322 protein-coding genes, 18 tRNA genes and 5 pseudogenes are annotated in these 361,438 nt (G+C 61.6%); 202 read left to right on the top strand and 143 right to left on the bottom strand.

What is annotated here, in order from left to right; all coding sequences use genetic code 11:
* Window positions 1-148 (top strand): annotated as a pseudogene (locus tag DNK06_RS03540) (IS5/IS1182 family transposase); the annotation flags it as partial.
* Window positions 149-161: 13 nt separating this feature from the next.
* Here DNK06_RS03540 and DNK06_RS03535 read toward each other — a convergent pair.
* The 3 genes from DNK06_RS03535 to metR all read right to left on the bottom strand — a co-directional run bounded on the left by DNK06_RS03535 (window position 162) and on the right by metR (window position 1,934).
* Window positions 162-554, bottom strand: a complete 393-nt coding sequence (locus tag DNK06_RS03535) for a protease inhibitor I42 family protein (RefSeq protein WP_131178650.1) — start codon at window positions 552-554, stop codon at window positions 162-164.
* 81 nt (window positions 555-635) lie between these two features.
* Window positions 636-959, bottom strand: a complete 324-nt coding sequence (locus DNK06_RS03530; protein ID WP_131178649.1) for a DHCW motif cupin fold protein — start codon at window positions 957-959, stop codon at window positions 636-638.
* A 54-nt stretch (window positions 960-1,013) separates the two neighbouring features.
* Window positions 1,014-1,934, bottom strand: a complete 921-nt coding sequence (gene metR, locus DNK06_RS03525; RefSeq protein ID WP_131178648.1) for a transcriptional regulator MetR — start codon at window positions 1,932-1,934, stop codon at window positions 1,014-1,016.
* Window positions 1,935-2,145: 211 nt separating this feature from the next.
* Here metR and DNK06_RS03520 point away from each other — a divergent pair, with 211 nt between their 5' ends.
* The gene (locus DNK06_RS03520) at window positions 2,146-3,135 is read left to right on the top strand and encodes an alpha/beta fold hydrolase (protein ID WP_131178647.1); all 990 of its coding nucleotides are present in this window, start codon (window positions 2,146-2,148) and stop codon (window positions 3,133-3,135) included.
* Here DNK06_RS03520 and glpD read toward each other — a convergent pair.
* From glpD to DNK06_RS03500, 4 genes are all read right to left on the bottom strand, one after another.
* On the bottom strand, window positions 3,059-4,663 hold the full coding sequence (gene glpD / locus DNK06_RS03515; RefSeq protein ID WP_131178646.1) for a glycerol-3-phosphate dehydrogenase: 1,605 nt from the start codon (window positions 4,661-4,663) through the stop codon (window positions 3,059-3,061). The two genes, DNK06_RS03520 and glpD, sit on opposite strands and share 77 nt — an antisense overlap.
* A gap of 282 nt (window positions 4,664-4,945) precedes the next feature.
* On the bottom strand, window positions 4,946-5,701 hold the full coding sequence (locus tag DNK06_RS03510; protein WP_131178645.1) for a DeoR family transcriptional regulator: 756 nt from the start codon (window positions 5,699-5,701) through the stop codon (window positions 4,946-4,948).
* Window positions 5,702-5,796: 95 nt separating this feature from the next.
* Window positions 5,797-7,302, bottom strand: coding sequence for a glycerol kinase GlpK (gene glpK / locus DNK06_RS03505; protein WP_131178644.1), 1,506 nt, complete (start codon window positions 7,300-7,302; stop codon window positions 5,797-5,799).
* Window positions 7,303-7,374: 72 nt separating this feature from the next.
* Window positions 7,375-8,223, bottom strand: coding sequence for an MIP/aquaporin family protein (locus DNK06_RS03500; protein ID WP_131178643.1), 849 nt, complete (start codon window positions 8,221-8,223; stop codon window positions 7,375-7,377).
* A 364-nt stretch (window positions 8,224-8,587) separates the two neighbouring features.
* Between DNK06_RS03500 and ybaK the strand changes: the two genes are divergently transcribed.
* From ybaK to DNK06_RS03485, 3 genes are all read left to right on the top strand, one after another.
* Window positions 8,588-9,055, top strand: coding sequence for a Cys-tRNA(Pro) deacylase (ybaK, locus tag DNK06_RS03495; protein WP_131178642.1), 468 nt, complete (start codon window positions 8,588-8,590; stop codon window positions 9,053-9,055).
* Window positions 9,056-9,521: 466 nt separating this feature from the next.
* Window positions 9,522-10,298, top strand: a complete 777-nt coding sequence (locus DNK06_RS03490) for a substrate-binding periplasmic protein (RefSeq protein ID WP_131178641.1) — start codon at window positions 9,522-9,524, stop codon at window positions 10,296-10,298.
* 104 nt (window positions 10,299-10,402) lie between these two features.
* Window positions 10,403-11,188, top strand: coding sequence for a PhzF family phenazine biosynthesis protein (locus tag DNK06_RS03485; protein ID WP_131178640.1), 786 nt, complete (start codon window positions 10,403-10,405; stop codon window positions 11,186-11,188).
* Here the strand turns inward: DNK06_RS03485 and DNK06_RS03480 are convergent.
* Both DNK06_RS03480 and argF read right to left on the bottom strand, forming a co-directional pair.
* On the bottom strand, window positions 11,185-12,270 hold the full coding sequence (locus tag DNK06_RS03480; protein ID WP_131178639.1) for an ABC transporter ATP-binding protein: 1,086 nt from the start codon (window positions 12,268-12,270) through the stop codon (window positions 11,185-11,187). The two genes, DNK06_RS03485 and DNK06_RS03480, sit on opposite strands and share 4 nt — an antisense overlap.
* Window positions 12,267-13,187: an ornithine carbamoyltransferase gene (argF, locus tag DNK06_RS03475; RefSeq protein ID WP_131178638.1), complete on the bottom strand. Its 921-nt coding sequence runs from the start codon at window positions 13,185-13,187 to the stop codon at window positions 12,267-12,269. Before argF ends, DNK06_RS03480 begins: the two co-directional genes overlap by 4 nt.
* A gap of 291 nt (window positions 13,188-13,478) precedes the next feature.
* On the opposite strand from argF, the gene DNK06_RS03470 reads away from it, so the two are divergent.
* Both DNK06_RS03470 and grxD read left to right on the top strand, forming a co-directional pair.
* Entirely contained in the window at window positions 13,479-15,587 is a 2,109-nt protein-coding gene (locus DNK06_RS03470) for a molybdopterin oxidoreductase family protein (protein WP_131178637.1), read from the top strand.
* A gap of 112 nt (window positions 15,588-15,699) precedes the next feature.
* A complete protein-coding gene (gene grxD, locus DNK06_RS03465; protein ID WP_131178636.1) occupies window positions 15,700-16,026 on the top strand; it encodes a Grx4 family monothiol glutaredoxin in 327 nt (108 codons plus the stop codon).
* Between the two features lie 293 nt (window positions 16,027-16,319).
* Here the strand turns inward: grxD and tsaA are convergent, their stop codons facing one another.
* From tsaA to DNK06_RS03450, 3 genes are all read right to left on the bottom strand, one after another.
* Window positions 16,320-17,012, bottom strand: a complete 693-nt coding sequence (tsaA, locus tag DNK06_RS03460) for a tRNA (N6-threonylcarbamoyladenosine(37)-N6)-methyltransferase TrmO (RefSeq protein WP_131178635.1) — start codon at window positions 17,010-17,012, stop codon at window positions 16,320-16,322.
* Between the two features lie 6 nt (window positions 17,013-17,018).
* Window positions 17,019-17,480: a YehS family protein gene (locus DNK06_RS03455; protein WP_131178634.1), complete on the bottom strand. Its 462-nt coding sequence runs from the start codon at window positions 17,478-17,480 to the stop codon at window positions 17,019-17,021.
* 195 nt (window positions 17,481-17,675) lie between these two features.
* Window positions 17,676-18,386, bottom strand: coding sequence for an rRNA pseudouridine synthase (locus DNK06_RS03450; RefSeq protein WP_131178633.1), 711 nt, complete (start codon window positions 18,384-18,386; stop codon window positions 17,676-17,678).
* 63 nt (window positions 18,387-18,449) lie between these two features.
* Here DNK06_RS03450 and DNK06_RS03445 point away from each other — a divergent pair, with 63 nt between their 5' ends.
* Window positions 18,450-18,680 carry a hypothetical protein gene (locus DNK06_RS03445; protein ID WP_131178632.1) on the top strand — a complete coding sequence of 77 codons (231 nt, stop codon included), beginning with the start codon at window positions 18,450-18,452 and terminating at the stop codon, window positions 18,678-18,680.
* A 43-nt stretch (window positions 18,681-18,723) separates the two neighbouring features.
* On the opposite strand, the gene DNK06_RS03440 is transcribed toward DNK06_RS03445, so the two are convergent.
* The 5 genes from DNK06_RS03440 to DNK06_RS03420 form a co-directional block, all read right to left on the bottom strand.
* A complete protein-coding gene (locus DNK06_RS03440) occupies window positions 18,724-19,425 on the bottom strand; it encodes an ABC transporter ATP-binding protein (protein WP_131178631.1) in 702 nt (233 codons plus the stop codon).
* Window positions 19,425-20,192 (bottom strand): high-affinity branched-chain amino acid ABC transporter ATP-binding protein LivG, encoded by a 768-nt coding sequence (livG, locus tag DNK06_RS03435; protein ID WP_131178630.1) that lies wholly within the window; start codon window positions 20,190-20,192, stop codon window positions 19,425-19,427. The genes DNK06_RS03440 and livG overlap by 1 nt, the downstream gene beginning before the upstream one ends.
* The gene (locus DNK06_RS03430) at window positions 20,189-21,448 is read right to left on the bottom strand and encodes a high-affinity branched-chain amino acid ABC transporter permease LivM (RefSeq protein WP_131178629.1); all 1,260 of its coding nucleotides are present in this window, start codon (window positions 21,446-21,448) and stop codon (window positions 20,189-20,191) included. Before DNK06_RS03430 ends, livG begins: the two co-directional genes overlap by 4 nt.
* Complete coding sequence (livH, locus tag DNK06_RS03425; RefSeq protein WP_070883222.1) at window positions 21,445-22,368, bottom strand: high-affinity branched-chain amino acid ABC transporter permease LivH; 924 nt, start codon at window positions 22,366-22,368, stop codon at window positions 21,445-21,447. The genes DNK06_RS03430 and livH overlap by 4 nt, the downstream gene beginning before the upstream one ends.
* Before the next feature lie 119 nt (window positions 22,369-22,487).
* A complete protein-coding gene (locus DNK06_RS03420) occupies window positions 22,488-23,609 on the bottom strand; it encodes a branched-chain amino acid ABC transporter substrate-binding protein (RefSeq protein ID WP_131178628.1) in 1,122 nt (373 codons plus the stop codon).
* 293 nt (window positions 23,610-23,902) lie between these two features.
* Between DNK06_RS03420 and DNK06_RS03415 the strand changes: the two genes are divergently transcribed.
* From DNK06_RS03415 to DNK06_RS03405, 3 genes are all read left to right on the top strand, one after another.
* Window positions 23,903-24,208, top strand: coding sequence for a DUF2288 domain-containing protein (locus DNK06_RS03415; RefSeq protein WP_131178627.1), 306 nt, complete (start codon window positions 23,903-23,905; stop codon window positions 24,206-24,208).
* Window positions 24,209-24,413: 205 nt separating this feature from the next.
* Window positions 24,414-24,782, top strand: a complete 369-nt coding sequence (locus tag DNK06_RS03410) for a DUF5064 family protein (RefSeq protein WP_131178626.1) — start codon at window positions 24,414-24,416, stop codon at window positions 24,780-24,782.
* Window positions 24,783-25,002: 220 nt separating this feature from the next.
* Window positions 25,003-25,794 carry a hydroxypyruvate isomerase family protein gene (locus tag DNK06_RS03405; protein ID WP_131178625.1) on the top strand — a complete coding sequence of 264 codons (792 nt, stop codon included), beginning with the start codon at window positions 25,003-25,005 and terminating at the stop codon, window positions 25,792-25,794.
* Here DNK06_RS03405 and mdoH read toward each other — a convergent pair.
* From mdoH to lon, 4 genes are all read right to left on the bottom strand, one after another.
* Entirely contained in the window at window positions 25,787-28,360 is a 2,574-nt protein-coding gene (mdoH, locus tag DNK06_RS03400) for a glucans biosynthesis glucosyltransferase MdoH (RefSeq protein WP_131178624.1), read from the bottom strand. The two genes, DNK06_RS03405 and mdoH, sit on opposite strands and share 8 nt — an antisense overlap.
* Window positions 28,357-29,901, bottom strand: a complete 1,545-nt coding sequence (locus DNK06_RS03395; RefSeq protein WP_131178664.1) for a glucan biosynthesis protein G — start codon at window positions 29,899-29,901, stop codon at window positions 28,357-28,359. Before DNK06_RS03395 ends, mdoH begins: the two co-directional genes overlap by 4 nt.
* A 142-nt stretch (window positions 29,902-30,043) precedes the next feature.
* Entirely contained in the window at window positions 30,044-31,300 is a 1,257-nt protein-coding gene (locus tag DNK06_RS03390; protein ID WP_131178623.1) for an acyltransferase family protein, read from the bottom strand.
* Between the two features lie 291 nt (window positions 31,301-31,591).
* A complete protein-coding gene (lon, locus tag DNK06_RS03385; RefSeq protein WP_131178622.1) occupies window positions 31,592-33,979 on the bottom strand; it encodes an endopeptidase La in 2,388 nt (795 codons plus the stop codon).
* A gap of 215 nt (window positions 33,980-34,194) precedes the next feature.
* Between lon and DNK06_RS03380 the strand changes: the two genes are divergently transcribed.
* The 5 genes and pseudogenes from DNK06_RS03380 to DNK06_RS03365 all read left to right on the top strand — a co-directional run bounded on the left by DNK06_RS03380 (window position 34,195) and on the right by DNK06_RS03365 (window position 38,646).
* Window positions 34,195-34,947 carry an AraC family transcriptional regulator gene (locus DNK06_RS03380; protein ID WP_131178663.1) on the top strand — a complete coding sequence of 251 codons (753 nt, stop codon included), beginning with the start codon at window positions 34,195-34,197 and terminating at the stop codon, window positions 34,945-34,947.
* A pseudogene (locus tag DNK06_RS25490) lies at window positions 34,946-35,047 on the top strand (cupredoxin domain-containing protein); the annotation flags it as partial. The gene DNK06_RS03380 and the pseudogene DNK06_RS25490, both read left to right, overlap by 2 nt.
* A gap of 290 nt (window positions 35,048-35,337) precedes the next feature.
* Window positions 35,338-37,767: a membrane-bound PQQ-dependent dehydrogenase, glucose/quinate/shikimate family gene (locus DNK06_RS03375; protein ID WP_131178621.1), complete on the top strand. Its 2,430-nt coding sequence runs from the start codon at window positions 35,338-35,340 to the stop codon at window positions 37,765-37,767.
* Window positions 37,768-37,893: 126 nt separating this feature from the next.
* Window positions 37,894-38,349, top strand: a complete 456-nt coding sequence (locus DNK06_RS03370) for a GNAT family N-acetyltransferase (protein WP_131178620.1) — start codon at window positions 37,894-37,896, stop codon at window positions 38,347-38,349.
* Between the two features lie 207 nt (window positions 38,350-38,556).
* Window positions 38,557-38,646: transfer RNA gene (locus tag DNK06_RS03365), tRNA-Ser, on the top strand.
* A gap of 95 nt (window positions 38,647-38,741) precedes the next feature.
* On the opposite strand, the gene DNK06_RS03360 is transcribed toward DNK06_RS03365, so the two are convergent.
* From DNK06_RS03360 to DNK06_RS03340, 4 genes are all read right to left on the bottom strand, one after another.
* Entirely contained in the window at window positions 38,742-39,026 is a 285-nt protein-coding gene (locus tag DNK06_RS03360; protein ID WP_131178619.1) for a type II toxin-antitoxin system RelE/ParE family toxin, read from the bottom strand.
* Window positions 39,023-39,301: an antitoxin of toxin-antitoxin stability system gene (locus DNK06_RS03355; RefSeq protein WP_131178618.1), complete on the bottom strand. Its 279-nt coding sequence runs from the start codon at window positions 39,299-39,301 to the stop codon at window positions 39,023-39,025. Before DNK06_RS03355 ends, DNK06_RS03360 begins: the two co-directional genes overlap by 4 nt.
* A 196-nt stretch (window positions 39,302-39,497) precedes the next feature.
* Complete coding sequence (locus tag DNK06_RS25485; protein ID WP_423228042.1) at window positions 39,498-39,650, bottom strand: integrase core domain-containing protein; 153 nt, start codon at window positions 39,648-39,650, stop codon at window positions 39,498-39,500.
* 48 nt (window positions 39,651-39,698) lie between these two features.
* Window positions 39,699-40,487: an IclR family transcriptional regulator gene (locus DNK06_RS03340; protein ID WP_165493591.1), complete on the bottom strand. Its 789-nt coding sequence runs from the start codon at window positions 40,485-40,487 to the stop codon at window positions 39,699-39,701.
* Window positions 40,488-40,595: 108 nt separating this feature from the next.
* Between DNK06_RS03340 and DNK06_RS03335 the strand changes: the two genes are divergently transcribed.
* Genes DNK06_RS03335 through DNK06_RS03310 form a run of 6 tightly spaced genes read left to right on the top strand, consistent with a single transcriptional unit; the run spans window position 40,596 to window position 46,202 of the window.
* Window positions 40,596-41,576, top strand: a complete 981-nt coding sequence (locus tag DNK06_RS03335; RefSeq protein WP_165493592.1) for a C4-dicarboxylate TRAP transporter substrate-binding protein — start codon at window positions 40,596-40,598, stop codon at window positions 41,574-41,576.
* Between the two features lie 47 nt (window positions 41,577-41,623).
* The gene (locus DNK06_RS03330; RefSeq protein ID WP_131178615.1) at window positions 41,624-42,130 is read left to right on the top strand and encodes a TRAP transporter small permease; all 507 of its coding nucleotides are present in this window, start codon (window positions 41,624-41,626) and stop codon (window positions 42,128-42,130) included.
* On the top strand, window positions 42,127-43,410 hold the full coding sequence (locus DNK06_RS03325; RefSeq protein WP_131178614.1) for a TRAP transporter large permease: 1,284 nt from the start codon (window positions 42,127-42,129) through the stop codon (window positions 43,408-43,410). Before DNK06_RS03330 ends, DNK06_RS03325 begins: the two co-directional genes overlap by 4 nt.
* A gap of 16 nt (window positions 43,411-43,426) precedes the next feature.
* Window positions 43,427-44,608, top strand: a complete 1,182-nt coding sequence (locus tag DNK06_RS03320; protein ID WP_131178613.1) for a CaiB/BaiF CoA transferase family protein — start codon at window positions 43,427-43,429, stop codon at window positions 44,606-44,608.
* A 9-nt stretch (window positions 44,609-44,617) separates the two neighbouring features.
* On the top strand, window positions 44,618-45,061 hold the full coding sequence (locus DNK06_RS03315) for a MaoC/PaaZ C-terminal domain-containing protein (RefSeq protein ID WP_131178612.1): 444 nt from the start codon (window positions 44,618-44,620) through the stop codon (window positions 45,059-45,061).
* 1 nt (window position 45,062) lies between these two features.
* A complete protein-coding gene (locus DNK06_RS03310; RefSeq protein ID WP_165493593.1) occupies window positions 45,063-46,202 on the top strand; it encodes an ABC transporter substrate-binding protein in 1,140 nt (379 codons plus the stop codon).
* Window positions 46,203-46,510: 308 nt separating this feature from the next.
* On the opposite strand, the gene yghU is transcribed toward DNK06_RS03310, so the two are convergent.
* Window positions 46,511-47,356: a glutathione-dependent disulfide-bond oxidoreductase gene (gene yghU, locus DNK06_RS03305; protein ID WP_131178610.1), complete on the bottom strand. Its 846-nt coding sequence runs from the start codon at window positions 47,354-47,356 to the stop codon at window positions 46,511-46,513.
* Between the two features lie 418 nt (window positions 47,357-47,774).
* Between yghU and DNK06_RS03300 the strand changes: the two genes are divergently transcribed.
* Window positions 47,775-48,170: a RidA family protein gene (locus DNK06_RS03300; RefSeq protein WP_131178609.1), complete on the top strand. Its 396-nt coding sequence runs from the start codon at window positions 47,775-47,777 to the stop codon at window positions 48,168-48,170.
* A gap of 90 nt (window positions 48,171-48,260) precedes the next feature.
* Here DNK06_RS03300 and DNK06_RS03295 read toward each other — a convergent pair whose 3' ends face one another.
* Both DNK06_RS03295 and DNK06_RS03290 read right to left on the bottom strand, forming a co-directional pair.
* The gene (locus tag DNK06_RS03295) at window positions 48,261-48,752 is read right to left on the bottom strand and encodes a hypothetical protein (protein ID WP_131178608.1); all 492 of its coding nucleotides are present in this window, start codon (window positions 48,750-48,752) and stop codon (window positions 48,261-48,263) included.
* A 240-nt stretch (window positions 48,753-48,992) separates the two neighbouring features.
* Window positions 48,993-50,219 (bottom strand): MFS transporter, encoded by a 1,227-nt coding sequence (locus DNK06_RS03290; protein ID WP_131178607.1) that lies wholly within the window; start codon window positions 50,217-50,219, stop codon window positions 48,993-48,995.
* Between the two features lie 307 nt (window positions 50,220-50,526).
* Between DNK06_RS03290 and DNK06_RS03285 the strand changes: the two genes are divergently transcribed.
* Together DNK06_RS03285 and DNK06_RS03280 are read left to right on the top strand one after the other, a co-directional pair.
* Window positions 50,527-51,456, top strand: coding sequence for a LysR substrate-binding domain-containing protein (locus tag DNK06_RS03285; RefSeq protein ID WP_131178606.1), 930 nt, complete (start codon window positions 50,527-50,529; stop codon window positions 51,454-51,456).
* Window positions 51,457-51,669: 213 nt separating this feature from the next.
* Window positions 51,670-53,292 carry a methyl-accepting chemotaxis protein gene (locus DNK06_RS03280; protein WP_131178605.1) on the top strand — a complete coding sequence of 541 codons (1,623 nt, stop codon included), beginning with the start codon at window positions 51,670-51,672 and terminating at the stop codon, window positions 53,290-53,292.
* A gap of 352 nt (window positions 53,293-53,644) precedes the next feature.
* Here DNK06_RS03280 and DNK06_RS03275 read toward each other — a convergent pair whose 3' ends face one another.
* Window positions 53,645-54,547, bottom strand: coding sequence for a LysR family transcriptional regulator (locus tag DNK06_RS03275; RefSeq protein ID WP_131178604.1), 903 nt, complete (start codon window positions 54,545-54,547; stop codon window positions 53,645-53,647).
* A 175-nt stretch (window positions 54,548-54,722) separates the two neighbouring features.
* Between DNK06_RS03275 and DNK06_RS03270 the strand changes: the two genes are divergently transcribed.
* The 6 genes from DNK06_RS03270 (at window position 54,723) to DNK06_RS03245 (ending at window position 62,846) form a co-directional block, all read left to right on the top strand.
* Window positions 54,723-56,327: an ABC transporter substrate-binding protein gene (locus DNK06_RS03270; RefSeq protein WP_131178603.1), complete on the top strand. Its 1,605-nt coding sequence runs from the start codon at window positions 54,723-54,725 to the stop codon at window positions 56,325-56,327.
* A 65-nt stretch (window positions 56,328-56,392) separates the two neighbouring features.
* On the top strand, window positions 56,393-57,334 hold the full coding sequence (locus DNK06_RS03265; RefSeq protein ID WP_131178602.1) for an ABC transporter permease: 942 nt from the start codon (window positions 56,393-56,395) through the stop codon (window positions 57,332-57,334).
* Between the two features lie 32 nt (window positions 57,335-57,366).
* Window positions 57,367-58,224 (top strand): ABC transporter permease, encoded by an 858-nt coding sequence (locus tag DNK06_RS03260; RefSeq protein ID WP_207389953.1) that lies wholly within the window; start codon window positions 57,367-57,369, stop codon window positions 58,222-58,224.
* A gap of 3 nt (window positions 58,225-58,227) precedes the next feature.
* Complete coding sequence (locus DNK06_RS03255; RefSeq protein ID WP_131178600.1) at window positions 58,228-59,874, top strand: ABC transporter ATP-binding protein; 1,647 nt, start codon at window positions 58,228-58,230, stop codon at window positions 59,872-59,874.
* Window positions 59,875-59,969: 95 nt separating this feature from the next.
* Window positions 59,970-61,418: an amidase gene (locus DNK06_RS03250; protein WP_207389952.1), complete on the top strand. Its 1,449-nt coding sequence runs from the start codon at window positions 59,970-59,972 to the stop codon at window positions 61,416-61,418.
* A 63-nt stretch (window positions 61,419-61,481) separates the two neighbouring features.
* Window positions 61,482-62,846, top strand: coding sequence for a D-serine ammonia-lyase (locus DNK06_RS03245; protein WP_131178598.1), 1,365 nt, complete (start codon window positions 61,482-61,484; stop codon window positions 62,844-62,846).
* A gap of 85 nt (window positions 62,847-62,931) precedes the next feature.
* Here DNK06_RS03245 and DNK06_RS03240 read toward each other — a convergent pair whose 3' ends face one another.
* A complete protein-coding gene (locus tag DNK06_RS03240; protein ID WP_131178597.1) occupies window positions 62,932-63,558 on the bottom strand; it encodes a LysE family translocator in 627 nt (208 codons plus the stop codon).
* Between the two features lie 179 nt (window positions 63,559-63,737).
* Window positions 63,738-64,940, bottom strand: coding sequence for an NAD(P)/FAD-dependent oxidoreductase (locus DNK06_RS03235; protein WP_131178596.1), 1,203 nt, complete (start codon window positions 64,938-64,940; stop codon window positions 63,738-63,740).
* Window positions 64,941-65,096: 156 nt separating this feature from the next.
* Here DNK06_RS03235 and pdxR point away from each other — a divergent pair, with 156 nt between their 5' ends.
* Window positions 65,097-66,599 carry a MocR-like pyridoxine biosynthesis transcription factor PdxR gene (gene pdxR, locus DNK06_RS03230; protein WP_131178595.1) on the top strand — a complete coding sequence of 501 codons (1,503 nt, stop codon included), beginning with the start codon at window positions 65,097-65,099 and terminating at the stop codon, window positions 66,597-66,599.
* Window positions 66,600-66,608: 9 nt separating this feature from the next.
* Here pdxR and DNK06_RS03225 read toward each other — a convergent pair whose 3' ends face one another.
* From DNK06_RS03225 to DNK06_RS03205, 5 genes are all read right to left on the bottom strand, one after another.
* Window positions 66,609-68,651: a protein-disulfide reductase DsbD family protein gene (locus DNK06_RS03225; protein ID WP_242674631.1), complete on the bottom strand. Its 2,043-nt coding sequence runs from the start codon at window positions 68,649-68,651 to the stop codon at window positions 66,609-66,611.
* A 24-nt stretch (window positions 68,652-68,675) separates the two neighbouring features.
* Window positions 68,676-69,716 carry a TlpA family protein disulfide reductase gene (locus tag DNK06_RS03220; protein WP_242674632.1) on the bottom strand — a complete coding sequence of 347 codons (1,041 nt, stop codon included), beginning with the start codon at window positions 69,714-69,716 and terminating at the stop codon, window positions 68,676-68,678.
* 580 nt (window positions 69,717-70,296) lie between these two features.
* Window positions 70,297-70,641 (bottom strand): YdbL family probable chaperone protein, encoded by a 345-nt coding sequence (locus DNK06_RS03215; protein WP_131178592.1) that lies wholly within the window; start codon window positions 70,639-70,641, stop codon window positions 70,297-70,299.
* Between the two features lie 11 nt (window positions 70,642-70,652).
* The gene (locus DNK06_RS03210; protein WP_042553186.1) at window positions 70,653-70,844 is read right to left on the bottom strand and encodes a YnbE family lipoprotein; all 192 of its coding nucleotides are present in this window, start codon (window positions 70,842-70,844) and stop codon (window positions 70,653-70,655) included.
* A 14-nt stretch (window positions 70,845-70,858) separates the two neighbouring features.
* Window positions 70,859-73,459, bottom strand: a complete 2,601-nt coding sequence (locus DNK06_RS03205) for an intermembrane phospholipid transport YdbH family protein (protein WP_165493594.1) — start codon at window positions 73,457-73,459, stop codon at window positions 70,859-70,861.
* A 558-nt stretch (window positions 73,460-74,017) separates the two neighbouring features.
* On the opposite strand from DNK06_RS03205, the gene DNK06_RS03200 reads away from it, so the two are divergent.
* Together DNK06_RS03200 and DNK06_RS03195 are read left to right on the top strand one after the other, a co-directional pair.
* Window positions 74,018-74,392: a tetratricopeptide repeat protein gene (locus DNK06_RS03200; protein ID WP_242674633.1), complete on the top strand. Its 375-nt coding sequence runs from the start codon at window positions 74,018-74,020 to the stop codon at window positions 74,390-74,392.
* Window positions 74,393-74,449: 57 nt separating this feature from the next.
* A complete protein-coding gene (locus DNK06_RS03195) occupies window positions 74,450-75,937 on the top strand; it encodes a DNA recombination protein RmuC (protein ID WP_131178589.1) in 1,488 nt (495 codons plus the stop codon).
* Between the two features lie 119 nt (window positions 75,938-76,056).
* Here the strand turns inward: DNK06_RS03195 and DNK06_RS03190 are convergent, their stop codons facing one another.
* Together DNK06_RS03190 and DNK06_RS03185 are read right to left on the bottom strand one after the other, a co-directional pair.
* Window positions 76,057-76,398, bottom strand: coding sequence for an FKBP-type peptidyl-prolyl cis-trans isomerase (locus tag DNK06_RS03190; protein WP_131178588.1), 342 nt, complete (start codon window positions 76,396-76,398; stop codon window positions 76,057-76,059).
* 72 nt (window positions 76,399-76,470) lie between these two features.
* The gene (locus tag DNK06_RS03185) at window positions 76,471-79,947 is read right to left on the bottom strand and encodes a hybrid sensor histidine kinase/response regulator (protein ID WP_131178587.1); all 3,477 of its coding nucleotides are present in this window, start codon (window positions 79,945-79,947) and stop codon (window positions 76,471-76,473) included.
* Between the two features lie 244 nt (window positions 79,948-80,191).
* On the opposite strand from DNK06_RS03185, the gene DNK06_RS03180 reads away from it, so the two are divergent.
* The 6 genes from DNK06_RS03180 (at window position 80,192) to DNK06_RS03155 (ending at window position 85,594) form a co-directional block, all read left to right on the top strand.
* On the top strand, window positions 80,192-80,761 hold the full coding sequence (locus tag DNK06_RS03180; protein ID WP_131178586.1) for a GNAT family N-acetyltransferase: 570 nt from the start codon (window positions 80,192-80,194) through the stop codon (window positions 80,759-80,761).
* A 6-nt stretch (window positions 80,762-80,767) separates the two neighbouring features.
* Window positions 80,768-81,616, top strand: a complete 849-nt coding sequence (locus DNK06_RS03175; protein ID WP_131178585.1) for a helix-turn-helix transcriptional regulator — start codon at window positions 80,768-80,770, stop codon at window positions 81,614-81,616.
* A 111-nt stretch (window positions 81,617-81,727) separates the two neighbouring features.
* Window positions 81,728-82,408, top strand: coding sequence for an alanyl-tRNA editing protein (locus DNK06_RS03170; protein WP_131178584.1), 681 nt, complete (start codon window positions 81,728-81,730; stop codon window positions 82,406-82,408).
* A gap of 139 nt (window positions 82,409-82,547) precedes the next feature.
* Window positions 82,548-83,258: an AzlC family ABC transporter permease gene (locus DNK06_RS03165; RefSeq protein ID WP_131178583.1), complete on the top strand. Its 711-nt coding sequence runs from the start codon at window positions 82,548-82,550 to the stop codon at window positions 83,256-83,258.
* A complete protein-coding gene (locus DNK06_RS03160; RefSeq protein ID WP_131178582.1) occupies window positions 83,258-83,581 on the top strand; it encodes an AzlD domain-containing protein in 324 nt (107 codons plus the stop codon). Before DNK06_RS03165 ends, DNK06_RS03160 begins: the two co-directional genes overlap by 1 nt.
* Window positions 83,582-83,719: 138 nt before the next feature.
* The gene (locus DNK06_RS03155; protein ID WP_131178581.1) at window positions 83,720-85,594 is read left to right on the top strand and encodes an MFS transporter; all 1,875 of its coding nucleotides are present in this window, start codon (window positions 83,720-83,722) and stop codon (window positions 85,592-85,594) included.
* An 82-nt stretch (window positions 85,595-85,676) separates the two neighbouring features.
* Here the strand turns inward: DNK06_RS03155 and sugE are convergent, their stop codons facing one another.
* The 3 genes from sugE to rdgC form a co-directional block, all read right to left on the bottom strand.
* A complete protein-coding gene (gene sugE / locus DNK06_RS03150; RefSeq protein ID WP_131178580.1) occupies window positions 85,677-85,994 on the bottom strand; it encodes a quaternary ammonium compound efflux SMR transporter SugE in 318 nt (105 codons plus the stop codon).
* A 275-nt stretch (window positions 85,995-86,269) separates the two neighbouring features.
* On the bottom strand, window positions 86,270-87,211 hold the full coding sequence (locus DNK06_RS03145; RefSeq protein WP_131178579.1) for a bile acid:sodium symporter family protein: 942 nt from the start codon (window positions 87,209-87,211) through the stop codon (window positions 86,270-86,272).
* Between the two features lie 142 nt (window positions 87,212-87,353).
* Window positions 87,354-88,274: a recombination-associated protein RdgC gene (rdgC, locus tag DNK06_RS03140; RefSeq protein WP_131178578.1), complete on the bottom strand. Its 921-nt coding sequence runs from the start codon at window positions 88,272-88,274 to the stop codon at window positions 87,354-87,356.
* Window positions 88,275-88,585: 311 nt separating this feature from the next.
* Between rdgC and DNK06_RS03135 the strand changes: the two genes are divergently transcribed.
* A tRNA-Val gene (locus DNK06_RS03135) sits at window positions 88,586-88,661 on the top strand.
* A gap of 13 nt (window positions 88,662-88,674) precedes the next feature.
* Window positions 88,675-88,751, top strand: a tRNA-Asp gene (locus DNK06_RS03130).
* A 137-nt stretch (window positions 88,752-88,888) separates the two neighbouring features.
* On the opposite strand, the gene DNK06_RS03125 is transcribed toward DNK06_RS03130, so the two are convergent.
* From DNK06_RS03125 to DNK06_RS03110, 4 genes are read right to left on the bottom strand one after another with little or no spacing between them, the layout of a single operon-like run.
* Complete coding sequence (locus DNK06_RS03125; protein ID WP_131178577.1) at window positions 88,889-89,542, bottom strand: DUF3618 domain-containing protein; 654 nt, start codon at window positions 89,540-89,542, stop codon at window positions 88,889-88,891.
* The gene (locus DNK06_RS03120; RefSeq protein ID WP_131178576.1) at window positions 89,539-89,943 is read right to left on the bottom strand and encodes a phage holin family protein; all 405 of its coding nucleotides are present in this window, start codon (window positions 89,941-89,943) and stop codon (window positions 89,539-89,541) included. Before DNK06_RS03120 ends, DNK06_RS03125 begins: the two co-directional genes overlap by 4 nt.
* Window positions 89,940-90,353: a hypothetical protein gene (locus tag DNK06_RS03115; RefSeq protein WP_131178575.1), complete on the bottom strand. Its 414-nt coding sequence runs from the start codon at window positions 90,351-90,353 to the stop codon at window positions 89,940-89,942. Before DNK06_RS03115 ends, DNK06_RS03120 begins: the two co-directional genes overlap by 4 nt.
* Before the next feature lie 49 nt (window positions 90,354-90,402).
* Window positions 90,403-90,819 (bottom strand): YgaP-like transmembrane domain, encoded by a 417-nt coding sequence (locus DNK06_RS03110; protein ID WP_131178574.1) that lies wholly within the window; start codon window positions 90,817-90,819, stop codon window positions 90,403-90,405.
* Window positions 90,820-91,283: 464 nt separating this feature from the next.
* On the opposite strand from DNK06_RS03110, the gene DNK06_RS03105 reads away from it, so the two are divergent.
* Window positions 91,284-93,077 (top strand): thiamine pyrophosphate-requiring protein, encoded by a 1,794-nt coding sequence (locus DNK06_RS03105; protein WP_131178573.1) that lies wholly within the window; start codon window positions 91,284-91,286, stop codon window positions 93,075-93,077.
* 305 nt (window positions 93,078-93,382) lie between these two features.
* On the opposite strand, the gene DNK06_RS03100 is transcribed toward DNK06_RS03105, so the two are convergent.
* Window positions 93,383-93,880 (bottom strand): CinA family protein, encoded by a 498-nt coding sequence (locus DNK06_RS03100; RefSeq protein WP_131178572.1) that lies wholly within the window; start codon window positions 93,878-93,880, stop codon window positions 93,383-93,385.
* A gap of 179 nt (window positions 93,881-94,059) precedes the next feature.
* Between DNK06_RS03100 and DNK06_RS03095 the strand changes: the two genes are divergently transcribed.
* Both DNK06_RS03095 and DNK06_RS03090 read left to right on the top strand, forming a co-directional pair.
* Window positions 94,060-94,860, top strand: a complete 801-nt coding sequence (locus DNK06_RS03095; protein ID WP_131178571.1) for a glucose 1-dehydrogenase — start codon at window positions 94,060-94,062, stop codon at window positions 94,858-94,860.
* Entirely contained in the window at window positions 94,853-96,664 is a 1,812-nt protein-coding gene (locus DNK06_RS03090; protein ID WP_131178570.1) for a glycoside hydrolase family 15 protein, read from the top strand. The genes DNK06_RS03095 and DNK06_RS03090 overlap by 8 nt, the downstream gene beginning before the upstream one ends.
* A gap of 4 nt (window positions 96,665-96,668) precedes the next feature.
* On the opposite strand, the gene DNK06_RS03085 is transcribed toward DNK06_RS03090, so the two are convergent.
* Both DNK06_RS03085 and DNK06_RS03080 read right to left on the bottom strand, forming a co-directional pair.
* Window positions 96,669-97,013, bottom strand: a complete 345-nt coding sequence (locus tag DNK06_RS03085; RefSeq protein WP_131178569.1) for a hypothetical protein — start codon at window positions 97,011-97,013, stop codon at window positions 96,669-96,671.
* A gap of 264 nt (window positions 97,014-97,277) precedes the next feature.
* Window positions 97,278-98,132: a DMT family transporter gene (locus DNK06_RS03080; RefSeq protein WP_131178568.1), complete on the bottom strand. Its 855-nt coding sequence runs from the start codon at window positions 98,130-98,132 to the stop codon at window positions 97,278-97,280.
* Between the two features lie 101 nt (window positions 98,133-98,233).
* On the opposite strand from DNK06_RS03080, the gene DNK06_RS03075 reads away from it, so the two are divergent.
* The gene (locus DNK06_RS03075) at window positions 98,234-99,100 is read left to right on the top strand and encodes a LysR family transcriptional regulator (protein ID WP_131178567.1); all 867 of its coding nucleotides are present in this window, start codon (window positions 98,234-98,236) and stop codon (window positions 99,098-99,100) included.
* Between the two features lie 48 nt (window positions 99,101-99,148).
* Window positions 99,149-100,204, top strand: coding sequence for an NAD(P)H-dependent flavin oxidoreductase (locus DNK06_RS03070; RefSeq protein WP_131178566.1), 1,056 nt, complete (start codon window positions 99,149-99,151; stop codon window positions 100,202-100,204).
* 18 nt (window positions 100,205-100,222) lie between these two features.
* Here the strand turns inward: DNK06_RS03070 and DNK06_RS03065 are convergent, their stop codons facing one another.
* The 7 genes from DNK06_RS03065 to DNK06_RS03030 all read right to left on the bottom strand — a co-directional run bounded on the left by DNK06_RS03065 (window position 100,223) and on the right by DNK06_RS03030 (window position 106,611).
* Complete coding sequence (locus DNK06_RS03065; protein ID WP_131178565.1) at window positions 100,223-100,588, bottom strand: VOC family protein; 366 nt, start codon at window positions 100,586-100,588, stop codon at window positions 100,223-100,225.
* A gap of 311 nt (window positions 100,589-100,899) precedes the next feature.
* On the bottom strand, window positions 100,900-101,256 hold the full coding sequence (locus DNK06_RS03055) for a DUF5064 family protein (RefSeq protein WP_131178563.1): 357 nt from the start codon (window positions 101,254-101,256) through the stop codon (window positions 100,900-100,902).
* Window positions 101,257-101,292: 36 nt separating this feature from the next.
* Window positions 101,293-102,222 carry a carbamate kinase gene (arcC, locus tag DNK06_RS03050; protein ID WP_131178562.1) on the bottom strand — a complete coding sequence of 310 codons (930 nt, stop codon included), beginning with the start codon at window positions 102,220-102,222 and terminating at the stop codon, window positions 101,293-101,295.
* 201 nt (window positions 102,223-102,423) lie between these two features.
* Window positions 102,424-103,434 (bottom strand): ornithine carbamoyltransferase, encoded by a 1,011-nt coding sequence (locus DNK06_RS03045; protein ID WP_131178561.1) that lies wholly within the window; start codon window positions 103,432-103,434, stop codon window positions 102,424-102,426.
* Between the two features lie 45 nt (window positions 103,435-103,479).
* Window positions 103,480-104,730, bottom strand: coding sequence for an arginine deiminase (gene arcA / locus DNK06_RS03040; protein WP_131178560.1), 1,251 nt, complete (start codon window positions 104,728-104,730; stop codon window positions 103,480-103,482).
* Window positions 104,731-104,743: 13 nt separating this feature from the next.
* Window positions 104,744-106,171 (bottom strand): arginine-ornithine antiporter, encoded by a 1,428-nt coding sequence (gene arcD, locus DNK06_RS03035; RefSeq protein WP_131178559.1) that lies wholly within the window; start codon window positions 106,169-106,171, stop codon window positions 104,744-104,746.
* A gap of 170 nt (window positions 106,172-106,341) precedes the next feature.
* Complete coding sequence (locus tag DNK06_RS03030; protein WP_131178558.1) at window positions 106,342-106,611, bottom strand: hypothetical protein; 270 nt, start codon at window positions 106,609-106,611, stop codon at window positions 106,342-106,344.
* Between the two features lie 488 nt (window positions 106,612-107,099).
* On the opposite strand from DNK06_RS03030, the gene DNK06_RS03025 reads away from it, so the two are divergent.
* From DNK06_RS03025 to DNK06_RS02955, 15 genes are all read left to right on the top strand, one after another.
* Window positions 107,100-108,323, top strand: a complete 1,224-nt coding sequence (locus DNK06_RS03025) for an aspartate aminotransferase family protein (protein ID WP_131178557.1) — start codon at window positions 107,100-107,102, stop codon at window positions 108,321-108,323.
* Between the two features lie 130 nt (window positions 108,324-108,453).
* Entirely contained in the window at window positions 108,454-109,470 is a 1,017-nt protein-coding gene (gene aruF / locus DNK06_RS03020) for an arginine/ornithine succinyltransferase subunit alpha (RefSeq protein WP_131178556.1), read from the top strand.
* Window positions 109,471-109,522: 52 nt separating this feature from the next.
* Complete coding sequence (gene astA / locus DNK06_RS03015) at window positions 109,523-110,539, top strand: arginine N-succinyltransferase (RefSeq protein ID WP_131178555.1); 1,017 nt, start codon at window positions 109,523-109,525, stop codon at window positions 110,537-110,539.
* A gap of 140 nt (window positions 110,540-110,679) precedes the next feature.
* Window positions 110,680-112,143: a succinylglutamate-semialdehyde dehydrogenase gene (gene astD / locus DNK06_RS03010; RefSeq protein ID WP_131178554.1), complete on the top strand. Its 1,464-nt coding sequence runs from the start codon at window positions 110,680-110,682 to the stop codon at window positions 112,141-112,143.
* On the top strand, window positions 112,140-113,501 hold the full coding sequence (astB, locus tag DNK06_RS03005; RefSeq protein WP_131178553.1) for an N-succinylarginine dihydrolase: 1,362 nt from the start codon (window positions 112,140-112,142) through the stop codon (window positions 113,499-113,501). Before astD ends, astB begins: the two co-directional genes overlap by 4 nt.
* A gap of 42 nt (window positions 113,502-113,543) precedes the next feature.
* The gene (locus tag DNK06_RS03000; protein ID WP_042553126.1) at window positions 113,544-113,828 is read left to right on the top strand and encodes a hypothetical protein; all 285 of its coding nucleotides are present in this window, start codon (window positions 113,544-113,546) and stop codon (window positions 113,826-113,828) included.
* A 9-nt stretch (window positions 113,829-113,837) separates the two neighbouring features.
* Window positions 113,838-114,848: a succinylglutamate desuccinylase gene (gene astE / locus DNK06_RS02995; RefSeq protein ID WP_131178552.1), complete on the top strand. Its 1,011-nt coding sequence runs from the start codon at window positions 113,838-113,840 to the stop codon at window positions 114,846-114,848.
* A 56-nt stretch (window positions 114,849-114,904) separates the two neighbouring features.
* A complete protein-coding gene (gene ltaE, locus DNK06_RS02990; RefSeq protein ID WP_131178551.1) occupies window positions 114,905-115,906 on the top strand; it encodes a low-specificity L-threonine aldolase in 1,002 nt (333 codons plus the stop codon).
* Window positions 115,907-116,127: 221 nt separating this feature from the next.
* On the top strand, window positions 116,128-118,752 hold the full coding sequence (gene alaS, locus DNK06_RS02985) for an alanine--tRNA ligase (protein WP_131178550.1): 2,625 nt from the start codon (window positions 116,128-116,130) through the stop codon (window positions 118,750-118,752).
* A 112-nt stretch (window positions 118,753-118,864) separates the two neighbouring features.
* Window positions 118,865-120,103 (top strand): aspartate kinase, encoded by a 1,239-nt coding sequence (locus DNK06_RS02980; RefSeq protein WP_131178549.1) that lies wholly within the window; start codon window positions 118,865-118,867, stop codon window positions 120,101-120,103.
* Window positions 120,104-120,285: 182 nt separating this feature from the next.
* Window positions 120,286-120,471 (top strand): carbon storage regulator CsrA, encoded by a 186-nt coding sequence (gene csrA, locus DNK06_RS02975; RefSeq protein ID WP_013792214.1) that lies wholly within the window; start codon window positions 120,286-120,288, stop codon window positions 120,469-120,471.
* 61 nt (window positions 120,472-120,532) lie between these two features.
* Window positions 120,533-120,623, top strand: a tRNA-Ser gene (locus tag DNK06_RS02970).
* 72 nt (window positions 120,624-120,695) lie between these two features.
* Window positions 120,696-120,772: transfer RNA gene (locus tag DNK06_RS02965), tRNA-Arg, on the top strand.
* A 211-nt stretch (window positions 120,773-120,983) separates the two neighbouring features.
* Window positions 120,984-121,060: transfer RNA gene (locus DNK06_RS02960), tRNA-Arg, on the top strand.
* 211 nt (window positions 121,061-121,271) lie between these two features.
* A tRNA-Arg gene (locus DNK06_RS02955) sits at window positions 121,272-121,348 on the top strand.
* Window positions 121,349-121,390: 42 nt separating this feature from the next.
* Here DNK06_RS02955 and bamE read toward each other — a convergent pair.
* Entirely contained in the window at window positions 121,391-121,888 is a 498-nt protein-coding gene (bamE, locus tag DNK06_RS02950) for an outer membrane protein assembly factor BamE domain-containing protein (protein ID WP_242674634.1), read from the bottom strand.
* Between the two features lie 318 nt (window positions 121,889-122,206).
* Here bamE and mgtE point away from each other — a divergent pair, with 318 nt between their 5' ends.
* Window positions 122,207-123,655, top strand: coding sequence for a magnesium transporter (gene mgtE / locus DNK06_RS02945; RefSeq protein WP_131178548.1), 1,449 nt, complete (start codon window positions 122,207-122,209; stop codon window positions 123,653-123,655).
* Window positions 123,656-123,793: 138 nt separating this feature from the next.
* On the opposite strand, the gene DNK06_RS02940 is transcribed toward mgtE, so the two are convergent.
* Window positions 123,794-124,123 carry an Arc family DNA-binding protein gene (locus DNK06_RS02940; RefSeq protein WP_093502155.1) on the bottom strand — a complete coding sequence of 110 codons (330 nt, stop codon included), beginning with the start codon at window positions 124,121-124,123 and terminating at the stop codon, window positions 123,794-123,796.
* Window positions 124,124-124,597: 474 nt separating this feature from the next.
* On the opposite strand from DNK06_RS02940, the gene phnN reads away from it, so the two are divergent.
* Window positions 124,598-125,170 (top strand): phosphonate metabolism protein/1,5-bisphosphokinase (PRPP-forming) PhnN, encoded by a 573-nt coding sequence (phnN, locus tag DNK06_RS02935; protein WP_131178547.1) that lies wholly within the window; start codon window positions 124,598-124,600, stop codon window positions 125,168-125,170.
* Window positions 125,171-125,221: 51 nt separating this feature from the next.
* On the opposite strand, the gene DNK06_RS02930 is transcribed toward phnN, so the two are convergent.
* The 3 genes from DNK06_RS02930 to DNK06_RS02920 form a co-directional block, all read right to left on the bottom strand.
* Window positions 125,222-125,410, bottom strand: a complete 189-nt coding sequence (locus tag DNK06_RS02930) for a PA3371 family protein (RefSeq protein ID WP_242674635.1) — start codon at window positions 125,408-125,410, stop codon at window positions 125,222-125,224.
* A gap of 182 nt (window positions 125,411-125,592) precedes the next feature.
* Window positions 125,593-125,829, bottom strand: coding sequence for a hypothetical protein (locus tag DNK06_RS02925; protein ID WP_131178546.1), 237 nt, complete (start codon window positions 125,827-125,829; stop codon window positions 125,593-125,595).
* 179 nt (window positions 125,830-126,008) lie between these two features.
* Window positions 126,009-126,476, bottom strand: coding sequence for an Lrp/AsnC family transcriptional regulator (locus tag DNK06_RS02920; protein ID WP_131178545.1), 468 nt, complete (start codon window positions 126,474-126,476; stop codon window positions 126,009-126,011).
* A 202-nt stretch (window positions 126,477-126,678) separates the two neighbouring features.
* Between DNK06_RS02920 and DNK06_RS02915 the strand changes: the two genes are divergently transcribed.
* The 4 genes from DNK06_RS02915 (at window position 126,679) to DNK06_RS02900 (ending at window position 132,915) form a co-directional block, all read left to right on the top strand.
* Window positions 126,679-130,146 (top strand): indolepyruvate ferredoxin oxidoreductase family protein, encoded by a 3,468-nt coding sequence (locus DNK06_RS02915; RefSeq protein ID WP_131178544.1) that lies wholly within the window; start codon window positions 126,679-126,681, stop codon window positions 130,144-130,146.
* Between the two features lie 92 nt (window positions 130,147-130,238).
* A tRNA-Arg gene (locus DNK06_RS02910) sits at window positions 130,239-130,313 on the top strand.
* A gap of 410 nt (window positions 130,314-130,723) precedes the next feature.
* On the top strand, window positions 130,724-131,383 hold the full coding sequence (locus tag DNK06_RS02905) for a YceH family protein (protein ID WP_131178543.1): 660 nt from the start codon (window positions 130,724-130,726) through the stop codon (window positions 131,381-131,383).
* Between the two features lie 200 nt (window positions 131,384-131,583).
* Window positions 131,584-132,915: an MFS transporter gene (locus DNK06_RS02900; protein WP_131178542.1), complete on the top strand. Its 1,332-nt coding sequence runs from the start codon at window positions 131,584-131,586 to the stop codon at window positions 132,913-132,915.
* A gap of 18 nt (window positions 132,916-132,933) precedes the next feature.
* On the opposite strand, the gene DNK06_RS02895 is transcribed toward DNK06_RS02900, so the two are convergent.
* The 4 genes from DNK06_RS02895 to flgA all read right to left on the bottom strand — a co-directional run bounded on the left by DNK06_RS02895 (window position 132,934) and on the right by flgA (window position 135,586).
* A complete protein-coding gene (locus tag DNK06_RS02895) occupies window positions 132,934-133,686 on the bottom strand; it encodes a flagellar brake protein (protein WP_131178541.1) in 753 nt (250 codons plus the stop codon).
* Between the two features lie 78 nt (window positions 133,687-133,764).
* Entirely contained in the window at window positions 133,765-134,232 is a 468-nt protein-coding gene (locus DNK06_RS02890; RefSeq protein WP_131178540.1) for a flagella synthesis protein FlgN, read from the bottom strand.
* Window positions 134,233-134,339: 107 nt separating this feature from the next.
* Window positions 134,340-134,675: a flagellar biosynthesis anti-sigma factor FlgM gene (flgM, locus tag DNK06_RS02885; protein WP_131178539.1), complete on the bottom strand. Its 336-nt coding sequence runs from the start codon at window positions 134,673-134,675 to the stop codon at window positions 134,340-134,342.
* Between the two features lie 152 nt (window positions 134,676-134,827).
* Window positions 134,828-135,586, bottom strand: coding sequence for a flagellar basal body P-ring formation chaperone FlgA (gene flgA / locus DNK06_RS02880; protein WP_131178538.1), 759 nt, complete (start codon window positions 135,584-135,586; stop codon window positions 134,828-134,830).
* A 78-nt stretch (window positions 135,587-135,664) separates the two neighbouring features.
* On the opposite strand from flgA, the gene DNK06_RS02875 reads away from it, so the two are divergent.
* The 21 genes from DNK06_RS02875 (at window position 135,665) to DNK06_RS02775 (ending at window position 158,537) form a co-directional block, all read left to right on the top strand.
* The gene (locus DNK06_RS02875) at window positions 135,665-136,600 is read left to right on the top strand and encodes a chemotaxis protein CheV (RefSeq protein ID WP_131178537.1); all 936 of its coding nucleotides are present in this window, start codon (window positions 135,665-135,667) and stop codon (window positions 136,598-136,600) included.
* 106 nt (window positions 136,601-136,706) lie between these two features.
* Window positions 136,707-137,534: a protein-glutamate O-methyltransferase CheR gene (gene cheR / locus DNK06_RS02870; protein WP_131178536.1), complete on the top strand. Its 828-nt coding sequence runs from the start codon at window positions 136,707-136,709 to the stop codon at window positions 137,532-137,534.
* A 286-nt stretch (window positions 137,535-137,820) separates the two neighbouring features.
* Window positions 137,821-138,231 carry a flagellar basal body rod protein FlgB gene (gene flgB / locus DNK06_RS02865; RefSeq protein ID WP_131178535.1) on the top strand — a complete coding sequence of 137 codons (411 nt, stop codon included), beginning with the start codon at window positions 137,821-137,823 and terminating at the stop codon, window positions 138,229-138,231.
* 11 nt (window positions 138,232-138,242) lie between these two features.
* Entirely contained in the window at window positions 138,243-138,686 is a 444-nt protein-coding gene (gene flgC / locus DNK06_RS02860; protein WP_131178534.1) for a flagellar basal body rod protein FlgC, read from the top strand.
* A 16-nt stretch (window positions 138,687-138,702) separates the two neighbouring features.
* Window positions 138,703-139,404: a flagellar hook assembly protein FlgD gene (locus DNK06_RS02855; protein ID WP_131178533.1), complete on the top strand. Its 702-nt coding sequence runs from the start codon at window positions 138,703-138,705 to the stop codon at window positions 139,402-139,404.
* Window positions 139,405-139,427: 23 nt separating this feature from the next.
* On the top strand, window positions 139,428-140,747 hold the full coding sequence (flgE, locus tag DNK06_RS02850; protein WP_131178532.1) for a flagellar hook protein FlgE: 1,320 nt from the start codon (window positions 139,428-139,430) through the stop codon (window positions 140,745-140,747).
* Window positions 140,748-140,943: 196 nt separating this feature from the next.
* On the top strand, window positions 140,944-141,684 hold the full coding sequence (locus DNK06_RS02845; protein WP_131178531.1) for a flagellar basal body rod protein FlgF: 741 nt from the start codon (window positions 140,944-140,946) through the stop codon (window positions 141,682-141,684).
* A gap of 46 nt (window positions 141,685-141,730) precedes the next feature.
* Complete coding sequence (gene flgG / locus DNK06_RS02840) at window positions 141,731-142,516, top strand: flagellar basal-body rod protein FlgG (protein WP_131178530.1); 786 nt, start codon at window positions 141,731-141,733, stop codon at window positions 142,514-142,516.
* A 61-nt stretch (window positions 142,517-142,577) separates the two neighbouring features.
* The gene (gene flgH, locus DNK06_RS02835; protein ID WP_131178529.1) at window positions 142,578-143,273 is read left to right on the top strand and encodes a flagellar basal body L-ring protein FlgH; all 696 of its coding nucleotides are present in this window, start codon (window positions 142,578-142,580) and stop codon (window positions 143,271-143,273) included.
* 11 nt (window positions 143,274-143,284) lie between these two features.
* Window positions 143,285-144,382: a flagellar basal body P-ring protein FlgI gene (locus DNK06_RS02830; RefSeq protein ID WP_131178528.1), complete on the top strand. Its 1,098-nt coding sequence runs from the start codon at window positions 143,285-143,287 to the stop codon at window positions 144,380-144,382.
* A 12-nt stretch (window positions 144,383-144,394) separates the two neighbouring features.
* Window positions 144,395-145,621, top strand: a complete 1,227-nt coding sequence (gene flgJ / locus DNK06_RS02825) for a flagellar assembly peptidoglycan hydrolase FlgJ (protein WP_131178527.1) — start codon at window positions 144,395-144,397, stop codon at window positions 145,619-145,621.
* A gap of 10 nt (window positions 145,622-145,631) precedes the next feature.
* Window positions 145,632-147,650 carry a flagellar hook-associated protein FlgK gene (gene flgK / locus DNK06_RS02820; protein ID WP_131178526.1) on the top strand — a complete coding sequence of 673 codons (2,019 nt, stop codon included), beginning with the start codon at window positions 145,632-145,634 and terminating at the stop codon, window positions 147,648-147,650.
* A gap of 15 nt (window positions 147,651-147,665) precedes the next feature.
* Window positions 147,666-149,234 (top strand): flagellar hook-associated protein 3, encoded by a 1,569-nt coding sequence (locus DNK06_RS02815; RefSeq protein ID WP_131178525.1) that lies wholly within the window; start codon window positions 147,666-147,668, stop codon window positions 149,232-149,234.
* 481 nt (window positions 149,235-149,715) lie between these two features.
* Window positions 149,716-151,179, top strand: coding sequence for a flagellin (locus DNK06_RS02810; protein WP_131178660.1), 1,464 nt, complete (start codon window positions 149,716-149,718; stop codon window positions 151,177-151,179).
* A 74-nt stretch (window positions 151,180-151,253) separates the two neighbouring features.
* Complete coding sequence (locus DNK06_RS02805; RefSeq protein ID WP_131178524.1) at window positions 151,254-151,601, top strand: flagellar protein FlaG; 348 nt, start codon at window positions 151,254-151,256, stop codon at window positions 151,599-151,601.
* 64 nt (window positions 151,602-151,665) lie between these two features.
* Window positions 151,666-153,078, top strand: coding sequence for a flagellar filament capping protein FliD (gene fliD, locus DNK06_RS02800; RefSeq protein ID WP_131178523.1), 1,413 nt, complete (start codon window positions 151,666-151,668; stop codon window positions 153,076-153,078).
* A gap of 106 nt (window positions 153,079-153,184) precedes the next feature.
* The gene (gene fliS, locus DNK06_RS02795; protein WP_131178522.1) at window positions 153,185-153,571 is read left to right on the top strand and encodes a flagellar export chaperone FliS; all 387 of its coding nucleotides are present in this window, start codon (window positions 153,185-153,187) and stop codon (window positions 153,569-153,571) included.
* A gap of 30 nt (window positions 153,572-153,601) precedes the next feature.
* Entirely contained in the window at window positions 153,602-153,895 is a 294-nt protein-coding gene (locus DNK06_RS02790) for a flagellar protein FliT (RefSeq protein WP_131178521.1), read from the top strand.
* 233 nt (window positions 153,896-154,128) lie between these two features.
* The gene (locus DNK06_RS02785) at window positions 154,129-155,601 is read left to right on the top strand and encodes a sigma-54 dependent transcriptional regulator (RefSeq protein ID WP_131178520.1); all 1,473 of its coding nucleotides are present in this window, start codon (window positions 154,129-154,131) and stop codon (window positions 155,599-155,601) included.
* Between the two features lie 317 nt (window positions 155,602-155,918).
* Window positions 155,919-157,124, top strand: a complete 1,206-nt coding sequence (locus DNK06_RS02780; RefSeq protein WP_131178519.1) for a sensor histidine kinase — start codon at window positions 155,919-155,921, stop codon at window positions 157,122-157,124.
* Window positions 157,125-157,127: 3 nt separating this feature from the next.
* Window positions 157,128-158,537: a sigma-54-dependent transcriptional regulator gene (locus tag DNK06_RS02775; RefSeq protein WP_131178518.1), complete on the top strand. Its 1,410-nt coding sequence runs from the start codon at window positions 157,128-157,130 to the stop codon at window positions 158,535-158,537.
* A gap of 469 nt (window positions 158,538-159,006) precedes the next feature.
* Here the strand turns inward: DNK06_RS02775 and DNK06_RS02770 are convergent.
* Both DNK06_RS02770 and DNK06_RS02765 read right to left on the bottom strand, forming a co-directional pair.
* Window positions 159,007-159,082, bottom strand: a tRNA-Asn gene (locus tag DNK06_RS02770).
* Window positions 159,083-159,149: 67 nt separating this feature from the next.
* Entirely contained in the window at window positions 159,150-160,346 is a 1,197-nt protein-coding gene (locus DNK06_RS02765) for an amino acid aminotransferase (RefSeq protein WP_131178517.1), read from the bottom strand.
* A gap of 190 nt (window positions 160,347-160,536) precedes the next feature.
* On the opposite strand from DNK06_RS02765, the gene uvrB reads away from it, so the two are divergent.
* The 8 genes from uvrB to DNK06_RS02725 all read left to right on the top strand — a co-directional run bounded on the left by uvrB (window position 160,537) and on the right by DNK06_RS02725 (window position 166,052).
* Window positions 160,537-162,552, top strand: a complete 2,016-nt coding sequence (uvrB, locus tag DNK06_RS02760) for an excinuclease ABC subunit UvrB (protein ID WP_131178516.1) — start codon at window positions 160,537-160,539, stop codon at window positions 162,550-162,552.
* On the top strand, window positions 162,549-163,067 hold the full coding sequence (locus DNK06_RS02755; protein WP_131178515.1) for a nucleoside 2-deoxyribosyltransferase: 519 nt from the start codon (window positions 162,549-162,551) through the stop codon (window positions 163,065-163,067). The genes uvrB and DNK06_RS02755 overlap by 4 nt, the downstream gene beginning before the upstream one ends.
* 184 nt (window positions 163,068-163,251) lie before the next feature.
* Entirely contained in the window at window positions 163,252-164,733 is a 1,482-nt protein-coding gene (gltX, locus tag DNK06_RS02750; RefSeq protein WP_131178514.1) for a glutamate--tRNA ligase, read from the top strand.
* 146 nt (window positions 164,734-164,879) lie between these two features.
* Window positions 164,880-164,955 (top strand) — tRNA-Ala (locus DNK06_RS02745).
* 58 nt (window positions 164,956-165,013) lie between these two features.
* Window positions 165,014-165,089 (top strand) — tRNA-Glu (locus DNK06_RS02740).
* Window positions 165,090-165,140: 51 nt separating this feature from the next.
* Window positions 165,141-165,216 (top strand) — tRNA-Ala (locus tag DNK06_RS02735).
* A 48-nt stretch (window positions 165,217-165,264) separates the two neighbouring features.
* Window positions 165,265-165,340 (top strand) — tRNA-Glu (locus DNK06_RS02730).
* Between the two features lie 277 nt (window positions 165,341-165,617).
* Window positions 165,618-166,052 (top strand): acyl-CoA thioesterase, encoded by a 435-nt coding sequence (locus DNK06_RS02725; RefSeq protein ID WP_131178513.1) that lies wholly within the window; start codon window positions 165,618-165,620, stop codon window positions 166,050-166,052.
* Between the two features lie 4 nt (window positions 166,053-166,056).
* Here DNK06_RS02725 and DNK06_RS02720 read toward each other — a convergent pair whose 3' ends face one another.
* The gene (locus tag DNK06_RS02720) at window positions 166,057-166,446 is read right to left on the bottom strand and encodes a hypothetical protein (protein WP_131178512.1); all 390 of its coding nucleotides are present in this window, start codon (window positions 166,444-166,446) and stop codon (window positions 166,057-166,059) included.
* A 175-nt stretch (window positions 166,447-166,621) separates the two neighbouring features.
* Here DNK06_RS02720 and DNK06_RS02715 point away from each other — a divergent pair, with 175 nt between their 5' ends.
* Window positions 166,622-167,602: a tRNA dihydrouridine synthase gene (locus DNK06_RS02715; RefSeq protein WP_131178511.1), complete on the top strand. Its 981-nt coding sequence runs from the start codon at window positions 166,622-166,624 to the stop codon at window positions 167,600-167,602.
* 10 nt (window positions 167,603-167,612) lie between these two features.
* On the opposite strand, the gene DNK06_RS02710 is transcribed toward DNK06_RS02715, so the two are convergent.
* On the bottom strand, window positions 167,613-168,359 hold the full coding sequence (locus DNK06_RS02710; protein ID WP_131178510.1) for an SDR family oxidoreductase: 747 nt from the start codon (window positions 168,357-168,359) through the stop codon (window positions 167,613-167,615).
* Window positions 168,360-168,749: 390 nt separating this feature from the next.
* On the opposite strand from DNK06_RS02710, the gene DNK06_RS02700 reads away from it, so the two are divergent.
* Window positions 168,750-169,196, top strand: coding sequence for an Hsp20 family protein (locus DNK06_RS02700; RefSeq protein ID WP_131178508.1), 447 nt, complete (start codon window positions 168,750-168,752; stop codon window positions 169,194-169,196).
* A 53-nt stretch (window positions 169,197-169,249) separates the two neighbouring features.
* On the opposite strand, the gene DNK06_RS02695 is transcribed toward DNK06_RS02700, so the two are convergent.
* Both DNK06_RS02695 and DNK06_RS02690 read right to left on the bottom strand, forming a co-directional pair.
* Window positions 169,250-172,177 (bottom strand): GGDEF domain-containing phosphodiesterase, encoded by a 2,928-nt coding sequence (locus DNK06_RS02695; protein WP_131178507.1) that lies wholly within the window; start codon window positions 172,175-172,177, stop codon window positions 169,250-169,252.
* 88 nt (window positions 172,178-172,265) lie between these two features.
* Window positions 172,266-173,171 carry a LysR family transcriptional regulator gene (locus DNK06_RS02690; RefSeq protein WP_131178506.1) on the bottom strand — a complete coding sequence of 302 codons (906 nt, stop codon included), beginning with the start codon at window positions 173,169-173,171 and terminating at the stop codon, window positions 172,266-172,268.
* A 157-nt stretch (window positions 173,172-173,328) separates the two neighbouring features.
* Here DNK06_RS02690 and leuC point away from each other — a divergent pair, with 157 nt between their 5' ends.
* The 23 genes and pseudogenes from leuC (at window position 173,329) to DNK06_RS25480 (ending at window position 195,631) form a co-directional block, all read left to right on the top strand.
* Entirely contained in the window at window positions 173,329-174,756 is a 1,428-nt protein-coding gene (gene leuC / locus DNK06_RS02685) for a 3-isopropylmalate dehydratase large subunit (RefSeq protein ID WP_131178505.1), read from the top strand.
* A gap of 10 nt (window positions 174,757-174,766) precedes the next feature.
* Window positions 174,767-175,414, top strand: coding sequence for a 3-isopropylmalate dehydratase small subunit (leuD, locus tag DNK06_RS02680; protein WP_131178504.1), 648 nt, complete (start codon window positions 174,767-174,769; stop codon window positions 175,412-175,414).
* A gap of 22 nt (window positions 175,415-175,436) precedes the next feature.
* A complete protein-coding gene (locus DNK06_RS02675) occupies window positions 175,437-176,201 on the top strand; it encodes a class I SAM-dependent methyltransferase (protein WP_131178503.1) in 765 nt (254 codons plus the stop codon).
* A gap of 177 nt (window positions 176,202-176,378) precedes the next feature.
* Window positions 176,379-177,461 (top strand): 3-isopropylmalate dehydrogenase, encoded by a 1,083-nt coding sequence (gene leuB / locus DNK06_RS02670; RefSeq protein ID WP_131178502.1) that lies wholly within the window; start codon window positions 176,379-176,381, stop codon window positions 177,459-177,461.
* Between the two features lie 54 nt (window positions 177,462-177,515).
* Window positions 177,516-178,628, top strand: a complete 1,113-nt coding sequence (asd, locus tag DNK06_RS02665; protein ID WP_131178501.1) for an aspartate-semialdehyde dehydrogenase — start codon at window positions 177,516-177,518, stop codon at window positions 178,626-178,628.
* 119 nt (window positions 178,629-178,747) lie between these two features.
* Window positions 178,748-179,758 (top strand): aspartate-semialdehyde dehydrogenase, encoded by a 1,011-nt coding sequence (locus DNK06_RS02660; protein ID WP_131178500.1) that lies wholly within the window; start codon window positions 178,748-178,750, stop codon window positions 179,756-179,758.
* Between the two features lie 147 nt (window positions 179,759-179,905).
* On the top strand, window positions 179,906-182,764 hold the full coding sequence (locus tag DNK06_RS02655) for a motility hub landmark protein FimV (protein WP_131178499.1): 2,859 nt from the start codon (window positions 179,906-179,908) through the stop codon (window positions 182,762-182,764).
* A gap of 36 nt (window positions 182,765-182,800) precedes the next feature.
* The gene (gene truA / locus DNK06_RS02650) at window positions 182,801-183,634 is read left to right on the top strand and encodes a tRNA pseudouridine(38-40) synthase TruA (protein WP_131178659.1); all 834 of its coding nucleotides are present in this window, start codon (window positions 182,801-182,803) and stop codon (window positions 183,632-183,634) included.
* Window positions 183,635-183,722: 88 nt separating this feature from the next.
* The gene (locus tag DNK06_RS02645; protein ID WP_131178498.1) at window positions 183,723-184,355 is read left to right on the top strand and encodes a phosphoribosylanthranilate isomerase; all 633 of its coding nucleotides are present in this window, start codon (window positions 183,723-183,725) and stop codon (window positions 184,353-184,355) included.
* Between the two features lie 172 nt (window positions 184,356-184,527).
* Window positions 184,528-185,412 (top strand): acetyl-CoA carboxylase, carboxyltransferase subunit beta, encoded by an 885-nt coding sequence (gene accD / locus DNK06_RS02640; protein ID WP_131178497.1) that lies wholly within the window; start codon window positions 184,528-184,530, stop codon window positions 185,410-185,412.
* A complete protein-coding gene (gene folC / locus DNK06_RS02635) occupies window positions 185,409-186,716 on the top strand; it encodes a bifunctional tetrahydrofolate synthase/dihydrofolate synthase (RefSeq protein ID WP_131178496.1) in 1,308 nt (435 codons plus the stop codon). The genes accD and folC overlap by 4 nt, the downstream gene beginning before the upstream one ends.
* Entirely contained in the window at window positions 186,700-187,335 is a 636-nt protein-coding gene (locus tag DNK06_RS02630) for an SPOR domain-containing protein (RefSeq protein WP_131178495.1), read from the top strand. The genes folC and DNK06_RS02630 overlap by 17 nt, the downstream gene beginning before the upstream one ends.
* Before the next feature lie 73 nt (window positions 187,336-187,408).
* Window positions 187,409-187,975, top strand: coding sequence for a CvpA family protein (locus DNK06_RS02625; protein WP_131178494.1), 567 nt, complete (start codon window positions 187,409-187,411; stop codon window positions 187,973-187,975).
* Window positions 187,976-188,003: 28 nt separating this feature from the next.
* Window positions 188,004-189,506, top strand: coding sequence for an amidophosphoribosyltransferase (gene purF / locus DNK06_RS02620; RefSeq protein WP_131178493.1), 1,503 nt, complete (start codon window positions 188,004-188,006; stop codon window positions 189,504-189,506).
* 167 nt (window positions 189,507-189,673) lie between these two features.
* Window positions 189,674-190,885, top strand: coding sequence for an O-succinylhomoserine sulfhydrylase (locus tag DNK06_RS02615; protein ID WP_131178492.1), 1,212 nt, complete (start codon window positions 189,674-189,676; stop codon window positions 190,883-190,885).
* 83 nt (window positions 190,886-190,968) lie between these two features.
* A tRNA-Val gene (locus DNK06_RS02610) sits at window positions 190,969-191,044 on the top strand.
* A gap of 36 nt (window positions 191,045-191,080) precedes the next feature.
* A tRNA-Asp gene (locus DNK06_RS02605) sits at window positions 191,081-191,157 on the top strand.
* Between the two features lie 93 nt (window positions 191,158-191,250).
* A tRNA-Asp gene (locus DNK06_RS02600) sits at window positions 191,251-191,327 on the top strand.
* 315 nt (window positions 191,328-191,642) lie between these two features.
* Window positions 191,643-192,455, top strand: a complete 813-nt coding sequence (locus DNK06_RS02595; RefSeq protein ID WP_131178491.1) for an energy transducer TonB — start codon at window positions 191,643-191,645, stop codon at window positions 192,453-192,455.
* Window positions 192,456-192,542: 87 nt separating this feature from the next.
* The gene (locus tag DNK06_RS02590) at window positions 192,543-193,268 is read left to right on the top strand and encodes a MotA/TolQ/ExbB proton channel family protein (RefSeq protein WP_131178490.1); all 726 of its coding nucleotides are present in this window, start codon (window positions 192,543-192,545) and stop codon (window positions 193,266-193,268) included.
* A 1-nt stretch (window position 193,269) separates the two neighbouring features.
* Window positions 193,270-193,671 carry an ExbD/TolR family protein gene (locus DNK06_RS02585; protein ID WP_131178489.1) on the top strand — a complete coding sequence of 134 codons (402 nt, stop codon included), beginning with the start codon at window positions 193,270-193,272 and terminating at the stop codon, window positions 193,669-193,671.
* A gap of 95 nt (window positions 193,672-193,766) precedes the next feature.
* Window positions 193,767-194,705: a LysR family transcriptional regulator gene (locus tag DNK06_RS02580; RefSeq protein ID WP_131178488.1), complete on the top strand. Its 939-nt coding sequence runs from the start codon at window positions 193,767-193,769 to the stop codon at window positions 194,703-194,705.
* Window positions 194,698-195,631: pseudogene (locus DNK06_RS25480) on the top strand (prolyl oligopeptidase family serine peptidase). The gene DNK06_RS02580 and the pseudogene DNK06_RS25480 overlap by 8 nt, the downstream one beginning before the upstream one ends.
* A gap of 195 nt (window positions 195,632-195,826) precedes the next feature.
* On the opposite strand, the gene DNK06_RS02555 reads toward DNK06_RS25480, so the two are convergent.
* The 4 genes from DNK06_RS02555 to DNK06_RS02540 form a co-directional block, all read right to left on the bottom strand.
* On the bottom strand, window positions 195,827-196,483 hold the full coding sequence (locus DNK06_RS02555; RefSeq protein ID WP_131178485.1) for a DUF6250 domain-containing protein: 657 nt from the start codon (window positions 196,481-196,483) through the stop codon (window positions 195,827-195,829).
* Between the two features lie 49 nt (window positions 196,484-196,532).
* Complete coding sequence (locus DNK06_RS02550; RefSeq protein WP_131178484.1) at window positions 196,533-199,289, bottom strand: exo-rhamnogalacturonan lyase family protein; 2,757 nt, start codon at window positions 199,287-199,289, stop codon at window positions 196,533-196,535.
* 21 nt (window positions 199,290-199,310) lie between these two features.
* Window positions 199,311-201,542 carry a TonB-dependent receptor gene (locus tag DNK06_RS02545; protein WP_131178483.1) on the bottom strand — a complete coding sequence of 744 codons (2,232 nt, stop codon included), beginning with the start codon at window positions 201,540-201,542 and terminating at the stop codon, window positions 199,311-199,313.
* Between the two features lie 77 nt (window positions 201,543-201,619).
* Window positions 201,620-202,651 carry an ABC transporter substrate-binding protein gene (locus DNK06_RS02540; RefSeq protein WP_131178482.1) on the bottom strand — a complete coding sequence of 344 codons (1,032 nt, stop codon included), beginning with the start codon at window positions 202,649-202,651 and terminating at the stop codon, window positions 201,620-201,622.
* A gap of 293 nt (window positions 202,652-202,944) precedes the next feature.
* On the opposite strand from DNK06_RS02540, the gene DNK06_RS02535 reads away from it, so the two are divergent.
* Window positions 202,945-204,210: an MFS transporter gene (locus DNK06_RS02535; protein WP_131178481.1), complete on the top strand. Its 1,266-nt coding sequence runs from the start codon at window positions 202,945-202,947 to the stop codon at window positions 204,208-204,210.
* A 186-nt stretch (window positions 204,211-204,396) separates the two neighbouring features.
* Window positions 204,397-205,743 (top strand): glycerol-3-phosphate transporter, encoded by a 1,347-nt coding sequence (gene glpT / locus DNK06_RS02530; RefSeq protein WP_131178480.1) that lies wholly within the window; start codon window positions 204,397-204,399, stop codon window positions 205,741-205,743.
* A 149-nt stretch (window positions 205,744-205,892) separates the two neighbouring features.
* Here glpT and DNK06_RS02525 read toward each other — a convergent pair whose 3' ends face one another.
* From DNK06_RS02525 to DNK06_RS02510, 4 genes and pseudogenes are all read right to left on the bottom strand, one after another.
* A complete protein-coding gene (locus DNK06_RS02525) occupies window positions 205,893-206,711 on the bottom strand; it encodes an ABC transporter ATP-binding protein (protein WP_131178479.1) in 819 nt (272 codons plus the stop codon).
* Window positions 206,708-208,225 (bottom strand): annotated as a pseudogene (locus tag DNK06_RS02520) (ABC transporter permease); the annotation flags it as partial. The gene DNK06_RS02525 and the pseudogene DNK06_RS02520, both read right to left, overlap by 4 nt.
* Window positions 208,226-208,447: 222 nt before the next feature.
* The gene (locus tag DNK06_RS02515; RefSeq protein WP_131178477.1) at window positions 208,448-209,500 is read right to left on the bottom strand and encodes an ABC transporter substrate-binding protein; all 1,053 of its coding nucleotides are present in this window, start codon (window positions 209,498-209,500) and stop codon (window positions 208,448-208,450) included.
* 131 nt (window positions 209,501-209,631) lie between these two features.
* A complete protein-coding gene (locus tag DNK06_RS02510; protein ID WP_131178476.1) occupies window positions 209,632-210,585 on the bottom strand; it encodes a LysR family transcriptional regulator in 954 nt (317 codons plus the stop codon).
* Between the two features lie 191 nt (window positions 210,586-210,776).
* Here DNK06_RS02510 and DNK06_RS02505 point away from each other — a divergent pair, with 191 nt between their 5' ends.
* From DNK06_RS02505 to DNK06_RS02495, 3 genes are read left to right on the top strand one after another with little or no spacing between them, the layout of a single operon-like run.
* A complete protein-coding gene (locus DNK06_RS02505) occupies window positions 210,777-213,131 on the top strand; it encodes a TonB-dependent receptor (protein WP_131178475.1) in 2,355 nt (784 codons plus the stop codon).
* Window positions 213,132-213,141: 10 nt separating this feature from the next.
* A complete protein-coding gene (locus tag DNK06_RS02500) occupies window positions 213,142-214,470 on the top strand; it encodes an arylsulfotransferase family protein (protein ID WP_131178474.1) in 1,329 nt (442 codons plus the stop codon).
* Between the two features lie 50 nt (window positions 214,471-214,520).
* On the top strand, window positions 214,521-216,263 hold the full coding sequence (locus tag DNK06_RS02495) for an aryl-sulfate sulfotransferase (RefSeq protein ID WP_131178473.1): 1,743 nt from the start codon (window positions 214,521-214,523) through the stop codon (window positions 216,261-216,263).
* Window positions 216,264-216,466: 203 nt separating this feature from the next.
* Here the strand turns inward: DNK06_RS02495 and DNK06_RS02490 are convergent, their stop codons facing one another.
* Complete coding sequence (locus DNK06_RS02490; RefSeq protein ID WP_131178472.1) at window positions 216,467-217,837, bottom strand: aminotransferase-like domain-containing protein; 1,371 nt, start codon at window positions 217,835-217,837, stop codon at window positions 216,467-216,469.
* Between the two features lie 116 nt (window positions 217,838-217,953).
* Here DNK06_RS02490 and DNK06_RS02485 point away from each other — a divergent pair, with 116 nt between their 5' ends.
* From DNK06_RS02485 to DNK06_RS02455, 7 genes are all read left to right on the top strand, one after another.
* On the top strand, window positions 217,954-219,240 hold the full coding sequence (locus DNK06_RS02485) for a hydroxymethylglutaryl-CoA reductase, degradative (RefSeq protein WP_131178471.1): 1,287 nt from the start codon (window positions 217,954-217,956) through the stop codon (window positions 219,238-219,240).
* Entirely contained in the window at window positions 219,237-220,139 is a 903-nt protein-coding gene (locus DNK06_RS02480; RefSeq protein WP_131178470.1) for a hydroxymethylglutaryl-CoA lyase, read from the top strand. Before DNK06_RS02485 ends, DNK06_RS02480 begins: the two co-directional genes overlap by 4 nt.
* A gap of 173 nt (window positions 220,140-220,312) precedes the next feature.
* Window positions 220,313-221,551: a CaiB/BaiF CoA transferase family protein gene (locus DNK06_RS02475; RefSeq protein WP_131178469.1), complete on the top strand. Its 1,239-nt coding sequence runs from the start codon at window positions 220,313-220,315 to the stop codon at window positions 221,549-221,551.
* On the top strand, window positions 221,551-222,006 hold the full coding sequence (locus DNK06_RS02470; protein ID WP_131178468.1) for an FAS1-like dehydratase domain-containing protein: 456 nt from the start codon (window positions 221,551-221,553) through the stop codon (window positions 222,004-222,006). The genes DNK06_RS02475 and DNK06_RS02470 overlap by 1 nt, the downstream gene beginning before the upstream one ends.
* Window positions 222,007-222,008: 2 nt before the next feature.
* Entirely contained in the window at window positions 222,009-222,413 is a 405-nt protein-coding gene (locus DNK06_RS02465; RefSeq protein WP_131178467.1) for a hotdog family protein, read from the top strand.
* A 72-nt stretch (window positions 222,414-222,485) separates the two neighbouring features.
* Window positions 222,486-223,019 (top strand): hypothetical protein, encoded by a 534-nt coding sequence (locus DNK06_RS02460; protein WP_242674637.1) that lies wholly within the window; start codon window positions 222,486-222,488, stop codon window positions 223,017-223,019.
* On the top strand, window positions 223,016-224,401 hold the full coding sequence (locus DNK06_RS02455) for a tripartite tricarboxylate transporter permease (RefSeq protein WP_423228040.1): 1,386 nt from the start codon (window positions 223,016-223,018) through the stop codon (window positions 224,399-224,401). Before DNK06_RS02460 ends, DNK06_RS02455 begins: the two co-directional genes overlap by 4 nt.
* Window positions 224,402-224,474: 73 nt before the next feature.
* On the opposite strand, the gene DNK06_RS02450 is transcribed toward DNK06_RS02455, so the two are convergent.
* From DNK06_RS02450 to DNK06_RS02440, 3 genes are read right to left on the bottom strand one after another with little or no spacing between them, the layout of a single operon-like run.
* Window positions 224,475-225,899 carry an efflux transporter outer membrane subunit gene (locus DNK06_RS02450; RefSeq protein ID WP_242674638.1) on the bottom strand — a complete coding sequence of 475 codons (1,425 nt, stop codon included), beginning with the start codon at window positions 225,897-225,899 and terminating at the stop codon, window positions 224,475-224,477.
* Window positions 225,900-225,903: 4 nt separating this feature from the next.
* Window positions 225,904-229,038: an efflux RND transporter permease subunit gene (locus DNK06_RS02445; protein WP_131178466.1), complete on the bottom strand. Its 3,135-nt coding sequence runs from the start codon at window positions 229,036-229,038 to the stop codon at window positions 225,904-225,906.
* A 14-nt stretch (window positions 229,039-229,052) separates the two neighbouring features.
* Window positions 229,053-230,219 (bottom strand): efflux RND transporter periplasmic adaptor subunit, encoded by a 1,167-nt coding sequence (locus tag DNK06_RS02440; protein WP_131178465.1) that lies wholly within the window; start codon window positions 230,217-230,219, stop codon window positions 229,053-229,055.
* A gap of 186 nt (window positions 230,220-230,405) precedes the next feature.
* On the opposite strand from DNK06_RS02440, the gene DNK06_RS02435 reads away from it, so the two are divergent.
* From DNK06_RS02435 to DNK06_RS02425, 3 genes are all read left to right on the top strand, one after another.
* Entirely contained in the window at window positions 230,406-230,963 is a 558-nt protein-coding gene (locus tag DNK06_RS02435; RefSeq protein ID WP_131178464.1) for a TetR/AcrR family transcriptional regulator, read from the top strand.
* 135 nt (window positions 230,964-231,098) lie between these two features.
* Entirely contained in the window at window positions 231,099-231,422 is a 324-nt protein-coding gene (locus DNK06_RS02430) for a helix-turn-helix domain-containing protein (protein ID WP_131178463.1), read from the top strand.
* A complete protein-coding gene (locus DNK06_RS02425) occupies window positions 231,419-231,784 on the top strand; it encodes a hypothetical protein (RefSeq protein WP_131178462.1) in 366 nt (121 codons plus the stop codon). The genes DNK06_RS02430 and DNK06_RS02425 overlap by 4 nt, the downstream gene beginning before the upstream one ends.
* Here the strand turns inward: DNK06_RS02425 and DNK06_RS02420 are convergent.
* Window positions 231,766-233,550, bottom strand: a complete 1,785-nt coding sequence (locus DNK06_RS02420; RefSeq protein WP_131178461.1) for a bifunctional diguanylate cyclase/phosphodiesterase — start codon at window positions 233,548-233,550, stop codon at window positions 231,766-231,768. The two genes, DNK06_RS02425 and DNK06_RS02420, sit on opposite strands and share 19 nt — an antisense overlap.
* A 183-nt stretch (window positions 233,551-233,733) precedes the next feature.
* Window positions 233,734-235,821 (bottom strand): carboxy terminal-processing peptidase, encoded by a 2,088-nt coding sequence (locus DNK06_RS02415; RefSeq protein WP_165493597.1) that lies wholly within the window; start codon window positions 235,819-235,821, stop codon window positions 233,734-233,736.
* A 127-nt stretch (window positions 235,822-235,948) separates the two neighbouring features.
* Here DNK06_RS02415 and DNK06_RS02410 point away from each other — a divergent pair, with 127 nt between their 5' ends.
* A complete protein-coding gene (locus tag DNK06_RS02410) occupies window positions 235,949-236,914 on the top strand; it encodes an NAD(P)H-quinone oxidoreductase (protein WP_131178459.1) in 966 nt (321 codons plus the stop codon).
* A gap of 91 nt (window positions 236,915-237,005) precedes the next feature.
* Here the strand turns inward: DNK06_RS02410 and DNK06_RS02405 are convergent, their stop codons facing one another.
* Complete coding sequence (locus DNK06_RS02405) at window positions 237,006-237,710, bottom strand: SDR family oxidoreductase (RefSeq protein WP_131178458.1); 705 nt, start codon at window positions 237,708-237,710, stop codon at window positions 237,006-237,008.
* 111 nt (window positions 237,711-237,821) lie between these two features.
* On the opposite strand from DNK06_RS02405, the gene gcvA reads away from it, so the two are divergent.
* The 4 genes from gcvA (at window position 237,822) to DNK06_RS02385 (ending at window position 242,934) form a co-directional block, all read left to right on the top strand.
* A complete protein-coding gene (gene gcvA / locus DNK06_RS02400; protein WP_131178457.1) occupies window positions 237,822-238,718 on the top strand; it encodes a transcriptional regulator GcvA in 897 nt (298 codons plus the stop codon).
* 188 nt (window positions 238,719-238,906) lie between these two features.
* A complete protein-coding gene (locus DNK06_RS02395) occupies window positions 238,907-240,031 on the top strand; it encodes a beta-ketoacyl-ACP synthase III (protein WP_131178456.1) in 1,125 nt (374 codons plus the stop codon).
* 258 nt (window positions 240,032-240,289) lie between these two features.
* On the top strand, window positions 240,290-241,615 hold the full coding sequence (locus tag DNK06_RS02390) for an OprO/OprP family phosphate-selective porin (RefSeq protein ID WP_131178455.1): 1,326 nt from the start codon (window positions 240,290-240,292) through the stop codon (window positions 241,613-241,615).
* Between the two features lie 194 nt (window positions 241,616-241,809).
* Complete coding sequence (locus DNK06_RS02385; RefSeq protein WP_131178454.1) at window positions 241,810-242,934, top strand: GNAT family N-acetyltransferase; 1,125 nt, start codon at window positions 241,810-241,812, stop codon at window positions 242,932-242,934.
* Between the two features lie 57 nt (window positions 242,935-242,991).
* On the opposite strand, the gene DNK06_RS02380 is transcribed toward DNK06_RS02385, so the two are convergent.
* From DNK06_RS02380 to DNK06_RS02360, 5 genes are all read right to left on the bottom strand, one after another.
* On the bottom strand, window positions 242,992-243,255 hold the full coding sequence (locus DNK06_RS02380; RefSeq protein WP_131178453.1) for a DUF2790 domain-containing protein: 264 nt from the start codon (window positions 243,253-243,255) through the stop codon (window positions 242,992-242,994).
* A 196-nt stretch (window positions 243,256-243,451) separates the two neighbouring features.
* The gene (locus tag DNK06_RS02375; RefSeq protein ID WP_131178452.1) at window positions 243,452-245,287 is read right to left on the bottom strand and encodes an ABC transporter ATP-binding protein; all 1,836 of its coding nucleotides are present in this window, start codon (window positions 245,285-245,287) and stop codon (window positions 243,452-243,454) included.
* 158 nt (window positions 245,288-245,445) lie between these two features.
* Window positions 245,446-246,000, bottom strand: coding sequence for a peptidylprolyl isomerase (locus DNK06_RS02370; protein WP_131178451.1), 555 nt, complete (start codon window positions 245,998-246,000; stop codon window positions 245,446-245,448).
* 11 nt (window positions 246,001-246,011) lie between these two features.
* On the bottom strand, window positions 246,012-246,818 hold the full coding sequence (locus tag DNK06_RS02365; protein ID WP_131178450.1) for an alpha/beta fold hydrolase: 807 nt from the start codon (window positions 246,816-246,818) through the stop codon (window positions 246,012-246,014).
* A gap of 9 nt (window positions 246,819-246,827) precedes the next feature.
* A complete protein-coding gene (locus DNK06_RS02360; protein WP_131178449.1) occupies window positions 246,828-247,754 on the bottom strand; it encodes a LysR family transcriptional regulator in 927 nt (308 codons plus the stop codon).
* A gap of 76 nt (window positions 247,755-247,830) precedes the next feature.
* On the opposite strand from DNK06_RS02360, the gene DNK06_RS02355 reads away from it, so the two are divergent.
* The 4 genes from DNK06_RS02355 to DNK06_RS02340 all read left to right on the top strand — a co-directional run bounded on the left by DNK06_RS02355 (window position 247,831) and on the right by DNK06_RS02340 (window position 251,494).
* Window positions 247,831-248,145, top strand: a complete 315-nt coding sequence (locus DNK06_RS02355; RefSeq protein ID WP_131178448.1) for a 3-phosphoglycerate kinase — start codon at window positions 247,831-247,833, stop codon at window positions 248,143-248,145.
* Between the two features lie 146 nt (window positions 248,146-248,291).
* On the top strand, window positions 248,292-248,891 hold the full coding sequence (locus DNK06_RS02350) for an FMN-dependent NADH-azoreductase (protein ID WP_131178447.1): 600 nt from the start codon (window positions 248,292-248,294) through the stop codon (window positions 248,889-248,891).
* A 250-nt stretch (window positions 248,892-249,141) separates the two neighbouring features.
* On the top strand, window positions 249,142-250,044 hold the full coding sequence (rarD, locus tag DNK06_RS02345) for an EamA family transporter RarD (RefSeq protein WP_131178446.1): 903 nt from the start codon (window positions 249,142-249,144) through the stop codon (window positions 250,042-250,044).
* Between the two features lie 97 nt (window positions 250,045-250,141).
* Window positions 250,142-251,494, top strand: a complete 1,353-nt coding sequence (locus DNK06_RS02340) for a DEAD/DEAH box helicase (protein ID WP_131178445.1) — start codon at window positions 250,142-250,144, stop codon at window positions 251,492-251,494.
* A gap of 53 nt (window positions 251,495-251,547) precedes the next feature.
* On the opposite strand, the gene DNK06_RS02335 is transcribed toward DNK06_RS02340, so the two are convergent.
* Window positions 251,548-251,838: a hypothetical protein gene (locus DNK06_RS02335; protein WP_131178444.1), complete on the bottom strand. Its 291-nt coding sequence runs from the start codon at window positions 251,836-251,838 to the stop codon at window positions 251,548-251,550.
* Window positions 251,839-251,922: 84 nt separating this feature from the next.
* On the bottom strand, window positions 251,923-253,698 hold the full coding sequence (locus tag DNK06_RS02330; RefSeq protein WP_131178443.1) for a S8/S53 family peptidase: 1,776 nt from the start codon (window positions 253,696-253,698) through the stop codon (window positions 251,923-251,925).
* A gap of 182 nt (window positions 253,699-253,880) precedes the next feature.
* Here DNK06_RS02330 and DNK06_RS02325 point away from each other — a divergent pair, with 182 nt between their 5' ends.
* Window positions 253,881-254,288 (top strand): transcriptional regulator, encoded by a 408-nt coding sequence (locus DNK06_RS02325; protein ID WP_131178442.1) that lies wholly within the window; start codon window positions 253,881-253,883, stop codon window positions 254,286-254,288.
* A gap of 163 nt (window positions 254,289-254,451) precedes the next feature.
* Here the strand turns inward: DNK06_RS02325 and DNK06_RS02320 are convergent, their stop codons facing one another.
* Together DNK06_RS02320 and DNK06_RS02315 are read right to left on the bottom strand one after the other, a co-directional pair.
* On the bottom strand, window positions 254,452-256,668 hold the full coding sequence (locus DNK06_RS02320) for an LTA synthase family protein (protein ID WP_131178441.1): 2,217 nt from the start codon (window positions 256,666-256,668) through the stop codon (window positions 254,452-254,454).
* A gap of 273 nt (window positions 256,669-256,941) precedes the next feature.
* Window positions 256,942-257,133 (bottom strand): hypothetical protein, encoded by a 192-nt coding sequence (locus DNK06_RS02315; RefSeq protein WP_207389951.1) that lies wholly within the window; start codon window positions 257,131-257,133, stop codon window positions 256,942-256,944.
* Window positions 257,134-257,300: 167 nt separating this feature from the next.
* Between DNK06_RS02315 and DNK06_RS02310 the strand changes: the two genes are divergently transcribed.
* Both DNK06_RS02310 and DNK06_RS02305 read left to right on the top strand, forming a co-directional pair.
* Window positions 257,301-258,140 carry a CvfB family protein gene (locus tag DNK06_RS02310; RefSeq protein ID WP_131178440.1) on the top strand — a complete coding sequence of 280 codons (840 nt, stop codon included), beginning with the start codon at window positions 257,301-257,303 and terminating at the stop codon, window positions 258,138-258,140.
* 72 nt (window positions 258,141-258,212) lie between these two features.
* Window positions 258,213-258,288, top strand: a tRNA-Thr gene (locus DNK06_RS02305).
* A 265-nt stretch (window positions 258,289-258,553) separates the two neighbouring features.
* Here the strand turns inward: DNK06_RS02305 and DNK06_RS02300 are convergent.
* From DNK06_RS02300 to DNK06_RS02285, 3 genes are all read right to left on the bottom strand, one after another.
* Entirely contained in the window at window positions 258,554-259,432 is an 879-nt protein-coding gene (locus DNK06_RS02300) for an SDR family NAD(P)-dependent oxidoreductase (RefSeq protein ID WP_131178439.1), read from the bottom strand.
* A 125-nt stretch (window positions 259,433-259,557) separates the two neighbouring features.
* Entirely contained in the window at window positions 259,558-260,442 is an 885-nt protein-coding gene (locus tag DNK06_RS02295) for an SDR family oxidoreductase (RefSeq protein ID WP_207389950.1), read from the bottom strand.
* A 493-nt stretch (window positions 260,443-260,935) separates the two neighbouring features.
* Window positions 260,936-261,952, bottom strand: coding sequence for an aldo/keto reductase (locus DNK06_RS02285; RefSeq protein WP_131178437.1), 1,017 nt, complete (start codon window positions 261,950-261,952; stop codon window positions 260,936-260,938).
* A gap of 166 nt (window positions 261,953-262,118) precedes the next feature.
* Between DNK06_RS02285 and DNK06_RS02280 the strand changes: the two genes are divergently transcribed.
* Window positions 262,119-263,039 (top strand): LysR family transcriptional regulator, encoded by a 921-nt coding sequence (locus tag DNK06_RS02280; protein ID WP_131178436.1) that lies wholly within the window; start codon window positions 262,119-262,121, stop codon window positions 263,037-263,039.
* Between the two features lie 182 nt (window positions 263,040-263,221).
* Here the strand turns inward: DNK06_RS02280 and DNK06_RS02275 are convergent, their stop codons facing one another.
* From DNK06_RS02275 to DNK06_RS02265, 3 genes are all read right to left on the bottom strand, one after another.
* Entirely contained in the window at window positions 263,222-263,536 is a 315-nt protein-coding gene (locus DNK06_RS02275) for an AzlD family protein (protein ID WP_131178435.1), read from the bottom strand.
* Entirely contained in the window at window positions 263,533-264,243 is a 711-nt protein-coding gene (locus DNK06_RS02270) for an AzlC family ABC transporter permease (RefSeq protein WP_131178434.1), read from the bottom strand. The genes DNK06_RS02275 and DNK06_RS02270 overlap by 4 nt, the downstream gene beginning before the upstream one ends.
* A 123-nt stretch (window positions 264,244-264,366) precedes the next feature.
* Window positions 264,367-266,079 (bottom strand): amidase, encoded by a 1,713-nt coding sequence (locus DNK06_RS02265; RefSeq protein ID WP_131178433.1) that lies wholly within the window; start codon window positions 266,077-266,079, stop codon window positions 264,367-264,369.
* A gap of 219 nt (window positions 266,080-266,298) precedes the next feature.
* Between DNK06_RS02265 and DNK06_RS02260 the strand changes: the two genes are divergently transcribed.
* From DNK06_RS02260 to DNK06_RS02245, 4 genes are all read left to right on the top strand, one after another.
* Window positions 266,299-266,871, top strand: coding sequence for a flavin reductase family protein (locus DNK06_RS02260; protein WP_131178432.1), 573 nt, complete (start codon window positions 266,299-266,301; stop codon window positions 266,869-266,871).
* Between the two features lie 79 nt (window positions 266,872-266,950).
* On the top strand, window positions 266,951-267,292 hold the full coding sequence (locus DNK06_RS02255; protein WP_131178431.1) for a hypothetical protein: 342 nt from the start codon (window positions 266,951-266,953) through the stop codon (window positions 267,290-267,292).
* Window positions 267,293-267,419: 127 nt separating this feature from the next.
* On the top strand, window positions 267,420-267,731 hold the full coding sequence (locus DNK06_RS02250) for a DUF485 domain-containing protein (protein ID WP_131178430.1): 312 nt from the start codon (window positions 267,420-267,422) through the stop codon (window positions 267,729-267,731).
* Window positions 267,728-269,383 (top strand): cation acetate symporter, encoded by a 1,656-nt coding sequence (locus DNK06_RS02245; RefSeq protein ID WP_131178429.1) that lies wholly within the window; start codon window positions 267,728-267,730, stop codon window positions 269,381-269,383. Before DNK06_RS02250 ends, DNK06_RS02245 begins: the two co-directional genes overlap by 4 nt.
* Before the next feature lie 577 nt (window positions 269,384-269,960).
* On the opposite strand, the gene DNK06_RS02240 is transcribed toward DNK06_RS02245, so the two are convergent.
* The 8 genes from DNK06_RS02240 to DNK06_RS02205 all read right to left on the bottom strand — a co-directional run bounded on the left by DNK06_RS02240 (window position 269,961) and on the right by DNK06_RS02205 (window position 275,115).
* Window positions 269,961-270,359 carry a GNAT family N-acetyltransferase gene (locus tag DNK06_RS02240; RefSeq protein WP_131178428.1) on the bottom strand — a complete coding sequence of 133 codons (399 nt, stop codon included), beginning with the start codon at window positions 270,357-270,359 and terminating at the stop codon, window positions 269,961-269,963.
* Between the two features lie 73 nt (window positions 270,360-270,432).
* Window positions 270,433-270,765 (bottom strand): DUF2025 family protein, encoded by a 333-nt coding sequence (locus DNK06_RS02235; RefSeq protein WP_131178427.1) that lies wholly within the window; start codon window positions 270,763-270,765, stop codon window positions 270,433-270,435.
* 170 nt (window positions 270,766-270,935) lie between these two features.
* Window positions 270,936-271,190, bottom strand: a complete 255-nt coding sequence (locus tag DNK06_RS02230; protein ID WP_131178426.1) for a hypothetical protein — start codon at window positions 271,188-271,190, stop codon at window positions 270,936-270,938.
* A gap of 123 nt (window positions 271,191-271,313) precedes the next feature.
* The gene (locus DNK06_RS02225) at window positions 271,314-271,718 is read right to left on the bottom strand and encodes an NUDIX hydrolase (RefSeq protein ID WP_131178425.1); all 405 of its coding nucleotides are present in this window, start codon (window positions 271,716-271,718) and stop codon (window positions 271,314-271,316) included.
* Between the two features lie 3 nt (window positions 271,719-271,721).
* Window positions 271,722-272,315 carry a hypothetical protein gene (locus DNK06_RS02220; protein WP_131178424.1) on the bottom strand — a complete coding sequence of 198 codons (594 nt, stop codon included), beginning with the start codon at window positions 272,313-272,315 and terminating at the stop codon, window positions 271,722-271,724.
* 116 nt (window positions 272,316-272,431) lie between these two features.
* Complete coding sequence (locus tag DNK06_RS02215) at window positions 272,432-273,133, bottom strand: YebC/PmpR family DNA-binding transcriptional regulator (protein WP_131178423.1); 702 nt, start codon at window positions 273,131-273,133, stop codon at window positions 272,432-272,434.
* A gap of 124 nt (window positions 273,134-273,257) precedes the next feature.
* Complete coding sequence (locus tag DNK06_RS02210) at window positions 273,258-273,764, bottom strand: hypothetical protein (RefSeq protein ID WP_131178422.1); 507 nt, start codon at window positions 273,762-273,764, stop codon at window positions 273,258-273,260.
* Window positions 273,765-273,858: 94 nt separating this feature from the next.
* A complete protein-coding gene (locus DNK06_RS02205) occupies window positions 273,859-275,115 on the bottom strand; it encodes a serine hydrolase domain-containing protein (protein ID WP_131178421.1) in 1,257 nt (418 codons plus the stop codon).
* Window positions 275,116-275,269: 154 nt separating this feature from the next.
* Here DNK06_RS02205 and DNK06_RS02200 point away from each other — a divergent pair, with 154 nt between their 5' ends.
* Window positions 275,270-275,515, top strand: a complete 246-nt coding sequence (locus DNK06_RS02200) for a DUF2789 domain-containing protein (protein ID WP_131178420.1) — start codon at window positions 275,270-275,272, stop codon at window positions 275,513-275,515.
* A gap of 11 nt (window positions 275,516-275,526) precedes the next feature.
* Here the strand turns inward: DNK06_RS02200 and DNK06_RS02195 are convergent, their stop codons facing one another.
* A complete protein-coding gene (locus DNK06_RS02195) occupies window positions 275,527-275,715 on the bottom strand; it encodes a hypothetical protein (protein WP_131178419.1) in 189 nt (62 codons plus the stop codon).
* Between the two features lie 118 nt (window positions 275,716-275,833).
* On the opposite strand from DNK06_RS02195, the gene dgt reads away from it, so the two are divergent.
* Window positions 275,834-277,306: a dGTPase gene (dgt, locus tag DNK06_RS02190; RefSeq protein ID WP_131178418.1), complete on the top strand. Its 1,473-nt coding sequence runs from the start codon at window positions 275,834-275,836 to the stop codon at window positions 277,304-277,306.
* An 11-nt stretch (window positions 277,307-277,317) separates the two neighbouring features.
* Here the strand turns inward: dgt and DNK06_RS02185 are convergent, their stop codons facing one another.
* Entirely contained in the window at window positions 277,318-278,052 is a 735-nt protein-coding gene (locus DNK06_RS02185) for a sulfite exporter TauE/SafE family protein (protein WP_131178417.1), read from the bottom strand.
* Window positions 278,053-278,148: 96 nt separating this feature from the next.
* Here DNK06_RS02185 and DNK06_RS02180 point away from each other — a divergent pair, with 96 nt between their 5' ends.
* Window positions 278,149-278,979, top strand: coding sequence for an inositol monophosphatase family protein (locus tag DNK06_RS02180; protein ID WP_131178416.1), 831 nt, complete (start codon window positions 278,149-278,151; stop codon window positions 278,977-278,979).
* A gap of 7 nt (window positions 278,980-278,986) precedes the next feature.
* Here DNK06_RS02180 and DNK06_RS02175 read toward each other — a convergent pair whose 3' ends face one another.
* From DNK06_RS02175 to DNK06_RS02160, 4 genes are all read right to left on the bottom strand, one after another.
* Entirely contained in the window at window positions 278,987-279,403 is a 417-nt protein-coding gene (locus tag DNK06_RS02175) for a GFA family protein (protein ID WP_131178415.1), read from the bottom strand.
* A 51-nt stretch (window positions 279,404-279,454) separates the two neighbouring features.
* On the bottom strand, window positions 279,455-280,603 hold the full coding sequence (locus tag DNK06_RS02170; protein WP_131178414.1) for a zinc-binding metallopeptidase family protein: 1,149 nt from the start codon (window positions 280,601-280,603) through the stop codon (window positions 279,455-279,457).
* 147 nt (window positions 280,604-280,750) lie between these two features.
* Entirely contained in the window at window positions 280,751-281,032 is a 282-nt protein-coding gene (locus DNK06_RS02165) for a peptidylprolyl isomerase (RefSeq protein WP_070886824.1), read from the bottom strand.
* Between the two features lie 206 nt (window positions 281,033-281,238).
* Complete coding sequence (locus DNK06_RS02160; RefSeq protein WP_131178413.1) at window positions 281,239-282,162, bottom strand: LysR family transcriptional regulator; 924 nt, start codon at window positions 282,160-282,162, stop codon at window positions 281,239-281,241.
* 147 nt (window positions 282,163-282,309) lie between these two features.
* Between DNK06_RS02160 and DNK06_RS02155 the strand changes: the two genes are divergently transcribed.
* Together DNK06_RS02155 and DNK06_RS02150 are read left to right on the top strand one after the other, a co-directional pair.
* A complete protein-coding gene (locus tag DNK06_RS02155; protein ID WP_131178412.1) occupies window positions 282,310-282,570 on the top strand; it encodes a DUF2798 domain-containing protein in 261 nt (86 codons plus the stop codon).
* A gap of 122 nt (window positions 282,571-282,692) precedes the next feature.
* Window positions 282,693-283,739, top strand: a complete 1,047-nt coding sequence (locus tag DNK06_RS02150; RefSeq protein WP_131178411.1) for a DUF2167 domain-containing protein — start codon at window positions 282,693-282,695, stop codon at window positions 283,737-283,739.
* 152 nt (window positions 283,740-283,891) lie between these two features.
* Here DNK06_RS02150 and DNK06_RS02145 read toward each other — a convergent pair whose 3' ends face one another.
* From DNK06_RS02145 to stpA, 4 genes are all read right to left on the bottom strand, one after another.
* A complete protein-coding gene (locus DNK06_RS02145; RefSeq protein ID WP_131178410.1) occupies window positions 283,892-284,452 on the bottom strand; it encodes an MFS transporter permease in 561 nt (186 codons plus the stop codon).
* A 186-nt stretch (window positions 284,453-284,638) separates the two neighbouring features.
* Window positions 284,639-284,965: a hypothetical protein gene (locus DNK06_RS02140; protein ID WP_131178409.1), complete on the bottom strand. Its 327-nt coding sequence runs from the start codon at window positions 284,963-284,965 to the stop codon at window positions 284,639-284,641.
* A 484-nt stretch (window positions 284,966-285,449) separates the two neighbouring features.
* Window positions 285,450-286,349: a bestrophin family protein gene (locus tag DNK06_RS02135; protein ID WP_131178408.1), complete on the bottom strand. Its 900-nt coding sequence runs from the start codon at window positions 286,347-286,349 to the stop codon at window positions 285,450-285,452.
* An 83-nt stretch (window positions 286,350-286,432) separates the two neighbouring features.
* A complete protein-coding gene (gene stpA / locus DNK06_RS02130) occupies window positions 286,433-287,695 on the bottom strand; it encodes a glucosylglycerol 3-phosphatase (protein ID WP_131178407.1) in 1,263 nt (420 codons plus the stop codon).
* Window positions 287,696-287,803: 108 nt separating this feature from the next.
* Between stpA and DNK06_RS02125 the strand changes: the two genes are divergently transcribed.
* Window positions 287,804-288,682 carry a CAP domain-containing protein gene (locus DNK06_RS02125; protein WP_131178406.1) on the top strand — a complete coding sequence of 293 codons (879 nt, stop codon included), beginning with the start codon at window positions 287,804-287,806 and terminating at the stop codon, window positions 288,680-288,682.
* Between the two features lie 111 nt (window positions 288,683-288,793).
* Here the strand turns inward: DNK06_RS02125 and DNK06_RS02120 are convergent, their stop codons facing one another.
* The 7 genes and pseudogenes from DNK06_RS02120 to DNK06_RS02090 form a co-directional block, all read right to left on the bottom strand.
* Entirely contained in the window at window positions 288,794-290,677 is a 1,884-nt protein-coding gene (locus tag DNK06_RS02120; RefSeq protein ID WP_131178405.1) for a M48 family metallopeptidase, read from the bottom strand.
* 14 nt (window positions 290,678-290,691) lie between these two features.
* Entirely contained in the window at window positions 290,692-291,288 is a 597-nt protein-coding gene (locus tag DNK06_RS02115) for a LemA family protein (RefSeq protein WP_131178404.1), read from the bottom strand.
* A gap of 126 nt (window positions 291,289-291,414) precedes the next feature.
* Complete coding sequence (locus DNK06_RS02110; protein WP_131178653.1) at window positions 291,415-293,565, bottom strand: mechanosensitive ion channel family protein; 2,151 nt, start codon at window positions 293,563-293,565, stop codon at window positions 291,415-291,417.
* A gap of 46 nt (window positions 293,566-293,611) precedes the next feature.
* Complete coding sequence (gene lpcA / locus DNK06_RS02105) at window positions 293,612-294,199, bottom strand: D-sedoheptulose 7-phosphate isomerase (protein ID WP_131178403.1); 588 nt, start codon at window positions 294,197-294,199, stop codon at window positions 293,612-293,614.
* Between the two features lie 7 nt (window positions 294,200-294,206).
* Window positions 294,207-295,496, bottom strand: coding sequence for a M18 family aminopeptidase (locus DNK06_RS02100; RefSeq protein WP_131178402.1), 1,290 nt, complete (start codon window positions 295,494-295,496; stop codon window positions 294,207-294,209).
* A 297-nt stretch (window positions 295,497-295,793) separates the two neighbouring features.
* Window positions 295,794-296,507, bottom strand: coding sequence for a 4'-phosphopantetheinyl transferase family protein (locus DNK06_RS02095; protein ID WP_242674639.1), 714 nt, complete (start codon window positions 296,505-296,507; stop codon window positions 295,794-295,796).
* A 30-nt stretch (window positions 296,508-296,537) separates the two neighbouring features.
* A pseudogene (locus tag DNK06_RS02090) lies at window positions 296,538-296,645 on the bottom strand (NapC/NirT family cytochrome c); the annotation flags it as partial.
* Window positions 296,646-296,850: 205 nt separating this feature from the next.
* On the opposite strand from DNK06_RS02090, the gene DNK06_RS02085 reads away from it, so the two are divergent.
* The 5 genes from DNK06_RS02085 (at window position 296,851) to DNK06_RS02065 (ending at window position 302,183) form a co-directional block, all read left to right on the top strand.
* Window positions 296,851-297,459, top strand: coding sequence for an outer membrane protein (locus DNK06_RS02085; protein WP_131178400.1), 609 nt, complete (start codon window positions 296,851-296,853; stop codon window positions 297,457-297,459).
* A 171-nt stretch (window positions 297,460-297,630) separates the two neighbouring features.
* Entirely contained in the window at window positions 297,631-298,308 is a 678-nt protein-coding gene (locus DNK06_RS02080) for a response regulator (RefSeq protein ID WP_131178399.1), read from the top strand.
* Entirely contained in the window at window positions 298,305-299,675 is a 1,371-nt protein-coding gene (locus DNK06_RS02075) for an ATP-binding protein (RefSeq protein ID WP_131178398.1), read from the top strand. Before DNK06_RS02080 ends, DNK06_RS02075 begins: the two co-directional genes overlap by 4 nt.
* 291 nt (window positions 299,676-299,966) lie before the next feature.
* A complete protein-coding gene (locus tag DNK06_RS02070) occupies window positions 299,967-301,295 on the top strand; it encodes a dicarboxylate/amino acid:cation symporter (protein WP_131178397.1) in 1,329 nt (442 codons plus the stop codon).
* 300 nt (window positions 301,296-301,595) lie between these two features.
* On the top strand, window positions 301,596-302,183 hold the full coding sequence (locus DNK06_RS02065) for a helix-turn-helix domain-containing protein (protein ID WP_131178396.1): 588 nt from the start codon (window positions 301,596-301,598) through the stop codon (window positions 302,181-302,183).
* Here the strand turns inward: DNK06_RS02065 and DNK06_RS02060 are convergent, their stop codons facing one another.
* The 6 genes from DNK06_RS02060 to DNK06_RS02035 all read right to left on the bottom strand — a co-directional run bounded on the left by DNK06_RS02060 (window position 302,184) and on the right by DNK06_RS02035 (window position 309,883).
* Window positions 302,184-303,701, bottom strand: a complete 1,518-nt coding sequence (locus tag DNK06_RS02060; RefSeq protein WP_131178395.1) for a leucyl aminopeptidase — start codon at window positions 303,699-303,701, stop codon at window positions 302,184-302,186.
* On the bottom strand, window positions 303,698-304,672 hold the full coding sequence (locus DNK06_RS02055) for a dipeptidase (protein ID WP_131178394.1): 975 nt from the start codon (window positions 304,670-304,672) through the stop codon (window positions 303,698-303,700). Before DNK06_RS02055 ends, DNK06_RS02060 begins: the two co-directional genes overlap by 4 nt.
* Complete coding sequence (locus DNK06_RS02050; RefSeq protein WP_131178393.1) at window positions 304,669-305,985, bottom strand: serine hydrolase domain-containing protein; 1,317 nt, start codon at window positions 305,983-305,985, stop codon at window positions 304,669-304,671. Before DNK06_RS02050 ends, DNK06_RS02055 begins: the two co-directional genes overlap by 4 nt.
* 43 nt (window positions 305,986-306,028) lie before the next feature.
* Complete coding sequence (gene lhpI, locus DNK06_RS02045; RefSeq protein WP_131178392.1) at window positions 306,029-306,958, bottom strand: bifunctional Delta(1)-pyrroline-2-carboxylate/Delta(1)-piperideine-2-carboxylate reductase; 930 nt, start codon at window positions 306,956-306,958, stop codon at window positions 306,029-306,031.
* Window positions 306,959-307,332: 374 nt separating this feature from the next.
* Window positions 307,333-308,379, bottom strand: a complete 1,047-nt coding sequence (locus DNK06_RS02040; RefSeq protein WP_165493598.1) for a porin — start codon at window positions 308,377-308,379, stop codon at window positions 307,333-307,335.
* Between the two features lie 70 nt (window positions 308,380-308,449).
* Window positions 308,450-309,883 (bottom strand): MFS transporter, encoded by a 1,434-nt coding sequence (locus tag DNK06_RS02035; RefSeq protein WP_131178390.1) that lies wholly within the window; start codon window positions 309,881-309,883, stop codon window positions 308,450-308,452.
* Between DNK06_RS02035 and DNK06_RS02030 the strand changes: the two genes are divergently transcribed.
* Window positions 309,875-310,246, top strand: a complete 372-nt coding sequence (locus DNK06_RS02030; protein ID WP_131178389.1) for a hypothetical protein — start codon at window positions 309,875-309,877, stop codon at window positions 310,244-310,246. The genes DNK06_RS02035 and DNK06_RS02030 overlap by 9 nt on opposite strands.
* A gap of 188 nt (window positions 310,247-310,434) precedes the next feature.
* Here DNK06_RS02030 and DNK06_RS02025 read toward each other — a convergent pair.
* From DNK06_RS02025 to mobA, 3 genes are all read right to left on the bottom strand, one after another.
* Window positions 310,435-310,511 (bottom strand) — tRNA-Pro (locus DNK06_RS02025).
* A 107-nt stretch (window positions 310,512-310,618) separates the two neighbouring features.
* Window positions 310,619-310,840, bottom strand: a complete 222-nt coding sequence (locus tag DNK06_RS02020) for a YgdI/YgdR family lipoprotein (RefSeq protein WP_131178388.1) — start codon at window positions 310,838-310,840, stop codon at window positions 310,619-310,621.
* 109 nt (window positions 310,841-310,949) lie between these two features.
* Entirely contained in the window at window positions 310,950-311,522 is a 573-nt protein-coding gene (gene mobA / locus DNK06_RS02015; protein ID WP_131178387.1) for a molybdenum cofactor guanylyltransferase MobA, read from the bottom strand.
* A gap of 68 nt (window positions 311,523-311,590) precedes the next feature.
* Between mobA and moaB the strand changes: the two genes are divergently transcribed.
* The 5 genes from moaB (at window position 311,591) to DNK06_RS01990 (ending at window position 316,272) form a co-directional block, all read left to right on the top strand.
* Window positions 311,591-312,130: a molybdenum cofactor biosynthesis protein B gene (gene moaB, locus DNK06_RS02010; RefSeq protein ID WP_131178386.1), complete on the top strand. Its 540-nt coding sequence runs from the start codon at window positions 311,591-311,593 to the stop codon at window positions 312,128-312,130.
* Window positions 312,127-313,338 carry a molybdopterin molybdotransferase MoeA gene (locus DNK06_RS02005; protein ID WP_131178385.1) on the top strand — a complete coding sequence of 404 codons (1,212 nt, stop codon included), beginning with the start codon at window positions 312,127-312,129 and terminating at the stop codon, window positions 313,336-313,338. Before moaB ends, DNK06_RS02005 begins: the two co-directional genes overlap by 4 nt.
* A 106-nt stretch (window positions 313,339-313,444) precedes the next feature.
* The gene (yegS, locus tag DNK06_RS02000; protein WP_131178384.1) at window positions 313,445-314,341 is read left to right on the top strand and encodes a lipid kinase YegS; all 897 of its coding nucleotides are present in this window, start codon (window positions 313,445-313,447) and stop codon (window positions 314,339-314,341) included.
* Between the two features lie 139 nt (window positions 314,342-314,480).
* Window positions 314,481-315,410, top strand: coding sequence for a chemotaxis protein CheV (locus DNK06_RS01995; RefSeq protein WP_131178383.1), 930 nt, complete (start codon window positions 314,481-314,483; stop codon window positions 315,408-315,410).
* A 61-nt stretch (window positions 315,411-315,471) separates the two neighbouring features.
* Window positions 315,472-316,272, top strand: a complete 801-nt coding sequence (locus tag DNK06_RS01990) for an MOSC domain-containing protein (protein ID WP_131178382.1) — start codon at window positions 315,472-315,474, stop codon at window positions 316,270-316,272.
* A gap of 158 nt (window positions 316,273-316,430) precedes the next feature.
* Here DNK06_RS01990 and DNK06_RS01985 read toward each other — a convergent pair whose 3' ends face one another.
* Window positions 316,431-318,356, bottom strand: a complete 1,926-nt coding sequence (locus DNK06_RS01985; RefSeq protein WP_131178381.1) for a transglycosylase SLT domain-containing protein — start codon at window positions 318,354-318,356, stop codon at window positions 316,431-316,433.
* 379 nt (window positions 318,357-318,735) lie between these two features.
* On the opposite strand from DNK06_RS01985, the gene DNK06_RS01980 reads away from it, so the two are divergent.
* Window positions 318,736-320,661, top strand: a complete 1,926-nt coding sequence (locus DNK06_RS01980) for an ATP-binding cassette domain-containing protein (RefSeq protein ID WP_131178380.1) — start codon at window positions 318,736-318,738, stop codon at window positions 320,659-320,661.
* Window positions 320,662-320,760: 99 nt separating this feature from the next.
* Here DNK06_RS01980 and DNK06_RS01975 read toward each other — a convergent pair whose 3' ends face one another.
* Entirely contained in the window at window positions 320,761-321,204 is a 444-nt protein-coding gene (locus tag DNK06_RS01975) for a universal stress protein (RefSeq protein WP_131178379.1), read from the bottom strand.
* Window positions 321,205-321,291: 87 nt separating this feature from the next.
* Here DNK06_RS01975 and DNK06_RS01970 point away from each other — a divergent pair, with 87 nt between their 5' ends.
* Window positions 321,292-321,729, top strand: coding sequence for a hypothetical protein (locus DNK06_RS01970; protein WP_131178378.1), 438 nt, complete (start codon window positions 321,292-321,294; stop codon window positions 321,727-321,729).
* 35 nt (window positions 321,730-321,764) lie between these two features.
* Here DNK06_RS01970 and DNK06_RS01965 read toward each other — a convergent pair whose 3' ends face one another.
* On the bottom strand, window positions 321,765-322,583 hold the full coding sequence (locus tag DNK06_RS01965; protein WP_131178377.1) for a hypothetical protein: 819 nt from the start codon (window positions 322,581-322,583) through the stop codon (window positions 321,765-321,767).
* A gap of 699 nt (window positions 322,584-323,282) precedes the next feature.
* On the opposite strand from DNK06_RS01965, the gene fadB reads away from it, so the two are divergent.
* The 6 genes from fadB to DNK06_RS01930 all read left to right on the top strand — a co-directional run bounded on the left by fadB (window position 323,283) and on the right by DNK06_RS01930 (window position 330,817).
* The gene (gene fadB / locus DNK06_RS01955) at window positions 323,283-325,430 is read left to right on the top strand and encodes a fatty acid oxidation complex subunit alpha FadB (RefSeq protein WP_131178375.1); all 2,148 of its coding nucleotides are present in this window, start codon (window positions 323,283-323,285) and stop codon (window positions 325,428-325,430) included.
* Between the two features lie 30 nt (window positions 325,431-325,460).
* Entirely contained in the window at window positions 325,461-326,636 is a 1,176-nt protein-coding gene (fadA, locus tag DNK06_RS01950; RefSeq protein ID WP_131178374.1) for an acetyl-CoA C-acyltransferase FadA, read from the top strand.
* 146 nt (window positions 326,637-326,782) lie between these two features.
* Window positions 326,783-327,019 (top strand): DUF1653 domain-containing protein, encoded by a 237-nt coding sequence (locus DNK06_RS01945; RefSeq protein WP_131178373.1) that lies wholly within the window; start codon window positions 326,783-326,785, stop codon window positions 327,017-327,019.
* A gap of 266 nt (window positions 327,020-327,285) precedes the next feature.
* Window positions 327,286-329,892: a type I DNA topoisomerase gene (gene topA, locus DNK06_RS01940; RefSeq protein WP_131178372.1), complete on the top strand. Its 2,607-nt coding sequence runs from the start codon at window positions 327,286-327,288 to the stop codon at window positions 329,890-329,892.
* A gap of 54 nt (window positions 329,893-329,946) precedes the next feature.
* Window positions 329,947-330,468 carry a DUF6586 family protein gene (locus tag DNK06_RS01935; protein WP_131178371.1) on the top strand — a complete coding sequence of 174 codons (522 nt, stop codon included), beginning with the start codon at window positions 329,947-329,949 and terminating at the stop codon, window positions 330,466-330,468.
* A 112-nt stretch (window positions 330,469-330,580) separates the two neighbouring features.
* The gene (locus DNK06_RS01930; RefSeq protein ID WP_042555598.1) at window positions 330,581-330,817 is read left to right on the top strand and encodes a hypothetical protein; all 237 of its coding nucleotides are present in this window, start codon (window positions 330,581-330,583) and stop codon (window positions 330,815-330,817) included.
* Window positions 330,818-330,913: 96 nt separating this feature from the next.
* Here the strand turns inward: DNK06_RS01930 and sulA are convergent, their stop codons facing one another.
* Together sulA and lexA are read right to left on the bottom strand one after the other, a co-directional pair.
* A complete protein-coding gene (gene sulA / locus DNK06_RS01925; RefSeq protein WP_131178370.1) occupies window positions 330,914-331,363 on the bottom strand; it encodes an SOS-induced cell division inhibitor SulA in 450 nt (149 codons plus the stop codon).
* A 10-nt stretch (window positions 331,364-331,373) separates the two neighbouring features.
* Window positions 331,374-331,985, bottom strand: a complete 612-nt coding sequence (gene lexA, locus DNK06_RS01920; protein WP_131178369.1) for a transcriptional repressor LexA — start codon at window positions 331,983-331,985, stop codon at window positions 331,374-331,376.
* Window positions 331,986-332,262: 277 nt separating this feature from the next.
* Between lexA and DNK06_RS01915 the strand changes: the two genes are divergently transcribed.
* Together DNK06_RS01915 and nagZ are read left to right on the top strand one after the other, a co-directional pair.
* Window positions 332,263-332,967, top strand: coding sequence for a TetR/AcrR family transcriptional regulator (locus DNK06_RS01915; protein ID WP_131178368.1), 705 nt, complete (start codon window positions 332,263-332,265; stop codon window positions 332,965-332,967).
* A gap of 352 nt (window positions 332,968-333,319) precedes the next feature.
* On the top strand, window positions 333,320-334,303 hold the full coding sequence (gene nagZ, locus DNK06_RS01910) for a beta-N-acetylhexosaminidase (protein ID WP_423228041.1): 984 nt from the start codon (window positions 333,320-333,322) through the stop codon (window positions 334,301-334,303).
* A 336-nt stretch (window positions 334,304-334,639) separates the two neighbouring features.
* Here the strand turns inward: nagZ and mfd are convergent, their stop codons facing one another.
* Window positions 334,640-338,083, bottom strand: a complete 3,444-nt coding sequence (mfd, locus tag DNK06_RS01905) for a transcription-repair coupling factor (RefSeq protein WP_131178366.1) — start codon at window positions 338,081-338,083, stop codon at window positions 334,640-334,642.
* 152 nt (window positions 338,084-338,235) lie between these two features.
* Here mfd and DNK06_RS01900 point away from each other — a divergent pair, with 152 nt between their 5' ends.
* The 10 genes from DNK06_RS01900 (at window position 338,236) to sthA (ending at window position 348,756) form a co-directional block, all read left to right on the top strand.
* Window positions 338,236-339,684 (top strand): glyceraldehyde-3-phosphate dehydrogenase, encoded by a 1,449-nt coding sequence (locus DNK06_RS01900; protein ID WP_131178365.1) that lies wholly within the window; start codon window positions 338,236-338,238, stop codon window positions 339,682-339,684.
* A 445-nt stretch (window positions 339,685-340,129) separates the two neighbouring features.
* Complete coding sequence (locus tag DNK06_RS01895; RefSeq protein ID WP_131178364.1) at window positions 340,130-341,467, top strand: Na(+)-translocating NADH-quinone reductase subunit A; 1,338 nt, start codon at window positions 340,130-340,132, stop codon at window positions 341,465-341,467.
* Between the two features lie 3 nt (window positions 341,468-341,470).
* A complete protein-coding gene (locus DNK06_RS01890; protein WP_131178363.1) occupies window positions 341,471-342,682 on the top strand; it encodes an NADH:ubiquinone reductase (Na(+)-transporting) subunit B in 1,212 nt (403 codons plus the stop codon).
* Window positions 342,675-343,460, top strand: a complete 786-nt coding sequence (locus DNK06_RS01885) for a Na(+)-translocating NADH-quinone reductase subunit C (protein WP_131178652.1) — start codon at window positions 342,675-342,677, stop codon at window positions 343,458-343,460. Before DNK06_RS01890 ends, DNK06_RS01885 begins: the two co-directional genes overlap by 8 nt.
* Window positions 343,461-343,463: 3 nt before the next feature.
* Window positions 343,464-344,132, top strand: a complete 669-nt coding sequence (locus DNK06_RS01880; protein ID WP_131178362.1) for an NADH:ubiquinone reductase (Na(+)-transporting) subunit D — start codon at window positions 343,464-343,466, stop codon at window positions 344,130-344,132.
* Window positions 344,133-344,741, top strand: coding sequence for an NADH:ubiquinone reductase (Na(+)-transporting) subunit E (gene nqrE, locus DNK06_RS01875; protein ID WP_131178361.1), 609 nt, complete (start codon window positions 344,133-344,135; stop codon window positions 344,739-344,741). It abuts the gene before it with no gap.
* A gap of 10 nt (window positions 344,742-344,751) precedes the next feature.
* The gene (nqrF, locus tag DNK06_RS01870; protein WP_131178360.1) at window positions 344,752-345,975 is read left to right on the top strand and encodes an NADH:ubiquinone reductase (Na(+)-transporting) subunit F; all 1,224 of its coding nucleotides are present in this window, start codon (window positions 344,752-344,754) and stop codon (window positions 345,973-345,975) included.
* Complete coding sequence (locus DNK06_RS01865; RefSeq protein WP_131178359.1) at window positions 345,972-347,006, top strand: FAD:protein FMN transferase; 1,035 nt, start codon at window positions 345,972-345,974, stop codon at window positions 347,004-347,006. The genes nqrF and DNK06_RS01865 overlap by 4 nt, the downstream gene beginning before the upstream one ends.
* Window positions 347,003-347,236 (top strand): (Na+)-NQR maturation NqrM, encoded by a 234-nt coding sequence (gene nqrM / locus DNK06_RS01860; protein ID WP_131178358.1) that lies wholly within the window; start codon window positions 347,003-347,005, stop codon window positions 347,234-347,236. Before DNK06_RS01865 ends, nqrM begins: the two co-directional genes overlap by 4 nt.
* A 125-nt stretch (window positions 347,237-347,361) precedes the next feature.
* Window positions 347,362-348,756 (top strand): Si-specific NAD(P)(+) transhydrogenase, encoded by a 1,395-nt coding sequence (gene sthA / locus DNK06_RS01855; RefSeq protein ID WP_131178357.1) that lies wholly within the window; start codon window positions 347,362-347,364, stop codon window positions 348,754-348,756.
* A 365-nt stretch (window positions 348,757-349,121) separates the two neighbouring features.
* Here the strand turns inward: sthA and DNK06_RS01850 are convergent, their stop codons facing one another.
* Genes DNK06_RS01850 through DNK06_RS01840 form a run of 3 tightly spaced genes read right to left on the bottom strand, consistent with a single transcriptional unit; the run spans window position 349,122 to window position 350,716 of the window.
* Window positions 349,122-349,841, bottom strand: coding sequence for a glycerophosphodiester phosphodiesterase (locus DNK06_RS01850; RefSeq protein ID WP_131178356.1), 720 nt, complete (start codon window positions 349,839-349,841; stop codon window positions 349,122-349,124).
* 9 nt (window positions 349,842-349,850) lie between these two features.
* Window positions 349,851-350,147 (bottom strand): phosphodiesterase, encoded by a 297-nt coding sequence (locus tag DNK06_RS01845; protein WP_131178355.1) that lies wholly within the window; start codon window positions 350,145-350,147, stop codon window positions 349,851-349,853.
* Window positions 350,144-350,716 (bottom strand): PilZ domain-containing protein, encoded by a 573-nt coding sequence (locus DNK06_RS01840; protein WP_131178354.1) that lies wholly within the window; start codon window positions 350,714-350,716, stop codon window positions 350,144-350,146. The genes DNK06_RS01845 and DNK06_RS01840 overlap by 4 nt, the downstream gene beginning before the upstream one ends.
* 95 nt (window positions 350,717-350,811) lie before the next feature.
* On the opposite strand from DNK06_RS01840, the gene DNK06_RS01835 reads away from it, so the two are divergent.
* From DNK06_RS01835 to murB, 11 genes are all read left to right on the top strand, one after another.
* The gene (locus DNK06_RS01835; RefSeq protein WP_131178353.1) at window positions 350,812-352,062 is read left to right on the top strand and encodes a lipoprotein-releasing ABC transporter permease subunit; all 1,251 of its coding nucleotides are present in this window, start codon (window positions 350,812-350,814) and stop codon (window positions 352,060-352,062) included.
* Window positions 352,055-352,753, top strand: a complete 699-nt coding sequence (gene lolD, locus DNK06_RS01830) for a lipoprotein-releasing ABC transporter ATP-binding protein LolD (protein ID WP_131178352.1) — start codon at window positions 352,055-352,057, stop codon at window positions 352,751-352,753. The genes DNK06_RS01835 and lolD overlap by 8 nt, the downstream gene beginning before the upstream one ends.
* Window positions 352,753-353,997, top strand: a complete 1,245-nt coding sequence (locus DNK06_RS01825; protein ID WP_131178351.1) for a lipoprotein-releasing ABC transporter permease subunit — start codon at window positions 352,753-352,755, stop codon at window positions 353,995-353,997. The genes lolD and DNK06_RS01825 overlap by 1 nt, the downstream gene beginning before the upstream one ends.
* Before the next feature lie 211 nt (window positions 353,998-354,208).
* The gene (locus DNK06_RS01815) at window positions 354,209-356,455 is read left to right on the top strand and encodes a DNA internalization-related competence protein ComEC/Rec2 (RefSeq protein WP_207389949.1); all 2,247 of its coding nucleotides are present in this window, start codon (window positions 354,209-354,211) and stop codon (window positions 356,453-356,455) included.
* Between the two features lie 72 nt (window positions 356,456-356,527).
* The gene (locus tag DNK06_RS01810; RefSeq protein WP_131178350.1) at window positions 356,528-357,184 is read left to right on the top strand and encodes a MotA/TolQ/ExbB proton channel family protein; all 657 of its coding nucleotides are present in this window, start codon (window positions 356,528-356,530) and stop codon (window positions 357,182-357,184) included.
* Entirely contained in the window at window positions 357,181-357,609 is a 429-nt protein-coding gene (locus tag DNK06_RS01805) for an ExbD/TolR family protein (protein ID WP_131178349.1), read from the top strand. Before DNK06_RS01810 ends, DNK06_RS01805 begins: the two co-directional genes overlap by 4 nt.
* The gene (gene lpxK / locus DNK06_RS01800) at window positions 357,609-358,616 is read left to right on the top strand and encodes a tetraacyldisaccharide 4'-kinase (RefSeq protein ID WP_131178348.1); all 1,008 of its coding nucleotides are present in this window, start codon (window positions 357,609-357,611) and stop codon (window positions 358,614-358,616) included. The genes DNK06_RS01805 and lpxK overlap by 1 nt, the downstream gene beginning before the upstream one ends.
* Window positions 358,617-358,657: 41 nt before the next feature.
* Window positions 358,658-358,843 carry a Trm112 family protein gene (locus DNK06_RS01795; RefSeq protein WP_131178347.1) on the top strand — a complete coding sequence of 62 codons (186 nt, stop codon included), beginning with the start codon at window positions 358,658-358,660 and terminating at the stop codon, window positions 358,841-358,843.
* 1 nt (window position 358,844) lies between these two features.
* A complete protein-coding gene (gene kdsB, locus DNK06_RS01790) occupies window positions 358,845-359,609 on the top strand; it encodes a 3-deoxy-manno-octulosonate cytidylyltransferase (protein WP_131178346.1) in 765 nt (254 codons plus the stop codon).
* Window positions 359,609-360,073 carry a low molecular weight protein-tyrosine-phosphatase gene (locus tag DNK06_RS01785; protein WP_131178345.1) on the top strand — a complete coding sequence of 155 codons (465 nt, stop codon included), beginning with the start codon at window positions 359,609-359,611 and terminating at the stop codon, window positions 360,071-360,073. Before kdsB ends, DNK06_RS01785 begins: the two co-directional genes overlap by 1 nt.
* A complete protein-coding gene (gene murB / locus DNK06_RS01780; protein ID WP_131178344.1) occupies window positions 360,070-361,089 on the top strand; it encodes a UDP-N-acetylmuramate dehydrogenase in 1,020 nt (339 codons plus the stop codon). Before DNK06_RS01785 ends, murB begins: the two co-directional genes overlap by 4 nt.
* The last annotated feature ends 349 nt before the right edge of the window (window positions 361,090-361,438 follow it).

Below are 361,438 nucleotides of genomic sequence, written 5' to 3'. Positions count from 1 at the left end.
TTTGGAGGTTTACAAGTGGAGGCACTTGATCGAAAACTTCTTTTGCAAACTCAAGGAGTTCAAGCGTATTGCAATGCGCTGTGACAAGACCGATGCAAGCTTTTGCGCCATGGTCAATCTTGCCGCTACCATTATCAATTCACGATGAATCTCAACAGACCCTAGCGAACACGAATCCGGCAATCGAAGGTCTCGGCCGGTTCGGCGCTGGCATCCCAGGGCTGTGCATAAGTCAGCAGCAGGCGTGCTTCACCGCTTCCAGTCGCCTGGAAACGCCAGGTGGAATGACCAGCGCCACCGACCAGATCGGAGTTTTCAGCGGCACTGTAAACTTCAGGGCCGAGGCTCTTGAGTATGCTCGCGGCATCTTCGCGCACCGCCCAGCGATAACCGGTGGTGGGGTTGCTCGGCAGGCTGAGGATCACCTGCTGGCCGGCGTGCAGGTTGATCGGGCACTGGCTTTGCTCCTGCACGGTGACGCTTCTGGACTGGCTCGCGCAGGCGCTCAACAAGGCTATTGTCGCGAGGAGCGACAGGCTGTGGGAGAAGGTCATCAGTGGCTCCGGTGGCTGGAAACGCTCGTCAGCATAGCCGCTGATGGGCGGCCTGTAACCCGTGCTGCCGTACGACAAGGGTCAATCGACGATGAACAGCCGCGCGCCGCTATTCGTCGAACTGCGGTGCGCCTCGGCCTGATCGGCGACCTGATAGCTCATGCCCGCGGTCATCACGAAGCGGCGACCATCTTCCAGTTCGGTATGCAGCTCGCCTTCCAGGCACAGCAGGATATGGCCCTTGCTGCACCAGTGATCGGCCAGATAACCGGGCGAATAGTCGACCATGCGCACGCGTAGCGCGCCGAACTGGCGGGTTCGCCAGTGGGCTACGCCCGTTTCGCCGGGATGCTCGGTGGCGTCCACCTGGTCGGTAATGCCAAAAGGGATATCGCTGATGTTCATGGGGAGTTTCCGTCGGGAGAGTGTTCAGGGCGTCATCAGGCGCAGCCTGAGCCGTCACTGCCGGGCGACGCTGACCCCTTCGAGGTTGGCGAAGGAGGTGTCCTTGGCGGTGAGCAGGAAGTCGCGCATGAACGGTGCATCGAGCATGTCCGTGCGGATGCCGGCATATAACGTGGCGAACAGCCCCTTGTCGCCCAGGCGCTTGGCGGTCACGTAGCCGCGCGAGCTGTACTCGTGCAGCGCCCAGTTGGGTAGGCCGCAAACACCACGGCCGCTGGCCACCAGCTGCATCATCATCACCGTCAGCTCGGAGGTGCGTACCTGGGCCGGTTCTATATCGGCGGGTTCGAGAAAACGCGTGAAGATGTCCAATCGATCCCGTTCCACCGGGTAGGTGATCAGGGTTTCCCGGGTCAGATCCTCGGGACGGATGAATGGCCGGTTGGCCAGCGCGTGCTGATTGGCCACCGCCAGCATGGCTTCATAGGTGAACAGCGGTACGTAAGTGATGCCGGACAGTTCCACGGGATCGGAAGTCACCACCAGGTCGAGGTCGCCGCGGGCCAGGGCGGGTAGCGGTGCGAAGGAAAAACCGGAGGCCAGATCCAGCTCCACTTCCGGCCAGGCATCGCGAAACTGATCGATGGTCGGCATTAGCCATTGGAAGCAGCTGTGGCATTCGATGGCCATGTGCAGGCGGCCCGCAGTGCCGCCGGCGAGGCGCGACAGATCCCGCTCGGCGCTGCGCAGCAGGGGTAGCACGCTGTCGCACAACTGTAGCAGGCGCAGCCCGGCACTGGTGAAACGCACCGGTTTGGTCTTGCGTACGAACAGTTGCATGCCCAGGCGCTCCTCCAGTTCCTTGAACTGGTGCGACAGCGCCGACTGGGTCAGGTGCAGGCGCTCAGCGGCCTCGACCAGGCTATCGGTCTCACGCAAGGCGTGAAGCGTCTTCAAATGGCGTATTTCGAGCATATGCTGACCTGCGAGATATTCAACTGAGCGCTCTGGAAGATGAGCGCTTTTCATGGGCAGCAGTGTGTCCCAGTGTTCGTTCACTGTCGAGCCGGACTTGCACCGCCCACCTGGCAGGTTTCATCAAACTGTCACCATTGTGTGGCAGCGGGCTTCTGCCGATCACTGCGACACTGCTTGGCTATTCGGTTTATCGCTTATGGAATCAATGATGCGCGTCGTGATTTTTCTGGCTGCCTTGCTGTGCAGCCTGTCGTCCCTGGCGACTGAAACATGCAAGGTCGGCTCGGACGTCGAGCGCGTGTCTCTGCGCGAGGTAAGTCTGGCTTACCAGAGCATCGGGCGCGATAGCGACCCGGCGCTGTTGCTGGTCATGGGCCTGGGTGGACAATTGATCCACTGGCCGGATGACGTGGTGGAGCAGCTGTGCGAGCAGGGCTTTCGGGTGATTCGCTATGACAACCGGGATGTTGGCCTGAGCCGCTGGAATGCCGAGGCACCCACCGTCAACCTGGCCTACGAAGTGCTGCGCTACCGGCTGGGGCTATCAGTCGGAGCGCCTTATGAGCTGCGTGATATGGCCGGTGATGCGCTGGGTCTGATGGATGTCCTGGGCATTCGTCAATTCCATCTGCTCGGCGCCAGTATGGGCGGGATGATCGCCCAGCACGTCGCCGATATGGCGCCGCAGCGGGTGCGTAGTCTGACCTTGGTGATGACCAGCTCCGGTGCCCAGGGGCTGCCGGCGCCGAGCCCTGCGCTGTTGCGACTGTTGTCCCGCCGTGACGCACCCAGCCGCGAGGTGGCGCTTGAGCAGCAGGCCGATCTACTGGCCGCGCTGGGCAGCCCGACGGTGGTGGATGACCGTGCGATGTTGCTGCACCAGGCCGAGGTCGCTTACGACCGTGCCTTCAATCCGCTGGGGGTGGAGCGGCAACTGCTGGCGATTCTGGCCGAGACCAGCCGGGTGGATCTGCTCAACCGCCTGCAGGTGCCGACGCTGGTGGTACACGGCACGGCTGATCCACTGTTGCCGGTGATGCATGGTGTACATGTGGCCGCGCATGTTCGTGGTAGTGAGCTGCGGCTGATCCCTGGGCTCGCCCACCGCCTTCAGGAGCGTTTCAAGGCGCCGTTGCTGGCGGCCGTGCTGCCACATCTGCAGGCTCATCGCCTGGATGCGCAACTGGTGCAGATGTAGGGCTCGACGCTGCCGGGTGCGCTTGCGGAGTCAGGTAGCGCTGCAGTTTGCTGCGCTGCGCCGGGGACAGAAACAGGCCGAGCTTGCTGCGCCGCCAGAGGATGTCGTCTACCTCGGTCGCCCATTCGTGCTGGCGCAGGTAATCCACCTCGCGGGCGTACAGACCGTGGCCGAAGTCTTCGCCCAGTTGATCCGCGTTCTCCACGTCCGCGAGCAACTGCCAGGTACGGCTGCCATAACTGGCGGCCCAGCGGCGTGCCAGCGACGTATCCAGCCAGCCGTGACGTTCACAGAGCGCGTCGATGAGGCTTTGCCGATCCTGCATCTGTTCGCCACCAGGCAGAGGCGCCTCCGCCGTCCAGCGTGCGCCAAGGTTGGGGAAGAAGGGCGCCAACTGCGCCAATGCCGACTCCGCCAGCTTGCGATAGGTGGTCAGCTTGCCGCCAAACACCGATAGCAGCGGTGGTTCGTCACCCTGAGCCGACAACGACAGGGTGTAGTCGCGGGTGATCGCCGACGGCTCGTCCGATTCGTCGTCGCACAGTGGCCGCACGCCTGCGTAGCTGTGGAGGATATCGGTACGGCTGACCGATTCGCGGAAATGATCGTTGACCACCTGCAACAGGTAATCGATTTCCTCGTCGCTGATGCTGACCGTGGCCGGGTCGCCGTTGTATTCACGGTCGGTGGTGCCGATCAGGGTGAAGCGATCGAGGTACGGAATGGCGAAGACGATACGGCGATCTTCGTTTTGCAGAATGTAGGCTTGTTCACCGTCGAACAGCCGCGGCACGATGATATGGCTGCCCTGGATCAGACGAATGCCGTAGGGCGATTGCTGTTTCAGATCGTCGCGGATAAAGCGCGCCACCCAGGGGCCAGCGGCATTGACCAGCGCCTTGGCGCGAATCGAGAACAGGCTGCCGTCGTCTCGTTCCAGGTGTATGTGCCACAACCCCTTGCTGCGCCGTGCGCTGACGCAGCGCGTATGGGTGTGCACGTGGGCGCCGTGCTCGCGGGCGGCCATGGCGTTTAGCACTACCAGTCGTGCGTCATCTACCCAGCAATCCGAATATTCGAAGCCCTTGCTGATCTCCGCCTTGAGCGGGCTGCCCGCATCGAAGCGTAAACCGCGTGAGCGGGGCAGCGCTTTGCGTTTACCCAGGTTGTCATACAGAAACAGCCCGGCACGGATCAGCCAGGCAGGGCGCAGATGCGGGCGGTGGGGCAGGATGAAGCGCATCGGGCTGACGATGTGTGGCGCTTTGGCCAGCAATACCTCGCGTTCGGCGAGAGCCTCGCGCACCAGGCGGAACTCGTGATGCTCCAGGTAGCGCAAGCCGCCGTGGATCAACTTGCTGCTCGCCGATGAGGTATGTCGGGCGAGATCGTCCTTCTCGCAAAGGAACACGGACAGGCCACGACCGGCTGCATCACAGGCGATGCCGGTACCGTTGATACCACCGCCAACGACGGCAATGTCGTAAATCTCGGACAGCGGGCTGGTGGACAAGCTGGATGTGGGCATCGTCAGGCCTCGTGTTGCTTTTGCATTTGAATTCGAACATCTATGTTCATTTTCGAAAATACTAGCGCATGAAGAGTCACGTATCCAGTGAGATTCGATTGAAAAAACTCATCACCGTACGCTGGAATGAAAATACACGAACCCATGACTGTAGCCGTGGAAGGTTCGGGTTGCGTTCGAATGAACGGCGGAGGAGGCAGGGAGCCTCTCGAGGACGATGGCAATCAGCCGTTCCATCGTCCGGGCGCGGGTAGGGAAGGGAAGTGCGATAGCGAGTGAGGGTCAGACCACTTCGAGACGGACCTTGTGCTGATCGAGCAACTGGCTCAGTGCTGGTACCGGCTGCTGGTCGGTCACCAGGCAGTCGATCAGGCTGATGGGGCCGAGACGGATCATGGCGTTGCGCCCGAATTTGCTGGAGTCGGCGGCCAGGATCACCTTGCGGGCATTGGCGATGATCGCCTGGGAAACCCGCACTTCCTGATAGTCGAAGTCCAGCAGGCTGCCGTCGTCGTCGATGCCGCTGATGCCTACCAGGGCGAAATCGACCTTGAACTGGTTGATGAAGTCGACACTGGCCTGGCCTACCAGGCCGCCGTCACGACGAACGTTGCCGCCGGTGAGCAACACATCGAAATCATCCTTGGCACTGAGCATCGAGGCTACGTGCAGGTTATTGGTGATGATCTTCAGGTGACTGTGATTGAGCAGGGCGCGAGCGATGGATTCGGTGGTGGTACCGATATTGATGAACAGCGAGGCGTGATCGGGGATCTGTGCGGCGACAGCTTCGCCGATGCGTTGTTTTTCGGAACGCATCTGATCGGCGCGCATGGCGTAGGCGGTGTTTTCCACGCTTGAGTCATAGGCGGCGCCGCCGTGGTAGCGACGCAGCAGATTGGCGTCCGCCAGTTGGTTGATGTCTCGGCGGATGGTTTGCGGAGTAACGACGAACAGAGTGGCCAGCTCCTCGATGCTGACATAGCCGCGCTCACGGATCAGGTCGAGGATTCGCTGCTGACGGGGAGGCAGATTCATGGGGGATCCTTGGGGCTGCCATGCAGAATTTGCCCATGATGCCGCACGAATCCGCTCACTGCCAGTTACAGCCGGAGACCAATCCGGCCGAGGGCCTATTTGGCCTCGTCGTGGGGTTCCCAGTCGCGGGTACGGCTGACGGCTTTTTTCCAGCCCGCATACAGCTGTTCTTTTTCCGCTTCCGCCAGTTGTGGCTGGAACTCGCGCTCGATCACCGCCTTGCCGCGCAGCTCTTCCAGGCTGCCCCAGAAGCCGCACGCCAGGCCTGCCAGGTAGGCTGCACCCAGGGCGGTGGTTTCGCGCATTTGCGGACGCACCACCTGGGTGCCGAGGATGTCGGCCTGGAACTGCATGAGGAAGTTGTTGGCCACCGCACCGCCGTCTACCCGCAGGGATTTCAGGCGTTCACCGGAGTCCTGCTGCATGGCGTCGAGCACATCGCGGGTCTGATAGGCGATGGATTCGAGGGCGGCGCGGATGATGTGGTCGATGCTCACGCCACGGCTGAGGCCGAACAGGGCACCACGGGCATAGGGATCCCAATAGGGCGCGCCCAGGCCGGTGAAGGCCGGTACCAGGTACACGCCATTGCTGTTCTTGACCTTGCCCGCGAAGTATTCCGTGTCGTAGGCGTCGTTGACGACCTTCAGCTCATCACGCAGCCACTGGATGGTGGATCCGCCGTTGAAGATTGCGCCTTCCAGAGCGTAGGCCACTTCGCCGCGTGGGCCGCAGGCGATGGTGGTGAGCATGCCGTGCTGGGATTTCACCGCCTTGTCGCCGGTGTTCAACAGCAGGAAACAACCGGTGCCGTAGGTGTTCTTCGCTTGCCCTGGTTCGACGCACATCTGGCCGAACAGCGCTGCCTGCTGGTCGCCAGCGATACCGGCAATGGCGATGCCGCTCTTGGTGTGGCCGTAGATTTCCGAAGACGACTTCACTTGCGGGAGCATCTCCCGCGGAATGTCCAGCACCTCCAGCATTTTCGCATCCCACTCCAGTGTGTGGATGTTGAAGAGCATGGTGCGCGCGGCATTGGTGTAGTCGGTGATGTGTGTCTTGCCGCCGGTGAATTTCCAGATCAGCCAGCTATCGATGGTGCCGAACAGCAGCTCGCCGTTGCGGGCGCGTTCACGGCTGCCTTCGACGTGATCGAGAATCCATTTGAGTTTGGTGCCGGAGAAGTAGGGATCGGTGACCAGGCCGGTGGTTTCCTGAATGTATTCCTCCAGGCCATCACGCTTGAGCTGCTGGCAGATTTCGGTGCTCCGGCGGCATTGCCAGACGACGGCGTTGTAGATCGGCCGGCCGGTGTTCTTGTCCCAGACGACCGTGGTTTCACGCTGGTTGGTGATGCCGATCGCAGCCACCTGGTCGTGATGCAGGCCGGCCTGCGCCAGCGCTTCGACCATCACCGCGCTCTGGGTCGCGAAGATTTCCATCGGGTCGTGTTCGACCCAGCCGGTTTGCGGGTAATGCTGAGTGAACTCACGCTGGGCGATGCATACCACGTTGGCGTCGCGATCGAAAATGATCGCCCGGGAGCTGGTCGTGCCCTGATCGAGGGCAATGATGTAATTCTTGTTTTGAATGTCGGTCATGTCGATTGCCTTGGACGAATGAGCGGAGGGTGAATGGCGAGCGATCCGTTCGAGGATCGCGCGTCGTTGGATTCAGGAAACTTTGACGTCGCTAACGGCGGCCCGTTCTACCGCGGGGGCGTCTGTCGCGCTGGGCAGATGCCGGGCAATCATGCCACGGTAGACCGCTGCGCCCAGGCAGGCACCGAGGATCGGGGCGAAGATCGGCACCAGGAAGTATGGAATATCACGGCCGCCAGTGAGCGAGATCTCGCCCCAGCCAGTGAAGAACGTCATCAGCTTGGGGCCGAAGTCGCGAGCCGGATTCATCGCGAACCCGGTCAGCGGGCCCATCGAGCTACCGATCACAGCGATAAGCAGGCCGATCAACAGTGGTGCCATCGGGCCGCGAGGCAGGCCGTTGTTGTCATCGGTCAGGGACATGATCACCCCCATCAGGACTGCGGTGATCACCATTTCCACCATGAACGCCTGGCTGGTGGACAGTACCGGATTAGGAAAGGTGGAAAAGACCGAAGCCAGCTCAAGGCTGGCCTGGGAGCCGCGAACCATCTGGTGGGCTTGTTCGAATTCGAAAAACAGGCCGCTGTACAGTGTGTAGACCAACAGGGCAGCGCAGAAAGCGCCAGCGATCTGGGTGAGGATGTAGAACGGCAATTTACGTTTTTCAAAACCGGCGAAGAGCCACAGAGCGATGCTCACCGCAGGATTCAGGTGCGCGCCGGAAACACCGGCAGTCAGGTAGATCGCCATGCTGACGCCGATCCCCCAGATGATACTGATCTCCCAGAGACCAAAGCTTGCACCAGCGACCTTGAGAGCGGCAACGCATCCAGTGCCGAAGAAAATGAGCAGCGCCGTGCCCAGAAACTCGGCCATGCATTGGCCCGATAGTGATGGTTGTCGTGGAGCAGCTGTCATGGTGAACCTCGATTTTTGTTGTTGTATGGCGCTGTTGCAGAGCAGGGGCGAGACCTCCAGAGGGCGCCGTTTGCAAAATCGCCATGGCTGATGGGAGTGACGGTGATGCCACTACAAAATGTTCATTATCGAAAAAAATATATACAAATAATGAGTATTGTCAAAAAATGAACGTTGTGGGGCGGTCATTTTTTTCGATACCAATCGTATGCATGGTTCAATAAGTCAGTGGCGCGAGTGATAGGTTCCATCGTGGCGCACGATTCAAGATCCGCGTTTCAGGATTGAAACAGAGCTTTTTGCTGACGAGCGGCGCTAGAATCGTTGCGATCTGTTTTGCTCTTACCTTTCGCCTGGAGCTGCCATGACCCCTGCACTGGATCTGTTGAAAAAGGTTCGCGCCGAACATCGAATCCACAGTTACGAACATGATCCCAAGGCGGTGTCCTACGGCCTGGAGGCGGCGGAGAAGCTCGATCTCGATCCCGCACAGGTATTCAAGACGCTGCTGGCCAGCAGTGAAAAAGGGGAGTTGCTGGTGGCGGTGGTACCGGTCGTCGGAACGCTGGATTTGAAAGCGCTGGCCCAGGCGGCGGGTGTGAAGAAAGTCGATATGGCCGCAGTCGATGTGGCGCAGCGGGCAACCGGCTACCTGGTCGGCGGTATCAGCCCGCTGGGGCAGAAGAAGCGCCTGCGTACTTTCATCGACAGCAGCGCCCTCGATTTCCCTCGCATCCATGTCAGTGCCGGGCGTCGTGGGCTCGAGGTCGAACTGAGCGCTGAAATCCTCGCCCAACATACGCAGGCGCAGTTCGCTGTCATCGGTCGATAGTCTCGAGCCCCTGACCGGTTCAGGCGTCCTCTGCGGCTGCGCGATGATCATCGATGCTGTTGGCCATTGGGCCGCCTCCTCGTGGTGGCGGTAATTGCTACCGTTTCACCGCGAGCGGTGAGTCACCCGCGACCTGCTGAAAGCCTGACTCAGGGAATGTGATGTCGCACGCGAAACTGTGCAGTGAAACGATTGCGTGCTGCAGCCTTGAAGCGCACGCGTGGGCGGGGATTGCGCGTCCCTGTATGATCGGAATCAGCTTGTATGGAGTCGCTGATCTGGTCGGCATGCAGGTTGGTTTTTACGGTGACCTTGAAGCGATCGCCAGACACTGACACGGTCAGCCGCGCGTAATTTCGACCATGTGCGTAGTGCGCCATGAGTGACTGGCTGGCTGGATGCGCTACAACGGGTGCGCAGCGAAGATTGATCGCGCTCGGAAACAGAAGCAGGAGGCTTGCGGGCGATGAAAGGATTTCGGTGGGTGGCAGGCAGCCTGTTGACTGTTGCGATGCTGGGCAGTACCTGCCTCAGGGCCGAAACCCTGGTTATGGAGGCAGACGTCTGGTGTCCGGTCAATTGTGCTCAGGATGCCGAGCGGCCTGGCATCTTCGTCGAGTTGGCCAGGGAGATCTTTACCGAGGCGGGTATCGAGGTGGAGTACCGCGTCACCAACTGGGCGCGTGCGGTGCAGGATGTGCGTAACGGCCGAGTCAACGCGCTGGTCGGCGCTGGCATTCGTGATGCCCCTGATTTCATTTTCGGCGATGCAGCGCCCGGTATTTCCCGTAACTGTTTCTACGCTCGTGCCGACAGCGCCTGGCGTTATACCGGCCTGGCATCCCTTGGGCAGATTCGCCTGGGAGTGATCAATGGTTACAGCTATGGCGAGGAGATCGATGGCTACATCCATCGTCACCAGAAGAATCTGGATCGTCTACAGTTTGCCGCTGGTGAGCAGGCGCTGGCGCTGAACGTGCGCAAGGTCGAGCTGGGGCGCCTCGACGCGATGCTGGAAAACACCTGGGTGATGTCCATGTATCTCGATCAGCACGGCAATGCCGGTGATCTGATCGAGGTCGGTTGCCGAGTGCCGGATGTGCCGATCTATATCGCCTTTTCGCCCGTGCTTTCCTCCAGTGCCCGCTATCGCGATATCTTCGACGAAGGTGTGCGCCGCTATCGCCAGGATGGCCGCCTGAATGCCCTCTTGCAGCGCTACGGGATTCGCCCGGAACGTTGATATTTTCCTCACTGTTACGCCACATTGGGGGCTCGCTGTATCGCAACGGACGGTGCAGATGCAGACATGCTGACCCTTCTCGCTCGCCGACAGGAGTTATCCTCATGCCCCTCGAGTTCCATCAGGTCGATGCGTTCAGCGACCGGCCTTTCGCCGGTAACCCGGCTGCTGTCTATCGTCTCGAGTACTGGCTCGATAGCGCGTTGATGCAGCAGATCGCCGCCGAGCACAACCTGGCTGAAACCGCGTTCGTGGTGAAGGAGGGGGCGGCCTGGCGCATCCGCTGGTTCACGCCGACGGCCGAGGCGCCACTGTGCGGGCATGCGACGCTGGCCAGCGCCCATGTGCTGTTCGAGTGCTACGGCGAGCCCGGTGAGCGCATCGACTTCGTGTACGCAGGCGGCATGCTGGCAGTGAGCCGCGAAAAGGATCGCCTGGTTCTGGACTTCCCGTGCCAGCGGCCAACGCCCATCGCCGTGCCCGAGGGTTTGGCCGAGATCCTTGGGCAGACTCCAGTCGCCGTACTGGATGCCCCGCAATTGCTGGTGCTGCTCGAATCTGAAGCTGCGGTGCGCGCCTGTTGCCCCGACCTACGAGCGTTGGCCAGGTTACCCAGGGATGCAGTCATCGTCACTGCGCCGGGCCAGGCTGTCGATTTCGTGTCACGCAACTTCGCCCCGGCAGTCGGTATCGACGAGGATCCGGTGACCGGCTCCGCCCATTGCATCCTCACGCCTTATTGGACGCAGCAGTTGGGCAAGAGTGAGTTGAGCGCCTACCAGGGCGGCAAGCGCGGCGGGTTTCTCTGGTGCCGCCTGGACGGGGAGCGGGTGAAGATCGCCGGCCATGCCTACCTGGTAAGTAGCGGCCGACTGCACCTCGACATCTAGTCGTTTCGTTCCAGTATCGAGGGTGCCGCCACGCTGCCCGCTGCGGCGAACGCGACCAGGTGATCCGCAGCGATTCGAATTCCGACCTGTTCGCCGGGCTGGTGATCGGCATGGCTGGGGAACAATGCTTCCAGCTGGCAGCCGGTGGGCAATTGCAGGCGGTACAGGGTCGCGGCGCCCAGGAAGCTCTTGCCGACGATCAGCGCCTGTTGTGAACTCTGCGGGTCGTGGACGATATCGTCCGGGCGCAACAGCACGTCCACTGCACTACCGACAGGCCAGGCATAGGCGCGATTGCCGCGGATGCTGCCCAGTTCGGTGTGCACCTCGTCCGGCGCTTGCAACTGGCCACGAATGAAGTAACCCTGGCCGATGAAGCTGGCGACGAAGGGGGTCTGTGGTTCGTGGTAGAGGTTGAACGGCGTGTCCCATTGCTCCAGATGCCCGGCCTTGAAGACGCCGACCTGATCGCTGACGGCAAAGGCTTCTTCCTGATCGTGAGTGACCAGAATCGCGCTGGTGCCACGGCTCTTGAGAATGTCGCGCACTTCATGGCTGAGGCGCCGGCGCAACTCGCCATCGAGGTTGGAGAACGGCTCGTCGAGCAGCAGGAGTTGCGGGTTGGTGGCCAGTGCCCGAGCCAGTGCCACGCGCTGTTGCTGCCCGCCGGACAGTTCGTGCGGATGGCGTTTGCCCAGGTGATCGAGCTTCACCAGTTCCAGCAGCTCACGAGTGACCTGGTCGCAGTCGGCCTGCTTGCGGATGCCGAAGGACACGTTCTGCGCCACGCTCAGGTGCGGGAACAGGGCGTAGTCCTGGAAGACCATGCCGATACGGCGTTTTTCCGGCGCAAGGGTGAAACCCGGGCTGGAGATCACTTCGCCAGCCAGGCGGATTTCACCTTCCAGCACCGGCTCGAAACCGGCGATGGCACGCAGTGTGGTGGTCTTGCCACAGCCGGATGGGCCGAGCAGGCAACCGATGTCGCCCGGATTGAGGTGCAGGTTGAGGTTCTGCACGATGCGCTGCTCACCGTAGCCGCAACCCAGGTTACGCAGGCTCAACAGCATCGGCTGGCTCATGCGTGGTGATACGCCGGTTCGACGAGGAATTCGAGCAGCGCCTTCTGCGCATGCAAACGGTTTTCTGCCTGATCCCAGGCGGCTGAGCGAGGGTCATCGAGCAGATCCACGCTGATCTCTTCGCCACGGTGGGCAGGCAGGCAGTGCAGGAACAGCACATTGTCATCGGCCGCATCGAGCAGGGCGCGGTTCACCTGGTAGGGCGCGAACAGCTTGTGGCGCTCGGCGATTTCCTCTTCCTGGCCCATGGACGCCCAGACATCGGTGCTGACCAGATGAACGCCGGCAACCGCCTCACGCGGGTCGCGGAAGATCTTCACGCGCTCGCCCGCTTCGGCCAGCAGCGCGGCGTTCGGCTCGTAGCCTTGCGGGCAGGCGACATGCAGTTTGAAGTCGAACTGGATGGCGGCTTCTATATAGGAGTTGCACATGTTGTTGCCGTCGCCGATCCAGGCTGCGGTCTTGCCGACGATGCTACCGCGCTGCTCATGGAAGGTCTGCATGTCAGCCAGCAACTGGCACGGGTGCAGATCGTCCGACAGGCCATTGATCACCGGCACGCGGGAGTTGGCGGCGAATTCGGTCAGGGTGCTGTGGGCGAAGGTGCGGATCATGACCGCGTCGAGCATGCGCGACATGACGATGGCCGAGTCGCTGATCGGTTCGCCGCGGCCCAGCTGGGTATCCCGTGGCGACAGGAAGATGGCCTGGCCACCGAGCTGGATCATGCCGGCTTCGAAAGACAGGCGGGTACGGGTCGAGGCCTTCTCGAAGATCATGCCCAGCACACGATTTTTCAGCGGCTCGAACAGCACGCCGCTATTGCGCAGGCCTTTCAGCTCCATGCCGCGTCGGATCAGGCCCACCAGTTCATCCGGTGTGCAGTCCTTCAGCGAGAGAAAGTGTCTTGCGCTCATCGTTAACTACCTTTTGACAACTGGGCGCAGGCTCCTTTTTTCACGGAAAAACGGGAGAACCTGCGGCTGGGGGCCGCACAGTGCGACGAAACGGGGAAGCCGCCGATCTTATAAGTAAATGACGCCTACGCGCAAATCCGCCCGGACTGCCAGGTGTGACGCCCTGATCGGCCTGCCGGCGGCGCCTGATGCACCGCCCTGATGGGCCGGGGATTCACGGCGATGAGGCTGCTGGTGTGATGACCTTGAGACGCCCATGATGGCGACTCGAACAAGAAGACGAGGCTGGCCATGACCACGACCCTCCATCACCGTGCGTGCCATCTGTGCGAGGCCATCTGCGGCCTGACGCTGGAAATCGAGAGCGATACTGGCGGTCAGCCTCATGTGCGCTCCATCAAGGGTGACCGCGATGACCCTTTCAGTCGCGGCCATATCTGCCCCAAGGCCGTGGCATTGCAGGACATCCAGAACGACCCGGATCGCCTGCGCCAGCCGATGCGCCGTATTGGCGAGCGCTGGGAGGTGATCGGCTGGGATGAAGCCTTCAAGCTGGCGGCAGAGCGTCTGGCCGCGGTTCAGGCCGGGCATGGGCAGAATGCGGTAGCGGTCTATCAGGGCAACCCCAGCGTGCACAATTATGGACTGATGACCCACAGCAACTACTTTCTCGGCCTGCTCAAGACGCGCAATCGCTACTCTGCCACCTCGGTGGATCAGTTGCCCCACCATCTGACCAGCCACCTGATGTACGGCCATGGCTTGCTGATCCCCGTTCCCGATATCGATCACACCGACTTCATGCTGATCCTCGGTGGCAATCCGCTGGCGTCCAACGGCAGCATCATGACCGTGCCCGACGTGGAAAAGCGCCTCAAGGCGATCCAGGCGCGTGGCGGCCGTCTGGTGGTGATCGACCCGCGGCGCAGCGAGACCGCCGCGACTGCCGATCAGCATCTGTTCATTCGCCCAGGGCAGGACGCCGCGTTGCTGCTGGCAATGCTCAGCACCCTGTTCGAGGAAGGGCTGGGCCGAGCCAGCCATCTGCCAATCGCTGGCCTGGATGAGGTGCAGCGAACCGTGCTGCCGTTTACCGCCGAACTCATGGCCCCGCGCTGCGGCGTACCGGCGTCGGCGATACGCCAGTTGGCGCGCGATTTCGCCGCCGCGGATCGAGCGGTCTGCTATGGCCGCATGGGCGTATCCACTCAGGCATTCGGCACGCTGTGCCAGTGGCTGATACAGGTGATCAACCTAGTGACCGGCAATCTCGACCGAGTCGGCGGGGCACTGTGCACCGAGCCAGCGGTGGATCTGGTGGGGACGACGTCCGGGGGGCATTTCGATCGCTGGCAGAGCAGGGTTTCCGGGCTACCCGAGTACGGCGGTGAACTGCCGGTGAGTGCGCTGGCCGAGGAAATGCTCACCGCTGGGGACGGGCAGGTGCGCGCGCTGATTACCGTGGCGGGCAATCCGGTACTGTCGACGCCCAACGGGCGTCAGCTGGAGCAGGGGCTCGAAGGCCTGGATTTCATGCTCAGCGTGGATCTGTACATCAACGAAACCACCCGCCATGCCGACCTGATCCTGCCATCCACTGCGCCGCTGGAGCATGACCATTACGACACCACGTTCAACCTGTTCGCGGTGCGCAACGTCACCCGCTTCAACGAGGCGGTACTGCCCAAGCCGGAGGGAGCGCTGGACGACTGGGAGATTTTCATCGGTCTGGCCAAGGCCTTTGCAGCGCAGACCGGTGCGGTGCTGAAACCCACGCAGACGCCACAGCAGATGATCGACCTGGGGCTGCGTTTCGGTGCTTACGGCGATGGGACGCCGCTCAAGCTCTCGCTACAGAGCCTGCGGCAGCATCCCCATGGCCTGGATCTCGGGCCGCTCGACCCGAACCTGGCGGCGCGCCTGAAAACCGCCGATGGCCAGGTGCAGGCCGCACCAACGCTGTTGCTGGGCGATGTGCAGCGGTTCGCCGCGTACCCCGCCGTCGATCCCGGGCAACTGCTGCTGATCGGCCGCCGCCACGTGCGCAGCAACAACTCCTGGATGCACAACTATCACCGGCTGGTGAAGGGCAAGCCGCGCCATCAGCTGTTGATGAACCCGCAGGACATGCAGCAGCGTGGGCTCAGTGATGGTCAGCGCGTCAGCGTTCGTTCACGGATCGGCGTAGTGGAGGTCGAGGTGCTCGCCAGTGCCGAGATGATGCCGGGTGTGGTCAGCCTGCCACATGGCTGGGGACATGGGCGGCCGGGGGTGCAGATGAGTATCGCCAGTGCGACGCCCGGTGCCAGCGCCAACGACCTGACGGATGAGCGTCTGCTGGATCGTCTGTCGGGCAATGCGGTGCTCAATGGGGTTCCGGTGCAGGTGGTTGCTGCCTGACCACTACCTGGCATGCATATGCAGCATGGCCGAGCATTGCGCTCGGCTTTTGGTTACAATGCGCGCACCGTATCGACCCGTGAGTCGGATAGTCCAGTTCTGAGGTGCCCCCATGGAAATCATCGAAACGATCAAAGAGCAGATCGCCAGCAACACCGTTCTGCTGTACATGAAAGGCGCTCCGAATGCGCCACAGTGCGGCTTCTCCGCTCGCGCTGCACAGGCTCTGATGGGCTGTGGCGAAAAGTTCGCCTACGTCGACATCCTGCAGAATCCGGAAATTCGCACCAACCTGCCCAAATATGCCAACTGGCCGACCTTCCCGCAGTTGTGGGTGGGCGGTGAGCTGGTCGGCGGCAGCGACATCATCAGTGAGATGTACGAAAAGGGCGAACTGCAGACCCTGATCAAGGAAGCCGTGCAGAAAGCCGGCGCCTGATCGTCTGACGACTCCGAATCCGCAGCCAGCGATGGCTGCGGATTTTTTTCGTCTGCAGGAAAGGTGCTTTGGAACTTGTGGCTCTTCGGCACAACGTCAGGGCCGTGGCGGTAGTGGGCATTCGTAGGGTGGATCGGGGCGCGTAGCTGACGCTTCACCTACGCGGCCCGATCCGTCCACCACCACGCGATCGCAATGGTGGATGAAAAAAGCGTCATCCACCCTACGGCTGCTTTCGCCTTGGCTTGTGCATTATGCAGAAGCGGCTGATGCCAAAGCGCCAATCGATCAGCCTAGGGCGGCGTTACATCCAGCACTCGAATGCAGCCAGGCTGTGGATAGTGCCAATGTACGTCGACATCCCACAGACGTACGCCGTAGCGGCGCTCCGGCTGCGGTTGCTGGTAGGCCGGGCGTGGATCCTGGGCGAGGCACTGTTCGATCAGCTCGACCAGGGGCTCGTTCAGGCGCAGGCCGTGTTCGCGGGCCTGAGCCAGTGCGCTGTCCTGCCACTGCACCTCGATCCTGACGGGAGCCTGCGCAGCGATATGGTTATGGGCGTCGGGCACGCTGTCCGCGTAGGGCACGTAGGGTTTGATGTCGAGCACCGGGGTGCCGTCGAGCAGGTCGATACCCGACAGCCACAAGCGCCCGCTTTCGACGCGATCGAGGCGTACCACCGATTGGCCGATGCCATTGGGACGATGGGTCGCCCGGGTCGCGAATACGCCTATGGCGCGGTTGCCGCCCAGGCGTGGTGGACGAACCTTGAGTCTGGGCTTGTCTTCCAGGGCCTGGTGAAAAAGAAACAGCAGCCAGACATGGCTGACCTCTTCCAGACCCTGCAGCGCATCGCCCTGATCGAACGGCGCGCACAGCTCGAGCACGCCACGCGCGGCGGGCGCCAGTTGTGGCTGGCGCGGAATGGCGAACTTCTCCTTGAAGCAGGAGCGCACATAGCCGATGGGCGAAACCTGATAGCTCATGGGGTATCAGTCACGCAGGCGCTGGGTCAGGCCCTTGAGGAAGTTACGCAGGAACTGATCGCCGCAGGCCCGGTAGTTACTGGTGCCTTGCTTGCGAAACAGCGCGCTCATTTCCGGTTTCGACACGGGGAAGTCGACACTGCGCATGATGGCGTGCACATCGTCCTCCTTCAGCTCGAAGGCCACCCGCAGCTTCTTCAGCACCTGATTGTTGGTAACCGGCAGTTCCAAGGCCGGTGCCGGGCGACTGTCATCCTTGCCGCGCTTGAAGTACACCAGGCCGTCCAGGGCATGGGCCAGCAGCTCGTCGCTGCAATCCTGATAACCCGGCTCGTCATCCTTCTTCAGTACCGCCGTGATCTCTTCCGCGGTCACCGTTTTGCCGCCTAGCTGAACGATCTCGGCCAGTTGTGCATCGCTGACATCGAGCATATAGCGCAGGCTGCGCAGCACATCATTATTGAGCATGAAAATTCCTGGTTGAAGAGGCCCACGCCAGAGGGCGAGGCCGGAAGAATGGGCTGTTAGAACCTGTTCAAAGCCTTGCGAGCTAGAGTAATGCAAGGCAAAACAGGCGAGGAAGCGCAGTTTACTGTTGTAAATGAGCATTCCGAGCCTGTTTTAACGCCGCAGTGCCGACGCGCAGCTGGCTTTGGCAGGTTCTTAGAAACGTTCTTTGGCGCCCAGATACCGCCACTGCCCGGGCTGCACCTTGGACATCGGCACGCCGCCGATACGGATGCGCTTCATGCCCAGCACCTTGAGGCCAACGCTGTTGCACATGAACACCAACTGACCCGGTAATGGGTTCTTCAGGGCAAAGCGTAGGCGGGTTTCGTTCTGCCAACTGACTTTGCAGGGCGGCAACGCGGTGCCGTTGAAAACCAAGCCATGGTTGAGGCGTTTGAGATCGCGCTCGGACAACTCACCGCTGACTTCGACCACATATTCCTGCTCCAGCTTGCTCAGATCCTCTTTGAGCTTGCGTTCGATACGCCAATCCTGAGTCAGTACATGCAGGCCATCGGCGCCTGCTTGCAGGGGAATGCACGGGGTCAACCGGTCGAAATGGCCTTTGACTGTTCGTAGTTCGGAGCGATCCTCGGGCCAGCGCTTGTCCGGGGTCACTTCTTCGGCCGCCCGTTCCGGGAAACGCCCGCTGGGCACATTCAGCAGCAGGGTGACCGGTTCCTGAGGTTGCGCCACGGCATCCGGGAGCAGTACGACCGTTTCGTCCTGCACCTTGCGCTGGGGCTCATCGACGATTTCGCCGTCGACAGTGACCCAGCCGCCCTCGATATACAGTTCGGCCTCACGGCGTGAACAGCCGGTCAGTTCGATCAGGCGTTTGGAGAGGCGTAGGGGTTCGGTCATGGCAGGACATCGTCAGCGAAGTGATGCCCATTGTACCGCCGTGAGGCCCACGATGCGCGCGGCATGAAGAAAGCCGGGCAGGGCGCCCGGCCTGCAGGTGCTGCCGATCAGAAAATCAGCGAGAAGATGCCGATCACGACCAGCAGGCCGATGATGAAGATGATGCCGATGGTGCTGCCGAGGAACTTCAGCATGGGAGCGACTCCTGTTTTGTCCGTTCAGTATTGGGACTGGAGCGCAGTTGGCATCGTTCAGGCTAAATCTGCACCTGCGGCCATTGCGGCCGCAGGTTGATTGGGGTCGGCAGGATTTCGAAAACGGTCGTTTCGATAGCCTGTCAGCCGCCCAGGTAGGCGTCACGCACCTTGGGATCGTTGAGCAGGTCATGACCGCTGCCCTGCATGACGATCCGGCCGTTCTCCAGCACGTAGCCGCGGTCGGCCAGCTTGAGCGCCTGGTTGGCGTTCTGCTCGACCAGGAACACGGTCACACCGTCCTTGCGCAGCTGTTCGATGATGTCGAAGATCTGCTGGATGATGATCGGCGCCAGACCCAGAGACGGCTCGTCGAGTAGTAGCAGCTTGGGCTTGCTCATCAGCGCACGGCCGATGGCGAGCATCTGCTGTTCGCCGCCGGACATGGTGCCGGCACGCTGCACCAGGCGTTCCTTCAGGCGCGGGAACAGATGCAGCACCTTGTCCAGTTGCTCCTGATTGTCCGCCTTGCTGCCGAAGAAGCCGCCCATGGCGAGGTTTTCCTCGACGGTCAGGCGAGCGAACACGCGGCGGCCTTCCGGCACCACGGCGATGCTCTTGCGCATGATCAGCGGGGTTTCCATGCCGACCAGCTCTTCACCCTGATAACGGATGCTGCCGCTGGCCGCCTGCGGGTTGCCGCAAAGGGTCATCAGCAGGGTGGATTTGCCGGCGCCGTTGGCGCCGATCAGGGTGACGATCTCGCCCTGGCGCACTTCCACGCTGACGCCATGCAGCGCCTGGATCTTGCCGTAGAAGGTGGAAACGTTGTCGAAGTACAGCATTACGCTTCCCCCAGGTAGGCTTTGATCACGTCCGGATTGTCGCGGATCTGCTCCGGCGAGCCGTCGGCCAGGGGCGTGCCCTGGTTGATCACGAAGATGTGGTCGGAAATGCTCATGACCAGCTTCATGTCGTGCTCGATCAGCAGCACGGTGACGTTGTGCTCGTCACGCAGCATGCTGATCAGGGCTTTCAGGTCATCGGTTTCCCGCGGGTTTAGGCCGGCCGCCGGCTCGTCGAGCATGAGGATGCTCGGCCGGGTCATCATGCAGCGGGCGATCTCCAGTCGGCGTTGCTGACCGTAGGCCAGGGTGCCGGCGGTGCGGTTGGCGAATTCGGTCAGGTTGACCTGTTCCAGCCAATGCGCCGCGTAATCCATGGCCTCGCGTTCGCTGCGGCGAAACGCCGGAGTCTTGAACAGACCGGAGAGGAAGTTGGTGTTGATGTGGCGATGCTGGGCGACCAGCAGGTTCTCCACAGCGGTCATTTCCTTGAACAGGCGAACGTTCTGGAAAGTACGCACCACGCCCTTGCGAGCGATCTTGTGGCCCGGCAGGCCTTCGATCTGCTCACCGTTGAGGCGGATGCTGCCCGAGGTCGGCTTGTAGAAGCCGGTCAGGCAGTTGAACACCGTGGTCTTGCCGGCGCCGTTCGGGCCGATCATCGACACAACCTGTTTTTCATTGACCGTGAGGCTGACCCCGTTGACGGCCAGCAGGCCGCCAAAACGCATGGACAGGCCGCTCACTTCTAAAATCGGGCGGCTCATCGTTGTTTCAACTCCAGGTGGGGGCGCTGCATGGGCATCAGCCCCTGCGGACGCCAGATCATCATCACGATCATGGTCAGACCGAATATCAGCATGCGGTACTCGTTGAAGTCGCGCATTTCCTGCAGCAGGGTCATCACGATGGCAGCGAATATGATGCCCAGCTGCGAACCCATGCCACCCAGCACGACGATGGCGAGGATCATCGCCGACTCGATGAAGGTGAACGACTCCGGCGTCACCAGCCCCTGGCGGGCGGCGAAGAAGCTACCGGCGAAACCGGCGAAGCTGGCACCAATGGTGAAGGCCGAGAGCTTGACCGTGGTCGGGTTCAGGCCCAGGGCACGGCAGGCGATCTCGTCTTCGCGCAAGGCTTCCCAGGCGCGGCCGATCGGCATGCGCATCAGGCGGTTGATCACGAAGATGGCCAGCAGCACCAGCAACAGGGCGATCAGGTAAAGGAAGATCACCTTGTAGGTGGAGTTGTAGGCGATGCCGAGGAAGTCGTGCAGGGTCTGCCCGCCATCCGGGGCGCGGCGATCCAGCGACAGACCGAACAGTTCCGGCTTGGGAATCGAGCTGATGCCGTTCGGGCCACCGGTGATGCTGGTGAGGTTACGCAGCATGATGCGGATGATCTCGCCGAAGCCCAGGGTCACGATGGCCAGATAGTCACCGCGTAGCCTGAGTACCGGGAAACCCAGCAAACAGCCAAAGGTCGCGGCCATCAGGCCGGCGATCGGTAGCGCCGTCCAGAAGCCGAAGCCGGCGTACTCGGCGAGCAGCGCATAGGTGTAAGCACCTACCGCGTAGAAGCCGACGTAACCCAGGTCGAGCAGACCGGCGAGGCCGACCACGATGTTCAGGCCGATACCCAGCATCACGTAGATCAGGATCAGGGTGGCGATGTCCACCGCCGCGCGGGAGCCGAAGAACGGCCAGGCCAATGCCACGACGAACAGCGCCAGCATGAACCAGCGCTGTACGCTGGGCAGGGTCAGGGTGCCCTTCAGGCTCGATGGCATGCTTGGCAGCACACCCTTGAGTTTGTCACCGCCGAGCAGGCGATCACGTAGCACCAGGTGCCAGGCGAACAGCAGCGCCGCGGCGATGCCGATCGTCCACAGGGTCTTGGCGCTGGCGCCATGCACCTGCAGGCTGATGCCGACGACGCTGAGCTTGAGGCCGAGGATCGGGTAGGAGATCAGCAGCAGAAGGATGCTGCTGAACAGAGCGGTCTTGAGGTTCTTGCTCATACCTTTTCAACCTCCGGACGGCCGAGGATACCGGTCGGACGGAACAGCAACACCAGCACCAGCAGGCTGAAAGCGACGACGTCCTTGTACTGGTCACCGAAGATATCGGCACCGAATGCTTCGGCCACGCCCAGTACCAGGCCGCCCAGTACCGCGCCAGGGATGCTGCCGATACCACCGAGTACCGCGGCGGTGAATGCCTTGATGCCGGCGAGGAAGCCCAGGTGCGGGTTGATCACACCGTATTGCATGCCCAGCAGCACGGCAGCGACGGCGGCCAGCGCGGCACCGATGACGAAGGTCAGGGCGATGATGTTGTTGGTGTTGATGCCGAGCAGGTTGGCCATCTTCAGATCCTCGGCGCAGGCGCGGCAGGCGCGGCCCAGGCGAGAGCGGGAGATGAACAGGGTGAGGCCGATCATGGTCAGGAAGGTGACCACGAAGATCAGCACTTGCATGTAGGAAATCACCACGCCATTCATGGCGCTTTCGCCGAACACGAAATTGCCGGGCAGCGGATTGGTGATGGCCTTGTCCTTGGAGTCCTGGGAAAGCATCACGGCGTTCTGCAGGAAAATCGACATGCCGATCGCGGAAATCAGCGGGATCAGCCGGTTACCGCCGCGTAGCGGCCTGTAGGCGACCCGTTCGATGCTGTAACCGAAAGCACTGGTGACGATGATGCTCGCCGCGAAGGCGCAGATCATGATCAGCGGCAGGCTGTCGAGCCCCATCATGGCCAGTAGGGTGATGGCGATGAAGGCGACGTAGGAACCGATCATGTACACCTCGCCGTGGGCGAAGTTGATCATGCCGATGATGCCGTAGACCATCGTGTAGCCGATGGCGATCAGGGCATAGGTACTGCCGACGGTAAGACCGTTGAGCAGTTGTTGCAGGTAGTGGTAAAGATCAGGCATTGCCTAACTCCTGGGTCGTCGCGCACGGCAGCGCTTGTGGCGCAGCGCGAAACCGGAATTCTTTCAATAAACAAAGCCCACTGCGTGTGCAGTGGGCTTTGGGTTCAGGCGGGGGGGACTTACTTGGCTTCGGACTTGCTACCGTCCTGGTGCCATTCGTAAACCACGAAGTTGAAGTCCTTCAGGTCACCCTTCTCGTCGAAGCCGAGGGTGCCGGTCGGGGTGTCGAAGGTATTGGCGCGCAGTGCGGCCGCTACTTCGGCAGTATCGGTGCTACCGGCTTTTTCGATGCCTTCGGCGATGACCTGAACGGCAGCGTAGGCCGGGAACACGAACGGGCCGCTAGAGTCTTCGTTCTTGGCCTTGAACGCGTCAACCAGCGCCTTGTTCTTCGGATCCTGGTCGAAGGATTGCGGCAGGGTCACCAGCATGCCTTCGGAAGCCGGGCCGGCGATGGCCGAGATTTCCTTGTTGCCGACGCCTTCAGGGCCCATGAAGCGAACGTCCAGGCCTTTTTCCTTGGACTGACGCAGCAGCAGGCCCAGCTCTGGGTGGTAGCCGCCGTAGTAGACGAAGTCCACGCCTTGTTGCTTGAGCTTGGCGATCAGCGAGGAGAAGTCCTTGTCGCCGGCGTTGATACCTTCGAACAGGCCGACTTTCACGCCTTTGGATTCCAGGGTCTGCTTGACCGCGCTGGCAATGCCTTCGCCGTACTGCTGCTTGTCATGGATGACGGCGACGTTCTTCGGCTTGATGTTATCCGCGATGAAGTTGCCGGCGGTCGGGCCTTGCAGGCTGTCCAGGCCGATAGTGCGGAAGATCAGCTCGTAGCCACGGGCGGTGATTTCCGGGCTGGTAGCGGCCGCGGTGATCATCAAGATGCCTTCGTCTTCGTAGATGTCCGAAGCTGGCTGGGTGGAGCTGGAGCACAGGTGGCCAACGACGAACTTGACGCCATCGTTGACGATCTTGTTGGCAACGGCCACGGCTTGCTTGGGATCGCATGCGTCGTCATAGACCACGCCCTGGAGTTGAGCACCGTTCACACCACCGGCTTTGTTGATCTGTTCGATGGCCATCTTGGCACCGATGAACTGCATCTCGCCGTACTGGGCAACAGCACCGGTCACCGGGCCAGCCATGGCGATCTTGATGTTGTCGGCGGCGACCGAGTAGCTGGCAGCGCCAGCCAGGGCCATAGCGGCGAACAGCTTGGAAATCTGCTTAGTAGCGTTGTTCATAGTGCTCCACTCGTTGTGTTCATTGTTGTAGTTCTGGTAGCCAAGGCAACAGAACCGGAGTCGACTTTCCGGCCATACTCCCGGCAACTGTACCGATACAGTGTAGAGCGCTGATTTGCGCCTTGGAAAGTCGGCAGTCGAGGGCGAAGGGTAGGAATGTCGCGTAATTGCAAGGAATGTATAGAAAAACGGCGGATTCCTGACTGACGGATGGTTGACACGGTTTGTCTGCTCGCCACCCACCGTTATCATGGCGGCCGTCGAAAAAACGGCCCTTCACGATGGAACCTGCCATGAACGAACAACCAAGCACCCTCTATGCCAAATTGCTCGGCGAAACCGCCCCCATCCGCTGGCAGGAGCTGCAACCGTTTTTCGCCCGGGGCTCGCTGCTCTGGGTCGACAGTGACGAAGATCTGATCGCGGTCGCCGAGGCGGTTGCCGAGAACCATCGAGAAACGGTTGCCGCCTGGCTGGATTCGGGACGGGTCGCGGTATTGAGCGATGCTCACGCCGAGGATCTGCTGGCGCGTGATCCGTCGCTCTGGGCCGTGGTGGTCGCCCCCTGGGTTCTGGTGCAGGAGCGCGCCGAAAAGTAGCGCTGGTTTCGAACACCCGTTTTAGCCGCTCTGGAATGGGCATTTCCAGAGGTTGCAGATAATAGTCGTGGTTCTTTTTGGTGCGTAAATTGCGCTATTTTTGTGCATCGACTGTCTGGCATCATCGCTGAACCCTGGTGTCTATGCTCAGGAGCCTGGAACGTAATCGATGTTCCGGTAACCCCTTCAGCGCAGGAGCCTGCATATGTTCGAGCCCGGCCATTTATTTCGCGGCAACAGCGTGGCGACCGGGGATATCCCCATCTATGCCATCGACCTGCATTACGACGTGCGTCAGGATGCGGCCGAAGGGGCGATGTTGCACATGACCCTCAAGGGCGAAATCGCAGGTGCGGCGTTCGACGAGTCGTTCGAACTGCACCGTGATACCGCGTTCAATTTCGCCAGCGTGGTAAGCCGATTGGCCCACAAGCATGGTCTGCCGACCAGCGTGGTGCTGATCAGTCACGAGCATGAAGAGTTCGATCAGATGTTCGAGGATATCCGTCAGCGCCTGGGGGCCCACAGTGGCGATCCGGTCGACCTCGATCATCTGGAGAAGGATGGTCTGTAAGCACCTGTCACGGTCTGCAGCGTGTCAGCCCTGTGGCATTAAAAACAGCTCTGAAAGCACCAATAGGCTGCGCTGTAGGTTCCAACCTGCCGCAGCGCGGCCCATGGGCAAAGCTATGCGCCACGAGCAATGGCGCAGACACCGCCGTTGGGTGGTGAGTACGTTCAACCACTTCGAGCGTCCGGTTGCTCCATTGGTCGGCGCCAGTCTGAGGTCATGCATGAAGATATCCGCCAACCTGACGATGCTGTTCACCGAGCGGCCATTGCTCGAGCGTATCGTTGCCGCCGCTGCGGCGGGCTTTGACGGTGTGGAAATCCAGTTTCCCTACGAAGTGCCGGCGCTTCGCCTGAAAGACGAATTGGCGCGGGCGGGTATGCCGCTGGTGCTGATGAATTTCCCGGGTGGCGATTTCCTTACCGGCGGGCCTGGGCTGGCGGCGGTTCCCGCGCGCCAGCGTGAATTCGACCAGGCATTGCAGGATGCACTGACCTATGCCGCCATGGTGCGTCCGCAGTTGATCAACGTTCTGCCCGGGCGGCTGCCAGAGGGCGCTGGGCCGGAGCAGGCGCTGGCTGTCTTGAGGGACAACATCCACAAGGCGGCCGAGGCGTTTCAGACACTAGGGATCGGGGTGGTGAGTGAGGCGATCAATCCCATCGACATGCCGGGCTTTCTGGTCAACACACCGGAGCATCTACAGACGCTGCTGGCGCAGGTCGGGCATGATAATTTCCAGGTTCAGCTGGATATCTATCACATGGCGCGGCAGGGGATCGATCCAGTCGCGGCTGTTAAAACGTTGGCCGGGCGCATCGGTCATGTGCAATTCGCCGACTGTCCGGGGCGCGGTGCGCCGGGGAGTGGCGATATCGATTTCGCTGCCTTGTGGCAGGCGTTGAGTGACAGTGGTTATCGGGGCTGGCTAGGTGCCGAGTACCGTCCCGAAGGAGACGATACTCGTACCAGCCTGGGCTGGATGACCGCGTGGCGGGCGCCTGCGGTCAGTTGACCAGGGGTGAGGTGACGCCGACCTCAGGCAGCTTGAACGCCAGGTTGCCCTGATCCGCCTGCGGCGGGGGGCTCTGGTTGTAAGCATGGCGCCACAGCGGGTGCTGCTCGGCCTTTTGCCAAAGCTGCGCGTGCAGGCGGGCAAGCAGTACCGGATCACTGAGCAGTGCCAGCTTGCTCTTGCCGTCGAGCTTTTTCGGGCCCATTTCCAGGGCTTCGCGCAGGGCCCGCTGCCGCGCCTGCTCGATCAACGGTGCTTCACCGTGACGGGCCGTGGCCATGGCGCACGCCAGTGCGTTGGGGAAGGGGCGCAGCACGGCTTCGAGGAAACCATTCTCCATGGCGTGTTCGCGGTTATGCCGGGTATAGGCATAGGTGGACAGCAGTTCCTGAGGCGGGTTGGATTCCTCGGGGATCAGGAACAGGCTGCGCTTCTTGCTGCGCAGACCCAGGCTGAGTCGGCTGGAGAACACCGACACCGGAATCGACAGCATCAGCGATACCACGATCGGTGACAGCCACCACAGGAAGTTCGGATCGAGCCAGGCCACGCCTGCCGTCCAGACCACACCCAGCAATGTCTGCCAGCCATGGCGGCGCACAGCGTCGCCCCAGGTGGTGACGCCGTTGTCACGCTGCGGCGAATTCCAGGTGGCGGACCAACCCAGGAACGCGGCACTTACGAACAGGGTGTGGAACAGCATGCGTACCGGAGCCAGCAGCACGGAGAAGAGCATCTCCAGCAGCATGCTCAGGGTCGCCTTGAAGGCACCGCCATAGGCTTTGGCGTCCTTGATCCAGATGAGGATCACGGCGAGTAGCTTGGGCAGGAACAGCAGGGTCAGGGTGGTAGAAAACAGCGCGATGGCTTTTTCCGGGTTCCACCTCGGCCATACCGGGAACAGCTGACCGGGCACTAGGAAGTACTGCGGTTCCATCAACGTATGAATGGCCAGCAGGGCAGTGGACAGCAGCAGGAACATGAACCACAGCGGTGCCGACAGGTAGGACATCACTCCGGTCAGGAATACGGCGCGGTGTACCGGGTGCATGCCCTTGACCAGAAACAGGCGGAAGTTCATCAGGTTGCCGTGGCACCAGCGACGGTCGCGCTGCAACTCGTCGATCAGGTTGGGCGGCAGCTCTTCATAGCTGCCCGGCAGGTCGTAGGCGATCCATACACCCCAGCCGGCCCGACGCATCAGCGATGCTTCGACGAAATCGTGGGACATGATGGCGCCGGCGAACGAACCTTTGCCTGGCAGCGGAGCCAGGGCGCAGTGCTCGATGAACGGCTGCATGCGGATGATCGCGTTGTGGCCCCAGTAATGGGATTCGCCCAGCTGCCAGTAGTGCAGGCCGGCGGTGAACAGCGGGCCATAGGCGCGGGTGGCGAACTGCTGCAGGCGCGCATACAGGGTGTTCATGCCGGCGGCTTTTGGCGACGTCTGGATGATGCCGGCTTGTGGGTTGGCTTCCATCAGCCGCACCAGCTTGGTCAGGCATTCGCCGCTCATCACGCTGTCGGCGTCGAGCACCACCATGTAGCGGTAATCGCCACCCCAGCGACGGCAGAAGTCGTCGATGTTGCCGCTCTTGCGTTTCACCCGGCGACGACGGCGGCGGTAGAAGATATTGCCGAAACCCTTGGTCTCCTGGCATAGCTCCAGCCACGCGCGCTGTTCGGCCACAGCGATGTCGGCATCGCCGGTATCGCTGAGGACGAAGAAGTCGAACTGATCGAGCTCGCCGGAGGCGGCCACGGATTCGTAGGTGGCGCGCAGGCCTGCGAAGACCCGAGGCACGTCCTCGTTGCAGATCGGCATGATGATCGCGGTGCGAGCCTTGGCGTCGATCGGTTCGTCACCGGCGCTGCTGCCGGAAATACCGTAGCGGTCATAGCCGCGCAGCAACTCCCAGAAGCCCATCAGAGCCGTCCAGAAACCCGCTGACACCCAGCAGAACAGTAGCGAGAACAGCGCCAGAATGCTGCCTTGCACCACATAGGGCAGAACCTGCAGCAGGCTGTCCTGCCAGCCTTGCTCCATGACTTCCTGCAGGTTGATCAGTGTCCAGCCCTGGTAGGGCAGGATGCTGTTCATGTACCAGGTAGCGACTGCGGTTTGCCCCAGCATCAGCAGCAGCAATACATAGCGACGCAGCGAGCCGACCCGGCGCCAGCGTGCTGGCTCCAGTTTGCGTTTGGGTGGTCGTGGGGGATTGGCCTTGCCAAATAAAGCACGCAAACCGCGGGCCAGCAGGTTGGTTCGCCATGGCTCGGGAGTCATCTTGGTGCGTTTGAGAGGCGGAGCGGCCCGCAGGATGGGCCGTCCGGCTGCGTCCATCGACAGCAGGCCGGTGGCTTCCAGTGCTTCTCCGGCGCCCAGCTCGATACGCCGGGCAGCCGACTTGTGAACGGCCTCTTCGGCACTCGCCGCCTGCACGCCACCAAGGCGGCTGTGCAGTTCGGTGAAGTCGCGGCAGTCGGCCAATTCTTCACGTTCGCTGGCACTCAGAGGCAGGCTGTCCAGGTACTCGCTCAGGGCGGACGGCTCGTTGGTTTTCATTGGCCGTTAACCGTATTGGGCGGGAGTTGATAGCTCCAGGTTTCGCTGAGGGTCTTGTCCCCCTCGACCAGAGCCGCGCGCATTTCCACCGCTTGCTTGGGATCCTTGACCTGGAAGCGTAGCGTCAGGCGCCAGCCCTTGGTCGCCGGGTTGTACTGCAGGCTGTTGTCCAGCAGCTCGGCGTTGTCATTGACGCTGAAGTTGGACGTCACCGCTGCATCGGGCTTGAGCTTGGCCAGTGCCGGGCCTTCGAAGTCCACCAGCAGGGCGGTGCTGCCATCGAGCTTGCGGGTCAGGTTGGATTGTCTGACTTCGCCGGCACTGCGCATGGTCTGCTTGACCCAGGCAGTGTCCTTGCCGAGTTGGGCACGTTCGTCCTTGGTCCAGTGCATACGGTAATCGAACTCCATCGGTTCACCCGGCTTGGGCTGCTCGTCAGGTGTCCAGAAGGCGACGATGTTGTCGTTGGTCTCATCCGGGGTAGGGATTTCCACCAGCTCGACCTTGCCCTTGCCCCATTCGCCCCTGGGTTCGATCCAGGCACTTGGGCGTTGCTCGTAATGGTCTTCCAGATCTTCGAACTGAGCGAAGTTGCGACCACGCTGGAGCAGGCCGAAACCTTTCGGGTTCTCCACTTCGAAGGTGCTCACCGCGAGGTTCTGCGGGTTGTTCAGCGGGCGCCAGATGTGCTCGTCGCTACCGGTATGGATCGCCAGGCCGTTGGAATCGTGCAGGGCAGGGCGGTAGTTGGGTTTGCTCGAACGTTGGCTGGAGCCGTACAGGAACATGCTGGTGAGCGGGGCGATGCCCAGTTTGTTGACGTTGTCACGCAGGAACACTCGCGACTGTACGTCGACCACCGCGTCCTTGCCGGGACGCAGGATGAAACGATAGGCGCCGGTGGCGCGCGGCGAGTCGAGCAGTGCGAAGATCACCAAATGCTTGTCTTCGGGCTTGGGACGCTCGATCCAGAACTCGCGAAAATAGGGGAATTCCTCGCCGCTGGGCAGCGCGGTGTCGATGGCCAGGCCGCGAGCCGACAGGCCGTAGACCTGATCCTTGCCGATTACCCGGAAATAGCTGGCGCCGAGCAGGCTCATGATCTCGTCGGACTGATCCTTGGCGTTGATCGGGTACATCACGCGAAAGCCCGCGTAGCCCATATCCTTGGTGGCTTCCTGATCGAACTTCAGGTCGCCGAAATCGAAACGCGCAGGGTCGTACTTGATTTCCTTGACGCTGGTGGAGGTCACTTCGTTGATCTTCACCGGGCTGTCGAAGTGCATGCCCTGGTGATAGAAGCTCAGCTTGAATGGGGTCTTGCTGTCGGCCCATTCGTACTTGTCTTCGAGAGATTTGATCTTCTGGTAATCGGCGAATTGCAGGTTGCGCAGTTCGGCAGGCAGGTTGGCTGCTGGAGCGACATAAGGCTTGTCCAGCAATTCCTTGGCCTCCGAGGCCACATCATCGAGCGAGAAGGCCAGCACATGGGCACTGAACAGCGAAGTGGTGCAGGCCAGGCACAGTGCGGCTGGAAGCATGCTGTGGCGGACAGATGCCTTGACGGTTTTGAGGATCACGGATCCCTCCAGAAAACAGTAAGAAACAGCGGCACGGTCGGCCGAACATCTCATTCCGACCGTTATCGTTGCAGATGATTCCTGTGATTTTCCCCCGTTTCGCTCAGCCTGTGCTAGGCCTCACAGGCAGCCATTTGAGCAGCTGTTTGCGCGTTGGCACCACGGCGTTCTCCTGGGCCCAGACGCAGAGGATCACGGTGAGCAGCAGGAACAGCGGGTAGAAGGCGATCGACAAGGTCTGTTCGCCGGCCTGGATCGCGCACTGCGTCCAGTTGGCCAGGCACTCGCTGGAGATCACGCCGAGCATCTTCTCCGAACGCGAGAACAGCGTGAAGGCGGGTACATGCAGTACGAACAATGGTAGCGAGGCCGCTCCCAGGCGCCGTGACCAGCGTCGTACCGGTTCGCTCGTCGGCGAAGGGGCGAGCGCGCACAGGTAGATCAGCATCATTTGCGACGGCAGCAGCAGGCCGTTGTGCAGCAGGTAGTACCAGTATTGTTCGCCCTCGACCAACCAGGCGGCGCCAAGGAAGCAGGTCAGCACGGTAAGTATCATCAGCCCGATACCGGCGGCGCCCGGTGTGCGGCCGGCGTCCTGCATGTCGCGGAACAGGCCGTAGGCGAGGATGCCGGCAAGAAATTCAGGCAGGCGTATCAGTGGGTTGCGATGCAGCATGCCGGTGAAGGGCATGCCGTAATCGCCATTGAGGATCACCAGGGCCGGCGGAATCATGTAAATCAGTGTGAGTACGCCGAGCCACAGCACCTTGTGCTTGAGGCGAGCCAGGCGTGGAGCGACGAAAGGAAACGTCAGATAGAAGAAGAACAGCGTGGAAATCGACCATAGCGGCGGATTGAAGGTCAGGTAGAGCGGGTTCCAGGCCTGCAGCATGAACAACTGCAGCACGGTATTGAGCGCCAGTTCGCCGTTGCCCATGAAGTGTTCGAGGGTGGTGCGCGAGATCCCGGTCATGTCTTCGTTGGTGTCGTACACCACGAAACGGATGGTGGCTTTGGTCTCGTCCGGCGGGATGCCCAGGTTGCTGATGATGAAGATGACCGTGATGGTCAGCAGCAGCGAAAAGATGTGCAGCGGGTAGAGGTTGGCGAAACGCCGGCTCCAGAAACTCACCGCCGGCTCGCGCAGTTCGCCGCGCTTGCAGTAGACGTGAGCGAGCAGGAAACCGGACAGCACGAAGAAGGTGCTGGTGGCGAAGAAGCCGACGCCGCTGAGCTGCTTGATGATCGGCAGCTTCTGTTCCGCGTAGTTGTGCAGGGTATGGAAGACCACGATGTACAGGCCGAGTATGAAACGCAGCCATTCGAGCCCGATGAAATGTTCCTTGTCGGTTCGGGTCATCCCCGTTCTCCTTATATCGACATCTTCCGGGCACGGATCAGCCTGCGCAGACAGCTTCGCTGCGCAGCCTTGCGGCATGCCGGGTTTGCGTCTGACAGCGGCAATCGCATTTCGATCTATCTGATTTTCCGGGGGCAGTAGGCAAAGAGGGGCTGGTGGAGTCGCCAGACCCGGATTACGCCGCTACGCGGCTAATCCAGGCTACCGGCCAAACCATACCATCGGTACCATACCCATTCGTAGCCTGGATTAGCCGCAGGCGTAATCCGGGTTTCGAAGTGGTTGCAGTGGTCAGTCGAACAACACCTTGGCGACATCGCTGTAGCGTTTGGCGAAATGCACGGTAATGCCTTCCTTGAGGTAGTCCGGCAGTTCCTGGTAGGAGCCGCGGTTGGCTTCGGGCAGGATCAGTTCGTAAATCTTCTGCCGGCGTGCGGCGATGACTTTCTCGCGCACGCCGCCGATGGCCAGCACCTGGCCGGTGAGGGTCAGCTCGCCGGTCATGGCAACACCCTTTTTCGGCGCCTGGTTGCGAGCCAGGGAGAGCAGGGCACTGGCGATGGTGACACCCGCGCTGGGGCCGTCCTTGGGCGTGGCGCCTTCGGGCACGTGCATGTGGATGGCGGACTGATCGAAGAAGGTCGGATCGCCCTTGTAGGTTTTCAGGTTCGAGCTGATGTAGCTGTAGGCGATCTCCGCCGACTCCTTCATCACTTCGCCGAGCTGGCCGGTGAGTTTGAAGCCGCGGTTGAGGGTGTGAATTCGCGTCGCCTCGATCGGCAGCGTGGCACCGCCCATGCTGGTCCAGGCCAGGCCGGTGATCACACCGACCCCCGACAGCACCTGCTCGCTGCGGAACACCGGCATGCCCAGGTACTGCTCCAGATCCTTGGCGGCAATCTTGACCTTGCTCTGCGGATCCTCGAGCAGCTTCACTACGGCCTTGCGTACCAGCTTGCCGAGCTGTTTCTCCAGCTGCCGCACGCCAGCTTCACGGGCGTAGCCTTCGATCAATGCGCGCAGGGCGCTGTCGCTGATCGACAACTGCTTGCCTGACACGCCGGCCTTGTTGAGTTGCTTGGGCCACAGATGGCGTTTGGCGATGGCCAGTTTTTCTTCGGTGATATAGCCGGACAGGCGAATCACTTCCATGCGATCGAGCAGCGGGCCGGGGATCGAATCCAGGGTGTTGGCGGTGCACACGAACAGCACCTTGGACAGGTCCAGGCGCAGATCCAGGTAATGGTCGAGGAATTCGACGTTCTGCTCCGGGTCGAGGGTTTCCAGCAGTGCCGAGGCCGGGTCGCCCTGGAAGCTGCTGCCCATCTTGTCGATCTCGTCGAGCATGATCACCGGGTTCATCACCTCGACATCCTTGAGCGCCTGCACCAGTTTGCCCGGCAGCGCACCTATATAGGTGCGGCGGTGGCCCTTGATCTCGGCTTCGTCGCGCATGCCACCGACGGAGAAGCGATAGAAGGGGCGGCCCAGGGATTCGGCGATGGATTTGCCGATACTGGTCTTGCCGACGCCGGGTGGGCCGACCAGCAGGACGATGGAGCCGGCGATCTCGCCCTTGAATGCGCCGACGGCGAGGAATTCGGTGATGCGCTCCTTGATGTCGTCCATTCCGGCATGGTGGTCGTCGAGCACCTTGCGGGCATGCTTGAGGTCGAGCTTGTCCTTGCCGAACACGCCCCAGGGCACGCTGGTGGCCCAGTCCAGGTAATTGCGCGTTACCGCGTATTCGGGAGAGCCGGTTTCCAGCACGGAGAGCTTGTTCATCTCCTCGTCGATGCGCTTGCGCGCCTGGTCGGGCAAGGTCTTGCCTTCCAGGCGCTGGCTGAACTGTTCCGAGTCGGCGCTGCGGTCATCCTTGGTGATGCCCAGTTCCTGCTGGATGATCTTCAGCTGTTCCTTGAGGAAGAACTCGCGCTGGTGTTCGCCCACGGAGCGGTTCACTTCGGCGGACAACTCATGTTGCAGGCGTGCCACTTCCACTTCCTTGCGGAGCATGGGCAGCACTTTTTCCATGCGCTTGAGGATCGGCACGGTGTCGAGCACTTCCTGCAGCAGCGTGGATTGAGCCGTGGTCAGGGCTGCGGCGAAGTCGGTGAGTGGCGACGGATCGTTGGGGCTGAAGCGATTGAGGTAATTCTTCAGTTCTTCGTTGTACAGCGGGTTGAGTGGCAGCAACTCCTTGATCACGTTGATCAGCGCCATGCCGTAGGCCTTGACCTCATCACGCGAATCATTGGCATTGCGCGGGTAGTCGACCTCGGCCAGGTAGGGCGGGCGATGGTGCTTGAGCCAGCCGCGGATGCGCACGCGGGTCAGGCCCTGGGCGACGAACTGCAGTTTGCCGTCGTCTCCACTGATGTGATGCACACGCACCACGGTGCCGTGCTCCGGCAGGCTGGAGGTGTCGAAATGGCGCGGGTCGGTGACTGGCTGATCGACATAGAACAGGGCCAGGGTACGGTGCTCGGTCTTGCTGACCAGTTCCAGGGTTTCCGCCCAGTGCTCCTCATTGACGATCACTGGCAGCACCTGCGCCGGGAAGAACGGCCGATTGTGGATCGGAATCACATAGAGTTTGTCCGGCAGGCTCTGGCCGGGCAGCATCAGGCTGTGGCCGGTCTGCTCCGAAGCGATCTCGATATCTTGCGTCTCGTTCATGCGGCACCTGTCTTTTCACGTTGAGTGTTAGATGGGGCGCCGCTGGTTTTTTTCAATATTTATTCGCTTGCCTGCCCGTGATCTGCACGCTTGTGGGGCTTGCGCAATGCTTGCAGGGTGTTTCGCGCAATGGCCGACATTCCACCCGTCGTGGCCCATACAGTTTTTTCATGCAACGCGGTAGAGTGCGCGCTTCATCCATCGAGTTGCGAATCATGCTCAATGCCCGCCTCATGCGCCTGGACGATCAGGCCCACGAACACACCCACGACCACCATCAACTGGTGATGTCGGTGTCGGGGCGTGCCGAGTTCGAGGTGGTCGGGCGTGGTGGCGAAGTGTGCCGAATGCGCGCCTGCCTGGTGCCGGGGGATGCCGACCACCAGTTCGCGGGCATTGGCGACAACCGCATGCTGATCGTCGATCTCAACGAGCAGGACATGTCCGCCGAGGATTTGCAACTGCTCGGCCACCTGTTCGATACGCCGCGCTACCCGCAGCTGGATGCCGATTTCCAGCACCTGCTCTGCTATGCCGGTGCCGAGCTGGAACGTTATGGCAGTGACCCCTTGCTGGCCCGTTCGCTTGGCGGCGTGCTGTTGCGTGCCCTGCATCTGCGCCTGTTCGGCGAATCGGCAGGGCGCAGCCATGGATCGATGGATGTGCAGCGTCTGGATGGCTACATCGCCGACAATTTGGCGCGGCGTATCAGCGTGGCTGAACTGGCCCATGTCGCCTGTCTGAGTCCCAGCCACTTCCATGCTCAGTTCAAGGACAGCGTTGGCCTCACGCCGCATCAGTACCTGCTCAAGGCACGCCTCGACCGTGCCACGCGATTGCTGCGTGAAAGTAGCCTGCCGCTGATCCGTATCGCCGAGGAGTGCGGCTTCTCCAGCCAGAGCGCCTTGACTACCGCAATGCGCCGTTACCTCGGGCTCACGCCGAAGCGGCTGCGCGGTAGCGAATAAGGGCACGCCCAGCGCGACGCTGGTGTTCGGCAAGCCTGGACTGGCGCTGCTGGGGTGCAGTTTCCACGACTGGATGGCCGGTTACGTATACATCACCGATGCCTCGTGATTCGCTGTCAGTGATGCTGCTCAACGTGACGCGCAGCCCGCGCATCGTGCGCTTCTTCACCAGGGGCGGCATCGCTGGACTGCGCAAAAGCTGATCTTTCCCTCCATGCCCTCGTCACCTCTCTTCGTTATGCCGACCGCTCTATTTCAAGGCTTGGCCCTGCAAACTGGATGGCTTTTCAGTCTGAACTTTCATCTACACTGAAACATCCATTTACATCTGGCGTCCTCCCTTAGGAGGACGTCTGCCTTTGCACAGGTTTTTTCCAAGGAGTTTTTGTCATGACGGAGATTCACCAACGGCGCGCCGGGCGCGACCCACTGCTGTTGCTATTCGGGGGCCTGATCGGGCTGGTGGGGGTACTGCTGGCCGCTGGCGGCGGCTGGCTCGCCGTACTGGGTGGTTCCTGGTATTACCTGATTGCCGGTGTTGGTCTGCTGATAGCCGGCGTGTTGCTGGCGCGACGTAGGCGCTCCGGTGCCGGGTGGTTCGCCGCTGTGTTCGTCGGCACCCTGATATGGGCGGCCTGGGAGTCCGGGCTCAACTATTGGCGCTGGATTCCGCGTCTGGACGTGGTGCTGATCCTGGCGATCATCGTCGCCCTGTTGCTGCCACGTCTGGGCGGATTTTCCCGAGGCGCCTCCCGCGGGCTGGCGGGGGTACTGTTCCTTGGCCTTGCGGCGGCCGGTGTCCTGGCGTTCGTGCCCTATGGTTATGTCAACCTGGCCGAGGTGCCTGAGGCGCAGGGCCAGTCGCTGGAAACCGACGTGGGCTCGGCGCAGCATTCGGATGCCCCACAGGATGGTGACTGGGCGGCCTACGGCCGTAACGCAGCCGCGACCCGCTATTCGCCTCTGGATCAGATCAACGCCGACAACGTCGGCAAGCTCGAACGTGCCTGGCAATACCGCACCGGCGATCTGCTCGATCACCGCTGGGGCGCGGAAACCACGCCGCTGAAGATCGGCAACTCGGTGTACCTGTGCACCTCGCGCAACATCCTGATCGGCCTGGATGCGAGCAGCGGCAAGGAGCTGTGGCGTTTCGACCCGAAAGTGCCGGATGAAGCGATTCCCTACACCGCAGCCTGCCGTGGCGTGTCCTACTACGAAGTACCGCAGCAGAGCGACACTCAGGCCAGCGCTGACACGCAGCCGACAGCCTGCCAGGCTCGCGTCATCTCCGGCACCCTGGACGGGCGCATCATCGCCGTGGACGCCAAGACCGGCGAGCCTTGTGCGGACTTCGGCGACAACGGCCAGGTGGACATCAAGACCGGCATGGGCGTCACGCCCGAGGGTTATGTGTCGATCAACTCGCCACCCGTGATCGTGCGCAACGTCATCGTAACCGGCCACCAGGTGCTGGATGGCCAGCGCGTCGATCCGCCGTCCGGTGTGATCAAGGGCTTCGACGCCGTCACTGGCGAGCTGAAGTGGGCCTGGGATGCTGCGCGTCCCGATCAGAGCGCGCCACTGCCGGAGGGCGAAACCTACACCCGTGGTTCGCCGAACATGTGGACCATCGCCTCGGGCGACGACAAGCTGGGAATGGTTTACCTGCCGATGGCCAACGCCGCGGCGGACTACTGGAGCAGCTCGCGTACGCCGGAAGTCAACGAGTGGAGCGTGGCTCTGGTTGCGCTGAACGTGGAAACCGGCCTGCCTGCCTGGAAGTTCCAGACCACCCACAAGGATGTCTGGGATTACGACCTGGGTTCGCAGCCGAGCCTGGTGGATTTCCCCACCGACAAAGGCCTGGTACCGGCGGTGGTATTACCGAGCAAGCAGGGCGATATCTATGTGTTCGACCGCCGTACCGGTGAACCGCTGTTCGATATCGAAGAGCGTGCAGTGCCTCAGGGCGGCGCCGAGCCGGAGCAGCGTTCGCCGACTCAGCCGTTCTCGACTTACCACACCCTGCGCAAGCCGGATCTGACCGACCGTGACATGTGGGGCATGACGCCCTTCGACCAACTGGCCTGCCGCATCCAGTTCCAGCAAGCCAGCTACGAAGGAATCTACACACCGCCGACCCCCGATCGCCCGAGCATCGAATACCCGAGCTACAACGGCGGCTCCGACTGGGGCAGTGTGGCTATCGATACCCAGCGTGGAGTGATCATCGCCAACTACAACGACATGCCCAACCACGTGCAACTGGTACCCCGCGCAGATGCCGACCGCATGGGCTGGAAACCCCGTGAAGAGCTGGTCGCTGACCGCGGCGGCGCCGAGGGCGCGGGTGATCCGCAGGCTGGTACGCCTTACGCGATCAACGTCAATGCCGGCTGGCGCCTGAAATACACCGGGTTGCTGTGCAAGCAACCGCCTTACGGTGGCATCCGTGCCATCGACCTGAAGAGCGGTGAGACCCTCTGGGATCGTCCGCTGGGCACGGCGCGTGGCAATGGCCCCTGGAATATCCGCTCCGGATTGCCTATCGACATCGGTACGCCGAACAACGGCGGCTCGGTGGTCACCGCCGGTGGCCTGATCTTCATTGCCGCGGCTACCGATGACCTGATTCGTGCCATCGATATCAAGACCGGTAAAACCGTCTGGGAAGACGTGTTGCCAGCCGGTGGCCAGGCCAACCCGCTGGTCTATGAAGCCAATGGCCGTCAGTACCTGATGATCGTCGCGGCGGGGCACCATTTCATGGAAACCCCGACCGGTGACTACGTCATCACCTACGCACTGCCGCAATAACGGCTAGCGCAGTGCAAAGGGCCGTCGGGGCAACCCGCCGGCCCTTTTTCATGCCTGCGCCATGACGGCTCGCCCTGAAAACGCTAGAGTCTGCGGCCTGCACCATATTCACCTAGCGAGTCGATCATGTCCGTCATCTGGCACCTCAAACCCCATGCCGAGCTGAGCAAGGCCGAACTCTACGCTGCGCTGCAGCTGCGTACCCAGGTCTTCGTCGTCGAGCAGAACTGCCCGTACCTGGAAGTCGATGGCCTCGACTTGCAAGGCGATACCTGCCATTTGCTGGGCTGGCAGGGTGAGCAACTGGTGGCTTACCTGCGCCTGCTCGACCCGGCGCTCAATGATGGCGAGGTGGTGGTCGGTCGTGTAGTGACAGCGGCCAGCGCCCGCGGCACAGGGTTGGGGCACGGCATGCTGGAGCAGGCTCTGCAAGCCTGCGCCCAGCGCTGGCCAGGCGTTCCCGTGTATATGTCCGCCCAGGCCCATCTGCAGGGCTACTACGGCCGCTACGGTTTCATCGCGGTGACTGACGAGTACCTGGAAGACGACATTCCGCATATCGGCATGCGCCGCGAGGGCTGATCGCCACTGTAGGCCAATGGAAATCCCGAGCCGCGACCGGCAACTCATTGCACCTATTCACCGCCGGACATGCCCATCCGGCTGTAACCGCCGACCCTGTCGCGCTTTACCGTCATGCCAAATGAGGCAAGCGATTGAAAGCAACCGAAAAAAATCGCCCGATGGGCTTCGCCAAACCGATTTCTGCTGATATCATGCGCGCCGCCTGGGAAGATGCCGGAGTGGCCGAACGGGACGGATTCGAAATCCGTTGTATCAGCGATGGTACCTAGGGTTCAAATCCCTATCTTCCCGCCATATCTAAAGCCTAAATCCATGAAATTCATAGAGTTTCGTGGACTTTTGCTATCTGCGGCATGCAAAGTGTCAAAAGCAGGCCAAGGCCTGTGGGATCAGTCTTGGAGCAGGGGCCACATTCTGGCTACATGTACCAAGGCAAGAATCCATACCGCGTCATCTTCAGTTTGATAGACAAAGCGGTCATTTTCGTGGGGAGCAAGTTCTCGGGTGCCCGCGACCTTTCCCCATTTCCCCTTGCCGGGAAAGTCAGCCAGAGTGGATGCAGCAGTGCTGATTAGCTCATCCATATGCACGGCAGCGACGGGGTTATCGGCAGCGATATAGTCCCAAATGTCCAGACGATCCTGCTCAGCTTCAGGCGCCCAGATAACCTTCATTCGTGACCCAATGCCTTAGCACGACGTGCGGCGAAGGCAGCTTCAACGTCTTCATTGGCGCGGCCACGACCAGCTTCTACTGAGGCCCTAGTTACTACAGCTACCTTGCGCTGAACAAACTCATCATGCTCCTTGGCTTGCTGCTGGCGAATGAAGTCGCGCATCAGGTCACGCATTACCTGTGAGGCTGGCAGGTGAACGGCTTGTGCAGCAGCCATGAACCCTTCGCGCAATTCAGGCTCAAGTTTCAGATTGAAAACAGCTTCTTTGGCCATGCGGGTTTACCTTTGTTCGTGTGTACGACGTATATACGTTTTGGATGCGTGTTAAGCCAAGACGTCGATACCGAGAAGCCACCAGCACATGAGGCCTAGGGCGTGGTCAGCTCTATAAAACGCTGATAATCGCTTACCGGCCCGAGTTTGACAGCGCCCTGCAGGTGATCCGGCGCAAGGTGCGCATAGCGTATGGTCATAGCCAGCGATTACTGCCAACGTCACTGTGTGGTCGATGTTCGTTGTAATTCCTGTGCCAGGCTGCGATGCGGATTCTGGACTCGACCAGCGAACAGAACCCGTACTCGTTGTACCGTCTTAAGGCAGAGCCAGGTTCGGGTTCAAGCAGGCAATTGCGAGAAGCGGGCGCGTTTACTGGACAACGCCACCCAGCTTTCTATTCATACACCTGCGCCAAGCTCTGACCACCTATGGCGATCGATATGGCATCTGCGGTCGCTCTTACTTTTCCTACTACTTCGGCGATGTGAGCCTCATCCTCCACATGAGGCCCGAAGGTAGGTGCGGTCAATGCAGCGATTGCGTCACCAAAATGATTGAGGATAGGGCAGCTGATGTCGGTGATTCCTGGCGCCAGTTCGCTTGGGGAAATCAGATAGCCTTGGATACGAACGTTCTCCAGTTTTTTCTCGAGTGCGCGCTGGTCGGCCTGATTTGCATCGCCCAGCATCATGGAAAGCATCGCCTCTCGCTGATGATCCTTTTGAAAAGCAGCAAGCGTTCTGGCTGATGCATAGCGTGGAGACATTGGTAGAACGCCGCCTACCCGTACGCTCCACCCCATTTCCAACGTATCTGGTTGCGTTTGTGCGATCACCATCAGGCGATTCCCATGGCGAATAACCAGATGGCAGGTGCAGTTGATCTGAGTCGCCAGCGTTTCCATCTTTGTGGTGGCGATTTCAATCAGCCGCCGGGTGGGCGGATGAATGTGGGCAAGCTCGAACATTTTCAGGGTCAATGTGTACAGGCCTGAGCCCGAATCACGGGCTATGTAGCCGCGCCGTTCCAGTGCGCCTAGCACACGAAACACTTCGCTGACCGAGCGGCCTACGCGGTCGGCAACCTCCTTCTGCAAGAGCCCGCCTCGCTGTTCTGCCAGTGCTTCGAGTATGTCGAGGCCTTTTTCGAGCGCAGGCGCGCGGTGCTGGGGTTCGATTTCCATAATTATCCTTGACACCCTAGTAATATCATATACAAAATCATCTCGACAAATATGAAAATAAGACTGGCAGCGCAGGCCCATGCTCAAGCCAGATCCGGGAGAATAATAATGCACAAGCTATTTGTTGGGGCCATTGCGGCCACCCTTCTTGCACTGCTAAGTCCCATTTGCTGGGCAAAGCCATTCACGCTGCGTGTAGCCCACGCTCTAGCCCCTACCGAGCCTATCAATGTTGAGCTGGAAGCCTTTGCCAAGGCGGTCAGCGAGCGCAGTGATGGAAGGCTCAGGATCCTCGTTTTCCCGTCTGAACAGTTGGGAGCCAATCGTGGACTTCTCGAGCAGGTTCGCATGGGAGCCCCGATCATCCAGGTAGCAGACCCTGCATTCATGTCGGACTTCGTTCCTGACTTTGGCGTGCTCAATGGCCCTTATCTGCTCGATCGGCCGCAGGACTTTCAGCGCATTCTCGACAGTCCTTGGTATGCGAACCTAAAGAAGCGGGCAGCGGTGGCCGGGTTTCATCCACTGGCATTCAACTTCTTCTTCGGCAGCAGACATATGCTGGGCGATAAGCCGTTCCGGACTCCGGCTGATCTTGCCGGCGTCACCATGCGCATAGCCCCAAACCCGATCTGGGCTGCGACCTTCGGCTCATTACGGGCCCGAGGAGTGCCATTGCCATGGACAGAGGTCTACAGCGCTCTGTCCCAGAACGTGGTGGCCGCCGTTGAAACTCCTCTGGGGTCGATGGTTGGTGCGCGTTTACAAGAGCAACGTAAAACCTTGTCGCTGACCCGCCATTTCGATGCCTACCTGGGCCTGGTGATGAGTGAAAAGGTTTTCGAGGGAATGGAGCCTGACCTCAGGAACATTCTTACCGAGGAGGCCGAAAAGGCTGGCGATGCGATGACACGCAGAACGCTCGTAAACGACCAGAAAATATTGAAGGATCTGGAAGCGCAGGGGGTCACGGTCATACGTGACATCGACATACAAGCGTTTCGCCAGACGACCCAATCGGTCTACGAGACGATGCCGGGCTGGACGCCGGGTACCTATAGCGAAATACGCAAGATCCTCAGCGACTGAGCTGGCGTAGTTCGACTAACCCTATTTCCTGAATTTTGGTGATTCTTATGACCGATCAACAGAATGTTGAGTCCGGCGGCGAACAGCTGCGCTTCTCGGATCTGCTACTTGAAGAAATGCTTGCTGGTATCGCACTGGTAATTGTCGTCAGTGGTGTGGCGTGGGGCGTGATCACTCGCTACATAACTTCGGCACCTGCCGCGTGGAGTGGCGAACTGGCTACCATCGCCTTTGCCTGGCTGGTTTTTCTCGGTTCCGCGGCCGTATTTCGGCGCTCGGGCCACATCATGATCGACTCTCTCCTGCGGCTGCTTCCCGTGAAGCTGTCGCGCGCTGTTCAGGTGATCGCTGCCGTGGTGGTGCTCATTACCCTGATATCTCTAACGGCACTGGCGAGCAGTTTTACTCTGGAAACAATGGACGTACCAACGACAATTCTGCGGCTTCCGCAAGCGGTGGTTTATGCCTCGGCGGCACTCGGATTCTTTCTGATGGCCGTCCGACATGCCGCGGCAACATGGGAAAAACTCTCCACTGAGGAGGTGCGCCCATGATTATCTGGCCACTCTTGCTAGTACTCGTCCTGCTGGTACTCAGTGTTCCTGTTGCCATCGCACTGATAGCACCCAGCTTGCTGTACTTCTATCTTGACGGTGCGCTGCCTATGGGCATTTTTGCCCAGAAAATGGTGTCCAGCACCGAGTCGTTCCCGTTGCTTGCCTTGCCGTTCTTTATTCTTGCCGGCGCGATAATGAATGCGGCGGGTATCACACGTCGTCTTCTAGGCTTGGCTGATGCCTTCGTGGGCCACTTCATTGGTGGTCTGGCGCAAGTCAGTGTGATCATGGCGACCATGATGGGCGGGCTCACCGCATCGGCCAATGCCGATGCCGCGATGCTGTCCAAGATGCTCGGCCCGACCATGATCAAGAATGGCTATCCGCGGGGCTTCGCCGCAGCGGTGGTGGCCTGTTCCTCGATCATCGTCGCGATGATTCCGCCAAGTATCGGATTGATCGTGTACGCCTTCATGGCCAACGTATCGGTCGGGCGTCTGTTTATCGCCGGTATCGCGCCAGGTTTCCTGATCGCAGTCGGCCTGATGATTTCCATCTACTTCATCTCCCGCCGCAGAGGGTTCAAGCCCGTTCGTACGCGAATGGTCAGTGGCAAGGAGCTTTTGAAAGCCTTCGTCGATGCAATCTGGGCGTTGACGATACCCGTGTTTATCGTCGTGGGGCTGCGCTACGGCATTTTCACGCCAACCGAAGCGGGTGCCATTGCTGTTTTCTATGCGGTTTTCGTGGGCGTTGTCTGTTACCGCGAGCTTCGCATCGGGCAATTGCCCGACATCATCCGCGATTCGATTACCACCATCTCGATCGTGATGTTGATCATCTGTGCCGCCGCTGTGTTCGGTTATTACATGGTTTGGGAGCAGATTCCGACGCAGATCGCTTCTGCTCTGATCCAGTTAACCAGCAACCCACTGTTATTGCTGTTGTGTGTGAACCTGATGTTGCTGGTGATCGGCATGTTCCTTGAGGGAACTGCTGCGCTGATCCTGCTGACCCCGATACTGGCACCAGTGGCCGCTTCACTTGATATCGACCTTGTTCACTTCGGTGTGATCATGGTTCTCAACCTTACGCTCGGCGGTGTGACACCGCCTATTGGCACTCTTACCTTTACCGCCAGCAGTACCCTCCGAACCCCTGTCATCGAGACGTTCCGGGAGTCCATTCCACTTCTCGCGACGTTGCTCCTGATCCTGGCGCTGGTGACGCTTTTCCCCCAGATATCGCTAACCCTTCCTGCCCTAATCATGCCTTGAACCTCTGGAGGATCGCATGGATACATCAATTCGCCTTTCGAATGAGGAGCCTCACCTGCCGCTGGAAGGACTTCTCGTCCTTGATTTCAGCCAGTTCCTGGCGGGGCCTTCCGCCGCTTTGCGTCTCGCGGATCTCGGCGCCACGGTCATCAAGATCGAGCGCCCCGATGGTGGTGATTTGAGTCGTCGCTTGTACGTGTCGAACCTGAAAATAGATGGCGATAGCACGCTGTTTCATACCATCAACCGCAATAAGCAAAGCTTTGCTGCTGACCTGAAGAACCCGGACGATCTGGTTAAGGTTCGCAAGCTGATCGAGTCGGCTGACGTAATGATTCAAAACTTTCGACCTGGGATCATCGAGCGCCTTGGGTTGGGTTATGACGATGTAAAGGAATTTAATCCGCGTATCGTCTATGCATCGATTTCAGGTTATGGCAACGAGGGGCCATGGAAAGGCAAACCTGGACAGGATTTGCTCGTGCAATCGCTTTCCGGTCTTGCCTGGATGAGCGGAGATGCCGACAAGCCACCGGTGGCAACCGGTGTGGCCGTGGCCGACATGATGACCGGTGCCCATCTGGTTCAGGGCATTCTGGCCGCTCTCGTCCGTCGCGGCGTCAGTGGGAAGGGCTCGCGGGTTGATGTCAGCTTGATGGAGTCGATCCTGGATCTGCAGTTCGAGTTCTTCAGCACCTTTCTCAACGATAACGAGCGAGCGCCAGTGAGAAGCGGGGTATGCAGTGCAAGCGCTTATCTTGCTGCGCCCTATGGCATCTATCCGACTCGCGATGGGTTTCTGGCACTGGCGATGATGCCGATCCAGAAACTGGCCGAGATGCTCGAGAGTCCTGAACTAGGGATCTATGCGGCCGATCCGGACACCTGGTTCAGCCATCGCGACCTCATCAAATCCATCATTCGTGACTGCCTGTCCTCCCGTTCGACAGCGGATTGGCTAACGCTTCTGGAGCCAGCGGACATCTGGTGTGCAGAGGTTATGGACTGGCCAACACTGGTCGCGCACGACGGATTCAAGGCTTTGGACATGATTCAGAACGTATTCACCGCCAGCGGCGAGCGCGTCCGCACTACACGCTGCCCGATACGGTTCGACGGTCGCGTCCTGCGCTCGTCCAAAGGGGCCCCAAAAGTGGGCGAAGACAATGCCGCCATTCAGACAACCTTCAACCTTTGAGGTATCGATATGATCATCGAGCGTTATTTTGAGAACTATGACATTGGCGAAACGTTCCTCACTTCCGGTCGTACCATCACGGAAGCGGACATCGTTCTTCATGCTGGACAAACCGGGGATTTTTTCCCCCACCACATGGATGCGCAATGGTGCGCGACTCAGCCGTTCAAGCAACGTATCGCTCACGGCACGTTGATCTTTAGTGTCGGAATAGGCATGGCGGCCAGTGTGATCAATCCGCAAAGCATGTCGTATGGCTACGATCGCTTGCGCTTCGTCAATCCGGTGCATATCGGCGATACGATCCGTGTCCGTTCGACGATCGAGGAGAAGAAAGACCATAAGCGTGCCGAAGTCGGCCTGGTTATCGAGAAGGTCGAGGTACTCAAGCAGGATGATAGTCTCGCGCTCGTCTGCCATCACATCCATATTGTGAATCGCAGGAGCTGCTGACGTGACCGAGATCTCCGTACTCAATTGGCAGCACCGCCGTGCAACCGGGCCAATCGAGGCCGCGATTGAGCGGTTTCAGGATGCGAACCCAAGCATTTCAGTGAAGCACTCGACACGCCCGTTGAGCGACTTCGAACACCAGGGCATCGATACCATTGCCCGGCAGTATGACCTGATCATTTTCGATCATCCTTTTTGCGGGGTGATCAGTCAGAGCGCTTGCTTCGAGCCGTTGGAGCTCCTGATCCCGGATTTACTGGGCGAGGAACAGGGCAGTCGCTACATCGGTAACAGCCTTGCCAGCTACCGCTTCGCAGGGCATCTATGGGGAGCGCCCATCGATGGCGCTACTCAGCATGCCCTGTATCGAGCCGATCTGATGGCGAGATTTGGCGTCGTACCGAAGAGCCATGCCGATGTTCTCCAGCTTGGAACCGAAGTGCGCAAGGCTGGGCTGTATTTGGGAACAGCCATCGATACACCACACGCAATTCTCTCCATCTGGTCATACATGGCTAACCTCGGGCAACCGGTATTGGCTGACGAAAAGAGCATTCTTGATATTCCCGCTGAAAGCTTTGCGCAGGCCTATACCGCTGTTGCCGATGTGCTCGCACTGTCCGCGCCAGAGGCGGCACATTGGAACAGCATTGATCTCCACCAGGCGATGGGGGAGCGTGACGACATCGTATATGCCCCCGTTGTCTACGGTTATGCGGCCCATGGAGAGCATGATCACTCTCGGCCGCTCAGCTTCGCCAACTTTGCCGGTGTTCGTGCACCCTATGAAGCAGGCTCGGCCATAGGTGGTACGGCACTTGGCCTGTCACGTTATTCAAAGGCCAAGACAGAGGCGCTTCAGTTCATGCGATTCATCCTGGGGGACGAAGTACAGACCCGCATAGTTGGTGAGCATCATGGTCAAGCGGCAACGCGTGACGGATGGCTGCAGAGCGATCTCGACGCTCGTTTCAACCACTTTTTCAGTGCCGTACGAGGTTCGATGGAAACCGCCTGGGTTCGCCCACGGTTTGCTGGTTACATCGATTTCCAGCGCAGTGGCGGCGAGATTGTCGCAGAGGGACTAAGAGCGGGTACTGCTGCTGAAAAGGTTCGTGAAAAGCTACTTTCACTAATATAGCTTCGTGCCTTCACCGGGTTGGATGGTGTATCACTTTTTAGCCCGGTTTAAGTCATCTCATCGCCCAGCTTCTCTCAAGGCTGCATCAAGTATTTTCGTTTTCATATTCAGTGAGCTCGCACCATCCCAATATGTATTGCGACGTAACGGAGCCCCTATATTTCCGATATATCTAAATCATAAGCAGATGAAATTAATAGGGCTTATGTGGAGTCCTCTGTCCGATGCGTAAAGGCAACTCGATGCCTATCCGCGTTGTTCTTTGTTTAACCAGAGAAGCTCCTGGCCTTCGCCAGGAGCTTCTCGGCTCAGACCGTATCCAGATCGGAGGCCTGGTGCCGCTCCGGCACTTGCTCCGAATCATCGCCCCAAGTGCGATTGACCCGCCGGCCACGCTTGACCGCTTCGCGATTGACTATCTCATCGGCCCAGCGCAGTACGTGGGGGTATTCATGAACGGCGAGGAACTCCGCGGCCGAATACACGTTGCCCCTCACTAGTTCGCCATACCAGGGCCACACGGCGATATCAGCGATGGTGTAGGTGTCGCCTGCCAGGTAGCGATGCTCGGCGAGCCGCTGATTCAGCACATCCAGCTGACGCTTGGCTTCCATGGTGAACCGATTGATTGGGTATTCGAGCTTTTCCGGCGCATAGGCGTAGAAATGCCCGAAGCCGCCGCCCAGATAGGGCGCCGCTCCCATTTGCCAGAACAGCCAGTTGAGGGTTTCGGTACGGCCTGCCGGATCTGCAGGCAGGAACGCGCCGAATTTTTCCGCCAGATAAAGCAGGATCGATCCGGATTCGAACACGCGGATGGGCGTACCCGCACTCTGGTCGATCAGTGCCGGAATCTTCGAGTTCGGATTGACCCCGACGAAGCCGCTGGAGAATTGATCCCCCTCGGAAATCCGGATAAGCCAGGCATCGTATTCGGCATCGCCATGCCCCAGTGCGAGCAGTTCCTCCAGCAGGATGGTCACCTTCACGCCGTTGGGCGTGGCAAGCGAATAGAGCTGCAACGGATGCTTGCCGACCGGCAGTGCCTTCTCGTGGGTTGCGCCTGCGACAGGCCGGTTGATCTTGGAGAACTGGCCACCGGAAGTCTCAAGGTGTTGCCAAACCTTCGGCGGTACATAGGTAGATTGGGTCATCGATTCCTCGCTATCGGCTTCATGAGCAATGCATTCGAGAGCAAGGCTATCTGGATTTAGCCCGGGGTTCGAATGCGTATTGCGCATGCCTATCATCGATTCGGCTGATACTGCCAACTGCGATGCCTGGTTCATCCGTCTAGGCGAACGTTTGTTTCGGCCGAAAACGGACATATCCATTTGGCAGCTCCTTGGCGACCCTTATTGAAGGCTATACGGCAGTTCGTACGCGGGGCAGGGCGAGCACTACAAACCATTTCGAGTGCACGCGTGCAGGGTAGCGAGACGGCGCATAAGCACCTCCTGCACCATTTGATTGTTTGGGAATCGAGAACAGTGATAAGCAGACTCGCGAGTTTATCCGTCGCGGAGGTACCTCTACAGTCTCCTTTCCAAGTAAACAGATAAGGAGACGGCCATGGCCACGCGTGACGTTATTTTCCCTGCAGGGCGGCAGGCGATCTATGAGCGAGACCGTTACTCCCCTGCCATTCGTTCGAACGGCTTTCTCTTCGTGTCGGGTCAGGTGGGAAGCCGTGAAGACGGATCACCCGAGCCGAACCTGGAGAAGCAGGTCAGATTGGCGTTCGAAAACCTCAACGCAGTGCTGAAGGCCGCAGGCTGCACCTTCGATGACGTCGTCGATGCCAGCGTGTTTCTGGTCAATCCCGAAGCGATATTCGAGACCGCCTGGAGCGTCGTGCCTGAATTCTGGGGCAATGCTCCGCATCCGACGCTGACGTGCATTGGCGTAACCTGGCTGAATGGTTTCCAGTTCGAGATCAAGGTCATCGCCAAGCTGCCGGATGCCTGAACTGCAATGCGCCGCGCTCGCCTGTTCTGACCCTCACTAAGCTGCCGTAGCCATTTGCTGATGGTCACCGAGGCCAATAGGGGGACAGATCTAAGCGCGGGCACTGCAGCGGGCGTTCTTCTTCTGCAGGATCATCGACGCTTCGTTGTAGGCCTTCTGGAAGGCGTCACTGCTGATCCAATGCATTGCCGCGTCTTCGTCTTCATCGTGGAAGATCCCGCGATAGGTGATCAGCAGGCCCATCATGAAGTCGGTCGCCGGATCTTCCGCTTCCTCTGCGACCACCAGCTCCAACACCGGGTATTGCAGGAACACCAGGCACATCGCCAGCAGGCTGATGCCTTCACCCACTTTCATGGCCTGGAACAGATCGTCGAAATGTGCCGGGTCGAAACCGTTCTCCTCGATGTCTTTGAAATCGAAGGTGCTCAGGTCGATTTCGACATCATCGAAGGGTTCATTGATCAGCGGATTGGCCAACACCGGATGTACGACATTGGCCTTGGGCTTGCCCATACGGTTCTGCTTGGCCTTGGCTTTGGCCCGCAGGGCACGTTTTTGCTGCTTATCAGAGGAGGCCATGGAGGCGAGTTCCTTGTCCAGTGCAGCCATATTCATGGCTCGGGATATCTGGCGCACATTGTATTCAGTCTTGCCAGGTTCGTCGGCCAAACGGGACAGATTTATTTTTGCTGCTCTGAATTTCCGCATCCGGACAGAGGCGGGGTGTTCAGGATGATGAAAATAAATCCGTCCTCTTTTCCCTGATACCGTGAAATCGGCTGGGTTAACCTGATTTCAAGATAATCCACCACTCGACTTTTAACCCGGTTGCGGATCAAAGGTGCCGGGTTTTCGTAGCGAGTAGAGCGATACCGGAAAGAGTGCCATCGCGGCCGTGATAGCGACGGTTGCTGTCGCGGTGGTCACGCCCAGTTGATCGCCGGCATACCCATACAGGATTGGCGACAACGCACCTGAGCCGATCGTGCCTGTGTAGAAGATCGAAAAAGCCTTCTCCAGTTTTTTCGGATCGACAACGTCGGTCACGGATCCATACAGCACTGACGACGTGCCATTGAGCACCGCGCCGAGCAGTGGAAGCACCAGCAGGACGATGCCGAGCGGTGCCGAAAGCACGACCCCTATCAGCAGCGCCGTCGCCAGCTCGGTAACGATGACGGTCTTGATGGCTCCGATCGAGTCTGCCATCCAGCCACAGAAGAATTTCCCCAAGGCTCCACCGATGAACACCAGAGTCAGGCCCATGCCTATCTGGGCCAGAGAGCCGCCGTTTTCCTTGATGATGAACGGCAGGAAGATCAGCAAGCCCATGCGCACGGCGCTGTCCAATATCGCCGTGCACAATAAAGCATGAAAGGCCCCGGGGTTGTCCTGAACGGGCAGCGCGCCGGGCGCGAGGTTGGCGCTGTCCTGGCGCGCTGGGGTTTCAGCCGACGCCTGCCTGAGCAGTGAGCCGATGCACAGCGCGGCGAGTACCGCGATACCCGCATACAGTGTGACCGCGTAGCCATAGGCAGTATGGGTCAATAGCAGCGCGGCGGACGCCGGTAACAGCGACTTTCCGAGATCGCCGGAAAAGTTGTAGAGACTCAGTGGCCTTTTCGCATTTCGCCCGTAGGCCCTGGACACCAGTGCCGAGGCGACGGGGTGTTGGGCGCTGGCCCCGATGCCCGCCAGCACCAGGGCCATGCCGAGTGTCGTGGCGCCTCCTGCCCAGCCCGCCGCCAGCCAGCCGATACCCGTCACCAAGGTGGTGATCACCAGGAGGTACTCGGGTCTGATCCTCGTCGCGAGTGTCGAGGCGGGAATCTGCAAAGACGCCAGGGTAAGGGCGTAGGCGCTCCTGAGTATGCTCAACCATACATAGCTGAGCATGAACATTTCCTGCCAGATGGGGAGGAAGACATACACGAGGTCGCTCAGGCCGTCATGGGTGGCATGGGCCACGCACGCCGCGACAAGTGTTTTCTTCTTCGCCGCTTTGTCGTCACCTGGGGCATCGTTTGCAGTCGGAGTGGGGGTCATGTTATCTGCCGGTCGTAGCGTTGGTCAGTGTTGCGGAAAAGATTTCTCCAGCATGCCGCTGGTGCATGAAGCTGAGCTGCCGGGATGCATCGGCCCCAGGTTGGCGTGGACGTTCGCCGTGGCCGGCTGCGGGGTCGTTCCCTATCGGCTCAAGGCCTGAATGATGCCGAGTCGATGGGCGATTGCCCGGGCGCCGACCATGAAGTACAAGGAGCAAATGATGGACACGCCCATTCTGTCGCGGCGTTCGGTTGGGGTGGTAATGAAAGGAATTTATGCCCCATGAAGTTATTTCGGAGACCAGCACATGCAGTTGAGAAGACTTCCTTCGATGGTCTCGCTGAGGGGATTCGAAGCCTGTGTGAGGCATTTGAATTTCTCGCAGGCAGCTGCCGAGCTGCACATCACCCAAAGCGCAATCAGTCACCAGATAAAACAACTGGAAGACCTGTTGGGCGTCGAGCTTTTCGAAAGACAATCGGGAGCCATGAAGCTCACCCGCAACGGTGCCGAGCTGCTGCCCGTCGTGCGGGTGTTTTTCAAGGAGATGAGCCGCGTTGTCGATGGTTTTGAAAGAGGCGAGCGAAGGATCCCCGTGCTGGAAGTCTTCGTGCATGACTCGTTCGCCAATACCTGGTTGATACCCCGCCTGCCGAGGTTTCAGGCGTTATGTCCAGGTATCGGGATCAAACTCAACACCGAGGAGTTCGCCCGATTCGACAATGCCAACGCGCAGGTCGCCATAAGGCTCGAGACGCGCGCTGCCAGCTGGCCGGGGCTGTATTCGGAGTTCATCTTCGCCGAGCGGATCTTTCCGGTTTGCAGTGCCGCTCTGATCGAGGCGCTGGGCCTTCCTGCCGCGGCAGACGATATCCTCAGGTATCCGCTCATCCTGCGCTCGAGAAGCAAATTGAACGGGCAGATGGTGTCCTCACCGTCCTGGGAGTACTGGCTCGATCATCACGGCGTTGCTGGCGAGTCGCTGAATTGCGCGTTGAGCGTGCCACACACCAGCATGGCAGTACTGGCGGCGCTCCGAGGTCTGGGCGTGGCGATGGCGCGCACCTCCCATATCAGCGATGAGCTGAAGACCGGCGAATTGCAGAAGCTGTTCCCCGATGAGCTGGACACCGACAGCGGCTACTACTTCTTGTGCGCGCAAGGGAAGGAGAAGATTCCTGAAATCCAGGCTTTCATGAGCTGGGTGAAAGTGCAGGCGTGCTCCTCGGTCGAATAGTCCGATGAGCGCATACGGATCGGAGAGGCGGTGGCTCGATAGCCCTCGTTTCCTACCCGATCCCGAACGGCGCTCTTAGCAGGTGAACGAAGATGGTGTCGATGAAGCGCAAATTGAAGCGAATCTAGCTGACCGCCGGCAATCCGCCTGAAACATATTTGTAACACAGCCTTCATAAAATCATCGTACTTCTCCCTTCCGTTCGAGTTTTTCATGAGCCTTGGTCGTTCGCTGCGTGCCCAATTGGTGTTGCTGATTGGCGGTGCTCTGGTGTTGATGTTGCTGATTGCGCTGGCGGGTTTTGCGCTGCTGTCGCGGCAGTTGGATGGTTATCAGGCGTTGCTCGGCGGTCCTCTCGAAGAGGCGCGGCAGGTGGATGCGGCCAACCTGGCGTTCAAGATCCAGGTGCAGGAATGGAAGAACGTGTTGCTGCGCGGCTCCGACGAAACGCAGCGCAATCGTTACTGGCAGCAATTTCAGGAAGAGGAAGGGCGGGTGCAGACGCAGATTGGGCACTTGATCGAAACGGCGGGCAGTGCCGAGCTTCGCCAGCGCCTGAGCGAATTGCGCCGTGCACATGCCGAGATGGGCCAGGCCTATCGCCGTGGTTACGAGGCCTTTGTCGCGGCCGGGTTTTCCGCTCAGGCCGGCGATGCGGCGGTGAAGGGCATCGACCGGGCGACCACCGAGCAGTTGTCGGCACTGGTCAACGAACTGCACGAACGCAGCCAGGCGAGTGCCATGCAACTGAGCGAGATCGCCCAGCGCAGCGTGCTGTTCGGCAGCCTGGCGATGCTCGGGCTTGGCGTACTGCTGGCGCTGTTCAGCGCCTGGCTGGTCAATCGGCGCATCACCACGCCGCTGTTGCAGGCGACTGGGCAGCTCGATCTGCTCAGCCGCGGGCAGTTCGGTGAACGCCTGAGCGAAGGCCGCGAGGACGAAGTGGGCCGTCTGGCTCAGGCGGCCAATCGCCTGCGCGAGTTCATGCAGACGCTGTCGCAGCAACTGCGCCGTGGTACGGGCGAACTCGATGCCGCGACCAACGACCTGAGCAGCGTGGCCGGGCATATTGGCCACGGCATTCGCGAGCAGTTTTCCCGTACCGATCAGGTGGCCACGGCCATGCATGAGATGAGTGCGACGGCCGAGGAGGTCGCGCGGCATTCCGCCACGGCGGCGCGAGCGGCGGATGAAGCCGATCAGGCCGCGCAGGAAGGCGAGGCGACCATGGCCCGTACCATCGCCACCATCGAGCAGATGCACGGCGAGATCACTCGCACCTCGGAAGTGATCACGCGCCTGGAAAGCGACAGCGAGCGCATCGGCAGCGTGCTGGAAGTGATCCGTGGCATAGCCGACCAGACCAACCTGCTGGCTCTCAACGCCGCTATCGAAGCGGCGCGGGCTGGCGATGCGGGCAGGGGCTTCGCGGTGGTCGCTGACGAGGTGCGCAATCTGTCGTTCCGTACCGCCAGTTCGATCAGCGAAATCCATCAGTTGATCGCCAATGTGCAGAGCGCTTCGAAGGAGGCGACTGCGGCCATCAACGCCGGCGCTCAACAGAGTGCTGCGGGCCGTGCCCAGGTCGGTGTGGCCGGCGAGCGCTTGCACAGCATCACCCTGGCGGTGGAAGCGATCCGCGACATGAACCGCCAGATCGCCACTGCGGCCGAGGAGCAAACCTCGGTCGCCGAAGACATCGCCCGCAACCTGGTCGAGATCGTTTCCATCGCCCAGAGCAACGAGACCGACCTGCAGCGCAGCGAGTCGGCGAGCCGTGCCATGCAGGGGCTGTCCGGCGATCTGTCGACGTTGGCGGCGCGCTTGAAAGACTGATCGAGCGAGCCGCGCCGATTTTGAAAAATGACACGTCCATAGGGCTGGCAGCCGTTTGACCAATGCGTTCCACCGCCAGCGCGATGCCAAACACTGTGGTTGTAAACTGGCGGTTGTAAATACGGGGGATGGCCTTTGCGTGACCGTTCTGACGATCACCAGGCGCGATGAACTGCTGACTAGCCATTTTGTTTCATCAGCTCTGAGCGGGTGACTCCTGAAGTCTGAAGCCGGCCAGTACCCCGACGATGGCTGTCTCCGGCGATTGCTGACGAATAACCTAAGGCTGTGGCCGACATTTGAGCACGCCCCATGGCCGCTTCATGAGCGTCAACGAAGTCGACGCCAGGCATCATGCCAATTCCTGGCACAGCATTTCCAAAAATGCCGCTACGCCCTTGGGAAGGGTTCGCCCCGCCAGGGTTTGTATTTCTATCGTTCGCGAACTCATTTCCCTGTCTTTGATGGGCAGTACCGCCAGGCTGGCTCGGTCACTGTGATGACGCACGGATAGCTCTCCGAACAGCGTCACACCGCCTCCTGACAATGCGAAGTTGATGAGCGCATTTACGTAGTTGCTGACCATCACCGGTTCCAACAGCAAGCCTTGGCGACTGCAGCTGATGTCGAACAGGTTGCGAATGCTGGTGCTTTCGAGCGGAAGAGCTAATGGATAGCCGCTTAGTTGTGCGAGGGTGACCTGCTTGCGAGTCGCCAGTGGATGATCGCGACTCATGATGGCATTGACCGGGGACGAGATTCTTTTTTCGACCCGAATACCTCTGGCTGGCGGTGGGCTCAGGGTCAGGCCGATGTCGCTGACGCCTTCCTGAACTCTGCGCGTCACGTTGCTGTTGGAGCATGCGATCAGCTCAAAGTGGATGCCGCTGTAGCGTTCACGAAAGCGGCTGATCAGATAGGGCAGGTAATAGGTTGCGGGCCCTTCGATGCTGGCAATACGCACCTTGCCTTTCTGTATCCCTTCTAGCCCGGTGATCTCGTTTACCACGCGCAAGGCTTCGAGCCGAGCCTTGCGGGCATGGTCGGCCAGCAGCTCACCTGACGGGCTCAGGCGCATGCCCGAGTTCTGGCGTTCGAACAGCTGGGTTCCCAGCTCCGCCTCCAGATGCGAGATCTGTCGGCTGACCGCAGAAGGTGCGACGTGCAGTTGCACGGACGCTTTGTTGATCGAGCCATAGCGCACTACAGCCAGGAAATAGCGCAGCGCCGTATCGATCAGAACGCGTTCGGTCATGCCGGGTACTCCACCGTTGTGCTATTGCCGAAAAGGCAATACGACGTTCGAAAAATACATCTAACGGCATGCTTTTCGCGAGCGATAGTATCGAATTCGACTTAGGGGTCACGGCTTGCCAAGGTGAATATCTCGACTCCTCACAGACAACTGACACAGCGAAGGGTACGAGACGATGCAGAAGCTGAACTCCACTCGCCGCGGTTTGCGGGCCATGAGCCTGCTGGCGACAATCGCAATGGCAGGTACGCTGCCGGTAGCCAACGCCCATGCCGAGACCACTGTCCGAGCGGTGATGCATGCGGCGCTGCGCGCACTGGATCCGGTAGCCAGCAGCGCGACCATCACCCGCAACTACGGCTACATGGTGTACGACACCTTGATCGGTCTGGACGAGAACAACGAGCCAAAACCGCAAATGGCCGACTGGAACGTCTCCGAAGATGGCCTGACCTACAGTTTCCGCCTGCGTGACGGCTTGTTGTGGCACGACGGAACGCCGGTGGCATCCAAGGATGCGGTGGCCTCGCTCAAGCGCTGGGGAGTTTTCGATGCTGGCGGTCAGTTGCTGATGGAGCACGTCGCAAGCCTGGAGCCAGTGGACGACCAGCAGTTCGAGCTGAAGCTGTCTGCGCCTTTCGGCGACACCATCGACCTGATCTCCAAACCGTCAGCCGTGGCGGCTTTCATCATGCCGGAGAAGGTCGCGTCTGCCGAACCGGGCCAGCCGCTGGCGAACCACATCGGTTCCGGCCCCTTCGTGTTCGTCGACGAGCAATACCAGCCTGGGGTCAAGGCGGTATTCACCAAGTTCGCCGACTACAAGCCCCGTAGCGAGGCGCCTGCCGGTACTGCCGGCAGCAAAGAGGTGTACGTGGATCGCGTCGAGTGGATCCACATGCCCGACATGCAGACCACGATCAATGCCATCAACAGCGGCGATATCGATTATATCGAGCGCACTCCCTACGACCTGTTGCCGCTCGTGGAAGGCAGCCCGGAGATCAAGAACGAAGTACTCGACCCCCTGGGCATGCTGACCGTGGCGCGTATGAACTTCCTGCAGCCGCCATTCGACGACGTGCGTATCCGTCGCGCGGCGCTGCAAGCCATCGGCCAGAAAGACGTCATGGCCGCGCTGGTGGGCGACCCGCGTTATTATCAGACATGCGGGTCGGTGTACGGCTGCAACATTCCCCAGTCGACCGAGGCCGGCGCACAGTCGCTGACCGCCGACGGCAATCTGGACGAGGCACGCCGTTTGTTGAAGGAGGCCGGTTACCAGCAGACCCCGGTGGTCATCCTGCAACCTTCCGATGTTGCGACCCTGGCGCCGCAGCCAGTGGTGGTGGCCCAGGCGCTGCGCAAGGCGGGCTTCAACGTCGAGTTACGACAGATGGACTGGCAAACCCTGGTCAGCCAGCGTGCGAGCCAGAACCCACCGTCCGAAGGCGGCTGGAACATGATGTTCACCAACTTCACCGTGGACAGCATGTGGAGCCCGACCATCAATCCAACATTGATTGCGACCGGTACCGGGGGCAGCTGGTTTGGCTGGCCGACCGACCCGACACTTGAGCAGCTGCGCACTGACTTCTCCGTGGCTACCACGCCTGCAAAGCGCATGGAGCTGGCGACCGCGGTGCAGCAGCGAGCGATGGATGAGGTGATCGTTATACCGCTTGGGCAGTTCCAGAGCGTGACGACCTGGCGCGAGGAGCTGAGCGACATCGTGACCGGTCCGGTCACTGCATTCTGGGGCATGCGCAAAGCCAAGTGAGGCTGCGCCGCCCGCCCAGGTGGCGCGGCGCTTGAGCCAACACCACGTCTTTCTGGGAGCCTTCCATGCTGAGTTACTTCATCCGCCGATTACTGATGGCCATTCCGGTCATGTTGGTTGTCGCGCTTTCCGTTTTTTTGCTGTTGCGGCTCTCGCCCGGCGATCCGGCCACCATCATCGCTGGCGACATGGCCAACCCTGAGCAGGTCGCTAATATTCGCCGTGCACTGGGGCTCGATCAGCCGATTCATAGCCAGTTCCTGATCTGGATCGGCAACCTGCTGCAAGGTGACTTCGGCACGTCGCTGATCTCCCAAATACCGGTGTCCAGCATGATCACCCAGCGCCTGGAGCCAACCATCAGCCTGGCACTGGCTGCCATCCTGATCACCGTACTGGTTGCTGTGCCGCTAGGCGTGGTCGCGGCCTGGCGGCAGGGTAGCTGGATCGACAATGTGGTGATGTCCACCTCGGTTATCGGCTTTTCGGTTCCGGTATTCGTGATCGGCTACCTGTTGATCCAAGTGTTCGCCATCGAGTTGCGCTGGTTGCCGGTGCAGGGTTTTCGCAGCATGGATCAGGGCGTTGCCGAGTACCTGAGGCGCTTGGTGCTTCCCGCGCTGACGCTGTCCTCGGTGTACATCGCCCTGATCGCTCGCATGACCCGCGCCAGCATGCTCGAGGTGTTGCAGGAGGATTACATTCGCACCGCCCGCGCCAAGGGGCTCAGCCAGCGTGTGGTGCTCTTTCGCCATGCACTGCGCAATGCCGGTGTGCCCATCCTCACGGTGATCGGTGCGGGTTTCACGCTAATGGTGTCGGGCGTGGTGGTGACCGAGAGCGTGTTCAACATTCCCGGTCTTGGTCGGCTCATCGTCGATGCGGTACTGGCGCGTGATTACCCGGTGATCCAGACGTTGATCCTGCTCACCGCCGGCCTATACGTGGTGATCAATCTATTGATCGACCTCTCCTACGCAATCACCGACCCAAGGATCCGTTACTGATGCAAGCACGGACTCATCCTCATTCCCTGCCGGTGGCTCGTGGCTTCCAGCGGTTGCTCTCGGGGCTGTTGCGGGGGCGGCCGAAAGGCGCAACGCTGCTTGCAACGCTCTTCCTGATCATCGTGGTGCTGATGGCGGTTTTCGCGCCGCTGATTGCCCCCTTCGACCCCACCGAGCTGTCTCCTGGCGACCGCTTGAAGCCCATGAGCGCAGAGCACTGGCTGGGCACTGATGCCTATGGCCGGGATCTGTTCTCACGCGTCGTCTACGGCGCTCGGATTTCGCTGATGGTAGGTATTGGCGTCGCCTTCCTGACGTTGCTGATCGGTATGCCGCTGGGCCTGCTGGCTGGTTATTTCCGCAGCATCGACGCCATTCTGATGCGCTTCATGGATGGGTTGATGGCGATTCCCGGCATCCTCGCGGCAATTGCCATCGTGTCGCTGACCTCGGCCAACCTGTGGACGCTGATGATCGCCATCACGATTCCGGAGGTACCGCAGATCGTGCGGCTGATTCGCTCCCAGGTGCTTTCATCGCGCGAGGAGGCTTATGTCGAGGCCGCGGTGTTGATGGGCACACCCACGCTGACCATCATCTGGCGACACCTGATGCCCAACACGCTGGCTCCGCTGATCGTGCAGTGCACCTATATCTGCGCGGCGGCGATTCTGACCGAGGCGACACTGTCGTTCCTGGGTGTCGGGATCAGTTCAGAGACGCCGACGTGGGGCAACATCATATCGGAGGGGCGCGTCTACTTTCAGCTCAAGCCATCGCTGATCTTCTGGGCGGGCATATTGCTGTCGCTGTGCATTCTCTCGATCAATCTGCTGGGTGATGCGGCGCGTGACGCGCTGGATCCAAAAATGAAGCGCAGGGAGGGCTGAGCCATGAGCACTGACAATCCGGTATTGAAAGTGGACGCGCTGGTGGTGGAAACCGAGAGCCAGGCGCCCAAGCAGATCCTCAAGGGCATTTCGTTCGACATTCACGCCGGGGAAACCCTGTGCCTGGTCGGCGAGAGCGGCTCAGGCAAGTCGGTGTCTTCATTGACCACCATGGGGCTGTTGCCTGGCGGAGCGCTCAAGGCGGTCGCTGGCCGTATCCTGCTCGATGGCGAAGACCTGTTGCAGGCCAGCCCCAAGCGCATCAGCGAGCTGCGCGGCAGCCGTATGGCGATGATCTTTCAGGAGCCGATGACGGCCTTGAATCCGGTGCTTAGCGTTGGCCGGCAACTGGAGGAAGTGCTCGCTCGCCATACCCAGGATGCGGCATCACGGCGACGCGAACGGGTGCTCGAGGCGTTGGAGCAGGTTCACCTGCCTGATATCCAGCGCATCTACGCGAGCTATCCTCATCAGCTATCGGGTGGCCAGCGGCAGCGCATCATGATCGCCATGGCGCTGCTGCTGCAGCCGAGGTTGTTGATCGCGGACGAGCCCACCACGGCACTCGACGTCACCACTCAGCACCAGATTCTCAAACTGATTCGTGAGTTGCAGCACAAGCACGGTACGGCGGTGTTGTTCATTACCCATGATATGGGTGTGGTTGCCGATATCGCCGATCGGGTCTGCGTCATGCACCACGGTGTCATCGTCGAACAGGGCACCGTGCGTGAGGTATTGAGCGCTCCGCAGGAGGCCTACACGCGTGATCTGCTGGCCGCTGTACCCAGCCTTACCCCGCGTCCGTCACGGGCCGAGAAGGCGCAAGCGGTGGTGCTCGACGTGGCGGAATTGCAGAAGATCTACGCAGCACCGCGCCGCTTTTTTCCCTGGTGTAAAACGCGCAGTGCCGGTACGCGGGCTGTGGACAATGTCAGTTTTCAACTGCGCGAGGGGCGTACCCTCGGCATCGTCGGTGAATCCGGCTCCGGCAAGTCAACCGTGGCGCGTTGCGTCATGCGCCTGATTGATCCAACAGGCGGTGGTGTGCGGATTGCCGGGCAGCAGATATCCGAGCTTTCGTCCTCCGGCCTCAGGCCGCATAGGCAACGTATCCAGATGATCTTTCAGGATCCGTACCGCTCGCTCAATCCTCGTCGCACTGTGGGCCAGAGCCTTATCGAGGGGCCGATGAATTACGGCACCACCCGTGAAGTGGCGTTGGCTAATGCGGAGAACCTGCTGAGCCTGGTGGGGCTGCCCGCCGATTCGATCAAGCGCTTTCCACATCAGTTTTCCGGCGGGCAACGGCAGCGTATCGCCATCGCTCGTGCCCTGGCGATGGAGCCAAAGGTGATCGTCGCTGACGAAGCGGTATCGGCGCTGGATGTGTCGGTTCAGGCCCAGGTGCTGGCGCTGCTCGATGACATCCAGCAGCGTCTGGGCATCGCCGTACTGTTCATCACCCATGATCTGCGTGTGGCTGCGCAGATCTGCGACGACGTGTTGGTGATGCAACGTGGTCAGGTGGTCGAGTACGGCCCGGCTGAACAGGTGCTTGGCAATCCGCAAGCCGATTACACCCGGCAACTGATCCAGGTAGCACCCGGGCGCTCCTGGAATTTTGCCGCTTTCTCCCCGGCTCATTGATGACGCTGCGCATCGTCACCGACCCGTCCAAGAACCTGCTTTGAGAAATATACATGAACCCTTGTGATCTGAGCGCCGTAGAGGCGCGCCGCCTGATGGCATGTAAAAAACTGTCTGCGGTGGAGCTGGCAGAAAGCTGTATCGCCCGCGCCGAGGCGGTCAACCCAGCGGTCAATGCGTTGGTCGCCCAGAACTTCGATGTCATGCGCAGCGAAGCCCACGCGGCGCAACGCGCTATTGATCGCGGCGAGCGATTGGGGGCTCTGCATGGCCTGCCGGTGTGTGTGAAGGACATGGTCGACGTCACGGGTTTGCCGACCACCTTCGGCAGTGAGATCTACGCCGACAACATCGCCGCTTCCGATGACCCGATGGTCGCTCAGTTACGTGGCGAGGGCGCCGTGGTGATGGGTAAGGCCAACAACCCGGAGTGGAGCGCGGGTGGCAACACGCGTAATGCCGTGTATGGCGTGACGGCCAATCCCTTCGACCTGACCCGTTCGGCAGCCGGTTCTTCCGGAGGCTCGGCCGTGGCACTGGCCTGTGGGATGGCCCCGTTGGCCACTGGTTCGGATACTGGCGGCAGCCTGCGCAACCCGGCTGCCTTCAACGGCGTAGTGGGCTTTCGTAGTACACCGGGTCTGGTGCCGGGGCACAGCCGTCCGCAGGGTTTGCTACCCATGTCCATCAATGGGCCGATGGCACGTACCGTCGGTGACGTGGCATTGATGCTGTCGGCGATGATCCGCCCGGATCGTCGAGATCCCTGGGTTCCGGTAATAGACGGGCAGGGCGCGCACCAAGCGGAGCCGTATCGCCACCTGCCGCATTTCGACCTGTGTAATGCGCGGGTTGCCTTTACCGATGACTTCGGGTTCGCGATGACAGAGCGACTCATCATGGGTAGCTTTCACGACAAGCTGCAGCGATTTGGTCACGTGTTTGGCCAGCTCGAACAGGTTCACCCCGATTGCGCGGACGCGGACGACACCTTCGCCGTTATCCGCGCCCTGGGCTTTTCTGGCCATCACCGTGACCTCTTGCATCGCTACCCGGATAAGATGGGGCCAAACATCATCGACAATATCCGCGAAGGCGAGAGCTATTCGGCCCTTGACGTAGTGCGCGCATTCACCAACCAGACTCGTCTCTACAGAAGCTGGCAGCGCTTCTTTGAAGACCATGATTTCATCCTCTCACCGACCACCACCATCAGCCCGCGTGACTGGCATGAGCTGTACCCGACCGAGATAGACGGGAAGCCGACGCAAAGTTATTACCATTGGCTGTCGATGGCCTATGCCTCGACGCTTGCCGGGCACCCTTCAGTGACCTTGCCCGCCGGGCGTGATGGCAACGGTCTGCCGTTTGGTCTGCAGATCATCGGGCGCCGCGGCAGCGACCTGCAGACCCTGGCATTTGCCAGTGAGCTTGAGGCGCTGTTTGCCGGCGATAGCGAACTGAGTCGACCACAGGTCAATCTTGACTATCTGACGCGCTCCAGACCGCTGAGCGAGGTTGAAGGCTTTCTCGGCTTCGCCTGAGAGGTATCAACGACGGCCGGCTACAAGTGGTCGGCTTTCATCGATAAGGTTAGGGGTGCTGCTATGGACGATACTAAGACACAGGCTCAGCTGGCGACTTGGCTCGCAGCCGCTAAAATCTCTAAGGACGCGCTGATAGGCTGCTTGCAAACGGGCAGCGAGACGCTTTGGCTGAACCCCAAGCGCAAGCCGTTCGCCGATGTGCGTAATCAACTGCCACTGAGTTATGCCGATATTGAAGATGCTGTGGCTCGCCTGGAACGCTTCGCCGCCTTCTTCGCAGTGGCCTTTCCAGAAACGGCAGAGCAGGGCGGCATTATCGAATCCCCGTTGGTGCGGGCCGATCGAGCCGCTGTGCAGCTTTCTTCCTGGCTGAAGGCTGCCAAGCCGGAACACCTGCTTATCAAGTGTGACAGCGAGCTGCCTATATCGGGCTCGATCAAGGCACGTGGAGGCTTTTATGAAGTGCTGCTGCATGCCGAACAGCTGGCACTGGAGCAGGGCTTGCTGCAGGGGCAGGAGAGCTACGCTTGCTTTGCAACGCCGCCGTTTCGCGAGTTGTTCTCGCACCATTCAATCATGGTCGGCTCTACCGGCAACCTGGGGCTGAGCATCGGTATTATCAGCGCCAAGCTGGGCTTCGATGTGACGGTGCACATGTCAGCCGACGCCAGGCAATGGAAGAAAGCGCTGCTGCGAGACCTGGGCGTGACGGTGGTCGAGCACCAGTCCGATTATAGCGTCGCTGTAACCCAGGGCCGCGAGGAGGCTAGCAGCATGCCGCGCTGCCACTTCATCGACGATGAGGACTCGACGGCGCTGTTTCTGGGGTATGCAGTGGCGGCTCTGCGCTTGAAGACACAATTGCAAGACCTGCGGATCAAGGTCGATGCGCAGCACCCCCTCGTCGTCTACCTGCCATGTGGTGTCGGTGGTGGGCCTGGTGGTATTGCGTTCGGCTTGAAGCATGTGTTCGGCGACGCGGTGCAGTGCTTCTTTGCCGAGCCCACACACTCGCCCTGCATGCTGCTAGGTATGCACAGTGGTCTGCACAACGTGATCAGCGTGCAGGACATTGGGCTGGATAACCTGACATGCGCCGACGGCCTGGCCGTGGGACGCTCCTCTGCCTTCGTCGGGCGTATGATGGAGCCACTCCTTGACGGTATCTACACCGTCACGGATGAGCACTTGTACGCTATGGTTGCGCTTATTCGCGATAGCGAAGGCTTGGCCCTGGAGCCTTCCGCAGTTGCCGGTGCCCCCGGCTTTTCCCACCTGCACCGCGCACAATCCGAGCTGAGCCCAGCTCTCGCAGATACCCGTCTGCTACGCGATGCAACCCACGTCATCTGGGCCACCGGCGGCAGCATGGTGCCTGCCGAGGAGATGGATAACTATTACCGGAAAGGCCGGTCGCTTTTATGAGGCGGGTGATACATAGAGCCAATTGCGGCAGTCGATCTTGCTGGTTCCGTTGCTGACTGCCCTGCCTGCCTTGGAGCATCACCCATCAGCCCAGTAGCAACACGCTGAGCATTCCCAGCGCCAAGGCGATCAGGAACAACCCCGAGAGCCGCTCCAGAGCAGGCAGTGCGCGCTGGAAACGGCTCAGCAGGCGCCCGTTACCGATTGCCAGCGCCACCAGCAGATCCCAACCGAGCACCACGGCAAACATCCATAGCCCGTAGAACAGCTTCCAGCCGGCACTGCTGTGCGAGCTGCCGAGCATGCTCGCCAGGCTGACGTAGAACAGCGCGTTCTTGGGGTTGAGGATGCCGGACAGAAAACCCATGCCGGTGGCCTGTAGCCAGGTGAGTTGCCTGGCTGGCACGACCCCGCCCGAGGCCTGCAGCACGCTGCTGCCGGCGTGGCGGATGAACAATGCGCCGAGGTAGAGCAGATACAGGCAGCCGATCAGTTGCAGGGCGATGAAGGGCACGCTGCCCGGCTGCAGGATCGACACGCCGGTAAACGCCGCGACGATGAACAGGCCATTGGCCAACGCGATACCCAGGCAGGCGCCGCTGGCGACTCGCCAGCCAACGGACAGCGAGGTGCGGGCGATCAGAAAGAAATCCGGGCCGGGGGAAAGCAGCGCCAGGAAGTGGGCGGCGGCAATGATCAGGAACTGCTGCATGACGGGCATCGCTTCTCGAGAAAAGATGCCCGGCAGTCTGTCGATGCGCGGTGGTGGCTGTATTGAAGAAAATCGTCGGCCGTGCATCCTGTTCGGATGACGGCCGAGGTGGTTTATCTCACCAGCGGAAGTTCACCGATGTCACCCGTTGGCGCTCGTCGCCATGGGCGTGACAGGGCTCAGGCCACCACCGGGATCAACGGGTCGGCCGCGGCCAGTGCGGTTTCGCGGACGGCTGCCGGTGGGTAGATCCATTGCGTGTTGATCTGGGTCTTGAGCTGTTTGCCCTCGGCACCGGTCAGCACCACCTTGCGCTCCCAGCCTTCAGTGAACAGCGCGCCCCATTCGCCGAGATCCAGGCAGGTGACGTACTTGGGCTGGCTGTAGGCGATGGGGTCGATACCGAGCAGATCGGCCGCGGCGTTATTGCCTGCCGAGCGGCCCAGGGCGATGGCATGCTGGCAGGTCATCAGGGCGTGGTTGCCTTTGTCGTCGGTTGCCGCGAAAGCGGTATCACCGGCGGCATACAGGTTTTGCAGCCCTGTGATCCTCAGGTGTCGATCGACATGCAGGCGGCCCTGGGCATCACGCTTGGCGGGCAACTGTCCGGTCAGCGGCGAGGCCTGTACGCCGACCGTCCAGATGACCGTGAGGGCGTCGATGCGCTCGCCGCTCGCAAGGGTGATACCGCCTGCGTCCACCGCGCTGACCGAGCTGCCCAGGCGCCAGGTGACGCCCTGCTGGGCGCAGGCTTCGGCGACTATCGGGGCGACCTGCTCTCCCAGGCTGGCACCGATCTGCGCGCCGCGGTCGACCACGATGACGCGAATGTCGGCCTCGCTGCCGAGAATCGTCCGCAGGCGTGCCGGCAGCTCGGTCGCAGTTTCGATCCCGGTGAAACCACCGCCCGCGATCACCACTGTATTTCGTGCCGGGCTGTCTGGCAGGTCACGCAAACCGTGGAGGTGACGTTCCAGAGCCACGGCCTGCTCCAGGCTGTCGACATCGAAGGAGTGTTCGACGTCGCTCAAGGACGGGCGGATCACCTGGCTGCCGCTAGCCAGGATCAGACGGCTATAGCTCAGCTCGCTTTCGGTGTGCCGTTCATCTCGATAGGTCAGGGTTTGCCCGACGCTGTCGATCCCGGTGACCCAGCCCTGCACGAAGCGGATTCCGACCACGGCGAACAGCTCATCCAGCGTGGTGCTCATCCGCGCCACATCCGCCTCGTAGAAGCGAGGGCGTACGTGCAACTGTGCCTTGGGAGCAATCACGCAGACTTCGATATCGTCACGTGTCTGCAGGTCGAGCAGGCGCGCCGCGCTCAGGGCGCTCCACAGACCGGCGAAGCCGGTGCCGACGACCAGAATTCGTTGTTTCATCAGCGGTTCCTCGAAAACGATGACCCTGGCCACGAATTGCGGCGCAGGAGGGCGATACGCCATGGGGCGTGATCGGTGACGAGATGATTCTCTGCTTGAATTGGATCAGCGTATTGATCCATAAAGCAGCAAGTGAATTGATCCAAGTGAGGGTGTATGGCTGGCAAGAATCAGGGGCCGTTGGTGGTATCTCTCCCGCTCGGTGCACCGCAGCCGGGCGAGAGCCTGCAGCGCTGGCTGTATGCATCGCTGCGTGAGGCGATTCTCAGCAACCGCCTGCCATCGGGCAGCCTGCTGCCCAGTACGCGTTCGCTGGCCGAGCACTACGGCTTGGCCCGCGGCACGGTGCAGGCGGCTTACCAGCAACTGCAGTCCGAGGGCTATCTGGATACCGACAGCGGCTATGGCACGCGGGTCTGCGCCGTGCTGCCGGATGCCACCCTGAACGCCGGCTATGTAAGACGGCGCATCACCCCGCCGGCAGAGCAGCAGCGCGAGGCACCGGATACCCTATGGGTGAAGCGTCTGGCAGCTGAGAAACCGATCTTCATGACGGGTGGTGTACAGCCTGGCTTGCGGCCGTTCTTTCCCCATCGTGGCGACGTGCTGGCGTTCCCCATCGACCTGTGGCGCAAACTGCATGCCGGACACCTGCGCTCGTCCCGGCTACTCGACATGCTGGATGCCGACCCGGCGGGCCTGCCGGCACTGCGTAGCGCTATCGCCCAGTATCTGTCGATTGCCCGCGGCGTGCAGGTCGGCGCCGAACGCATCGTCATTCTCGGCAGCGTTCAGCAGGCGCTGGATCTGACCCTCCGGCTGGTGGTCGCGCCCGGCGAGAAGGTATGGATGGAAGATCCAGGCTACCCTGGCGCGCGGCAGTTGATGAAGGCCAGCGGCGTGGAGCTGGTCGATGTCCCGGTCGACCGCGAAGGCATGCAGGTCGAGCAGGCCGTGCGCCTGGCACCGAATGCACGCATGGCGTATGTCACCCCATCGCATCAGGCGCCACTCGGCGGTGAATTGTCACCGGCGCGGCGTCTGGCGTTGCTGCGTTGGGCCAGCGAGAACGGCAGCTACATCTTCGAAGACGATTACGACAGCGAATACCGCTTCGTCGCCAAACCCATCCCGGCGCTGCGCAGCATGGCCAATACCGAGGCTCAGGTGATTCTCGCCGGCACCTTCAGCAAGCTACTGTTTCCGTCGCTGCGCATCGCGTACGTGGTGCTGCCGCCGCAGTTGCTGGAAAGCTTCACCCGACTGGTTTCGCTGACCGCGCGGCACGCCAACAGCCTGGCCCAGGCGGTGTTGGCCGACTTTATCGCCGAGGGGCATTTCGACCGTCACCTGCGGCGTATGCGCAAGCTTTACGCCGCCCGTGCCGAGGCCTTCGCCCATGCGGCCGAGCGGCACTGGCAAGGGCTGCTCGAGGTGCCGCCGATACGCGCCGGGCTGGATGTGGTATGTCGTCTGCAAGCGTGCGATGAGCTCGATGCCCTGGCGTGTCTGGCCACGCAGGGCATCGATGTGATGCCCTTGCAGCGCTACTGCGTGAAGCCTCAGGCGCCCGGCCTGATAATGGGCTTCGCACCTTATGACGAAGACTCCATCGAGCGCGGCGCCAGGGATGTGGCGCGGATCCTGAAAGGCGGTTGAGCCGTTGCCTCAGGAGCCCGCCAGCTCGACCAGCAGCCCCGGGCTGAGCAACTGTGGCAAGATCTCCGGTTCGGCAACGCCGGGGCGATACCAGAGGTAGAGAGGGACACCGGAGCGGCCGTGTTCCTCCAGGAAGGCGGTGATATGCGGATCGCCTCGTGTCCAGTCTCCGATCATCACGATCGCACCCGCGTCGGCGAGGGCCTGGCGGGTTTCCTCGCGGTCGATGGCCGCTTTTTCATTGAGCTTGCAGGTCACGCACCAATCAGCGGTGAAGTACACGAACAGTGGGTCTGGCCCATTGCGCAAAGTCTCCAGGCGCTGTTCGTCGAAGGCTTCGGTTGCCACGCTGCTTTCGCCTCTCGATGTTTGCCGCTCTGGTGCTTCGGCCAGGCTGAGGCAGCCTGCCAGAGCGAGTGCCGCGGCCAGGCCGGCCGGCAGCCAGGGCGCCTTGCTGGCGCGGCGCTGGCGCAGGCCGGTCATCCAAAGACCGAGGGCCAGGAGCATGGCGGCGGCAATGCCGAGTACCAGGCTGTTGGCTGAAACCTGCTGCGCCAGCACCCAGAGCAACGCCAGTACCGTCAGGAACATAGGCACCGCCAATACCCTGCGTACCGTCTCCATCCAGGGGCCAGGTTTGGGCAGACACCGACGCAGGCGTGCGGAGAATCCGAGCAGCAGGAAGGGCAGGGTGATGCCCAGCCCCAGCCCGGCGAAAATCAGCAAGGCCGATAGCGTCGGCAGTATCAGCGCAGCGCCCAGCGCCGTGGCCATGAAAGGCCCACTGCAGGGCGTGGCGACGAAGGCTGCCAGTGCGCCTGTCCAGAAGGCGCCGCGGCGACCGCCACTGGATGCCAGTCGATCTCCCACGCTTACCGAGCCCAGTTCGAACAGGCCGGCGAGGTTGAAGGCGATGGCGGTGGTGAGCAGCAGGAGCAGGGCTATCACCCTGGGATCCTGCAACTGGAAGGCCCAGCCTATCTGAGTGCCGGCTGCACGTAGCAGCAGGATCAACGCTCCGAGCGCCAGGCACACCAGCATGACCCCGGCGGTGTAGGCCAGGGCTTCGCTACGGGCGTCTTCAGCCCGACCGTTGGCGCGGGTGATGCTGAGCACCTTGAGGCTCAGAATCGGGAAAACGCAGGGCATGATGTTGAGCAGCAGGCCGCCGAGAATTGCACCAGCCACCGCGAGCAGCGTGGTCGTCAGCGCCGTGCGGCTATTGGGAGCTGACGCCTGCGGCGGGATGGCGGCGGATCCGGACTGGATCTCCAGTCCGCTACCGTCGCCCAGGGCCAGGACGCCGCGGAAGGTGGCGGGTGCCTCGTCGCCTGCCTCGGTCTCGATGATCAGCAGGTCGCCGTTCCGGCTGAATTGTTGTGGCGCTGCGTTTTTCAGCGCTCCGGGGCTGGCCGAGAACAGATGCGCCTCGCCGATGTCCAGATCGGCAGGCACTGGCACCTGCAGACGAAAACGACCGTTCTCTATCTGCAAACTGGCGAGCGAACCCAGGGGGCGCGGCAGCGCTCTGCGCCAGTCGGCAAAGCGTGTGGTCAGCGCAGCATCCGGGCGACCATCACCAACCATGAGGTCTATGGACAAGGTGGCGCGTTCTGGTACGCAGGCATCGTAACGGCAGGCCAGGTATTGCATCTGCAGGCCGATCTTCAGCAGCGTGCCGGGTGCCATATCTGCAGGCACCTCAAGGGGAACCAGCACGGCATAGGGCTGTTCGTAGACATGATTCATCAGGCCATCGAGCAGCAGGGTCTCGGGTACCGGGTAGGCGGCTTCTCCCACCGTAATACCAGCAGGCAGCTGCCAGTCGAGGGTCGGTGCCAAGCCGACATCGCCGGGTTGTTTCCAGTAGCCGTGCCAGTCGCCCTGGGGCTCCATCAGCACGGCCAGGGTGGTGTGTTTTCCGGGGGCCGGGTTGGGGCTTTCGGCCATCAGCGAAGAGGCGATCAGCACCTCGTCGTAATCGGGCATCTGTTGTGCGGCCGCCTGCATGCAGGCGGCCAGGGTCAGCAGCAGGACGATAATCCTGATCATGGGCAGGTCTCTGTCGCGGGGCGGTCAGCGCGCGCTCAGTTCGTGCAACGCTTCTTTCAGTTGCGTGTCCTGCGGGCCGAGGATGCGCTTCACGCGGCCCTGGCGGTCGAGCAGTACCACGCTGGGGATGTCACGAATGGCGAAGGCCCGGAACAGCGCATCGCTCTCGTCGAGCGCCAGCGGCAGGTTCGGTTTGGATGTGTCGGCGTATTCCTGCAAATCCTCGCGTGAGACCCACAGGCCGGAGGAAACGCCCAGCCATTCGACGTCGCTGCTGGCAGTCAGCTCGTCGACCGTTTCGCGTACCCGCTTGCACGCCTGCGACGTTTGCGGACGGCTCTGTTCCAGATAAGACTCGCACCAGGGAGCGAAGAACACCAGAGCGCGTGGTTTGCCTGCCGGTTCGTCGAGGTTGATCAGGTGTTGATCCAGGGTGGTGGCCTGGAGGCCTTGCACCTTATCGCCGACCTTGAACGTGGTTATCGCTTCAGCGCTGCCAGTATCGGCGGTTTTTTCGGCCGCCTCGTTTTTCAACAGGTCTGCCAGCGCGGCATGCAGAGGAGCATCGTCGAGGTGGCCGATATAGGCGATGCGCCCGTCGCGGCCAATCAGCACATGCATCGGCGTGACCCGCAGATTGAGGGCGGCAGCCAGGCTGCCATCGTCGACCACCACCGGCATGCTGAGGCCCAGCTCCTTGCGGTAGGCGCGTATGGACTCGGCGTCATCGCTGAAACCGGTGTTGACCGCAATCACCTCAATCTGCTCGCCAAGGCTCTGCTCGATGGCTTCGAACCCGGGCATCTGCTGACGGCAGGGTACGCACCAGGTCGCCCAGAATTTAAGGTACACCGGCTTCTTGCCGTACAACTGAGCCAGATCGATGCGTTCGCCGTCGATGCTGGTCAGTACGGCGTTGGGGGCGGGTTTGCCGACCAGCTCGGCGCCGGCACTCCGGGCACGACGCTCACCTTCGTCGACCACTTGTTGATCGGCATATGAGCATTGAGCGACCGCCGTCAGCAGGAGCGCTGCCAGCAGGGTTGTGAGTGGGGATCGTTGCACCTGTATCTCCTTGTATTCCATGTGCCTGGTGGGATATCGAGCGCCTGAGTGCGGCTCGACCCGCTAAAAAGGGGCTTCATCCTTGTGCAAAGGAACGGTGCTGGAAAGATCCAAGAATGGCTTTTTTCACTGTGCCATTCGCTTCGGGCGGATCGTTTCGTCGCGAGAGAGGGGAGACGAACCTGGGCGTTGCACCCCGTACAGCATGACCCATGCAACTCGTAAACCGTAGGGCGTATTAGCCGTAGGCGTAATCCGCCGCAAGAAAGCGGCATCACCGCGCTCAAACGGCAGAGCGCTCCGCACGAAGGTGAGGCGTTCTGGCCTATCGCGGATACAGGCGGTTTGCGGTAAACGACGGATTACGCTTCGCTAATCCATCCTACTACTGGAACCGTAGGATGGATGGCAACCCATCGAAGGTTGCCACCCATCCACGAACTGCCACGCTTTTGTAGAAACCGCGCCCCCGCGGCGATTGTCGGTCACGCCGCAGATTCTGGCTGCGTCGGTCGGCGGGCCTTTCATACGTTCTCCAGAAACCACCCGCAACACTCGGCAGCGGGTGGTTTGGCGGTCATCACTTGCGACGCCATTGCCCTTGCTGCTGGATGTACTGGCCGCTCGGGGTCTTGTCGATGGCTTTCTGCCCGGCGATGGTTTCCACGTCGCTGAGCTGGATGCCGTTCTGCTGGGCGAGCTTCTGATACTCGGCGCGGCGGGCCGCGTTGATCAGCTTGGCGATCTCGTCGGCCTGGCCGCCGGATTTGACCACGCCGAGGTAGCCGCTGGGCATCTCGCCGAGCTGGCCGCTGGCCTTGGCATCACCCAGGGCGGACATCGCCTCGTTGAGGCTGAGGGCGTGGGCTGGCAGGCTCAGGCTGAGTAGCAGCAACAGACCGGCGAAGGGTTTGATCAGACTCATGTAGGTTTTCCTCAGAACAGTCCGCTGGATTCACTGAACATGCTGTCCAGCGCCTTATCCACCTTGATATAGATCTCGTGCTCGATCTTCACATTCAGATTGATGTTGATCGGCTCGTTGGGCATCGCCAGTTGTACCGTCGGGGTACAGGCTACGCTCAGTAGCCCCAGCAGCAGGGCGGTGATGCAACTACGCAAGCGCATGGCGCTTCTCCTCGTCAAGGCTCCTTGGGTGCGGTGTTGCGTTGCAACATTCGCTGTTGCACGCGCCGCGTGATGATCTCGTTGACCCGATCCGTCAGTTGCAGGCTGGCGAGCAGATTGGGGATGTCCTCCTCCAGGTTGATGTTGAAGTGAATCGGCCGGCCATTCTCGATGGCCGGGTTCTGACCTTCCAGGCGCATGACCAGGCGCAGTTTACCGTGCTGATCATAGTCGACAGAGCTGTTCAGGGTGGTGAAGTTGAAGTCTTCCAGGGACTGTGTAACCAGTTGCATCGCCGGGTTGCTGCGGCCCAGGGCCTTGATCTTCTCCGAACTGAACTGCAGGCGCCCGCCGGGTTTGCGTGCGGCGATATGGCCTTGCTCCACCTCGATACCGTTCTGGCCTCGGTGTACGGGCAGATCCCCATCCAGGGTGCCACTACCGGCCAGGCCTTCAGCCGGGTAGAGGGTGAAAAGCTGCTGGAGTTCCAGGCCGCGAATCTGGATTGGAAACAACTGATTGCTGGCGGCGAGATCCCATTGCCCTGGCGTGAGGATGACGCGCCCACCCATGAGATCGGTCTGTGCCAGGTTCAACTGCAACTGGCCCTTGTCCGCGCTGGCCAGCGTCGCGCTGTAGCGGCCGCGCACTTGTACGGGGCCGATGGGCAGGCCGGGGTTGGCCTGCTGCAGATGCAGTTCCTCTATGCTCAGGTCGAAGCGCTGGCGCGCCAGCTTGAACTGCAGGCGGGTGTCCAGGCCGCTCAGTTCGGAGCGGTCATAAATACCGCCGAGGCCCTTGCCGGTGAGGGTCAGGTCAACGTTTGGGGCGCTGCTGTCAGCGGCCAGCGCCAGGCTTGCAGTAGCGTTCAGGCGCCCGCTATTGAGGTCGAGCAATTCCGGCCATTGCACCAGGGTTTTTGCCAGTGGGTTGCCGGAGCGCATGAACAGTTCACCGAGGGTCGCCTTGAGCTGCAGGTTGTGCGCCGTATCGAGGCGGGCGTCGAGGTCGAGTTGCAGGTCGCTGTCGTTGCTCAGCTTGCCGCGCAAGGTGCCGGCCAGATCCGCTGCCGCTACCTGGCTCTGCAAGCGCCAGCCCTGCGGCTTGAGATTGGCCTGCTCCAGGCGCGTGGTGCTCAGGTTCAGCGGGCCCTTGAACTGCCAGTGCTGCAGAGCGCCGTCCTGCAATTGCAGGTTCAGGGCGCTGCCGCCGAGACTGACCTGCAGCTTTTGTGCGCTCAGGTCGGCGCTTTTCAGCGTTGCCGCTTGAACCTGCGAGCCCTGGCCAATGTTCAGCTCGACCCCATTGCCATCGGCATGGCCGGCCAGCTTGAGGTCGCTGGTCAGTTCGCCGGCTTGCCAGCCAGCCTGGTTCGCCTTGGCGGTGCGCGTGGTGAGGCGCGTGTCGGCGAACTGCAGGGCCCAGGGGGCTGAGCTTGCCAGCGCCAGGCGGCCCTGCAAGTCCAAGCGGGTAGCGCCACGCAGTGCCAGCGTCAGCTTCAGTGGCAGGCTGCGCTCGGCCAGTTCGGCGCGCAGGCCGCCGAGCACCGTATCGGCCTGCACCTGTACGCGCAGGGATTCGCCGCGTAATTCCGCTGGCAGAGCGTTCAGCCAGTCAGCGCTCGGTTCTGTCAGTTGCAGGTCAGCCTCGACGCGCCTGGCGATCCATTGCTGCCCGTCATTGTGCGCTGCCAGTGCCAACTGGCCCTGCAACTGTCCGAGGCCGGGAAATGGCCAGGGCTGCGGCAGGTTGCCTTGCACATCGAACTGGCCGCTGGCGGCCAGCAGGTTGTCCACATCGATTGCGCGGCGTGGCAGGTTCAACTGCCATGAGCCCTCCAGGCCAACCTCTCCTGGGGCCTGAGGCCACTGCGTGCCGTCTGGCACCGTCCAGGCGCTCAGCCAGTTCTGCAGGGCCGCCGCTTGAGTCAGTTGCGTCGCGTCGAGCTGACCACTCCAGGCCAGGCCATCGCCAACTTGCGCGAGGCTGCTTTTCACGGTCAGTTGCGGCTGCTGATCGACAGCCAGGGTCAGTTGCAGGTCGAGTGCCTCGCTCTGCGGCTGTAGAGCGAGCGAGCCACTCAAGACCTGTGCCTGGTGATCGACATTCAACTGCAGCGTGATGTGGTCATCCTCACCGCGCAGCAGGCTCAGGTCACCTGTGGCGGTGCATTGCCCGCGGGCGCAGGGCAGGGTGGCGTCGAGGTCGCGAACCTTCAGGCTGCGTGGCAGCAAGGCGAGCGGCGCAGCCAATTGCTGCAGGTCGAGATCGGCCGATGGAGTGGGCGGCGCTACGTCATTGTCTGTCGGTAGCCAGGTAATCGTCAGGCGGTCGATATCCAGGTGCTGCCAGAACGGCAGGCTCAAGCCGAAGTCGCGCCAGGCCAGTTGCAGATCCTGGCTGTGCATATCCAGGGTGCCAGCGCTGCTGCGCTGTCGCAGCTCCAGGTTCTTGACCAGCAGGCCAGCGCTGGAGAGCGAAACGCCATGCCAATCGAGTTTTTCGACGCCATTGCGCTGCAGCAGGTAGCGGCCACCGAGATAAAGGGCAGCGATGGACACCACGAGCAGCGTGAAAACAACAAACAGTCGCAGCCTGGTGCGGCGGCTGAGCATGGGCGTCATCCATCGGCGGGTGGATTGGCGACGGTAACCCGAAGCAGCACGACCTGCCAAACCTGGTTTCGCGGGTGGCTCGCTCAGAGTTTTATGTCAGCAAGGTGACATGGGCTTTATTGGTGCAGGGGCCAAACCCTCCGTCTATCAGGGCGTAGAGCCGATAACGCCTGGCTGGTGCCCTGCAAAAGGGCGTTGCAGCGGGTCTGCCGGCGGACTTGTGCACAATCGCGATGTAGCTTGTCAAGCAGCTTATTGGCGCTTGCACAAATCCTCCGATTATCGTAGGGGTGTTTTTAAGTACATGAAAAATATGGATTTTTTTGATGTGGCCAAAAAATAACCAGTTTGACTCAGGAGCCCACGCCATCGGCGTTGGGGAGCATTTCTCCCACGATACACACAAAGTTATCCACAGCTTCTGTGGATTGTCACAAGCAGGCCAGCAGGGAGTAGGGCGGGGTTTACCTGTGAATAAAAAAGAGTAGAGTGGCGCGCCTGTTCCGTAGCCCCGCTTTACTCCATATGCCCCGCGCTCTATCCCATCCCAAACTTCATATGCTTCCCGTGCGTGCCCAGGTACCTGTTCGCGTTGCCGCCTGGTTGTTGGACAGCCCGCGTCTGGGGCATGCACCCAGCGTAAAACGCATTGCCGGTCGCCTGCTCAAGCAACCTGCACGTCAGGGGGTGGTTCAGGCGCAGAGCCGTCTCGGCCAGATGCTCTGCCGCGACTGTGGCAATACCCGCGATCGTCGTATCGGCGTGGAGCTGCTGCGCCAGGCCGCACGAGCCGGTGACGGCGCCGCTCAGTTGGAGCTGGGCCGTCTCTATTGCCAGCCGCGCACCCTCGAGCCGCAGCTAGCCAGGCACTGGCTCGAGCTGGCGGCGTTGCAGGGCGTCGAGGAGGCCAGAGACTTGCTGCGTCGTCTGTAGCCTTCGTAGGCGCGTCCGCGCGGGTATACTGCCTGGCAGTCTCGCCTGGATGTTCGTATGCCCTTCGATCTCGCTTCGCTGCTGCCGGCCTTTCTGATCGGCGCTCTGCTCTCTGCCATTCCTTTATTGCTGCGAACCGTCGCCTTGTCGCGGCAGGCCGAGGAGATGCGTCTGCAATCCGGTCTGGCGCAGGAGCGGATGAATGCGGCGCAACTGGCCCAGGCGGGCTTGAGTGCGCAACTGGACAATTGCCGCGACGAACTGGCCGAGATCATCGAGATCAAGGCTGACCAGCAGGCCGAGCTGGCCGCGCTGCGCCGGGAAACCCATCTGCTGCAAAACGACCTGCAACTGGCCCGCGAGCAGATCAAGGGCGGGCAGGCGTTGCGTGATCAGCAGGAAGCCGAGCTGCGTCGTCTGGACACCGAGCGAGCCGGGCTGGCCGCCGAACTGCATGAGCAGCAGGAGCACCATCAGCAGCGCCTCGACGATCTGCAAGGCGCCCGCGATGCCTTGCGGGCGCAGTTCGCCGAGCTGGCAGGCAAGATCTTCGACGAGCGCGAGCAGCGTTTCTCGGAAACCAGTCAGCAGCGCCTCGGCCAGTTGCTCGATCCGCTCAAGGAGCGCATTCAATCCTTCGAGAAGCGCGTCGAGGAAAGCTATCAGCAGGAGGCGCGCGAGCGCTTTTCCCTGGGCAAGGAGTTGGAACGCCTGCAGGGGCTCAATCAGCGCCTGAGCGAGGAAGCGATGAATCTGACCCAGGCGCTCAAGGGCCAGAAAACCCAGGGCAACTGGGGCGAGCTGGTGCTCGAACGGGTGCTGGAGCACGCCGGCCTGCAAAAGGGCCGCGAGTACCACACCCAGGTCAGCCTCAAGAGTGCCGACGGTGAACGCTTCCAGCCGGATGTGCTGATCCAGTTGCCGGGCGAGAAGCAGGTGGTGGTCGACGCCAAGGTCAGCCTCACTGCCTATCAGCAGTGCGTGGCCGCCACCGATGATGCGACGCGGCAACTCGCCCTGAAGCAGCACGTGCTGTCCCTGCGCAGCCATCTCAAGGGGCTGTCACTCAAGGATTACCAGCATCTCGACGGGTTGCACAGCCTGGACTTCGTGCTGCTTTTCGTGCCCATCGAGGCCGCGTTCGCAGCCGCTTTGCAGGCCGATCCGGGCCTGTTCCAGGAGGCTTTCGACCAGCACATCGTGATCGTCAGCCCGACCACGTTGCTGGCTACGTTGCGGGTGATCGACAGCCTCTGGCGTCAGGAGCGGCAAAGCCAGAATGCCCGGGAGATCGCCGAGCGGGCGGGCGCGCTTTACGACAAGTTCGTGGCCTTCATCCAGGATCTGGACGAGGTGGGCATGCGCCTGCAGCAACTCGACAAGGCGTATGCCGGTGCCCGCAACAAGCTGGTCGACGGTCGCGGCAACCTGATCAGCCGCGCCGAAAACCTCAAGCTGCTCGGCGCCCGGGCCAGCAAGAGCCTGCCTCCCGAGCTGCTCGAACGAGCCGCTGGCCTGCCACTGGATGACCCTGAGGACGACTGAGTCTGCATCTGACTCTCTCACTGCCAGGGCGATTTCGTTTCCTGGATCCCTGAGGCATCAAGGGCCGCGAAGGGCTGAGCTTCGAGCGGGTCGAGCCACGCCCAAGACACAGAGGCGGCTCAGTCGTCCCGCGTCAGCACTTCCAGCAGTTCGATTTCAAACGTCAGGTTCGAGTTGGGTGTGATGTGCGCACCCATTTGCCGGTCGCCGTAGGCCAGGTGAGCAGGAACGAAAAGGCGACGCTTGCCGCCGACCTTCATGCCCATCAGACCCTGATCCCAGCCCTTGATGACCCGACCCGTACCGATCACGCACTGGAAGGGTTTGCCGCGCGAGTAGGACGAGTCGAACTCGCTGCCGTCCTCCAGCCAGCCGCGATATTGGGTGGTGATCAAGGCGCCTTTGACCGCTTCCTTGCCATCCCCCACCTGCAGGTCTTCTACACGCAGCTCATCACTCATATCGCTTGTCCGTTCATTTTCGAGGGCCTGCGTTTTCGCAAGAAACGGGGCGCCTGGCAAGACCCTCTTCGTTCACTGCAGCGGCAGGTGGCGGCTGATCAGCGCGCGCAAGGCGGCTGGCTTCACCGGTTTGGGCAGGAAATCCAGGCCCGCGGCATGCACCTGGGCGATCAGCTCGGGGCGGCCGTCGGCGCTGATCACCACACCGGGTACCGGTTCACCCAGGCGTGTGCGCAACCAGGCCATCAGTTCGGTGCCGGTGTCGCCCTCGTTGAGGTGATAGTCGACCAGCGCCAGGTGCGGGCGTACTTCGTCGTTGAGCAGTTGCTCGCACTCGGCGCGGTTGCGCGCAGACCAGACCTGGCAGCCCCAGCGCGACAGCAGGCTGTGCATGCCGGTGAGGATGCTTTCTTCGTTGTCGATGCACAACACCTGGGTGCCGGTCAGCAATTGGCCGTTGCCTTCGGGCCGTGGGCGCTGAACCGTGGGCACCTGGCTGCGGGCGATCGGCACGGTGACGCTGAACACACTGCCTTTGCCCGGCCAGGAACGCACCTCCAGGCTGTGATCGAGTACCCGGCACAGCCCGTCGGCGATGGCCAGACCCAGACCCAGACCTTTTTCGGCGCGGGTCTGGTGGCTGTCCAGGCGTTTGAATTCCTCGAAGATGGTCTTGCGCTTGTCCTCGGGAATACCCGGCCCGCGATCCCATACTTCCAGGCGCAGGTACCCGCCCTGGCGGCGTACGCCCAGCAGCACGCGGCCCTTGGCGTAGCGGAAGGCATTGGTGAGGAAATTCTGCAGCACACGGCGCAGCAGCTTGATGTCGCTGTCCACCCGCAGCTTGCTGCCACGCAGATGCAGGTCGACGCCATACTCTGCTGCCAGCACCTTGAATTCGGCACCCAGGGTATCGAACAGGCTGTTGAGGGCGAAGGCATTGCGATCCGGGGTGATGCGGCCATTCTCCAGGCGCGAGATGTCGAGCAGATCGCTGATCAGGTCTTCCGCGGAGCGCAGTGAGCTGTCCAGGTGGCGCACCAGCTCCTGGGCTTCGCGCGGCAGCGCGTCTTCCTGGTGGGAGAGGGCGGCGGAGAACAGGCGGGCGGCATTCAGCGGCTGCATCAGGTCGTGGCTGACTGCGGCGAGAAAGCGGGTTTTCGAGGCGTTGGCCGTTTCGGCGACGCCGGTGGCCACGGTCAGTGCCTGGTTCAGTTGCGACAGTTCATGGGTACGCTCGGCAACGCGTTGTTCGAGGCCCTCATTGGCCGCCTTGAGGGCGCGTTCGGCCTCGCGGAATTCGGTGATGTCGGTAAAGCTCATGACGAAGCCACCGCCCGGCATCGGGTTGCCGATCAGCTCGATGACCCGGCCGTTGGGGAACACCCGCTCGTAACTGTGGGCGGTGCCCTGGCGCATCCAGTACAGGCGTTTGGCCACGCTTTCCTCTACGTCGGTGTCACCGAGCATGCCGCGCTCGGCGTTGAAGCGGATGATCTCGGCAATCGGCCGACCGACGCAGATCAGCCCTTCCGGGTACTGGAAAATTTCCAGGTAGCGATGGTTCCAGGCCACCAGGCTCAGGGACTGGTCGACCACGCTGATGCCTTGGGTGATGTTCTCGATGGCGCCTTGCAGCAGGGCTCGGTTGAACTGCAGCACTTCGCTGGCTTCGCCGACGATGCGCACCACGTCCTCGACCTGCATGTCGCGGCCTTCGATGGCTGCCTTGACTACCGCCCGGGTCGAAGAAGCACCGAGCACGCCGGCCAGCAGGCGTTCGGTGTGGGCGATCCATTCGCTGTTGGCCGGCTGCGCCGAGTTGAAGGCCTTGCCCTGGCGCGCGGCGAAACGGCTGAAGCTGTGCTGCGCGCGTTCCTCACCGACGAAGCGCCCGGCCAGCAACAGCAGGTCGTTGATCTGCACCGCAAGCGCGGTACGGCCGCCCTGTTTGCTGCCGAAGTCGTGGTTGACGAAGCGCCCGGCCTGCCAGTGCTCGGAAACCCGGGTGCGTGAGAAGAACGACACCCAGGCGAACAGCGTCAGGTTGCCGGCCAGCGACAGCACCACGCCCCGGGTCAGGGCATCCACCTCGAAACCCAGTGGGGCGTATAGCAGCGTGCGCAGGCCGGGGAAAATATCCAGCGGCCAGCCGAGGCCGCGGGCCAGCACGGGCAGCACCAGGGTGTAGAACCACAGGGCGGCACCGGTGATCAGGCCGGCGAACACGCCGCGCCGGTTGGCTTGCTTCCACACCAGAGCGCCGAACATGGCAGGTGCCAGTTGGCCGATGGCGGCGAAGGAAATCTGCCCGATGGTCGCCAGGCTGGCATTGGTGCCGAGCAGGCGATAGCAGACATAGGCCAGCAGCAGGATCAGCACGATGCTGACCCGGCGCGCGGTGAGCATCCAGTGGCGGAACGCCTCGAAGGGGCGCTCGGTGCTCTTGCGGTGCAGCAGCCAGGGCAGCAGCATGTCGTTGGAAATCATGGTCGACAGCGCCACCGAGGCGACGATCACCATGCCGGTCGCCGCCGAGGCGCCGCCGATGAAGGCCAGCAGGGCCAGGGCCGGGTGAGCTTCGGCCAGCGGCAGGCTGATCACGAACGAGTCCGGGCTGACGCCTGCGGGCAGCAGCATCTGCCCGGCCAGGGCGATGGGGATGACGAACAGCGCGGCGAGCAGCAGGTACAGCGGGAACACCCAGCGCGCCAGGCGCAGATCCCGCGGCTCGGTGTTCTCCACCACGGTAACGTGAAACTGGCGAGGCAGGCAGACGATGGCGATCATCGCCATGCCGGTCTGCACCAGCATCGCCGGCCAGTTCACCGCCACGGCCCAGTACTCCTCCAACTCCGTGTTGCGTTGCGCCTGGGCGAACAGATCGCCGAAGCCGTTGTACAGGCCGTAGGTGACGAAGGCGCCCACGGCGAAGAAGGCCAGCAGCTTGACCAGCGACTCGAAGGCAATGGCCAGCACCATGCCACGGTGGTGCTCGGTGACGTCGAGGTTGCGGGTGCCGAACAGGATGGTGAACAGCGCCAGGATCACCGAGACGATCAGCGCGGTGTCCTGGGCACGGGTGCCGTCGGCATCGGTTTCCGAGCCGATCAGCAGGTTGACACCCAGGACGATGCCCTTGAGCTGCAGGGCGATGTAGGGCAGTACGCCGACCAGGCAGATCAGCGCGACGACGATGGCCAGCGACTGTGATTTGCCATAGCGGGCAGCGATGAAGTCGGCGATCGAGGTGATGTTTTCCTGCTTGCTGATCAGCACCATCTTCTCGATCACCCAGGGAGCGAACAGCAGAAGCAGCATCGGCCCGAGGTAGATCGGCAGGAACGACCACAACTGCTCGGCGGCCTGGCCGACGGCGCCGAAGAAGGTCCAACTGGTGCAGTACACCGCCAGCGACAGGCTGTAGACCCAGGCACGCACCCTGGGCGGCAGCGGTTTGCGCCGACGGTCACCGTAGAAGGCGATGGCAAACAGAACGGCCATATAGATCAGGGCGACCGCAGCGATAAGCCAGCTGGACAGCGACATGCGTACTCCGGGAAAACCAAGGGGCGAGCGCATCATCGCATGCGCGCCTTTACGTGCTTGTATCGAGACGTAGAAGATAGCGCAGTAGTGTCGCAGCAAAGCACCGCAGCGTCAGTCGCGACCAAGGTCGCACATGTACATGGGGAGTCGTTGCGGCACCCTGTTGCAACCTGTTTTAAGGCAGACAGGCCCTGCGTTCGATGCGAGACTGATGGGCCTTCGCCGCTGTTCGTGGAGAGAATCAATGTTCAAGCCGCAGTTGATCACGCTACAACGTGGCGCCCTGCGCATCGAGCCGCTGCTCGATGGAGATATTCCTGCTCTGGTGACCCTGGCCGAAGCCAACCGGCAGGAACTGGTCTACATGAGCGGCACCCAGCGCCTGGACTGGTATCGCCAGGCGCTGCACGAGCAGCGCGAGGATCGGGCGTTGCCGTTCGTGATTCGCCTGGGCGATCAGTTGGTCGGTACCACCCGCTTCGCCGACTTCGTGCCGACCCTGCCTACCGTGGAAATCGGCTGGACCTGGTTGGACGCCAGCCAGCACGGCACCGGTCTCAACAGCATGATCAAGTACCTGATGCTGCGCCATGCCTTCGAAAGCTGGCAGATGGTGCGCGTACAACTGAAAACCGCTGGCAGCAATCTGCGCTCCCAGCGTGCCATCGAAAAGCTCGGTGCCGTCCGCGAAGGGCTGCTGCGCAATCATCGCCGCCTGGCTGACGGGCGTCTCGACGATACCGTGATGTACAGCATCACCGATCAGGAGTGGCCGGTGGTCAAGGCAGGTCTGGAGGCGCGCTTCGGCGTCTGATCAAGCATGGATTCCGGTGAACGCACCCGCTTCTGGGAAAGTTCGGCGTTGGTCGGCGTGGAGCTGCTGCAGGCACGCTATATCAAGCAGCGCTTCACCCCTCACGTGCATGAGGGGTTCGTGTTTACCGTGATCGAGCACGGTGCGCAGCGTTTTCGTCACCGTGGGGCCGACCACCTGGCACCCGTCGGCAGCATGGTGCTGATCAATCCGGATGAAGTGCACACGGGCTCGGCAGCCCACGAGCAGGGCTGGCTCTACCGTGCTTTCTATCCAGCTCCTGCACAGGTCGATGGGGTTCTCGAAGAGCTGGGGCTGGCACATCGCGGCATGCCTTCTTTCGCCGCCAGCGTTCTGCAGGATGCGCAGCTACACCAGGCATTCGGCGAGTTGCATCGCTTGCTCGATAGCGACGCGAGTGTATTGCAACAGCAGACGGTATGGCGCGAAACGCTGTTGTTGCTGTTCCAGCGTCACGCCGGTGTCACCCAGGCGACTGTACCTGGTCTGGAGCCCCGTGCCGTGATGCAGGCCAAGGAGCTGCTTGCTTCACGCCTGGGCGAGCCGCCGTCACTGGAGGAACTGGCCGCTGCCGTGAATCTGTCTCCGTTCCATTTCGCTCGGGTATTCCGGCGCTCCACCGGCCTGCCGCCCCATGCCTGGCTGCAGCAACGGCGGCTCGAGCAGGCGCGAGCCCTGCTGCGAGATGGCTGCGCACCCCTGAATGTGGCCCTGCAACTGGGCTTCTCCGACCAGAGCCACCTTGGGCGGCAGTTCAAGCAGGCTTATGGGGTGGCGCCCGGTGAATATCGCAAGGGTTGTGCAAGCAACCCCAGAGTTCGCTTGACGTGGTGAGGGTTTTCTCGCACCTGCCAAACGTGCAGCAGCACAGCAAGATTGTTCAATAAAACCGGCGGAACGGCTTGTTAATCTGCGACCTGGGCACACCTTCTAGGAAGCAGGGGGATGATGGACAAAGTGTTTTGGCAGGATCCTTATCAAACGCAGCTGGTTACGCGTGTGGCCCAGGTCATCCGGGATGAGGTCAGCCTGGAAGCGACCATATTTTTTGCGTTTTCCGGTGGTCAGGAGAGCGATACGGGCACCTTGGCGGGCCTGCCGGTGCTGCAGGCGCGCAAGCATGGACTGGACATCTTCTATCTGTTGCCCAGTGGGCATGGGTTGAAGGTCGGGGATGAGGTGGCTTTGCTCATCGACTGGGTGCGACGCCAGCGCCTGATGCGGCTGCACTTTGCCGCAGAAATGGTGCTGCAACTGGTTTGCCAACTGCATCCCGGGATTCAGCGTATCGGCGCCCATATTGCTCAGGACAAAGCGCGTATCGACTTTGCTCTGGACGCCAACATCGGCGCGCTTTTTTCTCGGATTGAGGCACAGGCCGCGCAACTTGTGGCCGAGAACCGGCCGATCATCTGTGAGTTTACCGATGTTGCAGCGCAGAGACGCCTGTGGCGTGTAGACGGTTTTGCCCAGATGCCCTGTGGCGGAACCCATCCGCGCACGACAGGCGAGGTCGGTTCGATTCGTTTGAAACGCAAGAATATCGGTAAGGGCAAGGAGCGCGTGGAGGTATATCTCGTCGAGGACCGCAAGATTGTTCAAGACACCGTCGCATTGACCGCCTAACGTTGCGCGCTCTTGGCGTGATCGGCTGGGCTGCAATCCCGTAGCATCGCCCCGGCGCGAGGCGATTGTGGCCTTGCCGGATCAACTGCTTAATCTTCGCGATTCGCCCCGGGGTCGGGGCTCCTACAGGTTTGCTGGTATGTCCCGTCAACACGAATTCCTGCAGGGGCTGCGCGACATGCTGCCGATGCTGCTCGGTGCCATGCCGTTCGGCATCATCTATGGCAGCCTGGCTGGCGCCGCCGGGCTCAGTGCCTGGCAGGCCGTCGGCATGTCGGTGCTGGTGTTTGCCGGCTCCGCGCAGTTCATCGCCATCAGCCTGCTCGGCGGTGGCGCGACGTTGGCGGTGCTGTGGCTGACCACTCTGGTGGTCAACCTGCGCCACGCCCTGTACAGCGCCACCCTGCAGCCTTTCGTTCGCCACCTGTCCAAGCGCTGGCGCGTGCCGCTGGCATTCTGGCTGACCGACGAGACCTTTGCCGTGGTACAGCAGCGTTACGCCGAAACGGATGCGTCGCCGCACAAGCACTGGTATTTCCTCGGCGCCGGGCTGGCCATGTACGTCAACTGGGTGAGCTGCACCCTGATCGGCCTGGTGTTCGGTCAGGCGGTGCCGAACATCGCGGCCTGGGGGCTGGATTTCGCCATGATTGCCACCTTTATCGGTGTCGTCGTACCGATGCTGCGCAACCGCCCGCAGGTAGCGGCGGCGCTGGTGGCCGCGGTGGTCGCATTGGTGTGTCATGAGTTGCCGTACAAGTTAGGCCTGATGGCTGCTGCCTTTGCCGGCATTCTGGTCGGCGTGCTGCTGGAGCGTTATCAGCGCCCACTGCAGGAGGAGCCTTGCTGATGGAAAACTGGATGCTGATTTTCGGCATGCTGGCGATCACTTTCGCCACGCGCTACAGCCTGTTCGCCTTTCCCGATCTGCGCTTTCCCCAGGCAGTGCGCCAGGCCCTGCATTACGTGCCGACCGCCGTGCTCACGGCCATCGTGGTGCCCGGCATGTTGCTGCCGGACGGCGAGCACTGGGCTCTGCGCTGGGACAACGCCTATCTCCTGGCAGGGCTGGCGACCATTGCCATCGCGGTGGTAACCCGGCACCTGCTGGCGACCATTGGCGGCGGTCTGCTGATCTTCTTCCTGCTGCGCTGGGCGATGGGGCAGATTTGAGCAGCGCCAAGTCACAAGCCACGAGCGACAGCTAAGGGCCATCCGCAGGCTCTTGGCTTTTTCTTGCAGCTTGAGGCTTGCGGCTTGCAGCTCTCGTCGAGTCCAATGCTCAGCGAATCACCAATAGGGAAGGTATCGATGAGCCAGCATTCGCAATTCGCCCTGCTGAAGAGCAGGCGCTTCCTGCCGTTCTTCATCACGCAGCTGCTCGGTGCATTCAACGACAACATCTTCAAGCAGTCGTTGATCCTCGCGATTCTGTTCAAGCTCAGCCTCGACACGGATCGTGATCTGCTGGTCAACCTGGCCGCCATGCTGTTCATTCTGCCGTTCTTCCTGTTCTCCGCACTCGGTGGGCAGTTCGGTGAAAAGTTCGCCAAGGACTGGCTGATCCGCCGGCTCAAGTTCTTCGAGATTTTCATCATGCTGGTCGGCGCGGTCGGCGTGCTGCTCGGCAACCTGACGCTGATGCTCGCGGTGCTGTTCGCCATGGGGCTGCAGTCGGCGCTGTTCGGCCCGGTGAAGTACTCGATCCTTCCCCAGGCGCTGAAGCCCGAGGAGCTGGTCGGCGGCAACGCCCTGGTGGAAATGGGTACCTTTCTGGCGATCCTGGCCGGCACCATCGGTGCTGGGCTGATGCTCACCAGCGCGCATTACGGGGTGATCGTCGCCTCTTCGGTGGTGCTGGTGTCAGTGCTGGGCTACCTGTCCAGCCGTGGTATTCCGCGCGCGGATGCCGCGTTGCCTGACCTGACCCTGGATTGGAACATCCTGCGCCAGACCTGGCTGACCTTGCGCATGGGTCTCACGCAGCCCAAGGTCGTATCACGTTCGCTGGTCGGCAACTCCTGGTTCTGGTTTCTCGGCGCGGTGTACCTGACGCAGATTCCGGCCTATTCGAAGGAATGGCTGCACGGGGACGAGAGTGTGGTCACGCTGATCCTTACCGTATTTTCGGTAGGCATCGCGCTCGGTTCGATGCTCTGCGAGCGGATGAGCGGGCACAAGGTGGAGATCGGCCTGGTGCCGTTCGGCTCCATTGGCCTGTCGCTGTTCGGCATTCTGCTGTGGTGGGGCTCGGGCGGCGTGCCCGAGGCGGCGCAACCGCACAGCTGGCTGGCGCTGCTCGGTTATGGCCATGCCTGGTGGGTGCTGGGCTCTATTCTCGGCATTGGCGTGTTCGGCGGTTTCTACATCGTGCCGCTGTACGCCCTGATCCAGTCGCGAACCGCCGAGAACGAGCGGGCCCGGGTGATTGCCGCGAACAACATTCTCAACGCGCTGTTCATGGTGGTATCGGCACTGGTGTCGATCCTCTTTCTCAGCGTTGCCGGCTTGTCGATCCCGCAGCTGTTCCTGGTCGTTTCGCTGATGAACGTGGCGGTCAACAGCTACATCTTCAAGATCGTCCCCGAGTTCACCATGCGCTTCCTCATCTGGCTGCTCGGGCACTCGATGTACCGGGTGTCGCACAAGGGCCTGGACGCCATTCCGGACGAGGGGCCGGCGGTGCTGGTGTGCAACCACGTGTCGTTCGTCGATGCGCTGCTGATCGGTGGCGCGGTGCGTCGGCCGATACGCTTCGTCATGTACTACAAGATCTACAACCTGCCGCTGCTCAACTTCATTTTCCGTACCGCCGGCACCGTGCCAATCGCCGGACGCAGCGAGGATCTGCTGGTGTTCGACGCGGCGTTCAAGCGCATTGGCGAATACCTGCGTAACGGCGAGGTGGTGTGCATTTTTCCCGAAGGCAAGCTGACCGCCGACGGCGAGATCAGCGAATTCAAGGCAGGTGTCGAACGCATTCTGCAGGACAATCCGGTGCCAGTGATTCCCATGGCCTTGGGTGGCCTGTGGGGCAGTATCTTCAGTCGCGATCCGCAGAAACGGTTGTTCCGCCGCTTCTGGTCGCGCGTCGACCTGATCGCCGGGATGCCGATCGAGGCGGCTGCGGCCACGCGCCAGGTGTTGCAAGCCGAGGTCTCGGCATTGCGTGGAGACAAGCGCTGATTCGATTGTGGAGGTACCAGCTGCGATTCCTTCGTCGCAGTGCATAAACGAAAGAGCCCGCCAATTGGCGGGCTCTTTCGTTTCAGCCGTGGCTCAGCTTCAGCCCGATCAGGTCGCAGATGATCAGTGCCACGCTGGCCAGGCGCAGCAGTGCCATGGACTCGCCGAACAGGATGATGCCGGCGATCACCGTGCCCACCGCGCCGACGCCTGTCCAGATAGCGTAGGCGGTGCCCAGGGGCAGTTCCTTCATGGCCAGGCCGAGCAGCGTCAGGCTGACCACCATGGCGGCAACCGTAAGCAGGGTCGGAAGGGGGCGGCTGAAACCGTCGGTGTACTTCAGGCCGATGGCCCAGCCGACCTCGAACAGGCCGGCGAAGAACAGAATGATCCAGGACATGGAACGACTCCACTGTGTGGGGTCGTCCCCGGCGTGCGCCACTCACTATTGTGCATGAAGTGCCTGGCAGGGCAAATCGGCTGCAGGGGTTGCCATGACGCCAGAGCCGACCGAGATAAGGCGATAGCGGCCGTAGGGTGGATCGGGGCGCGTAGCTGGCGCTCTTTTCATCCACCATTGCGATTGCGGAGCGGTGGACGGGTCGGGCCGCGCAGGTGAACCCCATCAATTACCGATGGGTTGCACCCATCCTACGACCGTCCGCTATCGCCTGGTCAGCTTTCCTGCTTGTCGTCCTTCAGGCGTCGTAGAACGGTCGCCAGCAGCGCACCAGAGAGGTTGTGCCACACGCTGAACAGCGCGCTGGGCACAGCCGCCAGCGGTGAGAAGTGAGCACTGGCCAGGGCGGCGCCAAGCCCGGAGTTCTGCATGCCGACTTCGATGGACAGCGTTTTGCGCTGGGCCAGCGGCATACCGGTGAGCACTCCGGCCAGGTAGCCGAGGCCGAGCCCGAGGCTGTTGTGCAGGATCACCACGGCCATGATCAGCAGGCCGGATTCGGCGATCTTCGCCTGGCTGGCGGCAACCACTGCCGCGACGATCGCGACGATAGAAACCACCGAGATCAGTGGCAATACATCGATTGCCAGCTTCACGCGTTCGCCCAGCAGTCGTTGTGCGACCAGTCCAAGGACGATCGGCAGCAGCACCATCTGAAGAATCGAACTGAACATGGCCCAGAAGGAAACTGGCAGCCATTCGGAAGCCAGCAGCCAAATCAGCGCGGGAGTGACGATCGGTGCCATCAGGGTAGTCACTGCAGTGATACCAACGGACAGCGCTACGTCACCCTTGGCGAACCAGGTGATGACGTTGGAAGCGGTGCCGCCCGGGCAGCAGCCGACCAGAATCACGCCCACAGCGATTTCCGCCGGCAAGGCGAACAACTTGCAGAGTAGCCAGGCCAGACACGGCATGATGATGAATTGTGCGAGCACGCCGATCAGCACCCGCAGTGGATGCCGGGCCACTTCGCGGAAATCCGCGGCCTTGAGGGTCAGGCCCATGCCGAACATGATCAGGCCGAGCAGCGGCACTATCCACGACGTCAGCGGCAAGAAGGCGCTGGGCAGCAGAAAGGCCAGAACGGCGAACAGCAGTACCCACAGGGCGAAGGTGTTGCCGACGAAGCGGCTCAGGGCGATCAAGGCAGACATGGTTATGTTTCCGTAGCGACAGAAGGCTGGCTCCGCAGCGGGCAGGCAGAGCCGGTTATTGTTAGAGGAGCAGCGGCAAGCCAAAAGCCAGAGCCTCGTGCAGACCTGCTTTCACTTGCGGCTTGAGGCTTGCCGCTGCCTTTTATATTCCCTGCGGGGTGTCTTCGCCGCCCAGTGCTTCGAAAAGCGATGGCAGGAATTCCACCAGGGTCAGCATCATCAGGGTGAAGCTGGCATCCAGCTGGCCGAGGTTGTCGTCGCCGCCATCCTGTTCGGCCTGCTCTTGCAGCAGGTCTTCGAAGCGCAGGCGTTTGACCACCAGCTTGTCGTCGAGCACGAAGGATAGCTTGTCCTGCCAGGCCAGGGACAGTTGCACGACCTGCTTGCCGGAGGTCATGTGCAGCTGGATTTCGTCACCGGTCAGATCCTGGCGCTTGCAGCGCACCACGCCACCATCTTCGTGGGTGTCGCGCAGCTCGCATTCGTCCAGAACGTAGAAGCCTTCCGCGGACTTCTGCGTCTTCACCCAGTCGGTCATGGTCGCGCTCGGGGCGATCTTCACGGTCAGCGGGCGAACTGGCAGCGAGCCGATGGCTTCGCGCAGGGTGGACAGCAGGTCTTCGGCACGTTTCGGGCTGGAGGCGTCGACCAGGATCAAGCCCTGGGCCGGGGCGATGGCCGCGAAGGTGGCGGACTTGCGGATGAAGGCACGCGGCAGGAAGGCCTGGACGATCTCGTCCTTGATCTGGTCGCGCTCCTTCTTGTAGACCTTGCGCATCTGCTCGTTTTCGATCTCGTCGACCTTTTCCTTCACGGCGTCCTTGACCACGCTGCCGGGCAGGATGCGTTCTTCCTTGCGTGCGGCGAGCAGCAGGAAGCCCTGGCTTTCATGTACCAGTGGCGCGTCGGCACCTTTACCGAACGGTGCGATGAAACCGTAGGTGGCCAGTTCCTGGCTGGCGCAGGGCCGTGCAGGTTTGGCGGCCAGCGCTGCTTCGAGCGTTTCGGTATCGAAGGGAACGTCTTGGGTGAGGCGATAGACCAGCAGGTTGCGAAACCACATGAGCGGGGTGTCTCCAGTTAGCGGGCGCGCGCTTGGCGCGCAAAAAATCATGAGTCCGGGCGCAGGGCTTCTGCATAGGCACAGAGCGTGGGCCGTCTGGCGGCAGATGGTGAAACATGCCGCGCGACGATCAGACCAGCGCGAGGGCGCATTATTCCTTCCGGCGGCTGATTAGGCCAACCCTGTATCGAGGGGTGTGGAGGTTTCCGCTCTGAATTCCTAAGCCTTTGGAACTCCGATAAATTTTTTTCAGAAAGGGGGTTGCCAAGGTGCGGGTCGCTCTCTAGAATGCGCCCCACTTCGAGAGTGAAGGGTGATTAGCTCAGCTGGGAGAGCATCTGCCTTACAAGCAGAGGGTCGGCGGTTCGATCCCGTCATCACCCACCAACTCGTAGTATGCGCAGCGGTAGTTCAGTCGGTTAGAATACCGGCCTGTCACGCCGGGGGTCGCGGGTTCGAGTCCCGTCCGCTGCGCCATATATAGCTTCCAGGGCCCACTGAACACCCGGAAGCAACGCAAAAAAGCGCCCTAGGGCGCTTTTTTCGTTTCTGCGTGAAAAGCATTGGTCTTGCGACATGGCCGGTGCCTTCCAGTCGCAAGAATCCTCGATGATCTAAATTGCGCCGGGGCGGAAGGGCGGTTCGTCGTCCAGATCGTCCAGATCGTCGAAACCGTCGTCCAGATCCGGAACTTCATAGGTCTCGGTCTCGACTTCATCCTTGCGGGCCGTGCCCAGAATGCCGATCACCGCGCCCAGCGCCAGGCCCGCTGCGGCGAATGCCCAGGGGCGGCGATGCAGTGCCAGGTTCAGCTTGTCGGCTCCCTGTTTCACCTGGTTCTTGACCGTTTCCGCACTGTCGGCAAGATCATGCAGCTTCTGTCTGGCCGCGAAGGTGCCTTGGTGCAGCGACTGTTTCGCTTCGTGCAGCGCATCGGCCAGGGATTCATGATCTTCGGGATGCTCGAAATCGGTTGCCGGTTGCGCGCGTGCGCGCGTCTGTTCCACGGCCAACCAGGCCAGGCCGATGGCGGTCATGGCCACGGGAACCGGGTTGGATTTCAGGGTTTGCCCCAGGCGCTCGGCTATTTCCAGGCCGCCGCTTTCACGCCCGTAGGCCAGAGCCTGATCGATCAGGTATTGAGGGGTCAGGCGCGCTTCCACGTCATCGATCAGAGCGTCGATGCGGCTGCGTTGCTGGTCGATTTCCTGCTCGAGGATTTCCGGCGGTTTGCGCGATTCGGCTGCAATGCTGCTATTGGTACTCATGACATTTGCCTCTGCACGGCTTCCTTGTCCTTCTGCAAGGAGTCCAGGGTGCGTTCGGGGGTGAGTTGAGAAGGTGTGAATTTCTGCTGGCCGATCTTCAGTATGATCAGGCCGATCACGATGACCACTACGCCCACGATCAGGGCGGCCAGCCAGGGCGCTACCACGGTGCTCAGCCCGTACACGGCGGAAAGCAGCAGCATCAGCACACCGCACAGCAGCACGATAGCCCCGATGGCTACCGCGGCGATGCCGGTCTTGGTGGCCTGCAGGGAGGCGTTGAGCTCGACCTTGGCCAGTGCCAACTCTTTGGTGAAGAGCGTTTGCACTTCGCGAGTCAGCTGGCGCAGCAGGCCGAGCAGGGAAGGATCTACCGGGGGGTGCCGCGGATCTTCAGTCATTGCAGGGCTCCTTTTCGCGTGTGACTTTCGAGAGCGCGCTCACGCTTGCACAACACATGGCCGAGCGCGAAGCCAAGGGCGATACCGCCTGCCGCCAGCCAAAACGGATGGGTGTGGGCGAAGCGCTCTACCTTGTAAACCGCGTCGCCGCGGGCACTGTTCAAGGCATCGCGTAGCGCGGCAAGCTGGCGGGCAGCTTCGCGCAGGCGATCCGGCGACTGCGGGGCATCCGGATTTTCCAGATCGGCGATGGTCGAACGGGCCATCTGCGCCAAGGCCTCCAGTTCGTCGGTATGCGACTGATCGGCCTGGATGCGTGCGCGCAGTTGTTCCTGAGCGTCCTGTCGCCAGTGCCCGGAGATGATCTTGGTGGGGCGCTTGTGCGGCCGTTCTTTGCTGTCGTTGTCCATGTGGCTACACCTGTTCATGCTTGAAAGGGCTGTCCGTCAATTGCCGGACTCAGCGGCTTTGCTCGCGGCTGGCGAATTCATCCGCGATCGGCACATTGATATCCATGGGTGCCGGGGCTGCTGGAGCGGGGGGCACAGGAGGCGTCGCCGCGGTGCGGGTGCGATCCGCCAGTTCTTCGGCCATCAGCAGCAGTTCCTGGGCGCGCTGGATGCGAGCACGCAGGTAACGGATTTCTTCCAGTGGATCGTCCACTGCGCTTTTCACGCTGCAATGCCCGCTCAGGCCGCGCAACAGCAGCAGGCTGCCGGCGCTCAATTGACGATTACCCAACTGGCCTTGTTTGCTTGCACCCAGTGCGGCCAGCAGCAGGCCGCCGCCGATGGACAGCAAGCGCTCCCAGCCTCTTACGTTCTGACGTGCCGGGCCCTGTCGAGTGGGTTGCGATTGCGGTTCGAAGGCGACCATGGATTCACTCCTGCCTGATTGTTGATGGGAAGCCGGATACACGCCCTGTCATACGGGGTCTGGCTGCGGTTTTTCCGGTAAGACATCGTTGTCCGGTTCATGGGGGTGACCGAGAGGGGCCGGTTCGCCCGGCGTGTCCGGTGTGCCGGGTGCCTGGGTAGGATCCTCTGGTATTCGCTGGCTCATGACACTTCCCTCCGGTCTGTGCTCTACGTGGTTTGAGGGTAGCGCGCGCTGCATGTTCGATCTTTTTGCCAAGCGATATCCGCATGCCGTTCCTCTGGGCACGGCACAGGCGCAGCTGCTTTCGGCAGAAACCTTAAACCTCTGCGGATTGGCTCCGGTCAAGATTTGTGAATCCCCTGCAGTGACGCTGCTCGGGCAAGCGGTCGCGCACGCTGACGTCGCGTGGCAACTCCATCCATGTGGGCCTGCTTCGGGCCTGAACTTCGAGCGAGTTTTCCATGAGCATGACAGTCGCAGATTTCATCGTCGAACGCCTCTATCAATGGGGCGTTCGACGTATTTATGGCTACCCGGGCGATGGCATCAACGGGGTTTTCGGTGCCCTGGCCAAGGCCGATGGCAAGATTCGTTTCATCCAGGCTCGACACGAGGAGATGGCCGCCTTCATGGCATCTGCCGACGCCAAGTTCTCTGGCGATCTGGGTGTATGCATCGCCACTTCCGGCCCGGGCGCCACGCACCTGCTCACGGGCCTCTATGATGCGCGCATGGATCACATGCCGGTATTGGCCATCGTCGGCCAGCAAGCCCGCAATGCCCTGGGCGGGCATTACCAGCAGGAAGTGGATCTGCTGTCGATGTTCAAGGACGTGGCGGGTGCCTTCGTGCAGCAGGCCAGCTCGCCAGCTCAGGTTCGTCATCTGGTCGACCGCAGCATTCGCGCGGCACTGGGCGACCGCCGGGTGACCGCGATCATCCTGCCCAATGACCTGCAAACCCTGCCTTACGAAGAACCGGCTCACGAGCACGGAGCCCTGCATTCCGGCGTCGGCTACAGCCGACCGCGGGTGGTGCCCTACGAGGCTGACCTGGAGCGCGCCGCCGAGGTGCTGAACGCCGGCAAGAAGGTGGCGATTCTGGTTGGTGCCGGTGCGCTGGGGGCGAGCCAGGAGGTCGCGCAGATCGCCGATGTGCTGGGTGCGGGTGTCGCCAAGGCGCTGCTGGGCAAGGCCGTGCTGCCGGACGGTCTGCCCTGGGTGACCGGCTCCATCGGTTTGCTCGGCACCAAACCGAGCTATCAGATGATGAATGAGTGCGACACCTTGCTGATGATCGGCTCCGGCTTCCCCTATGCCGAGTTTCTGCCCAAGGAAGGCCAGGCGCGCGGTGTGCAGATCGATATCCAGGCGGACATGCTTGGTTTGCGTTATCCCATGGAAGTCAACCTGCAGGGCGACTCCGCGGACACTCTGCGGGCATTGTTGCCGCTGCTCGAGCGCAAGAAACTGCGCACCTGGCGCAAACGCATCGAGCGTTGGACGGCGCAATGGGAAACCACCTTGCGGCGCCGCGCCATGGCCTCGGCATCGCCGATCAACCCGCAGCGCGTGGCTTACGAGCTGTCGCCGCGCTTGCCGGATCGCGCCGTGGTCACCTGCGACTCCGGCTCCTGTGCCAACTGGTTCGCCCGCGATGTGAAGATTCGCGAAGACATGCTCTGTTCGCTGTCCGGTGGCCTGGCCTCCATGGGGGCGGCAGTGCCCTATGCCATCGCCGCCAAGTTCGCCCATCCGGATCGCCCGGTGGTGGCTCTGGTCGGCGATGGTGCGATGCAGATGAACAACATGGCCGAGCTGATCACCGTCGCCAAATACTGGCAGCAATGGCAGGACAAACGCTGGATCTGCGCGGTGTTCAATAACGAGGATCTCAACCAGGTGACCTGGGAGCAGCGGGCCATGGAGGGCGATCCGAAGTTCCCGGCGTCCCAGGACATTCCCAATGTCGCCTACCACCAATTCGCCGAGTCCATCGGCTTGAGGGGCATTTACGTCGATCGTGAAGAGGATGTCGCCCAGGCCTGGGAGCAGGCCTTGGCATCGGATCGACCGGTGCTGATCGAGTTCAAGACCGATCCCGATGTGCCGCCGTTACCGCCGCATATCACCCTGGCGCAGGCCAAGGCGTTCGCTTCGGCGCTGTGGCAGGGCGACCCGGATCAGGGTGGCATCATCCGCCAGGCGACCAAGCAGGTACTCGGCTCGATTCTGCCGGGTAAAGGTCGGCGTTAGGGTCTGTTGCCGTTTCAACGCGAGCCGCGTTGCCGCGAGAAATCTCGCCAGGCCGGGCGGCGATCCGCTAGGCGGAGGACGCCGGTAATGGACTAGCCGTCCGCGTTTTCCCTTGCCAAGTCCTCCAACAACGCATGGCGAGATTTCCCGCGCAACCTAGGCGGCCCCACCCGAAGGGCCGGGCCCGTTTTACCGCGATGCTGCGTTTCTCGCCGGCTCATTTAGCCAGCTAAACTTCGCGGCTCGTGCCTTGCCTCGCGGCAAAACGGGCTCCGGCGCGGCCGTGCGTGAAACGGCAACAGACCCTAGATTTCAGCCAATAGCTGCGCGTGCCAGTGCGGCAGGCGCAGCAGGGCGAATCTGGCTGCGTCATCGAGAACCTGCGAGCGATCGCCGGTGAAGCGCTCGGTGCTGGAGAACAGGCGAACGGCGCCAGCCTGGGTGCGGAACGCCCAGGCGAAGCACAGCGTGCCTGGCGGAATCTCACCTTGCGCGTCCGGCCCGGCCACGCCAGTGGTGGCGACCGCTACGTTGGCCGGGCTGCCGTTCAGCGCGCCGCTGGCCATTTCCCGAGTGACTTCTTCACTGGTGAGGTTGAAGTTGTCCAGGGTCTCCTGGCTGACCCCGAGCAGACGTTTTTTGGCCGCGGGCGAGTAGACCACCAGGCCGCTGTCCAGGCATTCGCCGCTGCCTGGGTGCTTGGCGAGCAGCGCCACGATCATGCCGGCCGTGCAGGATTCCGCCGTGGTCAGGTACAGCTTGTGCTGTTTCAGGTAGTCGAGCAGCGTTTCGATGTCATGCATGGTGGTTTCCTGTGGTTCACCCGTTCTGAATATGGATTTGTGTCTGGGCGGGTAGGTGCTGTCATTCGGATCGGCGGTGGTCGTGCTGAAACGTCAACAGACCCTTGTCTTTTCCCGGAACTCTGCCGCTTGCCGGTCAGTCAGGTGTTACAGGTCAACAGCCCCTAGAGGGGAAACCCGTGCTTATTTCTCTGCATGAACAGGTCGCATTGGTCACCGGTGCCAGTTCGGGGATCGGTGCGGCGTCGGCGAAGGCGCTGGCTCAAGCCGGGGCTGCAGTGGTGCTGAATTATCGATCCGGGCGCGAGGCGGCCGAACAGCTGGCAGAGGAGATTCGCCGCGGTGGCGGGCAGGCAGTTGCCGTTGCTGCCGATGTGGCCAGCGAGGAGGAGGTCGAGGCGCTGTTCGCCGAGACGGTCGCCGCTTTCGGGCGGCTGGACATCCTGCTGGCCAATTCGGGCGTGCAGCGAGATGCGCCGACGGTGGACATGAGCCTGGAACAATGGAACCAGGTGCTGCAGGTCAACCTCACTGGCCAGTTTCTCTGCGTGCGCGCCGCGCTGCGTCAGTTTCGCCAACAGGAAATTCGCGAGAACGTGTCGCGAGCAGTCGGCAAGATCATCCAGATGAGCTCGGTGCACCAGTTGATCCCCTGGGCCGGGCGCGCCAACTATGCTGCGTCCAAGGGCGGCCTCGATCTGTTGATGCGCAGCGTGGCTCAGGAGGTTGGCGAGCAGCGCATCCGCGTCAATGCCATCGCGCCGGGGGCGATCCGTACTGCGATCAACCGCGAGGCTACCGAAGGCGAGGCCGCCCGGTCGCTGCTCGAACTGATTCCCTATGGCCGCCTTGGTGATGTCGAAGACGTCGCCAATGCGGTGGTCTGGCTGGCCTCCGATGCCGCCGATTACGTCCACGGCACGACCCTGTTCATCGACGGCGGTATGAGCCTCTATCCGGAGTTTCGTGACAATGGCTGAGATTCAGGGGAAGCAGATGCCCATCGAAGCGCACGGCATCATCGGCGATATGCGCAGTGCGGCTCTGGTCGCCGACAGTGGCTGCGTGGACTTTTTCTGCTGGCCCGATTTCGACAGCCCATCGATCTTTACCGCCTTGCTCGACAGCCCCGCAGCCGGGGTTTTCCAGCTAGCGCCGGATCTGCCAGGGGCGCGCCGTCGACAACTCTACCTACCGGATACCAACGTGCTGCAGACACGCTGGCTGGACGAGAACGCGGTAGTGGAGAGCACCGATCTGATGCCGATCAATGCCGATGTGGATGACCATCCGCGTTTGATCCGTCGCATCCAGGTGGTCTCCGGCAGTGCGCGAATCCGCATGCGTTGCCGTGTTCGCCATGATTACAGTCGCGCCGACACCGTGGCGCAGATGGATGGCCGCGATGTGGTGTTTCATGCGCCTGGCCAGCCGAGCCTGCGCCTGTCCTCCAGCCAGCCGCTGACGGTCGATCAGCACTGCGGCGTCGCCGAATTCGAGCTGCAGGAAGGCGAGCACGCCGAATTCGTGCTCGGTGCCCTGGACGATCCGCTGGTAGCCGCAGGTACCTGCGAACACTGTCTGCAGCAAACCCTGACCTACTGGCGGCGCTGGATCAAACAGTCCAACTACCGGGGGCGCTGGCGCGAGATGGTGCATCGTTCGGCGCTGGCGCTCAAGCTGCTGACCTCGCGCAAACATGGCGGCATTCTCGCGGCCGCGACCTACGGCCTGCCGGAAGCGGCAGGTGGTGAACGCAACTGGGATTACCGTTACACCTGGATTCGCGACGCCTCGTTTACCGTCTACGCGTTCATGCGCCTGGGATTCACCGAGGAGGCCAATGCCTTCATGCGCTGGGTTCGCGAACGGGTCGACGATTGCTCGGAAACGCCTGCCCATCTGCGCATTCTCTACAGCCTTCGCGGCCAGCATGAATTGCCGGAAAAGTCTCTGGATCATCTCGCCGGCCACGGCGGCGCGCGGCCGGTACGGATTGGCAACGAGGCCCATGAGCAGATCCAATTGGATATCTTTGGCGAGTTGCTGGATGCGGTCTATCTCGCCAACAAATACGGCGAGGCGATTTCCCACGACGGCTGGCGGCATGTGGTGGGCATCGTCGATCGGGTCTGCGTCAGTTGGCAGCAGAAGGATGTCGGTATCTGGGAAATTCGTGGCGAGGAACAGCATTTCCTGCATTCGCGACTGATGTGCTGGGTCGCGCTGGATCGAGCCATTCGCCTGGCCCAGAAACGTTCGCTACCGGCACCCTTCGCCCGTTGGAACGAACAGCGCCAGGCGATCCATGACGACATCTGGAGTAATTTCTGGGATGAGGACTGCGGCCATTTCATCCAGCGCATCGGTTGTCAGGACGTCGACGGCTCGATGTTGCTGATGCCATTGATGCGTTTTGTCGCCGCCACCGATCCGCGCTGGCTGGCCACGCTCGAAGCTATCGAGCATCAACTGGTACGCGACGGTATGGTCTACCGCTACCACACCGATGATGGCCTGAAAGGCGAGGAGGGTTCCTTCGTCGCCTGTTCGTTCTGGTACGTGGAATGCCTGGCGCGTGCCGGACGAACCGAGCAGGCACTCCTGGAGTTCGAGCAGTTGTTACGCTATGCCAACCCGGTGGGGCTGTATGCCGAGGAGCTCGACCGGCGTGCCCATCACATGGGCAATACGCCCCAGGCATTGAGTCATCTGGCACTGATCAGTGCCGCCAGTTTTCTCGATCACAAACTCAGCGGCGAACGCACCACATGGCAGCCCTGATGAATCACCGCTGCTCGGGCGGGGCGGTCATACCCGCTCCTTGCTGGATGGGAGATTTGCGCACGGGCAGTACATCGATGATCTCGATGCCGAGTTGCTGGATCAGTTGCCTGACTGAGCCGGTGGCGTCGAGATCTTCCTGATGGCCTGCAGACAGTTCTGCGTTGAGAACGGTGAATTCCACCGCCTTCATATTGGGGATGAAGCGGGTAGTAAGGGTCTGGAATCGCTTTTCGCCATCACGCGAATAGATGATCAAACAGTCCATGGTCGCAATGCCCTGAAGTCCATTAGTGATGCAGTGCTGGCTATGTGGTTGTGCCCAGAGAGCAGGGCGGGCACCGCTCATGGCCGGCGTCTCGATGATTCTGCACTCAGGCTGGGTAGCATTTCGCTGCGCGTGGCAGGGAACGTTTTTCCGCGCGGAGGATACGACGCGGTACGGGTCTTGTGCCCGATGCCTGAGCATAGGCGATAAAGCCGCTTGGCGAAAGCTACCGCAGCAATTGCGACAACTGCGTGAATCCCGCCTCGGAAGCGATCAAAGGTATGGCTGCTGGCCTTGCTGTGACCGGGTTTGCTGCCTCTGCGTGTACCTGTGTGGATGTTGGGGTCAGCTTTTGCTCTTCAGCCCGGCCCAGACGACCGCTCCGAGAATGAGCAGGCCACCGAGCAGCATGTTGCTAGTCGGCACCGAGCCGAAGATCAGCCAGGCCCCGGCGATGGCGTAGATCGGTTCCATCGCGATCACCACCGCGGCGGTGTGGGTGCGCACATGACGCAGCGAGGCGATGAACAGGCTGTAGGCCAGCGCTGTGCAGAGCACGCCCAGCGCAGCCAGTTGCCACCAGTCGCGGGCGCTGACCGTGGGAAGCTCCGGCAGGCACCAGGGCAGCAGCACCAGGCTGATGGCCAGGCATTGCCACCAGCACGACGGCAGCCCATCGACCTTGCTGGCAAAGTGTTTGTTGGCGACGGCTATCGCCGCATAGCTGGCCCCGGACAGAACGCCCCAGAGCAGGCCTTGCGTGGCACCGTCACGCAAGTCGAAGGAGGGCGTAACCAGAATCAGCCCGACTGAGACCAGTAACAGAATCAAACTGTCAGTACGACCCAGGCGCTGGCCGAATACCAGTCGCTCGATCAGCGCAGTGAAGGCGGGAAACGAGGCGAAGCCCAGGGTGGCCACCGCCACGCCGCCGGTCTGTACCGCCAGGAAAAACAGAATCCAGTGCCCGCCCAGCGCCACGCCGGTGGTCAGCAGTTTGGCCTCGGTGCCACCGCTAACGCCGCGCCAGGGGCGCATATTCAGACACAGGCAGATCACACTCAAGGCCAGCAGGGCGAATGCCGCCCGGCCGAGCACGATCGTGCTCGCACTGACGTTCAGCGACTGGCCGAACAGGGCGGAGACGCCGACCAGCAGGGCGGCTGAATGCAACTGAAAATGGGCGGTGCGACGGCTCATGGGTGATCTGCCTGATGAGATGTGCACAGGGTGCCAAGTACAGGTGATCCCGTAAAACGGATTATAGTGCGGATTGTTATTCGAAAATCGAATGGTTAGTCATGGCCAGGCAGGATTTGCAGATCGATTGGTTACAGGCATTCGTCGCGGTAGTCGACAGTGGTTCCCTGACCGCGGCGGCCGTGGGGCTGGCGCGCTCGCAATCGGCGGTGAGCATGCAGATCAAGAAGCTCGAGGCCGCGGTGGATCGCCCGTTGCTGCTGCGCGGGCCGCGGCACCTGAGTCTGACGCCGGCAGGCGAGGAGCTGTTGGGATATGCCCGCAAGTTGCTCAGGGTGCACAGCGAAGCGCTGCTGGCGCTGGGCGGCGTGCGGCTGGAGGGCAAGGTTTCCCTGGGTATTCCGGATGACTACGCCCTGGGTTATCTGACGCCCCTGCTCAACGATTTTGCCAGCGGGCAGCCGGCGGTAGAGGTGAGCCTGGTGTGCGAGCCATCCACGCAACTGATCCCCAAGGTGGAAAGCGGCGAGCTGGATGTCGCCATCGTCACCCGTGACAAGCCGCTGCGTGGCGAGCTGCTGTTTCGCGAGGAACTGGTGTGGGTCGGCAATGCCCGCCAGGAAACCTGGCGGCAGACACCGTTGCCGATTGCCGTATACGAACTGGGCAGCCAGGCGCGCAGCCGCGTTCTCAAAAGTCTGGAGGCACTGGGCCGCGATTACCGGGTGGTCTACAACAGCCCCAGTGTCGCCGGGCAACTGGCGGTGGCCGAAAGCGGCGCAGCGCTCGGCGTACTGACTCGCTGTTGCGTGCCGGCCAGCTTGCAGATTCTGGGTGCGCCCCAGGGGCTGCCGGGCCTGCCGATGCTCGATGTGGTGGTGATCCGTACTCGTGCGCCTGCGCTACCGGCGCTGGTCGACGCCCTGCATGACCAGGTGCTGCAGACCCTGCGTCGGGATTTCGAGTGAAGTGGGCTATAGTCCGAACCCCTTAATGCGGACATCATCGAGGATCGTATGAACTGTACAGCCCTGGGTATCGACTATCCGATCATTCAAGCGCCGATGGCCGGTACGGCCACACCGGCCCTGGCTGCGGCAGTCAGCAATGCCGGCGGTCTGGGCTCGATCTCGATTGCCGCAGTGCAGGCCGAGGTCGGGCGGCAGATGATCGTCGAGACCCGCGCAGGCACGGACAAGCCCTTCAATATCAATGTGTTCTGCCATCGCCCCAGCGTTGCCGATCGTACAGCGGAGCAGGCGTGGCTGGATCACCTGCAGCCTTACTTCGCCGAGTTCGAGGTGCCGGCCCCACAGGTCATCGGCGATATCTACAGCAGCTTCCAGAATGACGACGGTCAGCTCGAGGTGCTGCTCGAGGAGCGCCCGCCGATCGTCAGCTTTCACCTGGGGCTGCCCTCCCAGGATCGTATCGATGCGTTGAAAAAAGCAGGCATCACCCTGCTGGCTTCGGCGACCACGCTGGAAGAGGGGCAGTTGCTGGAAGAGGCTGGCATCGACCTGATCGTCGCCCAGGGCATCGAGGCCGGCGGCCATCGCGGTGTATTCGAGCCTCAGCGTGGCGATCAGGGCATTGGCACCCTGGCGCTGGTGCGCGTGCTGGTGCGTCACCTGTCTCGGCCGGTGATCGCTGCCGGCGGCATCATGGACGGCGCTGGTATCGCTGCCGCCATGACCTTGGGCGCTTGTGCTGCGCAATTGGGTACGGCGTTCATTCTCTGCCCCGAATCCGCGGCCAACGAGGCCTATCGACGCATGTTGAGCAGTGAGCGGGCGCGGGTCACTCAGGTGACTACGGTGATCTCGGGGCGTCCGGCACGCGGCATTCTCAACCGCTTCATGGCCGAGGTCGGTGCGCCGGGGCATCCTGCCGTGCCGGGTTTCGGTATCGCCTACGATGCCGGCAAGCAACTTATCGCCGCGGCCGCGAAGGCCGACAACCACGAATTCGCCGCCCACTGGGCCGGGCAGGGCGCGGCGCTGGCGCGTTCGCTGCCGGCCGCCGAGCTGCTGGCGCTGCTGCATCGGGAATACCTGGCGGCAGTGGGCTGACGGGGTCTGGCAGGGTATTCAGTCCGCCGGACGGAAGGCCCGGCTGGAAATGCTGATGCCATTGCCGTCCGGATCCTTGGCGTTGGCGAAGGCGTAGCCCCGTGCCTGGTGCGTGGGGCCGAATTCCAGGCCCTGGGTCAGTGCCCGCGCCTTGAAGGCATCCAGCTGTTCGACGTCGAACATCAGCTTGACCCGCGCCTGGCTGGTGCGCAGGGACTTGGCGGCACGGTGCACGAGCAGCACCAGCCCGCCGCGTGGATGGCGCAGTTCGACCAGGCCATCTTCCTCCGCTGCGGCGACGAAGCCGAAATGGCGACTGTAGAAGGTGCAGGTTCTGCTCACGTCGTTGGCGTACAGCACGACGCGGTTGATCGGTGCGCTCATCTACGGCTCTCTCGGCATTTGCGCGGCAGCGCAGCTTGGGTTGAACCTAGGGTTTGTTGACGTTTCAGCACGACCGCGCCGGCGCCCGTTTTGCCGCGAGGCAAGGCACGAGCCGCGAAGTTTAGCGGGCTAAATGAGCCGGCGAGAAACGTAGCATCGCGGCAAAACGGGCCCGGCCCTATGGGTTGTGCGGGAAATCTCGCCATGCGTTGTTGGAGGACTTGGCAAGGGAACACCATTCCCTGCGTCCTCCGCCTAGCCTGGCGAGATTTCCTGCGGCAACGCGGCTTGCGCTGAAACGTCAACAGACCCTAGTACAGATGCTCCGGCTTGACCGGTTCGCCTGGCCGGGCATGCAGCTGCTGGCGGATGTCCTCGAACATCAGGTCGTACTGGCGATGCGCGTGCAGCGGATGCACGGCGGCAGTCGGCAGGCCATGGCGCACGGCGATGCGGGTGGCATTGCTGGCGAAGTTGAAGGCGGTGTCGCGGGGCAGTTCGAAACTGTCCGCGAAGGCCTTGCCGTTTATTTCCCCGGACATGTCGAAATGCACGACCGTCTCGTTGTCGGCGTTCTGACGCACTTCGTAGCACAGGCTGATCTCGAAGCCGATCTCGCCGGGGAGCAGGGGCGTGTAGTGGATATGCAACTGACCGGGTTTGAACATGCTGGCGGTTTCCTGTGAATGTTTCTGGCGCGTCAGTCAGCGATAACTTATGCCGGTCGCCGAGAGGCTGACCCGCGTTCCGGCCTGTCCCGTGACGATCTCTTCGATATCGGCCAGGGCACCGATCACCGCATCCTTGGCGGTATGGCGAGCGAACTCGCAGGCGGCCTGTACCTTCGGGCCCATGGAGCCGGCGGCGAAATCGAGCTGTTGCAGTGCATCGGGGTGGGCGCTGGCAATGGCCCGTTGCGTCGGTCGTTTCCAGTCGACGTAGGCCGCGGCGACATCGGTGGCGATCACCAGCAGGTCGGCCTGGAGTTGTTCGGCCAGCAGGGCCGAGCACAGATCCTTGTCGATCACCGCTTCGACGCCTTCGAGCTTGCCGTTTTCGGCGTAGCGCGTCGGAATACCGCCGCCGCCGGCACAGATCACCACGCTGCCCTTTTCCAGCAGCCACTGCACCGGGCGGATTTCGAAGATCCGCTTCGGCCGGGGGCTGGCCACCACGCGGCGGAAGCCGTCGCCGTCGGCGGCGATGCTCCAGCCCTTCTCGGCGGCCAGGCGCTCGGCCTCGGTCTTGTCATACATCGGGCCGATGGGCTTGCTCGGGTGCCGGAAGGCGGGGTCGTCGACGTCCACTTCCACCTGGGTGAGCAGGGTGGCCAGCGGGGTCTCGAACGGCAGCAGGTTGCCCAGCTCCTGTTCGATCAGGTAGCCGATCATGCCTTCGGTCTGGGCACCGAGCACGTCCAGCGGGTAGGGGCTGACCGGGGTGTAGGCGGCGGCCTGCAGCGACAGCAGGCCGACCTGCGGGCCATTGCCATGGGCCACCACCAGTTCGTTGCCGGGCGCGATGCGGGCGATCTGCCGGCAGGCGAGCTGGATATTGGCGCGCTGGTTTTCCGCGCTCATGGGTTCGCCGCGGCGCAGCAGGGCGTTGCCGCCCAGGGCGATGACGATACGCATGGGGATCTCCTGGTTGACTGAGAGGGTGTTTATAAATTACTGCGCTCGGCCATGCTGCGTTGAAATCAGCCTCAAAATGCTCATGTACAGCTCGTACACTCCGCTTTTTCGGCTGATTTCGCCTTGCCTGGCCATCGCTCGCTACTTTTCTAAACACCCTCTGAAGGGCCCTCGCGGCTGAAGCCGCAAGGGCAGGGATGGTTACAGGTCGGCCAGGGTCGAGACCAGGATCGCCTTGATACTGTGCATGCGGTTTTCCGCCTGTTCGAAGGCGATGTTGCAGGGCGACTCGAACACCTCTTCGGTCACCTCGATGCCGCCGGCCAGGTGCGGGTATTGCGCGGCGATCTGCTGGCCGACCTTGGTTTCGCAGTTATGGAACGCCGGCAGGCAGTGCATGAACTTCGCCCGCCGGTTGCCGGTGGCTTTCATCAGTTCGCTGTTGACCTGGTAGGGCAGCAGCTGGGCGATACGTTCGCCCCAGGCCTCTACCGGCTCGCCCATGGACACCCACACGTCGGTGTGCACGAAGTCCACGCCCCGCACCGCTTCCCTCGGCTCTTCGCTGAGGGTGATACGCGCGCCGCTCTGCTCGGCGAAGGCGTGGCAGGCGTCGAGATGCTCCTGGTGCGGCCAGAGGGCCTTGGGCGCGGCGATGCGCACGTCCATGCCGAGCTTGGCGCCGACCAGCAGCAGCGAGTTGCCCATGTTGTTGCGGGCATCGCCCAGGTAGGCGTAGCTGATGTCGTGCAGCGGCTTGTCGCTGTGCTCGAGCATGGTCAGCACGTCGGCGATCATCTGCGTGGGGTGGTACTCGTCGGTCAGGCCGTTGAACACCGGCACGCCGGCGTATTTCGCCAGTTCCTCGACTATCTCCTGCTTGAAGCCGCGGTACTCGATGGCGTGGTACATGCGCCCGAGCACCCGGGCGGTGTCCTTCATGCTTTCCTTGTGGCCGATCTGCGAGGAGTTGGGATCGATGTAGGTGACGTTGGCGCCCTGGTCATAGGCGGCCACCTCGAAGGCGCAGCGGGTGCGGGTCGAGGTCTTCTCGAAGATCAGCGCGATGTTCTTGCCCTTGAGGTGCTGCTGCTCGGTGCCGGTGTACCTGGCCCGCTTCAGGTCGCGCGACAGGTCGAGCAAAAAGCGCAGTTCGCGCGGGGTGTGGTGCATCAGGCTGAGCAGGTTGCGGTTGCGCATATTGAACGACATGGCGGTGTTCCTCGTGGCACGGCGGGGACTCGTCCCCGCACGGTCTCAGTAATCGATGGCGTCGCGGATGATCGGGCAGGTCATGCAGTGACCGCCGCCACGTCCGCGGCCCAGTTCGCTGGCGCTGATGGTGATGACTTCGACACCGGCCTTGCGCAACTGGGTGTTGGTGTAGGTGTTGCGGTCGTAGCCGATCACCACGCCGGGCTCCAGGGCCACCACGTTGTTGCCGTCGTCCCATTGCTCGCGTTCGGCGGCGAAGGCGTTGCCGCCGGTTTCCACCACGCGAAGGGCCTTGAGGCCGAGCGCCGCGGCGACGCTGTCGACGAAGCCGGTTTCCTCGCGGCGCACGTCGATGCCGCCGGGCTTGCTCTCGTCCGGGCGCAGGGAGAAGGGCACGATAGCGTTGGCCACCTCGGGGAAGATGGTCACCAGGTCGCGGTCGCAGAAGCTGAACACCGTGTCCAGGTGCATCGCCGAACGGGATTTCGGCAGGCCGGCGACGATCACCCGTTCCACCGCCTGCTGCCTGAACAGGTTCTGCGCCAGTTGGCCGATGGCCTGGCGCGACGAGCGTTCGCCCATGCCGATCAGCACCACGCCGTTGCCGATCGGCATGACATCGCCGCCTTCCAGGGTGGCGCTGCCGTGATCCACGTCCGGGTCGCCGTACCAGACCTTGAAGTCGGCCCCGGCGAACTGCGGATGGAACCTGTAGATGGCGCTGGCCAGCAGGGTCTCCTGGCGCCGCGCCGGCCAGTACATCGGATTGAGCGTCACCCCGCCGTAGATCCAGCAGGTGGTGTCGCGGGTGAACTGGGTATTGGGCAGCGGTGGCAGGATGAAGCTGGAATGGCCGAGGAAGTCGCGGAACATCTGGATCGTCTGACCGCCGAAGCTGTCCGGCAGATCATCGGCGGATACCCCGCCGATGAGGTACTCGGCGATATGCCTGGGCTCCAGGCTACGCAACCAGCTCTTGACCTCGTTGAGCAGGCCGATGCCGACCAGGTTCGCCGTCACCTTGCGCTCGAGAATCCACTCCAGGGCCTCGGGCATGGCGACCACGTCGGTCAGCAGGTTGTGCATCTCCAGCACCTCGACGTCGCGTTCGCGCATCTTGGTGACGAAGTCGAAGTGGTCGCGTTTGGCCTGGTTGACCCAGAGCACGTCGTCGAACAGCAGCTCGTCGCAGTTGTTCGGGGTCAGGCGCTGGTGCGCCAGGCCCGGCGAGCAGACCAGCACCTTGCGCAGCTTGCCGGCTTCGGAATGTACGCCGAGTGGGACAGTGGACATGGTGGTTTCTCCTTCAGAGACTCAGGAAACCGCTGTACAGGCCATAGCCGGCGAACAGCGCGGCGATGAGCACGGCGGCGAAGATCGGTTTTTCCAGGTTGGTAAACAGGGGTTGGCCGAGTTCACGCTTGGCTTTGGCGAAGAACAGTACGCCCGGGGCGTAGAGCAGAGCGGAGAGCAGCAGGTATTGGATGCCGCCGGCATACAGCAGCCATACCGCGTAGAACAGGGCGATGGCACCGATCGCCAGATCCTTGCGCCGCTCGCCAGCGGCGCCCGCATAGGTTTCGCCGCGCACGGCGAGCAGCACGGCGTAGGCCGCCGACCACAGGTAGGGCACCAGGATCATCGACGTGGCCAGGTAGATCAGCGACAGGTAGGTGCTTGCCGAGAACAGGGTGATGATCAGGAACAGTTGCACCAGGGCATTGGTCAGCCACAGCGCGTTGGCCGGTACGTGGTTGGCGTTCTCCTGGCGCAGGAAGGCCGGCATGGTGTGGTCACGGGCGGCGGCGAAGAGGATTTCCGCGCACAGCAGCACCCAGGACAGCAGTGCGCCGAGCAGGGACACCATCAGGCCGAGGCTGATCAGTACCGCGCCCCAGTGGCCGACCACATGCTCCAGCACCGCCGCCATGGACGGATTCTGCAGCCCGGCCAGTTCCGGCTGGGTCAGAATGCCCAGCGACAGCACATTGACCAGTACCAGCAGAAGCAGCACGGTGACGAAGCCGATCAGGGTGGCCTTGCCCACGTCGCTGCGTTTCTCCGCGCGGGCGGAGAAGATACTGGCGCCTTCGATGCCGATGAACACCCAGACGGTGACCATCATCATGTTGCGTACCTGATCCATGACGCTGCCCAGATCCGGATTGCCCATGCCCCAGATGTCGGCGGTGAAGATCTCCAGTTCGAAGGCGAACACAGCGATGAGGATGAACAGCAGCAGCGGCACGAGCTTGGCCACCGTGGTCACCAGGTTGATGAACGCGGCCTCGCGGATGCCGCGCAGTACCAGGAAATGCACGGCCCAGAGCAGTAGCGAGGCACCGACGATCGCCGCCAGGGTATTGCCTTCGCCGAAGATCGGGAAGAAGTAGCCGAGAGTGCTGAACAGCAGCACGAAGTAGCCGACGTTGCCCAGCCAGGCGCTGATCCAGTAGCCCCAGGCCGAGGAGAAACCCATGTAGTCGCCGAAACCGGCCTTGGCGTAGGCGTACACCCCGCCATCGAGTTCGGGCTTGCGGTTGGCCAGGGTCTGGAATACGAACGCGAGGGTCAGCATGCCCACCGCGGTGATCGCCCAGCCGATGAGAATCGCCCCGGCGCCGGCGCTGGCGGCCATGTTTTGCGGCAGGGAGAAGATCCCCCCGCCGACCATCGAGCCCACGACGAGGGCCACCAGCGCACCGAGTCTGAGTTTTCTGGTGGATTCGGACATAAGGATTCTGCTCCTGCCATGGAAGGGACGCTTCGATGGTAGGAGCGGTGTGCGCGCTCACCCATGACCTGAGTCAGTGAATGACTCGATTGGTCGATATGGGCGGCGAGCGGCAAAGCCGTACTGGGCGTGAGGTGCAGGCCGCGTCGAGCGATCTGGCGGCAGGATAATCAGGCCGTGTGCAATTGGACTTCTTCGACGGCGTCGGCGCGTTGTGGGGCTTCCACGCCGGTCAGTTCGCTGATCAGCGCCCACTGCTGATCCAGTTCCTGGCTCACGGTGCCGAGGCGGATGATCATCTTCGAAGCGGCGGAGCGAACGCCGCTGTCGTCGCTGCGCAGCAGATCGAAGGACAGCGCAGTCATGGCTGCGGTCATATGCGTAATGCTGCGTGAAGTGAGGGTGAGCAGTTCGGTCAGCTGTTGTTCTTTGGCGTTCATCTTGCGCTTCCTTGACTGTGATGAGTCTATGCGTTGCGTTGAGTAAAACTGCAACAAGACCGTCAGATCCTTGACTAAGCCGGCATTTGGATGTTGTTCACGAACGAGCGCCGTGATACCGGCAAAGTGATATTACCGTCACTCCAGGCGTTGGCAATATGTCGTAGGGGTGCGGGTGACAATAATTTTCATATGAGTGTTTCAAACCGCAACACTGCTGATCACCTTTCCTGGCGCTGTACGCACCGCGCCTCTTTGCAGTGGTTGTGCGGATAAATATCTGTCGCCTCGTGCGTCTGGATGGTGGCAACGTTTAAACTGCGCCTCACCGACGCTGCATGCGGCCTTTTTCCGCAAGCGCCGGGAGCCTGGGGGGATGGCGCTGTAAGAAGTTGTCGCATGCCGGCAATGCCGGCCCTTGGGCACCCCCTACAATCTTTCGCATCGCTGGCCTGTTCGGGCTGGCGTGTCTCGTCAGGAGAGTTCCGATGTCCGTTCAGCACGACCCGGTGCAACGCGCCGATTTCGACCAGGTGATGGTGCCCAGCTACGCGCCCGCGGCGTTCGTGCCGGTGCGCGGTGCCGGTTCGCGCGTCTGGGATCAGAGTGGGCGTGAACTGATCGACTTCTCCGGCGGCATTGCCGTCAACGTGCTGGGCCACGCTCATCCGGCGCTGGTGAAGGCGTTGACCGAGCAGGCCAATACCCTGTGGCACGTCTCCAACGTGTTCACCAATGAACCGGCCTTGCGTCTGGCCAGGAAGCTGGTCGATGCCACCTTTGCCGAGCGGGTATTCCTCTGCAACTCGGGCGCCGAAGCCAACGAGGCGGCATTCAAGCTGGCGCGCCGCGTGGCTCACGACCGCTTTGGCGCTGACAAGTACGAAATTATCGCCGCCACCAATAGCTTCCACGGGCGCACCCTGTTCACCGTCAGCGTGGGCGGCCAGCCGAAGTACTCCGATGGCTTCGGGCCGAAGATCCAGGGCATCACCCATGTGCCTTATAACGATCTCGAGGCGCTCAAGGCGGCGGTCAGTGACAAGACCTGCGCCGTGGTGCTGGAACCCATCCAGGGCGAGGGTGGCGTGCTGCCGGCCGACCTGGCCTACCTGCAAGGCGCCCGCGAGCTGTGTGATCAGCACAATGCCCTGCTGGTTTTCGACGAAGTGCAGAGCGGTCTGGGCCGCAGTGGCCACCTGTTCGCCTACCAGCACTACGGGGTGATCCCGGATGTGCTGTCCAGCGCCAAGAGCCTGGGCGGTGGCTTCCCGATCGCGGCCATGCTCACCACCGAAGCGTTGGCCAGCCATCTGGCAGTCGGCACCCATGGCACCACCTACGGCGGCAATCCGCTGGGTTGCGCGGTGGCCGAAGCGGTGCTCGACGTCATCAACACGCCCGAAGTGCTGAACGGCGTGAAAGCCAAGCATGAACGCTTCAAGGCGCGTCTGGAGCAGATTGGCGAGCAGTATGGCGTGTTCTCCGGCGTGCGTGGCATGGGCCTGCTGATCGGTGCGGTGTTGTCCGACGCCTGGAAGGGCAAGGCGCGCGCCTTCTTCGACGCCGCTGCCGACGAAAACCTGATGATTCTTCAGGCCGGCCCGGACGTGGTGCGGTTTGCGCCGAGCCTGGTGGTCGAAGACGCCGATATCGACGAAGGCCTGGCACGTTTCGAGCGCGCGGTGGCCAAGTTGGCTGCCGCCGCCTGATCTGCCTTGCTGGCGGCCCGAGTGCCGCCAGTGCTCATATTTGTTCGACCGGATGCTCCGGTCGGCTCCATGGATGATGTTTCTCGCTGCCGGGACTGCCGTGCCCGAGCTCTGCTGAAGGAGTGACACCATGCTGGTGATGCGCCCTGCGCGAATGACCGACCTCGCTGAAGTGCAGCGCCTGGCCGCTGACAGCCCGGTAGGGGTTACGTCGCTTCCGGACAACGCCGAGCGTCTGCGCGACAAGATCGCCGCCTCGGAGGCCTCGTTCGCGGCTGAAGTGAGCTTCAATGGCGAGGAGCGCTACTTCTTCGTACTCGAGGACAGCGAGTCCGCTCGTCTGGTCGGCTGCTCGGGCATCGTTGCCTCGGCCGGCTATTCCGAGCCGTTCTACAGCTTTCGTAACGAGACCTTCGTTCACAACTCCCGCGAGCTGAAGATCCACAACAAGATCCACGTGCTCTCGCTGTGCCATGACCTGACCGGCAACAGCCTGCTGACCAGCTTCTACATGGAGCGCTCGCTGGTGGACAGCGTCTGCTCCGAGCTCAACTCCCGTGCCCGTCTGCTCTTCGCCGCCTGCCACCCGGAGCGTTTCGCCGACGCCATGGTGGTAGAGATCGTCGGTGAGAGCGACGAGGCCGGCGAGTCACCCTTCTGGGACGCGGTGGGGCGGCATTTTTTCGGCATGAGCTATGCCGAGGCCGAGCGCCTGTGCGGCTTGCGTAGCCGCGCCTATCTCGCCGAGCTGATGCCCCATTATCCGATCTACGTGCCGCTGCTACCGGATTCGGCGCAGGAGTCCATGGGACTGGTACATCCGCGGGCGCAGGTTTCCTTCGACATTCTCATGCGCGATGGCTTCGAAACCGACCACTACATCGACATCTTCGATGGTGGCCCGACCCTGCACGCGCGTACCTCGGGCATTCGTTCCATCGCCCAGAGCGTACTGGCGCCGGTGGTACTCAGCGAAGCGGGCGAGAGTGGGCAACCGTATCTGGTCAGCAACGAGCAACTGCAGGGTTTTCGTGCGGTGATCGCCGAGCTGAACTGGGCGCCAGGCCAACCCGCAGTGCTCGATCCTCTTACCGCGCAAACCCTTGGCGTCAGCGACGGCGGCCAGGTAAGGCTGGTGGCGGTATGAGCTCGCCAGTGATGAATGCCACGCGTCTGGCTCGCAGTTTTCCGGAGGCATCATGATCGTTCGCTCCGTACGTGCCGGCGATCTGCCGGCGCTGATTGACCTGGCGCGCAGCACCGGCACCGGCCTGACCACCTTGCCGGCCAACGAGGCACGACTGGCCTACCGGGTCGGCCGTGCCGAGAAGACCTTTCGTGGCGAGGCCGAGCGTGGCGATTGCGACTACATGTTCGTGCTCGAGGATGACGACGGCCGCGTGCTGGGCATCTCCGCCATTGCCGGCGGGGTGGGCTTGCGCGAGTCCTGGTACAACTACCGGGTCGGCCTGACGGTCTGCGCGTCCCAGGAACTGAATATCCACCGTCAGGTACCGACGCTGTTTCTGGCCAATGACCTGACCGGCCATTCCGAGTTGTGTTCGCTGTTCCTGCATGCCGATCACCGCACTGGGCTGAACGGGCGTCTGTTGTCCAAGGCGCGTTTCCTGTTCATCGCCGAGTTCCGTGAGCAGTTCGGCGACAAGATCATCGCCGAGATGCGCGGTGTCTCCGACGAAGAAGGGCGATCGCCGTTCTGGGAATGCCTGGGACGGCACTTCTTCCGCATGGAGTTCTCCCAGGCCGACTACCTCACCGGCGTCGGCAACAAGGCCTTTATCGCCGAGCTGATGCCCAAGTTCCCGCTGTATACCTGCTTCCTTTCCGAGGCGGCGCGGGAGGTGATCGCTCGCGTACACCCGGACACCGAGCCGGCGCTGGCGATGCTCAAGTCAGAAGGTTTCAGTTACCAGGGGTACGTCGACATCTTCGACGCCGGCCCTGCTATCGAAGCGGAAACCGCCAAGATCCGTGCGATTCGCGACAGCCAGTTGCTGGTCTTGGCCATCGGCACACCCGGGGATGATGCACCGGTGTATCTGGTGCATAACCGCAAGCGCGAGGATTGCCGCATCACCGCGGCGCGGGCGCGCATGGCTGCTGGCACCCTGGTGGTCGATCCACTCACTGCCCGGCGCTTGCGCCTGAACGTGGGTGATCAGGTGCGTGCCGTGGCGTTGGCCGCACAAGCCTGAGCCACTGTTTTCGATGTGATCAGGGGGCGACGTGCCGTCTGCCCCGACCGGTGATGTCGCCATAGAGCGGCAGCCGTTATAGGTACAAGGTCGTCGCCTGGCGGTGGCCTGTCGAACCGTGAAGCCTGGAGTGATAGACCATGAGCACGCATTACATTGCAGGTCTCTGGCAGATAGGACGGGGCAATACCCTGGAATCCCTCGATCCGGTCAGCCAGCAGGTGCTCTGGGTGGGCCGCGAAGCTGATGCAGAGCAGGTCGAAGCCGCCGTGCAGGGGGCCCGCAATGCATTTCCTGCATGGGCCGCCGTGCCGTTGAACGAGCGAGTCACGCTGCTCGAGCGCTTCGCCTCGGTACTCAAGGCCAGGCAGGATGACCTTGCGCAAACCATTGGCGAAGAGACCGGCAAGCCTTTGTGGGAGGCCGCTAGCGAAGTCGCCAGCATGATCGCCAAAGTGGCCATCTCGATTCAGAGCCACGCCGAGCGCACGGGGCACAGGCAAGGCGTGCAAGGCGATGCCAACACGGTGTTGCGCCACAAGCCCCATGGCGTGGTCGCGGTGTTCGGCCCGTACAATTTTCCGGGCCATCTACCCAATGGGCATATCGTCCCGGCGCTGCTCGCGGGTAATACCGTGGTGTTCAAACCCAGTGAGCAAACGCCGAAAGTGGCCGAGCTGACGCTCAAGTGCTGGATCGAGGCCGGCTTGCCGGCAGGTGTGCTGAACCTGGTGCAAGGTGCGCGTGATACCGGTATCGCGCTGGCGGCGCACCCTGGCATCGACGGTCTGTTCTTCACCGGTTCCAGCCGCACGGGCAACCTCTTGCACGCCCAGTTCGGCGGCCACCCGGAGACCATCCTCGCCCTGGAAATGGGGGGTAATAACCCGCTGATCGTCGACCAGGTCGCCGATATCGATGCGGCCGTGTATTGCATTATTCAGTCCGCCTTCATCTCAGCCGGGCAGCGTTGCACCTGCGCGCGACGCCTGCTGGTGCCGGAAGGCGCCTGGGGCGATGCCTTGCTGGCGCGCCTGGTCAGCGTGGCGGCGAGTATCAAGGTCGGTGCCTTCAACGCCCAGCCGGCGCCGTTCATGGGCGCGGTGATTTCCCTGGACGCCGCCCAGCATCTGCTCAAGACCCAGACGCGGCTGGTCGACAAGGGCGCGCGGCCGCTACTGGACATGAGTCAACCGCTTGAAGGCGCGGCGTTGCTGACGCCAGGGATCATCGATGTGACGGCCGTGCAGCCGCACGCCGACGAGGAGGTCTTCGGGCCACTGCTGCAGGTGATTCGCTATGGCGATTTCGACTCGGCAATCGAGGAGGCCAACGCCACCCGTTTTGGTCTCGCTGCCGGCCTGCTGTCCGATTCCCGTGGGCGCTATGAACAGTTCTGGCTGCGCAGCCGCGCTGGCATCGTCAACTGGAACAAACCGCTGACTGGTGCCTCCAGTAGTGCACCTTTCGGCGGCGTCGGTGCCTCTGGCAATCACCGCCCCAGTGCCTATTACGCGGCGGATTACTGCGCGTATCCGGTTGCCTCGCTGGAAAGTGAACGGCTCGTTTTACCGGACAGCCTGGCGCCGGGAGTCAGTCTATGAGTTTCCCGGTCGCTGCGGCCTGTGAGCTGAATATCGACGGCCTGGTTGGCCCAACGCACAACTATGGTGGCCTGTCCTACGGCAACGTCGCCTCGCAGAGCAATAGCCAGGTAGCCTCCAACCCTCGTGAGGCTGCCCGCCAGGGGCTGGCGAAAATGAAGGCGCTGATGGATATGGGCTTTGCCCAGGCGGTGCTGGTGCCTCAGGAACGGCCCGACGTGCAGGCGCTACGGGGCTGCGGCTTCAATGGCAGCGATGCCCAGGTGATCGAGAAGGTTGCACGTGAGGCCATGCCACTGCTGGTCGCCAGCTGTTCGGCGTCGAGCATGTGGACGGCCAACGCTGCCACTGTCAGCCCCAGCGCTGACACGGCCGATGGTCGTGTGCATTTCACCGCGGCCAATCTCAACTGCAAGTTTCACCGTTCCATCGAGCACCCGACCACCAGTCGCGTGTTGGCGGCCATGTTCGCTGACGAGCGCTATTTCGCCCACCACGCGGCTTTGCCTGCGGTCAGCCAGTTCGGCGACGAAGGCGCGGCCAACCACACCCGTTTGTGCCGTGACTATGGCGAGCCGGGCGTGGAGTTCTTCGTTTTCGGCCGCAGCGCCTTCGATCTGCGCCTGCCCGCGCCGCAACGCTATCCCGCGCGGCAGACCCTGGAAGCGTCCCAATCCGTGGCTCGCCTGCACGGTCTCAGCGATAGTGCGGTGGTCTACGCCCAGCAGAACCCCGCCGTGGTCGATCAGGGCGTGTTCCACAATGATGTGATCGCAGTGGGCAACGGCCAGGTGCTGTTCCACCACGAAGATGCCTTTCTCGACAGTGCGCGGGTCATCGGTGAGCTCGGTGACAAGTTGGCGCGTCTCGGCGGCCGCCTGCAGCCGGTGTGCGTGCCGCGACACGCACTGGGTGTCGAAGACGCGGTGCGTTCCTATCTGTTCAACAGCCAGCTGTTGACCCGCGCCGACGGGCGTATGCTGCTGGTGGTGCCGGAAGAGTGCCGGAGCAATCAGCGAGTCTGGGCCTACCTGCAAACATTGCTGGGCACCGATGGGCCGATTGCCGAAGTACGTGCCTTCGACCTGAAGCAGAGCATGCAGAACGGTGGCGGCCCGGCGTGTTTACGCTTGCGGGTGGCATTGAAGACGGAGGAACTGGCGGCCATGAATCCGGGTGTGATGCTGACGCCCGCGCTGTATGAGCGGCTGCTGCAGTGGGTCGATCAGCATTATCGTGATCGCCTGAGCGAAAGCGATCTGGCCGATCCGCAACTGCTGAACGAATGCCGTACCGCGCTGGACGAGTTGACCCGGATCCTTGAACTGGGCGCTGTATATCCCTTTCAATTGAATTGAATCGGCTCCTACCATGAGCCGGTGTTGACCTTTGGAGTACCTATGAGCGACGCCCTGCAACTGATCCTCGAAGATAGCGACGGCACCCAACTGGAAACCTCGTGTACCCGTTTTGCCGTGCTCTGGCAGGGCAAGGAAGTGTGGATCCAGCAGGTCGGCAACGGCCAGTTGATGATCGGCGTCGATGTGGCCGAGGGTGACACTGAATACGCCAACCTGCTGTTGCGCCCGCTGGCCACCAACCTGGTCAGCCTGGAGCTGGAAATGGAGCCGGCCGATGACGGAGCCGACGATGACCATGTCCATGGCCCGGACTGCAATCACTGAGGTACGCCCATGCTCGCCCTCGGCAAACTGCTCGAACTGACCCTGGCCGGCTATGAGCCGGCCTCGAAGATTCAGCTGACAGCGGAGGGCACGCGCCTGCGCTGGCTGGCCGAAGGCGCACTCGAGGTGACCCCCGCCTGTGGCCGCGACAATGGCATGGATCTGCTGCTTTCGGCGGGTATCCATGGCAACGAGACCGCACCCATCGAGTTGCTCGACCGCCTGATGCGCAGTATCGCCCGCAATGAGCTGCAGCCGCGGGCGCGCCTGTTGCTGTTGTTCGGCAATCCCCTGGCGATGCGCCGTGGCGAGCGCTTCATCGAGCAGGACATCAACCGGCTGTTCAGCGGTCGCCATGAGCTCAGCAGCGGTGCCGAGGCGATGCGCGCCTGTGAACTGGAGCATCTGGCGTCCTCGTTCTTTGCCGACGCCGAGCGCACCCGCCTGCATTACGATTTGCACACCGCGATCCGCGCCTCGCGCATCGAGCAATTCGCCCTGTATCCCTGGGCCGAAGGGCGTCGCCAGTCCCGGCATGAATGCGCACGGCTGCAGGCGGCCGGTATCGACGCGGTGCTGCTGCAGAGCAAGGCATCGACCACATTCAGTGCCTATACCTACGCCCAGCTGGGGGCCGAGGCCTTTACCCTGGAGCTGGGCAAGGCCAGGCCGTTCGGGCACAACGAGATGGTCAATCTGGATCGCCTGGAACTGCGCCTGCAGGCCCTCATCGAAGGGTGCGAGCCGCCGGTCGAGGCGTCGGCAACCGAGCATCTGCAACTCTTCGCTTTTGCGCGTGAGGTGATCAAGCACAGTGACGCCTTTACCCTGCATCTTCCCACTGATGTGGAAAACTTCACCGAACTGGCGCCCGGCTACCTGCTGGCAGAGGACTTGGCCAGTAGCCGCTGGGTGGTGGAAGAGCAGGATGCCCGGATCATTTTCCCCAATCCCAAGGTACAGAATGGCCAGCGCGCTGGAATTCTGGTTGTGCCGGCCGACGCTTCGTTATTGGAGTGATCGCCCATAGAGGCGCCGCATTCGGCCTTTCGTTATCTGTTCGCACAGGAGTACCCATGTCCATCATCGATCTGCGTAGCGACACCGTCACTCAACCCACCGCTGGCATGCGAGAGGCGATGCTGGCCGCCGAGCTGGGCGATGACGTGTACGGCGAAGATCCGACCGTCAACCGCCTGGAGCAACGCCTGGCGCAGCAACTGGGTTTCGCCGCGGCGCTGTTCGTGCCGACCGGCACCATGAGTAACCTGCTGGGCCTGATGGCGCACTGCGAGCGCGGTGATGAATACATCGTCGGTCAGCAGGCGCATACCTATAAGTACGAAGGCGGTGGTGCTGCGGTGCTGGGGTCGATTCAGCCCCAGCCGCTGGACATGGAGCTCGATGGCTCCCTGGATCTGGCCCGTGTCGAAGCGGCGATCAAGCAGGACGACTTCCATTTCGCGCGCACGCGTCTGCTGGCCCTGGAAAACACCATGCAGGGCAAGGTGCTGCCTCTGGAATACCTGGCCGACGCCCGTGCCTTCACACGAAGTAAAGGTCTGGCACTGCATCTCGATGGCGCGCGACTGTTCAATGCGGTGGTCAAACTGGGTGTCGAGGCGGGGGAAATCACCCAGTATTTCGACTCGGTGTCGGTGTGTCTGTCCAAAGGCCTGGGAGCGCCGGTCGGTTCGGTGTTGTGTGGCAGCGAAGCGCTGATCGCCAAGGCCCGGCGCTTGCGCAAGATGGTCGGCGGCGGCATGCGCCAGGCCGGCGTGCTGGCGGCAGCCGGTCTGTATGCGCTGGATCATCAGGTGGAGCGTCTGGTCGAAGATCACGCCAATGCCGACTGCCTGGCCGCGGGCCTGCGCGAGCTGGGCTACTCGGTCGAGCCGGTGCAGACCAATATGGTCTATGTGCAGGTCGGTGAGCGTGCTGGCGAGCTGAAAGCCTTCTGCGCCGAGCGCGGTATTCGCCTGAGCGCTGCGCCGCGCTTACGGATGGTCACTCATCTGGATGTAGGGGCCGAGGCAGTGGGGCAGGTGATCGAGGCCTTCGCCGCCTTTCGCGGTTGAGCCTGCGCTGCGAAGCAGGCTCTTTACCTGCGGATGATGATCGTGGGGCGCATCGGGTGGCCCACTCCCGGTTTGCCGGTCAGCGGTGCACGTCAGTGATTTCCGGCCATCGAGCCGCCGGCAAATAATTCAGGCTATGCCCTAGCCGCCACGGACAAGCCCGATATAATGCGGGCTTTTGCCGGCTTCGCCGTGGCCGCCTGTTTTCCTGGAAAATGCCAATGAAAAGCGCAGAAATCCGTGAAGCTTTCCTGAGCTTCTTCGAAGAAAAGGGACACACCCGTGTCGCTTCCAGCTCCCTGATTCCGAACAACGACCCAACGTTGCTGTTCACCAATGCGGGCATGAACCAGTTCAAGGACTGCTTCCTGGGCCTGGAGAAGCGCGCTTATACCCGCGCCGCGACCAGCCAGAAGTGTGTGCGCGCCGGTGGCAAACACAATGACCTGGAAAACGTCGGGTACACCGCGCGTCACCACACCTTCTTCGAAATGCTCGGCAACTTCAGCTTTGGCGACTATTTCAAGCGCGATGCCATCCATTTCGCCTGGGAATTCCTCACCGGCGACAAGTGGCTGAACCTGCCCAAGGAAAAGCTCTGGGTCACGGTCTACGCCACCGATGACGAGGCTTACGACATCTGGAACAAGGAAGTCGGTGTGCCCGCTGAGCGGATGATCCGTATCGGCGACAACAAGGGCGCGCCTTATGCCTCCGACAACTTCTGGACCATGGGCGATACCGGCCCGTGCGGTCCGTGCACCGAGATCTTTTTCGACCACGGCGAGCACATCTGGGGCGGCCCACCCGGCTCCCCGGAAGAAGACGGCGACCGCTACATCGAAATCTGGAACAACGTGTTCATGCAGTTCAATCGCACGGCTGACGGTGTTCTGCATCCGTTGCCGGCACCTAGCGTGGACACCGGCATGGGCCTGGAGCGCATCAGCGCGGTACTGCAGCACGTCAACTCGAACTACGAGATCGACCTGTTCCAGAGCCTGCTCAGCGCCAGCGCCCAGGCCATCGGCTGCGCCAACAATGGCGACGCTTCGCTCAAGGTGGTGGCTGACCATATCCGCTCCTGCAGCTTCCTGATCGCCGACGGCATCACCCCGTCCAATGAAGGCCGTGGCTACGTGCTGCGCCGCATCGTGCGTCGTGCCTGCCGTCACGGCAACAAGCTGGGCGCCAAGGGCAGTTTCTTCCACAAGATCGTCGCGGCGCTGGCCAGCGAGATGGGGGAAGCCTTCCCTGAACTGAAACAGCAGCAGGCGCATATCGAGCGCGTGCTGAAAACCGAAGAAGAGCAGTTCGCCAAGACCCTGGAGCAGGGCCTGAAGATCCTCGAGCAGGATCTGGCCGAGCTGAGCGGCACGGTGATTCCGGGTGAAGTGATCTTCAAGCTGTACGACACCTACGGCTTCCCGGTCGACCTGACCGGCGACATCGCCCGTGAGCGTGAGCTGACCCTCGACGAGGCCGGCTTCGAGCGTGAGATGGAAGCCCAACGTGTACGTGCCCGCTCCGCCAGCTCGTTCGGCATGGACTACAACAGCCTGGTCAAGGTCGATAGCGACACCCGCTTCCTCGGTTACAACGCCACTGTCGCCAGCGGCGAGCTGCTGGTGCTGCTGCGTGACGGCCAGTCCGTCGACACCCTGAACGAGGGCGAAGAGGGCGTGGTGGTGCTCGACCAGACGCCTTTCTATGCCGAGGCTGGTGGTCAGGTCGGTGACTGCGGTTTCTTCGAAGGCCCAGGCGTGCGCTTCGATGTGCGTGACACCACCAAGGCCGGTGGCGCCTACCTGCACCACGGCGTGGTCAGCAAGGGCAGCCTGAGTGTCGGCGCCTCGATCAACGCCGAAGTGGATGCTTCGGTGCGCACGGCCACCTCGCTCAACCACTCGGCGACTCACCTGCTGCATGCTGCGCTGCGCCAGGTGCTCGGCGAGCACGTCCAGCAGAAAGGCTCGCTGGTGGATAGCCAGCGCCTGCGTTTCGACTTCAGCCACTTCGAGGCGATTGCACCTGCGCAGCTCAAGGAACTGGAAGAGATCGTCAACCGCGAAGTGCGCCGTAACACGCCGGTGCAGACCGAAGAGACCGACATCGAGACTGCCAAAGCCAAGGGCGCCATGGCGTTGTTCGGCGAGAAATATGGCGACCAGGTGCGCGTGCTGACCATGGGCGATGGTTTCTCGGTCGAGCTCTGCGGCGGTATCCATGCCAATCGTACCGGCGATATCGGTCTGTTCAAGATCGTCAGCGAAGGCGGTGTGGCTGCCGGTGTGCGTCGTATCGAAGCGGTCACTGGCGCAACGGCATTCGCCTACCTGAATGGCGCCGAAGAACAGTTGAAAGAAGTCGCGGCGTTGGTCAAGGGCAGCCGCGACAATCTGCTCGACAAGCTCGCAGCGGTGCTCGATCGCAGCCGTCAGCTGGAGAAAGAGCTGGAGCAGCTCAAGGCCAAGGCCGCTAGCGCGGCCGGCAGCGACCTGGCCGGTTCGGCCGTGGACATCAAGGGTGTCAAGACACTCAGTGCGCGTATCGACGGCCTGGATGGCAAAGGCCTGCTGACTCTGGTCGATCAGTTGAAGAACAAGCTCGGCAGTGCGGTGATCCTGCTCGGCGGCGTGCAGGACGACAAGGTCGTACTCGTGGCTGGCGTGACCCAGGATCTGACCGCCAAATTGAAGGCCGGCGACCTGATGAAACAGGCCGCAGCGGCAGTCGGCGGCAAAGGTGGCGGTCGGCCGGATATGGCCCAGGGTGGTGGGGTCGATGCGGCCGCGCTGGATGCCGCCCTGGCGCTGATCGGCCCATTCGTCGAGCAGGGCCTCTGAGGCTCGTATCGGAAGCGTGACCAAACCACTCGCCCATGCCCGGCGAGTGGTTTGGTAGTGTGCGGTGTTGTCTGTTTAATGGGCGCCCATCATGGGCTGAGGCAGCTTTGAAATGGCTTTGATCGTACAGAAATTCGGCGGTACTTCCGTCGGCACCGTCGAGCGTATCGCGCAGGTCGCCGAGAAGGTGAAGAAATTCCGCGAAAAGGGTGACGACATCGTCGTCGTGGTATCCGCCATGAGTGGCGAGACCAATCGCCTTATCGACCTGGCCAAGCAGATCAGCGACGGTCAACCGACAGCACGCGAGCTCGACGTGATGGTGTCCACCGGCGAGCAGGTGACCATCGCGCTGCTGTCCATGGCGTTGATCAAGCTTGGTGTGCCGGCGGTGTCCTATACCGGCAGCCAGGTACGCATCCTGACCGATAGCGCGCATACCAAGGCGCGTATCCTGAGCATCGACGACAGCAACATCCGCGCCGACCTCAAGGCTGGTCGTGTGGTGGTGGTGGCCGGTTTCCAGGGCGTCGATGAGCGGGGCAACATCACTACCCTCGGGCGTGGTGGTTCCGACACTACTGGCGTGGCGCTGGCTGCGGCCCTGAAGGCCGATGAGTGCCAGATCTACACCGATGTCGATGGTGTCTACACCACCGACCCGCGCGTCGTGCCCAAAGCTCAGCGTCTGGAGAAGATCACCTTCGAAGAGATGCTGGAAATGGCCAGCCTCGGCTCCAAAGTGTTGCAAATCCGCTCGGTGGAATTCGCCGGCAAGTACAACGTCCCGCTGCGCGTCCTGCACAGCTTCCAGGAGGGCCCGGGCACCCTCATTACCCTTGATGAAGAGGAATCCATGGAACAGCCGATCATTTCCGGCATCGCTTTCAATCGCGACGAAGCCAAGCTGACCATCCGTGGCGTACCTGATCTGCCGGGCGTTGCTTTCAAGATCCTTGGCCCGATCAGCTCCGCCAATATCGAAGTGGACATGATCGTGCAGAATGTCGCGCACGATAACACCACCGACTTCACCTTCACCGTGCACCGCAACGACTACCAGGGCGCTCAGCAGGTGCTGGAAGCCACTGCACGCGAGCTGGGCGCGCGTGAGGTAGTGGGTGACGTGAACATCGCCAAGGTGTCCATCGTCGGCGTCGGCATGCGCTCCCACGCTGGTGTGGCCAGCCGTATGTTCGAGGCACTGGCCAAGGAGAACATCAATATCCAGATGATCTCCACCTCGGAGATCAAGGTCTCGGTGGTCATCGAAGAGAAATATCTGGAATTGGCCGTGCGTGCCCTGCACACTGCGTTCGAACTCGATGCCCCGGCCCGTCAGGGCGACTGAGGCATTCTGCAAAAGGCGCGGTTGTTCCGCGCCTTTTGCTCTTTTGGTTGGTGTTGGTGGAACTTTCCGTCCGTCCGTGCTGGTCAATACTTGGGTGCCGACAGTTTCGTATTGATCCTGGTCGGTGCTTTTCAACTGCTTGCAGACTTGTTGTCCGAAATTGAATCCGTAAGGAGAAAGGAATGCTGATTCTGACTCGCCGGGTCGGAGAGACCCTGATGGTGGGTGACGAAGTCACTGTCACCGTGTTGGGCGTTAAAGGTAATCAGGTGCGGATTGGCGTCAATGCGCCTAAGGAAGTCGCCGTGCACCGTGAAGAGATTTACCAGCGCATCCAGAAAGAGAAAGGCGAAGAACCAAACCACTAATTTTTCTCGAAATTTTGGTTTGCAAACGGGGAGAACATGAGTATCATGCGCCCCGTGTTGCGGAGAGGTGGCCGAGTGGCCGAAGGCGCTCCCCTGCTAAGGGAGTACACCTCAAAAGGGTGTCGGGGGTTCGAATCCCCCCTTCTCCGCCATTATTTGGCAAGCCTGGTTTTAAATCGGGTTAGCGAAGAAACCAGCGGTGATCTGGTCTAAAAACACCAAACGGACTCATAGCTCAGCTGGATAGAGTACTCGGCTACGAACCGAGCGGTCGGAGGTTCGAATCCTCCTGAGTCCGCCATATTGAATGGCTTGCAGCAGTGCAAGCCATTTTGTTTCAACCAGCGGTGATCTGGTCTAAAAGCACCAAAGATCGCATGAAAGCGTAGCGAACGAAGGGCAGGCAAGGCGAAAGCAAGCGAAGAAGCGCAGTTTAGTTTTCTAAATGAGCATTCTGAGATTGATTTCAACGCAGCATGACCAAGCGCAGTAGCTTTCAGGTGATCTGTAACGGACTCATAGCTCAGCTGGATAGAGTACTCGGCTACGAACCGAGCGGTCGGAGGTTCGAATCCTCCTGAGTCCGCCATATTGAATGGCTTGCAGCAGTGCGAACCATTTTGCGTCAACCAGCGGTGATCTGGTCTAAAAACACCAAAGATCGCATGAAAGCGTAGCGAGCGAAGGGCAGGCAAGGCGAAAGCAAGCGAAGAAGCGCAGTTTAGGTTTCTAAATGAGCATTCTGAGATTGGTTTCAACGCAGCATGACCAAGCGCAGTAGCTTTCAGGTGATCTGTAACGGACTCATAGCTCAGCTGGATAGAGTACTCGGCTACGAACCGAGCGGTCGGAGGTTCGAATCCTCCTGAGTCCGCCATACAAAAAAGGGCCTGCAGCGATGCAGGCCCTTTTTCTTTGCTCAGCGTTTTCCCGTGACGCAGTCATTCTGATCGAAGCTGACCGTGCGCCGCTCGCTGTTGTACTTGCTGGCGTAGTGATAGGTCGTCTGGCCGTTGCGTCGGCTGATGCGCTCAGGCTTGCCGAGAGCGCTTTCCACGTCGCTGCGGGTCATACCGGCGCGTACCTGCTTCCTGATGATCGCTTCGCGCCTGGCGCTGCCGGTGACGGCATTACCGCAACCGTCCTGCAGCTCGCCGACAACCGTCAGTGAGCTGCTGGTAGAGCTTGCTGCTGCGCTTTTAGTGGCTGGTTGCGGTATCGCCAGCGGAACGGCTGTACCGCTACCGGGTCTGGGATTATGAGTGTCCTGAATGTGCTGTTGCTGGCTTTCAGTGCAGCCATGCCGAGTGAAGGTGATGTGGCCATTGCCGTCTTCGCAGCGAAAGACGCTCGAGGCGAGCAGTGGGGTAGGGCAGAGCATGATGGCGCAGACGGCTGCGCAGCGCATCCAGTGCATGGTGGCGTCCTCCTTGACGTGTTCTGGCAAGCTTAGCCGATGCTCTTCTCGCTGCCAGGTGTCTTCTGCCGAGCCGCAGGCGTCGGACTATTCGAACTCTTGCGGACGGGATCAGGAAAATGCTGCAAGCGCTTGTCTTGCCATGCCTTTGTCACGTACATGACTGATTAGCGTGTTATTATTCATCTGTCAGCCCCGCCGGGGCTTGTGGATCCTCACCATGGACTTACCCAGTAGTAACTCAGAATTCCAAGTGTGCAATCACGTATTGACTGATTGACCCTCGCGCGCGCGCCGCCGCTGGGGGCGGAGTGTGCCATGTCAGAAGTAGAAACCAAGAAGCCGCAAGAAAGCCTGCAGGATCGACTCGCTCAGGTCGTCGAGTTATTGCAGCGGCATCGACTGGTCGAAGACCTTACCCATCGCCAGGAAGGCCACCACCAGGATCGCGTCGAAGGTCTGGTGCACCGGCAGAACCTCGCCGAACTGCAGCGCAAGCTCGATGATCTGCACTCTGCCGACGTCGCCTATATTCTCGAAGCCCTGCCGCTGGACGATCGTCTGGCCATCTGGCAGCTGGTCAAGGCTGATCGTGACGGTGACATCCTTCTCGAAGTCTCGGACGCCGTGCGTGAGACGTTGCTCGCCGACATGGAGGATCATGAGATCCTCGCGGCGGCCAAGGAGATGGATGCCGACGAATTAGCCGATCTGGCATCCGAGCTGCCGCGTGATGTCGTCCATGAGCTGATGGAAACCCTCGACGCCCAGCAGCGCGAGCGGGTGCGTTCTGCGCTCTCCTATGAGGAGGATCAGGTCGGTGCGCTGATGGACTTCGAGATGGTCACCATCCGTGAGGACGTCAGTCTGGAGGTGGTGCTGCGCTATCTGCGCCGCCTCAAGGAGCTGCCAGGGCATACCGACAAGCTGTTCGTGGTCGACTACGACGGTGTGCTCAAGGGCGTTCTGTCGATCAAGCGTCTGCTGGTCAACGATCCGGAGAAGCAGGTTGCCGAGGTCATGGCCAATGATCCGGTCAGCTTCCATCCGGATGAAGATGCCTACGACGCTGCTCAGGCCTTCGAGCGTTATGACCTGATCTCCGCGCCGGTAGTCGACAAGAACGGCAAGCTCATCGGTCGTCTGACCATCGATGAGATGGTCGACCTGATCCGTGAGGAAAGTGAAAGCGAAGTCCTCAACATGGCAGGTCTGCGCGAAGAGGAAGATATCTTCGCCTCCGTCTGGAAGTCGTTACGTAACCGCTGGGCCTGGCTGGCCGTCAACCTGGTCACTGCCTTCATGGCATCGCGGGTTATCGGTCTGTTCGAGGGCTCCATCGAGAAGCTGGTGGCATTGGCGGCCTTGATGCCGATCGTTGCAGGTATCGGTGGCAACTCGGGTAACCAGACCATCACCATGATCGTCCGCGCGATGGCGCTCGATCAGGTCAGTACTGGCAATGGCAATACCTCGCGGCTGATTCGCAAGGAGCTGGGCGTTGCGCTGATCAACGGCCTGGTGTGGGGCGGGGTGATCGGTGTGGTGGCATACGGTCTATATGACAGCTGGTCGCTGGGCGTGGTGATGACCGCTGCGATGACGCTCAACCTGCTGCTGGCGGCCCTGATGGGCGTGCTGATTCCCATGACGCTGATGCGTTTCGGGCGCGACCCGGCCATGGGGGCCAGTGTGATGATCACGGCAGTCACCGATAGTGGTGGTTTTTTCATCTTCCTGGGGCTGGCTTCGCTGTTCCTCCTTTAGGGCGATTCGGCTTTTCGCAGGCAACAAAAAATGGCCGGGAGCCATTTTTGACGTCGCTTGCGACGGCCCGCAGGGTGGCTGCCAGGGAAGGCAAGCAACAAAAAAACCGGCCTGGAGCCGGTTTTTCGTTTTTGCAGATTAGTCGTCGTTGCCGGCGGCCATCTCTGCGTCGTGCGCGATCAGTGCGACGAGGGCGTTCTGCTGGCGGCGTGACAGCTGGCGGAAGCGCTGCAGCAGTTCTCGCTCGTGCAGGGACAGCTCAGGGCTGTCCAGGCGCACGCCAAGCTCGTCGTCCAGAACGCCTTCCTGAAGCATGCTCTGCTCCAGGCGCGCAATGATCTCGGAGTTCATGCTGCGGTGGTGTTGGCGTGCGACATCAGCGATGCGCTCGCGCATGCCGTCGGGCAACCGAACGACGAACTTGTCAGCCGTACGGCTGGAGTAGATAGCCTGTTTCATAGGGCGCATACATCAACCAATTAGTTCAGGGAAACGAAGCTGTAGTGGCATATAGCTACGGGAGTGTCAGCAATCTGACCATCTTTATCGCTAGCCGTTCAACTCGGTCGGCGTTTTCTTTGGTGGTCGTATTTCTTTGTATCGGATAATTGACGCCAATTACATGTCGTATTCTGGCCTGGGTGGAGGCTTTTTGCCAGCACCAGTTATCGAAATTAGCCTCGAATGGGCGGAAAGTCGCATTTGTCGGGCGCTTTAGCGCCAAAATCATCGCGGCTCGCATTCGGATTTTTCGCGGCCAGGGCACCTCGGTTGTCGTAGCCATCGCTGATCACCCGTCCTGGATGGGGTGTGGCGCTGCCGAAGCGCAGCACGGGTATCATTCGGCACGTGCCGCTGTCTCCAGGAAGCCAATGATATCGGCTCGCTTGATTTGCGCAGTGAACTGCGTCGCTATGGCGCTAGCCAAAGAGGTGTTTCTGAATGGCGGGTAGGCTGATCTATCTCATGGGCCCCTCGGGGTCGGGCAAGGACAGCCTGCTCGATGCTGCACGCGAGCGTCTTGAGGCTCAGGGATGCCGGGTCGCTAGACGTGTAATCACACGCTCCGCGGAAGCCATGGGTGAGGATGCTATTGCCGTTTCTTGCGAGGAGTTCGAAAAGCGTCTGCTGTCCGGTGCCTTCGCAATGAGCTGGCGGGCCAATGGCCTGGCCTATGGGATTCCCGGGGAAACGGACGCGTGGTTGGCGGCGGGTTGGCAGGTGCTGGTCAACGGATCTCGGGGATACTTGGGCGAGGCTCGGCAGCGCTACCCTGACCTGTTGCCCATCCTGCTGGAGGTCTCGCAAGATGTACTGCGCTCACGGCTGTTGTGTCGTGGTCGGGAGGCGCTCGACGAGATCGAAGCCAGATTGGCGCGCAACGCGAAATTTGTTGCTGACGGAGAAGGGGTGGCCGAGCACGGTGTAATCCGCCTCGACAACTCCGGGCCCCTCGAGGATACGGTCACAAGGTTGCTGCAACTGGTAAAAGCGCCAACAGGCTTCGCTGACTGAGGCGTTGGCTATTAACGCGTGGCAACAACTCGCCAGGGGCGGATTTGCGAGTTAGCGCAGAACCGGATCGAACTTGACCCGTTTGCCGATCAGCAGTGCAACCGTCAACGACATCCCGCTAACAGCCAGCCCGACCTTGGCGGCAACTATCAGCCATTCGGCTTGCTCAGGTGCGACCCATAACAGGCATCCGGAGATAGCTGCCATCAGCAGAAACAACAAAGCGGGTTTGGACATCATGCTTTCCTCGTGCTGCATGTTTGACGTCTGGAAAAAGGGGTCATGGAGTCATTCTGTTCATCTCTGGACGTTTGCGGCGGTGCTCGCTCCGAGAGCCCGTCGATTAGCCAAATGGCAACGCAGGTGATGGTGGCCAGCAGCAGTACGAACCCAGGAAAAAATACCCTCCACATGTCCATCATTCAGAACGTGAAGCGTTGCTGTGGACGGGGTTGCCACTCGCTGTTGGTCAGAGGTTTGGCGGCGAACTGGCCAGGCTCAGCCTGGGTGGCGTGTTGAAATTGCACAGGCGTGGCGCGCATCTGCTGCACCAGCTGCATGGCAGTGGCCTGCTGCTGGTTATTCTGAAAGGTGGCGAATGCGGCGCCTGCTAGCAGGGTCAGGGCGATGGCGGCGGCCAGAGCGATGAGGCTGTTCATGGTGGGGAATCTCGCATTCGGGTTCTATGCGAGTAAGAGAGCAGTTCTCATGCCAATATTTATTGATAAAAAAATACTTATAAAACAATTGGTTATGTTGGTTTTTGTCGAGGGTTTTCGTGCATGTTGCAAGGTGGCCCAACTGCCGCCTTGCAAAATGCATGATCGATGCGCGGGTTTCAGTCCAGGGGAAGCTCGGTAGTGCGCTTCACTTCGCTCATCGCAATGCCCGAATGTGCTTCCAGCACGTGGGGGCGTTGCAAAAGTTGATCGCGTAAAAAACGCTCGTAACTGGCGATGTCCCGCGCCACGACCTTGAGCAGGTAGTCCGAGCTGCCGGCCATTGTGAAGCATTCCAGCACCTCCGGATAACCGATGATGGCTTGCTCGAATTCGTCGAGATTGCTGCGGCCGTGGGCCGACAGTTTGATGCTGACGAACACGGTGATGTTGAAGCCGAGCCGCTTATGACTGAGCAGCGCCACCTTGCGTTCGATAAAGCCTTCTTCCTGCAGGCGGTTGATGCGTCGCCAGCAGGGGGATTGGGACAGCTCGACCTTCTTGGCGATTTCGGCAGCGCTCAGGTCGGCGTTACGTTGCAGCAGGCGCAAGATGCGACGGTCGATGGCGCTTAATGGCTCGTGCATGTTCTTTTCCGGTTAATTGTTTTTATTGGAACATTCATGCTCAGTATTGGCATTGGCGGCGCAAATTAGAAAGAAAAAATCGCCAGACTCCGGTCTATGCTTAAGACAGCCGTCCGCACAGTGATCCTGGTGGATGTGAACAGGTGGTACCTACCGTTGCCACTTGAAAAAGGTCGCCATAAGAACAAAAGGAGCGCCGCCCATGTCTCTGGCCGAAATCCGCCTGGACGACAAGTATCGTCTTGCCACGGGTCACCTATACCTCACCGGCACTCAGGCGCTCACCCGCCTGCCCATGTTGCAAAAGCAGCGCGACACCGCCGCCGGTCTCAACACCGCCTGCTTCATTTCCGGCTATCGCGGATCCCCCCTGGGTGGGCTGGACAAGAGTCTGTGGGAGGCCCGCGAGTTTCTGCAGCAGAACGCCATTCACTTTCAGCCCGGTGTCAACGAAGAGCTCGGTGCTACAGCGGTATGGGGCAGCCAGCAGACCAACCTGTTTCCCGGCGCCCGCTATGACGGCGTATTCGCCATGTGGTATGGCAAGGGCCCTGGCGTGGATCGCAGTGGCGATGTGTTCAAGCACGGTAACTCGGCGGGCGTATCGCCTCATGGCGGTGTGTTGTTGCTGGCAGGCGACGACCACGGCTGCAAGTCGTCCACCATCGCTCACCAGAGTGAGCATGCCTTTATCGCCGCGTCGATTCCGGTGCTCAATCCCGCCAACGTCCAGGAAATTCTCGATTACGGCATCATCGGCTGGGAGCTTTCACGTTACAGCGGTTGCTGGGTCGCGCTGAAAACCATCGCCGAGAACGTCGATTCCTCGGCGGTGGTCGATGTCGATCCGCAGCGCGTGACGATCAATCTGCCGGATGATTTCGAGCTACCGGACGACGGCGTGCATATCCGCTGGCCGGATCCGCCCCTGGCTCAGGAAAAACGCCTCAACGTCTACAAGATCTATGCGGCGCGAGCCTTTGCCCGCGCCAACGGGCTGAACAAGGTCATGCTCGATTCGCCCAACCCGCGACTGGGCATCATCACCACGGGCAAGTCCTACCTTGACGTGCGCCAGGCTCTGGAGGATCTCGGTCTGGATGACGCGCTCTGCGCGAAAGTCGGCCTGCGGGTGCTCAAGGTGGGCATGAGCTGGCCGCTGGAACCGGTTTCCGTGCACGGTTTCGCCGAAGGGCTGGATGAAATTCTGGTGGTCGAGGAAAAGCGCAGCATCATCGAAGACCAACTGACCGGGCAACTCTACAACTGGCCTGTGGGCAAGCGACCAAGGGTCGTTGGTGAGTTCGATGAGCAGGGGCAGTCACTGCTGCCCAATCTGGGCGAATTGACGCCGGCGATGATCGCTCGGGTCATCGCCCGGCGCTTGGCGCCCATCTACACCAGCGAAGTGATCGGCGCGCGCCTGGGTTTTCTGGATGCCAAGGAAAAGGCGCTGGCGGCGCGCAGCTACAGCACAGTGCGCACGCCGCACTTTTGTTCGGGTTGCCCGCACAACAGTTCCACCAAGGTGCCGGAAGGCAGTCGGGCGATGGGGGGGATCGGCTGCCACTACATGACCCAGTGGATGAATCGTAGTACCGAAACCTTCACGCAGATGGGTGGAGAAGGGGTGACCTGGATCGGCCAGGCGCCCTTTACCGATACACCTCACGTGTTCCAGAACCTGGGTGACGGCACCTATTTCCATTCCGGACATCTCGCTCTACGCGCAGCCGTCGCAGCGGGCGTCAACATCACCTACAAGATTCTCTACAACGACGCGGTGGCCATGACCGGTGGCCAGCCCGTAGATGGTGAACTACGGGTCGATCAATTGAGCCAGCAGGTATTCGCCGAGGGTGTAAAACGCATCGCGGTGGTCAGCGACGAGCCGGAAAAATACCCGAGCTGCTCGACCTTCGCGCCTATCACCAGCTTCCACCACCGTCGTGAGTTGGATGCCGTGCAGCGAGAGTTGCGCGAGTTCAAAGGCGTCTCGGTGATCATTTACGATCAGACCTGCGCCACCGAAAAGCGCCGTCGGCGCAAGCGCGGCAAACTGGTCGATCCGGCGCGGCGGGCATTCATCAACGCGGCGGTATGTGAGGGTTGTGGCGACTGCAGCGTGAAATCCAACTGCCTGTCGGTGCTGCCGCTGGAAACCGAGTTGGGGCGCAAGCGGGAGATCGACCAGAACGCCTGCAACAAGGATTTCAGTTGCCTGGATGGCTTCTGTCCGAGTTTTGTAACGGTACACGGCGGGCAGTTACGCCAGCCTCAGGCGATAGGTGCAGGTGCTTTGTTCGTGGCTCTGCCGGAGCCACGTCAGCCGTCCCTGGAAAGGCCCTGGAGTATCCTGCTACCTGGCGTCGGTGGCAGCGGCGTGACTACCGTGGGTGCGTTGCTGGGTATGGCGGCGCACCTGGAAGGCAAGGGGTGCACGGTGCTTGACCAGGCAGGGCTGGCGCAGAAGTTCGGCCCCGTGAATACCCATGTGCGCATCGCCGGTCATCAGGACGATATTTACGCCGTACGTATCGCTGCCGGCGAGGCCGACCTGCTGATTGGCTGCGATCTGGTGGTGGCGGCCGGTGAGGATGCCCTCGCCAAACTCAACGAGCAGGTATCCCATGCGGTCATCAACAGCCATGAGGCGGCCACCGCCGAATTCACTCGCAATCCCGACGCACAGGTACCGGGGCAGGCCATGCGCGAGGCGCTGACCGATGCGGTGGGGGCGGACAAGACGTGGTTCGTCGATGCCACTCATCTGGCGACTCGTCTGCTGGGCGACAGTATCGCTACCAACCTGTTCATGCTTGGCTATGCCTACCAGAAAGGTCTGGTACCCATAAGTGCCGAGGCCATCGACAAGGCCATCGAGCTTAACGGCGTCGCGATCGAGTTCAATCAGCAGGCATTTCTCTGGGGGCGACGTGCTGCTCATGACGCTGCTGCGGTCGAGCGACTGGTACGGCCAGCGAGCACACAGGCACCGCGCTGCGAAACGCTGGAGGCGATCATCGAGGATCGAGTGGCGCGCCTCACGGCTTATCAGAACGCGGCTTATGCCGAGCGATACCGCAAATTGGTGATGCGCGTGAGTGAGCGCGACAGCGATCCTCAGCGTCGGCTGAGCCAGGCCGTGGCGCGTTATTACTTCAAGCTGCTGGCCTACAAGGACGAGTACGAGGTGGCGCGTCTGTACAGCGATGCCGCATTCGCCGAGTCGTTACGGGCGCAGTTCCAGGGCGATTTCCGTTTGCAGTTTCATTTGGCTCCCTCCTGGCTCAGTCATACGGACAAAACGACCGGAGAGCCGCGCAAGCGCAGCTTCGGCCCCTGGATGCTCAAGGCCTTCAAGGTGCTGTCGACACTACGGTTCCTGCGTGGCACCTGGCTGGATCCATTCGCCCGAAGTGAGGAGCGCAAGCTTGAGCGCACGCTGATCGACGAATACGAGCGCAGCGTTGTGGCGATATTGGAGGGGCTGACCAACGTCAACTACGAAACTGCGCTGGCCATTGCAGAGCTGCCAGGGCAGATCCGCGGTTATGGTCACGTCAAGGAAAAAGCGGTAGAGCAGGCTCGGGCGCAGGAGCGGCAGTTGCAGATACGGATGAAGGCGGGTGAAATTGCGGTGGTAAGGGTGTTCGAGCCAGCAGCCTGATAAGGCACGTCTATGGCGTTGATGGCATGACAAATTCCGTTGTGATGGTTAACATGCCGGCCGGCTGCTGTAACGGGCGCCGGATCGAGCGGGTCTCCTTAGTTCAACGGATAGAATAAGCCCCTCCTAAGGGCTAGATGCTGGTTCGATTCCAGCAGGGGACGCCATGATCCAGTGCTGAAGATGGAGCTGCTTCCGTCTGTTTATCTGGCCCTGATATCGCCCGGCCAGTGAGTGCTTCAGCCATACCAGTTTGCGTTAGCCTGATAAAAATCAAAAAAAGACCCGGCGAAAAGCCGGGTCAATAACCGTGATTAGCCTGATGAGGAGATAAACTGGAGCTTCCGTCTGGATGCATTCAGATTATCAAGCCAGCTTCGCAGCTGACGAAGTAGATAATAATCATTCTCGACATTTAATCAATACAAATCCTTCTCATTTACAATTATCTTTTTCCTGATTTTTATTTGCGCAGGAAAATCAGGGATTTGCGCTCTGCGAAATTCTGCTCTGAGCGTGTCATCTTGCCTGTCCGCAGGCTACGCTAGTGGGCATTTCCCTCAGTCAGGTAAGCGATATGTCCGATCAGCCTAACGATGTATCCAGCGTAGAGCCGTTGACTGCTGTCGAAGCGCGCATTCTGGGGAGCCTGATCGAGAAACAGGCCACGACCCCGGAAGCCTATCCCCTGACGCTGAATGCGTTGGTATTGGCCTGCAACCAGAAGACCAGTCGCGATCCGCTGATGAGCCTCACCCAGGGTGCTGTCGGACAGGGCCTGCGAAGCCTGGAAGAGCGAGGCTTCGCGCGATTGGTCATGGGCAGTCGTGCCGATCGCTGGGAACAGCGGGCCGACAAGGCGCTGGAGTTGGTAGCGCCGCAATTGGCGCTGATTGGCTTGCTGTTGTTGCGCGGGCCACAGACGATCAGCGAGCTGCTCACACGCAGCAATCGCCTGCATGACTTCGACGATAGCGAACAGGTGCAACATCATCTGGAGCGTTTGATTGGGCGGGAGTTGGTGAGCCTGGTAGGGCGCCAGCCTGGACAGCGCGAAGATCGCTATGCTCATCTGCTGGGAGATCCGGCAGAGCTGCAGGCGCAGCTGCAAGAGCGGGCAGGGCAGGGAGAGCGCTCCTCCGCGGGATCCTCTTCGGATCGCCTGGATACGCTTGAGTTGCGGATCAGTGAGCTCGAGGCGCGTCTGGCTGTGCTGGAAGGCGGCCAGTCCGCTTGAGGTAGAGGCTGCGTTCGAAGGGCATTTGCGCAGGTTGTGAGTCTGGTTGCGGAATAATGAACTGTACAGGCTGCGTCTTATCAATATGACACAGCGACCACGAGCCCGAGCCGTGGTCGCTGTCTGCCATTGGCTTATTTGTTTGATTTAGGTTGAGCTGCCCGCCCGGGAAGCTGGTTACAAGGAGCCGTCGCAGTCCAATGCGCATGATCTGGAAGTCCTTCAGTTCGCTGTATATCGCCACCGTTCTAATGCTGCTGGGCTCCGGCCTGCTGAGTACCTATCTGGCACTACGTCTGGCCGAATCCGGCGAGGGCGTCTGGGCTGGTGCGTTGATGGCTGCCAACTACTTCGGGTTGGTGCTGGGGGGCAAGATTGGCCACCGGCTGATTGCTCGGGTCGGGCATATTCGCGCCTACGTGGCGTGTGCCGGTGTGGTCACTGCGGCGGTGCTGGGGCATGGGCTGCTCGACTGGCTGCCGGCCTGGCTGGTGCTGCGTGTGCTGGTGGGGCTGGGGATGATGTGCCAGTACATGGTCATCGAGAGCTGGCTCAACGAGCAGGCCGATACCAAGCAGCGCGGGTTGGTATTCGCCGGCTACATGGCGGCCTCATACCTCGGCCTGGTACTCGGCCAGTTGGTGCTCGTCGTACACCCGACCCTGGGCCTTGAGCTGCTGATGCTGGTGGCCCTGGCGTTCGCACTGTGTCTGGTGCCCGTGGCACTGACCCGACGTTTGCACCCCTCGCCATTGCACCCGGCTCCGCTGGAAATGCGTTTCTTCTTTCAGCGTGTGCCTCTGTCGCTCACCACCATCGGCGTCGCGGGCCTGATGATCGGCTCCTTCTATGGTTTGGCGCCGCTCTACGCCGCCGACATGGGATTGGCGACGGAGCAGGTCGGTATCTTCATGGGCTCCTGCATTCTCGCCGGTCTGGTCGTCCAGGCGCCCTTGGGCTGGCTCTCGGATCGTTTCGACAGGGTCAAGCTCATACGCGGCATGTCGGGTGTGATGGTGGTGGTGGCCGCGCCGCTGGCGGTACTTGCCGAAGCACCTCTGTTGTTGCTGGTATCGGTCGGCTTCGTCGTCAGCATGCTGCAGTTCAGCCTTTATCCGCTGGCGGTGGCGTTCGCCAATGACCACGTCGAGCCGGATCGGCGGGTGTCGCTGACGGCAATGCTGTTGGTGACATTTGGTGTCGGCGCCTGTCTCGGGCCGCTGCTGGTCGGTGTGCTGATGCGCTTTTTCGGCGCCAACATGCTGTATGCCTTCTTCTGCGTCTGCGGACTGTTTCTGGTCTGGCGAGTACGCTCGAATATCGTCACGCATCTCCATCAGGTCGACGATGCGCCGCTGCAGCACGTGGCCATGCCCGTGAACATGACGGCATCGCCACTGGTGGCGGCACTGGATCCGCGTGTCGATGAGCAGGTGGTTCAGGAACAGATGCAGGAGCCCGTGGTGGCCGATCCTGATGTGCAGGCTGACGCCGATTCTGAAGAGAAGCCTGCAGCACCGCCACAGGCCTGATCGGCTGGAGGGAGTGACTCAGAGAAAGGTGTCGCTCTCGAAGCGCCGTGCTTCGCGTTGCAGCTGGTAGACGAAACGCTCCACCAGCCGCTGTTGCAGCCCGCTAAGGTTTGCGAAATGCAGGCCGGCGAAAGTGAGATCGAGCTTTTCGTCATAGCGTGCGTATCGCAGTTCCACGGCGGCTTCCAGCCGGCCTATTGGAAGCGGGGCGTGGAAACCTTCATAGATTTGGCCCGACTGCAGTTTTTCGCTGGCTTTGCCGGGCAAGCGAATCTTGCAGCCCGAAGCGGAAATATCGAGCATCAGGCCTTCCAGTGGTGTGCGCAGCGTGGTGCTGTTGAGTTCCACCTTGACCTGATCTGACTGCTTGAGCGCTGCCCGGAACGCGTTACGGCGCTGATGATAGAGCACCTCGTCGGGAATGCCGCCGATGTAGCAACGCTCTCCCTGGTATTCGCCCGTTTGCATGCCGGCTGGGCAATCCCAGGCTATCCGTACACCATCATGCTGCGATTCGACCCGAAAGGCTTCGCCGTTCTGCATATAGCGTTCGCCTTCACTGGGGATCAGCTCGTCGAGAATCAACAGATTCTGGGCGCGATCTACTTCTATCACATAGCTCTGGAAGCGCTGGTTGCGCTCCTGGAACATGATGATCAGAGGGTCATGGTGATGTTGCAGAAGGCGTAGGTTGGCAACGATTTCCACGGGTGCCTTGAGCACTTTTGGGGGTTGCGGGCCATCATCGTCCTGAGCGAAGGGGGTGGACACGGTCCAGTGATCTCCGAGGCAAGCTGCTGCGTCAATGATAATGCCATTTTGGCATCATTGCGCATCTTGTCGTTATAGTCAGGCCTGGCTAAGCGGGCGCTTGCTGTCGACTTTAGCGGTACCGCCGCTGCTGTCATAGAGTGACGGCGTCTCGTTACCGCGCAAAATGCCGAGCATGCTTTCCGTGCTTTTCTGACTGGAGCGGATGATCCGGCCATTACGCAGGTTGGCGCTCTGACAGCTCTCCAGCAGACTGCTCAGTTGATCGCTGGCGGCCACCAGCGCATCGCCCTGATCCGAGCGCTCGGCGAGCGTGAGCAAGCCGGCGCGATCAGCGCTCAGTTCGAGACCGAGGAGTATCTGGGTGCGGTTCTTGCCATGCTGATCAAGGTTGGCCAGCAAGGGTTGCTTGTCGGCCAGTATCTGTTGCAGGCGTGGCAGATCATGTTCGCTCAGGGCCTGGAATTCGGCCTCGACCAACTCAAGCAATTGCTCGGCGTGGCCGATATCTTCATTGAACAGGTCAAGCAGGGTTGTAGCGTTCATTAGCGGGCTCTCTGGGGAGGAACCTGCTCAAGGTCTGCCGGCCAACAGGCTGGCAAAACGTCGAAACGGTTCCTGGGCGTCCAACATCCCCAGCGCAAGCCCGGAGACTAGCGCTGGGATTCGAAATTGAGCAGTTTGCTGGCGACGCGCTGGCTATCGACCTGGTAACTACCGTCGGCAATGGCCTGCTTGAGCTTGGCTACCCGATCGGTATCGACGACAGGTTGGTCGCGCAGTTGGTCGACGGTTTTCTGCAATTGCTGTGCTTCGCTGCTCAGCTGCACGGATTCGCCGCTCTTGCCGCTGATGGCCGCATTCTGGCCTGCGGTTTCGCTGGCAGCTGCCTTGTTGTCGATGGCTTCGTTCTTGCCGCCCTGGGTGCTACCCGCACGCGTTGTGCTGGCTGGCGTGGTGCTGTTGAGTCGGTTGAAATCGATGACCATGATGCAAAACCTCTGACAGAGTTTGGACGCTTGCCTAGTGTGTCGGCTATGCCCGGGAAAACTTTAGGCAAAAAAATCGCGTCGCTTGCACAGTCTAAAACACCCTTCTTCGCCAGTCAGCCAATCCATTGGATAATAAACATGAATCATGCCTACATGGAGACTTCAACTTGTCCAGGGCCGATGACCCGGGCGCGAACCACCCGTTGCGAGCGCTGGTTGCGTACGCTGATCTGCTTGCCCACGGCGCCGTCGGATAGCGCCTCGCCGGGCATGCGTACATTGATGCCGCCACTGCGTGCGCTGATCACCACCTGATCGCCGCGGCGGATCGCTTCCGCCTGGCGGATGTGCACGGGCGCCAAGACCTGATCCGGCTGCATGGCGCGCGTGGCTTTTCTGCCGATCGCCTGCTCCAGCGCGGTCAGGTAGCCCTGATTGAGCAGGCCGACATCTCGCTCCGCCAGCATTATATCGGCCTCGCTGAGCACGCCCTCGCGATTGACTGGTCGTACCAGGGTAACCACCTCACGATAAAGGCGCACTTGGCCGGGAACGAATACCGTCCATGGCGAAGTGCCGTCGCAACGCACGCGCATGGTCACTCGGCCTACGGGTTCGGCTGGCGTTTCAAGGGTCGTCGTCAATGGCTGATCACACAAAGGCAGTCGCAGGCGTGGATCCAGGCGATTGATCTGGGTCTCGTGGCGCGCCTGGATGTTGCTGCGCTGCAAATAGTCTTCAACGGCCTGCTCAAGAAAGCGCTGGGTCTCGCCGATAAGCTGATCGGGCAGAGTGACTGAGGCAGTTGTCAGCGTGCTATAGCCGAGCGCCAGCAAAGCAGGTAAAACTGCCAGGCAACGGAAGCTCTTGGCCATTGAGCGTCGAATAATTGTCGTTTGTGCATTCATGTCTGATTAGAAGCAAGGCGCGTGCCGCCTGCTACGCTAACCAAACCAGATGCGTTACTGGAATCATGGGAGCCGTACATGGCCGGAGTGATGGACTCGGTCAACCAGCGTACTCAGCTGGTTGGACAGAATCGCCTGGAGCTGTTGCTGTTTCGTCTCGATGGCCCACAGCTGTACGGGATCAACGTCTTCAAGGTGAAGGAGGTGTTGCAATGCCCGAAACTCACCGTAATGCCCAAATCGAACCCGGTGGTTCGTGGTGTGGCGAACATTCGTGGCGGTACCATTCCGATCCTGGATCTGTCCATGGCGACGGGCAGGCGGCCACTGGGTGATCTGCAGGGCAGCTTCGTTATCATCACCGAGTACAACACTAAGGTGCAGGGCTTCCTGGTGCGCTCCGTGGAGCGCATCGTCAACATGAACTGGGAAGAAATCCACCCACCACCCAAGGGCACCGGGCGCGACCACTATCTGACGGCGGTAACGCATCTGGATGACAAACTGGTCGAAATCATCGACGTGGAGAAGGTTCTCGCCGAAGTGGCGCCGACCTCCGAGGTGATTTCCGTCGGTGTGGTGGACGTTGAGACCCAGGCCAGGGCTGTCAGCCAGCATGTGCTGATCGTCGATGATTCGTCGGTGGCACGTAAGCAGGTGATGCGCTGCCTGCAGACGGTGGGTGTCGAGGTGACTGCGTTGAATGACGGGCGCGAGGCACTGAGTTTCCTGCAGGCGATGGCGGATGAGGGCAAGTCGCCGGAGCAGGAGTTGCTGATGCTCATCTCCGACATCGAGATGCCGGAAATGGATGGATACACGCTGACCGCAGCGATTCGCTCCGATCCGCGTATGCAGAAATTGCATATTCTCCTGCATACTTCGCTATCCGGTGTATTCAACCAGGCGATGGTGAAGAAAGTGGGGGCCAACGATTTTCTGGCGAAATTTCACCCGGATGATCTGGCTTCCCGTGTGGTCGAACGAATCAAGTTGAGCGATCACTCGGCATAACGAATGAGCCGCCCGGGGTTTTCGACCGGGCGTTGGCGGCAAGATCGGCAGGCGCGCATTGGCTCGCTTGCCGTATTCGACTTTATAGATGGGCGAGGCTTCGCGAGTGTCTTCAGGTAATTTGGATTTCGAGCAGTTCCGGATCTTTCTGGAAAAAGCCTGTGGCATCGTGCTGGGTAGCAATAAGCAGTACCTGGTTTCCAGTCGGCTGAACAAGCTGATGGAGACTAACGCCATCAAGACGCTGGGCGAGTTGGTGCAGCGCATGCAGAATCAGCCGCGCAGTGGCCTGCGCGAGCAGGTGGTCGATGCCATGACCACTAACGAAACCTTGTGGTTTCGCGATGCCTACCCCTTCGAGGTGCTCAAGAGTCGCGTATTGCCCGAGCTTATCAAGGCTTATCCAGGGCAGCGCCTGCGTATCTGGTCGGCAGCCTGTTCTTCGGGGCAGGAGCCTTATTCGTTGTCGATGAGCATCGATGAGTTCGAGCGCAGCAATATTGGTCAGCTCAAGGCCGGTGTGCAGATCGTGGCCACCGATCTGTCACCGACCATGCTCAATAACTGCAAGTCGGGTGAGTACGACAGCCTGGCGATGGGGCGTGGTCTTGCCCAGGAGCGTCTGCAGCGTTATTTCGATCCCAAGGGGCCTGGGCGCTGGGTGGTGAAGCCAGCGATCAAGAGCCGTGTCGAATTTCGTCCGCTGAACCTGCTGGACAGCTACGCCAGCCTCGGCAAGTTCGACATCGTGTTCTGCCGCAACGTGCTGATCTACTTCTCCGCCGAAGTGAAGAAGGACATCCTTACGCGCATTCATGCCATGCTCAAGCCTGGCGGCTATCTGTTCCTAGGCGCTTCCGAAGCGCTGAACGGGTTGCCTGAGCGTTATCAGATGGTGCAATGCAGTCCAGGCATCATTTACAAAGCCAAATGATTCAGTAGATCGAAAAAACGGGAAGCCTGGGCCTCCCGTTTTTCATTTCATCTCCCTCATCGCGCTTGACGGTGTTCTGTCACCCCAGCGTCAGAAAAGCGGCAAGCCTTCGTCCAATTGCCGCTCCCTCCTTGCCAAGCGGCGGAAAAGCTTTGCCGCTTGAGCCTGTTGTTCTCTTCGTTTTTAGCTTATCAGGCTGATTTATAAGATAAAAAATAAATTGGCACGTGCTTTGCTGAGAAGTTTGCACGAAAACAGGCTAGCCGCCACGGCAAAGGTTCCTGAGATGAGCATCAGCTTCGATAGCGCACTTGGCATTCACGAGAAGGCACTGGGCTTCCGCGCCCAGCGTGCGGAGGTGTTGGCCAACAACATGGCTAACGCCGATACCCCCAACTACAAGGCCCGGGATCTGGATTTCGCCTCCGTACTGGCCCAGCAGGCTGCCAAGAGCAGCGGCAGCGGTAATTCGGCGCTCAATCGTACCAATGCCCGGCACATTGCAGCAGAAGGCGTGCCAATGGGTGATGCGGCGCTGGCCTACCGAACGCCGACTGCGCCATCGATCGACCAGAACACCGTCGATGCTCAGGTCGAGCAGGCCAATTACGCCGAGAACGCGGTGGCCTTCCAGGCCAGCTTCACGCTTCTCAACAACAAATTCAAAGGGCTCGTCAGCGCCCTGCGTGGCGAATAAAGGAGCCCGATATGTCACTTACCAGCGTTTTCAACATCGCCGGATCCGCTATGAGTGCCCAGAGCACTCGTCTGAATACCATTTCCAGCAACATCGCCAACGCCGAAACGGTCTCCTCGAGCATCGACCAGACCTATCGGGCTCGCCATCCCGTGTTCGCCACCGTGTTTCAGCAGGCGCAGGGCGGCGAAAACGGTTCGTTGTTCGCTGATCAGGATCAGGCCGGCGCGGGTGTGCAGGTGCTGGGTATCGTCGAGGATCAGAGCAGTCTGATGCCACGCTACGAGCCGAATCACCCGGCCGCGGATGAAGCGGGCTACGTGTATTACCCCAACGTCAACGTGGTCGAGGAAATGGCGGACATGATCTCCGCCAGTCGTGCCTTCCAGACCAACGTGGAAATGATGAATACCGCCAAGCAGATGATGCAGCGTGTACTGACCTTGGGTCAGTGAGCCGGGAGTGGCATAAATGAGCACCATCAACACGTCTGAATCCATACTGTCCGGTCTTTCCGGCTCTAGCTCCAGTAGCAGTACGAGCAGCACCAGTAATTCCGAAAGTTCTCTCGGCGGAACGGAATTTCTGCAGTTGCTGGTTACTCAGCTCAACAACCAGAACCCGCTGGATCCCCAGAGCAACACCGAGTTCGTTGCCCAGCTTGCCCAGTTCAGTAGTGTCGAGAGTCTGCAGAGTCTCAACGCTTCGATGGATACGATTCTGAGTAGCTTTCAATCGTCTCGAGCGTTGCAGGCATCAGCACTGGTGGGCCGCTCGGTACTGGTGGAAACGGATCAGGCTTTGGTCAGCGTGGACGAGAGCGGTGGCGGCTTATATGGTTCGCTTGTATTGCCTTCCACTAGCTCGAGCGTCTCCGTCGCGGTCTACGATGATTCCGGCTCGAAGGTTCGCACCATCAGCCTGGGGCAGCAAAGCGCAGGTACTGTCGAGTTTTCCTGGGATGGCACCGATGACGAGGGCAATGCGCTCGAGTCAGGCACCTATACCTTCAAAGCCAGCGCCACCCTTGATGGTACCGAAACAGCGCTTACTACATACCTGCCCGCTATCGTCAGTAGTGTAACGCTGGGGCAGGATACTGAGGAAATGACCCTCAATCTCGCAGGACTGGGCAGCATCGCGTTGTCGAAAGTCAAGATGATCGGCCAATAACCGGCTCGCCGGAGGAGTGATAGATGTCTTTCAATATCGGCTTGAGCGGTTTGAATGCCGCAAGCAAAAATTTGAGCGTCACCGGCAACAACATTGCCAACGTGGGTTCTACGGGCTTCAAGGCGTCACGCGCCGAGTTCGCGGATGTATATGCAACCTCTATGCTCGGTTCTGGCAGCAATGCCACCGGCAATGGTGTGGTCACGGCGGCTGTCGCTCAGCAATTTACCCAGGGCAATATCACATCCACGGGTAACAGCCTGGATCTGGCCATCAGTGGTAATGGTTTTTTCGTGCTAAGCGATGGCGGTTCCCGCGCCTATACCCGTAATGGTACGTTCCATGCCGATAAGGACGGTTATGTCGTCGACAGCTCGAATAATAAGCTGCAGGGTTATGGTATCGATGCCAATGGTGCAATCATCAATGGCGTGGTAACGGATCTGGTCATCGATGCCTCTAATCAGTTGCCTAATGCCACATCGTCGATCACCCAGAAAGTTGCGCTGAACTCGACGGCGTCAACGCCCACCACTACGCCTTTCGATCCCTCCGCAACCTCTAGCTACAATTGGTCTACTTCGGTCGATATCTACGATTCGCAAGGCAACTCCCACACGATGTCGCAGTACTTCGTCAAAAGCGATACTGACAGCAATTCCTGGACCATGTATGTCACCATCGATGGTCGTAATCCAGAAGATCCGACCAGCACCGTTCCTTACAATGCCACGGTCAACTTCGACGCTTCAGGAAATCTTGTCGGCACTACGTCAAACTCGACAGGGCTGACCAGCGATATTAACGGCGTATTCTCGTTGAATAACTGGGTGCCCGCGACCATCACCGATAGCACCACCAATCCGGTGACTTGGGGCACGAACGGAGCCGCCGCGAGCGCGACCGGGGTCGAGTTGGACATACGAGGCTCGTCACAGACCAACACGGCCTTTGCCGTCAACACTCTGACACAGAACGGTTATACCACCGGTCAGCTCTCCGGACTCTCCATCGGTGCAGACGGCAGCATGTTCGCCACCTACACCAATGGCCAATCCAAGGTGATCGGCCAAGTCATTCTGGCCACGTTCGCCAACATGCAGGGGCTGACCCCGGTGGGCGGTACCAACTGGGTGGAGTCCTATGCTTCCGGTGAGCCGGTTATCGGCACGCCTGGTGCCGGCACCCTGGGTTCGTTGACGTCTGGAGCGTTGGAAGATTCCAATGTTGACCTGACTGCCGAGTTGGTCAACCTGATCGTTGCCCAACGCAATTATCAGGCGAATGCCAAGACTATCGAGACGGAAAGTACTCTCTCCCAGACGATTATCAACCTGCGTTGATAGGCGCGTCAGGGAGTTGTTGCCGCTAGCGGCAACAACTCGCCAAACGACAAATTACAGGCTCCTTCGGGAGCCTGTTCTGTTTTTATAAGCTCAATAAAATCATGTGCTTATCTATTTTTTAAGAAAATGGCACATGAATTGCTTTAACGCTCTTGTCAGAGTCGCGGGCGAGTTGCCCCACCTCGGAGGAAACATGGACAAGATGCTGTACGTCTCCATGACTGGTGCCCACAACAACACGTTGGCCCAGCGTGCCCACGCCAACAATCTGGCGAACATCTCCACCAGCGGTTTTCGCCGCGATTTCGAGCAAGCACGCTCGATGCCGATTTTTGGTGAAACCCAGCCTTCGCGCGTATTCGCCATGAGCGAGCGGCCAGGTACCGATTTCACACCAGGCTCCCTGCAGGAAACCGGACGTGATCTGGATGTCGCGATCGGCGGCAAGGGCTGGTTGGCAGTGCAGTCGCCCGATGGCACCGAGGCCTATGTGCGTACCGCGAGCCTGAATGTCGATGCCATGGGCATGCTGCGTACCGGCAACGGTATGCCGGTTATGGGCAATGCGGGGCCGATTGCCGTGCCGCCAGAGCAGAAGATCGAGATCGGTCAGGACGGCACCATCAGCATCCGCGCCCTGGGCGAAGCGCCCAACGTATTGGCCGAGGTCGATCGGTTGCGGCTGGTGAACCCTGATCTCAAGCAGATGCAGAAGGGCAGCGACGGCATGATCCGCTACACCGGCCAGCAGCCGCCGGAAGCCGACGCCACGGTGCAAATCACCTCGGGCTTTCTCGAATCCAGCAACGTCAATGCGGTCGAGGAGATGACCTCGATCCTGGCGCTGTCCCGGCAGTTCGAGCTGTCGGTCAAGATGATGCGTACCGCAGAAGACAACGACACCGCCATGGCGCGCGTCTTGCAGATGACCTGATAACCAACGCGCGGCGCCATGAATCCGGCGCCCGAGGAGAAACGCTATGCTTCCGGCACTTTGGGTCAGCAAGACCGGCCTGTCCGCCCAGGACATGAACCTGACGACCATTTCCAACAACCTGGCCAACGTATCCACCACGGGCTTCAAGCGTGATCGCGCCGAGTTCGAGGATCTGCTGTATCAGATTCGCCGGCAGCCCGGCGGTCAATCCAGCCAGGACAGTCAGTTGCCTTCCGGTTTGCAACTCGGCACCGGTGTGCGTGTTACCGGTACGCAGAAGATTTTTACTGCTGGCAGCCTGCAGACCACCGAGCAGCCACTGGACATGGCGATCAATGGTCGCGGTTTCTTTCAGGTGTTGATGCCCGACGGCACGGTGTCCTATAGCCGTGACGGCAGCTTCCACTTGAACTCGGATGGCCAGGTGGTCACCTCGCAAGGCTTCGCTCTGGAGCCTGCCATCGTGCTGCCGCCGGAGGTGCGCACCTTCACTGTGGGGGAGGACGGTACCGCGTCGGTGACCACCACCGGCAACCCGCAGCCGCAGATCGTCGGCAACATCCAGATCTCCGACTTCATCAACCCGGCAGGCCTGGAAGCGATCGGTAACAACCTGTTCCTGGAAACGGCTTCCAGTGGTGCGCCTCAGGTGGGCACTCCCGGCCTCAACGGCCTGGGAACCACCCTGCAGAACACCCTGGAGAACTCCAACGTCAGCGTCGTCGAGGAGATGGTCAACATGATCACCACCCAGCGCGCCTACGAGATGAATTCCAAGGTCATCTCCACCGCTGACCAGATGCTGTCGTTCATCACGCAGACCCTTTAAGACCCCGGGGTAGGGTACGAGCCCGCCCCTCGATACGCCTGAACGTTGTGAGGTAGTGGTAATGAACCGCTTGATGTGTGTGTGCTCGATTCTCGGTAGCGTAGTGCTGAGTGGCTGCGTGGCGCCTGCCGCCAAGCCCAATGATCCGTACTACGCGCCGGTGCTGCCGCGTACGCCGCTGCCGGCTGCGCAGAACAACGGTTCGATCTACCAGTCCGGTTTCGAGAATAACCTGTACGGTGATCGCAAGGCGTTTCGGGTAGGCGATGTCATCACCATCACTCTCAATGAACGCACCCAGGCCAGCAAGAACGCCAGCTCGCAGCTGCAGAAGGACAGCACGGCGAACATGGGGCTGACCTCGCTGTTTGGCGGTGGCGTGTCGGCGACCAATCCGCTGACCGGCAACCCCATGAGCCTCGGCGCTCAGTACAGTGGCTCGCGTGATACCCAGGGCTCCGGCCAGGCCGGGCAGAGCAACAGCCTGACCGGCTCGATCACCGTGACCGTCGCTGAAGTGTTGCCCAATGGCTTGCTGGTGGTACGCGGTGAGAAGTGGATGACCCTCAATACCGGTGACGAGCTGGTGCGAATTGCAGGTCTGGTTCGCTCTGACGACGTTGCTCGCGACAACTCTGTGGCCTCGACCCGTATCGCCGATGCACGCATCACCTATTCCGGTACTGGCGCATTCGCCGATGCCAGCCAGCCGGGATGGCTGGATCGCTTTTTCATCAGCCCGCTGTGGCCGTTCTGAGGCTCATGATCATGCGTAAATGGATCGTCACTATCGCCGCCTTGCTGCTGGCCTCGACCGCTCAAGCCGAGCGGCTCAAGGATCTGGCCAGTATCCAGGGTGTGCGTAGTAACCAGTTGATCGGTTACGGTTTGGTCGTGGGCCTCAACGGCAGCGGTGACCAGACCACCCAGACGCCCTTCACCGTGCAGACCTTCAACAACATGATGGCGCAGTTCGGTATCAAGGTGCCGGAAGGCGGCAACGTGCAACTCAAGAACGTCGCCGCGGTGTCGATCCATGCCGATCTGCCTCCTTTCGCCAAACCGGGGCAAACCATCGACATCACCATTTCTTCCATCGGTAACGCCAAGAGCCTGCGTGGTGGCAGCCTGCTGATGACGCCTCTCAAGGGCATCGACGGCAATGTCTATGCGATTGCCCAAGGCAACCTGGTGGTCGGTGGTTTCGATGCCAGTGGCGCCGATGGGTCGCGCATCACCGTCAACGTGCCGTCGGCCGGTCGCATCCCCGGTGGTGCCACGGTCGAGCGGCCGGTGCCGAGCGGCTTCGATCAGGGCAACACTCTGACGCTGAACCTCAATCGTCCGGATTTCACCACCGCCAAGAATATCGTCGACCACATCAACGAGCTGCTCGGCCCAGGCGTGGCCCAGGCACTCGATGGCGGTTCGATTCGCGTCAGCGCGCCGCTCGACCCTAGCCAGCGTGTCGACTATCTGTCGATTCTGGAAAACCTCGAGGTCGAAGTGGGCCAGGCGGTGGCCAAGGTCATCATCAACTCGCGTACCGGCACCATCGTGATTGGCCAGAACGTGCGTGTGCAGCCCGCCGCCGTGACCCACGGCAGCCTGACGGTGACCATCACCGAAGACCCGATCGTCAGCCAGCCAGGCGCGCTGTCCGGCGGGCAGACCGCCGTGGTACCACGTTCGCGCGTTGGCATCGACGAAGAAATGAAGCCGATGTTCAAGTTCGGCCCCGGTACCACCCTGGACGAGATCGTGCGTGCGGTGAACCAGGTGGGCGCTGCGCCTTCCGATTTGATGGCCATCCTGGAGGCGCTCAAACAAGCCGGCGCTCTGCAGGCCGACCTGATCGTGATTTAAAAGGAACGAGACATGGATACTCGACTCTCGGCCGCCGGCACCAGCACTCTCGATAGCGGGGCCTACACCGATCTCAACCGCCTCAACCAGTTCAAGGTCGGCGGCGACAGCGAGCAGAACATTCGCAAGGTCGCGCAGGAGTTCGAGTCGCTGTTCCTCAATGAAATGCTCAAGACCATGCGCTCGGCCAACGAAGTGTTCGGCGAAGGCAACTTCATGAACAGCAATGAGGCCAAGACCTATCAGGAGATGTACGACCAGCAGTTGTCCGTGACCATGGCCGGCAACAAGAACGGTATCGGGCTGGCGGACGTGATGGCGCGGCAGATGTCGAAGATGCGCAATGTCAGCGAGCGGCCCAATCCGTTCGCCCAGGTCGATGCGCCCGTGCCCGCCGCGCCGAGTAAGCCGCTGGCCCGAAACGGAGAAACCACAGCGATTGCTCCGGTCGAGAAGTCCCAGGGTTCGGCTGACAATGAGCGCAACGACATGGCCTTGCTCAACCAGCGACGCCTGTCGCTGCCGGGCAAACTGGCCCAGCGGATCCAGGCCGGTATCGTGCCGGGCGCCGAGGCGGTCACGGCCGCTACGGCTGCAGGCACGCCAGCGGGTGAAGCGGTCGGCAAGCCGCTGGTCAAGGGTGACTGGCTGCCCGCCAAAGCCTATGCAGCGCCGGCTGAGCGCAGCCTGAACATCAATGGCAGCGAAGAAGTTGCCAGTCGCACGACGTTCAAGTCGGCCAAGGAGTTCATGGAGACCATGCTGCCGATGGCCGAGAAAGCGGCGGCCAAGCTGGGCGTCGACCCTCGCTATCTGGTCGCCCAGGCCGCGCTGGAAACCGGCTGGGGCAAGTCGATCATCAAGCAGGGCGATGGCAGCAGCAGCCACAACCTGTTCGGCATCAAGACCCATAACAGCTGGAGCGGCGATTCCGCCCGGGTGATGACGACCGAATACCAGAACGGCAAACCGGTGAAGGAGGCAGCGTCCTTTCGCGCCTACGAATCCTTTGCCCACAGCTTCGAAGACTACGTGAGCTTCCTGCAGAACAACGGGCGTTACGAGAAGGCGCTGGGCTCGACCGCCAACCCCGAGCAGTTTGCCCGTGAATTACAGAAAGCCGGCTATGCCACCGACCCACAGTACGCCCGCAAGGTGACACAGATCGCTCGCAAGGTTGGCGCATACCAATCGGTGCAGATGCTCGCGTCGGTCGATACTGGCAACAAACGCATATAAGGACTGAGCCATGAGCAACCTGATGTCGATCGGTCTGTCCGGCGTGCGAGCCAGCCAGACATCGCTGAACGTGACGGGCAACAACATTACCAACGTCGATACGGCCGGCTATAGCCGGCAGGCGACGACGCAGGTCTCTGCTGCCTCGCAGCAGTCCGGTAATCTGTATATCGGCTCCGGTACCACCATCGAAGATGTCCGGCGCATCTACAGCAGTTATCTGACCACCCAGGTGCGTACCGCTACTGGCCTGGACAGCGCTGCGCAGACATTCAATACCCAGATTCAGCAGACCAACGCCTTGCTGGCCGATAGCACCACCGGTATCAGCAGTGTGCTGCAGAGTTTTTTCGCTGCGATGCAGACCGCCTCTTCGAATCCAACGGATACCGCATCCCGACAGTTGTTACTGACCCAGGCCAGTGGGCTGACCGAGAGATTCAACTCGGTTTACAACCAACTCGCTGACCAGAACGCCTACCTCAATCAGCAAATGTCGACCATGACTGGTCAGGTCAACAAGCTGGCCAGCAATGTGGCGAGCTACAACCTCGCCATCACCCAGGCCAGTGCCAGCGGCGCCAGTCCCAATGACCTGCTCGATGCCCGGGACGAAGCCGTGCGCCAGCTGTCCGAGCTGATTGGCGTGACCGTGCTTGAGCAGGACGGCAATTACAATCTGTTCATCGGTTCCGGGCAACCCTTGGTGGTTGGCGCCACGGCCTCGACCTTGTCCGCTTCGCCGAGTGCTTCGGATCCTTCGCGTTTCTCGGTCTACCTGTCTCAAGGCAGCTCCACCCAGGACATCAGTTCGGTCATTTCCACGGGCTCCATTGGTGGCCTTCTGACCTACCGCTCCCAGGTGCTCGACTCGACCATGAACGAGCTGGGCCGCGTGGCATTGGTGTTGGCCGATCAGGTCAATAGCCAGCTGGGGCAGGGCCTGGATCTGAATGGTGAGTTCGGAGCAGCGCTGTTTTCCAATATCAACAGCGCTACTGCCATCGCCCAGCGCAGCCTGGCCAATGCCGGTAATACCGTCGGGTCTGGAAATCTGAACGTGACCATTTCGGATACCGGGCAGCTGACCACCAGCAACTATGAAGTCACCATGGGCGACAATGGCGATTACAGCGTGCGCCGCCTTTCCGATGGGGTGGAACTGGGTTCGGGCAATCTGAGCGATGATCCGCCCAGCGAATTCGATGGCTTTTCCATTTCTCTGCCGGGTGGCAGTACCGTGGCATCGGGGGATCGCTTTACGCTTATCCCTACCCGCTCCGCGGCCAGCACTATCGGCACGTCAATGACCGACGCCAGTAAACTGGCTCTTGCCGCGCCGTTGTCGGCGAATCTGACCACGGGCAACCTGGGGACAGGCGCCATCACCCAGCCAACCCTGACCACCAGGCTGGATATCCATGATGCGACGGCCAATGCCGCGACCCAGGCGGCAATCCAGGAGGGAACTCCGCTCAAGGTCGTGTTCGGTACCAGCAGTAACGGCTCGCAAAGCTACTCGGTCTACGACTCCAGTGGTACCGCTGTCGCGAGCGGGAGCATCGTGCCGGGTAACAGCAATAGCCTGGAAATTTCCATCCCCGATGGTGCGGGCGGCGAAGCGTTTTCCTTCAGCATGGACGTGTCTGGTAGCCCGGCATCGGGAGACAGCTTCACCGTCTCCTTCAACAGCGACGGTGTTTCGGACAACCGCAACGCACAATCGCTACTCGATCTGCAGACCAAATCCACGGTGGGGCTGCAAAGCGGCAGCGGTGCCAGCATCAGTGGTGCCTATGGCTCGTTGATCGAGCAAGTGGGTGCCCGAACCAACCAGGCTGAGCTGGATGCCAAGGCTACCGGCAGCATTCTCAGCGGTGCCACTGCCAGCCGAGAATCTTTGTCCGGGGTGAACCTCGATGAAGAGGCCGTTAACCTGGTCAAGTTCCAACAGTATTACAGTGCTTCGGCTAAGGTTATCGCCGTTGCGTCCGAAATATTCGATACCTTGATCAACACATTCAGATAATTAGGGGAGATTTATATGCGTATTTCCACTTCGCAGATGTACTCCTCGAGCATCTCAGGCTATTCGAAGGGTTATTCGGACATCACCAAGACCTACGAGCAGATTTCCAGCGGCAAGCGCGTCAATACGCCTGCGGACGATCCGGTCGGCGCTGCCCGTCTGCTGCAACTGGAGCAGCAACAGGCCCAGCTCACCCAGTACAGCAACAATATGAGCACCGCGACCAACTCACTGAGCCAGCAGGAAAGCACGCTGCGGTCGATGACCAACGTCCTGCAGCGGGCTCGCGAGCTCTCCGTGCGTGCTGGTAGCGGCAGCCTGTCGGACGAGGATAGAACCGCCATCGCCCAGGAACTGGATCAGATCCAGGAACAACTGCTGACCATGATGAATGGCAAGGATGCCAACGGTCAGTACCTGTTCGCCGGGGCTCAGAGCGGTACCCAGCCATTCGTCAAGAATGCGGACGGCAGCTACAGCTACCAGGGCGACCAGAACTCCCTGTCGTTACAGGTCTCCAGTTCGATGAGCCTGATCGTCAACGACAATGGCTGGAGTTCGTTCGAGAACGTGCCCAGCGTCAGCCGCACCACCTCGACCCTTACCGAGTCACCTGACAGTGGGCAGGCTGCTTACGTGGGGCAGGGGCAGGTCAGCAGCGAAAAAGGCTACAAGGAGTTCGCCGCTGGTGCGCCATACGCGCTGGAACTGACCAGCGACAGCGAATACATCATCTACAGCGTAGGTGACGATGACAAGACGCCGCTGAGCACGGGTACCTACGACTCGTCGTCGCTCAGTACCGACACGATTTCCTTCCACGGCGTGGACTTCCAGCTCAACGTTTCACTGGATCCCGACAGCTCCGAAACGGCAGCTACTCAATTGGCTGGGCATGTCTTCGAGTTGAACGTCGCTCCTGACAGTTTTTCGGTTGCCGGCAACAACAGCTCCAGTGCACAGATTTCCGGCGGTACCGTTGCCGACATGTCCGCCACCGGGGCCTACAAGACCACCTTTCCGGCCAACGGTATCGTCATTCAGTTCAACGACGATACCAACTATGCCGTCTATGCCCAGCCGCGCAAGGACGGTGATGCGCCTCTGGCCAATGGGGCTCTGGATGGCAGCGGCACCATCAGTTATGCCGGTGCGTCCTTCACAGTGACCGGTACACCGGCGGCAGGCGACAGTTTCTCGATCAAGGGCAGCTCCTCCAATACCCAGGGCATCCTCGAAACCATTTCGACCCTGTCGTCAGCGCTGAAGAATGCCAGCGATGGCGATGTCGCCGCGCAATACGCGCTGAACGAGGCGGTAGCCGCCGGTATCGGCAATATCGACAATGCCATGAAGCAGGTCGATGCCCTGCGCACCAGCGTCGGCGCCCGGCTCAATACTATCGATACCCTGAGTACCGAGAACGAAAGCCTGTCGATCGCCAATGCCTCCACCCAGTCGAGCATTCGCGACACCGACATGGCTGCCGCAATCTCCACCCTGATGCTGCAGCAAACCAAGCTGGAAGCCGCTCAGGCGGCATTTGCGCGGATCGCACAGTTGAGTTTGTTCGATAAGCTGTAGACAGTTGGATCAGAGATAGTGGCTTGGCAGATACCCACTATCGACAACCATGCCACAACCCGTAGGGCGTATTAGCCGAAGGCGTAATCCGCCGCACATTCGGCAGGTCGTGCACCGTTGTTCCAGGCAAGCCACCACGGTGGAGTTGCGCGATAAACGACGGAAACACCTGCGAGCAGTTCCCTCCTGCATCTTCGTCATCCGTGAAATCACGGGCTTCTTCCCTCCGCTAAAGTTTTCGTCGTCGCTTCCGATAAGTAATTCAACGGCGCCGGATGTATCGGTGGTCGGAAAGTAGCGGTGCGTTTCCCGCGTGCGGGAATACGGAAAGCCAAGGCAGGAAAAATCAATATCCCTCCCTAAAGCTTTCCGAGCAGGTGCCGATACAAAGATCGAATGCGAACTTCATGGGTGCCTGGGCACTGCCCACCCAAGGTCGCACGCTCAGGCAAACATCAGAGTCCTTTGGAGGACAATCATCATGGCAATGACAGTCAACAGCAACATCGCCTCGCTCACCACCCAGAAGAACCTGAACAAGGCATCCGACTCGCTTTCCACCACCATGCAGCGTCTCTCCAGCGGCCTGAAAATCAACAGCGCCAAGGATGATGCCGCCGGCCTGCAGATTTCCAACCGCCTGACCAGCCAGATCAACGGCCTGGGCGTTGCGGTGAAAAACGCCAACGACGGTATCTCCATCGCCCAGACCGCCGAAGGCGCCATGCAGGAATCCACCAATATCCTGCAGCGTATGCGTGAATTGGCTCTGCAATCGGCGAACGGTTCCAACAGTGCTGAGGATCGGACTTCCTTGCAGTCCGAATATGCCGCGCTGACTTCCGAGTTGACCCGTATCGCCAGCACTACTACCTTCGGTGGTCGTAACCTGTTGGATGGCTCTTTCGGTACCACCAGCTTCCAGGTGGGCGCCAACGCCAATGAAACCATCAACGTAACGCTGGGTAATATCTCGGCCAGCAAAATCGGCTCCCAGCAGCTCCAAAGCGTAGCTGTGACGCCTGATGATACTGGCCTGGTTGGTGGTGACATCGTCGTAACCGGTAGTGGCGAATCCAAGACGGTCACTGTTGCCGAAGGCGCCTCCGCTAAGGAGGTTGCCAAGCAGCTTGATGGCCTTGTCAGCGGCTTGAGCGCGTCTGCTCGCACCACTGCCAGCATCGAAGTGGACACCACTGCCACTGGTACGACCGCAGCCAACTTCAGCATTACCGTAGGTAGTGGCGATGATGCAGTAAGTGTGGATATGGTCGGTGTCACCTCCGCTGACGATCTGGCCGAGCAACTGACCTCCAACGCTTCCAAGCTGGGTATCACCGTCAATTTCAACGAAAGCACCAAGGCGCTGAGCATTACTTCCGAATCCGGTGAGAACATCACCTTCGGTGAGCCGAGCACGGCTTCCGGGATTGACGCTGAGTACGGTGGTATTTCGGTGGATGTGCAAGATGGCAGTGGTGCGCTTAGCGGAACGGCTACGGATATCACGGAAGGTATGATTGTTACTGGCTCGGTAGAGCTGAACTCTGCCAAGGCATACTCGCTGGCTGGTGAGGGCGTTGACGGCTTATTTGCGGAGACTGGGACTGATGTCGCAAAATCTTCTCTGACCAGCATCAGCAACACGGATATCACCACGGATAGCGGTGCTCAAAGCGCCATCGCGGTAATCGATAAAGCCATCTCCAATATCGACAGTCAGCGTGCCAACCTCGGTGCCGTACAGAACCGTTTCGACAGTACGGTTTCCAACCTGCAGAGCATCTCCGAGAACTCCACTGCCGCACGCAGCCGGGTTCAGGACGCCGACTTCGCAGCGGAAACCGCCGAGTTGACCAAGCAGCAAACCCTGCAACAGGCTTCGACGGCGATCCTGGCTCAGGCCAACCAGCTGCCAAGCTCGGTTCTCAGCCTGCTGCAGTAATCTGCAGTCCAAGCGGGAGATCAGAGGGGAGGGCCGAAAGGCTTTCCCCTTTTCCCATTGAGAGGTGATCTTTTATGAGCATTACAACGGTAAGCACGGGGGCCGTTTCCGGCTCTGCCATTACTGGTGTGCAAGGAAAGGCTCAGGACAAAGGCACAGTTTCGCTGCAGGAAAATACCTCTGCCCAGGCAGTGGATCATTCGACGGAGCTGGGCGAAGCTGTCGCCAGGATTCAGGATTACGCGCAATCGGCTCGGCGCAATCTCGACTTCAAGGTGGATGATTCGAGCGGGCGTGTAGTCGTACAGGTGATCAACAGTGATTCGGGGGAGGTGATTCGGCAGATCCCTTCCGAGGAAGTGCTGGAACTGGCTTCCCGTCTCGAGGATGCGCGCAGTCTTCTGTTGCAGGAGAAGGCATGACTGGCTCGCTTCTTGCTGAAGTGAGCTTCAACGTCAAGATAAAGTCATTGGAGGAAGGTCGATCATGGCTATCTCGAGCATAGTGGGGCTGGGCTCCGGGTTGGATATCACAGCTATCGTCGAGGCCACTGTTGCCGCAGAGAAGGCGCCGAAGCAGGCGCAGATCGATCGGCAGACCTCCAAAGCAACCACCAGTCTCACGGCTATCGGTACGCTGAAGGCCGCACTGGAAAATTTCGAGGCGTCGATGACGGCGCTGAAATCCAGTTCGACCAGCTTCGCTGGCCTGGCCGCCAAGTCTTCGTTGGAGTCGGTGGCGACTGTCAAAACCGCGTCGGGCGCGGTTACCGGCAGCTACGCCCTCGAGGTCGAGAGCCTCGCCAAGGGCTCCAGAGTTGCGTCTGCAACCCTGGCGGGCGGTGCTTCGACCCAATTCGCCTCCGGCGGTACGCTGAAGATCGAAGTGGGTACCACGGCTTACAACCTGTCGGTCAGCGCGGGGGCATCGCTGACGGATATTCGTGACTCGATCAATTCCCAGCTCACTGCGACCTCGGGCATCAGTGCCAACATCGTCACTGACGCCAATGGTTCTCGTCTGGTGCTGTCGTCCGAGACCACGGGCGCCGGCACGGATATCTATGTGACGGGCAGCGGTGATCTTGCTCAGTTGAACGTCAATGTTGACGAGGATGGTGCGCACGCACTGACCAAGCAGAGCGGCAGTGCCGCCGGTTATATCACTGAGGCAGCTGACGCAGTATTCATCCTGGATGGGCTGGAAATGACCAGTAAGTCCAATACCGTCTCCGCGCTGAGTGGGTTGTCCATTACCTTGGCTGGTACAGGCAGCACCACGCTGTCGGTTACAGCGAATACCGATGGCATCAAGGAGTCCATCGAGAGTTTCGTGTCGGCCTACAACACGCTGATGACGGTCAGCAATGCTCTGACATCGGTTAGCACCACCACTGACGAAGATGGCAACGCGATCACCGAAGCCGGTGCGTTGCTGGGTGACGCGACCATGCGCTCACTGATGTCGTCACTGCGTAATGCGTTGGTTGAGCCGGCCAGTGGCGGCGGTAGTCTGAGTATTCTGGCCCAGCTTGGGGTGACGACCAACAAGGACGGGACTCTGGCGATTGACGATGCCAAGCTGTCCAGTGGTATTGAGCAAAACTACGACCAGATCAGTAGTTTTTTCACGGGTAGCGATGGGCTCTTCAGTCGGATGTCGGCGGTCAATACGACCTATATCGCCTCTGGCGGTATTCTGGCGACCCGAACGGATGCGCTGGAGGCCACGAAGAAAGACCTCGAGACGCAGCAGGCTGCCCTGGATACCCGAGTCGCCAAGCTGGAGACCAATCTGTATAGCAAGTACAACAATATGGATGTGCTGGTTGCCCAACTGACCGCCACCAGTAATAGCGTGCTGGCTACGCTCGAGGCCTTGAACAACAAGGATCGCTGAGGCTATCTGAACTGCAAAAGGCTGGAAAGAACGCTAAAGATTTCTACGCTTGCTCCGATACATAAGTCAGTAGTTATTGATTCTTCTGAATTTTGGAGCAGGTGGTATGAACGCATATTCGGCCATGAGGAAGTACCAGCAGGTCGGTATCCAGACGCAACTCGTCGAGGCCAGCCCGCATCGGTTGATTCAGATGCTGTTCGAGGGTGCTCTGGATCGGATTTCCCAGGCAACGGGTGCGATGCTGCGTGGGCAGGTTGCTGAAAAAGCTCAACTGATCGGCAAGTCCATCAATATCGTCAACGGCCTGCAGCAGGCCCTCGACAAGGAAAAGGGTGGTGAGTATGCCGACCGCCTTGATAGCCTGTACGCTTACATGACTGCGCAGCTTATGCAGGCCAACCTGAATAACGATGCGAGCAAGCTGAGCGAAGTCTCCGGTTTGCTGCGTCAGGTCAAGGAAGGCTGGGACGGCATTGCCCCGCAAAGCTGATAGCTGAACTGGATTGAGAGGTTTTGCGCCATGACATCGGCCGCCCGAAAGTTGGAAATTACTGCTGAAGCATTACGCTCGGCCCTGCTCAACGAAGACTGGGCGGCGGTAGGGGAGCTCGATCTGCGTTGTCGTTCCGAAGTCGATGAAGCCATGGCTGTGGTCGGTGGCGAGACTGAGCTGAAGCGCAATCTTGAGTCCTTGCTGCATGTGTACCGTGATCTCGTTTCAGCCTGTCAGGTTGAGAAAGCCAAGACTGGGGCGCAAATATTGCAAATGAAAAAAGGCCAGCAGGGCGCCAAGCTGTATCAGCTTTTTGGCTGATACCACCTTTCTTGCTATTGTCTCGTTTCCCTGAAATTCCTTCCCCCTGAGTCTCTCGATCGAGAGACTCACGCCGGTACGTACCGCCTCAATCTGTTAGCCTCTGCGCCATTAAGTTAAAAAATACGTCATAAAATTGACTAATCGTCGATAATTGACTTAACTAGTGGCTAAATGCTGGCGTTCTTGTGCGTTCAGCGTGGCTTTTTCCCTCCAGGGTTCGATCGACGACTATGTGGCGTGAAACCAAACTCCTACTGATTGACGACAACACCGAGAGACGTCGCGATTTAGCGGTGATCCTGAATTTCCTGGGCGAAGACCATATCGCCTGCGGCAGCGAGGACTGGCGCGATGCCGTGGCGCAGGTCGAGTCCAGTCGGGGCGTTCTGAGTGTTCTGCTCGGTGAAGTACAGCTCAGGGGCGGGACGCTGGATCTGCTCAAGCAGTTCGCGGTATGGGACGAGTTCCTTCCGGTGCTGCTGATTGACGATCATGCTGGCAACGATTGGCCGGAGGAATTTCGCCGCCGCGTGTTGGCAACACTCGAGATGCCGCCCAGCTACAACAAGCTGCTCGATTCCCTGCACCGTGCCCAGGTGTACCGCGAGATGTACGACCAGGCCCGCGAGCGTGGCCGGCAACGTGAGCCGAACCTGTTTCGCAGTCTGGTGGGCACCAGCCGGGCCATTCAACAGGTGCGGCAGATGATGCAGCAGGTCGCCGATACCGAGGCCAGTGTGTTGATCCTCGGTGAGTCGGGCACGGGCAAGGAAGTGGTCGCGCGCAACCTGCATTACCATTCCAAACGCCGTGAAGCGCCATTCGTGCCGGTCAACTGCGGTGCGATTCCCGCTGAATTGCTGGAAAGCGAACTGTTCGGCCATGAGAAGGGCGCTTTCACCGGTGCGATCACCACGCGCGCCGGGCGCTTCGAACTGGCCAATGGCGGCACGCTGTTTCTCGATGAAATCGGCGATATGCCGTTGCCGATGCAGGTCAAGCTGCTGCGTGTCCTGCAGGAGCGCACCTTCGAGCGGGTGGGCAGTAACAAGACCCAGAACGCCGATGTGCGAATCATCGCGGCCACGCACAAGAATCTCGAGAACATGATCGAGGGTGGCAGCTTCCGTGAGGATCTGTATTACCGCCTCAATGTGTTCCCCATCGAAATGGCACCGTTGCGCGAGCGTATCGAAGACATTCCGTTGCTGATGAACGAGTTGATTTCGCGGATGGAGCACGAGAAGCGCGGCTCCATTCGTTTCAACTCGGCCGCGATCATGTCGCTCTGTCGCCATGACTGGGCCGGTAACGTCCGTGAGCTGGCGAACCTGGTCGAGCGCATGGCGATCATGCATCCCTATGGGGTGATTGGCGTGGGCGAGCTGCCAAAGAAATTCCGCCACGTGGACGATGACGACGAGCAATTGGCTGCCAGCCTGCGCGAAGAACTCGATGAGCGGGCAGTGTTGACCTCCGCCTCGCCAGGCATGGGATCGTCAGCCATGCTGCCGGCCGAGGGTCTGGATCTGAAGGATTATCTCGGCAACCTGGAGCAGGGCCTGATCCAGCAGGCGCTCGATGATGCCGGCGGCATCGTGGCGCGCGCAGCCGAGCGGTTGCGCATCCGTCGAACCACCCTGGTCGAGAAGATGCGCAAGTACGGCATGAGCCGACGCGAAGATGAGGCTCAGGACGAGTGAGTTGTGGAGTGTCCGGGAGTCCTTCGATGGGTTAGGCGCGCGGGAACCGGTTTGTATCCTGAACCGGATCGGCGCCTGACCCATCCTGCGAAAGCTCCATATGTCACGATTTCGTAGGGCGTATTAGCCGAAGGCGTAATCCGCCGAATGCTTGAGGTCAATCACGACATTCGCGTTATTACAGTCACCAGATTGACGCGGTTCACTGGGAAATTACCTATCTTTATGAAAATAAAGGAATTTATTTTCAGGCATGAGTATTGCTATCTCCTTGGCAACTGACTGTCTTATGACGGCTCGCCACGCGAGAGAGCGCGATGAAACCCAGCCCGTACATAGTTGCCTCGATAGACCCCATACCGCCCGTACAGGCGGAGCGTGGGGATCTCGAGCAGTCGCTGGCGTTGTTCGAGCAGATGTCGAGCCGGCTCGGTAGCTCCTACGATCTTCTGGAAAACCGCGTCAATGAACTGACCGGCCAACTGGCCCAGGTCAGTGAGCAGCGCGTGCGGGAGTTGAACGAGAAGGAGCGTCTTGCCCACCGTCTGCAGAGTCTGCTGGATTTGCTGCCGGGTGGCGTGGTGGTGATCGACGGTCATGGCGTCGTGCACGAGGCCAATCCGGTTGCTCGCGATATGCTCGGCGAGCCGCTGCTCGGCAGGCTTTGGCGCGAAGTGATTGCGCAGCGCTTTGCGCCGCGCCAGGACGACGGCCACGAGATTTCACTGACGGATGGCCGTCGTCTGTCGATCTCCACGCGCTCGCTGCAGGGCGAACCAGGGCAACTGATACTGCTTACCGATCTGACGGAAACCCGTCGCCTGCAGGATCAGCTATCCCGTCATGAGCGATTGAGCGCCCTGGGGCGCATGGTCGCCTCCCTGGCGCATCAGGTGCGTACCCCGTTATCTGCCGCGCTCCTTTATGCCAGCCACCTGACCGAGCAGGTGTTGCCGGTAGAGCAGCAGCAGCGTTTCGCTGGTCGCTTGAAAGAGCGGCTGCATGAGCTGGAGCACCAGGTGCGCGACATGCTGGTGTTCGCCCGTGGGGAGCTGCCGCTGTCGGATCGAATTTCCCCCGGCCAGCTGTTCGATGCGCTCAGGCGTTCAGGCGAATCGCTGGTGCAGGACGTCGAGGTGCGCTGGCAGTGCGACGCATGGCGAGGTGAGCTGCTGTGTAATCGCGATACGCTGGTCGGCACGCTGCTGAATCTGGTCGAGAACGCCATTCAGGCGGCAGGCCAGGGTGTGCGTCTGAAGGTTCATGCCTACGTGCGTGGCGACACCTTGCGTGTGTGCATCAGTGACAACGGCCCAGGCATCGACGCGGTGACCCTGGCACGCCTGGGTGAACCCTTTTTCACGACCAAAACCACCGGAACCGGCCTCGGGCTGGCGGTGGTCAAGGCAGTTGCCCGCGCTCACCAGGGCGAGCTGCAACTGCGTTCGCGGCCGGGGCGTGGCACCTGTGCCTTGCTGATCCTGCCGCTGATCGCCGCAGCACAACCCTCGATTCAGGAGTGACCCATGGCTGCCAAAGTTCTATTGGTTGAAGACGACCGCGCGCTACGAGAGGCCCTGGCCGACACCCTGGAGCTGGGCGGCCATGACTATCGGGCAGTCGACTGTGCCGAGGCGGCGCTGGTTGCCATCGCCGAGGAGCCATTCGGTCTGGTGATCAGTGATGTGAATATGCCCGGTATGGACGGTCATCAGTTGCTTTCCGCGATTCGCGAGCGTCAGCCACAATTGCCGGTGCTGCTGATGACGGCCTTTGCAGCGGTGGAGCGGGCAGTCGAAGCGATGCGTCGCGGTGCAGTCGATTATCTGGTCAAGCCGTTCGAGCCCAAGGCACTGCTGTCGCTGGTTGCACGCCATGCCTTGGGGCGTGCCGGTGGGCTGGAGCAGGATGGGCCGGTGGCGCGCGAGCCGGCCAGTCTGCAGTTGCTGGAGCTGGCTGCGCGGGTGGCCCGAAGTGATTCCACTGTGCTGATCACCGGTGAGTCGGGCACCGGTAAAGAGGTATTGGCGCGTTACCTCCATCAGCAGTCGCCACGTGCGGCAGGGCCTTTTGTCGCTATCAACTGTGCGGCGATCCCGGACAACATGCTGGAGGCCACCCTGTTCGGGCACGAGAAAGGTGCGTTTACCGGTGCCGTCGCCAGTGCGCCAGGCAAGTTCGAACTGGCCGAGGGGGGCACCATCCTGCTCGACGAGATTTCCGAGATGCCGCTCGCCTTGCAGGCCAAATTGCTGCGTGTGCTGCAGGAGCGTGAGGTGGAGCGGGTCGGGGCGCGCAAACCGATCAATCTGGACATTCGCGTGCTGGCGACCAGCAACCGTGATTTGGCGGCTGAGGTAGCGGCAGGGCGCTTCCGTGAGGATCTGTTTTATCGGTTGTCGGTATTTCCCTTGGCCTGGCGACCGCTGCGTGAACGTCCGGCGGATATCCTGCCGCTGGCCGAGCGCCTGCTGGCCAAGTACGTGCGCAAGATGAACCTCGCGCCGTTGCGCCTTTCTGCTCAGGCGGTCGCCTGCCTGACGAACCACGCCTGGCCGGGCAACGTGCGCGAGCTGGATAACGCCATCCAGCGGGCTGTCATCCTGCAGCACAACGGCGTCATCGAGCCTCACGACCTGTGCCTGACCGCTCCGATTGGCTTTGCTCCAGTGTTTCAGGCAACGCAGCCGCAACTGGCTGTGGTGCCGAGCATGGCGGTGCCATCGGCGTCGGAGCCAGCCGTGGCGGATGGTGTGCTGGGCGAGGATCTGCGGCGAAGGGAGTATCAGGTGATAATCGATATCCTGCGCGCCGAGCGAGGCCGTCGCAAGGAAGCCGCAGAGCGTCTCGGTATCAGCCCTCGTACCCTGCGCTACAAGCTGGCACAGATGCGAGATGCCGGGATGGATGTCGAGGCTTATCTTTACGCGAGCTGAGTGCGCTCCTAGGCTAGATCGGGCGCGTAGCTTATCCACCAGAAGGTCACGCGCTTTTGAATCCTGAGGTAGCCTGGCGAAGACGATACCCGGGAAGCACTCAGGAGCGTGTCCTGATCCGGCATGACATCAACGGCGACTATCGCTTGGTGGGTTACGCGCCGCGCCGAGAACGTTGTGCCTGGCATGACGAGGCCAGGCGTCGCTAACCCACCCTACATTCTCTGCCGAGCACGCTTAAGCGAATAACCTGGGACGTAGTCCCTGGTGAGAGTCCGGCGGGCACAAAAAAGCCCCGGTATGAACCGAGGCTTTCGAATTTGGCTCCGCGACCTGGACTCGACAGCGCAGCTGAACGCGCTTCAGCGCGGCCCCGTAGGGGTGAGCGAAGCGAATAACCTGGGACGTAGTCCCTGGGAGAGTCCGCAGGCAATAAAAAACCCGGCCTATTGACCGGGTTTCTTGAATTTGGCTCCGCGACCTGGACTCGAACCAGGGACCCAATGATTAACAGTCATTTGCTCTACCGACTGAGCTATCGCGGAACAACGACGCGTATCCTACTGATTACGAAGGGGAAGTCAAGCATCTACCTGCTTCCCCTCGATTCACTCAAAGTACTGCGGCGATGGCCTTGGTGACTACCGGCAGATTGCGCGTGTTCAATGCAGCCACGCAGATGCGGCCGGTACCCACGGCGTAGATGCCGAACTCGGTTCTCAGGCGCTCGACCTGCTCGGTGGTCAGCCCCGAGTAGGAGAACATGCCGCGTTGTTGTGCGACGAAGCCGAAGTCGCGCTTGGCGTTCAGAGCAGCCAGTTGCTCGACCATGGCCAGGCGCATGGTGCGAATGCGGTCACGCATTTCGCCCAGTTCGGTTTCCCACATCACGCGCAGTTCAGGGTTGTTGAGTACGGCAGCCACTACGCTGGCGCCATGGGTTGGCGGGTTGGAGTAGTTGGTGCGGATCACGCGTTTGACCTGCGACAGCACGCGGCCGGTCTCTTCCTGGTCGCCGGTGACGATGGTCAGGGCGCCGACGCGCTCGCCATACAGCGAGAAGGATTTGGAGAACGAACTGGAGACGAAGAAGGTCAGGCCAGATTGGGCGAACAAACGCACCGCGGCGGCGTCTTCTTCAATACCGTCACCGAAACCCTGGTAGGCGATATCGAGGAATGGCACATGTTCGCGCTCGCGCACGATTTCAAGCACCGCCTGCCAGTCTTCAGGCGTCAGGTCGACGCCGGTAGGGTTGTGGCAGCAGGCATGCAGGACGACGATCGAGCGAGCCGGCAGGTTTTTCAGGTCTTCGAGCAGTCCGCCACGGTTGACGCCATTGCTGAAGGCATCGTAATAGCGGTAGTTGCGCACCGGGAAGCCGGCGGCTTCGAACAGGGCGCGGTGGTTTTCCCAGCTCGGGTCGCTGATGGCCACGGTAGCGTCAGGCAGCAGGCGCTTGAGAAAGTCCGCACCGGTTTTCAGAGCGCCGGTGCCGCCGATGGCCTGGGTGGTGATCACGCGGCCTTGCTGGATCAGCGGCGAGTCGTTGCCCAGCAGCAGCGTCTGCACCGCCTTGTCGTAGGCAGCGATGCCTTCGATCGGCAGATAACCACGCGGCGCGTGAGCGGCGGTCAGTGCGGTTTCCGCTTCGACCACGGCGCGCAGCAGGGGAATACGGCCTTCTTCGTTGGTGTAGACACCCACGCCAAGGTTGACCTTGTTGGGACGCGTATCGGCGTTGAATGCTTCGTTGAGGCCCAGGATAGGATCGCGCGGAGCCATTTCGACGGCGGAGAACAAACTCATGAGGGCGGCAGCTCTGTAGTGAGGGTGGGTTTAGAAACCGATTTACGTTCCTAGAGCAACCCCGGCAACTGAGACTAGGGGTTGCGCAAGCGGGCCGTTAGTATAGCGGCCCATATTCTGTGTCGCGACAGCGTACACCAGGTATGACGCCAGCTTTTTCGCGGCGTCACAGCCTTTTGTAGAGGTATTTATGTCCGAGTTCCAACTGGTCACCCGTTTCCAGCCTGCCGGCGATCAACCCGAGGCGATCCGGCAGATGGTCGAGGGCCTGGAGGCGGGCTTGTCGCACCAGACCCTGCTCGGCGTGACGGGCTCCGGCAAGACCTTCAGCATCGCCAACGTGATCGCCCAGGTGCAGCGACCGACCCTGGTGCTGGCGCCGAACAAGACCCTGGCGGCGCAGTTATACGGCGAGTTCAAATCATTCTTCCCGAACAACGCGGTGGAGTACTTCGTTTCCTACTACGACTACTACCAGCCCGAGGCCTATGTGCCGTCGTCGGATACCTTCATCGAGAAGGATGCCTCGATCAACGACCATATCGAGCAGATGCGTCTGTCGGCGACCAAGGCGCTGATCGAGCGCAAGGACGTCATCGTGGTCTGTACCGTGTCATCGATCTATGGCTTGGGCAGCCCCGAGGAGTACCTGAAAATGGTGCTGCACCTCGATCGTGGCGACAAGATGGATCAGCGTGCCCTGCTGCGTCGCCTGGCCGAGCTGCAGTACACGCGCAACGACATGGACTTCGCCCGGGCGACTTTCCGGGTGCGTGGCGATGTGATCGATATTTTTCCGGCCGAGTCGGAGCTGGAAGCGATTCGTGTCGAGCTGTTCGATGACGAGGTGGAAAATATCAGCGCCTTCGATCCGCTGACGGGCGAGGTGATCAGTCGTCTGCCACGTTTCACCTTCTACCCCAAGAGCCACTACGTGACGCCGCGCGACACGCTGCTCGAGGCGATGGAGAAGATCAAGATCGAGCTCAAGGAGCGCCTGGATTACCTGCGTGGTGCCAATAAGCTGGTCGAGGCCCAGCGCCTGGAGCAGCGCACTCGTTTCGATCTGGAGATGATCCTCGAGCTGGGTTACTGCAACGGCATCGAAAACTACTCGCGCTATCTATCCGGGCGGGATTCCGGGGCGCCGCCACCGACCTTGTATGACTATCTGCCGGGCGAGGCACTGCTGGTGATCGACGAGTCCCACGTCAGCGTGCCGCAGGTCGGCGCCATGTACAAAGGCGACCGTTCGCGCAAGGAAACCCTGGTCGAATACGGCTTCCGCCTGCCCTCTGCATTGGACAACCGGCCGATGCGCTTCGAGGAGTGGGAGGCCGCGAGCCCGCAGACCATTTTCGTTTCTGCGACCCCCGGCCCGTACGAGGCTGACCATGCGGGGCGGGTGATCGAGCAAGTGGTGCGGCCTACGGGGCTGGTCGATCCGCAGATCGAGGTGCGTCCGGCACGTACCCAGGTCGACGACCTGCTGTCCGAGATCAGCAAGCGCGTCGCCCTGGAGGAGCGTGTACTGGTCACCACCCTGACCAAGCGCATGGCCGAGGATCTGACCGATTACCTGGGCGATCACGGCGTCAAGGTGCGTTACCTGCACTCGGACATCGACACGGTGGAGCGGGTCGAGATCATTCGCGATCTGCGCATTGGCACCTTCGATGTGCTGGTGGGCATCAACCTGTTGCGTGAGGGCCTGGATATGCCCGAGGTGTCGTTGGTGGCGATTCTCGATGCGGACAAGGAGGGCTTCCTGCGCTCCGAGCGTTCGTTGATCCAGACCATCGGCCGCGCCGCCCGTAACCTCAATGGCCGCGCGATCCTCTATGCCGATCGCATGACCGGCTCCATGGAACGTGCCATCGGTGAGACCGAGCGGCGTCGGGACAAGCAGATCGCCTTCAACGAAGCCAATGGCATCGTGCCCAAGGGTGTGTTCAAGGACGTCAAGGACATCCTCGAAGGCGCTGTCGTGCCTGGCGCGCGCAGCAACAAGCGCAAGGGCATGGCCAAGGCGGCGGAGGAGAGCGCCCGATACGAGGCCGAGCTGCGTTCTCCCTCGGAAATCACCAAGCGTATTCGCCAGTTGGAAGAGAAAATGTACCAGTTGGCGCGCGACCTGGAGTTCGAGGCAGCCGCGCAAATGCGCGATGAGATCCAGAAACTGCGTGAGCGGCTGCTGGCCGTATGAAGCAGGCTGACAACGCCAGAATCTACCTGGCCGGGTTCGATGTATTTCGTGGCGACGCCGTCGAGCATGGCGAGTATCTCAAGCGCCTGTGCAGCGAGCAGGGCATGCAGGGGCTCTATCCCTTCGACAACGAGGTCGCTGCCGGGCTGTCGCCGGGCGAGCGTGCCGCGCTGATCTGTCGCCTGAACATGGCGATGATCCGTGAGGCGGACGCGGTGCTGGCCAATCTGAATCTATTCCGGGGGCACGAGCCGGATTCGGGTACCGCCTTCGAGATTGGCGCCGCCGTGGCGCTGGGCAAGCCGGTCTGGGTGTATTTCGAGGCCTGTGGCGCCATGCGCGACTGGCTGGCCGGGGATGCCGACGGACGCGATGCCCAGGGTTTTCTGATCGAGGACTTCGGCTTGCCGCGTAATCTGATGCTGGCCTGTTCCTGGGCTGGCTGCAGTGCCAGTGTCGAGGAGGCGGTGCCGGCGTTGCGCCGGCATCTGGAGCGTTTGTTGCCCGAGCAGTAAGACGGTGCAGGTCTGGCCATGCCGAACCCCGGATTACGCCTTCGGCTAATCCAGGCTACGGTCTATTGCCACTCGTTAGTCGCTGGAGCCGTCGGGCTTGGCCCTGCTACTATTCGCACTTTCCGCGAAAGCCTCTCCGGTTCGGCCTGATGGTGGTTTTCGCCCCATTGTCTCGGGACTTTCCATGACCACCGTTCGTACTCGCATCGCACCGTCGCCAACTGGCGATCCCCATGTCGGCACTGCCTACATCGCCCTGTTCAACCTGTGCTTCGCACGCCAGCACGGTGGTGAGTTCATCCTGCGTATCGAGGATACCGATCAGGTGCGTTCGACCCGCGAGTCGGAACAGCAGATCTACGACGCCCTGCGCTGGCTGGGCATCGAGTGGAACGAAGGCCCGGATGTTGGCGGCCCCCATGGTCCGTATCGGCAGAGCGAACGTGGCGAGATCTACCGCAAGTACGCCCTCGAGCTGGTAGAGAAAGGCCATGCCTTCTACTGCTTCTGCACGCCGGAAGAGCTCGACCAGATGCGTGCCGAGCAGACCGCTCGTGGCGAGACGCCGCGTTACGACGGTCGCGGCCTGCTGCTTTCCGAGGAAGAAGTGCAGCGCCGCCTGGCGGCGGGCGAGCCCCACGTGATCCGCATGAAGGTGCCCAGCGAGGGCATTTGCGTCGTGCCGGACATGCTGCGCGGCGATGTCGAGATCCCGTGGGATCGCATGGACATGCAAGTGCTGATGAAGACCGACGGCCTGCCGACCTACTTCCTCGCCAACGTGGTCGACGATCACCTGATGAAGATCACCCACGTGCTGCGCGGTGAAGAGTGGCTGCCATCGGCGCCCAAACTGATCCTGCTGTACGAGTATTTCGGCTGGGAAAAACCGCAGCTGTGCTATATGCCGTTGCTGCGCAATCCCGACAAGAGCAAGTTGTCCAAGCGCAAGAACCCGACCTCGATCACCTTCTACGAGCGTATGGGCTTCCTGCCCCAGGCGATGCTCAATTACCTGGGTCGCATGGGCTGGTCGATGCCGGACGAGCGCGAAAAATTCACCCTGGACGAGATGATCGCGCACTTCGACGTGCAGCGTGTCTCCCTGGGCGGGCCGATTTTCGATCTGGAGAAGCTGTCCTGGCTCAATGGCCAGTGGATGCGCGATCTGAGTGTCGAAGAGTTCGCCGCCGGTGCGCAGAAGTGGGCTTTCAACAGCGATTACCTGATGCGGATCGCCCCCCACGTGCAGGGCAGGGTGGAAACCTTCAGCCAGATCGCACCGTTGGCCGGTTTCTTCTTCGCTGGTGGTGTGCAGCCGGACAAGGCGCTGTTCGCCCACAAGAAGCTTTCCGACGATCAGGTACGCCAGCTCATGCAACTGATCCTGTGGAAGCTCGAAGCCCTGCGCCAGTGGGAGAAGGAGCGCATCACCGGTTGCATCCAGGCAGTGGTCGAGCACCTGGAATTGAAGCTGCGCGATGCCATGCCGCTGATGTTCGCCGCGGTCACCGGCCAGGCCAGCTCGGTATCGGTGCTCGATGCCATGGAAATTCTTGGCCCGGATCTCACCCGTTTCCGCCTGCGCCAGGCCATCGAGCTACTCGGTGGCGTGTCGAAGAAAGAGAACAAGGAATGGGAAAAAATCCTGGCCAGCATCGCCTGATACCTGGCCACCGGTCGTTTTCGCTGCTGAAACGCCGGGTTGGGGAGGTAAGTGTTTGTTATGTCAGCGAAAAAAAACGCACCGCCAGCCAAAATTTTGTTGACAGGGTGCGGGGCCGCACTTAACATGCGCCCCGTCCTCGAGATGGGGCTATAGCTCAGCTGGGAGAGCGCTTGCATGGCATGCAAGAGGTCGACGGTTCGATCCCGTCTAGCTCCACCAATCTCGATAGCCACAATCGGTTCTGCGGAACGGGTTGAGTTGTAAAGAAGGGCCTTGCGTCCCCTTCGTCTAGTGGCCTAGGACACCGCCCTTTCACGGCGGTAACAGGGGTTCGAGTCCCCTAGGGGACGCCATTATTTCCAGCCGCATTGCTTCGGCGATGTGTGTCGAGAGACGTTAAATCCGGGGCTATAGCTCAGCTGGGAGAGCGCTTGCATGGCATGCAAGAGGTCGACGGTTCGATCCCGTCTAGCTCCACCAATTCCACGACAGGCCAGCCTAGCGCTGGCCTTGTTCTTCGAAGGTTTCGTCCCCTTCGTCTAGTGGCCTAGGACACCGCCCTTTCACGGCGGTAACAGGGGTTCGAGTCCCCTAGGGGACGCCAGTTTTGCCCGCTCTGCGGGATTTTTAAGGGTCACTTCTCCGGAAGTGGCCCTTTTGTTTTTGTGCACTCGAAAAGCCGTGACTGCCAGACGCGTGGCGCCCGATGCGGCTTGCACTGAAACGTCAACAGCCCCTAATGTCTGGCCCTGAACATCGTTCTGGCCGATAGAGGATCGTTGCATGAAGCTGACAATGGATGCCGTGCTGCAGCAGGCGCGACCGGTTTTGCCGGCAGTCGACGAGGCCTGCGAACCGGCCGGTAATCGGGAGTGCTATTCATGAATTGGGATCGTCCCGATCCTTTCATCCTCGAGCTGATGGTCGGCGACGAGGATATCGACGGCCTTGGGCACGCCAATAATGCCGTCTACGTGGCCTGGCTGGAGCGTTGCGCCTGGCGTCACTCGCAGTCGCTCGGGCTGGATCTGGTCGAGTATCGTCGCCTCGATCGCGCCATGGCGGTGGTGCGTCATGAGATCGATTACCTGAGCAGCGCCTATGAGGGCCAGGAGCTGCTGATGGGGACGTGGATCGTCGAGTCCGATCAGCGCTTGAAGATGGATCGCTGCTTCCAGCTGGTTCGTCCGCAGGATGGCGTGACGTTATTGCGTGCGCGAACCACTTTCGTCTGCATCGAACTGTCCAGCGGACGCCCGAAGCGCATGCCGGCCGAGTTCGTGGATGGTTATGGCAAGGCGCTGTTACCGGCCTAGGACGCTACTGCTGCGGTGCCAGAAACAACTTCTGCTCTTCATAAATCGCCTGGTAACGCCGGGTTTCGCCGGGCAGCAGCAAAATCGACTGGCTGCTTACCAGATCGATCTCCGCGCAGAAACCTTCCCGTGAAGGCGTGAGCACGATGCTGCGTTCGCCGCTGGGCACATCCAGTGTCACGCTCTCGCCCGCCGGTATAGGCACCAGCAACTGCTCGTCCACGCGTAACTGCAAGTCGCAGGCATTGGGCGCATTGCGGTCGCGGCTGACGATAAGCTTGGCGCTGGCTGCCGGGTCGATGGGTACGCCTTCGGATATCGGCGTCCCGGCGAAGCTGGCTGGCGTGGACAGTAGCGATGCGAGCAGGCTGCCGGTTAGCAGGCGTCGAATCATGGTGGCTCCAGGCAATGGATCGATACTGCAATGGACTGCGAGTGGCTGGCGGATGTTCAGCTCGCCGGTGGCTGTGCTGCCCGGCTGGGCACCGCTACACTACGCGCCGCTTTGAAGTAGTCGTTGGCGTGCCTTGCGACTTTCCAGGATTCCGCCATTTTTCGAGAGAACAGCTATGCAGATCGCCCTGGCGCCCATGGAAGGATTGGTCGATGAAATCCTTCGCGATGTGCTGACCCGGGTCGGTGGTATCGACTGGTGCGTGACCGAGTTCATCCGGGTCACTGACCGCGTGCTACCGCGATCTACATATCGCAAGCTGGCCCCGGAGCTGTTCAACGGCGCAAGAACCGCCGCGGGCACACCGCTGCGCGTGCAGTTGCTCGGCTCCGACCCCCAGTGCCTCGGTGACAATGCGGCCTACGCCTGCACCCTGGGTGCGCCGGTGATCGACCTCAACTTCGGCTGCCCGGCCAAGACCGTCAACAAGTCGCGGGGCGGAGCGGTGTTGCTCAAGGAGCCGGAATTGCTGCACGCGATTCTGCGTGAGGTGCGCCGCTGCGTGCCGGCCGCCATTCCCGTCACGGCCAAGATGCGCCTGGGCTTCGATCACAAGGACTGGGCCATCGATTGTGCCCAGGCGCTGGCCGAGGGCGGCGCTTCGCAGATCGTCGTGCATGCGCGTACCAAGGTCGAGGGCTACAAGCCGCCAGCCCATTGGGAGTGGGTGGCGCGGGTGCAGGAGGCCGTGGCGGTTCCGGTGTACGCCAACGGCGATATCTGGTCGCTGGACGACTGGCGGCGCTGTCGTGAGGTGAGCGGCGTCGAGGACATCATGCTCGGTCGCGGCGTGGTGGCGCGGCCCGACCTGGCGCGGCAGATCGCCGCCGCGCGGGCAGGGCAGGACGCCGGAGTCATGACCTGGGAGGAGCTGCAGCCGCTGCTGGCGGATTTCTGGCTACAGGCACGGCGCAAGATTTCCCCGCGCTATGCACCGGGGCGCCTGAAGCAATGGTTGGCCATGCTCACGCGCAGCTATCCGCAGGCCGTGGAGTTGTTCGCTAAATTGCGCCGGGAAACCAGTTGCGAACATATCGACGCATTACTCGGCGTAGCCTTTGCGCCGCGCGAGCAGGACGACCGTCAGGCGGTTTAGCCAAGGCGACTCAACGGCCACCGCTGACGTCGAGCAGGGTGCCGCTGGTGTAGGAAGCCTGGTCGCTGGCCAGCCACAGGATCGCTTCGGCCACTTCCTCGGCGAGCCCGCCCCGAGCCAGAGGGATGCTCTTGGCAATACGGGCGACGCGCTCCGGTTCGCCACCGCTGGCATGGATCTCGGTGTCGATCACGCCGGGGCGCACGGCATTGACGCGGATGCCATCGGCGGCCAGTTCCTTGGCCAGCCCAACCGTCATGCTGTCCACGGCTCCCTTGGCGGCGGCGTAGTCGATATATTCCTCAGGCGCGCCCAGGCGGGCGGCGATCGACGACACGTTGACGATGGCGCCGCCGCGTCCGCCCTGGCGGGTGGACATGCGTTTCACCGCTTCGCGGCTGCACAGAAAGCTGCCGAACACATTGGTGGCGAAGACCCGCTGCCAGCGTTCCAGGGTCATCGCCTCCAGGCGCATCTGTTGCTCCAGGATGCCGGCATTGTTGACCAGCACGTCAAACCGGCCCAGGCGCTCATCGACGGTGGCGAACAGGCGCCTGACCTCCGTCTCGTTCGCCACATCGGCCTGCAACGCCAGGGCTCTACCGCCGGCGCGAGTGATCTCGCTGACCAGCTCTTCGGCCGCACCGGCCTGCTGGCGATAGTTGATCGCCACCGCATAGCCGCGTTGCGCGGCCAGGCGGGCGGTGGCGGCGCCGATACCACGGCTGGCGCCGGTGATCAGAATCACTTTGCTCATCGTGAAAACTCCCTTTTTTGCCGGCCCTTGAAATTTTTTCGGGCAGCCATATTTTTAGCACTGCGGGATGCCGAAGTCGGGTCTCGCACCTAGGGTCTGTTGACGTTTCAGCGCGAGCCGCGTTGCCGCGAGAAATCTCGCCAGGCTAGGCGGAGGACGCCGGTAATGGTCGTTCCCTTGCCAAGTCCTCCAACAACGCATGGCGAGATTTCCCGCGCAACCCGTAGGGCCGGGCCCGTTTTACCGCGATGCTGCGTTTCTCGCCGGCTCATTTGGCCAGCCAAACTTCGCAGCTCGTGCCTTGCCTCGCGGCAAAACGGGCTCCGGCGCGGCCGTGCGTGAAACGTCAACAGACCCTAATTCACTCGCTGAAAAATCAGGAGCTTTACCATGAGCAATGCATTTTCCATGACCCCGCTGTTTCGTCAGTCCATCGGTTTCGACCGTTTCAACGACCTGTTCGAGTCGGCGATGCGCAACGAGACGGGCAGCAGCTATCCCCCTTACAACGTCGAGAAGCATGCCGACGATCAATACCGCATCGTCATCGCAGCGGCCGGCTTCCAGGATGAAGACCTGGATCTGCAAGTCGAGCGCGGCGTGCTGACCGTGACCGGGGGCAAGCGCGCAGGCAATGGCGAGAATGTCACCTACCTGTATCAGGGGATCGCCCAGCGTTCCTTCAAGCTGTCGTTCCGCCTGGCCGACCATATCGAAGTCAAGGGTGCCAGCCTGGTCAATGGCCTGCTCAACATCGAGCTGGAGCGCCTGGTTCCAGAAGAGGCCAAAGCCAAGCGCATTCCCATCGGTGCTGCGCGCCCGGCGCTGGAGAGCTGATCTCCCGCTTCGGCAATCAGCCAGAAAGGCGCCCGCGTGGCGCCTTTTCTGTTTCAGTCGAGCCGCGGGCGCTGGCTGGTATGGGCCAGCAGGGCGCGGAACTCGGCCAGTGGCTGTGGCCGGCTGAACAGGTAACCCTGATAACAGTGGCAGCCCTGGCTTTGCAGGAAGTCCAGCTGGCTCTGCTGCTCCACGCCCTCGGCGATGACCTCCAGGCCCAGGCTCAAGCCAAGCGCTACGACAGCGCGGATGATTTCCGCATCGCTGGAATTGCTGGTGGCGTCGCGCACGAACGATTGATCGATCTTCAGTACGTCCACCGGCAGGCGCTTGAGGTAGGTGAGCGACGAGTAGCCGGTACCGAAATCGTCCATGGCGAAGCTCACGCCCAGCTGCCGCAGGCGATTCATCTTGGCGATGGTGTCGTCGATGTCCTGGATGACGATACCTTCGGTGATCTCCAGCTTGAGCATGCCCAATGGCAGTTTGTTCTTGAGCAGGCATTGCTCTACCCGCTCGACGAAATCGTTCTGGCGGAACTGCCGGGTGCTGATATTCACGCAGAGACTGAAGTGCTCATCGATGATGTGCTCTTCCAGCAACTGGGCGCAGACATGGCAGGCTTCGACCATCACCCAGGCACCGATCTCCAGGATCAGCCCGCTTTCCTCCAGCACGTGGATGAACAGCGCTGGTGACTGTTCGCCAAGGGTTGGATGGGCCCAGCGCAGTAGTGCTTCGGCGCCGATGATCTGGTCGTTGCGTGCGTCCACCTGGGGTTGGAAATAAAGCTCGAATTCGCCGCGGGACAGGGCCAGGCGCAGCTCGTTCTCCAGGCGCAAGCGTTCGCTGGCGGCGTGTTGCATGGTGCTGTGGAACAGCTGAACGGCATTACGGCCGGAATCCTTGGCGCGATACAGGGCGATGTCAGCGCGCTTGAGCAGGTCGGCCGGGGTCTGACCGTGATCCGGGATCAGCGCGATGCCAATGCTTGGTGTCACCTGCAGGCGGTGACCATCGAGCAGCATCGGCTCGGTCAGCAGTTTGCGCAGCTTGTCGGCAGCGCTGCGGGCATGGCTGATGACCTGGTTGAGCTTGCCCTCGATACCGGTCAGCAGCACCACGAACTCGTCACCGCCCAGGCGGGCCACGGTGTCCTCCTCGCGCACGCTGACTTCCAGGCGTGCGGTGACCAGCTTGAGTACCGCATCGCCGACCGGGTGGCCGAGCGAATCGTTGATGTGCTTGAAGTGATCGAGGTCGAGAAACAGCAGGGCACCGCGCAAGCCGTGGCGTTGCAGCAGGGCGATCTGCTGGGTCAGGCGATCCATCAGCAGGGCGCGGTTGGGCAGGTTGGTCAGTGGATCGTGATAGGCCAGGTGCTGGATCTGCGCCTGGGCAGCCTTGAGCTCGCCAATATCGCGGGCGGTGAGCAGCAGGCAGGGTTGCCCATCCAGTTCGATCTGCTCGACCGACACTTCGACCTCCAGATGGCGACCGTCGCGATCCCAGGCGCGCATTTCCATACGCTGGATGTGTCCGTCGTCACGCAGCGTATCGAGCATGCGCTGGCGCTGTTCCGTATCGGCCCAGATATCCAGCTCCGCGGAGGTTCGGCCAACTACCTCGTCAGCACTGTAGCCGGTGAGGCGGGTGAAGCCGTCGTTGACCTCGATATAACGGCCGCTGTCACGGGTGGTGATGGTGATGGCGTCCGGGCTGGAGTGAAAGGCCTTGGAGAATTTCTCCTGGCTGGCCTTGAGCGCTGCTTCAGCACGCTGCTGCTCGGTGATGTCGCGAAAGGTGGTCAGCACGCAGGGTTGCCCGCTGAGCTCCAGGCGTCGGCATGACACCACGCAGGTCATGCTATGGCCTTGGGGGTCGAGCAGGTCGATGCGTTCGTCGGTGAGATCCGTACCGTTGAAGATTTTCTGACGCAGGCCCGAGGCTTCTGGCAAGGCTTGCCAGGGCTTGAGCTTGAAAATATTGCGCCCGGTGATTTCCGCGGAGCGCCAGCCGAACGCCTGGCTAAAGGCCGGGTTGATCTCCAGAATGCGGCCGTGCGGCAGTGTGGTCACGCAGATTGGATCCGGGCTGGCCTGGAACACGGTGGCGAATTTGCGCTCGGAAGCCTGCAGGCGCTGTTCGCGCAGGGTGCGTTCGCTGATGTCGATGAGGATGCCGGTCATGCGTACGGGCTGGTTCTGGGCATCACGATAGAGTTTGGCGGTGCTCTCCAGATAATGCACCTGCTTGTCCGGGTACACCGTGCGATAGGTGACCTGATAGTCCTGGCCATTGTTCGACAGCAAATCCCGGTAAGCCTGACGCATGGTCTGGCGGTCATTCATGGGTACGTGGACGAAAAAATCCAGGAAGGGGCCGTGGAAGGGTTCGGCCGGTAGTCCGTGCAAAGTGGCCGCGCGTGACGAGGTGAACATGGTGTTGCTGGGAATGTGCCAGTCCCAGGTGCCCAGATCAGCCGACTCGAGCGCCATGCGCAGGCGCTCCTGGCTATCGGCCAAGGCCTGTTCCTGGGTGCGTTGGCGGCTGATGTCGCGGATTACCCCGAACATCCTGTGGTGGCCTGCGTCACCAGCCTGCAGGCTTCCGGTGATTTCCAGCCAGTGCAGGCTGCCATCCGGCCAGTGGATGCGGTGGCGGATCGGCTCTGGATTGGGCGAGCCGTCGAGCACGGCCTGGAACATGCGCAGGACTTCGCTGCGGTCTTCTTCAGGGATCAGTGCGATGTAATCGACAGGAGCGCTCAGCGGGCTGTTGGGGTCGAGGCCAAACAGCTTCTGCGCTCCGCGCGACCAGTTGACTTCGCCCGTGTCGATATTCCAGAACCAGGCACCCAGCCCGGCGCCATTGAGGGCGGCCAGCAGATGTTGGGAGTCGTGCCAGGTCTTCTCGAACTCGGCAGGGTCGAGCGCCGGGACGTAGGGCAATGGCGGGCGTTTGTCATTGGAGTTGCCCATAACCCTTCCTCTACAAAAAGGACGGCAGAACATGCAGTGAGGCTATCCGTCGCGCAGCATGATGCGCGACGGATAGCCTGCATAGGTATCACGTTAGCCGTTGCCCGGGCGCGAAAGCAAGATTGTCACGCTGGCTGTCGAGCAACTGCATGAAGGCTCTGGCCGCGTTGGATAGGGTGCGTTCCGTATGCACGATATAGCCCAGCTGGCGCGACAGCTGAATGCCCGGCAGGGGCAGACGGGCGACCTGTTCATCGAGCATGGTGCGCGGCAGCACGCTCCAGGCCAGACCGATGGACACCATCATCTTGATGGTTTCCAGGTAGTTGGTGCTCATGGCGATGTTGGGTGTCAGGTCTTCGGCCTCGAACAGGCGCTGCACGATGTGGTGGGTAAAGGTATTGCCGCCGGGAAACACTGCCGGGTGCAGGGCGACATCGGCCAGCGTCACGCCGCCGCTCTGTGCCAGCGGATGCTCCGGAGCCGTGACGAAATCCAGCGGGTCGTCCCATACCGCGACGGCGCGTACCGGCTCCCGGGTATCGGGCGCCAGGGTGATCACCGCCAGTTCGGCGCGGCCATGGAACACCTCGTCATAAGCCACTTCCGAATCGAGAAACTGGATGTCCAGGGCTACCTGCGGATAAGCGCGGGTAAAGGCGCGCAGCAGTGGCGGCAAGCGGTGCAGGCCGATGTGGTGGCTGGTCGCGAGGGTCAGACGACCGGTGATCTCGCCGTTGAGGTTGGTCAGCGCGCGGCGTGTGTCCTCCAGCACGTTGAGAATCTGGTAAGCGCGCGGCAGCAAGGCGCGGCCTGCCTCGGTCAGGCTCACTTCGCGACCCAGGCGGTCGAACAGGCGCACCCGCAACTGTTGCTCCAGGCTGGCGATGCGTTTGCTCACCGCCGGCTGGGTGAGGTGCAGGCGCATCGCCGCCTCGGAAAAACTGCCGAGTTCGGCGATGGCGATAAAGGCGTTGAGGGTGGCCAGATCCATTGGGAGTCCGTGGCTGAAATCGAGGGTTCTCGCATTCTGTCAGGGAATGCTTTGGATGAAAAATATGAATTTGAGTAATTTGACGCCTGGTCGTAGCATTACCCCATAAGCCAAAGGGCTATTGCCCGGGCATAGAAAGACCGATGAGGACAGGCTGATGGCAGGCAAGACGCTCTACGACAAGTTGTGGGAAATGCACGAAGTGAAGCGACGCGACGACGGTTCGTCGCTGATCTACATCGACCGCCACATTCTTCACGAAGTGACGTCGCCCCAGGCTTTCGAAGGCCTGCGTCTGGCCCAGCGCAAACCCTGGCGCATCGATGCCAACATCGCCACGCCCGATCACAACGTGCCGACCACCCGCGCCGAGCGCCTGGGTGGCCTGGACGCCATCGCCGATGAAGTCTCGCGCATCCAGGTCAAGACTCTGGACGAGAACTGCGACGACTTCGGCATCCTCGAATTCAAGATGAACGACGTGCGTCAGGGCATCGTTCACGTGGTCGGCCCGGAGCAGGGCGCCACCCTGCCGGGTATGACCGTGGTCTGCGGCGACTCGCACACCTCCACCCATGGCGCTTTCGGCGCACTGGCCCACGGCATCGGTACGTCCGAGGTCGAGCACGTGCTCGCCACCCAGTGCCTGGTCGCCAAGAAGATGAAGAACATGCAGGTGCGCGTGGAAGGCAAGCTGCCATTCGGCGTCACCGCCAAGGACATCGTGCTCGCGGTGATCGGCAAGATCGGCACCGCCGGCGGTAACGGCCATGCGCTGGAGTTCGCCGGCAGCGCGATCCGCGAGCTGTCCCTCGAAGGGCGCATGACCATCTGCAACATGTCCATCGAGGCTGGCGCTCGTGTCGGTCTTGTGGCCGTGGACGAAAAGACCCTGGCCTACGTCAAGGGCCGCCCGTATTCGCCTAAAGGCGAGCACTGGGAGCAGGCCGTTACCCTGTGGCGCGACCTGGTGTCCGATGCCGATGCGCATTTCGATACCGTGGTCGAACTGCGTGCCGAAGACATCAAGCCGCAAGTCAGCTGGGGGACTTCGCCAGAGATGGTGCTGGCCGTCGACCAGAACGTGCCGGATCCGGCCCGCGAAAGCGACCCGGTGAAGAAGGATTCGATCACCCGCGCCCTCAAGTACATGGGGCTCGCCGCCAACCAGCCGATCACCGATATCCAGCTGGATCGCGTGTTCATCGGCTCCTGCACCAACTCGCGTATCGAGGATCTGCGCGCCGCCGCTGAGGTGGCCAAGGGCCGCAAGGTCGCGGGTACCATCAAGCAGGCGCTGGTCGTGCCGGGCTCTGGTCTGGTCAAGGCCCAGGCGGAAAGCGAAGGCCTGGACAAGATCTTCATCGAGGCCGGTTTCGAATGGCGTGAGCCAGGCTGCTCCATGTGCCTGGCGATGAACCCGGACAAACTCGGCAACGGCGAGCATTGCGCATCGACCTCCAACCGCAACTTCGAAGGCCGCCAGGGCGCCGGTGGCCGTACCCATCTGGTCAGCCCGGCCATGGCCGCCGCTGCTGCGGTGACCGGTCGCTTCATCGACGTTCGCGAATTGATCCAGGCCTGAGGAGCACGACATGACACCTTTCACTCAACACACCGGCCTGGTCGCTCCCCTCGATCGTGCCAACGTCGATACCGACCAGATCATTCCCAAGCAGTTTCTCAAGTCGATCAAGCGCACCGGCTTCGGCCCGAACCTGTTCGACGAGTGGCGTTACCTGGATGTCGGTCAGCCGAATCAGGACAACTCCAACCGTCCGATCAACAAGGATTTCGTGCTGAACTTCCCGCGCTACCAGGGCGCCAGCGTGCTGTTGGCCCGCGAGAACTTCGGCTGCGGCTCGAGCCGTGAACACGCACCCTGGGCGCTGGACGAATACGGTTTTCGCACCGTGATCGCGCCGAGCTTCGCCGACATCTTCTTCAACAACAGCTTCAAGAACGGCCTGCTGCCGATCATCCTCGCGGAAAGCGAAGTGGATGCACTGTTCGAGCAGGCCGAGGCCCAGGAAGGCTATCAACTGACCGTCGATCTCGCGGCGCAAACCGTGACCCGTCCTGACGGTGTGCAGTACAGCTTCGAAGTCGATGCCTTCCGCAAGCATTGCCTGCTCAACGGCCTTGATGATATCGGCCTGACCTTGCAGGACGCTGACGCGATCCGCGCTTTCGAAGTCGGTTATCAGCAGCGTCAGCCCTGGTTGTTCGGCGCTATCAAGTAACAGCGTCGCTGGAGAGTCGCAGATGACGGATAAAGGTCACGCAGGGGTGGTACAGCGCCAGTTCGGTGAGCAGGCCAACGCTTATCTGACCAGTACGGTGCATGCCCAGGGCAGCGAATTCGCCCTGTTGCAGGCCGAAGTCAGCGGGCATGACCAGGCTCGTGTGCTCGATCTGGGCTGCGGTGCTGGGCATGTCAGCTTCCAGATTGCGCCGCAGGTGGGCGAGGTGGTGGCTTATGACCTCTCCGAGCAAATGCTCGAGGTGGTCGCCCGTGCTGCTGCAGAGCGTGGTCTGAACAATCTGCGCACCGTGCACGGCGCCGCTGAGCGACTGCCTTTCGCCGAGGGCGAGTTCGATTTCGTCTTCAGCCGTTACTCGGCGCATCACTGGAGCGATCTCGGCCTGGCCCTGCGTGAGGTGCGTCGAGTGCTCAAGCCCGGTGGCGTGGCCGCTTTCATCGATGTCGCGTCGCCGGGCCGGCCGTTGCTGGACACCTACCTGCAGAGCGTCGAGGTGCTGCGCGACACCAGCCATGTGCGTGACTATTCGCCGGCCGAATGGCTGCGTCAGGTCAGCGAGGCGGGCTTGCAGGTGCGCAGCCATACCCGGCAGCGTCTGCGTCTGGAGTTCGCTTCCTGGGTCGAACGGATGCGCACGCCGCAGGTGATGCGTGAGGCGATCCTGGCCTTGCAGGGGGCTGTCGGCGAGGAGGTGCGCGAGTACTTCGAGATCACCGCGGACGGCTCTTTCAGCACCGATGTGCTGGTGCTCTGGGCGGAAAGATAAGGTTACGTGTTGTCTGTCGATGGGCCGTGCGTACCATTGACCCATGCTGCCTGGGCGTCGAACATGGCGCCCTTTTCGGCAGGGCAGAGGTCGCAGGCCTGTTCAGGTTTCTAAATGTCGCAGGCATTTGACCCATAGATGGGGGCGTGCGACCTGGGTTTCGTGAAGGAAAAAACGATGAGCAAGCAGATTCTGATTCTCCCCGGTGACGGTATCGGCCCGGAAATCATGGCCGAAGCAGTCAAGGTGCTGCGCCTGGCCAACGACAAGTTCGCCCTGGACTTCGAGCTCTCGTTCGACGAGCTGGGCGGTGCTGCCGTGGACAAGTATGGCGTGCCCCTGGCCGACGAAACCCTGGAGCGCGCACGCGCTGCCGATGCCGTGCTGCTTGGCGCAGTGGGCGGGCCGAAGTGGGACAAGATCGACCCGGCCATCCGCCCGGAGCGTGGCCTGCTGAAGATCCGTTCGCAACTGGGCCTGTTCGCCAACCTGCGTCCGGCGATCCTCTATCCGCAACTGGCCGATGCCTCATCGCTGAAGCCGGAAGTGGTCGCGGGCCTGGATATCCTCATCGTGCGCGAGCTGACCGGTGGCATCTACTTCGGTCAGCCCCGCGAGAGCAAAGTACTCGATAATGGCGAGCGCATGGCCTACGACACGCTGCCGTACAGCGAAAGCGAGATCCGCCGTATCGCCAAGGTCGGTTTCGACATGGCCCGCGTTCGCGGCAACAAGCTGTGCTCGGTGGACAAGGCCAACGTGCTGGCCTCCAGCCAGCTGTGGCGCACGGTGGTCGAAGAAGTGGCCAAGGATTATCCTGACGTCGAACTGAGCCACATGTACGTCGACAACGCCGCCATGCAACTGGTGCGTGCGCCCAAGCAGTTCGATGTGGTGGTCACCGACAACATGTTCGGCGACATCCTGTCGGATGAAGCTTCCATGCTCACCGGTTCCATCGGCATGCTGCCGTCTGCTTCGCTGGATGCCAACAACAAGGGCATGTACGAGCCGTGCCACGGTTCGGCGCCGGATATCGCCGGGCAGGGCATCGCCAACCCGCTGGCGACCATTCTCTCGGTATCCATGATGCTGCGTTACAGCTTCAATCAGACCCAGGCCGCCGATGCCATCGAACTGGCCGTGAGCCGCGTGCTCGATCAGGGTCTGCGTACCGGCGATATCCACTCGGCGGGTACGACCAAGGTCGGCACGGCGGCGATGGGTGATGCGGTAGTCGAAGCGCTGCGTAGTCTGTAATCTTCCAGGCCGCTGGAACTTGTCCGGCGGTTTGTTCATATAGGTGTAGTGGTTATGAAACGTGTAGGTCTTATCGGTTGGCGTGGCATGGTGGGTTCCGTACTCATGCAGCGCATGCTGGAAGAACAGGATTTCGATCTGATCGAGCCGGTGTTCTTCACTACCTCCAATGTCGGCGGCCAGGGCCCGGCCATCGGCAAGGAAACCGAGACGCTCAAGGATGCTTACAGCATCGATGAGTTGAAAGGTCTGGACGTGATTCTCACCTGTCAGGGTGGCGACTACACCAACGAAGTCTTCCCCAAGCTGCGCGAAGCCGGCTGGCAGGGCTACTGGATCGATGCAGCGTCCTCGCTGCGCATGGCCGACGACGCGGTGATCGTGCTCGATCCGGTCAACCGCAAGGTCATCGACCAGCAGCTCGACCTGGGCGCGCGTAACTACATCGGTGGCAACTGCACCGTCAGCCTGATGCTGATGGCGCTGGGTGGTCTCTACGAAGCCGGTCTGGTCGAGTGGATGAGCGCCATGACCTATCAGGCGGCTTCCGGTGCCGGTGCGCAGAACATGCGCGAACTGATCAAGCAGATGGGCGCGGTCAACGCCAGTGTGGCGGATGAGCTGGCCGACCCGGCCAGCGCCATTCTCGATATCGACCGCAAGGTGGCCGAAGCCATGCGCGGCGATGCGTTCCCGGTCGACAACTTCGGCGTACCGCTGGCTGGCAGCCTGATTCCTTACATCGACAAGGAACTGCCTAACGGGCAGAGCCGCGAAGAGTGGAAGGCCCAGGCGGAAACCAACAAGATTCTCGGTCGCTTCAAGAACCCGATTCCGGTCGATGGTATCTGCGTACGCATCGGCGCCATGCGCTGCCACAGCCAGGCACTGACCATCAAGCTGAACAAGGATGTGCCGCTGTCCGATATCGAAGGGCTGATCAGCCAGCACAATCCCTGGGTCAAGCTGGTGCCGAACCATCGCGAAGCCAGCATTCGCGATCTCGGCCCGACAGCCGTCACGGGCACGCTGAGCGTGCCGGTCGGGCGTCTGCGCAAACTTAACATGGGCTCGCAATACCTGGGTGCCTTCACCGTGGGTGACCAACTGCTATGGGGGGCGGCCGAGCCACTGCGCCGCATGCTGCGGATCCTGCTGGAGCGCTAAGGCAGAAACACCCAAGGGGCGGGTTGTATAGTGATCGCTTGCGATTGCCATCGCCCGCCCCTCTGCTTTTCGGTAGAGTGCCGGGTCTGTTTCAGCTATCGAGCGTCAGGCTCCCCCTCATGACTTCTACCTTTGATATCGCCATCGTCGGCGCCACCGGCAGTGTTGGCGAAGCCCTCCTGCAAATTCTCGAAGATCGCGACTTTCCGGTCGGTGACCTGCATTTGCTCGCCAGCAGCGAATCGGCAGGCCGTACGCTTGCCTACAAAGGGCGCAATCTGCGTGTGCGTGCCGTCGAAGGTTTTGATTTCCGTGCCGTGAAACTGGCGTTCTTCGCCGCGGATCAGTCGGTGACGCTGGCCCATGCCGATGCCGTGCGCAAGGCCGGCTGCTCGCTGATCGATCTTTCTGGCGCACTGCCCGGCGAGCAGGCGCCGCGGGTGGTGCCTGAGGTCAACGCAGGCGCGCTCGAAGGGCTTGAGGCTCCGTTCGCGCTGACCAGCCCATCCTCGATCGCCGTGGCGGTAGCGCTGGTGCTGGCGGCGCTGCGGCAGCAGGTGCAGGTGCGCCGACTGGTGATCGACGCCGGGCTCGCGGTGTCCAGCCGTGGGCGGGAGGGGGTAACCGAGCTGGCCCGGCAAACCGCCGAGTTGCTCAACGGTCGGTCGTTCGAGCCGCGTCTGTTCGACCGGCAGATGGCCTTCAACGTGCTCGCCCAGATCGACGAGCCGGACGCGCAGGGGCATGGCCGCCTGGAGCGTCGGGTCAACGAAGACATCAAGGCCCTGTTCAATGATGCTTCGCTGAATGTCGCGGTCAGTTGTCACCAGGTGCCGGTATTCTTTGGCGATAGTTTGAACGTTACCGTGCAGGCTTCTTCGCCTGTCGAGCTGGAGCCGGTTCTCGCTGCACTGGATGCCGCAGCCGGTATCGAGCTGGTCGATGCGGGGGATTATCCGACCGTCATCGGTGATGCCGTCGGTCAGGATGAGGTGTACGTAGGCCGCGTGCGGCGTGGTTTGGACGACCCCAGCGAGCTCACTTTGTGGATTGTGTCTGATAATGTGAGAAAAGGTGCGGCTTTGAACGCCGTGCAACTGGGCGAGTTATTGATAAAACACCATCTGTAAAAGATACTTATCCGGAAATTTGAAGATTTATTCGAGCTTGGCAATTACTGAGCGAGCTGATTGTTGGCTGGGGGAACCTGCAGAGGGGCAGCCGGCAATCACCAACCCTCTCGTTGTGCGAGAGCAGTTAACACAAAGGAAAAGGCTATGCTTCGGGTTCGTAAACTGGTACTGGCTATCGCTGCGGCGTCGGCGCTGTCTTCCGGTATGGCGCATGCGCTGGGTGTCGGTGAGCTGACACTCCAGTCATCTCTGAACCAGCCTCTGGTAGCAGAAATTGAACTCCTGGATGTGCGTGATCTTTCCGCCGAGGAAATGCGCCCGGCGCTCGCCTCCCCGGAAGAGTTCAACAAGGCCGGAGTCGACCGCCAGTATTTTCTGACCGACCTCAAGTTCACGCCTGTCATCAAGCCGAACGGCAAGAGCGTGATTCGCGTGACCTCGACCAAGCCGGTTCGCGAGCCCTACCTGAATTTCCTCGTGGAAGTGCTGTGGCCCAATGGCCGCCTGCTGCGTGAATACACACTGCTGCTCGATCCACCTCTTTACTCCCCCCAGGCCGCAGCCGCACCGCAATTGCCGGTCGCCGCTCCTGCGCCACGGCCTGCTACTTCCGCGCCGAGCACGCCGCCGCGCGCCGCGGCGCCTGTGCCAACGCCGGCTGCTCCGCGTACTGCAGCGGCAGAGCAGGGCAGCGAATACCGCACCAACACCAACGACACCCTGTGGGAGATTGCCCAGCGCGTACGCGGTAACGGCAGCGTCCATCAGGCGATGCTCGCCATTCAGGATCTCAATCCGGATGCGTTCATCGATGGCAACATCAACCGCATGAAGAGCGGCCAGGTGCTGCGCCTGCCGGACGAGGGGCAGATCGCCAGTCGCAGTCAGGCCGAGGCATTGGCTCAGGTTGGCGAACAGAACAGTTCCTGGCGCCAGGCGCGCAGCGCTCCGGCAACTGCCGGTACTCGACAGATCGATGCCACGCGCCGCACCGGTGCCGGCGCAGCACCTGCCGAAGTGCAGGCCGAAGACAAGCTCAAACTGCTGGCCGCCGATGCGGGTACGGCCACTGCGGGCAGCGAAAACGGTTCCAACGACAGTGCGGCGTTGAGCAATCAACTGGCAGTCACCCAGGAAAGCCTGGATTCGACCCGTCGTGAAAACGACGAGCTGAAAGATCGCATGAACGACCTGCAAAGCCAGCTCGACAAGCTGCAGCGGCTCATTCAACTGAAAGACAACCAATTGGCCAAGATGCAGGCCGATGTGTCAGCCACCGACGGTCAGGCTGCCGCTGATGATGACGCAGCACCTGCCGCCACGGGCCAGGCGCCGACTGAGTCCACGACCAATCCAGGTGAGGCTGCCACGCCTGCTGCTCCTGCGGGCGAAACACCCGCGGTTCCAACTGAGCCTGCAACTGAGGCCCCGGTAGTCGGCGAGCCAGCTCCGCAGCCTGGTACCGATGGTGCTCCCGCAGCACAAACCGATGGCGCTGCTGCTCCGGCCGAAGAGCCAGCGGTAGCCAGTCAGCCGGCGCCAGCCGAACCTGCCGCTCCCATCGTCAACAAGGCCCCGGAGCCGGTAGCCGCCGCGCCCGAGCCAGTCGATGAAGACAGCGCCCTCGACAAGCTGCTGGCCAACCCGATGCTGCTGGGTTTGATCGGTGGCAGCCTGTTGTTGGCATTGCTGCTGGTGTTGCTGATCCTGTCGCGTCGCAATGCGCGCAAGGAAGCCGAGGAGGAAGAGAGTCTCGCGGTATACCAGGAAGACACCCATCGCTTCGACAGCGACCTGGAACTGCCTGCCGACAGTCTGAATGATCTGCCGGATGACCTGGCTGCTCCGCTGCAGCCAGTCGGCGAGGAGCGGGTCACTGCGCAGACCGGTGACGCCCTGGGCGAGGCCGATATCTACGTCGCTTACGGCCGCTTCAATCAGGCCGCCGAGCTGCTGCACAACGCCATCAACGACGAGCCGCAGCGCACCGACCTGCGTCTGAAGCTGATGGAAGTCTACGCCGAGCTGGGCGACCGCGAAGGCTTCGCCCGCCAGGAAAACGAACTGCGTGAAATCGGCGGTGCCAATGCCGAAGTCGAGCAGCTGAAAAGTCGTTACCCGGCCATGGTGGTGCTTGGCGGCGCCGCTACGCTGGCTGGCGCTGCCGCCGCCGATGATCTGGATTCCTTCAGTCTGGACGACCTGGAATTGGACGAACCCGCTCAACCGGCGGCATCGCAACCTGCCGACGACGCCTTCGATCTCGACCTGGATGCACTCGAGGCCGAATTCGCCGCTGACCCGCAGGCGACGGCTCAGGACACCAGCGGTTTCGACGAAATCGACACCCTGAGCCTGGATTCCGATCTGGATCTGCAGGCTCCCGAACAACCAGCCGCAAGCAAGGATGACGAAGTGGCTTTCGATCTGGATCTCGGCAATGAAGCCGATAACCGTCAGGAGCTCGGTGGTGAGCTGGCGGACTTCAGTCTTGATCTGGACTCGCCTGGCATTCCAGCAGCGGCTCAGGAAGATGAGTTCCTGCTGAGCCTCGATGAGGACGTCGACAAGGCGCCAGCCAACGATGGTCTGACTGATTTCTCCTCGGCTCTTGCGGACGAAAAGGCTCAGGATGATTTTGGCCTGCCAGCCGATTTCGACCTGTCGCTCAACGACGAAACGCCGGCTCCGGCCGCGGATGCCAGCTTCGCCGCTCAGCTCGATGACGTGACTGCCGAACTCGACCAGTTGGCCGAAAGCCTTGAGCAGCAAGGTCAGCTGGAGCCGCAAGGCCAGCAGGCGGATGCCCCGTCGCTCGACGACGATGAGGACTTCGACTTCCTCTCGGGTACCGACGAGACCGCTACCAAGCTGGATCTGGCGCGGGCCTACATTGATATGGGCGATACCGAGGGTGCCCGTGACATCCTCGATGAAGTGATCGCCGAAGGTAACGATGGTCAGCAGCAGGAAGCGCGAGAGCTGATCGGCAAACTGGTTTGATACATGTCTGATGTGCGTACCTCGACGGCAGCCGAAATGGCTGCCGTCGGCATTTACAAGATAGCCCTGGGTGTCGAGTATCGTGGCGCCCGTTACCGTGGTTTCCAGCGTCAGCGCGATGGTGTCCCATCGATCCAGGCGTCCCTCGAGAAAGCCCTTTCCAAGGTCGCCGGTGGCGCGCCCGTGACGCTGAGCTGTGCCGGGCGTACCGATGCCCTGGTGCATGCCAGTGGCCAGGTGGTGCACTTCGACACCACGGTCGAGCGCTCCATGCACGCCTGGGTCATGGGCGCCAACATGAATCTGCCCGGTGACATCAGCGTGACCTGGGCCAAGGCCATGCCGGGGCACTTCGATGCACGCTTCTGCGCCATGGCGCGCCGCTATCGCTATGTGATCTACAACGATCAGATCCGCCCGGCGCACATGGCCGAAGAGGTGACCTGGAACCACCGCCCGCTGGATATCGAACGCATGCGTGAAGCCGCGCGCGTATTCATCGGTACCCATGATTTCAGTGCCTTTCGTGCTCGACAGTGCCAGGCCAAGTCGCCGATCAAGACGGTGCACCATCTGGAATTGCTGCAGCACGGGCGTTTCATCGTGCTGGATATTCGCGCCAACGCCTTCCTGCACCATATGGTGCGTAACATCGCCGGTGTGCTGATGACCATCGGTGCTGGTGAACGGCCTGTGGAGTGGGCTGGCGAGGTGCTGGAAACCGGTGTACGACGCACTGGCGGCGTAACGGCCCATCCATACGGGCTGTATCTGGTGCAGGTGGATTATCCGGCCGAGTTCGAGTTGCCGACACGCTATCTGGGGCCGCATTTCCTATCCGGCCTGAGAGACGTGGCGATCCCGGAGTAAGCGGCGGAGCAGGGCGGGCACAGCAATTAATGGCCCGCCTTTGTTGGTCATTTGTTACCATCCGGCCTTTCGCGGAGGTATTCGTCTTTTGTCAGTCGTTCGCTGCAAGATCTGCGGGATTACCCGCCTCGAGGATGCGCTCGCCGCAGTGGCGGCCGGTGCCGACGCGATCGGTCTGGTGTTCTATGAGCGCAGCCCGCGGGCGGTGTCGATCGAGCAGGCGCGGGCCATCGTTACAGCGTTGCCGCCGTTCGTGACCACGGTCGGCCTGTTCGTCGACATGCCGCGAGCCGAGATGGACGAGGTACTGGCCGCGGTGCCGCTGGATCTGCTGCAGTTTCACGGTGATGAAAGCGCAGCCGATTGCGAAGCGGTGGGGCGGCCTTACATCAAGGCCCTGCGGGTTCGTGCGCAGGATGATGTGACGGCCCTGGTGGATGCTTATCCAGGCGCGCGCGCGGTACTGCTCGATACCTTCGTGGAAGGGGTGCCCGGTGGTACGGGGCAGGCCTTCGACTGGTCGCTGGTGCCGGTGCAACTGAGCAAGCCGGTTATCCTGGCGGGCGGCCTGACCCCGGAAAACGTCACGGCGGCAATCGCTCAGGTACGTCCTTATGCAGTGGATGTCAGCGGAGGCGTCGAGGCGGGCAAGGGCATCAAGGATGCCGCCAGGGTAAAAGACTTCGTGCGTGCTGTTCGAGCGGTAGGAGACTTGATGTGACGGCGCTGCTCAGCGGGCCGTCCATACTCCTATCGCCGCGACGAGTGCGCGCTTTTTTCGTGGTCGGGCAAGGTGGTGGGCGTAACGCCGGCCCCTGTGGCGACCGCTTTGTGAATTCGCTTGTCATGTGCAGCAAGCATGTTGAAGCCTACAGCGTTGGAGAATTGAGAGCATGAGCAACTGGCTGGTAGACAAACTGATCCCATCGATCATGCGTTCCGAGGTCAAGAAGAGTTCGGTGCCGGAAGGCCTGTGGCACAAGTGCCCGTCCTGCGAGGCCGTGCTGTACAAGCCCGAGCTGGAAAAGACCCTGGACGTTTGTCCCAAGTGCAGTCACCACATGCGTATCAATGCGCGGGCGCGCCTGGACATCTTCCTCGATGCCGAGGGTCGTGAAGAGATCGGCGCCGATCTCGAGCCCAGCGATCGCCTGAAATTCCGCGACAGCAAGAAGTACAAGGATCGCCTGGTTGCTGCGCAGAAGCAGACCGGCGAGAAGGACGCGCTGATCTCCATGAGCGGCACCCTGGAAGGCATGCCGATCGTGGCCTGCGCCTTCGAGTTCTCCTTCATGGGAGGCTCCATGGGTGCGATCGTCGGTGAGCGCTTCGTGCGTGCCGCCAATGTGGCGCTGGAGAACCGCTGCCCGTTCGTGTGCTTCGCCGCTTCCGGTGGTGCGCGCATGCAGGAAGCGCTGATCTCGCTGATGCAGATGGCCAAGACCTCGGCCGTTCTGGCGCGTCTGCGCGAAGAAGGCATTCCGTTCATTTCCGTGCTCACCGATCCGGTCTACGGCGGCGTTTCCGCCAGCCTGGCCATGCTGGGTGATGTAATCGTTGCCGAGCCGAAGGCGCTGATCGGCTTCGCCGGCCCGCGAGTGATCGAGCAGACCGTTCGCGAGAAACTGCCAGAAGGCTTCCAGCGCAGCGAGTTCCTCATCGAGCACGGCGCCATCGATATGATCATTCACCGTGCCGAGCTGCGTCCGCGCCTGGCTCGCCTGCTGGCTCAGTTCACCCACCAGCCATCTCCTGCAGCGCTGCCGGTCACTGCATGACCCAGCGCTCCCTGGCCGAGTGGCTGGCGTACCTGGAGCGTTTGCATCCGAGCGCCATCGACATGGGCCTGGAGCGCTCCCGGGAGGTCGCCGAGCGCCTTGGGCTTTCCCGGCCGGCGCCGCGAGTGATCACGGTGACCGGCACCAACGGCAAGGGCTCGACCTGCGCCTTTCTCGCCTCGTTGCTGCGCGCTCAGGGCCTCAAAGTCGGCGTGTACAGCTCGCCGCACCTGCTGCGCTACAACGAGCGAGTACAGATCGACGGCCTGGAGGCCAGCGATGAAGGTCTTTGTGAGGCCTTCACGGCGGTCGAAGCGGCGCGTGGCGAAACCTCGCTGACCTATTTCGAAATGGGCACTCTGGCCGCTTTCTGGCTGTTCGAGCGCGCCGCTCTGGATGTCGCGGTGCTGGAAGTCGGCCTGGGCGGGCGCCTGGATGCGGTAAACCTGATCGACGCCGACCTGGCACTGATCACCAGTATTGGCGTGGATCACGCCGACTGGCTGGGCGATACCCGCGAGTCCGTTGCGTTCGAGAAGGCTGGCATTCTGCGTGCTGGCAAACCCGCGTTATGCGGCGACTTCGATCCACCGCTGCCGCTGCTGGAGCGTGTCGCCGAGCTCGATGCGCCGTTCTTCCTGCGTTGCCGGGATTTCGATCTGAGCATCGCTGAAGATGGCTGGAACTGGTATGGGCTGACTGCCCGCGGTGAAGTGTTGCGCCTCGCGGGCTTGCCATTGCTCGATCTGCCCATGGAGAACGCCGCGCTGGCGCTGCAGGCCTATGCCTTGCTCGACCTGCCGTGGGATGCGGATCGTATCGCCAGTGCTTTGCAGGTGACGCGGGTCGCCGGGCGTCTGGATCGTCGTCACTTGAACTGGCAGGGCAAGTCCCTCACTCTGTTGCTCGATGTAGGGCACAATCCCCACGCAACTCAGTTCCTTGCCGGGCGTCTGCAGGCCCGTCCGTCCGCAGGCCGGTGTCTGGCGGTGTTTGGCCTGCTGGCCGACAAGGATCTGCCTGCCGTGGTGGCGCCGCTGTTGGGCGAAGTGGCGCATTGGGCGGTGACTTCATTGCCAACCGAGCGCTCACGTCCCGCGGCCGAGTTGCATGGTCATCTGGTCGCCTGCGCCGCGCAGGCCGAGATGTATAGCGATGTGGCGAGTGCTCTGCAGGCACAGTGCGAGCGCGCCACGGCAGGGGATGAAATTCTGCTCTTTGGATCTTTTTTCTGCGTGGCCGAAGCCCTGATGTGGCTGGAGCGTCACGCCCAGGAGGGTGTGCAGGATGGCAATGCTGGATAGCGGAACGAAGCAACGTATTGTCGGGGCTCTGGTGCTGGTAGCGCTGGCGGTGATTTTCCTGCCGATGCTGCTGTCCCGTCCTGACGAGTTGCGTCATGTGGTGGTCGATGCGCCAAGCATACCGGCCAAGCCGGTGGTGCCGGAAATCGAGATGCAACCGGTGATCGTTCCGGATCCCCAGGAGTTACCGCAGGAGCCGATACCCGGCGATAGCGCGGCTGCCGGAGATGCGCAGGCACCCGTCGAGCAGCCGATCGTCGAGTTGCCCGCCGACGAAACGCCTGTGGCGACTCCAGCTCCGCAACCAACGCCGAGCAAGCCCGCCGAAGTGACTCCACCGCCGCAGAAGGCTCCGGCCGAGCGTCTGGATGCCAACAGCCTGCCGGTCAGTTGGTCGGTGCAGTTGGCCAGTCTGTCCAGTCGCCCGGGGGCGGAAACCCTGCAGAAAACCTTGCGTGCTCAGGGCTACAACGCCTACATCCGTAGCGTCGATGGCATGAACCGGGTATTCGTCGGGCCGTTGATCGAGCGGGTCGAGGCCGACCGTTTGCGTGATCAGCTCAACCGTCAGCACAAGCTCAATGGCTTCGTGGTGCGCTTCCAGCCAGAAAGCAACTGACTCGGTATCTGCGCTTAACCGATGGGCAGGGCTCTGCTAAAATACAGCGCCTCTTCCATCGGTAGCCTGCATCGTGGCATTCACTTGGGTCGATTGGGCGATCATCGCCGTCATCGCCGTATCCAGTCTGATCAGCTTGAGCCGTGGCTTCGTCAAGGAAGCCCTGTCGCTTGTCACCTGGATTATCGCTGGCGTCGTAGCCTGGATGTTTGGCGGTGCGCTCTCGCAGCATCTCGGTGCCTACATCGAAACTCCTTCCGCCCGCGTCATCGCCGCCTGTGTCTTGTTGTTCGTATTGACCCTGCTGGTCGGGGCCTTGATCAATTATCTGATCGGTGAACTGGTTCGGGTGACCGGGCTTTCGGGCACGGATCGTTTTCTCGGTATGGTATTCGGTGCTGCTCGCGGTGCCTTGCTGGTGGTGGTCGCAGTCGGGCTATTGAGCCTGGCGCCTGTCGAGCAGGATGTCTGGTGGCAGCAGTCGACGTTGCTACCGCATTTTCTGATGGTTGCAGACTGGTCGAAGAACCTCATCCTGGGGATGTCCAGCGAGTGGTTGGCGAGCGGTATCCGCGAGCCGGTCGAACTGCCGTTCAAAGACGTGCTGCCGGGAACCATTCCCGCTGGCACTGGTAATTAGTCGTTCCACTGAGTAGGGGTTGCGTCACATGTGTGGCATTGTCGGTATCGTCGGTAAATCGAACGTCAATCAGGCGCTGTATGACGGGCTCACCGTCCTCCAGCACCGCGGCCAGGATGCTGCCGGTATCGTTACCAGCCATGAGGGACGGCTGTTCCTGCGCAAGGACAATGGCCTGGTGCGCGATGTGTTCCAGCAGCGGCACATGCAGCGCCTGATCGGCCACATGGGCATCGGCCACGTGCGCTACCCGACTGCCGGTAGCTCCAGCTCTGCCGAGGCGCAGCCGTTCTATGTCAACTCGCCCTACGGCATTACCCTGGCGCACAACGGCAACCTGACCAACGTCGAGCAACTGGCCAAGGAGATCTACGAATCGGATCTGCGCCACGTCAACACCAGCTCCGATTCTGAGGTGCTGCTCAACGTATTCGCCCACGAACTGGCTGTGCGCGGCAAGCTCAACCCCAGCGAGGAAGATGTGTTCGCTGCGGTCAAGGACGTGCACAAGCGTTGCCGTGGCGGTTACGCGGTGGTGGCGATGATCACCGGTTACGGCATCGTCGGCTTCCGCGACCCGAACGGCATTCGCCCGATCGTCTTCGGCCAGCGTCATACCGACGAAGGCGTCGAATACATGATCGCTTCCGAAAGCGTGGCGCTGGACGTCCTCGGCTTCACCCTGATCCGCGACCTGGCTCCCGGCGAGGCGGTGTACATCACCGAAGAAGGTCAACTGCATACCCGTCAGTGCGCGCCTAATCCGCACCATGCGCCGTGCATCTTCGAACACGTTTACCTGGCTCGTCCGGACTCGATCATGGACGGTGTATCGGTATACAAGGCGCGCCTGCGCATGGGCGAGAAGCTGGCCGACAAGATTCGTCGTGAGCGCCCGGAACACGATATCGACGTGGTCATCCCGATTCCCGATACCAGCCGTACTTCGGCGCTGGAATTGGCTAACCACCTCGGCGTGAAGTTTCGCGAAGGTTTCGTCAAGAACCGCTACATCGGTCGTACCTTCATCATGCCGGGGCAGGCGGCCCGCAAGAAGTCGGTACGCCAGAAGCTCAATGCCATCGAGCTGGAGTTCCGCGGCAAGAACGTGATGCTGGTGGACGACTCCATCGTACGCGGCACCACCTGCAAGCAGATCATCCAGATGGCCCGTGAAGCTGGCGCGAAGAACGTGTATTTCTGTTCGGCGGCACCTGCCGTGCGTTATCCGAACGTGTATGGCATCGATATGCCGAGCCCACACGAGCTGATCGCCCATGGCCGTACGACCGAGCAGGTAGCCGAGCTGATCGGTGCCGATTGGCTGATCTATCAGGATCTCGATGACCTGAAAGAGGCTGTCGGTGGTGGCAAGATCAAGATCGAACACTTCGATTGCGCGGTGTTCGATGGCCAGTACGTGACCGGCGACGTCGACGAGGCTTACCTCAATCGCATCGACCTGGCGCGTAACGATGGCTCCAAGACCGAGGGTCAGGTCAGCGAGATCATCGGCCTGTATAACAACTGATCGACAGGTACGTAGGGTGGATGACGCTTCACCCATCCACCGCTTTGCAATCGCAATGGTGGATGAAAAGAGTATCCCCGATCCACCCTACATGACTTGAAGCGCTTAGCAATTGATTGACGACCGGGCCCATGTGGCCCGGACTGGTTTCTGGACGAGGACGCGATATGACGCAGGAATGGGATGCCGGTCGGCTCAACAGCGATCTGGACGGTGTCGGCTTCGACACCCTGGCGGTGCGTGCCGGGCAACACCGCACGCCGGAGGGCGAGCACAGCGAGGCGCTGTTCACCACCTCCAGCTACGTGTTCCGCACCGCCGCCGACGCAGCTGCACGCTTCGCCGGTGAAGTGCCGGGCAACGTCTATTCGCGCTACACCAACCCCACGGTACGTGCCTTCGAGGAGCGTATCGCAGCGATGGAAGGCGCCGAGCAGGCGGTCGCGACCGCTTCGGGTATGTCGGCGATCCTGTCCATCGTCATGAGCCTGTGCAGCGCCGGTGACCATGTACTGGTGTCGCGCAGCGTATTCGGCTCGACCATCAGCCTGTTCGAAAAGTATTTGAAGCGTTTCGGTGTGCAGGTCGACTACGTGCCGCTGGCTGATCTGCAAGCCTGGGCGGGTGCATTCAAGCCCAACACCAAGCTGCTGTTCGTCGAGTCGCCTTCCAACCCGCTGGCCGAGCTGGTGGATATCGCTGCGCTGGCCGCAATCGCCCACGAGCGTGGTGCGCTGCTGGCAGTGGACAACTGCTTCTGCACGCCTGCGCTGCAACAGCCGCTGAAGCTCGGTGCGGATATCGTCATGCACTCGGCTACCAAGTTCATCGACGGTCAGGGCCGCGCCATGGGCGGTGTGGTGGCCGGTAGTGCCAAACTGATGACGGATGTGGTGGGCTTTCTGCGTACCGCAGGGCCGACCCTGAGCCCGTTCAACGCCTGGATCTTTCTCAAAGGCCTGGAGACGTTGCGTATCCGCATGCAGGCCCATTGTGCCAGCGCCCTGGCACTGGCTCAGTGGCTGGAGCAACAGGAGGGGATCGAGCACGTGTATTACGCTGGTCTCGCCAGCCATCCTCAGCATGAACTGGCTGCGCGTCAGCAGAGCGCCTTTGGTGCAGTCGTGAGTTTCGAAGTCAAGGGAGGCAAGGAGGGCGCCTGGCGTTTCATCGATGCCACACGAGTGATTTCCATCACCACCAACCTGGGCGACACCAAGACCACCATCGCCCATCCGGCGACGACGTCCCACGGTCGCCTGTCGCCGCAAGAGCGTGCCAATGCCGGTATTCGTGACAGCCTGATCCGGGTTGCGGTCGGCCTGGAAGACGTGGCCGATCTCAAGGCCGATCTGGCTCGTGGTCTGGCGGCGCTGTAAAAACCATTATTTTAGAAAAAATCGAAGCGGGGCCTTGACTTAGGTTTGGCCCCCGCGTAAATTTCGCGGCCTCGCAAGACGAAGGGTGATTAGCTCAGCCGGGAGAGCATCTGCCTTACAAGCAGAGGGTCGGCGGTTCGATCCCGTCATCACCCACCACTTCACTTGAGAGATTGGACGCAAGTCCACCGACGCGCAGCGGTAGTTCAGTCGGTTAGAATACCGGCCTGTCACGCCGGGGGTCGCGGGTTCGAGTCCCGTCCGCTGCGCCATATTTTCCATGCAAGACATTGTCTGGCATGTGATGCGAAAGCAAGTTTCGCATCTGCGATGCAAGAGTTGTACGGACGCAAGTCCACCGACACGCAGCGGTAGTTCAGTCGGTTAGAATACCGGCCTGTCACGCCGGGGGTCGCGGGTTCGAGTCCCGTCCGCTGCGCCATATCAACCTGCCTTGGGCAGGTTCCCTGAAAAGCGGCCATTGGCCGCTTTTCTTGTTTCTGCTCTCCTCAATTCCTGTTGGCTGACGCGCCCTGATCGCATGGCGCTGACTGGGCCACCTGTCGCCATCACATTTCCATCTCATTGACACCAGGAGCCGTTCTCCAGAATCGATATTCTCCAATCGAATAACCATCTGAAAAAAAGTGATTTTACGAAATAATCGGTAACCCTCATTCTTGGCCGCACCAGACAACTGGAATTCCGTTTTTGCTTAGACCGGCTCTAAGCCGGTACTTCCAGGAGTCTGTTGGTAATGGGTAATCTTCAATCCTCCGTGCGTTCCACCGCGGCCTGGCAGCAGGCTCGTGTGCCCGGAGAGGTCTTTGACCTCGGTGTACCTCTGCGTCAGGCGCTGGGTACGCTGCGTCACACCCCCCATGCCTCGCGTCCCGTCCTGGGGCGTCGTGAAGCGATTCTGCTTGGCACCTTTGCGCTGGTTCTGCATGCCGCGGTACTGGTCTGGCTGAGCCAGCGACCCGAGCCGGTGCTACCGGAAGTGCCAGTGGAAATCCCGCCGATGACCATCGAGTTCGCGGCCCCGACTCCGCCACCGGAGCCCGTGATCGAACCGCCACCGCCCGAGCCTGTCGTCGAGCCGCCACCACCGGTGGTCGACGAGTTGGCAGTCAAGCCGCCGCCCAAGCCGGAACCACCCAAGCCACAGCCGCCTAAACCCAAGCAGGAGCCCAAGCCCGTGCCGAAACCGGTCGAGCCCGCGCCTGCACCACCCAAGGTCGAAGCGCCACCGGCACCGCCTGCACCGCCCGCACCAAAACCGGTGACCGAGACGCCGCCGTCCGCCAATGCCGCTTACCTGCGCAACCCGGCGCCGGAGTATCCCTCGCTGGCCCAGCGCCGCGGTTGGGAAGGCACCGTACTGCTGCGCATCCGCGTGCTGGCCAATGGCAAACCCGGCGACATCCAGATCCAGACCAGCAGCGGTCGTGACGTACTCGACCAGGCCGCGGTTAAAGCCGTACAGCGTTGGAGCTTCGTGCCCGCCAAGCGTGGCGATGTCGCCCAGGAAGGCTGGGTCACCGTACCGCTGGACTTCCGCCTGAACTAAGCGCACCGCAACACCCTTTTTCCACGAGCCCGGGACAGCCCGGGTTCGAACCCCGTCATCGACATACCGTTTTCCGAGGAACGCATCATGAACCTGTTAGTGGACTCCCCCCTGCAATCGGTCGAACATGCCGTCATCTGGCTGCTGATCGGCTTTTCCGTCGTCACCTGGGGCCTGGCCCTGATCAAGGGCATCCAGTTCGCTCGCCAGCGCCATCAGGATCGCAAGTTCCAGAAGCTGTTCTGGTCAGCCACCAGTCTCGACTCGGCCGCCGAACTGGGCCAGAACCAGTCCGGCGCGGTAGCTCATGTGGCCCAGGCCGGCTTCGCCGCCATCCAGGTACCGGACGGCCAGCAGCCAGGTGACCTCAGTCAGGCGATCAACCACCAGGATCGCCTCGAACGCGCCCTGCGTCAGCAGATCCAGCGTGAGCGTCGTTCGCTTGAATCCGGTCTGGCGGTGGTCGCCTCTATCGGTTCCACCTCACCCTTCATCGGCCTGTTCGGCACCGTGTGGGGCATCATGGAAGCGCTCAAGGGCATCAGCGCGGCGGGCAACGCCAGCCTGGAAACCGTGGCTGGTCCGATTGGTGCCGCCCTGGTCGCTACTGGCGTGGGTATCGCCGTCGCGGTACCGGCGGTGCTGGTCTACAACTACTTCCTGCGTCGCCTCAAGCTGACCGCTGCGGATCTGGACGACTTTGCCCATGACTTCTACAGCCTGGCGCAGAAGAGTGCCTTCAAGGTTATTGTCCATCCGGGCGCCAAGCGCGGCGGTATCGCCAGCGGCCAACCTGTAAAAGAGGCGGTGTGAGATGGCTTTCTCGACCCAGGACAACGATGAAGTCCTCAGCGAAATCAACGTCACGCCGCTGGTAGACGTGATGCTGGTACTGCTGGTGGTGTTCATCGTCACCGCACCGCTGCTGACCAACTCGATTCCGATCAACCTGCCGAAGACCGAAGCCGTGGCCCCAGCAGATCAGAAAGACCCACTGGTGATCAGCATCGACGGTGACGGCAAGCTGTTCATCAACAAGGACGAGATTGAGCCGGAGTTGCTGGAAAGCAGCCTGATCCAGGCCAAGGCCGATGATGCCGAGCTGAAGGTGCAACTGCAGGCCGATGACCAGGTGGACTACGGTTCGGTGGCCAAGGCCATGGCCGCCATCGAGCGCGCCGGCATCACCAAGCTGGCGGTGATCACCGCACGCTGATTAACGGTACAACTGCCGCAACAGACCCTGGGGCCTGCAGCGATTGCTCAGGCCCTTGTCCATTTCCGACATCCCATTTCGTGGCTGTGCGCTCCATGCATATCGATCTTCGCCAACTTCGTCATTTCATCGCGCTGGTCGAACATCGCAACTTCACATCGGCCGCCGAGGCGATGAGCATTTCCCAGTCGGCGTTCAGCCGCAGTATCCAGGCGCTGGAGCAGGGTTTTGGTGCACGGCTGGTGGATCGCACCCGTAATCTGGAGCCGACCCGCAAGGGGCGTCTGGTGCTGGAGCATGCCAGGCGGTTGATTGGCGATGCCCAGGAGTTGCTAAACGAGGTACGCCAGTTCAACGAGCAGGACGCTGGCGAGGTGCGCTTCGCCTGTGGCCCGGCGCCCGCTGCCTGGCTCATGCCTCAGGCCATCGGCCTGTTCAACCGGCGTTTGCCCAAGGTTCGCCTGCGTTTTCAGGTGGATAACTGGCAGGCGTTGGGGCAGCGCCTGCTGGCCGAGGAGTTCGAGTTCTTCGTCGCCGATAGCCGTAACTTCGAGATCGATCCGGACTACCAGGTGCAGCCACTCAGTCAGCACCGCTGGGGTTTCTGTTGCCGCCAGGAACATCCACTGGCCGCGTTCGACGAGGTCACGGTTGAGCAGCTCCTAGGCTATCCGGTTGCCGGTACGGTGCGCCCGCCGAACCTGCGCAAGGCATTGGTCGAGCTCAGTGGCAAACCGGACTTCCAGACCAGTATCGAGTGCGAGAACGGCTACAGTCTGATCGCGGTGTTGCAGCATTCCGATGCCATCGGCACTACCAATGTCAGCGACAGCAACCCTCACCTCGGTGCGGGCGGTCTCAAGTTGCTCGCGGTGGCCGGGCTGGATATGCGGGGTGAGGAGTTCTACACCCATTACGGCATCATCAGCCGCGCCGGCTATCGCTTGTCCTACCCGGCGCAACTGCTGATCGAGAGCTTTCTCGACGCCGATCGCGAATTGCAGGTGCGCGAATCGGGGACGACGGATGCCTGACAGGCGTCTATTGCCACTGGTCTGGTTGCTGCTGTGGTGTGCACCAGCCGGCCTTGCCGATTCAGTCAGCGAAGCGAGGGTAGCGGCACGCTCTCAGCAAGGCGACCCCTATCCGCTTGCCGAGGTGTCGTTCGCTGGCGGTGTGCGGGGCTTGCCAGGGCTGGTGTACGAGCGCCGCGACGGATTCCGCCCATTGGCTCTCGACCTCTATCTGCCGCCCGGAGAAGCCCGCCCCAGCCCGCTACTGCTGTTCGTGCACGGCGGCGGCTGGTCGGGGGGCCATTCGCGTGCGCTGGGGGAGCTGGAGGATTTCCCGGCGCTGTTGGCGGAGCTGGCCGGGCGAGGTTACATAGTCGCTTTGATCGATTACCGCCTGAGCGGCGAGGCACACTTTCCCGCGCCGCTGGAGGCTATCCGCGCGGTCATGGTATGGCATCGACCCGACGCGAGTGGCGATCTGGGGCGCTTCGGCAGGGGCGCATCTGGCCGCCCTGGCGGCTTTCGACTCGCCCTTGCCGGTGCGTGCGCTGGTCGGCTGGTTCGGGGCCTATGACCTGTCGACCTTGCTGGCGGATGCAAGCTATCCGGACATCGCCGCGGCCGCCGGCAAGTTGCTGGGGTGCGCCCCGGCGGAGTGTTCCAGGGCGGTATCGCAGGCCGCCAGCCCGCTGGCGAGGCTGGGCAGGCGCGCTCCTGCGAGCCTGCTGATCCACGGTGACGATGATCGAGTGGTGCCCCCCGCGCAGTCGGTTGCCATGGCCGAGGCATTGCGCCGCCAAGGGGCCGAGGTCGGGCTGGTGCTGATCCCCGCCGTGGGGCACGGCCTGGTTGGATCGGAGCTGGCCGTCACCCGTGCAGCCAATCGCAGGGCCTTGGAGGCCAACGTGACATTCCTCGACAGGACGTTGCAGGGACGGGAGGAGTGATGGCGATTGCTTCCGTCTATCTGATCGTGGCCCTGGGAGCCGCGGTGGCTGGTTTCGCCCAGGGGCTTTCTGGGTTCGCTTTCGGCCTGGTAGCCATGTCGGCAGATAGTGCTGGGCCTGCTCACGGCTTCGGGAGTCGCTCTGCTCGCATCCTCCGTTCCGGCCCTGCTGATGGGGTGAGCGGTTCCCGACGAGCTACCCCAGTCGTGTCACGCGAAACGCCGAAATGGCCTGGCGCGACCAGACCTGGCGGAAACCGAAATGCCCCGGCGGCGGAAGCCCGTCGTGGCGGGCCTGGAAGAAGGTGTCGCCATCGACCAGATAGCGCGTGCCCCGGGCGTCCAGTTCAAGCGCGATGTGGTACGGGCGGTTGGCTTCGAGCAGGTGTGCCGGATCGAGGTATTCCCCCAGCACCAGGCGCTGGCCGCCGCCGTCGTAGCGGCGAAAGCGCGTGGTGCTGTTGTAGTTGCCACCCATGCCGACATAGTAGAGGGCCAGGCTGTCGTATTCGGCCAGGGCGCCGCTGCGGGTGAACAGGTCGGCGTTGCCCGGGTCGCGTGCCGCCCAGAACTGATTGAGGTCGGAAAGGCGGTCGTTGGCGCCGTCGCCCAGCAGCACCTGGCGCTGGAATTCGATGCGGTAGGCGCCGTCCAGCGGCTGTTTCAGCCACACGGTCACCCCGCGGGGACTGTCGATCAGCAGTTGGCCTCTTTCGGTCTGCACCCGGGTGGCCGGATCCTCGGCCTCGACGTGCCAGCGTTGCGTGGAGAAGTGGGAGAAGTCGTCTTCGAGCAGGATGTCCGGCAGCTTGTTGCCGCCGACGGGGTGCTCGGTGCACGAGGGAAAAGGCATGAGGTGTTCTCTGTTACGGCTGGGGCGCCGGTATGGCCGGCGTGTGGATTCAGTCGATGGTTGGCGGCGGGCCGGCCAGTGCCAATAGCGCCATGGCAGTCAGTCCCCACTGGGCGACGGCATTGGTCGACAGGTTGGCGGTCGCGGTGCTGCCCGAGCGCTGGTCGATCATTGAAACCGGCTCGGCTTCGCGTAGCGGATAGAGGTAGGCCGGCGTGGGAATCTGCCGATAGGTACGGTTGGGCCGCGGGATGCCGCCTTCACCCTTGCGGAACTCCTGCCAGGCGCGGCGTTGCAGGGCCGCATCGTGCAGGTGATTGCCGGCGAAGGCGCTGAGCCGGGCGTGGGCCTGGGTCAGGTTGGTCTTGGTCAGCGGCTGACCGAGCGCCTGGCGTTGTTCTTCAGCGCTGGCGTTGTACAGGCGGCAGTAGTCCAGCCAGGCGCGCTCGAACGTGGCTGAAGGCAACAATTGCAGCAGCTCGCCGCAGATCTCCGCCAGGCCGAATACTGCGCTCAGGTGCAGTACGTAGAGATGACCACTGTCGTTGCGATCGAAGCGCCCGCTGGCGATGTGCATGTCCGCCGAGCCACTGAAGAAACCCTGTGGCTGGCTGGCAATGCTTTCCATGCCATTGAGCAGGCGCTGGCGGATGCCGGCGTCGCCAGTGCGTTCCCACTCGGTCAGCCAGGCGGCGGCGATGGCGCCCCAGTCGATGCCGAAGAACAGGTTGACCTTGTCCGGATCCTGCGCCTTGCGCTGGCCGATCTTGCGCGCAGGCACTACGTCGCGCAGGGTGCGCAGGGCCTCGACCTGTTCGCGCAGCAGGTCGCCGGTGCGTTCGTCGGCAGTCAGGTAATACAGGAAGCGTCGGTTGGCAGCGGTGGACACGCGCAGCTGCTTGGCGCTGTCGCCCCAGTGCCGCACGTTGTGGCGCGAACCGAGTGGCGCGAAGGGGCCGAGGTGGTGCACGTCGACCTCACCGGTATGGCGAGTCATGGCTTCGGCCATGCGGAACACATCGGCCCGGCCGCTGCGCAAAAAGTAGTACCAGAGCCACAGATCGGTGCTCAGTTCCGAATTGTCCCAGGCGTAGCCACCGACATCGTAGCGCCACACATGGCGATCGCCATCGTAGGTGTGCATGACGTCGCCGTAGTCCCAGAAGCCATACCATTTGCGCTGCTCGACCTCGCCTTTGTAGAAGTCGAAGTACCAGGCCAGCTGTTTTTCCAGTTCGTCCTCGCCGGGGCGCTGTGGCTGGATCGGCGACCAGGCCGGGCCGAATACACCGGCGGCATGCAGGCGTTCCGGGCTGGCCTGCAACAGCGGTGGCTCCTGGATACGCGCGGCGATGGCCAGCAGGTGCTCGCTCGACGGCGTGGCGGCGAGCACTTCCAGTTGCAGTTCGCTGGTGCGCGCCACGCCCTTGGGAGAGCCGAAGCCGGGCTCGTAGTCCTCGTAGGTGATATCCAGCGCTTCGCGCTGCTTGGCGTGCGTGTCCTGGCCGAGGCCATCGTGGTAGAAGCGCAAGTCCATCGGCTCGGCCTGGGGCGCCCACAGCCAGAGGGTAACCTGGGCAAGATCGCGATGGGCATCTTCGATATCCAGCTGCGCTGGATAGCTCTGCCAGAAGTTGCGCAGACCGAATGCCACGCCGCCGTTGGGGGAGCCCAGGTAACCGACACCCGCAGCGCGCTCGCCATTGGCGACCTGCACCCAGCCCTGACCGCTGGCCGTGCGCTTGCTGATGCTGTACGCATCGGGGTGTGCCTGCAGCAGCCGATAGCTGCCGAATGCCGGCACGTAGCCAAGGTTTTCGGCTATCGGCGAAACCAGCGCAGGGGTGGCCTGGCCTGCCAGTTGTGCCGTCACCACCCCGGGGCCGGGATCACGACGCAAGCCGCTGAGCCCGCGCACCGATTCGCGCAGAAGGCCGCCATTGGCCGAAACGAAGCGCACGTGACGATCATGCAGAGGGGCGTCCAGCGGTACGCCGAAGCGCAGGCCGATGCCTTTGATGAAATCGCGCTGCTCATCACCGTCATAGACGATGGTATGCATCAGCCGCATGGCCGCAGAGCCCGCATAGAAGTACAGGCGCACGGTGAACGGCAGCAAGGCCGGCAGCCCTGGCGTTTCACTGCGGTGTTCGCCGCGCAGGGTAATGACCGCGCGTACCGGGCCAGGCTGCTCGACTTCCACCTCAGTGACATGGCTGCGATAGCGGCGTGTCACCACCTCGTCCCGATCGGGATCGCCCTGTACCTGCAACACCAGTTCGCCGGCCAGCAGTGCCGGCTGATCCTTGCGCAGGATGCGTTCGATCAGCAGCGAACCACTGCGCGGGATGACGCAGCGCAGGGCGCCGGTATCGACGGTGATGGATCCAGGCGATTCGCTGACCAGTGAAGATCCGCGCGCTTCGACCGCTGGTACGGGTTGCAGGCCATAGTGCTCACTGGGCGCCGGATGAGGCGCCAGGGCATGCGCCGACCATTTCAGCGAACCATCCGGCCACCAGGCCAGGGGCCAGCTCTGCAGCGGCAGGGCGCGGCCCACGGCATCGCGGATCTCGAAGCCGCTGTCACCGGGCACCTGGCCCTGAGCCCAGGGCGTACCCCAGGTGACACCAGCGAAGGCTGGTGGCAATTCACCGTCCAGCCAGTGCAGGGCGGCGCCTGCGGGTGCGCTATTGCCTCGGCCAGGTGAACGTGCCAGGGCGCCGGCCGCCAGCAGGGGGGTGGCCAGGGCGGCGAGGCCGCTGCCCTTGACGAAGGTTCGGCGGGAGAAGGTCAGTTTGTGCATGGCGACACCCGTTCTTAAGCTTTAAAAGTCGTAGCCGAGCGTCACACCCAGGGTGCGCGGTTCGCCGCGGTTGCCGTACACCTCGCCATAGCTGCCGGCACTGAGGGTGCGGTAGTAGGTCTTGTTGAGGGCGTTGTTCAGCCATACCGAGGCATTCCAGCGACCGTCGTCGTACTGGCCGCCGAGACCGGCGGAGAGGTTGAGCAGGCCGTAGCCGGGGATGCGGGTGTAGCGCGAGTTGTCGACGGTGCCATAGGCCCAGGAACGGTAGTTCCAGCGCGCCTGAACGTGAGCGTCGAGGCCGTCGCCCAGCCCCCAGTCATAGCGGCTTGTCAGGTTGTAGGTGACCTTGGGTGAGCGGAAGACCTGCTCGCCGGAGAGGTCGCAGGTGGCCGGTGCATTGCCGGCCAGGGTCACCTCGGCCGGGCAGCGGGCGTTGTCGAATTCCATGTAGCTGGCATCGAGCAGGGTGCCGTCGAGGTTCAGGCTCAGACCCTCGATGGGCGTCAGGCCGATGCTGGCCGCCACGCCGCGAGAACGGATGCTGCCGGCGTTGATCAGGTACGAGGTCTGGAATTCCTCGTCATAGGCGTTGGTCTGGAAGTCGTTTACCCGCGACCAGAACAGCGCCACATCCGCGCTCAGGCGCTGATCGAACCATTTGCTCTTGAGGCCCAGCTCGGCGCCGCGGGTGGACTCCGGCAGGATGAACAGGCTTTCGGTACCGGCACTGCCTGCTGCGCCGGAGGAGATGTTCAGGCCACCGGCTTTTTCGCCGTAGCCCAGGGTCAGGTAGCCCTGTACATCGGGCTGGAACCAGTAGCTGAAATTGAGCAGCCCGGACGGCAGGAATTTGCGCTGCACCAGCTCGCCGGAATCGAAGTCGTTGCGGTTGACCCGCACGAAGGAGCCTTGCTTGCGCTGATGGGTGCCGCGCACGCCCGCGGTAATGTCGAACCGGTCGGTGACGTGCCAGGTGCCCTGGGTGAACAGTGAGAAGATGCGCTCGTCGATTTCGCCCCAGCGCTGCACCAGTTTGCCGTTGAGGGCGTTGTTGCCATACCAGGTGGAGGCCTGGTCGTTATCGGCGTAATGGTCGTGGGCGTAGGTGTCGAGGTTTTCGCCGAAGTACAGGGCACCGAGGGCGTAGTCGAAATGCTCGCCGCGCGGTGAATCCAGGCGGATCTCCTGCGACCAGATACGGTCTCGCACATCGGCGCCGCTGTCCGAGTACAGCGGAATGTCGAGGGTGTCGGTGGTACTGGGCTTGTAACCGAAGTAGCGGAAGGCGGTGGTGGAGCGCAGGTTGTAGCCGCCATCCAGCGTCCAGTTGGCTTCGGCGGAAACGCCGCCCTGCTGCAGGCGGGTGTGATTCTCGTCGTCGGTGTTCACGCCACCGACTACCGGATGGGCGCCCGCAGCCTGGGCGCGCTCGAGGAACAGGTCACGGCCATTGGTTCGGTTGGTGGATTCCAGTACCGCTACCGGCGCGTTGCGTGCATCGTTCCAGTCGGCGATCAGGCGCAGGCTGAAGTCGTCGGCCGGCACCCAGAGCAACTGGCCGCGCACGCCATCCTTGAGGCTGCCGCCGAGCTGATGGCCGCTGTACTGGTTCTTGATGTAACCACCGCGCTCGCTATGGGAGACGTTGATACGCCCGGCCAGGGTTTCGCTCAGGGGGCCGGAGAACATCGCCTGGGTCTGGGTCAGGCCGCGCTGGCCGAAGGACTGGCGGATCGAGCCTTCTGGGGTGAACGTCGGTTTGCGCGTCTGGATGTCGATGGCGCCACCCGTGGTGCTGTAACCGTACAGTGTGCCTTGCGGCCCGGCCAGTACGGTCGCGCTCTCGATATCCAGCAGGTCGTTGGAGAGCATCCCCGGTCGGCTCAGGTAAACGTTGTCGAGGAACAAACCGATGCTGCTGGGCATGCCGATGTTGATCTCGGTACCGCCGCCGTCACCGATGCCGCGAATGGTCAGGCGCGTATCGAAGGGGTCGACCACCGCCACGTCCAGGCCGGGCGCCAGTTGCGGCAGGTCTTCCAGGGACTGGATACCCTGGCGTTCCAGTTCCTTGCCGTCGATCACGGTGGAGGAGCTGGGCGTGCGTTGTGGATCCTGTTGCAGGCGTTGGCCATCGACGCGCACGGTCTTCAGGCGGGCGTTGTCCTGGCTGATGTCGGCGCTCTGGGCCAGGGCCATGCCATGGGAAAGTGCCAGGGCCAGCGTGATAAGGGAGGGCAGGTGCTTCATGGTGTTTCCTTTCTGCGTGCAGGTGGCGCCCGCCGCCGGGCGTACCGGGCGGTGGGGCAGGCAGTGGGGTTGAAGGATCAGGGCAGGTCGTTGGTCTGTTCGAGAAAACGTTTGTCGAGCCAGGCGTCGAGATCGACGGGGCGGCGGATCAGCCTGGCCTCCTGGGCGATCTCGATGGATTCGCGCAGCCGGGCGACGAAGGCGTCGTCCAGCTCCGGTGACAGCAACTGGGCCAGTTCGGCGCCCTCCAGCTCGGCACGCAACAGGCTCTGCGGGTAGCCGCTCTGCGAGGCTTGCAGTTCGATGTAGGCGTCGCGGTTGGCTGGATCGCCGGCCCAGCGCACGGTTTCACGCTGTACTTTGAGCAGGCGCTGCACCCACTGCGGGTGCTGTGTGGCGAAACGCTCGGTGACCAGCACCAGGCCGCTCAACTGACCGGCGCCATGCCTGGTGTGTTTGCTCGACACCGGCAGTTCGGCAAGGCCGCGCTGCGCCAGTGCCAGGGTATTGTTGCCACCCCAGGTGGCATCGATATGGCCGGCTGCCAGGGCTGCGCTGGCAGCGGCGAAGTCCAGATTGACGACCTGCAGATCGCGTTCGCGCAGACCGCTGGAACGCAGGGCGCTGATGAACGACAACTGCGCCGCCGTACCACGGAACAGGCCGACGCGTTTGCCCTTGAGATCCGCCAGGGATTTGATTGATGAGCCGGGGCGCACCGCCAGGTAATGGTTCACGCCACGGGCAGCGGCGGCGATCACGCGGGTATCGAGATTGCCCGACTTACCGACGATGCTGGCCAGGTCGCCCAGGAAAGCCATGTCCACCTGGCCATTGGCAAAGGCTTCGTTGATTACCGGGCCGGCGCCTTTGACGAACACCCATTGCACCTCGATGCCGTCGCCAGCGAATTCCTGTTCCAGACGCTTCTGCGCATGCAGTACGTCGACCAGGCCGCCGCCGGCGGGTTTGCCGCCTGCACCGATGTCGGAAACGGCGATGCGGATTTGCCCGGCTGCCAACGCGCCTTGTGCCAGGCACAGCAGTGCGAACAGAGCGAAGCCTGCTTGCAGGCGGTGAAGAAAAGTGGCGAGCCGGGAAACGGCCATGATCGGTGCTCCGTGAAGAATAGGGTGGCGCCAGGACTGCGATGGGCACGGACGATCAGGCAAAACAGGAAATCGAACTAATACTAAAAAATGATTTATTAAGTCATTTATTGCATAAGCGTGGTCTGGCGTGGCCTGCCGCCACTATGTGGAGACAGCAAAAAAACTATGCTCGAAATGCATTGGTGCCAGGGCTGATGCCGACGTTGAATGCCCGCCGGTTTTTGTCTCGCGCGCGCCGGGCTGCAGAGGCTTGCGGCCCGGTATCGCGACCTTTCGTTATCGGACCTCCCATGCCCAACACGCCAGCCGCTGCCTCGCTGCAAGATCGTCCCGCCATGTCGCTGTTGCTGCTGATCAGCCTGACCCATCTACTCAACGACATGCTGCAGGCAGTGCTTCCGACTCTGTATCCGGCACTCAAGACCGAGTACGACCTCAGCTATGGGCAACTCGGTCTCTTGACCCTGGTATTTCATCTGGTTGGCGCACTTTGTCAGCCACTGATTGGCTATTGGGGCGATCGCCGCAGCCAGCCCTGGCTACTGCCTTCAGGCATGTTGTGCATGGCGGTCGGGCTGTGGCTGTTGGCGGAGGCCGAGTCTTTCAGCGGGTTGCTGTGGGTGGCGGCGCTGGTCGGGCTCGGTTCTTCGATCTTTCACCCTGAAGCGGCCCGCGCCTGTCGTCAGGTATCGGCCGGTCGTTTCGGCCTGGCGCAGTCGGTGTTTCAGCTCGGTGGCAATATCGGCTCGGCACTGGCACCGCTGCTGATCGCTCTCGTGCTGCTGCCCGCAGGTGCCCAGGGGATGACCTGGTTGCCGCTGCTGGCGCTAGTGGGGTTTATTCTGCTGGTGCGGGCCGGGCGTAGCGTGAAGCGACATCTCGGCGCGCGCTTGCGTATGAACAGCAGCTTGCCGCCAATGGCGAGCATCGGGCGGCGACACCTGCTGCTGGCGATGACCCTGCTCAGCGTGATGATCCTCTCCAAGTACGCCTACCTGGCGGCGATGGCCAACTACTACAGCTTCTACCTGATCGAGCGTTTCGAACTGAGCGTGGCCGAAGCGCAACTGCAACTGTTCGTTTTTCTCGCTGCCGTGGCGGTCGGCACCATGATGGGTGGGCCTCTGGGCGATCGCATCGGTCATCGCTGGGTGATTCTGCTGTCGTTGCTCGGCAGCTGTCCGTTCACTCTGCTGTTGCCGCACGTCGGGTTTTCCGCCTGTGTGCTGCTGTCGGTGGTGATCGGCGTGCTGATGGCGTCGGCCTTTCCCGCGATCATCGTGTATGCCCTGCAGTTGCTGCCGAATCGGGTCGGTCTGGTGGCGGGTTATTTCTTCGGGTTGACCTTCGGTGTGAGTGGTATTGCTGCCGCGGCGCTGGGGCTGCTGGCTGATCGCTGGGGGATAGAGGCGTTGTTCGTGGTGGTCGCGTGTTTGCCGCTGTGCGGACTGTTGGCGCTGTGGCTGCCGACTGGACAGCTTCACGCGCAATCACGGGAGGGAAACGGGGCATGTTGCGACGATACACATCAACCTTGTTGTTCGAGCATCGATTGATAGTTGCCGATTCCGCTCGACCCGGGTGACTTCGAATTGTCCTTCGGTCTGAATAAATCGCCTCGTTCGAATTCCAACAGTTTCTTGTCTTTACCGCTTCGGTAGTGAGTGCTATTTTCGTTAATGAAAATGTCATATAACTGTCATATTCGAGTGCGCAGCTAAAACAAGAACTGGAGTCCCTGGATGTTCGCCTTCTTCCGCCCAGCCCCTCATCGGGAAACCCTGCCTGATGAGCAGATAGACAACACCTACCGCCGCCTTCGTTGGCAGATCTTCGCCGGGATATTCATCGGCTATGCCGGTTACTACCTGCTGCGCAAGAACTTCTCGCTGGCCATGCCCTATCTGATCGAGGAGGAAGGCTATACCCGCGGGCAGCTTGGCCTGGCGATGTCTGCCATCGCCATCGCTTATGGGCTGTCGAAGTTCCTCATGGGACTGGTGTCCGACCGCTCCAATCCGCGTTACTTCCTGCCATTCGGCCTGCTGGTGTCGGCGGGCGTGATGTTCGTTTTCGGTTTCGCGCCTTGGGCCACGTCCAGCGTCACCATGATGTTCATCCTCCTGTTCATCAACGGTTGGGCCCAGGGCATGGGCTGGCCGCCCAGTGGTCGAACCATGGTGCACTGGTGGTCGCAGAAGGAACGCGGTGGCGTGGTTTCGGTTTGGAACGTCGCCCACAACGTTGGTGGTGGCCTGATCGGGCCGTTGTTCCTGGTGGGTATGGGCCTGTTCAACGACTGGCATGCGGCGTTCTATGTCCCTGCTGCAGTGGCCTTGCTGGTGGCCTTGTTCGCCTTCGCCACCATGCGTGATACCCCGCAATCGGTCGGCTTGCCGCCCATCGAGCAGTACAAGAACGACTATCCCGAGGGCTACGACGCCAGCCACGAGAAGGAATTCAGCACCCGCGACATCTTCGTTAAGTACGTGCTGCGCAACAAGATGCTCTGGTTCATCGCTCTGGCCAACGTGTTCGTCTACCTGCTGCGCTACGGCGTGCTGGACTGGGCGCCGACCTACCTGAAGGAGGTCAAGCACTTCACGGTCGACAAGACCTCATGGGCGTATTTCTTCTACGAGTGGGCGGGCATTCCCGGTACGCTGCTGTGCGGCTGGATGTCGGACAAGGTGTTCCGCGGCAACCGCGGCCTGACCGGCGTGGTGTTCATGGGGCTGGTGACGGTCGCGACCGTGGTGTACTGGCTCAACCCGCCAGGCAACCCGGTCGTCGACATGGCCGCGCTGTTCTCCATCGGCTTCCTGATCTACGGCCCGGTCATGCTGATCGGCCTGCATGCTCTGGAGCTGGCGCCGAAGAAAGCGGCGGGTACTGCCGCAGGCTTCACCGGTCTGTTCGGTTACCTGGGCGGTTCGGTCGCCGCGAGTGCGGCAATGGGCTACACCGTCGACCACTTCGGCTGGGACGGCGGCTTCGTGCTGCTGGTCGGCGCGTGTCTGCTGGCGATCGTGTTCCTGATCCCCACCTTGTGGCACAAGCAGATTCCTAGCGAAGAACGCGCTGCTTGATCCTGATCAACCACCTCGGCCGCCCGGATCCTTTGGAGTCAGGCAGCCGAGCTGGTTCGTTAAGTCGGTAGGTGGGGCCGACGGTGATTCGCTTCAGCCCACCCCTTGCCATCACGCTACCGCTTTTCCCCTTTCTCGATGCCGAGCGCTCACCAGGCAATGGAAGCCAGCGGCAGGTCTTCCACTCGCGGTGGCGGGGCGCGGTATTCGCCGTCGCCGGTAAGTTGGAACAGCAGGTCTTCGCGTAACTGCAGGAAGTCGTAGCTGTTGCGGTTGCGCGGATGCGGCAGGTCGATATCGACGATGCGCTTGATTCGCCCCGGTCGCGGCTCCATCACCACCACGCGGTCGGCAAGAAAGATGGCTTCCTCGACATCGTGGGTCACCAGCAGACTGGTGATGCCGGCGCGGGCACGGATGGTCAGCAGTTCTTCCTGCATCTGTTGGCGAGTCAGAGCATCCAGTGCACCGAAGGGCTCGTCGAGCAGCAGGATACGCGGGCTGCATACCAGGCCGCGGGCGATGGCCACGCGTTGTGCCATGCCGCCGGAGAGTTGGTGCGGATAAGCCCGCTGGAAGCCATCGAGGCCAACCAGATGAACGAACTCGTTGACCCGGCGCAAGCGCTCGGCCTGGGTCAGGTTTTCGTTGACCAGGCCCAGCTCGATGTTCTGCTCCACGCTCAACCAGGGGAACAGGCGGTGTTCCTGAAAGACGATGGCGCTTTCGCTGCCAATGCCGTCGACTGCCTTGCCGTCGATCTGGATGGTGCCGCGAAACGCCCGGTCGAGGCCGATCAGCAGGCGCAGCAGGGTGGACTTGCCGCACCCGCTGGAGCCGAGGATGGCGATGGATTCGCCTTCGGCGATCTGCAGGCTGAATTCGCGGATCGCTTCGAGCTCGCCGCTCTCCACGGGAAAGAACTTGCCGACTTTGTCGAAGCTGACGATGGGAGCTGGGGCGGTCATGCGTTTCTCCAGCGCGTGGCACGCGCTTCGATCAGTTGTCCGAGGTGGTTGAGCAGGGCGCCGGTAAGGCCGATCAGCAGCATGCCGGCCATCACCTGATCCATGCGGAACAGTTGCTGGGCGCCGATCATCAGGCTGCCGATGCCGCCGTTGGACGGCATGAAGTACTCGGCGCCGATGGTGCTCAGCCAGGCGAAGATCAGGGCCAGCTTCAGACCGGCGAAGATCGCCGGTGCGGCGCCGGGCAGGATCAGGCGCAGCAGGCGCTGGCGGTTGTTCAGGCGCAGGGCGCGGGCGGCTTCGTCCAGTTGTGGCGAGAGGTTGGCCACGCCGCGCTGGGTGGCGATCAGCAAGGGGAAGAAGGTGGCCAGACTGACGAACACCACCTTGGCCAGCTCGCCGAGGCCGAACCAGGCGGTGAGCAGCGGCACCCAGGCGAAAATCGCGATCTGCCGCAGGGCGCTGAGCGTCGGCCCGCAGAGCCGTTCGGCTGGTCGCCACAGCCCCAGGATCAGTCCGCTGAGCAGGCCAAGACTGCTGCCCAGCAACAGACCGCCGACAGCACGACCGAGGCTCTGCAGCATGGCCTGGATCAGGCTGCCATCGACGAGGCCTTGCCAGGTGGTGCGCAGCACATCCAGCGGGGCGACCAGAATGCTCGCGTCGACCCAGCGCGCCAGCACCGCGACCTGCCACAGTGCGGCCAGTCCCAGTGGCAACAGCCAGGCCTGCAGGCGCGCCCAGCCCTTCGCCCGGCCACGCAGGCGCAATTCGGCAGTGGGCGGATGTGGCCAATAGATCAGGCGTGCGTCGAGCCATTGCACGCCGCGGTCGAAGGCGATGCCGAACAGGCCGATGACCAGAATGCAGACGAACACGATATCCAGCATGAACAGCTGGCGCCCCCAGACCATCAGATAGCCGATGCCCTCGCTGGAGGCCAGCAGTTCCACCGCCAGCAGCGACGACCAGCCGGTAGCCAGGGCCAGACGCAGGCCAGCCATGAACGAGGGCAGGGCAGCGGGAATCACCAGGCGGGTGATGCGCAGGTGCCAGGGCAGGCGCAGAACCGCCGCCGCTTCACGTAGGCGCGGTTGCGCGTCACGCACGCCGACCAGGGTGTGTACGGTGATCGGCACGATCACCGCCTTGATCAACACCACCAGCTTGAGTGCTTCGCCGATGCCGAACAGCAGCATGAACAGCGGAATCCAGGCCAGGGTCGGCACCTGAGCCAATGCCGCGAAGGTCGGGTAGATCAGTCGTTCGGCACGGCCACTGATGCCCAGCAACGTACCCAGCAGCACACCGGCCGTCACACCACCGAGCAGGCCGTAGGCGAGGCGTTGCAAGCTGATGCCAAGATTGAACCAGAGTTCGTCTCTAGCCAGTTCCAGCAAGGTCTGCCAGACCAGCGCCGGTGTCGGCAGGATCTGTTCGCTCATCCAGCCGAAGCGGCTGGCCAGGTACCAGAGTGCAAACAGGCCCACCGGCAGCAACCAGGGCACCAGGCGGCTGGTCGAGAAGCCCGTGCGGGTATGGCCCTGAGCTTGAGAAATGGGCAGAGGCGGCGCACTCATGAGGGCGTTCCGTCAGCGTCAGGCTTATGACTGGATGTTATTTTTTGCATAAAAGATCGAATATAAATTCTTTCGGGAAATAAGAGCCTGCATTAAAAGTGCCTCGTAAGGGGACGGCCAATGCATTCGCCACATATCTTCCATGCCTGGGGCGCATCACTCGGCCGTGCCTGAGGCGTCATAGCGTTGCCAGCGGTTCTGCAGGCTCTGCCGTTCGATTGCCTGCTCGACGAAGCGCGGCTCGAACCATTCCTCGACCTGGAAGGTGCGGCGGATCAGCCCCAGTGCCTTGGCTTTGTCGATGCTGTCCTGATAGCTGTGACGCAGGAAGGTATCGAGCAGCGGCGAGGCACGAAACGCGAGGTCATCGCCCTGGTATTCCCGAGCGTAGAGCTCGGCGGGTACCGCGCTCTGTTGCGAGAGCAGGGCGATGTAGGCGTCCAGATTCTCTGTCTTGGAAATCCAGTCGGCATTGGCGACCAGCACGTCGACCAGCTTCTGGGTCGCCTCAGGGTAGCGTTCGATAAAGGCGTTGCTGGCGATTACCCCTGTCTGGGTGGTGGCGGTAACTGGCAACTGCTTGGTGCCGACGGGGAATTCGATGCCTTGCCTGCCCAGGGCGAGGATGCCCATGCCCGACCAGGCCGCGTCGATCTGCCGTCCAGCCAGGGCTGCTCGGGCCGCGCTCCAGTCCAGGCTGAGGATACGCAGATCGCGCTCCTTCAGACCGGCTGCGTCCAGCACTCGGGCGAAGGACAACTGATCGGCGGTGCCGCGGTACACCGAGACCCGCTTGCCCTTGAGATCTTCCAGCGTCTTGATGCCTGACTCGGGCGTTGCCGCCAGGTACATGTTGGCGCCTCGGCCGCCGAGGATCAGGCGGGTATCCAGACCCGAGGATCGGCCAATGATCGCCGCCAGATCGCCGAGTCCGGCGAAGTCCAGCTGGCGATTGGCGAAGGCTTCGTTGACCGCAGGGCCCGCGCCCTTGAAGAAGTGCCATTCGACCTTGGTGCCATCGGCGGCGAAGGCTTCTTCCAGCTGTTGGCGAATATGCGCCAGGCCCAGCACGCCGGAGGCGAAGGGCTTGTCGCCCGCACCCTGATCGGGCGCGCCAATGCGGATCACCGCCGGCTGCTCGGCTGCCTGGGTGATGAGGGTGGTCAGCGCCAGCAGGGCGCCGCAGAGCAGGGAGGTCAGTCGGATCATGAGCCGGTCTCGGTAAGGAATCGTGATGGCCATTTCACGAATCCCCCGTCCGGCTGACAAACGCAAAGCGGGAATACTTTGTATGCATGGCGTGCAATACCTAGGGTCTGTTGACGTTTCATCAACAGACCCTAGACCCCTACCTGTGCCAATGGCATGCCTGCCATCTGGTCGGCGAGCCCGGCATCGCTGCGCTCGATCTGCTCGACCATGGCCCGGGCCAGTGGCGATAACGCCCGGCCAACGCGGCTGACGATGCCATAGCGGGTATTGAGTTCCTCCAGGTGGCAGGGCAGGTCATGTACCTCGAGGATCTGCAGTTTTTCGCTCAGCAGGTAGTCCTCCAGGTTGACGGGATTGGCGATGCCGATGGCGTTCGAATAGCGCACCACGTTGAGCAGGGCATGGCTGTATTCGCATTCCACCGCTGGCGCGAAATCACGTCGGCCGCTGTATTCGGTGAGCACCTTGCGGATGTTCGGGGGGCGAAAGGTGGTGGCCAGCGGATAGCTGAACAGCTCGGCGCAACTGACGCTGGGTTGGCGGGTCAGCGGATGGCCGATGCGGCAGCAGAAGTGCCATTTCTGTGGGCGCAGGCGAGTGATGCGGTAATCCGGATCGGCCTCGAAGCGGCGGGTGTCGGCGACGAAGAATTCGATCTCCTCGGCCACCAGGCGCTTGTTCAATTCCTGCCAGTTATCGACCTGAAAATGCACCCGCGCCTTGGGGTAATCGCCGATGAAGCGCGCCACCGCCCGTGGGATCAGTTGTGCCGCGGGGGCCGGGCCGCTGCCGAACAGCAGGGCGCCGGTACCGGCATCGTTGAACCGGCTGATTTCGTTGTTCAGGTCGTGGGCGTCGCGTAACAGCCGCCTGGCGTGCTCCAGAACTACCAGGCCCTGCTTGGTGGGCGGCAATTCCTTGCTCGCCCGATCCACCAGCTGAAAGCCCGCAGCATGTTCCAGCGCCTGGATGCTGCGGCTGAAGGCGGACTGCGAAAGGCTCACCGCTTCGGCCGCAGCGACAAAGCTGCGGTGCTCGGCAAGGGCGACGAAGTGACGGAGCTGGCGGAGATCGATATGCATTTTCTACATGGAAAAATTCGGTCGAATGCAATTGCTGCAATGGCTCGTGGCTCTTTATAAAGGTAATCGCTTATTACGAAAACATCGAAGTAAGCATAAATAAATACCTATATCGAATATCAAGAGCCCGTTCTGCGCCCGATTCGCCTCCGCCATACGGCAGCGCTCGCCGCGATCTCAAGGAGCAACAGATGAACTCGAGCCATCCCGAGCGCGTTACCGTCCCATCGATTCCCCTGAAACCCCTGGTTGCCGCTCTGTTGCTCGGCTCTGCCGGCCTGGCGCTGCAGGCACGTGCCGACGACGCCGCCAGCAGCGGCGCCCAGGTCTCGGTCGAGAGTGGCACGGCCCTGGGCACGGTCACCGTCAATGCCCGACGCCGCGAGGAAAGCGCCCAGTCGGTACCGACGCCGATCAGCGTGCTCGGCGGCGAGACCCTGGAGAACCAGCGCATCTACCGGGTACAAGACATCCAGCAACTGGTGCCTAGTACCAGCGTCGCCTATGTGCATGCGCGGCAGTCGAGCATTTCCATCCGTGGCCTGGGCAACAACCCGGCTAGCGACGGCCTGGAGGGCAGCGTCGGGGTGTACCTGGACAACGTCTACCTCGGCCGCCCCGGCATGGCGGTGTTCGACCTGCTCGACGTGGAGCAGATTGATGTACTGCGTGGCCCCCAGGGTACGCTGTTCGGCAAGAACACCACCGCGGGGGTGCTCAACATCAGCACCCGCAAGCCGACCTTCACACCCGAGCGCAGCATCGAGACCTCGGTGGGCGAGGACGGCTACTTCCAGACCAAGGGCAGCATTTCCGGCCCGTTGAATGACACCCTGGCTGGACGTTTTTCCGCCTATCGCACTCGCGACGATGGCTACGTCGACAACGTGCACAATGGCGACACGCTAAACGGCGGGGCGCGTCAGGGCTTTCGCGGACAGTTGCTGTTCCAGCCTAGCGAGACCTTCAACCTGCGTTGGATCGGCGAGTACAACGAAGAGGATTCCAACAACGGTATCCTCTCGCTGTACAGCACCGGGCCGACCATCAACGGCGTCAACCGATACGAGCAGCGTGCGGCCGCCGCTGGCGCGACCCTGGTGTACGGCAAGGATCGCAAGGTCAACTTCGACTCCGATCAGCAGGTCACGGTGTTCCAGGGCGGCACCTCGGTGGAAGCCAACTGGACGCTGCCCAACGATTTCACCCTGACCTCCATCAGCGCCTATCGCTGGTGGGATTTCACCCCGCGAAACGATGACGGTCTCAACGTCTCGGCCTCGATCAATGCCGGTGTGCGGGTGCGCGACAAACAGTACTCCCAGGAGATCCGCCTGGCCTCGCCGAGCGGTGGTGCCTTCGACTACGTATTGGGTGCCTATTACTTCAAGCAGGATCTGGATAATCGCCAGCACAATATCTACGGCCCGCTGGCTGATGTGTGGAATGGCACTGCTACGGGCGCACTGGCCAATGTCAGCAGCTTCGGCAACGGCCATATCGATACCGACAGCTATGCGCTGTTCGCCCAGAGTACCTGGCACCTGACCGACAAGCTGGATTTCACCGCCGGTATCCGTGGTACCTACGAGGAGAAGCAAGCCTGGGTGACTCGCGATGCACCACTCGGCGGTGCAGTGGTCAGCGGCGCCGCTGCCGCGCAGCGCGAGGGCCGGCATGGTGCGTTCGATTCCGGCGATCTGAGCCAGCACAGCTTCAGTCCTTCCGGGCTGCTCAGCCTGAGCTACCAATTCAACCCGCAGATGCTCGGCTACGCGTCGCTGTCCCACGGCGAGAAATCCGGCGGGGTCAACCTCACCGTGGGTTCCGCACCGACCGCCGGGGTCGACTCGCTGCTGGTCGGCACCGAGCGCGCCAACAACGCCGAACTGGGCTTCAAGAGCACGCTGCTCGACAACCGCCTGCTGCTCAATGCCAACCTGTTCTGGACCGAGGTCAACGGCTACCAGGCCAATGCCTATGACCAGGTGACCCGCACCCAGTACCTGACCAACGCCGGCTCGGTACGCTCGCGCGGCGTCGAGGCCGAGGCCACCTGGCAACCGCTGCGCAGGCTCACCCTCAACGCCAACGGTTCGTTCAACGACGTGCGCTACAGCGATTACGAAGACGCGCCCTGTGCCCCGGAAGTGGCGTTCCAGGACGGTGCCCCGGCGTCCTGCGACCTCACCGGCCACCAGGTGGTGGGTGCCTCGAAATGGATCGCCAATCTCAACGGCAGCTATCGCTGGGATCTGGACAACGGCCTGCAGCCTTACGTCAATGCCAGCTATGCCTTCCGCTCCCGGGCGGTGGGCACCATCGACGATTCCGAGTACGGACAGATCCCCAGCTATGCCGTGGTCAACCTGTCCACCGGCCTGCGTGGCGATTTGGGCGATGGGCAGTGGGATGTCTCGCTGTGGCTGAAGAACGCCGGCGACAAGACCTACTTCACCAGCCTGTGGAACGGCGCCAACGGCGGTTACGCCGGCGTGCTCGGCACGCCGCGCACCCTGGGCATGACCGCCCGCTACGACTTCTGAGGAGAAACGGATGAAACCGCGACTGCATACCCTGGCGCTGGCCGCCTCCCTGTTGGCCGGCGTCGCCCAGGCCGCCCCGAGCGTCTACCCGACGGGTGTGACCCGCTATGACCCGGAAAAGGCCTGGAATGGCTACGTGCTGTTCGGCGCCGCCGACGACAAGACCTACCTGGTCGACGCCAACGGCAACGAAGTCCGCCGCTGGGATCATGTCGGCTTCCCTTCGCAACTGATCGATCCGGCGGTCAACGGCGGCAAGCGTGGGCATGTACTGGTGCGCTTGGAAAAACGCCAGGAACTCGATCCGCGCGGCTTCGGCAACGGCCTCAACACCCATGCCATCGGCGAACTGGACTGGGATGGCAAGCCGGTATGGAAATGGGGCGAGCAGGCGCCGACTGGTTCGGCGCTCCAGCACCATGACTGGCAGCGCCTGGCCAATGGCAATACCTTGCTGCTGGCCAACAAGCTGCACAGGATCGATGGCTTCAAGCTGGATGAAACCATCGATGACGCGATCTACGAGGTCGACCCGAGCGGCAGGATCGTCTGGCAGTGGCTGGCTTCCGAGCACCTGGAGGAATTCGGTTTCACCCCGGAGCAGCTCAAGTTGGTGCGCAACACCGACAAGGCCGACTACCTGCACTTCAACGACCTCAAGACCCTCGGTTCGAACAAATGGTACGAGCAGGGCGATGAGCGCTTCCATCCCGACAACCTGATCGTCGATTCGCGGGAAGCCAACTTCGTCGCCATCATCGACAAGCAGACCGGCAAGGTGGTGTGGAACCTGGGGCCGAACTATCCGAAGCTGGCCCCGGTCAATGCACCACTGCCGCGCCCGGTGGATCAACTGGCCGGCTTGCACGACGCCAACCTGATCCCCAGGGAGTATCCGGGCGAGGGCAATATCCTGATCTTCGACAACCAGGGCGGTTCTGGCTACCCGGCGCTGCCGGCCAGCGTCATCAGCGGCTCGCGCGTGGTCGAAATCGACCCGATCAGCAAACGGATCGTCTGGCAGTACAGCGCGACGGATTCGGCCCAGCCGCTGTGGCAGTTCAACAGCACTTTCATCAGCAGCGCCCGGCGCCTGCCCAACGGCAATACGCTGATCGATGAAGGCATGTTCGGGCGCATCTTTCAGGTGACGCCGGCTGGCGAGATCGTCTGGGAGTATGTGAGCCCTTACTTCGGCAAGTTCCCCTACGGCAATGCCACCAGCAACTGGGTCTACCGCGCCCAGCCCGTTCCCTACGACTGGGTTCCGGCCGGCACGCCACGCAGTGAAAAGGCGGTCGTAGCACCGGCACTGAGCGATTTCCGTATTCCCCAATAACACCCATGGCGGGCGGCGCTGGTGCGTCGTCCAAATGCTTCGGAGCCCCTATGAGCAATCACAACCCATCTCACGATAACCAGCTTGAGGACGGCCTGCCCGAGGGCGCCTGCCTGACTGCCGGTATCCCAGACAGTACGGTCAGCCGCCTTGGCGCCATCGTGCTCAATCCCTATGGCATCGCGCCGCTCACCGCGCTGATCCGCGATGGCGGGCAGACGCTCAGTGATGCCCGTGTGAGGGTACTGGGCCGTGGCGAACAGGGCATCGATATCGATTATCCGGTAAGCGACAAGGCGCTGTGGACCCACGGCGGCATTCCGCTATTTGGCTTGTACCCCGATCATCGCAACGAGGTGGAAGTCGCCTACACCCTCAAAGGCGAACGCGTCCGTGAGCGCTACACCGTCTACGCGCCGGCCGTGCGTCTGCCGAGCATCGCCGCTCAGCAAGGCGCATTGCCGCAGGTCGAACCGGTCAAGGTCGACGCTTCCCTGAAGAACCGTCTGTACCTGTTCAACCATCTGCTGACCGAGGTGCCCGGCAGCAACCGCCAGTTGAAATGGAATGCACAGGGCGGTGCCGCCGAATGGGATTCGGTGGGCATCAACTGGATTACCGACAGCAACGGCGATGTGCGCTGGTACCTGGATATCGAGCGCCTGCACGACTCGACCCGGGTCGATGGCCTGGGCGCCAGCATGGGCTTCCAGCAGACCGCCGATGGCAAGCTGATCTGGGGCCAGGGGCAGCGTTACTTCAAGCATGATCTGCTCGGCCGGCCGGTGTGGGAGCGCCGCTTGCCAGGCAAGTTCGCCGACTTCTCCCACGAGATCCGCCAGACCGCCAAGGGCACCTACCTGCTGCGGGTTGGCAGCAGCGACTACCGGCGCGACGATGGCAAGCAGGTGCGTTCGGTGCGCGACCAGATCATCGAGCTCGACGAGGCCGGCGAAGTGGTGGAGTTCTGGGATCTGGGGCGCATCCTCGATCCCTATCGCGCCGAGCTGTTGCACACGCTTGGCAAGGCGGCGGTGTTCCTACCCGAGGGTGCGAGTAGGGGCGATAGCCTGGTCGACAACGAAGCGCAGGAAGGCGAGAACCTGCCATTCGGCGATGTGCCGGGTGTCGGCATCGGGCGCAACTGGGCCCACGTCAACTCCATCGCCCATGACCCGTCGGACGACGGCATCATCGTTTCGGCGCGCCATCAGGGCGTGGTCAAGATTGGCCGCGACAAGCAGGTGAAGTGGATTCTCGCCGCGCCCCAGGGCTGGCGTACAGGGTTGCAGGACAAGGTGCTGACGCCGGTGGATGCCAGGGGCGAGCCGCTGGCGCTGGACGAACAGGGACGTTACGCCGATGGCTTCGACTGGTCGTGGACGCAGCACACCGCGTGGCTCAGCGGCAAAGGCACACTGACCGTGTTCGACAATGGCTGGGGCCGCGATTTCGCGCCGACACGCCTGGAAGGCAATTACAGCCGTGCGGTGGAGTACCGCATCGACGAGGCCAAAGGCACCGTCGAGCAGGTCTGGGAGTACGGCAAGGAGCGTGGCGACGACTGGTACAGCCCGATCACCTCGGTGGTGGAGTACCGCGCCGACAGCGATACGCAGCTGATCTACTCGGCCTCGGTGAGCTACCTCACTCGCGAGAAACTCACCCGCCCGGTGCTCAGCGAAGTGAAGTACGGCACTCAGGAAGTATTGGCCGAATACCGGGTCACCAGCCAGCAGCCAGGCAACGTCGGCTACCGCGCCCTGGTGATCGATCTGGCCAAGGCCTTCTGAGGCCGGCTGCAGGCGCTGGCGAGCAGGGACGATCGCCAGCTCCGTAGAGTGGATCGGGGCGCGTAGCTGACGCTTTACCTACGCGGCCCGAGCCGTCCACCACTTTATGATCGCAATGGTGGACAAAAAGAGCGTTGACTGCGCGTCCCGGTCCACCCTACGCATGAGGCCGGCTGCAGGCGCTGGCGAGCAGGGGACGCTCGTCAGCGCATCAGGCTGCGGCGAAATGCCGGGTCATCCAGATAGGCCACGTTGAGCCGCGTCCAGGGCACCGGCGTGTGCCGGTTGACGGCGAAGATCGAGCCGGGGGCGAGCATCACGCCCTGGGTCAGGCAATGGCGGGTCAGGGCGTTGGCGTCGTCGACGCCGGGAAATCTCGCCCACAGATAGAGGCTCTGCTCCGGTCGGCAGAACACCTCCGCGCCCAGTTCATCGAGTACCTCGAGCCCACGTTGCGTGGCGGCGCGCAGGCGATCCTGCAGGCGTGACAGGTGGCGCAGGAAATGCCCTTCGCCGAGGATCACGTCGATGGTGCGCTCGCTGTATTCGGCGCCACTGTTGTGCAGCAGCATCTTCAGGTCGGCCAGTTCCTCGATGCGCTGTTTGCTGCCGGCGATGAAGCCGACGCGCAAGGCGGCGGAAATCGATTTGGAGAAACTGCCCAGGTACAGCGTGCGTTCGCACTGATCCAGCGCCGTGAGTTTCGTCGCCGAGCTGGGTTTGAAGTCAGCCATGGCGTCGTTCTCCACCAGCAGCAGGTCGTGGGCTTCGGCAATCTGCAGTAGGCGGTGGGCCTTGGCCGGGGAGATGTCCGAGCCGGTGGGGTTGTGGCCCATCGACTGGAGGAAGAACAGCTTGGGTTTTTCCCTTTTCAGCACCCGTTCCAGTGCATCCAGATCCGGGCCGTCGGCCTCGCGCGGCACGCCGAGCATGCGCGCGCCCTGCAGCTGCAGCTTGCCGAACAGCGGGTAATAGCCCGGATCCTCGACCAGTACCGCGTCGCCGGGTATGACGTAGCGGCGGATGATCAGATCCATGCCGTGGTTGGCGCCCAGGGTGGTGACCAGTTGCCGTGGCGAGACGGCGATGCGGTAGTCCGCCAGCTTCTGCGCCAGGCGCTGGCGCAAGCCGGGATTGCCCAACCGCGTGCCGTAGCGGAACAGGGTGGTGACGCCGCCGCGCACCACCTGGCGATGGAATTTGTCCAGGCGCATGTCCATCAGCCATTCCACTGGCGGGAAACCCTCGCCCAGGTGCGAGTGGCCCGGGTCGCGGACGAACTGCTGGCGCATCATCCAGATGGTGTCCAGCGCTCTGGTATAGGGCTGCGACTCGTCGTCCTCGACGCTGGCGCTGACGTTCTTGCAGACGAAGAACCCCTTGCCGTGCCGGGCTTCCACCAGGCCCTGGGAGGCCAGGTGTTCGTAGGCGGTGATCACCGTGTTCTTCGAGTACCCGTGCAGGCGCATGTATTCGCGCAGGGAGGGCAGCTTGCTGCCGGTCTGCAGGGCGCCGTCGGCGATCTGCCGGGCAATGGCATCGGCGACTTTCTGCGCGAGCGTCTGTCGGGGCATGGTTGAGCTCCTTGGGTACAGGCACGAAGTGTCCGGGCAAACTGTACCTTCTTTAAGGGATACAGTGACGATAACGTGCGCTCAACCAATAACAAACGACTCCCCGAGGAGCGCCCATGCCCATCGATTCCCGCTTGCCCAATTTCCGTAATCTTTCTCCCGCTCAACGCCTCGAGCATGTGCAGCAGTTGCTTGGCCTGTCCGCCGAGGACACGGCACTGCTGCGTGATGCCGGGGCGCTGCCGCTGGAAATCGCCGACGGCATGATCGAGAACGTGATCGGCAAGTTCGAGCTGCCCTACGCGCTGGCCAGCAACTTCCGCATCAACGGCCGCGAGATGCTGATTCCGCTGGTGGTGGAAGAGCCTTCGGTGGTCGCCGCCGCCTCGTTCATGGCCAAGCTGACCCGCCCGGCTGGCGGTTTCCAAACCTCCAGCAGTGCGCCGCTGATGCGTGCCCAGGTACAGATCATCGCTGTCAGTGACCCTTACAACGCGCGCCTCAGCCTGCTGCGCAACAAGGACGAAATCATCGCCCTGGCCAACAGCAAGGATCAGTTGTTGAACAGTCTTGGCGGTGGTTGTCGCGATATCGAGGTGCACACCTTCATCGACAGTCCGCGTGGGCCGATGCTGGTCGCCCACCTGATCGTCGATGTGCGCGACGCCATGGGGGCGAACACGGTGAATACCATGGCCGAAGCCGTGGCGCCGCTGATGGAACAGCTCACGGGTGGCAAGGTGCGCCTGCGCATCCTCTCCAACCTCGCCGACCTGCGCCTGGCCCGCGCCCAGTTGCGCATCGCGCCGGAGCATCTGGATACCGCCGAGTACAAGGGCAGCGAGGTCATCGAAGGGGTGATCGACGCCTATACCTTCGCCGCCATCGATCCCTACCGCGCCGCGACCCACAACAAGGGCATCATGAACGGCATCGACCCCTTGGTGGTGGCCACCGGCAACGACTGGCGGGCGGTGGAGGCGGGTGCCCATGCCTATGCCTGCCGCAATGGTCATTACGGCTCCCTGACCACCTGGGAGAAAGACAGCCAGGGGCATCTGGTGGGCACCCTGGAAATGCCCATGCCGCTCGGCCTGGTCGGCGGCGCCACCAAGACCCATCCATTGGCGCAGCTGTCGCTGCGCATCCTCGGCGTGAAGAGTGCCCAGGAACTGGGCGAGATCGCTGTCGCCGTCGGTCTGGCGCAGAACCTCGGGGCCTTGCGTGCGCTGGCCACCGAAGGCATCCAGCGTGGCCACATGGCGCTGCATGCGCGCAATATCGCGCTGTCGGCCGGTGCCCGTGGCGATGAGCTGGACTGGCTGGTCAAGCGCATGATCGAAACCCGGGACGTACGCGCCGACCGCGCCGAAGCGTTGCTGCGCGAAAAGCGCGGGCAATGAGCATGGACGCGGTACGGCTGGTGGAGGTCGGCGCTCGCGACGGTCTGCAGAACGAAGCCCTGACCCTGCCGGTCGAGGTGCGTGTGGCGCTGATCGAGCGGCTGGTCGCGGCCGGGCTGCGTACCCTCGAAGCCGGGGCGTTCGTCTCGCCGCGCTGGGTGCCGCAGATGGCTGACTCCGGCGAGGTACTGCGGCGGCTCGGGCAACGCCAGGGGGTGACCTACACGGCGCTGGTACCCAACCTGAAAGGCCTGGATGCCGCGCTGCAAGTGGGCTGCCGGGAGGTCGCGGTGTTCGCCGCGGCCTCCGAGGCGTTCTCGCAGAAGAACATCAATTGCTCCATCGCCGAAAGCCTGCAGCGTTTTCAGCCGGTGCTGGGCAAGGCGCGGGAGCAGGGCGTGGCGGTGCGTGGCTATATCTCCTGCGTGCTCGGCTGCCCGTTCAGTGGTGAAGTGGCGGTGGCGGACGTGGTGCGGGTCGCTTGCGAACTGCATGCCATGGGCTGCTACGAGATCAGCCTCGGCGACACCATCGGCACGGGCACGCCAGGCAAGGCCAGGACGCTGATCGGCGCCTGCGCCAGCGAGCTGCCGATCACGGCATTGGCTGGGCATTTTCACGACACTTACGGCATGGCGGTGGCCAACGTTCAGGCGGCCTTGGAGGCCGGGGTGCGGGTGTTCGACAGTTCGGTTTCCGGCCTCGGTGGCTGCCCTTATTCGCCCGGCGCTACCGGTAATGTGGCGACCGAGGAACTGGTGTACCTGTTCGAGGGCCAGGGGCTGGAGACCGGCGTGGATCTGCCGGCGCTGCTCGAGGCCGGTACTTTCATCGATGCGGCGCTGGGCAAGCCTTCAGCCTCGAGGGTAGCCACCGCCATGCGCAGCAGGGTGCGTTAGCTGCAGGGCTGGCACGGACGACAACAATAACCCGGAACGGGTGCGGGCAAGCAGGCGACAGGCATTGCGTCTACTGCCCGGATCACTCCGTCAACTCACTGTCTGAACGTAGGTTGCTTTTCTACAGGGGCGCACCCGCGCACCGGCGGCGACGTACCGACACAGGAGAACCCATGAATTCACTCACCGATGCACTGGCGAGTTTCGCCAGAACTGCCGGCCCGCTCAAGGGCGTGACCATTCTCGACCTGACCCGGGTCGTCGCCGGGCCTTACTGCGCCATGTTGCTGGCCGACATGGGCGCCACGGTGATCAAGATCGAGAATCCGAAGGATCCCGACCTCACTCGCGAGTTTCCGCCACTGAGCCGCAGCAGCAGTGAACCGCTAAGCGGCTTCTTCGCCCAGTTCAACCGTAACAAGATGGCTGTCAGCCTCGACCTGAAGAAGGCCGAGGGCAAGGCCACCTTTCTCGACATGGTGCGCAAGGCCGATATCGTCATCGAGAATTTCCGCCCTGGCACCATGGCCAAGCTGGGGCTGGGCTACGACGTGCTCAAGGCGGTCAACCCGGCCATCGTGTTCACCGCCATCAGCGGCTTCGGCCAGCATGGCCCGAACTCCCTGCGGCCTGCGTTCGACAGCAGCGCCCAGGCCAGTGGCGGACTCTGGTCGATGAACGGCACGGTGCAGGAGCCGATGCGCGTGGGCACAGTGCTGGGCGACCTGTCCGCCGCGCTGTATGCCGCCATTGGCACCCTCGGTGCGCTGCGTGAAGCCGAGCGCAGCGGCCAGGGCCAACTGGTCGATGTGTCGCAGCAGGACTCGATAGTCTCGCTCACCGAAAACGCCCTGGTGACCTACACCGAAACCGGCAAGGTCACGGTGCCCGAGGGCAATGGCCATCCGTTCGTGCGTCCCTACGGGCGCTACGCCTGCAAGGATGGCTATGTGTTCTTCGGCGCCTACACCGACAAGTTCTGGCGCGAGGCCTGCCTGACCTTCGGCGACGAGGCGATGGCCAGCGACCCCGAGGTCGACAGCATGGCCAAACGCTTCGAGACCGAGGTTTACCTGCGCAAGGTAAAACCTGCCGTGGAACGCTGGCTGGGCGCGTATACCAAGGCCGAGCTGGAGGCCATGACCGGCGACCGTTTTCCGCTGTCGCCGATCAAGAGCATCGATGAAGTGGTGGCCGATCCGCATCTGCGCGAACGCGACATGGTGGTGCCGGTGGACTATCAGGGCGCGCGCTTCGAGGTGTTCGGCAACCCGATCAAACTCTCCGGCGGCACCCTGGAACGCGGCGCATCGGCTCCCGGTGTCGGCCAGCACAACGCTTCGATCTACCGCGAGTGGCTGGGCCTGGATGAAACCGAGTACGACGAGCTGATTCGCCTGGGGGTGATCTGATGGGCTTGCTCACCGAGGCCATCCGCAGCCATATCGGCGCGTCGCTGCCGGCGGTGCGTTTCGAGGTACAGCGCAGCGACATCCGCAAGTACGCGGTTGCCACCGGCCAGCAGCAAGCGCGTTACCTGAACGGTGACGAAGCACCGCTGCTGTTCCTGTTCAGCGCCCTGATGCCGGTGCTGCCCCTCGACCAGTTGCTGGCGGACGGCCACAAGCCGGGCGACGCACTGATTCCCGAGTTGCCGCTGAAACGCATCCTGGCCGGTGGCAGCGAGTTCGAGGTTCATCGCGCCATCCGCCCCGGCGATGTGCTGCTCTGTCGGCAGACCCTGGTGGACATCCAGGAAAAACAGGGCAGCGAAGGGCCGCTGATCTTTCTGCTCTTCGAAAATCGTTTTGAAAGCGAACAGGGCGAGCCGGTCGTGACCGAGCGCCTGACGCGAATCGCGAGGTGAACATGACTCAAGCAAGCACTGTCGAGGTGGGCCAGCGCCTGCCGCAGCGACATCATGCGCCGGGCACGGTGCAACTGTTCCTGTACAACGCGGCGATCTGGAATGCGCACCGCATCCACTACGACCTGCCCTATGCGCAGCAGGTCGAGGGGCACCCGGGTCTGCTGGTGGACGGGCCGCTGCAGGGCGACTGGCTGACGCAACTGGTGGAGGCCTGGATGGGCGAAGGCGGGCGAATCCTGCGCTTCAGCTACAGCAACCGGCGTGCGGCCTACGTCGGCGACGCGCTGACCGCCGAGGGCGAAATCACCGGCGTGGACGCGCAGCAGGTGACGCTGGAACTGCGCCTGGTCAACCAGCATGGCCAGGTCACCACCCAGGGACGAGCGGTCGTCGCGCTTCACTAGATCCAGACAACACCCTGAATCACCACGCTGTTTCCTCGATAACAACAAGAGCCCGAAAGGGCGGAGGACACCATGAGTCAAGAGCTTGCCAAAGCGGTCGCGACACCACCCCTGGCGGACGCGACCCGCAACACCGACAACCTCTACGAGGTGTGGGGCGACACCGTCGATGCCAGGCATCTGGTGCTGGCCATCATCGTCAGCGCCATCGTCAGTCTCGGCGCCTATGCAACGGCTCTATGGATACTCGGCAGCCTCGTCGAGTCGGCGCAGATGGCCAAGGCCTACGCCATGCTCTTCGGTATTCTCGGCTGCCTGGGTGGTGGTGCGATCAGTGCCATGTTGTTCAAGCCCAAGCGCGATGTGGTCGAGCACGTGGCGGATCCGGCCTTTCGTGAGCAGGTGGTCAATGACCTGCTCAAGGAATACGGCAGCCTTGGTCGGCTCGAAGACACCTCGCCCGAGGTGGTGGCCGAGTTGCATGAATTGGGACTCTACGAGCTGTTCCGCGAGGCGCAGACCAGGGAGGAGCGGGAACGTGGCGCGGCGACCGAGTCAGGTGCGGATGTGCGTGCGTCCCTGGCGCTGAGCGGAGGGCGTTCATGATGGACGGCCTGCTCTACGAGATTCTCATGGCCTTGAGCCTCGGCCTGTTCGGCGCGGTGCTGTTCTCTGCCATCGGCCTGGTCTCGGGGACTGACGAGACCACCACACTGGCACCGCTGACCATGCTGGTGGTGCTGCTCGGTGCGCCGCCGGCCGGCATCCTCACCTTTTTCCTGGCCGGGGCGGTGGCCAAGCATATGACCCACGCGGTGCCCACGGCTTTGCTGGGGATTCCCGGCGATACTTCGGCGACCGCGCTGATCGGCGATGCCAACCACCTGCGCCGGCTCGGTGTGCCCCATGTGGCCCTGCGCAAGATGATCTCCGGCGGCGCCGTGGCGGCGGTCATCGCGGTACCGCTGGCGGTGCTGTTCGCCGTGCTGCTGGCGCCGTTCGGCGACGTCATCAAACAGTTCGCGCCCTGGGTGTTTCTCTGCGCGGCCTTCACCATCGCCTACTTCTCGGCGGGTCGCTGGGCGTCGGTGCTGGCATTGCTGCCCTTCGTGCTGGTCATCGTCGCCCTGCAGAATCTCACCACTCTGTATGGCGTCAAACTGGCGGTCAGTTACTTCCTCGGCATTGCCGTTGCGCCACTGATCACTTCGCTGTTCTCGATGCTGGCTCCGGCCGAGCGCGAGCGGATGCGCCGCGATGAATTCCGCGTGTTTTCCCTGGCACCGGACATGAAAGGCTGGCGTGGCTACTTTCCCAATCCCTTCCGGGTGATCAACAAACGGCAGACGCGCATGACCGCCATGGCGGCGAGCGTGACCAGTGCCACCTTCGTGTTCAGCCCGGTGGCCATGACGGTGATCATGGGCGAGCTGATCGGCGCACGCATCAAACAGGCCTACGAGCGACTGACCACGGTGATCACCGCCCGTAACGGGGTGACCGAATCGACCTACATCGCCGAGGCGCTGATTCCACTGATCGCCTTCGGCCTGCCGCTGAGCCCGGTAGCCGCGGGGCCGGCCGCGCCGCTGTTCAACGCACCGCCACGCTTCAGCGTGGACAGCGCCACCGGCGAGGTCAACAACCTGCACAACCTGCTGAACAACTGGGAGTTCCTCGGCTACGGCATGCTGGCGGTGATCGTCGCCATCCTCATCGCCTATCCCTTCACCATGAACTTCGCCCACCAGGCGGCCTCGTTCGTGTCGCGCAAGATCAGTCACGAAGCGGTGATCGCCACCTTCATCGGCCTGGTGCTGGTGGTCGGCATCTGGGAGGGCGGTCTGCTCGGGTTGCTGGTGATCGTCACCATCGGTTTGCTAGGCGGCTTCCTGGGGCGTTTCCTGGGGTTCAACATCGGGGTGCAGTTCATGGGCTACTACACCGCGGTGCTCAGTGTTCCGGCGCTGATCGCCCTGATGGGCTGAGCAGCGGGTCGTGCGATCCAGGCCGCGACCCGAGCAGGAAAATGTGGCGAGACGAGGTGTCTCGCCGCGTCGGTCAGCGTTGCGACAGGCTCGGCCCATCATCCACCCAGCCACCGCCCAAAGCCCTGAACAGGTCGGCCAGAGCCAGTTGCCGCTCGGTGCTGATCTGGATCAGGGTGGTCTGGTCGGTGAAGCTGCTGCGCTGGGCATCGAGATAGCGCAGGTGGTCGTCCACGCCGCCTCTGTAGCGCGCTTCGGCCAATGTTTCTGCGGCCCGGCTGGAATCGGCCAGCGCCCGACGCGCCGTTTCCTCGCGCCGCAACGTATCGGTGGCGGCGAGGGCGTCGGCGACTTCGCGGAAGGCGGTCTGGATGGTGCCTTCGTAGTCGGCTACCGCGAAGTCACGGCGTACTTCGGCCAAGTCCAGATTGGCGCGGTTGCGCCCGCCGGCGAAGATCGGCAGCGACAGGGTCGGGGCGAAGCTCCAGGCGCGCGAGCCGCCGTCGAACAAGCCGGACAGCTCGGCGCTGGAACTGCCCACCGAGCCGGTCAGTGAGATACGCGGAAAGAAGGCCGCACGGGCTGCGCCGATATCGGCATGGCGTGCCCTCAACTGGTGTTCGCTGGCGAGAATGTCCGGACGCCGCTCGATCAGCGCCGAGCTGGTGCCAGGGGCGATGTCCTGCAGCACCATCAGGTTGTCGCGCGGCCTGGTTGGCAGCAACTGCGCTACATCTGGGGTGCCGAGCAACAGCACCAGGGCGTTGTCCGCCTGGCGCAGTTGGCGCTCGGTGCTTTCCCGCTCGGCCTTGGCCTGTTCGGCCAGGCCGACGGCTTCCTGGTAGTCCAGGGCCGTGGCGGTGCCGGCCTGGCGCCGCTGAGTGACCAGATCGAGAGAGGCCAGGCGGCTGTCCAGGGTCTGTTCGATCAGCGCCATGCGGCGCAGCGCGCCGTCGCGGGTCAGGTAGGCCTGGATCACTTCGGCGATCAGGCTGATCTGTGTGGCGCGGGTCGCTTCCTCGGTCGCCAGGTAGGTCTCCAGGGCCGATTCGGAGAGGTTGCGTACACGGCCGAACAGATCGACTTCGTACTCGGCGAGGCCAAGGCCGACCTGATAGGAACTGGCGACCTCGGAGCGGCCGGTCTGCGACAGATCTGCCGGCAGACGTTGGCGGTTGCCGCTGGCGTTGGCGTTGATCGATGGCAAACGATCAGCGCGCTGGATGCGGTACTGGGCGCGCGCCGCTTCGATATCCAGCAGTGCCTGACGCAGGCTGCGGTTATTGCTCAGTGCGGTGTCCACCGCACGACGCAGGTCGGCATCGACGATGAAGGTCTGCCAGTCCAGCGAGTCGGCGCGGGTGCCGGCCGTGCTCGCGGCCGTCCATTGCCCGGCGACCGGTGCTTCGGGGCGCTGATAGGTGGGTGCCAGGGAACAGCCGCCGAGCATGACGGCCAGGGTCAGCAGGGCGGGGCGCAGCATGATCTGGGAGGTCATGGCATTACTCCGCTTTATGCAGGGGGTGATTGTCGGTTTGCTTAGGCTTGGTACGCAGCAGCGAGAGCACCCAGACGAAGAAGATCGGCACGAAGATCACCCCGAGCAAGGTTGCGCTGAACATGCCGCCGATGACCCCGGTGCCGATGGCGCGCTGGCTGGCAGCGCCGGCGCCGGTCGCGATCACCAGCGGCACTACGCCGAGCATGAAGGCCATGGAGGTCATGATGATTGGCCGGAAGCGCAGACGCGCCGCTTCGATGGCGGCATCGCGCAGGGAGTAACCGTCTTCCCACAGATCCTTGGCGAACTCGACGATGAGGATGGCGTTCTTCGCCGCCAGGCCGATCACGGTGATCAGGCCGACCTTGAAGTACACGTCGTTGGGCAGGCCGACGGCAGTCACCGCGAGCACGGCACCGAGGGCGCCGACCGGGACGATCAGCATGACCGCCAGCGGAATCGCCCAACTCTCGTAGAGCGCCACCAGCAGCAGGAACACCACCAGAATGGCCAGGGCGAAGAGAATCAGTGCCTGGCCGCTGGCGACCTTCTCCTGATAGGACAGGCCCGTCCATTCATAACCGATGCCTTCCGGCAATTCGCCAGCGATACGCTCCAGTTCGGCCATGGCCTCGCCGGTACTGACGCCTGGGGCGGCATCACCGGAAATGCGGATCGACGGATAGCCGTTGTAGCGGGCGACCTGCACCGGGCCTTCTTCCCACTTGGTGGTCACGAAGGCGCTCAGCGGTACCAGGCTGCCGCTGTCGTTGGGCACATGCAGCTTGAGCACGCTCTCCGGCGTCATTCGTGCGCCTTGCTCGGCCTGTACCACTACGCGTTGCTGGCGGCCGGCGTTGGCGAAGTCGTTGATCACCGAAGAGCCGAACGCGGTAGACAGCGCACTGCTGATCGACTCGAAGCTGACGCCCTGGGCACGGGCCTGATCCCGGTCGATGACCAGGCGCAGTTGTGGCGCTTCGGCCAGGCCTTCCATCATGGCGTAGAGGAATTTCGGGTTGCCGTTGACCTTGCCGAGCACCTCGTCACGGGCGGCCAGCAGGGTTTCGCGCCCGAGGCTGGCGCGATCCTGCAGGCGCAGCGAGAAGCCGCCGGAGTTGCCCAGACCTTCGATCGGTGGTGGCGGCACGGCCATGATCGCACCGTCGTCCAGGTTGGCGAAGCGCTGGTTGACCGCTGCCGTTTCCGCCTGCACGGATTGCTCCGCGCTGCGCTCGGACCAGTCCTTGAGCAGCGGGAAGGCGATGGCCGCATTCTCGCCCATGCCGGAGAAGCTGAAGCCGAGTACCAGGAAGGCAGTGGCCGTGGCCTCGCGGGACATCAGGAACTGCTCCAGCTCCGCGCCGGTAGCCTGGGTACGCATGCGGGTCGCGCCTGGCGGCAGCTGGATGTCGACGATCATGTAGCCCTGGTCTTCCACCGGCACGAAGGATTCCGGCAGGCGCAGATAGAAGAAGCCCATCAGTATCACGATGCCCAGGTAGATGAACATGAAACGCCCGGCGCGTGGCACCAGCTTGCTGTTGAGCTTGGTGTAGCGCTGGGTCAGGCGGCCGAACAGGCGGTTGAAGGCACCGAAGAAACCACGTTTCTCATGGTGCCCCTCCGGCACGCGTTTGAGTAGGGTGGCGCACAGGGCGGGGGTGAAGGTCAGCGCCAGGAAGCCTGAGAACAGGATCGACACCGCCAGCGACAGCGAGAACTGCTGGTAGATCACACCCACCGAGCCGGCCATGAAAGCCAGCGGCAGGAACACTGCCGACAGCACCAGGGTAATACCGAGGATCGCCCCGGATACCTGCCCCATGGCCTTGATGGTCGCCGGTACGGGATCCAGACCTTCTTCGGCCATGATCCGCTCGACGTTCTCCACCACCACGATGGCGTCGTCCACCAGGATGCCGATGGCCAGCACCATGCCGAACATGGTCATCATGTTCACCGAGAAGCCGAGCAGGTACATGAAGGTCAGTGTGCCTAACAAGCACACCGGCACCACGATGCTGGGGATCAGGGTGTAACGCACGTTCTGCAGGAACAGGAACATCACCAGGAACACCAGCACCATGGCTTCGGCCAGGGTCATGATGACCTTGTCGATGGCCACGTCGACGAACCGCGAGGTGTCGTACGGCATGGAGAACTGCACGTTGTCCGGGAAGTTGGCCGATAGTTCGGTCAGGCGCTGCTTGACCGCTTGGGCGGTCTGGATGGCGTTGGCGCCTGGTGCCAGCTGCACGGCGGCGGCCACGGCCGGCTTGCCGTCCTGGCGTGAACCGAAATTGTAATCCTGGCTGCCGACTTCGATACGGGCGACATCGCCCAGGGTCAGCCTGGAACCGTCCTGGTTGGCACGCAGCACGATGGCGGCGAACTCTTCCGGGTTGTCCAGGGTGCCCTTGACCGCCAGGGTCGCGGTCAGCTCCTGCTCGGCCGTGCCTGGCGTGCTGCCGAAGGCGCCGGCCGGAACCTGCACGTTCTGGGCACGGATGGCAGCGTTGACGTCGTCGATCGACAGGCCATAGCCAACCAGCTTCTGTGGGTCGATCCACACGCGCATGGCGGCTTCCGAGGCGAAGAATTGCAGCCTGCCGACGCCCGGCACGCGGCGAATCTCGTTATTGATATTGCGCGCGGCATAGTCGGCCAGGGCAGTGGTGTCGTCGGTGGCACTGCCATCCTTGTAGCTAAGGGCGTAGATCAGCAGAAAGCCGGCGGTGGCCTGCTCGGTCTGGATGCCGAGGGTGAGCACGGCCTGGGGCATGCGTGCCTCGGCACGCTTCAGGCGGTTCTGCACGTCGACCTGAGCCAGTTCGGGATCGGTACCGGGCTGGAAGGTCACGGTGATTTCAGCGATGCCGTTGGCGTTGCTGGTGGACTCGAAGTACAGCAGGTTCTTCGCGCCGTTGAGCTCTTCCTCGATGACGCTGGTCACCGAGTCGGTCAATACCTGCGCCGAGGCACCCGGGTAGGTAGCGGTGACGGTGATCTGCGGCGGCGCTACGTTGGGGTATTGCGCCACCGGCAGGAACGGGATGGCCAGCAGCCCGCCCATCGAGATGAACAGGGCGACTACCCAGGCAAAATTGGGGTGCCGGATAAAAAACAAGGACATGTCGTTGCTCCGACTTACTGCGCCTGGGGAGTGGTGTCGTTCTGCGTTTCAGCGCCTGGCTGTCGCGGCACGACCGTGATGCCTGGTCGGATCGCCGCCAGGGAACTGGTGATGACCTGGTCGCCGGCTTTCAACCCTTCGACGATCTGCCAGCGCGCGCCTTGCATGGCGCCGGTGGTGACCGGGCGCGCTTCCACGGTGTTATCGGCGCCCAGCAGCATCACGCTGGCCTTACCGTCGGCAGAGCGTTGCACGGCGCGCTGCGGTACCAGAATGGCGTCCTGGTCGAGCCCTTGCGGTGTGCGAACGCGCACGTACATGCCCGGCAGCAGCACGCCTTGCGGGTTGTCGAAACGTCCACGCAGGGCGATCTGACCGGTGCTGCGATCCACCGATATATCAGTGAACAGCAGGGTGCCGCTGCTCTCGATATCGGTGCCGTCGACGCGCAGAGACAGCGTTTTGTCGCCGTCACCGGAAACCTTGCCGTCGGCAATCGCCGCGCGCAGGCGCAAGGCATCGGCGGCCGGCTGAGTGAAGTCGGCGTAGACCGGATCGAGTTGCTGGATACGGGCGAGCAGGGTGGTTTCACCCTGGCCGACCAGTGCGCCTTCGGTGACCTGGGCGCGGCCGATGCGTCCGGCGATGGGCGCGCGCACTTCGGCGTACCCCAGATCCAGGCGTGCGGTTTCCACGTTGGCCTGGGCCGAGCGCTTGTCCGCCTGGGCGCTTTGCAGCGCAGCGCGGGCAACGTCGAAATCCTGTTGGCTGACTGCGTCGATCTTCACCAGCGGTTCGTAGCGTTTGACGGTGGCCTGGGTCTGGAACAGTTGCGCTTCGGCGCGGGCCAGTTCGCCCTGAGCGCGGGACAGCGCGGCCTTGAAAGGTGCCGGATCGATCTGGAACAGCAGGTCGCCAGCCTTGACGTCGGCGCCCTCTTCAAAGGTGCGCTTGAGCACGATACCGGCGACTCGGGCTCGTACTTCGGCAACGCGCACGGGTTCGATACGGCCGGGCAGCTCGGCGACTACGGTAAAGGGCTCGGTCTTGATGCTGAGCACGTCGACTTCGCGAGGCGGTGCTTCACCCCAGCCTTGTTCACCCTTGTCACAGCCTACGAGGCTGATAGCAACCAAAAGTGTTATCGCCGAAAAAACCCAACGTTCGCGAATCTTGCTCATGCTTCACCTGGGGCGCAGCCCATTAGTTAGTCCTTGAAAGGCTCGGATGATTGTCCATGAATGCAAATGAGTCAATATTGACTCATTTGCGGATTTTGTGGACAAGGTAGATAGTCCCCTTGAGGAAAAAGGTTTTTCCTGCACAATGACGCGCCGTTGCCGACGCCTGAATGAAGACTGGAATTGATGGATAGACCCGCTGCTGAAGAAAAACTGCTCAAGGCCCTGGCTGTCGCCATCGTCGAGCACCCGCGCGGCACCTTCAAGGAAATAGCCCAAGCTGCCGGGGTGAGCAAGGCGACCCTGAATCGTTTTTGCGGAACCCGCGACAATCTGATCGAAATGCTCTTCGATTATGGCTCGGTGGTCATGAACCAGGTCATCGCCGATGCCGATCTGCAGGAGGCCCCGCCGCAGGAAGCCTTGCAGCGATTGGTCGATGGGCATCTGGCTCATCGCGAACTGCTGGTGTTCCTGATTTTCCAGTGGCGGCCGGACTCATTGGATGCCTGCGGCGAGCATGCGCGCTGGCTGCCTTACACCAACGCCCTGGATCGGTTTTTCCTGCGTGGGCAGCGTGAGAACGTTTTCCGTATCGACATCGGTGCGCCAGTGTTGACCGAGCTCTTCGCCTCGTTGCTGTTCGGACTGGTCGATGGCGAGCGTCGTGGACGGGTGGCGCGGGCAGGCATGGGCACCTCGTTGATGCAGTTCTTCATGCGGGGCGCCGCCGCCGGACAGTGAGCGAATCGGTGGCGAGTTCGTCCGGCGAGCGCGTCGGGCGAGATGGCTGATAAGATGGCGCAAACAACATGGCAGGCGGTTTTGCCCCAGGCCGGATTACGCACAGGGATGCTGCGCCTCGCGGAGAAACGAAGCATGAATGTACAAGTGATCGAACGTGACGGCGAACCTGAATACGCGGTACTGCCCTGGGCCGAATATCAGGCGCTGCTTCAGGCCGCAGGCAAGAGCGTCGCTGCCCCATCGATCCAGCCCGCCACCGACGCCCCAAAGCCGCTGACGCAACTGACCGCACTGCGTGAGGGCAAGGGCCTGAGCCGCGATGAGCTGGCCCGTGCCGTGGGTATCAGCCCGCATTACCTGGGCATGATCGAGAATGGCGAGCGACAACCCGATGCGGCTATCCTCCGCGCCCTGGCCTGGGTGCTCGGCATCTCCGGCTGGGAGGCGAGTGCATGAGCGTGCGCATCAGCCGTGGGCACTGGGAGGCGTTGCTGGCCGCTCTGGACGATGCCCGGCGGCAGCGCCACCTGCTGACCTACCGTGCATTGATCGAGCGTCTGTCGCTGCCTGCGCCGGCCATGCAGACCCTGACCGCTGCACTGGAACACCTGGCTGCACTGGATGCGCGCGGCGAGCGCCCGCTGCGCAGCGCTCTGGTGATCAGCCAGGGCGCCAGCCGCCTGCCGCGCACTGGGTTCTTCGAATGCGTTACCCGCCTGGGCCGTTTCGATGGCGCCTCCGACGGTGTTGCCGCAGCGTCCTGGCACGCCTCCGAAGTGGCCCGGGTATTCGAGTTCGATTATCCCGCCGAACCCTGAGTGAGCGCGCCTTGCAGCGTGTGCGTATCGATCACGTGCAGGCTGTAACCGGGCACCGCCTTGGCATGACGCTTGGCTTCCGAAGCCAGGCCGGCCAGTTCGCTGGCGTCCAGTAGCGCACAGTGCTGTGGGTGCAGATGGACGACGCCGAGTGACAGCGACAACAGCGGAAACTCCTCGCGGTGGCCCTGGCGGTTGTGGCTGACGAAACAGCCAGCATCCAGATGCTCATCGAGATAGAAGCGCCGGCACTGCCCCTGAAAGTCTTCCAGTAGCCGGTTGAGGCGGGCACGCCAGTCCTTCGATCCGAACACCAGCAAGAAATCGTCGCCACCGATATGGCCGACGAAGTCACGCGTCGGGTCGATCCGTTCGTTCAGGCAATGTGCCAGGCACAGCAGCACTTCATCACCCTTGGCGTACCCGTAGAGGTCGTTGAAGGGTTTGAAGCTGTCGATGTCGACGTAGCAGATCACCGCCTCACGGCTCTGCTGCAACAGCCGGGTCAGGCACTGCTGGATCGGTACGTTGCCGGGCAGCAGGGTCAGCGGGTTGGCGTAACGGGCCTGCTGGATCTTCAGTTCGGTGATCAGTTTGAGGACGTCGATCACCCGGCCCAGGCCCAGGTAGTGGCCGTCCACGGTAATGACGAAATCTTCTTCGATACGCTGGCGCGCGCGGCTGGTCAGCAGGCGGCTGACCTTCTGCAGCGACTGGCTGATTTCCACGGCGAGAAAGTCGTTGCTCATCAGACGGCTGATCGGCTTACGGGCGAACAGCTCGGTGGCGAAGGGTTTGAGCAGTACCTCCGACAGCGAGTGACGGTGGACGATACCGACCGGCCGTTGTGCCTCGTCCAGCACCGCCAGCGAGTTGAGGTTGGCCTGGGCGCGGAAGGCTTCGAGCACATCAGCGGTGGGCGTATTGATGGACACTGCCGGGTGTTCGTTGAGCAGGGCGGTGAGATCGCTGCCTTCTTCGCTGAGCGAGGTCGGCGGGCTGCCCAGTGCCGGTAGCAGTGCGCGTGCGTCGGTTGGCGGTTGTTCCTGAGGGCGACAGAGCAGGTAGCCCTGAAGCAGATCCACACCCATTTCGCAGAGCACGGCGAGCTCTTCCTCGAGTTCGATGCCTTCGGCGATCACCTGAGCGCGCGAGGCCTTGGCCATCTGCAGGATGGAGCCAACGAATTCACGCTTGACCGCATCCTGATGGATGCCATCGATGAAGTGGCGGTCGATCTTCACGTAATCGGGACGCAGCTCCGACCACAGGCGCAGGCTCGAATAACCGGCGCCGAGGTCGTCCAGGGCGATGGAAAATCCCATGTCACGGTAGTGGTGGAGAGCGGTGTCGAGCAGATTGAAATCGTCGGTGGGAGATTGCTCCGTCAGTTCGATCACCACCCGGCTTGGCGAAATACCGTAGGCCTGCAGCAACTGCAGGGTGCGGCCCGGCTGATGATGGGCGTCGAGCAGCGAATCCGGAGACACGTTGAGAAACAGCAGCCCGTTCAGCTTCAACTCGCTGAAACGGCGACAGGCGCTTTTGCGACAGGCCAGTTCCAGTTCGTTGAGCAGGCCGACCTGGCGCGCGGCGGCGAACAGTGTGATCGGGGAGTGCAGCGGGCTGTTGGACGGGCCGCGAGTGAGGGCCTCATAGCCAAGAATGCGCCGTTCGGAGAGCGACACGATGGGCTGAAACAGGCTATGCAGGTCGCCGTGCGCGAGGATCTGGCCCAGCGCGCTTGATTGCTCGGTGACGGTCATGGCAGGTCTCTATGGAAATCGGGGAGCGAACGGTGGGGACGCCGCCTGCGGATAAATACCGCTGAATGCCCGTGATTTCACTACAGATTGATGACCGTTTAATGAAGGGCGCCCGCCAGGAATGGTGGGGGCACAAAAAAGGGTGTCGTGAATACGACACCCTTTCTGGTGACCGCTTCCTGGTTACTGCTTAGCTAAGCGAGTATTGAGCTTGAGGTAGTCGATCAGGATGTGGCCAGTTTCCGACAGATAGGCGTCGTCTTCCGGTTTGGTCTTCTCGTCTGTGCTCTGTGCCAGGACGTCGTCCTCGTCTTCCTTCTTCAGTTCGGCCAGCGGCTCTTCGCCTTTGGCGGTACGGCGGGCGTTCTCGATCACCAGTTGGCGTTTCTCTATATCGGCGTGCTGGGCACGACGCTTGGCCTCGTTGAGGCTAACGGTCTTCTCGGCCATCAGCTCACGGGACAGAGCCAGACGCTCGCGGGCGAAGTTGAAGTCCGGGTTCTCGGCCGTACGGCTGTCGTAGCGGTTTTTCAACTCGGTGAGGAACGGCTTGATCGGATCCAGTTCGGGTTTGATCGCCGGACGGATGCTGTCCCATGGCATGGCCTCGGGCAGCGCGCTTTCGCCGATTTCCTTGTTGTCCATCACGTCGGGATAAGCGATGTCCGGCACCACGCCACGGTGCTGGGTGCTCTGCCCGGAAACGCGGTAGAACTTGGCCAGGGTCAGCTTCAGTTCGCCATGATTCAGCGGCTGGATGGTTTGCACGGTGCCTTTGCCGAAGGTCTGGCCACCGAGGATCAGCGCACGGTGGTAGTCCTGCATGGCGCCGGCGAAAATTTCCGAAGCCGAGGCGGACAGGCGGTTGACCAGAACGGCCAGCGGGCCCTTGTAGAAGGCGCCCGGGTTTTCGTCCTCGAGCACATCGACCCGGCCATCGCTGTTGCGCACCAGAACGGTCGGGCCCTTGTCGATGAACAGGCTGGTCAGTTCGGTGGCTTCCTGCAGCGAACCGCCGCCATTGTTGCGCAGGTCGATGACGATACCGTCGACTTTCTCGGTTTGCAGTTCGGTGATCAGCTTCCTGACGTCACGGGTGGTGCTCTTGTAATCCGGATCGCCGGCACGGAACGCCTTGAAGTCGAGGTAGAAGGCGGGGATCTCGATGACGCCCAGCTTGTAGTCGTGGCCGCCCTGGCTGAGCTTGAGCACGGACTTCTTCGCCGCCTGCTCCTCGAGCTTGACCGCCTCGCGGGTGATGCTCACCACCTTGCTGGTCAGGTCGTTCGGCGCATTGCTCGCCGGAATCACTTCCAGGCGGACGCGCGAGCCTTTGGGGCCGCGGATCAATTTGACCACTTCATCGAGGCGCCAGCCGATCACGTCGACGATCTCGTCGTCACCCTGGCCAACACCGACGATCTTGTCCGCCGGCGAGATCTGCTTGCTCTTCTCGGCAGGGCCGGCCGGTACCAGGCGTACCACCTTGACGTGTTCGTTATCGCTCTGCAGCACGGCGCCGATGCCCTCGAGGGACAGGCTCATGTTGATGTCGAAGTTTTCGGCGTTATCCGGCGACAGGTAGTTGGTGTGCGGATCGTAGGTCATGGCGAAGGCGTTGATGTACGCCTGGAACACGTCCTCGCCGCGAGTCTGCTGCAGGCGTGCCTGCTGAGCCTTGTAGCGTTTGGTGAGCAGTTCCTGGATGGTCGCAGGCTCCTTGCCAGCGAGCTTCAGTCGCAGCACTTCGTCTTTCAGACGTTTGCGCCACAGCTCGTCCAGCTCGGCGACATCCTTGGCCCAGGGAGCTTTTTCACGATCCACGAGCAAGTCTTCGTCGACCGTGAAGTCGATCTTGTCGACGCCTTTGGCCAGCAGCCCTTGCACGTAGTTCAGGCGCTCCTGCTGGCGCACGAGCTGACGCTTGTAGATATGGAAGCCGGGGCCGAGATCGCCCTTTTTCAGCAGGTCGTCGAATCTGTCTTTCCAGCGGTCGAATTCGGCGATATCCGCGGCAGTGAAATAGCTGCGTGCCGGGTCGAGCATCTTCAGGTAACCCTGGTAGATCTTCTCCGAGCGCGCATCGTCGAGCGGCGGCTTGCTGTAATGGTGACGCTGCAGCAGCTCGACGACGTTGAGGCTGGCGATGACCTGCTCGCGATCAGGCTGCAGGTATTCCCACGGATCGGCCTGGCTGGTTTTGGCTGCGAGGGGCAATGCGCCCAGCCCGAGAACGAGGGCCAGGGTGGCGCTGATAAGTGATCGCTTCATGCTGATTCGACGTGGGGACAGTTGATAACGCATATTAGGCCGTCTTTGAGGGCGCCAGGTTCAATCGGCGCATGCAAAAGCCCAGCGCTAAGCGCTGGGCTAGGTTCAAATGCACTATGGAGGCAGCGTGAAAGCATTGCAAGGCGTGGAAGGGCAGGTGGAATGGGTGCAACGTCCCACTCCTGCCTGTGATGTGGGTGAAGTGCGCATTCGCGTGGCGGCCGCGGGCCTGAACCGTGCCGACCTGTTGCAACGTGCCGGCCTGTACCCGCCGCCACCGGGCGCCAGCGATATTCTCGGCCTGGAATGTGCCGGTATCGTCAGCGAAGTAGGCGCTGGTTGCGACTGGCAGGTGGGTGACCGGGTCTGCGCGCTGCTGGCGGGTGGCGGCTTGGCCGAGGAAGTGGTGGTCGATGCCCGCCATGTACTACCCGTACCGGAAGGTGTGTCTCTGCACGAAGCCGCAGGGCTGCCGGAAGTCTACGCAACGGCCTGGCTCAATCTGTTCCAGCTGGCCGGCCTGAAACCCGGTGAGAAGGTGCTGCTGCACGCCGGTGCCAGTGGCGTCGGATCGGCGGCGATCCAGCTGTGCAAAGCTTTTGGCAGTGCATGCTGGGTCAGCGTTGGTTCGGCCGAACGCCTGGCCTATTGCGAGAGCCTGGGCGCTGCCGGCGGTGCGATTCGGGGTGGTGAGGGCCTCGAGGCTCTGCACGAGGTCGGCCCTTTCGAGGTGATTCTCGACCCGGTGGGTGCCAGTTACGCCGCGCTGAACCTGAAGCTGCTTGCGCTCGATGGCCGCTGGGTGAACATCGGCTTGATGGGCGGGCGCAAGGCTGAGCTGGATCTGGCGCTGCTGCTCGGTAAGCGTATCCAGTTGATCGGCTCCACCTTGCGCAGCCGTGACGACCTGTTCAAGGCCGATCTGCTGCGCGATCTGCGCCAGCACGTATGGCCGCTGTTCGGCGAAGGGCGGCTCAAGCCGCAACTGGCGCAGACCTTCCCCATTAGCGAGGCGCAGGCGGCATTCGCCACGCTGGAAGGCAATCAGGTCAACGGCAAGCTGGTGCTGGTGATCGACGACAGCCTTGGCTGAAGTCTCAGCCACGAATGCTCGCTGATCTGTGGGCATTCTTGGCCACTCGTCTGCACCCGCTGAACCGCAGTTCCACGGTTCGTCATGGCGATCAGACTGCGCGGGTGATGCCGCCATCGACGCGGATATTCTGTGCGGTGATATAGGCCGCGCCCTCCGAGGCCAGAAAGGCGATGGTCGCGGCCACTTCCTCGCTGCTGCCGTAACGCTGCAGCGGTACGCTGGCCCTGCGCTCTTCGGTGGCCGGCAGGCTGTCGATCCAGCCGGGTAGCACGTTGTTCATGCGAATGTTGTTGCGGGCATGGGTGTCCGCGAAAATCTTCGTGAAAGACGCCAGGCCGGCCCGGAACACCGCCGACGTGGGGAACAGCTCACTGGGCTCGAACGTCCAGGCGCTGGAGATATTGATGATCACGCCACTCTTTTGCTTCTGCATGGTTGGCGTGACCAGGCGTGTTGGGCGGATCACGTTGAGCAGGTAGGTATCCAGGCCGCGATGCCAGTCTTCGTCGCTGATTTCCAGGATCGGCGCACGCGGGCCATGCCCGGCGCTGTTGACCAGTACATCGATGCGGCCCCATCGCGACAGTGTGCCTTCGACCAGGATTTCGAGATCCTGGCTGGACTGGTTGCTGCCGGTCACGCCGAAACCGCCCAGCTCTTCGGCCAGCGCTTCGCCCTTGCCTGACGAAGAGAGGATGGCGATCTTGAATCCATCGGCTACCAAGCGACGTGCGGCTGCGGCGCCCATACCACTGCCGCCGGCGGTTATGATTGCTACTTTTTCTACAGGCATCGTATTGTCTCCAGTGCACTCAGGGCGTTAGCTACGATTGATAGCCTATCAGCCAGGTGGTGTAGGAGAGAGGCAGTTTTCGTATGTTGATTCAGTAGAAAAACTACAGTTATGTCTGAAGAATTCGGTCAATTACCGTCGCTCAATGCGCTGCGTGTGTTCGAGGTGGTGGCGCGGCATTTGAATTTCCGCCTGGCTGGTGACGAGCTGGGTGTGACCCAAGGGGCGGTGGCGCAGCAGATTCGTGGTCTGGAAGCCGACTTGGGACTCAAGCTGTTCGAGCGGCATCCGCGCACTCTGGCGCTGACGGAGAGCGGTAGAAGCTACAGCCTGAGTATCCGTCGCGCGTTCGAGGTAATCGCCGATGCTACGCAGGGCTTGAGACCCGCGCCGCTGCACCTGACCATCAGCGTGACGCCGACGTTTGCGTCGAAATGGCTGATCCCGCGGCTGCCTGGCTTTTCTGCGCAGCATCCGCAGATCGACCTGAGAATCCTGGCCAGCGAGCGACTTTCCAGCTTTCACAACGATGGCGTGGATCTTGCGGTGCGTTACGGCCGTCCGCCCTTTGGCCCAGGCCTGCAGACCGAGCTATTGCTCGAGCAGGCTGTCGTCGCGGTGGTGAGCCCCGGTCTGCTTGAGCGCCTTGGGTCGCCGTGCAGCCTGGAAGCCTTGGCGCGCTACCCCCTGTTGCATGACGCACACAATCTCTGGCCACGGTTTCTCGATCAGGTGTTCCCTCAGGCGCTGCAGGCTGCGGCGAAAAATGTGCGCTTCAACCAGACCTCGCTGGCTATCGAGGCGGCCATCGCCGGGCAGGGTATTGCCCTGGCCAGCCGCTTCTTCGTCGAGCGGGATATCCACGCGGGGCGACTGATCATTCCGTTCGAGCCGGTACTGCAGGACGAGCGAGGTTTCTATTTGGTCAGCCCGCGGCGAGCACGCCAGCACGCTCCGCTCGCGCTGGTTCGTGACTGGTTGCTGGAGCAGACGCATGGTGATCGGTAGCGGTGCGTAGTTACCAATTTTGGACGGGTAGTTTATCTGCACAATGGGCGCGAGCCGCGAGCCTGTGGCACACTTGAACACCAGTAAAAACGGGTTATGTGGCGATATGTATCGCTCGCCCGCGTACGGATGCCGTCGGCTATGCGCCGCGGTCTGCCTGGCAATAGCCACGAACAAGAGGAAACAGCGTGCATAACGTCGTCATCAGCGGTACGGGCCTGTACACCCCGGCCAACAGCATCTCCAACGACGAGTTGGTGGCGTCTTTCAATGCCTTCGTGCAGCAGTTCAATGCCGATAACGCCGGGGCCATCGAGCGTGGAGATGTCGAGGCGCTGAGCGAGTCGAACAGCGCCTTCATCGAGAAGGCGTCGGGCATCAAGAGCCGCTTCGTGATCGACAAACAGGGCATTCTCGACCCGCAGCGCATGGTGCCGTACATCCCTGAGCGCAGTAACGAGCAGTGGGGCATTCTCTGCGAAATGGCAGTGGCTGCGGCCGAACAGGCGTTGGCCCGTGCCGGCAAGACCGCTGCGGATATCGACGGTGTCATCGTCGCCTGCTCCAACCTGCAGCGCGCTTACCCGGCGGTGGCTATCGAAGTGCAGGCAGCGCTGGGTATTCAGGGCTTCGGCTATGACATGAACGTGGCGTGTTCGTCAGCCACGTTCGGCATCCAGGCCGCAGCGAACAGCATCCAGCTTGGTCAGGCGCGGGCTATCCTGATGGTCAACCCGGAGATCTGTACCGGCCACCTCAATTTCCGTGACCGCGACAGCCATTTCATCTTTGGCGATGCCGCCACTGCGGTGATCATCGAACGTGCCGATCTGGCGACCTCCGAACACCAGTTCGAGATTGTCGGCACCAAGTTGTTGACTCAATTCTCCAACAACATCCGCAACAACTTCGGTTTCCTCAACCGGGCGGCCGAAAATGGTAGTCAGGGCGCCAATGACAAACTGTTCGTGCAGGAAGGACGCAAGGTGTTCAAGGACGTCTGCCCGATGGTGGCCGAGCTGATCGCCAACCATCTTCGGGAAAACGACCTGAGCGTGACCGATGTGAAGCGCTTCTGGTTGCACCAGGCCAACCTCAACATGAACCAGCTGATCGCCCGCAAGCTGCTCGGCCGCGATGCCGAGGCTCACGAAGCGCCGGTGATCCTCGACACCTACGCCAACACCAGCTCGGCGGGCTCGGTGATCGCCTTGCACAAGAACCAGGACGACCTGCCAGCCGGTTCGCTCGGCGTGCTCAGTTCCTTTGGTGCCGGTTATTCGATTGGCAGCGTGATTCTGCGCAAGCGTTGATTGCCCGGGCCGCTATCACCGTAGCGGCCCATCCCTTCACCCACGGTGCGTTCGCGCCGTTCCGTTCTCACATTTCCGAATCGCACGAACCGCTCTGTCAAGCGGTTATGCGGATAGGAAGTAAAAAGTTCCGTTGTCATCAAATATTTATATAACGGCAACGGCGCTGAAATAACCGGCCGCGAAGATTCCCCCAGCACGAACGAGCCCAAGGCTCGGGTGTTTTTCAGCACTTAAGTTCAATTAGGGGAATTCTCGATGATCCGTAAGCACTTCGCCGGTTTCGCAGCCAGCGCCCTGGCTCTGGCCGTTTCCGCCCAGGCTTTCGCCGGTACCGTCACCACTGACGGCGCTGACATCGTAGTTAAAACCAAAGGTGGCCTGGAAGTCGCTACCACCGACAAAGCGTTCGGTTTCAAAGTCGGTGGCCGCCTGCAGGCTGACTACAGCTCGTTCGATGGCATCTATACCCGTAACGGCAACCGCGCCGATGCTGCCTACTTCCGTCGTGCCTTTCTGGAAATCTCCGGTGTTGCCTTCACCGATTGGGCCTACACCCTGAACTACGATTTCTCGCACAACTCCGGCAGCTCGGATGACGGTTATTTCGACGAGGCTTCCATCGCCTATAACGGCTTCAAGCCGGTTTCCATCAAAGTCGGTCGTTTCGACCCCGAGTTCGGTCTGGAAAAGGCCACCAGCTCCAAGTGGGTTACCGCTCAAGAACGAAATGCGTTCTATGACGTGATCGACTGGGCCAACGGCCACCAGAATGGTCTGGGTATCCAGGCTTCCAGCACCATCGGTGATTCCGTGTATCTGTCCGGCGGCCTGTTCGCCAAAGACAACAACGACACCGACGGTGACAGCAACAAGCAGGTCAACCTGCGCGGTGTATTCGCTCCGCTGCACGAAGCAGGCAACGTTGTGCACCTGGGCGCCAACTTCGCTCGTCGTGATGTTTCCGACTCGGTCATCGACACCCGCTTCCGCAGCCGCCTGGGCATGCGTGGCGTTGAAACCACGGGTGGTAACGATGCCGGTGGCAACGGCAACCGCGTAGTGTTCGCCGGCGCGAACGGTGCTGAAGCTGGCTCCTACGACGACGACACCGCACTGGGTCTGGAAGCGGCCTGGGCGATGGGCCCGCTGTCGATCCAGGGCGAGTACATGAAGCGCAAGCTGAAGGCTGATTCTTCCGCCTATCAGGACATCAAGGCTGACGGTTACTACGTACAGGCTGCCTACACCCTGACCGGCGAATCCCGCGGTTACAGACTGGGCCGGTTCGATTCGATCAAGCCTGAGAACAAACAGATTGGTGCATGGGAAGTGTTCTATCGCTACGACAGCATCACTGTTGAAGACGACAACCTGGTTACCGCCAGCCTGACGCGTGACGTTGGCGATCTGGAAGCCAAGGTGCACAACCTGGGTGTCAACTGGTACGTCAACGAAGCAGTGAAAATCAGTGGCGTCTACGTCAAGGCCAGCACCGACAACGTCTACAACGCCACCGCTACTGCGCGTACTGGCGATGACAGCGGTGACGGTTTCGTAGTTCGCGCCCAATACGCGTTCTAAGCAAGACGTTTCAACGTGGTGCTCCTTTGAACCCCGCCTTGTGCGGGGTTTTTTACGGCCTGCCATCCCTGGCGGCCACCCGGCGGGCCGTAGCAAGCGACGTTAAAAATGGCTCCCGGCCATTTTTTATGGGCAGTCGGATCTGCCTGGCGCTTGGCGATATAGTGTGCGCTGACTGCCCGCGGATATTGCCGATGCCTGTTTACAGCCTGCACGCTCTCAATGATCTCGACGCCGAAACCTGGGATGGCCTGCTGACGGGGCCACAACCATTTCTGCGCCACGCCTTTCTTTGCGCGCTGGAAGACAGCGGTAGCGTAGGCGGGCGTTCGGGTTGGCAAGCGGCGCATCAGGTGCTGCTCGGTGCTGACGGCAAACCGCTGGCGGCGCTGCCAGCCTACGTCAAATACCATTCCTCCGGCGAGTACGTGTTCGATCACGGCTGGGCCGACGCCTGCCGTCGAGCCGGTATCGCCTATTACCCCAAGCTGTTGGGCGCCATTCCGTTTTCTCCGGTTACTGGCCAGCGCCTGCTGGGTACGGCCGAGGTGACGGGGCAGATGCTCGATGCGATTACCGCATCTCTTGAAGAGCAGGGCCTGTCCGGGTTGCATGTGAACTTCACCGATGCAGCCGGCAATGATGTCTTGCAGGGGCGCGATGGCTGGCTGCAGCGCCTGGGCTGTCAGTTCCACTGGCACAACCGGGGCTATCGGGATTTTCAGGATTTTCTCGACACGCTCAGCTCACGCAAGCGCAAGCAGATGCGCAAGGAGCGCGAACAGGTAGCGGGGCAGGGGATCGAGTTCGACTGGCGCGAAGGGCATCAGTTGAGCGAAGCGGAGTGGGATTTCGTCTACCACTGCTATGCCAACACCTACCATGTGCGCGGTCAGGCTCCTTATCTGACCCGCGCCTTCTTCAGCCTGTTGGCCGAGCGCATGCCTGAAGCCATACGCGTGGTGCTGGCCTGCCGCAGTGCACAGCCGGTGGCCATGGCGTTCAGCCTGAGCGGCGGTGACAGTCTTTATGGGCGTTACTGGGGCTGCCTGGCCGAGTTCGACCGGCTGCATTTCGAGACCTGTTTCTACCAGGGTATGGAGCAGGCGATTGCGCGGGGGCTACAGCGTTTCGATGCGGGGGCGCAGGGCGAGCACAAGTTGGTTCGTGGCTTCGAGCCGGTGATCACCCATTCCTGGCACTACCTGGTGCATGAAGGGCTGCGTGACGCGGTGGCGGGGTTTCTGCAGGAGGAGCGGGAGGGTGTCTTGGCCTACGCGCAGCAAGCGCGAGAGATGTTGCCGTATCGGCAGGTTTGACCTGTTGCAGTGGCGCGCTGCGGTTGCCCGCAGCGCGCCAGCGCAGCACGCGACCGATTAGCCGTCGTAACGGCCGCCCCACTCGAGGAAACGCATCTTGTGGGTTTCGCCCTGGCTGTCGGTGTAGACCATGATCACCGGCACGACGCCGGTCTTGTCGGAGACGTCAGTGCGGTACAGCACTTTTTGCACATCGACTTTCATGCCGTAGTGATAGTCCTCGGTCGGCAGGCCGGCACCGGGTTTTGGCTGGATGTCGGCGGCGAACACGGCAGGAGCGAGACTGGAAAGCAGAGCGGTAACAGCGGTTGCGATTTTCATGGTGGAGTCCTCGATCATTCGATGACAGGCAGCCTGGCCGATCTGATCGGTGTCATTGCCTGGTAGGACTCATATGACCAGCAAAGCCGGCACCGCGGAAATTGATGCCTTTGTTAGTGGATATCACGAAAAATGATGATGTTAGTAAGCTAACTATTTAGTTGGCGAGCAGGCCGTGGGCGGAGCCCCATCGGCGTCAATCGACGCCGACGAAACCTCCCGTCTGGTGCTGCCACAGGCGAGCATAGAGGCCGCCGCGCTCGATCAGCTCGGCGTGGGTGCCGGTCTCGATCACCTGGCCTTTGTCGATCACCACCAGGCGATCCATGCGCGCGATGGTCGACAGTCGGTGGGCGATGGCGATCACCGTCTTGCCATCCATCAGGCTGTCGAGGCTTTCCTGAATCGCCGATTCGACCTCCGAATCCAGGGCCGAGGTGGCTTCGTCCATCACCAGTATCGGCGCGTCCTTGAGCAACACCCGGGCAATGGCGATGCGTTGGCGCTGGCCACCGGACAGCTTGACCCCGCGCTCGCCGACCTGTGCCTCGAAGCCGAGCCCGCCCTGGCTGTCGTCCAGCGTGGCGATAAAGCCATCCGCGCGGGCCTTGCGCGCCGCGGCCCAGAGCTGATCGTCACTGGCCTCGGGCTTGCCGTAGCGCAGGTTGTCGCGAATCGAGCGGTGCAGCAGGGAGGTGTCCTGAGTGACCACGCCAATGTTGGCGCGCAGACTTTCCTGGCTGACGTCGGCGATGTCCTGGCCGTCGATGAGGATACGTCCGCTTTCCAGGTCATAGAGGCGCAGCAACAGATTGACCAGGGTCGACTTGCCGGCGCCCGACGGGCCGACCAGGCCGATCTTCTCGCCGGGACGGATATCGATGGCCAGGCCGCTGATCACCCCGCCTTTCTTGCCATAGTGGAAATGCACATCGTCGAAGCGTACGCCGCCTTGCCGTACCTGTAGCGGTTTGGCGTCTTCGCGGTCGAGCACGTGACGCGGCTGGACAATGGTCTGCATGCCATCCTGCACGGTGCCGACGTTCTCGAAGATGCCGTTGACCACCCACATGATCCACTCGGCCATGTTGTTGATGCGGATCACCAGGCCCAATGCCAGGGCGATGGCACCGGTGCTGATCAGCGCCTCGCTCCACAACCACAGCGCCAGGGCGCCAGTGCCGACGATCAGCAGGCCGTTGAGACAGGTGATGAGGAAATCCAGGCTGGTGATGGTGCGCGACTGCAGGCGGAATTTGTCGAGCAGCTCCTGCATGGCCTCGCGGGCGTAGGTTTCTTCCTCCCTGGAGTGAGCGAACAGCTTGAGCGTGGCGGCGTTGCTGTAGCCGTCGACCACCCGGCCCATGACCTTGGAGCGCGCGGCAGAGGCGGCCGCCGAGCGGGCCTTGATACGCGGTACGAAATACCAGAGGGCTGCGCTGTAGCCGATGATCCATAGCGATAACGGCACGATCAGGCGTACGTCGGCAGCGGCGAACAGGTACAGCGCGCTACCGGCGTAGACCACCACGTGCCACAGTGCGTCGATCACTTGCATGGCCGAATCGCGCAGCGACGGGCCGGTCTGCATGACGCGCTGGGCGATGCGCCCGGCGAAATCGTTCTGGAAGAAATTCAGGCTCTGCTTGAGCACATAGCGGTGGTTCTGCCAGCGAACCAGATTGGTCAGCCCCGGATTGATCGCCTGGTGGGTGAGCAGGTTGTGCAGGCCGAACACGAAGGGCCGGATGATCAGTGCCACCAGCGCCATCCACAGCAGTTCGTTGCGGTGCTCGGCGAAGAATGTCCGCGCGTCGCTGGTCGCCTGGGCCATGTCGATCAACTGACCGAGAAAGCTGAACAGCGCCACTTCGATCAGTGCCGCAAAAAAGCCGATCACCAGCACGGCGATCATCAACGGCCAGACCTGTTTGAGGTAGTGGGCGTAGAACCGCAGCATGCCGTCGGGCGGCGCTACGTCTGGGCTTGGTTTGAAGACATCGATCAGATTTTCGAAACGGCGAAACAACATGGGGCGCAGTCTGCTCTGGCGGATGGGCGGGCGATTGGCGTCTTGCTACCAACAGGCGAGACCTGTCGGCTGGAATGCTGCCCGAGGGCATGAGCACGTGGGCTCAGAGGTGAACCCACGTGCTCTGGCACGCGGGTTACCCGGAGAGGGTAGCAGTATCAGAGACGCTTGGCGTCGAGAATCACCACCGGATCCAGCGGCACATTCTGCTGGCCGGCGCGGTTGCCCGTGCGCACCTGAGCGATACGGTCGACCACTTCCATGCCGCGGGTCACCTTGGCGAACACGGCATAGCCGAAGTCGCGCGAACCATGGTCGAGGAAGGCGTTGTCGGTGTGGTTGATGAAGAACTGGCTGGTCGCCGAGTCGCGAGCCTGGGTGCGGGCCATGGCCAGCGTGCCGCGGACGTTGTGCAGGCCGTTGTCGGCTTCGTTCTTGATCGACGCGTTGGTGTTCTTCTGGCGCATGTTCTCGTCGAAACCGCCACCTTGCACCATGAAGCCCGGGATCACCCGATGGAACTGGGTGCCTTTGTAGAAGCCGCTGTCCACGTAGGCGAGGAAGTTCTTGGTGCTGATCGGTGCCTTCTGCTCATCGAGCTGGACTTCGATTTCACCCAGGCTGGTGGTCAGCAGCACCACCGGGTTTTCGGCGGCCATGAGCTGGGCGGTGAACAGCAGCGAGCAGGCAGTGAGGGCGAGTTTCTTCAGCATCGTGTCTAGTCCTAAGGTGAGGTGGCAGCAGTGTTTTCGACTTCATGTAGAAAGGCAAGCAGGCTGCGGTTGAAGTGTTCGGGCTGATCCAGCGGCGTAGCGTGGCGCGAATCGGCGATGATCAACAGGCGGGCGTTGGGCAACTCATCGACGTAAGCCTGTTTCTGCGCCACCGGGGTGTAGTCCCGGTCGGCGCTGATGACCAGGGTTGGACAGGTGATGCGGCTCAGGCGTTCACGCACGCCCCAGCCGATGATGGCATCGAGGCTGGCCAGGTAGGCGCGCTTGTCGTTGCGCGGCCAGCGCTCTTCGACCTTGCGCCGCAGCTCGGCCTGTTCGGGTTTGGGAAACAGCAGCCGGGCCAGGGCCTTTGCGATAGTGTCCAGGCTCAGCAGCCGCGATAGCGTCCAGCGTTTGGCGATTTCCAGGTAGTCCGACGGTTTCTTCGCCTTCACTTCCGGGCCGCTGTTGACGATGGTCAGGCTGCGCAGCAGGTGCGGGCTGTCCACGCCAAGCTGGAAGCCGATCATGCCACCCATGGAAATGCCAACCAGGTGCACGGGCGCAAGCTTCAGGTGTTCGATCAATGCGGCGGCATCGCTGGCGAAATCGGCGATGCGGTAGCGCTGCCTCGGTTTGTCGGAACGCCCGTGACCGCGGACATCCAGCGCGATCACCCGGTACTGCGTCGCCAGTACGGGAATCTGCAGCTCCCAGTCCAGCGTGCTGGAACCCAGCCCGTGGATCAGCAGGACGGGCGTGCCCTGACCCTGCTCTTCATAGAAGAGCTTGCAACCGTGGTGATCGAAATAGGCCATGGGTAGAACTCAGGCGATCGGCGCCGGGGAGGCGAAGGCGGCGTTCAATGGCGCCGCATCGAAACGTTGAATCAGATCGGTGAGGATCTGCGTGGCCGGCCCCAGAGCTTTGTCCTTGCTGGCATAGAGAAAGAACACTGGGCTGCGGCTGCCTCCTTTATCCAGGGGCAGGGGCTTGAGCAGGCCGTCGCTCAGTTCACGCTCGATCATATGCCGCGGCAACCAGGCGAAGCCCAGGCCGTTGCCGACGAAGGTGGCGGCGGTGGCCAGGCTACCGACGGTCCAGCGCTGCTCGGCGCCGAGCCAGCCGACATCGCGGGGTTGATGGCGCCCGGAATCGCGAATCACCACCTGCATCTGGGTTTCCAGATCCTGGAAATTCAACTGCCGTTGCATGCGATGCAGGGCGTGATCGGGGTGGGCCACGGCGATGAACTCGACCGGGCTCATTTCCGAGCCGAGAAAGCCGGGAATGTTGTAGCCGCTGATCGCCAGGTCGGCGACGCCTTCCTTGAGCACTTCCTCGACGCCTGACAGTACTTCTTCGCGCAGGCGTACCCGGCAGCCACGGCTTTGCGGCATGAAGGCAGTGAGTGCGCGCACCAGACGGGCACTCGGGTAGGCGGCGTCGACCACCAGACGAACTTCGGCCTCCCAGCCCTGTTCCATGTGATGCGCCAGGTCTTCGAGCTGGCTGGCCTGCTTGACCAGTTGCCGGGAGCGGCGCAGCAGTACATCGCCGGCTTCGGTGAGCACTGCCTTGCGCCCGTCGATGCGCAGCAGCGGCACGCCCAGTTGTTCCTGCATGCGCGCCACGGTATAGCTGACCGACGATTGCGAGCGGTGCAGCACCTCGGCGGCCTGGGCGAAGCCGCCATGGTCGACCACCGCTTGCAGGGTGCGCCACTGATCGAGGGTTACGCGTGGGGCCTTCATCTCATCTCCTTCACCAGTCCCTGTGCACAGGCAGGGTACTGGCCCTAAACTGACAGCCCACCGTTGGAGGCTGGACATGAAAAAACTCTATTGTGCGCTGATCGCCTTGCTGCCACTGGCAGCGCAGGCCTATCCCATCGAGCTGGAGAAGCAGCTCAATGGTGCCGAAGTGTCGGCCAGCTCCCAGGAAATCGACCACAACATGGCGGCGGTGCTGGTGCAGAACTACGGCGAAACGGCTGCCTCCTGCAAAGCGGTATTTCGCAACGGCCCCGAAGCGCCGCGTACCCGCAGCGTGAACCTGGCGGCCGGGCAGAGCGGCAACCTGACGGTTAAATTCGCCCGCAGCATCATCCGCCTGCGTGTACAGCTCACCTGCGAGCCGCAGTAACCTGAAGCCCCGAGCAGCCTAGGGAGTGTTTCCAAACAAATCAACTTCGTCGATATTTAGCGGTGGATATTTACGCTTTATTATCGAACCTCGTGTATCTAGTCTCGCCTCCATCGTCTGACACCCGCCTATCGATGGAGCGACCCATGGCCCAGCTACTGGTGATTGAAAGCAGTGCGCGTCAGCATGGTTCGGTTTCACGACAACTGACCGAGCGCTTTCTGGCGCGCTGGTGCGAGGGGCGCCCGAGCGATCGTATCTGCCGTCGTGATCTGGGCGTCGAGCCGCTGCCCCATCTCGATGGCACCTTGCTCAACGCCTGGACGCAGCCTGCTGAAAGCCATGGCGCGGCCGAGTGTGCGGCGTTGCAGCGCGCCAATGGGCTGATCGACGAGCTACTGGCGGCCGATGTGCTGGTGCTGGCTGCGCCGATGTACAACTTCGCCATTCCCAGCACGCTCAAGGCCTGGTTCGACCATGTGCTGCGTGCCGGGGCGACCTTCCGTTACAGCGAAAACGGCCCTCAGGGCTTGCTGCATGGCAAGCGCGCTTTCGTGCTTACAGCCCGCGGTGGTATCTACGCGGGCGGCAGCCAGGATCATCAGGAGCCTTATCTGCGCCAGGTATTGGCTTTCATGGGCATCCACGACGTTACCTTCATTCATGCCGAGGGCCTCAACCTGGGAGCCGAATTCATGGCCAAGGGGCTGGAAGCCGCCGAGCTGCGCCTCACTCAGGTCATCTGACTCCAGTCTCCATTCGTACCCGGTGCTCCTGGGTGCGGCTTTCCAGGGAATCGCCTCGCCGATTCCCTTTTTTTGCCTGGGATTCAGGCGGACAGGAGCAGGTGATTGTTTGCCGTGCGCTGAACCGTTATGGTGCGCCGCCGTTCGCGCAACGGCGCTGACGTATCTGCCTGCGCCGTCTCGGCGTCGCCTTCTCAGGGCAACTGATAGGCTGAAAACGCGGCTGGCTTTCTTTCCTTCGAGGTGCGTGATGACGCTTTCCGGACGTGGTGTGGTGCTCTCTGTCAGCGCCTCGATCCTGTTCGCTCTGATCCCCGGCTACGTGCAGATGCTCACCCCGCTGGACGGTTGGCAGGTGTTCGCCCAGCGCGTGCTCTGGTCGGTTCCGGCGGTATTGCTGCTGGTCACCGTATTGCGTCAGTGGCCGGTGTTGCTCGCCGTGCTGCAGCGCCTGCGCAACGAGCCATTGCTGCTGGCCGCCTTGCCGCTTTCGGCCGCGCTGATTGGCGTGCAGTGGTTCCTGTTCGTGTGGGCACCGCTGACCGGGCACATGCTGGATGTTTCGCTGGGCTATTTCCTGTTGCCGCTGGCCATGGTGCTGGTCGGCAGGGTGTTCTATGGCGAGCGTCTGCGTCCCTTGCAGAAAATCGCAGTCGCCTGCGCCTTCGCCGGTGTGCTGCATGAGCTGTGGCGTTCCCAGGCATTTTCCTGGGTGACGCTGGTTACCGCATTGGGCTATCCGCCGTATTTCATGCTGCGCCGCTGGATGCGCCTGGATGCGCTGTCCGGCCTGATCCTGGAAATGCTGGTGCTGGCACCCCTGGCCATCTGGCTGATCCTGCAGTGGGCGCCGGATGACGCGTTCGGCGAGTTTCCGCGACTGTGGTGGCTGGTGCCGGGCATGGCGCTGCTGGGCACCATCGCCCTGGCAGCGATGATGGCGTCGTCACGGTTACTGCCGTTGGGCCTGTTCGGCATCCTCAGTTACGTGGAGCCGGTGCTGCTGTTCATGGTCAGCCTGGTCTTCCTGGGCGAGCGGTTCGATTCCAGCCAGTTCCTCACCTACCTGCCGATCTGGCTGGCGGTGGTGCTGGTGGGCTGGGATAGCGGGCGTTTGCTGATCAAGCAACGGCGCATGCGCCCACCCATCTGACAGCTTTCAAACACCCGGGTGGAGAAAGCATTCGGCCCCAGGGCGCGAACGCGGTAACCTATACGGCTGATTTAACATTTGCATCGAGGTTTGCCCCGTGTTTGCCCAATTTGCCTTGCATGAACGCCTGCTCAAAGCCGTGGCCGAGCTTAATTTCGTCGAGCCGACTCCGGTGCAGGTGGCAGCGATTCCGCCTGCGCTGCAGGGCAAGGATCTGCGCGTAACCGCCCAGACCGGCAGCGGCAAGACCGCCGCCTTCGTGCTGCCGATGCTTCATCGCCTGCTCGGTGACGGCAATTCCAAGGCGCGCCTGAGCGTGCGTGCGCTGATCCTGCTGCCGACCCGCGAGCTGGCCCAGCAGACCCTCAAGGAAGTCGAGCGCTTCGCCCAGTACACCTTCCTCAAGGCCGGTCTGGTGACGGGCGGCGAAGACTTCAAGGTGCAGGCCGCCGTGCTGCGCAAGATCGACATCCTGATCGGTACCCCAGGCCGCCTGATCGAGCATGCCAACGCTGGCAACCTGCTGTTCGAAGACGTGGAAATGCTGGTGCTGGACGAAGCCGACCGTATGCTCGACATGGGCTTCGCCGAAGACGTGCAGCGTCTGGCGGAACTCTGTGGCAACGCGCATCAGACCCTGTTGTTCTCCGCCACCAGCGGCGGTGCCGGCCTGCGTGAAGTGGTCGCCAAGGTCTTGCGCGACCCGCTGCACCTGCAGCTCAACCGGGTCAGCGAATTGGCCGAGGGCACGCGCCAGCAGATCATCACCGCCGACCACAACTACCACAAGGAACAGTTGGTCGAGTGGCTGCTGAGCAACGAGACCTACGACAAGGCAATCATCTTCACCAACACCCGCGCCCAGGCCGACCGCCTGTACGGCAAGCTGGTGGCCAAGGAATTCAAGACCTTCGTACTGCACGGCGAGAAGGATCAGAAGGATCGCAAGCTGGCCATCGACCGCCTGCGTCAGGGCGCGGTGAAAGTGCTGGTGGCCACCGACGTGGCCGCCCGCGGCCTGGATGTCGACGGTCTGGATCTGGTGATCAACTTCGACATGCCACGCTCCGGTGACGATTACGTGCACCGCGTCGGGCGAACCGGCCGTGCCGGTAGCGAAGGGTTGGCGATCTCGCTGATCACCCATAGCGACTGGAACCTGATGTCGAGCATCGAGCGCTACCTCAAGCAGCGCTTCGAACGTCGCAGCATCAAGGAACTCAAGGGCAGCTATCAGGGGCCGAAGAATCTCAAGGCGTCCGGCAAGGCAGCCGGCCCCAAGAAGAAAAAGGTCGACCCGAAGACCGGCAAGAAGATCGCCAAGAAGCCAGCGGCGAAAACCCCGGCCAAACGCAATACGGTGAACAAGCCGAAGAGCGACGCACCGACCCTGGTCAGCCAGGACGGCCTGGCGCCACTCAAGCGCAAGACGCCTTCCACCGACGCCTGATCCGCTCGGGGTACCGGCGGGCGCGTTTCATGCCGCGACTGTCGGTGCCAGCCTCACTCCACCTGCTCCTCGATCTCGCCGCCGATCTCTTCGAGTTCGCGCAGACGCTGGTCGTACGCATCGCAATCGGTGCCGAGCTTCTCGGCTTCGGTCTGCGGCTCTGCTTCCTTGAGTTCCTGACGCAGCAACGCGGCCCGCTCGGGATCGCGCTGGGTGATTTCCTCGACTTTGGCCGCCAGCTCCTGTGCTTTGGCGGCGGCTTCGTCGGCAGTGCAGGCCTGCGCCTGGCCAACGCCGTAGAGGGCCAGGGCCAGGCCGCAGAGTGGCGCGATATGCTTGATCATGCTCAATTCCTCACGCTTGGTACGGGCATGGCTGTGCGGTTGAGTGCCCGCTCAGCGTGAAGGTTCAGGCTTTTGCCCGACGTATCATCTCGCCCGATCCAGGCTTCTGACCGTCAGATCCAGTGCCTTCTGAATATCCAGCCGAGCCGAGCGGCCGATGTCCTTGTCGTTCATGTTGAAATCGCGCTCGGACGGCAGAATGGGCGCGGTCAGGTCATCGGCATCGGCGGGCTCGAAGTCGAACTCCTCACCGATGGTCATGGCACTGCGACGCAGCAGCATGCGCAATTGATCCGGATGCAGCTCGGGGTTGATCGACATCAGCGCCGCGACCACGCCGGCCACCAGTGGCGTGGCGTAGGAGGTGCCGCAATGCACGCTGCCCTGTCGGTTTTCATCGGCAGTGGAGGCGCGCACGCAGGCCGCTGCGGTGATGTCGACACGGGTGTCGACGTTCGAGGAACTGCGTGGGGTAACGTAAGCCGGGTCGCTCACTGCCACGTCTTGGTGGTCGCTGCGCTGGTGGCCGCCGACCACGAACAACTGTTCGGTGATGAAGGAGGAGGGTAGGCGGTAATCGTCGGCACCGGAGTAGGACGCACCGTTGCCGGCGGAGTTGACCACCACCACATCCGGGTGTTCGCGGCGCAACCACAGGAAGAACTCTTCCAGCAGCTCCTCGTAACCGCTCATCGCCACGCCGGAGCGCACCAGCGAGTCGATCTCGTCGCCATGGATGTTCCTGGCGCCGACGCGGTGAATACCCCAGCTCCAGTTCAATACTCGCACGCCGTCTTCTACCAGGTTGACCGAGGCGGCGATGTTGGCGGTGATGCCGGCATCCGAATTGCGGTCGACGATCACCTCGAAGCCCGGGCCTGCGCCGTCTAGGCCACGCAGGAAGCCGGTGTTGCCGCCTTCATCCCAGCGTGCGGCGAGAATACCGGCGACGGTGGTGCCATGGCCGTCCGGTTTGTCGGCGTCGCGGCTGTACAGCCGCGTGTGGGGTGTATTGTCCTTGCGTTCGGCAGCGCCAAGGTAGTCCTTGAAGTCAGGGGCGTCGAAGTCGACGTCGCGTTCGATCAGCCCGATGCGCACGGGTTTGGTTTCGATAGGCGAACGCTTCGACGGAATGCGCCGTTGGTAGTAATTCACCGCATCGAGAAAACGGTTCGCCGTCCATTCCTCTTCGTCGAGATGATCATCCGCGGATTCGCCTGCAGGTGCTTCCTGTTCCTCGGCAGAGGATTCCTCGATCACCACGGCATCGACGCTCAGCTCGCTGCCCAGGCGCAGCACCAGGGCATCACGCTGGATCAGATCCTTGGCGGGCAGGCGCAACTGGAAGGTATTGAGCGGTGGAATCGCGCCGACCACTTCGGCACCGTATTTCTTCGCCAGCGCCTTGGCCGTATCGAGGCCCTGAGCGTCTTCCTCGATGACCACGCTGACCAGATCGATGTAGGTGTTCAGGCCATCCATGTTCCTGGCCACTTCACCGGGCTTGGCAGCCAATACATGGCTTCCCGCCATGGACAGCCATACCGGGTTACTGACGGCGTCGCCCTGTTGCAACCATAGCGGGCCGCTGCGGTAGCGGTCGTTGTCGAGGCTGATACGCAGGCCATCGCGCCTGTCGACTGCATTGGCGGGCAGCGGTTTGCCATCGAGCAGCACTTGCAGATCGCCGCTCGCCATGCCGCGTGTGTCCAGGCAGAAGGTCTGGCGCTGGCGATCCAGCATGTCTTCGCAGCGGTACAGATGCTTGAGCCGCAGCGGTTCGGCCGCCAGCACCGACGGTGCGACGGCCGCCAGGAGCAGAGCGCTGAGAACGGGGCGCAGCGGTGGCCGGCGGAGCATGGGGGGAGTCCTTTGTGCGGGGGATTCGCCTCAGACTTGCGCCGTTTGCCCTTGGTTCAGGGCATGTTTTGGCAGATAGATAGGGCGAACCTTGCCAAGTGCAGCGGTTCACAACGTTATAGGCCCCTGTGGGCGCTGTACCCGATATCCCATCGGGTGCCAGAGTGATGGGAGATGATGACATGACGACTCAGACCCAAACCCATAACTGGGATCTTATCGAGCGTATGTTGCACGAGGTGCAGAACAGCGCAGGCCAGGCGTTCGTGCCGCGCCGCTGCGCCGAGGAACTGGCCGAGGCGCTACAACAGGCCGGGCAGGATGTGCGCAATATCGACGGGCTCAAGGCGCAGGCCGATCAATACGAAGCCACGCTGCTCGGTGGCGGCTTCATCGAGCCACGCCCGGAAGCTGAGGGTGGCAACGGTGAAAACTACATTCTTACCCCGCGCGGCTCTCAACTGCTGAGCATGATCGACAGTACCTTCCCCGGCGAAGAGCATCCTCGTGAGGTGCTCGATCGGCACGGTCTGGATGTGTTGACGGCAGATGTGTTCGACGGCTTGGCCCCGCGGGAGGCGCTGGTCTGAGCACGAGTATCCGTCGCGCTGGCGCGTGAACCACGGCGCAGATGCAGGGTGTGCCTGCGCCTGGAGAGCGTGATGTGTTCCCGCCACCGCCTACTACCCGTGCGTGGCGAACATGCCGAGATCGAATGGCGTTACGCGATCTACTGAGCGCAGTGAGTGTGACTCACTGCGCCAGTTCGGCATTTTTTTTCTCTGCCTGAGCCGCCAGCAGTTCGGCTTCCATCGGCCGGGTCTCGACACTGAAATCGGTGATTTCGATGGAGCCTTTACCTTCACCCACCAGGTGGAAGGAAAACGCCTTGCGCGTGTCGAGGTTGTCGAACGCGAAGCTGAGCTCCAGCGGTTGACCTTCCTTCAGGAGCGGAATCTCCGGGATGTTGATCAGCACATCGCGGTCGAATTCCTTGGTCTTCAGGCGCAGCGTAGCGCCTGACTCCGCCATCTTCAGCGCATTGATCTTCAGGGTCACCGTTGTCTGCGTGCCCTTCGGCAGTTCCAGGTACTGGGCGCCAATCAGGTTGTCGGCCCAGTCGTCGCCCGGGGTGGTACGCAGGCGGATGCGCTCGTTACTGGCGAACTGCAGCAACTGATTGCCCTGACCATCGCTCAGGGAACGATCCAGCAACTCGGCACGCTGGCTCACCAGGCGTGCCGGCTTGCCGCTGACGCGGCCCAGGTATTGCGCATGATCGGCAATGAACCCTGGGCTGGCATAGCGCCGACAGACCTGCTGGAAGTTGCATTCGGTGAGTGTGCCGTGGCCATCGTGCTCGCGCAGCAGGCCATTGGTGTAGGAAATGATCTCGCGGCCCTGGGGATAGTCACGCAGCATCGAGCGGCCGGCGATGTCCGCCGGCAGCGGCAGGGCGAAGTAGTCGAGGATCGAAGCGGTCAGGTCGACGTGCCCGTAGACGCCTTCTTTGATCGACGGCAACTGAGCCTGCTCCGGAGCCAGCATCAGGTTGAAGCCCCAGGCCGATGCCAGGCGCACGTTCTCGATGCCGTGGGATTCGTCGGACGTCACCACCACCAGGGTATCGTCGAGCACGCCACGCTGCTCCAGCGCATCGAGGAACTCACCGATGGCGTCGTCGAGGTAAGCGATGGCTGCCTGTTTGGCGTTGGGGTAGCGGTCGAGGTAGTCGGTGGGGGCGGAGTAGGGCTGATGGGTGCCGACGGTCAGCAGGGTCAGCATCCAGGGCGCCTTCTGCTCGCGCAGGCCATCGACGTAGGTCAGCGCGCCTTCGAAGTAGGCTCGATCATCCATGCCCCAGGCGAAATCGAGGTAGGGCGTATTGCGGAACCAGTCGCGGCCCAGGGTCTTTTCGAAACCCATGCGCGGCATGATCTGATCCTTGGCCATGAAGCGCAGCCCGGCACCCTGCAGGAAATGCGTACTGAAGCCCTGTTCACGCAACTGAGCAGGCAGGCACTGGGCGCTGCGCTCGGCATTGGCCAGCAGCTCGATGCCTTTCGGTGTCCCCGAGGCGAGCTTGTCGTAGTCGCCGCAGAGCATTGCATAGAGCCCGCGGATGGTCTGGTGGCCGTGCAGTACGTAATCGCTGGTCAGCATGCCGCGCTCGGCCCATTGGCTCAGGCGTGGCATCGGGTCGGCTTGATAGCTGCTGCCGATGGCTCGGCGACTGGCGGCGATATAGGCGCCGGGAATGCCTTCCAGGATGATGATCAATACATTGCGCGCGCGGCCGGGTTCGCTCAGCAGCGGAGTGCCATCCATATCCAGTCGGTTCAGCCCGGTCACGTCTGGCGGGCTGTTCGGCTGGCCCTTGGTGAGCCAGTCCTCGAGGTCGAGCTGAGCGGCGCTGATGCCTTCGGCCAGCCATTTGTGCGGCAGGTTGAATTGCAACCACTGATCCGCTTCGCTGGGGCTGCGGTACTGGTAGATGCCATGGGCGGCGAACAGGCCGAGCGGCAGCAGCAGCCAGGCTGGCGATGCTTTGCTGGCGCGGTGTTTGCGGCTGATGGCGAAGAGAATGAAAAATGCCAGGGAAACCGCGATAAGCCCGGCAGCCAGCCAGGGATGAGTGAGGCCGCCGCCCTGGGTCGAGTGGCTGATGAATTGCGCGTCGGTGAGGTAATGCAGATCCGTCGGCTCCGGCATGCGCCCCACGGCGCTGACCAATTCAACGGTACCGAGGTTGAGCGTCACCCAGCCCAGAATCAACGGAATACCCAGCAGCAGGCCACGGCGTTGTACCAACCACAGCAACAGGCTGCCGATGGCCAGATCCGAGAGATAACCGTAGGGATGCGACCAGCCCAGTGCGTAGCGGCTGATCAGGGGAAGCAGCATGAACATGACAGCCAGCGCCGCCAGAGCACTGACGGGCCGCTGCAGCCAGGGGCTGAAAGAACGCACTTGTATTCCTCAAGCAATTGCCAGTGATCGACATGCCCGCTCGAGCTCTGTCATATCGGATGTATTGCGTGGCAAGCAGGTACGGCGCTGAGCCGGAAAACCGACCGCGCTGAAAGCGGACTGACATCATTCTGAAACATGCGTGTGCTCATCGCTAGCGACAAGCGGCGAAGTCGAGAAATATATCGTTCAAATCATTGCCCGGGCGGGCGGGGGGAAGGTTGCCGACCTGGCGCCCGGCATGCAGGCGCTGCAGGTCGATACAGACCGGTATTACTTCTTGGCGATAGTAATATGGCGGCTGGCTGGACCGTTGGTCTGGCCACTGACGCCTTTGGCGATCTCCTGGATCTTGCCACCGGACTTGAGAAACGCCGCTATCTGGGCGTTGATCGATTCGCTGGTTTCGACAGCTGGGGCGGGTTTAGCTTTGCTCTGGGATGCTTTGACGCGCATGACGGCCATTTAACCTACTCGGAGAATCAAGATGGCCGCCTATCTTACCACCTTGAGGCGCATCGCTGTTCACTCAATGACCAGTGGGCAGAAATTGCTCTGAACCAGGCTTGCACTACCGAGAATCCCGCAGGCGACTCGGGTAAACTGCCGGCCTGAAAATGAGGGTAGGCACCATGGCTGTTATCGGACGTATGAATTCCTTGCAGGTCGTCAAGCACATCGACTTCGGTCTGTACCTGGATGGCGGGGCGGATGGCGAAATCCTGCTGCCCAAGCGCTACATCCCCAAGGAGACGCCGAGCGAGGTGGAAGACTGGCTCAACGTGTTCGTCTACCTGGACAGCGAAGACAAGTTGATCGCCACCACCGAGAAACCCAAGGTACAAGTCGGCGAGTTCGCCAGCCTGAAAGTGGTCGACATCAATCGCGTTGGCCTGTTTCTGGACTGGGGGCTGCCCAAGGATCTGCTGCTGCCGCACTCCGAAGAGAAACGCCCGCTGCAGATCGGCGATTACTGCGTGGTGCACGTGTTCGTCGACAAGCGCAGCCGCCGTATCACCGCGACCGCGCGGCTGGATCGCTACCTGGACAAAGTGCCGGCCACCTACAAGACCGGCGATGAAGTCGACCTGCTGGTGGTCGAGCCAACCGATATGGGCTTCAAGGCGATCATCAACGGCAAGCACTGGGGGCTGATCCACAAGAACGAAGTGATCGGCTTCATGCGTGGCGGCATCCGCCAGCCGGGTTTCATCAAGGACATGCGCGCCGATGGCAAGATCAGCCTCAGCCTGCAACCAATCGGTCAGCAAGCCGCAGACGGCCTCAGCGAGCAGATTCTCAGTCGCCTGCGCGAAAGCGGCGGCGTGCTGGAGCTGAGCGACAAGAGCTCGCCCGAACGCATCAGCGCGATGTTCCGGGTCAGCAAGGGCAACTTCAAGAAAGCGATTGGCGGCCTATACAAGCAGGGATTGATCCACATCCATGAAGACCGCATCGAACTGGTGGGATAACCGCGGTTACCGGGCGGCTGGCTAAAAAACGCTTGAGTGGTACGTGTTGCCTGCTAATAATGCGCGCGTCCCGCCGGTGTAGCTCAGTCGGTAGAGCAGCGCACTCGTAACGCGAAGGTCGCAGGTTCGATTCCTGTCTCCGGCACCATTAAAATCAAAGGCTTGCAGTGATTTGCCATGACAGCGTCGATCGGCATGGCTGCACGTTGACAGCAACGAAAGCCCCGCCAGTATCTCTGCGTGGGGCTTTTTTGTGCATGCTGTGAAATGTCTGTCGAGTTCTATGCGGAACCATGAGGCATACCTTTGCGGCATCCTTGAGCAAGCGCTGCAGTTCCGGATGATTCGAGGCGGCGGCGCTGGCGTTTTCAATATATCGGCAAGAACCGATATGAAGCAGCTATGGACGGCGATTAGGCAATCGTGGTTCCCGTGATGCCGGCCAGATAGTGCATCAGGCGATCTTGCACCTCCACTCGTTGGGCAGCGGGATGCATGGACTGAAGCTTTTGATGATGAAAGTTCCGGCCCGTCACCTGCGCGGCGTCATCATTGCTTACCGCCAGCCATGCCTGGGTGGATGCCCCTTTTGCCAGGTCACCCGGTGCAAAGATACCTCCGCCCCTGGTGGGCACCCAGCCGGGATCAACCGCGTTACTCAATACTTGCGGCCAGCGGCGAGCAACAGCCAGCGCTAGAAGCACGTTGTGCAACTTGCTGTCGCAATAGGCCTGCGTTTCATTCCAGCGACGCGTTTCCCATTGGAGATCCTCTAGGCTGGGGTCGCCTCGATTGTGCATGCTGGAAGTGAGATAGATAAGCCGGTTCGGCCGATGGATCAGCGCTGTCAGAAGATAAGGGGTAACGACGTTGATGGCGAAAAGCTGCGACAGTCCATCGCTTGTCTCGATTCGACGCTTTGACAAGCGATCTCCAAGGCCGACGTTGTGGATGACCGCATCGAAGCGGCCGAGCGTGTTCACCTGTTCCGCAACGGAGCGCATGCCCGCCAAGGTAGCGACATCACCGATGACCACCGCCTCACAAGCCGCAAGCGCGGATTTCGTCTGCTCGGCTCGTACCGCATTGCGCGCATGGAGGACAACGCGGTGCCCCTGTTCGGCCAGCGCCTGACCGGCAAGCAAGCCGAGGCCACTTGAAGAGCCCGTTATGAATACCCGTGCTTTCGGTGCGGCCCTGGTGATAGCAGGTGCCGCGATTGTAGCCACGCCAATGGCCGCAGCGATCAGGATATGGCGCCTGGAAAGGCCGATTTTGTCCACATGCCGCATGACGTCTCCATACACATTGGCCAACGTTCCAGCTACGGCCCGCTGCCGTCATCGAAGTGACTGAGCCAAGGACACCCTTGGCGCTGAGTGTGGCGCTTTCTTTGTCGCAGGGGAGGGGCTACCCGTCAGGCGTTGAACCCTGCATCCACCGTGACGACGGAACCAGTCATGAAGCTGGCGGCAGGGCTTGCAAGGAAGGTCACGGCAGCAGCTATATCGGCCGGCGAACCGTAACGGCCGAGTGCAGTCAGGCTGCGATTGACATCGGCCCAGTCACCATCAGCGGGGTTTTGGTCTGTGTCGATCGGCCCTGGTTGAACCAGATTCACTGTGATGCCCTGAGGGCCGAGCTCGCGAGCGAGCCCCCGTGTGAAGGCCAGGAGCGCCGACTTGGTCATCGAGTACACCGTCAGGCCCGGGAAGGGGACACGCTCGGCAACGCATGAACCAATGGTGATAATGCGACCGCCTTGCTTGAGATGCGCGATGGCCGCCTGCGCGGCCAGAACGGCCGCACGTGTATTCACGTTCAGAAGTGCATCGATATCGGCGAGGCTCATGCTCGCAAACGCGCCGTCACGGGAGATTCCGACGTTGTTGACGAGAATGTCGAGGCCACCCAGTTTTCCGGCCGCTTCTTCGACCGAGCTTTTTACCGCGTCCGGGTCGGCACTGTCGGCCCGGATGGCGAAGCCGCGTCGGCCTTTTGCTTCAATTGCCCGGACAACCTCGGTCGCCTGATTGGCTGAGTTCAAATAGGTGATGGCCACGTCCGCGCCTTTATCCGCGAGTGCCAATGCGATTCCGGCACCGATGCCGCGCGACGCCCCCGTCACCAGTACGCGCTTGCCAACTAACGTCTCCAGGTTTTCATCCCTCCCGCCACGCCCGGTATCGCGTGTCTCCCCGGCCGTGCTGGCGATGGCCGACGCAGCGACCGCAGCGGTGCTGGCGGCCGCGCCGATCAGGATGCGGCGCCTGGTGATCCCAAAACTATCCTCATGCTGCATAACGCTCTCCTTACACTGGTCGGTTTTTAGCTTGCTGCGATGTATGTTTTGGGCTGCCAATGGAACCGTTATCTGCTGGTTCATTTGCACCACGGTCACAATCCGGAGGCGACACGCCACCAATGGAGACGCTCGAGAAGTGCGCTCCTTCAATCCGCTGAAAAGAGTCCAGCTACTAGGGTCTGTTGATGTTTCAGCGCGAGCCGCGTTGCTGCGAGAAATCTCGCCAGGCTAGGCGGAGGACGCCGGTAATGGTTGTTCCCTTGCCAAGTCCTCCAACAACGCATGGCGAGATTTCCCGCGCAACCCGCAGGGCCGGGCCCGTTTTGTCGCGATGCTGCGTTTCTCGCCGGCTCATTTGGCCAGCCAAACTTCGCGGCTCGTGCCTTGCCTCGCGGCAAAACGGGCTCCGGCGCGGCCGTGCGTGAAACGTCAACAGACCCTAGGTTGATTCGCAAGAACCGCAGGTCTTGTCGATTCAGGTGATCTCAGGTCAGGAGTACCGTTCGCTCGAACGATCCAGAAGCCAGCCGGGGTACTCGACTGGCAGTTTGCTGACCGAGTCGAGCGTGGAGAGATCGGTGTCGTCCAGGTGAATGCTGGTCGCCTGCACGTTCTGCGAAAGTTGCTCGACGCTCTTCGCGCCAAGGATGACCGTCGTCACCACCGGCTGATGCAAAAGCCACGCGATGGCGATCTGACCCACAGTGGCGTCATGCCTGTGTGCAATGGCTCTCAGCGCCTCTATCAGCGGCTCGCCGCGGCGACGGTCGATTGGCGGAAAGTCCAGTTCCTCCAACCTGCCACCTACGACGTCGCTCACCGCGGAATATTTTCCTGTCAGGTAACCGCCTGCCAGAGGGCTCCAGACCATGAGACCAACCTGCTCGGAGCCCAGCATTGGGATGATCTCCCGCTCGATATCGCGGCCCACCAGTGTGTAGTAGGCCTGCAAGGAAATGATCGGCGCGAGATTCCGTGCTTTACCTATCCCCAGCGCCTTCATGACCTGCCAGGCGGCCCAGTTCGACAGGCCGACGTAGCGGACATCGCCGACGCGGACAAGCGTGTCGAGCGCCTCCAATGTTTCTTCGATCGGCGTTGCTGGATCGAATGCATGGATCTGGTAAAGGTCGATATGGTCGAGGCCTAGCCGACGCATGCTCACACGGCACTGGCTCAGGAGGTGGCGGCGGGAAGTGCCACGCATGTTCGGCCCCTCACCCACAGCAGAGGCCGCCTTGGTGGCAATGATGACATCGTCCCTCGGCACACCGAGGTTGCGCAGGGCCTGACCGAGCATGGTTTCGCTGCGACCATCGGCATAGACATTCGCCGTGTCGAAGGTATTGATGCCTGCATCTAGAGCTGCACCAACGAGTGCATCGGCTTCATCCTGTCCGAGCTTGCCGACTTGTCCCCATAGGCCGTCGGTGCCCCCGAATGTCATCGCACCAAAGCACAGTTCGGATACGAACAGTCCGCTATTGCCGAGCTTGCGCATGCGCATTGCCTGTTCTCCAAGAAACTCACGCTGACGGCGGATGGCCAAATATTGGGGGAAGCTTGGTGTTCGAGCTTCTGCCCTCTCTGACGAAAGAAGGTACGCCTTGGACTGAGCATCTAGAAGGCCGCAATTTCGACATGACTGATAAGCATGCGTTTACAATGCCCCCATGAATCCGTCCCTGCTTCCCTCACTCGCATGGTTCGCTCACATCGCTCGCCACGGCAGCTTCACGCGCGCGGCCGAGGAAATGGGCGTGTCTAGGGCTGCCCTGTCGCAAAACCTCAAGTCTCTTGAGCGTCAGCTGGGCGTACGGTTGCTTTACCGCACTACCCGCGATATGTCCCTGACCGAGGCAGGGCAGCAACTGCTCGACACCTTGCAGCCCACGCTGAGCCAGATCGAGCATGCGGTTCGCAACCTGGCCGAGACCGGTGGTGCGCCAGCCGGCCTGATTCGGGTCAATACATCGCGCCTGGCGGCGAAGGCGCTGTTGGAACCCCACCTGGCGGAGTTCTACGGACGTTATCCGCAAGTCAGGGTCGAATTGATCATGGACGACACCCTGTCGAACATCATCGCCGATGGCTGCGATGTCGGTATTCGCTTGGGGCACAGCCTTGCGGAGCACGTCGTTGCCGTCCCGATCAGTTCCGCGATATCCATGGTGGTCGTTGGCTCGCCAGCCTACTTCGAACGGCACGGAGTACCGGGGACCCCCGAAGACTTGATACAACACAACTGCATCAACTACCGAAACTCAGGCAGTGGTGCGCTCCGTAACTGGAATTTCAACGAACCTGGCAGTAAGGGGCGGTACTTCACCCAGTCCGTAGCCGGGAACTTCACAACCAACGACGACCAGAACATGACACGAGCAGCAGTCCAGGGAGTTGGGCTGATCCAGCACGTCGACATCGCCATTCAGCAGCATTTGGCTGATGGCAGCCTTGTTCAGGTTCTTCGCGACTGGGCCTACAGCCAGGACGGCTTCTACCTGTACTCGCCCTCACGGGAGCAAATGCCCTCCAAAGTACGTGTATTGCTCGACTTTCTGAAAGAGAAACGAGAAGTGATGTCGCTTCCATAGTGTGGCCTCAGCTATGGGTTGCTAGCTGTAGCTTCGAGATGTCCGCCCATGAACTTCCCCTTATTGCAGGCCTCCCTTCGCTTTGGTGCTCATACCGACGGCACATGTATGTTCGGGCACGCAACTTTGGCGCGCCATAACGAGGTGCATCCGTGGGCTGGCTAATGCGCCAATCTACCGAGTCACGCCCCAAGTTGCCTGACGAGGGCGGCAACAAGTATCCCTGCCGCAATCGCCGGAAGCGGTTTCTTGACCAGCAGCATGACGATCGCCGTGGCCAACAATGCCAGTCGTGCACCGCTGTCACCTTCCAGGGCCAGAGGCGCTAGCAGTGCCACCAGTACGGAGCCGGACATGGCACTGATGAACTGCTGGGTTCTGAGGTTTATTGGTACGAACGACATGACGAAAATGCCGCCCCAGCGCGTTGCAAGTGTTACCACCGCCATGACGGCGACAACGATCATGGCTCCGCTGCCGGCCGATTCGATCATCATGCTTTTTTCTCCATCCACAAGGCACCGAGCATGCCGCCCGCCAGTGCGCCGACGACCACGTGGCTATTGCTGGGCATGTACCAGTAGGCCAGCAGGGAGGCGGATGCGGCGACTGCCCAGATGACCAGGATCCGCAGGTTCTTCTGCCCACCTACGACCATGGCTAGCAGAAAGCAGCCCATGACCATATCCAGGCCGAAACTCACCGGATCATCGATGGCGCTGCCGAAGTAGATACCCAGCCAGGTTCCCAGGATCCAGGCTGACCACAGCGCCAGGCCGCCACCGAGCAGAAGCCCCAGGCCTGGCTCCCCGCGGCCGAACGCCTGCATCGACATCGCCCAGTTGGCGTCGGATGCGACGAGCATGACGCCGTAGCGCTTTGCTGGCGGCAGGTTGCTCAGCCAGGGATACAGTGTTGCGCCCATCAGCAGATGGCGGGCGTTGATCGCAAATACCGTCAGCGCCAAGGGCACCAGCGGTATGTGAGTTCCCCACAGATCCAACGCTGCGAACTGTGACGCTCCCGCGAACACCAGTGCGCTCATGGCAATGCTGGTATCAATGCTCAGCCCCGACTGCGTGGCGGCAAGCCCGAAGGCCAGGCCGAACAGAATGACGAAGGCCGAAATGGGCAGGAATGCCTTGAATCCGTCCCAGGCGATCGAAATATCGATCGCTTCCAGATTCTTACCTTTGCTCGACAATCTATCGCTCCTTTCTTTATATCGACTGCGTTTGGCAGCAGGGCATTCTCACGCTATCCAAGCACGCCGTTTACGTGGATCGTTGCGCAATGACCTGATGGCACAGGTATGTGCCTGACTCGATCACGGGCTCTCTGATAGCGGCGGGGTGCGCGGTGGAATCTGGCGTTTCGAACCGGTCGATTCGTAGGCGCAGGCCAGGCGCAGCAGCGCCGAGTCGTCGTAGGCGCGGCCGGCGAAGGTCAGTCCCACGGGCATGCCGATATCCGCCATCACGCCCATCGGCACGGTGACCGTGGGCACGCCAAGGTGGCGGATGGCGAGGTTGCCGTTGGCGACCCAGATGCCATTGCTCCAGGCGATGTCCGCAGAGGCTGGGTTCACATCGGCATCCGCAGGCCCCACATCGGCGACGGTGGGGAACAGCACAGCGTCGAGTCCCAGTTGATCCATCCATTGCTCGAGATCGATCTGCCGGGTTTTCTCCAGCCCGCGCAGGCCATCGGGCAGCGTGGCAATCTCGTGCCATGGGGTGATGCCGCGCTCGGCCATGCGTACGTACTCGTCCATGCCGGCGGCAAGATCGTCCTCACGGTTGGGCAGGGTGCCTGGGTCGTGCGGGAAAATCTGCGAGCCGTCCACGTCGGCGAGGCGATTCAGCTTGGGGTCGCCATTGGCGCGCAGAAAATCATCGAAGGCCCAGGCCGACAACTCCCATAGCTCGTCATGCAGAAACTCCCTGGAGACCAGGCCGCGGTTGAACACCGTCGAGGCGCCAGGGCGATCACCTTCGCAGTTGGAAACCAGCGGGAAATCCACGTCGACCACTTCGGCCCCGGCACTCTCGAGCGCCTGGCGGGCTTTCTCCCACAGCGCGATCACCGAAGCGCGGGTATGAATTCGCTGCCCGGTCGGCCCGCCGATGCCCGGCGACTCACTGGTGCCCGCTTCGGGGTCGGCATTGATGAACATGCGCGGTACGCCAAAGCGTTTGCCGGCGAGGGCGCCGGCATTCGCGGCCAGTGCCCGGTAGGAATCGGGCCTGACCGAGGAGGCGCTGGGGATCGGCACCCAGGGTTGCAGGCGCCACAGGTCGCCACGGGTGTCGGGGTCGTCGGCGACGACCACGTCCAGCACTTCGAGCAGATCCGCCATGCTCCGCGCATAGGGCACCACCACGTCCATGGTCGGCGTCAGCGGCCAGTTGCCACGCACCGAGATCACCCCGCGCGACGGCGTGTAGGCGCACAGACCGTTGTTGGAAGCCGGCCCGCGACCGCTCGACCAGGTTTCTTCGGCCAGACCGAAGGCGGCGAAACTGGCGGCCGTCGCGGTGCCGGCGCCGTTCGACGAGCCCGAGGCGAATGGAGCGGTCAGGTAGTCGGCGTTGTACGGGCTTTCGGCGCGGCCGTAGACACCACGCTGCATGCCACCGTTGGCCATGGGCGGCATATTGGTCTTGCCCAGGCAGATGGCACCGGCAGCGCGCAGGCGTTCGACGGTAAAGGCATCGCGGTGGGCGAGCAGATCCTTGAAGGCCGGGCTGCCAGAGGCCGCAGTCAGCCCCTTGACCAGGTAGCTGTCCTTGGCCGTGTAGGGAATGCCATCGAGCGGGCCCAGGGTTTCGCCTCGGGCGCGGCGGGCATCGGAGGCTTCGGCTTCGAGCAGCGCATCCGGGTTGCGTACCACCACGGCATTCAGCGCGGTGGGCGTCTGCGGGCCGTCGTAGGCGTCGATCCTGGCGAGGTAGGCCTTGACCAATTCGACCGCCGTGACGCGACCCGCTTCGAGCGCGGCGCGCAGTTGGGCAATGGAAACTTCGGTTACCTCGATCATGGTGTCACCACTGGTTGCTGACAGGCGCTCGACGTCTGACGTCACGCGGCGCCCGAATGGGATGGAGGGCTGAATCAAAGCCGGCACGGGCGTCGATTCTAGTGTGCCTGGGGCGCCAGGGGCAGTCTGTCGATCAACTTGTTTCTGGCCAGCCCGGAGCCTGGCTCGCGACGACCGATGTTGTACATTGCCGCTCTGGTGTTTCAGAGAGGTACTTTCATGGATAAGCCGATCAAGCCCGTGAGTCTGGACAAGGCCTACCGCTTGCTCAACCACGGCCCCACGGTGCTGGTGTCCGCGCGGCACGACGGCGTTGACGACGTGATGGCCGCCGCCTGGGCCTGTGCCCTGGATTTCGATCCGCCCAAGCTCACCGTGGTGCTGGACAAGATCACTGCGACTCGTGTGCTGATCGAGCGTAGTGGTCAGTTCGTCATTCAGGTACCTACGGCTGCGCAATTGGAATTGACCCACCAGCTTGGCTCCCGCAGCTTGAACGACGAGGCCGACAAGTTGGCCAATTCCGGCGTGCAACTCTTCACCCTGGGCGGTCAGGGTCTGCCGTTCGTAGAGGGCTGCTCGGCGTGGCTGGCCTGTCGCTTGATCGCTGAGCCGCACAACCAGCAGGTGTATGACCTGTTCATTGGCGAGGTGATCGGCGCCTGGGCCGATTCGCGGGTATTCCGCGATGGGCGTTGGCACTTCGAAGACGCCGATCCGGCTTGGCGCAGTATCCATCATGTGGCCGGCGGTCACTTTTACGGGATCGGCGAGGCGCTTGGCCGGAAATGATCCGGGCTGGCTAGGGTCTCAGGTAGGGATGGGGCAAGGTGCCGTTGCCTGACGCGCACTGTAGTTATCGGAGTTCGAGATGAAATCACTGATCAGTTTCACCCTGCTGCTGGTTTTCCTTGCCGGTACGACCGCGTGGGCGGATGAGCGCGCCCCGCAGACTATCCGCGTGATTCCCAAAGCCTATGTAAGCCCAGGCGCCAGCGGCAGTATCGACAGCTATGAGCGCCAGGAGCGCTACGACATTCACGGTGGCCAGCCCATCCCGCGGGATATCGGCTCGAGCCGTTATGAAAGTGGCCGGCGCAGCTCGACCTTCGAGACCCGTGGAGGCATCCGCCAGAGCATCGAATACCCGAGCGGCTATGAGATTCAGCGGTATCCGGGGCAGGGGTCGCAGCAGTATCAGCAGCGGCGCTGACTGCGGGCCAGGCATTAGACTTTGGTCTAAAAAGCTCGGGGGCTTCGACTAAGGTCGTCTGTCGCAGGCTGAGCGCCGATTTACAGTTATCCCAACCAGCATCCTGCTGGGTGAGGATAACAATAAAATGAACGACAGCATCTACCGGCGGATCGAGCAAAGTCCGCATTTCAAGGAGTTAGTAGCCAAGCGTGAGCGATTCGCCTGGATACTTTCCGCCATCATGCTTGCCATCTACGTCGGCTTCATTCTGCTCATCGCCTTCGTGCCCGGCTGGCTCGGAACCCGCATCAACCCCGACTCTCCGATCACCTGGGGAATTCCCGTCGGTGTCGGCGTGATCCTCTCGGCTTTCGTGCTGACCGGCATCTATGTACGTCGTGCCAACAGCGAATTCGACAACCTGAACCAGGTAATCCTGGATGAGGCGGGCAAATGATCGGCCGTATTCTCTCCGCTTTGGCCCTGATGGCCCTGACCCCCACTCTGTGGGCCGATGCCTTGACCGGTGACGTACAACGTCAGGCGGTCAATACTCCCGCTATCCTGATGTTCCTTGCTTTCGTCGGTGGCACGCTGTGCATCACTTACTGGGCTTCCAAGCGCAGCAAGTCGACGTCTGATTTCTATACCGCCGGGGGCGGTATCACAGGCTTCCAGAATGGCCTGGCAATCGCTGGTGACTATATGTCGGCGGCGTCCTTTCTGGGTATTTCCGCGCTGGTGTTCACGTCGGGCTATGACGGCCTGATCTACTCCATCGGCTTCCTGGTCGGCTGGCCGGTGATTCTCTTCCTGATCGCCGAGCGCCTGCGCAACCTGGGCAAGTACACCTTTGCCGACGTGGCGTCCTATCGCCTCAAACAGAAGGAAATCCGCACGCTGTCAGCCAGTGGCTCGCTGGTGGTGGTGGCCTTTTACCTGATCGCGCAGATGGTCGGTGCCGGCAAGCTGATCGAGCTGCTGTTCGGCCTCGATTACCACGTTGCGGTCGTGCTGGTCGGTATCCTGATGGTGATGTACGTGCTGTTCGGCGGCATGCTGGCCACCACCTGGGTACAGATCATCAAGGCGGTGCTGCTGCTCTCCGGTGCGTCGTTCATGGCGTTCATGGTGATGAAGCACGTTGGCTTCAACTTCAATACCCTGTTCACGGAAGCCATCAAGGTTCACGCCAGCGGCGAAGCGATCATGAGCCCCGGCGGCCTGGTGAAGGATCCGATCTCGGCGATTTCCCTCGGCCTGGCGCTGATGTTCGGTACTGCGGGCCTGCCGCACATCCTCATGCGCTTCTTCACCGTTGGCGATGCCAAGGAAGCCCGCAAATCGGTTTTCTACGCCACCGGCTTCATCGGTTACTTCTACATCCTGACCTTCATCATCGGCTTCGGCGCGATCCTGCTGGTCAGCACCAATCCGGCCTTCAAGGACGCTGCTGGTGCACTGCTGGGCGGCAACAACATGGCGGCGGTTCACCTGGCCAACGCGGTGGGTGGCAGCATATTCCTGGGCTTCATCTCGGCCGTGGCCTTCGCCACCATCCTCGCGGTGGTAGCAGGGCTGACCCTGGCTGGTGCCTCGGCGGTATCCCATGACCTGTACGCCAGCGTGATCAAGAAGGGCAACGTCAACGAGAAGGATGAGCTGCGCGTATCGAAGATCACCACCGTGTGCCTGGGTGTACTGGCCATCGGTCTGGGTATCGCCTTCGAGAAGCAGAACATCGCCTTCATGGTGGGCCTGGCGTTCTCCATCGCGGCGAGCTGTAACTTCCCTGTGCTGTTCCTCAGCATGTACTGGAAGAACCTGACCACCCGTGGCGCCATGATCGGCGGCTGGCTGGGCCTGATCACCGCAGTGGTGCTGATGATCCTCGGCCCGACTGTGTGGGTCTCGGTGCTCGGCCACGAGAAGGCGATCTTCCCGTACGAATACCCGGCACTGTTCTCCATGATCGTGGCCTTCGTAGGGATCTGGTTCTTCTCGATCACCGACAAGTCCGAATCGGCTGCAGGAGAACGTGCGCTGTTCCTGCCACAGTTCGTACGTTCGCAAACCGGTTTGGGTGCTAGTGGCGCTTCGGCCCACTGATTTACCTGGCTGGATAAGAAGGGGCGGCCTCTGGGCCGCCCCTTTTCTTTTGGGACGTGCAGTGGGTGACGGCGGGAGTGGCTTGCCGGATTCGTGGAACAGCAGGTTCTAGCCCCAGCAACCGAAGGCTCGGTAGGCGGCACAGGGTGAGATGCCGAGCAGGGTGGGATGGAAAGTGGGAAGTCCTTGCGCAGCCGCGAAGCAGACGCTTCACGTGAGTAGCCATGATGCTTTCGTTCAGCGCTGTGGGCATGCGCGTACTCGATAGCTGCAAGCAGGTTGCTTGCAGATAAGAGTCTGAGAGACTGTTCATGGTCTTTGTGTACTTGGGAACCCGTATCCCTATGGATCGACGGCAATAAGGCGGAAGCGGACGCTCACCCCGTAGGGTGGATCGGGGCGCGTAGCTGACGCTCTTTTCATCCACCATTGCGATTGCAGAGCGGTGGACGGATCGGGCCGCGTAGGCAAGCGTCGTCCACCCTACGACAGGCTGCTTCGCCACTTTGCGGTCATTGCACATGGAATTTCGTCGACAGATCGTGAACAGGTTCTAAGCCAGGATGGGCGGTACTGCTCAGCGCACCATGGCGTCCAATGTCTTGGTACGCCGGTAGCGAGCCAGGCGCTCGGCCAGCGGCGCGGGCAAGTCGACACAGGCCCGAAAGCCCAGGCGCTCGTAGAAGGGCTGCAGGTCGGGATGGCAGAACAGCCAGGTAGGCTTGTCTGCCGCGTTCAGCGCTGCATCGATCAGGGCGCTGGCCAGGCCCTGTTGGCGCCGGGCTGGTGCGACCAGCAGGCTGGTCAGCCACTGGCCATGAGCCGCCGCTTGCAGACAGAGTGCGGCAACGATTTCGCCGTCCCTGGCGACCCAGACCTGATGGTCGCTGCGGGTACGCATGGCGGAGCGGTGGCTGCGATAGAACTTGTCCGCCAGCGGGCGCAGATGATCAGGCAGTAGGCAGAGCAGGGGCATGGCAGTCGGCTGGCACTGATGGGCCGGCCAGTCTAAGTTGCAGGCGCGAGCGAGACCAGCGTGGCGCGTCCGATCAGGCTGTCGGTTGCAGATGTCGTTCGGCACTGATTTCCGGCAGATCCTCGCGACGCAGGTATATGCGTAACGGCTCGCCGATATTCAGACTTTCATCGATACGCAGGTCGAGCAACAGCTGCAGTCGGTCGCGTTTGAGGGTCATCAGCTCGGGAGCGTCGCCAGCGATCCAGACGAACTCACTGGTCGGCATGATGCTGTCCTCGGCGATGTCGAGGCCGAAGGAGTCTTCGCTGAAACGCACGATATGCCGGGCGGTCTTGACGTTGAAGCCGACGAACCCTTGCAGCTGGTCGGCGGCGGCGCAGATGTCGGCAGAAGTGATAGCCATGGTGAATCCTCGCGGATATGGAGCGGATCACCACAGGCTACGGACAGGACGCGCAAGGGCCTTGCCACAGATCAACGAATCGTCGCGACAAGGCAGGGGCTCAGTGGATACCTGGTCGCAGGCGCTGGCGCTCTTCACGCGAGCCGAGTCTGTCGATCAACCTGATGCACTCAGCCTTCGGGATCAATGCCATGAGCTGGATCGACATCACGAATCGAGTTGGATACCCGGTAGTTGGGCGCCTGCAGGGCGCTGCGGATTTTCTCGTAATCTTCGTAGGGCAGGCCGCTACGGCTGAGCATTTCCAGGGCGAATTGCTTGACCTCGGCGTCCGTATAGGGGCGTTCGGCTGCCGATTGCGGGCTGGCACAGCCGGTGAGGAGCAGGGTGAAAACCGTGAGCAGGAGGAGTAGGGAGCGTTGCATGGGAGCACCTGTGAACGAGGCCGTTTGTATGCTTCATAGGCTATTCACTGGCTGCTGCCGGAAGAAATCATTCGCTTCGATAGTGGCTATCGCTGCTTCAGCTCAAACAGGAAATTCGTACGTTCAGGCGCTTGGCCAGATCAGTGGCAGAACGTGACGGCGTAGAAGCGGCGCCAGATCGTCCGTTCGCGAGTCGAAAGCCCTCAGCCAGCGCAGCTCTTCCAGTTCGGCTGCGGGCAGTACAGGGTGTGGGAGCAGAGCTCTGAAGATATCGGCCTCGACCCGTGTATCCGCTTCGTTCGCGGCGACTTCGCTGAAATGGCCCAGCGGCGTGAACGCCGTCTCGGGCAGATGCAGATCCAGCTCTTCGTGGAGTTCGCGCACCAGCGTCTGCAGCGGTGTTTCGCCCTCATCACGTTTGCCGCCGGGCAGCATGAACATTCGTGTATCGCGCTTGCGCACCAGCAGCAGGCGGCCCGTTTCATCGAACAGGCAGGCTGCTGCGATATGCAGGGTACGTGGGGGCATGGATCAGTGCAGATTCTTTGGCTGCAGGTCGTCGAGCAGGCTGACTTTCACCGCCATCAGCGGCGAGTTGTTGATCCATACATCGTCGATGACGATGGTGCGGCCGATGTCTTCCTTGTCGGCGGCCACGAGCAGGTAGTAGGTGCCATCTTCCGGTGCTTCGCCATCCCAGCCCAGGGTGGTCATGCCGATCACGGTCGAAGGGCGTGCGGGCTTGTTGGGGATTACCGTGCCGTAGGCATCCATCAGGATCGCGCGCGGTTTCAGGGCGAACTTGTTGATGCCCATGCAGGTGTGATCGCACAGCGAGTTGACGTTGAGGCGATAGCGCTCGCCCTGCTTCAACTGCAGGGAATACACGCGGTAGTTGGACAGCGAGCTGCCGAACTGCATGTTCGCGTTGTCGGCTTTGCCGTGGGGTAGATCGGCATGCGGATTGAGTGGCAGCGGAACGACCTGGGCGTTGTGGATCGCCTCCAGGTTGCTGCGAACGATATTGCTTTGGTCGGCCGCTGCGGACGGCAGCGAAGACGACGGAGACACGCCGCTGCAAGCTCCGAGCATTAAGCAGGCGGCGAGAACGAGTAACTTGTGCAAGATGCAGCTCCTGTGCGGCGATATTCCGCTCTGCGATTGATCAGCAAAGAAGGAAGCCGGACAGTATACCGGGTTATTGCGGCAATACCGTGATGGATTGCCGCAATTCGCCTTGTTTAGCCCGACAGACCCACATAGACGTTCTGCACGTCGTCATGGTTGTCGATGGCTTCCAGGAAGGCTTCGACTTCTTCGCGTTGCTCGGGCGTCAGGCCCGCGACCGGGTTTTTCGGGCGGTAGCCAAGGTTGGCCGAGTTCACCGTGAAGCCCTGTTCCGGCAGCGCGCGGCTGACCAGGTCGAGATCGGTCGGTTCGGTGATGAACAGGGTGTTGCCTTCATCGGCTTCGTCGAAATCCTGGGCGCCGGCTTCGATTGCGGCCAGCTCTGGATCGGCGCCGCTGTCGCTGGAAGCCTCGATCAGCCCGACATGGTCGAAATCCCAGGCTACCGAGCCGCTGCTGCCGAGCTGGCCCTTGCGGAACAGCACGCGAATCTCCGCCACGGTGCGATTAATGTTGTCGGTCAGGCATTCGACGATCAGCGGCACCTGGTGCGGCGCGAAGCCTTCGTAGGTGGTGCGTTCGAAGTTGACCGTCTCGCCGCTCAGCCCCGCGCCTTTCTTGATCGCGCGATCCAGGGTTTCCTTGGGCATCGAGGCTTTCTTGGCCTGATGGATGGCCAGGCGCAGCTTGGGGTTCATGTCCGGATCGGCGCCGTTACGCGCGCAGACCATGATCTCCTTGACCAGGCGACCGAAAATCTTGCCCCTGGCGTTGGCGGCGGCTTCTTTAGGTTTGGCTTTCCACTGTGCGCCCATGTCTGTTCTCTCGACTATGCGGATGATGGCTTGGCGCAGCCTTCGACTGGCTGGAAGGGCTGCGCGACGAATCTGGTGGCGGATTTTAATCCGTCCCCGCCGCGCTGGCACCCTGCAAATTGTTTTAGGGCATCTGCACTAGCTGATTGACCAGCTCCAGCGCCTTTTCGAAGGACGGATAGCCGCTTTTGGCTACGTCCAGCTCAGCGTAGTCGGCACGATACTCTTCGGCTCGGATAGGGTCGGCCTCGTCGACCAGATAGGGTTCTGACCAGACTTTATAGAGCAGCGCCACGGCGTAGGGCTGTTCATGCTTGGCGGCAGCCTCCAGCTTGCTCAGCACCTCGTCGGTTTGTGGGCCTTCGCGGATCATCAGAATCGCCTGGTAGAACGCTACCTCCCCGAGCGTGTCTTCGCTTTCGGCGCGACGCAGCAGGGCGTTGGCCAGCTCGTGGTTTTCCATATCGCCGGACACCACCAGCATCTTGGCCTGCAGCATATCGTTCTGGTAGAGCAGTTGGCGGTCGCGGCAGCTGTCGCCACTCAGGGGCTCGTCGCAGGAAGTCGAGGCGCAGCCAGCGAGCATCAGGCTTAGCAGCAAGCAGCCAACGCCATGTCGGCAATCAATCATAGGTATCCCTCAGGCAAATCTGATGTATCGACCAGCACGGCGTCGCCGGGTTCGCCCAATCGACGATCTTCGTGAATCCCGCACACTGGTTCGATCAGCGTAGTGCCTTCACCGCTGCGCCTATGAAGGCATAGGTCTCCATTTCTCGTTCATCCATTTCCGGCTTCGGCCAGGTGCTCCAGACCACCGCCACGACCTTTTCTCTGGGGTTGATGTAGAGGAATTGCCCGAAGATGCCCTGGGCCTCGAAGGCGCCTCCATCGTGTTCCGGCAGGGCTGCGGCACCTGTCGGGAACAGCCACCACTGGTAGCCATAGCCGAGTGCGTACTCACCGTCATACAGTTTGCCGGGCTCCAGGTGCGAGCCTGGCGTCGCGCGGGTGGCGCTCGCCAACCAACCGGCGGGCAGGATGCGTTCGCCGTCGATCACCCCGTCATCGAGGATGAACTGGCCGAAGCGCCCGTAATCGCGCAGCGTCGCGGACAGACCGCTGCTGCCGATCTCCTGGCCGGCCCGGCTGTCCAGCTGCCAGAAGGCGTCGCGCTCCATGCCCAGGCGTGCCCAGATCCGTTCGGAGAGGTAGTCGCTGGTGGTCATGCCGGTCGCTGCGTGAATCAGTTCGCTCTGCAGATGCGATTCGCCGGTGCTGTAGGTGAATACGGTGCCCGGTGCGTGGGCTTTCTTGAGGCTGGACATCTGCTTGAGCAGGGCCCCGGGGTTGTTGGCCAGTTGCAGTTCGAACATGCGGCGCCGGTCGGACTGCGGGTCGCGGTAGGTTTCATCCCAGGCTGCGCCCGAGCTCATCTGCAACAGCTGCTCGACGCTCACGCCGTCGTAGGCGCCGCCCTTGAGCTGCGGCAGATAGCGGGTCAGCGGATCTTTCACGCTGGCGATCCTGCCCTGTTGCACGGCGGCACCGACCAGGGTCGAGGAAATCGATTTGACTACACTGAAGGATGTCCAGCGGGTACTGGCGTCGTTGCCCATCGCATACTTTTCCAGGGCGATCTTGCCGTCCTTGATGATCAGCAGGCCGCCTACCTGATTGCGCCGCATGAACGCCTCGGTGCCAAGCGACTGGCCATCGACGCTGTATTGCACGGGCACTTCGGTGCGGGCCGGTAGTGGATAGACCTGCGTACCGCGGGGCACGGTACGGGTAAAGAACAGTTCGTCCATATGCCGGTAGGTGCCGGGCTGGTAGGCCAGCGGCAATTCGTAGAGATCCTGGGCACGCCCGATCCGTTCGGGTTTATCGGCCGAAGGCGTCTGCGAGCCGGCGCAGGCGGTGAGCAGCAGGGCGATGGCGGACAGAAAAAGCGCGGTGCGGCATGAAGCTCGGGTGCTCATGGTGCTTCCCCAATCATGGCTGTTGGTTTCAACCATAGTCGATAACGGGGGCGAGCAGCCCTTGAACCGCGGGCCGGAGAGGTTGAACTGTCGTTCGTGAACGTCGCTCTACTCAGCAGGTGCATGAAAACCGACCAACCTGATGGAGACCCCCATGGAACTTCCCAACAAAGACCTTGGTACCTTGTTCGAGCAACTGGGGCTGGAGTCCGACCCGGCCAGCATCGACGCCTTCATTGCCGAGCACTATCCGTTGCCCGACGAGGTCAAGGTGTCCGAGGCGCCGTTCTGGAACGAATCCCAGGCGGCGTTTCTGAAAGAAGAGCTGCTTGAAGACGCCGAATGGGCGCCAGTGGTCGATGAGCTCAACGTGCGCCTGCACGGGAGCAAGCTGGCGTAGCTAAAACGCTCTCAGGACGACGTCAGGCGTTGCAGCTCACGTCTGACCATGGCCGCGTACTCTGGAGGCGACAGCTTGTAGAGTTCGCTGGCGACCCAGGTCAGCCAGCCGGCCCCGAGGATCGCCTGTTGTGCCAGCAGGCGCTGGGCCTCGGCGGTGGCCTGTTCGGCTCGCTGCTGGTGAAAGTCGGCGCGGCTCATGTCGAGGTCTCATGCAAGTAGATGGACTGATTGCCCATTCTCTCCATGCGCAGGTGCTTGGTAAACCGTCCCCTGCGCGTTAGTCTCGCGGTTTCTGCGCCTGGTCGAGACTCTAGCGATGCCCCCAGTGGTGAATTTCAAAGACAGGATCTGTGCCTTGCGCCCTGGCGATCAAATGGGCAGCGTGGCCGATGTCGATCTGCTCTACGCCTTCGAAAGCGACCGCGGGCGCATCATCAACTCCGCCGCCATCCGCCGTCTGCAGCAGCGTACCCAGGTGTTTCCCCTGGAGCGCAACGCGGCGGTGCGCAGCCGCCTGACCCACTCCATGGAAGTGCAGCAGACCGGGCGCTTCATTGTCCGCACGCTTTATGCCCAGTTGGGTGATCGTGATGCCGATTACGGCCTGGACGGTCTGCAGGGCGCGCTGGAAAGCCTGGTGGAAATGACCTGTCTGATGCATGACATCGGTAATCCGCCATTCGGCCACTTTGGCGAATTCGCCATCGGCGAGTGGTTCGATCGCGCGCTCGACGGGCTGTTCGCCGTGGCGCTGCCACAACCGCCGGACAACGGTGAGCTGCACCAGCGGATGCGCGCCGACCTGCGCAATTTCGAAGGCAATGCCCAGGCCGTGCGGCTGGTGGTCAACCTGCAGCGGTTGCGGCTGACTTACACCCAGACCGCCGGCCTGCTCAAGTACCTGCGCCCCGCCTATCAGCCGAAACCGGCCAAGGGCACCGTCAATGCCTACCTGAACAAGAAACCGGGGTTCTATCTCTCCGAGGAAGACTTCGTCGCGGGTCTGCAGCGGACGCTTGGCCAACAACCTGGCACCCGCCATCCGGTGGCCTACATCATGGAGGCGGCTGACGACATCTCTTATTGTCTGGCCGACATCGAGGATTCGGTGGAGAAGGGCATCCTCGGTGTAGCCGAACTGGCGCCTCTACTTATCGACACGTTCGAAAAGCTGCAATCACCCGATGCACGGATTCCCGGTTCGCGTCATTCGTTTCGCGCTCTGGTCGAACAGGCGCTGGAAAGCTATCACCACGAAGAGATCAACAAGGCTGGCGAGTTTTTCGTCAAGCTGCGGGTCAGCATGATCCATCCGCTGGTGCAGCACGCGGCGCGCCAGTTCATCGACAATATCGAAGCGGTTCACAGCGGTACCCTGGATCGCGCGCTGATCGAGGACGACAGCCTGCCTCATGCCATCGTGCAGACCTTCAAGGATGTGGCCATGGCGCGGGTGTTCTGCCACCGCGAGGTGGAAACCTTGCAGTTACAGGGCTACCGGATCATCCAGGGGCTGCTGGACAACTATGGCGCATTGCTGCGGGTCGATGCCGAGACCTTTCTGGAGCTGACCGAAGGCCGCTGCCGCCGTGAGGCTCACCTGCAGATGCTGGTGCGACGCCTGCCGAGTCAGTTGCTCAAGGCCTATCGTCAGGCCGTGCGCGAGTGCGGCGAGGCGGACAATGCAGCCTGGGAGTTCTATCACCGCTGCCGGTTGCTGCAGGATTTCATCAGTGGCATGACCGACCAGCACGCGCACGACGAGTACCGTACGTTGTCGGCGTTATAGCCCTCGGCCTGTCAGATGTTCTTCCAGATCAGCTGAAGCCCTGCCACCAGCATGCCCAACCGGGCGATGCGGTAGAACCAGGTGTGGTTGATGCGCGACTGCAGCCACAGGCCCGTCCACACGCCGAGCGGCACGATGGGCGCGAGCATCAGGCTGAGCAGCAGGTTCTCCCGGGTGAATTGACCGAGCCAGGTATAGGGAATCAGCTTCATGGCGTTGGTCAGCAGGAAGAACAGGTTGATGGTGGCCACGTAGCGCAGCTTGTCCAACTGTTGCGGCAGCAGGTGCATCATCACCGGCGGCCCGCCAGCATGGGCGACGAAGCTGGTGAAACCAGCCAGGGACGAGAGGATCAGGCCACGCTTGGGTTGCAGCGGGCGCGGTGACGGATCGGTCTTCAGCAGCCCCAGCAGTACGAAGGAAATGGCGATGAGGCCGATCAGCAGGCCGATCAGGTTCTCGTTGAGCAACTCGAAGGTCAGCGAGCCGATGGCGATGCCGATCAGGGCGCCAGGCAACATGATCTTGAGGTTGGCCGTGTCCCATTTGCCCCAGTAGGCCTTGAGCCCGACCACGTCGGCCAGGCAGAGTATCGGCAGCATCACCGCTACGGCCTGCATCGGCGAGGTGGCCAGGGCCAGCAGCGGCACCGCGATGCCGCCAAGGGCACCACCGAAGCCGCCTTTCGAAAGGCCGGTGAGGAAGACTGCTGGAATGGCGAACAACAGAAGGTCGGCGAGGGTCATTGCACTGGAGCCCGATCAGGAAGCGCGCAGGGTAGAGGCTGTTGCCGCTGCATCGCAAGTCGGCGGATTGCCAATGTCACTCAGGAGTGTCCGAGCATGTCGAGTCCCCACGATACATTCAACCGCAACGACGGCCTGGCCGCTCGCTACGCGTTTGCCAAGCGCGTGGCTCAGGAAGCGGCCGCGCGCGGCATGGCCTATTACGCGCAGCGCAACAGCCTGACTGTGCAGCACAAGGGTAATGACCAGCAGGACGTGGTGAGCATCGCCGACCAGGACGTGGAAGCCTTCATTCGCGGCGAGCTTGCAGAGCATTTCCCCGAGGATGGCATCGTTGGCGAGGAGGGTGGCAGCGCTGGTCTGCAGGCCCACTGCATCTGGGTGATCGACCCCATCGACGGCACGGCGTGCTTTCTCAATGGCCTGCACAACTGGTGCGTATCCATCGGCCTGCTGGTGGATGGTGAGCCGCTGCTCGGAGCAATCGCCGATCCCAACCACGATGAACTGTTCCACGGCTTCATCGGCCGCGGTGCGTTCGTCAACGATACGCCGCTGGCGGCCCACGAGGCGGGTCATGTGCGTGAAGGGCTGGTCGGTGTCGGTACCACTCACCGGCCTGGAAAGGAAAACTTCCTGCCCTTCATCAGCGCGCTGCTCGACGAGGGCGGCATGTTCCTGCGCAATGGCTCCGGCGCCTTGATGACCGCCTACGTCGCTGCCGGACGGTTGATCGGTTACTACGAAACCCACCTGAAAAGCTGGGACTGCCTGGCAGGGCTGGTGTTGGTACGTGAGGCCGGCGGGCGCCATAGCGACTTTCTGCGCGCTGATGGATTGCTCGGTGGCAACCCGTATCTGGTCGCCGCGCCCGGAGTCTACGAGCAGTTGGCGGCCATGATCGGGCCGTCGCTGGATGCTGATTGAGGTCGCATCACGGCTGTCCGAATTCGGCGAACACCTGCTCGCCGGTGAGCTCCCGGGTCTGGTTGGCGAAGCAGTAGTAGCCAGGTTTGGCGTCGATGAATATCTGGCTCTCGAAGTGCCAGGTCTCGTCGCCATCCAGCACACCCACCGGTACGGCATAGAGCCCACCACTTTTGAGCCGATAGAACAGATGGCTGCCGCACTCGCCGCAGAATCCGCGTTCTGCCCAGTCTGAGGAGGCATACACGCGCAAGTGCTGCTCACCGGTGAAATGGGCGTCCTCGCCCTCGGCCACCAACAGCGGGCCTCCGCCCCATTTGCGGCATGTCGCGCAATGGCAGGCGCTGATGGTCGGTTCGGCTAGGTGCAGGGTCAGGGTGATGGCGCCGCACAGGCAGCTGCCGTGTTTTTCAAGATCAGCCATGGCAGATACTCCGTAAGTTGACGCCAACAGCATAGTCCAGCCCGGCCGCGTTCAAGTGGTGGGAGACGCGGCCTGAATCACCCGATGGATGAACTGCAGCTTGCCGATGACCGCCGCGGGCAGCACGAAGGGGTAGAGATCCTTCTGACCCATGCTGCGTGCCAGTTCGTTGAGCATGGCGGCCAGCTCGATCCAGGCATTGACGAACTGCAGGAATTCATCGGCCAGCGGGTCATTCGGGTCATAGAGCGCCGCTCGGGTGAAGGGCCGGAACTCCAACTCCACGTCGCCGGCGCGCATGCCGAAGCTCAAGGCAGTATCCAGTGTGTCCATCATGTGCAGATAGTGAGCCCAGGTTTCCGCCCAGTCTTCCCATGGGTGCATGGTGGCGTAGGCGCTGACGAAGGAAGCCTGCCAGTCGGCTGGCGCGCCCTGTTCGTAGTGACGCTGCAGTGCGGCGCCGTAGTCGGCACGCTCATCGCCGAACAGCATGCGGTAGTCGTTCAGCCATTGGCTGTTGGCAATCAGCCGATCCCAGTAGTAATGACCGACCTCATGGCGGAAGTGGCCGAGCAGGGTGCGGTAAGGCTCATGCAACTGAATGCGCGTCTGCTCGCGTACGTCGTCGTCGGCTTCGGCGATGTTCAGGGTGATCAGACCGTTGGCGTGGCCAGTGGTGGGTTGCTGGCCATCGGTGTCCGGGCCAAGAAAATCGAAAGCCAGACCGCGGGTTTCGTCTTCGTTCTTGCTGATCAGTGGCAGGCCCATGGTCAGCAGTTGCGCCACCAGCCGGCGTTTGGCGGTTTCGAAGCGCGCCCAGCGTCGATCGTTGTCCGGCACCGACAGATCGGGGATGGTACGGTTGAGCTGGCAGGCGGTGCATAGACCGGGGCCGTATATCGCCGGTAGCAGCCAGTTGCAGCCGGCAGCCGTGTGCAGGTTGTTGCAGCGTCGGTAGCGCCAGCCTTGTGGATCGCCTTCCACGCGCCATACATCGGTCTGCTCGCTGGCCATCAGCGTGACCACCTGGCCCCGCTCGGGATCAAAGCCCAAGGGCGACTGGCAGGCCAGGCACTGGCTGTTGCGGAAGAAGATCGGCTGGCCGCAAGTGCATTGCCCCAGCGCCTTCTGGCTGGGCGTGCGAGCCTGTCTTGCCGAGTCGCCAATACGCAGGCCGAGGGCCTGGAAGAACCGATTCATGTCATGGCCTCGCGGAAGGTGGGGACTACCGGAGCGATAGAGTGGTGCGGTGGCGGGGCGGTTCCGGCATTTTCTGTCGCCTGGGCAGGCGTGCCGGTGAAAGCGAGAGAGTGGCCTGGTGCCGGACTGGCACCAGGCGCGGCGTGATCAATCCTGGCGGCTGGTCACTTCGAGCAGGTGATAACCGAACTGGGTTTTCACCGGGCCCTGAACCACGTTGACCGGAGCGCTGAATACGACAGTGTCGAATTCCTTGACCATCTGGCCAGGGCCGAACGAGCCGAGGTTGCCGCCGTCACGGCTGGATGGGCAGCTGGAGTTGTCTTTGGCGACCTGGGCGAAGTCGGCACCGCCTTCGATGGCAGCTTTCAGTTCGTTGCACTTCTCTTCGGTGGCAACCAGGATGTGGCGGGCAGTGGCTTTGGCCATGGGGGAACACTCCGTTCAAATGAGCTGCCGAGCCTACCGGATTCACTCGGCGAGTCAAATTCGTTAAGAACCTGTTCAATGTCTCGCGAGCTAGAGCCAGGCAAGGCGAAATCGGGCGAAGAAGCGCAGTTTACTGGCTGTAAATGAGCATTCTGAGCCCGATTTCAACGCAGCATGGCCGACGCGCAGCAGACTTTGAGAAGGTTCTAAGGCCGCCAATCGTCGCGAAGGTTGTAATGCAGATGATCGACGAAGGCACGCACCTTGGGCGTCAGCTCGTAGCGGTCACGCACGCACAGGTAGTAATCGAGAGGCTCGGTAAGCGCCTGACTGCCCGATTTCTGCGGCTCGGCGAATAACTGCTGCAGGTGGCCGCTCGCCAGGTAGGGGTCGGCGACGAAGGCAGCCAGGCGCGTGATGCCACCACCGTTGGCGGCGACTCTGGCGAGCACATCGATATCATCGCTGATCAGCGCCACGCGAATCTGCGCATCGAAGCGAACCCCGTCGCGCATGAATCGCCAGGGCATCAGGCGGCCGTCCACGGCGACCTTGAAGGCCAGACAGTCATGCTCGCGCAGTTCTTCGGGCGCGACCGGCGTACCGGCTTTTTGCAAATAGGCTGGCGATGCGCAGTAGATCGACGGCACGCTGGCGATATGCCGCGCTACCAGCCCGTCTTCCAACTGCTGCGGGATACGGATGCTGATATCCACCGATTCCTGGATGTGATTGACGCTGCGATCCGTGGTGATCAGCTCGCAGGCGATGCGCGGATAACGAGCGGTGAAGGCCGGCAGCAGCGGCGCCAGCACATAGCGGCCGAATGCGGCGCTGGCCGCGATACGCAACCGGCCCTGGGGATCGTCATGCAGTTGCGTGGCATTGCTGCGCGCCAGTTCAAGGTCGCGCAGCACATTGCGCACCTGCTCGAAATACAGCACGCCACTTTCCGTGAGGGCCAGGCTACGGGTGGTGCGTGTCAGCAGGCGCACACCGAGGGAGGCTTCCAGGCGGGCGATATTCTGGCTGGCCGCTGCGGCGCTGATGCCCAGCAGGCGAGCGCCCGCGGCGATACTGCCGGTTTCCACCGCTTTCACGAAGCTCTCGATGCCGCGCAGGGTATCCATGGTCAAGCTTTCAACTGATGATTCGATTGATAAGGTTTGCTTGGTACTGACCTTACCTGTGGCCCGCTACCCGCTGCAATGGAACCTCGAGATAATGGTCGGGTTCGCCACGAGTTGGCGGTGTTCCTCTTACCCAAGGATTTGCCCATGCCTGAAGCGACTCTGCGCCGCCGTCGAAACTGGAAACTGCCTGCCAGGTTGTCGCCGGTCGTCTTCGCCTTTTTCATGTCCGGCATCATGGCGTTTCTCATGTGCCTGGTAATCACCGCCACCAACCGAGGCTTGAGCGATGGTTACCTGGCCGCGGTGCTGGAGGCTTATCAACTGGCGATGCCGGTAGCGTTCGTATGTGTGATGGGCGTTCGGCCGGTGGTTCTGTATCTGGTTCGGCTGACCGTGCGGGCCTGACAAGCCTGCGATCCAGGCGCTGCTTTGTGAGATGTATCCAGAAATAACGGGAAGTTACTAAATAATTCCAGTATGGATGGTAGGCTAGCGCCCGAAACTCAGCCGATCTCATGGAGCTTTACATGTTGTACAAGGAGTTGATGCTGGCCAGCCTGTTGGCCACGGTAGTTCCCCTGACCTGGGCCGACCAGGCACCCGCCGCGCAGGACGCGCAAGAACCCCTCGCCGCCGAAACCGCTGATGGTGACTACCTCAGCGAGGAGCAGTTTCTCGACAGTCTCAACTTCCGTTCCGGAAAAGTGGTTGTCGGCAGCAACCTGGCGACCCTCGATCTTCCGGAAAACCTGGTGTTCCTCGATGGCGCCGACGCCGAGCGCGTGCTGGTAGAAGCCTGGGGCAACCCGCCGGATGACAAGCTGCCGCTGGGTATGATCCTGCCCAAGAGCGTATCGCCTTTGGCTGACGAATCCTGGGCGGTCACCGTGGAGTACGAGCAGAGCGGCTATGTGTCCGATGAGGATGCCGCGGATATCGACTACGCCGACATGCTCAAGGATTTGCAAAATGGCGCCAAGACCGAGAACGAGTGGCGCACCGAAAACGGTTACGAGCCCATCGCCATCGTTGGCTGGGCGTCCGAACCGCATTACGACGTGCAGGGCAAGAAGCTGCACTGGGCCAAGGAAGTGAAGTTCGGCGACAGCGATGAGCACATCCTCAACTACAACATCCGTGTGCTGGGGCGCAAAGGTGTGCTGGTGCTGAACTTCATCGCTGGCATGCATCAGCTGCCGCAGATCGAGGAGAACCTGCCGGCAGTGCTGGCCATGACCGATTTCAACGACGGCAACCGCTACGCCGATTTCAACCCGGATCTCGACGAAGTCGCGGCGTATGGCCTCGGTGCGCTGATCGCCGGCAAGGCGGCTGCCAAGGTCGGCCTGTTCGCTGCCGCGCTGGTGCTGCTGAAGAAGCTGTGGTTCCTGCCCGTTCTGCTGATCGGCTGGGTGATGCGCCGCATGTCTGGCAAGAAAAAGGCCGAACAGCAGGCTGCACCTCAGCCGGACGTTCAACCTGAGGCTAAAGTCGAAGCCGCGCCGCCTGTAGCACCGGAGCGAGTTTCCAGCGTGATGGATCTGAACAACCCGTCTGAGGGTGACAAGCGCTGATAGCGTTGCCGCACCGCCAATAAAAAGCCCTGGCCGATGCCGGGGCTTTTTATTGGCTGAGAAAGCGGTCGCTGCGGATGTTGCCTACCAATCGGCTCGACTGGATGGCTTTCGCGTGAGGCGTCAAGCCAGGCAACTGGCGAGCCGAATGTTCAGAGGTAGGAACCGATGATGATCAACAGCCACAGCAGGATGCCCGGCAGCATGCAAAGCAGGTTTGCAACACTGAAGCGGTTGTTGCTCTGGCCGTCTGGATCGCCGCTGGCCAGGTTGGCTTTCTCCTGAATGATCGACAGCGGCCACGCCGGCAGGATGGTTCCAGCGGCCAGCAGCATGATTTCCAGGGTAACGCCGCCCTGACTGTCGAAACGCGAAAGGCCATTGCTGGCGAACACCAGAAGAATGTAAAGCCACGCCACGCGCCCATACTTCCACTCGCCCAGGCCCTTGGCCTGCAGCTGTGTGAGGATCAGCCGGCACAGTGAGTGGATGAAGAAAATATGGAAGATCGAACGTGCTGCCGGGTTGATCTTCTTCGGGCGCATGGCTGCCCGCTGTCTATCCCAATGTTTGTAAGACCAGTAGATCGAGTAGAACCCGAGCGTCATGAAGAACAGTACATAGAGTTTAGTGGGGGAGGTGACGAAGAAGGTGTCGCGGGGGCGTTCTTCGACCAGCAGTTGGGCGCTGGGCGTTTGATACAGGTTGTCCATTGACCTTGGCTCTCGCAGGCACTGCCGGTGTCAGGGCAGTGTGATGGCTTGGCGTTCATCACGCGTTGCGCGGTAACGAACGACTCCTCCAGGAGTGCGCGGTAGTTTACAGGGGAATGTCTGGGCGAAGCAGTGCAGGTGTCTCGTATAAGCGGTGGGCCGAGGTGGCCCACCGGGTGAAGTTTTTCAGCAGTAGCGGTCGAGCAGGCGATCTTTCCTGGCTTGCTGGCCTGTCCACTCATGTTCCAGGGTGCGCAGTACGTTGCCCAGGAAATCGCGGTCGGCGGCGGCGCGGCGACCTACGTAGCCCTGGCCGCGGCGATAGGTGCGCAGACGGGTGCGCATGCTCGGGCGTTGGCTGACGAACTCGTGTTCGTCCTGGTTCGCCGGCAGGCAGTCGATGCGAACTTCGCCCGATTCACACACCCACAGAATGTGGTTGTCCAGGCTGTCCTTGCGCTTGGCGAACAGTTGAGCGAGGTCTTCAATGGTCGGTTTCTGGTTCAGGTTCATGGCGTGTACCCCTTCATTCTCTGATCTGTCTAGGGCGACCGCTTGCAGTGCGGTGCCGTCATTGCCCGTGGCGTTTGAGTGCTGCCGATGACCGTGTAGCGATGTGTAGGCAGCGCTACGCAGCGGCGGCTAACGGAGGTCGGGCGATGAGGGGAGAGAGAAATCAGCGAAGACGGGGCCGGATGCAGGTGATCCGCAGGATCAGCCACAGGCATCATGACAATGTCTCGCTAACGCTCTCGTCCTCGCAGGACGCTCGACTTCATCAATCTGCCTTGTGGGCAGTACATATCGTGGAACGCTCGGCTGGTGTTACCGAGTTTGCCCAAGTGCCCTTGTCAGGGCTCCCGTCAGGGGAGGCGACCCCATCATGCAAAAGCGCGAAGAGGTCGTCAATAGGTTTTGTAGTGATTTTTTATAGTCACTACAAAAAATCTGTAAGCCCCGAACGATGCGTCTACTGCGCCGAAAAATGACCGAATGGTCAGCTGGCGAAGAGTCGCCCGTCACGTTCGCGCTGGGCATCGCGCTGCATCGATTCGAGGTTCTTCTCGATGGTCTCGCACAGCGCATCCATCTGGATCTGGTGCTCGCTGGCCTGGAACGGGCTCTGCAGATCACTGCCCACCCGCTCGATCGCCAACAGCATGAAGCCGACCACGGTCGACGCCAGCGGCGTGAACCATTCCAGGGTTTCCACCAGGCCGATGGGCACGATCACGCAGAACAGGGTGATGAAAAGACGCGGGAAATACACGTAGGGGTAAGGCAGGGGCGTGTTGGCGATACGCTCGAGGCCGCCCTGGCAGTTGGAGACATCGACCAGTGTCGACTCCAGCCGGGCCAGGCGGATGCTGTCCAGGCGGCCGGCCTTGTATTCACTGGCCAGCATGGCGGCGGAGCCGTTGAGAATGTCGTTGGGGAAGTTGTTGGTGGTCAGGCGCCGCTCGAACTCGTCGGCAGCCACGAAGGCGCGGACTTCCTCGGCGCAGGGCTCGTTGCGCAGGCTTGCCGACAAACTTCTGATGTAGGCGACATGGCGGCGTAGCAGAACCGCTTTGACCGGGTTGCCGTCGTCGTTATCGTCGATCAGGGTCAGCACCTGGCGGGCGAGGCTGCGCGAGCTGTTGATCAGCCCACCCCAGATGGTGCGCGCTTCCCACCAGCGGTTGTAGGCGCTGCTGTTGCGGAAGCTGATGAGCACGACCAGCGCAGAGCCGAGCAGGGTCAGGGGCATGGATGGCAGGCTGATCTTGCGCTCCAGAAACAGCATGTAGTCCACGGTGACGATGATGTCCCAGATCAGTAGCCAGAACAGCGACCAGCCGACATAGCCGAAGGTCTTGAGAAGGTAGCGATAACCGCGGTCAATGGAGTGCGTCACGTGGGGATTCTCTGCGGGCGATGAAAGCGAAAGCGCAGAACTTCGGACGTGGAGCCGTGACAAAGGTTCTCGAGTTTTCGCTGTCAGCGCCCGCGGCGTGCTTTTGCCAGCGCGCAGAAGAAATCGATGTACTGCTCAGGGCCACCGACGAAAATGCTGTCCAGGCGTAGCGGATCGTCGGCATCGGTGATGCCTTCCAGGGCTGGCCAGGGATCCGCTGGATGGTCACGCAGGTAGCTGGCGTCGATCCCCGGACGCTGCACCTCGCCACGGCTGCTGTCGATGTACAGCACACGATTGTCCTGTCCGAACGCCGTGCCCAGTTCTTGTACCAGGGTGAGAAAGCCACGATCGCTGCCGCCGCGCAGCCAGGCCCTGTGCTCTGCATCGAGTGGTGAGCTGGTCAGGGTATCGCCGACGCCGACCAGGCGCGGCATATGCTGCGGGTCGAAGCGCTCGCGGGCCAATTGCAGCAGCGCGTGGGTGTCGGTCGGCGCCTGGCGCACGTTGAAGTCTTCGCCCAGGGGATAGTCGCCCGTGCGCTGCCAGTAGAAGCGGTTGAGGATCACCAGAACGCCGGCTTCCTTGACGGCGCCGCGCAGCATGAATTGCAGATCTGTGGTGCCGGCGCTACCGGCTTGTGCAGGACGCATACGCTCACGGCCTTCGGCATCGCGGCCAAGGTTGGGGGCGTAGTGGATGAAAAACGAGTGTTGCAGACCCTGCCTGGCAGCATCGTCGAGCAACTGCTGCACAAGGGCTGCGCCATCCGCCTGCAACTGAGCGTAGAGCGCCGGTTGCCCGTGCCAGTGGTGGTAAAAGGCGTTGAGGTTGAGGGTCGGCGAAACCGGGTTGTCGAGCACGCTGCTCGCCAGCAGTCGGTCGATCTCAGGTTTGGCCAGGTTGTAGGGTGGTTGGCTCAGTAGCCGTGCGAGCGATTGGCTCAGGCGTTGCGGCGCTGTGGCCAGGAACGCCAGCTCCTCGGCACTGACGCCCGGGTGTGAAACCTGTCCGTAGCGATCCTGCACTTGCACGCCGCCAGCAGCCAGTCCAGGCAGATAAAGACCCTGTTCGCAACATTGCTGGGCCGTGCCGACGGCTCGTTCGACCAGGCCGTTCACGCCCCGATTACCGATATGCTCACCATTGGTGAGTACTTGAAAATGCCCGTCCAGATCGCGCACTGCGAGGGTGTAGCGGTGTTCCAGGGCACGGGTGAGGGGGTCGCGCACCAGGCTCATGCAGACACCATCCAGATCCTGGATGATCAGCAGGTTATCGGTGCCGGCAAGGCTGTCGAGCAGGGGTATAGGGTCGAGGGAAAGCGTGGTTTCGTTCACAATCATGGGGTCGAGTTTAACGCGGTTTCGCTTCGATCAGGCGATTCACTGAAGCGTTTGGCCCAAGCCATTGTCCATGAACAGATAGGCAGTGCGGATTAAGAGGAAGCATGGATGAGGGATTCACCCAAGCACGTTCGGCAAGTGGCCGCTGTGGTGATGCTGCTTTGCGCGAGTGTCGCCGGTAGCGCATGGGGCGATGATTCAGAGCAACTGACCAGGCTGATCAACAATTACCGTGAAGCGGGCCAGGGCTGCGATGGCCAGCCCAGCCCGGCGGCAGGCCCGCTGGCGCCCGATCGGCGCCTGGCTGGCCAGACGGTGAGCTCATCCGAGCAGTTGCAGCAGGCTCTGCAACAGACCGGTTATCAACCTGCGGCCGTGCAATTGATCAGGGTGACGTGGCCGGACAGCGCCGAGGCAGCCATGGCCATGTTGCGCCAGTCGTACTGTGCGCAGTTGCTGGATGCGCAATTCGCCGACGTCGGCGTACTGCACGAAGGCAATAGCTGGCAGGTGGTGCTGGGGCGCGCCCTGTTGCCGGCTCGGCTTGGCGACTGGCAGGAAGAAGGCAAGGCGATTCTCGCTGCCGTCAACGAGGCGCGGGGCAGCGCACGGCGTTGTGGCGACCAACCGTTCGACGCCGCCGAACCGCTGAACTGGAATGATTCACTCGGCCAGGCCGCGCTGGCCCACAGCCGCGATATGGCGATGAACAGCCTGTTCAGCCACCAGGGCAGCGACCGCAGCCTGGTGGGTGCGCGTGCGACCGCAACCGGCTATGCCTGGACGGTGATCGGCGAGAACATCGCCGCTGGCCAGGGCCGCGCGCAACAGGTGGTCGAAGGCTGGCTGGCCAGCCCCTCGCACTGCTACAACCTGATGAACCCGGACTTTCGCGACATGGGCGCCGCCTATGCCAGCAATCCGCAGAGCCAGGCGACCATCTACTGGACGCAGGTGTTCGGTGCGGCGGGGCGGTCGGGGCTTTAGGGGGCTCAGAGCCTCGGGGTATGACCGAGAATGTATGTACGCAGTTGGTGGGCTTCAGCCCACCAACTGCAGCCATTTCCACCGTAAACGGTGATCACCCTGGCACCACGTTCAAACCTGGCTATCGCTCAACAGCGGCGGCATGGGGCAGTCCAGCGTATCTGCTACTGCGCGCATCAGCTCCGCCTCGCTGGCGCTGATGCGGCCGTCGTGCTCGATGCAGCGGGCCATGGCCTTGAGCAACTGTGGTTTCTGCAGTGGGCGCATCAGGTTGAGTCGGTTGAGGGCGTCGTTCAACTGGGTGATCTCCGCCTGTGGTTGTTCGGCGAATACCCGGGGGGTGAAGGGCAAGGTACTCCAGGCTGCCTGGAAGGCTTCGGTCGCGGTTTCCTCGGTGGTATTCCCGGCCCGAGCCAGGGCGACCAGCAGAACGCAGCTCTCGGTACCCAATGCTGCCAGAGGCAAGCGTCCCTGAACCGTGCGCTGCATGCCCAGGTTACGTTCGACGATGCGCAACAAGGCCCACTCGATCAGATCTAGTTGCTTGGTGCTGATCAGCAGAGTGCCGATGTCGCGCTTGAGTGCGACGAAATCCTGAGGTTCGAGTTGCTTGAGTGCCGGAATGGCCAGCTCCAGCAAGGGTAGGCGTCGGCCAGCCGGCAACTGCTCCAGCGCTGTACCCAGCTCCAGCAGGCGGTCAGACAAGAGCGGCGGCAGATTGGCCTGCATCCAGGCCATGCGTTGCTGGCGTGTATCTGTATCGCGGCCGAGTAACAGGCCATAGAGGATGGCCAGGGCCCCATGGGGGTCATGGGCGGCATCGCGCAGGCGGTCGTCGATTTGCGCCAGGTTTTCGCGGGCTTCCTCGATATGCAGGGGCTGCGGTTCGCCGATGCTGGCGATGGCGACGCCCGCGGCGGCGGCGCTGAAGCCAGCCGTTGCCTCCCGCGCATCCGATGGCGCACGAGTGGGGCGTTCGAACACCTCGTTGCCAAGCACCACACCGTCCCAGTTTGGCTCGATGCGGCGGATGCGCTCTTCCAGCGGCGGGTGAGTGGCCATCATCCTGTTCAGTGCCAGGCCCTGGCCGAAGTACATATGGCTGTATTCCGCGGCATGACTGGCTTCGATCTGCGAGCCGCCGCCAAGCTTCTTCAGCGCGCCCGCGATGCCGCTGGGGTTGCGGGTGTACTGCACGGCCGAGGCATCGGCAAGAAACTCGCGCTGACGGCTCACGGCCGCCTTGATCAGGTTGCCGAAGAAGGTACCGGCATAGCCGATGATCAACAGCGCCAGGCCGACCACCATGACCAGTGCAACGGCATTGCCGCGGCCCTTGTCGTTGGAGCTGCTGCGTGGTGCATGACGAGTGTGGCTGCCGCCGCGCAGCACCAGTTCGCCGATCAGGCCGAGTAGCAGAATGCCGTGCAGCACGGCCACCAAGCGGGTGTTGAGGCGCATGTCGCCGTGCAGGATATGGCTGAATTCATGGGCGATCACGCCCTGCAGTTCATCACGGCTGAGTTTTTCGATAGCGCCGCGGGTCACGCCGATCACCGCGTTTTCCGGACGCAACCCAGCGGCGAACGCATTGATCGACTGCTCCTCGAGCAGGTACACCGGCGGTACCGGGGTGCCGGCAGCCAGTGCCATTTCTTCCACCACATTGAGCACGCGCTGCTCATGTACGCCCTGCGGGTGCACGTTGAGCAGGCGTCCACCAAGGCGTTCGGCAACCACCTTGCCGCCCGATCGCAACTGCAGGGCCTTGAATGCCCAGCCGAGGAACACCACGCCGACAACCACCACCGCCACGCTGGCGAGCAACTCGCTACTGAGCGCCTGCAGGCTGTAATCGCCGTATTGATAAACCTGCCAGGCAATGGCGATTACCAGGGTGGTGGTGCCGATCAGGGTGGTCACTGCCAGTATCAGCAGTATCACCAGGCGCGAGCTGTTGCGCCTGGCGCGATCCTGTTGCTCGAAAAAATCCATCTGATCCGCCGTGCTCAGAAGGAGACTTTCGGGGCTTCCTGAATCGCCACACTGTCGGCGAACTCCAGCAGGGCGGCATCGCTGCCATGGCCGAAGGCGCCAGCCAGTACCACGGGTGGGAAACTCTGGCGGTAGGCGTTGTAGGCGGTGACCGCATCGTTGTAGGCCTGGCGGGCGAAAGCCACCTTGTTCTCGGTGCTGCTCAACTCTTCGCTGAGCTGCTGCATGTTCTGCGAGGCCTTGAGATCCGGGTAGGCCTCGACCGTCACGTTGAGGCGCCCCATGGCGTTCTTCAGCACGCCCTCGGCGTTGGCCAGCAGGTTCATGCTCTGGGCATCGCCAGGGTTCTGCGAAGCTTGCTTGAGGCTCTCGACGGCACCGTTACGGGCAGCGACCACGGCTTCCAGGGTTTCGCGCTCGTGTGAAAGGTAGGCCTTGGCGGTTTCCACCAGATTGGGGATCAGGTCGTAACGGCGCTTGAGCTGCACTTCGATCTGCGCGAAGCCGTTCTGGTAACGGTTACGCAGGGTGACCAGGCGATTGTAGATACTGATCACGTAGAAGACGGCAGCGACCAGTACGGCAATGATGATGAGGGTGGAAATATCCATGGGATGTCCCTATCGATTGGAAAATGTGCCGTCATGGTAGCGCAATGCTCGCCGGCCTGTGCGAGCGAGGCCGGGTGAGCCCGTATGGATGTGCGCTGGTTCCGCTTTGCCAGCGCGTCCGACCGCTTACTGAGTTTCCTGGCTGGTCGGATTGACGGCGGTCATCTGGATATTCAGGCGTGGCGTTGCCAGGCTAAGCCCGGATTCGTCCAGGTGCCGTTTGAGCGCCAGGTTGAAGGCGCGGGACACCTCCCACTGCTTGATCGGCGCGGTCTTGAAGCGGGCACGCAGTACGGCGTTACCTGATTCGAAACTCTCCACACCCTGAATCTCCAGCGGCGACCAGATATTGCGGCGCATCAGCACATCGTTGCGCAGCTCGGTAGCCACGTCGCGCAGCAGCTTGATGGCATCGTCGATGTTCATGTCGTGGGGCACGGCGACGCGGAAGATGGCGTAGCCGAATTCCCGCGAGTAGTTCTTGATGCTTTTGATCTCGCTGAACGGGATGGTGTGCACGATGCCGTCGATGTCGCGCAGGCGCACGGTACGAATGGTCAGGCCTTCGACGGTGCCGAGGTGGCCGCCGACATCGACGTAATCGTCGATGGCCAGAGAATCTTCGATGATGATGAACAGCCCGGTGATCAGATCCGCCACCAGTGACTGCGCGCCGAAGCCGATGGCCAGGCCGATGACGCCGGCACCGGCAAGCAGTGGCGTGACGTTCATGCCCATGTTGGCCAGAGCGACAATCGCCGCGATGATGAAGATGCTGATGAACAGCACGTTGCGGATCAACGGCATCATGGTCTGCGCGCGGGCGTTGGTCTGCCCCTTGCGCGAGCGGGTCAGGGCGTGATGCACCGCTGTATCGCTGAGAATCCACACCAGCCAGCCGCAGGCCAGGGTGGCGCCGAGGCCGAATAGCTTGACGCTGATCTCGTGGCCGTCGCCCTGGGCGAAGCGGATCAGCGACAGGCCCCACACGCGCAGACCCAGTTCGGTGAACAACAGCCAGATGGCGAACGTCACCAGGGTATGGAAGAAGCTCTGGAAGCGTTCGAAGTACTGGGCATTGCGGCGATGCTTGAGGCGAGCCTTGAGCATCCGGCGGCGAATCAGACCGTTGACCACCATGCAGGTCACCAGCAGCACGCTGCAGATCAGCGCCTGGCGCAGTGCAGTGCTGGTATCGCCGGCGGAAACGAAGGTGGCGAACAGCGAAATGGCCACCAGTACCAGCGCCGGCAGGTACCACAGGCTGCCGAGCACTTGCACGGTTTCGCTGATGCCGCGCCGGGTCAGGCGCCGCGACAGCGGCTGGTTGCGCATCAGGTGGGCGATGGGCCGGCGGAAACGCAGGATGAACAGACCGGTCGACAGGGCCGCCAGCACGTTGACGATGGTCGCGGTGGTATGCGCCAGGTTGGTGCCGAGGCTGTCGATCAGGCGCGGGTCGTTCAGCGCCTCGCCGAAGGCGGCGAAGCTGCCGATCAACCACAGCGGCCGGAAGGCTCGGCGCCGGAGGATGTGCAGGGCAGTGCGGCGATGCGGGCCGTCAAGCAGGGAAAAGGCGATCACGCAGATGGCCGAGAAGCAGGTGCCGAACAGCAGGGCGTAGGCCAGCACCATGGCCAGGTCGCGGCCCAGGGAGGCCGGCAGCACGTAGCTCAGGTAGCCGGTGATCAGCAAGGCGGCGAACCAGGGGCCGAGCTTGCGCAGGGCAAAACGCAGCAGGTCGCTGGGTCGTGGGTTTTGCGGCAGTTCCTCGGCCAGGCCGAAGCGTATGCGTACTTGATGGCTGAGGGCGTGCAGGCTGATGGCCAGCAGGCTCCACACGCCGAGAATCAGGGCGAAGCTGCTGATCAGCGCCAAGCGCTTGCCGGGCTCGGGCATCAGCGCGACCAGCTCATCCTGGCTGTGGGCCAGCTCCAATTGCCAGCGTGCCAATGGACTATCGGCCCCGGAGAACTGTTTTTCGATACCGCCCAAGGTGCTGCCGATCAGCCCCAATACACCGGTGCGGGCATCCGCCTGCGTCTGTTGCGCGTCACGCAGGGCTTTCAGGTCATTGAGCAACTGCGTGCGCTGCTTGTTGTCCTCCAGCGACTTGATCACTTCATCCAGCGAACGATCCAGCGGCTGGTCGGCCTGGGCGCTTTCGCTGCTGCCGCCACCGAGCAGGCCTGGGAGCCCGGCAGCCTGGGCATCGACGCCAGGCAGCAAGGTCAGTAGCACCAGTAACAGACAGGACAGCAGGGCTCTTGAGTGAATCACGTGGGCGAAGTCTCCATCACGCTGCTGCGGCGCCGTCCTGGTCTCAGGCGTAGTTCTGCGGGCTGAGCGAGCGCTCGATCAGTTCGATGAGGATATGGATCACCTTGATATGCAGCTCCTGGGTACGGTCGGCGAAATCGCCGCCCGGTGCGCAGATGCATACGTCGGCCAGGCTCTCCAACAGCGAGCCGGGTTTGCCGGTCAGGGCGATGACCTTGATGCCCAATGCCTTGGCGGCTTCGGCAGCCTTGACCACGTTGGGACTCTTGCCGCTGGTGCTGATGGCCAGCAGCACATCGCCTTCGCGGCCGTGGGATTCCACATAGCGCGAGAAGATGTGGTCGTAACCGAAGTCGTTGGCCACGCAGCTGATATGGCTGGCGTCGCTGATCGATACCGCGGCAATGCCCGGACGGTTCTTGCGATAACGCCCGGTGAGTTCCTCGGCGAAGTGCATGGCGTCGCACATGGAGCCGCCATTGCCGCAGGAAAACACCTTGCCCCTGGCCTCGAAACTGGCCACCAGCAGGCTGGCCGCCTGTTCGATATTGGCCAGGGTCTGCTCGTTGGCAAGAAAGGCGTCCAGCGCGCGGCTGGCCTCGATCAGGCTGTTGCGGATATGTTCGATCATGCTGGCCTCAGGGCAGGTCATGGCTGTTGTAGAAGGCGCCGAGTACTTTCACCAGATGCGCCAGATCCTGGCTGCCAGCCAGCTCGCGAATCGAGTGCATCGCGAAGGTCGGCAGACCGATATCCACCGTGCGCACGCCAAGGCGGCTGGCGGTGATCGGGCCGATGGTCGAGCCGCAACCCATGTCGCTACGGGTCACGAAGCTCTGTACCGGCACTTCGTTTTCCAGGCACAAATGGCGGAAGAACCCGGCGGTTTCGCTGTTGGTGGCGTAGCGCTGGTTGCTGTTGATCTTGATCACCGGCCCGGCGTTGAGTTTGGGGCCGTGGTTGCCGTCGTGCTTGCTTTCGTAGTTCGGGTGCACGCCATGGGCGTTGTCGGCGGAAACCAGCAGCGAGCGCTGAATGGTGCGTACGAAACCGTCGCCCTCCGGCAGCACGCGGCGAAGCACCTGCTCGAGCATCGGGCCGTCGGCACCACAGGTCGAGCAGGAGCCTACTTCCTCGTGGTCGGTGCACACCAGCACGCAGGTTTCTTCGTCGCTGGCATCCAGCAGGGCCTGCAGGCCGGCGTAGCAGGACAGCAGGTTGTCCAGACGCGCACCGGCGATGAAGTCCTGGTTGAGGCCGACTACCGCGGCGCTCTGGGTGTCGTAGAAGCTCAGTTCGTAGTCCAGCACCGCGTCGGCGCTGAAGTCGTGTTCCATGGCCAGCTGTTCGCTGAGCAGGGCGCGGAAGTCAGCACCCTCGGCACCGGCGAGCTGAGCGAGGATCGGCGGAAGTTCGGTCTGCGCATTGATCGCCCAACCCTGATTGGCCTCGCGGTTGAGGTGAATGGCCAGGCTGGGGATGACGGCGATAGGCTGATAGAAATCGATCAGCTGGCTTTCCACCTTGCCGTCACGTCGGTAGGTCACGCGGCCGGCCAGGGACAGGTCACGGTCGAACCAGGGCGCGAGCAGGGCGCCGCCGTAGACTTCCACGCCAAGCTGGAAGAAGCCCTGGCGTTGCAGTTCGGGGTTCGGCTTCACGCGCAGACAGGGGCTGTCGGTGTGGGCGCCAACCAGGCGGATACCACCCTCGACAGGCGCACGATGGCCCAGCTTGAAGGCGATGATCGAGGAATCGTTGCGGGTCACGTAATAGCGGCCGCCGGGCTCGGTATGCCAGGTCGCGCGCTCGTCGAGATGCCGATAACCGGCGGCCTCCAGGCGCATGGCCAGGCTGGCGGTGGCGTGAAAGGGTGTAGGTGAGGCGTTGAGAAAATCGATCAGGCCTTGATTCAGTTCTTCGCGCATGGGGCACTCCGGACGGCAATGTGCCGAGTTTATCGGATTTGCCCGGCGAACTGCTGACTTACTGCTGTTTCAGAATCCGTTCATCACCCTCAGGACAGGCTGCTGGTGTTCAAGGCAATGGCAGCAGCGTGGCGCTAGCGGCCGTTTGAGATTTGTATCGGATGTGCCGGCCAAATGTCGGATTACGCTTCGCTAATCCAACCTACGGATCTGAAGCGGATCGCTGCCCGGCCCACCCTACAGCCTACGATTACGGTTTGGTGGACGGATAAAGCGTCGTCCACCCTACTCAGTGCTTCAGGCCGGGACGGCCACCAGGCTGAGCAACCGCTGTTCCTGGTCGACATACAGCCCGCTCAGTTCGCTGCCGGCTGGCCACTCTTCGCTCAGCTCGATCAGCAAGCGTAGGCGCGCGCTGCCTTGATCGGGGTCGAGGTCGAGCAGCTCGGCATCCTGAAAATAGAAGTGCTTGTGCACCAGCGGGTAGAGCGCCTTGAACAGGCTTTCCTTGAGCGAGAAGGTCAGGCTGATGTGTAGCGCCCGCTGTTCGGCTGTCTGGCCGTGCAGGCGCTGTAGTTCACCGGGTGTGAGGATTTCCGTTGCCAGACCTTCCGCGCGCTTGCTCGCCAGCAGGTGTTCGGCGTCCAGGCCCAGGCCGCGCCAGTGCGAGCGCGGGGCCACGATGGCCGCCGCCCAGCCGTGGCTATGGGTGATGGAGCCGCTGACTTGAGCGGGCCACTGTGGGGAGCGGTCAGCGCCTACCGCAGGCACGCTGGCGATACCGGTCACCTGGCGCAGCGCCTCGCGGGCACAGAATCGCCCGGCCAGGTGTTCCGCCTGGCGCTTGGCGACGCCGCGCACCTCGGGCACGCCGACGGTGGCGAAATCCGTAGGTGCCAACTGCGCGGGGTCGAAATACGTGCTGATCAGCCGTGCGCCTGGCAATAGACGGGCAAAGGGCCAGGCGTCGCTCAAGGCGCCGCAACAGAGTGGGAGGTCGGTATCGATCATGGCCGGCATTCTGCCGCGCCAGCCAGGCGCTTACCAGCCGTGTACGCCGCTCATGTCGGGCAGCTTGTGGGCGATGCCCTTATGGCAGTCGATACAGGTGGCCTCGCCAGTGGCCAGGGCCGTGGAGTGCATTATCGGTGATCGGGTTGCTAGTCTCACTGGCCTTCAGGGTATTGATCCGAGTCAATGTCCGGGCGGTTTTTCCGGGGCAGGCGGCGGAAACAGGGCAGTGGGCGAGTTGTTCAGGGGTGGTTCAGAAAGGGTTCAGGCAGGGTTCAGTCGACACCGGGCAGGATGACTCTCGAGTTTTTCATCAACCCACTGCCATTCGAGAGGCATCTCCATGAACGCGACTCTTACCAAGCTGGCTCTGGCTACTTCCCTGGTGTTCGGCGCCGCGACCGCCGCCCATGCCGCCGACAATTTCGCCGGCCTGACCTGGGGCCAGACCAGCAACAACATCCAGAAGTCTTCGGCGCTGAACGCCAATCTGGGTAACCCGAACTTCGACAGCGTCATCAACAACACCAGCACCTGGGGTGTTCGTGCCGGTCAACAGACTGACGCTGGTCGTTACTACGGCACCTACGAGTACATCTCGGGCAGCAACAAAGGCCTCAAGCTGCGCCAGCAGAACCTGCTCGGCAGCTACGACGCCTTCCTGCCCCTGAACGAGAACGGCACCAAGCTGTTCGGTGGTGGCACCCTGGGCCTGGTCAAGCTGGAGCAGAACAGCCCGGGTGTCTCGCGTGACACCAATGTCGGGTATGCTGCCGGTCTGCAGGCTGGTTTGCTGCAGGACGTCAACGAGAATGCCTCCGTCGAAGGTGGCTATCGTTACCTGCGCACCAACGCCAGCACCGAGTTCGCCCCGCACGAGCAGGGCAAGGTCGGTTCCCTCGACCTGCATAGCAGCGGTCAGTGGTATCTGGGTGCCAACTACAAGTTCTAAATCACCGTACGCTCTCAGCATCGAGCGACACCAGTCGCTCGATGCGAGCCGGTAACAGCGACAACAAGCTTCAAGCTGTAGGTTGAAGCCGAATCGAGCACCGTTGCTTCTGGCTTGTCGCTTGTCGCTTGAAGCTTGCGGCTTGAAGCTTATGTTGGAGGGCATGCAACGATGAAATTGCTGGTCGTGGAGGATGAGGCGCTGCTGCGTCATCATCTCTATACCCGACTCGGCGAGCAGGGCCACGTGGTGGACGCGGTCGCCAACGCCGAAGAGGCGCTGTATCGCGTCGATGAGTACCACCATGATCTGGCCGTGGTCGATCTCGGCCTGCCGGGCATCAGCGGGCTGGATCTGATTCGCCAGCTACGCAGCCGCGACAAGACCTTTCCCATTCTGATCCTCACTGCCCGTGGCAACTGGCAGGACAAGGTCGAAGGCCTGGCCTCCGGTGCCGACGACTATGTGGTCAAGCCATTCCAGTTCGAAGAGCTGGAGGCACGCCTCAACGCCTTGTTGCGCCGTTCCTCCGGCTTCATTCAGTCGACCATCGAGGCTGGCCCATTGCTGCTGGACATGAACCGCAAGCAGGCGCTCATCGATGGTGCCGGCATGGGCCTGACCGCCTACGAATACCGCATTCTCGAATACCTGATGCGCCACCACCAGCAAGTGGTGCCCAAGGAACGTCTGATCGAGCAACTCTATCCCGATGACGACGAGCGCGATCCCAATGTGATCGAGGTACTGGTCGGTCGTCTGCGCCGCAAGCTGGAAAGCAGCAACGGCTTCAAACCCATCGAAACGGTGCGTGGTCAGGGCTACCTGTTTACCGAGCGCTGCCGATGACGTCAGGCTTCAGGCGATTGCGAGACCGCTGGATTTCTTCCTTGCGTCTGCGTCTGATGCTTGGCAGCACTGTGCTTGCGGTGCTGTTCATGCTGGCACTGCTGCCGGCTTTACGTGGCGCCTTTCTGATTGCCCTGGAAAAATCCGTCGAGAAACGCCTGGCCGCTGACGCTGGCACGCTGATCTCCGCTGCCCGTACCGACGATGGCAAGCTGCGGATGCCGAGCAAGTTGCCCGACGAGGAATTCGATATTCCCGATGCGCAACTGCTGGGTTTCATTTATGACCGTGACGGGCACCTGGTCTGGAAATCACGCTCGGCGCGGGACATTTCCGTCTCCTACCTGCCGCGGTACGACGGCCGCGGTGACGAGCTGTTGCGAGTCTCGGATCGTCAGGGCCGCGAATTCTATATCTATGACGTGGAAATCAAGCTGCTGCGCGGACAGAACGCGGCCTTCAGCATCGTTACCATGCAGCCGGCCAGCGATACCCAGGCCCTGTACAACGATTTCATGAGCCAGCTCTATCTGTGGCTCGGCGGCGCCCTGTTATTGCTTCTCGGGCTACTGTGGTTCGGTCTGACCTGGGGTTTTCGCAGTTTGCGTGGGCTGCGCGAAGAGCTGGACGAAGTGGAGGGCGGCACTCGCGAGCGTCTGAGTGATGAGCATCCCCGCGAACTGCTGCGCCTGACCGGCTCGCTGAACCGCCTGCTGGACAGCGAACGCCAGCAGCGCGAGCGTTATCGCCATTCCCTGGACGACCTGGCGCATAGCCTGAAAACCCCACTTTCCGTATTGCAGGGGGCGGCCGAGGTCATCGCGACCCAGCCGGAAAGCCGTGAGCAGTCGCAGATCCTGCAGGGGCAGATCGAGCGCATGAGTCAGCAGATCGGCTATCAGTTGCAGCGCGCCAGCCTGCGCAAGAGCGGCCTGGTGCGTCACCGGGTGCCGTTGGTACGAGTGGTGGACAACCTCTGCGAGGCACTCGACAAGGTTTATCGTGGCAAGCAGGTAGCCGTACAACGGCAGTTCGATCCCTGGCTGGAAATTCCCATGGAGCGCGCGGCGCTGCTCGAATTGCTGGGCAACCTGCTGGAGAACGCCTACCGCCTGTGCCTGGGCCAGGTGCGGATTTCCGCCAGTATCGAAAACGGCGCCTGTCACCTGTGTGTCGAAGACGACGGCCCCGGCGTGCCAGTCGATCAGCGTGAGCGCATTCTGCGTCGTGGCGAACGCCTGGATGCCCAGCATCCCGGGCAAGGCATCGGCACCGCCGTGGTCAAGGACATCATCGAGAGCTACGACGGTGAGCTGTTTCTCGAGGAGTCCGAACTGGGTGGGGCGGCGTTTCGGGTACGCATTTAGAACACGTCCAGGCTTGTCTTTCGCTGTTGGGGGGAATCCGCCACGGTTGCCAGAGGTGCCGTGCGGAAAACCGCCAGACACTTCCGTCTGGAGTGTCTTTGTCTATTTTAATACACTGATTTAAAAGGGTTTATCCGAATATTTCTTGTGTGGCATGGCGCTTGCTTTTGCAGCGTCATGGTCGCGATGAGCGTGCCTATAACAAATCCCTCCAGGTAGGAGGGTTAGCGCCTAAACAAGAAAGGTGGTGCGGACGTCGAGGATGTCATTCCGTGCCCATGAGGATTCACCATGACTGCCACAACGAACGACGTTGTCCGTCAACCGTTCTACAAAATGCTCTATGTCCAGGTGCTGTTTGCCATCACCGTGGGCATCCTTCTCGGTCACTTCTATCCGGAAACGGGGGTTGCCCTCAAACCGCTCGGCGATGGCTTCGTCAAGCTGATCAAGATGGTCATCGCACCCATCATCTTCTGTACCGTCGTTAGTGGCATCGCCGGCATGCAGGACATGAAGGCAGTCGGTAAAACCGGCGGCTACGCGCTGTTGTACTTCGAGATCGTTTCCACCATCGCCCTGATCATCGGTCTGGTCGTGGTCAACGTGGTGCAGCCGGGCGCCGGCATGCACATCGATCCGAGCACGCTGGATGCCAGCAAAATCGCGGCCTATGCCCAGGCGGGTGAAGCGCAGAGCACCATCGGCTTCCTGCTCAACGTGATCCCGTCCACTGTGGTCGGTGCGTTCGCCAACGGCGACATCCTGCAGGTACTGTTCTTCTCGGTGATCTTCGCCTTCGCCCTGCAGCGCATGGGCGAGTTCGGCCGTCCGGTACTCGAGTTCATCGATCGTATCGCCCACGTGATGTTCGGCATCATCAACATGATCATGAAGCTCGCGCCCATCGGTGCCTTCGGCGCCATGGCCTTCACCATCGGTCAGTACGGTGTCGGCTCGCTGGTGCAGCTCGGTCAGTTGATGATCTGCTTCTACATCACCTGTGTGTTCTTCGTGCTCGTCGTTCTCGGTGGTATCGCCCGCGCTCATGGTTTCAGCGTGCTGCGCCTGATCCGTTACATCCGCGAAGAACTGATGATCGTGCTGGGTACTTCGTCGTCCGAATCGGCCCTGCCACGCATGCTGACCAAGATGGAAAAACTCGGTGCCAACAAGACGGTCGTCGGCCTGGTGATTCCTACCGGTTACTCCTTCAACCTCGACGGTACCTCGATCTACCTGACCATGGCTGCGGTATTCATCGCCCAGGCCACCGATACGCCGATGGATATCACTCACCAGATCACCCTGCTGCTGGTGCTGCTGGTCGCCTCCAAAGGTGCTGCGGGCGTTACCGGTAGTGGCTTCATCGTCCTGGCCGCCACGCTGTCGGCTGTCGGCCACCTGCCGGTCGCCGGCCTGGCGCTGATCCTGGGTATCGACCGCTTCATGTCCGAAGCCCGCGCCCTGACCAACCTGATCGGTAACGGCGTTGCCACCATCGTGGTCGCCAAGTGGTGTAAAGAGCTGGACGAAGACACCCTGCAGCGCGAACTGGCTTCCGGTGGTCGCCCGGACATCGTGACTGTCCCTGGCGACGCTGCTGGCAAGGTTTCCTGACAGCAGATGTCGTCGACCTCCCCGTCTAGGGGGAGGTCACCTGGCCCGCCCTTGTGGCGGGCTTTTTTATGGTTCCTCACGGATTACTGGGAAAGACGCTCAGCCGGATCAAGTTCTACAACACTCACTGATTCACTCATTGTTGAGTTGTCAATTACCGGTCGATTTCGAGAAGGCGACTACCTGAAATGCCTATCCGGGTATCCACTAAAACGTGATCACGACACAGGCGCTTCTGATATGTTTATTTTCCTTTTGGAAATATACTATTTCGACGAACACTTTCCGTAGGAAACTTCCTTGTCCAGCCTTGATACGAGCCTGTCGAACGAAGCGGCACTGGGGCGCAGGGTCAAAGCACTGCGCAAGAAAAGTCAGCTCACTCTGCAACAGACCAGTGCAATCACGGGTGTCGCGATCTCGACACTGTCGAAGATTGAGAACGGTCAGATGTCCCCCACGCTCGATGTCATTCTGAAACTTTCCAATGGGTTGCAGACAGATATCAATGATTTGCTCACTGACAAGGCGGCAACTCCGCCCACTGGCAGGAAAAGTATCGTTCGCAGGGGGGAGGGAGTCGTTCATCAAACGGATCAGCATATTTATGAGCTGCGGCATACCGATCTCAAACAGCGTCGAATGCATACTGCCATCGTCACTCTGAAGGCTCGAACAACAGAAAATTTCCCACAGGCGCTGAATATTCGAGGAGAGGAATTCGTATACGTTCTATCGGGTTCTGTCCGTGTGTATCTTGAGCATTACGAACCGGTAGATCTTGAAACCGGTGACAGCCTGTACTTCGATAGTCCGATGGGCCAGGCTGGTATTTCGACCAGCAAAAAGCCGGCTCAGGTTCTGTGGGTCTACTACGAAGATAAATGATCAGCCACGCGATGCACGGGCTCTCAGGTATTCAAAAAGCAGCGGTATCGTTCGCCCGGTGGCTTCGGACTCCTTGCCGGATATCCAGGCTGTGCCGGCTATGTCCAGATGAGCCCAGCTCAACCCTTCGGTGAACTCATTGAGGAACATCGCCCCGGTGATGCTTGAGGGTGAGCCTTTCCGGTAATTCGCTAGATCGGCGTTACGGCTTAGCAGAGGCTCCCGGTAGGCCTTGTCCAACGGCAAACGCCAGATCAGGTCTGCGCTTGAGTCGGCGGCATGCAGCAGCTCTGCCGCCAGCGTTTCATCATTGGCGAACAGGCCACTGCGGTGATGCCCGAGCGCCGCGATCACCCCGCCGGTAAGGGTTGCCACATCGATGACGGCAGAGGGAGCGAAACGGTGAGCATAGGTCAGTGCGTCACAGAGTATGAGGCGTCCCTCGGCATCGGTATTGAGAATTTCTACCGTCTTGCCAGACAACGTGGTGATGACATCCCCGGGGCGACAAGCCTTTCCGCTGGGCATGTTTTCACAGGCGGGAATCAGGGCGACGACATTGATCGATAGTTTTGCCAAGGCCGCTGCACGCATCACGCCGATGACGATCCCCGCACCGGCCATGTCGAACTTCATGTCCTCCTGAGCACTCGACGGCTTTATTGAAAGACCTCCGCTGTCAAAGGTCACACCTTTGCCAATCAGCACGACCGGCGAGGTGGAGGGTGCTGTACCCGTGTATTGCATGATGATGAAACGGGGCGGGACGCATGCTCCCTGAGCGACCGCCAGCAGGCCACCCATGCCAAGAGTCTCGATATCTTCCTGTGCCAGCACCTCGCAGCTCAAGGCTTGGCCTTGCAGGGCCTGGGCACGTTCTGCCAGCACCGCTGGAGTGCAATGGTTGGGAGGCAGGTTACTCAGATCCTGAGCCACCCTCATGCCTTCGATGCAGTGAAGGGCGTTATCCAACGCAAGAGAATGTTCTGCCGAGACCACCTGACCTGATACCAGGACGTTGTGCAGGGCTGCATCATCCACTTGGGTCGTCTGGCCACTTATCTTGGGTGGAATGTACGTCGCTCTATGAAGGGAAAAGGCAATCTCGCGGAGCTTGTCTTGTAACGACAAGCTCTGCCCGAAACTGTCCAGTATCCAGTAGGCTCGGCGACATCCTGACTCGAGCAGCGCAGCCGCCAGTAGCTGGGTGGCTGCCCGAAGCGCCTCCATGTCGAATTCGGCGTATCGACCCAGCCCGGCCAGAATGTAGCGCCTCGCAGGAGTCAGGACATCCCTGGCTCGTCCGGGCTTCAGCCCTGTCACACCCGCATTGATCAATACCTCCGACGAAGAGTTCGGCAGAAAGTACGACTTATCGAGTATCTGGTCTTCAAAGACACCCAAGACAATACAGTCGGTTTTTACCTGGTAGTCCTGGAGATCCATAGTCAAAGAAGAAAGCAGTTCTACAGTGGGTATGTGCATGACGCTGTCCTGATCCTTAAAGAAATTGTTCATTTCCAGACTTGTTCGGCAATACGCGTCCAGTTTCCGCCGAGCACTTTTGCCAGGGACGCCGAGTCGTAGCCGCGCGCCGAAAGATGCTCGGCAAGTTGTGGGATATCGGCGGGCGACAACATCTCGCGGAGCTGCTCATACCCACCCTCGGCTGGGAAGGTCTTGTCCCGAGACGCGAGGTACTCTTCCAGCTCGCGTATGTCGAATACATGATCCAAACCCAGACCGACATGGTCGATACCCACCCGTTGCACTACGTGGTCGATGTGCTCGGCCAGGGTTTTTGTGAGCTGTTCTTTCGTACCCAGGAACAGACCAATGCCGGAAAGGCCGATAACGCCTCCGCGTCTTGCACAGGCGAGAATCGCTTCGTCGCTGATGTTGCGCGGGTGAGCGTGGACAGCACGTACATTCGAGTGTGAAAAGATCACTGGATGGGGCGAGGTATCGATAATGCTCAGCGCGCTGACAGGGCCAGCATGCGAGGCACAGACCACCATGCCGACGCGTGCCATTTCTTCGATCAAGGCTTTACCGGCCGTAGTCAGCCCGGTATCCGTATCGTGGCAGCCACCGGCGTAACGATTATTCCGGTTATAGGTCAGCAGCATCCAGCGCACGCCGAGTTCGTAATAGAGCGACAGCATTTCCAGGCTGCCACTGATGGCATCGGCGCCTTCGATATCGAAAACGATGGCGAGGCGCCCTTGGGCGTGTGCTCGTCTGATGTCATCGACGCTTCTGGCCAGGCAATAGTCTTCGGAACGCATGGAAAGCCACTGGCGGAATGTAGCCAGCATCCGCATGGCCTTTTCGATGTCATCGTCGCCGAAGGCCACATTGATCGACAGCACCGATACACCTGCAGCGCGGACGGCGGCCAGCCTTTCCATGTAGCTTGTATCACCCGGCCGCAAAGGCATGCATCCATGGTTGTCCCATATCAGCGGTCTGCTGACAGCGGCGTTCATGCCGGGGCCTGCGCTTGATCGGGCACACGGTACAGGGCACGTAATGCGAAGTGGATAAGTGAAGGACGCTCCTCGTCGCTGGCCGTCATGAACACGACATCTACCACCATTGCATCGAAGTCCATGCAGAAGTTCAGGTCGTACAGGTGCTGCAGCGGTATGAACTGACCATCCATGGGATTTGTCATCAGCAACAAGCCGTTCTCCTGGCGTATCTCCACCTCCATGGTCTCGCTCTTGTATCGCCCGACAAGCCGGGTAAGGTCGTGAGGAGGCACGCTCTGCGGTTCGCGCTCCGGTGTGCCCGGATCCTTGCCAAAATAGTGTTTGACCAGGCTTTGGCCCATGCGGGTACCGAAGGGAGAGTTGGTCAGCACGGCGCAGGTCATGTCTTGCCTCGGGCAGGCGGCAACAATGACCGAGGTTCCGCCGAAGTGGCCATAGACCGGTGCCGACGTCCGCTCGCCAGTGAGCAGCGACCAGCCGAGGCACCAGTGACTGCCGATCAGGCCGGCGCCCGGCACCTTTGCCTGGGGCGTGAGCATCTGCTCCACCATCGACGGCGAAAGCAGGCGGGTGCCGTTGCCGGGAACCGTACCGGTCATGATCGCAGCGGCAATCAGGGCAGCGTCTTGCGCCGTTCCCTGCAACCGCCCCCCGGCGGCATCGAACCCCATCCCCGTGTCGGGCCAGAGAGCGCCCTCGCGCAGCTCACGGGTTTCCTGGCAAAAATAATATTCCTGGGCTTCGAAGGCCGCTGTCTCCACGCCGTTGGTGATCGAGTCGATGCCGAGTGGCTGCAACCACTCGCGCCTCAACAGTTCCACCCAGTCCAGGCCGCTGATGCGCTCGACCAGCCGCCCGAGCACGACATAACCTGGGTTTGAATAGGAAAACAGTCTGCCTGGCTCGCTGCAAAGCCCGACTTTCACCACCTGAGCAATAACTTCATCGGGCGTCTTGGCGTAATGCCAGAGATCGATCAGGCCTCCGGTGTGGCTCAACAAGTGGCGAACAGTGACATCCGCAAGGGTGAACTCGGGTAGGTGGCGAGATACTTCGTCGTCGAGAGCAAGCAGACCCTTGTCGACCAACTGACATACCAGTGCGGCGACCAGTACCTTGGTGAAAGAGCCATAACGGAATCGTGTGCGTTCTTCGACGTTCTCCCGGCCAGCGGACAGGTTGCGATCATGGAAGGCCGACTCTAGTCGTTCCCCTCTGGCGACACTGACAACTACGCCTGGCAAGGGCAGTGTCTGGCGAGCCAGTATCTGGTCCACGAAGGTTTGGAGCTCTTTTGAATGCATCATCTTTACGTCTCTTGGGAATTGAACCCGTGGGAGGAGGCCTCTCTCAGCACAGGCGTTGGTAAGCAGCAACGGCTGTAACCAGGTCGGCAAGGGCGTGACCAACGGCCTTGAAGACCGTAATCTCGTCGGCGTTGTCTCGCCCACGAGTCGAGCCTGTGCAGAGCTGCTGCAGCGACCCTCTGATGGCGCTCTCGGTCATGAAACTGGCCAACGGTTGAACCAGGTCACCGGACTCGGTCAGTGCTATGTAGGTGTCGACGAACACCTGGCCACGGCGCATGACCTCGTCATCGGCCTCACGCATCCGTGGTGTGAAGCTGCCTATCAGGTCGACATGCGTACCGGCCTTCAGCCAGGCGCCCGCCACGATCGGCGCGCACGCGAGCGTGGCGGTTGAAACGACATCGGCCCAGGCCAGCTCCGCTTCGATGGAGCGGGCAACCTCGGCATCGAACCCTTCGTCGCGCAGCTCGGTGACCAGCCGTCGGGATTGGGCTGGATCGATGTCCCAGACCCGCACGGCGGAGATTTCGCGAACCTGCCGGTGGGCCTGGGGAACCAGAGAGCCCACGCGTCCGGCGCCTACCAGCAGCAGGTTCCTGGCATCTTTACGGGCGAGAAAATCCGCACCCAGGGCGGATGCCGCGGCCGTTCTCCGGGACGTGATGACGTTGCCATCGAACGCGGCCAGCGGCTCGCCCGTTTCACGGCAAGAGAGGATATAGGTGGAGTGCAAGGCGGAAAGGCCGCGAGCGCGGTTGCCGGGTGTGACCAGAACGGTTTTCACCCCGAAATAGCGGCTGTTCCACGCTGGCATGATCAGTGCCGTACCCGCCTCTCCCGTGGCGGCTCCCAGCTCATAATGGGGCCGGGGTGGAACCTCGCAGGGCAAGTCGTACATATGCCGCTGCGCGTCGATGAGGCTCTTCCAGTCCAGGTGTTTTGCAAGGGTCTGGGCGTCATGGAATTTCATGCTGTGGTCTCCAATGCGTAGTCTGGTTTGTCGAATCGTTCGGGGCACGGCGCGTCCAGTTCGCAGGAAGGAGTACGCCTCTGAATCAGGTTTGCCACGATTCCCAAGGTCGCCCCCGCCAGCGTCACCAGCATTTGCGCCCGGCGCCAGTCAGGTACCCTGGTCGTGCCGAACTCGACAGTCCCGGCGTCCCTCATTCCTCTCTGCATGGGCTGGCACACGAAGCCTCGGCCGAGGTGCTGAGAATCGATCGGGACGACCTGGCGACCGGCAAGCCGCAGCCGCAACGCTGTAGCGAAACTGATGGCTCCGGCGCCTATGACGGCAACTCCGCAGTGGGTATGCATGCTCTTTTCCTAGGTCTGCTGGGAGGATCAGCGATAGATGTAGGTCATGCCCACACTCAAGGATGTCTGCGACTGGCCCGGTAACGGCGTATCGACGCCGTTGACGGCGAAGCTCGAATGTCCGCCATTGACCATGTAGGCCGCGGAGCCCCAGATGCTCAGGTGCTTGCTCGCGGCGTACTCCAGCAGCCCGGCGAGCATGCTGGCCTCACCGAGCTGACGGGCATCGGTCTGGTAAAGGGACGCTGATGCTGCCCAGGTCGGACTCATCCTGTAGCGCCCGCCAAACCAGGCGTGGCCGGCCCGTTTCGGGGCACCAACGGGGGCACCCCTGGCCTCGAGTTGGGAGTAGCCGGCGAGTAGCGTCAAGTCGTCGAGTTGCCACGAGCCCGCCAAGTAGCTGAATCGGGAATACCCGAAAAGGAGGTCGAGATCGCCGTCAGGGGAATACTGCTCATCCATCCCCGCCTGCACTGAGATGTCACCCCGGGTGTAGGTCAGGGTTGCTCCGTAGGTCTTCTTGACATCGAAGAGCATCCCCCTGGCATGCTGCTCGGTGCTGTACTGGAATCGGGCCCTGAATGGGCCTATCTCGGGACTGTCATAGCTCAGGGCATGGCCAACGAAGGGCTGGTCGCGAAAGTACAACTGCGAGCTGCTGCTGACCAGGCGCCCCATCAGAGGGTCGTAGTCCAAGGCCCAGCAACTGATCCCATAATCCTGACCATAGCGGACGATCCCCAGTGGGGAGCGATAGCCCACCAGCGCCACCCTGAGATAGCGCTTGTCCAGTCCTGTCTTGATATCGCCATCCTCTTTCCTGATGGCTTGCTCGTACTGGACGAACAGCTCCTGATCATCGAGAAAGCTATAGTTGGCCTTGGCTCCCCAGCGGCTGGCATAGCTGCTGTTCACGCGAACCGTGCCGCGGTTCCCTGAACCGCCGTCCTTGTGGGCGGCATTCGATACGTTGTTGTACGACAGGTCGAGAATGGTATAAGGCGACACGCTGAAATCGGCCCATGCGGATGCAGGCAGACCCAGCATGGCCAGTATGCTGATCAATTTCTTCATCGTATTCTCCATGTGCCAAAGCACAGGACAGGTTTGATCTGGAGGGGAAAGGTCGAACGTGTAGGGCGCTTCAGTTAGCCCCGTCAGGTACCTGCGAGCGAACCTCGTCTGCGGCTGAAGTCGGGAAGCAAATGGCTGCCAGAACGGCCAGCGCCCCTATGCCCATCGCGATGAATAACGCCCATTGATAGCCCACGAACGCCGTGGTGCCGCTGGACGTGTCGGTCGCGACCCCCAGCATCGTGACGCTCAGCTGTGCGCCAGTGGTGGCCCCGATATTGCGGATCACGTACATCAACCCGCTGATTCCGGCGGCTCGGTCAATGCTGACGGTGCGTACGACAACACTCAGCATTTCCGACAATGCGAGCACGGTGCCCAGGCCAATCAACGTCATTGCGATGAGAACCTGTGTTCGGCTGCTATCCATAAGCGCAAGCAGCAGCAACCCGAGCACAAGTGCCAGCATCCCCAGAATCATGACCAGGCGAGGGTTGGTCAGGCGCTCAAGACGACTCACCAGCGGCGCGATGGCACTGGAGGCGATACCGAACGGCACCAGATACATGCCAATCTGTTCGACCGTCGCGCCTAGACCGTATCCACCGGCCGGATCCGCCTGCACAAACAAAGGCACTAGCACGTAGGCGGAAAGCGAACAGAATCCGACCGCGAAGGCGATGAAGGCGCTGATGTATACGCGGCGATCCTGAAGCAGAGTCAGATCTACCAGCGGACAGGATGTCCGCTTTTCGTGAGCGACCCAAAGCGACATGCCAACCGCGAAGACTGCGAATAGTCCAAGCACCGGAAAAGCCGTCCAGCCTTCGTCGGGCGCCAGCGTCAGGGCGAGCAGCAACCCGCTCAGGCTGACTGCCAGGAGAAAGCCTCCAAGCCAGTCCACCTGTTTATCGCCGTGACTGGCAGGTTGCAGATCGCTTCCTTGCTGCAGAACGACCATCACTAGTGTGCAGCCGATCAAGGCGAGCAACGGCAGCCAGTAGATGGCCTGGTAACCGAAGTTCGCCACCAAGGTGCCAGCTATCAGCAACCCGAGCAGCGTGCTCAGGCAGATGGCAACCATCACCATTCCCACTCCAAACGATGCGCGATCCCTCGGCATCAGTTCCTTGACCAAACCAAGACACAGAGGAACCAAGCCGAATCCGACTCCCTGTAGTGCCTGTCCGATAGCGAGAAAGGTGATCGAGTCGGCCAATGCGGCAAGAACCACACCGAGTGAGGCGATTGTCATTACCCCACAGAATACCCAGCGTTTTTCGTAAAGATCCGCCAATCTGCCAATGAGGGCGGTCGAGACGGCGCCGGATAGCAGCAGGCCAGTGAATACCCAGCCAACCTGAGTCGGGGTGATGTTCAACTCGGCACGAATGCTGGGTAACGCGGGAGCAATCATGCTTTCGAGCAAGGAAAACACGAAGAGTCCGAAGATTGCGGTAGTGAGGGTAAGTCTGTTCCGAATCGAGTCGGTTGTATGGGTCATAGCTCTTACTCTGCATTGGAATTGGATTTATCGGGCAGTAGTAAAATCACCAGCACTTCGACGGTGCTGAATAGCGCAGTTACGGTAGCAACGCCGCTTTGCCGCTTTTTTATTAGGGGTAGGAGTTCGGCCCACCAACATCTTTTGGCGTATCCAGAGCTGATCAGGCTCTACGCCAAATGCATGGCAGAGAACAGCAAGCTCCAACCATGGCGTGCTGTTTATACTACCTATATTTTTCCTAAAGGAAAATATTTTCTTAAAGGATATTTTAATGGTGCTGAAAACCATGGTTTCGCTTTCGTGCAGACAAGGGAGGAGGGGAGAGGGGTACTGCCCGACTCGATGGTCTATCCCCGCTGAGTGGGCACTGATTGAAGGTAAATGGCGGGCACTCGGCGGGCACGCTTTGATGAATCGAGCGTTCCGAGTGCGCAGAGATGCATGTGGCTGCAGGAAGAAGAAGGTGGGATGACAAACAAAAAAACCGGCCACAGGGGCCGGTTTTCTTGGGGTTTCGAGACATGCTAGGACATGTTGAAACTATAAGGTGGTCGGAGAGACAGGATTCGAACCTGCGACCTTCTCGTCCCGAACGAGACGCGCTACCAAGCTGCGCTACACTCCGAATGCGCCGAATTGTACTGAAAAAGTTTTGCAGCACAAGGGGTTAGCGCAAAATTTTTAATCGGGGCGCAGCGTCTGGCGCGTACGCCCACGAAGGGTCAAAGGCGCTTACAGCTCTTTGACGGTGCGAACCTGATCCTTGTTGACCTTGGTGCGCTTGCCATCCAGCTGTTCGAACTCATAGAAGCCGGTGTCGTCATCGAAGTCAGGGCGATCCACGGTCTGGATTTCCCGGCCATCGTTCAGGGTGATCACCGACGGCGTGGAACAGCCGGCCAGGGTAACCAGGCCGAACGCGAGTAGGAATGCAGCGATAGTCCGTTGCTTCATGGAATGTCTCCTTAAATCGAAGCTGAATGATTACTTTGGCTAAGACGGGCGCATCGAGCCCAAGTTCACCTTATTTATCCACTCGGCCGGCTTGTGTCGCAAGTCCGCTCTATTGAAGAAGCTGCGGTGAATTGACGTTGCTCAGGCGCGGGTCGTCTGACGCACAGATCAGCGCCACGGGGTGATGATCCTGCAGCCAGCGTTGTGTGCTGCGCTGACCCGCCTGCCAGGCCTGCTCCAGAGAGGGCAGCAGGCCGCGTGGAATGACTGCGAACAGTGGCTCCCAGTGGCCGTCACGTTTTGCCATGACCGGGTGTTCGCCGGCCAGCGCCAGCAGGTCGTCGAGCAGTGCTCGGTCGACGTTGGGAGCGTCGCAGGGAAGCACCAGCAGATGAGAGTGGCGAGCGATCTGCAGCGCAGCGCGGATACCGGCCAGAGGGCCTGGATAGTCGTTGCTGTCGTCGCCCACCAGACGGTCGGCGTAAGGCGCATAAGTCTCATGGTTACGGTTGCAGGAGATGATCAGGTCGTCGGTCAGCGGCCGTACCTGGTCGTGCAGCCATGCGATCATTGGTCGCTCCTGCCACTGCACCAGCCCCTTGTCGCGCCCGCCCATACGCTGGCCACGCCCGCCTGCGAGCAGCACCACCGAGAGGCTTTGGGACGGGGCAGGGGTAGGCATGGCAGGGTCTCCGGCGGTGGTGCTGTGGTATAACACCGGCCATTGTTCACGACAACTGGAAGCCTGCCATGAGCCACAAGGCCGATGCGCCATTCGTGCCCCTGAATATCGCCGTTCTTACCGTCAGTGATACCCGCACGCTGGAAACCGATACCTCCGGGCAATTGTTCGTCGACCGCCTGAAAGCGGCCGGTCACAGTCTCGCCGAGCGGGTGCTGCTCAAGGACGACCTGTACAAGATCCGCGCCCAGGTCGCCACCTGGATCGCCGAAGACGTGGTGCAGGTCGTGCTGATCACCGGCGGCACTGGCTTCACCGGACGCGACAGCACGCCGGAAGCGGTGGCCTGTCTGCTGGATAAACAGGTCGATGGTTTCGGCGAACTGTTCCGGCAGATCTCCACCGCCGATATCGGCACTTCGACCATCCAGTCCCGGGCACTGGCCGGCCTGGCCAATGGCACACTGGTGTGTTGCCTGCCGGGCTCTACCAATGCCTGTCGCACCGGCTGGGACGGCATCCTGGCCGAGCAGCTCGATGCCCGTCATCGCCCCTGCAATTTCGTGCCGCACCTCAAGCTTGCTGCTCCCTGCGAGAGCCGCGGATGAGCGAGCAGCATTCGCCGTTGATGCCGGTGGAACAGGCGCTGATTCGCCTGCTGGAGCTGGCCGAGTCAATGCCGATCGAGGGCCAGGAACTCGTCGACCTGGCCGACGCTGACGGCCGAGTGCTGGCTGAACCGATGATCGCCGGTCTCGATCTGCCGCCCTGGCCGAACAGCGCCATGGATGGCTATGCGTTGCGTCTGTCCGATTGGCAGGGCGAGGCGCTGCCCGTCAGCCAGCGTATCTTTGCCGGCACCGCGCCCGAGGCGCTGGAACCGGGCAGTTGCGCGCGGATTTTCACTGGCGCGCCGGTTCCGCTCGGCGCCGATACCGTGGAGATGCAGGAAAACGTCAGCCTTGGCGATGATGGTCGCGTGCATTTCAATCAGCCCCTGAACGTTGGTCAGAACATCCGTCCCCAGGGGCAGGAAAACCGCAAGGGTGAAACCCTCCTGGCAGCCGGTACGCGTCTGGGGCCGGTCGAGCTGGGCCTGGCCGCTTCCATTGGCCTGGCGCAATTGCCGGTTCGCCGCAAGCCACGGGTGGCGGTGCTCTCCACCGGCGACGAACTGCTCGAACCGGGCCAGCCGCTGGGCGCCGGGCAGATCTACAACAGCAATCGCTATCTGCTGGTCGCCTGGCTGCGGCGCCTGGGTTGCGAGGTCGTCGATGGCGGCATCCTGGCTGATGATCTGGAGCGCACGCGCGAGGCCCTGGGGGCGTTACAGGATGTCGACCTGATTCTCTCCACCGGCGGCGTGTCGGTGGGCGAGGCGGATTTTCTCGGTATCGCCCTGCGCGAGGCTGGTGAGCTGGCCTTGTGGAAGCTGGCGATCAAGCCTGGCAAGCCGCTCACGGTTGGCGAGTTCCGTGGTTGCCCGGTGATCGGCCTGCCGGGGAACCCTGCGTCCACCTTGGTAACCTTTGCTCTCCTGGCACGGCCTTATCTGCTCCGCCGGCTCGGCGTGCAGAAGGTCGAGCCGCTGAGCTTCGCGGTGCTGGCCGGCTTCGCCTGGACGAAACCGGGCAAGCGTCGTGAGTACCTGCGGGCGCGACTGGAAAACGGGCGCGTCGTGCCTTATTCGAACCAGAGTTCGGGTGTGTTGCGCAGCGCTGCATGGGCCGAAGGACTGGCGGAAGTGCTGGAAGGCACGACTCTGGAAGAAGGCGATAGCCTGCGCTTCATTCCAATGAGTGAGCTGCTCGGCTGAAGCGTGACGTCGATAGTCGGTGAGCAGGTGACGGCAGGCGTGATTATCTCCCCTGCACGCTGTCTGTATGGGCAGTGTCGTTTTCAATCCCGTTTTCGGAGCCGTTATGCAAGAGCGTAAAGCGCTGCTGATCCTTCATGGCAAGCAGTCCCTCAACGAAGAAGTACGTGCTGCGGTCAAGACCCAGCGCGAGCGCGGCTGGGATCTGGCCGTGCGCCTGACCTGGGAGGAGGGCGATTCCCAGCGTCTGGTAGCGGAAGCCTTGCAGGCGGGCTATCGGACGCTGATCGCTGGCGGTGGCGACGGCACTCTGCGAGATGTCGCCGAAGCGATGGCCAAGGCCGAGACGGATGCCAGCCTGGCATTGCTGCCGCTGGGAACCGCCAATGACTTCGCCAGTGCTGCCGGTATTCCGGTTACGCCTGCCGGCGCGTTGGCGCTGCTCGACACACCAGCGCAGCCGATCGATATGGGCGAAGTCGACGGCCAACTGTTCCTCAATATGGCTACTGGCGGCTTTGGCTCCAACATTACTGCCAATACCTCCGAGGATCTCAAACGGGTGCTGGGTGGCACGGCCTATATGCTCACCGGGCTGACCCGCTTCGCCGAAGTACGCTCGGCGTTCGGTCGCTTCAAAGGCCCGGACTTCCAGTGGGAAGGCGAGTTTCTCGCTCTGGGGATCGGCAACGGGCGGCAGGCCGGCGGCGGTCATGTGCTGTGTCCGCGCGCACGGGTCAACGACGGTTTGCTGGACGTGTGCATTGTCCCGGCCGCGTCCGATGTGGTCGGCACGCTCGGCACTCTGTTCTCCGGCGGGCTGAAAGGTATCGAGGGCGTATCGGTCAGCGCTCGACTGCCCTGGCTGGAGATTGAAGCCCCCGAAGGGCTGGATCTGAACCTCGACGGCGAGCCGCGTGAAGGGCGCAGCATGCGTTTCGCTGCACGGCCACAGGCGTTGCGTGTGCATCTGCCGCAACAGTCGCCTTTGCTGCACGACTAGCAGGTCGTTTTACAACGGCGTGGAGACGCTGGTTTCCCGCTGGCCGCTGGTGCACGATGGCATTGCGCCATGCTGCCTTCAGTAATGTCACGACTGGCCGATAACTTCACATGAACATCACGCCTCACAGGAGCGAATAATGGCCGGTATTCTCGACACCGTTGATCAACGGACACAGCTGGTGGGCGAGAACCGCCTGGAAATCCTGATGTTCCGCCTGGCTGGCCGGCAGTTGTTCGCGATCAACGTGTTCAAGGTGCAGGAAGTGCTGCAGATGCCCAAGCTGACGCTGATGCCGCACCGGCATCGTTTCGTCTGTGGGGTGATCCATCTGCGTGGCCAGACCCTGCCGGTCATCGACCTGTCCCAGGCTATCGGCATGCGGCCGATCGTTCCCGATGAGCGCAGCACCATAATAGTCACCGAATACAATCGTTCGGTTCAGGCGTTTCTGGTCGGCGGTATCGACCGCATTCTCAACCTCAACTGGGAATCCATCCTGCCGCCGCCTGGTGGAGCAGGGCGCCACCACTATCTGACGGCCATCACCAAGGTCGATGAGCAACTGGTGGAAATCATCGACGTGGAGAAGGTGCTGGCCGAGATAGTGCCTTACGACACACGCATTTCCAGTGATCGTCTGGCCGATCCGCTGCTGGAGAAAGCCCGCGGTCGTGAAGTGCTGCTGGTCGATGATTCCAGCGTGGCCCTGTCGCAGCTGCGCGATACCCTCTCGCAGCTCGGTATGAAAATGCATATAGCCACCGATGGCCTCAAAGCCCTGCGCATGCTCAAGGCCTGGGCCGATTCCGGGCAGGTGATGACCGACAAGCTGCTGATGATCTTCACCGACGCCGAAATGCCGGAAATGGACGGCTATCGCCTGACCACCGAGATTCGCCAGGATCCGCGTCTGCGCGATCTCTACGTGGTACTGCATACGTCGCTATCCGGCAGCTTCAACGACGCCATGGTGAAGAAAGTGGGTTGTGACAATTTCCTCTCGAAATTCCAGCCCGACAAACTGGTCGATGTGATTCGCGAGCGTCTGGCGCTAGACGAACACTGACTTGAGCCACGGCGGCGGTTTGCGTATAACCGCCGTTTCGCTCAAGTCAGGACGCCGAGCCATGCACCTTTCTTCGCTTTATCGCTTTCCCCTCAAGTCCGCCATCGGCGAGTCGCTACCCAGCCTGCAGCTCGACGGCCTGGGTGTGGTCGGTGATCGCCGCTGGATGCTGGCGGACGCGGAGAACGGGCGCTTCCTGACGCAGCGTACCTTTCCTCGCATGAGCGGCCTGCAGGCGCGCTGGAATCAGGTCGGCGGCCTGACCCTCGAGGCACCTGACAGGCCTTCTCTCGATGTCGCGCTGCCGGATCCCGACGAGGCGCTGCGTGGGGTGATCATCTGGCGCGACAGCATGCGGGTGCCGGATGCCGGCGACGAGGCCGCGGCCTGGGTCAGTGAATTCATGGGCAAGCCCTGTCGCCTGGTTCACGTGCCGGCGGAGCGTGCGCGCTATATCGAAGGCAATGTGACGGGCGACGAGAAAGTTGGTTTTGCCGACGGCTTTCCGCTGCTGCTGATTGGCCAGGCTTCGCTGGACGATCTGGTCGCACGGGTTGGCCGGCCGCTGGAAATGCTGCGTTTTCGCCCCAACCTGGTGGTGCAGGGCAGTGAGCCCTATGCCGAGGACAGCTGGAAGCGCATTCGTATCGGCGGTGTCGAGTTCACGGTCGCCAAGGGTTGCTCGCGCTGCATCATTACCACCATCGATCCGCAGACCGGGGAGCGCAGTACGGATCGCGAACCCCTGACCACCTTGCGCAGCTACCGCCAGCGCGAGGGCGAGATTCTCTTCGGGCAGAACCTGATCAATCACGGCAGCGGCGAATTGCTGGTCGGGATGCCGGTCGAGGTGCTGGCGTAGGTTGATGGTTCGCCAGTCATTCCTGATGTAGCCCGGGTCGAGCGTAGCGACACCCGGGAGAGATTGCCCCTGGGTATCGCTCTGCTCAACCTAAGCTATGGGCGCGGGAGCGATGCGCGCTCTTTCTTGCCGCTTGAGGCTTGCAGCTTGCCGCTGCTTCACTGGTCGAAATAGCGTTCGTGCCAACCCACCAGCGGTTGTGGTGCATTGAGCTTGTCGCCGTAGATCACCGCGTAGGACAGCACGTTCTGCACGTACTGGCGGGTTTCATTGAACGGGATGTTCTCTACCCACACGTCGTAGGACAGGTGATCGGCGTCACGTAGCCACTGGCGAACGCGGCCTGGGCCGGCGTTGTAAGCGGCCGACGCCAGTACCCGGTTGCCGTTGAACTGGCCGTAGATCTGGCTCAGGTAGGCAGTGCCCAGTTGAATATTGATGGTTGGCAGCAGCGCATTATTGGGGTTGCTCAGAGGGATGCCGAACTTGCGTGCGGTCTCCTTGGCGGTGGCGGGCATGACCTGCATCAGCCCCATGGCACCGGCGTGGGACTTGGCATCGGCCATGAAACCGCTTTCCTGGCGGGTGATGGCGAACACCCAGCTGGAATTCAGGCCGCGCTTCTTCGCTTCGGCGGTCAGTGGTTCACGATGGGCCATCGGGAAGCGCACATCGAGATCGTCCCAGTATTTCGCCAGGCTGATGGTACGGATGGCCGGGAAATACCATTCCATGTCGTAGGCCAGGCGGGCCTGGGCCACTAGCTCGTCACGGTCGAAGTGGCGGCTGGCGTGGTACCACTCGCGGCGGCCATCGACGATTTGCCCACGATCATGAAACTCCATCGCACGACGGATGCCGGGTGCGCTGCGCACCTTTTTCATCACGTCGGCGTTGAGCGGCAGTGGCGCGTTTTTCAGGTGATAAGGTTCCTTGACCTGATCGGCAGCCATGAACCCGTAGAAATCGCGTTCCTTGGCCAGGCTCTGGAACAGGGGCTGGGCGGCCTTGCCGTTGGGTTGCGCCAACTGCAGGCTGCGCGCCTGCCAGTAGCGCCAGCGGTTGGTGCTGGCGAGGGATTCGGGCATGCGCTGGATCAGCTTGTAGGCCTCGTCCCAGCGGCCCAGGCGCAGTAGCAGGCGCGCGCGCCACTCGCTGACCGTGTCGTCACGCAGGTTGGGGTCGTATTTGGCCATCACGTCGAGGGCGCGGGGGTCGAAGCGCCGCGCCAGGGTCAGGCCGATTTCGTTGGCGATGGAGACCTTTTCCTGGTCGGAGAAGTGCATGCGCTGGGAATAGCCTTCGAGCAGGCTCAGTGCCTGCTCCGGATCCTGGCGGGCGAGACGGCGCAGACCGAGGCTGACTACATCGCCCATGGCATCGTCTGCCGGTGCGAAACGGGCTGTCTGAGTGAGAATCTGTGGCTTCTGCCCCACTTCCACGAGTAGTTTGCCGTGGTTGCCGAGGGTTGAAAGACCTTTGCTCAGGAACGTGGCCAGGCCGTAATTACGCGCTTCGGCTGCCAGTTTGGTGCGCTGCCAGCGGCGTTGTTCGGTCAGTTGGCCCTCGGCTGCCCAGCGGTCGAACAAACGATCACAGGCTTCAGGTTGCGATTTGCCAACCAGCCAGAGTTTCTCGGCGCTGGCATAGCCTTCGGCGGTCTGGCCCTGGTTGAGCTGGCGCTGGCCGTTGAGGCAGTCGAGTTCGGTGAAGTTGAGCTCCGGATCGTAATACTTGGCGAAGGTCTGCCATTCGCCGCGCTCGGCCAGCCAGCGCAGCCAGCGCAACTTCATCCAATTGGCCTGAGGCAGATCGCCATGCGCAGCGAGGAAGGCTTCGATCTCGTCGTTGCTGGCCCACTTCAGACGCGCGGTAAGTTCTTCATACGCCAGATAAGGCGTCAGCGGATAGTCGCGCAGGGCGCTGGCGTAGCGCTGATAAGGGCCTTTGTCGCCCTTCGCAAGAGCGGCCTTGGCCTCATCGTAATATTGGCGTTGCTGGGTCAGGCTCGCCGCCTGGCTCAGGGTTGCCGTGGTGGCGCAAAGAATCAGGCAGGACAGCAGGCTGGGCAAACGACAGCGCATGGCACTTCCGGGGGATCATCTCGTGAGCGGGCGCGATCTGGCTGATGCCGGTCGCTCGATGCGCCCTTGGGGCGGTTGCCGTTCAGCGCAGCAGATTCCGGGTGCGTTGACGACAACGGGCGTTAGCTTAGCCTTTTGCCCGCTTGACGCGAAAGGGCCGCTGCGCCCCGGCGCATGTCTGTTTATGTCACATCGACCGCCGGTGCGTACGGCCTGACAGACGCCGAGGGCCTTCTCGGTTAGAATACGCGCCCGGTTTTTGGCTGGCGCATGCGCTGGCCAGATCAGTTTCGTGGTGGTCGGCCACGCGGCGAACCCATTGGCTGCGTTCGCACACTCTTTTCGCCCATCACCCCAGCGTATTGTCGAGGCAACTCCCATGACCCTGCTCAAGTTCACCGATGTTTCCCTGGCCTATGGCGCCATGCCGCTGCTGGACAAGGTGTCTTGGCAGATCGCCCGTGGCGAGCGGGTGTGCATCATTGGCCGCAATGGCACCGGCAAGTCCAGCATGCTCAAGCTGGTCAAGGGTGATCAGAAGCCCGATGATGGCGCAGTCTGGCGCGCCCCGGGGCTGAAAATCGGCGAGCTGCCGCAAGAGTTGCCGGTGGCCGATGGGCGTACCGTGTTCGACGTCGTCGCCCAGGGGCTCGATGGCGTCGGCGAGTTACTCGCGCAATACCATCACCTGGCGCAGAACTGCGTCACCGAAGACGACCTGAACAAGCTGATGCATGTTCAGCAGGATCTCGAAGCCCGTGACGGCTGGCGCCTGCAGCAACTGGTCGACAGTACCCTGAGCCGTTTGCAACTGCCTGCCGACAAGACCCTCGCCGAGCTGTCCGGTGGCTGGCGCCGCCGCGTGCTGCTGGCCCAGGCGCTGGTCAGCGAGCCGGATCTGCTGTTGCTCGACGAGCCGACCAACCACCTGGACATCGGCGCGATCGCTTGGCTGGAAGAAGCCCTGAAGGACTTCCAGGGCGCCGTGCTGTTCATCACCCACGACCGTTCCTTCCTGCAGAATCTGGCCACGCGCATTCTCGAACTGGATCGTGGCGGGATGATCGACTGGAATGGCGACTACGCCAGCTTCCTGGTGCACAAGGAGGCCATGCTGGCCGCCGAGGAAACCGCCAACGCGCTGTTCGACAAGCGTCTGGCCCAGGAAGAAGTGTGGATTCGCCAGGGCATCAAGGCCCGGCGTACCCGTAACGAAGGCCGTGTGCGGGCGCTGAAGGCTCTGCGTGCGGAGCGCAGCGAGCGCCGTGAGCGCACCGGCAAGGCCAACATTCAGCTCGACACCGCGGAGAAATCCGGCAAGCAGGTGATGGTGCTGGAAAACGTCAGCTTCGCGCACCCGGGCGGCCCGTTCCTGATTCGCGATTTCTCCATGGTGCTGCAGCGCGGCGACCGTATCGGTCTGCTGGGCGCCAACGGCACCGGCAAGACCACCTTGCTGAAACTGATGCTCAGCGGTCTGCAGCCGACCAGCGGCAAAGTGGAAGAGGGCACCAGGATCGATGTCGCCTATTTCGATCAGCTGCGCCATCAGTTGGATCTGGAAAAGACCGTTATCGACAACGTCGCCGAAGGCCGCGACTTCATTGAGATCGACGGGCAGAATCGTCACGTGCTCAGCTACCTCGGCGATTTTCTGTTCAGCCCGCAGCGTGCCCGTACGCCGGTCAAGGCGCTGTCCGGTGGTGAGCGCGCGCGCCTGTTGCTGGCCAAACTGTTCAGCAAACCCGCCAACCTGCTGGTGCTCGATGAGCCGACCAACGACCTCGACGTGGAAACCCTCGAACTGCTCGAGGAGGTGCTGCTGACTTTCCAGGGCACGGTACTGATGGTCAGCCACGACCGGGCATTCCTCGACAACGTGGTCACCAGCACCCTGGTCTTCGAAGGTGAGGGCAAGGTGTGCGAGTACGTTGGCGGTTATCAGGACTGGCTGCGTCAGGGGGGCTCGCCTCGCCTGCTGGGTGTCGGCGAGACCAAATCGGGCAAGGCTGAGCTGGGTTCCGCTGTGGTCGAGGCGCCGGCCCCGGCACCCGTTGCCGAGCCGACAGACAATGCTCCCGTGGCGAAAAAGAAACTCAGCTACAAGCATCAGCGCGAACTGGATGCCATGCCTGAGCAAATCGATGCGCTGGAGCAGAAGATCGCCGCACTGGAAGGTCAGGTCGCCGATCCTGCGTTCTACCAGCAGCCCAGCGAGCACACCTCGGCGGTGCTGGCGCAGTTGCAGGCGCAGCAGGAAGAACTGGAGCGGCTGGTCGAGCGCTGGGCTGAACTGGAAGGCTGATGAGGACTGCTGGGGCGAAGACAATTCACCTCGGCCAACCAGCAGATAGCTGATGCTACGACGCCGGGCTTTTGCCCGGCGTCGTTCACTACAGATCGGTTAGGCCGACGGCTTCTTCAGGCTGACAGCCAGCACGTCGCAGGGCGCGCCATGCAGTACGTCATTGGCGGTCGAGCCGAGTAGCAGGGCCAGGCCATGACGGCCGTGGCTGCCGACGATGATCAGGTCGCAGCGCTGCTCGGAAGCCAGGCGATGAATTTCCTGGCGTGGCTGGCCATAAGCCAGGTGGCGGTTTTCGGGAGTGAGCTGAGGGTGCTTGAGGGCGAAGGCGTCGAGGCGCTCCTTGGCCTGCTCGAACTGCTGTTGTTGCAGCATCGACAGATCCATCGGTACGTCGCCGCCAAAAGCCATGGCCATGGGTTCGACGATATGCACCACGGACAGTTTCGCCTGGGTGCTGCTGGCCAGAGCCTGGGCGCGCTTCATTACCGGGTCGCACTCCTCGGTCAGGTCGACGGCGACCAGAATGTGCTGGTAGGACATGAGATTGTCTCCTTCAAGGGTGACCAATGATTTCAAGTATGGCTGATTTGAGCATTTACCACAGGTTGCGCACACGAGATAGAAATTATGACGGGATGGATCGTTGTCGCCTTACTGGTAGTTGCGCTTAGCCCTCTGGTCTGGTTGGTGCCATCGCGGCGTCAGCGTGGCCAGATGGATGTTCGACTGCAGGCGCGACGCATGGGGCTGGCGATGCAGCTGGCGCGCGAGGAGTGGCCGTACTGGATGAGCAAGACGCCGCCAAACCCCTGCCCGCAATACCATCGCCCGCGTCCCCGCGGGCGGCAGGATAGCTGGTGTTACTGGCAGAGCGAACCGGGTAAATGGCTGAACAAATGGCAGGAGCCCTGCGCGGATGTGTCGCTCGCCGAGCAGCTCGGCACCTTGCCGGGTGATGTCTACAAGGTCGAAGCCAGCACGCAGATGATCGCTCTTTTCTGGGGGGAGCGCGCACAGCCGGAATCGTTGCAGACTATTGCGACATTCCTCAAGGCTCGTGCCTGAGCACTTCGCGTTTCGCTGCGGCGCGTTGCTATCGGTCATGATCGGCCGCCTTGCTCGTAAAGGTCGGTGACCTCCATCAGCCCGCGGATGATGCTGTCCGAGTACTTGTTGACCAGAAACGGAACGCTTTTCTCGTTGTAGTTGCGCAGAGAGTTCTCGATATAGCGCCACTTGGTCAGCACCCCGTCCAGAGCCGCATTGATCGCTACGCTGTTGCCCGGCAGGCTGCGCAGCGCATCCAGGCGGCTGGAAAAGTCGGCCACCAGCTCCTCGATAGGCCGCTCGGTGCTATCCCCGGAAAAACTGGCCCCCACCGACGCACTGCGTGCGGCGTAGCTCACCGCGATACTCTGCATCAATAGGCTGAGCTGCCGCGTGTCCGCTGTCTGCTCGGATATTGTGTGGGTGTCTGCATGCTGCAGCGCCTCATGGAGCGCCTGGCAGGTCGCCAAAACCTGCCGGTTGCGAGCCGCCATGTCGGCGACCGGTTGCAAGTCCGTGTAGCCCTGCTTCCCCAGCGTGCTCATTAGCGCCGTCAGCTCCTGGTCATAGGCTTGCCATTCCTGTTGCAGTTGGGCTTGCAGGCGAGCCGCGCCGACGTCAGACATGTTTGCCAGTTTCTGCAGCTGTTCACTGGCCTCTCGGCGAGACTCGTCGATCATCCGCGCATAGCGCTGATCGCCTTCCATGCTGTTGTACATGTAGAAGTCGCCCAGGCTCTTCTGCGCAGCCAGGTGCATGCGCAGCAGATGCTGCAGGTGAGGAGACGTTTCGGCGGCAGCAGCCAAACCAGGCAGCAGCAGAAGGGTGGCGAGCAGGGTATGCAAAGAGATGGCGCGCAGGCGTTTCGGCATGCTGGAACCTCGGTGAAGACACGTCGTTATTGTTGTTTTGGTCATTCGGCGACAGCCGAATCGCGCGACTTTAGGGTCTGTTGGCGTTTCAGCGCAAGCCGCGTTGCCGCGAGAAATCTCGCCAGGCTAGGCGGAGGACGTAGGGAATGGTTGTTCCCTTGCCAAGTCCTCCAACGACGCATGGCGAGATTTCCCGCGCAACCCGAAGGGCCGGGCCCGTTTTGCCGCGATGCTGCGTTTCTCGCCGGCTCATTTAGCTCGCTAAACTTCGCGGCTCGTGCCTTGCCTCGCGGCAAAACGGGCTCCGGCGCGGTCGTGCTGAAACGTCAACAGACCCTACCCGCCGTGTTTGATTTTGGCTAGCGATACGCATCGGCTGGATCATGTTGGCCGAATGATGCGTTATCGACGCCAATGATCGGTTTTTCGCAGCAGGCTTGTTCGTTAATCGTACGCTGGTAGTACGCGCTGCAAGTGACTACAGAACGCCAATTGACAATTACCGGCTTTTCCGTGAAGGTGTGCTCACCCAAATCAAACGGGCGTATGAATTGAGTGTTTGCCTGTTCGGCAATGCCCAATCCAGTCCGAATATCGCATCGGTGGGTAGCGGATTTTCGTCTACGGTGTTTTGTGGCGTGAGTCTGTGGATTGACTCCGGTGTGTACTGTTCAGATTCCCTAGCGTGGAGATCAGTTGATGATTTACGAAGGTAAAGCCATCACGGTTAAGGCTCTTGAAAGCGGCATCGTCGAACTCAAGTTCGACCTCAAGGGTGAGTCCGTCAACAAGTTCAATCGTCTAACCCTGAGCGAGCTCCGTCAGGCCGTCGATGCGATCAAGGCCGATGCCTCGATCAAAGGCGTGATCGTCAGCAGCGGCAAGGACGTGTTCATCGTCGGTGCCGATATCACCGAGTTCGTCGACAACTTCAAGCTGCCCGAAGAACAGCTGGTCGCCGGCAACCTGGAAGCCAACAGGATCTTCAGTGATTTCGAAGACCTGGCGGTGCCCACCGTCGTGGCGATCAATGGCATTGCCCTGGGCGGTGGCCTGGAGATGTGTCTGGCCGCCGACTATCGGATCATGGCCGAAGGCGCCAAGATCGGTCTGCCCGAGGTCAAGCTGGGTATCTACCCGGGCTTCGGTGGTACCGTCCGCCTGCCGCGTCTGATCGGTACCGACAACGCCGTCGAGTGGATTGCCTCCGGCAAGGAAAACCGTGCCGATGATGCTCTCAAGGTCGGTGCGGTCGATGCCGTGGTCAGCGCCGACAAGCTGCAGAGTGGTGCGCTGGATCTGATCAAGCGCGCGATTTCCGGTGAGCTGGATTACAAGGCCAAGCGTCAGCCCAAGCTGGAAAAACTCAAGCTCAACGCCATCGAGCAGATGATGGCCTTCGAAACCGCCAAGGGGTTCGTCGCTGGCCAGGCCGGGCCGAACTATCCTGCACCGGTCGAAGCGATCAAGAGCATTCAGAAAGCCGCCAACTTCGGTCGTGACAAGGCGCTGGAAGTCGAAGCCGCCGGTTTCGCCAAACTGGCCAAGACCTCGGTAGCGGAAAGCCTGATCGGCCTGTTCCTCAACGATCAGGAGCTGAAGAAGAAAGCCAAGGCCTTTGATGCTATCGCTCAGGACGTGAAACTGGCCGCGGTGCTGGGTGCCGGCATCATGGGGGGTGGTATCGCCTACCAGTCGGCGTCCAAGGGCACGCCGATCCTGATGAAGGATATCCGCGAAGAGGGTATCCAGATGGGCCTGAACGAGGCTGCCAAGCTGCTCGGCAAGCGCGTCGAGAAGGGCCGCATGACTGCCGCGCAGATGGCCGACTCGCTGAATGCCATTCGTCCGACCATGTCCTATGGCGACTTCGCCAATGTCGATATCGTCGTCGAAGCCGTGGTCGAGAACCCCAAGGTCAAGCAGGCCGTGCTGGCCGAGGTAGAGGCCGCGGTCAAGGAAGACACCATTCTGGCGTCCAACACCTCGACCATCTCCATCAGCCTGCTGGCCAAGGCGCTCAAACGCCCGGAAAACTTCGTCGGCATGCACTTCTTCAACCCGGTGCACATGATGCCGCTGGTCGAAGTCATCCGTGGCGAGAAATCCAGCGACAAGGCGGTGGCCACTACCGTGGCGTACGCCAAGAAGATGGGCAAGAACCCGATCGTGGTCAACGACTGCCCGGGCTTCCTGGTCAACCGCGTGCTGTTCCCGTACTTCGGTGGCTTCTCCAAGCTGCTGAGCTTTGGCGTCGACTTCGCGCGCATCGACAAGGTCATGGAAAAGTTCGGCTGGCCCATGGGCCCGGCTTATCTCTCCGACGTCGTCGGCATCGACACCGGCCACCACGGTCGTGACGTGATGGCCGAAGGCTTCCCGGATCGCATGGCGGTCGAAGGCAGGACAGCGGTCGACGTGATGTACGAGGCCAACCGCCTGGGCCAGAAGAATGGCAAGGGCTTCTACGCCTACGAGACCGACAAGCGCGGCAAGCCGAAGAAAGTCACCGATCCCGAGGCTTACGAGCTGCTCAAGTCGATCGTGGTCGAGCAGCGCGAGCTGAGCGACGAGGACATCATCAACACCATGATGATCCCCCTGTGCATGGAAACCGTGCGCTGCCTGGAGGACGGTATCGTCGAGACCGCCGCCGAGGCCGATATGGGCCTGATCTACGGTATCGGTTTCCCACCCTTCCGTGGTGGCGCGTTGCGCTACATCGACAGTGTCGGGGTAGCCGAGTTCGTGGCCCTGGCCGACAAGTACGCCGATCTGGGCGCGCTGTATCAGCCGACCGAGAAACTGCGTGAAATGGCCAAGAACGGCCAGACCTTCTTCGGTTAATCGCGCAACGATTGGAGCGAGAGTGAATTTATGAGCCTGAATCCAAGAGATGCAGTCATCGTCGACTTCGGCCGTACCCCAATGGGTCGTTCCAAGGGCGGCATGCACCGTAATACCCGTGCCGAAACCCTGTCGGCGCAGCTGATCAGCAAGTTGCTGGAGCGCAACGACAAGGTCGACCCCAAGGAAGTCGAAGACGTCATCTGGGGTTGCGTCAACCAGACCCTGGAGCAGGGCTGGAACATCGCCCGCATGGCCTCGCTGATGACCCAGATCCCGCACACCAGCGCCGGGCAGACCGTCAGCCGTCTGTGCGGCTCGTCGATGAGCGCCCTGCACACCGCCGTGCAGGCGATCCAGACCGGTAACGGCGACGTGTTCGTGGTCGGTGGCGTCGAGCACATGGGCCACGTCGGCATGATGCATGGTGTCGACCCCAACCCACACCTGTCGCTGTACGCCGCCAAGGCATCCGGCATGATGGGCCTGACCGCCGAGATGCTGGGCAAGATGCACGGTATTACCCGTGAGGCCCAGGACAAGTTCGGTGTGCGTTCGCACCAGTTGGCCCACAAGGCTACTGTCGAAGGCAAGTTCAAGGACGAAATCATCCCGCTGCAGGGCTATGACGAAAACGGCTTCCTCAAGGTCTTCGACTTCGATGAAACCATCCGTCCCGAGACCACCCTGGAAAGCCTGGCCGATCTCAAGCCGGCGTTCAATCCCAAGGGCGGTACCGTCACGGCGGGCACCTCGTCGCAGATCACCGATGGCGCCTCCTGCATGATCGTGATGTCTGCCCAGCGGGCTCAGGATCTTGGCATTCAGCCGATGGCGGTGGTACGTGCCATGGCGGTGGCGGGTGTGGATCCGGCGATCATGGGTTACGGCCCGGTACCGTCGACTCAGAAAGCGCTCAAGCGCGCCGGCCTGACCATCGACGACATCGATTTCGTCGAGCTCAACGAAGCCTTCGCTGCCCAGGCCCTGCCTGTGCTGAAGGATCTCAAGCTGCTCGACAAGATGGAAGAGAAGGTCAATCTGCACGGTGGCGCCATCGCCCTGGGCCACCCGTTCGGTTGTTCCGGAGCGCGTATCTCCGGTACCCTGCTGAACGTGATGAAGCAGAACGGCGGTACCTTCGGCGTCGCGACCATGTGCGTTGGGTTGGGCCAGGGGATCACCACGGTCTTCGAACGCATCTGACATTCAGGTGGTTGCACAACCGGGGCTCCTGCCCCGGTTTTTGTTTTTTGGCCTGCCGTTCCTATCCCGTCGGTGGCTTCGTCGTGTCGCCGGAAATCGCGGCCGATCTTTTTATCGAACGAAAAATATTTCCAGGAAATTGAATGATGTCGCTGCAACCCGGTCTCTACCGTCATTACAAAGGCCCCGAGTACCGTGTGCTGGGCGTGGCCCGGCATTCCGAGACGGAAGAGGAAGTCGTCGTCTATCAGGCGTTGTACGGCGAATACGGTCTCTGGGTGCGGCCGCTGGAGATGTTCCAGGGTGAGGTGGAACTGGACGGCAAGCGGGTTCCACGCTTTGCTTTTGTCGAGGCCGAGGCAAGCGTTCTGCGCCGCCCCTGAAGCCGCTTCAAAAAATACTCGCCCTTGACCTCGAGTTGACCGCCACTATATATAGCGGGGCCAAAGCAGGTCGCAGGACACTTCTGGTCTGTTGGATAACCACGAGACCGATGTGATACAAGCGGCAGCGCCACGCTTTTAGGTGTTCGCTCTGTCGGGCGAGCGCTTTCATCGTCGATGCGGTGCGCGTCGAACCGATACGCCCAACAGTTTTTTCAGATACTTGCTCGCCTTTCAATTACCGAATTTCAGGAATTTTCCAATCCATGGGTAAATCGCTGGTCATCGTGGAATCCCCGGCCAAGGCCAAGACCATCAACAAGTACCTGGGCAGCCAGTACGTGGTGAAGTCGAGCATCGGCCACATCCGCGACCTCCCCACCAGTGGCGGGGCGGCCGCCAAGGAGCCTGCCAAACGCGGCAAGGCTGCCGCCGGCGAAACGCCAGCCCTGTCGCCCAAGGAAAAGGCCAAGCGTCAGCTTTTCAACCGCATGGGGGTCGATCCCGAACACGGCTGGAAGGCCAAGTACGAGATCCTGCCCGGCAAGGAAAAGGTGGTCGAGGAACTGCGTCGCCTGGCCAAGGAAGCCGATACCATCTATCTCGCGACCGACTTGGATAGAGAGGGGGAGGCCATCGCCTGGCACCTGCGCGAGTCCATCGGCGGCGATGACAGCCGCTACAAGCGTGTGGTGTTCAACGAAATCACCAAGAAGGCCATCCAGGAGGCGTTCTCCGCCCCGGGCGAGCTGGATATCAATCGGGTCAATGCCCAGCAGGCACGACGCTTCCTCGATCGCGTGGTGGGCTACATGGTCTCGCCGCTGTTGTGGTCGAAGATCGCCCGCGGCCTGTCCGCCGGTCGTGTGCAGTCCGTCGCGGTGAAACTGGTGGTCGAGCGCGAGAAGGAAATCCGCGCATTCGTGCCTGAAGAGTACTGGGAAGTGCACGCTGACCTGGGCACCGCCAAGGGTGCCAACGTGCGTTTCGAAGTGGCCCGCGAGAACGGGGCCGCCTTCAAACCGCTGAACGAAGCCCAGGCCATGGCCGCGTTGGCGACGCTCAAGGCGTCGAGCTATAGTATAGCCAAGCGTGAGGACAAGCCGACCAGCAGCAAACCATCGGCGCCGTTCATCACCTCCACGTTGCAGCAGGCCGCCAGCACGCGTCTCGGCTTCGGCGTGAAGAAGACCATGATGATGGCCCAGCGTCTCTACGAGGCTGGCTACATCACCTATATGCGTACCGACTCCACCAACCTGTCGGCCGATGCCATCGAAATGGTGCGCAGTTTCATCGACGGCGAGTACGGCAAGAAATACCTGCCGGAGAAGGCTAACGTCTACTCCAGCAAGGAAGGCGCTCAGGAGGCGCACGAAGCGATTCGTCCCTCTGACGTCAACCTGCGTCCGACCCAGCTGTCTGGTATGGAGCGTGATGCCGAGCGTCTGTACGAGCTGATCTGGCGCCAGTTCGTCGCTTGTCAGATGCCACCGGCCGAATATCTGTCGACTACCGTTACCGTTACTGCCGCTCAGTTCGAGCTGCGCGCCAAGGGCCGTATCCTCAAGTTCGACGGTTACACCCGTGCGTTGCCGCAACTGAGCAAGCCTGGTGACGACGCCGTGCTGCCGGAAATGAAGGAAGGTGAAGCGCTCAAGCTGATCAAACTCGATCCGAGCCAGCACTTCACCAAGCCACCGGCGCGCTATTCGGAAGCCAGCCTGGTCAAGGAAATGGAGAAGCGGGGTATCGGTCGCCCGTCCACCTACGCAGCGATCATTTCCACCATTCAGGATCGTGGCTACGTGGCGCTGCACAACCGCCGTTTCTATTCGGAGAAAATGGGCGACATCGTTACCGAGCGTCTTGGCGAAAGCTTCTCCGACCTGATGGACTACGGCTTCACCGCCGGTATGGAAGAGAACCTCGACGATGTCGCCCAGGGCGAGCGCGAGTGGAAGCACCTGCTCGACGAGTTCTACGGCGACTTCAAGAAGAAGCTGGAACTGGCCGCGGACGGCGACAATGGCATGCGTGCCAATACGCCGACCCTGACCGATATTCCCTGCCGCGATTGCGGCCGGCCGATGATGATTCGTACCGCCTCGACGGGCGTTTTCCTCGGCTGTTCGGGCTATGCCCTGCCGCCGAAAGAGCGCTGCAAGGCCACGGTCAACCTGGTGCCCGGTGACGAGATCGCCGCGGATGACGAGGGCGAGTCGGAGTCGCGGGTATTGCTTGGCAAGCATCGCTGCCCGATCTGTGCGACCGCGATGGACGCCTACCTGCTGGACGAAACGCGCAAGCTGCATATCTGCGGTAACAACCCGGATTGCGCCGGCTACGAGATCGAGCAGGGCCAGTTCCGCATCAAGGGTTACGAAGGACCGAGCCTGGAGTGCGACAAGTGCGGCAGCCAGATGCAGCTCAAGACCGGTCGCTTCGGCAAGTTCTTCGGTTGTACCAACAGCGAGTGCAAGAATACCCGCAAGCTGCTGCGCAGCGGCGAGCCCGCGCCACCCAAGATGGATGCGGTGAAGATGCCGGAGCTCAAGTGCGAAAAGGTCGATGATACCTACGTGCTGCGTGACGGCGCTTCAGGGCTGTTCCTGGCCGCCAGCCAGTTCCCGAAAAACCGCGAAACCCGTGCGCCCCTGGTGCTCGAGCTGATCCCGCACAAGGACGAGATCGATCCGAAGTATCACTTCCTGATCGATGCGCCGGCCAAGGATCCTGAAGGCCGCGCTGCGGTCATCCGTTACAGCCGCAAGACCAAGGAGCAGTACGTGCAGACCGAGGTGGACGGTAAGCCCACCGGTTGGAAAGCGTTCTTTGACGGCGGCAAGTGGAAGGTCGAAGACAAGCGTTGATCTGCGCTGGGCACGCTCCGCTGGAGTGTGCCTGACGCCATCTGGAGAGTGCATATGGCTGGCGAACTGTATACCCGCACCAATCAGAAGATTTTCTACGCCGGGCTCTCTCTGGAGTCCTGGCGCAAGGCTGAAGAGGGCCGGGCGATGAATGCCCAAGCGCTGGTGCAGGCCGAACGCGAAGCGACGCTGTTTCATCTGTACGGGGCGCTACTCGGCCTCTGTCACGAAATCGCTGGCTTCTATCGGTTGCCGAATGGCAGTGCAGCGCGTGCCGAGGTGCTGCTGGATCGACAGAATCTGTCGGCTGCACCGAGCCCCGAGTTGGCCGAACTGGTGGAGTTGTCCGAAAACGGGCACACCTGGCTCGGGCAATTATTGGCTGCTCACGCCCAGCTGTTCCGGCCGCCGCGCCCCCCACGGGAGGCCAAGGCCGATCCTGGCGCCACGTCGTTGATCGAAGCGGTGAGCCTGGATGAGGAGCGGCCGCTTCTTGATCGGGAAACCCTGGAGAGCTGGCGGCAGGAATTGAAAGCACTGGCGCAACGTTTTCGCGTTGGCCTCAGCGAATGGTAAGCGTGATGCTTATCGATGATTGAAAGCCCGTTCAGCACCTGGCGATTCTTTCGCCAAGCGATCGAGCGGAGCGGCTGCTACAATGCGCGGCCTTTCGTGGAGAATCCGAGTTATGCCTACTTCCTTCCTTGAGATCGTCGAGTTGCCCGATGGGCGTATCGCCCTGCGTCGAGCCGATGATGAGGAAGCGCTGGTGGTATTGGACTTTTCCGAAGATGCCAAGGCCTTTCTCCAGGGCCAGCATGTGGAAGTCGCCAAGGCGATGCTCAATGTCGGCGTGCAAATGGCCGGCAGAATGGCGGAAGGCGATTTCGAGCAAGAAGACGAGCAGCCTCGCGTCCTGCACTGATTCGGCTTTCCCGTCTGCGCCTTTGAGGCGAGTCAGGCAGCAAAGCTAGCATCTGACAGACACTCAAGCTTTAACCACTTTTCTGAAACTTGAGCTTCAGCCCAGGCTGATGTTCAGGCTTTGCGCCTGGCCCAGTTGCGCTGCCGCTTCCAATTGCTGGCGAGCGTGCTGGGGCAGGGGCTGCAACCAACTGATGACCGTGTGGCTGCGCCCAAGCTTCAGTGCTTCCTGAGCCAATTGCAGGGCGCTCTGGCTGTTTCGAGGGTGCAGCAGCAGAATGCGTTCGCGGTTCAGACCGGCATCGCGTAACCAGCTTTGCGTCAGGCTCGCGGGTGGAGCGATCAGCGTCAGCCAGCGTTCGTCATCCTTTTCGCTCAGTTCCCGTAGCATGGGGGCCAACAGTGTCAGGCAATGGCCTGCAGCGCCCCTCAGCGACACCTCGCTGAAGGTTGTCTCCTGGTGGGGTTCGACTACCGCAATGGTCGAGGCCAGAAAGGCATCGAACAGCGGCAGTTGGGTACGGCTCAGCGACTGCGGGAACTGCATAAAGCCTCCATTAGCGGCGAATGACGCCGACACTCAAGCCTTCGATGATCAGATCCTGTTCTTCCAGGTTCACTTCTATCGGGGCGAATTCGGGGTTTTCCGCCAGCAACCAGACGGTATTGCCCTCACGCTTGAAGCGCTTGACCGTTACTTCGTCATCGATACGCGCGACGACCACCTGGCCGTTGCGTGCTTCGCTGGTGGTGTGTACGGCAAGCAGATCACCATCGATAATGCCGATGTCCTTCATGCTCATGCCGCGAACGCGTAGCAGGTAGTCGGCCTTGGGGCGGAAGAAGTCCGGATTGATCCGGCATGCTTCTTCTATATGCTGTTGGGCCAGGATGGGTGCGCCGGCAGCCACTCGACCGATTACAGGCAGACCTTCTTCCTCGAGCTGGTTGGGTTCGAAGCCGGGAATGCGGATGCCGCGGGAGGCGCCGGGCGTCATCTCGATAGCGCCTTTGCGCGCCAGTGCCTTGAGGTGCTCCTCGGCAGCGTTCGGTGACTTGAAGCCGAGCGCCTGGGCGATCTCTGCACGAGTCGGTGGGTAGCCGTTGTCTTCCAGGCACTGCTTGATGAAGGCAAGGATTTCGGCTTGGCGGGGCGTCAGCTTGATCATGTGGGTGGCTCTGTCTTTTTATACAGTGACTGGGATTATATACAGTAAGCGCCGCTTGGCAATCCATTGATGCGCGTTGCGCTTGTGTTATCTACCCAGTGGCGGGTAAGTGGTACGTAATGGACTATGCTCAGGCGGCCTTTTTCAAAACCGGGCTGGTATCGCCCGCGACGCTATCGCCAAATGATGACTGAACATCCAGAATACGGCCTGCGCGACTTGACAGCTGTGCGCGCTGAAACGTATGTTTCAAACACTTGTTTGTCGGATGGATGTCATGGCGCAATCGGAAACCGTTGAACGCATTCTGGACGCCGCGGAGCAATTGTTCGCGGAGAAGGGGTTCGCCGAGACGTCTTTGCGCCTGATCACCAGTAAAGCTGGGGTCAATCTGGCCGCCGTCAACTACCACTTCGGTTCCAAGAAGGCCCTGATACAGGCGGTCTTCTCCCGTTTCCTCGGGCCGTTTTGCGCGAGCCTCGAGCGCGAGCTGGACAAGCGCCAGAGCAAGCCGGGTGTCACCTTCAGTCTCGAAGAACTGCTCGAGCTGTTGGTCGAGCAGGCTCTGGCGGTGAAGCCGCGCAGCGGCAACGACCTGTCGATCTTCATGCGCCTGCTGGGCTTGGCCTTCAGCCAGAGCCAGGGGCACCTGCGCAAATACCTCGAAGAAGTCTACGGCAAGGTATTCCGCCGCTACATGCTGCTGGTGCATGAGGCAGCGCCCGGTATTCCCCCTCTGGAACTGTTCTGGCGCGTGCATTTCATGCTGGGTGCTGCCGCGTTCAGCATGTCTGGCATCAAGGCGCTACGCGCCATGGCCGAGAGTGACTTCGGCGTGGACACCTCCATCGAGCAGGTCATGCGCCTGATGGTGCCGTTTCTGGCCGCGGGCATGCGCTCCGAAAGTGGCGTGACCGATGAGCGATTGGCGGCTGCGCAGCTTATTCCCCGTAGCAAAAGTACCCCCGTCACCAAGGTATAAACGCCTGCGCCTGGCTTGCGAGCTGGTCGCTGCAGCCCCTAAGCTACCGTCCATGTCAGCTCCGGTTTCTGCATATCCCACTTCCGGCGATCTCTTTATGGGGTTGCCGGGGGGCTTCTACGGCTGCGAGCCGGGGGAGCATCACGTTCGCCGCTACAGTTGTCTGCACGCTGGTCACGGAACCCGTGCGCGTGCCGCTGTCCCATGGCTGCATGTCCATGCGAAATGCAATCTTTCCCTGGTGCCCGCTTGATGCGTGGTGCCGAACGATGAAGTGCCTCGCTCCAACTGAGCGGCGCAGCCACTCAATTAAGGAATACCCGTTGTGAGTACCCCCCTGTATGGCTCCCTGATGGTGGATGTCGCCGGTACCTGGCTGACTGCCGAAGACCGGCAACTGCTGCGCCAACCCGAAGTCGGCGGCCTGATCATCTTCGCCCGCAATATCGAGAATCCGCGTCAGGTGCGTGAGCTGTGCCAGTCCATCCGTGCAGTGCGCCCGGATCTGCTGCTGGCGGTTGATCAGGAGGGCGGACGCGTGCAGCGCTTGCGTGAGGGGTTCGTGCGTTTGCCGGCCATGCGCGCGATTGCCGGCTGTACCGATGCAGAGAGTCTGGCGCGGCAGTGCGGCTGGCTGATGGCGACCGAAGTGTTGGCGGTTGGTCTGGATCTGAGCTTCGCCCCGGTGCTGGATCTCGATCATGAGCGCAGCGCCGTGGTTGGCCATCGCGCTTTCGAGGGCGACCCCGAGCGCGTTACTCAGTTGGCTGGTGCCTTCATCCGTGGGATGGCAGAGGCGGGCATGGCGGCGACGGGCAAGCATTTCCCCGGGCACGGTTGGGCCGAGGCCGATTCCCATGTCGCCATTCCCACCGATGAGCGCGGCCTGGAAGAAATCCGTCAGAACGATCTGCGGCCGTTCGCGGCCTTGAGTCGTGTTCTGGCGGCGGTGATGCCGGCCCATGTCATCTATCCGCAGGTGGACAGTCAGCCGGCCGGTTTCTCGCGTCGTTGGCTGCAGGACATCCTGCGTGGTGAGCTGGGTTTCGAAGGCGTGATTTTCAGCGACGACCTGTCGATGGCCGGCGCCCATGTGGTCGGCGATGCCGCCAGCCGCATCGAAGCGGCCCTGACGGCCGGTTGCGATATGGGCCTGGTATGCAATGACCGGGCGGCCGCAGAGCTTGCGCTGTCGGCGGCGCAGCGCCTCCGGGTCGTGGCACCAAGGGGCTTGGCACGCATGCGCCGTCGCGCTTTCCCGGGTGTCGACTATCGTCAGAATCCGCGCTGGGCGCAGGCGCTTTTGGCGTTGCGAGCAGCGCAGTTGGTGGAGTGAGCCGAGAGCGTTTGGCTCGTTTTTATTGGGCTGACTGCAAAGTGGCGCAAGCGGACGTAGGGTGGATGACGCTCTTTTCATCCACCATTGCGATCGCTAGGTTGGTGGACGGGTGAAGCGTCGTCCACCCTACGAATGGCCGTTTGTGCCTTTAAGGTGGATTAGCTGCAGGCGTAATCCGGGGCCGAAGGCCGCGATCCATGGTTCAACGCGGGTCACCGACCGGCCGCTCCCGCCTTGTAGCAGTCGCTATACGGCAATAAGAAGGCTCCGCGTATCGCTTCGCTAGGGCCATGCCACATGCAATCAGGGCCGCTTATGCGGCCCTGATTGCTTTCAGTTTTTCACCGTGGCCAGCAGCCGCTCGAGCAACGCTTCCAGCGTATTGAAGCGCTCTTCCGCCCGTTCCATGGGAATGGAGAAGCGGAACAGCGTGGCGCCTTCGAACTTGTAGCGATTCGGCGCACTCTGGATCAGCTTGATCAGCGTCAGCGGATCGACCGGTGTTTCCGCCGCGAACTCGATGCGTCCGCCCTGCGGCCCGGCATCGATCTTCTTGATGCCCAGTCGCTCGGCCTGCAGTTTGAGCAGGGTCAGACGTACCAGGTGCTTGGCGGGTTCCGGGAGCAGCCCGAAGCGGTCGATCATTTCCACTTGCAGCTCTTTCAGACCGTCCTCGTCGATGGCGTTGGCGATGCGCTTGTAGAGGATCAGGCGGGCGTGTACGTCCGGCAGGTAATCCTCGGGAATCAGCGCCGGTACGCGCAGGTTGATTTCCGGCCCGCCGCCCAGCGGTTGGTCGAGGTTCGGTTGCTCGCCCTTGCGGATCGACTCGACGGCGCGCTCGAGCATTTCCATGTACAGGGTGAAGCCGACGGCCTGAATCTGCCCGCTCTGGCCGTCGCCGAGCAGTTCGCCTGCACCGCGAATCTCCAGGTCGTGGGTGGCCAGCACGAAACCGGCACCGAGATCCTGGGCATTGGCGATGGCTTCGAGGCGTTTCTGCGCATCGTCGGTCATCTGCTTGCGTGGTGGTGTCAGCAGGTAAGCATAGGCCTGGTGGTGGCTGCGCCCGACGCGGCCGCGTAGCTGGTGCAGCTGGGCCAGGCCGAACTTGTCGGCGCGCTCGATGATGATGGTATTGGCGCTGGGCACGTCGATACCGGTCTCGATGATGGTCGAGGCGATCAGCACATTGAAGCGCTTGTGGTAGAAGTCGCCCATCACCTGTTCCAGCTCGCGTTCGTGCATCTGCCCGTGGCCGATGCCGATCCGCGCTTCGGGCACCAGTTCGGCGAGATCCGCGGCGCATTTTTCGATGCTCTTCACGTCGTTGTGCAGGTAGTACACCTGGCCGCCGCGTAGCAGTTCGCGCAGCAGCGCTTCCTTGATCGTCGGCTTGTTCTGCTCCATGACGAACGTGCGCACCGACAGGCGACGGGCGGGTGGCGTGGCGATGATCGACAGGTCGCGCATGCCCGATACGGCCATGTTCAGGGTGCGCGGAATCGGTGTGGCGGTGAGGGTGAGGATATCCACCTCGCTGCGCAGTGCCTTGAGGACTTCCTTCTGGCGCACACCGAAACGATGCTCTTCGTCGATGATCACCAGGCCCAGGTTCTTGATCTTGACGTCGTCCTGCAGCAGCTTGTGGGTGCCGATGATGATGTCGATCTTGCCCTCGGCGAGCTGTTGTATCGCAGCGCTGACTTCCTTGGCGCTCTTGAAGCGACTCATCACCTCGACCGTCACCGGCCAGTCGGCGAAGCGGTCGCGGAAACTGTTGTAGTGCTGCTGGGCGAGCAGGGTGGTGGGCACCAGGATCGCTACCTGGCGGCCACCGTGCACGGCGATGAAGGCGGCGCGCATAGCCACCTCGGTCTTGCCAAAACCGACGTCGCCGCAGACCAGGCGATCCATCGGCTTGGGTGCGAGCATGTCGTCACGCACGGCATCGATGGCGCTTTGCTGATCCGGGGTCTCCTCGAACGGGAAGCCGGCACTGAAGGTTTCGTAGTCGGTTTTCGGATCGTTGAAGGCATAGCCTTCGCGGGCGGCGCGACGGGCGTAAATGTCGAGCAGCTCGGCGGCGACGTCGCGCACCTGTTCGGCCGCCTTGCGCTTGGCCTTCTGCCAGACTTCCGAGCCGAGGCGATGCAGTGGGGCCAGGGCATCGTCGCTGCCGGTGTAGCGGGCGATCAGGTGCAGACTGGCGACCGGTACGTAGAGTTTGGCTTCCTCGGCGTACATCAGAGCCAGGAACTCCGCGGCCTGACCGTCGAACTCCATGGTCACCAGGCCCAGGTAACGGCCCACGCCATGGTCGATATGCACCACCGGCGCGCCTTCGCGCAGCTCGGTGAGGTTCTTGATCACGTTTTCGCCGGCGTCGCGGGTCTTTTCCCGGCGCCGACGCTGCATCACGCGCTGCCCGAACAGCGGGCTTTCGGCAATCAGTGCCAGGTCTTCGAGCTGTAAGCCTTCATCGAGGGGCGCGATGGTGATGCCCAGGCGTTCCTTGCTTGCGCAGAACTGCGGCCAGCCGTCGACTTCCCTGGGTTTGAGCTTGAGGCGCGCGAGCAATTCCAGCAGCACTTCGCGGCGCCCGGCGGATTCGGCGCAGAACAGCACGCGGCCCGGGTATTGATCGATGAAACGGCGCAACGCCGCCAGCGGCTCGCTGGCCTTGGCCTGGATCGCCAGATCGGGCAGGGCGCTGGCGTCGAAACGGCTGCGGCCGACACCCGGCTCGATATCGTCCTGGCTGATGACTACGCGCGGCCAGTCTTTCAGGTGGGCAAAGCAATCTTCTACCGGCAGGAATATATCGACCGGCGGCAGTAGTGGGCGCTCGGGGTCGACGCGGCGTTCTTCGTAGCGATTGCGCGCGTCCGTCCAGAACTGCTCGGCGGCCTTTTCGATACCGGGCAGGGAGAACACCTGGGTGTCCTGAGGGAGATAGTCGAAGAGGGTGGCGGTTTCTTCGAAGAACAGCGGCAGGTAGTACTCGATACCGGCCGGGGTGATGCCGGTGGAAAGATCCTGGTAGATCGGGCAGCGGCGGAAATCGACGTCGAAGCGCTCGCGGAAGCGGCCGCGGAAATCGGTGACGGCCTTTTTCTCCAGGGGGAATTCGCGCGCAGGCAGCAGCTTGATCGACTCGACCTTGTCGATCGAGCGCTGGGTTTCCGGGTCGAAGGTGCGCAGGGTCTCGATCTCGTCATCGAACAGGTCGATGCGAAACGGCTGCTTGCTGCCCATCGGGAACAGGTCGATCAGGGCGCCGCGTACGGCGAACTCACCGTGCTCGTAAACCGTGTCGACGCAGCGATAACCCGCGGCTTCCAGGCGGCCGCGCATGTCGTTGACGTCGATGCGCTGGCCAACATCCAGCACCAGGCTGCTGCCGAGCAGAAAGCGCTTGGGTGCCAGGCGATGCAGCGCCGTGGTGATGGGAACCACCAGCACGCCGTGCTTGAGCTCGGGCAGGCGATACAACGCGGAAATGCGTTGGGAGATGATGTCCTGGTGCGGCGAGAAGAGGTCGTAGGGCAGGGTTTCCCAGTCCGGGAAATGCAACACCGGCAAATCCGGGGCGAAGAAGCTCAGTTCCTGCTCCAGGCGCTCGGCGCTCTGGCTATCGGCGGTGAGCAGCAGGGTGAAGCGCTTGGCATTGCTGGCGGCTTCGGCTACAGCCAGGCTCAGTGCGGCACCGGGCAGGTTGCCCCAGTGTTGTTTACCGGCGGTGGCCGGCAAGGACGGCAGACGCAGTACAGGCACAGGTGCCTCGCGATTGGTAACGATTTGGCCTGCGATTGTAACTATCCGCGTGGATGGCTGTCAGTGTTTCGACCGCTGCAGATTGCCGATGAATGCGTGTGTCGTCATAATGTAGCCCCTTTTTTCAGCCCCTACATGTGGAAGGTATTGCCGTGACTCAGAAGCCCGACCAGTGTCTTGGTGAATGGATTGACCGTGAAGCCCTCGCCGAGGCGATGATTCCGCTGATTGGTCAGCTGTACCGCAACAACAATGTGGTGCTGTCGATCCACGGCCGTAGCCTGATCAATCGCTCGGTGATCGAGATCCTCAAGGCGCACCGCTTCGCCCGCCACCGCCAGGCTGACGAGAATGGCTTGTCCGTTCACGATTCCTACGCCGTACTCAAGGCCATGAGCGAGCTCAAGCTGGGTGCTGCGTCCGTCGACCTGGGCAAGATGGTCGGCAAGTTCAAGGCCGAAGGCCAGGGCCGCAGCATCGAGCAGTTCGTGCGTGACGAGCTGGCCGAGGTGGCCAACCAGCAGAACGCTTCGCCGCGCAAGGGCACTGACGTTGTCCTGTATGGCTTCGGTCGTATCGGTCGTCTGCTGGCGCGTATCCTGATCGAGCACACCGGTGGTGGCGACGGCCTGCGTCTGCGCGCCATCGTCGTGCGCAAGGGCGCCGAGAATGACCTGGTCAAGCGCGCCAGCCTTCTGCGCCGTGACTCGGTGCATGGCAAGTTCGATGGCACCATCACCATCGATGAGGAAAACAGCACCCTCACCGCCAATGGCAACCTGATCCAGGTGATCTATGCCAAGGATCCTTCGGCCATCGATTACACCCAGTACGGCATCAAGGATGCACTACTGGTCGACAACACCGGCGTGTGGCGTGATGCCGAAGGCCTGGGCCAGCACCTGAAGTGCCCGGGTATCGACCGCGTCGTGCTGACCGCGCCGGGCAAGGGCGCCCTGAAGAACATCGTGCATGGTATCAACCACAGCGAAATCACCGCTGAGGACAAGATCGTCTCGGCCGCCTCCTGTACCACCAACGCCATCGTGCCGGTGCTCAAGGCGGTCAACGACAAGTACGGCATCGTCAACGGCCACGTCGAAACCGTTCACTCGTACACCAACGATCAGAACCTGATCGACAACTTCCACAAAGGTAGCCGTCGTGGTCGCAGCGCCGCGCTGAACATGGTCATCACCGAAACCGGTGCTGCCACTGCTGCCGCCAAGGCGCTTCCGGTGCTCAAGGGCAAGCTGACCGGTAACGCGATTCGCGTACCGACGCCGAACGTGTCCATGGCCATTCTCAACCTGAACCTCGAGAAGGCCGCCAGCCGCGAAGAAATCAACGAGTACCTGCGCCAGATGGCCATGCACTCCGACCTGCAGAAGCAGATCGACTTCGTCAGCTCCCAGGAAGTGGTCTCCACCGACTTCGTCGGCTCGCGCCATGCCGGTGTGGTCGATGCCGAAGCCACTATCGCCAACGACAACCGTGTCGTGCTCTATGTGTGGTACGACAACGAGTTCGGCTATAGCTGCCAGGTGGTTCGCGTGATGGAAGACATGGCCGGGGTCAACCCGCCTGCATTCCCGCGCTGATCGCTATGCGCTCAAAAATGGGAGTCCTCGGGCTCCCATTTTTTTGCCCGGTTTTTGGCTATGGCTGAAGTGCTTTTGCTGCTTGCCACCATTGCGATATCGCCCAGGTAGAGCCGTTGAATGCTCAGGGGAAGGCTAGGCCTGGTTCTATGAGAAATGCCAATAGCCAATTCATGAGTAGGAGCGGCTGCTGTTTTTCATGGATACTGGTCGCTGCGCGCGTGCTCCCGTTCCTGCCTTTGTTGCGTCCTGTAACGGAAAACCTAAAAAAAGCAAGCGCTTGGGTGGCGTCCGGTTGTCGCACAACTTTATAATCCCGACGATTTCTTACCTGTGTTCGACATCGCCCCACGGCAATAGTGATATTGGCGTGCGTCTTGCTATTTGATTAGCGTTTGTCGAGCATACTCCAAAAAATTTATAAGCTCAGTGGTTAGGCAAACCTATGATCAGAATAAAACATGGGCTCGACTTGCCCATAACAGGCGCGCCGGCTCAGCAGGTCGAGGCCTCGAGGCCGGTGCGCAGCGTCGCCGTCATTGGCTTCGATTATCACGGTATGAAACCCACCATGGCTGTTCAGGTGGGTGACCGGGTCAAGCTGGGTCAGATTCTTTTTTCCGACAAGCGATCCGAGGGGGTTCATTACACGGCTCCAGGCGCTGGCATCGTCAGTGCGATCCATCGTGGCGAGAAGCGGGTGCTGCAATCGGTGGTCATCGATCTCGATGGCGACGAGCAGGAAACCTTCGCGCATTACCCTGACGCTCAGTTGAGCAGCCTAGACGCCGCACTGGTTCGCGAGAACCTGCAGCAGTCCGGTTTGTGGACGTCGCTGCGTACGCGGCCGTTCAGCAAGGTGCCGGCCATCGATGCCGTGCCCAGTTCGATCTTCGTCAGCGCCATCGATACGCATCCATTGGCAGCTGATCCTGCGCCGATCATTGCCGAGCATGCGGGTGATTTCGAAAACGGCCTCAAGGTGCTGGCGCGTCTGAGTCCGGTGTTCTTGTGCAAGGCGCCAGACGTGAGCCTGCCGGGCGAGCAGCTCGAAGGCGTACGCAGCCAGGCGTTCGCCGGGCCGCACCCGGCGGGTCTGCCGGGCACCCATATCCACTTCCTCGATCCGGTCAGCGCCAGCAAGAGCGTCTGGACGATCAACTATCAGGACGTGATTGCCGTCGGCAAACTGTTCACTACCGGTCAGCTGTGGGTAGAACGTGTCGTCGCGCTGGCCGGCCCGGTGGTCGAGCGTCCGCGTCTGCTGCGTACTCGCCTGGGTGCCAACCTCAGCGAGCTGACTGCAGGTGAGCTCATCGTCGGTGAAAATCGGGTGATTTCCGGTTCGGTACTGGGTGGGCGTACGTCCCGTGGTGCCTGTTCCTACCTGGGCCGCTATCACCTGCAGGTGTCTTGCCTTGCCGAAGGCACAGATCGCGAGATGCTGCATTACCTGCGTGCGGGTGTGAACAAGCACTCGATCCTCAACATCTTCGTGTCCAAGCTGGCGGCCGCCAAGCGCTTCGCCTTCTCCACCTCCACCAATGGCAGCCCGCGCGCCATGGTGCCGGTTGGTAATTATGAAGAAGTGATGCCGCTGGACATTCTGGCAACGCAATTGCTGCGTTCGCTGATCGTCGGCGATACCGACATGGCCCAGCAGCTTGGCTGCCTGGAGCTCGACGAAGAAGACCTGGCGCTGTGCACCTATGTGTGTGCTGGCAAATACGAATACGGTCCGATCCTGCGGGAGAGTCTGGCCCTCATCGAGAAGGAGGGTTGAACCATGAGCGTGCGTGAATTCCTCGACAAGATCGAACACAACTTCGAAAAAGGTGGCAAGTACGAGAAGTGGTACGCCCTCTATGAGGCCGTGGACACTTTCCTCTATCGCCCAGGCAGCGTTACCAAGACCACTGCCCATGTGCGTGATGGCATTGACCTCAAACGCATGATGATCACCGTCTGGATGTGTACCTTCCCAGCGATGTTCTTTGGTATGTGGAACACCGGCTATCAGGCCAACCTTATCTATGTGCAGAGCCCGGAACTGCTGGCTGCTCAGGATGGTTGGCGGTTCAGTCTGATCGGCGCGCTGGGTGGTTTTGATCCGACTAGCCTGTGGGACAACTTCATCCAGGGGGCAGCATATTTCCTGCCCGTGTATCTGACGGCGTTCATCGTCGGTGGTTTCTGGGAGGTGTTGTTCGCTTCCATTCGCCGCCATGAGGTCAACGAAGGTTTCTTCGTGACCTCGGTGTTGTTCGCGTTGATTCTGCCGCCGAGCATTCCGCTCTGGCAGGTTGCGCTGGGCATCAGCTTCGGTGTGGTGATCGGCAAGGAAATCTTCGGCGGCACCGGGAAGAACTTCCTCAACCCGGCTCTGGTCGGCCGCGCCTTTCTGTTCTTCGCTTATCCGGCGCAGATTTCCGGCGAGGAAGTGTGGACTTCAGTTGACGGTTTCGTTGGCGCCACCGCTCTTAACAGTGCGGCCGCAGGTGGTGTTCAGGGTGTTCTGGACAGTGGCCTTACCTGGACGAATGCATTTATCGGGATTATGCCGGGCTCCATTGGCGAGACAAGCACCCTGGCCATTCTGCTTGGTGGCGCGGCGCTGTTGCTGACCAAGATCGCATCGTGGCGCATCGTCACAGGTGTGATGATAGGCATGATCGCGACCGCCACCCTGTTCAACGCCATCGACTCTGGAACCAATCCACTTTTCGGCATGCCGTGGTACTGGCATCTGGTCACCGGCGGCTTCGCCTTTGGCATGATCTTCATGGCTACCGATCCGGTGTCGGCGTCCATGACCAATACCGGCAAGTGGATCTTCGGCATCCTGATCGGCCTGCTGGTCACCATCATTCGTGTGGTCAATCCGGCGTTCCCGGAAGGCATGATGCTGGCCATCCTGTTCGGCAACCTGTGTGCGCCGTTGATCGACCACTATGTGGTTCGAGCCAACATCAAGCGGAGGCTGGCACGTAATGTCTAAGTTGAAAGAAACCCCTGTCCGCACTTTGGTGGTCGCGCTTGTGATGTGCCTGGTGTGCTCGATCGCAGTATCGGCCGCTGCGCTGATCCTGCGTCCGACCCAGCAGGAAAATGCGCTGGTTGATCGCCAGCGTGCTGTTCTGGAAATTGCCGGACTGTGGCAGCCGGGCATGTCCAGTGAGGAAGTGCGCGCTATCTTCTCCGAGAAGGTCACCCCTCGTTTGGTCGACCTGCGAACCGGTGAGTACAGCGATGCTCATGATCCGCACACCTTTGACCAGGAAAAGGCTTCGAAAGACCCGGCGCAGTCCAAGACCATTGTCGGTGGGCAAGACATCGCCTCAATTCGCCGACTGGAAAACTATGCGGTGGTCTATCAGATCGAACATGAGGGCCAGATGGATCGCCTGATCCTGCCGGTTCGTGGCTACGGTCTGTGGTCAACCATGTACGGTTTCGTGGCGCTACAAAGCGATCTGGAAACTGTCGCCGGCCTGGGTTTCTACCGGCATGGCGAAACGCCCGGCCTGGGCGGTGAGATAGATAACCCCAACTGGCAGGCCAAGTGGGTCGGCAAGAAGGTTTACCAGAATGGTGAGCCTACCCTGCGGGTGATCAAGGGAAGTGTGAACCCCGAGAACGCACAGGCCGACTACCAGGTCGATGCCATCGCTGGCGCTACGCTGACCGGCAATGGCGTCACTCATATGATTCAGTTCTGGCTGGGCGAAAATGGCTTCGGTCCATTTCTCGCGAAGCTGACTGCAGGGGAGGCTTGATCCATGTCCAAACCCACCATGAAAGAGCTGCTGCTCGATCCGATTCTCAACAAGAACCCGATCGGCCTGCAGATTCTCGGCATCTGTTCGGCCCTGGCGGTCACCTCGAGCCTGAGTACGGCGCTGGTGCTATCTGTTGCCCTGACGTTGGTAACCGCCTTCTCAGGCTTCTTCATCTCGCTGGTTCGTAGCCAGATTCCGGGTTCCATCCGCATGATCGCCCAGGTGGTGATCATCGCCTCGCTGGTAATCGTCGTGGATCAGTTCCTCAAGGCTTATGCCTATAGCCTGAGTCAGCGTCTGTCGGTGTTCGTTGGCCTGATCATCACCAACTGCATCGTGATGGGCCGCGCCGAAGCCTTCGCCATGTCCAACCCGCCGGTAGCCTCGTTCGTCGATGGCCTGGGTAACGGTCTGGGCTACAGCGCCATGCTGGTGGCGCTCGGTATCGTGCGGGAGCTGTTCGGTGCCGGTTCGCTGATGGGCGTGCAGATTCTGCACACGGTCAATAACGGAGGCTGGTACCAGCCCAATGGTCTGCTGCTGCTGCCACCGTCGGCATTCTTCCTGATCGGTCTGTTCATCTGGGCTCTGCGTAGCTACAAGACCGAGCAGGTGGAGAAGGTCGAGTACCGCATGGCACCCCAGGTGAAGAACGAGGAGGCTTACTAAATGGAACACTACATCAGCCTGTTCGTCCGCGCGGTGTTCATCGAGAACATGGCGCTGGCGTTCTTCCTCGGCATGTGTACCTTCCTGGCGATTTCCAAGAAGGTCGAGACCTCGCTGATGCTGGGTCTGACGGTGATCGTGGTGATGGTCATCACCGTGCCGTTGAACAACCTGCTCTATGTCTATCTGCTCAAGGAAGGTGCGCTGGCCTGGGCCGGCATGCCGGATACCGACCTGAGCTTCCTCGGTCTGATCTGCTACATCGGCCTGATCGCCGCGGTGGTGCAGATCATGGAGATGGTGCTCGACAAGTACCTGCCGGTGCTCTACAACGCGCTGGGCATCTTCCTGCCGCTGATCACCGTGCATTGCGCCATCTTCGGCGGCACGCTGTTCATGGTCGAGCGTGACTACAACTTCACCGAGAGCGTGGTCTACGGCGCTGGCGCTGGCGTCTCCTGGGCCCTGGCCATCGTGCTGCTGGCGGCCATCCGCGAGAAGCTCAAGTACAGCGATCCGCCCGCCGGTCTGCGCGGTCTGGGTCTGACGTTCATCACTGTTGGCCTGATGTCGCTGGGCTTCATGTCGTTCTCCGGCGTTCAGCTGTAAGGGGTTGCCAATGGCTTTTGAAATTATTGTTGCAGTGATGATGTTCACTGGGGTGATCATTGCCCTGGTGGCGGTCATCCTGATGGCGCGGGCACGGCTGGTTTCCGGTGGTGACGTGAACATCGAGATCAACGGTGAACGCACCATCACCGTACCGGCTGGCGGCAAGTTGCTGCAGACCCTGGCCGAGAACGAGATCTTCCTGTCGTCCGCCTGTGGCGGCGGCGGTACCTGTGCGCAGTGCAAATGTGTGGTTGAAAGCGGTGGCGGCGAGATGCTCTCCACCGAGGAAACGCACTTCAACAAGCGTGAGGCTCGTGAGGGCTGGCGCCTGTCCTGCCAGACGCCGGTCAAGCAGGACATGAAGATCGAGGTGCCGGAAGAAGTCTTCGGCGTGAAGAAGTGGGAATGCACGGTGGAGTCCAACCCCAACGTCGCCACCTTCATCAAGGAGCTCACCCTCAAGCTGCCGGAAGGCGAGAGCGTGGACTTCCGTGCCGGCGGTTACGTGCAACTGGAGTGCCCGCCGCACGAGGTTCACTACAAGGACTTCGACATCCAGGAGGAGTACCGCGGCGACTGGGACAAATTCAACCAGTGGAAATACGTTTCCAAGGTCGACGAGACCGTGATCCGCGCCTACTCCATGGCCAACTATCCCGAAGAAGTCGGCCTGGTGAAGTTCAACATCCGTATCGCTTCGCCGCCGCCGGGCAAGGATCATCTGCCGCCAGGTCAGATGTCTTCCTGGGTGTTCAGCCTCAAGCCAGGTGACAAGGTCACGGTATACGGGCCGTTCGGCGAGTTCTTCGCCAAGGACACCGATGCCGAGATGGTCTTCATCGGCGGTGGTGCGGGCATGGCGCCGATGCGCTCGCACATCTTCGACCAGCTCAAGCGCCTGAAGTCCAAGCGCAAGATCAGCTTCTGGTATGGCGCGCGCTCCATGCGCGAGGCCTTCTACGTCGAGGAGTACGATCAGCTGCAGGCGGAGAACCCGAACTTCGAATGGCACCTGGCGTTGTCCGATCCGCAACCGGAAGACAACTGGACGGGCCTCAAGGGCTTCATCCACAACGTGCTCTACGAGAACTACCTGAAGGATCACCCGGCACCCGAAGACTGCGAGTTCTACATGTGCGGCCCGCCCATGATGAACGCCGCGGTGATCAAGATGCTGACCGACCTCGGTGTCGAACAGGACAACATCCTGCTCGACGACTTCGGCGGATGATCCCACTGCCAGCGATGCTGCAGCCCGCCCTTGTCACAGCCTTGGCTGTGGCTTTGGCGGGCTGCGGCTTTCCCGAGAGTGTCGAAGAGTTCGGTGGCCCCGCCCAGGGCAGCACTTATTCGGTCAAGTACGTGCGCAGCGCTTCCGTCCCGGACAAAGCGGCGCTCAAGGCCGAGGTCGAGGCGATCTTCGCCGAAGTCGACGAGCAGATGTCCACCTATCGCGACGATTCGCTGATCGAGCAATTCAACCGCGCGCCAGCGGGCACCTGCATGCCCATGCCGGAAGGCGTTCTTGAACTGGTGAGAACCGGCGATGAACTGCATCGCGATAGCGGTGGGGCTTTCGACCTGACCCTGGAGCCCTTGCTCGATCTGTGGGGCTTCGGCCCGCGCGGTAACGGCGAGCGCCAGGTTCCGGATGCCGAAGCCTTGCAAAAGGTGCGCGGCCGCATCGGTCAGGAACATCTGCATATCGATGGCGACCGCCTGTGCAAGGATCTTGACCTGCAGGTCGACTTCAACAGCATCGCTGCCGGATATACGGTTGATCGAATCATCGAGCGTCTTGTCGAACTAGGGGTGCGCAGTTATCTGGTGGAAGCCACCGGCGAACTCAAGGCAGTAGGGCGCAAGCCCGATGGCCAGCCCTGGCGCATCGCCCTTGAGGCGCCCCGCGATGATCAGCGGGCCATTCAGCAGGTCATCGAGCTGGATGGTTACGGCATTTCCACCTCGGGTGACTACCGCAATTACTTCGAGGAGCAGGGCGTACGTTACTCCCATACCCTCGATCCGCAGACCGCCGCGCCGATTCAGCACACCCTGGCGGCGGTCACCGTGGCTGCGCCATCGACACTGATGGCCGATGGCCTGTCCACCGTTCTGCTGGTGCTCGGCCCCGACAAGGGATACGCGTACGCAGAGCGTGAAGGCATAGCGGCGTTCTTCGTGACCCGTGAGGGTGACGGTTTCGTCACACGCAGTACCGCCACTTTCGAGCAGCTTTTCGCTGCGGGAGGCAAGCAATGACATTCGTAATGGTTTTTCTGATCATGCTGACGGTCGTCGGTCTGATGGCCGTGGGCGTGATGATGGGCCGCAAGCCCATCGCCGGCTCCTGTGGCGGTATCGCCAACCTGGGTATCGAGAAGAAATGTTCGATCTGCGGTGACGACCGCGAGCTTTGTGAAGAAATAACGCGGAATAACGAAGGCAAAGGCGCCTCGAGCGTGCAGACCTTTGACGCGAGCAAGCGCTGATCGCCATTTGCGGTCTGGCCCGGTAGGCTATGCGTGTTGCGAAATGTTGCGTATCAGGCCGCCCGTTCGGCCTGGTTCTGCCGAGAATGCCCGATAAGCGTTCCGGCGTGATCTGAGGAGTGAACATGGCGGTCTACAACTACGATGTAGTGGTATTGGGTTCCGGCCCGGCGGGAGAAGGGGCGGCGATGAACGCGGCCAAGGCCGGTCGCAAGGTGGCGGTGGTCGATGACCGTCGCGAAGTCGGCGGCAACTGCACCCATCTGGGCACCATCCCGTCGAAAGCGCTGCGCCACTCGGTGCGGCAGATCATGCAGTTCAACACCAATCCCATGTTCCGCCAGATCGGCGAGCCGCGCTGGTTCTCCTTTCCGGATGTGCTGAAGAGCGCCGAGCGGGTAATCGCCAAGCAGGTCACCTCGCGTACCGGCTACTACGCCCGTAACCGTATCGACGTGTTCTTCGGTTCCGGCAGCTTCGCCGACGATCAGACCATCGAAGTGGTATGCCCCAACGGCGTGGTGGAAACCCTGTCGGCCAAGCAGGTGATCATCGCCACTGGCTCGCGCCCCTATCGCCCGGCCGATATCGACTTCAGCCACCCGCGTGTTTACGACAGCGACACCATCCTGACCCTCAGCCACACACCGCGCCGCCTGATCATCTACGGAGCCGGGGTAATCGGTAGCGAGTACGCCTCGATCTTCAGCGGTCTGGGCGTGCTGGTCGACCTGATCGATAACCGTGACCAGTTGCTCAGCTTCCTCGATTCGGAAATTTCCGACGCCCTCAGCTATCACCTGCGCAACAACAACGTGCTGATTCGTCACAATGAAGAGTACGAGAGCATCGAGGGTCTGGATAACGGTGTGATCCTGCACCTGAAATCCGGCAAGAAGATCAAGGCCGATGCATTGCTGTGGTGTAACGGACGTACCGGCAACACCGACAAGCTGGGTCTGGAGAATATCGGTATCAACGTCAACAGCCGTGGCCAGGTACAGGTCGATGAGCACTACCGCACCGAGGTTGCCAATATCTATGCGGCGGGTGACGTGATCGGCTGGCCGAGCCTGGCCAGTGCCGCGGCCGACCAGGGTCGTTCGGCAGCCGGCAGCATCGTCGACAATGGCAGCTGGCGGATCGTCGATGACATTCCTACCGGCATCTATACCATTCCCGAGATCAGTTCGATCGGCAAGAACGAGCACGAGCTGACCAAGGCGAAGGTGCCTTACGAAGTGGGAAAGGCGTTCTTCAAGAGCATGGCGCGCGCGCAGATTTCCCACGAGCCGGTGGGTATGCTGAAGATTCTCTTCCACCGCGAAACCCTGGAGGTGCTGGGCGTGCACTGCTTCGGCTACCAGGCTTCCGAGATCGTGCACATCGGCCAGGCGATCATGAACCAGAAGGGCGAGGCGAATTCCCTGAAGTATTTCGTCAACACCACCTTCAACTACCCGACCATGGCCGAAGCCTACCGAGTCGCGGCGTTCGATGGGCTCAACCGGCTTTTTTGAGCGGCTCCGGCCGGTGGCCTGAGCCGGTCGGGGATCCTTTCGCCAACTCCCGCGACTGGCGCTGGCCAAACCGGGAGAGCATCTAAGCAGGCCTGAAAACCGATCCCTTGTGGATCGGTTTTTTATGAACGGCATTTGTCGGAAAAACGATGGTGAAGGTACGCCGAGCAGAGTGGATCTGCCCGGCCCGATCCATTTGCCGTTCCGTGACCGCAATGGTAGATGAAAAGAGGTTAGCTACCCTACGGGCTGATCGGCGCATTTTGCGTGGTGGACGACGCTTCACCCGTCCACCGTTGCAGTTTGCCTATGGTGGACGAGAGCGTCAGCTACGCGGCCCGATCCACCCTGCGAAATTCCAGGGCTCAGCCTCGCAATGTACTCACTGCGATACCAGGGAAGTCGGTAATGATGCTGTCCACGCCGAAGTCGGCGAGGCGGCGCATCAGGGCGGGTTCGTTGACTGTCCATACCGACACGTGCAAGCCGGCTTTCTGGGCTTTGAACTGGCGTTCCGGGGTACATAGCGTCCAGTTCAGGGCCAGCAGGTCGCAGCCGTAATTGCGGGCCACCTTGAGTGGATCCAGCCAGGCGTATTCGGCGACCAGGCCGCGGGCCAGGTGCGGGGTCAGGCGCTGGGCGGCGCTCAGCACTTCACGGGAGCTGGAGGTGATGGTGATCTTGTCGTCCATGCCAAAGCGGCGGCTGAGCAGGGCGATGGCTTCCACCGTGCGGGCGGCGCGCACCTTGGAGGCGCTCTTGACCTCAAGTTGCCAGTGTTCGAAGTCGCACTGTTCGAACAACTCGCTCAGGCGCGGAATGGGGCAGGGGTGGCGCCAACCTGGGCCGCCGCGACGGGCGTCGTAATGCATCAGGTCGGCAGCGTCATGCTCGACCACCTTGCCGCGCTGGCCGGTGGTGCGCTTCAGCGTCGGGTCGTGGATGACCATCAGCTCGCCATCGCGGGACAGGTGCAGATCCAGCTCGCAACGGCGTACGCCGTGCTCGAGGCACTGCTGGAAACTGATCAGGGTATTTTCCGGGGCTTCGCCCTTGGCGCCGCGATGGCCGTAGATCAGGGTCACGGTTGCTCCTTACTCGGTTCGAGTCGCGCGCGGCTGTTGGTGGCGCACGCTATTGATCACGTGGTCGTATTCGAAATAAACGCTGAATTCGCGGTAATCCCAGCGGGTGATCGGCGGCTTGCCGACTGCTGGACGCTCCTCATCGGCCAAGCCGAAGCGTTCCAGCACCGAGCGCTTGGATTGGCCGAGTTGCGGCAGGTCGACAAGGTTCGCGCCCTGCTGGCCGATGGGGATTTTCAGGGTGTCGGCCTGGGCCGCCAGCGGCAGCAGCAATACCAGAGCCAATACTAGCCGGGATGGAGTCATTCGGAGTCCTCGAGAGCCTGACGGCGCTCCTGCGCCTGGCGTTGCAGGATATGCCGGGCGAGCAGTTGGCGCTGTGCGTCAGTCAGCGCTTCGAATTCGGCGCCGATCTCGAATTGCCCTTCGTGCTCGCGACAGTGCAGCACCTTGGCGCGCAGCAAGAGGCCCAGCGCCTGAGGCATCAGCACCATTTTCAGAGCCAGATGACTGTCGACCGGAAGTGGCTGAGCGTTGAGAAAGCCGATACCGCCTTCGGACAGTGTGACGCGTTTGGCTGGGCCAATGTCGCGCAGCAGGCTCTGGGCCAGGGCCTGCCCCAGCAGGTCGATGCGTTTGTTGACCACCTTCAGGTAACTGGCCAGGGTACGGTCGCGCTCGCTGATGTTGCGCAGCAGATGCTGCGACTCGAAATCCATCACATGCAATTCGCTGAGCAGGTTGAACAGCTTCGATGCGTCGTGAAGCTCATCACCGGCGAGGGCTTCGGCACCGGCCAGCGGGGTGAAATCCAGTGCGATCGTGTCCTCGATACGGTAGTATTCGCGGCGATCGTTTTCATCTTGAGTCGACATGGCGAACCCATGGCAGCAGTGGTGGTCAGAGTGTAAGGCCGCTTACCAGGCCCCGCCACAAGGACGTTTCTCTTTCCCTCGAACAAGCGCCCCACATGTTCAGACCCCTGTCCGTTTTTCTCGGTACGCGCTACACGCGGGCCAAGCGTCGCAACCACTTCGTTTCGTTCATTTCCCTGACCTCGATGATCGGGCTGGCACTCGGTGTGCTGGTGATGATCCTGGTGCTGTCGGTGATGAACGGCTTCGACCATGAAATGCGTACCCGCGTGCTGGGCATGGTGCCCCACGCCACGGTCGAGAGCTCCACGCCGATCAGTGATTGGCGCCGCCTCGCCGACCGCGCGTTGCAGAACCCGCAGGTCATTGCAGTGGCGCCGTTCAGCCAGATGCAGGGCCTGCTGACCAACGATGGCAAGGTGCAGAAGGTGCTGATCAACGCCGTGGATCCCGTCGAGGAGCCCAAGGTGTCGATCATTGGCGATTTCTTCCGCGAGGGCCGGCTGGAGGATCTGCAGCCTGGCACCTTCGGCATCGTCATCGGCGACAAGGCTGCCGAGAAACTCGGGGTCGGCCTGGGTGACAAGCTGACCTTCGTGGCGCCGGAAGTCACCGTCACTCCAGGTGGCATGTTTCCGCGTCTCAAACGCTTCACCGTGGTCGGCATCTTCCATGTCGGTGCCGGTGAAATCGATGGCTTCGTGGCCATGACCCATATTCAGGATCTGGCCCGCCTGCAGCGTCATCAGGCAGACCAGGTGCAGGGCATCCGCCTCAAGTTCGCCGACCTGTTCCAGGCGCCGCGCACCGCCTGGCAACTGGCGCAAAGCTTCGGCGAGCAGGATTACCTGGCCCGCGACTGGACACGTACCCACGGCAACCTGTATCAGGCCATCCGCATGGAAAAAGCCATGATCGGTCTGTTGCTGCTGCTGATCGTCGCGGTGGCTGCCTTCAACATCATTTCCACGCTGGTGATGGTGGTGACCGACAAGAAGGGCGATATCGCCATCCTGCGCACCCTCGGCGCTACGCCGATGCAAATCATGGCCACCTTCATGGTGCAGGGCACGGTGATCGGGGTGATCGGCACCCTGATCGGTGCGCTGCTCGGCATTCTCGCCGCGCTCAACATCAGTTCGATCATCGCCGGCGTCGAGCGCCTGCTCGGCTTCAAGTTTCTCAATGCCGATGTGTACTTCATCGATTACCTGCCGTCGCAGCTGATGCTCGCCGACGTGGTGCAGGTCTGCGCTGCGGCATTGGTTCTGAGTTTCCTCGCTACTCTTTATCCGGCCTGGCGCGCGGCGCGCACCCAGCCCGCGGAGGCATTACGTTATGAGTGATCCGGTCGTGCAGACGAGCGCCGTGCTCAGTTGCCGCAACCTGAGCAAGTGTTACGAAGAAGGCCCGCAGTCGGTGGTGGTGCTCGACGACCTGCAACTGGAGCTGCTCCCGGGCGAGCGCGTGGCCATTGTCGGCAGTTCCGGCTCGGGCAAGAGCACGCTGCTGAACATGCTCGGCGGCCTGGATACACCGAGTGGCGGCAGTGTCTGGCTGGCGGGCGAAGAACTGTCGGCACTCAACGAAAAACAGCGCGGCCTGTTGCGTAACCGCGCGCTGGGCTTCGTCTATCAGTTCCACCACCTGTTGGCCGAATTTACAGCGCTGGAGAACGTGTGCATGCCGCTGCTGATCGGCAAAACCTCGATCAGCGAGTCGCGTCAGCGGGCCACCGAGTTGCTCGAGCGCGTCGGTCTGGGCCATCGCCTGAGCCACAAGCCGGCCGAGCTGTCCGGTGGTGAACGGCAGCGGGTGGCGATTGCCCGGGCGTTGGTCAATCGTCCTGGTCTGGTGCTGCTCGATGAGCCCACCGGCAACCTGGATAATCATACCGCTCAAGGCATTCAGGATCTGATGCGCGAGCTGAGCACTCAGTCGCAGACCGCCTTTCTGGTGGTAACCCACGACCTGCAACTGGCGCGACAGATGGATCGAGTGCTGAGCCTGGAAGACGGCAAGCTGGTGCACGCCTGATGTTTCGCCCGCTGAGTGTCTTCATCGGCCTGCGTTACACCCGTGCCAAGCGCCGCAATCACTTCATCTCGTTCATTTCCCTGACGTCGATGATCGGCCTGTCCCTCGGTGTGCTGGCAATGATCGTGGTGCTGTCGGTGATGAATGGCTTTCACCGTGAAATGAGCTCGCGGATTCTTGGCATGGTGCCCCACGCGACCATCGCCGGTTCGCCGGCCCTGGCCGACTGGCAGGCGCCAGCCAAGGTCGCGTTGGAAAATTCCCAGGTGGAAGCTGCCGTGCCGTTCGCCGAGCTGGAGGGCATGCTTTCCTACCGCGGTGTCATGCAGCCTATTCAACTGCATGGTATCGACCCCGAGCTGGAGCCGAAGGTCTCGATCATCGGCGATCACATGGTGCAGGGCCGCTTGAGCGATCTGCGCGAAGGCGAGTATGGGGTGATCATTGGCGAGATCACGGCGCGGCGCTTTCAATTGCAGGTCGGCGATCGACTGGCGCTGATCGTGCCGGAAATCAGTTCGGTGCCCGGTGGTATCACGCCGCGCATGCAGCGCCTGAACGTGGTCGGAGTCTTCAAGGTCGGCGCCGATCTGGACAGCTCTCTGGCCCTGATCAACGTCGCCGACGCCGCGCAGATCCAGCGCCTGGAGCCGGGCTCGGTGCAGAGCATCCGCCTCAAGTTGAAGGATCTGTACCAGTCGCCACAGGTAGCCGCCGCCATTGCCGCACAGTTGGGCGAGAGTTATCACGCCAGCGACTGGACGCAAACCCAGGGCAGCCTGTTCAGCGCCATGAAAATGGAGAAGACCATGATCGGCCTGCTGCTGTTGCTGATCGTCGCGGTGGCTGCCTTCAATATCATCGCCACGCTGATCATGGTGGTCGCCGACAAGGGCGCGGATATCGCCATCCTGCGAACCCTGGGCGCCACGCCCCGGCAGATCATGGGCATCTTCATGGTGCAGGGGACGGTGATCGGCGTGATCGGTACCCTGATCGGTGGCGTGCTCGGTGTGTTGGCAGCGCTCAATATCAGCGAGCTGGTCGGTTGGCTGGAACGCGTCAGCGGCCAGCATGTGTTCAGCTCCGACGTGTACTTCATCAGTACCTTGCCGTCCGAGCTGCAGGTCGGTGATGTGGTGCTGATCTGCAGCGCGGCGCTGATCCTCAGCTTCCTCGCCACGCTGTATCCGTCCTGGCGTGCGTCACGTACGCAGCCGGCCGAGGCGCTGCGTTACGAATGAGGTGCTAGTCTCGAAAAGGCCACTATCTCGATAGGGCACCTCTAAAAACTACCTGCGTTGTCATCGCTGCGTTAAAAACAGGCTCAAAATGCTCATTTACCACTTGTAAACTGCGCTTTTTCGCCTGTTTTTGCCTTGCGCTGACTGCCTCGCCAACGTTTTTAGAGGCGCCCGATAGCGGCCTTTTCGTTTCCGGATCAGAAGGGCACCCATGGATGGGACTCGATCAGGCAGCCTGCGCAACGGGTTGCTGGCATTGGCAGCGGGTCTGTTGCTGCTGCGCTTCGTACCGCAACTGCCGTCAACCTTCGTAGTGCTGGCGTCAGGTCTGGCGGGGCTGACGCTGTTGCCTTTTCGCACTTATCCCGTAGGCCTGTTTCTGCTGGGCTTCAGTTGGGCTTGTCTGTCCGCGCAATGGGCGCTGGATGATCGCCTCGACCCGGCACTCGACGGCCGCACCCTGTGGCTCGAGGGCCGGGTGGTGGATCTGCCGGACGTGCGTGAGGGCGTGGTGCGCTTTCACCTGGCACAGCCGCAATCGCGCCGGGCGGAGTTGCCGCAGCTATTGCGCCTGTCCTGGTATGGCGGGCCGCAGATTCGGGCTGGCGAAACCTGGTGGCTGGCGGTCAACCTCAAGCGCCCCCACGGTCTGGTCAATCCGCAGTCCTTCGATTACGAGGCCTGGTTGCTGGCGCAGCGTATCGGCGGCGTAGGCACCATCAAGTCCGGGCAGCGCCTCGACGAGGCGGGCAACAGTAGCGCCTGGCGTGATCGCCTGCGTCAGCGGATGCTCGCCGAAGATCCTCATGGTCGTGCCGGGGGCCTGGCCGCCCTGGTTCTGGGCGATGGCTCCGGGCTTTCGGTCGCCGACTGGCGCGTGCTGCAGGATACCGGCACGGTGCACCTGCTGGTGATCTCGGGCCAGCATGTGACGCTGGTGGCCGGTATGTTCTATGGCCTGGTGTTCTGGCTGGCACGGCTGGGCTGGTGGCCGCGGTTTGTGCCCTGGCTGCCAGTGGCCTGCCTGTTGGCTTTCTCTTCAGCGGTCGGTTACAGCCTCCTGGCCGGCTTCGAGGTGCCGGTGCAGCGCGCCTGCGCGATGATCGGCCTGGTGCTGCTGTGGCGCTGGCGCTTTCGCCACTTGGGCATCAGCTTGCCGCTGCTGGTGGCGTTGGTCGCGGTGTTGGTGCTGGAGCCACTGGCGGTACTGCAGCCGGGATTCTGGCTGTCGTTCGGCGCCGTGGGGTTGTTGATCCTGATCTTCGCCGCACGCCTTGGCGCCTGGGCCTGGTGGCGGACGCTGGGTCGCGCGCAGTGGGCGATGACCGTAGGGCTGCTGCCGATGCTGCTGGCGCTAGGCCTGCCCATCAGCGCCAGCAGCCCGCTGGCCAATCTGATTGCCGTACCCTGGGTCGGTTTCGCGGTGGTGCCGCCTGCTTTGCTCGGTACCTTGCTACTGCCCGTCCCCTGGTTGGGTGAGGCCTTGTTGTGGTGGGCCGGCTTCGCCCTGGAGTGGCTGTTTCGCCTGTTGGCATTGATGGCCGACTGGCTGCCGGCCTGGTTACCCAGCGCGCTGCCGTTCTGGGGCTGGCTGCTGGTAGCGCTGGGCGCCTTGCTGATTCTCCTGCCTGATGGTGTGCCGTTGCGAGGGCTGGGCCTGATTCTGCTGTTACCGCTGCTGTTCACGCCGGTGCAGCGGCCGGCCGAACAACGCGCCGAGGTGTGGATGCTGGATGTCGGCCAGGGGCTGTCGATGCTGGTGCTGACCCGCGAGCATGCCTTGCTCTACGACGCCGGCCCCAGTTTTGGTGATTTCGATATCGGCGAGCGGGTGGTGCTGCCGTCGCTACGGGCGCTGGATGTGCGCGCACTGGACATGCTGCTGCTCAGCCACGCCGACAACGATCACTCCGGCGGGGCTGAGGCCGTGGCTCGAGGAATGCCGGTCGGCCGAGTCGTCAGCGGCGAAGCGCCGGTTCTGCCGCCCGTGCTGGGAGCGGAGCCCTGCAGCGAGGAAAACTGGACATGGGATGGCGTGCACTTCAGTAGCTGGCGCTGGGCGGATGCGACGGACAGCAACCAGTCATCCTGCGTGTTGATGATCGACGCGGCGGGGGAGCGCATGCTGCTGACCGGCGATATCGACGGGCGTGCCGAGCGAGCGCTTATCGATAGCGGCCGCGACCTGCAGGCCCGGTGGTTGCTGGCGCCGCACCATGGCAGTCGCAGCTCGTCCTCCTGGGCCTTGCTCAAGGCAGTGAGGCCAGAGGCGGTGCTGTATTCGCGCGGCCGGCACAACGCCTATGGCCATCCTCATCCATCGATCGTCTCGCGTTATGCGGCGTTTGACGCCCAGGCTCACGACAATGTCGAGACCGGCGCGCTGCGTATCGCTCTCGGTGCATTCGGCGAGCCGCATGCGTTGCGTGAAATACCGCGTTTCTGGCGGGAAAAATGAGAACCGCAGCCGTCGGCGACATCATGACCCTATGCTAGAGTGGCGCCACTTTTGCGAAGGGGATCTGCCACCGTGTGGGAACTGGTTATAGCTGGCGGCTGGGTGATGCTGCCGATCATTCTGTGTTCAATCGCTGCCCTGGGCATCATCGTCGAACGGCTGTGGACGCTGCGCGTCAGCCGGGTCACGCCGCCCAATCTGCTGGGGCAGGTGTGGCGCTGGATCAAGGACAAGCAACTGAACAACCAGAAGCTCAAGGAGCTGCGCGCCCATTCGCCGCTGGGAGAAATCCTCGCCGCGGGCCTGGCCAACTCCAAGCACGGTCGTGAGGTGATGAAGGAGTGCATCGAGGAGGCTGCGGCCCGCGTGGTGCACGAGATGGAGCGCTACCTCAACGCCCTGGGTACCATCGCCGGAATCACGCCGCTGCTCGGCCTGCTCGGTACGGTAATCGCCATGATCGATATCTTCGGCTCGTTCATGGGCGGTAGCAGCGCCAACCCGGCGCTGCTCGCGGGGGGGATCGCCAAGGCGCTGATCACCACCGCGTCGGGTCTGATCGTGGCGATTCCGGCACTGTTCTTCCATCGTTTCCTGCAGCGCCGCATCGATGAGCTGGTCATCGGCATGGAGCAGGAAGCGATCAAGCTGGTGGAAATGGTGCAGGGCGAACGCGATGTCGACCTGGCCGAGGAGTCCAAGCCGGCCAAGGGGAGCAAGAAGGCGTGAAGTTCAGACGTAGACAGCATGAACAGGTCGAGATCAATCTCGCCCCGCTGATCGACGTGGTGTTCATCCTGCTGCTGTTCTTCGTGGTGAGCACGACCTTCACCCGCGAAACCCGTATGCAGGTCGACCTACCCGAGGCCGCCAGCGGCACGCCGCCCGAGCAGAGCGAATTGAAACAGTTGGAAGTGGTGATCGCTGCCGACGGCGGTTTCTCGCTCAACGGCCAGGCGCTGATCAAGAATGACCTGGACAACCTGATGGCAGCCCTGCAGAAGGAATCGGGCGGCGATAACAGCCTGCCGCTGACCATCAGCGCCGATGCCAAGACCAGCCACCAGTCCGTGGTCACCGCCATGGATGCTGCAGGCAAGCTGGGCTTCGCGCACCTGCGCATCACCACGGTCGAGACTCAGGCAGCGCCCTGATGGCGAGTTTTTCCGACCGCCTGGTGCAAGCCTGGTATCAGGGGCATCCAGCGCTGGCGCTGTTGCGTCCGCTGGAGGCGTTGTACCGCGGGGTGGTGCAGCGCAAGCGGTCGCGTTTTCTCGCAGGCGTTGGCGAGATCTACCGCGCGCCGGTGCCGCTGATCGTGGTAGGCAACGTCACCGTCGGCGGTACCGGCAAGACGCCGTTGATTCTCTGGCTGGTCGAGCAGTGCCAGGCGCGTGGTCTGCGCGTTGGCGTGATCAGTCGCGGTTATGGTGCCAAGCCGCCGAGTCTGCCGTGGCGGGTCAAGGCCGAGCACAGTGCCGAGCAGGCCGGCGACGAACCGCTGCTGATCGTGCAGCGCAGTGGCGTGCCGCTGATGATCGACCCGGATCGTGGCCGTGCCGCGCGTGCGTTGCTGGCCGAAGAGCCGCTGGATCTGCTGCTCAGCGACGATGGTCTGCAGCACTACCGCCTGGCCCGTGATCTGGAGTTGGTGCTGATCGATGCCGCTCGCGGTCTGGGTAATGGCCGTTGCCTGCCCGCAGGGCCACTGCGCGAGCCGGCTGAACGCTTGGAGAGTGTGGACGCCTGCCTGTACAACGGCGCGCCGAGCGATCCCCTGGGCGGTTATGGCTTTACCCTGGTACCCAGCGCCCTGATCAATCTGCGCAGCGGCGAGCGTCGCCCCCTCGATCACTTTCCCCCCGGGCAGGCCATGCATGCCGTGGCCGGCATCGGTAATCCGCAGCGTTTCTTCACGACCCTCGAGGCGCTACACTGGCGGCCTGTCGCGCATGCCTTCGCCGACCACGCCGCCTACAGCGCCGAGCTGCTGAATTTCTCGCCGGCGCTGCCGCTGGTGATGACGGAAAAGGACGCGGTGAAATGCCGGGCCTTCGCAGCTGACGACTGGTGGTACCTGGCCGTCGACGCCCAGCCTTCGGCGGCGTTCCGCGCCTGGTTCGATGCTCGGCTGGATCGTTTGCTCGGCGAGCGGCAGTAACCGCGTCACGCGTTCACTCCTCTTGTTCTCAAGGATTCCCCATGGACCCGAAACTGCTCGATATCCTGGCCTGCCCGATCACCAAGGGCCCGCTCAAACTCAGCCAGGACAAGACCGAACTGATCAGTAAAGGTGCCGGCCTGGCCTATCCGATCCGCGATGGCATTCCGGTGATGCTGGAAAGCGAAGCCCGCACCCTCAACGATGACGAACGCCTGGACAAGTAAGATGAGCAACGCCTTTACCGTGGTCATCCCGGCGCGTTATGCGTCCACACGCCTGCCGGGCAAACCGCTGCAGGATATCGCCGGCAAGCCGATGATCCAGCACGTCTGGGAACAGGCCTGCAAAAGCAGCGCAGGGCAGGTCGTGGTGGCCACCGATGATGCGCGCATCAAGGAGGCCTGTCAGGGTTTCGGTGCCCAGGTGCTGCTGACTCGCGTCGATCACAACTCCGGCACCGATCGCCTGGCCGAAGTGGCTGCTGCGCTTGGCCTGGCTGCCGATGCCATCGTGGTCAATGTGCAGGGCGACGAACCGCTGGTGCCGCCTGCGATCATCGACCAGGTGGCCGCCAATCTGGCCGCCAATCCCCAGGCTGCCATCGCCACTCTGGCCGAGCCGATCAGTGATGTCGCCGCGCTGTTCAATCCCAATGTGGTCAAGGTCGCCAGCGACCTCAATGGCCTGGCATTGACCTTCAGCCGTGCGCCGCTGCCCTGGGCGCGTGATGCGTTCGCAGCCGATCGCGATACGCTGCCCGCCAACGTTCCCTATCGTCGGCATATCGGCATCTATGCCTATCGAGCCGGCTTCCTTCACGACTTCGTTGCCTGGGGCCCATGCTGGCTGGAAAACACCGAGTGCCTGGAGCAGTTGCGTGCGCTCTGGCACGGCGTGCGTATCCATGTAGCCGATGCCCTGGAAGCACCGCCCGCGGGCGTCGACACCCAGGAAGACCTCGACCGCGTGCGTCGGTTACTGGGTGCCTGATGCGCGTTCTGTTCGTTTGCCTGGGTAATATCTGTCGTTCACCCACCGCCGAGGCGATCTTGCGTCAGCGTTTGCAGCAGGCAGGTTTGGCTGAACGTATCGAGGTGGACTCCGCCGGTACCGGTGACTGGCACGTGGGCAAAGCCCCGGATCAACGCGCCCAGGAGGCCGCCAGTCGACGTGGCTATGACCTGTCCAATCTGCGCGGTCGCCAGGTCTCCGTGGACGACTTCGCTCGCTTCGATCTGGTGTTGACCATGGATACCGCCAATCTGTGCGATCTGCAGCGCATGCGCCCGGCTCAGACGCGGGGAGAACTGGATCTGTATCTGCGTCGTTATCAACTGGCCGTGGATGAGGTGCCTGATCCTTACTACGGCGGTGCCAACGGCTTCGAGCAGGTGCTGGATCTGCTCGAGCAGGCCAGCGATGCACTGCTGATCGAACTCAAGGGGCGTTTATGAGCCTGGTCGTACAGTCCGGCGTGTCGTTGCAGGCCTACAACACCTTTGGCGTCGATGTAGCCGCGCGCTATTGGGCCGAGGCCGATGATGATGCGCAGGTTCGCCAGGCGCTGGAGGCCGCCCGCGAGCGGCAGGTGCCGTTGCTGGTGCTGGGTGGCGGCAGCAATCTGCTGCTGACCACGGATGTCGAGGCGTTGGTACTGCGCATGGCCAGCCGCGGTATCCAGGTATTGGCCGATGATGGCGAGCGAGTGGAGATCGAGGCCGAGGCGGGCGAGCCCTGGCACGCGTTCGTGCAATGGACGCTGCAGCAGGGTTTTGCCGGCCTGGAAAACCTCAGCCTGATTCCCGGCACGGTCGGTGCCTCGCCAGTGCAGAACATCGGCGCCTACGGCGTCGAGCTGAAGGATTGCTTCCTCGGGCTGACTGCCCTGGATCGCCAAAATGGCGAGATCCGCGAGTTCGATCTGCAAGATTGCGCCTTCGCTTATCGCGATAGCCTGTTCAAGCGTGAAAGCGGGCGCTGGATCATCCTGCGCGTGCGCTTCGCCCTGAACCGCAACGCTCCCTTGCATCTCGACTACGGCCCGGTGCGTCAGCGCCTGCTAGAGCAGGGCATCGAGGCGCCGAACGCTACTGATGTCAGCCGTGCCATCTGCGCCATTCGCAGCGAAAAGCTGCCGGATCCCGCCGTGCTCGGCAACGCCGGCAGCTTCTTCAAGAACCCGTTGGTGTCCACTGAACTGGCGCAGCGTCTGCAGCAACAGTATGCGGATCTGGTGGCCTATCCCCAGGCGGATGGCCAGGTGAAACTGGCGGCTGGCTGGTTGATCGAAAAGGCCGGCTGGAAGGGCTTTCGCGATGGCGATGCCGGCGTGCATCGGCTGCAGGCGCTGGTACTGGTCAACTACGGCCAGGCCACCGGGCAGCAATTGCTCGGGTTGGCGCAGCGTATCCAGGTGGATATCGCCGAGCGCTTTGGCGTTAGATTGGAAATCGAGCCCAACGTGCTCTGATCGGCTGTGCGGCGTAAAGCCTTGCCAGGTGGATGTTGATCTGCCTGGCGAGGCGTGCTGACAAATCTGTCATCTCCCTTATCGTTCAAGTTCTGGGTATCGCTTCGCTCGACCCAGGCTACGTATCCGGCATGTCTTCGGCGGCACCGGCTTGTCGTGGCTCGGGTTGAGCGAGGCGATGCCGGGGCGCTCAAACTCCAGGCACAAAAAAGGGATGCCGAACAGAGCGTGTGAAAACCCGCTGATGTAGGTATTGGCACCCGGCAAACGCCCTGACATCGTTCGGGGCGTTTTCTTTTGTGCGATTCAGAAGGTCACCACCGGACTTTTCAGGCGAGCAGCTCGATCA

The sequence above is a fragment of the Phytopseudomonas daroniae genome, assembly GCF_004327285.1.
GTDB classification, from domain to species: domain Bacteria; phylum Pseudomonadota; class Gammaproteobacteria; order Pseudomonadales; family Pseudomonadaceae; genus Aquipseudomonas; species Aquipseudomonas daroniae.
The sequence above is the reverse complement of the archived record's forward strand: the minus strand, read 5'-3'. Positions and strand labels throughout refer to the sequence as shown.

What these genes read in the sequence shown, in the direction of transcription:
- DNK06_RS02580 (WP_131178488.1), top strand. Translation starts at nt 193,767, where the DNA reads ATGCATATCGATCTTCGCCAACTTCGTCATTTCATCGCGCTGGTCGAA.
- DNK06_RS03080 (WP_131178568.1), bottom strand. Translation starts at nt 98,132, where the DNA reads ATGAGCCGTCGCACCGCCCATTTTCAGTTGCATTCAGCCGCCCTGCTG.
- lhpI (WP_131178392.1), bottom strand. Translation starts at nt 306,958, where the DNA reads ATGAAATTCCATGACGCCCAGACCCTTGCAAAACACCTGGACTGGAAG.
- DNK06_RS02205 (WP_131178421.1), bottom strand. Translation starts at nt 275,115, where the DNA reads ATGAGCACCCGAGCTTCATGCCGCACCGCGCTTTTTCTGTCCGCCATC.
- DNK06_RS03270 (WP_131178603.1), top strand. Translation starts at nt 54,723, where the DNA reads ATGCAGAAGCTGAACTCCACTCGCCGCGGTTTGCGGGCCATGAGCCTG.
- DNK06_RS03535 (WP_131178650.1), bottom strand. Translation starts at nt 554, where the DNA reads ATGACCTTCTCCCACAGCCTGTCGCTCCTCGCGACAATAGCCTTGTTG.
- DNK06_RS03225 (WP_242674631.1), bottom strand. Translation starts at nt 68,651, where the DNA reads ATGATCAGGATTATCGTCCTGCTGCTGACCCTGGCCGCCTGCATGCAG.
- DNK06_RS02755 (WP_131178515.1), top strand. Translation starts at nt 162,549, where the DNA reads ATGAAGCAGGCTGACAACGCCAGAATCTACCTGGCCGGGTTCGATGTA.
- DNK06_RS02390 (WP_131178455.1), top strand. Translation starts at nt 240,290, where the DNA reads ATGATCCGTAAGCACTTCGCCGGTTTCGCAGCCAGCGCCCTGGCTCTG.
- DNK06_RS02720 (WP_131178512.1), bottom strand. Translation starts at nt 166,446, where the DNA reads ATGATTCGACGCCTGCTAACCGGCAGCCTGCTCGCATCGCTACTGTCC.
- DNK06_RS02875 (WP_131178537.1), top strand. Translation starts at nt 135,665, where the DNA reads ATGGCCGGAGTGATGGACTCGGTCAACCAGCGTACTCAGCTGGTTGGA.
- DNK06_RS02160 (WP_131178413.1), bottom strand. Translation starts at nt 282,162, where the DNA reads ATGGATACCCTGCGCGGCATCGAGAGCTTCGTGAAAGCGGTGGAAACC.
- DNK06_RS02920 (WP_131178545.1), bottom strand. Translation starts at nt 126,476, where the DNA reads ATGCACGAGCCATTAAGCGCCATCGACCGTCGCATCTTGCGCCTGCTG.
- DNK06_RS02855 (WP_131178533.1), top strand. Translation starts at nt 138,703, where the DNA reads ATGAGCACCATCAACACGTCTGAATCCATACTGTCCGGTCTTTCCGGC.
- DNK06_RS02145 (WP_131178410.1), bottom strand. Translation starts at nt 284,452, where the DNA reads ATGGACAACCTGTATCAAACGCCCAGCGCCCAACTGCTGGTCGAAGAA.
- DNK06_RS01970 (WP_131178378.1), top strand. Translation starts at nt 321,292, where the DNA reads ATGACGGGATGGATCGTTGTCGCCTTACTGGTAGTTGCGCTTAGCCCT.
- DNK06_RS02810 (WP_131178660.1), top strand. Translation starts at nt 149,716, where the DNA reads ATGGCAATGACAGTCAACAGCAACATCGCCTCGCTCACCACCCAGAAG.
- DNK06_RS02440 (WP_131178465.1), bottom strand. Translation starts at nt 230,219, where the DNA reads ATGAGCAAGATTCGCGAACGTTGGGTTTTTTCGGCGATAACACTTTTG.
- sugE (WP_131178580.1), bottom strand. Translation starts at nt 85,994, where the DNA reads ATGTCCTGGATCATTCTGTTCTTCGCCGGCCTGTTCGAGGTCGGCTGG.
- DNK06_RS02475 (WP_131178469.1), top strand. Translation starts at nt 220,313, where the DNA reads ATGAATTCACTCACCGATGCACTGGCGAGTTTCGCCAGAACTGCCGGC.
- glpD (WP_131178646.1), bottom strand. Translation starts at nt 4,663, where the DNA reads ATGCCCACATCCAGCTTGTCCACCAGCCCGCTGTCCGAGATTTACGAC.
- DNK06_RS02005 (WP_131178385.1), top strand. Translation starts at nt 312,127, where the DNA reads ATGAGCGAGCAGCATTCGCCGTTGATGCCGGTGGAACAGGCGCTGATT.
- DNK06_RS03200 (WP_242674633.1), top strand. Translation starts at nt 74,018, where the DNA reads ATGCTTCCCGTGCGTGCCCAGGTACCTGTTCGCGTTGCCGCCTGGTTG.
- DNK06_RS03335 (WP_165493592.1), top strand. Translation starts at nt 40,596, where the DNA reads ATGCACAAGCTATTTGTTGGGGCCATTGCGGCCACCCTTCTTGCACTG.
- DNK06_RS03205 (WP_165493594.1), bottom strand. Translation starts at nt 73,459, where the DNA reads ATGCTCAGCCGCCGCACCAGGCTGCGACTGTTTGTTGTTTTCACGCTG.
- bamE (WP_242674634.1), bottom strand. Translation starts at nt 121,888, where the DNA reads ATGCACTGGATGCGCTGCGCAGCCGTCTGCGCCATCATGCTCTGCCCT.
- DNK06_RS02215 (WP_131178423.1), bottom strand. Translation starts at nt 273,133, where the DNA reads ATGGGCGCACAGTGGAAAGCCAAACCTAAAGAAGCCGCCGCCAACGCC.
- DNK06_RS01995 (WP_131178383.1), top strand. Translation starts at nt 314,481, where the DNA reads ATGGCCGGTATTCTCGACACCGTTGATCAACGGACACAGCTGGTGGGC.
- DNK06_RS03360 (WP_131178619.1), bottom strand. Translation starts at nt 39,026, where the DNA reads ATGAAGGTTATCTGGGCGCCTGAAGCTGAGCAGGATCGTCTGGACATT.
- DNK06_RS02360 (WP_131178449.1), bottom strand. Translation starts at nt 247,754, where the DNA reads ATGAAGGCCCCACGCGTAACCCTCGATCAGTGGCGCACCCTGCAAGCG.
- DNK06_RS02035 (WP_131178390.1), bottom strand. Translation starts at nt 309,883, where the DNA reads ATGACCCATACAACCGACTCGATTCGGAACAGACTTACCCTCACTACC.
- DNK06_RS03030 (WP_131178558.1), bottom strand. Translation starts at nt 106,611, where the DNA reads ATGAACGCCAAAGAACAACAGCTGACCGAACTGCTCACCCTCACTTCA.
- flgA (WP_131178538.1), bottom strand. Translation starts at nt 135,586, where the DNA reads ATGAATGCACAAACGACAATTATTCGACGCTCAATGGCCAAGAGCTTC.
- DNK06_RS01815 (WP_207389949.1), top strand. Translation starts at nt 354,209, where the DNA reads ATGGATGGGACTCGATCAGGCAGCCTGCGCAACGGGTTGCTGGCATTG.
- DNK06_RS02890 (WP_131178540.1), bottom strand. Translation starts at nt 134,232, where the DNA reads ATGAACGCTACAACCCTGCTTGACCTGTTCAATGAAGATATCGGCCAC.
- DNK06_RS01915 (WP_131178368.1), top strand. Translation starts at nt 332,263, where the DNA reads ATGGCGCAATCGGAAACCGTTGAACGCATTCTGGACGCCGCGGAGCAA.
- DNK06_RS03315 (WP_131178612.1), top strand. Translation starts at nt 44,618, where the DNA reads ATGATCATCGAGCGTTATTTTGAGAACTATGACATTGGCGAAACGTTC.
- flgJ (WP_131178527.1), top strand. Translation starts at nt 144,395, where the DNA reads ATGGATACTCGACTCTCGGCCGCCGGCACCAGCACTCTCGATAGCGGG.
- DNK06_RS02385 (WP_131178454.1), top strand. Translation starts at nt 241,810, where the DNA reads ATGCCTGTTTACAGCCTGCACGCTCTCAATGATCTCGACGCCGAAACC.
- DNK06_RS02630 (WP_131178495.1), top strand. Translation starts at nt 186,700, where the DNA reads ATGGCAATGCTGGATAGCGGAACGAAGCAACGTATTGTCGGGGCTCTG.
- purF (WP_131178493.1), top strand. Translation starts at nt 188,004, where the DNA reads ATGTGTGGCATTGTCGGTATCGTCGGTAAATCGAACGTCAATCAGGCG.
- DNK06_RS02675 (WP_131178503.1), top strand. Translation starts at nt 175,437, where the DNA reads ATGACGGATAAAGGTCACGCAGGGGTGGTACAGCGCCAGTTCGGTGAG.
- mdoH (WP_131178624.1), bottom strand. Translation starts at nt 28,360, where the DNA reads ATGAAAACCAACGAGCCGTCCGCCCTGAGCGAGTACCTGGACAGCCTG.
- DNK06_RS02505 (WP_131178475.1), top strand. Translation starts at nt 210,777, where the DNA reads ATGAACTCGAGCCATCCCGAGCGCGTTACCGTCCCATCGATTCCCCTG.
- DNK06_RS02030 (WP_131178389.1), top strand. Translation starts at nt 309,875, where the DNA reads ATGGGTCATAGCTCTTACTCTGCATTGGAATTGGATTTATCGGGCAGT.
- DNK06_RS02240 (WP_131178428.1), bottom strand. Translation starts at nt 270,359, where the DNA reads ATGCCCCTGCTCTGCCTACTGCCTGATCATCTGCGCCCGCTGGCGGAC.
- DNK06_RS01845 (WP_131178355.1), bottom strand. Translation starts at nt 350,147, where the DNA reads ATGACTCCATCCCGGCTAGTATTGGCTCTGGTATTGCTGCTGCCGCTG.
- DNK06_RS02525 (WP_131178479.1), bottom strand. Translation starts at nt 206,711, where the DNA reads ATGACCGCCCCAGCTCCCATCGTCAGCTTCGACAAAGTCGGCAAGTTC.
- DNK06_RS02230 (WP_131178426.1), bottom strand. Translation starts at nt 271,190, where the DNA reads ATGCAACGCTCCCTACTCCTCCTGCTCACGGTTTTCACCCTGCTCCTC.
- nagZ (WP_423228041.1), top strand. Translation starts at nt 333,320, where the DNA reads ATGGTGGATGTCGCCGGTACCTGGCTGACTGCCGAAGACCGGCAACTG.
- sthA (WP_131178357.1), top strand. Translation starts at nt 347,362, where the DNA reads ATGGCGGTCTACAACTACGATGTAGTGGTATTGGGTTCCGGCCCGGCG.
- DNK06_RS01985 (WP_131178381.1), bottom strand. Translation starts at nt 318,356, where the DNA reads ATGCGCTGTCGTTTGCCCAGCCTGCTGTCCTGCCTGATTCTTTGCGCC.
- leuD (WP_131178504.1), top strand. Translation starts at nt 174,767, where the DNA reads ATGACACCTTTCACTCAACACACCGGCCTGGTCGCTCCCCTCGATCGT.
- DNK06_RS01945 (WP_131178373.1), top strand. Translation starts at nt 326,783, where the DNA reads ATGTCGCTGCAACCCGGTCTCTACCGTCATTACAAAGGCCCCGAGTAC.
- DNK06_RS02540 (WP_131178482.1), bottom strand. Translation starts at nt 202,651, where the DNA reads ATGGCCGTTTCCCGGCTCGCCACTTTTCTTCACCGCCTGCAAGCAGGC.
- DNK06_RS01990 (WP_131178382.1), top strand. Translation starts at nt 315,472, where the DNA reads ATGCACCTTTCTTCGCTTTATCGCTTTCCCCTCAAGTCCGCCATCGGC.
- nqrM (WP_131178358.1), top strand. Translation starts at nt 347,003, where the DNA reads ATGACATTCGTAATGGTTTTTCTGATCATGCTGACGGTCGTCGGTCTG.
- DNK06_RS03330 (WP_131178615.1), top strand. Translation starts at nt 41,624, where the DNA reads ATGACCGATCAACAGAATGTTGAGTCCGGCGGCGAACAGCTGCGCTTC.
- DNK06_RS03440 (WP_131178631.1), bottom strand. Translation starts at nt 19,425, where the DNA reads ATGCTGTACTTCGACAACGTTTCCACCTTCTACGGCAAGATCCAGGCG.
- DNK06_RS02245 (WP_131178429.1), top strand. Translation starts at nt 267,728, where the DNA reads ATGATCGGCCGTATTCTCTCCGCTTTGGCCCTGATGGCCCTGACCCCC.
- fadA (WP_131178374.1), top strand. Translation starts at nt 325,461, where the DNA reads ATGAGCCTGAATCCAAGAGATGCAGTCATCGTCGACTTCGGCCGTACC.
- DNK06_RS03395 (WP_131178664.1), bottom strand. Translation starts at nt 29,901, where the DNA reads ATGCTTCCAGCCGCACTGTGCCTGGCCTGCACCACTTCGCTGTTCAGT.
- DNK06_RS02285 (WP_131178437.1), bottom strand. Translation starts at nt 261,952, where the DNA reads ATGCGCATGCGCAAGCTCGGCAATAGCGGACTGTTCGTATCCGAACTG.
- DNK06_RS02510 (WP_131178476.1), bottom strand. Translation starts at nt 210,585, where the DNA reads ATGCATATCGATCTCCGCCAGCTCCGTCACTTCGTCGCCCTTGCCGAG.
- DNK06_RS01935 (WP_131178371.1), top strand. Translation starts at nt 329,947, where the DNA reads ATGGCTGGCGAACTGTATACCCGCACCAATCAGAAGATTTTCTACGCC.
- leuC (WP_131178505.1), top strand. Translation starts at nt 173,329, where the DNA reads ATGGCAGGCAAGACGCTCTACGACAAGTTGTGGGAAATGCACGAAGTG.
- DNK06_RS02695 (WP_131178507.1), bottom strand. Translation starts at nt 172,177, where the DNA reads ATGGGCAACTCCAATGACAAACGCCCGCCATTGCCCTACGTCCCGGCG.
- DNK06_RS03165 (WP_131178583.1), top strand. Translation starts at nt 82,548, where the DNA reads ATGTCCCGTCAACACGAATTCCTGCAGGGGCTGCGCGACATGCTGCCG.
- DNK06_RS03295 (WP_131178608.1), bottom strand. Translation starts at nt 48,752, where the DNA reads ATGGCCTCCTCTGATAAGCAGCAAAAACGTGCCCTGCGGGCCAAAGCC.
- DNK06_RS03485 (WP_131178640.1), top strand. Translation starts at nt 10,403, where the DNA reads ATGCCCCTCGAGTTCCATCAGGTCGATGCGTTCAGCGACCGGCCTTTC.
- DNK06_RS03325 (WP_131178614.1), top strand. Translation starts at nt 42,127, where the DNA reads ATGATTATCTGGCCACTCTTGCTAGTACTCGTCCTGCTGGTACTCAGT.
- DNK06_RS02280 (WP_131178436.1), top strand. Translation starts at nt 262,119, where the DNA reads ATGAATCCGTCCCTGCTTCCCTCACTCGCATGGTTCGCTCACATCGCT.
- DNK06_RS02455 (WP_423228040.1), top strand. Translation starts at nt 223,016, where the DNA reads ATGATGGACGGCCTGCTCTACGAGATTCTCATGGCCTTGAGCCTCGGC.
- livG (WP_131178630.1), bottom strand. Translation starts at nt 20,192, where the DNA reads ATGAGCCGCCCGATTTTAGAAGTGAGCGGCCTGTCCATGCGTTTTGGC.
- DNK06_RS02450 (WP_242674638.1), bottom strand. Translation starts at nt 225,899, where the DNA reads ATGACCTCCCAGATCATGCTGCGCCCCGCCCTGCTGACCCTGGCCGTC.
- DNK06_RS02465 (WP_131178467.1), top strand. Translation starts at nt 222,009, where the DNA reads ATGACTCAAGCAAGCACTGTCGAGGTGGGCCAGCGCCTGCCGCAGCGA.
- mobA (WP_131178387.1), bottom strand. Translation starts at nt 311,522, where the DNA reads ATGCCTACCCCTGCCCCGTCCCAAAGCCTCTCGGTGGTGCTGCTCGCA.
- DNK06_RS02700 (WP_131178508.1), top strand. Translation starts at nt 168,750, where the DNA reads ATGAGCAATGCATTTTCCATGACCCCGCTGTTTCGTCAGTCCATCGGT.
- DNK06_RS01835 (WP_131178353.1), top strand. Translation starts at nt 350,812, where the DNA reads ATGTTCAGACCCCTGTCCGTTTTTCTCGGTACGCGCTACACGCGGGCC.
- murB (WP_131178344.1), top strand. Translation starts at nt 360,070, where the DNA reads ATGAGCCTGGTCGTACAGTCCGGCGTGTCGTTGCAGGCCTACAACACC.
- DNK06_RS03520 (WP_131178647.1), top strand. Translation starts at nt 2,146, where the DNA reads ATGCGCGTCGTGATTTTTCTGGCTGCCTTGCTGTGCAGCCTGTCGTCC.
- DNK06_RS03390 (WP_131178623.1), bottom strand. Translation starts at nt 31,300, where the DNA reads ATGACCCGAACCGACAAGGAACATTTCATCGGGCTCGAATGGCTGCGT.
- DNK06_RS03380 (WP_131178663.1), top strand. Translation starts at nt 34,195, where the DNA reads ATGCTCAATGCCCGCCTCATGCGCCTGGACGATCAGGCCCACGAACAC.
- glpT (WP_131178480.1), top strand. Translation starts at nt 204,397, where the DNA reads ATGTTCGCCTTCTTCCGCCCAGCCCCTCATCGGGAAACCCTGCCTGAT.
- DNK06_RS03370 (WP_131178620.1), top strand. Translation starts at nt 37,894, where the DNA reads ATGTCCGTCATCTGGCACCTCAAACCCCATGCCGAGCTGAGCAAGGCC.
- nqrE (WP_131178361.1), top strand. Translation starts at nt 344,133, where the DNA reads ATGGAACACTACATCAGCCTGTTCGTCCGCGCGGTGTTCATCGAGAAC.
- DNK06_RS03000 (WP_042553126.1), top strand. Translation starts at nt 113,544, where the DNA reads ATGAGCGACGCCCTGCAACTGATCCTCGAAGATAGCGACGGCACCCAA.
- DNK06_RS02555 (WP_131178485.1), bottom strand. Translation starts at nt 196,483, where the DNA reads ATGCCTTTTCCCTCGTGCACCGAGCACCCCGTCGGCGGCAACAAGCTG.
- DNK06_RS02425 (WP_131178462.1), top strand. Translation starts at nt 231,419, where the DNA reads ATGAGCGTGCGCATCAGCCGTGGGCACTGGGAGGCGTTGCTGGCCGCT.
- DNK06_RS02715 (WP_131178511.1), top strand. Translation starts at nt 166,622, where the DNA reads ATGCAGATCGCCCTGGCGCCCATGGAAGGATTGGTCGATGAAATCCTT.
- DNK06_RS02980 (WP_131178549.1), top strand. Translation starts at nt 118,865, where the DNA reads ATGGCTTTGATCGTACAGAAATTCGGCGGTACTTCCGTCGGCACCGTC.
- astB (WP_131178553.1), top strand. Translation starts at nt 112,140, where the DNA reads ATGAGTTTCCCGGTCGCTGCGGCCTGTGAGCTGAATATCGACGGCCTG.
- DNK06_RS02100 (WP_131178402.1), bottom strand. Translation starts at nt 295,496, where the DNA reads ATGCGCGAAGAACTGAATCAAGGCCTGATCGATTTTCTCAACGCCTCA.
- DNK06_RS02165 (WP_070886824.1), bottom strand. Translation starts at nt 281,032, where the DNA reads ATGGCCAAAGCCACTGCCCGCCACATCCTGGTTGCCACCGAAGAGAAG.
- DNK06_RS03075 (WP_131178567.1), top strand. Translation starts at nt 98,234, where the DNA reads ATGGCCAGGCAGGATTTGCAGATCGATTGGTTACAGGCATTCGTCGCG.
- DNK06_RS02590 (WP_131178490.1), top strand. Translation starts at nt 192,543, where the DNA reads ATGAACCTGTTAGTGGACTCCCCCCTGCAATCGGTCGAACATGCCGTC.
- DNK06_RS01965 (WP_131178377.1), bottom strand. Translation starts at nt 322,583, where the DNA reads ATGCCGAAACGCCTGCGCGCCATCTCTTTGCATACCCTGCTCGCCACC.
- DNK06_RS03045 (WP_131178561.1), bottom strand. Translation starts at nt 103,434, where the DNA reads ATGTCGTTCAATATGCGCAACCGCAACCTGCTCAGCCTGATGCACCAC.
- DNK06_RS02725 (WP_131178513.1), top strand. Translation starts at nt 165,618, where the DNA reads ATGAATTGGGATCGTCCCGATCCTTTCATCCTCGAGCTGATGGTCGGC.
- gltX (WP_131178514.1), top strand. Translation starts at nt 163,252, where the DNA reads ATGACCACCGTTCGTACTCGCATCGCACCGTCGCCAACTGGCGATCCC.
- DNK06_RS03120 (WP_131178576.1), bottom strand. Translation starts at nt 89,943, where the DNA reads ATGACTGAAGATCCGCGGCACCCCCCGGTAGATCCTTCCCTGCTCGGC.
- DNK06_RS02125 (WP_131178406.1), top strand. Translation starts at nt 287,804, where the DNA reads ATGAGGGATTCACCCAAGCACGTTCGGCAAGTGGCCGCTGTGGTGATG.
- DNK06_RS02830 (WP_131178528.1), top strand. Translation starts at nt 143,285, where the DNA reads ATGCGTAAATGGATCGTCACTATCGCCGCCTTGCTGCTGGCCTCGACC.
- DNK06_RS03085 (WP_131178569.1), bottom strand. Translation starts at nt 97,013, where the DNA reads ATGAGCGGTGCCCGCCCTGCTCTCTGGGCACAACCACATAGCCAGCAC.
- DNK06_RS03320 (WP_131178613.1), top strand. Translation starts at nt 43,427, where the DNA reads ATGGATACATCAATTCGCCTTTCGAATGAGGAGCCTCACCTGCCGCTG.
- DNK06_RS02415 (WP_165493597.1), bottom strand. Translation starts at nt 235,821, where the DNA reads ATGAAGCGATCACTTATCAGCGCCACCCTGGCCCTCGTTCTCGGGCTG.
- DNK06_RS02660 (WP_131178500.1), top strand. Translation starts at nt 178,748, where the DNA reads ATGACTTCTACCTTTGATATCGCCATCGTCGGCGCCACCGGCAGTGTT.
- DNK06_RS02690 (WP_131178506.1), bottom strand. Translation starts at nt 173,171, where the DNA reads ATGGATCTGGCCACCCTCAACGCCTTTATCGCCATCGCCGAACTCGGC.
- DNK06_RS02300 (WP_131178439.1), bottom strand. Translation starts at nt 259,432, where the DNA reads ATGCGGCATGTGGACAAAATCGGCCTTTCCAGGCGCCATATCCTGATC.
- flgB (WP_131178535.1), top strand. Translation starts at nt 137,821, where the DNA reads ATGAGCATCAGCTTCGATAGCGCACTTGGCATTCACGAGAAGGCACTG.
- DNK06_RS03510 (WP_131178645.1), bottom strand. Translation starts at nt 5,701, where the DNA reads ATGAATCTGCCTCCCCGTCAGCAGCGAATCCTCGACCTGATCCGTGAG.
- DNK06_RS03405 (WP_131178625.1), top strand. Translation starts at nt 25,003, where the DNA reads ATGAAGATATCCGCCAACCTGACGATGCTGTTCACCGAGCGGCCATTG.
- DNK06_RS01895 (WP_131178364.1), top strand. Translation starts at nt 340,130, where the DNA reads ATGATCAGAATAAAACATGGGCTCGACTTGCCCATAACAGGCGCGCCG.
- DNK06_RS03355 (WP_131178618.1), bottom strand. Translation starts at nt 39,301, where the DNA reads ATGGCCAAAGAAGCTGTTTTCAATCTGAAACTTGAGCCTGAATTGCGC.
- DNK06_RS02080 (WP_131178399.1), top strand. Translation starts at nt 297,631, where the DNA reads ATGAAATTGCTGGTCGTGGAGGATGAGGCGCTGCTGCGTCATCATCTC.
- DNK06_RS03500 (WP_131178643.1), bottom strand. Translation starts at nt 8,223, where the DNA reads ATGACAGCTGCTCCACGACAACCATCACTATCGGGCCAATGCATGGCC.
- DNK06_RS02140 (WP_131178409.1), bottom strand. Translation starts at nt 284,965, where the DNA reads ATGAACCTGAACCAGAAACCGACCATTGAAGACCTCGCTCAACTGTTC.
- DNK06_RS02915 (WP_131178544.1), top strand. Translation starts at nt 126,679, where the DNA reads ATGTCTCTGGCCGAAATCCGCCTGGACGACAAGTATCGTCTTGCCACG.
- phnN (WP_131178547.1), top strand. Translation starts at nt 124,598, where the DNA reads ATGGCGGGTAGGCTGATCTATCTCATGGGCCCCTCGGGGTCGGGCAAG.
- DNK06_RS01980 (WP_131178380.1), top strand. Translation starts at nt 318,736, where the DNA reads ATGACCCTGCTCAAGTTCACCGATGTTTCCCTGGCCTATGGCGCCATG.
- tsaA (WP_131178635.1), bottom strand. Translation starts at nt 17,012, where the DNA reads ATGAGCTATCAGGTTTCGCCCATCGGCTATGTGCGCTCCTGCTTCAAG.
- DNK06_RS02905 (WP_131178543.1), top strand. Translation starts at nt 130,724, where the DNA reads ATGTCCGATCAGCCTAACGATGTATCCAGCGTAGAGCCGTTGACTGCT.
- DNK06_RS02925 (WP_131178546.1), bottom strand. Translation starts at nt 125,829, where the DNA reads ATGAACAGCCTCATCGCTCTGGCCGCCGCCATCGCCCTGACCCTGCTA.
- DNK06_RS01865 (WP_131178359.1), top strand. Translation starts at nt 345,972, where the DNA reads ATGATCCCACTGCCAGCGATGCTGCAGCCCGCCCTTGTCACAGCCTTG.
- DNK06_RS03300 (WP_131178609.1), top strand. Translation starts at nt 47,775, where the DNA reads ATGGCCACGCGTGACGTTATTTTCCCTGCAGGGCGGCAGGCGATCTAT.
- DNK06_RS01785 (WP_131178345.1), top strand. Translation starts at nt 359,609, where the DNA reads ATGCGCGTTCTGTTCGTTTGCCTGGGTAATATCTGTCGTTCACCCACC.
- DNK06_RS03115 (WP_131178575.1), bottom strand. Translation starts at nt 90,353, where the DNA reads ATGGACAACGACAGCAAAGAACGGCCGCACAAGCGCCCCACCAAGATC.
- DNK06_RS03415 (WP_131178627.1), top strand. Translation starts at nt 23,903, where the DNA reads ATGAACGAACAACCAAGCACCCTCTATGCCAAATTGCTCGGCGAAACC.
- DNK06_RS01930 (WP_042555598.1), top strand. Translation starts at nt 330,581, where the DNA reads ATGCCTACTTCCTTCCTTGAGATCGTCGAGTTGCCCGATGGGCGTATC.
- lpcA (WP_131178403.1), bottom strand. Translation starts at nt 294,199, where the DNA reads ATGATCGAACATATCCGCAACAGCCTGATCGAGGCCAGCCGCGCGCTG.
- DNK06_RS02495 (WP_131178473.1), top strand. Translation starts at nt 214,521, where the DNA reads ATGAGCAATCACAACCCATCTCACGATAACCAGCTTGAGGACGGCCTG.
- DNK06_RS03490 (WP_131178641.1), top strand. Translation starts at nt 9,522, where the DNA reads ATGAAAGGATTTCGGTGGGTGGCAGGCAGCCTGTTGACTGTTGCGATG.
- DNK06_RS03055 (WP_131178563.1), bottom strand. Translation starts at nt 101,256, where the DNA reads ATGTTCAAACCCGGTCAGTTGCATATCCACTACACGCCCCTGCTCCCC.
- DNK06_RS02595 (WP_131178491.1), top strand. Translation starts at nt 191,643, where the DNA reads ATGGGTAATCTTCAATCCTCCGTGCGTTCCACCGCGGCCTGGCAGCAG.
- DNK06_RS03445 (WP_131178632.1), top strand. Translation starts at nt 18,450, where the DNA reads ATGAAGAAAGCCGGGCAGGGCGCCCGGCCTGCAGGTGCTGCCGATCAG.
- DNK06_RS03195 (WP_131178589.1), top strand. Translation starts at nt 74,450, where the DNA reads ATGCCCTTCGATCTCGCTTCGCTGCTGCCGGCCTTTCTGATCGGCGCT.
- yegS (WP_131178384.1), top strand. Translation starts at nt 313,445, where the DNA reads ATGCAAGAGCGTAAAGCGCTGCTGATCCTTCATGGCAAGCAGTCCCTC.
- DNK06_RS02435 (WP_131178464.1), top strand. Translation starts at nt 230,406, where the DNA reads ATGGATAGACCCGCTGCTGAAGAAAAACTGCTCAAGGCCCTGGCTGTC.
- DNK06_RS02780 (WP_131178519.1), top strand. Translation starts at nt 155,919, where the DNA reads ATGAAACCCAGCCCGTACATAGTTGCCTCGATAGACCCCATACCGCCC.
- DNK06_RS03340 (WP_165493591.1), bottom strand. Translation starts at nt 40,487, where the DNA reads ATGGAAATCGAACCCCAGCACCGCGCGCCTGCGCTCGAAAAAGGCCTC.
- DNK06_RS02330 (WP_131178443.1), bottom strand. Translation starts at nt 253,698, where the DNA reads ATGCTCCGCCGGCCACCGCTGCGCCCCGTTCTCAGCGCTCTGCTCCTG.
- topA (WP_131178372.1), top strand. Translation starts at nt 327,286, where the DNA reads ATGGGTAAATCGCTGGTCATCGTGGAATCCCCGGCCAAGGCCAAGACC.
- DNK06_RS02050 (WP_131178393.1), bottom strand. Translation starts at nt 305,985, where the DNA reads ATGATGCATTCAAAAGAGCTCCAAACCTTCGTGGACCAGATACTGGCT.
- DNK06_RS03160 (WP_131178582.1), top strand. Translation starts at nt 83,258, where the DNA reads ATGGAAAACTGGATGCTGATTTTCGGCATGCTGGCGATCACTTTCGCC.
- DNK06_RS03275 (WP_131178604.1), bottom strand. Translation starts at nt 54,547, where the DNA reads ATGACCGAACGCGTTCTGATCGATACGGCGCTGCGCTATTTCCTGGCT.
- aruF (WP_131178556.1), top strand. Translation starts at nt 108,454, where the DNA reads ATGCTGGTGATGCGCCCTGCGCGAATGACCGACCTCGCTGAAGTGCAG.
- DNK06_RS02355 (WP_131178448.1), top strand. Translation starts at nt 247,831, where the DNA reads ATGAAAAAACTCTATTGTGCGCTGATCGCCTTGCTGCCACTGGCAGCG.
- moaB (WP_131178386.1), top strand. Translation starts at nt 311,591, where the DNA reads ATGAGCCACAAGGCCGATGCGCCATTCGTGCCCCTGAATATCGCCGTT.
- DNK06_RS03110 (WP_131178574.1), bottom strand. Translation starts at nt 90,819, where the DNA reads ATGGTCGCCTTCGAACCGCAATCGCAACCCACTCGACAGGGCCCGGCA.
- uvrB (WP_131178516.1), top strand. Translation starts at nt 160,537, where the DNA reads ATGTCCGAGTTCCAACTGGTCACCCGTTTCCAGCCTGCCGGCGATCAA.
- DNK06_RS02040 (WP_165493598.1), bottom strand. Translation starts at nt 308,379, where the DNA reads ATGAAGAAATTGATCAGCATACTGGCCATGCTGGGTCTGCCTGCATCC.
- flgC (WP_131178534.1), top strand. Translation starts at nt 138,243, where the DNA reads ATGTCACTTACCAGCGTTTTCAACATCGCCGGATCCGCTATGAGTGCC.
- DNK06_RS03090 (WP_131178570.1), top strand. Translation starts at nt 94,853, where the DNA reads ATGGCTGAGATTCAGGGGAAGCAGATGCCCATCGAAGCGCACGGCATC.
- DNK06_RS02380 (WP_131178453.1), bottom strand. Translation starts at nt 243,255, where the DNA reads ATGAAAATCGCAACCGCTGTTACCGCTCTGCTTTCCAGTCTCGCTCCT.
- flgK (WP_131178526.1), top strand. Translation starts at nt 145,632, where the DNA reads ATGAGCAACCTGATGTCGATCGGTCTGTCCGGCGTGCGAGCCAGCCAG.
- argF (WP_131178638.1), bottom strand. Translation starts at nt 13,187, where the DNA reads ATGAGCGCAAGACACTTTCTCTCGCTGAAGGACTGCACACCGGATGAA.
- DNK06_RS02940 (WP_093502155.1), bottom strand. Translation starts at nt 124,123, where the DNA reads ATGCGCCCTATGAAACAGGCTATCTACTCCAGCCGTACGGCTGACAAG.
- DNK06_RS02485 (WP_131178471.1), top strand. Translation starts at nt 217,954, where the DNA reads ATGCCCATCGATTCCCGCTTGCCCAATTTCCGTAATCTTTCTCCCGCT.
- DNK06_RS02490 (WP_131178472.1), bottom strand. Translation starts at nt 217,837, where the DNA reads ATGCCCCGACAGACGCTCGCGCAGAAAGTCGCCGATGCCATTGCCCGG.
- DNK06_RS02210 (WP_131178422.1), bottom strand. Translation starts at nt 273,764, where the DNA reads ATGATTGATTGCCGACATGGCGTTGGCTGCTTGCTGCTAAGCCTGATG.
- DNK06_RS02155 (WP_131178412.1), top strand. Translation starts at nt 282,310, where the DNA reads ATGCCTGAAGCGACTCTGCGCCGCCGTCGAAACTGGAAACTGCCTGCC.
- lpxK (WP_131178348.1), top strand. Translation starts at nt 357,609, where the DNA reads ATGGCGAGTTTTTCCGACCGCCTGGTGCAAGCCTGGTATCAGGGGCAT.
- arcA (WP_131178560.1), bottom strand. Translation starts at nt 104,730, where the DNA reads ATGTCCACTGTCCCACTCGGCGTACATTCCGAAGCCGGCAAGCTGCGC.
- DNK06_RS02055 (WP_131178394.1), bottom strand. Translation starts at nt 304,672, where the DNA reads ATGAACGCCGCTGTCAGCAGACCGCTGATATGGGACAACCATGGATGC.
- dgt (WP_131178418.1), top strand. Translation starts at nt 275,834, where the DNA reads ATGCCCCCAGTGGTGAATTTCAAAGACAGGATCTGTGCCTTGCGCCCT.
- astE (WP_131178552.1), top strand. Translation starts at nt 113,838, where the DNA reads ATGCTCGCCCTCGGCAAACTGCTCGAACTGACCCTGGCCGGCTATGAG.
- DNK06_RS02020 (WP_131178388.1), bottom strand. Translation starts at nt 310,840, where the DNA reads ATGAAGCAACGGACTATCGCTGCATTCCTACTCGCGTTCGGCCTGGTT.
- DNK06_RS01880 (WP_131178362.1), top strand. Translation starts at nt 343,464, where the DNA reads ATGTCCAAACCCACCATGAAAGAGCTGCTGCTCGATCCGATTCTCAAC.
- flgE (WP_131178532.1), top strand. Translation starts at nt 139,428, where the DNA reads ATGTCTTTCAATATCGGCTTGAGCGGTTTGAATGCCGCAAGCAAAAAT.
- DNK06_RS02310 (WP_131178440.1), top strand. Translation starts at nt 257,301, where the DNA reads ATGGCTGTTATCGGACGTATGAATTCCTTGCAGGTCGTCAAGCACATC.
- DNK06_RS03420 (WP_131178628.1), bottom strand. Translation starts at nt 23,609, where the DNA reads ATGAACAACGCTACTAAGCAGATTTCCAAGCTGTTCGCCGCTATGGCC.
- truA (WP_131178659.1), top strand. Translation starts at nt 182,801, where the DNA reads ATGGCTGCCGTCGGCATTTACAAGATAGCCCTGGGTGTCGAGTATCGT.
- DNK06_RS02325 (WP_131178442.1), top strand. Translation starts at nt 253,881, where the DNA reads ATGACGACTCAGACCCAAACCCATAACTGGGATCTTATCGAGCGTATG.
- DNK06_RS02275 (WP_131178435.1), bottom strand. Translation starts at nt 263,536, where the DNA reads ATGATGATCGAATCGGCCGGCAGCGGAGCCATGATCGTTGTCGCCGTC.
- DNK06_RS02930 (WP_242674635.1), bottom strand. Translation starts at nt 125,410, where the DNA reads ATGATGTCCAAACCCGCTTTGTTGTTTCTGCTGATGGCAGCTATCTCC.
- DNK06_RS02500 (WP_131178474.1), top strand. Translation starts at nt 213,142, where the DNA reads ATGAAACCGCGACTGCATACCCTGGCGCTGGCCGCCTCCCTGTTGGCC.
- DNK06_RS03145 (WP_131178579.1), bottom strand. Translation starts at nt 87,211, where the DNA reads ATGTCTGCCTTGATCGCCCTGAGCCGCTTCGTCGGCAACACCTTCGCC.
- DNK06_RS02805 (WP_131178524.1), top strand. Translation starts at nt 151,254, where the DNA reads ATGAGCATTACAACGGTAAGCACGGGGGCCGTTTCCGGCTCTGCCATT.
- kdsB (WP_131178346.1), top strand. Translation starts at nt 358,845, where the DNA reads ATGAGCAACGCCTTTACCGTGGTCATCCCGGCGCGTTATGCGTCCACA.
- accD (WP_131178497.1), top strand. Translation starts at nt 184,528, where the DNA reads ATGAGCAACTGGCTGGTAGACAAACTGATCCCATCGATCATGCGTTCC.
- flgM (WP_131178539.1), bottom strand. Translation starts at nt 134,675, where the DNA reads ATGGTCATCGATTTCAACCGACTCAACAGCACCACGCCAGCCAGCACA.
- DNK06_RS02710 (WP_131178510.1), bottom strand. Translation starts at nt 168,359, where the DNA reads ATGAGCAAAGTGATTCTGATCACCGGCGCCAGCCGTGGTATCGGCGCC.
- folC (WP_131178496.1), top strand. Translation starts at nt 185,409, where the DNA reads ATGACCCAGCGCTCCCTGGCCGAGTGGCTGGCGTACCTGGAGCGTTTG.
- DNK06_RS02445 (WP_131178466.1), bottom strand. Translation starts at nt 229,038, where the DNA reads ATGTCCTTGTTTTTTATCCGGCACCCCAATTTTGCCTGGGTAGTCGCC.
- DNK06_RS02430 (WP_131178463.1), top strand. Translation starts at nt 231,099, where the DNA reads ATGAATGTACAAGTGATCGAACGTGACGGCGAACCTGAATACGCGGTA.
- DNK06_RS03470 (WP_131178637.1), top strand. Translation starts at nt 13,479, where the DNA reads ATGACCACGACCCTCCATCACCGTGCGTGCCATCTGTGCGAGGCCATC.
- DNK06_RS02515 (WP_131178477.1), bottom strand. Translation starts at nt 209,500, where the DNA reads ATGATCCGACTGACCTCCCTGCTCTGCGGCGCCCTGCTGGCGCTGACC.
- DNK06_RS02845 (WP_131178531.1), top strand. Translation starts at nt 140,944, where the DNA reads ATGGACAAGATGCTGTACGTCTCCATGACTGGTGCCCACAACAACACG.
- gcvA (WP_131178457.1), top strand. Translation starts at nt 237,822, where the DNA reads ATGTCTGAAGAATTCGGTCAATTACCGTCGCTCAATGCGCTGCGTGTG.
- DNK06_RS03240 (WP_131178597.1), bottom strand. Translation starts at nt 63,558, where the DNA reads ATGCAGCAGTTCCTGATCATTGCCGCCGCCCACTTCCTGGCGCTGCTT.
- DNK06_RS03170 (WP_131178584.1), top strand. Translation starts at nt 81,728, where the DNA reads ATGATGGACAAAGTGTTTTGGCAGGATCCTTATCAAACGCAGCTGGTT.
- DNK06_RS03375 (WP_131178621.1), top strand. Translation starts at nt 35,338, where the DNA reads ATGACGGAGATTCACCAACGGCGCGCCGGGCGCGACCCACTGCTGTTG.
- alaS (WP_131178550.1), top strand. Translation starts at nt 116,128, where the DNA reads ATGAAAAGCGCAGAAATCCGTGAAGCTTTCCTGAGCTTCTTCGAAGAA.
- DNK06_RS03065 (WP_131178565.1), bottom strand. Translation starts at nt 100,588, where the DNA reads ATGAGCGCACCGATCAACCGCGTCGTGCTGTACGCCAACGACGTGAGC.
- DNK06_RS03105 (WP_131178573.1), top strand. Translation starts at nt 91,284, where the DNA reads ATGAGCATGACAGTCGCAGATTTCATCGTCGAACGCCTCTATCAATGG.
- DNK06_RS02375 (WP_131178452.1), bottom strand. Translation starts at nt 245,287, where the DNA reads ATGTTGTTTCGCCGTTTCGAAAATCTGATCGATGTCTTCAAACCAAGC.
- DNK06_RS02545 (WP_131178483.1), bottom strand. Translation starts at nt 201,542, where the DNA reads ATGAAGCACCTGCCCTCCCTTATCACGCTGGCCCTGGCACTTTCCCAT.
- astA (WP_131178555.1), top strand. Translation starts at nt 109,523, where the DNA reads ATGATCGTTCGCTCCGTACGTGCCGGCGATCTGCCGGCGCTGATTGAC.
- DNK06_RS02550 (WP_131178484.1), bottom strand. Translation starts at nt 199,289, where the DNA reads ATGCACAAACTGACCTTCTCCCGCCGAACCTTCGTCAAGGGCAGCGGC.
- rdgC (WP_131178578.1), bottom strand. Translation starts at nt 88,274, where the DNA reads ATGTGGTTTCGCAACCTGCTGGTCTATCGCCTCACCCAAGACGTTCCC.
- DNK06_RS03180 (WP_131178586.1), top strand. Translation starts at nt 80,192, where the DNA reads ATGTTCAAGCCGCAGTTGATCACGCTACAACGTGGCGCCCTGCGCATC.
- DNK06_RS01975 (WP_131178379.1), bottom strand. Translation starts at nt 321,204, where the DNA reads ATGTCCTACCAGCACATTCTGGTCGCCGTCGACCTGACCGAGGAGTGC.
- DNK06_RS03070 (WP_131178566.1), top strand. Translation starts at nt 99,149, where the DNA reads ATGAACTGTACAGCCCTGGGTATCGACTATCCGATCATTCAAGCGCCG.
- DNK06_RS01795 (WP_131178347.1), top strand. Translation starts at nt 358,658, where the DNA reads ATGGACCCGAAACTGCTCGATATCCTGGCCTGCCCGATCACCAAGGGC.
- ybaK (WP_131178642.1), top strand. Translation starts at nt 8,588, where the DNA reads ATGACCCCTGCACTGGATCTGTTGAAAAAGGTTCGCGCCGAACATCGA.
- DNK06_RS02150 (WP_131178411.1), top strand. Translation starts at nt 282,693, where the DNA reads ATGTTGTACAAGGAGTTGATGCTGGCCAGCCTGTTGGCCACGGTAGTT.
- DNK06_RS02070 (WP_131178397.1), top strand. Translation starts at nt 299,967, where the DNA reads ATGACTGCCACAACGAACGACGTTGTCCGTCAACCGTTCTACAAAATG.
- DNK06_RS02195 (WP_131178419.1), bottom strand. Translation starts at nt 275,715, where the DNA reads ATGAGCCGCGCCGACTTTCACCAGCAGCGAGCCGAACAGGCCACCGCC.
- DNK06_RS03175 (WP_131178585.1), top strand. Translation starts at nt 80,768, where the DNA reads ATGGATTCCGGTGAACGCACCCGCTTCTGGGAAAGTTCGGCGTTGGTC.
- fliS (WP_131178522.1), top strand. Translation starts at nt 153,185, where the DNA reads ATGAACGCATATTCGGCCATGAGGAAGTACCAGCAGGTCGGTATCCAG.
- yghU (WP_131178610.1), bottom strand. Translation starts at nt 47,356, where the DNA reads ATGACCCAATCTACCTATGTACCGCCGAAGGTTTGGCAACACCTTGAG.
- rarD (WP_131178446.1), top strand. Translation starts at nt 249,142, where the DNA reads ATGACGCTTTCCGGACGTGGTGTGGTGCTCTCTGTCAGCGCCTCGATC.
- DNK06_RS02370 (WP_131178451.1), bottom strand. Translation starts at nt 246,000, where the DNA reads ATGCTGAAGAAACTCGCCCTCACTGCCTGCTCGCTGCTGTTCACCGCC.
- lolD (WP_131178352.1), top strand. Translation starts at nt 352,055, where the DNA reads ATGAGTGATCCGGTCGTGCAGACGAGCGCCGTGCTCAGTTGCCGCAAC.
- lexA (WP_131178369.1), bottom strand. Translation starts at nt 331,985, where the DNA reads ATGATCAAGCTGACGCCCCGCCAAGCCGAAATCCTTGCCTTCATCAAG.
- DNK06_RS02585 (WP_131178489.1), top strand. Translation starts at nt 193,270, where the DNA reads ATGGCTTTCTCGACCCAGGACAACGATGAAGTCCTCAGCGAAATCAAC.
- DNK06_RS02235 (WP_131178427.1), bottom strand. Translation starts at nt 270,765, where the DNA reads ATGGCTATCACTTCTGCCGACATCTGCGCCGCCGCCGACCAGCTGCAA.
- DNK06_RS03155 (WP_131178581.1), top strand. Translation starts at nt 83,720, where the DNA reads ATGAGCCAGCATTCGCAATTCGCCCTGCTGAAGAGCAGGCGCTTCCTG.
- leuB (WP_131178502.1), top strand. Translation starts at nt 176,379, where the DNA reads ATGAGCAAGCAGATTCTGATTCTCCCCGGTGACGGTATCGGCCCGGAA.
- DNK06_RS03215 (WP_131178592.1), bottom strand. Translation starts at nt 70,641, where the DNA reads ATGAGTCTGATCAAACCCTTCGCCGGTCTGTTGCTGCTACTCAGCCTG.
- DNK06_RS01885 (WP_131178652.1), top strand. Translation starts at nt 342,675, where the DNA reads ATGTCTAAGTTGAAAGAAACCCCTGTCCGCACTTTGGTGGTCGCGCTT.
- DNK06_RS02115 (WP_131178404.1), bottom strand. Translation starts at nt 291,288, where the DNA reads ATGGATATTTCCACCCTCATCATCATTGCCGTACTGGTCGCTGCCGTC.
- DNK06_RS02470 (WP_131178468.1), top strand. Translation starts at nt 221,551, where the DNA reads ATGGGCTTGCTCACCGAGGCCATCCGCAGCCATATCGGCGCGTCGCTG.
- DNK06_RS02295 (WP_207389950.1), bottom strand. Translation starts at nt 260,442, where the DNA reads ATGCAGCATGAGGATAGTTTTGGGATCACCAGGCGCCGCATCCTGATC.
- flgH (WP_131178529.1), top strand. Translation starts at nt 142,578, where the DNA reads ATGAACCGCTTGATGTGTGTGTGCTCGATTCTCGGTAGCGTAGTGCTG.
- DNK06_RS02365 (WP_131178450.1), bottom strand. Translation starts at nt 246,818, where the DNA reads ATGGCCTATTTCGATCACCACGGTTGCAAGCTCTTCTATGAAGAGCAG.
- DNK06_RS02225 (WP_131178425.1), bottom strand. Translation starts at nt 271,718, where the DNA reads ATGCCCCCACGTACCCTGCATATCGCAGCAGCCTGCCTGTTCGATGAA.
- DNK06_RS02255 (WP_131178431.1), top strand. Translation starts at nt 266,951, where the DNA reads ATGAAATCACTGATCAGTTTCACCCTGCTGCTGGTTTTCCTTGCCGGT.
- arcC (WP_131178562.1), bottom strand. Translation starts at nt 102,222, where the DNA reads ATGCGTATCGTCATCGCCCTGGGCGGCAACGCCCTGCTGCGCCGCGGC.
- DNK06_RS02180 (WP_131178416.1), top strand. Translation starts at nt 278,149, where the DNA reads ATGTCGAGTCCCCACGATACATTCAACCGCAACGACGGCCTGGCCGCT.
- flgG (WP_131178530.1), top strand. Translation starts at nt 141,731, where the DNA reads ATGCTTCCGGCACTTTGGGTCAGCAAGACCGGCCTGTCCGCCCAGGAC.
- DNK06_RS02790 (WP_131178521.1), top strand. Translation starts at nt 153,602, where the DNA reads ATGACATCGGCCGCCCGAAAGTTGGAAATTACTGCTGAAGCATTACGC.
- asd (WP_131178501.1), top strand. Translation starts at nt 177,516, where the DNA reads ATGAAACGTGTAGGTCTTATCGGTTGGCGTGGCATGGTGGGTTCCGTA.
- DNK06_RS03245 (WP_131178598.1), top strand. Translation starts at nt 61,482, where the DNA reads ATGGACGATACTAAGACACAGGCTCAGCTGGCGACTTGGCTCGCAGCC.
- DNK06_RS02260 (WP_131178432.1), top strand. Translation starts at nt 266,299, where the DNA reads ATGGATAAGCCGATCAAGCCCGTGAGTCTGGACAAGGCCTACCGCTTG.
- stpA (WP_131178407.1), bottom strand. Translation starts at nt 287,695, where the DNA reads ATGATTGTGAACGAAACCACGCTTTCCCTCGACCCTATACCCCTGCTC.
- DNK06_RS02075 (WP_131178398.1), top strand. Translation starts at nt 298,305, where the DNA reads ATGACGTCAGGCTTCAGGCGATTGCGAGACCGCTGGATTTCTTCCTTG.
- DNK06_RS02265 (WP_131178433.1), bottom strand. Translation starts at nt 266,079, where the DNA reads ATGATCGAGGTAACCGAAGTTTCCATTGCCCAACTGCGCGCCGCGCTC.
- DNK06_RS02900 (WP_131178542.1), top strand. Translation starts at nt 131,584, where the DNA reads ATGCGCATGATCTGGAAGTCCTTCAGTTCGCTGTATATCGCCACCGTT.
- glpK (WP_131178644.1), bottom strand. Translation starts at nt 7,302, where the DNA reads ATGACCGACATTCAAAACAAGAATTACATCATTGCCCTCGATCAGGGC.
- DNK06_RS01825 (WP_131178351.1), top strand. Translation starts at nt 352,753, where the DNA reads ATGTTTCGCCCGCTGAGTGTCTTCATCGGCCTGCGTTACACCCGTGCC.
- metR (WP_131178648.1), bottom strand. Translation starts at nt 1,934, where the DNA reads ATGCTCGAAATACGCCATTTGAAGACGCTTCACGCCTTGCGTGAGACC.
- pdxR (WP_131178595.1), top strand. Translation starts at nt 65,097, where the DNA reads ATGGCTGGCAAGAATCAGGGGCCGTTGGTGGTATCTCTCCCGCTCGGT.
- DNK06_RS03430 (WP_131178629.1), bottom strand. Translation starts at nt 21,448, where the DNA reads ATGAGCAAGAACCTCAAGACCGCTCTGTTCAGCAGCATCCTTCTGCTG.
- DNK06_RS02170 (WP_131178414.1), bottom strand. Translation starts at nt 280,603, where the DNA reads ATGAATCGGTTCTTCCAGGCCCTCGGCCTGCGTATTGGCGACTCGGCA.
- DNK06_RS02350 (WP_131178447.1), top strand. Translation starts at nt 248,292, where the DNA reads ATGGCCCAGCTACTGGTGATTGAAAGCAGTGCGCGTCAGCATGGTTCG.
- DNK06_RS02535 (WP_131178481.1), top strand. Translation starts at nt 202,945, where the DNA reads ATGCCCAACACGCCAGCCGCTGCCTCGCTGCAAGATCGTCCCGCCATG.
- DNK06_RS02460 (WP_242674637.1), top strand. Translation starts at nt 222,486, where the DNA reads ATGAGTCAAGAGCTTGCCAAAGCGGTCGCGACACCACCCCTGGCGGAC.
- DNK06_RS02185 (WP_131178417.1), bottom strand. Translation starts at nt 278,052, where the DNA reads ATGACCCTCGCCGACCTTCTGTTGTTCGCCATTCCAGCAGTCTTCCTC.
- grxD (WP_131178636.1), top strand. Translation starts at nt 15,700, where the DNA reads ATGGAAATCATCGAAACGATCAAAGAGCAGATCGCCAGCAACACCGTT.
- DNK06_RS03255 (WP_131178600.1), top strand. Translation starts at nt 58,228, where the DNA reads ATGAGCACTGACAATCCGGTATTGAAAGTGGACGCGCTGGTGGTGGAA.
- ltaE (WP_131178551.1), top strand. Translation starts at nt 114,905, where the DNA reads ATGTCCATCATCGATCTGCGTAGCGACACCGTCACTCAACCCACCGCT.
- DNK06_RS03455 (WP_131178634.1), bottom strand. Translation starts at nt 17,480, where the DNA reads ATGCTCAATAATGATGTGCTGCGCAGCCTGCGCTATATGCTCGATGTC.
- DNK06_RS03290 (WP_131178607.1), bottom strand. Translation starts at nt 50,219, where the DNA reads ATGACCCCCACTCCGACTGCAAACGATGCCCCAGGTGACGACAAAGCG.
- DNK06_RS02200 (WP_131178420.1), top strand. Translation starts at nt 275,270, where the DNA reads ATGGAACTTCCCAACAAAGACCTTGGTACCTTGTTCGAGCAACTGGGG.
- fliD (WP_131178523.1), top strand. Translation starts at nt 151,666, where the DNA reads ATGGCTATCTCGAGCATAGTGGGGCTGGGCTCCGGGTTGGATATCACA.
- DNK06_RS03265 (WP_131178602.1), top strand. Translation starts at nt 56,393, where the DNA reads ATGCTGAGTTACTTCATCCGCCGATTACTGATGGCCATTCCGGTCATG.
- DNK06_RS03250 (WP_207389952.1), top strand. Translation starts at nt 59,970, where the DNA reads ATGGCATGTAAAAAACTGTCTGCGGTGGAGCTGGCAGAAAGCTGTATC.
- DNK06_RS02335 (WP_131178444.1), bottom strand. Translation starts at nt 251,838, where the DNA reads ATGATCAAGCATATCGCGCCACTCTGCGGCCTGGCCCTGGCCCTCTAC.
- DNK06_RS02765 (WP_131178517.1), bottom strand. Translation starts at nt 160,346, where the DNA reads ATGAGTTTGTTCTCCGCCGTCGAAATGGCTCCGCGCGATCCTATCCTG.
- DNK06_RS03185 (WP_131178587.1), bottom strand. Translation starts at nt 79,947, where the DNA reads ATGTCGCTGTCCAGCTGGCTTATCGCTGCGGTCGCCCTGATCTATATG.
- DNK06_RS03235 (WP_131178596.1), bottom strand. Translation starts at nt 64,940, where the DNA reads ATGAAACAACGAATTCTGGTCGTCGGCACCGGCTTCGCCGGTCTGTGG.
- DNK06_RS03025 (WP_131178557.1), top strand. Translation starts at nt 107,100, where the DNA reads ATGTCCGTTCAGCACGACCCGGTGCAACGCGCCGATTTCGACCAGGTG.
- DNK06_RS02615 (WP_131178492.1), top strand. Translation starts at nt 189,674, where the DNA reads ATGACGCAGGAATGGGATGCCGGTCGGCTCAACAGCGATCTGGACGGT.
- DNK06_RS02405 (WP_131178458.1), bottom strand. Translation starts at nt 237,710, where the DNA reads ATGCCTGTAGAAAAAGTAGCAATCATAACCGCCGGCGGCAGTGGTATG.
- DNK06_RS02175 (WP_131178415.1), bottom strand. Translation starts at nt 279,403, where the DNA reads ATGGCTGATCTTGAAAAACACGGCAGCTGCCTGTGCGGCGCCATCACC.
- DNK06_RS02815 (WP_131178525.1), top strand. Translation starts at nt 147,666, where the DNA reads ATGCGTATTTCCACTTCGCAGATGTACTCCTCGAGCATCTCAGGCTAT.
- csrA (WP_013792214.1), top strand. Translation starts at nt 120,286, where the DNA reads ATGCTGATTCTGACTCGCCGGGTCGGAGAGACCCTGATGGTGGGTGAC.
- DNK06_RS03125 (WP_131178577.1), bottom strand. Translation starts at nt 89,542, where the DNA reads ATGAGTACCAATAGCAGCATTGCAGCCGAATCGCGCAAACCGCCGGAA.
- DNK06_RS03450 (WP_131178633.1), bottom strand. Translation starts at nt 18,386, where the DNA reads ATGACCGAACCCCTACGCCTCTCCAAACGCCTGATCGAACTGACCGGC.
- livH (WP_070883222.1), bottom strand. Translation starts at nt 22,368, where the DNA reads ATGCCTGATCTTTACCACTACCTGCAACAACTGCTCAACGGTCTTACC.
- DNK06_RS03100 (WP_131178572.1), bottom strand. Translation starts at nt 93,880, where the DNA reads ATGCATGACATCGAAACGCTGCTCGACTACCTGAAACAGCACAAGCTG.
- sulA (WP_131178370.1), bottom strand. Translation starts at nt 331,363, where the DNA reads ATGCAGTTCCCGCAGTCGCTGAGCCGTACCCAACTGCCGCTGTTCGAT.
- DNK06_RS02420 (WP_131178461.1), bottom strand. Translation starts at nt 233,550, where the DNA reads ATGACCGTCACCGAGCAATCAAGCGCGCTGGGCCAGATCCTCGCGCAC.
- DNK06_RS02085 (WP_131178400.1), top strand. Translation starts at nt 296,851, where the DNA reads ATGAACGCGACTCTTACCAAGCTGGCTCTGGCTACTTCCCTGGTGTTC.
- DNK06_RS03530 (WP_131178649.1), bottom strand. Translation starts at nt 959, where the DNA reads ATGAACATCAGCGATATCCCTTTTGGCATTACCGACCAGGTGGACGCC.
- fadB (WP_131178375.1), top strand. Translation starts at nt 323,283, where the DNA reads ATGATTTACGAAGGTAAAGCCATCACGGTTAAGGCTCTTGAAAGCGGC.
- mgtE (WP_131178548.1), top strand. Translation starts at nt 122,207, where the DNA reads ATGTCAGAAGTAGAAACCAAGAAGCCGCAAGAAAGCCTGCAGGATCGA.
- DNK06_RS02120 (WP_131178405.1), bottom strand. Translation starts at nt 290,677, where the DNA reads ATGGATTTTTTCGAGCAACAGGATCGCGCCAGGCGCAACAGCTCGCGC.
- DNK06_RS02480 (WP_131178470.1), top strand. Translation starts at nt 219,237, where the DNA reads ATGAGCATGGACGCGGTACGGCTGGTGGAGGTCGGCGCTCGCGACGGT.
- DNK06_RS03190 (WP_131178588.1), bottom strand. Translation starts at nt 76,398, where the DNA reads ATGAGTGATGAGCTGCGTGTAGAAGACCTGCAGGTGGGGGATGGCAAG.
- DNK06_RS03280 (WP_131178605.1), top strand. Translation starts at nt 51,670, where the DNA reads ATGAGCCTTGGTCGTTCGCTGCGTGCCCAATTGGTGTTGCTGATTGGC.
- DNK06_RS01840 (WP_131178354.1), bottom strand. Translation starts at nt 350,716, where the DNA reads ATGTCGACTCAAGATGAAAACGATCGCCGCGAATACTACCGTATCGAG.
- DNK06_RS03285 (WP_131178606.1), top strand. Translation starts at nt 50,527, where the DNA reads ATGCAGTTGAGAAGACTTCCTTCGATGGTCTCGCTGAGGGGATTCGAA.
- DNK06_RS02775 (WP_131178518.1), top strand. Translation starts at nt 157,128, where the DNA reads ATGGCTGCCAAAGTTCTATTGGTTGAAGACGACCGCGCGCTACGAGAG.
- lon (WP_131178622.1), bottom strand. Translation starts at nt 33,979, where the DNA reads ATGAACGAGACGCAAGATATCGAGATCGCTTCGGAGCAGACCGGCCAC.
- DNK06_RS02315 (WP_207389951.1), bottom strand. Translation starts at nt 257,133, where the DNA reads ATGGCCGTCATGCGCGTCAAAGCATCCCAGAGCAAAGCTAAACCCGCC.
- DNK06_RS01890 (WP_131178363.1), top strand. Translation starts at nt 341,471, where the DNA reads ATGAGCGTGCGTGAATTCCTCGACAAGATCGAACACAACTTCGAAAAA.
- DNK06_RS03480 (WP_131178639.1), bottom strand. Translation starts at nt 12,270, where the DNA reads ATGAGCCAGCCGATGCTGTTGAGCCTGCGTAACCTGGGTTGCGGCTAC.
- astD (WP_131178554.1), top strand. Translation starts at nt 110,680, where the DNA reads ATGAGCACGCATTACATTGCAGGTCTCTGGCAGATAGGACGGGGCAAT.
- DNK06_RS02250 (WP_131178430.1), top strand. Translation starts at nt 267,420, where the DNA reads ATGAACGACAGCATCTACCGGCGGATCGAGCAAAGTCCGCATTTCAAG.
- DNK06_RS03410 (WP_131178626.1), top strand. Translation starts at nt 24,414, where the DNA reads ATGTTCGAGCCCGGCCATTTATTTCGCGGCAACAGCGTGGCGACCGGG.
- DNK06_RS03210 (WP_042553186.1), bottom strand. Translation starts at nt 70,844, where the DNA reads ATGCGCTTGCGTAGTTGCATCACCGCCCTGCTGCTGGGGCTACTGAGC.
- DNK06_RS02060 (WP_131178395.1), bottom strand. Translation starts at nt 303,701, where the DNA reads ATGAACAATTTCTTTAAGGATCAGGACAGCGTCATGCACATACCCACT.
- DNK06_RS02655 (WP_131178499.1), top strand. Translation starts at nt 179,906, where the DNA reads ATGCTTCGGGTTCGTAAACTGGTACTGGCTATCGCTGCGGCGTCGGCG.
- DNK06_RS02785 (WP_131178520.1), top strand. Translation starts at nt 154,129, where the DNA reads ATGTGGCGTGAAACCAAACTCCTACTGATTGACGACAACACCGAGAGA.
- arcD (WP_131178559.1), bottom strand. Translation starts at nt 106,171, where the DNA reads ATGTCCGAATCCACCAGAAAACTCAGACTCGGTGCGCTGGTGGCCCTC.
- DNK06_RS02095 (WP_242674639.1), bottom strand. Translation starts at nt 296,507, where the DNA reads ATGATCGATACCGACCTCCCACTCTGTTGCGGCGCCTTGAGCGACGCC.
- nqrF (WP_131178360.1), top strand. Translation starts at nt 344,752, where the DNA reads ATGGCTTTTGAAATTATTGTTGCAGTGATGATGTTCACTGGGGTGATC.